The organism is Butyrivibrio sp. WCD3002, from assembly GCF_000424265.1.
GTDB lineage: Bacteria > Bacillota > Clostridia > Lachnospirales > Lachnospiraceae > Butyrivibrio.
The window spans coordinates 288356-749728 of the sequence record NZ_AUJO01000001.1 but is presented as its reverse complement, the minus strand read 5'-3'; the positions used below and the strand labels follow the sequence as shown (position 1 = coordinate 749728).

The following is a 461373-nucleotide window of genomic DNA, read 5'->3' as shown; positions in this document are numbered from 1 at the left end:
TTGAGGATGAGGATATCCTTGAAGCAGGTATCAGAATCAATGCTCAGCCACCGGGCAAAAAGCTTGTTAACATGATGCAGCTCTCCGGTGGAGAGAAGGCCCTTGCGGCCATCGCGCTTTTGTTTGCGATTCAGAACCTTAAGCCTTCACCCTTCTGTCTCCTTGATGAGATTGAAGCGGCACTTGATGAGAACAACGTTGTTCGTTTTGCACATTATCTCCATAAACTTAAATCCACGCAGTTTATTGTCATCACACACAGGCGTGGTACAATGGAAAGTGCTGACAGACTTTATGGTATTACAATGCAGGAGAAGGGTGTATCTACTCTTGTTAGTGTTAATTTGATTGATAAGGAGCTTACGGATTAATGGCAGGCGGTTTTTTTGCAAAACTACAGGATGGACTCACTAAGACAAAGGAAGGAGTTGTTAAGGGCATAAACAATGTTCTTAGTAATTTCTCAAGTGTCGATGAGGATTTCTACGAGGAGCTTGAAGAGACTCTCATAATGGGTGACATTGGAATCAATGCCACAAGCCGCATTATGGATAAACTCAGAGAGCAGGTAAGAGACAGACATATAACTGACACAGCAGAATGTAAGGAACTTCTTATAGAGAACATCCGTGAACAGATGCGTACCAAAGAGAACGCTTATGAATTTGAAAATCAGAAGACAGTTATCTTTGTTATAGGCGTTAACGGTGTTGGTAAGACCACATCCGTTGGTAAGCTTGCTGCACATTTCAGAAAAAAAGGCAAAAAGGTCCTTGTGGCTGCGGCAGATACCTACAGAGCAGGAGCTACAGAACAGCTCAGAGAGTGGACAAACAGAGCTGAAGTACCGCTTGTTGCTGGAAAAGAAGGTGCTGATCCCGCTAGCGTTATTTATGATGCAGTTTCATCATTCCGTTCAAAAGATATTGATATTTTGATGATTGATACTGCCGGAAGACTTCACAATAAAAAGAATCTTATGGAAGAGCTTTCCAAGATGAACAGGATTCTTGATAAGGAGCTTCCCGGTGTAAGACGTGAGAACTTTATTGTTCTCGATGGTACAACCGGACAGAATGCTATTTCACAGGCGAGAGAATTCGGTGAGGTTGCGGATCTTACGGGAATCGTTCTTACCAAGCTTGATGGAACAGCCAAGGGTGGTATTGCGGTAGCAATCGTATCCGAGCTTAATATTCCGGTTAAATACATCGGAGTTGGAGAAGGTCTTGATGATCTTGAGAGATTTGAATCTGATCAGTTTGTTGATGCACTTTTTAGCTAATTTGGAGGATAAAAATGGGGAAACAGGAGAGCTTAACGCTTCCGGCTTTTGAGGAAGCCTATGAATGTGTGAAAAAGGTAACACTGGATACTAAACTTATCTACAGTGATTATTGGAGCCAGGTTACAGGCGGAAAGGTTTACTTAAAGCCTGAGAACCTTCAGAGAACAGGTGCCTACAAGGTACGCGGAGCATATTATAAGATCATGACCCTCAGTGATGAGGAGAGAGAAAAGGGTCTTATCACAGCTTCAGCAGGAAACCATGCACAGGGTGTTGCCTATGCTGCTAAGGCTTATGGTGTAAAGGCTACCATCGTAATGCCTACTTCAACCCCTCTTATCAAGGTAAACAGAACCAAAGCCCTTGGCGCAGAGGTTATTCTTCACGGTGATGTGTATGATGATGCCTGCGATATGGCACTTAAGCTTGCTGATGAGCACGGCTACACCTTTGTTCATCCCTTTGATGACCTTGATGTGGCTACAGGTCAGGGAACCATCGCAATGGAGGTTATCAAAGAGCTTCCTACAGTAGATATGATTCTGGTTCCGATTGGTGGAGGCGGTCTTGCGACCGGCGTTGCAACTCTTGCAAAGCTTCTTAATCCCAAGGTTCAGATCATCGGTGTTGAGCCTGAGGGCGCCAGCTGCATGAAGGAGAGTCTTAAGAACGGAAAGGTTACTACACTTCCTTCAGTAAACACAATTGCAGACGGTACTGCGGTTAAGACTCCCGGTGAAAAGATTTTCCCTTATATTCAGAAATATATTGATGATATCGTAACTGTTCCCGATGAGGATCTTGTAGTTTCCTTCCTTGATATGGTTGAGAATCACAAGATGGTAGTTGAGAACTCCGGACTGTTATCCGTGGCTGCACTTAAGCAGCTTGATACCAAGGATAAGAGAGTTGTCTGCGTACTTTCAGGCGGTAACATGGACATTATCACAATGTCTTCCGTAGTACAGCAGGGACTGATCCTCAGAAATCGTATCTTTACGGTATCTGTACTTCTTCCGGATAAGCCGGGACAGCTTGCTGCGGTTGCAGATATTATTGCAAAGACAAACGGTAATGTTATCAAGCTTGAGCATAATCAGTTTGTTTCAATCAACAGAAGTGCAGCTGTTGAACTTCGTATTACTTTGGAGGCATTTGGCAGCGAACATAAGGAGCAGATAATTCAGACTCTTGAAGAGCATGGTTATAAGCCGAAGATTGTTCGCACCAACATTTAATATATGACTTATGTAGAGAAAATCACCAAAAAGGGAACAGATTATTTTCTGATAACAATAGGTGCTTTGTTTTATGCGGTGGGTACCAGCTTTTTCAATGATCCTAACAACATTGCACCGGGAGGTCTTACAGGAGCGGCAATTGTACTTAACAGACTTGTTCCTATAGGAACCGGTGTATGGTTCATGATCATGAACGTGCCTATACTGTTTCTGGCTATTTATAAATTTGGTATCAGATTTACAATTTCGACCATTTATGCGACTTCGATGATATCAGTATTTACCGATCTGCTTGCAAAGTACTGCATGAGGTTTGCGGTTTATGATGTAATCCTTGGTGTGATTTTTGGTAGCGTACTTGTGGCTGTGGGAATTGGTATAACATTTAAATGCCATGCAACCACAGGCGGAACGGATGTAATAATAAAACTCCTACGGCAGAAATATCCGCATATCAAGACAGGTGTGTTGTTTTTACTTAGCGATATGTTTGTTATTTCATTTGCGGGAGTTGTTCTTAAGGATATCAAGGTTGTCCTTTACTCACTTCTGGGAGTTGTTATCACTTCCTACGTTATCGATTTTGTTCTGTACGGACGTGATGGCGCAAAACTGATTTACATTATTTCTGATAAGACGGATAATATTACAGGAAGGCTTTTAGAGGAGCTCGACGTTGGAGCAACCCATATTTTTGGACAGGGTGCTTACAGCGGAGAACAGAAAAAGGTAATCCTCTGTGCCATTAAAAAAAGATTATCACCTCTTGCAGAGGACATTGTACGTGAAGAAGATCCTGATGCATTCATGATTGTCAGCAGTGCTTCTGAGATTTTCGGTGAAGGATACAAGAGCTATTTTGACGAACGGATTTAATGCTTATGAAAAAGAATGACCATCAAAACAGCAAAATGGTTCGAAAAACCAAGGATATAATATCAATAATTTTTCTAAGTCTGGTGAGCCTTTTAGCGCTCACCTTCTGTATAGGATTACTTCTTTCCAATGCTGACCTGAGAAGGCGTATCGAAGCTAAGACCAGTGAGCTTGATGCCATTGAAAAAGAGGGCTATTTCACCACTGCTCAGACGGAGCAGCTGGTTGAAAATGCTGCAGCTGAGGCAGAGTCCGAGACACTGACGAATGTAAGGACACAGTTTAAGGATATACTTGGCAGCAAAGGAAGTCTTACGGCTATCAGGGATATGTTTCCTGATGATATTATAGTCGCATCTAACGGAGAATATCTTTTTTACCCAATTGATGAAAATATGGAGAGACACGGATTTAAGGCTGAGGATTTCAGAGTCAGCTCCAACGGCAAGCTTGATTACATCGGCCCGGATGAAAGTGTTCAGCCTCAATTTGGAATAATGGTCTCAAGATATAACGGTGAAATAAATTTTGAGAATGTTAAGTCTGTAGGGGTGGACTTTGTAATGGTGAGAGTCGGACTTCGCGGTTCTTCCGAGGATGCGTCCCTGGTTGAGGATGATTTTTTCAGACAGAATGTGAACGGTGCTCTGGCTGCAGGACTTAAGGTTGGCGTATATTTTGATTCCTCTGCAATAAATGCAAGGGAAGCTGAAGAGGAGGCGGATTATATCCTTTCTCTTATTAGCCCTTATGAAATTACTTATCCTGTTGCAATAATGATTGAAGCTTCAGACAGTCCTGAATCAAGAACGGTTAATCTTACTTCTTCGGATTATACAAAAATAATCGATTCTTATTGCGGTAAGGTTAAGGATGCCGGCTACAAGCCTATGATTTATGGAAATATCGTGGCATATACGGAATACATCGAACCTGAAATGCAAAAGAAATATCCTGTCTGGTTTTCTTTTAATGGCGACAGACCTTACTATCCCTACCGCTTTGATATGTGGGAATATACCAGAAACGGTTATATTTACGGTATTGATGGCGGCGCCAATTTCATAATGTGTATGACAGATTATTCAACAGATGAAGAGTAGGATGAATGAAATGGAAAAATTTGATTACGGGATCATCAAGGATCCTACAATTTTTAAAATAAATACACTCCCTGCACATGCGGATTTTATTCCTTATGCCAGCGATGAGGAGTGTAATTCTAAATCTGCCCTGGCAAAGGACAGAGTGCCCTATGATTCTTCACTTAGGATGAGTCTAAACGGTATCTGGAAGTTTTCTTATGCCAATAATATGAACAGCGTTATAGCAGGCTTTGAAGCGCCTTCCTATGACTGCTCCGGTTGGGACGATATAAGGGTTCCTTCCAATATTCAGTTTGAGGGCTATGATGAGCCTACCTACGTTAATACCCAGTATCCCTGGGAGGGACACGAGGATATTGAGCCGGGACAGGTACCGGAGATATTTAATCCCACAGGAAGCTATATTAGGTATTTTGAGGTGCCTGCTAACTGGAATAAGGATGATAAGGTTTGCATTTCCTTTCAGGGTGTTGAATCAGGATACGCATTCTGGGTAAATGGGAAATTTGCAGGTTACAGCGAGGATAGCTTTACTCCTTCTGATTTTGATATCACAGAGTTTTTGCAGGAGGGCGTAAATAAGCTGGCAGTTCAGGTTTATAAATGGACCTCTTCAAGCTGGCTTGAGGATCAGGATATGTTCCGCTTATCAGGAATTTTCCGCGATGTATTTCTTTATACAAAGCCTGCCGTACATGCAGAGGATATCAGAATAGAGGCTATTCCTTATGATGAGTTTATAAACGGTAATCTCAGTATTCAGGTTAAGACCAATGCCCAAAACGCAAAGGTGGCCTATGAGCTTTATATGCCCTTTGACTGCAATGCTGAGGCAGTAGCAGCATCCGGCATTATTGATGTAACAGCCGGGGAAGGCTCTGCCCATGAAAAGATCGGTAACGTTAAGCTTTGGAGTGCAGAAAAGCCGCAGTTTTACGAGCTTCGTCTTAAATTTATGGATGAAGCCGGCAAAGTATATGAGGTTGTACGTGAAAAGGTTGGCTTTAGAAAATTTGAGATGAAGGATGGCATCATGTGCCTTAACGGCAAGAGAATTGTTTTCTATGGCGTTAACAGACATGAGTTTTCCTGCGATTTTGGAAGAAGCCCAAGGCGCGAAGAGGCATATCTTGACCTTTGCACCATGAAGCAGAATAACATCAATGCTATAAGAACATGCCACTATCCGGATGATGTTTATATCTATCATCTTTGTGACGAGCTTGGAATTTATCTTATAGCAGAAAACAATATGGAGACCCACGGCAGATGGAATTCCATTATAGCCGGCGAACTTTCCATTGAGAAATCACTTCCCGGAGATAACGACAACTACAGGCAGATGATGCTTGACCGCGTTAATTCCACCTATGAGAGAGATAAAAATCATCCCGCAATTCTTATCTGGTCCGTTGGAAATGAGTCCTACGGCGGAGATGTAATACGTGATATGGCTGATCTTTTCCGTAAGAAGGATAAGGAGAGGCTTGTGCACTATGAAGGACTTTTCTGGGACAGAAGGTATAATGAGACCTCAGACATGGAAAGTCAGATGTATACTTCCGTAGTTAACGTTGAGAAGTTTTTGGAGGAGCATCCCGAAAAGCCTTTTATCATGTGTGAATACATGCATGCCATGGGAAATTCTATCGGCGGTATGTTTAAATACATAGATCTTACTGAGAGAAATCCCAGATTCCAGGGCGGATTCATATGGGATTATGTGGATCAGTCCGTAAGAACAAAGAATCGCTATGGTGTTGAGTATCAGGCCTACGGCGGAGATATCGGAAGACGTCCCTGCGATTATAATTTCAGTGGTAACGGCATCGTTGATGGCACAAGAAAGCCCTATGCAAAAATGCAGGAGGTCAAGAGATGCTATCAGCCCTTTAGAATTGACTTTGTAACAGGTGCAGACACAGATGATAACTATCTTGCAGTGGCGATTGATCCAAAGAGTGTAAAGGCTAAGATTTTTAACAGAAATCTTTTCACTGACGCAAAGGAACTGGATTTTTATTTAAAAATATCTGCCTATGGTAAGGAAATATTAAGCGAGCAGCTTGATATTTCAGTAAAGCCCGGAGAAGAAGTACTTTTTGATATCACTTCCTATCTTGAGAAAGCAAAAGATATTCTTAAGACAAGTCCTGTTAGTGTATCTAAGGATACCGGACTTGTGGGAAATAATACAGAGCTCGTAGTTTCTCTATCCGCAAGAAACAGGATGAAGACCTGTTATAGTGATGCGGGTTATGAAGTAGCCTTTGGAGAAAAGGCAGTACTTGTAAGTGTAGCTACAGCGGTTGAAGGCTGCAGCTCCTATGCACCGCAGCATTCCTTTAAGGTAGTTAAGAGTCATGACAATATCGGCGTAAGAGGCGACAATTTCGAAGTGCTTTTCTCTAAGCCCCTTGGCGGCATGGCATCATATATCTATGCGGGAAAAGAGATGATAAGAACAGCTCCGAGGCCGAATTTCTGGAGAGCTGCAATTGAGAATGATAACGGAAACAGGGATCCGCTCAGAATGGCTATGTGGAAGACTGCAAGCTGCTTCCAGTCGAAAGTGTCTCCCAACGGTCCGAGTACTTATTCGGGGGCACCTGATGACGGACAATATCCCAAGCTCACTGAGAACGGTGATTCTGTAGAAGTAGTATTTAGAAGATACATAGCAACTTATCCTATCACCTGCTGCTATGTGACATATACAGTGTTTAAGGATGGCAGTGTGAGGGTTAGCCTTGATTACGATAAGGCAGAGGGGACTCCAGATATGCCTGAGTTTGGCTTCATGTTCTTTATGGATGCGGACTATGATCATCTTCAGTGGTACGGAATGGGTCCTGAAGAGACCTATTGCGATAAAAACCTTGGCGGAAAGCTGTCTGTTTACAATAACCTTGTAAAGGATAATGTTCAGCCTTATCTTGTGCCTGAGGAAACCGGCAACAAGACAGGAGTAAGATGGGCTAAGGTTACAGATGTAAAGGGTCGTGGCCTTATTTTCAGAGGCTATGATGATGGAACTAAATACTTAGATAAATATATGAGCAGGCCGGGAACTATGGAGTTTTCAGCACTTCCCTACACACCGGATCAGCTTGATGAAGCGAAGCATCCCTACGAGCTTCCCCCTGTTAATCAGACAGTTGTAAGATGTATTTTGAAGCAAATGGGTGTTGGCGGAGATGACACCTGGGGAGCAAGACCTCACGAAGAATTCAGAATAAGCGGTGAGCAAAAGCTTCATTTCACCTTTGAATTCAAGGGCATTTAAAGATGTAAAGTAAAAATACTTGACAGCTGGTTATATATGCGGTACTATATCACACGTGCGATTAGTACCGCATTTCTTTTTGCGTGAAACAGTTCGGAGATGAGATGGAGAAGATTGTAGAACAGGGTCTTTTATACGACTACTATGGTGAGCTTTTAACTGAGCACCAGAAAAATATATATGAAGATGCAGTCTACAACGATATGTCTCTCGTAGAGATAGCCGAACAGTACAATATCAGCAAGCAGGGTGTACACGACATAATCAGGCGCTGCACCAAATCTCTTGAAGGATATGAAGAGAAGCTTGGAATGATAGAGAGAACAGGGAAGATTCGCGAGCAGCTGGATTTTTTAGCTAAGGCTGCTGTTGACGAGACCATAGATCAGAAGACACTTCGTGACAGAATCATGAAGACAGTAGACGGTATTACCAGGGAGTTGTCATAATATATGGCTTTTGAGAGTTTATCAGATAAATTACAAAATGTATTTAAGAATCTTCGCGGCAAAGGTAAGCTTACTGAGGATGATGTAAAGGTTGCCATGAAGGAAGTTAAGATGGCACTTCTTGAAGCTGATGTAAACTTCCGCGTTGTTAAATACTTTGTAAATAAGGTGCAGGAGAGAGCTATCGGTGAAGACGTGCTTAATGGTCTTAATCCTGCACAGATGGTTATAAAAATTGTTAATGAGGAACTGACAGACCTTATGGGTTCTGAGATTACTGAGATTCAGTTCCAGCCCGGTAAGAGCATCACAGTCATTATGATGTGCGGCCTTCAGGGTACAGGTAAGACCACCACTGCAGCCAAGATTGCAGGAAAGGTCAAGCTTAAGGGTAAAAAGCCTCTGCTTGTTGCCTGTGATATTTACAGACCTGCGGCTATTGATCAGTTAAAGATCAATGCTGAGAAGCAGGAAGTTGATTTCTTCTCAATGGGAACAGATGTTAATCCCGTTGATATCGCAAAGGCAGCTATCGAGCATGCTGAGAAAAACAATGAAAACGTTGTTATTCTCGATACAGCAGGACGTCTTCAGATTGACGAAGACATGATGCAGGAGCTTATCAATATTAAAGAAGCCGTTACGGTTCATCAGTCACTTCTTGTAGTTGATGCCATGACCGGTCAGGCGGCAGTAGATGTTGCAGTACAGTTCAATGACCGCATAGGTGTTGACGGAATCGTCCTCAGTAAGATGGACGGTGACACCAGAGGCGGTGCTGCATTATCAGCAAGACAGGTTACCGGAAAGCCGATTTTATATGTAGGTATGGGCGAGAAGCTCTCAGATCTTGAGCCTTTCTATCCCGACAGAATGGCTAGCCGTATACTTGGAATGGGCGATGTGCTCAGTCTTATAGATAAAGCTGTTGAAGCTAATCGCGAGATGGATGAACAAAAAGAACGCGAGATGGCTTCCAAGATGAAGAAGGGCAAGATTGATTTCGAGATGTATCTTGAATCAATGAAGCAGATGCGCAACATGGGCGGCCTTGGTGCCATCATGGGAATGCTTCCCGGAATGGGCAAGATAAGCGATGACAGTCTTCCTGATGAAAAGCAGCTTGCAAAGATGGAAGCTATTGTGCTTTCAATGACACCTGAGGAAAGACGCAATCCCAAGCTTATGAATCCCCAGAGGAAATACAGAATAGCTAAGGGCTCAGGTAATGATATCGCCGATGTTAACCGCTTCATTAAGCAGTTTGATCAGATGCAGAAGATGATGAAGCAGATGCCCGGAATGATGGGCAAAAAAGGCAGACGAGGCTTTGGCGGATTCCCGGGAATGGGAAAAGGCGGCTTTGGTAAATTCTTTTGATATGAGAGTTCGGTAACACCATCCGAATTTTACATATAGCTACTACATTTTATTTATTTTTATATGGAGGATTATTAAAAATGGCAGTAAAAATTAGACTTAAGAGAATTGGTAAAAAGAAGGTTCCTTTTTATCGTATCGTTGTTTCTGATTCTAAGTTCCCTGTAAACGGAAAGTTCATCGAGGAGATCGGAACTTACGATCCTAACACAGATCCCAGCACATGCAAGGTTAACGAGGAGCTCGCTAAGAAGTGGCTCAGCAACGGTGCTCAGCCTACAGACGTAGTTAAGAAGATCTTCAAGCAGGCTGGTATCAAATAATTACCGGACGAGACTTTTTAGCTTAGTACAATAAAACTAGGGGAAAATTCATGAAAGAATTGGTAGAAGTAATTGCAAAGTCTCTGGTTGACAATCCGGATGAGGTTGTTGTAAACGAGAAAAAAGATGGCCGAAACATCATTTTAGAGCTGCATGTTGCACCCTCTGACATGGGTAAAGTTATCGGCAGACAGGGAAGGATTGCAAAGGCTATCCGCTCTGTTGTTAAGGCAGCATCTACCAGAGAGAATCTTAAAGTTGATGTCGAGATAGTTGATTGATTATCGACATAATAAGACACCGATAATATTAGCAGCCGGATAAAGTTAAGTGCTTTATTCGGCTGTCTTAAGTTAAGTAGTGCACTTTGCAGAGCTTTTGTGGCTTAGTGGTAGCTATGCAGGTACACTTGGCGAGGTTTTTGATGAATTTTTACATTATGACATTATTTCCCGAAATGGTTCTTTCGGGACTTAAGACCAGCATACTTGCCCGTGGTATGGACAATGGCTATATCCATGTTGAGGCCTATAATATCAGGGATTATGCTGATAATAAACATAACAAGGTTGATGATTATACCTATGGAGGCGGTGCAGGCATGCTTATGCAGGCACAGCCTATTTACAGCTGCTATCAGGACATAATGAAAAATATTAAGGAGAAGGATCCTGATGCAAGCGTAAGAGTTGTATATGTCACACCTCAGGGAAGTGTCTTTAACCAGAATATGGTAAGAGAATTTTCACAGTCGGATAATATCATATTTCTGTGCGGCCATTACGAGGGAATAGATGAGAGAGTCTTAGAAGAGATAGTCACTGATTATGTTTCTATCGGAGATTATGTGCTTACAGGCGGCGAGCTTCCTGCAATGGTTATGATAGACGCAATATCAAGGCTTGTTCCCGGTGTTTTAAATAACGAAGAATCTGCCCAGACAGAGTCTTTTGATGATGGGCTTTTGGAATATCCGCAGTATTCAAGACCGGAGGTTTGGATGGATAAAAAGGTGCCATCCGTTCTTTTGTCCGGAAATCATGCCAATGTAGACGTATGGCGATTCGAGAAATCTCTTGAGAGAACTAAGGAGAGACGACCTGAATTGTATGAAAAATACGTTGAGACTCATCCCGATGAGTTCACCGCCAAAAGTCTTAAGAAGAGGCGGAAGATTCTTGACAGAATTGCAGAAGCGGAAGAAAATTAATTTATCTTGTAAGAGAGAAAAATAGGATTAAGCATAGGAGCGAAAATTTGACAGAATATTTTGTTGTAGGTGTAATAGCATCTACTCACGGACTTAAGGGAGAGGTCAATGTTTTCCCGACAACAGATGATCCGCAGAGATTTAAAAAGCTGAAGAAGGTCATCCTTGATACTGGTCGTGAGGGCAAGAAAGAACTTAATATCGAGAAGGTTCGATTTGGTAATAAATTTGTAATCCTTAAATTCAAGGAATTTAACGATATTTCCGAGGTTGAGCGTTTTAGAAGCAAGGAGCTTATAGTAAGCCGTGAGGATGCTATTAAGCTTGAACCCGGTGAATATTATCTTGCAGACCTTGAAGGCATGAAGGTTGTGGATGAAGACGGTAACGAGCTTGGCTCAATAATCAAGGTTATACAGACGGGAGCCAATGACGTTTACGAGATGAAAAGGGCTGAGGCTGCAACTTCAGGCGAAGTAGATGATACTGTCATGATTCCCGGAATCAGGGAATGCGTAAAGAACATTGATATAGAAAATAAAGTGATGACCATTCATATTATGGATGGATTATTTGACTAATAATAGCAGCCGTGACAAAGGTCACAGGGAGCTATCATTTTACAGGAGGAAAAAGCTATGGTTGATTACACAGAAGGCGCCGGCTATCAATATCATATTCATTTAAAGGAAGGAGATGTGGGACGCTACGTTATTCTTCCCGGTGATCCCGGACGCTGCGAGAAAATAGCAGCATATTTTGATGATGCCAAGCAGGTAGCGTATAACAGAGAATACAACACCTACACCGGCTACCTTGATGGTGAGAAGGTCAGCGTTGTATCCACCGGTATCGGAGGAGCTTCTGCATCAATCGCTGTAGAGGAGCTTCACAAGATAGGAGCAGATACCTTCATCAGAGTAGGAACCTGCGGTGGAATGCAGCTTGATGTAATGGGCGGAGACCTTATCGTGGTTAACGGTGCTGTGAGAGCAGAGGGTACTACCAAGGAATATGCTCCCATCGAATATCCTGCTGTCTCAACCTTTGAAGTTACGGATGCGCTTAAGAAGGCTGCAGAAGAGCTTGGCATCAGACATCACGTCGGTGTGGTTCAGTGTAAGGATGCTTTTTACGGACAGCATGAGCCTGAGACGAAGCCTGTTTTCTATGAGCTTGAGAATAAGTGGGAAGCATGGAAGAGATGCGGCTGCCTTGGATCTGAGATGGAATCAGCAGCACTGTTTATAGTAGGACAGTGGCTTAGAGCAAGATGCGGCGCTGTAATGCTCACAGTGGCCAATCAGGAGAGAGCTAAGGCAGGACTTGATAATCCGCAGGCCCATGATACGGACAGCGCTATCAGAACAGCAATTCTTGCTATAAAGAAGCTTATTGCCGAGGATAAGAAAAATAAGTAAAATTTCGTATTAAAAACGGCGTTTTTAGGGATAAATAAAGTAAAAAACCTTGACGCGGCAGGAAGATATATGTTATCATCTTGTATGTTGCGAAAATGACGGTCCTCTGGTATGTAACAATATTTAAGAACGTCCATTTATATAGTATAGGAGAAAGCAAATGAATACAATCATTGCAGAGATCGAGAAGGAACAGCTGAACGCACAGGCTCCTGAGTTCAACACAGGTGATACAGTTCGTGTTCACAACAAGATCAAAGAAGGAAACCGTGAAAGAGTACAGGTTTTCGAAGGAACTGTTAAGAAGATTCAGGGCGGAAGCAACCGTTGCACATTTACAGTTCGTAAGATTTCTAACGGTGTTGGCGTTGAGAAGACATGGCCCCTTCACTCACCTCTCATTGAGAAGGTTGAGGTTGTGAGAATGGGTAAGGTTAGAAGAGCTAAGCTTAACTACCTTAAGGGCCTCACAGGTAAGAAGGCAAAGGTCAAGGAAAAGGTTCGCTAAGAACATTCCACGAAAAGGCAGTTACTATTATAGTATCTGCCTTTTTTTATCCTATGGGTTATACACAATGTTTAGACGAAAGAAATATCATTCACTTTTTCATGAGAAGAAAAAAATAGTTACCCCGGAGCTCCTTCGGGAGATTTTTTCGTGGGGCTTTTATACGGTATTTGCTGTTTTCATTGCATTGCTGCTTGTTATGGCTTTTGGCAAAAGAGTCAGAGTTATCGGTGACTCCATGGAGCCATCACTTTATAACAGCCAGAGCGTGCTTGTGGACAGGGTTATCTTTAAGTTTTTTGCACCCAAAAAGGATGATGTAATAGTCTTTTTGCCAAACGGTAATGAAAAATCCCACTATTACATTAAAAGAGTGGTGGCTGTTCCCGGTGAGACTGTTAAGATTTCAGACGGTAATCTTATTGTGAACGGCGAAGTAGTGAGTAATGATGACCGCGAATATGATAAAATGAAAGAGGCAGGAATTGCTGAAAACGAAATAAAGCTTGATAATGGTGAGTTTTTTGTTCTTGGAGATAACAGAAACAGTAGTGAGGACAGCAGAAGTGCCAATATCGGTGTTGTTAAGCAGTCAATGATTGCCGGAAAAGCCTGGTTTTGCTATGGCAAAAGCGAAGGTGTAAGTGGTTTTGTGAATTAAAGGAAAGATTTAGATGAATAATTATCAATGGTATCCGGGACACATGACCAAGGCTATGCGTATGATGCAGGAGAATATAGGCCTTGTGGATGTCATAATTGAGCTGACAGATGCCAGAATTCCCATGGCAGGCAGAAATCCTGATATAGATAAGCTTGGTCAGAATAAATCGAGACTAGTGATACTTAATAAATGCGATCTGGCAGACCCTGAGGTCAATAAGGAATGGGTTAAATACTTCGAGGATCAGGGCATCCGTGTAATGGAGATGAATTCCAAAGAAAACGGCAAGGTAAGACAGGTGCTTGATCAGGTTACTGAGAGCTGCCGTGAAAAGATCGAAAGAGATAAAAAGCGAGGTATTGTCAACAGACCCATAAGGGCCATGGTTGCAGGTATACCAAATGTAGGCAAGAGTACCTTTATCAATAAGGTATCCGGTAAGGCTGCTGCTAAGACCGGAAATAAGCCCGGTGTCACCAAGGGTAAGCAGTGGATCATGCTTGGTAAGAATTTGCAGCTCCTTGATACTCCCGGTGTTTTATGGCCTAAATTTGAAGATGAAGTCGTGGGACTTAATCTTGCCCTTATCGGTTCAATGAATGATGAGAACCTCGATAAGAATGAGCTGGCAGTAGAACTTATCAGAAAGCTTGAAAAGTGGTATCCACAGACTATTACTGAGAAATATCAGGTCACAGAGCAGCAAAAGCTACTTTATGAGGAAGATCAGTATGAGACACCGGAATCTTCAATTCTGACTGCTATCGCCCAGAACAGAAAGCTAATAAAACAGGGCGGAAAACCCGATATAGATAGAGCAAGTGCACTGCTTTTGGATGATTTCAGAAACGGAAGACTTGGAAAAATATCATTGGAGAGACCATAATGAGTAATTTCAGGAATTTTTTAAGAAGCGCAGGAAGTACAATCTTAACAGTAGTTGTAATCGTTTTTCTTACCATGCTTTTCATGAAGTTTGTGGCACAGAGAACTGATGTGGACGGTGAATCAATGATGTATACCCTTCATGATGGGGATGCACTGATTGCCGATAAGCTGACCTACAGGTTCAGTGATCCGAAGAGATTCGATATCATAATATTCCCTTATGCAGGAGATCCGGAAAGCTATTTTATAAAGAGAATCATCGGTCTTCCCGGTGAGACTGTTCAGATCGATTACGACGGTAATATTTATATTAACGGTGAACTTCTTGAGGAGCACTATGGTGCTGAAATCATAAGAGATCCCGGAAGGGCCGCAGAGCCTGTCACCCTTGGCGAGGATGAATATTTCGTAATGGGTGATAACCGTAATTACAGCTTTGATTCCAGAGAGCCTTCCGTCGGAAATATTAAGAGGAAGGACATCATCGGAAGAACCTGGATAAGAGTATTCCCCTTCTCTTCATTTGGATTCATAGATAATGACAAAAAATAAATTTATTACAGGATGAAATTATGGCTATTCAGATAGCAGAGATAAAAAGAGAGCTGTCAGCACTCAGTGAAGTAGATGCTTACCGTTCTTTTATTGAGAAATACAGTGATGATGAGCGTCAGGGTGTAAAGAACCTGATAGAATCAGCAAATAAAAAAATAGCGGCAGTGCAGGCTGAAATGGCCAGACTTGAGAAAATGCGTGAATTTGAAAATGCGCATCCCGACCTTGAGTTTATCTGCGGTATCGATGAGGTTGGGAGAGGACCTCTGGCAGGACCTGTGTATGCAGCCGCTGTTATTCTTCCAAAGGATTGTAAAATTCTATATATAAATGATTCCAAGAAATTATCCGAAAAAAAGAGAGAAGAGCTTTATTCTGAGATTATGGAGAAGGCAGTATCTGTCGGTATAGGCTTTTCAACTCATGAGAGAATTGATGAAATTAATATCCTGCAGGCTACCTATGAGGCTATGGCAAAGGCTGTAGCGGAGCTTTCTGTTAAGCCTGAGTTACTTCTTCTTGATGCTGTCCATGTACCGCAGCTTGAGGAGTATAAGCAGGAATCTATTATTAAGGGTGATGCCAAGAGTGTTTCAATTGCCGCCGCAAGTATAGTTGCCAAGGTGACAAGGGATCATCTGATGGAGGAATACGACAGGGAATATCCCGGATATGGATTTGCATCCAATAAGGGCTATGGAGCAGAACTCCATATCAAAGCTTTGAAGGAGCTTGGACCGTGTCCTATTCACAGAAGAAGCTTTATCAAGAATTTTATTTAAGTAGAGCATAGAGTTTGGTACTTTTAAGCTTGTTTTGTAGCAGCATCTACGAAAGAGAGTCCGAATGAGCAATGTCAGTGGTTTAACTTCAAATCGGCCTCTTGTGCAGGTTGATGGGAGAATAGTTAATCAAAATGCATCAAGGGAACAGACTTCTGCGCGCTCGCTCGAAACCGGTGAGAGGATAAACGGAAAGATCATATCTCTCACAGACGAGGGCGGTATTAAAAATGCCCAGATAAAGCTGGGTGATGATACTGTCATAAATGCAAAGCTTCAGGAGGGTATGTCACTGAAAGAGGGGCAGTATGTATCCTTTGAGGTAAGAGGGGCTTCAAACAGTCAGATAACGCTGACTCCTTTATATGAAAATACTTCTTTAGATCCTACAGCGCTTAAGGCTTTAACTGCTGCAGGTCTTGAGCCTACAGGCAGTAATCTGGAGATGGTTAAATCAATGATGGAAAACGGAATGCCCATTGATAAGGACTCTGTTTTATCCATGAATCATCTCGTATCTGCCAATCCTGATACTTCTGTATCATCACTGGTACAGATGAAGGCTCTGAATATCCCCATAAATGACCAGAATATTCAGCAATTTGAAAGCTACAAGAACTATGAGCATCAGGTAGTGGAAACAATGGATTCCATTATGGATGAGCTTCCGTCTGCTTTTAATGAGCTTGTGCAAAACGGTGACGGAGAATCTGCCGGAAAACTGTACGGTGATATTCTAAAGATGATATCCGATGGTATGGAGCAGATGGAAAGCACTGCAGCATCCGGTAATTCTACCGGAATTGTAGGAGCGGACAATACAGCCGCTGGGATGTCTGCAGCAGCTAACGGAAATGGCGTAAATGCAGAAGGCGCTAAGGTTCTGCTTAATTCTGAAGCAGAAGGTGCAGTGCAAAATGCTGCCAATGCCGAAGAAACAGTAAAAAACGCCACGCAGCAGGGAGAAACCTTAAAGACAGAAGAACAGGTAACAGATAAAAATGCCGGTAATAACGCGTTATTGGGATCACTTGAGGAGCTTTCTGAGGAAGAACAAAAACAGGATCAGACTCAGGGTATTAAGAATCAGACAGATAACGGGAAAACAGCACAGATAGAGACAAACCCTAAGTCTGTTATCCTCAGCAATGATTTTGCGAATATTATAAAAAGCATACAGAGCGAGACGAAGTCCGCAGGTCCGGAGATGCTCAAGCTTGTGATGCAGGCAAACGGACAGGAGGCAGCAAAGATTGATGAGGCTGCATTGATGAAGGAGCTTGCTAAGGCTTATTCGGAAAGTGAAGGTAAATCCGACACCGCATCTAATTCTTTTTTGAAATTATTTGGCAGTAACGAATACAACAAGCTCATGAAGGATTCAATCAGAAATCAGTGGATGCTCGAGCCTTCAGATGTCAGCAGTAAAGAGAATGTCGAGAGTCTGTATAACAGATTAAACTCTCAGGCGAAGCAGCTTGGTGAAGCTCTTACCGGTACTCTTGGGGCAGAATCCAAGGCAGCGCAAAGTGCCACAACTCTCATGAATAATATTGAGTTCATGAACGAGCTTAACCATATGTTTAATTATGTGCAGCTTCCGTTAAAAATGGCTGATCAGGACGCCCACGGAGATCTTTATGTGTATTCTAACGGAAAGCGCAAGTTCCAGCCCGGGGAAACAGTAAGTGCAATACTTCACCTTGATCTTGATAATCTCGGTCCATTGGATGTTTACGTCAAGATGACGGACAATAATGTTAAGACCAATTTTTATGTGGCTGATGAAAGTGTTCTTGACCTAATCGAAGCGCATATTGATATCTTGAATGAGAGATTAAGTAAACGCGGTTATAACATGGAAGCTAAAATGATGCTTCATACAGATATGGATAACGACAGTGATGACGCGGCAGTAAGCGAAATGCTGGATGTAAGAAAAATGCCGGTGATCTCGATGCAGTCTTTTGATGCCAGAGCATAAAAGTGATCACCTTGTGCGGCTCTTTCGAGCCTGGTGAAATGTCATACAGAGTAGAGCAGAACTACCTTATGGAGTGAAAACATGCCTGAGAGCGGAAAAAACAAAGACGGAAAACCAAAACAGGCCATAGCGCTTGCATACGATCCAAACGAAGACGGCGCTCCCAGAGTCATTGCCAGCGGCAAGGGACAGCTTGCGGAGAAGATTATTGAGGCCGCTCAGGAGAAGGATATTCCTGTCCATGAGGACAGTAAGCTTGCCGACACTCTTTCCAAGCTGGAAATCGGAGAGATGATTCCTCCGGAGCTCTATGAGGTTGTGGCCGAAATCCTTGTATTCGTGGATGCAATGGACAAAATTAGGGCCAAGGAACGCCAGAACGTTGATTTATCGCAGTTTTAAAGCTGCTTAGCGGGCCTTAAAAGAAAATTTGGAGTAATGTGATATAATTTTTTATGAACAAAAGAGAAAAGGGAACCTATTTTGAAGAACTTGCCTGTAATTATCTAAAAGAGAATGGTGCCACAATCCTGTTTAGGAATTTTAGATGCAGGGCAGGAGAAATAGATATAATTGCAAAAGACGGTAGATATATTTCATTTATTGAGGTAAAATACAGAACCGGATCAAAATTCGGAGTAGCCGAAGCGGCAGTTGATCTTCGTAAACAGAGAACAATATGCCGCGTTTCTGATTTTTTCAGAAGACAAAACAAGATTACAGCTGATGCGGCGCAACGATTTGATGTCGTTGCAATGATGCGGGAAGATGACGGCACCGTGCATATAAAATGGCATAAGAATGCTTTTTCATATATTCCATTGAATAAAGCATCTTATTGAATGACGGAGGTTAGTAGTTTGAAGCAAAATATACTTGTATGTGATGATGATAAAGAGATTGTAAATGCCATAAGCATTTATATGAAAAAGGAAGGGCTTAACGTATTTACAGCATATAACGGGCTTGAGGCAGTTAAAATTGTTGAGAACAATGATATTCATGTGGCTATTATTGACGTAATGATGCCTGTTATGGACGGCATTCAGTGCACCATGAAAATTCGTGAGATCAGTTCTCTTCCCATAATCATGCTCTCAGCTAAATCAGAGGATGCCGATAAGATTCTTGGACTTAATATAGGCGCTGATGATTATGTTACAAAGCCCTTTAATCCCCTTGAGCTCATTGCAAGAGTTAAATCCAACCTCAGAAGATATACACAGCTTGAGGCAAAGGAGTCTGACGGTGAGGAAGATGGCATCTACAGAGCCGGCGGACTTGTGCTCAACGATATATCAAGAGTAGTTACTGTTGATGATGAAGTCATTAAGCTCACAAAAATTGAATATAATATACTTCTTCTTTTACTTAAGGAAAAAGGTAAAGTATTCTCAATAAATGAGATATACGAAAACATCTGGAATGAGAATGCTGTTGCAGTAGACAACACGGTTGCTGTTCATATCAGGCATATACGTGAAAAAATAGAAATAGATCCCAAGAATCCCAAATATTTGAAGGTAGTATGGGGTGTGGGCTATAAAATCGACACCGAGGGCAACTGATGCTTAAGCGTTTATTCAGAAAAGATTCTTTAACATGGTTCACAAGGACGATACTCAGAACCTTTCAGCACCTCTGCATTGCTATTGTTGTAGGTGCTATTTTCTATGTGCATAACGGCTCTGTTATCAAGGGCGTGGACGGTACGGAATATTCACTGCGTGAGGGTGACAGTGCACCCAAATATGAGGATTCTGAGTTCTTTAATACTATTCTAACCAGTAATCTTCATGGAGTTGCAGAGCTGACCGGAATAAGTACCATGATTGAAACAGATGGTCTTTACAATTCCGACAAGAAGATAGACGTAACGGCCTTTGTAAACAGAAATTCTCTGTTACAGAGTGACTATATCACCGGTGTCTACAGAGTATCAGACCTTATCAAATGGTCGCAGAACGGCTTTGAGTACGAGGAGAGAAGCTTTAGCGACAGCGATAGCAGTAAGTTTCTTGCCAATACCACGATTTATACCCACCTTATGAAGAATAATGCTGAAGGTGGTATGAACAGCTTCCTAAATTCCCAGATTGATAACAATACTGTAAGAACCAATATAAACGTGCCCATGGAGGGTGGTGACACAGGAACACATACTATTCTTTTGTCCAGATACAAGACAATTCATGACGAGAACATTGAAGATATAGTATCTACCTGGGAGGACTACAACGAGCTTTGCGCTAATATAACGGAAGCCGCATCTACCATGGCCCTGAACTACGATAAGTATTTTAATATCAAGGGTAAGTTCAACTTCGATAAAAGCAATTTCAGATATTATATTACCAGGACCATTAACGGTAAGACCGAAACCTATACCAATATTGAAGAGCTTAGGAAAAATCCTAACGGCGTCGATATAGGTGAGAAATTCAGAGCTTACGGAAAATATATTTATTTCTGCCCCTACGATCTGCAGTATTCATCCAATACCAAAATCGATGAGGCAAAGCTCCGAGAGATACTTAGTAATTATGACTATGCTTTCCCGGATCAGATGAAGTATTACTTTGCAGTTGATACGGTGAATTATCCCTGTACGGATGACTTTACTATAGGACGTGATGCGTTCCTTAGATACATCCCTTATTATAAGCAGCTCTACGTGATGATAATTATCTTTATATTTATCTATTTTGTTCTCATCATGCATCTGATAATCTGTGAGGGGCATATCGAGTATCAGGACGGAACCTATGGTGGAATAGAGAAGCTGGATTTTCTTCCCATAGAAATTACAATGATTCTGTCTATAGCGGGTGTTGTATTCTTCATTTGGGGATTTAATTATATTTTTGAATTCTCACCTATTGTAGCGGCAAGTACCACCTATTCGGCAGTGCTTCTTGGGCTTTTCTCATTCCTTGCAGATAATGCCTTTTCCTATGGTCTGTACGGCCTTGTAAGGAAAATAAAGACAAGGACACTTTACCGCACATCTCTGTTAAAGAAGGGAATCGATCTTTTCCATAAGGTGTCCGAGAAGATGAGCATGCGACAGAATATGTTTTTAATTACTGTCGTGCCCTATGCTTTTACGACTTTCATGAATTTTTACCTGATAATATATCATGATTTTGCGGGAATAATCATTGCCGTGATCATGGATATAGCTATCGGTATTTATGTAGTTAATGTAAATAACGACAAAATCATTGTTTACGAGGCTCTTAAGAAAATCGGAAACGGTGAGATAGATGTAAAGATAGACTTGAATAAGGTTCACGGCGGTAATCTTTTCATCGCAAAGGAGCTTAATAATATAGTTCACTCCGTTGAGGATGCAGTTAACAGAAGTATGAGGGATGAAAAGCTTAAGGCTGACCTTATAACAAACGTATCTCACGATATTAAAACGCCGCTTACCTCAATTATTAACTATGTTGATCTTTTAAAGCGTGAGAATATCGAGGATGAGAGAGTAAGGGACTACATCAGTATTTTGGAAAACAAATCCCAGAGACTTCGTCAGCTGACAGATGACCTTGTTGAGGCTTCAAAGATTTCTTCAGGTAATATCACATTACACATGGAGAAGATCAATTTTGCAGAGATTATCAAGCAGACACTGGGAGAGTTTTACGAAAAGCTTGAGGACAGCGACCTTACCGCAATATTAAAATGCGAGAAGTACAGTGTGATGATCGAGGCTGATCCCAGACAGCTTTTCAGAGTTATTGAGAATCTTATCAATAACGTCTGCAAATACGCACTTACCGGCACCAGAGTTTATATGGATCTTGATGTAACTGAGGAAGAGGACGGAAGAAACCTGGCTACATTCTCTATTAAGAATATCTCAAGAAATGAGCTTAATATAAAAGCAGAGGAGCTCACTGAAAGATTTATCAGAGGAGATATTTCAAGAAGCACAGAGGGTAGCGGACTTGGACTTTCAATTGCTCAGAGCCTGACAGAAGCTATGGGCGGAAAGTTCAGCATAATACTTGATGGTGACCTCTTCAAGGTAAATGTAATGTTCTATACTGATGAATCAGGAAATGATAATCTTGTGGCAGAACAGATAGAAGTGACAAAATAAGAATATAGAATTGGAATATGGAAACAATAAAAACGGGAAGCAGCTGCTTCCCGTTTTCCATATCATGTTTTATCGCTTACCTTCTTAAGAAGATCCTGAATGGACTCTGTAGGTGTGATTACGTAGCTGAGACTTGCATCGTGATTTACGAAATCAATAACTGTTGCAAGGAATTTACTCATATCAGCTACTATGTAGTAAGGTCTGTCAGAATATTCAGGATTCTGATAGATCAGGTTAGTTGTTATAAGGGCATCAAAGGCGCCTTCTTCATAGCCTTTATCAAATATATCAATACCGTTTGTGAAAAGACCGAAGGTGGTGCAGATGTATACACGCTTTGCACCGCGCTTTTTCAGCTGCTTTGAGGTATCGATCATACTTGAACCGGATGAGATCATATCGTCAATGATGATAACATCCTTACCTTCAATATTGTCACCAAGATATTCATGAGCAACGATGGGGTTAGAACCGTTTACTACTTTGGAGTAATCACGTCTCTTGTAGAACATACCTGTGTTAACGCCAAGAACGTTAGCAAAATAAACAGCTCTGTCTAAAGCACCCTCATCAGGACTTATAACTGTAAGGTTATCCTTATCAACAACAAAGTCTTCAATATTTGTGATAAGTGATTTAAAGAACTGAGGAGATGCCATGAAGTTATCAAAGCCGGAAATAGGTGCAGCATTTGAAATTCTGGGATCATGGGCATCGAAGGTCAGGAAATTGGTAATTCCCATCTCATGAAGCTCTTTAAACATTACAGCAGCATCCAGAGATTCGCGATTGTTCTTATGATGCTGTCTGCCCTCATAAAGGAAAGGCATAATAATATTGATTCGTCTTGCCTTACCGTTGATGGCTGCGATGACACGCTTCAAATCCTGGTAGTGGTCATCAGGTGAATAATAATTGGTATAGCCATGCATTTTGTAGGTAAGAGAGTGGTTCATAACATCAGCTAAGATGAAAACATCCTTACCTCTGATAGATTCTGTAAGGGTTACTTTACTTTCACCGCTTCCGAATCTGGGATTCTGATACTTTACTCTGTAGTCATCCTTAACATAATCTCTGAATGCGGGATCGCTTGGCAGAGTGTGAAGTGCATGTCTAAAGGAACAAAGGTGTTCGTTTACTTTTTCGCCCAGCTCTTTTGCTGAATCCATAACGATCAGTGCAAGAGGAGCAACGGGAATAAGTGTTTCTAATTTATGAAAATCCGGCATTTTGACTCCTATCAAAAAAATTCATATTTTTCCGAGTACTATCTTATGTTATATTATACTGACACGTCAAGAAAATTCATGTATAATCGTGTGATGAAGGGATGATATATGAACAATAACGGACATCTTATCAAAAGTGTATTAAAGGGAAGTATTGCCGAGGAGATGGATATTACTCCCGGTGACAGACTTATTTCCATAAACGGCACTTTGATTGAAGATATTTTTGATTATCAATATATGGTTCAGGATGAGGAGCTTGTACTTCTTATCAGAAAGCCTGACGGCGAGGAATGGGAAATCGATGTAGAGAAATACTATGATGAGGACCTGGGAATAGAATTTGACAACGGTCTAATGGATGACTACAGATCCTGCAGTAATAAATGTATTTTCTGCTTTATCGACCAGATGCCTCCCGGAATGAGGGAAACCTTGTATTTTAAGGATGATGATGCAAGGCTTTCTTTTTTACAGGGAAATTATGTTACACTTACAAATATGAGTGACCATGATATAGACAGAATTCTTAAGTATCATCTGTCACCGATAAATGTATCCTTCCAAACCACAAACCCTGAGCTTCGCTGCAAGATGCTAAACAACAGATTTGCAGGTGAAGCACTTAAAAAGGTAGACAGACTTGTGGCCGGAGGAAGCGGAATAGAGATTAACGGTCAGATTGTTCTTTGCAAAGGCGTTAATGATAAGGAAGAGCTTCACAGATCTCTTTCTGACCTCTATAAATACAGACCAAATCTTAAGAGTGTTTCAGTCGTACCGGTAGGACTTTCTAAGTTCAGAGAGGGATTGTATCCCCTTGAGCCCTTTGAAAAAGAGGATGCTCTTGAGGTTATAAAAGAGATCGAGTATTGGCAAAATAAGGCATTTGAAGAATATGGTGATCATTTTGTGCATGCATCCGATGAATGGTATATGATCGCAGAGCTTCCGATTCCCGAAGCCGCCATATATGATGACTACGGACAGCTTGAGAACGGCGTTGGAATGGTACGTCTTCTTCTTGATGAATTTGACGAGGCACTTAATGAGCTTAAAAGCGGTGCCTATACGGACTTTGATCCTAAGAGCTTTAAAAGAAAGGTTTCCACAGCCAGCGGAAGGCTTATTTATCCTTATATCTGTGAAATGGCAAAGCGCCTTACTGAGGTAGTTCCCGGGCTTGAAATTCATGTTAACGAAATTATCAATAATTTCTTTGGTGAGAGGATCACTGTAACAGGCCTTCTTACGGGGCAGGATATAATAGCTCAGCTTAAGGGTAAGGATCTTGGAGATACACTGTTTTTGCCCCAGAATGTCCTTAGAGCAGGCGAAGATTATCTTCTGGATGATGTTCATATCTCTGATATTGAGAGAGAGCTTAATATAAAAGTCGATATTCTAAAGAGCGGTGGAAAAGATTTTATTTTGGGTCTTCTTGGCCTTGATGGTAGTAATTGATTACAGGATGGTAATTTTATGAAAAGAAAAAATATAGTAGCGGTCGTTGGACGACCAAATGTCGGAAAAAGTACATTTTTCAATGCGGTAGCCGGTAAGAATATCTCTATCGTTGAGGATACGCCCGGTGTTACCAGAGACAGAATTTATATAGATGTTGAGTGGCTTGACTGGAATTTTACATTGGTTGATACCGGCGGTATTGAGCCGGATTCCAATGATACGATTCTTGCGCAGATGAGAGATCAGGCTGAGATCGCAATTGAAACTGCCGATGTCATCATTTTCATGTGTGATGTTAAGCAGGGACTTACCGATGCGGATTCTCAGGTTGCTGATATGCTCAGAAAATCAGCTAAGCCCATCGTGCTTTGTGTAAATAAGGTTGACAGCTTTAAGAGAGACAGCCTTGATGTTTACGAGTTCTATAATCTTGGTCTTGGCGATCCTTTTCCGATAAGTGCAACCAACAAGCAGGGAATCGGTGACCTTCTTGAGGAGGTTGTAAAGAACTTCAGCTCCAAAGGCAGCGAAGAGGAAGAGGATGATTCGGTAAGAGTAGCCGTAATAGGTAAGCCAAATGTAGGTAAAAGCTCAATTATCAATAAGCTTTGCGGCGAGAACAGACTTATCGTATCTGATGTTGCAGGTACCACAAGAGATGCCATCGATACAGAAATAAAATATAACGGTAAGAAATATACCTTTATCGATACTGCAGGACTCAGAAGAAAGAATAAGGTCAAGGAGAAGCTCGAGGAATACATGATTCTCAGAACTGTAACGGCAGTTGAGAGAGCAGATGTAGCCATCATAGTTATCAATGCTGATGAGGGTGTTACAGAGCAGGATGCCAAGATTGCAGGTATCGCCCATGACAGAGGAAAAGCTGTTATCATCGCTGTCAACAAGTGGGATCTTATTGAGAAGGATAACAAGACGGTGAATGAATTCACCAAGGATATCAGAAATACCTTATCCTTCATGCAGTATGCAGAGCTTATATTCATATCTGCAGAGACCGGTCAGCGACTTGTTAAGTTATATGATATGATAGATATGGTCAGCGAAAATCACGCTATGCGTGTGGCTACCGGCGTACTTAACGAGATCATGATGCAGGCAGTTGTTATGCAGCAGCCACCGTCAGATAAGGGCAAGATGCTTAAGCTCTACTACATTACTCAGGCCGCAGTTAAGCCGCCGACCTTTGTAATTTTCGTAAATGATAAGAAACTGATGCATTTTTCATATACCAGATATATTGAAAATCAGATTCGCGCATCATTTAGCTTTAAGGGAACGCCTCTTAAATTCATTATAAGAGAGCGTAATAACGAAAAGTAAAAAGTTTGGGGGAGGAAAAATAAGTGATCAGAGTGCTTTGTCTGTTGATAGGATATGTTTTTGGTATGTTCCAGACAGCCGTTTTGTATTGCAGACTTAAAGGAGTTGATATCAGAAATGTGGGAAGCGGCAATGCCGGTACCACAAATACTCTGAGAGTTATGGGGGCCAAGGCCGGATTTACGGTACTTTTTGGCGATATGTTAAAATGCTATCTTGCAGTTAAGCTGGTGCAGCTCTTTGTTGGGCCCATGCTTCTGGGAGAGAGCTTTAACGATATGAAGTATCTTCTTATGATTTATACAGCCTGCGGAGCCGTTTTGGGACATGACTTTCCTTTCTATCTTAAGTTTAAGGGAGGAAAAGGAATTGCATGCACGGCAGGTAATATAATTGCCTTTGGATGGAAGTATGTTATTGTGGGACTTTTGGCATTCCTTGTTCCCTTTAACATTACACACTATGTCTCTTTGGGTTCTTTGATATTATATGCAGGCTTCTTTATTGAACTGGTAGTTATGGGACAGCTTGGCTTTTTAGCAATGCCGCAGAACTATCTTATAGAAATGTATATTATTGCATTTTTGATGACAGCTTTGGCATTTTATCAGCATAGAGCTAACATCAAGAGACTTTTGCAGCACTGCGAGAGAAAAACCTATATTTTCAAGAAAAATAAAACAGAATAATCTTACGAGGAGAGAAAAGTGGACTCAAAAAAAGTAGCAGTTATTGGTTCAGGAAGCTGGGGAATAGCCCTTGCCTGGAGACTTCATAAAAATGGCTTTAAAGTAACTCTTTGGGCCAGAAGGGAAGAAGCTGCTGGCAAACTTAGGATTGAAAGGGAAGATAAGGATAAGCTTCCCGGAGTAATTCTTGATAAGGAGATAAAAATTACTTCCAATATGGAAGAGGCACTCAAAGACGCAGCGATGATAGTTGTCACTGTGCCTTCCGTTGCCATTAGGGAGGTATGCGTTAAAATGAGGCCATACCTTGCTGAGGGAGAGGAAAATAGAATCATCGTGAACTGCTCAAAGGGTATTGAGAAAGATACTCTTATGCTTATGTCCGATGTAATACTGGATGAGCTTCCGGGCTGCGAAGTTGCGGTTCTGTCAGGCCCTTCCCATGCTGAAGAGGTAGGAAAGGGTTTACCTACTACCATTGTTGTCGGTGCTTTTTCCAAAGAAAGTGCAAGAGAAGTACAGAATGTGTTTATGGCTGAGGAGTTTAGAGTTTATATAAGCCCTGATATGCTTGGTATTGAGATAGGCGCTGCTCTTAAGAATGTGATAGCACTGGCTGCAGGTATCGCAGATGGTCTTGGCTATGGGGATAATGCCAAGGCTGCACTTATTACAAGAGGAATAGCAGAAATGTCCAGACTCGGTGCTGCCATGGGAGGAGATTACGAGACCTTCTCAGGACTTTCCGGGATGGGCGATCTTATAGTAACCTGTGCTTCAATGCATTCAAGAAACAGAAGAGCAGGTATTCTTATCGGTCAGGGTAAGACAGCTGCAGAAGCTACTGCGGAAGTTAAGATGGTAGTCGAAGGTATCAACAGTGCTCAGGCAGCGCTTGAGCTTGCTAAAAAATACGAAGTTGAAATGCCCATCGTTGAGCAGATTAATGAAGTGCTATTTAATGGCAAAGAGCCAAAGGAAGCTGTTAAGGAGCTTATGCTTCGCGAGAAAAAGGCAGAAAACGAATTACAGGAATGGTAAAAAAATTGTTGACGTATGCAGCTTTGTTGATATAATGAGTTAGAAACTAAATAAATTATTAGCAGAGTAGAATTTGACGCGTTAAGTGCTGTCTGTACAGGGAGTTGACAGATGGACGAAGGGAAACCGCGGTGTCAGGTTCGCATCCCGCTGCTGCATATAGAATGTGCTTATTAGCACCTCCTTGTGCAGAATGCGTGTCTGCAAAGGAGGTGTTTTTATGTCACAAAATTATCTATCAACAGAAACAAACGAAGTCACCGTAAACAGATGGATCGCATCACTTAAGGAATTTAAGCATCTTAGAAATGTTACATTTTGCGGAATGCTTGCGGCAATTGCCATTATCCTTGGTTATGTTGCAACCTTCAACATCGGTAATTACATCAGGATTGGTTTTTCAGGACTCCCCAATCAGGTTGTTGATTATCTATTCGGACCTGCGGTAGGAGCTATTTTCGGAGCAGCTCTCGATGTTATAAAGTGGTTTCTTAAGCCTACAGGTGATTTCTTCCCGGGCTTTACAATCAGTGCAGCCCTTGGCGGAATCATTTATGGATATGCCTTCTATAAGAAGAATATCACTATTGTAAGAGTGCTTGTGGCACAGCTTATCGTGAAGGTATTCGTTAATATCTGCCTTAATTCCATATGGCTCAAGCTTTTATATGGACAGGCACTGCTTGCAATGCTTCCCGGAAGAATAATTTCAAATTCAGTAATGCTTCCGATCGATACATTTATTACCTTTGTTATGTTAAAGGCAATAGACAAAACTATAAGACCAATGTTTCGTTAATGTTTGCCGGTATTCAATTGTTAAAAGAAACTTTTGAATACCGGTTTCTTTTATTAAGAAAAAATGAATAATTTGTTCACACATACGACACAAATTATGATAGAATATTTTACGTTATGAATTATTTTCAAAAGAAATCCCTTCGTTGTACAAGGTAGAGGGGCTTGTTAAATGGGATTGAGGATTTCGGAAAGAGGGAAAAATGAAAAAAGCATTAAAAACAATGGTTGCCATGTTTCTTGCACTTGCACTTGCATTAACATGTGTGCCACAGACAGCAGAGGCAGCATCTAAGATCACTGTAGTAAGTCCGGGCAAGTCTAAGAATGTACAGACTAAGCTCTATAAGGGTGCAGGCAAGCATACAGCAAAGGTAACATTCAACGAAATGTCTTATGTTGGACAGAGTAGAGGACTCAATGTTTACCATGTTGCTATCACTGTTAAAAATACAAAGATTACTCAGGCAGAAGCGAATGGTCTTAGCATGGAGTACAGAAAGAAGTATTTCAGCAATTGGTATTCAACAGCTTTAGTTCTTACAGACAGTAAGGGTAACGATATTACCGGTACAAAAGCTGCTATTTCTCAAGATTATTACCAGTGCATAGATTCCGGTACTTACAAGAAGACTTCAAATTATTCAAGAGGATATTTAAGATATCGTGATACCTTCAACTATCCCAGAACAAGAAAATACAGTTTTTATCTTGTAGTACCTGCTTATGAGACAGATGTTTATGTAGGAATCGCAGGACTTAAGAACGGACAGCCTACAAGCTCTAAGTCAATCCAGTATAGGTACGGAAATATCACTTTCAAGCAGGCCGGATTCGGTGGAAAGAAGCAGAACATCGTAGCTGTAAAGGTTCAGTAATTTCCATTAAATAGTTATTGATTAAAAATATAAAACTGCCACCACGGTGATTCGTGGTGGCAGTTTTTTTATCTTATTTTGAAGATTATCACGTCTTCGACTTCTTAAATTTCATCTTTGCATTCTTGGCTCCGCCCTTACCTGTAATCTTCTTAAACAGAGCCTGTGCGGTCTTTTTATCCTTTGCTTTAATGATAAATGTCACTCCATTAAGACCACTGAAGGCGCCTTTGTCGATAGTTTTCAAAGTATTGGCGTTCAGGGTTATCGTCTTAACATTCTTGCATCCCTTAAATGCACCCTTATATATCCGTACAACATATTTACCGGTGACAATGGATTTTGCCTTCTTTGAATTCTTAAAGGCATTCTTATCAATAGCTGTTACCTTGTAAACATGTCCGTTTTCATCTGTAACCTCATCAGGCACAGTAATCTTAGTTGCTTTTTTATTTGTTGAAGCCTTGTATTTGACTGAATCAGCATCTGTTACAACAAACTGTGAAGAAGCTCCTGTTATTACGGTACCTGCATCTTTTGCCGGTATAGTTTCCTGAGCGCTGTCATTTTCTGAATCGTTTTTAAAGACATCCGACAAATTGTGGATGTCTTTGGGATAACTTGTTCCTTCGGCATACTTTGCATATGTGATGTGGTTTGATATATTTGTCGTCTCAAGCCACAGCTTACAATTAGTAAATGATGGGGGAGCAGTAAGGATACCATCCTCCGCAGCATTTACCTTAGTCATTACTTCTTCTGCGGTTATCTCGGCATTTTTAACGGATACTGAATAATACCAAACAGTGTTTCCTGATTTTCCCTGAATATAAAGTGAAGTATTTCCTGAATCAGCACCCTTTGTCATGGTTACTTTATTGGAAGTATATGTGAATTTGCTGGCAATCTTACTGTTGTCATAAAATCTCAAGGTAAAAGGATAAAAGCGGTCATCGATTGTATAACCATTGCCAGCAGCTGTGCCTCCATCACACCTTGCTACTGAACCAAATAAAAGAGCTCTTGCATCGAGAGTAAGTACTGGGGTAGGGCGCATAGCATTTGTGTTTGTACTACCTGCATAAGGCATATCTACACGACCTTTATTTGTTCCTTCACTTTCAAAACCGTAATCATTGCCTGCCCATACCGTATCTCCGCCGCCTTTTACGGAAGAAAGGAAATAACCGCTTGTTCTTGTATAAAAATCGTTGTAAGCACCATAAACTGTGTTACCGGACTTTGCCTTTTCTTCTACAATATCGCATTCAATATCGTCATGTGTACCTACATAAAATTTTGTTAATCTCGATCTGCTTGTGCCTGCCAGGTTTTCACCAACTGTAGGTGCATACAGCTTATCTGTAGTAGTATAATTGCAATTGTTATACACATCCCTGGTCGTAACCGTAACAGGAATCATCAGCTGTTGCTCATCGGCAGTAAAATAATTCAGATCACTTGCCAGTTTTACGAAATAGTTTCGCAGATCACTTGCACCATAATGGGAAGCCAGAACCTTCTGAACAGGTCCTGCTGTGGTGCAGCTCATAAGTCTGCGATTTCTGTCAGGATCATTGTTAAAGCACGTCTGATACCCTGATTGAACACTGGAGTTTTCTTTCAAAACATTATCCTCGAATGGATATGTATAATTCATGCTCGGATCACCGAAATTTCCTTTTGCTGTGAGCATAACGATATTTTTCTTTGCAATTCCCTTATCCGTACCGGCAATAGCCCAGATAGTTTTATTTCTTTCCAGTGAAGGATTGATGGGACCACCGAATACAACTCTTTTTACCTTTGAAGCTTCATTCAATGAAAAGCTGTCACTCATCATCTGTTCAGCAGTAGCATATTCACTTATGGCAGGCACAATGGATTCTGCCTTAGCTACAATATCTGATTGGAGCGGGATAATGTTTCCGCTAATTCCTGAAGCAAGTGTAAGCGCGGTTACCATAGATATTACTTTTTTAATCACCCTTTTACTCATAAGATACCTCCTCATAGAATAGTACTTACTTCTATTATCCTATAGAGTTCTTAATATCATATAAAATCCAGATTAAATATCTAATAATCCTATATTTATATAAGAAAAGGGTAGGATTACAATTCAAGATTCTGGTAATGATCTTGTTAAGTATATTTTGGCATTAAAAAACCGCCCGGATGATTTTCATCCGGGCGGCTTTGTTGTACTAATTATTCGTACTGACCGTTTGAATCAGAGTAAATATATGATGTACGGTTCTTCTTAAGAACAGTTATGTAGTTAACACCTGTAGTGAAGGTCTGACCATTTACCTTCTTATATGCCTGAACATAGACGTAATATGTCTTGTTGCCTTTGAACTTCTTCTTACCATACTTGCTTACAGAAACCTTAGTCTTGTTTGCTCCTACGCTCTTAACCTTCTTATAACCGCTCTTAGCTTTATCTGATACAAATACGTTATATCCGCTAACACCATCCATCTTCTTCCATGAAACTGAAAGCTTTGAACCGCTAAGCTTAGCACCAACTACAGCATCGTTAGCACCCTTTGAAGGCTGTGTGAAGAAGTAAGCGGTAGGGCTCCAGTCACCATAATATGTCTGACCATTTATTGTAGAGTATGCACGAACCTGAGCCTTATAAACAACATAGTTCTTTACGGGCTCTGAGAAACCTGTTCCTGAAGTTACACCAGAATCGATTGTCTTGCCTTTGTGTGTCTGGAATAAGTACTCATAACCATCAGCAGCTGTCTGTCTGTCCCAACCTATTTCAAGATTGTGGATGAAACGATACCAACGAATCTGGTTAAGACCTGTAACCTGACCGGGAGTAGTCTTTATTGTAATGGTACCAACACCTGAAGAATAAACAGGTGAGCCCTTTTTGTTCATGTAATCATATGAAATCTTTACTTCATATTCTGTTCCGGGCTTAAGACCATAAAATGTGTAGCTTGATGAGCCAACTGCCAACGGAACCTGCTTTGCCTTTGCGTTAGCCAGTGCAGTAGAAAAATCTTCTGCATAACCAAGATATAAAGAAGTCATCTTGTAGCTTGATCCCACGTATGGCTGATCCCATTCAATAGTTACTGAGTTCTGTGTCTGAGCTATCTGCCTTACACTTGCTGCTTTAGCAGAGCTTACATTGAAGCCAAACACAAGTAAAAATGCTGCCACGGATAAAACTAAACGTGACAAGGTTTTGAGTTCTTTTTTCATTACCCCATTTCCTCCATAAAACTTTCCTTGAAAACTATTTTACTAAAAAACGTTTTCACTTTTTGATACGTTCTATATTTAACCATATATTGGCCTTTGCTTCAAGGAAAAAGTTAATATTTTTTTAATAATATTAATAAAAAATTAATTTATATAGAATGTGGCTATATCATAAAAAATGAGTGAATATCTACATTTTCCATATTGAATGCAAATTTTGATTATTACTTAATTTATTGAAATTTCGTTTCAAAACATGGGATAATAAAAAGGCATTCAAAAGTATTACTTCAAAATCCTTACCTATAAAAAGTCTGGTTCAAAAAAGGTATACTCGAATTGGAGTAAGTCAAAGAGTGCCAAGATTAAATAAAGTATATGAATTACGGTAAAAAAGATGTATCCGGAAGCATAGTGTAGATTATGTAAATTGTCATAATTTACCAGACGTATGAGAGATTATTTATGGCTAATAAGGAGGTGCCTTATGAAAAGAATAGTTTCTTTGACTATAGCTTTTGCAGTTTTAATTATTACAATCTTTAGTCCTTTTTTTACGGAAAAGGTATCTGCAGTTGCCAAATTCACAAGCCCTATCGACTACTCCAAGGCGGAGAACTGGCTTTATGACGGAGCTTATCCGGAAAATGAAGTTGATGTTTTTATTGTAGCTCCGACAGTAGATACACAAAGTCAGTATAATTCGACAATCACTGCCGGTTACAAAAAGATTTTTAGAAATGCAATGAACCAACAACAGGCTATTTATGCAAAAACCTGCAGAATATATGCTCCATATTACAGACAGGCTTCTATAAATGTATATGCGTTGACTGATGCAGCAGAAAGAGAAGCAGCTTTGTCGAATGCTTATGTAGATGTGTCTGCAGCTTTTAAATATTACATTGAGCATAAGAATAACGGAAGACCTCTTATCCTTGCGGGCTTTTCCCAGGGCGCTGATATGTGCTACAGGATTTTGGAAGAGTATTATGGCGGCGATGGAGAAAGAGCTGTTAGTCTTAGAGATAATCTGATAGCTGTATATGCAATTGGTTGGTACATGACGGAAGATATGATAAGTAAATATCCTCAGATTGTTCCCGCAAAGGGCGAGACTGATACAGGCGTAGTCGTAAGCTATGACTGTGAGGACGGAACAGTAACAGATTCAATGTTTATGCCGGTAGGTTCTAAGGGCATTTCCATAAATCCTCTTAACTGGAAAACAGACAGCACTAAGGCTGATAAGTCTCTTAATAAGGGCTCCGTTACACAGGATAGCAAGACAGGTGCCATCACCTCTGTTGAAGTAGGAAAATACGGAGCTTATATAGATCCAAATAGAGGATGCCTCGTAGTGACAGGCATTAACACACAGGAGTACCCTCCGGTACTTTCAATTTTTCCTGAAGGCTGCCTGCACCTCTATGACAACTTCCTGTTCTTTGTAAATCTTCAGGAAAATGTACAGAAGCGTACTGATGCATTTTTACAGAAAAAGGTGCTGGACAACGCGGCGTAAAAGTGTATTGGTGTTAAAATGTGAAAACACAAAATATAAGTATGAAGTGAATAAATGGCTCGGAGCTAAATAATATGATCTCCCTAAAGTAGACTGATGAAATAAAAAAGTCTTTTTAGGGAGGTTTTTCTTTTGGTGAATGTTCAATTTAACCCTAATTAACCGTAGACAATTGCGGTTAAATGGGGTTAAAATTGTTTTAGAGGTTAATTATTATGAATGAAAAATATAGAGAGATTAGTAATAAAATCAGCACACTTCCAAAGGGCTACGTAACGCAAAAGGTTATAAATAATAAGAGATATTTTTATCATCAGTGGAAGGATGATTATGGAAAGATGCATTATGACAGCATTAGTAAAGATAATGCTGCTATTTTGCGTGTAGGCATAGAAGAAAGAAAAGAACTGCAAAAGCAGTTAAAGGTAATAGGCAAAAGTGATAATAGCCTGATATCAACAGGGTTAAAAGAGCCGGACACCGTATTTGGGGGTTCTTCCCTGCCTGTGGATTATGATTTTGAAGTAAATGCAATATATGGAAATGCGCTTTGGAATATGGCTGAAGGTGCGAGAGACTTTGAGAAAAGAGATTGCTTCCAAATTATTGAAAATTATATTTATGGAAAACAGATGGATAAGGTATGCCTGATCTATGGACTTAGGCGTACCGGCAAGACTACTCTTTTAAGACAACTCATACTCGATATGAATGAGGCTGAACAGGCTCGTACGTTATATATTAAGTCGACAGTCACAGATACTATGGCAGATTTGAATAGGGCTATGAAGCTAGCGGTGAAAAATGGATTTAGATATGTGTTCATAGATGAAGTAACTCTGATTAGTGATTTCATAGACTCAGCTTCACTGTTTTCTGATGTATATGCTGCGCAGGGTATAAAGATAATTCTTTCCGGAACAGATTCTCTGGGATTTTATTTTGCTTCCAATGAGGAATTGTATGATAGGGCCGTGATGGTACATACAACATATATTCCTTTCAGGGAACATAAGAGACTCCTGGGGATTGACAGTATTGATGAATATATCAGGTATGGTGGCACATTAAAGGCAGGAGAGCTCAGATTCGGGGATGATATAGATTGGGAGGAGGCATCATTTAGAGATGATGAGAGTACCAGAAGATATATTGATACCGCTATATGTAAAAACATCCAACATTCTTTGCGCTGTTATAAAGAGGGCAGCCATTTCAGGAATCTAAAAAGGCTATATGATGCAAATGAATTAACCAATGCAATCAATCGTATAATTCAGGATATGAATCATGAATTCACAAAGGAAGTTATTTTAAGAGAATTTGTATCAAGAGATTTGAGGTCTACAGCACAGTTGCTGAGGAAGGCTAAAAAGCCGGAGAACAGAACAGATGCATTGGATGAAATTAATGTTTCCAATGTAATTGCAGGGCTTAAAAAGATTTTGGAAATAAAGGAGAAGGAAGAACTACAGGAAGCGGTTTCGGAACAGGTGGCAGATGAAATAAAAGAGTATTTTACAGCTTTGGACCTTACCACGGACATAAAGGTTGAATCAAGTGTAGTTGCTTCGGGGGATTTGAGTCGCACAGTTTTTACCCAACCAGGAATGAGATATTGCCAGGCGCAAACTCTAGTTTATCTGCTGATACGGGATAATGAATTCAAGGCCCTTAGCGAAAGAGAGAAGCTTCTTATAGCGGAAAAGATATTGGATGATGTAAGGGGACTTATGCTTGAAGATATAGTCTTATTGGAGACTCATAAAGTCATGAATAAGAAGCGTGTGTTTAAATTACAGTTTGACGTAGGTGAGATTGATATGGTCATTTATGATCCCGAGAATGATAGCTGCGAACTGTACGAAATAAAGCATAGTAACGTAAAATCAGAGGAACAGTGGAGACATTTGAAAGATGAAAAGAAGCTTAAGTATATTATGAATATTTACGGCTCTATTTCTAAGAAGTGTGTGCTATTCAAGGGACAGAGCGAAGTTTTACCTGATGGAAGAGAATATAAAAATGTTGAGGAATATCTTTGTGAACTGATTGTATAAATATTGAATCAGTGTGAATAAGAGGAATCTCCATCGAATAACAATGATTCTCAGTATTGGGGGCTTTATGGTATTGAATATGAAATTGTAAAATATAAATATGAAGATGGTAAATTTGTTGAAATATCTCGACATATAGAGGGCTTGTAATTCTTTTCGTAGTAACTAGTTGCCTTGTTTTTGAGTGTTTTTATATATTGGCAGATAAACGCTAAATATATAATTGCGAAATCCCTTGACAGTCCAGGCAAAATATAGATAATTATTATTTAAAGGCTTTGAACGGAACAAGTAGTTCACAGTACCGGCCACAGAGAGCAGCCGTTTGGTGAGAGGCGCGGACACGGACTTTGAATGAATACATCCGGGAGCTGCATGGAAGAATGATGATTCTTTTCTAGTAAGCCATGACGAGAACCGAGCGTTAGTCGGAAGAGTATAGAGAATGATTTTTATTCTTAGTACTTGCTGAGGCATGCAGCGTGAGCTACATGTGAATGAAGGTGGTAACACGAATTTTTCGTCCTTCGTAACTGATTTAGGTTGCGAAGGACTTTTTTAATTCTTGGAAAAATCATCTTCGCAGCCAAAGTATAAGGAGGCAAAACAATGCAAATCTATGAGGAACTCAAAAGAAGAGGCCTTATCGCTCAGGTAACAGACGAGGAGCAGATAAGAGATCTCGTAAACGCAGGAAAGGCTACATTCTACATTGGCTTTGACTGCACAGCTGACAGCTTAACAGCAGGTCACTTCATGGCACTTACACTTATGAAGAGACTTCAGATGGCTGGAAACAAGCCCATCGCCCTTATTGGTGGTGGTACAACCATGATCGGTGATCCTTCTGGAAGAACCGACATGAGAAAGATGCTTACAAGAGAAGACATTGACCACAATGCAGAGTGCTTTAAGCGTCAGATGGAGAAATTTATCGATTTCGGTGAAGGAAAGGCTATCATGCTCAACAACGCTGACTGGCTTCTTGATCTGAACTATATCGATCTTTTAAGAGAGGTTGGTGCATGTTTCTCGGTAAATAACATGCTTAGAGCAGAGTGCTACAAGCAGCGTATGGAGAAGGGACTTTCCTTCCTTGAATTTAACTACATGATCATGCAGTCCTACGACTTCTATTACATGTTCCAGAAGTACGATTGCAACTTAGAGTTTGGTGGTGACGATCAGTGGAGCAACATGCTTGGTGGTACAGAGCTTATCAGAAGAAAGCTCGGTAAGGATGCTCACGCAATGACAATCACACTTCTTACAGACTCTCAGGGTAAGAAGATGGGCAAGACAGCAGGTAACGCTGTATGGCTTGATCCCAAGAAGACAACACCTTACGATTTCTACCAGTACTGGAGAAACGTTGGCGATGCTGACGTTGATAAGTGTCTTAAGATGCTCACCTTCATTCCTATCGAAGAGATCGAGGAAATGGAGAAATGGGAGGATTCCAGAATCAATGAGAAGAAGGAGATCCTTGCCTTCGAGCTCACAGAGCTTGTTCATGGAAAAGAAGAAGCTCAGAAGGCTCAGGACGCTGCAAGAGCACTTTTCGCAGGTGGCGGAGATCTTGCAAACGTACCCGCTGTTGCACTTAAAGAAGAGGACTTTAGAGATGGCGTAGTAGACATCCTTCAGGTTCTTGTAAGCTCAGGCCTTTGCCCGACAAGAAGCGAAGCAAGAAGAGCTGTTCAGCAGGGCGGCGTTATGTTCAACGATGAGAAGGTAACGGACTTTAAGACTACCTATACTAAGGATACCTTCGCAGGTGAAGGCATAATGGTTAAGAAGGGGAAGAAGTCCTTCAAAAAGGTTACACTGTAATAAATGATTCAGGCGGAGCGCTTGATTTACCGGATATTTGAATATAGTAGATATGTGATATTAGGGCCGGCAATATGCCGGCCCTTAATCATTTCGGTAAAGCGGATTCAGTATCACTTCATAAATATCTATTCTTTTGAGGCTTTGAGAAAAACTCTGTAAATTTAATATAGCACCTATATAAAGGGTCTCCTATGATAAAATCTTATTTTATTTGAGGAGGCCTTTAATAATGGCAAGCAAAAAGAAAGAAGTTTACACACCGAAACCGATGACCGAAGGAAAGAAGGCTGTCACACAAGGATTGCTTGATGAGTATGACATCCAGACTACAGATGATATCCAGGAAGCTCTTAAGGATCTTCTTTCCGGCACTATCCAGTCTCTGCTTGAAGCTGAGATTAGCTCACATTTGGGTTACGAGAAATATGAGCGGGATGATGAACCTAACTATCGGAACGGGACAAAGTCCAAAACCGTCAGAAGTAAATATGGGGAGTTTAAGGTTGATGTTCCACAGGACAGGGACAGCTCATTTGAACCAGCGATTGTGAAAAAGAGACAGAAAGACATCTCTGGCATAGAGGAACAGGTCATGGCACTGTATGCAAAGGGAATGACCACAACGCAGATATCAGAGACGGTTGAATCACTATATGGCAACCTTTGAGATTACCAAGCGTTGGACAGTGCCAATCAAAAACTGGGGAAAGGTCCGTGGAGAGCTTTCGATTATGTACCCGAACAGGCTATCAGACTAATACAAAATCCTCTATCTCATATGAACGCGGGATAGAGGAAATTTTTTCCATTTTTAATGTACTTTTAATTTCTATGTTATAAAATAAGAATTGTAGTAATTTTACATAATTCATTCAAATTCATGGATGAAAGTTTCAAAGAGGGGTTGACAGTTATGCTATGGCAATCTAAACTTGCAGCAGACAGCATACAGCATAGGATAACCAGACAATTTAATAGGTTTTATATGTGTAATCTCGCATCTTAGGAAGTGCTTTCTTAAGGTGCGTTTTTGTTGTTTAAAACGAGAGTGTTGGACACAAAATTAGATATATAAAGCCTGCTCTTAAAGCAGAACAGGAGGAAAAGAAAGGTGAAGAAAAAACGAGAGGGATTATTTCAATGTCTGATAATGTTGGCATTGGCGTTTTGTTTGCTAGCCGGTGTGAAGACTAAGGCACTTGCTGACGATTATAAGCTTGCTATAGCAGGGGAATGGGTGCCTGATTCAAATAAAAATGCCAGCGGTACTGGTTGGACATACAACGGAAGCACAAAAACCATCACATTAAATGGATTGTCTTATAATCAACAAGGGAATAGTGCTATTTTTGCTTACGATATGCAAAACTTAAATATAGTTCTTAAAGGTAATAATACCATTACAACAACTGGTGATAATGATGTTTCTATTGATGTGGCGTTAACATCTGGCGGAACACTTTCATTCTCTGGAACAGGCAGTTTAAAAGTTTCCGGCGGGAATGGTGCTATTATGACTACTGGTAATATCACTATAAGCAGTTGCAATATTGAAGCTGAATGCAGCGGAAACAATAATAATGGAGGCATCGCAATAAAGGCAGGGGGAAATTTAAGCATAAATAATGCATCCATAAAGGCAACAGGTGGAACAGGAACCAATATGCCAATTTCTGCTGGGCTATTTGCTGAAGAAACAGTTACAATTCAGAATTCAACAGTAACTGCCATAGGAAAAGATGCAAAGGAAAGCTGCGGTATTTTTTCTCGTAAATCCGATGAAAATGATACTGGATTAAAGGGTATTGAGATAAAAAACTCAACAGTGAATGCATCCGCAGGAAAAGCAGAGTCATATGAACTTGGCGCTAGTTGTGGAATGGAAGTGCTTAGAGGTAATATAACGATAACCGATAATTCACAGGTAAATGCGTCAAGTACCGATATTAGGATAGGTGTTGGTATAAACGCGTGGAAATTAACAATAGATAGTACTGCGAAATCAGTTACTGTCCAGGGTAATTACGGTGCAGCACCAAATTATTGTAGAATTGTAAATGGTATACCAGGAGATGCATGGACGGATATTGATGGAACAACCGGATGGAAGGTTATACCCGTTTTAAGCAATCCAAATGATTTATATTCTTATGGATTCAAAAAGGTTGTATTTGCTAAACCTGAAACAACAAAATATCTTGTGACTGTAAATAATGGAACTGGCGGAGGTAATTATGCTGCAGGTACTACAGTAACCATAACAGCGTCCGCTCCTGCTACAGGTAAGGCATTTGATAAGTGGACATCATCTGATGGGGTAGCATTTTCTAATGCAAATGCTTCGACAACTACGTTTGTCATGCCCGCAAAGGCAGTATCAGTAACAGCAACGTATAAGGATGCTGAGGTAGCACCCGTAAAATACACTGTCTCATTCGACTCTAATGGTGGTTCAGGAACTATGACCCCGGTAGAAGTCAGCAAGGGATCATCATATAAGCTTCCTTTATGCACATTCACAGCGCCTGAAGGCAAAGAATTTGATAAGTGGGATAAAGGTGCTGTTGGCGAAAGCATTACAGTAACAGCCGATATAACAATCAAAGCTGAATGGAAGAATAAATCCGGTAGTTCTTCACCTGAACCTTCAACACCTACAGATCCGACAACGCCTACAGACCCTGCAGATCCAGCTAAACCAACTGACCCTACAGAACAGACAAAGCCAACTGATATAGCAACAGATTCTTCAAAGCAGGTAACAGCTGAAGATTCCACTGCAGCAAAAAATGCGGAAGAAAAGGCTGAAAATATCAACAAAAAACAGAAAAATACTTCTATTTCAAAGCTTAAGGCAGGAAAGAAATCCATTACGATTTCATGGAAAAAGCTGACCGCTAAAGACATCAAGGGTTATGAAATTCAGTACAGCACAGATAAGGCTTTTAAGAAAGATGTTAAGACTGTTAATATTGGAAAGACTAAGACGACATCAAAGACTATAAAGAAACTTACGTCTAAGAAAAAATACTATGTCAGAATCCGAACATATAAGAAATCTGGCGGAGAAAAGATATACTCCAAGTGGAGCAAATCTAAGAGTGTAAAGGTTAAATAAAACGGTAAAATCGGAGGTGTTCAATATGAGCATCTCCGATTTTTAGATATATTATGTGCTATATAGCAAGGACTGTGGTGTCATAAATTCTTCAAAATCTTATTCTGATCACGTTTACCATAAACCACTCTAAGAACGACAACCCTTGCATTTTCATCGTCAATAATGTAGTAGGCAATGTAGTTATCAACAAGGAATCTACGGACATCATCACGCTTCAAAAAAGGATTCTCGACAGGTCTCCCTGTTTTGGGATTCTTGCATATTTCTTCAAGCTTATCTTCAAGAGTATCTGCAAATGCAGCCGCTGCATCTGGATTAGCTAAATCATCTTCGATATACGAAAGGGTCTCATCGATATCAGCTTCTGCAATTTCGGTAAAATCGTAATCATATCCTTCAAAGACCATGTTTTTCCCTCAGCTTCTTCAAAGATTTCCTTCCATCGACAGTCCGGCCGTTCACGTAGTCTGAAATACCCCTGTTGACAAGAGAAGCCTCATCAATCTTTCTCATAGTACGTTCATAATAATCTATATCCATCACAACAAGCCGGCCATATCCATTTTTGGTAACAAAGACAGGCTCATTTGATTCAGCACATCTGCGTTCTATTTCTACAGTGTTTTTTAAATCTCTCATTGGAACTATCTGCATAACGTGCACCTCCTTTGTGACTAAATTATATACCAAGTATAGCCACAAAACAATATAAGAAAATCATTGACATATAAGATAGCAGACTGTATATTCAAAAAAGGATGTAGCCAATCTGACCACATCCTTCATGAACCTTAATTATCCTAGGATTTCCTTATTTACAGAATAAATTTCAAAGTCTCATTCTTTTTGGTATACGCCGAGGCAGTATCACTCCATAAATACCTATTTTATTGTTTCCGAAACGCAGGGGCAATATTATTCTGAAAATATCTATGATTTTTACATGACATCACAATTTACTTTAATATTGACAAAAGCACATCTATATATTATAGTAATTGTCGAATTTCTGATCAGGATTCTTTTTAAAGACATATCAATACGGCATAAATAGTTTTCTTCGTCGTAGATTCCTTTTTTATTTAACAAGCCAACAAATTACCAAACGTTTTTATCTTGCATAATTCCTGAAATGTCTTGTGCATTTCCTAAAAGGTCCATAAAACGTGGGCTTAGCGGAAAATAGCTATGTATCCCCGTTAGAATGTTAGGATTCTGGGCCTCTCTAACGTGGAAGAAGCCAAGAAAAGAATTGATTGTTCCTATAATAGAGCCTAGAGAGACATTTATTGAAAAGTGGAAAAATGTTGGGCATGAACCTATGGGATTTGAAGAGGGCAGTGCTGAATTTTACTCTGATAATGCATTCGGGTCAGATCAAAATCAGAATTGATGATTGCAAACACATTGGAAAAAATGAACATTCCATATCGATATGAATATCTAACCAAAATCAAGTTGTTGGGTAACGTAAGACCGGGTATTTTCAAGGGAAAAATATGATAATGACATTCGAGACATCGCAGCATCCGATAAGTTCAGCCACCATAAAGAGTATGATCGAGCAATATCTTATTTAAATATTAATAGATTCCTGCTTTCTTCAGAAAAACGGGAATATTATTGGATTCTTGCGGGATATTCTTGCTTCTGATCAAAAGAAGTGATTTATTAACATAATATTCATTAAAATTCTCAATGAAAACTCAATAAAATGTTGACATAAGGAATAAAGAGTAGTAATTTATAATCATACATATGAACAAATATTCATATGTAAATATAAAACATAATCATACTTGAAATTAAACACAACATAACATAAGTAATTTGAAAAAATGACAGTTTGTGCTGATGATTTGTAAAGAGTAAGGAGGACCAATGGAACACTACAGTTGCAAATTCGAAGAGCTTCCAAATGAGGAAGAAATGTACGATCTCGCTGAGCTGTTTAAGGTTTTCGGAGATTCCACCAGAATAAAAATATTGTTTGCACTTTTTGCAGATGAGTTTTGTGTAAATGATCTGGCAGAAAAGCTTCAGATGACCCAGTCGGCAGTATCTCATCAGCTAAAGATTCTTAAGGTAAACAAGCTGATAAAGAGCAGACGTGATGGAAAGCAGATGTATTACTCCCTGGCAGATGAGCATGTAAGAACAATAATCGCCATGGGACGTGAACATATCGAAGAAGGATGAGTTATCTAATACTTACCAAACCCTAATTATAAATGAATCAGTTAATAATCGGATATTAAATCCGGAAAAATATTTAAGCCAAGAAGGAGATAAAAACTATGAAAAAGACCTACAAATGTGAAGTTGATTGTGCTAACTGTGCAGCAAAGATGGAGGATGCCATCAAGAAGCTTGAGGGTGTTGTGGATGCAAGAGTAAATTTCATGACTCAGAAGCTTACACTTGAAGCTGCCGATGATGTTTATGACAAGGTTCTTAAGGACGCTGTTAAGGCCTGCAAGAAGGTTGAGCCTGATTGCGAAATTGAGATCTAAGGATGGTTATAACCGAATATCTATTGAAGCAGGCAATTAGGGCTAAAACGATAGATATTCCAATGTTTAGAAGATAGAAACGCAGGACCGGAGATATGTTATGACTAAGAAGATGAAAAAAACCAGAAACAGAATAATTGCTGTACTTATTGTGTTTGCCATACTACTAGTATGTGAGCACACAGGACTTATGGAGGGATTACCGAAGATAGCGGTATTTGTTATTTTTCTGATTCCTTATCTGGTAATTGGATACGATGTCCTTAGAAAAGCAGCGATAAATATATCTCACGGACAGGTTTTTGACGAAAACTTCCTTATGATGATAGCAACTTTCGGTGCTTTTGGAATAGGCGAATATTCAGAAGCTGTAGCAGTTATGCTGTTCTATCAGATCGGAGAGCTTTTCCAGAGCTATGCTGTAGGAAAATCCAGAAAATCCATCGCTGATATGATGAGTATCGCACCTGAATATGCAAATCTTGAAAAAGAGTCAGGAGAGATCGAAGAGGTTGATCCTTCTGAAGTAGAGATTGGGAGCATCCTTGTTATAAAGCCCGGCGAAAAGATTCCTGTTGACGGAATAGTTGTTGAAGGTGATTCTTTCATAGATACCTCCTCTATAACCGGTGAATCTGTTCCAAGAAGAATTTCCGAAGGCGCGGACATTATCAGCGGCTGTGTAAATAAAGACAGCGTTCTTAGAATTAAGACCACAAAGAAGTACGAGGATTCAACAGTTGCTAAGATCCTTGAGCTTGTTGAGAATGCCAGCAACAAGAAATCCAGGATGGAGAATTTCATCACGAGATTTGCAAGATATTACACACCTGTTGTAACAGTAGGTGCGGTGCTTCTTGCAATTATCCCTCCGCTACTTGGTCTTATGCCTTTTTCGGATTCTATAAAAAGAGCATGTATCTTCCTTATAGTATCCTGCCCCTGCGCACTGGTTATTTCAGTTCCTCTTGGATTCTTTGGAGGAATCGGTGCAAGCTCCAAGAAGGGTATTCTAGTTAAGGGAAGTAACTACCTTGAAGCCATTGCCAACGTAAATACACTGGTAATGGATAAAACAGGAACTATCACAAAGGGTGAATTCAAGGTAAAGACAATAAGTGCCGAAGAGTCTGCGAACATAGATCAGAATCAGCTTCTTAAGACGGCAGCTCATCTTGAGGGCTTTTCCAATCATCCTATAGCAAAGTCAATTCAGGATGCTTATGAAGAGAAATTCTCAGCAAAGCCCGATCTTACAAAGGTTACTGATGTTAAGGAACACGCAGGACTTGGCATCAGCGCAAAATATGAAGGCGATGAGTATTTTGCAGGTAACTACAAGCTGATGAAGGAAAATGGCATAGAGGCAAAGGAAACAACTGAGCCCGGAACCATAGTATATATTGCCAAAGATAAAAAATATCTTGGATGCATAATAATATCTGATACAATAAAAGAAGGTGCGGCGAAAGCTATTTCAGATGTTAAGGCATCAGGAGTATCAAGAGTTGTAATGCTCACAGGCGATAGCAAAAAGACTGCAGAGAGTGTTGCATCAGAAATTGGTATTGATAATGTATATTACGAGCTTTTGCCCGCTGATAAGGTAGAAAGGGTTGAGGAACTTTTAAATAATGCATCCAATAAGGTTGCATTTGTTGGAGACGGAATAAATGATGCGCCTGTTTTGATGAGAGCAGATGTTGGTATAGCAATGGGTTCCCTTGGATCCGATGCAGCCATCGAAGCAGCTGACATAGTTCTTATGGATGACGATATCAGGAAAATATCCGATGTAATAAGAATTGCCAGAAAGACTCTCAGAATAGTTAAGCAGAATATCGTTTTCGCCCTTTTTGTAAAACTACTGATTCTTGTTCTCGGAGCGCTTGGAATTGCAACCATGTGGCTTGCGGTATTTGGTGATGTAGGTGTTGCGGTAATTGCCATTCTTAATTCCATGAGAGCCCTGGAGGACTAAAAGCTCGCAGGTGTTACAAAGAAAATGAATCAAATAGCTTTACTGACTCATTTCCTGCGGGACTAAATGGGATAGGAGTCTGATGAAATGGCAAAGCAGGAACGTGACATATTAAAGCTTTTGATGAAGCTTATAGGTCATAAAACAGGGGAGATCAGTAATGTTGAGTACTCCCCGCAGAAACCTCTTTTTCCGGAGGATAATGAAGGGGAGACAAAACTCCCAAGGTGTACGCCCGAAGAGATGGGTGTAGATTCTGCTTTTCTTCTTGGTTTATTTGAAAAGCTCTATAGTAATAACAGCTGTCACATTCACAAGGTGATGGCAATCAGAAATGGGCATGTTATAGGCGAGTTTTGCGCAGCGCCTTTTGAAAGAGATGTGTGGCATGTAACACATTCAATGTGCAAAAGTGTGACAGGGATGGCTATAGGCTTCCTGGTTACAGAGGGAAAACTTAAATTAGATGATAAGGTAGCGGATATTTTCAGTAGCAGAAAAAATCCGCTACAACTTGTGTTTTCAAACGGGATGACTGTAAGGCACCTGCTGACAATGACAAGCGGTGTTTCTTTTAATGAATCCGGAGCAATTTCGGGAAATGACTGGAGAAAGCTTTTCCTGGAGGCTCAGCAGAAAAATGCGCCGGGTTCAGTCTTTGAATATAATTCCATGAACTCATATATGCTTTCAGCCATAGTAACTGAGATAACAGGCGAAAGTATGCTTGAATATTTAAAACCAAGACTTTTCGAGCCTCTCGGGATAAAGAGAGTATTTTGGGAGACCTGTCCTCAGAATATCACGAAAGGCGGCTGGGGCATGTTTATGCGCATAGAGGATATGGCTAAACTTGGAATCCTGTACCTTAACAAGGGAATGTATGACGGTAAGCAGATATTGCCTGAGGAATGGGTGATTGAAGCTACAAAGCCCCAGGTTGAGACAAGAAATGAATCATCTCCGGGATACGGCTTCCAGTTGTGGACAAATGCAGACAGAGAAGGGGCTTATACCTTCAATGGAATGCTGGGACAAAATGTTTACTGTTATCCCGACCTTAACATGATTATCGTTACAAATGCAGGAAATGACGATCTCTTCCAGGCCGGAAATATGTCCAGAATCATACGAGGAGAGATGGCGCAGATATCTGTTTCGGAAACAGCACTTGAAGCTGACGATAATGTGCATGAAGCCCAGAAAAAGCTAAAAGATTTCATAGATAAAGCGGAGGGCAGAAAGAATAAAAACACTTTAATCTATAATCACGGCTTCCATAACAAAAGACTTGTTATGACCAAAGGGGGCACGAAAAGACATTACAGAAGTGTACCGCTGCAAAAAGAAAAGGCCGCATTGTGCGATAGCACTCAGAGCTTTGAAAGGATTCTTAAAAAGTGTTTGAACGGTTGCGTCTATGATATGGATGATAAGGGTGTTGGACTTATGCCTCTTCTCATGCAGGTTATGCATAACAATTATACCGATGGAATTTCAAGCATTGGCTTTGAATATGACGACCATAGCGACGCCTTTTACATGATAATCAAGGAAGGTGAAAACGAGATAAAGCTTAAATGCTGTACAAGAGAGAACCCTTCATATACAGATATTGATGAGCATGGTGAAAGCTACAGGCTGTCAGTTATTTCAGAGTTCTCTACAGATGAGTACAACAGGCCGGTTCTTAGGAATGAGTTTTATTTTGTTGAAGACTCTACCACGAGAGTCATGAATATTTACTTTGGAAAAAGAGAACCCCTTCAGCATGGTATATGCTTTGATAAAAACAGACCTTCGCCGCCTGAAAATATCGGCATAAGGTTTGATGAGATCCCGGGCAGCGGAATGCTCTTTGGAATTCTAGATCAGTTTGGAAGCCTTGAGCAGATAAGGGGAATAACCGGTATTTTTGTGAGCTTTATCAATGATTACGGTGCTATTGATGCCCTGACCCTGGCAATTCGCGATACCGTAAGGCCAAAGCTCCATGGCAAATTACGTGAAGCTGTGGGAATTTCAGAGGATTTGGGGTATGATATAAACACTGATGAAAATAGTATCAGTTCAGAAAATGAAGCGATAACGGAGGATGACTAATGGCTACAGCTAAAGAAGTTTTTGAAAAGGTAAATGGATGCGTAGAAGCAATAAGAAAGGTTACTGATTTTAAGCCGAAGGTAGCTCTTACACTTGGCTCAGGCCTTGGAAATTATGCAAGTCAGATTGATATAAAATGTGAGATTCCTTACTCAGAGATTCCGGGATTCCCTATTTCTACAGTTCCCGGACATGATGGAAGATTTATTTTCGGATATGTGGGAGAGACACCTGTAGTATGCATGAAGGGTCGCGTTCACTACTACGAAGGCTATGATATTAGCGATGTTGTACTTCCTACAAGAGTAATGAAAATGCTTGGTGCAGAGATTCTTTTCCTTACAAATGCATCAGGTGGTATCAACTATAGCTTTAATGCAGGAGACTTCATGCTCCTTACAGATCATGTTTCTGTTTTTGCACCGAACCCGCTTATTGGTCCCAATGTGGATCAGTTTGGTACAAGATTCCCGGACATGAGTAATGTATATGATAAAGACCTTATGAAGATTGTAAAAGACACAGCGATCGAAGATAAGATTTATCTCCATGAAGGTGTTTATGCGCAGCTTACCGGTCCTTCATTTGAATCACCTGCAGAGATCAGACTTCTTAGAACTCTCGGCGTCGATGCTGTTGGTATGAGTACAGTAGTAGAAGCTATTGTCGGTAATCACATGGGTATGAGGATCTGTGCGATTTCCTGCATCAGTAATCTTGCAGCAGGAATGGGCGATCCGCTTTCTCATGAGGATGTACAGAAAGCCGCTGATAAGTCAGGTAAATTATTTGAAAAGCTTGTTACGGACTGCATTAAGAAATTCTAATCATAAAACTAAAACATAAAAGAGGTGCAAAATGAGAATCCGTTTTTACAATGCCAAAATCCTTTCCATGAAGGATGGACAGGACATTTTTGAAGGTGAGATTTGGACAAATGACGATAAGATCATCTACTGTGACAACACGTCTCAGATAGAGGGTTACTACAAGGATCACCCCGACGCAATGCTTGTATTTGACAGAGAGATAGACTGTAAGGGCAATCTCCTTATGCCCGGATTTAAAAATGCGCACACTCACTCTGCAATGACACTGCTTCGTTCAAGAGCAGATGATCTGCCTCTTGCACAGTGGCTAAATAACCAGGTTTTCCCTGTGGAAGCCAAAATGACTGCAGAGGATATCTATTACCTTACACAGCTTGCAATTCTGGAATATCTTGATGGAGGTATAACATCAATATTTGATATGTACCTTACTCCCGAATCTATAGCAGATGCCTGCAGAGATGCCGGAATGAGATGCGTACAGGTTGGCGCTGTAAACAATTTCAGTCAGTCGGTTGAACTAGTGGAAAAATGCTACAACGAGCTTAACGGAAGAGATCCTTATAATTCATACATGATCGGATTCCATGCGGAATACACCTGTTCAAAGGAATTGCTTGAAAAAATAGCAGAGCTTGCACATAAGTATAAAGCTCCTGTTTATACGCATATTTCAGAGACTGCTCCTGAAACACAGGAGTGCAAGGAGCGATATGGCATGAGTCCGCTGCAGTTCCTCGACAGCCTTTCAATGTTTGAATATGGCGGAGGTGGATATCACCTTGTTCATACAGATGAGAAGGATATGGATATCCTCAAGAAAAGAAATATGTTCGCGGTTACCAATCCCGGATCAAACACAAAGCTTGCCAGCGGAATCGCACCTATAAATGAATATCTTAAGAGGGGCATACCTGTAGCTATAGGAACAGACGGACCTGCCAGCAACAACTGTCTCAATATGTTCCGCGAGATGTTCCTTGTAACAGGACTTGGAAAACTTAAAGAGAACGATGCTTCCTGCATTGATGCCATGGAAGTTCTTAAGATGGCAACCGTAAACGGTGCACATGCAATGGGTCTTAATGACTGCGACGTTCTTGAAGAGGGCAAAAAGGCTGATATAATCATGATCGATCTTAATCAGCCCAATATGCAGCCCATAAACAATATCTGCAAGAACATCGTTTACAGCGGAAGTAATTCAAATGTTGTTCTCACAATGATCGGCGGAATTATTCGATATGAGAAGGGTGAGTACAATATCGGAATAGCTCCCGAAGAGATTTACGCTAAGGCGAATGAGATCAAGTGCAGAATAGATAAAGAATTATAATTGGGGAATTTAATGAGCGGAGTTTATTTTTTGCTTGGCATTTGCGGTTTCCTGTTTGTCCTTTTTCTTTTTGGACTAAGGAACGCAAGGGCGGAAGAGAAAAAGTTTTGTAATAAGTTTAAAAAAGAATTTGGACAAAAGCCTGATAAAAGGCTTTTGTCCAAAAATTCACATATAAGCGGATATCATGAAAAGCACAAGGGACAGTACTTTGTTGATGATATCACTTTCTCAGATCTGTCTATGACAGAGGTTTTTGACAGAATCAATTACTGCGAATCATCCTCAGGTGAAGAGTATCTTTACTACATGCTCAGAAATCCTCGCTATGTAGATGATTTTGATGAGTTGGAAAATGAGCTTAAGGGTCTTTCCGAAAATGAAGAGGAAAGAATCAGACTTAAATCTGTTTTTCATAAGATAGGAAAATCCGGAAAGTATTCCATATATGATTATTTAGAGCTGCTAAGCGGAGCAAAGAGAATATCAGCTGTTCCGCATTATCTTGCCCTTGTTCTTATGGTGGCATCAATCATTTATATGTCCTTTGTTAACTTTACTGTAGGATTTATTGCTCTTCTTGCTGTTGTAAGCTATAACATTGTGACCTATTTTAAGATAAAAGCTCAGATAGAACCTTATCTTGTGACCTTCGCATATATATGCAGGCTGATAAGATGGGCTAAGGAAATTGCGGCAGAGAAGACCTCGGCTTTTTCCAAGGAATGCGAAGAGCTTAAGTCGCTTACAGATACTCTGGGCGGCTTTTCAAGGAATTCATGGATTGTTATATCAGGGGCAGGAAGAACGGGAAGCGGTAATCCCCTTGATATTATCGCGGACTATGTGAGGATGATAACTCACATTGACCTGATAAAGTTTGGTAGGATGTTCGATAAGCTTGAGCCTGAAAAGGGAAGCGTCGACAGACTTATTACCATTATGGGAAAAATGGATGCGACTTTGGCTATCTGTTACTACAGGGCATCCCTTGACGGAAAATACTGCAGGCCTGTATTTGTATCAGATGATACATACAAAATAGAAGATGGATATCATCCCCTTCTTGATAGTCCGGTGCCCAATTCCATCGTACTAAACAGGGGACTTTTGCTTACAGGCTCCAATGCATCCGGAAAATCAACTTTTCTTAAAATGAGTGCCATAAACAGTATTTTTGCTCAGACAATACATACCTGTACTGCGGTTTCCTACACGGGACGGTTATTTAGAATCTACAGCTCAATGGCACTGCGTGATGACCTTAATCTTGGCGACAGCTATTATATGGCAGAGATAAAATCCCTAAAGCGCGTTATTGATGCAGCGAGAGATAAAGCAGCTGCACCTGTTCTTTGCTTTGTGGATGAGGTGCTCCGGGGTACAAATACAACAGAGAGAATAGCCGCTTCTTCAATGGTTCTTGATTATTTTACAAAAGAAGGTGTTTTCTGCTTTGCGGCAACTCATGACGGCGAGCTTTGCGGTATTTTGTCAGATAAATATGATATTTACCATTTTGAAGGGGATATGACAGGCGGAGACGTTATTTTTGACTACAAAATACGCACAGGTCCTGCCACAACTAGGAATGCCATAAAGTTACTTGAATCCATAGGCTATGATAAGTCCATAGTAGAGGATGCAGAAGCAATGGCAGAGTATTTTGACAAAGAAGGAATTTGGAAGAGGTGTAAATGAAAGTAACTATTTATTCAGATGGTTCAGCAAGAGGGAATCCGGACGGGCCCGGTGGATACGGAACAGTTCTTCAGTTTATAGATGCGAAGGGAGAGCTCCACGAGAAGGAGATAAGCGCAGGATACGATAAGACCACCAATAATCGAATGGAGCTTATGGGCGCAATTGCGGGCCTGGAAGCTCTGAACAAGCCATGTGACGTGGAGCTTTATTCAGATTCTAAATATGTGATAAGCGCATTTAACGAGCATTGGATTGAGAACTGGATAAAGAAGGGCTGGAAGAAATCTGATGGCAAGGCAGTAAAAAACGTGGAGCTGTGGAAAAGGCTTCTTGGTGCTGTCGAAAAGCATAATGTAACCTGGCACTGGGTTAAGGGACATGACGGACATCCCGAAAATGAGAGGTGCGACACTCTGGCAACTACCGCTGCTGATGGTGATCCCTCCACTCTTTTACATGATGATGGCGGAGATTTAAGTTAATTACCGGGCAAATAAAGTAAAAGCAATTTTTTATATTAAAAAGGCACATTTACATTTGAAATTAAATTTATGTATGCTATTATTTTCAATGTATGAAAAATCTTATAGTTGTTTAAGCTTAAGCAAAGCTTAAGCGGACAGGAGTGTATTATGAAATTCTTTTTGGATACTGCTAATGTAGAAGACATCAAGAAAGCCAATGATATGGGCGTTATTTGCGGTGTTACCACAAACCCTTCCCTTATCGCAAAGGAAGGCAGAGATTTCAAGCAGGTAGTTGCTGAGATCGCATCTATCGTTGACGGACCTATCAGTGGTGAGGTTAAGGCTACAACAGTTGACGCTGAGGGCATGATTGCAGAGGGACGTGAGATCGCTAAGATTCATCCTAACATGGTTGTTAAGATCCCTATGACAGAGGAAGGTCTCAAGGCTTGCCACACACTTTCAGCTGAGGGTATCAAGATCAACATGACTCTTATCTTCACAGCTAACCAGGCACTTCTTGCAGCAAGAGCAGGCGCTGCTTTCGTAAGTCCTTTCCTTGGAAGACTTGATGATATCAGCACAAGAGGTACAGACCTTATTTCTGAGGTTGCTCAGATCTTTGACTTACACGGTATTGATACAGAGATCATCGCCGCTTCAGTTCGTCATCCTATGCACGTAACAGACTGTGCACTTGCAGGTGCTCACATTGCTACAGTTCCTTATGCTGTAATCGCACAGATGGTTAATCACCCTCTTACAACAGCAGGAATTGAAAAGTTCCAGAAGGATTACAAGGCTGTTTTCGGTGAATAATATAATGTAATTTGGGGGCTGCCTTTCATAGGCGGCCCTTTTCTTAAATTTCTATAATTTTTCTATAACATTTCGGATTTGATATAGTTTTATATTTTGTATTTTGATAACATTAATTAGTAATATGAATAAAGCCGGGCAGGTATCAAAGTGAAAAAAGATACTAACAATTGGTTGATCACGGACCTATATCTAAAAGATTCACTAATCAATGTTATAAATGAAAAAGCAGAAAATGGTGAATTTGCTGCTTCTTTTTGCTGTGTATTTTTTAGTATTAAAGGGTTTGATTCATATTATATTAGAAATGGTATTGATGAAGGCTATGAAGTTCTGCTCTTTGTGGCTAATAAGATAAAAAATTGCTTCCCCGTAGATCTTGTCGGGAAATTCGATGATGATCAGTTCATTGTTTTCACAGATATAGATGATATAGAGCGTTTTATAAAGAAAATAAAAATGGATTTTGATGAAGTATATATTCATACCGGAATGGAAATAAAAGCCGGTATATATGCTATCAATCCCGATGACAGAAACGGTCTCGAAATGGTGGAGAACGCAAAGATTGCATGTGATCTTTGTGAAAAGAACGAATCCGAATTTTCAATTTTTGACAAAAATGATGTGGATGAGAAAATCCTTATGCAGCACTATGTTGTGCACCATTTGGAGGATGCTCTTAAAAACGGAGAAATAGTGGTTTACTATCAGCCCATATTCCACACATTATCAGGAAAAGTATGCGGTTTGGAAGCACTTGCCAGGTGGAAAAACGATGAGTATGGATTTCTTTTGCCATACGATTTTGTGCCTGTTCTGGAGAATTCAAGAAAGATCCATTTACTTGATGAATATGTTATAAGACAGGTATGTAAGGATCAGAGAACTGTTATCGACAGAGGAATGGAGCCGGTTCCTGTTTCGATTAATCTCACAAAACTCGATTTTCTCCTTATGGATGTACTGGAATTGCTTAAGGAGGAACTGGAAAAAAATAATCTGACAAATGACCTGATTCAGATTGAGATAAGTGAAGCTGAAATAACCAGAGACAAAAAGGGCATACAGAAAGAACTGGAAAAATTTAAAGAAAATGGTTTCCACATAGTATTTGATGATTTCGGAAGTGAGTATTCTGCGCTTCAGGCGATCAGAGATATGCCTTTTGATACTATCAAGATTAATAGTAATTTCCTTTCCGGATTCAATAATGACCTGACATCAAGAATTATTCTGAAAAACATCCTTAATCTTTCAAAGGAGCTTGGCATGACCACAATGATGGGCGCCGTTGAGGATGAGGAGGTTCTGGAATTTCTTAAGCAGACCGGCTGCGAGAAGACCCAGGGACATCTTTATTCAGAAGCAAAGCCTATAGATTATTACGATGAGGGTATTTATCCATACGAATATGAGACCTTTGAAGAGAGAGATTTTTATCGTGAAATCGGTAAAGTTAATATTCTTTCTCAGACGCCCATTGAGAACAGAAATTCTAATCATGAGGACGAATTTACATATCTGAATCAGCTTCCGCTTGCTATTATGGTATTTAACGGAAGGAAGTTCAGGATACTGATGACCAGTCGCGGCTTTGACGAGGTCATTTCAGACATGTTTATTGATGGTCTTTATAATGTTGAAATGGTATTTAACGACAAGCTAAATCCATTCTCAAAGCAGCTACGAGATCTTGCCCGTAATTCATCTAAAGATGATGAAATCCATGCTATGGAATTTGTTACAGGCAAAGGTTTCCACAGGATTATGCTCAGAAGAATCATTGATGACAGCATAGGCAAAGCTGCCTTGATTGCAACAATTGAGACTTTGACGAAAAATGATCCTGAGACCAGAGCGGCAAAGCTTAACAATTCTCTGAGATTTTTGTATCCGTTATATACGAGAATTGCAAGAACGCAGATAGATACGGATGAATTCGATATAATCTATGAAAATAAGACAAAATATGGTGTTTCTCTGTCTGATTGTAAATTCTCAGAGGCAATTGTAAAGTTTGCCAATGAAGCCATTTACAATGAAGACAGAACCGCCTTTATTTCATTTTTCGATTGCAGTACACTCGATGAACGACTTGCGGAATTTGGCACTGACCATTTGACGGATTACTTTAGAACAATAGATGTTAACGGAGAGTACAACTGGCTTATGTACCTCATAGTTCCTATTATTTCCGAAGGCAGCAAGATGTTTCTTATGTGTTCAAGAAGTATCGATGCAGAGCGTATGAGAAAGCTTCCTGAAATAAGTCAGAGTGGCAGTGAATATTATGATATGCCAAGTGATCCTATATACCTGCTTCTTGCCAGTGATGCCTTTACCGATACCCTTGGTTATGGATCCTTTGAACAGTTTATCAGGAATACGTTTTTCCTTGAGGCTTCTCTTACGGATGATCAGACTATATATATGCATCTTGGACAAAGCGGTCTTATCAGTGACTTTGGTGAAACCGGATATATCTCACTTCCTTTTGGTGAAGTGATAAAAAGCATGGTATTTTCACAGGTCATTGAAGAAGACAGGGATAAGATGTACGAGTTCTATGACAAGGACAGACTTATTGCCGAGTATGAGAAAGGTAATATTTCAGGAAAAATCGTATATCTCCAGAGAACCGGTGCAAGTGATAAGCCAAGATATCAGAACGCCTGCTACCAGATCAGGAAAATTCGTGACGGTGACAATATTCATGTATATATCCTCACTTATGACGTTGATGAGTTTAAGCGCACCAATGAGACCATCAGAAATCTTGCGGAGAGGGATGTTCTCACAGGACTGTTCAACAGAATGACCATTACAAGGGTAGTTGAGAATATCATGAACGATCCTGAAACGCAGAACTTCGCAATGGTGCTTCTTGATCTTGATTTCTTCAAACAGTTTAATGATAACTATGGACATGACTGTGGTGATAAGGTCCTTCAGGATGCTTCTGAGAGAATGAAGAAGTACATGGGAGATGACAGCTATCCTGCACGAATAGGCGGAGATGAGTTCATGGTAATAATAAGGAATAAAACTCAGCCTGAAGTTGATAAAATTCTAAGTGATTTTTCTACAATGGATAAATCATTTGAATACAAAGGACAAAAAGTGACGTATACTATGTCTATAGGATATGCTCTTTGTCCTGATGATGGTACTAATTATAACTCGTTATATCAGAATGCCGATAAGGCACTCTACAAAGTTAAGGAAAGCGGCAGAAACAACTACGGACAGTATATTAAGTCAGAACAAAAGGAGGATAAGTAATGGGAGATACTTATAACATTTGCCTTGATATTGGGGGAACTAAGATACTTGGCGCGATTTTCAATGAAAAGAAAGAAATCGTGTATCGCCTTAAAAAGAAGACAAAGGAAATGGGCGATGATGTAAATAATATCGAGAAAGTCATCATAAGTGTCGTTAACGACATGATCAAGGATTCTGATATTAAGAAGTCCAAGATTAAGGCAATAGCAGCAGGCGCTCCGGGTGTAATCGATCAGGGTGCAGGTATCGTCCTTACATCCCCTAATCTTCCATGGCAGAATTATGACATCAAATCTTCCATAGAGAAAGAAGTAGGAATTCCTTTTTATATTGGAAATGATGTTAACGTGGGCGTTCTTGGAGAATATAAATACGGCGTAGCCAAGGGCTACAAAAATGTAGTTGGATTTTTCGTAGGTACAGGAATGGGTGGCGGACTTATCCTTGATGGCAAGCTTTTCACTGGAAATAAGTACAAGGCTGCCGAGTACGGCCACATGATTCTTGATCCTGAGGGACCTCTTTGCGGATGCGGACAGAGAGGCTGCCTTGAAGCATTTTCAAGTAAAAAGGGCATGAGTGCTTATATCATGCAGCAAACAAACAGAGGCAGAAAGAATATGCTTGCCGACACAATTGAGAATGGCGTATTTAAGAGTAAGAACCTGAAAAAAGCCATTGCTGCCGGTGATCCTGTTACTCTTGAAGCAGTTGACAGAGCGTGCCATTATCTTGCGATTGCCACAGGTAATATGATCAATACCATAAGTCCTGACATTGTTGTTTATGGCGGCGGTGTTATGGAGGCTGTTGGCGATTTCTTCATGGAGAAGATTCTGGCTGAGGTTGACCGCTACTGCATGCCTTCAATCAGAAATACCGTAGAACTGAAGAAAGCTGCGCTTGGTGATGATTCCAATATCTACGGCGCTCTTGCAATGATAGAGGATAATTAACTACAGCTTTTTATGCAGGAAATGTTGAAAAAACAGCACTAATAATCCTGTAATATGGAATAAATAAATATTTAGAGATAAAATAACCTTGCAAATACTTTTTATTTGGGAGGTTATTTTTTATGAAGATCGGTCTTATTAACGAGAACAGTCAGGCGGCAAAAAATCAGGTTATATACAATTCACTCAAGAAGGTAGCTGACGGTTACGGCTTCGAGGTATTTAATTACGGTATGTATTCAGCTGAGGATGAGGCACAGCTTACCTATGTTCAGAATGGTATTCTTGCAGCAGTGCTGCTTAATTCAGGAGCAGTTGATTATGTTGTAACAGGCTGCGGTACAGGTGAAGGCGCAATGCTTGCTCTTAACAGCTTTCCGGGTGTTATCTGCGGACATGTTGAGGATGCGCTTGATGCCTATACTTTCGCTCAGATAAACGATGGAAATGCAATTTCACTTCCTTTTGCAAAGGGCTATGGATGGGGCGGAGACCTCAATCTCGAGTATATTTTCGAGAAGCTTTTCTGCGAGCCCGGCGGGCAGGGATATCCCAGAGAAAGAGCAGTGCCGGAGCAGAGAAATAAGAAGATTCTTGATGAGGTAAAGAAGGTTACCTACGTTCAGGATCTTACAGAGATACTTTCAAAGCTTGATCAGGATCTTGTTAAGGGTGCGCTTTCAGGCGAACATTTCCTTGAGTACTTTAATGCTAATGCAAAGGATGATAAAATTAAGAAGTACGTTAACGAGCTTATGAAATAAAGAATATTTCCTGTAAACAAAGCCTCGCAGATGATAACGCAAAAGCGTACATTTGCGAGGCTTTTATCTTGCGGAATATACGAAGCTCGCACCCGGGGATTTCATATACGAAATCTTATTTTATAGAATTTGAAAATGGGAGTAATAATGAAAGATATTTTAGAATTAAGAAGAAAAAGCGCAGAAGGTTTATCTGTAGCCTACGGCTTATACGAGCTGGAGTTTTCCGATGCTAAAAATGAAGAATTGGCGCAGGAGCTTCGTGATGCCATGGAAAAGGCTTTTGATGAGCAGGATGAGGATGGAAGTGTTGATTATGACCTTTACGCGACCTCTCTTTTTGCAGCAAATATGTGCATAGCATCAAGAGCACTTGATGATTATGATCCTATCTTTGCCAGGGACTGCATACATGCAGCGCTTGACTCAGGACAGTTTCTGATGGCTGCAATAGATAAGCTTGGCTTATTGCGAGGCGGTGAGTCAGAGGGCGTAACAAAAGAGGACAGACAGGCCCTTATATTTGCCTTTTCAGAGCTTATGAGAACAGATGTTGAGATAAGAAATGCCTATGATCATTCAATGATGGCCGGAATGCCCCAGAAAATGAGCAGGCAGAAAAAGTATAAGCTTATTACCGATTTTCTTGGCACCAATGAGCTTTATGGTGAGCTGTCAGATATGCTTGTGCTCACTGCAATGGCGGTTCTGCTTGATGAAGAGGATAATGCCACGGAGAAAACAAGAAAGACAGTAAGTGATAAGCTCTTTACTTTCCTTGATGTTGCTTCGGAAGCCGGGGCTGCGGTTTCGGATAATAGTCTTTTCCTGCTTGCATACAAAGTCGGTATTGATGCACTCAATATGGTTTTGGAGATGGATAAGGAAAAAAGAGAAGGCGGAGATTCCAATCTGATAAAAGTTATCGAATACAATGTTATTGATAACAGAAAGCATCTTTCAGATGAAGAAATCAAGGATATCAATGACAGAATATCTAAATATGAAAATAAGCTAAAGAGTTTGTTGTGATTTTTATGCTTTTTTAATGGCCCAGAGCCTACAGATAAAGGCTATTTCACTTGATAAATAAGCGTTTTATCAGTATACTACTTTGTGGAAACAGTTAAATTACAAATTTAATATAATTTATTATTTATATGGAGGCATAAAATATGCAGGGTTCTAAACCAACAGTTTTACTTATTATGGACGGATTCGGAATTAACGACAATCCGGAAGGAAATGCAATTGCAATGGCAAATACACCGGTTCTTGACGGTCTTATGAAGGAATATCCTTGTGTTAGAGGTAATGCCAGCGGACTTGCAGTAGGTCTTCCCGATGGTCAGATGGGTAACTCCGAAGTAGGTCATATGAATATGGGTGCAGGACGCATCGTTTATCAGGAGCTTACAAGAATCACAAAGTCAATCAATGACGGCGATTTCTTCACAAACGAAGGACTTATGGCTGCAATCGATAACTGCAAGAAGAATGATTCAGCTCTTCATATGTACGGTCTTGTAAGTGATGGTGGTGTTCACAGCCACATTACACATATCTATGGTCTTCTTGAGCTCGCTAAGAGAAACGGTCTTTCAAAGGTATATGTTCACTGCTTCCTTGATGGTCGTGACACACCTCCGGAATCAGGTATTGATTTCGTTCAGCAGCTTGAGGATAAGATGAAGGAGCTTGGCGTTGGTGAGGTTGCTTCTATTTCCGGAAGATACTATGCAATGGACAGAGATAACAACTATGATCGTGTTAAGATCGCTTATGATGCACTTACAAAGGGTGAGGGCAACAAGGCTGATAGCGCACACGAGTGCATGGTTCAGACATACAAGGATGGCAAGACAGATGAGTTCGTTATTCCTACAGTTATCATGAAGGATGGCGCTCCTGTTGCTACAATCAAGGACAATGATTCAATCATTTTCTTCAACTTCCGTCCTGACAGAGCAAGAGAGATCACACACTGCTTCTGTGATGATGAATTCGATAAGTTTGACAGAGGAGCACGCATTAAGACTACTTATGTATGCTTCACAGATTATGATCCGCTTATCCCTAACAAGGAGATCGCATTCAAGAAGGTTCTTCTTACAAATACCTTCGGTGAGTGGCTTGCAGCAAAGGGAATGAAGCAGGCTCGTATCGCTGAGACTGAGAAATATGCTCATGTTACTTTCTTCTTCAACGGTGGTGTTGAGGAGCCCAATGAAGGCGAGGACAGAATCCTTGTAAACAGCCCTAAGGATGTTGCAACCTACGACCTTAAGCCTCAGATGAGCGCTCCTGAAGTTTGCGAGAAGGTTCTTGAAGCTATCAACTCAGATAAATATGATGTTGTAGTTACCAACTTCGCTAATCCTGATATGGTTGGCCATACAGGTGTTATCCCTGCAGCAGTTAAGGCTGTAGAGACAGTTGATGAGTGCGTTGGTAAGATCGTTGAAGCAGTTAAGGCTAAGAACGGAACAATGTTTATCTGCGCTGATCACGGTAACGCTGATATGATGATCGATTACGAGACAGGCGAGCCTTGGACAGCTCATACAACAAATCCTGTTCCTTTCATCCTTGTTAACTATGATCCTGCTTACACTCTTAAGGAGAATGGCTGCCTTGCAGATATCATTCCTACACTTATCGAGTGCATGGGTTATGAGAAGCCTGCTGAGATGACAGGAGAATCACTTCTTATTAAAAAATAAAACGTAGTAAAAAATTAAAGCGTGTGAAACAGACAACTGTGTGGATTTTCCGCACAGTTGTTTTTTCACTGCTTATATGGGGATTAGGTATGAAAAAAACTATAAGCTGCCTTTTAGCGGCGGTGATATTTTCTGTTGCTCTTGGGTGCTGCGGTACACGAACAGATAATATTGATGATGCTCAGAATTCCGGGGAAGCTATTAGTGATACAGTGAATTCTGATAATGCAAATGTTGTTAGTGACGGCGAAAGTGCAAAAGAAGGTGAAGGGGAGACCTCTATGAATAAAGAACCGGATAGAAATATTAAGGTATCGCTGGAAGAACATTCAATTTTCAATGATACCAATGAAGACGGATATGGTGAATTCCAGGGCTTTGGTACATCCCTTTGCTGGTGGGCAAACAGGGTTGGATACAGCGAGAAGCTCACTGAAGCTGCCGCAAAGGCCTTTTTCAATAAGGATGAAGGCCTTGGAATGTGTATCGGAAGATATAACGTGGGCGGAGGAGATAATACCGCAGAGGACGGCAAGGTGTTTAATGCTGACAACGTGGATATTGATGTTCCTCACAAGACTCACATTAAGCGTTCTGATTCCGCGGTTCCAGGATATGCCGTTGATGTTACAAAAATCGATACGGCTGAGCATGATATTTCGTATTATGAAGAGAATTTCGACAGAGCCTTCGAGGATTGCGGATATGCATGGAATTATAATTGGGACGCCGATTTAAATCAGATGAATGTCTTAAAAGCGGCACTTAGGGAAGCCGGAGATGAGTTTATAGCAGAAGCTTTTTCCAATTCTCCGCCCTATTTCATGACTGTAAGCGGTTGTACGTCAGGTGGCTTTAATCCTTCAGAGGACAATCTGAGAGAGGATTCAATCGAAGCCTTTGGCGCCTATATGGCAGATGTTATTGAGCACTGGAAAAATGAGGGTGTTGTGACATTTCAGAGTGTCAGCCCCATGAACGAGCCCACAACCAGCTACTGGGAGTGCTACAGCCAGAAGCAGGAGGGCTGCCATATCAGCTCTGGGGATATGCAGTCTGAGGTTTTGGTTGCATTAAAGGATGAGCTTGATGAAAAGGGAATCGATATAATAATAAGCGGTACGGATGAAACCAGCATTGATTCAGCAATTCAGGCTTATAATTCGTTATCTGATGATGCGAAAAGCGTTGTTTCAAGAATAGACACACACAGCTACACAGGAAGCGAGAGAAAACAGCTTCGTAAGCTCGCCGAGAGCGAAGGCAAGAACCTGTGGATGAGCGAAGTGGATGGTGATTTTGTAGCAGGCAAAAATGCAGGCGAAATGGCTTCCGGTCTAGGTTTATCCAAATGGCTTAAGACAGATATGAATGAGCTTTTACCTGCTGCGTGGATTCTGTGGGATGCTGTTGATGTTCATATCGATGAAACTAATCCCTACGACTGGCATACAAGAGATCACTGTCTTGCAGATCTTGATCTTGAAGGCGGAAACAGCCTTTGGGGAATAGCTATCGGAGATCATAATGAGGAAGAGCTGATTCTTACCAAGAAATATTATGCGCTAGGTCAGTATACAAGATATATAAGACCCGGATACTGTGTCCTTGCAGGCGATAATTTTACTGTATGTGCCTATGATCCAAAGGGTAAAAAGCTAGTGATTGTAGCAACCAGTAATGCCAATAAGGATGAACGCTGGGAGTTTGATCTTTCAGGCTTTAAATCAATCGGCGAAAATATTACTGCCATAAGAACCAGCGGTACTCTTGCTGATGGCGAGAACTGGGCTGATGTTACAGGCGATGTTGCTATAAGTGTAAATGCCGAAAATATGAGTTTTTCTGCTGATATTAAATCTCAATCTATCACTACTTTTATTGTGGATGGTGTTGATTAATCTTTGTTTTTATGGTAATTTATATTGGTATTTGTGAATTTGTTAGGAGGAAAATTTCGTGGCAGCTTTAAAGATTGTACTTTCTATTATATTTATACTTGATTGTGTAGCACTTGTAACACTTGTACTTGCTCAGGAAGGTAAGACACAGGGACTAGGTGCTATTCAGGGCTTTGCTGAGACAACCTACTGGGGCAAGAACAAGGGCCGTTCCAGAGAGGGAATTCTCAAGAAGACAACTGTAGTTTTATCAGTACTTTTCGTAGTTCTTAGCGTAGTACTTAATATGCAGGTTTTCTAATTTAGTTGAATTGATTTTACGAAAGGCACTCTGTTAAAAGAGTGCCTTTTTCAGCTTATAGGAGTGTTAATGTCGAAGAGGAAAATTGCAGCTAAAAAACAGAATATAACGGGGACCTTTATTTCCAATTCAAGGGGCTTTGGCTTCGTGGAGGTTGAGGACCGGGTTGATGATATTTTCATTCCCGAGGAATATACCGGCACTGCATTTCAGGGCGACACTGTTGAGGTGGAGATTATCAGTACTGCAGCTCAGAGTGGCGGCAATCGTGATGAGGGAAGAATTGTTAATATCCTTGTCCGTGCCATTGATAAGATTGTCGGTACCTATCAGGATGGTCATACCTATGGCTTTGTAATACCGGATAACCTTAGATTTACCCAGGATGTTTTTATCCTTAAGGAACACAGCAAAGGCGCAGTATCCGGTGATAAGGTCGTTGTTACCATGACGGATTACGGCGATCCCATTAAGGGAAGGAAGCCGGAGGGCAGAGTTACATCTATTATTGGAAATATCAATGATCCCGGTGTGGATATTTTATCAATCGTTGAGAGCTTTGATATACCCAGTGTTTTTCCGGAAAAGGTAATGAATCAGGCTGAGAAGGTTAAGGATCACATTATAGAAGCGGACATGGATGGAAGGCTTGATCTTCGAGATACAGTGATGGTGACCATCGATGGCGAGGATGCAAAAGACCTTGATGATGCGGTATCACTTACTGTATCTGATGGTATATATCATTTGGGTGTTCACATAGCTGATGTTACCAACTATGTTCAGGAGGGTTCTGCCCTTGACAGGGAGGCCTTCAGACGCGGTACCAGCGTGTATCTTGTAGACAGGGTTATTCCCATGCTTCCCCACAGACTGAGCAACGGAATCTGCAGTCTTAATCATGGTGAAGACAGACTGGCTCTAAGCTGTCTCATGGATATTGATTGTAACGGCGCTGTTATTTCACATCAGATTGCAGAGACAGTAATCAATGTCAATGAGAGAATGTCTTATACATCAGTTGCAGCCATTTTAGAGGATGAGGATCCCGAGCAGATAGAAAGATATAAGGATCTTGTTCCAATGTTCAAGGAGATGGCAGAGCTTTCCGAGATTTTGAAGAAAAAGAGAAGAAGCCGCGGTGCCATTGATTTTGATTTTCCTGAGGCTAAGATACTTCTTGATAAGGATGGTAACCCTACTGAGATCAAGGTCAGAGAGTCCAATACTGCTACTACCATGATTGAGAGCTTTATGCTTGCTGCAAATGAGACAGTTGCTGAGCATTTTTACTGGATGCAGGCGCCCTTTGTTTACAGAGTACACGAGCAGCCTGATATGGAGAAGATAGCAAATCTTAACTCCTTTATCAGTAACCTAGGCTATCATCTTAGATTTAAGGCGGATTCAATTCAGCCTGCAGAGATTCAAAAGCTCCTTACCAAGATTGAGGGGACTGAGGAGGAACCAGTAATAAGCAGGATAGCTCTTAGAAGCATGATGCAAGCAAAGTACAGTACTGAGTGTCTTGGCCATTACGGTCTTGCATGCACCTATTACTGTCATTTTACATCTCCCATACGAAGGTATCCCGATCTTCAGATACACAGAATTATTAAGGATTATCTGCGCGGCAGAATGAAGGATGAGAAGCTTGCACACTATCAGGGCATACTTGAAGAGGTGGCAAAGCACTCCTCCGAAACCGAGAGAAGAGCTGAAGAAGCTGAGCGAGAGACAGATAAGCTTAAAAAGGCTCAATTTATGGAATCTCATATTGGAGAGACCTTTGAAGGAACTGTTTCAGGTGTCACTGGGTGGGGAATGTTTGTTGAGCTTCCCAATACCTGCGAGGGTCTGGTTCCTGCATCTTCCATGGAGGATGATTTCTATATTTATGATGAGAGCAATTTCTGTCTTGTGGGCGAGAGAACAGGCAGGACCTATAAGCTTGGACAGACTGTCAGGGTTAAGGTATTCGATACAGACAGACTCAGTAAGACTATAGATTTCAGACTTGTTTCCGATATTGAAGATGATGACAGCTACGATCCCTTCACAGATGATGATTATGAAGAGGATTATTATGAGGAGGATGAGAACGGCCGCATCCGACTTGTAAAGGGAAGGTCCGGAAAGCCTGATAAAAAAAGAAAGTCATTTAAATCGGAAAGACCTGAAAAAAAGACTCCTGCTCAGCTGCGGGCCGCTAAGGTTTCAAAGCTTGCACTGGAGGCTGAGGATGGAGATATAGACAGATCCTCAAAAGCAGAAAACAAGAAAAAATCAAAGTCCAAATCTGAATCCAGGAAAAAGTCAGATTCAAAGGTTAAGGGTAAGTCTAAGAAGGGCACAAAATCAAAGGATGAAACCCAGACCAAGGGACGGAAGGTTTATAAAGTACATAAGTACAAGAAGTCCGCTACATCGAAGGCTGCAAGGTCGTCTCAGGGTAAGCGGAAAAAGAAATAATAAGCTACAGGGTTATATACATAATGGATTATTCCCTGTAATATGAAAATAAAAACAGGTTGGTTAGGCTACATGGCAGAAGATAGTATAAAATTAATTGCAAATAACAAAAAAGCTTTTCATGAGTATTTTATAGAAGAGAAATATGAGGCAGGCATTTCACTGGCAGGAACGGAGGTTAAGTCTCTTCGCCAGGGTAAGTGCAGCATTAAGGAAGCATGGGTAAGTATCGATAAGGGCGAAGCCTATATCTGTGGCATGAATATCAGCCCCTATGAAAAGGGTAATATTTTCAACAAGGATCCTCTCAGAGTGAGAAAACTCCTGCTTCACAAAACTGAAATCAGAAAGCTTGATCAGGCATCTCAGGCTCAGGGCTATACTCTTGTACCTCTTGAAGTGTATTTCAAGAAAGGCAAGGTTAAGGTTCAGATAGGTCTTGCAAAAGGTAAAAAGCTCTATGATAAGAGAGATGTTGCTGCTAAGAAAGATCAGCAGAGAGAGGCTATGAGAGATTATAAGGTAAGCCTCAGATAAAAATATGATCACTGAAACTGTAAATTTCTCACTGACTTAACCGCAGGGTCAGTTGATTTTATGAAAAATAGCCGATATAATAAGCAAAGTAAATAGCACATTTACAATTATATATGGGTTAGTAAAGGTTTCGACAGGGATTCTGAAGCTGGAGAAGCTGTCCGCAGGATGGTGCGTTAAACCTCAAACTTAAATATAAACGCTGAAGATAATTTAGCACTCGCTGCCTAAACGCAGCGCGTAGGCCTGAGTGCACCTGCACATTCAGTAACCTGCGTCGACTTTGCAGGAAACGACATAGCTTAAGCTTTGCGGCTATGGTCGTATCATGAAGCTACCGAACTTCTTAGGGTGTGAATTTCCGGTGAAGTGAGGGAATCGGGCTTGCCCACAATAATTCACTACGACAGTAGAAGGACAGGGGACGGGTTTTTGGACAGGGGTTCGACTCCCCTCTAATCCACTAAAAAAGAGACGAAAGTCTCTTTTTTTGTTGGAGTAGAGAGGGCCTTCGCTTCTAATCCCCTAAAAAATTGTCTGAAAATTCCTTGCATTTACATTTTCTTGTGGTTAGAATGTATGCTAGGTACTAAATCTATTTGTAAAAAGGAGAAATGGTATGAAAGGTATGAAATTATTAAAGGGGACACTTGCGGCTGTTCTTGCTGCTACATTCATAGTTAGTGGAATTCCTGCTACATCAATCAAAGCAGATGCATCAGTTACTACTTATAGTAGCAGTGGTGTGAAAGTTGAGTATTATGAAGTGGCTCAGAGCTTAACAAAGAAGGGTGGCATTGCTTACAAGGACACAGGTAATAATTATGTCACAATAACTCCCGGACTTTATGCTAAGAATGTTCTTGAAGTAAAGATCAGTGATTCTGATGCTAAGATCAGAAACGTTAGCTGCAAAAGAGATCTCAGATACAAGAAAACTTCAAAGATAGTTGATGAAAAGGAAGATACAGTAACCTATCGTTTTTCATTCTATACTACAAAGGAAAAGAGATATACCTTTAAATTCAGTGTAAGAGGATCTAATTACGAGGTTAAGAACTGCCAGATTAAGATTAATTCAGCAAGCCCTGTAAAGAAGGCAACCTTTGGCAATTCTGTTCTTTCTACAAAGGCCGGAATGCTCGGAAGCCTTAACTATGTTACAGACGCTAAAAAGGGCAAGTTAAAGGTTGAGATGAACAAGGGATATACCCTTAACTCAATTATGGTTGGTAAATACAGAAATGAAAAAGATGCCAGCGGAAACAACCAGCCTGTTCTTTACTGGACTCAGCATAAGAACGGTAAAAAGGTAACCCTCAGTGAAGAGATGCAGGTTACTGATTATGAGGACAGTAACACAACAGTTACAGAGAGCAGTATGTATGCAACCACAGTAATCAGAGTTAACTATACATACAAGGATGGTAAGACAGGAAGTATTGATTATTACCTCAACAAGATCGTAGACACAGACAACGACTGATTTTACATTAAGGAATAAAATGAGCCCTAAGAAAATTAGAAAAGAAAGAATAGTGGTGAAGGTTGGTACATCCACCATTACAAACGACAATGGTGGTATCAACATTCATCAGATAGATCTTCTTTGTCGTGCTCTTGCAGGCATTGAGAATCTTGGATATGACGTAGTACTCGTTAGCTCCGGCGCTATTGCCGTCGGAGCTAATAAAATGCGCCTTTCTCAGAAACCAAAGGATATGAGATTAAAGCAGGCAGCCGCATCTGTTGGTCAGAGCGAGCTGATGCATCTATACGACAAATTCTTTGGTGAGTATGGAAGACTGGTTGGACAGATTCTTCTTGATAATGATGATGTTGAAAACAAGGAACGCAGGGTGAACCTTCAGAACACCTTTGATGCACTTCTTGAAAACCACATCATTCCGATTGTTAATGAGAATGACTCTGTCAGCCATGCGGAGATTGAATCGGAACAGAAGCTGTTTTCCGATAACGATATGCTTTCTGCGATTGTGGCTGCATTTTGCGGAGCATGTAAGCTTATCATTATGTCTGATATAGACGGCTTTTATGACAGTAATCCTGCTAAGAACCCTGATGCAAAGCTGATAAGCAGGGTAGAAGAGATAGATGAAAAGATTTATGCTCTTGCTGAAGGTGAAGGCTCCGGTTCCAACAGAGGTACAGGCGGAATGATCACTAAGCTCCAGGCAGCTGAGTACGCGACTAAGAGAGGCGTAGATGTTCTTATTACAAACGGTAAGAATACAGACAGTCTTTATGACATAATCAACAAAAAGCATGTAGGTACTCTTTTTGTGGCGAAGGAAAACTGATAATGGAAGCTATTATTAAGACAGACAGGCTAATCCTCAAAAAATGGACTGATTCAGATGCTGAAAAGCTTTATGCCATGGCATGTGATCCGGTGATCGGCGAGGGTGCGGGCTGGCTTCCCCACAAAGATGTTGAATACTCAAGAGCTATTATAAGGTCTGTTTTGACAGCGGATGGCGAATATGCCATTAGACTTCGCGAAAACGAAGAAGCGATTGGCAGCATGGGCTTTAGAATCGGAAATTCTCCAAAGCGTGGAATCGAGAATAAGGATGAAGCGGAAATAGGCTATTGGGTAGGCAGAGATTACTGGAACAGAGGCTATGCCACGGAGGCCCTTACTGAGCTTATAAGATATCTCTTTGAAGAGGTTGGGATAAGACGCATCTGGTGCGGATATTTTGATGGAAATGTCAGATCAGAGCGGGTAATATCCAAATGTGGACTTAAATATCATCACAGAAATGAGAATCGTTATAATTCCATGCTAAAGAAAAATTACAATGAGACCATGATGTGTATGAGCGCAGAAGAATATTTTGAAAATAAGAAAACTCTCAAGCAATTGTGATGCTTGAGAGTTTTTTATTGCAAATTTTATTATATTACTGAGCCAGGATGTTGTTATTGAACTTATCATATATCTCTGAAAGATAAGTCTTAACCATCTCAATGTTTGCCATTTTGCGAAGCTCGATGTTGCCCATTGCAATTGCAATCTCATCCGCAAGGAGAAGCATATCGTAAATAGCAAGCTTGAACTCATTTCTCTTCATATCTGCAATGTTGATGTTCATGAGAGGAGAACCAAGCTTCATGGTTACATTCTCATCTGCGATTCCTGTCTGAACAATATTGGTATCAGGATCGAAATTAACATAAAGAATGAGCTTTTCTTTCTCATGCTTCTTGAGTGTGATGGAAGTCTGGTGACTGGTTTCCATCCATTCATAGAGATCTGCATCATCGGGATGAAGAAGATAATTAGTGAGCTCTTCACGATGCTTCTCTACATACTGAAGATACTTGCTGGCATTGGGACCGGTATAGGACAGTTCAACCTTTAAACCATTATCTGTCTTAAGAAGGCGGCATTTCGATGCTACATCCTTGATCTTTAAAGTGGTTTCTGTATTACCTATCTGTTTGAGAAGTCCGGTCTCAAGTTCCTGTCTGAATTCCATATAAAATCATTACCTCCGTTTAGAAGTTTCATAATACATCTGTCTTTGAAACGTGATTAGTATAGCACAAACATAATAAAAATGGTATATTATTTAGTGTGCGCTTTTCTATATTACATGGCGCATTTTATGAAAAAAGTTTTAAAAAGTATGGGTGGATATGGCTACAGGTAATACAAAAAGACCCGGAGGTCGTCCGAAGGGAACTAAGAACACTAAAAGATCATCGACTGCAAGGAGAACTGAAACGCGGAATCAAAACGAGGTTTTGGACTACTCAATAAGTAGTGAAGTCTCTCTGATTCTCTTTGCTGCGATTACGGTCTTTTTATTTTTATGCAATTTTGGGGTATGCGGAAGCTTTGGAAATGTTTTAAGTGGCGTTTTGTTTGGCATTTTCGGAATAACTGCTTACATTATTCCCCTTGTAATATTTGCATCTTCAGCACTGCTTTTATCTAACGGAACCAGTCCTGCGGCGCTTCGCAAGGTAATCTCAGGACTCGTTTTACTGCTTGTTATTGCGATGCTTTTAGAGCTTGTTACCGGAAGGGTTCAGGGAATGGTCTCCTTTGACGGTGCAGGGTTATATAGTGCTGCCAGTGAAGCCAGAAATGGCGGCGGATTTATAGCGGGAAGTATTGCATATTTTCTTTATCACAATTTATCACTTGCAGGAACACTTATCGTAATGCTGGTGGTTTTCCTGATTGCAGCAGGCCTTTTTACACAGAAATCTGTTGTTCGCAGTATGAAGAAGGGCGGCAGAAGAGTTATAGAGAAAACCAGGCAGGGTGCTCAGGAATATCGTGAGTACATGGATGAAAGAGCCAGATTCCGCGAAGAGGAGAGAGCGCGAATTGAAGAAGAAAGGCAGCTCCTCCTTGAGCAGAAAGAGGATGAAAAAATCCTCCGTATGGATAAAAAAGTATCCGGAGTCAGCATGGACACTCGTATTACCAACGAGGATGAGGCTGATATAGATGAGTTTGAAGGTCCTGAAATTCATCTTTTGGAGGGTGACAGATTTGAAGAAGATGATCATCCTTTAATAGAAGATCTTGAAAGCAGTCATAGTGTTTTCATACCTGAAGAAGAGATACATGATGATATTCATGAAATTCGTTATAACCCTGATATAGTCACAGAGGAAGGTGCGGATGGTCAGTTTACGCTTAAGGCTGACAAGATAGCAGCTGATGATACTCATAAGATTGAGCTGACTATTGATTCACAGGATGATTATCAGGAGGAAGAGCATATCATCGACACCTATGCGGAGTCTTATGAAGAGGAAGAGGAAGAAAGCTTCGAACCTGAAATAACCTCACCGCTTATGCCAAAGCGACCTGTTGCAAGACTGGCAAAGGAGGCAGAGGAGAAGCCTTTTGAAGATGCTGAGATTCCGATTCACGCAGAAAATTTTGCTCCTGACTATAACGGTGAATACAAGGTTCATTCAACTGATTACGTAAAGAGCAAAAAGAGTGAAGAGAGAATGCAGCAGGCTAAGGAGAGATCAGTTGTAAGACCGCCTGCAAAGAAATATGAATTTCCGCCTATCAAGCTTCTTACTAAGGGAGTTAAGGGCAAAGGTGATTCCGAATCATATCTTAGAAATACCGCAAAGACTCTTGAAGAGACTCTTGCCATGTTCAATGTTGTTGCTAAGATTACTCATATTTCGCAGGGGCCTTCTGTTACAAGATATGAGCTTCAGCCCGAGGCCGGAGTAAAAGTAAGGAAGATCGTAGACCTATCTGATGATATCAAGATGCATCTTGCTGCTACAGATATCAGAATAGAAGCGCCTATACCCGGAAAATCCGCCGTTGGTATCGAGGTGCCCAATAAAGAGAATTCTCCTGTTGCGGTTAGAGACCTGATTGACAGTGAAGAATTCAAAAAATCAAAATCTAATCTTACTGTTGCTGTAGGTAAGGATATAGCAGGTAAGATTGTTGTTACGGATATTGCAAAGATGCCTCACCTTCTCATAGCAGGTGCTACAGGCTCCGGTAAGTCCGTATGTATCAATACTATAATAATGAGTATTATATACAAGGCAGATCCTGAGGATGTAAGACTTATCATGATCGATCCCAAGATTGTTGAGCTTTCCGTATATAACGGAATTCCTCATCTGCTTATACCTGTTGTTACTGATCCTAAAAAGGCAGCTGCAGCACTTAACTGGGCTGTTGCGGAGATGACCAACAGATATAAGAAATTTGCAAATGCCAAGGTCAGAGATCTTAAGGGCTATAATGCTCTTTGTGCTCAGAGTAACGACGAAGAGATGCAAAAGCTTCCTGAGATTGTTGTAATCGTCGACGAGCTTGCTGACCTTATGATGCAGTTTAAAAATGAGGTCGAGGATTCCATAGTAAGACTTACACAGCTTGCCAGAGCTGCCGGAATTTACCTGATAATTGCAACACAGAGACCTTCTGTAGACGTAATCACAGGTCTCATTAAGGCAAATATACCAAGCCGAATCGCTTTTGCCGTATCAAGCGGTGTGGATTCAAGAACAATTCTTGACAGCTATGGTGCAGAAAAGCTTATCGGTAAGGGTGATATGCTGTTCTTCCCCAGAGGCTATAATAAGCCTGCCAGAGTACAGGGCTGTTTTGTTTCTGATGAAGAAGTGCAGGCAGTTACTGATTTTATTAAGAATCAAAATGTTGAAACCGAATATGGCGGAAATGTTCAGGACGAGCTTAGCAGCTATGAGGTTGCATCTAAATCAGCCCCTGCTTCTACTGGAGACAGTGCTGATTCCGGATCAGATGTAGATCCGCTTTTCGCTCAGGCAGGAGCAGCCATTATTGAAAAAGAAAAGGCATCCATCGGAATGCTTCAGAGACTATATAAGATTGGCTTTAACAGAGCTGCCAGAATCATGGATCAGCTAAGTGACGCCGGAGTAGTAGGACCTGAGGAGGGCACAAAGCCCAGAAAGATTCTCATGACAAAGGAAGAGTTTGAACAGTTTATGGAGTCAAACGCTTCGTAATATAGCAATAATGTTAAGGTGTTTTATTTTAGGAGGTTTCAAAATGGCATTTAAGTCAGACATCGAAATTGCAAGAGAGGCAGAGCTTTTTCCTATCGGTAAGGTTGCTGAGTCAATCGGCATTACTGAAGATGATCTTGAATATTACGGAAAATACAAGGCTAAGCTTACGGAAGATTTTTTACAGAAAATAGCAGACAGAAAAAAGGGTAAGCTGGTTCTTGTTACTGCTATAAATCCCACACCGGCAGGTGAGGGTAAGACCACAACAAGTGTTGGTCTTGGCGATGCTCTTAACAGACTTGGCAAGAAGACAATGATAGCTCTTCGTGAGCCTTCACTTGGTCCCTGCTTTGGAATAAAGGGCGGTGCCGCAGGCGGTGGTTATGCCCAGGTTGTTCCGATGGAGGATATTAATCTCCATTTCACAGGTGATTTTCATGCTATTACATCTGCAAACAATCTTCTTGCAGCTCTTCTTGATAACCATATTCAGCAGGGAAATGAGCTTGGAATTGATACCAGACAGATAATCTGGAAGCGATGCGAGGATATGAATGACAGAGCTCTCAGAAATATCGTTGTCGGTCTTGGCTCAAAAATGGATGGTTTTGTAAGAGAGGATCATTTTGTAATCACGGTTGCATCCGAGATAATGGCTATTTTATGCCTTGCAAAGGATTTAAAGGATTTAAAGGAGAGACTTTCAAGAATCGTCGTTGCATATAATTATGCGGGCGAGCCTGTTACAGCAAAAGACCTCAAGGCAGTTGGCGCAATGGCAGCTCTTTTGAAGGATGCCCTCAAGCCTAATCTTGTGCAAACTCTTGAGCATACACCGGTATTTATTCATGGTGGTCCTTTTGCCAATATTGCTCATGGTTGTAACTCAATAAGAGCTACAGAAGCAGCTCTCCATCTTTCCGATATCACAGTAACGGAAGCCGGTTTTGGTGCAGACCTTGGAGCCGAGAAGTTCCTTGATATCAAATGCAGAATGCACGGACTTAAGCCCGATGCGGTTGTCCTTGTTGCAACTGTAAGAGCTCTTAAATATAACGGTGGTATTCCTAAGGATAAGCTTTCGGAAGAAAATCTTGATGCGCTTAAAAAGGGTATCGTGAATCTTGAAAAGCACATTGAAAATATTCAGCAGTACGGCGTTCCTGTTGTTGTTACACTTAACAGCTTCCTTACAGATACTGCAGCTGAAATAGAATTTGTTAAGCAGTTCTGCGAAGAGAGAGATTGTGATTTCGCAATTTCAGAGGTTTGGGAGAAAGGCGGAGCAGGCGGTGAAGAGCTTGCAAAGGCCGTTATCAATACACTTGAAACTAAAGAATCCCACTATGCACCTATCTATGCTGACGATCTTTCCCCTGAAGAAAAGATTGAGACTGTTGCAAAGAAAATCTATGGTGCTACAGGCGTAAGCTATGCACCTGCAGCAAAGAAGCAGCTTAAGAAGATAGTAGACATGGGATTTGGTAATCTCCCTGTTTGTATGGCTAAAACACAGTATTCACTTTCAGATGATCCGGCACTTCTCGGAAGACCTGAGGGCTTTGAAATCACTGTTCGTGATGCCTATGTATCGGCAGGAGCAGGCTTTATTGTTGCCATTACAGGAAGCATAATGACTATGCCGGGACTGCCCAAGACTCCTGCAGCATTTTCTATTGATGTGGACGATAACGGAAATATTGAAGGCTTATTCTGATAACACATGTAAGCTATTTTACCTAAGCACAAATTACAAGAACGGAGTGACATAAAGCTATGGAAACAAAGATAATTGACGGAAAAGCAATATCTGCAGCGGTCAAGGATGAGGTTAAGGAAAAGACAGCTCTTTTATATGAAAAGTATGGCGTAAAAGCATGCCTCGCCGTAATACTTGTGGGCTCAGATCCTGCATCTGCAGTATATGTTAGAAATAAAAAAAGGGCCTGTGAATACGTGGGCTTTGAATCCCTATCCTATGAGCTTCCGGAGGAAACAACCCAGGAGGAGCTTCTTTCACTTATCGATAAGCTCAATGCAGATGATAAGGTTCACGGAATTCTTGTTCAGATGCCACTTCCGAAGCATATTGATGAAAAGACCGTAATTGACAGAATAAGTCCTTCCAAGGATGTTGACGGTTTCCATCCAATGAGCGTTGGCGCTCTGTGCATTGGAGAGCCCGGCTTTGTATCCTGCACACCTGCAGGAATAATTCAGCTTCTTAAGAGAAGCAATATTGAAATTGCCGGTAAGGAGTGCGTAATTGTCGGCAGAAGCAATATCGTTGGTAAACCTATGGCTCTTTTAATGCTTAGGGAAAATGCAACCGTTACGGTTACGCATTCCAGAACAAAGGATCTTCCCGAGGTTTGCAAGAGAGCTGATATACTTATAGCAGCAATCGGCAAAGCAAAGATGATTACGGCTGACTATGTAAAGGACGGCGCTGTAATTATTGATGTTGGTATCAACAGAGACCCTGAGTCAGGAAAGCTCTTCGGTGATGTTGATTATGACAATGTATTCGACAAGTGCAGTGCAATAACACCGGTTCCCGGCGGAGTCGGTCCCATGACAATTGCAATGCTGATGAATAACTGCCTTGAAGCAGCAATAAGATTATCAGGAGCGGAGCTGTAAATGAAATGTCCTAAATGCGGAGCTACAATTCCGGATGGACTTCTTTATTGTGAGGTTTGCGGTGAAGAGATAAGTTTTGTGCCGGAATTCGATCCAGAGGTTGAAAATCAAATAGATGAAACACTTTCAGATATGGCCGACAATCTTAACAGCGCGGACTTTGATACGAAAAGACTGCACCTGATTAAGTCAAATCAGCACAGCATTAATCTGAAAGCCATGCTTCCGGCCATTATAAAGGGAGCTGCAATTTTCATAATTGCTCTGATAGTATGTCTTATCCTGATTAAGGGAATTCATTCTGCAAAAAGCAGTGAGGAACAGGCAAAAGACTACTATGTAAACGGTAATTATGATAAGGCCATAGAAATGATTAATAAGGCCATCAGTGAAGTGCCTGAGAACGACCTGGAAAAAAGGGCCGAGCTTTATTTTGAGTTGTTTGGCTATCAGACAGAGGCAGGATATACAGAGTCCTCAATAAAAACGCTTTATGAGCTTGTTAATGAGGATTTATACGATAAGGAAACTGTTTCAACCGCAGTAGGTTATATAATTGACTATTATTTGGATAATAAGGACTATGCAGCCATAAATTCACTTGTAAACAGCTTTAAGGATGCAGGTCTTAAGTCTAAATATGCTGAGTATTTATCAGCTATGCCTATAATTTATCCGGAAGAGGGTGAATATGAGAACTCACTGGAAATAACCATGAGCAAGGATTCACAGGGAGAAATTTATTACACGGTAAACGGAGAGAACCCTGACACTGAAAGCATTATGTATGAAGAACCACTTGTGCTTGAAGAGGATGGTGAATACATAATCAGGGCGGTATTTGTTAATAAATACGGCATTGTAAGTGATGTGGCAACAGCGGTTTATACACTGTTAAATACGGGACCCGCTGCACCGGAGGTTCTTGAAGAGAGTGGTGATTATTCGCAGACAACAATGATTGCAGTTGTCGGTGAACCCGGATGTACTATTTACTATACAAATGACGGTACTGATCCGGACGAGAATTCTACACCATATATTTCGCCCATAAACATGCCTGTTGGAACTACAACCTACAAGTTTATTGCAGTGGATGAAAATGGTAAGTACAGTGATATAGTCGAGAGAACCTATCATCTTACATATTCAAGACTTGTTTCAGTGGATCAGGCAAGAGCCAGCATTATTCAGATACTTCTTAAGCTTGATATTATTCTTGATGGTAACGGAAGTGTCAGAGGCGGCGGACATTATGAATATATGTATGACGGAGATATTGAGATCGAGGGCTCGGGAGAATATTACGTATTTAAGGAAACTCTGATGGATAATGACGGAACCACTAAGGATACCGGATTGTTGTATGCTGTTAACACCCATGACGGCAAGGTAAACAGACTTGGATATGACTCCAGTGGTAAGTACACATTGATAACGATTTCCAACAGATAATAATTTAACACTTTAACGAGTCAAAGCTTGAAAATATCACGGCTATAATATATGATTTTTTATTAGGTATTGAAAAGAATTTTAAATACAGGAGGAGAACAATGTTCAAAATTTTAGAGGCAAATGAGCTTGCAGCGAATATCCATCAGCTTATCGTTGAAGCACCTCGCGTAGCAGGCACATGTTTACCCGGACAGTTTCTTATTGTTCGCGCAGAAGAGGATGGAGAGCGCATTCCGCTTACCATCTGTGATTACGACAGGGAAAAAGGAACTGTCGAACTAGTTGTACAGGCACTTGGAGCAGAATCAAGAAAGATTTGCCGCAAGAAGGCAGGAGATACTCTTGCCGACGTTGTTGGTCCTCTTGGAAATGCTTCCGATCTTTGCAGTGAAGATATCGAAGAGCTTAAGAAAAAGAAGATTGTATTCATTGCAGGTGGTGTAGGTACAGCACCGGTTTATCCTCAGGCTAAATGGCTTAAGGAGCAGGGTGTTGATTGTGACGTTATCATCGGTGCAAAGAACAAGGATCTGGTTATCCTTGAAGACCGTTTTAAGAGCGTATGTAATCTTTATGTTACAACTGATGACGGATCTTACGGCAGAAGCGGTATGGTTACAAAGTGTCTCCAGGACCTCTATGATGAGGGTAAGAGATATGATCACTGCGTAGCTATCGGTCCCATGATCATGATGAAGTTTGTATGCAAGCTTACAAAGGAGCTTGAGATTCCTACTGTTGTCAGCATGAATACTATCATGGTTGACGGTACCGGTATGTGTGGTGCCTGCAGACTTACTGTCGATGGTCAGGTTAAATTTGCATGTGTAGACGGACCTGAGTTCGACGGACACAAGGTTGATTTCGACCAGGCTATGATGCGTATGAAACTGTATGCAACTGAAGAAGGCCGCCTTGCTCTTAAGGAGCAGGAAGGTGATACTCACCATGGCGGTTGCGGAAACTGCGATTGATAGAACCTGATGAAGGGCTTCTTAGCCCGGTTCGAACGTGTTACGATGAGCAATTCGAATCGTAACTACCTATGTAACTAGTATTCGATAATTGTAGATTGGAGATAAAGATGGCAGTAGATGTTTGGAAGAGAATTCCGGTTCGCGAGCAGGATCCCAAGGTTCGTGCAACTAATTTTGAAGAGGTTTGTCTTGGATATAATAAAGAGGAAGCAGAAGATGAGGCAACAAGATGCCTTAACTGTCCTAATCCTCAGTGTGTAAAGGGATGCCCTGTTTCAATCAATATTCCCAAGTTCATCATGGAGCTAAAAGAGGGCAATGTAGAGAAGGCATATCAGACTATCAGCGAGTCAAGCGCACTTCCTGCTGTCTGCGGACGTGTATGTCCTCAGGAGAGCCAGTGTGAAGGTAAGTGCGTAAGAGGTATTAAGGGTGAAGCCGTTTCAATCGGTAAGCTCGAGAGATACGTTGCTGATACAGCAAGAGAGATGGGAATTAAGCCCCAGGGCGCAACAGAGAAAAAGAACAAGAAGGTTGCAGTTATCGGTTCTGGCCCTGCAGGTCTTACCTGTGCAGGTGATCTTGCAAGAATCGGTTATGATGTAACTATCTTCGAAGCACTTCATGAGGCAGGCGGCGTACTTGTTTATGGTATTCCCGAGTTCCGTCTTCCCAAGGATGCAGTAGTTAAGAAGGAAATCGAGAACGTTAAATCTCTTGGTGTTAAGATCGAGAAGGACGTAGTTATCGGTAAGTCCGTAACGATCGATTCTCTTATGAAGGATGAAGGCTTTGAGGCTGTATTTATCGGTTCAGGTGCCGGACTTCCCAGATTTATGAATATTCCCGGCGAGCAGGCACTTGGCGTATTCTCAGCAAATGAGTTCCTTACAAGAAGTAACCTGATGAAGGCATTTTCAAGTGAAAGCACAACACCTATCATGCATCCTAAAAAGTGCGTAGTTGTAGGTGGCGGTAACGTTGCTATGGATGCTGCAAGAACAGCTCTTCGTCTTGGCTCTGAGGTTCATATCGTTTACAGACGTGGCGAGGAGGAGCTTCCTGCACGTAAGGAAGAGGTTGAGCATGCAAAGCAGGAAGGAATTATTTTTGATCTTCTTTGCAATCCTGTTGAAATCCTTGAGGATGAGAACGGATGGGTTAAGGGCTGCAAGTGCATTCGCATGGAGCTTGGTGAGCCTGATGAGAGTGGAAGAAGAAGTCCTGTTGAGGTTGCAGGTTCTGAGTTTGAGATCGAGTGTGACGCTGTAATCATGTCACTTGGTACAAGCCCGAATCCTCTTATCTCAAGCACAACAGATGGTCTTGAGATTAACCGTCGTAAGTGCATCGTTGCTGAAGAAAGCAATGGACAGACCTCCAAGGAAGGCGTATTTGCCGGCGGTGATGCCGTTACAGGTGCCGCTACGGTTATCCTTGCTATGGGTGCAGGTAAGGCTGCAGCAAAGGGCATAGACGAATACTTATCATCAAAATAAAGAGGATACTATGGTTTATCAGAGTAGCAGTGATAAGGCAAAAGAAAATCATTCAACCGGCTGGATGCTGATAATAGTAGGTGGTTTGGGATTCGTAGGGGATATCATATTTTTTATGATGAACCCTATGAATATGCCCATGTTTAACAGATATTTATCCTGTGGCGTTATGGGAGCACTGTTTGTGCTCTTTTTCGTCATGGGTATTTTGTCTGTCAGGACCTATAAGATCTTCAGTGTGAAGGCAAAAGAGGAAGATAATGTACTCAGACAGATCAAGGACTGGTGTGAGAGCGAGCTTTCAAAAGAAGTTATCGAAGAGGATATAGCCAGTGTAGATGAAGAAGAGTCAGTATTTTCCGGAGAAGGTACCATGTACTTTAAGAGATGTGAGTATATTAAAAGCCGCATCAGAAGACAGTATATGAACCTGAATGAGGATATGCTTGATAGTTTTGTTGATGAATATTATACACAGGTTTACGGAGATGAGACTTGATAAGCATTGATATTTTATGTGTAGGAAAAATTAAAGAAAAATATTGGAATGACGCAATAAGCGAATATTCAAAAAGGCTTGGGAGATATTGTAAGCTTAATATTATCGAGGTTCAGGATGAGAAGACCCCGGATAATGCGCCGGAAGCTATTGAAGCCCAGATAAAGGCTAAGGAAGGCGAAAGGCTTTTAAAAGCCATTGATCCCAAGGCTTTTGTTTATGCGCTTGCTATAGATGGAAAGAAGTTTTCTTCGGTTGGGTTGTCACAGGCACTTGATGAAAAGGCAACCTCCGGATATAGCAAAATTCAGTTTATTATAGGAGGGTCTCTGGGACTTTCCGATGAAGTACTTAGAGCGTCAAATGGGAAAATCAGTTTTTCCGATATGACCTTTCCTCATCAGATGATGAGAGTTATTTTACTTGAACAGATCTACAGATCATACAGAATCATAAATGGAGAACCATATCATAAATGAGTAAAATTACAGAAAAGACGATTTTGCTTAGTATTGATGAAATGCAGAGCATTTTCGGGCAGCATGATAAATACATTCGTAAAATAGAAGATAATCTTGGCGTTGAAATTATAGATAGAAGCGGTGAGCTTCACATTATCGGAACAGATAAGGATGTAAGTAAAGCCTATGGTATAATAAAGGAGCTTGCAGGCTTATCGGATTCCAATAACGATATTGAAGAGCAGAGTGTGAATTACGCTATTCAGCTCTCCGAGGATCCTTCTGAGGAAGAGGAGAATGAGCAGGGAAGCGTACTTAGTCAGATCGATGCTGACGTCATTTGTCACACTATCAGTGGAAAGCCCATTAAGCCAAAGACTCTTGGCCAGAAAAAATACGTGGATGCTATCAGAAAAAATATGATAGTATTCGGACTTGGTCCTGCAGGAACAGGTAAAACCTATCTTGGTATGGCCATGGCTATTACGGCGTTCCAAAAGGGAGAGGTCGAAAGGATAATCCTCACAAGACCTGCCATTGAAGCCGGAGAGAAGCTGGGATTTTTGCCGGGAGATCTTCAGAGCAAGGTAGACCCTTATCTACGCCCTTTGTATGATGCGCTTTATCAGATAATGGGTGCGGATAATTTTGTTAAAAATATGGAAAAGGGTCTTATTGAGGTTGCACCTCTTGCTTATATGAGAGGGCGAACTCTTGATAATGCTTTTATTATCCTTGATGAAGCACAGAACACTACTCCTGCTCAGATGAAAATGTTTTTGACCAGAATAGGTTTTGGCTCAAAGGTGATTATTACGGGTGATGCTACCCAGAAGGATCTTCCTTCCGATACAAAGTCCGGATTGGACGTAGCATCTGCCGTTCTGAAAAAGATAGATGATATTTCATTCTGCAATCTTACCAGCCGAGATGTTGTAAGGCATCCTCTGGTTCAGAAGATTGTAAAGGCATATGAGGACTTTGAAAAGGGCAAAAAGAATGAGTCCAGGGTATCATCTATAAAGAAACGGGAAAGACATTAATTCTTATGAGAGACATTGAAACAAAAGAAACTAAAGAAGCAAAAGATAATAAAGTTTTAGAAGCTGTATTTGACATAAATGAGGGACCGATAAAATTCATATTTGGATCGATATTTTTTGTAACAGGAATAATGATGACGGCATTTTCCTATCTGTATGGTCTTAAGGCAGAAGCCATCATCAGAAACGGTGTTACAGGCTTTCTCTGTGGCGGAATACTTATCTATATGCTTGTAGATGCCAGCACCAGAGGACTCTTTTCATATGATAACGGACAAAAGCGCAACAGATTTGTAATTGCCTATTATATTTCACTTATTTTGTCCATGTTCCTTCCGATGATAGCAGTTGAAACCTGGCCATATGTGTTTGTTTACCTTCTTCTTGGACTGTTTTCAACAAATGAGATCGGACTTTTTTCGGGATCATTCCTTGTTATGTTTTCGGTTCTTTTGGAAAAAGAAGGTGGATACGAAGAATTCTTTATTTACTTTATAGCGGGAGCACTTATCCTTGCGCTTCTCAGGGATATTAATGAGACTACAAAGATAGTATTTCCTATTTTTATCACCATGACACTGCTTATGGTGCTTATCGTAGCTTACGATATCATGTTCCAGAACAGAACCCTTAGCATCACAATGCTGGTTGTTCCCTTCGTTAATCTGCTTGTATCACTTATTTTGATGATGATGCTTTTAAATATCTTTGGCGTCTATGTCATCAGAAAGAGTAATGACAGATACATGGATATCAATGATACGGAATATCCGCTGCTTGTTCAGCTTAAGGAAACGGATAAGGATGCATATTTTAATGCTATTCATATCGCTTATCTGGCTGAGAGAATAGCTCTTGATCTTAACCTGAACGCAAGGGCAGTTAAGACAATGTCCTATTATTACAATATCGGTGTAATCGATGGCTCCAAGACCTGGGATGAGGTTAAGCATTTTTATATTGAGAATAATTTTCCCGAAGAGGCCATGGAGTATCTTAAGGAATATATTGTTAATGACAGGAGCAAACAGCTTTCCAAGGAAGCAGCAATTATATATATGAGTGAGACGGTCATAGCTTCAATTACTTATCTTTTCGGTAAAGACAAGAATGCAAAGATAAATTATGATGAACTCATAGAAAAGGTATTTGCTCATAAGATGGAGAACAAAGAACTCTATAATTACAATATTTCTCTTTATGAGCTTGACCACATGAAGGCTCTTATGAAAAAGGAGAAGCTATATTATGATTTTCTTCGTTGAAAATGAAACAGAGGCAAAGTTTGATTTTGATATTGAAGAAGTGGCGAAGGCAGTGGCTGAGATGGCACTTGAAAAGGAAAACTGTCCTTTTGATGTACAGTTGAGCCTTTTGATTACAGATGATGAAGGAATAAGAGAAATGAACAGGGATTTCCGCGGGATAGATTCTCCCACGGATGTTCTTTCTTTTCCCAATATAAGCTATGAGAAGCCCGGGGACTTTGAAGCTGCTCTTGGGGAGCAGGCAGTGGATATTACTGACCCGGACAGTGGACTTATAGTACTTGGAGATATTGTTATCAATGAAAACAGAGTAAGGGAGCAGGCTGCTGAGTTTGGACACAGCGAAAAGAGAGAGTTTGCTTTCCTTGTGGCTCATTCCATGCTTCATTTATGTGGCTACGACCACATGGAGGAGGATGAAGCAAAGGTAATGGAAGATAAACAGGAAAAAGTTTTGGAGGCCCTTTCTATAACCAGAGATTGAGGCGTTTTTTGGGTGGAGTCATGGAAAAAAGTATGAAAATAAGACCAGATGTCGTCATGGCATCCGGATTTTTATCTATATGTATGATGATGGTTCTGTGCGTTGTTTATTATAAGATAACAGGACCTGAGGGAGCGGGCTTTATGTCAGCTCCTGTTGCCATGTTCCTAATGGGATATGGCGTTCTTATAATCGCCTTTGAATCTGTTACAAAGGAAATGGTTAAAAGTCACCTTCACAGACAGCAGATGAAGATTGCGGTAAGTAACGTAAAGAGACTTATGCTGATCAGCTTTGCGGCAGGCCTTGTTTTGGCACTGTTATGCGCAGCCTTTTCAAGAGTTTTCGCTCTGATGGTATTTCACTCATCAAGAAGTCTATTTGTGCTTATTACTATTGCACCTATTCTTTTGTTTATGAGCGTTCAGGGTGTACTTAGAGGTTATCTTTGCGGATCGGGATTTTCAGCTGTTTCCGTATTTTCAAATTTGATCCTTGTAGTTATTACGTTTATTTTATCAATTGTTTTTTCAGGGATTGGCTATAAATACGGGCTTAAGGTAAATGCGCTTATGCATGTAGATGATATTGCTTCTGCCTACGGCGCGATCGGAGCTGCACTGGGTATTACTGTAAGCTGCTTTGTGAGCTTTTTATTTATTGTGATAATGGTACTTGTTCACAGAGGAAGACTTCATGTTCTTGCAGAAAACAGTGCACCAATAAAGGATGCCGGACAGCAGAGGTTCCTTGGTGAGCTCATTCCTTTATGGGTAGTATTTGCTCAGGGCGGACTGCTTTTGTTTGTGGATGAATGCGTATATCTTATGGTGGCAAACAGCGTTCATCCCAGTGAAAACAATATAAGCAACTGGGGAATTTATATCGGGCAGGTTATTGCTATCACAGTATTTATCATATTTATATGTACTGTACCTTTCACAAAGTCATGGTTTAGCATTTTTATAAGCATCATGAAGCGTGAGTATAAGGTGGCAAGAGCAAAGATTCAGAATCTTGTGCATTTCGAAGCAATGCTCGTTTTTCCTGTGACTATATGGTTTATGGTTTTGGCAGGTACATTTACTGCACTTTTATTTGGAAAAACCAATTCATCTGCGGTAAATATTATCGCTATTACAGCTCCTTTGGCAATTCCCGGAGTATTCCTTGTGTTCCAGATATTCTTACTGGTACAGCTTAAAAACAGGTTGCTGATACTTTTTAATGCGGTTATTGGAATTGCAGCTCATATGGCTACTCTTATTATTATGTCTGCAGCCTTCAGCTTTGGCATTCATGCATCAATAGCAGCCTTTGCAGCAATGATAATTTTTGAGACGGTACTTGGATTTATAGAGATAAGAATGATGCTCGATTATAAGCAGGAGTTTGTAAGGCCAATTTTGAAGCCTCTGCTGGCTGCAGGTGTGTCCGGACTTCTTGCGCTGGCTATTGATAAGCTTCTTGTTAATCTGATAGGAGAAGCACTTACACTGATCATTGCACTTGTTTTATCATATCTTCTTTATATGGTAATGCTTATAGTTATAAAAAGTGTTAACAGGTATGAGCTGGAGCGTATGCCCTTTGGCGATCAGTTTGCACTTATTTATGACAGACTTGAGAATAGATAAGATTTTAATTGATATGGCTGCTCAATGGATACAAAAAACTGGTGATCTGAAGGAACGGAGAGATTTATGACATCAGCGAGAAGGGTTCTTATTGCAGGGGGCGGCGCTGCAGGTCTTTGTGCCGCTATAGCTGCCGCAAGAGAAGGCGCGCAGGTAACTATAATTGAAAAAACGGATAGCTGTGGTAAAAAGCTGTCCATGACAGGTAACGGCAGATGTAATCTTTCTAATTTTGAGATGTCTGCCGATGCTTTTAATGAGGATTCCAAGGGCAGAATGAAGAAATGGCTCTTAAGGTTCGGTGTACAGCAGACCGTGGAATTCTTTACTTCACTTGGGCTTATTATTGACAGTGAGGAGGGATATCTTTATCCCATAACAGGACAGGCATCATCTGTTGTCAGCGTTCTCATAAAGGAATGTGAAAGACTTGGTGTTACCTTTGTTTTTAATGAACAGATAAAAAAGGTTATATCGGATAGCACTGACACTGAGCCGCATTTTAAGGTTAAAACCAGTCAGAATGAGTACGAAGCAGACAGAGTCATCCTTGCTACAGGCGGTCTTGCAGGTCCCAAAAGCTGCGGAGCAACGGGAGATGGATATTATATTTGTGAGCAGCTTGGGATGAAGGTTAAGGACACATATCCTTCGCTGGTACCACTTTTGTCGGAAGATACCACACTTCCTGAAAAGAGCGGAGTAAGAGCCTATGCAACTGTTTCCTTCATGATAGGTGATGGAGTATTTGCGTCTGAATACGGAGAGGTCCAGATTACCTCAAACGGAATATCAGGAATACCTGTTATGCAGGCTTCAGGCCTTGTGGCTGAGCATTTATCCAAGAAGCGACCGGTTACGGCTTCTATAAATTTTTTTCCATACTATGATAATGATCAGTTTGATGAGCTTGTTGATAAGATGCTCAATCTTCCCGGTGACAGACGTCTTGAGGATCTGTTATCAGGGTTTTGCAATTCAAATATAAATGATATGATTTTAAAACGCATGAAGCTTTCCGGCAGCATGAAGGTTAAGAATGTAGGCGCCAATATGATTAAGTGCATTCTTGGTAATTACAGAGATGTGCGCATTGAAATAAGCGGCGTTTCGGATTATAAAAAGGCCCAGGTTACAAGAGGCGGCATAAGCCTTGGGGACTTAACCGATGAGCTGATGTACAATAAGCTTCCGGGAGTCTTTGTAGTTGGAGAACTATGCGATGTTGACGGCAGATGCGGAGGCTATAATCTGCAGTGGGCATGGTGTAGTGGTTATATAGCAGGAGAGGCTGCAAGCTGTCTATGATAAGAATTAGTAATATTAAATTTTCAAATAATGGCTTTGAAAAGCTTCCTCAGGATGAGAAGGAGAGACTTCTTAAGCTAAAGAGCAATCTTATTAAGAAGTCTGCAAAGCTTTTAAAAATCGCACCGTCAGATATAAATAATCTTTCGATTCATAAGCATTCAATAGATGCAAGGAAAAAGCCTGAAATTGTCGACATCTATTCCGTAAATGTTACTTTACGGGATGGTCTTATCGAGGATAAGGTTATTAAGAAATCCGGTTGCAAAAATGCTCAGACAGTAAATGAGAAACATTACAGATTTCCTGATGAGCGAAGGGCTGATGAATCTCTTATGAGAAATAATACTCCACAGAGACCTATTATTATCGGATCAGGTCCTGCGGGGCTTTTTTGCGCTTATGAGCTTGCTGAGGCCGGCTATTGCCCAATTGTTCTTGAGAGAGGAATGGATGTTGACTCAAGAGTTAAGGCTGTAAATGATTTTTGGGATACCGGCAGGCTGAATACAAAATGTAATGTTCAGTTTGGCGAAGGCGGAGCCGGCACTTTTTCTGACGGTAAGCTTAACACCATGGTTAAGGATAAGGATGGCAAGGGCTATAAATGCCTAGAGATTTTCACTGAAAACGGCGCCTCTGAGGATATCCTCTATGAAAGTAAGCCTCATATAGGAACAGATGTCCTCACTAAGGTTGTGAAAAACATGCGAAAGAGGATCATCAGTCTTGGGGGCGAATACTTCTTTGATACAAAGGTGACGGAGCTGCTGACTGAAGATATAGCTGTTTCAGACACAGGTAATGTGGCAGAGCAAAAATATGATAAGAAAATCCGCGGTGTAAGATGTGAGGATAGCAGAGAATTTTTATCTGATATTGTAGTTCTGGCCATTGGTCACAGCGCAAGAGATACCTTTTCCATGCTTTGTGAAAAGGGTATAAACATGGAACAGAAGGCCTTTGCTGTAGGACTTCGTGTTGAACACAGACAAAGCATAATAAATAAATCTCAATATGGAATCGATGAGCCGGAGAGTCTTCCGCCTTCACCCTATAAGGTAACGGCGCAGAGTTCTTCAGGACATGGTGTTTATTCCTTCTGTATGTGTCCCGGAGGTTATGTTGTAAATGCTTCTTCCGAGGAAAACAGACTTGTTGTAAACGGAATGAGTTATTCGGGACGTGACAGTAAAAATGCCAACAGTGCAATTGTGGTTACAGTTGATACCAAGGATTTTGGCAGTGATGATGTCCTTGCAGGAATGGAATTTCAAAGAAGGCTTGAGGATAAGGCCTTTGAAGTCGGACAGGGAAATATTCCTGTTGAGTATCTTGATGATTTCAGGGAAGGCACTAAGTGCAAAAAGGACGGTAACGATGATGTGGTTTTGGCATCGATAAAAGAACATGAGAACGCAGGAAGAAATACTCCCTGCGTAAAGGGCAGCTTCGTATTTGCGCCGGTCCACAGGATTTTGCCTGACAGTATAAACGAAATGATAGTGGAAGGTATGGAGCACTTTGGAAGGATGATAAAGGGCTTTGATGATGACGAAGCCTTATTACTCGGAGTTGAGACCAGAACCTCATCACCCGTAAGGATCAACAGGGATGATGACCTGGAAGCCATTGGTATAAGCGGACTTTATCCCTGCGGCGAAGGTGCAGGCTATGCAGGCGGAATAACCTCTGCAGCCATGGATGGAATGAAGGTTGCAGAAAGAATCGGAACTCATTATCACAGTGCAAAATTCCTTTACAGAAAACATATGCTGGGAATCAGAAACAGCCTGCCTGCAGCTGATAAGGAAGCCTATGACAGGGATATCTTTGATAAACTGTCGAATTTGGATTCCTTTAAAAATGCCGAGGATATCCTTATTTTTTGCAGTACAGTTGAAGAAGCTGATACACACAGAATAATTGAGCATGCCATTTCTGAGGGTAAGAACGTTTATTGCCCCAAGATAATGGATAAGAAAAAACACCTGATGGAGTTCTACAGAATTGACGGTCTTAGCGACATGGCTGAAGGCTCCTACGGTATTTTCGAGCCGGCAAAATTATCTGATGACAGGGTTTACAGATTTGCTGGTAAAAAGACACTTATAGTTCTTCCGGGACTTGTTTTTGACAGAAAAGGAAACCGAATCGGTTATGGTGCAGGTTTCTACGACAGATATATAAATTGCTTTTTTAATGAATGCCAAGATGGTATGATAGAGTGCAAAGCAATTGGATACGACTTTCAGGTGACAGATGATGATCTTACACCGTATATGAGCGCTATGGATATGCCTGTAAGTGCCATCATCACAAACAGTGGGGAAATAAAACTATGAGTGAGAATGCTTTAGCAATTAGAACCGAGATTAGTGCAATAGGAAAAAGAGCCTTTGACGCCAAGTATGAGCTGATAAAGCTTTCGACAGAACAGAAAAACAAGGTTCTTTGTGATGTGGCAGATGAGCTTGTTGCGTCTGCTGATGAGATAATAGCCGCCAATAAAATCGATCTTGATAATGGCAGAAAAAACAATATGCACGAAGGACTTCTGGACAGACTTATGCTTAATGAAGCAAGAGTAAAGGATATTGCAGAAGGCCTTAAGCAGGTTGCGGAGCTTCCTGATCCTATCGGTGACAAATTATCTGAGTGGACTTTAGATAACGGTCTTAATATCAGGAAGGTAAGTGTTCCGCTTGGCGTTATCGGAATAATCTATGAATCAAGGCCAAATGTTACAGCAGATGCTTTTGCATTAACCTTCAAGGCCGGAAATGTTGTTGTATTAAAGGGCGGATCTGATGCCATTAATTCCAACAAGGCTATCACTGAGGTTATCAGACGTGTAATAGAAAGAGACGGCTTTAATCCGGATTTTGTTCAGCTTCTTCCTTTTACAGAAAGAAGCGCAGTAAGTGAGCTGCTGACCCTTAGGGAGTACATAGATGTTATTATTCCCAGAGGCGGCGCAGGACTTATAAGGATGGTTTGTGAGAACAGTAAGATTCCTGTGATTGAGACAGGAAGCGGTAACTGCCACATTTACATCGATGAGTATGCTGATATAGATAAAGCCATTCCCATCATAATAAATGCCAAGACTCAGAGGATTGGAGTTTGCAATTCAGCTGAATCCTTAGTTGTTCATGAAAACATAAAGGATAAGTTTTTGCCAAGGCTTCAGGAAGCCATGAGAGAAAACAAGGTAGAGCTGAGAGCAGATGAAGCTTCGATAACTCTTCTTCCGGATGCTGTAAAGGCTACAGAAGATGATTTTGGCAAGGAATATCTTGATTATATTTTATCTGTAAAAACAGTTAAGAGTGTAGATGAAGCAATTGCTCATATTAACAGATATAATACCGGACATTCAGAAAGCATTATTACCGAGAATAAGGAAAACGCTGATAAATTCCTTGCTGGCGTGGATGCTGCCTGCGTTTATGTGAATGTATCCACTAGATTTACTGATGGATTCCAGTTTGGCTTTGGTGCTGAGATTGGAATCAGTACTCAGAAGCTCCATGCAAGAGGACCTATGGGACTTAAGGAGCTTACATCTTACAAATATGAAATAATAGGAGACGGTCAGATAAGACCATAATCATCAATGAAAACAAAAGAGGAAATAACTAAGCTCCGGGAAGATATTATAGACGTTGCGCTCACACTTTTAGAAAAGAAGCTGATCGTAAGAACCTGGGGCAACATAAGTGCGAAGATAGATGATGATCATTATCTCATTACGCCCAGTGGAATAAAATATGAAAATCTTACACCGGATATGCTTCCGGTTGTATCAATATCAGATGGGAGCTTTGAAGGAGAGTACAAGCCCTCCAGTGAATACATGGTTCATACCGCAGTTTACAAAGCAAGAAGTGATGCTGAGTTTATCATTCACACCCATCAGACCTACGCAACCTGCGTGGGTGCTCTTGGTAAAAGTAAGTTAAAAGCGGATCATAAGGATAAAAAGCTTATTTTCCCTGTTGCGGACTATGCACTTCCCGGCACTAAAAAGCTTGCAGATAATGTTTACAAGGCTATATTAAAAAATGCAGAAGCCAAAAGTCTTATTATGTCGAATCATGGGGCATTAAGCTTTGGAAGGGTACCAGATGATGCAATAAATGAAGCCTTAAAGCTTGAAAAGGCCTCAAAGAACTATATTTTTAATATTTGCAGAACAGAGATTGAGTTTGGCATCGAGGATGGCTATAGCAGCTATATCGAGGACGGAGAGATCAAATATCTGGATAAGGATACTCCGGAGAGAGCTAAAATCATTCACAAGATGATTTACGCCAAAAGGCCTGACATAAAATATATTTTCCATAATAAATCGGAAGCGGTTATGACTCTTTCAAGAAGAGCAAATCACATGAAGCCTTTACTTGATGACTTTGCACAGATAATCGGAACGGGAGTCAGAATCCCCACTTCTCCGTCTCAGAAGCTTCAGATAAAGAAGAATGTAAATGTAGTTTTTGGGTATAACGATGGTGCATATTGTCTCGGCGCAAATGAGGATGAAGCCAGGGCCTGTGCTATTGTACTTGATAAGGGATGCATTGCGCATGTAGCTGTTACAAGATTCGGAGTAGGCAGATTCCTTTCATATTATGACTGCGCAAAAATGAATCGTAATTACAGAAAAAATTACAGTATGCTTGCAAATATTGAAAAATAAGCGAGAAATTATAGAATTTAATATACAATTCTATTTTATGACAAACAGATATATGCTAAAATATTGTTATAAATTTTAACCTACGAGGTGAGATATTATGGCAAAAAGTACTAAAAAAGATTCATATGTTGCATATGTTGCCAGCTATACGTCTGGATCCAAGGACAGTTACGGAATCCGTATTTATGACGTGGATTTGGAAAAGGGTCGAATGACCGAAAAGGAGAAGGTTAATATTACCAATTCTTCTTATATTGCACTTTCTCATGATCGCAAGACTCTGTATTCCATTACGGATGCAGGTGTTGAAGCATATCATATTGAAGCAGACGGTAGTCTTACTATCCTCAATAAAGCATCCATTAATGGTATGCGTGGCTGCTATATTAACATGGATCAGAATGACAAGTTCCTTGTTTGCGCAGGCTATCATGATGGTAAGGTTACAATTTTAAGACTTAATGATGATGGAAGCATCGGAGAAATCACAGATGAGAAATTCCATAAGGGTCTTGGCACAATTGCAGGAAGAAATCATACTCCTCATGTTCAGTGCCTCAAGGTGACAAAGGATAATAAGTATCTTCTGGCGGCAGACCTTGGAATGGACAGAGTAAATGTTTACAGATTCGATACAGAGAATGGAAAGATTTCTGATATTGATGTGATTCACTGTGACCAGGAATCTTCTCCGAGACACATGCAGTTCTCTAAGGATGGTAAGTTCCTGTATGTTGTTTTCGAGCAGCAGTGCAGTATAAATATCTATAGATATACAGAACAGAACGGAATCCCTTCATTTGAAGAGCTTCAGTCAGTTCAGAATTCCGAAGAGCAGGATACCATCGGTGTTGCCAGCAGCGCACTTAAGTTCTCCGATGATTACAATTATCTTGTAAGCTCTGTTGCAGGAGAGAACAATGCGATCATCTACAGTGTAGATAAGGAAACAGGACTTCTTACAAAGAAAATCGAGCTTCCTGTTTCTGGAGCATATCCTAAGGATGTGAGTCTTTTCCCTGATAACAGACATCTGGTATCACTTAATCAGGAATCAAATACGATGACCTTCTTCAAGGTTGATTTTGATAAGAACACTCTTGTTATGAACGGACCCGAGCTTCTTGTAGACAGACCTAACTGTATTGTATTCCACAAGCTTTAATATTTATTAAAAGAAAATAAACGCGGTCATTCAACTGAAAAAATGAATGACCGCGATTTTTTTATGCTTTTTTAATGAATCGATATTATTATTTATAAAAATTAATAATTGAATCTGCTTTTGCGTGCATATTTTCCATTAAAAGATCAAGAATTGTGATAGCACACATTGACTCTGCCACTACAACAGCGCGGGGAACAACAACAGGGTCGTGACGGCCTTTGATGTTTATATCAATTTCATCCCCGGATTTATTGACGGTTTTCTGATCTTTGGAAATACTTGGTGTTGGCTTTACATGGGCTCTTATTACAATATCGCTGCCATCACTTATTCCGCCAAGTATTCCGCCGCTGTGATTGGTAACTTTTCCTACATTAGAACCGCAGGTGCAGAAAGCATCATTATTTTCTGATCCCTTAAGCTTTGAAACCAAAGTACCGTCGCCTATTTCAACGGCTTTAAATGCACCAATACTTATAAGAGCGTGGGAGAGAAGCGCATCCAGCTTATCAAAAACGGGTTCGCCGATTCCTGCGGGCATACCCTTTATAAGAATCTCGATTACACCGCCTATTGAATCGCCTTCTTCTCTGCATTTTTCTATGAGCTTAACAGCAGCTGCATCAGCCTCTGCATCAGGCATTGCGGTAACTGATTTATAAATCTGTTCCTCACTGAATCTGGATGGATCTATTTCAACATCACCGATTGATTTAGTATAGGCAATAACACTTATACCCATATTTGTAAGAAGCTTTTTGCAGATAGCGCCTGCGGCGACGCGGCCTATTGTCTCACGACCCGAGGACCTTCCGCCTCCTCTGTAATCTCTAAAGCCGTATTTCTGATCAAAGCAGTAATCAGCGTGTCCTGGCCTGTAGTAGGATGCAATCTCGCTGTAATCAGAGGACCTCTGGGAAGTATTTCTTACGACCATTGCGATAGGAGTTCCTGTGGTTTTACCTTCAAATATTCCGGATAAGATTTCTACTTCATCATTTTCTTTTCTGGGAGTAGTTACTGAAGACGTACCGGGTTTTCTTCTGTCTAGAAGCTTCTGAATATCCTCAGCGCTTATTTCAACACCTGCCGGAAAGCCGTCAAGTACGGCACCAAGCGCCACGCCGTGTGATTCGCCAAAAGTAGTTACTGTGATGTTTTTGCCAAAACTTGAACCTGCCATTATCTGCTCCTGTCAAATAAAATTTTTCTTTATATTTTTACATAATTCATTCTGCTTTACAATAAAAGGGCAAAAATAATGATGAAAATGAAGAAATATAATTTCGCTGCAATCATTTCTTAATTATTTCTTAATTTTTTCTTGTCATTTTATTTCAATAAGTTATAATAACTATGTATATTATTTTCTATGAGGTTAAAGAGGTGCGAGCTAGAAACTTACAGATGGGGCCTACTTTTCGGGATAAAGTTATCGATAGGGTCCGTTCTTTTAGCATTAAGCATAAGAGATTAAAGTTCATCGGCATGGCTTATGCAATGGTTGTCCTTACGTTTTATGATCTGGGACTTTACTTTGCGCATAATGCAAAAAGATTCAGTTGTCTTGCCAGTGTTTTGTTTTTCTTTGTGGCAAGCAGCAGTTTTACGTATCCGGAAGCTATATCTTTGAATATAAGCTTTGTTTCGGATTTTAATGAAAGCGAAAACGAAAGTGAAAACTATTACACATCAGATACTCTTGCAGTAAGCGAAGGAGAATCCGATGCTGTACTTGCTGAAATTGTTGAGGTTGATCCTTCTATTATGACAAGCCCTGATGCAGTGGCTTCTGAATATGAAGAAGCTACAGATGCTCAGATCAGTTCAGAGGATATCGATTTTGATGATATCGAGGAGGAGAGCATAGAGGAGCTTAATGCTTCTGAGAACAAGGAGTTCAGTGCTGACGACTGGAATCTTATTCTTGTAAACAAGCAGCATCCCATTCCGGAGGATTATTCATTCCCTCTTGCCGATATTAATTCGACAATGAAATGTGATGAAAGAGTTATAGCTCCTTTAAAGGCTATGCTTAAGGCAGCATCTGATGATGGAATCAAGCTTGTGATCTGCTCACCCTATCGTGACAGTGACAGACAGGAAGGACTTTTTGCCAGAAAGATCGCATATTACATGGATGCAGGTCTTTCATATATGGATGCCTACAATATGTCATCCCAGGCTGTAACGGTTCCCGGTTCCTCAGAGCATCAGATCGGACTTGCTTTCGATATCGTAACAGGTGATTATTACGAGCTTGATGAGGGCTTTGGTGATACACCTGAAGGACAATGGCTTGCAAATAATAGCTATAAATACGGTTTTGTAGTAAGATATCTACAGGGCAAGGAGAATATCACAAGTATCGAGTATGAGCCGTGGCATTTCAGATATGTGGGAACTGCTGCTGCGACAATAATGCACGATGAAAATCTCTGTCTTGAAGAATTTTGGGATAATTACTTGTATGACTAAAGTTATGGGGCTGCCTTTTTTCGGCAGCCTTTTATCTTGCTTAAAATATTGAATTTAAATGTGAGGTGCTATGTATAAACTTATAAAAAAAGAAGGAAGAGCTAAGAGGGGAGAATTTCATACAGTTCATGGTGTGATACAGACCCCTGTATTTATGAATGTAGCTACCGTTGCCGCTATTAAAGGCGGAGTATCTACAGATGATCTTGAACAGATTGGGACTCAGGTTGTTTTGTCAAATACCTACCATCTGCATCTTCGCCCAGGTGATGATGTAATTTACAAGATGGGCGGTCTTCATAAATTTATGGATTGTAAGGTTCCAATCCTTACTGATTCAGGCGGATTCCAGGTCTTTTCATTATCTGAAAACAGAAAGATCAAGGAAGAGGGCGTTTATTTCAGATCCCACATTGACGGACATAAGCTTTTTATGGGCCCCGAGGAGAGTATGAGGATTCAGTCTCATATAGCCTCAACCATAGCCATGGCTTTTGATGAGTGTCCTTCCGCAAGGGCTGATCATGAGTATGTGCAGATGTCTGTTGACAGAACCACAAGATGGCTTGAGCGCTGCAAAAAGGAAATGGACAGACTTAATTCTCTTCCTGATACCATTAATAAAAATCAGATGCTCTTTGGAATAAATCAGGGTGCTATCTTTGATGACATCAGAATCGAGCATGCAAAGAGAATTTCAGAAATGGATCTGGACGGCTATGCAGTTGGCGGCCTTGCCGTTGGTGAGACCCATGAAGAAATGTATCACGTGCTTGATACGGTTGTTCCTTACCTTCCTGAGGCTAAGCCTACATATCTTATGGGTGTTGGAACACCTGCAAATATTCTTGAAGCTGTGGACAGGGGAATTGATTTCTTTGACTGCGTATATCCAAGCAGAAACGGAAGGCATGGTCATCTCTATACTAAGAAGGGACATCTTAATATTTTAAATGCAAAATATGAGCTTGATGACAGACCGATCGAGGAGGGCTGTGGATGTCCTGCCTGCAGGAGATATTCAAGAGCATATATAAGGCATTTGCTTAAATCCAATGAGATGCTGGGTATGAGACTATGCGTACTGCATAACCTGTATTTTTATAATCATCTTATGGCAGATATCAGAAAAGCTCTGGAGGATGGAAGATATGCTTCCTTCAAAAAAGAGATGCTTGATGGATTTATGGAATACGACAGTGAGATAACAGGCGAACGCTATGATATCGCCAAAGGATGGAAAAAGGGTTAAAACTCTTGTTTTAAGTCTTCATTAATTGTAAGATACTAAATATGTTCAAAATATTAAGAAATGAAATTGGGAGGATTATATGAACTTCAATAATTTAATGCTACTGGATGCACAGGCTGCTACAGGTGGTAGCGGACTTATCATTATACTTGTTTACGTAGCTATTTTCGCAGCACTTTATTTCATCATGCTTCGCCCTCAGCGTAAGGAGCAGAAGCAGAAGGCACAGCTTCTTTCACAGCTTGCTGTTGGTGACAGCGTAAGAACAACAGGCGGATTCATCGGAACAGTAATCGACATCGACGAAGAGTCAGCTACTGTTATCGTTGAGTTCGGTAATAACAAGAACTGCCGTATCCCTATGGTTAAGGAAGCAATCGTTGAGGTTGAGAAGCCTGAGGATGCAGTTTCAAGCGCTTCTAAGGATGAGAAGACAAAGTAATTTTGCAAAGAGAATCTGATTAGGATTCGCATTATAAAGTATATAAGCCGGCATTATGACTATTTTGCCGGCTTTTATCTTATAGGAAATTCCTATAAGATAAAAGCACTCCGTGGGATGCGCAGCTCGCGGATATGAAGTTTATTGCTTCGCAATACCGCTCGCGCGCGAGGATTTCGCTAGCGAAATCCTATTTCATAAGTATTTGGTACATAGTTTTTGGGAGGAAAAGGTATGAGACTTAATATAACTTGTATTCCCGGTGACGGAATCGGACCGGAGATCGTTACCGAGGCAAAAAAGGTACTTGATATTACTTGTAAGAAGTACGGACATGAAATAGTTTACACTGATGTTCTCATGGGTGGCTGTTCCATTGACGCTTATGGTGTGCCGCTTACTGATGAGACAATCGAAACCTGCAAAAAATCTGATGCAGTTCTTATGGGCTCTATTGGCGGAGATACCTCTACATCTCCCTGGTATAAGCTTGAGCCTTCACTTAGACCGGAAGCCGGTCTTTTGAAAATCAGAAAATTCCTTAATTTATTTGCAAATTTGCGCCCTGCTTTTTTATATGAGCAGCTTAAGGATGCCTGTCCTTTAAAGGATGAAACCTCAGAAAAAGGCTTTGATCTTTTGATTATGAGAGAGCTTACGGGCGGACTGTATTTTGGTGACAGAAATACCACTGAGGTTGATGGAGAGCTTGTTGCTACTGATACCCTTGTCTATAAGGAGAGCGAGATCAGAAGAATAGCAATTAAGGCTTTTGATATTGCAATGCTCAGAAATAAGAAGGTTACAAGCGTGGATAAGGCTAACGTGCTTGATTCCTCAAGACTTTGGAGAAAGGTCGTAAATGAGGTAGCTAAGGACTATCCTGAGGTTGAGCTTATTCACATGCTTGTGGATAATGCCGCTATGCAGCTTGTTAAGGATCCTTCACAGTTTGATGTGGTACTGACTGAGAATATGTTTGGTGATATTTTATCTGATGAAGCCAGCATGATCACAGGCTCAATAGGAATGCTTCCCAGCAGTTCCCTTAACGAGACAAAGTTTGGACTTTATGAGCCCAGCCATGGAAGTGCACCTGATATTGCCGGAAAAGATCTGGCAAATCCTATAGCAACAATCCTTTCTGCCGCAATGATGCTTAGATACAGCTTTGGTCTGCAGAAGGAGGCCGATGCAATTGAGGAGGCTGTTAGACAGACTCTTGCAGATGGATATAGAACCGGAGACCTTATCAGAGCCGGTGAGAATATTTCTGAAGATAAGAAATGCGGATGCCGCAGGATGGGAGATTTGATTGGCGAGAGAATCAAATGATAATGAATCGTATATAGGTTTATATAATTATCTGCCCACGGAACCCGTCGATATGGCGGTAATTCTTACGCTGATACTTATGGCATTCTATTATATATGGCGTGTTGCTTATATTACTCCCTGGTATGATGAGCTTTATACTTACTATTATTTTATAAGCAGAGGCCCCATATATGCAGCAATACACTGGCCACTTCCAAATAATCATGTGGGCTATTCGGTATTGTCAGCGATACTGGACCTTTTTGGAAATTCCTATATCGGACTCAGAGGAATATCCTTTGTTTGCGCAGTACTTAATCCATACATTGTTTACAGAATATGCAGGCGATTTGTAAGCAATTGGATATCCTATGGAGCAATGCTTTTATATTTTTCCTGTCTTCTTGTTAATGACCTTTCGGTACAGGGAAGAGGATATACGCTTGCTACCACATGCTTTCTGTTCTGCATAAGACAAATTATTGTAATTTGTAAATCAGAGAACATTGTCAGGATGGATTTTGTTAAATTTGCCATAACTCTGATACTTGGACTTTATACAATTCCAAGCAGCATTTACTGGGTAATACCCACATGCTTTGCAACAGGACTTTTCCTTGTAATAAATGGAATTCGTTCAAATGACGTTAAAGGTAAGAAGTGGAATAACAGATATTATAAAAAGCTAAGAAGCTTTATTACCGCAGGCCTTTTTGCAGCAGCTATCGTATTTATGCTTTATGCGATAATCTGGCTGGCCATCGGTTCGAATATACTTGTAAAGGATGAGAGCAGTATATTTTTTGGTATGAGCCACGTTAAGCTGATACTTACTCATCCCTTTAAGTCAGCCTTCAAAGGCATTGAATATATGCTGTCTCAGCCATATATTCAGAGTGTTCCGAGAAATGGGTATTTTAAACAGCTTGTTTTATGGTTGCAGACTCTTTCAAGCTATATGTATCCGGTAAGTCCATATGTTACAGCTTTAGTGGTTTTACTGGGGCTGATTATACTTGGCGTTGAATGCATAAGACATTTTGAAAACAGCAGAACAATTTTTAGTTTGCTCATAATAATGAATGCAAACGGATTTCTGATTTTGTTAATTTTACAGGCAAAGCTTCCATATTACAGAGTTTTCAGTTACCTTGGATTTATAACTGCAGCCTGCGCAGCTGTTATGGTTGAGCATCTGTATCTGAGGATTAATGAGATTTTTAAGGATAAGCTGAAGTTGCTTGTTATATATGAAATACTTCCGGTTATTCCTGTAATTTTAATGGCGGTTTTTTCTGTAATGATGTTTTTGAATACATCATATTTTGCTCAGCTTGGAGACAGGGAGACCAGTTGCTATAATGCACTTTATGTAATGAATCCCAGTGAACAAAAGAAATTATGTGTTTTTGATTGCGACCAGGAATATCTTCTGAAATTCGGTTGGGATATAGATTGTACCAATACTGATCCAATGAACTGCGACTATGTACTGGTGGATCGAAATATGATGAAGGAAGGATATAATGGTTATGATAATTGGAAATTTTATCAGACCTACGAGACAATTCCCTGGGATTATATAAACTCCGAATTCTATATTTTTTATGAAAATGAAGATTTTGTCTTATATAAGAGATAAGATTTTTGATTTGTTAATTTACTAAATTTACAGAAGGGTAGGTGGAATATTATGAATAGTGATCGCGTTATGGAAGGCTTACAGCAGGCACCTCACAGAAGCCTGTTTAATGCACTTGGTTTTACAGCAGAGGAGAGGAAAAAGCCCCTTATTGGTATAGTAAGCTCACAGAGTGATATTGTTCCCGGTCATATGGAGCTTGATAGAATTGCTCAGGCCGTTAAGCTGGGCGTTGCAGAAGCAGGCGGTATGCCTGTCATTGTACCCGCAATTGCAGTTTGTGACGGTATTGCTATGGGACATGTGGGAATGAAGTATTCACTTGTAACAAGAGATCTTGTAGCAGACAGTACTGAGTGTCTGGCTATGGCTCATGCTTTTGACGGAATGGTTATGATTCCCAACTGTGATAAGAATGTTCCCGGACTTCTTATGGCTGCAGCAAGAGTAAATATACCTACAATTTTCTGTTCAGGTGGTCCTATGATGGCAGGACGCGTAAATGGTAAAAAGCGCTCACTGAGCTCAATGTTTGAGGCTGTTGGAGCCTATTCAGCAGGAAAAATGACAGAGGATGAGCTTACTGAGTTTGAGGAAAAGGTATGTCCTACCTGCGGATCATGTTCAGGTATGTATACTGCTAACTCCATGAACTGTCTCACAGAAGCTATCGGAATGGGACTTAGAGGAAACGGAACAATTCCTGCTGTTTATTCAGCTAGAATAAGACTTGCTAAAAAGGCAGGCTATCAGATCATGGAGCTTGTTAAGAATAATATTCGTCCCAGAGATATCATGACTAAGGAAGCATTTACAAATGCTCTTGCTATGGATATGGCTCTTGGATGCTCTACAAATACTATGCTTCATATTCCTGCAATCGCTCATGAAGCAGGAATTGAGATTGATATGGAAATGGCAAATGAGATTTCTGACAGAACTCCCAATCTTTGCCATCTTGCACCTGCAGGCCCTACATATATGGAGGATCTCAACGAAGCAGGTGGTATCTATGCAGTTATGGCTGAGCTTGCAAAGAAGAATCTTATAAACACTGACCTTATTACATGTACAGGAAAGACTGTAGGCGAGAATATCAAGGGTGTTCACAATCTTGATCCTGAGGTTATAAGACCTATTGATAATCCCTATATGCCAAACGGCGGTATCGCTGTACTTAAGGGTAATCTCGCTCCGGATACAGGTATTGTAAAGAGATCTGCTGTTGTGCCTGAGATGATGGTACATGAAGGTCCTGCAAGAGTATTTGACTGTGAGGAGGATGCTATTGCAGCTATCCTTGGCGGTAAGATTGTAGCAGGCGATGTTGTTGTTATCAGATATGAAGGACCTAAGGGCGGCCCCGGAATGAGGGAGATGCTTAATCCTACATCAGCTATAGCTGGTATGGGACTTGGTGCATCTGTTGCTCTTATTACAGACGGACGTTTCTCCGGAGCAAGCAGAGGTGCTTCTATCGGACATGTATCACCTGAAGCAGCAGTTGGAGGACCCATTGCCCTTGTTGAGGAAGGCGACATCATCTCCATCGATATCAACAACAACAAGCTTGATATGAAGGTTTCAGATGAAGAGCTTGAAAAGAGAAGAGCTAAATGGCAGCCCAGAGAGCCTAAGATCACAACAGGCTATCTTGCAAGATATGAGAAAATGGTTACCTCCGGCAACAGAGGCGCAATTCTCGATATCAATCAGAATAGATAATTAAAAGATATTTTAGATAAAGGAGTACTGTTTTATGCAGCTTACAGGAGCACAGATAGTTTTGGAATGCCTTAAGGAACAGGGCGTTGACACTGTTTTCGGATATCCGGGCGGAACAATACTTAATGTATACGACGAATTATATAAACAGCAGGATAAGATTAAGCACATTCTGACCTCTCATGAGCAGGGTGCTGCGCATGCAGCTGACGGTTATGCAAGAGCTACGGGCAAAGTAGGCGTTTGCCTTGCTACCAGTGGCCCCGGTTCTACAAACCTTGTTACCGGAATAGCTACAGCTTACATGGATTCTGTGCCGATAGTTGCTATTACATGTAATGTTAATCTGCCTCTTCTTGGAAAGGATACTTTCCAGGAGGTGGATATAGCAGGCATAACTATGCCTATAACAAAGCACGGTTATATTGTAAAGGATATTAAGAACCTGGCAGATACCATCAGAAAGGCCTTCGATATAGCAAGAAGCGGAAGACCCGGTCCTGTAATCGTTGATATCACTAAGGATGTCACGGCAAATAAATGCGACTATAAGCCCTACAAGCCTGTAGAAAAGGAAGAGGAGCTTAAGTTTAACTCAGATGACATTAAGACTGCCATCAAAATGATTGAACATGCAAAGAGACCCTTTATCTATGTGGGCGGCGGGGCTGTAATCTCAGGAGCAGATAAAGAGCTTCTTACCTTTGCTGAGAGGATTCAGGCACCTGTATGTGACACTCTTATGGGTAAAGGTGCATTTAGCGGACATCACAGCCTGTATACAGGTATGATCGGAATGCACGGAACCAAGACCTCCAATTTTGGGGTAAGTGAGTGTGATCTTCTGATTACTCTTGGCGCTCGTTTTTCTGACAGAGTTATTGGTAATGCCAAGACCTTTGCTAAAAAGGCTAAGGTGTTACAGATAGATATTGATGCAGCTGAGATAAATAAGAATATTCATGCTGATTTTTCAATTGTCGGAGATCTTAAAGAGGTTCTTTCTATTCTGAATGATAAGCTTTCACAGCTTAATCATGCTGAGTGGATAAATCATATCAAGGAATATGAGAAGAAATTCCCTCTTGCGTATGACCAGACTACCCTTAACTGTCCCTATGTAATTGAGACTATAGATAAGCTTACAGGTGGCGATGCAATTATCTCTACTGATGTTGGTCAGCACCAGATGTGGGCTGCTCAGTTCTATAAATACAAGCATCCCAGAACCTTCCTTACATCCGGCGGCCTTGGTACCATGGGCTACGGTCTTGGCGCTGCTATCGGAGCTAAGGTTGGTATGCCTGATAAGACAGTTATCAATATTGCAGGTGATGGCTGCTTTAGAATGAATATGAATGAACTGGCAACAGCCAGCAGATATGATATCCATATCATTGAGGTTGTTATAAACAACCAGGTACTTGGTATGGTAAGACAGTGGCAGAATCTTTATTACAACCAGCACTACTCGAATACAATTCTTACTGATAAGGTTGATTATTGCAAGGTTGCTGAAGGCCTTGGATGTATGGCTATCAGAGTAAAGAAAAAGGACGAAGTAGAGGCTGCTCTTAAGAAGGCTCTTGCTGCTAAGGGCCCTGTACTGCTTGATATAGCCATTGATCCCGATGAAAAGGTATTTCCTATGGTTTCACCGGGCGCTTCTATTAGCGAAGCCTTCGATGCAAAGGATTTGGCAGGAAAGGATAGAGCATAATTTGACTCTAAAAGGAAAGGTATGACAAAGAGGGGGATTTTATACATAATACTGTTTTTATCAGTATTGGTATTGGCAGGTCTCTATGTTATGATGGGCTACTATTATGCAGGCAGCTTTTCATACGGGACCTGGATTAACAAGGTTTACTGTACGGGGAAATCAATAGATCAGGTAAATCAGGAGCTAAAGAATTCTTCACTTTACAGTGGGATTTTACTGACAGAGGAAGGCGGCTCCAAATATTTTGTGGATGGTGCAACCATAGGCTATGAGGTTGATTACAAAAATGAACTTCAAAGTCTGCTTGATAATCAAAAGCCACTTGCATGGGGAATAAACCTTTTTACTTCAAAAGATAGGAATATCGTTGGTGATATTTGTATTGATGAGGATATGCTAAGACAATCATTGGAGAGATGGCCTATTTTTGAAGATAGCGGAGAAGCTATTTATGAAATAAGGCGCGATGACGAAAATGGTTATTATCTTGTGAATAACGAAAGAAATAAGCCAATTTTTGAAGTCTTTCTCAATAAAGTAAGCGACGCGATTCATAGGAAAGAGTATGAACTTGATCTTAGTAATGATCCCGAATGCTATATAAGACTGACTCCTACTGATCAGGATATGGCTGTTAAGGAGCTGTTCGAAAAGCTTGATGTGCTTCAAAACCATAATATGTCTATTTCCATGTTGGATAAAAGCATTAGCTTTTCCGGTAAGGAAATGGCTGATTATGCTGTTACTTTGAAGGATATGGATAAAGCAAAGGATGAGGAAATTTCCGAGGATAATCCATCTCTTGGCAGATTCATATATGGGGATAAGGTTGGAAAATTCCCATCAGATTATGGCATAGATGGTGAATTTGTAGTTGATTCTAATGGAAATCTTATTATCAGCTGCTCCAAATTATATGATTATTATTCAAAAAAAGTAATGGAATTTGATACGGAGTATGATATAGCTGCCTATCAAAAGACAGGCCGGGGTACTATATTTGTCAGTGGAAATAAGGATGGCCAATTCTTTGATAAGGATAAAGAATTTGAGAGTTTCTTAGAAGCCTTTGCAACCGGCGAAAATGATGATCTTGTTGTTGAGGCTCCGGCTAAAAGCTTTGAGATTGATGCTAAAGAGCTGGGCAATGAATATATAATCATTGACATGGGCAAACAGCATCTTAGTTACTATAAAGACGGTAAATTAACTCTTGAATATGACGTTGTAACCGGAAATACAGGTCTTGGAAGAAGCACTCCGGTGGGATTTTTTCATGTTTACAATAAGCGATATCATACAATTTTACGTGGCGCTGACTATGCATCTTATGTAAATTATTGGCTTGGAGTTAATAAAGGAGTGGGCATTCATGACGCTACCTGGAGACGAGAATTTGGTGGCGAGATATATAAGCATTCAGGTTCCCACGGATGTATTAATTCCCCGCTTGAAAAGATGGAAATCCTCTATAACAGCGTAGAAGTGGGAGTTCCGGTACTTTTGTTTTATTAAATCATATCGAATTATTAGAAAAAATAGTTTCCGACGGGGGACTATTTTTTTATATATTTTATTACAAATATAATAAAATAACATTAATTACCGAATATATAGTTGACAAAAAAATAAAATGAGAATAGAGTGGAATAAATAATTTAAAACAATTTTGTTTTTTGAAATTTTTTTCAGGAGGGAAGAACAATGTCCAGAGTTTACAATTTTAGTGCAGGCCCCGCAGTATTGCCGGAGGAAGTTTTGAAGCAGGCAGCTGCTGAAATGCTTGATTATAATGGTTGCGGTATGTCCATCAACGAGATGAGTCACAGATCCAAGACCTTTGATCAGGTTATTCAGACAGCAGAGCAGGATATCCGTGACCTTATGAATATTCCTGATAATTACAAGGTACTTTTCCTTCAGGGCGGTGCCAGCCAGCAGTTCGCTGCAGTTCCCATGAACCTTATGCAGAATAAGAAGGCAGCATACATTGTAACCGGTCAGTGGGCTAAGAAAGCTATGGCTGAGGCTAAGAAATATGGTGAGGCTATCGAAGTAGCTTCAAGTGCTGACAAGACATTTTCTTATATCCCGGATTGTTCAGATCTGGCTATTCCCGAAGATGCAGACTATGTTTATATCTGCGAGAACAACACTATCTATGGAACCAAGTTTAAGAAGCTTCCCAATACTAAGGGTCATATCCTTGTATCAGATGTTTCCTCATGTTTCCTTTCAGAACCTGTAAATGTTAATGATTACGGTGTAATCTACGGCGGCGTTCAGAAGAATGTAGGACCTGCAGGTCTTGTAATCAGTATCATCAGAGAAGACCTTATCAGAGATGATGTTCCGGATTTCGTTCCTACAATGCTTAAGTGGAAGACTCAGGCTGACAACGGATCTCTCTACAACACACCTAACTGCTGGGCTATTTACATGTGCGGCCTTGTATTTAAATGGCTCAAGGAGCAGGGTGGTCTCACAGAGATGAAAAAGAGAAATGAAGAGAAGGCTGCAATCCTCTATGATTTCCTTGATAACAGTAAGATGTTCAAGGGCACTGTAAGAGCAGAGGACAGATCTCTTATGAACGTTCCTTTCATCACAGACAGCGAAGATCTCAATGCTAAGTTCATCGCTGAGGCTACAGCAAACGGACTTGTAAGCCTTAAGGGCCACAGATCTGTAGGCGGTATGAGAGCAAGTATCTACAACGCTATGCCTAAGGAAGGCGTACAGAAGCTTGTAGACTTCATGGAGAGTTTTGAAAAAGCAAATTCATAAGCTTAGATTTATTCGAAAACAATCCGGTAATAACCGGAATAAAACAGTGTTTAATCATGAGAGGAGAAAAAATGTTCAAATATAAATGTTTAAATCCTATCGCTAAGATTGGTCTTAATAATTTCACAGAGCAGTATGAGGCTGTTGATAACATCGATGATGCAGATGGCGTTCTTGTAAGAAGTGCCAACATGAATGAAATGATGTTTTCTGAGAACCTTCTTGCTATCGCAAGAGCAGGTGCAGGTGTTAACAACATTCCCTGTGACAGATGCGCAGATGAGGGTATCGTTGTTTTCAATACTCCAGGTGCAAACGCAAATGGTGTAAAGGAGATGGTTATTGCAGCAATGCTTATCGCATCCCGTGATATCATCGGAGGCGTTGAATGGGTTAGAGCAAATGCAGGCGATCCTGAGATTGCAAAGCTTACTGAGAAGACCAAGAAGAAGTTTGCAGGTACTGAGATTGCGGGTAAAAAGCTTGGTATCATCGGTCTTGGAGCAATCGGCGTTAGAGTAGCAAATGCAGCAAGAAATCTTGGTATGGAAGTTTATGGATATGATCCTTATCTTTCAGTAGATGCAGCATGGAGCCTTAGCTCAGATGTTAAGCACGTAACTAATGTAGATGATATTTATTCAAAGTGCGATATCATCACAATTCATGTTCCTGCCCTTGATAACACAAAGGGTATGGTTAATGCTGAGGCTATTGCCAAGATGAAGAAGGGCGTTATTATCCTTAATCTTGCAAGAGATATCCTCTGCAACGAGACTGATATTCTTTCAGGTATCAACTCCGGAAAGATCAGAAAGTATGTTACAGACTTCCCGAACACAGTAACTGCAGGTCACGACGGATGCATCGTAATTCCTCACCTTGGAGCTTCAACAGAGGAGTCAGAGGACAACTGTGCAATCAAGGCTGTAATCCAGATGAAGGATTACCTTGAGAACGGTAACATCGTAAATGCGGTAAATATGCCCAGATGTGAGATGGGAATTTGTACACTTCCCAGAATCACAATCATTCATAAGAATGTTGCAGGTATGATCGGTCAGTTCACAAATGTTATGGGTAATGCAGGCTACAACATTGCAAACATGGTTAATAAGTCTAAGGGCGATTATGCATACACAATGATTGATGTTGAGTCTTCAATCTCTGATGATCTTGTAAAGGAATGTGAGAAAATTGACGGCGTAATAAGAGTACGTGTAGTAAGAAAAGATATTTAATAAGTAAGACGTTTACAGGCGCAGGTGTAAAAGCCTGCGCCATAATTATGAAAATAAATTTTACGAGGTGAAAAAATGGCTGATGTTAGAGCATTTGCGGCTTACAGACCGAGAGTAGATATAGCAGAAAAAGTGGCAGCGCTTCCGTATGATGTTTACAACAGAGAAGAGGCCAGAGCCGAGGTAGAACGAGAGCCCCTGTCTTTTCTTGCAATAGACAGACCGGAGACTCAGTTTCCAGAAGATTACGACATGTATTCCGAAGAGGTTTATCAGAAAGCACATGATATGCTTTGGGAGAAAATTGAAGATGGGACCTTTGTACATGAGGAAAAGCCATGCTACTACCTGTATGAGCAGACTATGGACGGTAGGGTTCAGACTGGAATCGTGGCCTGCAGCTCAGTAGATGACTATGAAAACAATATAATTAAAAAGCACGAGAATACACTTGCTAAAAAAGAAGCGGACAGAATTCATCACGTTGATTCCTGTGATGCCCAGACCGGGCCTATTTTCCTTTGCTACAGAGAAAATGAAGCTATAAGAAAAGTCATGAACAGAGTTAAAGCTGAGGATAAGCCTGTATATGACTTTGTAACCAAGGACGGCATAAAAAGTAGGGTGTTTATAATTGATAGAGATGATGAGATAACCTCTATAGCTGATGCCTTTAATGCAATGGATGCTATCTATATCGCAGACGGCCATCACAGATGCGCTTCAGCTGTTAAGGTTGCAAAAAAGAGAAGAGAGGTTGATCCTGAAGCTAACGGCAACAAGGAATATGATTTCTTCTTATCGGTTCTTTTCCCTGACAGTGAGCTTATGATCATGGATTATAACCGTGTGATCAAGGATTTAAACGGAATGGCGGAGGAAGAATTCCTTGCAAAGATCGAGGAAAAATTTGATGTAGTTCCGGAAAACTCCGCTGTTAAGCCTTCGAAGAAGTGTGAGATGGGGATGCTTCTTGGTGGCAAATGGTACAGACTAAATGCCCATGAAGATATAAAGAGCAGTGATGCAGTAGACGGTCTTGATGTAAGTATTTTGCAGGACAATGTACTCACTCCTCTTCTTAACATCAGTGATCCCAAAAACGATCCCAGAATTGACTTTGTAGGTGGAATACGCGGTTTAGCAGAGCTTGAAAAAAGATGTGAAAATGACTGCGTTCTTGCCTTTGCCATGTATCCAACAGATATTCATGAACTGTTCGCAGTAGCAGATGCAGGAAGGCTTATGCCGCCTAAGTCCACCTGGTTTGAACCGAAGCTCCTCAGCGGACTTTTTATTCATTCCATTTGATTTAACCTAATGCTTAACGAAGTTCGTTTATCGCTTTATGAAAGATTTTATAAATTTTAAATGATATTTATAATTCATGCCACTTTTTTGTCAATGACAAATTAGCGGCATGAATTATTTCTTCAATAGAGTCAAAAGCCGAGGTTAAGACAAGGTATATCGGAGAATGGCTATTTAAGCCATCATCAAAGTATTATAAACAGAAATTTATAGCTTCCGGACAAAGGGGATGGTTACAATTAGATCAGTATAATTCAACAAATGAAAATGTTGTGAAGATTTACTCACCATCATTAAATTTTTTTAGTAGCCGTGAAGGGTCGTACGAAGTACGTGCTGTTGGCCCCGGAAAAGCAACCCTTGTGCATTATGAGAAAATAGATGATGTTTGGAATAAAGTCTCTGAAGATCATTACTATGTTAAAAAATATCAAAATCCTTTTGCCTTAGTCAAAGTCGGAAACATCAATATTACCCGCTATTTTGATAAAACTAATACCCCCGGCTATTGGGATAGTAGCAAATTTAAAATGATTGAAGGTAAAAAGAAAATAACGGTAAAACTTAAACCGCAATACAAATTTGCTAAAGGGGAAAAAGCTAAAAGGACTGTAAACATTACTAAAGCAGGAGGAATTTTTTTCAAAGTTGTAGACAGGAAACAGCCCAAATATGTATTTAATTTACATTATATTAGCTTGATAGATTAGATAAAAAATGAAATTGTAAAGTAGGCAAAGCTTATATCACTGTAGATAATTTCTTAATACTTATGAAAAAATAGGGTATATTTATTGACATTAGGTACATTAATGATAAGATATTTTTGCCTATAAAAGACTTTAGAGGGCTTTGTGCCAAGAATGGCACATAGCCCTTTTTCTATCTTATATATAACATGGAGGACTGGCCTGTTGAATCTTGATCGTCAGAGAAGAGCGCCTGTTTATGAAGCGCTTGAGAGATTTAGAAAACAGAGAGTGGTACCCTTTGATGTACCCGGACATAAAAGAGGAAGAGGAAACGCAGAGCTGGTGCGCTTTCTTGGAGAGCAGTGCGTTGGTATAGATGTTAACTCCATGAAGCCATTGGACAATCTGTGTCATCCCGTTTCCGTTATAAAGGAAGCGGAAGAGCTTACAGCAGATGCATTTGGAGCTGAGCACGCATTTTTGATGGTTAACGGTACCACAAGTGCTGTTCAGGCCATGGTTTTATCTTCCGTAAAGCATGGTGAGAAAATCATTATGCCCAGGAACGTGCATAAGAGTGCGATAAATGCTCTTATTCTTTGCGGTGCGGTACCTGTATACATTGATCCTAAGGTTGATACGAAGCTGGGAATTCCTCTTGGTATGGAGCTTGCGGATGTTGAGAAGGCTGTAAAGGAGAATCCTGACGCCAAGGCAATCCTTATTAACAATCCTTCTTACTATGGTATTTGTTCCAATCTTCAGGCTATAGTTGATCTTGCACATGCAAACGGAATGAAGGCTCTGGTTGATGAAGCTCATGGTACACATCTCTATTTTGGTCCTAACCTTCCTCTGTGCGGTATGAAAGCAGGCGCTGATATGGCTGCAATCAGTATGCATAAATCCGGTGGAAGCCTTACACAGAGCTCAATACTTCTTTGCGGTAAGAATGCAAACGTTGGATATATAAGCAGAATCGTAAATCTGACCCAGACAACAAGTGCAAGCTATCTCTTAATTGCCAGTCTTGATATTTCAAGAAGAAATCTTGCTCTTCACGGTCATGACAGCTTTGAGAAAGTTACAGGGATGGCAAAATATGCCAGAGAAGAGATTAATGAGATTCCAGGCTATTATGCCTATGGTCACGAGCTTATAAATGGTGGAAGTATTTATGATTTCGATGAGACAAAGCTTGTTGTCAATACAAGAGGCGTTGGCTTAACCGGAATTGAAGTATATGACCTTCTACGTGATGAATATGATATCCAGATGGAATTTGGTGATCTTTCTAACGTTATGGCGTACATTTCGATTGGCGACAGATTGCAGGATATTGAGAGACTTGCCGGAGCTTTGGCTGATATAAGAAGACTTTATTCAAAGCCTGAGCAGAGCTTTTTCTCTGCGGAGTATGTGACACCTATTGTAAAAGCAACTCCTCAGGAAGCTTTCTACGCTGAGAAAGAATCGCTTCCGATCAAGCAGACTGTTGGACGAATTTCTGCTGAGTCTGTAATGTGTTATCCTCCGGGAATACCGATCATTTCTCCGGGCGAGGTTGTTACAGAAGAAATTCTTGATTATATAATAACTGCAAAAGAAAAGGGCTGTTCAATGCAGGGACCTGAGAGTGAGGATATATCAGAGCTTCAGGTAATTAAATGATTTTCGATATAGTTGTAATATTTTGTTTGAGTCAACCTTAAAAAGGGCGTTATTATGATATTTTCTTCAAAACCGGTTATACGGTAATGATGATGAATATCATAATGACGCCCTTTATGAGTATGTCGTGAATATCAGGTCATATAAGTTTTTTACTAAAAATCTTTTATGCTGTGTTATCAAAGATTATAATGATATGGGGATATTTTCTAATAATTACTACATAAAAAGGGGAGAAAAGTAATGGGTAATGAAAAAAGTAAAACAAGAAAAGCAAGAAAAGCAACAAAACTATTCCTTCTATTAATTTCAAGTATATTCATACTGCTATTTCCAACAAAAAATGTACAAGCTGCAAGCTTTGATGAACTAAACCAATCATCCATATTTGTTAAGCAACAGAAAAACGATACTTGTACATTAGCTTCAGCTGTAATGATGGTAAGACGAGCAGCTTTGGGATCAGGCAATTCAAACTGGGCTTCCATAACTGAAAGTTCAATGCGAGGCACTGCATGGAAAGAAGGTAGTGGTCTTTATTTTAGCTTTAAATATGCAGGAATTTCAGTTAGTCATGCTAAATTAAGTGGTGGTGCTGCAAATACTAATCAGTTAATATCACTTCTTTCGGCACATCCTGAAGGTATCGTTATCTATGATCAGAATAAACCACATGCCATTCTTTTAACGGATTATACGAATGGCACATTCTACTGTGCTGATCCAGCTTCTTCAAGGCCCTCAGGCAGAATACCGATATCCAGTGCTATGATAACAATAGCAAATGCTGATGCATACTGGTATGTAACTTCACCAAAGATAAGCATAGGCGGTAATTTAATTAAATTATGGGGAATTAGTGAAAACGATGAGTTTACCGGAACAGCAAAGCTCTGGGCAAAGCGTTTCAATGATGATTCAAACCATTATGCTGTATTTTATCTTGATGGTCAGCCGATAACAGGTAATATGAGTGCCGATGCAAGTGGCTTTTTCAGTGTTGAAGTTGACACTTCAAAATATCCCAATGGCGACCACACTTTTCGTATAGTATATGCATACACTTATGGTGGAGATAGCGATCAAAGAACAATAAGATTCAAAAATGATACCAATGTTGAGCTTTGGGGCATTAATGATAATGACACATTTTCCGGAATGGCGCAGCTCTGGGCAAAAAGATATGACAATGATCCAAATCATTATGCCATTTTCTATTTGGATGATCAGGCTGTAACAGGTCATGTATCGGCAGATGCTTCAGGTTATTTCAATTTTTACCTGAATACAAATAATTATTCCAATGGTTCGCACAGACTTAAGATTTATTATGCGAATACAAGTGGCGGAGATACATCTGAACGCACTATTCGTATATCCAACAGCGCTTTTTTGAATATCACTAAGGATTCTGTCCTTGGCGGAACCAGTAAAGTGCAATTAAAGGTATACGACTATGACCAGCCTGTATCCATATATGTAGACGACTCACTTATTCAGACTGTAAATAAAGGATCTGATAATGTATGTACAGTCTGGATTGATACTACTAAGTTTTCACAGGGCTCACATAATTTACGCGCTATCGTCAATACCTCATCCGGCGAAAAAGAAATTGCAAGCTGCCAGGTAGTATTTTCACAGGATTATATTCTTGCAATTGATAACCCTTCTAAAGATGCAAACGTAAATAAAGGTGATATTTTAACAATCAGTGGTTGGTTAAACGACAACGCACAGGGTGATTTCTATATTGACGGAAACCTTATTAAGACTATTACAAAAGAGGATTTATTCTTCAGACCCGACATAGAATATACCGGTGGTTATAGTTTTACTTATAATACTGAATCTCTTAAACAGGGAAAACATGAGCTTACACTTAAATCTACAACAAATAAGAGAATTGCATCACAAACTACCACATTTTATATAATTGGTGGTAGTGAACCAGATGAAGAAAACACCTTTGAGTCGGGAACTCCTTCAAAGGAACAAGATTCATCTGCATCAACACAGGCAGACAATACAAGTGTATATGCGACTCAGGGAGAGACATCAGAACAAATTGATTCTACACTAAAAACGACCACACTTAAGAAGCTCAAGACCGGTAAAAAGTCGATTGCTATTACTTGGAAGAAGATTACAGCTAAGGAAATTAAAGGTTACGAAATCCAATACAGCACAGACAAGAATTTCAAGAATGATGTCAAGACTGTAACTATCAAGAAAACAAAGACCATTTCAACGAAAATAAAAAAGCTTAAATCCAAGAAGAAATACTACGTAAGAATCCGCACATATAATAAGTCAGGAGCAGCTAAAGTATACTCAAATTGGAGTAAAGTAAAAAGTGTAAGGGTTAAATAAGATTAGTATTTTTCAATAGTTAAGGAGCCTCAATTTTTGAGGCTCCTTTCTTAACAACTCATTGACTTTTCGGATTGACGTATGTAATCTTAAATTGCAAATTATGCGCGATTAGCTATGTTTTGCATATGATTATGAAAAAAATGGAGATTAGAGATTATGGCTGAAATGGATTATTGGTTTAGCGATATGCATACAAATAATGTAAAGATAAGCATTCGTCTTGCAAAGCAGCTTTTCTCCGGTTCAAGCGAGTTTCAGAGAATAGATGTATTTGATTCACCTGAATTTGGCAAGTTTCTTACTTCCGACGGTAACATTATTTTTTCTGAAAAGGACGAATTCCCTTATGATGAGATGATAGTTCACGTGCCCATGGCTGTTCATCCCAAGGTTCAAAGGGTTCTTGTGCTTGGCGGAGGAGATGGAGGCGTAGCCAGAGAGCTCAGTCACTATGACGAGATCAAGGTTATAGATGTGGTTGAGCCGGACAGCATGTTTGTGGATGTGTGTAAGCAGTATTTTCCTGATAATGCCTGCGGCCTTGATGATGACAGGGTTCATATCTATTACCAGGATGGTCTTAAATATCTCAGAAAATGTGAGGATATGTACGACCTCATAATTAATGATGTAACGGAGCCTCTTGGTCACGAGGCAGGGCTTTTTACCAAGGAATTTTACGGAAGCTGCTACAAGGCTCTTCATGATGACGGAATCATGGTATATCAGCACGGAAGCCCCTTCTATGACGAAGATGAGGAGAGCTGCAGAGCTATGCACAGAAAGGCATATAGAGTTTTCCCTATTAACAGGGTTTATCAGGCTCATATTCCTACCTGTCCTGCAGGATACTGGCTGTTTGGTTTTGCAAGTAAAAAGTACCATCCTCTCAAGGACTTTAATCCTGACAGATGGGAAGAGAGAAATATAAAGACCTGGTATTATACAACGCATCTTCACAAGGGAGCTTTTATGCTGCCTAAGTATGTAGAGGACCTTCTTCAGGAAGAAGAGGATATGTCTAGATAACCCCTCATCCGCCCTACGGGCACCTTCTCCCCAGAGGGGAGAAGGCAATAATAGTCTTCCCCCTCTGGGGGAAGGTGGCGCGAAGCGCCGGATGAGGGAAAATTAGGAGGATTAAAAAATGAGTAGATTATTAGTTATTGGCTGCGGCGGAGTTGCACAGGTTGCAATCCAGAAATGTGCGCAGAACAGCAAGGTTTTCACAGAGATGTGCATTGCTTCAAGAACAGTTTCCAAGTGTGATGCACTTAAGGAGAAGCTTGAGAAAGCAGGAACACCTGTAAAGATTACTACAGACACAGTTAACGCTGATGATGTTGAGGATATCAAGAGAGTAATAAACAACTATAAGCCCGATGCGGTTCTTAACGTTGCACTTCCTTATCAGGATCTGACAATCATGGATGCCTGTCTTGAGTGCAAGGTTGATTATATCGATACAGCAAACTATGAGCCTGAAGATACCGACGATCCGGAGTGGAGAGCTATTTATGAAAAGCGCTGCAAGGAGAAGGGATTCACAGCTTACTTTGATTACAGCTGGCAGTGGGCTTATTTTGACAAATTTAAGGATGCAGGTCTTACAGCTCTTCTCGGAACAGGCTTTGATCCCGGCGTAACATCAGTATTTACAGCTTACGCTAAAAAGCACTATTTTGATGAAATTCACTATATCGATATCATGGACTGCAATGGCGGTGATCACGGCTATGCCTTTGCAACAAACTTTAATCCCGAGATCAATCTTCGTGAAGTAAGTGCAAACGGAAGCTACTGGGAGGATGGTCACTGGGTTGAAACAAAGCCCATGGAGATCAAGAGAGAATATGATTTTGCTCAGGTTGGAAAAAAGGATATGTACCTTCTTCATCATGAGGAGATCGAGGCTCTTGGAAGAAACTTCCCTGAGGTAAAGAGAATTCGCTTCTTTATGACCTTCGGACAGAGCTATCTTGATCATATGAGATGTCTCGAGGATGTTGGTATGTTATCAACAAGCCCTGTAATGTTTGAGGGAAGAGAAATTGTTCCTATTCAGTTCCTTAAGGCTCTTTTACCTGATCCTGCAAGCCTTGGTCCCAGAACTGTCGGAAAGACTAACATTGGATGTATTTTCCGCGGAATCAAGGATGGCAAAGAGAGAACAATTTACATCTACAATGTATGTGATCATCAGGAATGCTATAAGGAGCTTGGAAGCCAGGCAATAAGCTATACAACAGGTGTTCCGGCAATGATCGGAACAGCTCTTGTAGTGACCGGACAGTGGAAGAAGCCCGGTGTATTCACTACAGACGAATTTGATCCGGATCCGTATATGGAGATGCTTAATGAATACGGACTTCCTTGGGTTGTGGAAGAAAATCCGGTTCTTATCGATTAAATTTATACTTTCCATACCGTAAAGGGGTCCGGTATGGAAAGCATTAAATATTAAAAAACTTTGGGGAAAGTGTGGAGGAAAGATGAAGAAAAGTGGGGCTTTTATAAGCGCGTTGGCAGTTTGCCTGACGTGCTTATTTGTGGGCGTTGATGTTTATGCAGAGGAAGATGCTTCTGCATTGGAACCGGTAGCTGTATTAAGCGAAGCCGGCGAGGTTACCGCATCCGGTGAATGTGGTACAAATGTGAAATGGACTTTTTCTGACGAAGGAGTTCTTACAATAGGTGGTACAGGAGATATGTCAAGTTATAGCAATGCGTCAAATGTACCATGGAAGGATAGCAGTTCTCTTATTAAAAGCGTTGTTATTAAAGACGGAGTTACTTCTGTTGGAAACAGAGCTTTTATGTCATGTACAGAATTAAAAACAGTAAGTTTTGGTTCTGATATCAAAAAAATCGGAGACTATGCATTTTACGATACAGGTCTCGAGTCATTGATTATTCCTAAAAACGTGAATTCTATAGGCGCTTATGCCTTTGGAAAATGTCAGTCACTGGAACAGGTAACTGTTTCGGAGGGTGTATCCGAAATTAAATCCAATGCTTTCATCAATGATACAGCTCTTTCAAAGGTTGTCCTTGGTGAGGGTATTGTAACAATCGGTAGCAGTGCATTTAATAGTTGTACAGCTCTTACGGAAATAACAATTCCTTCTACTGTTACAAGTGCCAGCACTGCTTTTAGTGGCTGCAAGAATTTATCGAAGATAGTATTCGCGGATGGTATTAAAAAGATTCCTAACAGCATTTGTTACAATTTATCCGGGGTTACAACCGCGGTAATCCCCGATTCTGTTACTGAAATTGGATCAGAGGCCTTTAGAAGTACAGGACTTACCGGTATCACATTGCCGGAAGGATTAACAACAATAGGTAATAATGCATTTTTTGATTGTAAAAACATACAGTCTGTAAAGCTTAATGAGAATATCACCAACATTGGAAGTTATGCATTTGATCAAACAGGAATAGCTGAAATAGTTATTCCCAAAAGTGTAACTTCACTTGGAACATATGTATTTGCAAATTGTAAGAGTCTTAAGAAAGTAGAATTTGAGGGAACAATTACTTCTATTCCTAATTATGCATTCCAGAACTGTAATTTGCTTTCTGATATTAATTTCAATGAAGGCCTGACAAGTATAGGAAGCTATGCATTTTATTACAACTCTTCATTGACTGAGATTGTACTTCCCAATGGTGTTACCAGTGTGGGCAGCTATGCCTTTTCAGGAGACACAGCTATTACAAAGCTCGTTTTACCTGAGGGACTTACAACTCTCGGAAGCAACGCTTTTGGCGATTGTAAGGGCCTTACTGAGATTACCATACCTTCAACATTAACAAGTGCAAGTCTTTCCTTTAACGGTTGTACTAATCTGACAAAAGTGCAATTTACGGAAGGAACCACAAAAATTGCAAAAGGTCTTTTCTACAATATGAAAAATCTTGTAAGCGTTCAGATTCCTGATACGGTTACTGAGATTGGACAGGAAGCTTTTAGAAATACAGGACTGACGAGTGTTGAATTGCCTTCAGGGGTAAAAACAATCGGTGAAGCTGCCTTTTGCGATTGTGCTGCCATGGAAAAGATTCAGCTTCCGGAGAATCTTACAAGTATTGGAGATTATGCTTTCCAAAATACAGGAATTACAGAGGTTAAAATACCTGCAGGCGTAACTTCGATCAGTAACTATTTATTTAAAAACTGCGGTAATCTTACAAAAGTTACTTTTAACGGAAATATTACTAAAATTGGCAACTACGCTTTTCAAAACTGTAAGCTGCTTGCTGATATCAAACTATCAAGTGGTCTTACAAGTGTTGGAAACTATGCATTTTCAGGAGATGCAGCAATTACAGCTATTGATTTACCGGAGGGATTGTCTTCACTTGGTAGCAGAGCTTTCGAATACTGTACCGGACTGACCTCGGTTGTAATTCCCAAATCACTGACAACTGCTTCAGGTGCATTTTACGAGTGTAAAAATCTTACAAAGCTCACTTTTGCAGAGGGAACAACTATAATAGCAACAGGTGTCTGCAGTGATATGAAGTATCTGACTAAGGTTGATATCCCCGGAACAGTAACCGAAATTGGAGACAGTGCATTTAGCGGATCCGGATTAACAGAGGTTGTACTTCATGAAGGTGTAACAAAAATCGGTAATTCCGCTTTCAAAAGCTGCAAAGAGCTTGTAAAGGCAGAAATACCTGCAGGTGTAAAAGAATTAGGAAATTACGCTTTTTACTTGGATTCAAAACTTGAAACAGTAAATCTTCCGGATTCTATTACAAGTATCGGTGAATATGCTTTTTACGAGGATTCACTGGCAAGAATAGAGAGACTTCCTAAAAATCTTACTACGATTGGCAGAAATGCATTTTACAGATGCAATAACCTGCTTGAGGCAGAGTTTGGAAACTCGATAACTTCTATACCTCAGTATGCTTTCTATGAGTGCAAGGCAATTAAGAGGATACATATTCCGGACAATGTTACAAGCGTTGGCGATTCTTGCTTTTACGGCTGCGAAAATGTAACAGGCATTACATTGGGAAATGGATTGACTAAGATTGGTGGAAGCTCCTTTGCCCGTTGCAGCAAAATAACAAAGATCACCATTCCGAGAAATCTGTCAGATGCCGGCACCAGTCAAAATGGACCGTTTTATGATTGTACAAATCTGAAAACTGTAACAATAGCAGATAGATCAAGGTCAATCGCGCCTTTTCTTTTCAGCAACTGTAAATCAATAGAAAAGGTAGAGATACCCGATTCTGTAACTAGTATCGGTCAGTACGCCTTTTACAAATGTGCAGGTGTTGATAGCTACGATATTTCGAAAAACCTGATGAGTGTCGGAAATTACGCATTTTATGGTAATGCCGGTATTACTAAAATGGAATTTTCGGATAAGCTTTCAGAAATCGGAAACAGTGCATTTGAAGGTTGCAGCAGACTTTCTACTGTAACACTTGGCAAATCTCTTGTGACAATACCTTCAAAGGTATTCTATGGAACAGCAATTGAGGAGGTTGAGCTTCCCTATTGTGTAAGCTCCATTGGCGCAAATGCTTTTTCAAATAATAGTGCGCTTAAGAAGATTACAATATACGGATTTACATCAAAGATTGAATCCTCTTCATTTAATCAGACAGGGCTTATAATTTATGGTTCAACAGGAAGTGTTGCGGAAACCTATGCTTCAAATAAAGGCTATACGTTTATTCCGGTATCAAATGTAAAAGGTCTTGAAATAAATGTTAAGGACCTTATTCTTGCAATCGGAGAAGAAAGCGTTATCTGTGCAGAGCTTAAGCCTAAGGAAGTCATGGATATCGTTCAGTGGTCAACTGATGCTGAAAGTATTGTAAGCGTTCAGCAGGATCCTTACGATCCGGCAGTCCTGAAGGTTAAGGGAGTTAAGTCAGGTGAAGCAACAATAACTGCAAAATGCGGAGGCTATTCCAAGAGCTGCACCATAAAAGTAGAAAACTGCGTAACAGAAATTAAGCTTAATACAAATGTGTACAGCTTTACAGAATTTGGTAAGAAATACAAGCTGTCAACTACTATTAAACCAAGTAATGCAGATAATAAGACAATTATCTGGAGCAGCTCCGACAGCTCGGTTGTTACGGTAGATGCTACCGGTTACATGACATCGGTAGGAAACGGCTCTGCAAGAATCATAGCAACAGACGTTTCAGGAAGAATAAAAGCTTATTGTAATGTAACGGTATCCACACCGGTGGCTGCGACTTCGATAAGTATTGATCCCAAGGAGATTCTGCTGACAGGTGGAAGCAGACAGCTGAGTGCTGTTATAGCTCCCCTCGACACAACAGAGAAGCAGATTACATGGTCTTCATCCGATGAAGGTATTGCAACTGTAGATGAAAAGGGTGTTGTAAGACCCGTAAGTGAAGGTGTTGCGATCATTACTGCAACTCATAATGCACGCGGATTTTCATCTGATTGTAAGGTTACAGTCAAGGATGTAAATGTACCTGTAAGCGGAATTGCCATGAGTGAAAACAATATTGATCTTAACAAGGCAACAGGCTCTGTTAAGCTTTCAGTATCTGTTATTCCTGCAAACGCAGATATACAGGATATAGTTTGGACATCAAGTAACACAGATGTAGCAACTGTAAGTGATGATGGTACTGTTACCGCAGTAGAAAACGGAAGCACTACTATTACAGCCAAAACAATTGATGGCGGTCATATCGCTGTATGCTATGTGAATGTTGTAAGCCTTGTTGATGAAATTAAGCTTACTCAGAATGACGTAATATTGGCAGTAGGAAGTACAATTAAGCTTAGCTCGACTGTCAATCCGGCTACGGCAGCGGATACATCTGTAAGATGGTACTCATCAAACAAGACAATTGCTGATGTAAATGAATCAGGTAATGTGACAGCCATTAAATCAGGTATTACTTATATAAGATGTAAGGCAAACGATGACAGCGGTGTGATGGCATCCTGCAGAGTAACAGTCGTTGACGCGGCTACCTATAATGAAATGATGAATGGTAATTCAGGTAGCGGAAGTAAGGATATTGAAGGTGAGAAGGTTGAAGGAGAGACATTACTTGGAAAAGCTGTGATCACTCTTGCAGAACCTATGCTTCAGTCTGTATTACTTCATTGGAATGCTTTACATGGAGCAGATGGATATGAACTTCAATACTCTGCAAATCCTGCTTTCCCGGATGCAAACAGCTTATATATCAGTGGAGAAAGCAGTATTCAGGAAAGAATTCCTGCTCTTAGCTTAGGTACTACATATTACTTCAGAGTAAGAGGATATAAGACAGTAACCAACGGCGCATCAAGTCACGTATATACCGGTGAGTGGTCTGATACTTTAGCAGGAACAGCCGGAAATCCGGAAGTTGACAAATGCAGTATTAAGAGTCTCAAGGCCACAGGAAAGACACTGACTGTGACTTGGAATAAAGCCAAGAGTGCTGATGGATTTGAAATATCATATTCATTATCCAAGGACTTTAATAAAGCTAAGACAGTTACCGTCAAGAATAGCGGTACTCTTAAAAAGCCTTTGAGTAAATTGAAACAGGGCAAAAAGTATTATGTAAGAATAAGGGCGTTCAGAAATATAACCGTAAATGGTGCAAAACAGAAGGTATACGGAGAATGGTCTGCGGTTAAGAGTAAGAAGGTCAAAAAAGGAGGAAAGTAATGAAAGCAAGGAAGGGGATACTGGCAATAATAATGTCAGTAATGATGGTCAGCTCGATCATTCCTGTTTCCGGTATTTCTGTAAATGCTGAATCTGCAGCAGAGGAAATACTTGAAGTTCGGGATGAATCAGCAGACCTTGAATCAGCGGAGCCTTCGGATTCTGCCGGTTCAGAGGAAACAGTTAGTGATGCAGCTACAGAAGGAAAAACTGTAGAGATATCAGATGATAGTTCAGACTCTGAGATCGCAAGTGATAATGCTAATGTTGCTGATACTACAGAGGTTACAGCTGATGATTCATCAGCTGTGAGCCCAGAAGATGCATCAGCAGGAAAATCAGAGGATGAAAAGACTGATTCTGTTACAGATGATTCTTCTGAATACGCAGACTCTGAAAAAACAGAGTCTGCCGATAATGCTACAAATGAGAAATCTGTAGAAGAAAAATCTCAGGATTTTGATTCTTCTATTTTTGAAAAATCAAATGAGGAGCTTACAGAAGAAGAGATTGAAGCTATCAGAGCTACAGATGTAGACGTACCTGGCGGTGACGCTGAGGTTATCGATGTAGAGGCGACAGATATTTACGATGACGTAGAGTTATCTCCCGAATCAAGGAATGTACCGCCGGATAAAAAAGCAAAAGATGAATCTCATGAGCTTGTTCTTCTACTTGATGTATCTGGAAGTATGTCCGGTAAGCCCATGACTGAAATGAAAAAGGCCTGCAATAACTTTATTTCTGAGATACTTGAGCAGGATCCTGATTCAGGAATAGGTATTGTGACCTTTGCAAGTAACGTTCATGCATATACCTTCCAGGGCAGTCATTTTTCAAATAACGAATCGCTCCTAAAAAGTGTTATAAACGGCCTTACTGCAAGTGGAAATACAGCTATGTATGACGGTATGGTAAAGGCTGATGAAATACTTTCGAACGAAGGAACAGCTAAACGTAAGTATATTATTACAATGGCGGATGGTCTTCCAAACTCAGGATATTCTTTCAGTGGAAGCGGTGCCAGATTCCCCGGACATTCACATGAATCCGGTGTTTACAAATTCTTTGAATCAATTGAGAGTGGCTACGAAATGTATTCACTAGGATTTTTCCATGGATTAAACGGCTCTACAAAAGAATTTGCTGCAGAATTTATGGAATCCATTTCCAACAGGGCATATTTCGAAGTAACAAACGCAGACCTGATTTCTTTTACCTTTGAAGAAATTGCGATGGATATTAATTCCGAGCAGTTAAAGCTCAGCCAGACAAGTCTTGCAATGGCTGTTGGCGACAGCAAAGAGCTGACTCTTGAATTTACTGAAAAATACAACAACCCCGACAAAACTGTAATATGGGGAAGCAGCAACAATAATATTGCCAAGGTTGATAAAGGCGTAGTTACAGCTATTAAAGAAGGTGAGTGTATTGTAACAGCTACAGCAGGCGGTTATGTTGCCGTATGTAACGTTACTGTTACCAAGGGGCCTGCAAAGCTTGGTAAAAAGATACTCACTATTCACAAAAATAAAAATAAGCAGACAAAGAAGCCTGAGTATGTACTTGCTAAGGATGCAGAGGTGCTTTATGAAGGACAGACCTTCAAGGCAAATTCCAATGGTGTTGTTACTATTCAGGCTGTCAGTGATACCGGTGATGTAACGGTAATGCTTGAGGGATATCGTTCAAGAGTCTTTGATATATCTGAACTTGGAGATTCAGAGGATATTTACCTTCAGAAGGAAACTGACAATCCGATTATAAATTCTGTTTATATCGGAAGTAAGGATGTACTTGTAGATGAGCTTGATATTGATCCTCTTAAAACAACTGAAACAGAGATTGTAGCGGATGTTGACTGGGGAAAAAGCTCATGCGACAGTCTTATCCTTTCACAGGATGCTGTATCCCTTGCTTTTGATAATGGCAAAATAAATGCAGTACTTAAGGATAAAGGATTTGATACATCAAAAACAATTTATATAACAGCCAAGGATAAAGCCGGTAAATCCACAAAGATGAAGCTGCAGTTAATTGCTACTTCAAACAAAATTCTTAACGGACTTGATGGCTTTAATGTAAGCCTTGGACGAGGCGACCTTAGCTTTAGCTGTCCTGAGAACTGGTTCATCATAGGTGGACAGAAGATTAAGATTGATATCGATAAATTAGACAAATGGGACATTCCGATAAATGTTTCCGTGGATGGTGATATCGTTCAGGTTTCAGGTGGTATTGATGTTGCCGGTATAGAGAAGAAAAAGAAAACCAGCGGAAAGACAGTACTTTCCAAGGAAGATGAAAAGCATAATGTCTTCAAGGATATAAAAGAGGCTTTAACAAAAAAGACTGAAAAAGAGGTTAAGGAAAGCGCAAAGTCACTTAAAGAGAAGTACAAGGATGCAATCCGTAAGCCTACAGTCAGCTTCGGTGTATCCGGTGATTTTTCAATACTCTTTTATATAGAGGGATACGTTGACAGCAACGGTAAGGTTCAGTTTTTGGATGGTAAGGTATGCCTGTGTCCGGAAGTAGGTGTTAACTGGGACGGACAGTTTGCTATAGGTCCTGTTCCCTGCTATTGGGAAGCTGCAATAAAGGGTGCTATAGAGGCAACCTTAAACCTTAAAAAGAATCAGCTTGCAAACAATTATATTCCTGATGGTTCTATAGAGCTTGCTATCACAGGTGAAGCTGGAGCCGGTCTTGGTGTAAAGAAGCTTGCATCAGTGGGAGGCGGAGCATCACTGAAGTTTAAGCCGAAGGTTAATTTCTATTCTACAAGGAACCCTGATGGTACCGTATATATCGGACTTAATGGTTACTTTAAGCTGACTTTATTTGCTTTGGAATATCGACATGATTTTGATCCGATAGATAAAACCTGGCCTTTTGAAAGCTCAGGTACAAAAAATGCAGCAGCACCTAAAGCGCTTAATATGATACAGGAAAGCATGTATGATGCGGATCTGTATCACGTTGCAGATGTATCTTACCTTGGCGGCGAGAGCATACAGATAGAATCAAGAAATGCCGCTGCAGCTCCAAATGAGCTTGAAAACGATATCTATGCAGCTATTACTGATACACTTCATAAGAACAGCTATTTAGACAGCCAGCCTCAGATGGTAAGACTCAGCGGTGATACCAAGCTTGCAGTATGGCTTGATGCTGACAACAGCGGTGTGAACAGTCTTAAGCTTACTTACTCATATTTTGATGGAAATAAGTGGAGCGATCCTGCTGCAGTTGATAATGACGGAACACCCGATAATGCACCTGTTCTTTGTGTAAAGGACAACAGAGCCTTTGTAATCTGGCAGAATGCAGAGAGAGAATTCGCCGCAGATGATACCTTGGATAAGCTTGCTCCAAACATGGGAATTAAGGTAGCTGAATTTAAGCCTGCTTTACTTCAGTTTGATGTGGAGAAGCTCTCTGAGAACAGTGGTTATCTTGATATGATGCCTCAGATTCAGTATGCAGGTGATACAGTTGTTGCTGCCTGGATCGAAAACAGTAATAATAACTGGTTCAGTGCAGAAAAAGATAACAAAATAATGACAAGTGTATTTGACGGATCTACCTGGAGTACACCTGAAGTAACTGTTACAGGTGCAGGTTCTGTGAATTCACTTGCTGTTGATTACAGAAATGGTAAGGTTTACGCAGTATACAGCGAGGATATGGACCAGAACCTTGATACAATCGAGGATCTTGAGTTATGTGTAAATGGTGTAAGAGCTACATCTAACGAAACGATGGATTCAGCCGTTTATATTAAAGACCATGTTCTGTACTGGTACAGTGATTCTAAGATAATGGTTTCAGAGGTAGGAGATTCACTTAACCCTCAGTCACTTATGGGCGGAGATGTAACAATACCTACTGATCAGTTCCGTATTCTTGAGAATGGGGAAGATAAAGCCGTTATTTTTGCAGGTGCACACAAATCTGCAAGCGATATTTACGGTATTTTCAGACAGGACGATAATACCTGGGGATATCCTATAAGACTTACAGCACGTAATAATTCAATTCAGCAGTTTGATGGAATCTGGGATGGAGATAACCTTGTAATGCTTTGCAACGAAGTAAAGGTTAATGATCCTGAGGCTGACCCTGTTGAAACGAATTATGGTCAGTCTGACCTTGTCGTTATGCAGTATAACATCAAAGAATCACTTGCTCTTAATGATGTATCATATATTGACAGTGATATAGCCCAGGGAAGCGCACTTCCTATCACACTTTCCGTTACAAACAATGGTGTTAAGCCTGTAAGCGGTGTTCATGTTGAGCTGCTTGATGAAAGCGGAAATACTGTAGACAGTCTTGATGTTAATACCAGAATAATGTCCGGTAATTCTGCTAATGTTGATTATGGCTATGTTGTAAAAGCTCAGGATATAGGAAAAGAATACACAGTTAAGTGCACTCCAATTGGAGGAAGCAATACCGGATATGCAGAGAATACAGCCAAGGTAAGCTTTAGCTATGAGGATATTGCTATTGATAACTTAAGCTGGGAATTCGGTGAGAAGGCAGATGATTCTGAAGAGACTGATATAGTTATAAGCTGCGCTGCACAGAATCTTGGCTATTCCGCTAAGGATAATGTAAAGGTTACTCTTTATGATGTTCCTAAGGCCATAGACGAAGAAAGCGGCGAAGAAATCGTTGATTTCAATAATAAAGTCCTTGCGGCTGAAGAGAATATCGGTACCTTAAGTGCACTTGATCAGAAGGCTGTACAGTTCCGTGTTCCTGTTCCGGAAGAATTTGACTATCAGAAGCTTTATTACGCAGAAATTACCTGTGATAATGAAGAGGGAAGCAGCGGAAATAACAGCGGATACCTTTCAGTAAGGGAAGCAGAGAACTACTCATTAGACAGAACTATTGTTGATCTTAGCGTATATGATGTTGCTACCGAGTTCGAGGCAGGAAGTTCATGGAATTACAACAGCGCAAAGGTATTGGCAAGCTATGATGACGGATCATGTGCAGAGGTTGATGCTACAATTGATGCATCAGAAGTGAACATCGGTGTTGCCGGCACTTATACTATGCATGTTACATCCGATGGATTTACCAAGAACATTGGAATTATTGTAAGGGAAAAGAAAAATCCCGGTGCCACAATCGTAGTTTCCGGAGAAGACAAGGCTGTAGAAAAGGTAAGCAATCATGCGCCTGTTGGCAGCAATACAATTGTAGATAATATTATCTATGAGGTAATTGAAACCGGTGATGTACGAAAAGTAAAGGTTTCAGGTCCCACTGATAATACTCTTACAAGTGCTGACATAAAGTCTTCAGTAACAATACAGAACGAAGAGTTTACTGTTGTAGCAATTGGTGACAATGCATTTAAGGATTGTACAGGACTTAAGAGTGTTGCCCTGTCTGATACCATTGAGGAGATTGGTGACAGTGCATTTAGCGGATGCTCTTCACTTAAGAAATTTACTATAACTGCAAATGTTAATAAGATAGGCAGGAAGGCATTCTATAATGCATCAGCTCTTAAGAAGGTGACAATTAAGTCAACAAACCTTACACTTAAGAATGTAGGAAGCAAGGCATTTTCAAAGGCCGGAAGCGGCAACTACAAAAAGCTTAAGGTAAAGGTGCCCAAGAAGAAGCTTGCATTATACAAGAAGATTCTTAAGAAGAAGGGATTATCTTCTAAGGCTAAAGTACAAAAGTAAGAGGAACACTTAATGAATAAAGACTTTGAGAATAATATAGATTCCGATATACCGGAGATTAAATGTAAGGCAGCTGTGCTGAATAAGGTAATGATATTTTTACTGATTGTTTTTTCGGTTTTTGCAGGTATATTTTGCTATATTTTCTTAAAGTACTTTATTCTGGGAAGTGAACTGTCCGGGATAAAGCTTGTAACTATGGCCATTCTTGTGCTTTCATTTGCGGTTCCGATCTGGGGAGCGATTTTTGTAAAGCATAAATACGATGTGGTTTACGAGAAAGGTGAAGATTTAAGGGGCAAAATTCTGGGATATATAAATGACGAGTATTATATAAACGGAGAGCCTGCTAAGATTTTACGAATTCTGATCGATGATGATAAAGGGAAAAGAATCATCAGATATAATACAGGTCAGACAGAAGAGTTATATCCTGTTGGAATGAACGTTCATCTTAAATTGTACAAGGGATGGTTCAGAGTTTGTGATGAATAACCAAAAAGAGCTGCACACTTTTTAAGTGGCAGCTCTTTTATCATCTAAGAATTTTCTTGACTTATTCTTTAAACACTTTGCTGAGCGCTCTCATTACATCGCTTGAGAGGAAGGGCTTAATAACGAAATCCTTGGCACCTTTTTTCAGGGCAAGCACAATCATTGGCTCCTGCTTTTGGTCGGAGCACATGATAACATTAGCCTTGGGATCTATTTCCATAACCTGTGTAAGAGCATCTATTCCGTTCATTACAGGCATATTAATATCAAGAATGAGAAGATCAGGCTTTTTCTCTTTATACTGATCAACAGCCTGCTGACCTGTGGTTGCTTCTCCTACGATTTCATATTTTTCTTTATCAAGAGAGGATTTAAGCATTTCTCTCATGAATGTGGTGTCATCTGCTATAAGAATTCGTTTACGCATATTTACCCCCGTATGCTAGAATACGTTAGTAGGTTATCATTTTTTATATAATAATTATTGCAACAAATCGGTACAATGTTCAATAAAAAATCGTTACAAATTTATTAATAAAAAATAAACTTTACAAAGGAATTTCTATGGATCAACAATTTGAAAGATTACAGAATTTAATAGGACGGGAATCTCTTGAAAAGCTGAAGGCAGTAAGGGTAGCGGTATTCGGAGTAGGCGGTGTAGGCGGCTATGTCTGTGAAGCACTGGTCAGAAGCGGCGTCGGAGCCTTTGATCTTATTGACAGTGATACGGTTGCGGAAAGTAACCTTAACAGACAGATAATTGCGCTTCACAGCACTGTTGGCGAAGATAAGGTCGATGTAATGAAAAGGCGAATGCTGGATATAAATCCCGAGGTGAAGGTTGAGGTACATAAATGCTTCTATCTTCCTGAAAATGCTGATGACTTCGATTTTTCAAAGTACGACTATATCGTTGATGCAGTGGATACAATTACAGCTAAGATAGAAATCATTAAGAGGGCAAAGGAACAGGGAATTCCCATAATAAGCGCTATGGGTGCGGGAAATAAGCTTGATCCTTCAAGGTTCAAAGTAGCGGACATATATAAAACAAGTGTCTGCCCTTTGTGCAGAGTCATGCGAAGAGAGCTTAAAAAAAGGAATATTAAAAATCTCAAGGTAGTATATTCGGATGAGGAGCCTATTGAGAGTAAGCTTTATGATGAGGAGCGCCACAAGGCGATTCCCGGTAGCAGTGCCTTTTGTCCATCTGCCTGCGGCCTTGTAATTGCCAGCGAGGTTTTTAAGGATCTGATTAACAAGTAATAAGTGTGACATTAAATCATGCACTGAATACTTGAAATATTTTAATAAGCAATAAGGATTTACAAAAATGAGATTTGAGGAACTAAAAACACCTGTTTATGTAATAGATGAATCAAGGCTTGAGGAAAACTGCAGAATACTAAAGGAAGTACAGGATAAGTCGGGAGCTAAAATACTGCTTGCTCAGAAGGCATTTTCTGCCTACAGCACCTATCCTTTAATTGCAAAATACCTAACCGGAACCACAGCCTCAGGACTTTTTGAAGCAAAGCTTGCCTATGAGGAGTTTCACGAAGCAGGGAAGAAGAATGATAAAGAGGTTCATGTATTCGAACCGGCTTTTAATGATGATGAAATCGAAGAAGTATGCAATATCGCTGACCACATCGTATTTAATTCAATTAATCAGCTTGAACATCACAGAAAAGCATGGGAAAAGGCCGTAAATGAAGGAAAGCTGTCTGTAGGACTGCGCACTAATCCTGAGTTTTCGACACAGGAAGGACATGAAATCTATGATCCCTGCGCACCGGGGTCAAGGCTTGGTATAAGATTTTGCGATATGCCGGAGGAATTGCCCAAAGGAGTGGAGGGACTTCATTTTCATACGTTGTGTGAACAGGGATTCGAACCCTTGAGAGATACCTTCAAGGCCTTTGAAGACAGATTTGGCAAATATCTTGGAAAAATAAAATGGCTTAATCTTGGCGGTGGTCATCATATTACAAGAGCTGACTACGACAGAGACGGCCTTATAGAGCTGATTAAATATATTAAGGCTACCTACAGTATTGATCTCTACCTTGAACCGGGGGAGGCTATTGCTTTAGATGCCGGATATCTGATAACCACGGTAATGGATATAGTAAATACTGAAAAATATCCTGTGCTCATCCTTGATACTTCTGCTGCCTGCCACATGCCGGATGTACTTGAAATGCCTTACAGACCGCCTCTTAGACATAGCGGTGAGGCAGATGAAAAGAGCTATACCTATAGGCTTTCTTCAAGGACCTGCCTTGCGGGAGATGTAATCGGTGACTACAGCTTCGATAAAGAAGTTAATATAGGTGACCGTCTTGTGTTTGAGGATATGGCAATTTACAGCATGGTCAAAAACAATACCTTTAACGGAATGCCGCTTCCGGACATAGCGGTGATGCATGATGAGGACAGATGCGAAATAGTTAAACATTTTGATTACTCGGATTTTAAAATGAGACTTTAAATGAAAAATATATGAATGGAATTACTTAATTTATATTAATTCAAATTACATACAATTTTTTATGTATATTAGGTCTTTTATATGTTAGAATCTTATGCAGTATAAACGGAGGTAGAAATACAATGAAAAATGTTACAGTTTTGGATCATCCTTTGATCGAGCATAAACTTTCAATTCTCAGAGATAAGCACACAGGAACTAAGCTTTTCAGAGAGCTTGTTAGCGAGATCGGCGCATATCTTATCTATGAGGCGATGAGAGATGTTGCTTTGGAAAAGGCCACTGTTGAGACACCTTTGAAGACTATAGAGATGGGCAGACTTAATGAGGATAATTATGCTTTTGCTCCTATTATGAGAGCTGGTATGGGTATGCTCGACGGTGTACTTAAGGTTATCCCTAATGCGAAGATTGCTCATGTAGGTATGTACAGAGATGAGACAACCTATGAGCCTGTTAATTACTTCTTCAAGGCTCCCGAGGATATCGGAGACAGAGAAGTTATTATTCTTGATCCCATGCTTGCAACAGGTGGTTCAGCCTGCGATGCAATCGAGCTTTTCAAGAATAAGGGCGTTCAGAAGATGCGTTTTATCTGCCTGATTGCTGCCCCTGAGGGACTTGAGAAGGTTACTTCTGAGCATCCTGATGTACCGATTACATGTGCTCATATTGATGATTTCTTAAATGAGAATCGTTATATCGTTCCCGGTCTTGGTGATGCCGGCGACCGTATCTTCGGTACAAAGTAAGATGTGAGATTTAAAATATGAATGCGTCAGCAAGGCGCATTCATAATTTTTATCAGATTAATGAAGGAAAGCTGGAACCTTGTCACGGAAGTTCCAGCTTTTTTGAAGAAAAGTGTTTTGTGTTTTTGGGGGTTTCCAATCGTCCGGGGACGATTGCTCTGCACCGACCGAAACGGAGTGCAGATTGTTACTTTTTATGAAGGGGTTATTCAAGAGGTTCATCTCTTGATGTTTTTTATATTACATGTAAAAAGTTAAGGAAAAGTGTTTTAATTGTGTTTAATTTGTGAATTATCATAAGGAATATTTTTAACTATGAACTTAGGAAATGCAGTATTTCCCGTAACTGATGGCTACTCGATGCCCGCAGAGTACGATATACACGACGGTACACTGATGATTTGGCCCGAAAGGCCCGGAAGCTGGGGCAAAAACAAGGATGATGCAAGAAAAGCATTCTGTGAAATCTTTTCACAAATTGTGAAATGTGAAAAATTATATGTCCTTGTAAGCGAAAATGAAATAAATAATGCCAGGGAAATGATTTATGAAGCCTGCGGCGCTTATAAGGATAATGTTAATATAATTCCAATGGAAACAGATGATTCCTGGGCAAGAGATGTGGGACCCACCTTCGTAAGAGGACCTAAGGGTAATATTCGTGGAATCGACTGGGAATTCAACGCCTGGGGTGGAGAAGTGGACGGGCTTTATGCCAGCTGGGATAAAGACGATGCCGTAGCTAAGAAATTTTGCGAAGCAATTAATATTGATGTTTATGATGCTCATCCTTTTGTTCTTGAGGGCGGATCAATTCACTGTGACGGAGAAGGGACAGTTATGGTAACAGAGAGCTGTCTTTTAAGTAAGGGACGTAATCCCAAGCTCTCAAAGGAAGAAATAGAACAAAAGCTAAAAGATTACCTTGGAGCTAAGAAGGTTTTGTGGCTTCCCTTCGGAATTTATAATGATGAGACCAATGAGCATGTGGATAATGTTTGTGCATTTACAGCCCCGGGAGAGGTGGTTCTTGCATGGACTGATAATAAAGAAGATCCTCAGTATGAGATGTCTTTAAGAGACCTTGAATACTTGGAAAGCGTCACTGATGCAAGGGGCAGACACTTGAAAATCCATAAGTTATATGTTCCGGATACGCCTGTTACCTGCACTCAGGAGGATATAGATAACTATATTTTCGAAGAGGGCGAGGATGAACGGGAGCCCGGGGAAAGACTTGCTGCAAGCTACGCTAATTTCTATTTTACAAATACCGCTGTTCTTGTTCCGCAATTCGGGGGAGTGAATGAAGAAAGTGATAAGCGGGCTGTTGAAACTCTTTCTAAAATATGCAAAAACAGGAAGGTTATTCCAATAGCTTCAAGAGCAATACTTCTTGGAGGTGGCAATATTCATTGCATTACACAGCAGATACCTGCACCTGTAAGTAACATGATGAGAAAAATAGTAAATTTTGAATAATCAGGGGAGGATGAAATGATCAAAGACAATACATCGGTTACAGTTGCTGCAATACAGTTCGCATGCGGCAAAGAAGCATATGGTGATCCTGAAATATCAGACCTTGAGCTTGTTCACAAGAATATAAGAAAGGCTGAAAAGCTTGTGAGAAAAGCTGCATCCCAGGGAGCACAGATAATTCTTTTATCAGAGCTTTTTGAGAGACAGTATTTTTGCCAGGAAAGACGTTATGATTACTATGATTTTGCAACTCCTGTCGAACAGAATCTCGCGGTTCAGCATTTCAGGGATGTTTGCAGAGAATTATCCGTTGTAATGCCTATCAGCTTCTATGAACGTGAGGGTAACGTTATGTATAATTCCGTTGCAATGATCGATGCTGACGGTGATATTCTTGGCGTTTACCGAAAGACTCATATTCCGGATGATCATTTTTATCAGGAAAAATTCTACTTCACACCGGGAGACAGCGGATTCATAGTTTTTGAGACAGCCTATGGAAGAGTGGGCGTTGGAATCTGTTGGGACCAGTGGTTCCCTGAAACGGCCAGATGCCTTGCACTGCAGGGAGCAGATATTATCCTGTATCCTACAGCCATTGGCTCAGAACCGATTTTAAATGTAGACAGTTCAGGACACTGGCAGAGAACAATGCAAGGACATTCGGCAGCAAATATTATTCCTGTTGTAGCGGCCAACAGAGTGGGAATTGAAAATGTGACACCATCTGAGGAAAACGGTGGGCAGCTTTCATCCCTTAATTTCTACGGACACAGCTTCATGACGGATGAGACCGGTGATATTCTGAGGCAGGCAAGCAGCTCGTCGGAAGAAATTATCATGGCTGTTTATGATTTTCATGAAATCAGAATGAACAGACTTTCATGGGGACTTTTCAGAGATAGAAGACCCGAGTGTTATAGTGAAATCGCTCAGTAAATATCAGTATACTTTATCGCATTAAAGCGATGCTCTTTTCATTAATGTAATGCTGGTATATAATTCGATAGTTGTACTAAAATATTTACTTTTTATTTAGAGGTTTTATATGACACTTATTGACGGGGAAAAGAATGGCGTTTACCTTGTCAAAGGAATGAACGTCGAACAATCTGTCTTTCAAATGAGACTTAAGTCAATCGGAGTTACCGATGGTTCCCATATTAAGGTAATTGGTAAAAAAGAACATGGCGGTCTTATCATTCAGTTAGGTAAGAAACAGATTGCATTATGTAGAAACTTAGCTTCCGGAATAATAGTGGAATTTGAGAAAAAAGAGTTTTCGGAAGTTATGTAATTAAATATTGGAGAGATTATGGCACAGAAGATTAGAACAAGATATGCTCCCAGCCCTACAGGAAGGATGCATGTCGGTAATTTAAGAACAGCTCTCTATGCTTATCTTATTGCTAAGCATGACGGAGGCGACTTTATTTTAAGAATCGAGGACACAGACCAGGAGCGTTATGTTGAGGGTGCTACAGAAATAATTTATCGTACCCTTGAGTCTGCAGGTCTTGTTCATGATGAAGGTCCCGATAAGGATAAGGGCGTAGGTCCTTATGTTCAGAGTGACAGACAGAAGGAAGGCATATATCTTAAGTATGCCAAGGAGCTTGTTGATAAGGGAGAGGCATATTACTGCTTCTGTACTCCTGAAAGACTTGCTACACTCACTCAGGTTATCGATGGAAAAGAAGTAAGTGTATACGATAAGCACTGCCTGAACCTTAGTAAGGAAGAGGTTGAAGCAAACCTTGCGGCAGGTATGCCTTATGTTATACGTCAGAACAATCCCAGAGAGGGTTCCACAACCTTCCATGATGAGCTTTACGGCGATATCACTGTTGATAATTCAGAGCTTGATGATATGGTACTTATCAAGTCTGACGGATATCCTACATACAATTTTGCAAATGTAGTTGATGATCACCTTATGGGCATCACACATGTTGTAAGAGGTAACGAGTATATTTCTTCATCACCTAAGTACAACAGACTCTATGATGCATTTGGATGGGAAGTACCGAAGTACATCCATTGCCCTCTGATCACTGATGAGGATCATCATAAGCTCAGTAAGAGAAGCGGACATTCTTCATTTGAAGATCTTATCGAGCAGGGCTTCCTTCCTGAGACAGTTGTAAACTTTGTAGCACTGCTTGGTTGGTCACCTGATGACAATACTGAGATCATGAGTCTTAAGGAGCTTGTGGAGAAGTTCGATTACATGCGTATAAATAAGTCTCCCGCAGTTTTTGATTACACAAAGCTTCGCTGGATGAACGGCGAATATCTTAAGGCCATGGATGATAATAAGTTCTATGAGCTTGCACTTCCCTATATGAAGGAAGTAATTAAAAAGGATCTTGATTTTACCAAGATCGCAGCTATGATCAAGACCAGAATCGAGATATGGCCTGATATAGCAGAAATGATAGATTTCTTCGAAGAAGTTCCAGCCTACGAAACAGAAATCTACAAGCACAAGAAGATGAAGACCGATGAGGAGTCATCTCTTGCAGTTCTTAAGGATCTTAAGCCTATACTTGAGGCACAGACAGATTACAGCAATGATGCACTCTATGCTGCACTTCAGGATTACATTAAGGCTAAGGAATACAAGAACGGATATGTTCTCTGGCCTATCCGTATCGCTCTTTCAGGAAAAGCTATGACACCCTGCGGAGCTACCGAGCTTATGGAAGTAATCGGCAAGGAAGAGACCTTAGACAGACTTAACAAGGCTATCGAAAAGCTTGAAGCAAAATAAAATGACAGGTAATCCCGCACAGCTCCGTGCCATAGAGCACGGAGAGGGTGCTGCCTGTGTCATAGCAGGACCGGGAAGCGGTAAGACCTTCGTAATAATAAAACGGGTAATACGACTTATTGAAAAAGGCGTAAGTCCCGGAAGTATTCTGGTAATAACCTTTACCAAGGCTGCAGCAATCGAGATGCAGCAACGATTTACCAAAGAAACAAATTCCATGTATCCAGAGGTTCTCTTTGGAACATTCCACTCATGTTTTTATCAAATATTACAGCAAAGCGGAAGCAGGACTAATAATACTGTTACCATTATGCGCGAAGCTGACAAATATAATTGTCTTGGGCACATTCTTAAGGATTTACAGGCGAGGGAAAAGATAAACCATAAATCCGTTGACTATGATAAAGAGACTATAAAGCTGCTTTTATCAGAAATTTCAAGGGTTAAGAATGACGGAGCAGGACCTGAGCAGGCATCCAAGGATGTGCCGCTTAGGGAGTATTTTCCTAATATTTTCAAAGAATACAGAAGTTTAATGAAGGAACAGTCATTAATTGACTTTGATGATATGGTGCTGATGTGCCATGACCTGCTTAGCAGCAACCGTGATGTCTTAAGGCTTTGGCAGGACAAATTTAAATATATTCTGATTGATGAATATCAGGATATTAACAGAATGCAATTTGAGGTAGTAAAGCTTCTTGCGGGAAAAAGAGAGAATCTTTTTGTGGTGGGGGATGATGATCAGTCCATATATGGATTTAGAGGTTCAAGACCTGAATTTATGCTGGATTTTAAGAAGCATTTCTATATGCCAAAGGAAATTCTGTTGGATGTTAATTACAGATGCTCTAAAGAAATATTAGAAGGAAGTCTTAAGGTAATAGATGAAAACAATATCAGATTTAAGAAGGACATTAAGGCAGGCAGCCAGAATAGAGGAAATATAACGGGGCTTACCTTCGAGGATAAAGACTCTGAGTATAGTTATATTGCAGACAAACTAAAGAATCTAAGTCTGAAGAATACAGCGATTATTTTCAGAACTAATACCGAAGCGACCGCAATGGCGAAATATCTTATAAACAGAGATATTCCATGCTCCTATAGGGAGCGCATAACGCTTTTTTACGAGAAGAATGGAGTGAGTGATGTAATATCCTATCTGAGATTTTCTAATAACGGATTTAAAAGAAGTGATTTCCTAAAGATAATGAATAAGCCTGTAAGATATATTACAAGAGAGAGCCTTACTGATGATACCGTGGAGCTATCAAAGCTTGCAGCCTATTTTGTGAAAAAAGGGAGAATGAGTACGGCAGATTCAGTAAAAAAGCTTGAGAGGGATGTAAGAATGATACGCTCCTTAAGGCCGTATCTGGCAATTCATTATATCAGAAACGTACTTGGCTTTAACAAATACCTAAAGGACAAATATTTATCTGATAAGGCAAGGCTTGATGAGGTAATGAAGGATCTTGATGACCTGATGGAGCAGTGCAGAGGATTTGAAGAATACAGTGAATTTGAAGAGTATCTTAAGGAGCAGGAAAAAATCAAGGAAATTTCAAAGAATACAGACTTTGTAAATAAAGAAGGCGTAAAAATTATGACAATGCACGCATCAAAGGGTCTTGAATTCGATAATGTCTTTATTCCTGACCTGAATGAGGGAATCATTCCCTCAAGGAGAAGTATCTCTGCAGCTGACGTTGAGGAAGAAAGACGAATGTTCTATGTTGCCATGACAAGAGCAAAGAAAGAGCTTTGTCTTAGCTATGTTCGGGGGACTAAGGAAAATCCTTCCATGCGTTCTGGCTTTTTAAGACCACTAAGTGAATATTTTTGTACAGCCCGATGATGAAAACGATGATAATCAAAAAAAGCCTAAAATGCATAAATATAGTTTTCTTCGTGTTTATGTAATATAATTAACGTATATTTGTAAATCATATTTTACTTATGGGGAAGGATTAAAGCTATGAAAAGGAATATTATAAAGAAATTATCAATTTCACTTGCGGTCATTACTGCTGTTTTGGCTGTGGGATGTGGTGGCAGCTCTTATAATAAGAGTGCAAACTATGAATCTGCCACTGAATCTTATGCTGGTTCAGATGGCTTATATAACGATGAAGCCGTTGAGTATTATGATGAGGCAGAGGCTCCGGGCAGTGCTTCAAATGGTGCCACGGAGATTACCGAAGAAAGTGCAGAGTCCAATAAATCAACCAGAAAGCTTATTACAAACATAAGTGTTGACGTTGAGACACAGGAGTTTGACGCTCTTGTAAAGTTTATCAAGGAAAAGACAGAGCAGCTTGGTGGATATATTGAAAGTGAAAATATAAATAATAACAGCTACAACTCAAGAAGTGAGAGATACGGATCGCTTACTCTCAGAATTCCCGAAGCCAAGCTTGACGGCTTTATGAGCTCTGTTGATGAGAAGAGTCATATTAAGAGCCAGAACAGGAGTGTCAAGGACGTTACTCTTACCTATGCGGATCTTGAGGGCCATAAAAAGGCACTTCTTAAGGAGCAGGATCAGCTTCTTACTCTTATGGAAAAGGCTGAATCAGTTGAGGATATCATAACAATACAGGATAAGCTCACTGACGTTCAGTATCAGCTTGAATCCATGGAGTCACAGCTTCGAACCTTTGATAATCAGGTAAGCTACAGTACTGTTGAGATGTCAATCGATGAAGTTATTGAATATACGCCGGATGCTCCAAAGACCTTCTGGGAGAAAGCAGGAGAAGGCTTTGTAGAAAACTTTGCAGCTGTAGTTGCATTCTTTGAAGCGCTTCTTCTTGCAATCATTACACATATACCTACACTTATCGTTCTTATCGTTATTTTGATAATTGTTATAATTATAGTTAAGATTTGCGATAAGAAGGCAAAAAAGAAAAGAGCTGAGAAAATGGCAAAGAATCCTATGATGTATCAGAACATGCAGCCGCAGCAGACACAGCAGTCTCAGCCTGTATTTACACAGCAGCCGGAGGTGAAAAACAACAGCACAGAAGATAAGAAGTGATAGTTAATTATTTAGCTTTTTTTTATAATTAGTTCATTGTAATTAAATATGACAATTGTTATGATTTGAACAGACATATAAAGGGGGAAACCTTATGATACATGAGGTCCTCGCAGAGTATAAGAGTAAGGAAGACCGATACTTTGAGCTCTGTGAAAAAGATATCGTAAAAACGAATATGTCAGTTCAAAGAAAGATGTCCATCGTAGTAGCGGCCATCTTTTTAGCCATGATTATAATTTCGAAGGTAATAATAAGAGGATTTATTATCCACTCTCTTTATTACCTTCTATTTGCATTTATCATTGTTTTCTTTATAACAAATCAGATACTTGTAAATAAAAAGCTATCATTTAAGGCATGCAGGCGCGAAAGCCTTATAGCCTATGGAATATTGTATCTTGGATGTATTTTAATTGATGCAATGTCTGCGGGAGCTGAAACGCCGTCTGTACTATTTCCGTTCTTTTTGATTATATTTGTTGCGATTTATATAGATAAGCTGAAGATTTATATTTTATTTGATCTTTCACTCAGCGCTGTTTTCTGTCTGTTAGTAGTAATAAATAAGGTGTCATTTTTTTATTCAAGGGATGTTTTCCAGATATTTACATCACTTATAGTATCCGGAATAGTCGCTGTACTCATTCAGAAGCTGAGGATTAGTATGGCCCTTAATAACGCAGAGTTAGAGCAGCTTAGTGAAAAGGCTGCCGAAGCAGAGGCGGAGGCTATAGCGGCAAACAGCGCAAAGAGCCAGTTCCTTTCGCAGATGTCTCATGAAATCAGAACTCCCATAAATGCTATTTTGGGAATGAATGAGCTGATCATCAGAGAATATGATGATGACAATCTGCTTAAGTATTCGCATAACATAAAAAGTGCCGGCAACACATTGCTTTCACTGATAAATGATGTCCTTGATTTTTCCAAGATAGAAGCAGAAAAAATGGAACTCTACAATGTGGAATATGATCTTGCCGGAACCATTGCAGAGCTTATCAGCATGGTTGATGAGAGAGCCAGAAACAAGGGACTGGACCTACAGATAACTGTAAACGAGGAGATGCCGCACCTTCTCTATGGTGATAACGTAAGACTTAAACAGATTATTCTTAATATTCTTACTAACGCCATTAAGTATACAGAGAAGGGCTCTATACACATGGATGTTGATTATTCATCCAGCGGTCGTCTTGATATAAACGGAACGATAGGTCTAAAAATCTCGGTTTCAGACACCGGTATCGGTATAAGAGATGAAGATATGACAAGGCTCTTCAGTCCTTTCGAAAGACTTGAGGAAGTGAGAAACCGTAACGTCGAGGGAACCGGACTTGGAATGAGTATCGTTCAAAAGCTTCTTGCTATGATGAATTCGGAGCTGATGGTTCGAAGCGAGTATGGAAAGGGCTCAACCTTTTCATTTGTTGTTCAGCAGGAGACAAGAAGCTGGGATCCTATAGGCGATTTCCATGAGACCTATGAAAAGCTGATCAAGAGCGAGGATAATTACAGACAGCTCTTTGAAGCTCCTGAAGCTAAGATTCTTATTGTCGATGACAATGAGATCAACCTTGTGGTTACTAAGAGTCTTATTCAGGATACAAAGATTCAGATTGTTACTGCGACAAGCGGTAAGGAGGCTCTTAAGATATGTGATGAGCAAGAATTTGATCTACTCCTGATAGACCACCGGATGCCGGGCATGGATGGTATGGAAATGCTCTGGAGATTAAGAAGTAATGAAAAATCTCCTAACTGCAACAAGCCCTGTGTAGTTTTGACAGCAAATGCATTTTCCGGTGCGAGAGAGGTTTACAGGAACTCCGGATTTGAGGACTATTTAAGTAAACCCATAATAGGTGATGCACTTGAAAAGGTTCTGCTGGAGCTTTTGCCTGCGGATAAGGTGATTAAGACGGATGGCTCAAGTTACGTGAAGCATGTTCCTACGAAGTCTGTGAAATACGAGCCTTCCATGGCGCAGGTTAAGCCTGAGACAATAGTTGATATTAGAGAGGACTATTCAGATGATCCGGATCTGTATGCAGCCATCGGACTTCTGATGACCCGTGCAAATATTATTGCTAAGGAGTCCTAAAGGAGCTTTTTGTGAGCGAGACAGTATTAGTTGTTGATGATTCAAAACTTGATCTGTTTTTTCTGAAAAAACACCTGGAGCTACTGGGTGTTAGTTGTGATGAAGCTGCAAGTGGACGAGACTGCCTTCGTGCAGTAAGAAACAATGAGTACTGCCTTATTCTCATGGACTATATGATGCCTGATCCTGATGGCATTGAAACCTTCAATCAGATTAAGATGGGTATAGACAATATGAACAAGGCAACGCCAATAGTTGCCATGGTTGCCGCAGATACACCGGCTGAGGGTCATACCTGTCTTGATGCGGGATTTGATAATTATATCGAGAAGCCTGTTGATTATAATCAGCTTTTGGCAATTCTGATCATATATTTACCTGACAGTATGAGAAAAAAGCTTAAGCTTCCGCATAATTCGGCAAAGAAGACACCGGAGAAAAAAGCTTACTCAGAGCCTGTCTCGACACAGGAGGATATACGAGAAAACAAAGCAGCTCCTTCCGGTGGTGCTGTAACGGATACGCTTAAGGATGTGGAGGATATTGATGAGCAGCAGGGACTTTCACTTTGCGGATCCTATGACGCTTATGTAACGGCTCTCAATATTTTCTACAGCTCAATAGATATGAAGTCCGAGGAAATTGAGAAATTTTATCGGAACGAGGATTGGGAGAATTATACCATCAAGGTTCATGCTCTTAAGAGCTCGGGAAATCTGATAGGTGCTGATAAGCTAAGAGCTGATGCAAAGGATCTTGAGGATGCCGGAAATGCCGGTGATATTGATAAGATAAAAGCAGAGACTGAGGATTTGCTTTCTTATTACAGAGGCTTTAAGAAAAAACTATCATTCCTTGGAGGAGACGAAGCCGACGACGATAAAGAGGAAATACCGCAAAGCTCATTGAATGACGCATATCAGTCACTACTTGAATTTTGCGAAAGTATGGATTTTGACCTGGCCGACATGGTTGTTAAATCCATGAAAGAATATAAGTTACCTGAAAAAGATGCAAAAAAATTTGCCGAGATAGAAAAGCTGTTAACTAATCTGGACTGGGAAAACATTGCAAGAATTATCAAAGAATAAATGGAGACGATGCGATGGCAAAAAATCTACAGATAATAGGTGCAAATGAATCCTTTATGGTAAAAGGCCTCCTAATGAAGCTTAGAGATGCCGGTATAAACGCATATTTTACTCAGGAAAAGGTTGAGGATATAAAGCAAAAGCAGGAAGAGACTACGCTTTTTGTTTATTATCTTGATGAGATTATTCCTAAGACTCTGATTTATTTAAAGGATCTTTGCCTTGAGACTAACAGGACAATTATGGTCATCGGAAACCCTGTTGAATACGACGAGGCATTAAAATATCTTCCTGAGTCTAATATTGAGAAATTCTTTGCAAGACCTCTTAAAATGGATGACTTCCTTGAAGCCTGCGATAATTTCTTTACAGATGAAATGCTTGAAGCAAGGAAGCGCTGCATCCTTATCGTGGATGATGATGTTGCATACATGAGAACCATCAGATCCTGGCTTATGGATGATTACAGAGTTGCAATGGTCAATTCCGGAATTCAGGCAATTACCTGGCTTGCTAAAAATGAGGCCGATTTAATACTTCTTGATTATGAGATGCCTGTAACCTCAGGGCCAAAGGTGCTTGAAATGTTTAAGAGTGATGCCAGTATTAAGGATATACCTGTTATGTTCCTTACAGCGAAGGGAGATAAAGCGAGTATCGTAAGAGTGCTTGCCCTTAAACCGGCGGATTACATTCTTAAGACTGTTGACAGGACTACGCTCCACAATAAGCTGGATCAGTTTTTCATAAATATGTAAAAAAATCTGATTCTGCTATTAAGTTATATTTAGAATCTGTCGATAAACAATTTGGAATAGTATATCTATTTGTGACAAGGAAGTCGCAGATTCTTAAGCAAAGGAGGGTTTCAATATGAGTACGGTAAATGGGCTGGGTGCGTCTATTGCGAATCAGCTTAGTGCCTATCAGACAAACAGTCAAAGGTCCAAGAAAGCTGACGATGTAAATGCGTCTCAAAAGAAAAATGATAAGATGGAGATCCAGAAAAATAAAGCTGCGTCAGAAACGCATATTCAGGAAGGCGTTGAACTCAGCGATGCTGCTAAAAAACTTTTGGATGAACTTAAAGAAAAGTATGGAAATATGGACTTTTTTGTGTCAAACTATTCCTCAGATGAGGAAGCCGAAGAGATTATGGCAAGAGGCACAAAGGATTACAGTGTCCTGATCGAGCCTGAAGTGCTTGAGCAGATGGCAGCCGATGAAGAGACCAAGAATAAGTACATGGGTATCATCGACGAATCAACCGGCAAGCTTGAAGATATGAAGAAGCAGCTGGAGGAAGAAGGCCAGAGCGTAGAGTCTATAGGCGTTAAGATTGACGCAGACGGTACCACAAAGTTCTTCGCTACCATTAAGGAGCAGAATGATAAGTACAACAAGCAGGTAGCTGCTGATAAAGAAGCTGCCAAGGCTGAAGAGAAGAAGGCTAAAGCAAGAGAGGAACGCCAGGAACAGCTGGATAAATTAAAAGAGGGCTACGGTAAGAAGGAGCCTGCTTATGAGAAAAAGACCTCTGTTTATGCTGACTCTGTGGAAGAACTCATCGACAAGATTAAAAATATCGATTGGAGCACAATAGAAGCTAAGCCTGTTAAGGACTATGGACAGAAGCTTGATCTGTCGGTTTAAGGCTAAGGCTTTACTAAGGAGGTAACTACTTTATGATCTTTTCAGAGATCGCAACAAAGATGAACACTAAGATTCAGAATGATGAGCAGATGACAGTTGATATCGAGCTCAATGACGGAACTCAGGTAAGCTGCGCAGTTCTTATCGTACTTACAGTACAGGAGAAGGATTACATCGTTCTTCTTCCTCTTGATGAGAACGGTCAGAACAATGACGGAAATGTGTGGTTTTATCAGTTTATTCAGAAATCAGAGGATGATGAGCCCGAGCTTGGATACATCGAAGATGACGATGAATACGAGGCTGTGGCAGATGCTTTTGATGAGTATCTCGATGATGTTGAGTTTGATGAGCTTATTGATGCGGATCCCGAGGATTGATCATATTCGGAATACCTGATTTATAAGACAATGTGCGAGGCGGCGATGAATTTCCTTCATCGTCGCTTTTTTGTATTTATTCGTTTTGTATGCTGCTTTGTGGTATAATATAATGTCTTAAAATATCGATTAGGGAAAAAAGATGAGAAAAAACTTGAAAATAGGCAGCCTTCAGCCTTATCCAATGGGGATACAAAGGGTAGATAACAGCATAAGAGTATGTGCGGCATTTGATTCTAAAACAGGATGCGGCATAATTTTGTTTCGCGAAAATGACAAAAAAGGCGAAAAAATAGAATTTTCCGAGGAGCACAGGTACGGCAATGTATTTAGCTGTGTGATTACGGGTGACACATCGGAATATAAATACTACATGCTTTTTGACGATAAAAAGACATTCTGCGATCCCTATGCTCATTATATTGAGGGATTTGATAAATGGGCAAAGCCTGTAGATATGGCTAGTCTGCGCTGCAGAATTGATGATACTCCCTACGATTGGGAATCGGATAAGAGACCCCGCAGAAAATATGAAGATTCCTTTATTTATACACTTCATGTAAGAGGCTATACAAAGAGCCCTTCCAGCGGAGTTGAGCTGAAAAAACGCGGAACCTACAGCGGACTTTGCGAAAAGCTTACGTACTTAAAATCACTTGGAGTTACGGCAATAGAGATAATGCCCTCCTATGAGATGTGCGTTCTTGATAATGCAGGCCCCGAGCGAACCAACGGTGTTAATATGCCGGAGGGCTCCATATCGAGAGTGGCTTCCTCAGCCAGGAAGGTTATGGTAAGCGAGGACGGCCAGATAAAGGATCATGCAAACCAGAGAAAAAAGATAAACTTCTGGGGCTATAAGAACGGCTTTTATTTTGCGCCAAGGACAGCGTATGCACAGGCTGTCGATGATGCCGATGTTGAATTTAAGGATATGGTCAAGCTATTCCATAAGCATGGCATAGAAGTCATTATGCAGTTCTATTTTGACGAGAATGTCCCACAGGATATCATGGCATCAGCCATCAGACATTGGGTGTTTAATTATCACATCGACGGAGTGCACCTTAAGGGTAATGGAGCTGCACCTTTGCTTATTGCATCTGATCCTGCGCTTTCTGATATTAAGATATGGTATTACGGCTTTGATTACGGAAGGCTTTATAAGGGAAAAGCCCCTGAAATGAGAACACTTGCGGAATACAGGGATGAGTTCATGTATTCATCAAGAAGATTCCTTAAGGGTGATGATAATTCCCTTAATGATTTCATCAGACTGATGCTGAGCAATTCACCCGATGCCGGTATAGTTAATTTCATTTGCGACTATGAAGGCTTCAGACTCTGTGATCTTGTGTCCTACGAGCATAAGAGAAACGAGCTTAACGGTGAAAATAATACTGACGGTAATCCGAACAACTTTAGTTGGAATTGCGGTATAGAGGGTAAGACAAGAAAACAGTCGATTTTATCTCTTAGATATAAGCAGATTAAGAATGCTCTTACCATGCTTTTCTTCTCTCAGGGAACGCCTATGCTCTTTGGCGGCGATGAATTTTTGAATTCTCAGGACGGCAATAACAATCCATATTGCCAGGACAACGCCACAGGCTGGGTTGACTGGAAGGAAGCATCAAGACCTCAGGGTGAGGCACTTATTGATTATGTCAGATTTTTAAGTAATCTGAGATTTAAGTATAAGATTCTTCACGAGTCCAAACCCTTCAAGCTTATGGATTACAAGGCCTGCGGATATCCCGATCTTTCCTATCACGGAACAGAGGCATGGAGACCCGACCTTTCCAACTACAGTCACTGCATAGGTATGTTGTACTGCGGATTATACGAGCAGTCGGATAAGGAACAGGATTTCTTCTATGTAGCTTACAATATGCACTGGACACCGGTTAAGTTTGCGCTTCCTAAGCTCCCTGAAGGAATGCGATGGAAGCTTCTGAATGATACAGAGAATACAGAAGACTTTAAACGTATGCAGACGCTTAAGGATCAGGAAAATATTGAGTGTGCGGAGAGATCCGTAAAAATTCTTATAGGCGTAGGTAAGCCTGTTACAAAAAATACAAAAAAGAGAAGCAGCGTAAATAAATGACAGAGGATAAGATCACATTAAAAAAGATGCTTGGTCATTTTATTACTATTACAAAGCACAGGCATCTTGTTTGTAAACATTGTTTTCAGATGGGGATATATTTTCAGGGGCTGACACATGACCTCTCAAAATATTCCTTTACTGAGTTTTTCAGAGGTGCAAGGTATTATCAGGGAACAAGATCCCCCAACGCAAGAGAGCGTGAGGTAAATGGGTATTCTGATGCATGGCTTCATCACAAAGGTAGAAACAGGCATCATTTTGAGTACTATATCGATTTTTTCAATAAACCCGGAAGTGAAAGCTCCATAGTGCCGGCACCGATGCCTGACAATTACATAGCTGAAATGATAGCTGACAGAGTTGCGGCCTGTATGACCTACAGAGGCGATGAATATGAAGCCTGGGATTCATACAAGTATTATGAGAGGGAAAAGGAAAGAGTGAAGGACCTTATTCATCCCGATACTGCCAACAAGCTGGAATTCTTCCTTAACATGCTCGGAGAGCAGGGAGAAGCAGCTACCTTTAAATACATCAAGGAAATATTTCTGACAGGCAGAGACAGACTGCGCTGGGAAAAAGAACTGGAGGAAAGAATTAGAACCAATGAGTAAATTAAGCACAATTTCAAAGAAACCGGAGGATGTAGTTGAGAGATTTCTTCGCTACACCAAATTTGATACACAGTCTGACGAACACACAAATACAAGCCCTTCTACCATGAAGCAGCATGAGCTTGCTAAGCTTCTTACGAAGGAACTTCAGGATATGGGTGCATCAGACGTTTTTTATGACGCAGAGCACTGCTATGTTTATGCCACAATTCCAGCAAATAACGACAAGAAAACACCTGTGATTGGCTTTATTTCACATATGGATACTTCCGATGCTGTAAGCGGCAAGGACGTTAATGCAAGGATTGTTGAGAAATACGACGGAGAAGACATAAAGCTTTCTGAGGATGGAAAGTATGTGCTTTCACCAAAGACTTTTCCTGAGCTTTTAAATCACAAGGGTGAGGATCTTATCGTAACAGACGGTACAACTCTTCTTGGTGCTGATGATAAGGCAGGTATTGCAGAGATCATGACCATGGCCCAGACTCTTTTACTTAATCCTGAGATTAAGCATGGAGAGATTAAAATTGGCTTCACACCTGATGAGGAAATCGGTGAAGGTACAAAGTATTTTGATTTAGACAGATTCGGCGCTGAGTTTGCCTATACTGTTGATGGCGGAAAGCTTGGGGATCTTGAGTACGAGAATTTCAATGCCGCTGAGGTTGAGCTTATCATCAACGGCAAAAGCGTTCATCCCGGTGATGCCAAGAACAAGATGCTCAATGCGACACTTATCGCTTACGAGTTCCAGTCAATGCTTCCTGTTAGCCAGAATCCCATGTACACAGAGGGAAGAGAGGGCTTTTATCATCTAACCATGATGAAGGGAACCTGCGAAAAGGCAGTTTGCTATTACATCATTCGTGACCATGATATGGAGAAATTTACAGAGAAAAAAGAGACAGTTAAGAGAATCGTAGATTTCCTCAATGCAAAATATGGCGAGAATACGGTTGAGCTTACCATGGAGGATTCTTATTACAATATGATAGAGAAGATAAGACCTCACATGCATCTTATTGAAAATGCAAGAAAGGCAATGCTTGATGAGGGAGTTACACCTCTTGAATTTGCTATCAGAGGCGGTACTGACGGAGCAATGCTTTCCTTTAAGGGACTGCCCTGTCCGAACCTTTGCACAGGCGGTTACAACTATCACGGAAGATATGAGTATGCTTCAGTTCAGGAGATAAATAAGACAGTAGACATACTTCTTAATATCAGTGAGATTTACGGCGATTATACAGTTTGATTTAGATGGAGTTATTTGAATTTAATGAGTGAAAAAGTATTACACAGCAATATTACCGAAAATGCAGGAGAAGAAACAAAAAGACAGTTTTCCTTCATGGAAAAGGCTCAGGGTTATGTAGAAGAACTTGAGAAGGAACTTGGCAGAAAGCCTACAGCCTGCGTTGTGACATTTGGTTGTCAGATGAATGCCAGAGATTCAGAGAAGCTTATCGGGATCCTTACAAAAATCGGATACGAGCAGACTGAGTCCGAGGATGCTGATTTTGTCATCTACAATACCTGTACTGTCAGAGATAATGCTGATCAGAGAGTATTTGGAAGACTTGGTTTTGTATCGGGTATAAAAAAGAAAAAGCCCTGGATGAAGATTGCTCTTTGCGGCTGCATGATGCAGGAGCAGGGTGCCATAGAAAAGATTCAGAAGAGTTATCGTCATGTGGACCTTATTTTCGGAACACATAATATCTTTAAGTTTGCAGAGCTTATCTGCACTATGTTTGAATCTGACAGAATGATTATTGATATCTGGAAGGATACGGACCAGATCGTTGAGGATCTTCCTATTGTCAGAAAGTATCCCTTCAAGTCAGGCATCAATATTATGTTTGGCTGCAACAACTTCTGCACCTATTGTATCGTTCCTTACGTAAGAGGACGCGAGAGATCAAGAAATCCTAAGGATATCATCCGAGAGATCGAGTATCTTGCAAAAGACGGCGTTAAGGAAATTATGCTGCTTGGACAGAACGTTAATTCCTACGGAAGAGGTCTTCCTGATGAGGATAAGATGAGCTTTGCGGAGCTTTTGAATGAGGTCTGCAAGGTTGATGGCATCGAGCGTGTCAGATTTATGACCTCACATCCTAAGGACCTTTCTGATGATCTTATCAAGGTAATTGCTGAAAATGAGAAGGTTGCAAGACATATTCATCTTCCATTGCAGTCAGGTTCTGATGAGATTTTGAACAAGATGAACAGACGCTATACAAAGGAAAGCTACCTTGCTTTGGTTGATAAGATTAAGGAACAGATTCCCGATGTATCACTTACAACAGATATCATTGTGGGATTCCCCGGTGAAACCGACAGCGATGTTGATGAGACCATCGATGTTGTAAGAAAAGCTGAATTTGATAATGCTTTCACCTTTATTTATTCAAAGAGAACGGGCACACCTGCTGCCGCCATGGAACAGGTTCCTGAGTCTGTAAGTAAGCCTAACTTTGACAGACTTCTTAAGGTTGTTCAGGAAACAGCCAAAAAGCGTGCATCAAGATTTACAGGTCAGACCCACAGGGTGCTGGTTGAAGAAGTAAATGAACAGGATTCTTCACTTGTAACAGGCAGAATGTCCAATAATACTTTGGTTCATTTCCCTGCTGACAAGTCACTTATCGGTGAATTTGTGGATGTTAAGCTTGATGAGTGCCACGGCTTTTACTACATGGGCACTTTAATAAAATAATGCGGATATGGAGATAAACTACTTTGGATATAGATTTTGAAAAACTAAGCCCCATGATGCAAAACTACATAAAGACCAAGGAAGACTACAAGGATTGCATTCTATTTTACAGGCTTGGTGACTTCTATGAGATGTTCTTCGATGATGCGAAGGTTGTGTCCAAGGAGCTTGAGCTTACACTGACAGGTAAGGCCTGCGGACTTGAAGAGAGGGCTCCAATGTGCGGAGTGCCTCATCACGCAGTTGATTCTTATCTGTCAAAGCTTGTGGGCAGAGGCTATAAGGTTGCTATCTGTGAGCAGCTTGAGGATCCCAAAGAAGCAAAGGGAATAGTAAAGAGGGACGTTACAAGAATTGTAACTCCCGGAACAAACCTTAATATGCAGGCGCTTGATGAGACCAGAAACAACTATCTCATGGGCGTCTTCTATGCTGATGAGAAAACAGGTATTTCTGTTGCCGATGTTACCACCGGCGATTTTTTACTTACAGAGGTTGACTCAATCAAAGAAATAATCGATGAGATCAACAAGTTCCAACCCTCTGAGCTTATCTGTAATGATGCGTTTTTGGTAAGCGGAATTGATATAGATAATATCAGAGACAGGGCCGGCGTTGTGGTAAATCCTTTGGATCCAAGATATTTTGATGAGGATACCAATAAGCAGGCTCTTCTTAAGCATTTTAAGGTATCATCACTGGCCGGTCTTGGAATAATTGACTTCCCCAGCGGAGTTCTGGCTGCCGGTGCTGTGATTAAATATCTGACAGAGCTTCAGAAGGATGGATTATCAAATATCATTCACATCTATCCCTATCTGACAAATAAGTATATGCTTCTTGATTCCTCTACCAGAAGGAATTTAGAGCTTATCGAGACCCTTCGTGATAAGCAGAAAAAGGGAACCCTTCTCTGGGTTCTTGATAAAACCAAAACTGCCATGGGTGCAAGAACCCTTCGCAGCTTTATTGAGCAGCCTCTTATCGAAGTATCGGATATCCTAAAGAGACAGTCAGCTGTTGAAGCCCTTGTAAAGAACACCATAGCAAGAGATGAGCTGAGAGAGTACCTTGGACCTATCTATGATATGGAACGTCTCATGGCTAAGATCAACTATCACACAGCTAGTCCAAGAGATCTTCTGGCCTTTAGAAATTCTGTAAAAATGCTTCCTGCTATAAAGATAGTTTTGGAGGATTTAAAGGATATCGTATCTCTTGATGAGGTGAACTCTCAGATAGATGCACTTTCCGATATTTTTGAGCTCATTGATAAGGCAATTATTGAGGAGCCTCCGCTTGCAATTAAGGACGGCGGAATCATAAAGGATGGATTTGATCCTGATATTGATCACTTCAGAGATGCCAGCACAAAGGGCAAACAGTGGTTATCCGATCTTGAAGCAAAGGAACGCGAAAAGACGGATATCAAGACCATCAGAATTAAGTACAGCAATGTATTTGGATATTCCTTTGAGGTAACAAATTCCTTCAAGGACAAGGTGCCGGACTACTTTATCAGAAAGCAGACTCTTACAAACTGTGAGAGATATACCACACCTGAGCTGAAAGAGCTTGAGGATACCATACTTAATGCTCAGGATAAGCTCAATAATCTTGAATATGAGATGTTCTGCAAAATCAGGGATTCAATATCCTTAGAGATTGAGAGAATACAGAGAACAGCCAAGAACATAGCACTTCTTGACGTATATTGTTCTCTTGCTTACGTGGCTGAGAAGAATCACTACGTAAAGCCTTCATTAAATGATAAGAGTGTCCTGAAAATCCAGGGAGGAAGACATCCTGTTATAGAGCAGATGCTGGACAGAACGGATATGTTTATATCCAATGACACCTTCCTTGATGATAAAAAGCATGCCGTTGCTATTATCACAGGTCCAAACATGGCAGGTAAATCAACCTTTATGAGGCAGACAGCACTTATCGTGCTGATGGCACAGATTGGAAGCTATGTTCCTGCAGATTCAGCAAACATCGGCGTTGTAGACAGGATATTTACAAGAGTAGGTGCATCCGACGACCTTGGAAGCGGACAGAGTACCTTCATGGTTGAGATGAATGAGGTTGCGAACATTTTACGTAATGCCACATCAAAATCACTTCTTATCCTTGATGAGATTGGAAGAGGAACCTCAACCTATGATGGTCTTTCGATAGCATGGGCTGTAATTGAGCACATAAGTAACAGAAAGCTTCTTGGTGCTAGAACACTTTTTGCAACTCACTATCATGAGCTCACAGAGCTCGAAGGTAAAATCGATAACGTCAACAACTACTGCATAGCGGTTAAGGAAAAGGGAGACGATATTGTTTTCCTTCACAAGATTATAAAGGGCGGTGCCGACAAGAGCTACGGTATTCAGGTAGCAAGGCTTGCCGGTATTCCGGACATGGTAATAGACAGAGCAAAGGCCATAGCCGAGGAGCTTACGGATAACGATATCACTGAGAAAATACAGGGGATTGAGGTTAATCATAAGAGTGACAGGAAAAATACTGTAAAACACTACGATCAGGTCGACCTCTCTCAGATGAGCCTCTTTGACACAGTCAAGGATGAGGACGTTATCAAGGAGCTTCAGGAGATTGATATTTCAAATCTCACGCCTATGGATGCGCTCAATACCTTATACAAGTTACAAAATCAGCTCAATAACAGATGGAAGCTGTAATTACTTTGTAGGGCATTTGCCTGGGAGGAGAAATGGATGGCGAAGATACAGGAGCTTGATCCAAATACTATAGATCAGATTGCTGCCGGCGAAGTGGTGGAAAGACCCTTAAGCGTAATAAAGGAGCTTGTTGAAAATGCCATTGATTCCGGAGCTACTTCGATTACGGTTGAGATACATGACGGCGGAACTACAATGCTGAGAGTTACCGATAACGGATGCGGCATCGAGAAGTCTGAAATCAGAAATGCTTTTAAGAGACATGCCACAAGTAAGCTTATGAGTATTGAGGATCTGTACGTGCTTAAATCTCTTGGCTTTAGAGGTGAAGCTTTATCGAGTATTTCGGCTGTATCCAAGGTTGAACTTATTACTAAAACAGCTGATGAGCTTGTCGGTACGCGATATGTAATAAACGGCGGCGTTGAAGAAGAGGTGGAGGATATCGGAGCTCCCACGGGAACGACGATCATTGTCAGAGAGCTTTTTTACAACACACCAGCAAGGAAAAAGTTTTTAAAAACTCCTCAGACTGAAGGCTCTTACGTAGGCGATCTGATGGAGCACCTTGCTCTTGATAATCCTTCAATATCCTTCCATTACATAAACAATAAGGATGACAGATTTACGACTTCCGGTAATGGGGATTTAAAGGAGCTTATTTACAGAATATACGGAAGAGATATCTCCATGTGCCTTGTGCCTATACAGGTTCACGAGGATGGATATACTATTGAGGGCTATCTTGGTGAGCCTTCTCTTAACAGATCAAACAGAAACTTTGAAATCTACTTTGTTAATGGCAGATATGTTAAGGATAAAATAGTATCCAAGGCTCTTGAAGAGGGCTATAAGGAATATCTGATGCAGCACAAGTTCCCGTTCTGCGTGGTGCATATAACCATGAACACCGCTGATGTGGACGTAAATGTTCATCCCTCAAAAATGGAGATAAGATTCGCCAATCAGGCTGCGGTATATGAATTCATCAGAAGGAATGTAGCAAGAACTCTCCATAATCATGAGATGATTCCGGAAGTTCTTCGCGATGAAAAGGAAGAGGCAAAAGCTGCACCAAAGCCTGTTGTAGCGCCTGCTCCTGAAAAGAAGATTCCGGAGCCCTTCGAAAACAGCAGACTTACAGAGGACAAAAAGCTGCAGGAAAGCGAGCCTGTTTTTGCAGAAGGAATCTCACCTGCACCTGTGATTATTGAGGATAATATGAAGTCTCCTGTATGGACCAGAGTATTTGGGGACCATACACCACCAAAATCAGGGGATGAAAAAGCCCAGGGACCAATCATCAAAAATTCCGATGCGGTTATCGTTGAGAAGGGCATACAGCTTGATCTATTTGATGAAAAGGTAATTTCTAAAAAGAACAGAAATGACATCGAGATTCTTGGACAGATTTTCGATACTTACTGGATCGCTGTCTTTAAGGATAAGATGTTCATTGTGGATCAGCATGCTGCCCACGAGAAGGTTAACTATGAGCGAATGATCAAGCGCTATGAAGAGAAAAACACAGCTTCACAGCTCATTAATCCGCCTATAATAGTTACGCTCACATCCAAGGAGATTGATGTTTTCCATAAATATCATTCAGCCTTCGAAAAGCTCGGCTTTAATATTGAACCCTTTGGCGGTAATGACTATGCCATAAGAGAAGTACCTGTTGATCTCTATGGTTGTGAGAACGAAAAGGAAATGTTCATCAGCGTTCTCGATGAAATTTCAAATGATACAAATCTTGACAGAAAGCCCGATATCATAAATTATAAGATAGCCAGTATGGCATGTAAGGCTTCTGTAAAAGGAAATATGAAGATGTCCAGAGTAGAGATGGAAGAGCTTCTTGATGAGCTTATGACTCTGGATAACCCTTATAACTGCCCCCATGGCAGACCTACAATAATCTCTATGAGCAAGTACGAAATAGAGAAGAAATTTAAACGAATTGTTGACTGAGATATGGATAAAGAAAAGCTGATAATTCTCACAGGACCAACAGCTGTTGGCAAAACAAAGATATCAATAGGACTTGCAAAACGAATCGGCGGAGAGATAATCTCTGCCGATTCCATGCAGGTCTATAAAGGTATGGATATAGGAACGGACAAGATAAAACCTGAAAAAATGCAGGGTGTTCCCCATCACATGATTGATATCCTTGAGCCTTCAGAAGATTTCAATGCCTTTGAATTCAAGAGACGGGCAAAGGAAATCATTAAGGATATAATTTCAAGGGGGAAGATACCGATTTTAGTTGGCGGAACCGGTTTTTATATTCAGTCTGTTCTTTATGATGTTGATTTTGAAGTTCCGGAAAGCAGCGAAGAGTCTTCGGCCTACAGGCAGGAGCTTGAGGCTATAGCAAAGACTCCGGAGGGAGTACACAGGCTTTATGAGGAGCTTTGCAAGGTGGATCCCGAATATACGCAGGATCTTCATGAGAACAATGTGAAAAGAGTCATAAGAGCACTGTGCTTTTATAAGGACACCGGAGAAAGGATGTCTGAGCACAACAAGCAGCAACGGGAAAATGAGTCACCCTATGATTTTTTCTATTTTGTGCTTACTGATGACAGGGACGTTCTCTATGACAGAATAGAGAAGCGAATAGATATGATGATGGAAGAAGGCCTTGTGGACGAAGTCCGTGACATAATGGCGCAGAATATCAGCAGGGATGCCACGTCAATGCAAGCCCTTGGTTACAGAGAGATGCTTTCATATTTGAATGGTGAGTTGAGTCTTGAGGAAGCCACTGACCTGCTGAAAAAGAATACCAGGCATTTTGCCAAGAGGCAGCTGACCTGGTTCAGAAGAGAAAAAACCGTAACCTTTATAGATAAAAAGGAATACGGAAGAGATGACGATTTAGTGCTTGATGCTATCGTCGATATGATTAAGGATAGATGGAGTAATTTAGAATGAAAAAAATGTATGAGAGCATGGGAATAAGCTCTGAGGTTTATGACTACTGTGATAAAATCTGGAATTCATTGGAGCCCAGATTTGCAAAAATTAGAGAGGTTTCAGAATTTAATCAGGCCAAGGTTCTTAAAGCAATGCAGGACTGCAAGGTATCCGAGGCTTGTCTTCTTGGAACCACCGGCTATGGCTACAATGATATGGGAAGAGATAAGCTTGAGGAGGTTTATGCTGCAATTTTCCATACGGAGGATGCACTGGTAAGACCCCAGATTACTTGCGGAACACATGCTCTTGCACTGGCACTTATGAGTAACCTTCGCCCGGGAGATGAGCTTTTATCTCCTGTAGGAAAGCCCTACGATACTCTGGAAGAGGTAATCGGGATTAGACCCTCTAAGGGTTCCCTGGCAGAGTATGGCGTTACCTATTCTCAGGTTGACCTGCTGCCTGATGGCGGTTTTGACTATGAAAACATAGAAAAAGCCATTAACGAAAGAACAAAGCTTGTAACAATCCAGAGAAGTAAGGGGTATCAGACAAGACCTACACTTTCAGTCGAGATGATTGGCGAGCTGATTGCATTTATCAAGAGTAAAAAAAGCGATGTTATCTGCATGGTAGATAACTGCTACGGTGAATTTGTGGAAACCATAGAGCCCACCGATGTCGGTGCTGATATGGTTGTCGGATCTCTTATCAAGAATCCAGGTGGCGGACTTGCTCCCATTGGCGGATATATCGCAGGTAAAAAGGAATGTATCGAAAACGCAGCTTACAGACTTACATCTCCCGGACTTGGTAAAGAGGTTGGCGCTTCACTTGGAATACTTCCGCAGTTTTATCAGGGACTTTTCCTTGCACCTAATGTTACGGCAAATGCCCTTATGGGTGCCATTTTTGCGGCTAATATATATGAATCATTGGGATTTTCAGTACTTCCCAACAGCACAGAGGATCGCTTTGATATAATTCAGGCCATTACCTTTGGGAAGCCCGAGCTTTTGATTGCGTTTTGTGAGGGAATTCAGGCAGCTGCTCCCGTTGATTCTTATGTATCACCTGAACCCTGGGATATGCCGGGATATGATTCACAGGTAATTATGGCTGCAGGTGCCTTCGTATCAGGAAGTTCAATCGAGCTTTCGGCAGATGGCCCTTTGAGAGAGCCCTATTCTGTATATTTTCAGGGAGGACTTACATGGCAGCATGTCAAATACGGCATAATGAAGACACTTGCTGTTATGCACGAGAAAAACCTCGTAAAATTGTGATTCTATTTAATAGAAAATATGCTATAATTTTTTGAGGTCTGATTTCATTTAAGTATTATTTGCCCGGAGAAGCAGAATGGTACTGGTATGGAACAGATAAAAACTAAAAACAGATTAATGGAGAATGAGTCATTTAAGGAGACACTTCCTTATGAGAGATTCCAAAGATTAGGCGCTGAGGCTCTTACAGATGCGGAGCTTTTGGCGATAATTTTGCGAACAGGAACAGGGACTCTGACACCTACACAGATGGGAGCTCTTCTTTTGAAAAAAGGAGAGAAGTATTCCCGGGGACTTTCAGGTTTACACTACTTATCTCTTGATGAGATCAAGTCGGTGCCCGGAATCGGAGATGTTAAGGCAGTAAAGATAAAATGTATTGCCGAGCTTTCAAATCGCATGGCAAAATGCAGATGCCTTGAGGCTTTAACCTTTAAATCACCCTCTATGATTGCGGATTATTATATGGAGTCTCTGTGTCACAAGGATAAGGAATATGTAGTTGCCGCTTATTTTAACCATCAGATGTCATTTATCGGAGACGAGGTGATTTCTGTGGGAACCGTGAAGTCGGCTAATATATCTCCCAGAGAGATATTTATCGCTGCTCTTGATAAAAAGGCAGTGTATATCGTTCTTCTACATAATCATCCTGCAGGTGATCCTACTCCCAGCTATGCCGATGACACGATGACCGAGCAGATCCGTATATCCGGCGAAATGCTTGATATTCGCTTAAAGGATCATATTATTATCGGAGATCATCGCTATTACAGTTATTTAGAACAACATTTATTAGAATAATTTTTAGGAGGCTTAAATTTTGGGTAACAATACTTTCGGAATTGATCTTGGTACCAGCAATATCAAAATTTATAACAAGGCAACAGATTCTATCACTGTTGAGAAGAATCTTATTGCTGTAGAGAATAAGACATCACTTCTTGCATACGGTAATTCAGCTTACGATATGTATGAGAAGGCACCCAGCAACATTAAGATTTCATATCCTCTCAGCAATGGTGTTATCGCTGATATCGAGCATATGAAAAATCTTGTAAAGCTTTTCATTACTGACGAAATGAAGGGCGCTCTTAAGCCTTTGGATTTCTATATAGCAGTTCCCAAGGATGTTACAGAGGTTGAAAGAAGAGCTTTCCACGACCTCATCAGAGAGTCAGGCGTTAAGGCAAAGAAAATCATGATGGTTAAAAAGCCTGTTGCCGACGGTCTTGGTATGGGTGTTGATGTTATGAATTCTCAGGGTGTTCTCGTTGTAAACGTTGGATATGATACAACAGAGATTTCCATCCTTTCACTTAAGGGTATCGTTATCAGTAAGCTTATCAAGGTTGGCGGTAAGAAATTTGATGATGCCATCAGAGGCGTTATTCGTAAGGAGTTTTCACTTCTTATCGGTGAGAAGACTGCAGAGAACATCAAGATGTCTCTTAAGGACCTTGAGAAGGCAGGAAAGGATGCAGTTGTTTACGGAAGAGATATCGTAACTGGTCTTCCTGTTGAGCGTTCAATTCCCACAGATCTTATTGATCAGTCACTTATCGAGTACTTTGATCAGATTCTTGATAACATCAAGGCTACTCTTGAGCGTACTCCTCCGGAACTTGCTGCTGATATCTACAAGCATGGTTTATATCTGACAGGTGGTGCATCACAGGTTTGCCATCTGGCACAGAGACTTTCAAACGGTGTAGGTCTTAACGTAAACCTTGCCGAGAACCCTATCGGTTCAGTAGCACTTGGACTATCTAAGATTATTAAGGACGATCAGTATAAGAATCTCGCATATTCGGTTGAAGAGGATGTATAAATGAGTCCTGTCATTAAAAGAGGGGGAGATAAATTTACACTTCCAAGTAAATATCTCCTCTTTATTTTAACAATTTTATGTACCGGTCTTATTGCCATCACCTTTAATACAAGCGTTTTCAACGGTTCTGTCAATTCTGTTGCCGCAACCTTTGTTGTTCCCATGCAGAAGGGCATTACTACCGTTAGCACTTATATCAAGGGCGTATCTGATAACCTTGCCAGTATTAAGGCGCTCCAGGACGAGAATGCTGCCCTTAGGCAAAAGGTTGATGATCTGACCAACGAGAATACGGGACTTGAACAGGATAAGTATGAGCTTACGAAGCTTCGTGAGCTGTATAGTCTTGATAATCAGTATTCTGACTATAAAAAGATCGGTGCGAGAATTATCGCCAAGGATGCAGGTAACTGGTACCATTCCTTTGTTATCGACAAGGGAACGGATAGCGGAGTTGTTGTTGATATGAATGTAATTGCAGGCGGAGGTCTTGTCGGAAGAATTACCGATGCAGGTCCTGACTGGGCAAAGGTTCAGACAATCATAGCCGATAACTCATCTGTTAGTGCAACGGTTTTATCTGCTTCAGAAAATCTGATAGCAACAGGCGATCTCGAATTATACAACGAGGGACAGATAGCTTTTTCAAAGCTTGTGGATGAGGCTGATAAGGTTACTGTAGGTGACAAGGTTGTTACCTCAAATATCAGTGATAAGTATCTTCCCGGAATTTTAATCGGTTATATATCAACAATAGAAGAGGACTCCAACAATCTTACAAAATCAGGAAGAATTACTCCTGTAGTTGATTTTGAATATATGGATGAAGTCCTTGTTATTATGCAGTTAAAGAAGACCGGAGAATAATGAGACGATTTATTTTTACGTTTTTTTCTATAATAATCAGTTTCATACTGCAGACCACGCTGTTTCGATACATCGATTTCGGCGGGATCGTACCTAACCTGCTAATGATTCTTACTTCCTCCTACGCTTTTATGCGAGGCGATAAGAGTGGTATGATGGTAGGTTTTTTTTGCGGTATTCTTGTGGATATTTTCTTTGGCTCATATCTGGGCTTTTATGCGCTCATCTTTATGTATATTGGATTTGTCATAGGCAAGTTCAATAAGATTTTCTATCCTGAGCATATTCTGTTGCCGCTGCTTCTTATCGTGGCATCAGATTTCATTTATGGATTTATATGCTATGTTCTGCTTTTCATGTTCAGAAATAAATTTGACTTAAACTACTACATGATGCATGTCATCATTCCGGAGGTTGTATATACCTCACTTGTGGCTATTTTTATATATCCTGTGCTAAACAGAATGAATACCCGCATTGAGGATTATGAACAGAGGAGTGCTAAGAAATTTGTTTAGTAAAATAAAAGAAGTCGTAATAAATTTCATAACGTCAAGGCTTGTCATAGTTGCTGCGCTTCTTATCCTCGCTGCTTCAGGACTGGTGTACAGACTTTTTTATCTTCAGATCATCAATGGTGAGCGATACCTTGATACCTTCCAACTGAAAATCATGAAGGAGAAATCCATTGCAGCTACACGAGGAAATATCTATGACAGGAATGGTAAGCTTCTTGCGTATAATGAGCTTTCAAATTCCGTAACCATCGAGGATGTTTTTGAATCAGGCTCAGGAAAGAATAAGGCTCTTAACGAGACTGTAGAGAAGGTTATTGATATTGTAGAGAAAAACGGTGATGTAGTTGATACTGATTTCAATATTTCACTTAATGCATCCAATGACTTTGAGTTTGCAATAGAAGGAAATTCGCTTCTTCGCTTTCTTGCAGATGTATACGGTCGTTCTTCGGTAAATGATCTTAAATACGAGGAGAGAACAAAGACCGCGCAGGAGGTTGTGGATGATCTTTGCGAGAAGTTTTCAATCGGAGGATTATCAGACCCCAACAATAAAAAGAGCTTTGTGCCGGGACTAGGTTATTCCAAGGACAGGCTTTTAAAGGTGCTTACTGTCAGATATAAGATGAGCTCTAACAGCTATCAGAAGTACCTTGATACAACCATTGCAACAAGTGTCTGTGAAAAGACAGTTGCAGATATAATGGAGAATTCCGATACTCTCGAAGGTATCTCAATCGAAGAGGATACTGCGAGGGTTTATGTTGATGCTCCTTATTTTTCTCAGATAATCGGATATACCGGAAAGATTTCCGATACAGAGCTTGAAGAACTTCAAAAGACCAATCCGAATTACAGATCAAATGATACTGTCGGAAAATCCGGAATTGAGCAGTCAATGGAATCTGTTCTTCAGGGAACCAAAGGAAGTGAAACAGTTTACGTTGATAATACAGGTAAGGTTATTGAGACCAGCAGCTATATTGATTCAAAGGCAGGAAATGATGTTTATCTTACAATCGATAAGGATCTCCAGGAGGCCTGCTACAACATTATAGAGCAGTCACTGGCAGGAATTCTTATTTCAAAAATTCAAAATATCAAGTCCTTTACACTGGGTGAAAACCAGAAGGCCAGCGATATCATCATTCCAATTTATGATGTTTATTTTGCACTTTTTGATAATCATGTAATTGATCTTAAACACATGGCTTCCGATGATGCCGGAGACAATGAGAAGGCTGTACAGGCAAGATTCCTTGAGAAAAAGGAAAGCGTAAGAAACACTCTTAGAACTGAGCTTCTTGAGACTCACACTCCTTATGAGCAGCTTACAAGGGAAAATCAGGTCTATATGAGTTATATAGCATCAAAGCTTTATTCTAACGGTATTATCAAATCCGATAAGGTTGATAAGGAAGATGCTACATATATAGCCTGGACGAAGGATGAGACAATATCTCTCTCGGAATACATCAGATATTGTATTGCATCTAACTGGATTGATGTGAGCACTCTTGATCTTGAGAGCAGATATGTGGATTCCGATGAGATTTTCAATACAATAGTTGATTATGTATTTAAGGATCTCGATGAAGATGATGAATTTAATAAAAAGTTCTACAAGTACATGCTTGCTGATGATATTATCAGTGGGACTACCGTATGCAATATGCTTCTTGAGCAGGGGGCAGTAGAGCTTTCGGAGGAAGAGCATTCACTTTGGATATCCGGTGCTGAGTCTGCATATACATTTATGATAAACCGTATATCCAATCTGGACATTACTCCCGCTCAGCTCGCACTTGATCCCTGCACAGGATCAATGGTTATTACCGATGTAAACAACGGTGATGTACTTGCCCTGGTATCATATCCCGGATATGACAACAATAAGATGGCTAACGGTGTAGATGCAGCTTATTATGCAAAGCTCCGTAGTGACCAGTCGGCGCCTCTTCTTAACTATGCGACCATGCAAAGAACCGCGCCGGGATCTACCTACAAGATGGTTTCCTCAACGGCAGGATTATTGGAAGGCGTAATCGATCCTTCTGAAACAATAACCTGTACAGGTGTTTTTGATAAGCTGGATCAGGCAGCGCACTGCTGGATATATCCAAGTGCCCACGGTTCCCTTAATGTTACGGGAGGAATAAGAAATTCCTGTAACGCATTTTTCTTTGAAGTAGGTTACAGGCTTGGTCTTGTAAACGGAACCTATTATCCTGATACGGGTCTTAAAAAGCTTGCAAAATATGCTGATATGTACGGCCTTTCAGAAACTACCGGAATTGAAATAACGGAGTCAGAGCCTATTGTTTCTGACATGGACGCCGTTCGTTCAGCTATCGGTCAGGGCACAAACTCATATACAACGATCGGTCTTGCAAGATATGTGACAGCTGTAGCTAACAGCGGTACCTGTTATAATCTGACTCTTGTTAAGAAAACCTCTGATTCTGACGGAAATCTTCTTGAGGAAAATGGTGCCACTGTAAGAAATCATATAGATATGGATACTTCCTATTGGAACGCTATACATCAGGGCATGAGACAGGTGGTTGAGGATAAATCCTATTATGATGATGTAGCTGTTCACGTTGCAGGTAAGACAGGTACAGCCGAGGAGTCGAAAAAGAGAGCAAACCATGCGCTTTTTGTATGCTATGCTCCCTACGAGAGTCCCCAGATTGCCATAGCTACCAGAATAGCTTTTGGTTATACATCAAGTTATGCGGCACAGATAACCAAAGAGGCAATTCAGTATTACTTCGGACTTTCTGAGAATGATGAGATTGTAAGCGGCACAGCTAATGAATTACAAGGCGGTGAAGCAAATGCGGACTGAGACATTTTGGGAAAAAATAAAAAGTTATAGAATACTGGACTATGATTTTAAACTGGTATTGATGGTTGTGGGTCTTACGATAGTTGGACTTATGGCTATAGGAAGTGCGGACCCCGGCGGAAAAAGTAAGCAGATAATTGGTATGGTCATCGGTCTTATGATGATGATCTTTATATCAATTTTGGATTACTCATTTATAAGTAAGTTTTATATTGTTTTCTACGCTTTGAACATCCTTTTGCTGGCACTGGTATTTACGGGATTGAGTAATTCCGTAAACGGTGCGACCCGTTGGATAACCGTTGCGGGAGTGCAGTTTCAGCCTTCAGAAGCCTCGAAAATCTTATTGATTTTATTTTTTTCACAGTTCATAATGAGACATAAGGACAAGGTTAAAACCTTTCACTTTGTCATATTTTGTCTTTTACTTATGGCGCCGCCACTTCTTATGGTATATAAGCAGCCGGATTTGTCTACGACAATCATGCTTACTGTAATAATTGGTACTATCATGTTTGTGGCCGGTATCAACTGGAAGCTTGTGATCACGGTGGTTGCAGTGGTTGTTCCAAGTGCGATTTTTGTTGTACTGGATGCGCTATCTGATAAATGTATCATTTTGAAGGAATATCAGCAAAGACGTATTCTGGCATGGCTTCATCCTGAGGATTATGCCAACAGTGATGCATATCAGACGCTTAACTCTATGATGGCCATAGGCTCGGGACAGCTTCTGGGTAAGGGTTATAATACAAATGAGATCAGCTCTGTTCTTAATGGTGGTTTCATTTCGGAATCAAGAACGGACTTTATTTTTACGGTTGTAGGCGAGGAGTTTGGTTTTATCGGCGCCTGCATCGTAGTTGCATTGATTCTTCTCATTGCAATTGAATGCTTTGCTGTTGCCGGCAGAGCAAAGGATTTAAACGGAATGTTGATCGCGGCCGGAATGGGTGCGTGGATTGGATTTCAGGGATTTCTTAATATAGGCGTTGTAACGGGAGTAATGCCTAATACCGGAATTCCGCTTCCGTTTGTCAGTTCGGGACTTACATCCCTGGTAGTGTGTTATGCAGGTATGGGATTTGTTTTGAACGTCAGACTTCAAGGGAAAAAATACTATTAAGTTTTGGGAAGGGGTTATATATGAATATTGCTTTTATTGCTCATGATGCAAAGAAAAAGCTGATGCAGAATTTTTGTATAGCATACAGAGGTATTCTTGCAAAGCATGAACTGTATGCTACAGGGACAACAGGACGTCTTATAGAAGAGGTTACAAACCTTAATATTCACAAGTATCTTGCAGGTCACTTAGGGGGATCACAGCAGATTGGTGCTGCGATAGAGGCCAACGAGATTGACCTTGTGGTATTTCTTCGCGATCCTCTTACACAGAAGGTTCATGAACCTGATGTTAACAATGTAATGAGATTATGTGATATGCATAATATTCCGATAGCTACAAATCTTGCTACTGCAGAGCTTTTGATCAAATCACTGGACAGAGGAGACTTAGAGTGGCGTGAGATGTATAAATAAGTTTGCCGTGCTGCCGATTCTTTTATCGGTGGTTCTATGCGGTTGCTCCGGGGGAGAATACGCTCTACATTATTCATCCAAATTATCTGAATACAATGTTGGAGGAGGGGAAAGACTTGATACTTTCGCCTCTGATCTTTGTGTTACCAATTCCGAGATTGGCGATTCACTTAGTGTGACAGAGAAAACCTGTTGCGGATTGTTTGACATTACAAGAAAAGAGACACTTTTTTCTCATAATGCTCAGTTGAAAATTGATCCTGCATCGCTCACAAAGGTGATGACAGCTATAGTTGCCCTTAAATACGGCTCACTTGATCAGATTCTTGTTGCTGATAATAAGGTTATCATCACTGAGGACGGAGCCCAGAAGATCAACCTTTCTGCGGGAGATTCAATGACTCTTGATCAGGCGCTACATATTTTGCTTTTATATTCGGCAAATGATGTAGCAATTCTTATTGCAGAGAATATTGCCGGAAGTATAGATGAATTCATTGATCTGATGAATCAGGAGGCTGTAAGGATCGGTGCAACCAATACACACTTTATGAATCCCAACGGTCTTACGGAGGATGATCACTATACTTCTGTATATGATATGTATCTCATGTTTAATGAGGCCCTTAAATATGATAAGTTTTCTGAAATTATAAAGATGTCTTCATATTCTACGCAGTACAACACATCCACAGGTGACCTCAGAGAGCTTAATGTAAATAACACAAACGGATTCATAAACGGTAACTATGAGATGCCCGCAGGAATCACAGTTCTTGGAGGAAAAACCGGTACAACTGCAGCTGCAGGACACTGCCTTATCCAGCTTGCGACAGATACCTCGGGAAACCCGTATATTGCTGTAATAATGCGTGCTGAAGACACTCAGACACTTTATACGGAGATGTCGGATTTGCTTTTACAGATTACGGGTTAAAATTCGTTATTTATGTTGTCTTTTACAGACAGTTCACTTATAATTGTATTATCATAAATCAACTTCAGGAGGGTATGGATATGGTTCAATTAATTGTTGGGAAAAAGGGTAAGGGCAAGACAAAATGCCTGTTGAACAAAGTCAATACCGAAGTCAAAAATATCTTAGGTAATGTTGTATTTCTTGATAGAAATACAAAGCACATGTTTGAGCTCAACAACAAGGTTCGTCTTATCGTAGTTCCGGAATTTATGATTGAAAATTCAGATGAATTCATAGGTTTCGTCAGTGGCGTGATTTCACAGGATCACGATCTTCAGCAAATGTATTTCGATGGTTTTCTCAGTATTGCTTGTCTTGAAGGCAAGGATATTACAAGTACAATTGAAAAGCTTGATAAGCTCTCAGAGAAATTCAACGTAGATTTCGTACTTAGCGTTTCTATGGATGAGTCTGAGCTTCCTGAGTCTGTTAAGCCGAAGGTTGCTACAGCACTTTGATGGTAATAATGAGATAGGAATAAGATAAGCCGCGCTTCATCTCGCGGCTTTTTCTTTAGTTTGAATATTTTTATGGCACGTAAGAAAAACAGAAAGGTTACAAGGTATCCGTTCTTTTTGCATATAAACGTCGGTATGTTGTTTTTTGCATTCATGATCGTTTACGTTGTGATCTGTGTTGTTATTTATTTTAACAAGAAGCATATTGTAGGTTACGAGGTAATGGAAGGCTCACTTTCTTCCAATAACATCTATGAAGCGGTTGCTCTTAGATCAGAGAAGATTGTGACCACCGACAAATCAGGATACATCAATTACTTCGCCACAGAGGGACAAAGAGTTGCTGTTGGCAATCTTGTTTATACGGTTGATGAATCCGGTGACCTTCTGGATTACCTTAAATCCCAGGGATCTGAGCAGGCAGAGCTTACGGATGATGATTTAAGCGAGCTTAGAACACAGATAGTTAGCTATTCTTCGAGTTTTAAGCCTACCGAGTTTTCATCGGTCTACGATTTTAAAAACAGCCTTGATGGAACGGTTCAAAAGCTTGCAAGTGCAAGTGTCCTTCAGAACATTCAATCACTAAATTCCGGTGGATCAACAGCTCAGAGTATAAATTACTGCTACTCACCGGATACAGGAATAGTACTTTATTCCATCGACGGATATGAAGAGCTTACACTGAACGATATGACAGCTGATCTTCTGGACAGTTCAAAATATGAGAAGAACCAGCTGATAAGCAATACGTTAATGGGGCAGGGTGATGGTGCTTTTAAGATTGCCACAGATGAGACCTGGAGCATTGTTATTAAGGAAAATGATCTTGAGAAGGTTCAGAGTCTTGCCGAGAGGGAATATGTAAAGGTAAGATTTCTGAAGAATCAGGATGAATCCTGGGGTAAGGTTTCTTATTACACGAATGATGCAGGAGATACCTTCGTTGCATTTACTTTTACCAATTCAATGATCACCTTTGCAAAGGACAGATTTCTTAATGTGGAGCTGATCACTGAGGAAGAGAAGGGACTTAAGATACCTAACAGTGCTATAGCAGAGAAGAGCTTCTATGTTGTTCCAAAGGAATATGTAGTTAAAGGCAGTAACAATAATTACGGTGTTCTAAGAGATAAATATGATGAGAGTGGAAATGAAACCTCTGAATTTGTAGAGGTTGAGCTCTATAATGAGACAGAGGATTCATATTATATTGACGATGTTTCACTAAGAAGCGGTGATATAGTCATCAAGATGGACTCACAGGACAGATTTACTATCAGTCAGAAGGATACACTAATTGGGGTATATAACATCAATAAGGGATATGCGGATTTCAGGCAGATAAGTATTTTGTATCAGAATGATGAATATGCGATAGTTAAATCAAATACGACTTACGGTCTAAGCGTTTATGACTATATCGTGCTGGAGGCTTCCACGGTTGAAAACGAGCAGCCATCTGCTAACCTTGACACTTCGAGTGAAAACTAGCATAATATAATAGTTGATTTTTATTTAAATCATATTTAACGGGAGATGAGGAAAGTTAATATGAGCGTAATGGATAAGTTTTTATCAGCTATGAAGCTGAATGGGGATGATGAAAGTGGTTACTATGATCAGGATGATGATGCGTATTATGACAGCACCATCGAGCCTATTCGTAAATCCGGCGGAATCGGTAAGGATGATCCTTCTATAGAAATAAATGAAGAGAAGCTCAAGAAATCATCACCTGCTCCGAGAAGTAATGTTTCAAGAACCAGAAGCGTTGGTTCAGGAATGGAAGTATGTGTTGTAAAGCCTACTTCAATTGAGGATGCAAGAGAGATTACAGAGACACTTCTCAATAACAGGACTGTAGTACTTAACCTTGAGGGAATAGATGTTGAGCTGGCACAGAGAATCATTGATTTCACATCAGGTTCATGCTTCGCAATATCAGGTAATCTTCAGAAGATTTCCAGATATATATTTATAGTGACACCTGCAAGTGTTGATATATCCGGTGATTTTCAGGATATCTTAGGCGGCGCCTTTGAAAGCTCTATGGGCAGCGCCGGACCGCAGTCTATGTAATTTGGATTATTAAGCAGAAGCACTTTTGCTTCTGCTTTTTTTAAGGGGTATTATGTCAGAAATATTAAACGTAAAATATAATGGTGAACCTTGCTATGACATAGTTTTTGATAAAAGCTTTGAAGAGCTTCCTGCTAAAATTTCTGAGCTTGGTTTTACAAATAGAAGGTTTTGCATCATAACTGATTCAAATGTAGGACCGCTTTATGCCGAACAGGTTAAGGGACTGCTCGAGCCTGTTTCGAATAAGGTTGTTGTTTATGAGCTACCTGAAGGTGAGGAAAATAAGAATCTTACACAGATAAATAAGGTTTATGGCTTTTTGATCTCTGAGAAATTTGACAGACACGATCTTATCATCGCCCTTGGTGGCGGTGTTGTTGGAGATATGGCAGGCTTCATTGCAGCAACATATCTTAGAGGTATTGCTTTTGTTCAAATACCCACAACACTTCTTGCTCAGACGGACAGCAGCATTGGCGGTAAGACAGGTGTTGACTACGAAGGCTATAAAAACATGGTAGGCGCTTTCTATATGCCGAGGCTTGTTTTTATGAATATCAGTGTTCTTAACTCTCTTGATGGAATTCAGTTTGCATCAGGTTTTGCTGAGGTAATGAAGCACGGTCTTATTAAGGATTCAGATTTCTATATGTGGCTTATTGAAAACATGTATGAGATCGAAGAAAGAGATCCTGAAACACTTATAACAATGGTCAAGAAGAGCTGTGATATTAAAAGAGCCGTAGTTGAAAAGGATCCTACAGAAAAGGGCGACAGGGCACTTCTTAACTTCGGCCATACAATCGGTCATGCTATTGAGAAGTATAAGAATTTCGAGCTTCATCATGGTGAATGCGTTGCTCTTGGAGCAGTGGCTGCTGCCTTCATCTCATGGAAGAGGGAGCTTCTTTCAATGGATGAGTACTATGAAATAAGGGATATGTTTGTTCCTTTCGGTCTTCCTATTTCGGTAACGGATATTGATGAGGATGAAATAATTAATCTTATGCATTCTGATAAGAAGGCAGATTCAGGCAGTATTAAATTCGTACTTCTTAAGAAGGTTGGTAAAGCGGTTCTTGATAAGACAGTTACAGATGACGAAGTAAGAGCTGCACTTAAGGAAATCACCTGGACAGAGGATTTCGAATAAAAAGTAATAGGTTTAGGAGTTTTAATTATTTATGGATATTCTTACTAAGAAGAAAAAGATTTCTCTTGTTCTTGATATTATAGTGATTACTCTTTTGATAGCCCTTGATCAGTTTACAAAGTATTTGGCTGTTGTGCATCTCGAGGGTAAGGAAAGTATTGTTATTATTTCTAAAGTCCTTGAGCTTACTTTTTTGAAAAACAGCGGAGCTGCATTTGGAATTTTACAGAATCAGAAGGTATTCTTTGTAATGATAGCCATTATGATTCTTGTTGTAATAGCTTATGTGCTTTTCCGTATACCAAATGAGAAAAAGTACATAATAATGCAGGTTATACTTGTGATGATTGCCAGCGGCGCTGCAGGCAATATGATAGACAGGATAAGGAACGATTACGTAGTTGATTTTATTTCCTTTGTGATCATAAATTTCCCTATCTTCAATGTGGCCGATATATATGTAACTGTTTCGACTATTTTGTTTATTGTTCTGTTTTTGTTTTATTATAAAGAAAAAGATTTTGATTTCCTTAGCTTTAAACAGCAACGTAAGTACAGGGAGTTTAAATAATGCAGTCAGGTGATGAAAATCATGTAAGATACGTCATATCTGAAGAAATGTCCGGAGAGAGAGTTGATAAGCTTATGAGCTCTCTCTCTGATTCTATGTCAAGAAGTTATATTCAAAAGCTTATAAAAAGTGGAAGCGTGCTGATAAACGATAAGCCTGTTAAGGCAAGTACAGTTGTTAATGAGGGTGATGTTGTAGATATGACAATTCCCGCATCAGTACTTCCTGATATTGAGCCCGAGAATATTCCGCTGGATATAATTTACGAAGACGATGATGTTGTCATAATAAATAAACCAAAGGGAATGGTGGTTCATCCTGCGCCGGGACACTACAGCGGAACGATGGTAAATGCTCTTATGTATCATCTTGGAGATAATCTTTCCGGAATAAACGGAGTCATGAGACCGGGAATCGTTCACAGAATAGATATGGATACCACGGGGTCAGTTATTGTTTGTAAGAATGACAAGGCACATAACAGCATAGCCGCTCAGCTTAAGGAGCACAGCATCAACCGTGTATATCATGCAATCTGTCATGGAATAGTTAAGGAAGATGAGGGTACTATATCTACTAATATAGGAAGAAGCACATCAGACAGAAAGAAAATGGCGGTGGTTCCTGAAAACCAGGGCAAAAATGCAATTACACATTATAAGGTTTTAAAGCGCTTTGAAGAGGACAAGATGACCTATATAGAGTGCCATCTGGAAACGGGAAGGACACATCAGATAAGAGTACATATGGCTCATTTAGGACATCCGCTTCTTGGTGATACTGTATATGGACCTGAGAGAAAAACCAAGTTTAAGCTTCAAGGACAATGCCTACATGCAAAGATTCTTGGCTTTAAGCATCCGACCACAGGGGAATATATAGAAACCGATGCTCCGTTACCTGATTATTTCAATCATTTACTTGAAATTTTGAAATAAATGGTTAGGAAACTACTATTTGCATTATAGTATCCAAAAATTTCAACTAAAATATATTACTTTTGCCGATAGATTAAACATCGCCATATTGGTATTATTGATTTGTTGATTGTTAATACTTTTATGGAGGTGTTTATATGTTATTCCAGTTATATGGTCCTAGTGCAAGCATGCAGCTCTTAGGTTGGGTTCTTGTTTTTGCAGGTCTTATTCTTATGAATGAGATAGGTCGTAGAACAAAGGCTGGCGGAATTCTTGTATTCGTAATAATCCCCAGCATTCTCACAGTTTATTTCATCGCAGCACATCTTGGTGCATTCGGAGGCGCAGCTAATCCTACTGTTGCTTATATGGATGGCTGGTTCCACTATTTCAAGCTTTATGCAGCTGATATAGGTTGTGTAGGCTTCATGATGATCAAGTACAAATGGGGCATTGGTAAGGAAAAGTGGTTTGCATGGTTTCCTTGGGCAATCGTTGCAGCTAACATCATGATTGCTAATGTTTCCGACATGGAGTCAGCTCTTGCAGCTTTCTCAATCACAGGCGACCTTTCAGGTGCTTGGTGGGCTTCTAACGAAGGTGTATTCATCTACGGTGGTTGGTGGAACGTTGTTAACGCTATTGCAGGTATGATCAATATCTTCTGTATGACAGGTTGCGTTCACCTTTACACATCAAAGGATGCTAACAAGTCAGATATGCTTTGGCCTGACATGACAGTATGGTTCATCGTAGCTTATGATGTTTGGAACTTTGAGTATACATACCTTAACCTTCCTACACATACATGGTACTGCGGTGTAGCACTTCTTCTTGCTCCTACATTTGCTAACGCATTCTGGAACAAGGGTGCGTGGATTCAGAACCGTGCTAATACACTTGCAATCTGGTGCATGTGGGCACAGGTTGTTCCCGGATTCCAGCTTTGGAGCAGATTTGCTGCAGCTCTTCCTTCAGTTTACGGCGGAGCAACAGCAAACGGCATCACAACAATGGATCTTTATGAAAAGGCAATTGAGCTTTACAATGCAGGTGCAGGCAAGACAGCTCAGGCAGGTGAGATCATCTCATCAATGGGTATCACAGCTGATCCCAGAATGCAGGGCTTCGTAGCAATCCTTTCAATTGCAGTAAACGTTATCTGCATAGCTGAGATCATTAAGAGATCTATTAAGGCAGGCAAGAATCCTTATGCGAACGAAGTATTTACAGATACTAAGGACTTCCAGCTCGCTATGGAGAGAGCAGAGAAAGCTTGATAATAAAACGCTTTTTATTCAAATACCCTGTCCGAAGTGGCAGGGTATTTGATACACGTCATTGGCGTGGATGATAGGAGGCTGACATAGCCCCCTATTATTTTGCGCTCTAAAATGGAAACATCTATTTAAGATTTAGTTTCGTATTGTATAAAAAATCACACACAAAAAATCAATTTTATAGAGTAGGAGATTTATTTTGGGAAGAAAACCACCTTATAAGCCTTCATATGTGAAGGATGATGCAAAGCTTCGCGAACCAATAGTAAAGCTTGGCAAAATGATTACAGACAGACCGCTTCAGAAGCTTGGCTTTAAGAAAATTACAAATGATGATCCTGAGTATTGGGGCCTTGCTTCAATAGTTTCAGATGAGGAAGCAGAGCTTGCGCTTAAGATGGGCGTAAGAAAGCCTAAGACCTTTGAGCAGTTACAGAAGATATCCGGAATTGAGCCTGCTCACCTTCAGGAGCTCCTTGACCACATGTCATGGACTGGTCTTCTTGAGTACAACTGGGAAAATGAGAAGCATGAGAAGCAGTATCTTGTTCCTATGTATGTACCCGGAAGTGCTGAGTTTACAAACATGAACAAGGAAGTAATCGATGCGCATCCTGAGATGGGTAAGTTCTTTGATTATATGACAACTCTTCCTCTTGAGAAGGTAACAAAGCTTGTTCCTCCTGGAGGAGCAGGAATCGGTATGCATGTTATTCCTGTTGAGAAGGCTATAGAGATGGAGAATGAATCCATTTCTCTTGAGCACATTTCTCACTGGCTTGATAAGTATGAAGGTAAATATGCTGCAAGTCCCTGCTCCTGCAGACGCTCCAGAAAAACCTATGAAGAAGGCTGCGCCGATGATGAGAATGATTGGTGCATAGCTGTAGGTGATATGGCTGACTACGTTGTAGAGTCAGGTAAGGGCGGAAGATATATCACTAAAGAGGAAGCTCTTGAGATATTTAAGAAGGCTGAGGATAACGGATTTGTTCACCAGATCACAAACATCGATGGTGAGAATAAGATATTCGCTATCTGTAACTGTAACGTAAATGTATGTTATGCCCTTAGAACTTCACAGCTTTATAACACACCGAATATGTCCCGTTCAGCATATGTTGCTAAGGTTTCAAAGCAGGACTGCGTAGCATGCGGACGATGCGTTGAGGTTTGTCCTGCGGGTGCTGTAAAGCTCGGACAGAAGCTCTGCAAAAAGGACGGATCAGAGGTTGCATATCCTAAGCATGATCTTCCTTCAGAGAGAAAATGGACAGAAGCTGACTGGGATTGGGATTACAGAGATAATAACAGAATTAACTGCTATGATTCAGGTACTGCTCCCTGTAAGACAGCCTGCCCCGCACATATAGCTGTTCAGGGTTACCTTAAGCTGGCTGCTCAGGGTAAGTATACAGAAGCACTTGCTCTTATTAAGAAAAATAATCCTTTACCGGCAGTATGCGGCCACATCTGTAACAGAAGATGTGAGGAAGCATGTACAAGAGGAAAAATCGATCAGGCAGTTGCTATAGATGAAGTTAAGAAGTTTATAGCAGCAAGAGATTTAAATGCTGAGACACGTTTTATCCCTGAAAAGGTTATTCCTAAGGTAAATGGCGGATTTGATGAGAAGATCGCTATTATCGGTGGCGGCCCTGCAGGGCTTTCATGTGCATTCTATCTTGCAGAAAAAGGCTACAAGCCTACAATCTTTGAGAAGAACGATAAGTGCGGCGGTATGCTTGTATACGGTATTCCTTCATATAAGCTTGAGAAGGACGTTGTTCAGGCAGAAATCGACATCATAGAAGCTATGGGTGTTGAGATTAAGACCGGCGTTGAAGTTGGTAAGGACATCACACTTGATGAGCTTAGAAGCCAGGGTTACAAAGCATTCTATATTGCTATCGGATGTCAGGGCGGAAGAAAAGCCGGAATCCCCGGCGAGGATGCTGAAGGTGTCGTAACTGCTGTTGATTTCCTTCATGCAGTAACTGATGATGAGACAATCAAGGTTGAAGGCGATGCTGTAGTAATCGGTGGTGGTAACGTTGCAATCGATGTTTCAAGAAGTGCTGTAAGATGCGGTGCTAACAGCGTTAAGCAGTTCTGCCTTGAAAGCAGAGATATCATGCCTGCTTCTGACGATGAAATTGAGGAAGCAGAAGAGGACGGAATCGAAATAAACTGCGGATGGGGGCCCAAGGAAATACTTACTGAGAACGGTAAGGTTAAGGGCATTGTCTTTAAGAGATGTACATCAGTTAAGGATGCTGATGGCAGATTCAATCCTCAGTATGATGAGAATGATACAGTTACTGTAGAATGTCAGCATGTATTCTTAAGTATCGGTCAGAGTATTGTATGGGGTGACCTCCTTGCAGGTTCAAAGGTTGAGCTTGGCAGAGGTAACGGAGCTGTAGCAGACAGTCTTACATATCAGACAGCACAGCCTGACATCTTTGTAGGTGGCGATGTTTACACAGGCCCTAAGTTTGCTATTGATGCTATTGCTGCAGGAAAACAGGGTGCAATTTCAATTCACCGTTTTGTACAGCCTCATTCATCACTTACAATCGGACGTAATCGCAATGACTTCAAGGAGCTTGATAAGAATGATATTCTTGTTAAGAATTACGATACATGTAAGAGACAGGTTCCCGGAAAGAGTGATAAGATTGCAGATCCTAAGCACTCATGGCGCGATGCAAAGCTTGTATTCACAGAAGAGCAGGTTAAGGCTGAGACATCAAGATGTCTTTCGTGCGGTGCTTCTGTAGTTGATACCAACAAGTGTATCGGTTGCGGTCTTTGCACAACAAAGTGCGAATTCGACGCTATCCATCTCTTCAGAGAGAACCCTGAGTGCAGCGTAATGATTCCTTCAGAAGACAAATTCAAGGCAATCATCCCTTACGCAGCAAAGAGAGCTATAAACATTAAGTTTAAAAAATAAGTTTATTGGCAGCCATGTGGTTTTATCGAATGATATATTGTGTTCTGCTGACGCTCTCGCTCTGTTAAAAACGTAGCGGTTCTAAGGTGTCAAAAAACGCCACCTAAGAACCGACGTTTTTAAAAGCAGCTTCACACAATATATTCATTCTTGAAAAGCCAATGGCTGAATATACTTGTTTTTGAAATTTATCCCTATTGTTTTTTGATTTCCAAATTGAGGTTTTAATTTATGCACGAATTAGGTGTTGTTTTTCATATAATTGATGATTTAAAAGCAGTAGCAGAAGAGAATAAGATCGAGAAGATTGATTCAGTAACAATTGAGCTGGGTGAAGTTTCATCTGTTGTTCCGCATTTTCTTACTGATGCCTGGAATTGGGCTTCGGCAAAGCAGGATTTTGTATCAGGAACGAAACTCAATATCGAACCTATACCTGCGATTACGGAGTGTTCTGATTGTGGTAAGCAGTATGGAACAATAGCTCATGGTAGGATTTGTCCTTTCTGTGGCAGTGAGAAAACATACCTGGTTCAGGGCAATGAATTTCTGATAAAGGAAATAGAAGTATCAGAATAATGTTGAAAATTTGAAGTAATAAAGATGAAGGACGCTCAATAATGGGCGTCCTTTTTAGCTAATTATAAAAATGATTATTTTATCTGAAGGTTTGAAGTAAGCTTCTTTCCTTTGGTTTTTACGATGATGTTATATTCCAGATAGATTACCTGACCGGCTGTCAGCTTAATAGTTCCTTTTCTTTTTTTGACAAGCGATCCACCTTTTTGTTTGGAGCTGAATGACATGATGCCGCCCTTTGTTTTGGGTACTATGCTCATGACACTGTCGCTTCCGTCATTTTTGGGAGTGGATATGTTAACACCTCCGTAAACAAGCTCCTTTCCTTTGCATTTCAGATTGCTAAGTGTAATAGTATAAGTCTTGGTCTTTGGAGCTACAAATTTTAAGTATCCATGGAAAATTCCGTTTGATTTGTTCTGAACAATCTTATATTTACCTGTCTTGGGAATTAAAGTTGAGACAGGTTCGATATCTTCTACATAAGACAGATACGAATTTGCTTTTTTCAATTTAATGGTCTTTGTCTTTGCCTCTGCAGATATTGGATTGATAAATGCAAGAGAAATTACAAGAGCCATTATGAATGACAATACTTTAGTTACAGAAAACCAGTTCCTTTTCTTCATTATCCCGCCCTCCAATTCAAAACAAAAACTATATGTATATGATTGCGAGAACATTATAACAAATTGAAAAACGTATCGCATTATTTTCATATTTAAAAAATCATTTGCTATAATTGTTTTTGGGAATAGGCTAAAGAATGGTTTTACAACCATGATTTAGAAATAGCAAAATACAAAAGATAAGAGGAGGGTAAGATGAAACATATCAGGGCATTTATAACTAACTTGGTATTATTGACATTAGCATTGTGTTTATTCAGTGGGGGTAAGGCTGTTGCCAGAGCAGCAAGCTCAATTGCCTATAGACTTTGGATAGGGGGTACACAGGTTACATATGATAACCGCAATCATATTACCTGGCCAAATGGTAGCGGCTATGCAACATATGATTCTGATAAGCATATTTTAACATTCTACGATGCAATAATCACAACAACGACAACTGAAGAAATATCCGGGGAATCGACTAAAGCGGGTGTTTATGCAAATTTTACAACTGATCTTACTATAAAAGGTGACGTTACTTTTGAACTTCCAAATGATTCATGCGGTATTTATTATAAAACCTTAGACCACATGTACGCTGGAAGAACAGTGACAATAGATGGCAACATAACAATGAAAGAATCTGGCGGTGGTATTTGGATCGATGATAGTAATTTGCACTTTAAAAGCGGAAAGACATCCATCAAATCTGCCAATATGGCTGTTGCGACACGAGGTGGAAAAATTACATTTGAAGATTCAGAAATGATTGTTACAGAACCGGAAGTCTACCAAATACTTACGAAGGTAGATTTGAAGTGTATCGCAACATACAGCGGGTCTCCTGCAAATAAGGTTACAATTGAGAAAAAATACGGAAATAAAGGGACATATACTATACAACTGACAAGTCCTTCCGTTGTGCTTAGAGGAAGAGAAGCTTTAACAGCTTTTTACACTGCTAATTATGTCAAGACAAGTATGTTAGTAGGAACAGCTTCTGACTTACATAATTTAGTATTTGATCTAAATAGTGATGGCATAGGTGACATAAAGGCAGATGTAACATTAGATACTTATGATGTCTCGCGATCAATCATGGTGATAAATGTTCTGGATGAATGTACTTACTCTGGTGATTTTATAATTGATGAAAAAGATTTGAAGCTTGATTTTTTGAATGGAAGCAAGTTACCGTATTATGCTCCAATGATCATCAAAATACCACAGCTGAATAATGGCGAATGCACCTTGGATATGACCGGAGGAGAAGCTGACATTAGTGCTTTTGACTGTACTAATCCTTATGATCCCTTCTATAATACATTATATTGGGTAGAACAGATCGATCATGCTCTGACAACTACATATTCTGAACCAAGGTTCTATGAATTGGATGTTGACAATAATGGAACTCCGGATATCATTTTGAAAGATTTTGACGGTAAATGTATTCTTCATGAGAGCAACTCTGTCCATGGAGATAAGGTTATAGTTCTTTCAAATGCTGCAAAACAGAAGTGCATAAAAGAAAGAAATCCATATTTCTCCAAATTGACCATCAAATTCCCCAAAGCTGATACGCCTGGTTCTGAATCCGATGATACAGATAAGCCTTCAACATCCGCGGTGACAACAAGTAATACAGATACGCAAGTTGAAATAAATGACGAAGAACCCGGAAAGCTGGATAAAACTCAGAAGGGTACAAGCTTTACCAAGCTAAAGGCCGGCAAGAAATCCATAACATTATCGTGGAAGAAGCAGAACGCAAAAGGAATTAAGGGCTACGAGATTCAGTATAGTATGGATAAGTCCTTTAAAAAGAATGTTAAGACAGTAACGATAAATAAGACCAAAACAACATCTAAAACCATTAAAAAGCTCACATCCAAAAAGAAATACTACGTAAGAATCCGTACCTTCAGAAAAAAGGGAGCTGAGAAACTCTACTCAAAATGGAGTAAGACTAAGAACGTTAAGGTTAAGTAGTATTAGAAAAATCATTTTGGTAATACAGAAATTTATCTAATATTAATGACAACAGCGCGGTGGTTTGATAAAATATAGTCATGTTGCATAGGAAATGCTAAGAAATCGCAATATATATAAGGCAATTTCCTAAAAAATACTAGATAAGGGGGTATTACAAACCATGGCAACTAAGGAGAAGAGAAACGTTATTGTTGGACAGTCCGGAGGACCTACTGCTGCAATCAATTCATCGCTTGCCGGTGTTTATCGTACAGCTATCGATCGTGGGTATAAGAAAGTGTACGGTATGATCCACGGGGTCCAGGGACTTATGGAAGGTCGTTATGTTGATCTTGCTGATCACATTAAGACCGGCCTTGATGCAGAGCTTCTGAAGAGAACACCTTCTGCATATCTTGGCTCTTGTCGTTACAAGCTTCCCGAGATTTTCGAGAGCAAAGAGACCTATGAGAAGATTTTCCAGATTCTTACAGATCTCGAGATCGATTGCTTTATCTACATCGGTGGTAACGACTCAATGGATACCATCAAAAAGCTTTCAGATTACGCTATCATTTCCGGTTCTACAGTAAGATTCGTTGGTTGTCCTAAGACAATTGATAATGACCTTGCACTTACAGACCATACACCGGGATATGGCTCAGCTGCTAAGTACATCGGTACATCTGTAAAAGAGATCATCCGTGATGGATGGAGTCTTGAGACAGAGCATGGTCAGGTTGTAATTGTTGAGATCATGGGTAGAAACGCCGGATGGCTTACAGGCTCAGCTGCTCTTTCAAGAGGCGAGGACTGTGACGGCCCTGATGCTATCTATCTTCCTGAGCTTCCCTTCGATGTTAAGAAGTTCATCGATAAGGTTAAGAAGCTGCTCAAGGAGAAGGCAAACGTTGTTATTGCTATTTCCGAAGGTATCCATGACAAAGATGGCAAATACATCAGCGAATATGATAACGGCGTTGAGTATGTAGATGCATTCGGACACAAGCAACTTACAGGTACAGCAAGATATCTTTGCACAGTACTTTCACAGGAAATCGGCTGCAAGACCAGAGCTATCGAGCTTTCAACACTTCAGAGAGCTGCTAGCCACTGTGCATCTCGTGTAGATATTCTTGAAGCTTACGAGGTTGGTGGTGCTGCTATGAAGGCTGCTGATGAAGGCGACAGCGGTAAGATGGTAGTTATCGAGAGACTTTCAGATGATCCTTATCAGGCTGGAACAGAGGTTAAGGATGTTCACAAGATTGCTAATGATGAGCGTCTCGTTCCCAGAGAATGGATCAACAAGGAAGGCACTTATGTAACAGATGAGTTCATCACTTATGTTCGTCCTCTTATCCAGGGGGATGTAGGACCTATCATGGTTGATGGTATTCCGAGACATCTGTTTGTACCCGGCTTCCAGGAACTCTTATAATTTAATATCGAATACTTATTTAGGGAATCTGCAACTGCAGGTTCCCTTTTTTATATCATAGGCACTCTTAAGAAATTAAAATGCTCTCTATAAGCCTGATATCAGATTTAAGAGTAATTTTACTTTATGTTTTTTAGCATTTAATACAATTATTCTATAATTATGGTTGAGGTATTATCGATTAATCGTTTTTTATTTTGATAAACGAGGACTGGATATGAGTAGAATGGTCAGAATTCTAATAATTACTTCATTACTCATTACAATAACAGCATGCTCCGGCGGTAAAGCAGTAATCGGGGAGGATATTCACTTAAAGTACGATAATATTAAAGTAATCGATATAAATCTCACTGAAGAAGAATACGGTATCGGTGTAGATAAAAATCAGCCCGAGCTCCTTGCACAGATAAACGAATTCATCAAAGAATATGAAGCAAGCGGTAAATTCAAGGAAATCTGTTCTCATTATGAAGGAGGAGAGCCTGTTCCGGTAGAATCTGCCGAAAGGAATAATACAAAGGATCAGCTTATAGTTGCTACCACCGGAGATTTTGAGCCCTTTGATTATAATATTGGGGACAAATCTTATGGTATTGATAAGGAGTATGTGGCTGCTCTTGCCGAATATCTCGGAAAAGATCTTGTCCTTGAAAATATCAATTTTGACATTATGTTTATGACTGTTGCTCAGCATAAAGCAGATATTTGCATAGCCGGAATTACGATTAATGATGCAAGAAAAAAATATGTGGATTTTTCAATTCCGTATTATCACGCAGGCCAGATAATAGTTACTACTGATAAGTGTGACTTATTCGATAATGTAAGAAATGCCGCTGAAGTTGAAGAGGTTTTAAATAATCCGGACAACAATCTGACTGTGGCTGTTGAAAATATGACAATAGGACACTATTACTGTGAAGGAAACAGTGAATTTGGATACACCGGATTCCCGGTAACTACAGTACCTCTTGCAACACTGGATGACTGCCTTGATGAACTTGAAAGCGGAGGCGTAGATATGGTTATAGGTGATGCTGCTGTGCTCAAATATTTAATTGATAAATAAATTGGAATGGAGCATCTATGAATAAGGTTAGAGAAAATATCTGGACAATATTTTTCCTTCTTTTACTCATAATACTTACGTTCATTATTATTTTTATAATGGTTACCAACAGACCTGAAAAAGAGACGGAAATTAGAATTGGTGGAGTTTTCATTGATTCAATTGATGATGATGGCTGGAGTGAGATACATTATGAGGGCTTAAGTGCGGCTTGTGAAAAACTTGGCTTACCTCTTGATATAGTTGAGTATGTTGATGAAAACGCTCAGTCTACAGCCCCTGCTGTGGAAGAGCTTGTTAAAAAAGGCTGTAATGTAATTTTTTTAACTAGTGGTGGATTTGGTAATAACTGTCAGGAAATTCTTGAAAGCTACCCTGATGTTATCTTTTATACAGTATCTGAAGAATGTGATGCATTCAATACCTCTACGTATTTTGGCAGAATCTACGAGATGAGATATCTGTCAGGTATTATTGCGGGTTCTATGACCAAAAGCAATACTCTTGGTTATGTTGGTGGTACAAATTGTCCGCAGGTAGACAGAGGTGTCAACGCATATTATCTTGGCGCAAAATCAGTTAATCCCGATGTAAAACTTAAGGTAAGATTCATAGGTTCATGGAGCGATGAGGAAGCAGAGCGCAAGGCAGCCGAAAAACTCATAAATGAGGATGGCGCCGATGTGCTTACTTTTCATGCAAGTCATCCTGTGACAATAGATGTGGCAGAGGAACGGGGGGTTTATTCTATTGGATATAACAGCGTAAAGAAAGAGCATTCAGATAAATTTCTTACAGCCGTTGTTTTCGAATGGGAGCCTTTGTATGAAGGCATACTGGCTGACTATTTCAAGGGTAATATCGGCAGTAAAAATGCATACTGGTTGGGTGCTCAGTACGGTGTTGTAAGTCTTAGCCAATATTCAAAAGAAGTTCCTGAATATCTTATACCTATTATCGATGAGAATATGGAAAAATTCAGGAATGGTTGGGACTGCTTCATGGGTAATATCTATAGGAATGATGGCACAAAGATGTGCGATGAGAAGGAGAGAATAAGCGATGACGCTCTTCTTTTCAGAATGGACTGGTTTGTGGAAGGAGTAGAGGTTTATGAGTGACAGACTCCGTTTCTACAACAGAGGCCTTATGGCAGTTTTGGTACTTTTTGGTCTTGTAATGATAGGTTTTGGTGTACTTATCAGCCAGCGTCTTGATTACAGGATTAATGAGTATGCAATAAGCCTAATCCAACAGGAATCAAATGATGCAGGAAATCTGTATTCCCAACAGCTTATGACAGAGATGTACACCCTGCAAAGAATGGGACAGCTTTTGATTGCCTATGAAGAAGAGGACAATCATACTAATCTTGAAAAAACCATAAAGGTTTTGGAAAGCATCTACAAGCATGATGCAGGTGTAGTTGTAGGTATTATGGCAGCTGATGGAGAAGCTTTATATGGCGATGCTCTTTCTGTTGATGAATATGAGGGAATACTTACATCTCTTCATGGATATTCTGCGGTTTCATACCAAAGAAGCGGTGGCGTTCTCTTTTCATATCCCGTGCTTCATGAAGATAATGTCAGATATGTTTTGTATAAACTTTGCTCATCCAGCTATATCAGAAAATATTATGATCTTGATGAGTTTAAAGCTATCGGCACTCCACTACTTATGAGTGAGGATGGAAATATTATTGTATTTAAGAGCTCCATGACAAACGATGACCATAGATTCTATGAAAGTAATTCTGCGCAGGATGTGTTTTCAAAGCTAAGAATGGGCGGCGACCTTACGGCATCAGCTGTTTCCATGGAAAATACCATTATTGGTAAGCAAATATTCTATTCTGCAGAAGTAGAGAACACTGACCTTTTCATAGCAGGAAGTGTGGACAGGGATACCGTAGTACATAAGATTATGTTCCTAAAATCAACAGGTATGACGGTTTATTTTGGCCTGTTACTGCTTGTGATGGTGCTTGCCATGTATCTTATAAGCGCATCAGTTAAAGTACGCGAAAGCAAGGAGCTTATTCAGGCAAAAGCTCTGGCAGAGCAGGCATCCCAGGCAAAAAGTGATTTCCTTGCAAATATGTCTCATGAAATCAGAACGCCTATCAATGCAATTCTTGGTATGGATGAAATGATTCTCAGAGAGTATCAGAATCCTGACCTTAAGACCTATGCTTTTAATATCAAGAATGCTGCAAATACTCTGCTTAACCTGGTTAATGACGTGCTTGATTTTTCAAGGATTGAATCAGGCAAAATGAGCATTATTCCGCAGGAATATGAATTGTCAGTACTTATCTCTGAAGTCTTGTTCATGATGAATGACAGAGTTGCGAAAAAAGGTCTGTACCTGCATATAAATGTAAACCAGAACACTCCCGGAAAACTATACGGCGATCCCACCAGAATTAAGCAGATAATTATAAATCTTCTTACCAATGCAATTAAATATACAGAAAAAGGCGGTGCTGATCTTATCATCGATTATGAAAAGACAGATGAAGATGACACCATTTTCCTAAAGGTTGGCGTGACAGATACAGGCATTGGAATGAAGCCTGAGGATGTAGAGAAGATTTTTAATGCCTTTGAGAGATTTGATGAGATTAAAAACAGAACTATTGAGGGAACCGGCCTTGGAATGAGTATCGTTAAAAAACTCCTTGATCTTATGGACGGTGATATCGATATAAAGAGTACATACGGTGTCGGCAGTGAGTTTGATGTTAAGTTAAAGCAAAAGGTTGTATCCTACGAACCTATTGGAGAATACAAGCTGGCAATAGAAAAAGCTATTGTAGAAAAAGAAGACTACAGACCAAGCTTTGTGGCACCGGGAGTAAATGTGCTTGCTGTTGATGATACGGAAATCAACCTGTCAGTTATGAGGGGATTGTTAAAACAGACAAAGGTCAATCTTGTGTGCTGTACCAGTGGTAAAGAGGTTCTTGAAAAGCTTGAAAACAAAAAGTTCGACATCATGCTTATAGACCACAGAATGCCTGAAATGGACGGAGTTGAACTTCTTAAGAGAATCAGAAGCAATACAGAAAATGAGAACCACAACAGTATATGCATAGCACTTACTGCCAATGTCATTGAAGGTGTAAGAGAAATATATCTTAATGCCGGATTCAATGACTATATGGGAAAACCCGTTAATGGACCAGACCTTGAAAGAATGCTTCTAAAATATATACCAAAGGAAAAGCTTTCAGATGAAACTCCTGATGAATATAAGAAAATTGCAGGAGAAAAAGTATCAGATAAAGCAGATAATTCCTATGTTCCTTCAAGTGATTCAGGTGATGATGGCAAGGTATGGGACGTTATTGAAAAGCTCGATAAGGACGGATTTATAAGCATAGAAGATGGTATCAATTTCTCCGGAAGCAAAGGATTGTTCCTGGATACTCTTAGATTTTTCAAGGAATCTATTGATAATAAAGCAGATGAAATTGAAGAGTACTACTTCAAGGATGACTTCAAAAACTATTCAGCAAAAGTACATGCACTAAAAAGCTCTGCCAGACTTATCGGAGCTAAAAATCTATCCGATAAGGCAAGGGAACTTGAAGAAGCAGCAAACAGAGACGATATTGATTTTGTTAGGGATAATAATTACGAACTTATATCTGAGTACAGGTCATTTAGGGAGATTCTTAAAGACATTTGAGGTGCCTTATGGATAAAAGAAGAATCCTGGTTGTAGATGATGATGAGATAATCATACGACTTACTAAAGGAATACTATCAGATAAATATGATATTGTTACGGCAGATTCAGGACAAAGGGTCATTGACATCTATGCGGATGTTAAGCCCGATATGATTCTGTCTGATCTTATCATGCCCGGAATGACCGGCTTTGAGATGATGGAGAATCTCAGAGCCAAATACAATATTATCATCCCTGTAATGTTCATGACTGCACTTTCAAGTGACGAAACAGAGGAACAAAGTCTTACGATAGGAGCAGTTGATTATATCAGAAAACCCTTCAAGGCAGATGTACTGCTGCACAGAGTAGATAACATCATGGCAAATCTTGATCAGATAAGAGGCCTTCGGGCTGCTGCCGAGAACGACACCATGACAGGGCTTTTAAATAAGACAACCAGCATGCGCGAAATTGACCAGGCTGTAAGAAATGGTCAGGGCATACTTATGATGATAGACCTCGACAGCTTTAAGCTGGTTAATGATATCTACGGTCATGAAAAGGGCGATCAGATTCTTATAAGGTTCGCTGAAATACTAAAGAGTATCATGAGATCCTCTGACATAATCGGAAGAGTCGGTGGTGATGAGTTCATAGCATTTTGTCAGAATACAAAAGAAGAGAGAATGCTAAGGGAGAGGACCGAGTTCTTAAACAGAAAGCTCTTTAACTTCGCAAAAGAATGTCTTGCAGAAGACATGAACATTCCTCTTGGATGCTCCATAGGCGCAGCAATCTGTCCTGATGAGGGAAATGATTTTAACACGCTTTTTAAAAAGGCTGATGAAGCACTATATGAAGCTAAGCATAACGGAAAACACGGTTACGTAATTTATAAGCACGGCGAGGATGAAGTAAATGAGAATAAACAGGATAATAACTCAGAGATCCGAATGATACTTGGAGAACGAGAAGGTCAGCGGGGAGCCTTTGTTTTACCTATGGAACAGCTGAAGACGGTTTACAGATTCCTTATCCGGGTAGAGAAAAACTATCCCAGTGATATTCATTTTATTGTTTTTACATTGGAGAGCAGAAACGGTCATGTAAGTGAATACAGAGATAAGTATATGGATGTCATGGCTTCATGCCTCAGAGGAAGCGATATCGTGGCAAAGTATGGTGATGATAAAGTGATAGCGATACTGCTTAAAGCCTCAGCTGAGGACTATCATGTCCCACTTGAGAGAGTAATGATGAAATGGAATGAAATGCATGAATCGCTGGAAGTAGAAATCAGCTACACTGTTGAAAATCTGATGACGTAGTTTTAAATAAAGATAATAAAAAATAATGTTAGGAAAAATGGCTTAATTTCAGATTTGGAATTAAGTCATTTTCTTTTGAACAAGGCCAGGTTATATCTGATGTTATTCAGAGTTATACCGGGGCTGAGAAAAAGAGCGTTCAGAAGGTTGATAAGGCTAAGGCCCACAACAGAGATTTCTATAAGCGTCCTGTTGTTGTAGCTTCTGCCGGCGGTGCTGCTGCAGGAGCAGGTGCAGCTGCAAGTGCTTCAGCAAGTGCCGGTGCTTCAGCATCAGTAAATGTGTCAGGCGGGGGAAATACAAGTGTTAATTACAGTAACGTCGAGTCAACTGTGGTTAATCAGACTAACGTTTATGTAAGTAATCCCGCACCCAGTTCAGCTGCAGCAAGCACACCTGTTTCAAGTGGCTTTGATTCATCAGGTATTGCTTCAAGTATTGAGAGTGCTACAAGTCAGATGGCATCAGGCGGCGGAGCATCCAATATGGCAGGCGGTATTGCCGCAGCAGCCGTAGGAGCTGCAACAGCCGCCGCAGCAGGAGGATCTGCTGCTACATATCTTAAATCCAAAAAGAAAAATGAAACTGAAGAAGTTGCTGAAACAAAATAATGTAATAGTGATGGGGATTTCACTTTAGATGGTCGGATTATCTGGGTGAGATCCCCTTTTTATGTTCATTATTTCATTACTATTTCACCGTGTGAGGGTTTTATTCTCATCTTATTTGAAGTAGAAATAAAATGGACACCATAATTTTCATTTGAGTACTAAATAACGGTTTAACAAATTCTTAAAAGTGCATAAAATGGATGTTTTTCGTTGATTTTTCGGGGGGGGTGGTATCATTAAGGTATAAGATAGATACAGGATATCTGTCTTTTTTGATTAATGTGATAAAGAGGTGATGAATGAATCGAGAAAAATAAAATTTTTTAGAAGAATAAAGGACTAAATAGAGGAAAGGAAAATGTGTTTATGAGAAATTTGTTATCAAAGAAATATGTCAATTATTGTTTAACCATACTTTTTGTCGCCATGCTTTTAGTTTGTAATGGAACCAGTGTTAAAGCTGACGATGATGATGATGATTATGTGACAAGTGACTGGCTTCAGGATTTTGGGGGTAGATTTGGAGAATATTATGACACCAGTGATGGTCAAACAAAGCCGGCATACATTATAACAGGATATGGTGGAGAAAAATCCAGCATAACAATAGATAGCCATGTAACAACATCTAAGGGACGAAACTATCCTGTAGTAGTTAGCTCTTTAGGCTTGAATAGTGAAACTCATGTTCGCGAGGTCAAATTTGTTAATGGTGTGAAAGTCATACCTAATATCAACTGGCCAATTGACGAAGGCTATTCATACAGTGCCGATGGGATAGTGAGAGGAAATGTCGACACGGTTGAAACAATAGATTTTTCCGGTGCTGATACAAGCTGCGCTCGAAATATGATGTATATGTTTAAAAATTTGCGAGGCCTTACCACCTTGGATATTAGTAATTTTAAGACATCTAACGTAACATCTATGCGAAGTATGTTTGAAGGTTGCAGCAGAATGCAAACTATTAACCTTACAGGGGTTGATACTTCCAAAGTAACAACTATGGAATCAATGTTTGCAGACTGTGTGTCGTTGCAATCTTTGGATCTTTCTGGATTGAATACATCGAATGTTACTAATATGGGCATGATGTTCTGGGATTGCAGAAATCTGCAGACGCTTAATCTCACGGGCATTAATACGTCGAATGTTACAGATATGCACTATATGTTCTATGTAGATGTAGATGATTCAAAAAATTATGCAACATATTCAAAACTGACTTCTTTGGATCTTAGTAGCTTCAATACATCAAAAGTAACTAATATGAAATCTATGTTTTGTGGACAGGGGAATTTGACTAGTCTTAATCTGAGTTCTTTTGATACTTCTAATGTGAAATATATGGATAGTATGTTCACCTATTGCAGATCAATGACTCATTTAAATTTAAGTAATTTTAATGTTTCAAAAGCACAAACTATGCAAGACTACACTTCCCTTGGGCAGCATTATACGAATGTTAAGGATGTAGGATTGTCAAATTTGGTATTTGCTAGCATTGATACTCCGGTAATATCTGGATCGGGATGGGTTTATACACTGTTAGAGACAGTGGACATTCGCGCTGGTCAAAAACCTATTTATCGTTTGGATGATAATAAAGATGGTAAACCGGATAATGAGACCAATTACTATGATTCTCTCAGAATTGATGGCATTAGTCACAGATATCTCTTAGTTGGTTACTATGATTCTAATGATAATACACATCATTATTATAATAATGCTAATCAGGGAGGGAACCAGCAGGAACATAATAATACTAATGATGGACAGCAGGATAAAAACCCGGCACCTGATAGCCAGCAGGAAGCAGCTACTGATGATCAGACTAAAAAGCCTGTAAGCCCTTCGGAGGAAGAGAAGAAGGAAACCGTAGATAAAAAGCAGGCAAAAACTTCTGTGTCTAAGGTGAAGGCAGGAAAGAAATCCTTTACTGTTTCCTGGAAAAAGCAGACTGCAAAGGGAATCAAGGGTTACGAGATTCAGTATAGTATGGATAAGAAATTCAAGAAGGATGTCAAGATAGTCACAATTGGCAAGACCAAGACAACTTCCAAAAAGATCAAGAAGCTTAAGTCCGGAGAAACATACTATATAAGGGTTAGGACTTATAAGAAAGCTAATTCAAAGAAGGTATATTCTAAGTGGAGTAAGGCAAAGAGCATAACTGTTAAATAATGCAATTGAAGTAAAGGAAAAGATCTCGGGGGTGAAAGCACCAATGTCATTAAGTTAAGTGTGACGACAAAAAGACTCTTATACCAGAAATGGTATAGGGGTCTTTTTGTCTGAAAAAAATAGTTGACAGCAGGACTGAAAAGTGCGGCCGCTTTCGCTACTGATTATATTTTAGAGGTATCTGTATTATATGGATCTATGGTTGCTGCGCGTCTTCTATGTTCATCCTCAATTGCTGCGTAGTGTTTGGCTGTGGTATTTATATCTTTATGGCCAAGAACATCTGCAACAAGGCGAATATCACCGGTTTCTCTGTATAATGCCGTGCCGTAAGTGCTTCGCATTTTGTGAGGTGTAAGCTTTTTTCCGGGGACAGCCATCCTGGTGTATTTCTGAACCAGAATTTGCACGGATCTGACCGTAATGCGGCTTTTTCTAAGGGATAAAAACAGGGCTTTTTCCTTGGAATCAGCCAGTAATGTGGGCCTCTCAAACTCTATATAATCCTTAATAGCTTCCGCAACAGCTCTGTTAAAGTAAAGAATCTGTGTATTTCCGCCTTTTCGGACTACTGTGAAGGAATTTTCATCAAAATTAAAGTCATCTATATCAAGGCCCACACACTCAGATACACGGATTCCGGTATTGAGTAGGAGAGTGAAGATAGCAGTATCACGGAGAGTAGTCTTCTCACATAACGCTCTCTGCCTGTCGGAAACTTTAATATTGGTATTGATTACAGTATCCATCAATGTGTTAACTTCATCAGAATTCATGCGAATAATATCTTTTTTCGGAGCTTTTTTCCTTTTTGCAGCTCCAAGTGTCGGATTATTTTTCAGATAATGATGAAGGCACATGAATTCGTAAAATCCGCGAACTGCTGACATACGTCTGGCAATTCCTTTTTCTTTATTTACATGCTTATTCTCGCCGTTATTAAACTGCAAAAATCGCTGGAATTCATTGATATCTTCAAATGTCAGCTGATCAAGAATTTCCAAAGGAATATCCTTGATTTTCTCATTGTCATTTAGTATTGGATTTTTCTCTGCAAGAAACCTAAAGAAAGTGATCAGATCATAGGCATACGATACAACTGTATTAATCTGCGAAGTGAGTTCCTTATCATCAAGAAATGATAAACAATATCCGGGAAGCTCAGCTTCAAGTTCATGTAATTTTTCTAAACGTGATAGATATAATTTACGATTGTATTCAGAATCAGCACCCATATAATTACCCCCAACAAAACCATAGAATTATGCGAAAACACAGAATCCATGCGGATCTGATAAATACATTATAACACGTATTCTAATTTCGTTAAAGAGAGATTTAGCGAAATAATAGATTTATATCACTACGCTTCTGTGAATTAATTGAAGAAGTTATCTAGACTTTTGGTTAATTTAGAAGGTAAAAAGGTAGCGATAACTTCTTCACTGTTCGCATAAAAAAACTGCGAGGTATCCCCCCGCAGCTTTTCGTAAACAATATCAGTCTATTGATTGGACTCCATAGTGCATCAGTATTGGGACTTTCATCCTCTGATTTCCTTAACAACTTTAACAGCTTCTTTTGTCATATCCTCAATCTTATCAAAGGCGCTTGATTTAATAAGATCACCTTTGACCATCCAGCTACCACCACAACATGCAATTCTGTCATAAGAAAGATAATCTCTCATTTTAAGATCATCTATCAAGGGCTTTTACTCCGAATCAGAGCGTTACTCCATCCTTAAATATGGATATTTCTCTATACCCGGCGTCTTCCTGCCTGGTTTTTTGTCCACTTGCAACATCCAAAACATAGTCCAGGAGTCTGTCCCCTGCTTCATCCAGAGACTCTTTTCCTTCAGCTACCTTTCCTGCATTGAAATCTATCCAATTGCCTTTCTTCTCATATAGCGCAGTATTCGTTGAAATCTTCACTGTCGGAACAGGTGCCCCAAAGGGTGTTCCCCTTCCGGTTGTAAAAAGTATCAGATGTGCTCCTGCAGCTGTAAGGTCTGTAGTTGATACCATATCATTTCCCGGACCTGACAATAATGACAGTCCTTTAATTTTTACCGGCTCAGCATACTCCAGTACATCTGAAATCTGAGCACTTCCGCCTTTTTGAACACATCCACAAGACTTGTCCTCAAGAGTTGTAATCCCGCCGGCTTTATTTCCGGGGCTTGGATTTTCATATACAACCTGTCCGTGATCCACAAAATATTTCTTGAAATTTTCAACCATACAAACTGCTTTATGGAACGTGGCGCTATCCTTACATCTATTAAAAAGAATTGATTCAGCCCCGAACATCTCAGGAACCTCTGTAAGAACAGTAGAACCTCCCATAGAGATAAGTCTGTCAGAAAATCTGCCAACCGTTGGATTGGCAGTTATTCCTGAAAGGCCATCAGAACCTCCGCACTTCATTCCTACAATAAGCTCGCATGCATCTATTTCCTCACGCTTGGACTGGCCTGCATAATCCGCCAATTCTTTGAGAAGTTTGCTGCCTTCCTCAATCTCGTCTTCGCAGTCCTGACAGGTAAGGAATTTCACTCTTTCTCCGTTCCATTCCCTGAGTTCTTCCTTGAATTGTTCTGAAGTAAGATTCTCACACCCCAAAGAAAGAACAAGAACCCCGCCTGCATTTGGATGTTTTACAAGTGCTGCAAGGACTCTCTTTGTAGTTTCATGGTCATCACCCATTTGAGAGCATCCGTACGGATGGGTATATGCATATAATCCCTCAATTGATCCCTTTACAAGGTTCTGATTGTCTCTGGCCAATTTCTCCGCAATCCGGTTCACACATCCGACAGTAGGAATAATCCATATTTCATTTCTGATTCCTACTTTTCCTTTGGCTCTCCTGTAACCCATAAAAGTTCTGTTTGCTACTTTAGGAAGCAATGGTATTTCAGGTTTATACTCAAATTTGGAATTCTCAGAAAGAGAGGTTTTGACATTATGTACATGCACAAAACTTCCTGATTTTATTTCATCTGTGGCAATGCCTATACAGTTTCCGTATTTTACTATCGAGGATCCTTCGGCTATGTCATTAAGCGCTACTTTATGCCCTCTTCCAATTGCCTCAATAGTTTTTAACCCATCTTCAGATGCATCTATAATTTCACCCTTTTCCAGGTCTCTAAGTGCAACTGCAACATTATCCAGAGGATGTATCCTGATACTATTCACCCTGAACCTCCCTCATGGCTTCATACATGCCCTTTTCATCTATCAGGGCAAGGTCTTTAATAACTGCTTCTTCAAATCCGGATAGTTTTATGAGCGCATCTCCCCACATCTTCTCATTGGCAATAATATCTCTTGCCAACTTCTCATTATCAGCATCTTTCAGAGCAAGGAACGCATCAAGTACCCATTCGTCATCTTTGATAAGGTATTCATTATTGTCTCTTTCTGCAACCAGAGCGCATTCCCGCTTTTCATAACCTCTGTGATAAAAAGCAAGAAATGCAGCAAACGAAAATGTCAGTACTTTGGGTAACTCCTTCTTCTGTTCATAATACTCGAGTACTGTGTACATAACTCTTGCCTTCCACTTAGATGCTGAATTCAGGGAAATACTAAGCAGTTCATGGTCAATGAAAGGATTTGCAAATCTGTCTGTAACTGCGGCTGCGAAATCCTCAAGATCTTTCTTATCAAGTCCCTTGAGAACCGGAATAATCTCATCATAGAGAGCCTTATTCATATATCCCCTTATTACATCATCTTTCATGCAATCTCTTACAATATTCTGTCCTGCAAGATATGCACCCATAATCATAGATGTATGCGCACCGTTTAAGATTCTTACTTTGCGCTTTTTATAAGGATCAACATTATCTACTACAAGTATGGGAAGTCCGGCTTCTTCCACAGGAAATTCTTTCTTAATCTTCTGCGGTCCTTCTATAACCCACGCGCCAAACACTTCAGCCGTATCAATAATATTGTCTTTATATCCAAGCTCCTCACAAATAGCATCAGCTTCTGCTCTCGGATAACCTGGAACTATTCTGTCCACGAGTGTGGAGCAGAAAATATTATCATTATATACAAAGTCTCTGAATTCTTCAGACAATCCCCACTGATCTATATATTTATTTACGCACTTTAGTAGCTCATCTCCGTTTCTGTCTATGAGCTCGCAGGATAGAATAATAAATCCCGGAAGTTTGTTATTAAATCTTTCATACAGGAACTGTGTCAGTTTTCCCGGAAAACTTGCACACGGTCTATCCTCCGGTTTGCAGGAAGGATCATAAGCTATACCTGCCTCTGTAGTGTTGCTTACAATGAATCTCATTTCGGGATTTTTGGCACAGGCTAAGAATTCATCAAATTCTCTGTATGGATTAAGGCATCTTGAAACACTGGAAATAACTCTTTTGTTATTAACTTTTTGCCCATTTTCCTGTCCCCGTAAATAAAGTGTGTAAAGACCTTCCTGATCGTTTATCATATCAGCGAGTCCATGTTCTATTGGCTGACATAAAACAACCTTGCTGTTAAATCCTGCTTTTTCGTTCATAAGATCGATAAAGTAATCGACGAACGCACGAAGGAAATTTCCTTCGCCAAACTGAAGAACCCTCTCCGGTGCATCCTTTAGAAGGTATCCATCGTACCCCTTTTCCTCCAATAGTTTGTAACTAAGCTTCTCCATGTTAAAAGTCCTCCTCTCAGATTCCGAAATATCTCTTTGCGTTATATGCTTTGCAGTCTCAGTTTGTAAAATAAAATCTTCATCTAAAAACTTTTCATCTTTTACCAGCTCCCAATTAAAACCTTTTCTATAATACTAATTGCAAATCTTTATTTTTTATATAGCTTTGGGGTTTTAAACCAACTTATACAACAAGTACAACAATTTTTACAATATTTATGTCCGCCTTCTATAACAGCAATTATTTTATACGTTTGCATACAATTTCTCCACATACATCTGCATTAATTCTGCCTCCTAACACTCCTTACCAGACTATCTGCCGCTTCTCTTATTTTTGAAGCTTCCTCAGGTGACAGGAGTTTTACCCATTTATTTCTCTTTGATAAATCAGGCTCATTTTTATCAACTGTACTTAAATTGACAAAAGAAAACCCCTTAGGCATATTGCTAAGAGGTTTTCTGCTTGGGTGTTATTTTACTTTTACGCTTTTAATCTTGCTCCACTTTGAGTATACCTTTTCGCCGTTCTTTTTGGAGAAGGTACGAATTCTTACGTAATACTTTGTTTTGGATTTAAGCTTCTTAATGGTTGTTTTAGTAGTTTTTGCTTTCTTAATAGTAACAGTATTTGTAACGTCTTTCTTGAAACCCTTGTCTGTACTGTACTGGATTTCATATCCCTTTATACCCTTGGCAGTCTGTTTTTTCCAAGAAAGTGAGATTTTGTTTTTACTTGCTTTGGGCTTTGAAAGAGTTGTACCCTTTTGCTTAGGATTGAGCTGTTCAGCTTTTTCTTCATTAACAGATGCTGCTTCAGAAGATTTTGCTGGCTCAACTGTGGGATTTATTGTTGGCTCCGGATCCTTCTTATTCTCTGATTCATTTGTGTCTTCAGAATTACCTTGCTGCTCTCCTACAGTTACAGTGCAACTTGCCTTGATATTGGCATTAGTCTTCATAGTAGCTGTAATTGTTGCAGTACCATCATTTACAGGTGTTACTTTTCCGGTTTCGTCAACTGTTGCTACATTGGGATCAGTTGATTCCCAATCAAACCTGTTGAGATTGAGCTTAGGAGCAATTGTAAGTAACTGTGCTGAATCACCTTTTTTGAAGTTCAGTTTTGACTTGTTGAAAGCGATTGAATTAACTTTACTAACAGTAACAACATCAAGGATCCATGGTTCATTGTCTGTAATTAGCGTAAGATCATATTCACCAGTTTCTTGTATTATTGTTCCGCCAACATATGCGTAAGTATTTTCATGATAACTTTGATCTACTATTGGTGAATCCATTTTTAGATTTCCATCTAATATCAAATTTACATCACAAGCAGGTCCAACATAACCAAAAATAATTGCGTTTCTTCCTTCAGTTTGGGGTTCTCCAAATTTTAAGGTTACTGTATTTTGCATTTCATCCTTTGCGGCATAGTGCAAATAGTCTTTTTCACCCTCTTTGGTAAGATTAAGGTCTGTGTCTATATAATAATTTCCATTAAATGATGGGGCCTTTCTCCATTCGTAGATAATGCCACCTGAATTATTGTGGGTTTCAAAATACAAACCAGCCTTATCTTCGAATCTCACAAAATGGTATTGGTAGTAAGATAAAGCTGCATGAACCGGCATAGAAGGCATCACGCCCAAAGCTATAAATATAGCAAGTCCAAGCGCCAAAAGCCCTTTCATCCTGCTACGTATCTTTTTTAGATTAACTTTTTTCTCCATTTTCGCCCTCCAATATTTCAATAACCCCAAATGAATTTAATAATAGTATAACACAGGCGCTTCTGAAGGTTATATTAAATATCCCATTTATTCTTACCAATTGTAACACTCTTAAGCTTCTTATTACCCTTAAAAGCACCGGCTGCAATTTCAGTAACCTATATCTTACTGACTCCACTTCTCTTTCCAAAGTTCCATTATCTCCGGGTAGTGCTTGGGTGATAACAGGATAAGAGCAGTCACTATTCCAATAGCAGATGCCACAAGATTAGTCCAATCACTGATAAGCAGCTGTGTCGAAGCACCTCCGTTTGCAGTATAGTAACTGTTAATAAGGCCGACAAAATCCAGTGTAAAATGCGCGATCATCACAACCCACAGATTAGCAGTTCGTAAATATACAGCTCCAAAAACAGCTCCAACTCCGATACAATATGCTACCTGAATGCCCCACCTAAAGCCTTTCCAGCTAAGAAAGTTTTTGAGGTCAGGTCTGAACCAAAATGCAAATATAATTGCTGCTATAATGACACCTATAGCGGCTCCGATACCGGACGCATTTTTCACAGTTGTACCGAATCCGATCATTTCTTTTGCATAACCCGGTATAAAATTTGAAAGTGGATTGTCTATCAGTGATGCACCAATAGATGAAAAAAGCATAACAAAGATAAAAAGAACAAAGTATCCGATTATTGGATGATCTAAAATAGTATGTTTCCTGGTCATGCTCAAAGGATGATTAGCGGGATAGTTACATGTAGCGATTGCACACATATTTTCGTATGCTCTGCCGCGTAGCTGAGATAAACGGTTGATTTCCATGGGACATGCGTTAGGAACATAACCTGGTACCGTGTACTCCGAACTCAGGATCCATTTATCTTGCCCCTTCCACAATATGTCACTAAGCGAAAACAGCATAAAAATCCTCCTGCCATTACTGCGAAATAATGACAGGAGGACTTATCTTACTTCTTATTCTTTACTCTCTTAACTGTTGCGTTCTTAGGAAGGCCTGACTTTTCAAGAAGCGTCTTGTTCTTCTCAAAATTCTTGGCTCCGGTCTTTACCTTTATGATCACATTCTTCTTTGTGTTCTTAAAGGCGCCTTTTCCAACCTTCTTTAGTTTTCCTCTAATTATTACAGTCTTGACTTTCTTACCGTAATTAAAAGCATTCTTGTCGATAGTATTGATGTTTTTGCCTATATCCACTTTTATTGCCTGCTTGCAGTTTTTAAGGAATCCCTTGCGGATTCTTGTAACTTTGTAGGTCTTGCCGTTTGCTTTTACTGTTGCAGGAACGACTACTGTTTTGAGGCTCTTGCTGTTTACATTTTTGAGGTCTAATTTTGTACCATTAGCCTTTTTGAAGACAAATTGTGAAATCTGTTCATCAGTCTTGCTGTAATTGGTAACCAATATTGTTTTGCCATCAGCATTCTCTTTTGTAACAGTCTTGGTTCCATCAGGATTCTGCTGCGTATCACCGGTATTCTTAAGAACCTCTGCCAGGACAGCCTCGCTATCAGTAAGCTTCTTTAGTGTTTCTTCAGATATCTGGCTCTTTTGTTTATCAGTAAGCGCATCATATGCTGCCCGTGCCGCTTCGATGACATCCTTGTTTGCTGTGGTCACATCAGCCGCTGCGGGCAGGGCGTTGATCGCATCGCTTACTGTCGCAGCCGCCAGCGCATCCTCGGCGTCGGTCAGCTTCTTCAAAGTATCGGCGGAAACCAACGCTTTCTGATCATTTGTCAGAGCATTGTAAGCCGCTCTCGCCGCTTCGATGGCGGCCTTGTTGTCGACGGTCACATTGCTGAAATCAGGCAGGGCGGTGATCGCGTCCGTTACTTCCTGTGCCTTCGTCGCGTCGATAAGGTCTTTTAGTTTCGCCTCGGCATCGGTCAGCCTCTTGAGCGTGTCAGCGGAAACATATTCCTTTTGTGCATCGGTCAGCGCGTCATATGCCGTTCTCGCCGCTTCGATAGTTGCCTTGTCAGTGATTGCGACATCCGCCGCCGCGGGCAGGGCGTTGATTGTGTCGCTTACTGTTGCTGCCGCCAACGCGCCCTCAGCGTCCGTCAGTTTCTTGAGGGTATCGGCGGAAACCTTGTCCTTCTGGTCGTCAGTCAGCGCGTCATACGCAGCTCTTGCAGCTTCAATGGCGTTCTTGTTCGCGGTGGTCACATCTGCCGCCGCAGGCAAGGAGTTGATCGTGTAGCTTACTGTCGCCGCCGCCAGCGCATCCTCGGCGTCGGTCAGCTTCTTCAGGGTGTCGGCGGAAACATTCGCTTTCTCGTCGTCGCCCAGCGCGTCATACGCCGCCCTTGCCGCTTCGATGGCGTCCTTATCTGCGGTCGTCACATTTTCAGCTTCCGGCAGTGCGTCGATCAGGTTGTTCACATTCTCCATGGCCGTAACAACCGCCACTTCGGTCGCCCTGCCGGCGGGCGTGGTATCCGTCGCCTTGGTGCGGACGAGGTAGGTGCCGGAGGCGACCGACGTCTCGCTTGCGGATGCCGTCGTCCAACCGCCTGTGCTGTTCTTCAGCTTGTACTCCATGTCGGCGGTCGTCCCCTTGATCTTGCCGTTCGCAGTCCCGGCGGGAGGCTCCGAGGTCAGTCCGGTCGGCGCGGCGGGACGGGCGGTAAGCGTCACCTCTACCCAAGCGCCGGCGGCAGTATCATCGGTCGCCGCTGTGCGCACATAGATGGTCGGCGTACCTTCGCCGTCAAGAATATCCGTCAGCGATGTGATCGCTGTTCCGTCGCCGGTATTGGTGGAAGAAACCTCATAGCCGTTATTTGCGGAAATTGTCTCACCCGTATAAGTGAAGGTAATGCCGTTGGTTTTCGCTTCGTCCGCGCTCAGCTCCGCAGCCGTTTTCTTCTCAACCGCTGCGGTAGCGGTAGAAGTCTGAGTAGGACGATTATCCTCTGACACGTCGTTGCCGTCCGCGTCCTTAGTTTGATAAACCTTAACAGAGATCGCCTTGCTGAGATCGGCTGTGGTAAGGGTGTATGTACTCTCCGTCGCGCTGTCGATCTTCACATTGTCACGATACCACTCATAAACCAGATCAGTTGCATCCGTCTCAGCAGTCAGAACATCACCGATCTGCGGAGCACCCTCGGTCACCGCGGTGCCACCTCGCTTGATAGTTATGACCAGTTGGGTACTTTCATCCAGTGCAGTATACTCCGTTGGCAGAGAAAAAGTATTCTTACTAGATTTAAATACCACCTTGCTCAGGTCGAGCTTTAAAGCGGGGCGGACACCTTGCATCTTATAGACCTCTTTGCCAGCGCTGTTTACGTTGCCCTCAGTGGCGGACACAAACGCCGCACAGTCACTATTGGTGCCGGGCGAGCAGAGCCACCATACGTTGTTCTGTGTTCCAGGTGCTGAGCATTTTCTTACATCAACACTTGTTATTGCATTTGCCTGGGCAATTGTCAGCAGGAACATCTCGCCACCACTGACTGCTGTTTTGGCATCTTCCGAAATATTGCCTGCATACCATGTATTTACAATACCTTGTACGGTAGAACCAGTGTAATTAGCACCCGATCCCCTACCATTATACGCCGATGCCCTAACGCAATCCTTGGCAAGCAATGTCACGGTTCCGGCATTAGCAGCCGTAGATTCATCCTCAATGAGATACCAATCTTTGTTGTCAAACTTTATCACTGTTGTGGTGTTTTTAAGGCTTTCATAGGGATTCCCTTCCCACTCATCCGCATACGCCGTCAGGCTCATCCCCGGCATCAACCCCAGCATCAGCGCAAGGCTGAGCAGGAATCCTAAAAAACGTTTCTTATTTTTCATAAGCAATCTGTCTCCTTTCATATTCACGGCTGTTATGGCCGCCGCTGAACCTTTTTATGCGCGTAGGATACTTCCCCCGCCATGCCGACATACTCGAAATGCTCCGCATTTCGAGTTGTCGCGGCCTTCGCCGTATGCATCCGTCCTCGCTAACGTCATCCTGCAAGCAAGCTTTCGTATGCCGCTAGCGACTCCGTCTGCGCATGGCTCATTGCTACGCGCAAAAACCGCCGAACCTGACAGGGCATAATACCCCGTCAGATCCGACGGTTATCCATCTCTAATGTAATATTCAGTTACAAACGTCTCGCGGTCGTAAGACGCAAAAAGGACACAGTTATATACTGTGCTGTGCTGTGCTGTGCTGTTAAGAGCTTAGTTTTGTTACATTTTGTTGTCAAGTAAAATCTCCGCCTGATAATTAAACATTTTTGCTTAATAAATCAATAGTTATGGTTGCATATAATTATTTTATCGGATATTTCTTAGACCTGTATAAAGTTATTGTTAAATAACAATAAAATATAGTATTTAATAATTATGTTTAAATTGAGAATTTAACATGACATTAATCTAATATATATCTTTAACAGGAAGGAATAAGCAAGCTTGGTATTGCAGAAAACAACGATTCCGCATAAAATTATATCTGCATTTATATTTGTGTCGGAGGAAGTAATGGCAGGAACAATAGATATATCAGCACTAAATACCCCGCCGGAAGAAAAGGAGCTCAAAACAGCAAGGTTTTTCTCTGAAAGAGAAAAGAACATAACATTTATACCACCAAGTAACATTCCCGGGAATCGTAGACCCGACTTTATGATGGATGGCCTTGAATGGGAAGTGAAATGTCCTGAAGGTAGCAGCAAGAGGACAATTGAAAGATGTATTGTAAGTGCAGAAGGACAATCGCCTTACATTATTTTGGATCTTCGATATGTAAAATTGCCAGAGAAGTTCTGTTTATCACAAATAGAGATAAACTTCAATACAAGATCAAGGGTTAAGCGAATCCTTGTGATCACAAAGACCTTACAGCTTATAGAATTTCCACCTAAATAACCTGTGAAAAAGTGAAATTTATGTAAAGAGCATCATATTTATTGACTTTCACGTACATTTTGATATTATGTAGATAAGTAAAAGACTCGACCCACTGCTGGAAGCGGAGGGCCCAGAGCCTTTTTCTTTTTGAAGAATTTCAAAGAATCATTCTTCTAAAATCATCTGCTTTAAATATTTATCCTGATCCCTTGAACTGTGAACAATACCGGTAACCTGCACCGCAGCGTGTTCAACATCAATCCAGAAATAAACAAGATAATTTCCAATATTTGTTTTCCTTACTCCTTCCGTTCTCCATGGTCCTTCATCTACAAGAAACCATTTTTCAGGGTTTACTCCCTTATATCTTTTTTAATGTCAGAAATAACATCTTTTGCAGGGCGGCTCTCATTATTTTTTGCCTGAGAAAGGCCTCTTTCCATCATAATGTCGAATTCCCTGTCAGTCATTTCATCCCTGGCTACAGGATTAGTAGATAAGTCGAATGTAAAAGGTATTCCCCTTGTTCTTATTATTTTCTTATAAAGTGCATTTATGACTACAGAGCTTGATATACCAAGCTGCCTCAGAATCTCCTCTGCTTCTTCTTTTACTTCAGGCTCTACTCTTGCCAGGATGGTTGCTGTTTTGTTTGCCATACATATCACCTCTCTTTCTGTCTATATTCTAATGTATATCTATTAGATATACAACGGTCAGGTTGAAATTTCATTCTTTCGTAATATAACATCAAAAAGGTCGCGTTGAGTTTTTTATTCAAGCCTATATACTGCTTAAAATGTGGATAAATAGTAAAGGACAACGAGTTTTTTGCTCGCTGTCCTTTTTTTATGTTTATGAGAAAGTTCTTATTTTACCTTGAATTTTCTAACGTTTGACCATTCGGAATATGCCTTTATGTCTCTTCCCAGCATGTTGTACCAGGACGGCATTGATTTATTCTGGAATGTATAACGTTTGTAGTAATAAACGCGGCTCTTGGGATTACCGTACATCTGACGTACTCTGAAATAATAGGTCTTTCCCTTCTTCGGTCTTTTAATGGAGAGATATCCTTTGACCTTATCGTACTTTTTGCCCATGGATGCTTTGAGTCTGCAGTTTTTGCCATAGGCATCGATAAATGTTGATTTTACATTAGTCTTGAAATTTTTATCTGTAGAATACTCCACTTCGTAATCGAAGGTGGTGCCTTCTGTTTTTACATTAATCTGCAATTTGTTTTTAACTGACTTGATCTTGGTGATCTTCATCTTGCGCATGTCAGAATCGGATTTTGAGATGCTGAAGTCATAGCTCATGGAATCTTCAGATGACCATATAGCTACTTCGTATGTGCCAGCCTCATACAGCATACGCTTCATATACGGGTCAACGCCTCCGCTTCCGGCATAGGGATTTATTGAAAATGATCCATGGTTTGGTGAAAATACATCACCCTTTTCCTGTGAGCGTATCTCGAATGTGGCATTACTATTATGGGTGTCGAGATTGATATTATAATAGCCGTTCTCCTGAATGGTAATTATATAATTGTCTTGCTGTCCTTCTGCTTTTGAAAGTGTGCGGGTAACTGACTCTCCTGCATTAAGCCTTATGGGATTGGTGGTAGATCCAAGTTCGCTATCATTTCGAGGGTGCAGGGCATGAGCTGTTATGCCTGCTTGCGGCATGGCCATGAAAAGTGATGCAACCATAAATGATGTTGCAAGAACGGCTTCAAACGTAACAATAAATTTTCCTTTTCTCATTAACACGAAAATTCCTTTCTTTGGCATACTGTTTTGTATTATTATTTTACTACAAATATGCGGTGACCTTCTCAACAATTATCGAGGAATTTACTCATTGCTCTAAAATGGAGCTTCGGAGATTCGAACTCCGGACTGCCCGGTTAAGAGACGGATGCTCTGACCAACTGAGCTAAAGCTCCTTATGGCATATACTGTTCTACAGTTTAGTGTACTGTATTTGTTTCACATACAAAAGCTGTACAGCGGTATGGATAACTCTTTCAATAGCTTTTATATGATAAATATACCCACATTGGCATTTTTTTATTTTTTTTGCCGATATGGGTGTTGAAAGTAATTTTCATTCAAGCGAGGTGATAGTGATGAATACTGAACTTCTTTTGAACAATATTGGAAAAGATATTTTTTCAAGAAATGACTTGTATAATGCTGCAGTCAAGGAGCTCACCAGTTTTAAAGAAACAGATATGCGCAATATGCTTGAAAAACTATTAAAGGACCGCATAATAATCAGAATTGCACATAATCAATATGTACGAAATAACAATACAATTGCAGTTAATGAATATATGCCAATTTATTCTGATGAATCAAAGGAAATAATAACTGAAATAAAGAATCAGTATCCCTATCTGCGTTTTCAAGTTTGGGAACTGACTTGGTTCAATGAATTCCTCGTTCATTTGGTCGCTCATAACAAAATTTTTGTCGATGTTGAGAATGATGGTTGTGAGTTTATATACTCTACTCTTTCAGTATGAGACTAATCAGAGTGGTTCCACTAACGTTAATATCAGTATTATCAAATAAAACATCACTGCAATAGAAATTAAAAGCAAATGTGTTTTTTTCTGCTTTTACATTTGTAGAAATATTTACATTATTTCCAGACTTTATTGTAATATTTCTAGAATCATCGATATTTATCAACTCACATAAAACACCAATCTTATTGAATGTAGAAATTGTTGTATCTTCTGCGAATACAATGGTTAAACCATCTCTTATACCAGAAATTTTAAGTAGTTGGTCATTAACAGAATTTTGCATATAATTAATTGTTCCACTTATGGTAAATGTCTTATTATCTGCATTATAACTATAATGATTGCCTGATGAAGACTGATCAAGATTGATATTTTTTCCATTAAATACTAAAAATGCGGCAGCTTTAGCTTTGATGCCTATACTTATAATCATACACAGTACAAAGCTTGATAAAATCATTATTCTTTTAAGTTTTGAAATAGTCTTTTCCATATCCATTTAATCCCCCTTTTTATCTAATAATAGTATAACACAGGAGATTCAGCCGGTTATCTTTAATTATGCATTCAAAGAAAAACAGCCCCGATATGTGATATCGGGGCTGGCAAATATTTACTTAGAAATCTTCTGTGTTTTTTCTTTTATTCCTCTGGATTTAAGAATCTTCTGATAATCCTTAAGTTTTTTCTTAGGTACCTTAACCTTTGCTTTGGAATGAATACCCTTAAACGCGTTTGAACCAACGCTGTTTTTGGTAAGCAAGGTTGTCTTTATCTTAATATTCTTAAGGTTCTTACACTTGTAAAACGCCTTGCTGCCGATTTTCTCGATATTCTTACCAATCGTAATGCTCTTAAGCTTCTTATTACCCTTGAAAGCACCGGCTGCAATCTCGGTTACTTTATACTCTTTGTTATCAATTGTGATGGTTTCCGGAACTGTAGCACTTGTTGCTGTATCAGACTCAGGCTTTGTATATGTAACAGTCTGCTTACCATCTTCTGCTGATGTAATTGTGTAGGATGCTCCGCCATCAGCCACAGCATCGCCAGCCTTGTGTGCGGCGGCAGGTTCTGCTACTGTAGGTGCCTTAGATTCTTCTGACTTGGAAGTTCCTGCAGAACCATCTTCAATGATAGTGAATTTTCCTTTTAGCATTGTAACATCATAATTTTGATTAGTACCGTGAAGGATAACAAGAATGCTATATTCACCGGGATCTTCGCCCTCTGTTCGCTTCAGTTCATATGCAAGTTCGTTCTCGGCACTTTTAGGTGTTACTACAGCCGTCAGCTTCGGATCCTTTTCACCAAATTTCTTGCTCTTATCTTCAGCCTTAATCTCTGCTTCGGCCTTACTTATATATGCTGCTGTTTCAGTCTGACTTCCGGATGATGCAAGAGTATAATTATTTTCATTTTCGCCCGTAAAAACATAATCAGATATTAAGACTGTCTTTATTTTGTCAGATGCATTTTTGGTCGTAAATTTTCCTGTTGCAGTTACGGATACATTATCGCCGGATAACACACCGTCAATTACTGCATTATCAAAATCGAGTTCTGCATTGTTTGTGCCATCATAAAGCTTATTTTTGCATGTAATTCCTTTTACCGTTACCTGTTTTTTATTTATTGTGAGTGTTTTAGTAATCTGATATCCTGTATAAATGCCAAGTCCTTTTATAATAACCTTATATTCACCGGCATCGATTGGTTGTACCTCTACACCATCCTTTATAAAAGATACGCTATAATCATCAGCAGCATATCCAGTTGCCGTAACTGCTTTTCTTTTACTTGTCTTGTCATAAATCAGGTTTTGCATGACGCTAAATCGATCTTCCAGTAATACGGCATGGATAATAGCCTTATAGTCTGAAGTAAGATCTATTGTATAGTCATTATCACTAAAAAACGCTTTGATGTCACTTGCCGTAAGTTTACCGGAATTATAAGTACTTGCTGCCTCTGCAAATATTTCATGTTGATCCGATGTTACGCCAATTTTTCCTGTCAAATGTCCTGTGACAGTAATCATCGTAGCGCGATATTCATATCCTCCAAATTCTTCATCTTCTTTGTCCGGAACAAGATATACATTTTGTGAAGTCCCATCATTAGTATTTCCAGAAACACGAGAATTCCCAGAAACATTAAAATAAGAATATTCACCCACATATACGCCACCACCTTGGTTATCACTGATAACACCGCCATTCATGGTTAATTTACTAAATTCAAGAAGTACACCCGTTCCCGTATTATCACTGATGCTTCCACCATTCATAATGATGTCACCATGTTTTATTCCTACATAATTGTTGGTTATAGTTCCACCATTCATCGTAAACGATCCATAAACAAAAACACCGCTTTCACCACAGTGTGTAATCTTTCCTCCCCCTTTGGTATCATTCAATATCAAATTACCTTTAACAATTATGCCATAACCATATGCATAACTAATGCTAGCACCATCAATTTTATGCCCATACAAATCCAAATAAACAGTTGTATCATCATAAACTTGCGCATTACCATTATATCCTGATTTACTAATATCAGCATCCAGCCTTATATATATTGTTTCGTCCTTCTTCACTTTATATAAAGTATTACTTAAATCTTTATATGTATCTACTACGTAAGGACTGCTTTTTGTCCCACTACCTGTTACACTTGCAGATACTCCAATCGGTATAAATAGAGCAGCTGCAAATGCCACAAAGCTCATTAATACGAACTTTTCAATAATACTTTTTAGTTTCTTCATGTTTCTCCCCTTCCTTACTACATTTTTTACATAATAAATACGCACCTTAAGAAAACGCTTTCCTAAGATGCGAAACTGTACCCATAAAAATCTATGAAATTGCCTGTTACGACATTTCTGTCCGTTAAAACTATTCTTTGCTTAATAATGGTATTCAATTTTGAAATCCCCCCACAGGTTTCATATGCCATTTGATTTATGTACATAATGTAACAATATAATAATACACGAAAAATACATCTGCATAAAGTACGGAATATGCACAGTTTAATGCATACTCCGTACTTGACAAACTATATTTTACTTGCTCCACTTCTCTTTCCAAAGTTCCATGATCTCCGGGTAGTGCTTGGGTGATAACAGGATTAGTGCAGTCACTATTCCAATAGCAGATGCCACAAGATTAGTCCAATCACTGATAAGCAGCTGTGTCGAAGCACCTCCGTTTGCAGTATAGTAACTGTTGACAAGTCCGACAAAATCCAGTGTAAAATGTGCAATCATTACAACCCACAGATTAGCAGTTCGTAAATATACCGCTCCAAAAACAGCACCAACTCCGATACAATATGCTACCTGAAAAAAACCTACCACAGGATTTTCGCCTGTTAAGATATTGGTTATATGTACTCCGGCAAACAATAATGTTGACAGCCAGAATATACGTTTAATCTGCTTCTCGGATTTGATCGTTCTCATGTAGTTGGCTATGCCGAGACCTCTGAATGCTACTTCCTCCGTAAATCCGGGCGAAAGAGCGGTTAAAAATGCAACAAGCACATTGCCAAGTCCAAATGTGTAAAGATCAATAGCGGCACCTACATAATCGGCAATAAGTAAAGGAAGCATTACCACAATGCCCCACTTAAAGCCTTTCCAGCTAAGAAAGTTTTTGAGGTCAGGTCTGAACCAAAGTGCAAATATAATTGCTGCTATAATGACACCTATAGCGGCTCCGATACCGGACGCATTTGTCACAGTTGTACCGAATCCGATCATTTCTTTTGAATAACCCGGTATAACCTTTGAAAGCGGATTGTCTATCAGGGATGCACCAATAGATGAAAAAAGCATAACAAAGATCAAAAGAACAAAATATCCGATTATTGGATGATCTAAAATAATATGTTTCCTGGTCATTGTTCAATACCTCCTGTAACAAATATTACACGTAATTGCACATAAATACTCTACTTCAATTGTAACGGATGTCGACTAATTAAGTCTACCTTAAAAGATGAAAGTTGACAGAAACCTGCAAATGACGTAGAAAGGGAGCTGAAAAAGTTCAATATTCGTTACCTCATTAAAGAATATAATGACTTTAATAATTATGTTGGATTCCCGACTGATAGCATACTTAAACAATATAAAAATAGTTCCAAAGTACAGGATTTGATTGGCTACTTATGTAGATTATGAAACATATAATAAGTCAGAACCAGCACTTACACACGGCTGGTGGGGAGGAAATTCCTCCAAGAAATACTTGATTTATCCATCAGATAATAGTATCTATACAACTGCATCATCTTTATACCAATATATGATAGAAATGCATCAAATAAAGCATATTACCAGAGTAACAACTTATTTATCAGACGAGAATGGAAACACGGAGATGATATATATTCAATCCATGTATTCGGTGCCAATGATTTTATAGCAGGCTTTGATGCAAATCATGATGATTATAGCGAAGCGGAATTTAAGAAGTTTAAGGGAAGCTTCACTCGCGAAACAAGATATGATGGCAATGTTTATGAGCTATACATCTATGATAAGGATACAGATACTTTTACTTATAATTATAATGGGTACGGATTCAATTTTAATGAAACCCTGACAAGATATTATGGTCCCCAGTGAAATGCATAAATTTGTTAATATAAGAAAACTGGAATTTCATTTCTTTTATAAGAAACTCGGAAATTCATTTCTTTGGACGGTTTGTAATCAGGTATATCTGCCTGTTTTATCAGTTTTGTTATTTAGGGAAGACGTTTTTTATAATGTTTGTCTGCCTGCATCTGCGGTTTTCTTGTCTACGGCAGACACTTTTAGAACTTTTTGTCTGCCTGTATCTGCGGTTTGCTTGTCTACGGCAGACACTTTTAGAACTTTTTGTCTGCCTGTATCTGCGGTTTGCTTGTTTATAGCAGAAAATCTCGCCGATATTTGCCTGCCCATTTAAGCAGTTTGTTCAATCGCAGCAGACAGATATGCTGATTGTATAGTCAATAAAAGGAGCAACCACTCTGAACCGACCTCCAACAGTTAGATTTTGGTCTAACTTTTTGGGTGCGGTTCATTCTGATTGCTCCCGTGTAAATCTAAATTATCATAGAAGATTCCTATTTACAGTAAATGTTTAAAACTCTAATTAAATCTAAGATGCGAATGTATTTAGGATTAAATCATTCCTTTTTCTTTTAGAATATCTTTGACTATCTCAATTGATACATTGGATTTTTTAGCGATTTCTTCAATAGGCATGCCATCTTCAAATCTTGCAGATACTTTTCCGGTTATCTCTCCAAGTTCCTTACCCTTCTCAATACCCTTCTCAATGCCTCTTTCTTCTACTTCGTCAAGAACCGTACACATATTAACACGCTCCTTCCCTTTTACTTCATCATAAATTTCAACAAATCTGTTATCATCCGTTAATGCACTCATTAAGCTTAGAAGCTCATGCACATGTAATATTTTATCCGATGGTGGTACATATTTACCAGTTTTACGCATCTGGACAAAATAGTCTGCAACAAACCGGAAATCACTTTTAAACATGTCTACCTTCTCATCTGATAGGTAAGCAATCTCAAACAAATTCATTTTGTAATCAGAAACATATTCCTTAAGTTCCGGCGGAATATCCAAACTGTCATGTAGAGTTTTGGATTTTCTCCATCTATTCTTATAACCATAGTATAACACAAGAGATACTACCGGATATCTTCTATTATTGTTCTTTGGCGAAAACTGAGCTCTGTATCCAGCACCATCATAGCTCATGAGTCTTAGAGGCATATCGTTCTCGTCAATAGTTTCATTCTCGATTCCTATTGCGGCAAGCCTTATGAAGCTGTTATTCCAATATTTGGAAACATCGCGCTCCTGCTCTTTAATTTTACCGTTTGATGTATAGTTGCTGTGTGGGTTTGATTCAACAAGCTCATCTTGAGAAATGACCTGTTTCCCGTTAAAAAGAAGTACGTTTACAATATCTGCAAAGACATCATTAAGTTCTTCCAGCGACTTCTCTGCTATATCCTTACTTCCCATAAATTATAGTTTTGCCCTCCTTAATTTAATAAAATACAAATACCGAAAACAAAACAAAATAAAAACAATAGGATTTTTTAGCGATTTCGCTAAGACAAAAATAAAGACGAATCTCAATATAGCATTATTGAATATAATTGTAAAGGTCATATACCATTGGTTATGCGAAAAAAATCAGTTCCAATATCACATATTGGAACTGATTTTTTATCTAATTATTTAACTTTTACGTTCTTTACTTTACTCCATTTTGAGTAAACATTTTTACCATTTATTATTACTGCTTAGAACTAATAACTGTATATAACTCAGGCCTTCTGTTTTTCATTCCCCACACTTCCCGTTTTCTATAGCTTCGGAGCTGATCTACATCAAGTTCTGCAATGTAAATTCCTGCTTCTTCGCCTGCTTCAAATACGCAGGAGTCTCTTGGGCCGGCAAGCTCAGGAATATAAATAACACCGTCAAACAATGTTGAATGTCCGTTGCAGTCAGGATGATTAGCGGGATAGTTACATGTTGCAATTGCACACATGTTTTCATATGCTCTGCCCCTTAGCTGTGATAAACGGTTGATTTCCATGGGGCATGCGTTAGGTACAAGTATAAGCTCAGCCCCCTTAAGCATCAGTACTCTCGCACTTTCAGGGAATTCTCTGTCATAACAGATCATCGAGCCAACCTGAATGCTGCCCTTTTTTGTATCAAGAGTTTCTACGAAGAATTCATCACCGGCGCCAAGAACGCCCTCGTCATCTCCTTCTCCAAAATCACAGATATGAACCTTTGAATATCTGTACACAAGATTGCCGTGACGATCAAAGAGGCAAAGAGTATTCCTTGGTTTCGGATCATGAGCTTCTAACAGTGTTACAGCAATAGCCATATCCAGTTCTTTTGAAAGCTCTGAAAAGCGTTTTACAAAATCGATATCAAGAGAAAGGGCCTGCTTTTTCAACTCATCTTCTTTGTGAGAAAACTGGTATCCGATGCTCCACATTTCCGGGAATAAAGCTATATCAGCGCCTTTGTTTTTGGCCTTTTTGCAGGCTTCAATTCCGATTTTAAGATTTTCTTCCGTGTCCTTTGTGGGAAGTATCTGTAAAAATGCTATTTTGAGTTTCATTTTTTTCTGCCATCCTTCTATTGATTTTGAAATGTGAAAAGATACCTAGTGATATAAGTTTAACATATTCTGATGATAAGGTAAGACATTACAGTGCACTCCGGATAATTTTCCTATACCGCAGTAATATGCTTCCGTTTATTATTAAAATAAAAAAACAGCCCCAATTAGACTATGTCTAGGGACTGTTTATTGCAGTTCTGTATGCTTAATTAGCGTCTTCAGCAGAATCTTCCACTTCTTCATCAGCTTCAGTAGTTTCTTCAGAAGCTTCTGTATCGGCTGTATCCGTTGTACTCTCATCTTCAGTTTCAACAGTTTCTTCAGTAGCTTCTGTATCAACTGTATCTTCTACTATTGAAGCATCTTCTGTAGTTTCTGCGCTTACCGTTTCTGATGGATGTTTAGCAGCATATACACGCCATCCTGCAAATGAACATAAAGCTAAAAGAAGTACTAAACTACAGATTTTAGCGATCTTTACGTTACGCTTCTGCTTTGCAAGTCTTGCCTTTCTGCCCTTTTTCTCTTTTTTGTACGCATCAACTTTTTCCTGACTCATTGATTTCGCCTCCCGAAATATAAATTATTTGTTGATATCACTGAATCAAGAATAGCAGGAAAATGTGTTTATTTTTTGAAAAAGATATTATTTTACTTTAATGTTCTTTTTACCGCTCCATTTGGAGTATACTTTCACTCCGTCTTTAACAGAGAAGGTGCGTATTCTTACATAATATTTTGTCTTGGACTTAAGCTTCTTGATTTTTGTTTTTGTTGTCTTAACCTTTTTGATAGTAACTGTCTTTGTTACATCCTTACTGAAGTTCTTATCGGTGCTGTACTGAATCTCATAGCCATTAATGCCCTTGGCTGTAATCTTTTTCCAATTTAATGTAATAGACTTTTTAGCTGCACTAATTTTTGTGAATTTTGTTGTCTTCTGCTTATTATCTATTTGCTCTTCGTCCTGAATCCCTATATATGATTTTTGCGATGTCGTTGCATTGGTTTCACTATTGGGATCTGTAGCATAAATAGTTACTTCTACGCATTCAGGTGTAGAATCTGCATGGTTACTGTCGCCAACAATTTTATACCACACATAATATGTTCCCGGATTTTTAGCCTGAGGAATTGAAGAACTCCATCCAACTGTTGGAGCTGTTGTTTTGCTTGAGTTAACAGCATAATACATCGTACCACCTGTGCCGGAACCTGGTGTTACAAGGTTTTTCATAGTACCATCAGAAACAATGTTTGTAATTATTATAGGCACAGACGTGGTCTTTGCCTGAGGGGCCGGCATGACAATTTTCTTGTATTGCATCCATCCTGAGCTTGATCCATCAAGTATTTTAGATGTTCCGGTGCCGTCATAATTAGTATAGGCAATTGCGGCAAGTTCACTATTAACACTACCACCTTGTAAATAAAATGCTCTGTCGATTCCTTTTGCTGTAATCTTTGCATTGGATTTTATAGTTATATTTTTCGCATGAATCGCCCCACTGTTAGAGACATCTCCATAATAGTAATTATGGGTAGTAGTGATGTCCAAAGTTGCGTTATCGATTACAACATCCTTGATTGCATATAATCCAAAGATTTTTGTATTAATTTCCAAAGTACCGGTGCCGGAAATAATAATGCCTGCAGTGTTAGTAAAAATACCACTATAAGCTGTCGTTAGTTCGTTATATCCAATTAAGTTTATAGTTAAGTCTGTATTTCCGCCGTAGTATACTCCGTCTTCTTTGGTGCTATCATTATTTTTAAAGCCATTCAAAGTCAGCGTATGATTGTTGTGATTATAGCTCCAATTAGACCCGCTTAATGATTCGGTACCATCCGAAAGATCTATTACTTTACTGGACATAGCTTTTGTATTTATAGGATAAATGGAAACCATGCCAAAGATTAATGTAACTGAAAGAAGATAACAAATGATTCTATGCTTTCGATTAGTATTATTCATAATGCTCCCTCCATTCCCCTGAAATTTAAGTTAAAACTGGTTATGCTCTAATACAATGATACCCAATTTCATTAGATAAAAGGCCATTTTCATGTTTGTTTAATAGAAATTTTAGCTGGTATATAGGAAGGATTTTGATTGTTTCGAAAACAAAAGAGCCGATATTAAATCAGCTCTTTTATATGAAAGATAATCATTTAACCTTAACACTCTTTTTAGTACTCCACTTGGAGTAAACCTTCTCTCCGTTCTTCACTGAGAAGGTGCGCATTCTTATGTAATATTTTGTCTTAGGCTTAAGCTTCTTGATTTTTGTTTTTGTTGTCTTAACCTTTTTGATAGTAACTGTCTTTGTAACATCCTTATTGAAGTTCTTATCTGTACTGTACTGAATCTCATAGCCCTTGATGCCCTTCGCGGTTACCTTTTTCCAGTTAAGAGTAATGGATTTATTTCCGGCCTTCGGTTTAGACAAAGAAGTTTTCTTTTGCTTTGCATCTATATTTTCTGTTGGCTCGGAAATATCGGGCTTGATTTCCTGGGGATTATTTGAAGGTGTAGTATCACTCTGCATGTTTTTAGTCGGATACTCTCTTACTCCGTTTTTGTCTTTTGCTGTGGCAATTACCTTAGCTTTGGCCTCGTCAACGGTAAGGGTTCCTGCCGTTTCGATCCCGTATTTATCTGCTTTTTCGCTGGATGCATTTACTGTGCCACCTGTAATGTTAATATCTCCGTCAGCTTCAATTCCGGAAGAATGAGTACTAATCAGATATATTTCGCCACCGGTAATTTCAACAGTTCCAAGAGACCAAATAGCCGGATAGCCAGCTTTACTTTTTATTTTTCCACCATTAATCACGGTTTTATCATGTGAAAATATAGCACCATCAAAAACAGGGATGATTGTTAGATCAACACCTTCATTTATGACAATCTCAATAACATTAAAACCCATATCAGCGTAAATTGTTGCATCTGATAGTGTCAATTTATTTGCCAAAATCGCATCAGCGTTATTTCCTGACAGTGTTAGTTTTCCTTCTCCTTTAATCTCTAAATTTAAAGAGGGACCGGCAATATAAGTAAAAGATAATTCAGTTGTATTATCCAAAGTTAACACTGTATTGCCATTAAGCATTATGTTTTTTCCTGTACCCGAGTATTGAACAAGCTCAGTGCCATTTACATTACCACTTATATGAATTAATCGTGAATTTTCCGGATCTACAAATACTTCTGCTTTTGCTTTTGTACCAAAGGTAAAACTTAGAAGCAATCCTAGTGATAAAGACAACAGAAACCTATTAATAAATTTCATGTTACGTGTTTTTAACTCAATTGAGTTTTCCATAATAAATATCCCCCTTCGATTTGACTTATAATGTATTTATAGGAATTTCAACAAAACTAATTCTTTTTTCATTGAAAATAGTCTCCTGCTTTGCTTAATCAGTCAGGATAAGGCATCTGAAACTCCTGCTTCTCATCATCTTTTCTGGAGTACAGGATTCCATCCTTGGAATAAAAGGTTTCGTTTTGCTCATCACAATTAAAGTATACAGCTGGCTCATAAAAGATAATGCTACCATCATCCTGCCTGAAACCAACGTATGGATTATTAACGAAACCACCGTAAATATCTACACTATTGATATTTTTTCCAAGATTTATTGTGAAGGTAAGTTTTTCGAAGGAAATTGGCGCATCATATAAGGACTCATCTTCACCTTTATAGTCTACTATTTTTTCATATAAAGGATTCTGTTTCATATATTCTATCCTGGCATTATTAGCTTCCTTCCATTCCGGGGTACCTTCCTGAAGAGGTTTTCCATAAGGACCTGTCCACTCTTCGAAGCCTTCATCGAATGGTTTTAGTTTAATTCCGAAAAAATCAGGAACTCCAATATTCTTGAAGCCGCCAAGTTCTGTAATTTTCTCGCCTTCATCGGTGACATCCGGAATGTCTATAGTCAATCCTTCCTCTGATCCATCCCAAAGATACTCTTCAACGAGGCCTTCATGGCTTATTTGGCCTATTGTTATTTCCAGATCTCCCATACGGATATCAGTGTTGCCTATTAATGATCTTTTGCCGCAGGCTGTTAATGAAAGTATGCATGAAATGGAAATTATTATTGCAAGACTTGCCTTAAACCTGAACATATGGTTCTTCATACAGATATCCTCGCTACTATGTAGTGATTAGAATCTTTACAAAAATATCTTATAGTTCGCAGAAAAAATATTCAAGATTTAAGCCAGCTATTATTATATTTAAAAATAAAGGATAAAACCTATAAAGCTAAAACAAATAATGATTTAAATGAAAAAGCACCGGCCTGCCATAACGTGACAGCCGGTGCTTTCAGTTTATGATCAAATTACTCTATAGCCAGTTTGCCATAGAGCTTTTCTTTTGCGGCATCCCCTGAGGTGAAGGGACCCGGAAGGATGTCTGTACCACGGTGGTTTCCAAGGAAATCAACATCAAAGGTAATTGGTGTTCCATCAGGATTCTCGAACTTCTGCTCAGGCTCAAAGGCTTCGCCAAGTGTCTCAGTTGATATCATGTCAACCTTGAAGGAATTAAGGACCTCGTAAATGTTGGTATCAAGGAACCAGTCTCCGTTTTTCTCAACTACGTCTACTGTTACTTTGCCGGAGTTGTCAACAAAGGCATTTTTCTCATTTTTCCAGGGGGTTGCACCTTCAAAATAGGCGTTTCCATCTATCCATACGGGAAGATGTGAGAAGTGAGCAGCCTCATGTTTTCTCATGTTGGGATACTCTTCTTCCATATCGAACTGCTTTATCCATTCATCATAAGTAGGATACTCATCCCAGCAGTAGGTTCCAACCTTTCTGTTCTCAATCTGTTTCTCGTTGGGATTTGAGTCATTTTCAAGAACCCAGTCATCTGATGGCCATTTCTGTATGAAAATATTGTTATAAAAACGATCATCTCCATGAAGAATGGTCATAAAACCCATAACCTCTGTTCTATGAGGAATATGGTAAGGTGTATATCTCCAGCTGGTGCCTGATCCAACCATTGTAAATGAGCCTGCGCAGAGGTTATGAACCATGGCAACACCCTGAGTTGCAACGCGAAGTGATACATCCGAAAGCAGAATGTTGTTATCGATAAGCGTAGGACCGTGACCAACTTCTACGAAAATATCCTGACAGGTCATGCCGCCCTGGAGCTGTTTTGCAAAGGATGGACGTTCATTGTCATGAAGAAGGTTCTGGCTGATGCGTGTTCCCTGTGCTTCCCAGTCGCACCAGATGCCCATTGTGCAGTGATGGATGTGGTTTCTTCGCATAACAACGTCGATTGCTGCATGCATTTTGATACCTGCTATTTCAGCACCGCCAAGCTCCATCATGTTGTTGATGTGATGAATATGATTGTCCTCAATTATGCTGAAAACACCGCCCTGACGACCGATTATACCTCCCTGTTCGCAGTGATGGATGTTGTTACGACGTATGATATGACCGCCGATCTTTTCCTTAAGCCATCCATAGTACTGACCGCGACATACGGAATCTCTTTCCATCTGAGTGGGGCTCTTTACATGCTTTGTTGTGTAATAGTGGTTGTTGTCAGGATCGTAGTAACGGCCCACGCATATTCCGGCGCACTTACTGCCCCATATCTCACAGTCTTCTATGATCCAGCCCTTACTCCAGTGAGGACTGATCATACCGTCCTGATATGCTGCAGGGGGAGCCCAGGTGGTCGCAGCTTTGTTGATATTAAAGCCGCTGACTGTGATGTAGCCTATGCCCTCTTTTCCCGGCATAAAGCATTCACGTCTCACAGTTATTTCGACGTTTTCCTTATTAGGATCTGCTCCGCCAAAATTGGCATAAATTATAGTCTCGTCGTTTTCGGTATCCTGCTCAGAATACCATTTTTTCTTGGAATTCTCAGGATCCCATGAGCATTCATAAACTTTGCCTTCTATGCATTCATCAAGGGTTACTGCTTCGTAAAGCGCTTCATCATTAAGCCATACGCAGCCTGTATGTTTATTTGGCGTAGCAAAATACCAATCGCCGTAAACAAGGGTTGTATAGGGGTTATACTCACCAAATATACCGTTCTTTACTTTGGTAACCCATACGTCACCCTCGAATTTTTTCCAACCTGTTACTTTCTCAGCACCGGTGATTATGGCGCCAAGAGGTTTTTCGCTTTTGTAAATTATTCTGTTTTCTTCTGTGCCGGCATTTATTGGATCAACGTATTCTCTGTAGGTTCCGGGAGCTACAATTACTTCATCGCCGGGCTTTGCAATTGCAGCTGCCTGATTTATTCTTCTAAAAGGCAGCGCCTGAGTTCCATTTCCATCATGTGTCGCATTAGCATTTACGTAAATTTTCATAGGAAATCCTCTTTTCTTAAAAGCCGGAGAAAGAAAGTCTCTCTCCGGCCATGAAAAACTTTATTCAGGTTACAATGTTATCTGAGTTTTTACTAAATCTTCCAGGGCTTCACTGGATCCCAGGTAAATAGAATACTCCATTTTTTCAAGAACCCATTCACGCTCTACAGGATTGTAATATTTAAGCTTTTCGATAGGTGTCTTAACAGTAACAACCTTGGACTCTCCTGCTTTTAAAAATACCTTCTCAAAACCGCGAAGCTGTCGAACCGGACGATCTACAGCAGAGTTTTCAAAGCCTGCATAGAGCTGAACGACTTCAGCGCCGTCTCTGTCACCGGTATTTGCAACAGTTACCTTTGCAACAAGCTCATCACCCTCAACAGCTACGCTGGGATCACTGATCTTGAAGGTGGTATAGCTAAGTCCGAATCCATATGGGATAAGGGGCTTAACGTTATTCTTATCAAGTCTTGTGTATCCGTGGTAATACTCGTAGTACTGATCTGTGGCTTCCCAGTCAACCTTCGGAAGATCTTCTTCTTTGTAAGGAACAACGAAAGGAAGTTTTCCTGAAGGATTAACGTCGCCAAAGATTATCTCAGCCAGGGCTGTTCCGCCTTCCATTCCGGGATAATATGCCATGAGCACGGAGTTCACTTTATCTATCCAGTCTGTCATCATGATCATGTTACCGCCGATAAGAACTACAACGGATTTTTTATTGATGCTTCCTGTCTCCTGAAGGAGCTTTACATCTTCATCGTGAAGGCCAAGACCTTTCTTTCTGTCACCGCCGATTGCTCCTGTGTAATTATCTGTTGTGTCTGATGAAATGAATTCGCCTTCATCATCATGGTTATATCCAACAACATATATAACTGCGTCTGCTTCAGAAGCGATTTTCTTTACTTCATCGAGATTTGAAGCGTCTGAATAAAGAATTTCCGCTGAAGGTACAGCTTCTTTTATTCCCTGAAGAGGTGTCTTAACGTAGGGAGGTCTAACCCAGCTGGATCCCTGATCTCCGATTACGTTGGCGTCAGCAAGCTTACCAACAACTGCAATCTTTTTAATGCCTTTATCCAAAGGAAGGACATTTTCATTTTTTACAAGTGTTATAGCTTCTTCAGCAGCTCTCTTTGCAAGCTCTATGTGCTCCTTTGAACCTACAACTGACATGTCATATTCTTTGTGGTCCTTATCAAAAGCAAGAATGGTACGAACGATTCTGACAGCCGCATCATCGATTCTGCTCTCGGGAACAAAGCCGTCCTTAACAGCCTGAACGAGTCTTGGACCAAAGAACTGTGTCCAGAGCATTTCCATATCCTGTCCGCCGTTGGCTGCTTCTACAGTATCAAGAACGCCCCAGCAAAAATCTGACATTACAAAGCCATCAAAGCCCCATTCCTTTTTAAGAACCTGACTTAAAAGGTATTTGTGATGACCACACTGTACGCCATTATAGCGGTTATAGGAGCTCATAATGCTTGCACAGCCTGCATCTACGCAGTCCTTAAAGTGAGGAAGATATACCTCCTGCTCGGTTCTCTGATCGCAGGTAACGCTAACCTTGAATCTGGCATTTTCCATGTCGTTAAAAGCATAGTGCTTTACGCATGCCATGATATCTTCGCTCTGAACACCCTTTACAAGAGAAGCACCCATTCTTCCTATCTGATAGGTCTCTTCACCGTATGTCTCCTGGCTTCTGCCCCATCCGGGATTGTAAGGAAGATTGATACAAACGCCTGCAAAAAGGTTGCCGCCAAAGGCTCTTACCTCCTGACCTATGGCATGTCCGATTTCTTCTTCCAGTGCAGGATTAAAGGTTGCACCTCTTGCCATGGAAACAGGAAAACAGGTTGTTTGGTTATTTCCGCAAACAACACCTCTGGGACCATCCGCGAATTTCATGGGAGGTACGCCTTTATCCGGAAGTCCGCCTGCTTCGTAAGGTTTTACATTATAATGGGCACCTTCTTCGGTTCCAAGAACCAGCTCCATTATTTCGCTTTCCTTCATGGATGTGGCATCAATATTGCCGGCCATGAGGCTGACCTTCTCTTCAAGACTAAGTTCCCCAACTATTTGTCTGGCTTTTTCGTCGAAAGTCATTCTGTAAGTTTTATCTTTTTTCATACCGAGTTGTCCTTTCTGTTTTCACAAGGAATTTCTGTTAGCCTTTAACAGCACCTGCCATCATACCTTTAACGAGCTTATCCTGGAACACGATGAAGAGTGTGATCATGGGAAGTACTGATAAGGTAAGAACTGCCATGATAATCGGGATATCCAGGGAATGCTCACCCTTAAACTGTCCAAGAGCAAGCGGTAATGTCTTGTGCTCAGGGCTGATAAGTAAGGTATTTGCAAATGCGAACTCATTCCACATTGAAACGCCGTTATAGATTGCAAGTGTTGACAATCCTGATTTTGATAAAGGAAGGATCATCATAAAGAAATTCTGATATCGATTGCAGCCATCGATTTCTGCGGATTCTTCAATCTCTCTCGGGATAGTTTTCATAAATGCTGTAAGAATGAAAACTGACATAGGAAGTGCAAATGCAACATAGGGACCTATCAGAGCTTTAAGTGAATCGTAGAATCCAACGGTAGTTGTCAGCTTGAAGATAGGGATAAGTGTTACGTGCATGGGAACCGACATCATTGCTACTATCGTTGCGTAGATAAAGGGATTTAACTTAAATCTCATTCTTGCAAGAGGATATGCCGCAAATGATGAGATTATAAGCATAAGCACCAGAGAAATCGCAACAACCAGCACGCTTCGGAAGAAATATCCAAAGAAGCCATGGGTAACAACCTCTACATAGTTGTTGAAATACCAGGGATCCGGAAGATGGAAAACACCCTGTTGTAGCATATCGAACTGCTTACGGAAGGAGTTCATTATCATAAAGAAAAACGGTGTAAGCGTAAGGACAAGCTGCATCAGCGCAAAGATAATTGCTATCGTCCATGCGATCCTGGATTTTATCTTGGACATGCGATAATCAGTATCATTTGATTTTCCGAGACTGTTTATATCTACTGCCATAGTACCACCATTCAAATTGTTATCTGTCATATTTAATATTCCTCCTTAACCTTAAATACCTTGTTAAAGAGTAATGCGATTGCCGTTATCAAAATGAACATTCCGGCTGCCACGCAGGAACCGTAGCCCATGTTAAATTGCTGGAATGAAAGTTTGTACATGTAGGTCGCCATGAGCTCTGTAGAACCTGAAGGACCGCCCTGAGTCATGTTCCAGATCATATCAAAGTACTTAAGTGATCCGATAAGAGACATTGTGCAGGCTGTTTTGAAGATCGGTCCAAGAAGAGGTATGGCAATCATGCGAATGTACTGCCCTCTGGTAGCACCGTCGATTACAGCAGCTTCATAGATCGTGGTATCGATGTTCCCATATCCGGCGATGAAGTAAACCATATAAAAAGGTGTGAACTGCCATGCCATAACACCGATAACTGTGTAAAGTGCATTAGGTGCTGTACCAAGTAAATCGATTGTGGTTCTTTTACCATTTATAAGTGTTGCCAGAGAAGAAATGATTCCTCCGTTTGTTGCCAAAGCATAGTTAAAAAGGAATGCTATAGCAACTGAACTCATAAGATAAGGTAAAAACCATATTACTTTGAAGATATTGAATTTTTTGCCTCCGGCATCAAGGAATGTTGCGAGCAGCATACCGAGAGGAATCTGAATAAGTATGGAAAATACCATTACTATCAGATTGTGCTGAAATGATTTCCAGAACATTGCATCCTTTAAAAGAGCTTTCCAGTTATCAAGACCGATAAATACTCTTCCTGCCGAGATGCCGTTCCATTTATATCCGCTGATAGCGAATGTATCAATTACGGGATATACTATGAAAATTGCAATCAGTAAGAGCGCCGGAAGCAGGAACACTGTTGCTGCTTTGGCTGTACTCTTTGCTTTTGCCTGAGCAAGCCCCATATTGTTACTTTTATCCACGTTATCTCCTTCCTGTCGCCCTTAGGCGAATAATAAGTAAAACTGCCCGCAGGAAAATAGTGATCCTGCGGGCAGCGGTTTTAATATCCAGCCGCAGCTAAGTAATTAAATGTCTTATTCTATTACTCTTCTGCTAATGCCTTCTGCATTGCTTCATCCTGTTCCTGTCCGATCTCCTCAGGAGTCTTCTCAAGACCAAAGAGCTCGGTCATGCAGTTCTTATGAACTTCTGTTACAGATGCGGGCAGATACTGGTCATACCAAAGCTGTACGTTTGAAGCGTTGAAGAATACGTCTACAACAACCTTGTTACAAGGATCGTCGATACCCTGCTCAAAGCCCTTGATTGAAGGAATTGTTCCGTTTGCAACCTGTGTCTGGTTATAAGTGTCATCGTTGTAGTACTGAGTTGCAAGTACATAGCAAGCATCAAGCATATCCTGGTCTACAGAACCATCTTCCTTGAAGCAGTTGAATGAGAATCCATTACCTATAGCTGTTCCGATTTCAACGTCCTGAGGAACACCCTTAGCCTTAGCTTCTGCATCTTCAGGGAAACGGAATACGCCAACGTTCTCGTTGTACCACTCTTCACTGTCTGCTCTGATACCGGAAACCTGCCATGAGCCGTGAAGCATCATTGCTGCAGAGCCATCATAAAGGAGTGCTCTATCCTGGTTATCATCAGCTGTAAGAGAGTTCACACCATCCGGGAAGTACCCCTTCTTTACCCAATCCTGAATCTTCTCAGCTGCATAGATAAATGCTTCACTTGTGAATGATCCGCCATTTTCCTGTGTATAAGCTGCATCGAATTCAGCATTTCCTGAGTGACGGGCTACCAGGTACATGTAGTACATGGAGCCTGTCCACTTGGAAGCGTTTGCAAGTGCGAAAGGAGTAATGCCGTTCTCTTTAAGCTTTGCGCAAACTTCTTCAAGTTCATCGATGGTTGTGGGAACTTCAAGACCAAGGTCAGCAAAGATTGTCTTGTTGTAGAAAACGTCACATCCTGAAAGTCCGCCGAAAGGAATAGCCAACATCTTGCCATCATAGGTTGACTGTGCTACTGCTGCGTCGATGAAATCCGGATGATCGTATTTAGCATACATATCAGTGATATCGTTTACGAAACCTGACTTGTAGTACTCAGCCATAGGGCCGCCACCCCAGTGAATGTACATGTTAGGAGCCTGTCCTGAACTCATTGCTACAACCAGCTGCTGTTTGTAGTTATCGTTCTGCTGGTGAACCTGGTTAACAGTGATGTTGGGATAATCAGCCATGAATCTCTGAACAGCTGCTTCCTGAGTGCTCTTTCCGGGATCTTCTGTAGCGATATCCCAAAGAGTGATCGTCATAGGCTCGGTTGTCAGTGTAGGCAGATTCTTACCATCAGTCTGTTTGCCTGATGCTGTATCGGTAGCCTCGGTAGCATCTGCTGTCTCTGTAGTCTCAGCTGCTTCAGTAGTATCAGTGGCTTCAGTAGTATCTGCACTTTCGGTACTTTCGGTAGCTGCAGGCTCAGGTTCTGTTGTAGCAGGTGCTGATGATCCACCACCACAGCCGGCAATTGTTGTAACAGTGAAAACTGTTGCAAACAAGGTAGCTAATAACTTTTTACTCATACATAACCCTCCTTATGATTTGCTCGATACTTTCAGATAATTAGTCTGAAAATATCATTTTTGTAAAACATTTATCTGTTTCTTTATGAATTAACAATAAATTATACTGTTAATTTTTGCTCGTGAAAAATTGCTATCTAATATACAAATATTGCTTTTTTATTATGCAAAACGCCAACGTTATTTAATTGATTTTTAATATATGGTGTACAATTTGCCATATTTTCCACTTTTATTCATATATGTATATGTTATAATTACTATCAAATATAAATTTTTGTTTATTATTTCTCGAAATCTTTCGAAAATAATGGCAATTATGGACTTCTATGTAACCTGTCAAAAAATGCTATTTTTCCAAATGTGGGGACTTGGAATATGAGAGTTAAATTTGATGGAGTAAAGGAAAGTGTTAAGCATAAGAAAAACACAAGTCTTCGAATGTATATCAATCAGGAGCACACGGATTATCCTCCTCACTGGCATACAGATATTGAGATAATCTGGATTAAAGAGTCTCCATACAAGGTTGTATGCGGAACTCAGACTTATGATCTTGAAGAGGGCGATATTCTTTTAGTGTGCCCTGCTGTTTTGCATGAAATCTTCTCTCTTTCCTTTGGAACAAGAGTCTATATTCAGGCCGATTTTTCAAGGCTTACGGCGTTAAAGGAAATAGACAAGGCATTCAGACTCATGTCTCCTGCACTTCATATAAGGAAAAAGAACTGTCCTGAGAGCTTATATTCTCAGCTATGTAATCATTTGGATGAAATTAAAGAATTGTATTTTGGCTCTGCTCCGCCTGTTCAGATGAGTGAAGGCCGCCTTGGTCACAGCCTTATGTCGTTTACAGAGCTTGATCCCTATGGGGAACTTGAGATTTACTCGATACTTATGCATTTTATTGTTCTGTGTGGCAAAAACATGGCATCCTTCCAGGCTCCTGAATCTGTTTCATCTGCTTTGGCACATAAAAATACTATATCTCTTGCTAATGTCTGTACTTACCTTTCAGAGCATTTTACTGAGGATATATCTTTGGAGGATGTGGCAGCCTTCGCAGGATTCAGCAAATATCATTTTGAGAGAATTTTCTCAGATTATGCTGGAACTACCTTTTATCAATATTTGCAGCAGATGCGTATAAACTATGCTCAAACACTCCTGTCCAATCCTGAATTATCGATTACCGATATTTCTTATCAGGCAGGTTTTGCCAGCAGTACAGCCTTTACGAGAGCCTTTAGAAAAAGTACGGGTATTCCGCCATCTCAGTTTAGAATGCTTAATGAAGCCAGACATCCGCTTCCTGCGAATCCACAATTTGCCGGTATGAAAAGTAGCACAGTATCGTAATATTATTCCTCTTAAGGAAGACTTCCTAAGAAAACAGATCTTTCTTCATAAAATTCTCGAAATCAGTAGAAAGTAAAAAAGAAGCACCAATCGATATCAAATCGATTGGTGCTATTTTTATCATCTATATTCTATTTCTCTTTATATAATATTCTTTATTCAACTATTTTAGCTATTAAACTTGAAATATTTAAGTCCATTGCAATTGTCTGTTGATCTACAATTACATTTTCACTTGCGCTGTTATCAGCAAGATAAGTTGATGTTTCATTTTTGGACTTAGTAAATAATGATACTAAGGGCACCAAAGTAATGAATATGGCCAAAATTATAATTAAGGCCGTATTTCTCAAGTAATAGTTGTTTTTTTCCATCTCGCCCTCCCATCTATTTGAATAAAAGAACTATTCAAATCGAATTTGATACTTTAGATTTCGTGTAGGATAAGTATATTAAATATTAGGCGAGAAAAAAATTACGAAAAATGAACAATTCTATTCAAAATTCGTTCTTGACAAAAGTGCGTTTCCGTGCTCAATCACACTAATACAGGATTTATGAATATCAATAATTTGATAATTTTACTTAAATATTTTCGCTGAAACTGATTTGAAACTCTGTTTTTGGCTATTGGTTATTTGCTATAAGCCTTAATTTCTTTATACAAACTGTTTCTGAAGATAAAAAACGCAATTATTGTTGTAACGATATCTGAAATAACCTGTGCAGATATAACACCGTTAAGTCCAAGCATTGTTGATGCAATGATAATCACAGGAAGGTAAACAATTCCCTGCCTGCAGGCAGATAATACAAAAGCGCTAAGGGCTTTTCCTGTTGACTGAAATGAGCAGATAAATATAAGGCATACACCAACAAGAGGCATTCCAAGAAGCTGCATTCTGAGCATTTTAGCGCCAAGAGAAATTAATCCCTCATCACTTAAGAATCTTGAAACTATTGGATGTGCAAGTAATGATAGTATTATCGTAAAGAACAGACCGGAACCACCGGTTACTGCTATACCAAATCTAAGAGTTTTCTTTAATCTGGCCATGTTCTTTGCACCATAGTTATAGCCCATAATAGGCTGACCACCAAATGCCAATCCAACAAGTACAAGAAGTGCGATATTTACTATTTTAAGAACAATACCCATTACAGCAATATTGTCATTGCCGTAAGGCATCAGGAATCTGTTGGTAAGTGTAATTCCAATGGTTTGCATAAGATTTGAAATACTTGAAGGTAGACCTATAACAAGAATCTCGGATAATGACCGAAATTCAGGTTTAAATCCTCTAAGTGATAATGAAAGTATTCTGCTCTTTTTAAGTATATAAACTATAAAAAATGTGCATGTTGAAATATATCCAATAATTGTAGCCATTGCAGCTCCGGCAGCGCCAAAGCCCAGAGTAAAGATAAATATCGGATCAAGTATTATATTTATAACCGTTCCGATGATGGAACCTATCATGGATGCTAATGATGCTCCCTCAGCACGCAGAAGGTTTGTGGGAACCAATGAGAAAATTACAAAGGTTGAACCAAGAATCAGCCATCTGTAGTACTGCTCTGCGTATATGTAGGTTTGTTCTGTTGCACCAAGAATACTTAGTATAGAGCCTTTGAAAATAAGCATTAATACAGTAAAAATAATTCCGGTTATTATAGCGGTATAGAAGCAAAATGTACTCTTCTTTTTTGCTTCATCTTCTTTCTTTGCTCCAAGAAGTCTTGAAATAACTGAACTTCCGCCGATACCAAATATATCGCCGATTGCCAACAGTAGCGTAAATAAAGGTGCACAAATAGAAATACCTGCAATTAGGTCTGTATTTCCCGTTAACGCTATAAAATATGTATCAACAAGGTTGTATACAAGCGTAACGATCATACCCATAACTACAGGCATCGCCATTTTCATATATGCTTTTGGAATAGGTGCTTTTTCAAATAATTCATTCTGCATAACAATAACTTATGAGAGTTCGTCAAGAGTCTTTCCATAAGGTTCAAGGAAATCATTCATAAAGTCTTCAACCTCAGGCAGATCCTCTTTTAACTTATTAATGGACTTTAACGTACTCTTCTCTGCCGTTCTAAACTCACTGTTTCCGGCATTCTTCTCCTCTATACATTTTATGAGCGCTGACAATTTGTCTGCAGCCTTCACAAGCCTGCGCATGTATTCTTCATCTTCGCCTTCCTGAGCTTTAAAAATTTCCTCAAAGGCAGGTCGAAGATCCTCCGGAAGCTTATGTAAAAGCGATACATCAGCAATTGCCTCCACCTGTTTATAGGCGCGCTTAATCTCCTCATTATAATACTTCACAGGAGTTGGCATGTCACCTGTAATTATTTCTGAGGCATCATGATAAAGACCAATAAGTGCAGCTTTTTCAGCATCTAAATGTTTTCCGTATCTGATATTTCCAATAATACAAAGCGCATGAGCAATCATCGCAACCTCAAGAGAATGCTCACAGAGATTCTCCTGTCTTGAGTTGCGCATAAGTGCCCAGCGCTCTATATATTTCATTCTTGATATAGTTGCAAAGAAATTATAAGCCATGATGTTTAGTCGTTATTCTCGAAATCCTCTACAAATTGTGTGATAAGCTTAACAGTGCCATCTATTCCAAGGCAGCTGCTATTAATTGTAAGATCATAGGTATCAGATCTGCCCCATTTCTTGGATGAGTAATAATTATAATAGCTCTGTCTCTGTTTATCCTTCTTAAGAAGCATCTCTAATGCTTTATCCTTTGTGGTGATGTCAGGATATCTGCTCATAACACGCTCTATCTTATCTTCTTCATCAGCATGGATAAATACATTTACTACATTTTTATAATCAGCCAGTGCATAATCAGCGCATCGACCAACAATTACGCATGGACCTTCATCAGCAATTTTCTTGATAGTATCAAACTGAGCAAGAAAAATCTTGTGACTGATAGGCATGTCAACAAAGCTTGATGAATTATAACCAAATGAATAGGTATCCATTACGAGATTATAAAGGAAAGAAGTTGTGGGACGCTCATCATGATCCTGAATCATCTCCTGAGCAAATCCACTTTCTTTTGCAGCCCTGGTAAGAAGTTCTTTGTCATAAAACTTAATGCCAAAATACTCAGCAACCTTCACGCCAATTTCTCTTCCGCCTGAACCAAATTGTCTGCCTATTGTAATAATTGTATTCATAACAGAACCTCCACTTCGAATGGTCTTTTAATAATACAATTATAACATATTTGAGTTTACAAAATGGATATTTTTATGCTATATAGCAACAATTATTTTAAATTGTAGTAATACTTGTTTAATTGTCAGTTCACTTCATCCGGATAGTAAGGAACTATTATGTTAGTGCCGGCTGTAAGCTTGGCATCAGTAGATATTTTGTTGATCTTAGCAATATCATTAACCAGAGTCTGTGCTTTTCTGTAGTGAATAGAATCAAGATTGTCATTGGCAATACTCCATACAGAATCTCCGGCTGTTACTGATACAGTCTTATAATAAATGTGCTGTGTATGTGACTCATCAGCACTTGCATCAGAGAAGAATGAAAATGACAGGAACATTCCAAGGAATATAATCATTGCTGTCATTACTACAAATATAATGATTCTACGATGGAGCTGTCTCTCGCGTCTCTTCCTGTTATTGAGAGATCTGATACGGCTCTGTTCGATTACGTCGTAATTGCTGTATGTTCTGTTTGTTCCGTTTACTGTACCGACTGCACTGCTCATTTCATACCCTCCATTATTCGAACAAATGTTGCGAACAACTGTTCTTTAAAATAATATATCGAACATATATTCATTTGTCAACAGAAAATTCGCACATTTGTTCTTTCTGAAATCTTAAAGAAATCATTCGTTTCAGTTCATATTTTGTTCATATTTATAAAGTAATATATGTATCAAGATAGTTGATGAACGAAATCACTATCTCCCCCTCATAAGAAAATCGCAGGACACTCACATCTATGTGGGTGTTTTGTGATTTTATGAAGTTTTTTCTTTATCTATTACTTTATTTATTTCACCGCGGTTTTCTGAACTGTCTTAATAATAAATCACGAACTGTCCCATAAATGTCACACTTTTAATAACGTTTATTTGTATTCATTTATGCGTATACTTTAAAAAGCGAATATATGTTTGCATATGTTGTGTATATGTGATAAACTGAACGTAGGTTCATACTAATTGTTGGAGGGAGAAATATGTCAAAAGGGAAAATTTCAGCAAAACAACAGGAAATACTTGAATATATGAAGCAGGTTATTCTGGATAAGGGATATCCGCCTACAGTCAGAGAGATTTGTGAGACTGTTAAATTAAAGTCAACATCATCTGTTCACTCTCATCTCGCATCACTTGAGAAGAACGGGTATATTAAGCGAGATCCCACAAAGCCCAGAGCAATCGAAATCTGCGATGACAGCTTTAATATGATAAGAACAGAAATGGTAAGCATACCTGTAGTTGGTCAGGTTGCGGCAGGTCTTCCGATACTTGCAGAGGAAAATATAGATACCTACTTCCCTATCCCGGCATCTATGTGTCCTAAGGGATCAGATACATTCATTCTTAATGTTAAGGGTGATTCAATGATAAATGCAGGAATTTATAATGGGGACAAGATATTTGTTCAGAGTTGTAATACAGCAAAGAATGGTGATCAGGTTGTAGCACTTATTGATGACTCTGCTACCGTAAAAACCTTCTATAAAGAAAGCGGCCACATAAGATTGCAGCCCGAGAATGATTCAATGGATCCTATTATCGTTGATGATTGTGAGATTCTTGGAAAAGTATTCGGAGTACTTAGATTATATTAAAGATTAAGGAGGCTCGATTGAGCCTCCTTTTTAAATAAAAAAAGAGCAAATACCTATGAAAATCACATAAGTATTTGCCTCTAATATCTTAATTAAATTTCGTCTTTAGTGACCTTTTTGCCATCGCGCCATATTCTCTCAAGATCGTAGAATACTCTGTTTTCCTTGTCGAATATGTGAACTATTATGTCCTCGAAATCCTGAAGGATCCAAAATGCACTTTCATATCCTTCGATGTCCTTCTTTTTGTAGCCTGCTTTGTAAAGTTCTTCTTCTACTCTGTCAGCCATGGCCTGGATCTGAGATCTGTTTGTTCCGTTTGCAATAATGAAATAATCACCAAGGGATGATACTTCACTGATATCAAGAATCTCGATATCTTCGCCCTTAGTGTTCTCAAGAGCTTCAACAGCGATCTTTACCATTTTCTTTGATTCTTCTAAGCTATGTGAATTACTCATTTCTCTTCTGCCTTTCTTAAATAGTATTCATAAGTGTCCTGGGTCATAGAATCACATTCTTTATCTATATTTTTTAGATAATTAAGAGTATCCCTTAGAATTAAAAGCATGCACTTGTCTAAATCGCGAAATGCCTCCTTGCGAATAATATCCATATGCTCTAAGGGTTTTCTGTTTGGTTCAATGAAATCAGCGATAAATACAATTTTTTCAAGAGTAGTCATTCCGGGATGCCCCGTAGTATGCCATCTTATTGCATTTAAAATCTCTTCATCTTCTATTCCATACTTAGTTCTTGCAAGACACATTCCGGCTTTCGCATGAATAAGTGAAGGATTACGCCTTTCTACATCTGATACTTCAACACCGTTTTTCTTGCATATTTTTATCTGCTCATCATGATCGAGGTTCTTGGCACAATCATGAAGATATCCTGCCACAAGAGCTTTCTGAGTATCTGTATCAAAGATTGCAGCCATATTGGCAGCGGTATATGCTACCCCGAGAGTGTGATCAAATCTCTCAGATTTCAGTGCATCCTGCATTTCCTTACGGAACTTTTTGGATAATTCAACGGTTTTCATTTAACATATACCTTCATATCATCGTCATCTGATACGGAAACGCCTGAATAAATATTCTTAAGAATAGCAAATTCAATTACAGAATCAGGAACCATATATCTCACGGATCTGCCGGAAAGAAGTCTCTTTCTTATATCGCTGGATGATAGGTCAATGTTTCTGAACTGAAGTATGCGAACGTCTGCACCATATTTATCGTGAAGGTAACTGCGCTGCTTGTCCATATCCTCTATGGACATATTATCTCTTACAGCTGCAAGAATAATACAACTCTTAAAAAGTTCTTCACTTTTATACCAGTTCTCAATTTGCTTAAAAGTATCGCCGCCAAGGATAAGATACAGCTCATCACCGGGATACATCTTCTTAAGCTCATTAATTGTATCTATGGTATAGGTGTTGCCTTCCCTGTCTATTTCAAGTCTTGAGCAGGTAAAATATGGATTATTATCTATCGCAAGCTTAACCATCTGATAGCGCATCTCACCTGCCGGAATATCCTCATCCTGTTTTAAATAGGATTTGCCTGTAGGAATATAGATAATTCTATCAAGTCCAAACTGCTCTCTTGCTGCTTCACCAAGAAGTAAATGAACATTATGTATTGGGTTAAATGTTCCGCCTACAATTCCAATTTTTCTGGGTGCCATAATATATACCTCGTGTTAGTTAAAAATAAAAGTCTATTTATATTATTTTATCACAAAAGCAGACCCAAATTGTATCCAAGTTACTTAGGAAGTTTGATTTCGGGTTCATCCTTAAAAGGTTTATAAAGTACAATTTTACGCCCTATAACCTGAACCAGAGTTGATCTTGTTCTGTCAGCAACTGTTCTTGCAACTTCATTTACATCATCAAGACAGTTCTTCTGTACTGTTCCCTTAATCAGCTCCTTAGTATTAAAACACTCTGCTACAGAATCTGTAACTTCAGGTGTTATAGAAGCTTTACCTATAGAAAAAACAGGCTCGATTGTCTGAGCGAGTCCTTTTAAATATGCGCGCTGTTTACTGGTTAAGTTCATCATCTACCTCCATTTCGGTATTTGTATCAGCATTCTTATAATAATCGAAGCTGTAACCATACATTCTTACTGTATCACCTTCCTGAATTCCAAGAGCCTCAAGCTGATCCAGTATACCTGTTTCTTCTAAGAAGTTCTGGAAGAAAGCAAAGCCCTTTTCAGAATCAAGGTTGGTATAACCAAGCATCTTTTCAATCTTAGGTCCTTCGATAACATATTCCTTCTCGTCGGAATCATAAGTAACTGAGAATGCTTCTGCTTCTTCTTTAAGCTCTACTTCAGGGTCATACTCACTTTCGAATACAACTGTTGTATCGCCAATCTTATCAAGCTCTGTACTAATGTAATATAAAAGCTCATTGATACCCTTTCCTGTAAGGGTGGATGTAGCGAATACTTTTACTCCCAAAGGTTCATATTTATCTCTAAGCTTTCCTATGATCTCACTGTCTTCACCATCAGGAAGCATATCAATCTTATTTGCTGCTATGACCTGCACCTTTTTTGTGATATCTGCATTGTATTTGGAAAGCTCATTATTTATTGCTTCAATGTCTTCAAACGGATCTCTGCCCTCTGTCCCTGCAACATCTACAACATGGATCATCATCCTTGTTCTCTCAATGTGACGAAGAAACTCATGACCAAGACCGGCACCCTCTGCTGCACCTTCAATAAGTCCGGGGATATCGGCAACTACGAATCCCTTAGCATCATTAAGACTTACAACGCCAAGCATAGGAGTAAGTGTTGTGAAATGATAGTTTGCAACCTTGGGTCTGGCATTTGACACCTTTGTAAGGAATGTTGATTTACCGACATTGGGGAATCCAACGAGACCTACATCAGCTATCATCTTAAGCTCAAGTAAAATCTCAAGCTCTTTAGCGGGCTGACCGGGCTGCGCATAACGCGGAGCCTGCATGGTACTTGTTGCATAATGCATGTTACCATTACCGCCTTTTCCACCTTTAAGAAGCACAAACTCTTTAGTGTCCTTTGACATGTCTACAATTACTTTTCCGCTTGCGGCATCCTTTATAACGGTACCTTCAGGAACCTTTATAACTATGTCCTTACCCTGTTTACCGTGGCATCTTCTTTTTCCGCCATCCTCGCCGTTTTCAGCTTTATATTTACCACCAAAATGGAAATCGGAAAGTGTATTTACACCGGGATCAACGACTACAACTACATCGCCGCCTTTTCCGCCGTCACCACCATCGGGGCCACCGTTAGCAACGAATTTCTCTCTTCTAAAAGAAATATGGCCGTCGCCACCCTTACCGCTTTTGACAAATATTCTTGCTCTATCAACAAATGCAGGCATATTCTCTCCTAAAATAAATGTTATATCTCAAATATTGAGACAAAGCGCCAATGCGCATCAATTAAGTAAAAAATAGCTCCAAACATAAAATGTTTGGAGCTTAAAAAAATCGAAACTGATTACTTCTCTACAGCGTAAACGCTAGCCTGCTTCTTATCACGGCCCTTGCGCTCAAAACGAAGTACACCATCAACGAGTGCAAAAAGAGTATCATCCTTACCGATACCAACGTTTACACCGGGATGAATATGTGTGCCGCGCTGTCTGTATAAAATATTTCCAGCCTTTACGAATTGTCCGTCAGCTCTCTTTGCTCCAAGGCGCTTTGACTCAGAATCACGACCGTTTTTGGTTGATCCTACACCCTTTTTATGAGCAAAAAATTGAAGGTCCATATTCAACATGACTTACACCTCCTCGAATTTAATGTCCAAAAATTCATTACCATATTGTTTGAAAACTCCTGTAATACCGAGTTCGAAGGATTTTAACAATAACTCACCTTCTGCTGAAAAGCCATTCTCTGAAGTAACTAAGATATGACCCTCTTCGGCATTTGCATCACAGGTAAAAGCATCATCTGTAAACTTTTCGAGGGAATTAACAGTGTTAATAGTGAGCATGGAAATGGCTGCACATACAATGTCTTTCCCGTATTCGCCGGATCCTGCATGTCCGCTTAATTCAAAGCCCATGTATTCGCCGTCAGAATTTTTACGAATTACGATACTAGTCATATTTCAAACATCTTCTCCAAGATTAAAGAGAAATCTTGTCAATCTTCACGCTTGTGAAGCACTGTCTGTGACCGTTCTTCTTGTGATATCCAGTCTTAGACTTGTACTTGTAAACGATAACCTTCTTGCCCTTGCCCTGTTCCATAACAGTTGCGCTAACCTTAGCGTTTGCTACATCACCAGCAACCTTAAGAGTTGTATCATCATTTACTGCAATAACATTATCAAATGTAACTTCTTTTCCGGCTTCTACGTCAAGCTTCTCAACGCGGATTACATCGCCTTCGGAAACCTTGTACTGCTTACCACCAGTAACTATAATTGCGTACATAAGGCACCTCCTTCTTCTAAATCTCGCTAACTATGGTGGGATAAAAAAGTATCCACTTCGACCTCGTTAAGCGGCATACTGTGATATAATAACATCACAAATGTTTAAAGTCAATAGTTTCTGACAAGGATTTATACTTTTTATCTCTGGTAAACTCCATTATACCAAGTCCTGTCAGATCTATGAATCTCAAATGATCGGGATCACCGGAAGTAATCTCTTCTATATATTTAATGAGCTCATTCTGCAATTCCTTATCCTTCATTGATACAAAATCAATAAGTATCATTCCGGAAAGATTTCTGAGCCTTATCTGCCTGACACATTCATCTGCTGCTTCTTTATTTAATAATAAGAAAAAATCATCTGTTTTCTTTTGGCTCTTACCTGAATTAACATCTATCAGGTTCAGCGTTTCGGTCTGCTCTACAATAATATATCCACCTGATTTAAGCCATACCTTCTTTTTTAATAAATCCTCGGTTTTGCTTGTTATGCTGTAGTGAACTGCAAGAGATATTCTCTGCTCTTCTTCGTCATAGTATTCACAGTCAATATTGTTCTCAATAAGCTCATCGCATATGCTTTTGATATCAGATACTATTTTATAATCATCGGTATCAGATGTTTTTGATAAACGATGTTTTGCTGCATCTATCTCTCCGCTGAGAGTAAGTCCTCGATTTATAATAAGCTGATGCTCAGTTCTGGTCTTAGCAATATTTATAAGCTTATTAAGATCGCCATCATACTCGGATGAATGAAGCTTTATTTTTGAAGACAGTCTTGCCTGCTTTGTTTTATGTTCATCAGTTCTGATCTGAACAAGTAAAATATCACCCGGTTTTATCTCTGAAGCATTATTCACATGTCTATTAAGAACGCATTCAGTCGGTATTGTTTTAATTGGTAAAAAACCTATGCCGCGTTTACCCTGGCCTGCCTCAAAGCGCACAAAAAGAGCATCAATATTATTAGCTTTATTTTCTACTCTACCCGAGTAGACATTTCCTCGTCTGTCATTACCGTCAAGAACCTTAAGATATTCAAGGGTTCCATCTGTAAAGCCAAGGATCGAGAGCTTGTCATGCCACTTCGTAATAACAATATCAGACATATATCTTACCCATTTCAGCTTTTCCGGGAGCAGCAAAGGAGAAGTCATAGAGTTTTTCAGGAATCATGGGCTGAACATAATGTCCCTTCTCATCCTCTCCGGCCAGATAAGTTTCAACTCTGTGGAATACAGCAGCAAATTCCTGCATTTCTTCTCCGGCAAAATTATAAAGACTTTCGATAAAAAGCGCTGCCTTCAGGTTATTAGCGCTTCCGGCAGATAATAACAAATGTATTTTATCGTCTAAAATCTCGTATTTAAATATCAGAGGTTTAATATCGATTGTTTTCTCACCGTTCTTGGTTTTCTTAATTGCAGGGATTTCAGGCTGTTCCATGAATGCCTTCATAGTAGCCTCTAAATTGAAATTTGGTGCCTTACCTTCTCTGAAGGAAATAAGGTATTCAGCTGCAGCAACGCTGGTCATGGCGTTCACACACTTCTCTGGAAGAGCCGTAACAGCAATTATTACGATGCCTTCATTCATTACTTCATTCAAAGCATTCATTACAGCCTCAGGTGATTCCAAAGAATTGACAGTCATGTCAATATAATCTCCATCTGTAGTTGAACCCACGCTTAAAGGTTGAGCAAATGAAAGAATTTGGTGAGGACTTAAGCCCTCGCTGTATTTAATATCTATTTCAGCACGTCTTATAGCCTTTTGAACATAACGCATTACGTCCAAATGTCCAAGAAAGCGAATGGGACCATGCTTTGAAAATTTTAATCTAAGTTTTTCCATGTTTTTTCCTAAGTCTAATTATAAAAATATCAATTATTATCTGATAAATACTGTAGTAATCTGAAGTTATACTCCTGTTTTGGGTTGGAAGCAGATACCGACACCATAATTAGCTCCGCCGCAGCCCATACATGCCTGTCTGCAGTTAGGTGACACAACGCCCTGTTTTGAGCGTTCCCATTCTCTCCAAAGGAATTCCTTTGATACTCCACAGCTTATCATATCCCAAGGAAGGATCTCGTCCTTTGTTCTTTCACGTTTTACATAGAACATAGGATCAAGACCGGCATTTTCAAGCTCTTCCATCCAAATGTTATTTTTAAAGAATTCGCTCCAGGCATCAAAAATGCAGCCTCTTTTATAAACATTATAAATAACAGTAGATAGTTTTCTGTCACCTCTTGCGAGAATTCCTTCAAGCATGCTGGCGTCAGCTTCATGCCAGTTATACTTTATATGCTTCTGGTTAAGCTGGGACATAATACCTTTTCTGGTAATGTTTGCTTTTTCAAGAAACTCTTCCTTAGTGTTCATTGATGCCCACTGGAATGGAGTAAATGGTTTCGGAACAAAGAAGGATGTACTTGCAGTAATCTCTATCGTTCTGCCGTTTCTCTTTTCCTTGGGAACGGTTTCAAAGTACTCAACTGCTATTTTATTTGCTATATCTCCGATACCTTCGATATCCTCTGTGGTTTCACCGGGAAGGCCAAGCATGAAGTAAAGCTTAACCTTATTCCAACCACCAACAAAGGCTTCGTGGGATCCCTTAAGAATATCCTCTTCTGTAAGGCCTTTGTTTATAACATTTCTCATTCGCTGAGTGCCGGCTTCAGGTGCAAAGGTAAGTGAAGATTTCTTAACATCCTGAACCTTACTCATAACATCAAGCGAGAAGGCGTCAATTCGAAGTGACGGAAGTGAGATGTTTACCTTGTGCTCATTACAGTAATCAATCAGGAACTCAAGGAGTTCGTTAAGCTTTGAATAATCACTGGTACTAAGTGAGCTTAAAGAGATTTCTTCATAACCTGTGTTTTTAATAAGAGTCATAGCATACTCTTTGAGCTTTTCGACGTCTCTTTCACGAAGCGGTCTGTAGAGCTGACCTGCCTGGCAGAATCTGCAGCCTCTGATACAGCCTCTCATGACTTCGATTACCGCCCTGTCCTGAGTGACCTTAATAAAAGGCATTACAGGCTTCATGGGATAATAAGCATCACTAAGATCTGTGCAAAGTTCCTTCTCAATTACAGCAGGTGCACCTTCAAGAGGCTTGATCTCACTTACTGTTCCGTCCTCATTGTAGTTAATCTCATAAAGAGATGGTACGTACATTCCGGGTATCTGTGCTACCCTCTTAAGGAAATCTTTTCTTGATATGCCCTCTTCCTTGCATTTTTCATATAGATCAAAAAGGTCACGATATCTGGTCTCGCCTTCTCCGATATAGAAGATATCAAAGAAATCTGCGATTGGCTCAGGATTATATGTGCAGGGACCTCCGCCTATTACAATAGGATCGTTTTCTTCCCTGTCCTTGCTGTAAAGTGCAATGCCTGACAAATCAAGAACCTGAAGAATATTGGTATAACACATCTCATACTGCAATGTAAAACCAAGAAAATCAAAATTCTTCACAGGGTCCTGCGATTCAAGCGCAAAAAGCGGGATATTTTTCTCTCTCATGATCTTATCAAGATCATCCCATGGAGAATATACCCGCTCACACCATACGTCTTCATATTCGTTGAACATTCCGTATAGTATCTGAATTCCGAGATGGGACATACCAATCTCATAAACATCAGGGAAACAGAATGCAAAACGTATTTTTACATCAGAAAGATTCTTGATAACAGAGTTAACCTCACCGCCAACATAGCGCTCTGGTTTGCCAATGCTAAGAAGAATCTCATCTGATAAAGCTAATTTCTCGTTCAAACTACACCTCAATAATTCTATTATTAAGAAAAATCATCTCCTGGCCAGTTCGTCGGTAATCTCCTCCCAGGAAATATTTTTCTCTGACATAAGTACCATCATATGATACAAAAAATCTGCCATTTCGTAAACGAGTTCATTAGAATTTGTATTTTTTGCGGCGATAACCATTTCGGTACTCTCTTCGCCAACTTTTTTAAGTATCTTATCAAGGCCCTTTTCGTAAAGATAGTTAGTATAAGAACCTTCCCTCGGATTAACCTTTCTGTCTCTTATAACTTCAAATACGCTGTCAAGAACTCTCTGAGGATTTTTCTCTGAATAGTTTCTTGAAGCGATTTCATTGAAGAAGCAAGAATAGCTGCCTGTATGACAAGCTGCCCCAACCTGCTTAACCTTTGCAAGGATAGTATCAAGATCGCAGTCTGCAGTAAGCTTTTTTACATACTGGAAGTGACCGCTGGTCTCACCCTTAAGCCAAAGCTCGTTCCTGCTTCTGCTAAAATAGGTCATTTTTCCGCAATCAATGGTCTTATAGAAGGATTCCTCATTAAAATAAGCAACCATCAAAACAGCATCTGTTCTGTAATCCTGTACGACAACCGGAACCATTCCGTCGGAATTCTTTTTAAGATCTTCCCACTTGATCTGCGGAATCATTCTGTTAACAGCCAGGTCATTATCAGCGCAGAACTTTTTCATACCTCGGATCTCAGCTGAATTCTTGTTGATACCTTCCCCTGTAAGTCCTGCTGTATTTGCACCTGACATAAGTTCAAGCATCTTATCAAGTGAGATGTCAGGCACACTGAAAATGGTAGGCATATTAAGAACAGGTGCCTGCTTTATCTGAGAGCTGTTAAGAAGAATAAGCTCATCGGCATATTTTTCTATGTTCTCTGTATTCTCAGTGATTTTATCAGTTTCTGTATAACAGATTGCAATCTTATCTTTTCCGAATTTTTCAGATACTTCCTGAAGAATTTCGATATTGCCCTGTTTTGAAAAATTGAGGCATGCCTTTTTACAGCCGGCGTAAAGAAGTTTCTTAATATCCTCCATACGCTTTACATTTCCTGCTCCGTATACAGTTGTTCCCACATTTGCACAGATGTCCTTGATGATATCAAGGGATTCTTCGTGCTCTGCATCGCCCTCCGACAAGTCGAAAATAATTATGGCATCGCAGTCGTCGTTATCATACTGTTCAGCAAGAGCAAGTGGTGTCTGCTCAAGTACTTCATCCTGTTCAAAGCCTTTAACGGCATTTCCTTTTTTCAGATAAATGCAGGGTATAAATCTTTTAAGCATTGTATTCTCCCGGTAAATTTTGTATTTATAATGTGCCCTTTGTACTGAGGACACCTGTAATTCTCTCATCAATTAAAGTCGCTTCATCAAGAGCCTTGGCAAAAGCCTTAAACATAGCTTCAATCTTGTGATGGTCATTGATTCCTGTAATAACACGAAGGTGAAGATTCATCATAGCTCCGTAGGAAACAGCGTAAAAGAACTCACGGACAAGCTGTGTATCAAAGCCGCCTACCATAGGTGTTTCGAAATCAGCATCCATAACAAAATATGGTCTTCCGCAAAGGTCAATTGCAGCAAGTACAAGAGTCTCATCCATTGGAAGAATTCTCTGACCATAGCGCTTTATATTGCTCTTATCACCAAGTGCCTGAGCGATAGCCTGACCAAGAACGATTCCTGTATCTTCAACTGAGTGGTGTCCATCAACATAAAGATCACCGTCAACATTTACGGTCAAATCAAATAGACCGTGTCTTGCAAATGCGCTAAGCATGTGATCAAAGAATCCAATGCCTGTATTTATCTCCGATTTTCCTGTTCCGTCAAGCTCAAGCTCTACGGTAATGTCTGTTTCACCGGTCTTTCTTGTGACCACCGCACTTCTGCTCATAAGTAATCTCCTTAAAATTTTATTTTCTTCATGCTATATAAAAATCTTATTCGAATCTTACTGCAATTGAATTAGCGTGAGCTGTAAGACCTTCGTTTTTGGCAAAAAGCTCGATATCCTCATGTACTGCCTTGAGACCTTCTTCTGAGTAAGCAATTATGCTTGTCTTCTTAATGAAGTCATCTACTGACAGAGGTGAGAAAAATCTTGCTGTCTGATTGGTAGGAAGGATGTGGTTGGGACCTGCAAAATAATCTCCAAGAGGCTCTGAAGAATATGCTCCAAGGAAAATAGCTCCTGCGTGCTTAATCTTAGGCATAACCTCAAAGGGATTCTTTGTAAGGATCTCGAGGTGCTCTGATGCTACGGCATTTGCTGCATCTATCACATCATCCATATTGTCTGCTACAAAAATATAACCGTAATTATCAAGAGATTTCTTTATGATCTCGGATCTTTCAAGTGTCTGAAGAAAACCGTCGATCTCCTCTGAAACCTTATTTGCCAGCTCCATGCTTGTTGTAATAAGTATAGCACTTGCCATCTCATCGTGCTCAGCCTGAGATAAAAGATCTGCAGCAACATATCTGGGATTTGAGGTTTCATCTGCAAGTACAAGTATCTCTGAAGGTCCGGCAATTGAATCGATTGATACATATCCAAAGCAGGCCTTCTTCGCAAGAGCAACAAATATGTTGCCGGGACCTGTAATTTTATCTACCTTGGGAACTGACTCCGTACCAAAGCTCATTGCAGCTATAGCCTGCGCACCGCCAACCTTATAAACCTCTGTTACACCTGCAATATCTGCAGCAACCAGAGTTCCGGGATTAACCTTTCCGTCAGCTCCGGGAGGTGTGCACATAACAATTCTCTCAACTCCTGCAACCTTGGCAGGAACAACGTTCATTAGAACACTTGAAGGATATGCGGCCTTTCCACCGGGAACATAGACCCCTGAGATTTCAATAGGATAGATTCTCTGTCCCAGAATAGATCCGTCAGCCTTTGTGTCAATAAAGCTTGTTCTCTTCTGTTTTTCGTGGAAGGCTCTGATATTCTCGGCACTTTTTTTCATGACCTCAATAAAAGTAGAATCAAGTGCCTCATAAGCTTCTTTAATCTCAGCTTCCGTTACCTTTATGGTTTCCTTTGAAAGTGCGAATTTATCGAACTTCAAGGTATATTCAAATAAAGCTTCATCTTTTCTTGTTCTTACATTTTCAATGATGTCGGCAACGATTTTCTCGTATTCGCCGTAATTTGAAGGACTCCTTTGCAGCAGCTTATCAAGAAGTTCGCCCTTGGTGTTTTCATTAAGTTCTACAATACGCATTACAAATTCTCCTTCATGTCATTTATTAGCTTCTGAATTCTTGCCGACTCCATCTGCATGCTTACCTGGTTTACTATAACCCTTGCAGATAATGGGCATATTTCCTCAAGAACCGTAAGTCCGTTCTCTCTAAGGGTGCTGCCGGTTTCAACTATATCTACAATAACATCCGATAGATTAACGATGGGACCAAGCTCCACAGATCCGTTCAGCTTTATGATGTCTACTGTCTGATTTTTCCTGTTATAAAAATAATCTCTTGCTATATTGGGATACTTGCTGGCTACACGAATCATCTCATGATGATTTAAAAGCTCTCTTGCAGATTCCGGTCCGCAGACACACATTCTGCATTTGCCAAAGCCAAGGTCCAGAACCTCATAGACGCTTCTGTTCTCTTCCATTATTGTATCCTTACCGACAATACCGATGTCAGCGGCGCCGTGCTCTACATAAGTAGGCACATCAGGGCCCTTTGCAAGGAAAAACTTAAGCTTTAACTCTTCGTTTGTAAAAATCAGCTTTCTTGTGCTTTTATCTGTAACCTCTTCGCAGTGAATACCGCATTTTTCAAGAAGCTCCATTGTGTTATTTACTAGTCTGCCCTTTCCAAGAGCAAACGTTAAATATCTATCCTGTTTATTCATGAAAATATCCTTTTCAACTGTTGCTGTGTAAGTAGTTACGATTATTTCTTTGATAAAATTACTTTCTTCCCACTTTCGCGGAGCTTTTGAGCTTCTGCAAGAGTTTCTTCAAAAACATCATCCGTAAAGCTGAGAACAACTACACCGTCCTCATGCTCCAGTTTAATATTCTGGGAATAAAGCGCTTTCATCAGGTCGTCAACGTTGATCATGAAACCTATAGCCGGTGCGCTTTTTCCAAATCCCTCAAGAAGATTGTCATAGCGTCCGCCCTTGGCAATGGCATCGCCAACACCATAGGTATAGGCATGGAACATAACACCTGTGTAATAATTAAATTTACTTAGCATTCCTAAGTCAAAGGATATATATTTTTCTATTTTGTAGCTGCAAAGAACCTTATAAAGAGCCTGAAGTCTTTTTATTGAATTCTGCGAACGCTCATTTGCCACAATACTTCCGGCTTTTTCCAAAACAGAAGCATCACCGATACAAGTAGAAACGCTCTTTATAAGCTGTCTGTATTTATCACTGATGTTGTTCTCTTCCATAATAAGATCAGCAGCAAAGGTATTTCTGTTAGTTATCTGCTCTCTGATCTCTGCCTCAGTCTCAGCGCTGATTCCGGCTTCCTCGCATATACCGTTATAGTAATCTGCATCGCCTATGCTTATCTGAAAATCAGTTAGGCCAACAGACTGCAGTGATTCAACGAGAAGCGCGATCATCTCGGCATCGGCATAGATACTGTCATCATTCATAAGCTCGGCGCCAATTTCATTGTTTTCCTTAAGCTTGCCCTGAAGTGAATGAGTATTTAAAAAGGTTTTGCCATCGTAACAAAATCTAACAGGCTTATTGTCTTCCAAAAAGTATTTGCTTACGCATCTTGCAACAGAAGGCGTAAAGTCAGGGCGAAGGACCATGGTATTTCCGTCCTTATCAAAGAACTTATATAGCTCTCTCGCACTGTTATTACTGATCTCTGTTGAATAGATATCAAAGAACTCAAAGGTAGGTGTATCAATATCCTCAAAACCGTAAGACTTCATCTTGGCATTTATAAGGCTCCTGATGAGTATTCTGTCACTGCATTCAAGTCCATATAAATCTCTTACGCCTTCAGGAGTGTGAAGTAATTTTCGATTCATAATAGTTCCCCTCGCACTTTACTATGGTAACGTGCTACCATGCTAATTTGTTAAACTTCACTCAGTTTATCGGAATATACTGCTTTTGTCAATCTCTATCTTCCAAGTCCTTTTGTAAAAGCTCAAGATATGGAATAAAAGCTGCCTGATCATCAGATATCATGTAGTCCATATCAAGCTCATCAAGTCTAAAGCTCTTTCGTCCGCCTGCTTTTGCCCTGTCCCAGAAAAGCTTAAGCTGCCTAAAGGGCAAATAATAATATATACCTCTTGCTGTGTAATAGATCAGGAAAAATGCCACACCATCCTGTTTTTCAAAATTGTCCATGAAAACAACCTGGTGCTCGTGTATGTTTTCCAATGTAAATGTATCGACTGCACATTCCTTCGCATCAAAACAGACAGGAATACCCTGCACTGCGCCGATGTAATCGACGGTACTTTTCTGGTCAAAGTACGCCAGGGTAATGTGTCTTGTTTCCTTATCGATGTTAATGGGTGTGATGGGCGTAGGAATTTTCTGAATAAGAGCAAGCCCTTCATTTAGATACTTTTCATTTGTTCTGTTAATCATTTCCTCAAGGGTTGATCCCCTTAAGCCTCTTGAGTTCCAGGTTGGCATGTTATTTCCTTTATTTTGATATATTCTGGTGAAAGGCCGGCCTCAAATATCTTTCCGGACAGGTTAGACAGTTCTCCGGAAAACTCAGGAAATTCAAGCCTCCCTGCATGAAGAAGCTGATACTTTAAACCTGCGTTATCTCTGAAAAACTTATTTATATTACTGTTACCGTATTTTGAATCACCTATTATCGGGTGACCTGTTGATGAAAGATGAGCCCTTATCTGATGAGGCTTTCCTGTAATCAGGCAAACTGAAAGCTCTGAAAAAATCATATTTTCAAGATCTGTATTAACATTCTTTCCGTCAGTCCCTTGAGGTTGAAGTTTCAAGTGCCTTAAAACCTCATAAGAAGTTTCGATTTTATCGGCATTTTTCAAGTTCTTTTCGTCTTTTTCATCAATAAGCCTAACTTTATTGTTTTTCTCATCCTTTATCAGATATCCTGATATATGAGCATTTTCAGTTATTTTTCCGGAAACAATAGTAGAATAATATTTATGAATGCTCCTGTCCTTAAGACCCTGAGCCATCCCCCTCGCACCCTGCAGTGATTTTGAACAAATAACAATACCTGAAGTATTCCTGTCCAGGCGGTTACAAACAGAAGGTCTGAAGGTTACCAGACTGTCCTTCCGGATACTTCCCTTTGCTAAAAGGTAACCGATAAGCCATTCGTTAAGGCTTAAATCCTTTGGCTCTGCCTTCTGAGAAAGGATTCCTGCGGGCTTATTAATCAAAAGTATATTTTCATCTTCGTAAATTATCTCAAGCTCGCCGAATCTTTTGTAAGCATTTTCATATTCTTTTAAAACTCCGGATAAGTCTTTAGGGCCGGCATCTGAAGAAGCATCTGATGCATTAGCAAATTTGTTTGCGAACTTATCAAAGGTTTCGTCAGAAAAGAAGACGCTTATAACATCACCCTTTTGCAGTAATTCCTTACCGCTTGCCTTCTTTTTGTTAAGAACAATATTCTTTTTTCTGAGCATCTTAAAAAGAAAGCCCATTGTTGTGCCTGTAAAGTACTGTGATAAAAATTTGTCCAGCCTTTTGCCGGCTTCGTTGTCATTTATTTTAATTTCTCTCATCTAATTACCGTAATTAAATTATCAATTTTACAATTGCATATCAAAATTAAATAATACGATATTACAAGGATATTGAAAGTAATACATGTGCACAGGTTTCTACCGTACCCGGAACCCATGCGTCTTCTATAGCCTGAGGATCAATGTTTTTTGATGCTCTTATCTGTTCTAGCTGATCAAGTCTTGCACAAAAGGCATCAAGATCCTTAAATACCTTTACTGTATATGAACTGTAACCACTCTGTGCTATCTGATTTCTGATATGCTTCTCACAGTCTATAACATCAAGTCCCTTTACCTCTGAGTAGCAGCAAACATTTTTATCAAGTACTGTAGCCGCAGATATACCATAATTTTCTTCATAACTAGTCATTTCAAGTTCATATCTGATAAGAAGACCGCCTCTGTGAGCTTCGATCTTTTCATAGGCTTCCTTAGAACAACGGTGAGCCCTCAAATACATAATCATATTGACTGCGCTTAAGCCTGCAGGGATGCAGCCAAGAGCCGCGATAATACTAAAAGCGCTTTTGTTTGTGTGATATATAAGAAGTCCAATAAGGAAAATAACAACACAGGCAAGAACCGAAATTGCAGTCCTTATTATGGCTGCCCTTGATGCTCCTTCAATATACCCAAATTCTCCCTTTGGTACTCTTCCTTTAAACAACTTCATGATCTTTATTACTTGTTCCTTTCATTATCAGTTTTACCAGACAAAAGCTTTAGTTCCTCGTCGGTCAGCTCTCTGTAATCTCCCGGCTCCAGTGTCTCATCCAAATAAAGGCCGCCCATCCTGATTCTCTTAAGGAAAACCACCTCGTTTCCTATAGCTGTGAGCATTCTCTTTACCTGATGAAATCTTCCTTCATGTAAAATTAAATGCAGGACTTCTTTACCGTCTCTATCTTCGATAAATGCTTTAGCGGGCATGGTTGGCTCTTCATCACCGATATCAAGTCCGCCTTCAAGCTTAGTAATATCCTCTTCCGTAACTTTATTCCTTGTCAGAACCTCATATTCTTTTTCAACATGCTTTTTTGGTGAGAGCAGCATGTGGGAAAGCTTACCATCATTTGTAATAAGCAAAAAGCCTTCTGTATCTTTATCCAGTCTTCCAACAGGAGCAAGATCTTTATCAAAGCCAGTATCTATAAGATCAATTACTGTAGTATCATGCTTATCTGTGGTTGCGGATACAACGCCCTGTGGCTTATTTAAAAGATAATATCTATACTTGGCATAGCCTTCAGTGAGATTCGTATTGTCAAAAATGATTTCATTTTTTTCGGGATCAACAGAAAACTCAGGTCTCTTGGCAACTTCGCCATCTACCCTGACCATTCCGTTTTTTATATATTCCTTAATTTGCTTTCGTGTACCGATTCCGGCATCACTTAAAAATTTATCAAGTCTCATCAAAATACCTTTTATAAAATCTATGAGCCGCCGTAATACTAAATTACGGCAGCTCAAAAATTACATAATATTAAATCAGATCAAGATTGAGATCACTATCGTTTATAGGAGGTATTGTTCCTGTCTGTGGTGTAACCTCATTTATCTGTGCTCCGCTTCCCTTGGATACATTAACAGAGTCAACGCTCGGTGGTACAAGTTCTGCTCTGTTTGACTTAATAGTCTCACTGTAGTTCGTAAGGGAACTGAGCAAAGCTGAATTCGTTCTGTTTGTAGTATCAATTGCAGAGTTAATGATTTTCTCAACATCAGCAAGGAGCTGATCAGTATAAGCAACGGCAGCTGCCTTCATCTGATTAGCCTCATCTGTGGATTTTGTAAGTATTTCCTCAGCCTGTCTTGCAGCCTGATTAATAACCTGATTAGCCTGAGCATAGGCCTGCTGCATAATCTCATGCTCGTTGATAAGCTCGTTTGTCTGAGCTGTAGCCTTATCTATAAGATCCTTTGCCTTTTTTCTTGCATCATCAAGGATAGCTTCTTTATTACTGATTATTGTCTGATATCTCTTGATCTCATCGGGAGTTTTGCTTCTAAGCTCTCGAAGAAGTTCATCAATCTCTTCTTTGTTAACTACAATATTGGTCTTAGAAAGTGGCTGATACTTGCAGTTTTCAATGAAAGTTTCGATTTCGTCGATACATTGTTCAATTCTGCTGCTCATTCTGATTTCCCCCATTATTGTTTTTGGCTTCATAGCCATATTTTCTATATACCATCTCTGCGACACTAGGTGTTACGCAGTGACTGATATCCCCATGAAAACTGGCAAATTCTCGTACAGTAGAACTGCTTAAGTAAGCATATTCAAGGCTGGTCGTAAGAAATACTGTATCAACCTCTCCCTTTGAAAAGGTCTTATTTGTCTGCGCGATCTGAAGCTCGTACTCAAAATCCGTGATAGCACGAAGGCCTCTGATTATAATATGAATATTATTCTCTTTGCAGTAGTCAATAAGTAACCCTTCATAGGACTCTACTTCTACATTGCCAAGATCAGAAACCGCTTCTTTAATCATATTAACACGTTCATCTGCTGAAAACAACGGACTCTTGGCGGTGTTCACGCTTACTAAAACCACCATTTTATCAAACATTGCCGATGCTCTTTTGATGACATCCAGATGACCCAGTGTAATCGGATCAAAGCTGCCGGGATATACTGCTTTTTTCATTTAAAAACCTCTTAATTAACTATAACTTTGCATTTAGCTTTCTTTTTGCCGTCTTTAGTCGTAACGGTAATTGTACATTTACCCTTTTTATATGCATAAACAACACCGTTTGCATCAACTGAAGCAACACTCTTTTTGCTGCTCTTGTATGTAACAGCCTTGTTATAGGCTTTAGCAGGCTTAACCTTAGCATAAAGCTGCGCTACCTGTCCTGCCTGCAATACAAGCTTTTTAGTATTAAGCTTTACTGATTTTACCTTTGTAGGTGCCTTAACGGTAACCTTAACCTTGACCTTAAGTCCATTATTTGACTTAACGGTAATAACGCATTTTCCAAGATTTTTTCCCTTAACAACACCCTTCTTAGTTACAGAAGCAATTCTGCTGTTACTGGATGAAAATTTAAGCTTACCGCTTGCGCCTTCAGGCCAGATAGAAGCATTGAGGCTTGAACTGTAACCCTTATAGACAGTGAGCTTCTTTGTAACTACCTGGATATCCTTACCCAGGCCACCAACAACGGTTACTCTGCAAACAGCCTTTTTGCCGCCTACACTTGATGTAGCAAATATCTCGCAAACGCCATAACCAACACCTCTTACAGTACCGTTGGCATCAACAGTAGCCACATTGTAATCTGAAGAATTCCATTTAACCAGCTGAGGTGAAGAAGCAGGTGTTACGGAAGCTGTAAGTGTAAAGCTTCCTCCCACGCTTATGGTCGCACTTGTCTGACTGAGATTAACGCTTGTTGCTTTAACAGGTGACGGATAATATGTAGCGTAATCATAGTAATTAACAGGATAAATATTAATGAAATCACTTGTTAAATATGCTCCATATCTCTGGTGCAAAGTATCAAAGCCACAAGCTGTTCCTCTAAGGAACCATTCCCAATCATCTACGTTTTTACCCTTATCATAGGATTCATCTGCGCCCCAGGTTGAGTCCACATAATAGAAATAATCACCGATCTGAACAATATTCCATCCGTGAGGACCGGCACTTGAACCGGATCCGCCCAAACCTGCAACAAGTCTTGCATCTATTCCCATTGAAAGGCATATTCTGTAAAAAAGAAGGGAATAGCCTTCACATACAGTATGCTTTGAAATAGCTGCTGAATGACATGAATAACGGTAATATGAATTGTTATACTTAGCGTCATTATCGCCATTATGGTCATAGGTAACATTGTTTATCAGATATCTGTAAAGCTTAGTTACCTTATCATAGTCAGAGCCACTGTTAAACTGCTTTACGAGCTTGTTTACGGCAGCTGTAGTCTCAACCTCCTGAGCTGCAGTCTGAGTAAACGCAAATCTGATTGAAAAAGTACCATACGTACACTTATTTGCATAAGCTGTAGCATCCGCAGTACCGGTTCCATAATAAGCCCATCTTACGTAGTCACCTTCGTTGGGTACACCGGTATGCTCTACAGCAATATCAAGCACATTCTGCAGAATAACATCTTTGTTGTAATTACCCGGAAGCTTAAGATTAAGGGTAATATAATCCTGCCTGTTTTTAATAGCAGCCCTTACAGCTTCACCCATTGTCTGGAATGATGTATGAATTCCCGGATCCGCCATAAGTGTTTTAATGTTTTCGGTACAATCAATATCACTGGAAAGATAGCTGATTTCATCTACATCTATCTTATCCTCGTATACTGAATTGACTGTTGCTACAGGTTCTGAAATATCAAAGTTAAGAACAACAGCAACATCATATACCGAAAAGCTTTCTGCATCATAAGAAACAACAGTATCCTCGTTATTGCCCTCTGTTGTAAGTTCTGTATCAGCTTCTACTTCACTTACCTGCTCTGCATCGTCAATATGGAAAACCTGAATAGATGTATCTTTATCCTCGTTTTTCTCAGCAAGCTCATCATCAAGAGTTATCACAACGGACACATTTCCGTTAGGTTCAATTTCAACTCCATCAAACCAGAGACTGATATCAAAGGATGCTGAATCATAAACAACAGCATTATCAGGAAGAGCATCATTTACAAGCTCGTCGGTATCCTTAGCTTCATTGCCTTTAAGTCTCTCAATTTTTACTTCTGTTCCATCGGGAACAACATCCTTTTCAGCAGAAAGCTTTATAATATAGCCTTCAAAATCTGTTGAAAATTCGAATTTATCGGAAGCTTCTTCACCTTTAGCCTCTTCAGCTGTTGTATCATCAGCAGCTTTTGTGCTTTCATCAGAAGCTGCTTCATTTTCTGCATTATCTGCTGTTTCAGCATCTGTTCCTTCGGTAGCTTCTGCATTAGCATCTTCTGTTGCATCAGTGTTTTCTGAATCAGAAGAATCAGATGCACCTTCATCAGATGTATCATCAGTTGTGCTGCCGACTTCTTCGTTTGATGAAGCTTCGGATGAAGAATTATCAATATCTGTTTCAGCAGCCTCTTCCTTCTGAGAAGATGTGCCATCCTCTGAATCGACTGCAATACCTTCATCAGAAACCACGTCTGTTACTGATGTTTCAAGACCTGATGCTTTAACTGTCGAAGCAGATGTTATCATTGTGTTTCCTGCAACAGCCAAAGCCAGAGCAAGAGCAAGACCTTTGTTCAAATTACTTCTTTTCATAAACCCTCAAAAAACTTCCTTTCAAATAATTCCCCCTCATACAGAATTATTGTGAACACTTACGAAGGAAAACGTGCTGATTAGATTTATAGCGCTTTTCCCTTGTGATTTCGAATCCCTGATCTTCAAATACTGATAAATCCATATCAAGATTGCACTCAGCGATTATCATCGTATATTCAGTAACGTAAGGAAGCTTGGCAAGAAGCGCAAAGGTCCTCTCGTAAAGACCGCCCTCATAAGGAGGATCGATAAAAATAATATCCACCTCAGCTTCACGAACATTTTTCAGTCCCACAAGTACATCCTGCTTAAGGACAGTAGCTCTATCCTCAAATTTCGTGGTCTGTATGTTCTGATTGATACATTTTACAGCCTTAATATTGTTTTCGATGAAATAAGCCTTTTTAGCTCCTCTTGATAAAGCCTCGATTCCTATTCCGCCGCTTCCTGCGAAAACATCAATAAATACAGCCCCTGGAACATCATTCTGGATCATATTGAATAAGGTTTCCTTTATTCTGTCCTGTGTGGGTCTTGTATCATTGCCTTCAGGTGTAACAAGCTTAAGGCGTCTCGCCTCTCCTGCAATTACTCGCATAAATACCTCTTAAATTCTAATCTTTGTACCCTTAGTATCTCTATTTGCTATCTTAAGGTGATCAAGATTAAGCTTCTTGCCGTTATGTTCAATGGCTTTTTCCTCTGTTTCACCAAGATAATAAACATCTCTTATAGTGTCCTTACCGGTAAGTCTCATACCGCGAACACCTACTGCGCCCTTCTTTTTCTCAGGAACATCCTCTGTCTTAAATCTTAAGAAGAAGCCGTTCTCGGTCTGAAGAACCACAGTACTTACATCATGTATTGAATGAACACTTACTACTTCATCACCATCATTCAGCTTGGTTGCGGCAACAGATCTTCTAGTAACATCGAATTCACCGCCATCTACAACCTTCATATTAGCCTGCTTTGTCACAAACATAATTCTGTACAGATTAAGTTCAGACTGGCTGGCAACATTTATAATCTGATCCTTTGTAGTGTCAAAATCGCTGACATTATCAATAGGAACACCCTTATCTCTCATCTTTCCCTGAGGAAGATCCATGGCTTTTATTGTGTGAAGATTACCATTTGCAGTGAAAACACAGATTTTGCCGGTGTTTTTCATAACAAATGAATACTTAAAGTCATTCTTTATTGTCTCAAGGTTCTTGTCATAGGTTGTGACATCAATAGTCTTTGCATATCCGAATCTGTCCATAAGGAATGCAACATCAATTTCCTCAATGGGCTTTTCCTCATAAACAGCATCTTCCACATTGTCGATTACTGTCTTTCTCTTAACGGCATACTGTTTTCTTATCTCAGTAAGCTCGTTCTGGATAACCAGAGACATAGACTCATGGTCCTCAAGAATATCCTCATAGCGATAAATCTTGGCTATTGTATCCTCATGCTCCTTAACAAGAGCGTCGAGTTCAAGACCGATGAGCTTATAGAGTCTCATCTCCATGATGGCTTCAGCCTGTCTCTCTGTGAAAAGAAGCTGAGCTGCCATGGCTTTTGATGCTTCACTCTTAAATCTGATTCCGTTCGTATTACCGTTTACAAGGCAATCCTTAGCCATTGCCCTGTCTTTTGAACCTCGAAGAATCTCAATTACTATATCAATTACATTGCAGGCCTTAATAAGACCTTCCTGTATCTCTTTCTTTTCCTGTTCTTTTTTAAGTAAAGTTGTATACTTGCGTCTTGCTGTCTCAAACTGAAAATCCACAACAGATTTCATGATAGAGGTAAGAGACATGGTCTCCGGTCTTCCATCGCAGATAGCAAGCATATTCACGCCAAAGGTATCCTCAAGCTTTGTCTTTTTGTAAAGGAGATTTGTAAAGTTCTCTACATCGGTATCCTTCTTAAGCTCGATAACAATTCTGATACCTTCCTTTGAGGACTGGTTTGAAATGTCGACGATATCGTTGGTGATCTTCTTTTCAGCAAGCTCAGCAACATCAGAAAGGAATTTTCCGATACCTGCGCCGATCATAGTGTAAGGAATCTCAGTAATAACGAGATTGATATGTCCTGCTTTTCCCTTTTCTACAGAAACAGCTCCTCTTATACGAATCTTACCCTGGCCTGTCTCATAGATTACTCTGAGATCATCCTTATTAATGACAATACCACCGGTGGGGAAATCAGGTCCCTTAATGTATTTCATCAGCTGCTTGGTGGTCATTTCCGGATTCTGCATATATGCAATCTCAGCATCAATGACTTCGCCAATATTATGAGGCGGCGTACTTGTAGCCATACCTACCGCGATACCTTCGGATCCGTTTATAAGGAAATTAGGTATTTTTACAGGTAAAACTGTGGGCTCTCTTTCAGTCTCATCAAAGTTTGGTACAAAGTCCACTACATCCTTATCAAGGTCTGCAAGGAAATTCTCCTGTGTGATTCTGGCAAGTCTCGCCTCTGTATAACGCATTGCAGCTGCGCCATCGCCTTCGATATTACCGAAGTTACCATGGCCATCAACAAGCGGTACTGATTTCTTGAAATCCTGGGTCATTACAACCAGTGAATCGTAAATTGAGCTGTCGCCGTGGGGGTGATATTTACCCATTGTATCGCCGACGATACGTGCACTCTTACGATAAGGTCTGTCATATCTTATACCCAGCTCATACATATCATAAAGTGCTCTTCTCTGTACAGGCTTAAGTCCGTCCCTTATATCAGGAAGTGCTCTTGATACAATAACGCTCATGGCATAATCAATATATGATTTTTGCATTATCTCCGAATACTCAGAGCGAATAAGTTTCTCTTCCATTTTGTCCCCTTAAAACTATATCTATCAGGCATCAATATCAGCATCTGTCGCGTGCTGATGTATGAATTCTCTTCTCGGCGGAACTTCGTTGCCCATAAGAAGTTCTGTCATATGTGAGGCCATCTTGGCATCCTCAATCTCCACGAGACGCATCATTCTGTTCTCGGGATCAAGTGTGGTCTCCCACAGCTGCTGAGGATCCATCTCACCAAGACCCTTATATCTCTGTAAGGTGAAGGGGCCTTTGTGAGTCTTACGATATTTCTCAAGGGCAGCATCATCATAGAGATACTCTTCCTTACCCCTTGAAGGCATAGCCTTGTAGAGAGGCGGCATAGCAATATAAACATGTCCCTCGAAAATAAGCTCAGGCATAAATCTATAGAACAATGTCAAAAGCAGAGTTGCGATATGTGCACCGTCAACGTCCGCATCGGACATAATTACAATCTTGTCATAACGAAGCTTACTTATATCAAAATCATTACCGTAACCTTCTGAAAAACCACAGCCAAAGGCATTGATCATGGTCTTGATCTCAGCGTTGGCAAGAATCTTATCTATGCTGGCTTTCTCAACGTTAAGAATTTTACCTCTGATGGGTAGAATAGCCTGGAATTCACGGTTTCTTGCCATCTTGGCACTACCGCCCGCAGAATCTCCCTCTACGATGAAAATCTCACACTTTGAAGCATCCTTACTTATGCAGTTCGCAAGCTTTCCGTTGGAATCAAAGGAGTATTTCTGCTTGGTAAGAAGATTGGTCTTTGCCTTTTCTTCTGTCTTGCGGATCTTTGCAGCTTTCTCCGCACAGCCGATGATTGATTTAAGGACTTCCAGATTTCTATCAAAATATCTTGAAACCTCATCACCTGTAATCTGCGATACAACCTTGGCCGCATCCTGGTTATCAAGCTTGGTCTTAGTCTGACCTTCGAATCTGGGATCCGGGTGTTTTATACTTACAACAGCAGTCATACCGTTACGAACGTCTGCTCCTGTAAAGTTATTGTCCTTTTCCTTTAGAGTACCAATACCACGTGCATATTGGTTGATAACATTGGTAAACATGGTTTTAAAGCCGGTGAGGTGTGTTCCACCCTCGGCGTTATAGATGTTATTACAAAATCCAAGAACATTCTCATGGAATTCGTTGACATACTGGAATGCTACGTCAACAGAGACGCCGTCCATCTCGCCGCTAAAGAAAATAACGTCAGTGACAGCTTCTTTTGATTTATTCATATCGCGAATAAAACCGGTAATGCCCTCAGGTTCGTGGAACTCGATATATTCCTCTGTGCCCGGTCTGTCGTCGATATATATGATTGTAAGATCCGGATTAAGATATGCAGTCTCGTGGAGACGTGATTTGATATCCTCCTCACGGAATCTTGTTTTTTCAAAAATTTCGGGATCGGGTAAAAATGAAATGGTTGTTCCATGTTCTCTGGTCTTACCAACGGGTTCAAGAAGTCCGTTTTTTAGCTCAACAGTGGGAACGCCTCTTTCATAAGCATCCTCATAGATATAGCCGTCAGTTTTAATCTGAACTTTCAGCCATGTGGAAAGTGCGTTAACAACGGATGAACCTACACCGTGAAGACCACCACTGGTCTTATAGGCAGCATTATCAAACTTACCGCCTGCATGGAGCATAGTCAGAACTACTCGCTCTGCTGTTACTCCCTTGGCATGCATACCAACGGGAATACCACGACCGTTATCTTCAACGCTGGCACTTCCGTCCTCATGAAGTGTTACAGTAATCTGACTGCAATGTCCTGCAAGATGTTCGTCAACCGCATTATCTACAATTTCATAGACAAGGTGATTAAGACCTCTTGTGGAAACACTTCCGATATACATGCCGGGTCTCATTCTTACTGCTTCAAGACCCTCTAAAACTGTAATGCTTGACGCATCATAGTTATTATTTATTGCCATAAAAATTACCCAACCTTAAAACTTTTTTCCTCAAAATCAGAACTTATCTGATTAAATATGTATTTTTCTGGAGCATGCTATTGCAAGAGCTCCGGGACCGATATGACAGGATACAACCAGTGAAAGCGGATCCAGATGCATATCATATCCGGGGAAAGCCGCTTCAACCTCGCTCTTAAATTCCTTAGCCTTATCAAGATCGTATGTATAAGCACCTGAAAGATGTATGTCCTTTGCATCAAGACCGCCAAAGCGATTCTCGATATCAGACATCATCGCATTTATCATTATGTTTTTGCCCTGGTTAACAGTTCTTGCCTTGGCAAAAGCATCAAGCTTTTCACCCTGAATCTGAAGTACCGGCTTAAGCTTTAATAAAGTACCAAGAGCAGCTGCCGCAGGCGTTATTCTTCCACCCTTTTTAAGATAATAAAGCGTATCAAGCATAATATAGATACTTGATTCAAACTTCACCTCTTCCAGCTTATCCTTAATCTCTTTTCCACTCATGCCCGCATCACGGAGCATTATAGCATCAAGCACTGACTGTCTCATGGTAACTGAGATTCGCTGATTGTTAACTACAAAAACTTTACCCTCATAATCATCTGAAGCAAGCATGGTAGCTGTCTGACAAGAGCTTGAAAGGCCTGAACTTAAAGGAATATAAACAATTTCATCATATTCTTTAAGAGTCTTATCCCAAAGCTCAAGAAGATTACCGGGGCTTGGCTGACTGGTTGATACATCTGCTCCGTCAGCTAGCTTTTGGAAAAACCATTCCTGTGTTAGGTTAACACCCTCTAAATATTCAACACCGTCTATCATAAATGGTGTAGGAATTACAATAATGCCGAGAGCTTCTCCATCTGCAGGCATAATGCCGCTATTTGTATCTGTTATGATCGCAACTTTTGACATATTTCCTCCAAGTAACCATTTGTCACTTCAATAACACTATATCTTGTATTTTAACATTACATACTCTACTAAATTTTACTTTTATAAAGCTGTAAAGTCAAATGAATTCGATATTGCCCACCGCTTTAATGGAGCATTTTCGTCAAGAACAAGATCCGGGTCTTCTTTCAATATTCTGTCAACATATGCAGCAGCTTCCTTTATAAGAGCAGCATCCTGATAAATATCCGCTACATGGAAGGACATTTCGCCGCTCTGTCTTATTCCGAAAAGATCCCCGGGACCTCTCTGCTTTAAATCCTCTTCTGCTATTAAGAATCCATCATTTGAGTGATTCATTATCTCAAGCCTGTTCTTTGCTTCTTCTTTTCCCGAGGTATTAATAAAAATACAGTAGCTTTGATGCTTTCCACGTCCAACGCGGCCCCTAAGCTGGTGGAGCTGTGCAAGGCCGAATCTCTCTGAATTCTCGATCATCATGACTGTAGCGTTAGGTACGTTTATACCTACTTCGATAACAGTTGTGGAAACAAGAACATCTATTTCACCCATAGAGAACTTCTCCATTACTGCATCCTTTTCCGCAGGCTTCATCTTTCCGTGAAGAAGTCCGATTCTTATATCAGGCAAAACTGATTTCAGCTTTTCACTGTATTCAGTGACATTTTCCAGAGAGCTGTTTTCACCCTCCTCAATCATGGGACAAATTACATAGCACTGCCTTTTCTGCATAACCTGATCGTGAATGAATTTATATGCCGTTGGCCTGTACTCCCTTCCAACGACGCAGTTCTTTATTGGAATTCTGCCACCCGGCATTTCATCCAAAATTGATACGCTCAGATCACCATAAAGAATAATAGCGAGTGTTCTCGGAATCGGTGTTGCACTCATTGCAAGAATATGAGTATTATATCCTTTTTCAGAGAGCTTCTCTCTTTGCTTTACTCCAAATCTGTGCTGCTCATCGGTTATTACAAGAGAAAGCTTGTTATAGCTTACTTTTTCCTGTATCAAAGCGTTTGTTCCAACTATACAGTTGCATTCTCCGCTTTCTATCAGTGCATAGGCCTCTCTTTTTTCCTTTGCTGTAAGTGAACCTACAAGCAATACCGGCTTTAAACAAAGTCCATACTCCTCAGACATTTTTACAAAAGACTCATAATGCTGTCTTGCAAGAACCTCTGTGGGAGCCATTATTGCGCCCTGATATCCGTTTGCAGCTGTGAAAAGAAGTGCCATAAATGCAATGATTGTCTTGCCGGAACCTACGTCGCCCTGTATAAGGCGGTTCATAACATGGCGTCCCATCAGGTCGGATTTTATGTCATTCCAGATTGACATCTGCTTTCCTGTAAGCTCGTAGGGAAGCTGTTTAAGGAGTTTTTCGATTTCATCGGATTCGTTGTAAACATAATCATTGATAGATTCCTCAGACTCACGCTTAAGGAATCTGATTTTCAATATAAATTGGAGAATTTCATTAAAAGCAATTCGTCTTCTGGCTACTGTGAATTCATCCATATTTGCAGGAAAATGAATTTTCCTTACAGCCTCTGAATAATCCATGAGGTTAAGCTCGCTTTTCATGCTTCGTGAAAGAGCATCCTCGAGATATGGCGTGGCAGAAATTGCCTGTGTCACTGTTTTTATCATTAGCTGATTAGATAAACCCTTTACAAGAGGATACTTGGGCTGCATCGTGCCCATGACCTCAATATAATCCTCATATTTATACATTTTGGGCTGCTCCATAACGAAGTGACTGCCCTTTTTCTGTACCAGACCTCTGAAAACATAAAAGGTTTTGGACTTTATGTTATTTACCATGTAAGGCATATTGAAATAAGTAATATTCATCTCACCTGTTGCATCCTGAGCCTTAAATGCCAGAATGCTGAGATTTCTTACGCGCCTTACTGCAGCCTTACCGGAAGTGCAGACTCTTACAGCCGCAACCTCACCTTCCGTTAAATCAGCAACATTAATAACAGGACCGCAGATGTCATAATCCCTTGGGAAATAATTAAGAATATCCTCTACAGTCCTAATTCCGCACTTTTCAAAAAGGGCGCTGCTTTTATCGCCAACGCCCTTTAATGATGATACATGTTCAATTAAAGATGGATTTTTCATCTTCAAGTTATATTACTCCGCACTCACAATATAGTAGTAAATCGGCTGTCCGCCGTACTGAACCTCTACATCACACTTAGAGAATTTCTCAGAAATACGATCGCTAAGTACATTTGCTTCGTCTTCACTGATATCTGAGCCATAGTAAAGGCTGATAAGCTCAGTTGAATCATCAGCAATCTTTTCAATCATCATAGCAGTTACATCATCAATGCTACTGCCAACACCAAGAATGCCACTATCACCGATTCCCATATAATCGCCCTGCTTGATGGTTACGTCATCTATCATGGTATCTCTTACCGCATAGGTAACTTCACCGGTCTTTACAGCGCTGATTGCTTCATTCATGGCTGCTTCATTATCCTCAGCCGGAATATCAGGAATGAAGTTTATTGCTGCTGTGATTCCCTGAGGAACTGTCTTTGTGGGGATTACAACTATCTTCTTATCTGATTCGTTGTCTTCCATCATCACTTTAGCCTGGTTTGCTGCAAGTATAATGTTTTTGTTGTTAGGAAGAACGAAAACAGTGTCAGCATTAACCTTACAAGCTGCATCATAAATATCAGCTGTGCTGGGGTTCATGGTCTGTCCGCCCTCTATTACATAATCAACGCCAAGGCCTCTGAAAATCTCAGCAAGTCCATCACCTGCACAAACAGCAACGAAGCCCATCTCTTTATGCTCTGTTGGAACTTCAGGCTCCTGTTCGCTTGATACGCTGCTTACTGTACCATCCTTAAGAGGAATGTTATCACCTGCATTATAAGTAGGTGTTGCTTCAGCTGCGCCATTAATCTCTGTTTCGATCTCAGCATATTCACCGCTCTCATTCTCATGGAAAAGCTTTTCACGGTGCTCCATTCTCATGTTGTCAATCTTCATGTTTGAAAGCTGACCATACATAAGAGCTCTCTGAATAGCAAGACCGGGATCATTTGAATGTACGTGAACCTTACAAATCTCGTCATCAGCAACCATTACGATACTATCGCCGATTGACTCAAGAAATGCCTTAAAGTCCATCTCCTGCTTAATATTCAAAGGTTTGCTCAAAAGAACGATGAATTCTGTACAATAACCGAATTTGATATCGGTCTCAAGCTCAGCAGCAACCTGCTTCTTTGATACGGGTGTTGCAGCAGCCTCATCGACCTTATAATCGACATCTCTGCCCATGTAAAAATCAGCAGCACCCTTGAGAACCTGAACAAGTCCCTGTCCGCCTGAATCTACAACGCCGGCCTGTTTAAGAACAGGAAGCATTTCAGGAGTCTTGGCAAGAACTTCATCTGCATATTTAATGATCTCTTCAAAGAAAGGTCCAAGGTCTGTAGCACCTTCCTTAGCAAGCTCAGAAGCCTTCTCACTGGCTCCCTTTGCTACTGTAAGGATTGTTCCTTCCTTGGGCTTCATAACTGCCTTATAAGCAGTCTCTACAGCCTTTTCAAAAGAAGCTGCGATTATTGTAGCATCAAGCTCTGAATAATCTCTGCATCCCTTGGTAAAGCCTCTAAGGAGCTGAGAAAGAATAACGCCCGAGTTACCTCTTGCACCTCTCATGGCTCCGGAATAAATATTCTTACAAAGTGTAGCCATATCTACATCATCCGGCAGCGCCTGAACGTCCTTTGCTGCAGACATGATGGTCATTGTCATATTGGTACCTGTATCTCCGTCAGGAACAGGAAATACATTTAATTCATTAATCCACTCTTTTTTTGCATTCAAATTGCTTGCGCCGGCAAGAAACATTTTCTTAACCTGTGACGCATTAATTGTGTTACTCAAAGTTAAGCCCTCCTTGATCAATCGATGACGCGAACGCCCTCGACAAAGATATTTATCTTTTCTATTTCAAGGCCGGTGAACTCCTCAACCTTGTATTTAACATTATCAATAAGATTGTCAGTTACGGCTGAAATACTTACGCCGTATGCAACGATTACATGAAAATCCAGAGTCAGCTTGCGACCCTGTCCAATAGAAACGCCAATTCCCCTTTTGATATTGTCTTTTTTCAAAAGACTCACAAGTCCGTCTGCTACATTGACATTAGCCATGCCAACGATACCAAAGCATTCATTAGCAACTGCGCCGGCATACTGAGCAATAACTTCATTGTCGATAGCAATATTCCCCAGATGGGTATTTATTGAAGTAGACTTCATCCTACACCTCCATAATCGCATATATAAGGACATTATACAGTAAGGAGTCCCAAAATGGAACACGAATTTACATTATGAAAAATTCAAAGAAAAAAAAGGATTCACCCGCAAGTGAATCCTTAAAATCTTTCTTACCAGAACGGATTATGCACGCTCAACTTTTTTAGATCTGAGACAGCTTGTACATACATTCATTCTCTTTGAGCCGCCTTCAACCTTAACAGCAACCTTATGTACGTTTGCATTCCAAACTCTATTTGTTTTTCTATGGGAATGGCTTACGTTGTTACCGAAATGAACGCCCTTGCCGCAAACTTCACATTTAGCCATTTTGACACCTCCTTATAAGCCATATTTTAAATCAAATGCTACAGCGAACAATTGAAAAATTAAACTTTTGTCCGCAACATTATCTATATTAACAGATATTATAAGAAAGTGCAAGCGAAAATTTAAATATTTACAATTTACAATAAACTTACGCTTTCATATAAGCATCGAACTGTCTTAAAAGTACATTGTATTCCTGATTAATCAGGTCACACATCTCATGATCACCCATCAAATTATCCGGATGATAGATCTTCATAAGATCACGATAGCGCTTCTTTAAAGCAAGTAGTGAATTCACGCCCACAAAGAAAATCTCTGCACGATGATATTCATCGTCACGGATATACCCTTTCTCCTGCTCAAGCTTTTTCCATTCACGCTCAATAAGCTTCTTATCAGCATTCAGTTTCTCAAAGCCATCCTTGAGGATCTCAATTTGCTGATCAAACAGAGCCTGCTCATCTTTAAGCTTCTGCTTATCGTGCTCAAGCTTGCTTCTCTCTCGCTGGATACCGATTCTGAAGTTACCAACCTCTTTTTCGATCTCGGCAATCTTCTTATCGACCATTGCCTGCTCCTGCTCGAGACGCTGACTCTCTTTGTAAATCCAGAGCTTCATCTCAAGAAGCTCTTCCTCCGACGCAACATCAATACGTTCTTCACTAATGAACTTTTCCATACGGAACCCCCTATACTAACTATGAAACTCAGGTTTCATCCTCAGGAAAAGCGATACTTTCAGCCTCCTCGTCGCTCATCATATCGCCACCTTTGTTTAAGAAACGATCGGCTATATCAGGAACAAGATCCAATACCTTAGTAACAGCATCCTGGTTCTTGATGTTTACAAGCTTTGTCTGACCGTTTTTGATTACAAGAATTGCGCTGGGTGACATTTTTGCCGCAAATCCGCCCGCGCCTGAGTTCTTTTTATCACCATCGCTTGCACCTGCGCCAACACCAAAGGACACATCAACAAGCGGAAGAATGATCGTATCGCCAACCTTTGTAGCTTCTCCAACTACCGTTTTAGAGCCAAGCATAGTGTTCATACCATGCATAAGTGAATCGATTACACCGTTAAAATTATGCTCTCCCATATAAAAAACTCTCCCCTAAGTTATGAATTGAATATCTTTTTAAAGCGTCTTAAAGTCTTTCTGATATCTTTATTAAAATAAAATACCGCTGCAGCCCAGACTATAGTAACAAGTCGGATCTTACCCTTTATCCTGACTGTTCCTGATAATACAGGCTTTTCAAAATCCGGTGTAACAAAGACTTTTCCCGCAAGTATCGGATATAATACTCCGTATGCGGCAAGTATGTCTGCCGTTACTGTCGGATCGCTCATGCCTATATGCAGATTAATACTGCATTTCTTCGGAATGACCATTTTTAAGACACGTAAAATCTGCTTTTTAGAAACCTTAAAAGCTCTCTTAAAAATGTCATTTTCAAGCGTTTTTTTAATCATGTCTATCTTAGCATAAATGCTAGATATTGTACATTTAATTTTTTGGTATACATTTTGTGGTGCTTTTATAATTGCAACCACAATATCTTTTATTTTCCTGAGGACATCAATAAAACCGCTCTTCTCATCATCCTCTTCATCTTCAAAATCATCCTCATCTATTTCGTTTTCTGATTTTGAGTCCTCATTTTCAGAACAATTAACACCATCATTTATATCGACATTTTGACTTTCTTCCTGAACTTCATTTTGAATTTCATCTTTAGACTCATCAACATCTGATTCTGATGCATCAGAGGCGTTATCTGCTTCCTGCTCTGAATCAGAGCCTTCAGATTCTTTATCCTCAAAACCCTCTTCCATCTCGTATGGAAGCTCCTGTTTCGAATTATTCTTGCCTGTACTATCTTCTTTGTTTTTCTTTGGGAAAACCTTAAAGAACAAGACTTTTACGGTAAATTCCATATCCTCCGGATACTCGATATATCCTCTTACAAGGTGTAAAAGGAAACTGAAGCCTGCCTTTGCATGTATTCGTTCCTTTAGCTTTTCGACTTCCGTTTCAAGATTAGTTTCTTCAATGTCAGCATTTACGTAGTATCTTATCGGAACAAACAATACTAAAAGGAGTACAATCAGAAGTAATGCAAGAATTACAAGAAGTACTATCCCTATTATTTTTAAAATTGTCAGAAAAAGTGACATCCTATTCCCCCAAAACTGTATTTAAATACCCCTTTAAATCGCCCTCCATCCCACAGGCGGCAGCTTCCTCACTGATTTTTACGATGAGATCAAAAGCTTCTTCTCTGCTTCCCGCAATTCCATAAACAAATGCAGGATGCTTTTTGTAGTATTTTTGTTTTAAAAACGCACAGTGAGTAACCTCCAGCTGGTCATTCTCATTTAAGGCGGAAGTAATAACATAAATAAGGAGCTGACCGGCACCATGCTTTAGTTTCCACTTCACCTTTGCGGAGTTTTTTATGGATTCACCCACATATAAATTTTTATAAAATCTGCAATATCCGCGTATAGACATATATTCTCCATTTATGAGAAGTACTTATCAAAAATTCTCTTAGCTATGGGCACGGCAAATTCACCACCGGAGCCCGCATTTTCTACTATTATGGTAACAGCAATTTCCGGATTCTCATAGGGTGCAAATCCTGTAAACCAGGCATGAGAATCTGAGGTTGAATCCTTAAATTCGGCAGAGCCGGTTTTTCCTGCAGCCGTATAGGATTGTCCCTTTAATTTTGAAGCTGTTCCCTTTTCTACAACTTCATGCATTAGGTCTCGCAAAAAAGTAGCTTCTTCCTCAGTCATAAGCCTTTGCTTATCATTTTCGTAAAAGCTTTTTATTACTTTTCCTTCTGCTGTGACAACCCTGTCCATAACTCTGGGGTTAACCAGTTCTCCGTCATTTGCTATTGCAGAAGTAATGAGATGCATATGGAGAGGCGTCACAGTGGTTTTTCCCTGTCCGATTCCAAGCTGCATAATATCATTATCGCTCAGTCCTTCGTTACATATTGCCGTAGATTTCTTATGGTTCATCTCCCACGGAAGCTCACTTCCGAATAAAAGTCCGGATAAGGTATTGTTAAATGAGTCCCTATCCAAAGTAACAGCCATATTGGCGAAGGATGAGTTACAGGACTTTGCAAAAGACAACGTAAAATCGACATTCCCATGACTCTCACCGTGGAAACAATTGATGGTGCTGTCTCCAAAAGTGAACTTACCGTTACAGCTATAATGATAATTCTTATAGTTTTCACCGTTTTCCCTGAAATACTCAAGTGCAGTCAATATCTTGAAGGTTGATCCCGGCGGATAAATTCCCTGTGTGGCTCTGTTGAGAAGCTGGGTATTATCTTCATCGGTAGTCATCTCTACCCATTCCTTATCCAGATTGTTGGGATCAAAATCCGGCTTGGAAACCATCGCAAGTATCTCACCTGTTCTTACATCAGAAACTATCACAGCGCCTTTATGGGCTGAAAGTGCTTCATAAGCAGTTTCCTGCAGTTTAGTATTAAGAGTTGTATAAAGATTGTCTCCCGGAAACTTTTCTTCATTGCCATAGGCATTTGCTTTTGAGTTTATGGAGATATTGCTGTTTATAAGATAATAGTTAGCCATATCTTCAATTCCGCTCCTGCCGTGGGACGAAAAGCCAATTATATGAGCGAAAACTTTTTCGTAAGGGTATTCTCTTATCTCATCCCCATTATCATCTTTAATAGTTCTGGCAAGAATCTGGTTATCCGCAGAGTATATTGAACCTCTGGAATTTTGCTTTTTCAAAAGTGCCTGATGGGTGTTGTAGCTGTTATCCATCATCTCCTGCTTGTTAGAAATAGAAAACACACAGATATAGCTGATCATTAAAGCAAAAAGCACTATGAAAACAGAACCTATGAAACCTATGGAATATAGATTTTTATTCTTTTTTTCAGTCTGATTTTCTTTTTTCATTATTTAATGCCTTATTTTTCAAGGCTGCCTCTTTCTTTTTATCTAAATAAGCCTGATATCTTTCATCACTTCTAACCAGGCACTCGCCCTCAATAAAAGCAAACATAACTATAGATACCAAAACGGAAGTTCCTCCATAGCTTACAAGAGGAAGTGTTACTCCCGTAAGGGGAATAAACTTGGCATTTCCCCCTGCAGTAAGGAAAACCTGAAAAATATATGTAACTCCAAAGCCAAGGCATAAAAGCCTTCCGAAATCGTTTTTAATCTTATATGCTTCCCTTAGCACCATAACAAAGGTTGAAATGCAGATAGCCAGCAGGCAACAGGAAAATATAATGCCAAGCTCCTCTGAAATTGCAGCAAAAATAAAATCCTCTTCAACGAAAGGAATCGATGTGGGATTGCCTCCGTAAAGGCCAAGACCAAACAGACCTCCGCCGCTAATTGCAAATAGGGACTGGGTTATCTGATAGCCTCCGGTTTCTATGTCAGCCCAAGGATTAACAAATGCCGCCACTCTGACCTGAATGTGCGGAAAGAGCTTGTATGCAACGACACTTGCAAGGCCTCCAAGGGCAAATCCGGAAATAAAATACAAAGGATTTCCTGTAGCCACAAGCAGGATACACATATATACAACAAAGTAAATAAGCGCACTTCCAAGATCCTTCAAAAGAACCAGTATTATCACATGAGCAGCTGCTAAAACAGAGCATAATGCAACAGTCTTAAAATCAGTTTTCATGGATAACACTGAGGCGGTAAAAAATACGAAAAACAGCTTTACAACTTCAGTTGGCATAAAGGATATACCTGCAATTCTGAAATTGATCTTTGAACCGTTAGTAACTGTTCCGTACACCAATAGCACCGTCAGTAAAATCAGACCGGCCAAAGCAAACACATAGCCAAGTCTCTCCAATACTTCCAGCCTGAATATTATCTCAGGAATAAGCAGCGCAATAACAATAGAAAAAGATGCTATCATAAACTGCTTTATTCCCTTCCAATAGGAAACTCTTGTAATCACAAGCATTCCAACCATAAGCATGAAGCACATATTATGGATTATCAGCCTGTTTCCTTCCGGATAAATCATCTTATAAAGCGAAATTGTCATTAGAATTACAAGGGTCTGAATGGCAAGCAGAAGCAGATATCTCTTACTTCCTGTCTTTGCAATAATCTGAATAAAACAGGCAAATTGTGTAAGAAAAAGAAACGCCGTCTGAAAACCGTATATCCACCCGCGTCTCTTTTCTCCCTTATAAACAAATACCAGGAAACTGAAAAATGTATAGAAAATAATACATCCCCCAATTACATACTTGGCTATCTCAGATAAATAAAAATCAAGTATCCCCAAACTTTAATCTGCGCTCCTCTCAAAATGCCCTGTCGTATATTCCATACTTAGGAGCTTTTCTATGTACATATCCTTATCTTTTCCTGATCCGAACTTTAAAAGCTCCCCATAGCCTTTAATTATATCCCTGCTCAGATCCGGCTTTTCAGTCGTCAGATCGACTCTGAAGCAGGTACTGAATTTCGATGAAAAACTGTTAAGCTTATCTGCCTTTTTAAATAACGATACCGGTACGCTGTTCCAAATGATATTGGTACAATACCTGCAATCATAGGTAACGGGCATGGTTCGACCGGTTCTGTCATTTATGAAAATAGTCTCATAGGACACTTCACCGCCTCTTTTTCCCGTGCAGTCACCAAAGGTATTCCTTATGCAGTTTGCAGTGTGCATCATGGGAACTCTTCCGTAAACCTGAAGCATCGCTGTAGGAAGAGAAATCTGCTCATGCTTTCCTGTTGAAATCACATGGCTGTAAATAGCCTTCATCGTATCATTCATCTCGAAAAAACTCAGTTCAAGCGGCAGTGAAAAATCAGTTAATCCGTGATGCTTCAGTATTTCACTATAGAGCTTAAAGGCTTCTTCGTTCCAGAGATAAAGACCATAATCCGGAATAATTCTTCCCTTATAGCCGTAATTTAAAGCAAATGAAAGCTCCTCAAGATTTCGAACCACAATGCCATCAAGGCCATATTTTTCGGCATAATCAAGAATACGCTTTAGATCATATCTGTCAGGTATTCCCTTTTCACATCTAAGAACATATGGTAGCGCCGTAAATACTTCAGCTCTTCCAAGATCCGGAAGTTTCTCATCTAAAACAAGTAATCTGCTATCAACTATTACTCTGTCTATATTTCCATTATTCATACTCTCAGCAGAAACAACCTCAAGTTGAGCTTTGGTCATTACACTTACGCAGAGAGTAGGCTTATTTATAAAGCTTTTTAATTTATCAGGTTTATATTCATTATTCTTTGGTCTATCACAAGTAGATCTTTCAATAATTTCATAACCACGACTTTTTATTATTTCTTCCTCAAGGGAATTAGCAGCATTTCTTCTAAGCTCATTAAGCGCTTTTACAGGCATGAAAATTCCGGCTTCATCCAAAGTAATATCACAGGATGCAACTGAAAATTCGGAATTTCCAAATTTTAAAAGCTGCTTTTTGCAGTCTTCCGGTGCCATGGGCCTGTTCTGAGCAACCTGAACCACATCACCCTTAACAGTGGCAGAAACTATGCCGTTTTCCGTATTGGCGCTAAGTGTCAGGGTTGCCTCTTTACCTGCAAGTAATTCACATTTTAAATCTATTGGAATCAGCTTTTTAACGGATAAGTATTTCTCACCAACCTCCTTAAGAACCTCTTCGTCAGATCCGTTATAGGAAGGATTCTCAAGGGTGACCATATCCTTACTGTTGTGCCTGAAATAATATCCCTCACCTATTTCAGACCGCAGATAAAGACTGGATAAAATCTTCTTATCTCCTGCATTTGAAAGAAGCTTTACTGTTCCCTTTTCTTTTCCGGATGCGATTGCTTCGTAGTATTTATCAATAAACCTTCTGTAAACGGAGGTTACACCGGCCGCGTACTCTGGCTTTTTCATTCTTCCTTCGATTTTGAAGGAATTTATCCCGGCTTCTATCAGCTCAGGAATTCTATCAACCATGCACATATCCTTAAGGCTTAAGGGATAGCACTCTTTTCCGTGACCGTTAAGCTTATAGGGAAGTCTGCAGGGCTGAGCACAGCGTCCTCTGTTACCGCTTCTTTCACCTACCATACTTGAAAAAAGGCAGGCTCCTGAATAGCTGTAGCACATAGCGCCATGAATAAAGGCTTCGATTTCGATGCCCTTACCGTCTAGCTTTTTACAATATTCATGAATACCGTGAATCTCATCAAGGGTAAGCTCTCTTGCCGGCACTACTCTTGTGGCACCGAGCTCCTTCAAAAGTCTTGCACCTTCGGGACCCGTTATTGTCATCTGGGTGCTGGCATGTCTTTCAACCCATGGAAATTCTTCGCTGATAATTCTAAAAACTCCAAGATCCTGGATGATAGCACCATCAAGCCCCGCATAAGCGTAAGGCGCAAAGAAGTCCCTAAAAGAATCTATCTCATTTTGCTTAAGTAAAATATTGGTAGTAAGATAGATCTTTTTTCCATGAAGATGGGCATATCTGATAGCAGATATAACTTCTTCCTCTGTGAAATTGTCAGCAAATGCTCTTGCACCAAAGCCCTGACCTCCGAGATATACGGCGTCAGCTCCGGCAGCAAAAGCGCCCAGCATGGTCTCATAATTACCTGCAGGGGCAAGTAGTTCAACTTTGTTCATATTTTTCACCGAAAAAGGCTGCCATTACCGGCAGCCTTCACATTACTTTTTCAGAGTCTTAAGCTCTGTTTCCATCTGAATAATCTTTCTTGAATCCTCTGTAATGTCAGACTGAAGATTCTTAACGTTTTTCTCAGTATTTTCAAGCTTTATCTGAGTCGCGATAAGCTCATGCTTAATGTCGTAAAGCTCCTTTTCCTTGTCACTGAGCTGACCCTCCAAAAGCTCTATCTGTTTCTTTGCCTTGAAGTAGTCATCAGCAATATTAAGCTGAAGCAGAACATTCTGAGTATCGAGGGGCTGTCTCTTAAAGCCCTCCATCTTGTTGTAGTCTGCAATCTTATTATTTATATATGAGGCAACCTTCTGTAAGTATTCCTCACTTTCATATCCACTTAAGGTAAAAACCTTTCCCCCAATGATAACCTCGGTATCTGTCTTAGAAGCCATAATTTCCTCCCCCGAAAAAGTGTTATGAATGAATTATATACTTCTTTTAGCCCCTATTTCAAGAGAAAATCCAAGAATTATATAATAAAAAACCTACAATATACTGTATTTATCAGATATTATACCACAATATATATTGCAGAAAAATATATTGTGGGTTAAATTATTCAAAATCAAGTCCCAAATGCTGATATGCCAGATCTGTAACTACTCTGCCCCTTGGAGTTCTGTTAATAAGACCATTTTTCAAAAGATAAGGCTCATAGACATCTTCTATTGTTCCGGGATCTTCACCGATGGAAGCTGCAAGCGTATCAAGACCTGCAGGGCCACCGCCAAATTTCTCAATAAGAGTAATGAGAAGCGTTCTGTCGTTGTGGTCAAGACCCAGTTTATCAACATCCATAAGGTCAAGCGCAGTCTTTGCAACATCTTCTGTGATAACGCCGTCATACCTTACCTGTGCATAATCCCTTACTCTCTTAAGAATTCTGTTGGCAATACGCGGCGTTCCGCGGCTTCGTCTTGCCATCTCTCTTGCTCCGCCTTTTTCTGTCTCAACATCAAGAACCTTTGCAGATTGGAGAATAATGTTCATAAGTTCTTCAATCTCATAAAACTCCATTCTGTAGAGCATTCCAAATCTGTCACGAAGAGGTGCTGAAAGCATGCCGGCTCTTGTGGTAGCACCAACCAGTGTAAAATGAGGAAGATCAAGTCTTATGGATCTTGCTGTTGGTCCTTTTCCAATCATAATATCAATCTTATAATCCTCCATTGCAGGATATAAAACCTCTTCAACCTGTCTGTTAAGGCGATGAATCTCATCAATAAAAAGGACATCCCCTTCCTTCAGGTTATTGAGAATAGCTGCTATTTCACCGGGCTTTTCAATGGCAGGTCCGCTTGTAACCTTGCAGTTTACTCCCATTTCATTGGCAATGATTTCAGCCAGTGTGGTTTTTCCAAGTCCGGGAGGACCATAGAGAAGAATATGATCAAGACTCTGACATCTCTGCTTTGCTGCTTCTATTGAGATATTCAGATTATCCTTTATCTTCTGCTGACCGATATAATCGGCAAGCTTCTTAGGACGAAGTGATCCCTCCAGCTTTATATCTTCATTTGTAAACTCAGCATTTGTGGTATTTGATTTTGCTGATGTACGAATAGTTCTCTTTTCCATAAAAATCTCCATAAAGAGTTATGATTTCATTTTAATATAACGGCACAAAGTCATAAATCAGAATAATTCCTTAAGCGCAAGCTTCAGAATGCCTTCAGTATCCGAACTGTCCACGTTTCCTGAAGATAATACCTTTCTGACGGCCTTTGCCGCTTCCGTGCCGGAATAGCCAAGAGCAACAAGTGCTTCAATTGCCTCGCTTTGCGGCTCGTTATCAGCTGAAGGAAGAATGGAATCCGCATCTCCCGATACTTTTCCGGAAGTAATATCCTCTGCGGAAATCTTGTCATGAAGCTCCAACACCAGTCTCTCTGCAGTCTTTTTACCAACACCTGGAGCTTTTGCTATAGCTTTTGAATCACCTGACAGAATTGCGAATCTAAGATCATCAGGTGTCATCACCGATAAAATCGCCTGCCCGCCCTTAGGCCCTATGCCGCTTACACTGATAAGAAGCTTAAAGAATTCAAGCTCATCCTTTGATAAAAAGCCATATAAATTCATAGCATCTTCTCTGACACTAAGATAAGTATAAAGCTTAACAACCTCGCCCTTTGCGGGAAGTCTGTCTGCAGTATAAGCTGATATAAAAACGTTGTATCCGATTCCGTTAACATCTATAACTGCAACGGTATCTTCAATCTGATCCACAATTCCGTTTAAATATGCAATCATCTATTCTTACTCCTGATAAAAGTTTTATTCAAATATATACCTAGCTTTTCAGCGATAAATCCGTTTAAAAAACCGGTTATGGCACCTGAAATAAGAAGCGCAGGCAGATAAAACATTATTCCAGAGGTTTTCACAATAAATGCAGCTACAAAGAGCTGCGCAATATTGTGAGTTAATCCGCCTACAACACTTACCCCTCTCATGTCCAGAAGTCCCGTTTTCTTAGCGATTACCATAAATAAAAAACTTATTAGCGCGCCTGATATAGAGAACAAAATTCCAAATAAATTCCCAAATAAAAAGCCGCTTAAAATAATCCTTAAAACATTAATAACAATGCCTTCTTTTGCACCATACCTGTATATAAGGATTACAACGGCCATATTTGGAAGTCCCAGCTTCATTCCGGGAACTCCAAAGGGAAAAGGAATCAAAGACTCGATATAAGATAAGATAAGCGAAAGGGCCAGCATAAAGCCCAGAATAACAATATAAGATGTTCGATTATCGTCTAATTCTCTCAACTGTTCCTTTTTCATACCTATTACATTTTATCGAATTAGCTTCTCCATGTAAATCATGTCATAACATCTGCCGAATTTCCTACCACATTCATTAAAGGTTCCGCAGAGCTTATAACCCATGTGCTCGTGAAAACGCATGCTGTTGTTGGTAAGATACTCATCCTCTTCCTTTGTGTAAGCTATACATGCATAAAGATTTACAACTCCCATCTTTAAAAGCCTCTCTTCAATTGCTTCATAGAGAGCTCTTCCTGCACCAAGGCCGTGATAATCCTTATCAAGATAAATACTGAGAGTTGCGCAGTGATCGTAGGCTGCTCTGTCTACAAAGGTGCTGGCATATACATAGCCTATGATTTTTCCTTCATACTCAGCAACAAGATAAGGATATTTCTTTAAAGTATTGCTGATTCTGTTACTAAAATCCTCAAGAGTAGGATCCTCTATCTCATAGGTAATAGCAGTTTCATCGACATAATAATTGTATATTTCAAGGAGCCTTGACGCATCATCAAGGCTCACCTCTCTAATTGTAATTTTTTCCATAATCTCCTCCAAAAATAAAATTTATATAGCCTGTCGTATTAATATAGTAATCAGGCTATGCCCCTAAGGCCCTCTATCTGAGCAGTATAAAGCTTATAATAATCGCCCTTCTTAGCCATGAGCTCCTCGTGGGTTCCGGCTTCAGTAATACCGCCGTCATTAATATACATAATCTTATCACAGCCTGTAATGGTTGATAATCTGTGGGCAATAATAAAGCTTGTTCTGCCCTTGAGCATTGCATTAAGTCCCTGCTGCAGCGCCTTTTCAGTCTGCACGTCGATACTTGAAGTAGCTTCATCAAGCACCAGAATTGCAGGATCTGATAAAAGTGTTCTGGCAAAGGAAATAAGCTGCTTTTGGCCCTGTGATAAAATAGCGCCGCGCTCTCTTACCTCGGTGTCATAGCCATCAGACATACTGATTATAAAGTCATGGGCACATACGGTTTTACTTGCTTTAATAATTTCATCTCTTTTAGCATCAAGCTTTCCGTATCTGATATTATCCTCAATTGTTCCTGAGAAAATAAAGCTGTCCTGAAGCATGATTCCCATCTGTTCACGCAGTGACTTAAGAGTAACCTTTGAAATATCCTGCCCGTCTATAAGAATGCTTCCGTTGTCAACGTTGTAGAACCTTGAAATCAGGCTGACAATTGTGCTTTTTCCGGCACCTGTAGGCCCAACAAGTGCAACGCTTTCACCGGGCTTAACCGTAAATGAAACATCATGAAGTATCTCCTTGCCCTTTTCATATGAAAAAGTGACATTCTTAAATTCAACTTCGCCCTTCATCTTCTGCATGGGAACAGCATTCTCTGCATCAGTTACGGTTACGGGCTCATCCATGGTCTCGAAGATTCGCTCCAGATAAGCAATGTTATTTATAAAGTTGTTGAAAATATTTCCAAGGTTCATGATGGGCTGCCAGAATCTTGAAGCATAGCTTGAAATGGCAACAATAGTTCCAAGAGTCTGGTGTCCGCCGGCAAAAATTACAAGTCCGAAAATGTATATTGCAGCGCGGACAAATACAGATATTGTATCGATTCCCGGCCATACAAGCGTACTGTAATATATAGCCTTCATCCAGGTTTTCTTACAGTCTCCTGATAACTCCTTGAAAATCTTGGCGTTTTCATCTTCTCTTGCAAAAATCTGTGTAATTCTTGCTCCAACAATGTTCTCCTGCAGATATGCATTGAGGTTTGAATTCTTATTTGAAACAGCCTGCCATGCTTTTCTCTGCCTGTTCTTAATCCAGAACATGAAAACCATGAGAATCGGAACACCTGCAAGCACCACAAGGCTGAGCTGAATATCAACATACAGCATGAAAACTACGATAAAAATCAGATTCAGAAATTCAAGAACCAGATTTATCAGTCCGTTACTTAGCATATCCGACACAGAATTAACGTAGTTTACAACCCTTACAAGAATCTTGCCATGAGGTCTGTCATCATAATACTGGAAAGGGAGCTGTTGCAGATGCTCAAACAGATCCTTTCTTATCTGATAAATGATATCCTGAGATACATTAACCATAATCTTTGATCTGACTGTTATGAAAAGCATACTGAGCAGGTAAAAAACAGCCATGCTGAAAACAAGAGTAAACAGCATCTTTTTATCTGCATTCGGTATTGCCTCATCCAGTGCTTTCTGAACAAGAATGGGGCTTACAAGCGCCGTAATTCCTCCAATAGCCGAAAGCACCAGGGCAAGAATCATTTTTCCTGCATGTCTTTTTATATATACGGATGCCCTAAGGAGATGCTTTATGTCAAAGGGCTCTTCAAGTATTTCATCCTGTTTGTAAGTATTTCGTGCCATGATTGTCTCCTCTGATAAAGATTAAACTTTCCTTTTCCGTCTTTTACGCACCGGCCTGAAGCTTAACAAGCTCTGCGTAGTATCCGCCCTGCTTTATAAGTTCCTCGTGCGTACCTCTCTCAGTGATCTCACCGTGCTGCATAATAAGTATCTGATCAGCATCCTTTGTGGTTGAGATACGCTGGGCAATTATTATTTTGGTACACTTAAAATCAAGCTCCCTCAAATGATCCTGGATAGCCTTTTCTGTCTCCAAATCAACTGCTGAGGTTGTATCGTCCAAAATAAGTATTGATGGTCTTACTGCCAAAGCCCTCGCAAGAGAGATTCTCTGCTTCTGACCACCGGAGAGACCAACACCTCTCTCTCCTACAATTGTTTCATAGCCTTCAGGCATTTTTGCTATAAAATCTGAAGCCTGTGAATATCTGGCAAACTTAGTTACATCCTCTTTACTTAAGAACTGATCTCCGTAAGCTATATTTCCATCAATCGTATCCGAATACAAAAGCACATCCTGGGTTGCAAGACCAATGTTTTTCCTTAGCTGATTAAGCTTAATATCCTGAACATTTACGCCGTCTATCAGCACCTTACCTTCTGTGGGCTCATAGAATCTCGGTATCAGATGAATAAGTGAAGTCTTGCCACAGCCGGTTTCTCCCATTATGGCAACAGTCTGCCCCGGCTCAGCAGTAAAGGAAATGTGCTTAAGCACAGGAATCTTACCATCAGAGTACTGGAAGCTTACATCCCTGAATTCAACCTTTCCGTCAAATCTGTTGGGCATAAGAGCTGTGTATTCCTTATCTACAATCTCAGGCTCTGAGTAATAGATTTCCATTACCTTAACAGAAGCCGCTGAAAACCTCTGGAATTCGTTCATGATATTTCCAAGCTGTCTCATGGGGTTGGCAATAGCCCAGATCAGTCCAGAAAAAGCTACGTACTGTCCCATAGTCATCTGATCTCCGATAAGGAAAAGACCACCTACCAGTAAAAGAATAAGAGGCAGCAGGTTTGCAAGAGTCTCTACATAGGGAAAAAATCTAAGCCAGGTATAGGCTGTCTTCTTATTTGTCTCTCTGTAGTCTGTGTTACACTTATCGAAGTTTTCTATCTCGTATTCTTCTCTTGCAAATGCCTTAACAACGCGGTTACCTGCAATATTTTCCTGGGCCATGGTATTCATTTTTGCAAGCTTTTCACGAAGAAGTCTGTGCATGGGTGCAACCTGCATCTTAAAGGCCACAATAATTGCAAGAATAAAAGGCGCAACAGCAAGAAGGCACAAAGCCATCTTCCAGTTCATGAACATGAAATAAATGCCTACTGCTGTAATCAGGGAAATTGCTTCAATTACCATTCTTACAACCCAGGCAATCATGTGTCTTACAGCATCAAGGTCACCTGTTACTCTGGTCATAAGGTCACCTGTTCTGTAGGTGCTATAGAACTTCATATCCTGTCTCTGAATTTTGTCATAAAGAATATTTCTGACACGGAATAAAACTGCCTGTGATACCTTCTCATATCCTAGACAGTCAAAATAGACAATGATGCATCTAAGTACCGTGAATCCTATCATCATGAAGATGAGGTTATAGAATTCATCGGGGTGCAAGGCAAAGTTTTCCTTTGCACTCTCACCAGTTAAAAATTCATCGATGATTCTCGATGAAAAATAAGGAACAGTGAGCTGCATCATGTTATAAACTACTGTCCCAATAATAATAACAACATAAAGTCCCCTATATCCTTCCATGTTGTCCCAAATCCACTGCAATCTTGTTCTTGGAAATTTCCACTCCGCTGACTGATTCATATTTGTATCTCCATTTAGTGTCTTGTGCCTTCAACGCTTCGCACTTGTTATTGAATTGGTTATAGGTTATTTGGTTATTGCGTCAACGTTGCTAGATGTATCTGATGCGTTATGTATAGTTATTACCAGTTTGTGGGGAAGGCAGATTATGCTTTCGCCGTTGTGGCTGATTTTGCCTTGCTTTATGCAGAGCTTGTCCGGGCAGTCGGCTTCGGTAATGTAGCAAACGCCATCAGAAATGATGAGCTTGTTGCTACCGCCGTCAGAGCCGGTAATAAGCAGTTCGGTGTTTTCGGAAAGAGGTAATTCATAAACTACTTCTCCGTCTATTGATACTTCTGCGCAGTCGCCGGTTTTGGCCAGGACTTTGTTTGCTGCAAAAATGCAGATTGCAATTAAGCATACAGCAAGAAGCAAAATGTATGTATTTTTCTTCTGAATTTCTCCGCCCATAATCATGTTTATTCACTTTAAATAAGCGAATAATGCACCTCTTTTAATATCAATGATCTAACAATCGACGTATTTTTTGATTATTAAATGCTGTTTTGATTGTATCCCATAAATGAATATGACCACAGCCTATTTCGATTAATTATTCAAGAATAAATACGAAATTAGCTGTGGTCTATACATTCTGAAAATATAATACTACAAATTATTTAATAACGTGAACCCATCCTTCGGGAGCTTCGATCTCGCCCATTTGGATACCTGTAAGTGTATCATAAAGCTTTTTGATAACAGGTCCCATATCTTCCATACCGGATTCGAAGCAGATTTCCTCGCCGTGGTCGTTGATCTTACCAACAGGTGATATAACTGCAGCTGTTCCGCAAAGTCCCATCTCCTTGAAGTTAGCTACTTCTTCAAGCTTAACAGGTCTCTCATCAACCTTAAGTCCAAGATAATCCTTAGCAACCTGAACGATTGATCTTCTGGTGATAGAAGGAAGGATTGAATTTGTATGTGACTTGGGAACTACTAAGTTTCCATCAGCGTCTACAAAGATGATGTTTGCTCCACCGGTCTCCTCGATGTAGGTTCTGCTCTCGGCATCAAGATATACATTCTCTGCAAATCCCTCTTCATGAGCTGTAACAATAGCATGAAGGCTCATTGCATAGTTGAGGCCGGCTTTGATATTACCTGTGCCGTGAGGTGCTGCTCTGTCATAATCACTTATCTTAACAACGATGGGCTTTGCGCCACCCTTGAAGTAAGGTCCAACAGGTGTTACGAAAATTCTGAACTGATACTCATTTGCAGGCTTAACACCAATTACATTACCTGTCGCAAACATAACAGGTCTGATATAAAGTGTTGCGCCGCTTCCAAAAGGCGGTACCCAGTCTTCGTTAGCCTTAACAACTTCTTCAACAGCCTTGATAAATCTGTCTTCAGGAAAAGCCGGCATCTCAAGACGCTTAGCTGAATCTACCATTCTGCTGGCATTTAAGTCAGGTCTGAAGCAGACAATATGACCATCCTCTGTCTCGTATGCCTTAAGGCCTTCAAATACTTCCTGTGCATAGTGGAGAACACCGGAATCTTCGCTAAGTACAACTCTTGCATCCTCTGTAATTATTCCATCATCCCATTTTCCATCCTTGAAGTTGGAAACATAGCGATAATCAGTTTTGTGATAATTAAACCCAATACTTGACCAATCTAAATCTTTTTTACTCATAATATCTGCTCCTCCCTATATAAAAAGATTTTATATGCTTAATCGGTACTACAGCATAATGCATATCGGTTCATTAAATATTATCAATTATAAAACTTGAAAAAAGAGTGTCAAGACTCAATATTATCCTCATTATCATGTTTTGATTCTTGATCTTTTTTAATCTCATCATCAGAAGCCTCATTAATATCATCAGCCTCATCCTTTGTAGTCGCGATCGGAACTACATTTTCAATATAGCTCTTACCCTTTTTATAGAATTTAAACATTCTTCTAAGGCTGGAAGCCTCATTATGTACATAATACTTGCTGTTATCGGCATCATCGATATTGGTAATACCGTTTTCATCTATATAGGCTGCGTCTATGTAAGATGAAGTATCTCTCGGAAGCTTTTTCTCTCTCAGCTTTTTCCTTGCAACGTAGCCAATGAAGGTGTAAATGCAGGCAAAGGTAGGAACGCCAATAAGCCAGCCAATCGGACCGAACACTCCGCCAAAAACAAGAATCGCAAAGATTACCCAAAAGCTTGAAAGTCCCGTAGAGTTACCAAGAATAATAGGTCCAAGTATGTTTCCGTCAAACTGCTGGATTATCATAATCAGCAGCAAGAAAACCAGAGCCTTAAGCGGATTGATCATTATAAGCAAAATTGCCCCAAAGAAAGCTCCGATGTAAGGTCCAAAGAAAGGAATAATGTTGGTAAGACCTACTACGAAGGATAAAAGAACCGCATAGGGAATCTTTAAAATCTCGCAGAAAATAAAGGTAATTATACCTATTATCAAAGAATCAACAAGCTTACCGATAACAAATCCAGTAAATGTATAATGAGCGTATCTGAATGCACCTATTACTTCGTTTGCACTCTCTTTTTTCATGAAGGCGTAGCAAAGCTTTTTTGCCTGACCCATGAAAAGCTCCTTGGAATTAAGAACATAGATAGCTACTATGACACCTACAACAAGATAAAGGAAAATCTGTATAGCGCTCATCATACTCTTTGATACAGTTGAGATAACTGTAGAAATATTGGGCACCACCTTAGACTTAAACATCTCCATGACTGTTGAAGAATAGGTCTGAATAAGATTATCAACAGTGCTTCTGACTCTCGGATTGTCATTTAAGTATTTATCAACGTATTTCTGTAGATTAGTAATATAATAAGGGAAATTTCTGATGATCTCATTTATACTTCTGACAAGCTGAGGTATCAGTACCATCAGCATTGCATAAAGTATAAAGGCCGCAAAACCCATTGTAAGAAAAACGCTTATTTTTCTGACGTTCTTTCTTTTATTTCTGTTTTCCGGTTTCTTAAGATCAATACCTCTGAGCTTTTGTACAGGATACAGCCACTTACTCTCAATGAAATTAAGAATAGGAGTAAGAATATAAGCTATGACACAGCCTGTGATGACTGGTGCAAGGATAGAAATAAGCGAACTTATTCCACCCGTAATCTTGCTACCATTAAAGAGTACATAGTAAAAAAGAATAATTACTATGGCACAAATAATTACAGACAGCATTATGCTGACCTGCTTTTTCCCCGGTTTCCACTTCATGGAATTACCCCCAAAACATTTTCATAAACTGTAAGCGTCATGTGCTTTTGACGATTACCAAAGCTTTAGATCTGTTCAAGTCTGTAAACAAGACTGTCTAAGAAGTCAGGCTCATATTCCTCAATTTTACCTGCATCACACTTCTTTGAAAATTCAGGATCAAGCGGAATCTTTGCAAGAACGTCCATGCCTTTGTTTGCAGCATAGGTATCAAGCTTACTCTCTCCAAATACATAAATTGGTTTGTTGCAGTGAGGACAGTTCATATAGCTCATGTTTTCAACAAGACCGATAATCGGTACATTCATAAGAGCTGCCATATTCACTGCCTTCTCAACGATCATTGATACAAGCTCCTGAGGAGTTGACACAACGATAATGCCATCAACAGGAAGTGACTGGAAAACTGTCAGCGGGACATCACCTGTTCCGGGAGGCATATCAACAAACATATAATCTATATCGCCCCAGTTGGTCTCACCGTAAAACTGTTTAACCACACCGGCGATTACAGGGCCTCTCCAGATAACGGGATCAGTGTCATTCTCCATAAGAAGGTTAACTGACATGAGTTTAATTCCGTTTTCTGAAACTGCAGGAATCATGTTGCCGTTTTCATCGGCATATCTAAGGGGATCAGCGCCAAACATCTTAGGGATTGATGGACCTGTGATATCGGCATCAAGTACGCCTGTCTTATAGCCCTTTCTGTTCATAGCACAGGCACTGAGTCCTGTAACAAGGCTCTTACCAACGCCGCCCTTACCACTGACTACGCCAATGATCTTCTTTATATTTGTTCCCTCAGCGGGCTTTACTCGGAAGCTCTCCATGCTCTCACGCTTAAAGTCTTCCGGGGTTTTCTTCTTCTTTTCTTCTGCCATTTCTAAAAAATCTCCAATTCCTTATTTCTCAAATTTTACATCAGTTAAAGAAATAATCTCTTTATCTGACTCATCGCAAAGATATTTGCCGATGATATATCTGGGTCTGTTCTTGGTCTCCAGATAGATTTTTCCTATATATTCACCGATAACTCCAAGTGAAATCATTGTAAGTCCGCCGATAGCCCACACAGAAAGCACTGTGGTGGTCCATCCGGGAATAGTATGTCCTGTAAAATGTCTCACAAGACTATATATAAGTACAGCAATACTTACTATAAATATAAAAACACCAAGTTCAGCTATAAATCTGATGGGCTTGGTACTAAGAGATGTAATACCCTCAAAAGCAAATGAAAGCATCTTGAAAAGAGGATATTTACTCTCTCCTGCAAATCTCTCAGAGCGCTCATAGTACACAATATCGGTATCAAGACCGATCATCGGAACAATCCCCCTGAGGAAAAGATTAACCTCACCGAATTCTGCAAGCATATTAAGAGCTCTGCTACTCATAAGTCTGAAATCAGCATGGTTGAAAACAATATCAGCTCCCATTCTGTTCATGAGTTTATAATAGCCCTCAGCTGTAAAGCGCTTAAAAAATGTATCTGTCGCACGTCTGCTTCTAACGCCAAATACAATATCCTTACCCTGAGTATATTTCTCCAGCATCTCATCGATTGCATTAATGTCATCCTGAAGATCCGCATCCATGGAAATAGAGACATCACAGATATCCTTTACGGTCATAAGACCGGAAAGAAGTGCATTCTGATGTCCCCTGTTCCTTGAAAGCTTAATTCCCTGAAAAATAGGATTCTCATCATGAAGCTTCTCGATTATTTCCCAGGTATTATCCTTAGATCCGTCATTTACAAAGACAATTCTGCTATCATCCGAAATAACACCCTTGGAAATAAGATCCTTATATTTCTCAAGAAGTCTTTTTGAAGTTTCAGGTAATACCTCCTGCTCGTTGTAGCAGGGGATTACCATAAAAAGCCTGTTAGTTGTTTGCATTGATATAATTTACCAATCCTTCACTGTCTATAATTTTCTGCATAAAGGGAGGAAAAGCCTGTCCCTGATATGTCTTTCCGGTGGTCTCGTCTGTTATTACACCGGTATCGAAGTTTATGCTCACCACATCATCCGCAGCGATTTCCTTTGCAGCTTCTTCGCACTCAACAATAGGTAAACCTATGTTGATACTGTTGCGATAGAAAATTCTTGCAAAGGTCTCTGCTATTACGCAGGAAACGCCCGCAGCCTTAATGGCAATTGGAGCATGCTCTCTGGATGAACCGCATCCAAAGTTCTTATTGGCAACGATAATGTCGCCTTCTTTTACATTTTTGATAAATTCCTTATCGATATCTTCCATACAGTGAGCAGCAAGCTCCTTGTGATCTGTGGTGTTCAGATATCTTGCAGGAATGATTACATCTGTATCTACATTGTCGCCGAATTTAAATACTCTTCCCTTAGCTTCCTTCATGTCTATATCCTCTCATATTCTTACAGCTCAGATGGCTGTGAAAGCTTACCAGTTATCGCACTTGCAGCTGCTACAGCAGGAGAAGCAAGGTAAATCTCAGAATCTGTAGCACCCATACGACCTACAAAGTTACGGTTAGTGGTTGATACACATCTCTCGCCGGAAGCAAGAATACCCATGTATCCTCCAAGACATGGACCACATGTAGGAGTGGAAACAACAGCACCTGCTTCAATGAAGGTTCTGATAATTCCTTCCTCCATGGCCTGCAGATAAATAGACTGAGTAGCAGGAATAACTATACATCTTACTCCGTCTGCTACCTTTCTGCCCTTTAAGATATCTGCTGCGATTCTCATGTCATTAATACGTCCGTTTGTGCAGGATCCGATAACAACCTGATCGATCTTAATATCGAAATTCTCATCAAAGGTATGAGTATTTTCAGGAAGATGAGGGAATGCAACTGTAGGCTTAAGTGCTGAAAGGTCGATGTCGTAAACTTCATCATATTCAGCATCCGCATCAGCTTCGTAAACCTTAATCTCTTTTCCCGGAGCATGCTCCTTAAGATATTCAAGAGTCTTCTCATCCACAGGGAAAATACCGTTTTTTCCGCCTGCTTCGATAGCCATATTAGCAATAGTAAATCTGTCATCCATAGAAAGTGAAGCTACGCCGTCACCTGTAAACTCCATGGATTTATATAATGCACCATCAACACCGATCATACCGATGATGTGAAGGATAACATCTTTACCGCTGACATTCTCTGAAAGCTTACCGGTAAGATTGAATTTGATTGCAGAGGGAACCTTGAACCATGCTTTACCTGTTGCCATACCGGCAGCCATATCTGTTGAGCCGACACCGGTACTGAATGCTCCAAGAGCGCCATATGTACAGGTATGGGAATCTGCACCGATAATAAGGTCGCCGGCTACTGTCAGACCTTTTTCAGGAAGCAGTGCATGCTCAATACCCATCTGTCCTACTTCAAAATAATTAGTGATATCATTTTTCTTTGCGAATTCGCGAACGCATTTACAGTTCTGCGCTGATTTGATGTCCTTATTAGGGACGAAATGATCAGGAACGAGCGCGATCTTGTCTTTATCGAAAACGCCCTTAGTGTTAAATTTTTCCATCTCCCCAATAGCGACGGGACTTGTGATGTCATTACCAAGAACAAGGTCAAGATCAGCCTCAATAAGCTGGCCGGCCTTAACTTCATCAAGGTGTGCATGTGCTGCCAGAATCTTCTGGCTCATAGTCATCTTGCTCATAAATTCCACGCTCCTTATTTTTTCCCAACTAATAATTTACCATTTTTAACGCTGTTTGTAAAAACGAACAAACGCCAAATATGCAGTTAAAACAATAATTCCGATCAAGGATAAAATCATTCCAGTGACGTATCCCTTGGGTGTATAATCAGCCCTTATCTCATGAACGCCCGGTGCTACCTTCACTGCCATCATTCCATAATCTGCAGTAATTATTTCTGCCTCTTTTCCGTCAACAGTCATGGTAAAGCCATCCATGTTCGGAACAGAGAAGAAAATCAGCTTTGTTTTATCGAGATTTGCAGTAGTGGCGGAAAAGCCATGCGTATCAGGCTTAAAGGAAACACAGGCACTCTCGCGTTTTTCCTCGCAGTTCATATTGAAGAACTCAATAGGTATCTCAGCCAGGTAATATTTCTCCGGAAGCTCTGCAATCTCATTTTCAAGTTTTTCAGCATCGTCGTCATTTATAACCACGCCGGCACTAAGAACCTTATCTCTTATTCCATCATTCTGCATATTCTCAAAATCTGATTCGCAGATGTAATAGTCATAAGCTATTCCCATTGGAATGTAGTTATTGTTGTAATAAATATCGATACCGTTCCTGCTATCAACATTTATAAATTCTTCTATTCCATCTCCATTATTGAAGATACCGTCTTTATTTATAATTGAGTTTTCAAGATAATACTTCTGAGAAAGAATCGCTCTAAGTCCAACCCTGTCCGCAGGTATTTTGGTTTCTACAGACCTGTTCACATTACTTGTATTTTTCAAAAAATCAAAGGTCTGCGCAGGTATTGTACTGATAAAGCTGTGTAGCGAAGATTTTCCCCAAACAAACTCATAGTTTGTAGCTGTATCATCTGTCTCGATTCTGTAAAACTCATCTCCATTAAGCTGCGGAGAGGTTTTCAGCATCTGAATTTCCCACTGCTCCTTACCGTAATCTGTGATAAGTCCGCTTCCGCTTTGAAGCATCAAAAACAGTGTAAGGACGCTTCCAAAAACAGTTAGGTAAAACAATACATTCAGCCTCATTACAGGCTTTTTCAAAGTGTGCCCACCTATTTTTCTTATGCATTTCGGAAAAGCAAATACAGTTATGATGAGAAGTACGAGCATTACTGCAGTTCCGACAACCTGTCTTTCATATATCTTTGCATTTTCTATAAGCTCATTAAATACAATACTTCCCTCACTGTCATAGCTTGGAAGAATTGATATAAGGAGAATCAGAATATACGCAAAATTCGTTGCCAGAACGCCTTTTCTCAAATTGATGGACCTGCCTCTTTCAACGACCTTCGCAGTTACAAGCGCCATGAAAAGTATTGGCATGTAGAACCATCTAAAGTAATAATTGGCATTAAACATCGAAAAGCTGGCATTCAGGATCGGTATCAGCGAAAAGATAAGACACACAAAAAGAAGTCTCTTATATTCATCATCCTTAAACTTATGCGAAAGAAAATATGCTACAACTCCTGCTATACCAAAAACAGGCAGATATACTGCCAGTGATGCAACTCTCACTTCACCGGTATAGAATACAGTTCCCTTTCCGATTATGTCAGGGATCATAACCATACTCTTTAGGATATCCCACAACATCTTCATACTGGGATATGCAACAGCGTCATACCCAAGCATCAACTCTGAAAGCCTGTCGTTTCCGCTTATACCGTAAAATGCCTGCAGCAGATAAAAGCCTCCTATAAGGCATCCAACCAAGCCTCCGAACAGTGCTCTTAGAACCATTCTGAAAATCTGTCTCGGTCTGTTTCCCGGAACATATCTGACCACAAAATAAATTAGCAGAAATACAATTTGCCCAAAGAAGAAATAGTAATTAATGACAGCCATAAGCAGTGTCATTAATGAAAATGCCAAAAGCTTTCTTCTGCCCGGAATATAGAACCAGTGATCCTGATGATGGTCTATTTCAAGTAGACCATCGAATGTATAGAGAAACAAAGGGAAGAAAGCTACTGCATCTGTAAAATGGTTAAACACTATGTTACATGCATTAAAACCTGAAAATGCGTATAGCAAAGCCCCCAGCATAGCCGATTCATCTCTTATTACATGCTTTCTTATGTAAATGTAGGCTGTTCCTGCACAGATTGCATATTTAAGTGCCATCAGAAATGGCATCATATAAGGAATTGCTGCTTCCGGGAATGGTATCGTCAACCAGAAAAACGGACTTCCTAAAAGATAAAACGAAAAGGATGTCATAAGAGTTGTGCCAAGATCAACACTCCAGTTTAGGAACAACTCTCCGTTTCTGATTGCTCTGTGAGCCACTATATAAAAAGGAATCTGCTGCACATTATAATCACCGTAATAAAAGAATGGCAGTCCTCTCTTAATAAAAAATGGCAAAACAGCAACTATGTACATTAGAAAAGACAACACCATTATCTGAATAACTCTAATGTGAGTCGGTCTTTTTCTGTAATACTCCATTACTAAAACACTCCAATTTGACTATATAACTAATAAAATAGGATTTCGCTTGATTATTCTCTGATGAAAAAGGCTGCCGCTTAGCGGCAGCCCTTATAAAATCCTATAAAATTAGTTGTTTATAAGCTTGTCGTTTTCATTGTTCCAGCTGTAAAGCTTTCTGATCTCTTTACCGATCTGCTCAGCGGGATGCTCAGCTGCAAGCTTTCTCATAGCATTGAAGTGAACCTGTCCGCCTGCATCGCTCATATCAAGAAGGAATTCCTTAGCAAAGGTTCCGTCCTGAATATCGGAGAGGATCTTCTTCATTGTCTTCTTTGTTTCTTCTGTAACGATCTTAGGACCTGTTACGTAATCACCATACTCAGCTGTATTTGAGATTGAATATCTCATTCCTGCAAAACCTGACTGATAGATAAGATCTACGATAAGCTTCATCTCGTGTACGCATTCGAAGTATGCGTTTCTCGGATCATAACCAGCCTCAACAAGAGTTTCGAAACCAGCCTGCATAAGTGCACAAACACCACCGCAAAGAACTGCCTGCTCACCAAAGAGGTCTGTCTCTGTCTCTGTTCTGAATGTGGTCTCAAGGATACCTGCTCTTGCACCGCCGATACCAGCGCCATAAGCCAGAGCCTTATCAAGAGCCTTACCTGTAGCATCCTGATGTACAGCTACAAGACAAGGTGTTCCCTTTCCGGCCTGATACTCACTTCTTACTGTGTGGCCTGGAGCCTTGGGTGCGATCATTGTTACATCAACATCCTTGGGGGGCTGAATGAGACCGAAGTGAATGTTGAAGCCGTGTGCGAACATAAGCATGTTGCCTGCTTCAAGGTTGGGCTCGATATCTTCCTTATACATCTTAGCCTGCTTCTCATCGTTGATAAGGATCATAATCACATCAGCCATCTTTGCTGCTTCAGCTGTAGGATAAACCTTAAGTCCCTGTGCCTCAGCTTTTGCTTTACTCTTAGAGCCTTCATAAAGACCGATAATGACGTTGCAGCCTGACTCCTTAAGGTTCAGTGCGTGTGCGTGACCCTGTGAACCATATCCGATAATTGCAATTGTCTTACCCTCTAAAAGTGATAAGTTGCAATCCTCCTGATAGAAAATGCGTGCTTCCTGTGACATGTTTCCTTACCTCCGTAAATTTAAATTTTATATATACAGCGAAATAGATAATATTTCGTAGTAAACCTGTTATTTCTCTTCCAGTTCCTTTACAGAAACTACCTTATCAATACCTCTTGTAAGACCTGCGATTCCGGTTCTTGCAAGCTCAAGAATCTCTTTACCCTCAAGCATTTTAAGAAGTGCATCAACCTTTGACTGATTACCTGTAATCTCGATAATAAGAGACTCCGGGGTAACATCGATGATATTAGCTCTGAAAATATTGGCGATAGTCATTATGCTCTCGCGCTCTTTCTCTCCGGCTCTGACCTTGATAAGAGAAAGCTCTCTGTATACGCTGTCGTCAGGCTCAAGCTCATGAATATCTCTTACATCGATAAGCTTACTGAGCTGCTTCTCGATCTGATCTAAGATCACATCATCGCCTGATGCAACAATTGTTATTCTGGTATAGTTTGGATCTGTGGTAGTTCCGGCTGTAATACTCTCGATATTATAGCCACGGCGTGCGAAAAGACCTGAGATTCTGGTCAAAACACCGGATGTATTGTCTACCAGCAGCTGAAATACTTTCTTCTTCATACTCCTCCAATAAACTGCCGTTTAAACTTATATCAATAAATTTTATGCGTTTTTAATGCATAAGTCAATGAAATACTTTTATAATTTAAAGCTTTAACGCTTTAAATTATTGTATATTTTAAACAAAGTTCAGTTTTTGTCATTTTCTCCGCATTTTGTAAGGGCTACAGTACCGGTTCTTGCAATCTCAACTATTGATACTGTGCGAAGCATTTCTATGAAAAGCTCAACCCTCTCCGGAGTATCGCATATCTGAATCATCATGAGATTTTTACTCATATCAACGATCTGAGCTTTCATAATATCGCAATTTTCCATGATATCTCTGCGATTTTCTCTGTTGTAACGCACCTTAATTAAAGTGAGCTCTCGGCATATACTTATGCTCTCTTTAAAGGTTTTAACCTTTATTACATCAAGCTTTTTGTTGAGCTGTTTTTCTATCTGTTCGATGGTTCTTTCATCTCCGCTTGATACGATTGTCATGCAGGATACATCCCTTGAATTGGTCTCACCAACAACAAGAGAATCGATATTAAAATTTCTTCTTGAAAACAATCCCGCTACCTTACAAAGAACACCGGCATGGTTTTCAACAAGTACAGAATAAATTCTTTTCATAATCTACCACCCTTTACTTAGCCAGGTCATAAGGATCAACTACAACTTCAGCAATTACAGGAGCATCATCCTTAAGCAGTTCTTCAATGAGTGCATCAGCCTCTTCCTGATTATTCGCCTTTAAATATTTCATATCGTAGGCCTCAGCAATCTTATCAAGCTTCGGAGATTCATCAAGTATAACCATGTTGTATCTGTCTTCAAGCTTATAATGCTGATACTCACGAACCATTCCAAGGAAATTGTTTCTAAAAATAACAATCTTCACGTTATTTCCATACTGCTTCAAGGTTGAAAGCTCCATCATGGACATCTGGAAACCACCTTCACCCATGACAGCAACTACAGTCTTGTGTGGGTCAGCCTCCTTTGCGCCAAAGGCAGCAGGTATGGAATAACCCATTGTTCCCATTCCGCCTGATGTAAGGAATCTTCCCTTCTTTACAAGATGCCATCTGCAGGACCATATCTGGTTCTGTCCGACGTCTGCAACATAAATTGCATCCTCCGGAAGCCTTATGGAAAGCTTATTAAGAAAAGCCATGGGATCAACGAATTTAGTGGTATCTATTTCAGGTCTCTTTTCAACCATGGTAAGTCTGTATTCATTCAGGGTGTCAATCCAATCCTGTCTCTTATGGATAAGATCTTCTTTATCCTCAAACTCATTTATTTTCTTGAAAATATGCTTGATATCACCAACAAGAGGTATGGTTGGTCCTACGTTTTTACCGATTTCTGCCGGGTCTACATCAATATGGATTAGAACCTTGTTCTCAGTAATAAGATCGGGTCTGTTCACAGCTCTGTCTGCAACTCGTGCACCGACCATCAAAAGAAGGTCCGACTCATTTAGAGCTCTGTTGGCATAAGGTCTTCCGTTATTTCCCACCATTCCGAAATACATGGGATCAAGAGAACTCATGACGCCAATTCCCATCATGGTTGATACAACAGGAATCTGATTTTCCTTAGAGAATTTTCTAATCTCATCTACAGCGCCTGAAAGATGAACACCGCCTCCTACACAGATAATAGGTCTCTTTGCCTGAGCAACTTCTTTTACGACCTTCTTTATCTGTACAGCGTTACCCTCTATAGTCGGCTTGTAGGTACGCATATTAACTTTATCGGGATAAGCAAATTTGGATATCTCTGCCATCTGGATATCCATAGGAATATCAATTAGAACAGGACCTCTTCTTCCGGTACTTGCAATGTGAAAAGCTTCTTTGAAAATTCTCGGAATATCATTGACGTCCCTTATTAGATAACTATATTTTACAAATGATTCGGCAGCGCCTGTAATATCAGCTTCCTGGAAAACATCACTGCCGATAAGCTCAGAATTAACCTGACCTGTTATGCAAACAAGCGGAATGCTGTCCGCATAAGCAGTTGCAATTCCGGTGATAAGATTTGTGGCACCGGGACCGCTTGTAACAGCACATACACCAACCTCTCTGCTTATTCGGGCATAGCCGCTGGCGCAATGAGCAGCATTTTGCTCGGTTCTTACAAGAACCTGCTTTATATCGGTTTCTCCGAGAGCATCATAAAAAGGAGCTATTGCAACTCCGGAGTAACCGTAAACAACCTTAACTTTTTCTTCTTCGAGACATTTAACTATCGCCTGTGCTCCATTCATAATTAAGCCTCCATTTTTGTAAATTTTATCACGTAAAGGGAAAATATTATACTTCGCTGATGATTTTCTTAACCACCCGCACACAGTTAGCGGCATCGGATGAGTATCCGTCTGCGCCTATTTCCCAGGCATAATCTTCTGTTACAACAGCTCCGCCGATGATTATCTTGGCATTGCAGTTCTTTTCCTTCGCAAGTCTGACCACATTTTTCATTTCCTGCATTGTTGTGGTCATAAGAGCTGAAAGTGCGATAATTCCTGCATTTTCAGAAATAGCTGTATCAACTATTTTTTCACTTGGAACATCTTTTCCAAGATCGATTACATTAAATCCATGATTCTTAAGCATAAGGGCTACCAGATTTTTGCCGATATCGTGAATATCGCCGTGAACTGTAGCGATTACAATTGTGACCTTATCCTTAGCTCCCTCTCCCTCTGATTCCTTAAGAAGCGGTTCCAGCTTAGCAATGCTCAGCTTCATGGCTTCAGCACTTGCTATAAGTTGCGGAAGGAAGTATTTTCCTTTATCAAAAAGCTCTCCAACTTCGTTTATAGCGGGCATCAGTACATCATTAAGAAGCACCTTGGGATCACACCCTGCATCTATAGCATCAAGGGTATCCTTTTCTATATTCTTCTTGGAGCCCTTCATTACATCTGTTTTCACAATCTCATAAAAAGAGCTTTTACTACCCGCTTCCTTAGGAGCAGCATCTTCCTTTTTATCTGATGATGCATTTTCAGCTTTAACAGAAGGTGTTACCGAAAGAGTCTGTCCCTTTGGAACGCAAGCCACCTGCACGTTCATTCCATCATAACGGTTCATTCTTTCGATATAACGAATATCGGCATCTTCCTTATGTCTCAAAAGGTCGGATGCATAAGCACTGTTTACAAGCAGTTCCTGTGATGGATTACAGATAGCCATAGTAAGACCGTTTGCAATCGCCATGGTAAGGAAAGCTGTATTTATGAATGCTCTCTGAGGAAGTCCAAATGAGATATTGGATAGTCCGCAGATGGTTGCAAGACCTTTTTCCTTGCAATAAGCAATAGTGGAAAGTGTCTCCAGAGCTGCCTCAGGGTTTGCTCCGATGGTTGCAACAAGACCATCAACAACTATATCTTCCTTTGTAAGTCCAAGCTCATAGGCTTTATTACATAACTCATCTATAAAGCTGTGTTTTTCCGCAAGGTCCTTTGGAAGTCCCTTGGGGCCGACAGGAAGCGCAATAAACATAGCTCCGTATTTTTTTGCGAGAGGTAAAAATCTCTCCGCCTTATCCTTTTCCAGGGAAATGGAGTTAATGAGAGCTCTTCCGGGATACTTCCTCAGAGCCATCTCCATTGTGGCTTCATCACTGGTATCAATACAAAGAGGAAGTGATGTCAAAGGTATGATCTCATCAAGAACATCGCACATCATCTGCTTCTCGTCGATACCGCTCATTCCCACGTTAACATCAAGAATTGCTGCCCCGTCACTTTCCTGCTGTGATACAAAATCACAGACCATATCCAGCTTTCCTTCACGAAGCTCTGCCTGAAGCTTTTTCTTTCCCGTGGGATTTATTCTCTCACCTACGATCATGAAAGGATCATTAAGTGAAAATGCTACAGTTTCTCTCTCACTTGTAAGGTATCTTATTCCGACAGGTTTGCGCGTAGCTTCGCTTACAAATCCGGAATACTTATCGTGGATTCCCTTAATATATGCCGGATCGGTTCCGCAGCATCCACCGATTACAGTTGCTCCTGCCTGAAGAAGCTTTTCCATTTCTATTACAAAGGTATCACAGTCCATGTCATAGCCTGTGGTTCCATCGGGATTCATCATCGGAAGTCCGGCATTTGGCTTAGCAATAACAGGGATACTTGTTACAGAAGCAATATCTTCTATAATGCCTACAACTTTATCGGGGCCCGTTCCACAATTCGCACCGACTGCAGCTGCTCCAAGGGATTCGAGAACTATGGCTGCGGTTTTAGCATCTGTACCAAACAGTGTTCTTCCGTCAGCTTCAAAGGAAAGGGTCACCATAACAGCGATATCGGAAACTTCTTTTGCTGCAATAAGGGCTGCCCTACATTCCTGAAGACTAAGCATGGTCTCTACTACAAGAAGATCCACACCTGCATCAACAAGAACACTTATCTGCTCTTTATAGACATCTATCAGCTCCTCAAACTCAAGGTCTCCCATAGGCACAAGCTGTCTGCCTGTCATGGTGATATCACCTGCAACAAGAGCCTTATCACCGGCGCTTTCCCTGGCAATTTCCACGAGCTTTGTATTTATTTCTTGGACCTTATCTTCGAGGCCGAAATTCTTAAGCTTAATTCTGTTTCCTGTAAAAGTAGGTGCATAGATAATGTCAGAGCCTGCATCTACGTAAGCGCTCTGCAATTCTTTAATTACATCTTCATGTTCAATAAGCCACTGCTCTGTACAAGCACCTGCAGGCAGACCTCTTTTCATTAGAAAAGTTCCGGTACCGCCATCCAGGAAGACAACCTTTTTATCATTTATAAATTTAATCAATTCTTCTCTGTTCATATAAAAGTTCTTTCTATAGGTTAAATTGCGAATTTGAGTGCTATTATAATATAGCTTATGCTGAGTAATCAACTAAATCAAAATGTATATTTATAAATATTAAAAAGCGTATCTGTATAATTATACATTTTTATTTCTTATAGTCAAAGCTTTTATTATGTAAATAGCAAGTGATAATATCAAAGTCAGAACGATCACTATCAGCGGTCTTGCATACATAAATGCTTCATTTCCGTATAATTCGGGATTTATTCTGTCTATGAACCATCCAAATAAAGATATTACAAATACATGCAAATAATATATATGCGATGAAATTACGCTTCCTACAAATCCCAGTGTTTTTAATCCAAATATGTTTTTCTTTCCGTTAATTTTCCATGTATTTTCCAAAATAAGAAGTCCAAGAACAATAAGTAATGATCCAAGGTAAACCTCCTTACTTTTCAAGATGGAATATTCAGCCAGAGTAGAAAGAATTCCCAGTGCTAAAAATGTAAGTCCTGCGGAATAATTACTAAAAAATTCAATTTCAGAAAGCTTATCGCTAAACCACACTCCCAGCATTGTGAAGGGAACACCGACAAAAAGCCAGTTTCTAACCACATACCAGGTAGAAATGCTGATATCAAAGGGTCTTATAGGATAATAGGTCTGTAAAAGCTCCAGCACAAAAAGTAAAACAATCAAAGCTACCGTAAGAAAAGGCGCCCATGCTCTTACAAATCTGGCAAATACTATAACAAGTAAATAGACATATACGAGAGCAAATATAAACCAGAGATGGTCAAATGCATACGTAAAATCGTAAATAAATTTACCCGAATTAAATAATATCAGTCTTGAAAATTCAAAACTGTTATATTTATCGGAAAGCCATTCTTGCACTGAATGATCAACTGTCAGGCTGTACCAAAAGGAATAAAGTGTATAGAAAATCCAAACAGGAAAAAGTATCCCCAAGAGTTTTTCCGTCTTTTTTAAAACAGCTTTTCTTATTTCAGACGGCTCCCTACAGGATTTCTTTAAAAGATATTTCCCAGATATCACAAAGAAAAATGGTACTGCAAAGCGCGCAAGGGCTTCGAAGATATCTCCTGTAACACCGGGAAACTTACAATGAATAAATATAACAAATATGCAGGCTATCGCCTTAATTTCATCAAGTAAAGCACTGTGTGCTGTTTTTTTCATACCCCTCCATAACATCATATAAATGAATCAATAAAAATATGATGTCAGATAATTTACCAACAAAAAATTGATTTAATCAAGTCCATAATCAGATGAATGCTTAAGTCTTGTAAGCGCTCTTGCCATGGCCGCCTGTGCAGTGTAATACTCTTTGATGGAATTATTCTGTCGCATCTCTTCTTCTGCACGCTCCAAAGCTCTTCTTGCTCTGTTTCTGTCGATATCTTCAGGCTTTTCAACTGTATCGACGATAACGATAACTCTGTTATTTGCGATCTGAGCTGAGCCCACACCAACGATACAGTCAATCTTATCGCCAATCTCATCTCTTATGGTCATCTTGCCGTTGTAAATTGCAAGCACCAATTCCTCGTGCTCCGGAAGAATGGCATATTCACCGTCAATGCAGGGCAAAATTATTTCAGCAGCTCTGCCGTTATAGAATATTCCGTTTATGGACATAACCTGTAAATTAAAGGTTTTTCTCTCCAAAACATATCACCTCAAATAAACAATAGCTTTTCAAAATACGTCAAAAGCAAATATGTGAAAGCCCTTAACTCTCGCCGCCTTCAAGCTTTTTAGCCTTCTCAACAACATCATCGATTGTGCCTACATTGAAGAATGCAGCCTCCGGATAGTTATCCATCATACCTTCGATGATCATCTTAAAGCCTCTGATAGTCTCTTTAAGAGGAACATAAACACCCTTAACACCTGTAAAGGTCTCAGCCACATGGAAGGGCTGTGACAAGAATCTCTGAATCTTACGTGCTCTGTAAACAGTAAGCTTATCATCTTCACCAAGCTCGTCCATACCAAGAATGGCAATGATATCCTGGAGCTCTTTATATTTCTGGAGCATCTCCTGAACCTTGGTAGCAACATAGTAGTGTTCTTCACCTACAACATCCGCTTCAAGAATTCGGCTTGATGATTCAAGCGGATCAACTGCCGGGTAAATACCCTGCTCTACAATCTTACGGGATAAAACCGTAGTAGCATCAAGGTGCGCAAATGTGGTTGCAGGAGCAGGATCCGTAAGGTCATCCGCAGGCACATAAACAGCCTGTACAGAAGTAACGGAACCTGTTTTGGTGGATGCTATTCTCTCCTGAAGCTGACCTAAGTCAGTTGCAAGAGTGGGCTGGTATCCAACCGCAGAAGGCATACGTCCAAGAAGTGATGAAACCTCTGAACCTGCCTGTACAAATCTGAAAATATTATCGATGAACAAAAGCACATCCTGACGCTCTCTGTCACGGAAATACTCTGCCATTGTAAGGCCTGTCTCAGCAACTCTCATACGAGCTCCCGGAGGCTCATTCATCTGTCCGAAAACAAGAGCTGTTTTCTCTAAAACACCGGACTCCTTCATCTCGGTCCACAGATCATTACCTTCACGAGAGCGCTCTCCAACACCTGTAAAAATGGAGTATCCACCGTGCTCTGTAGCGATATTCTGAATAAGCTCCTGAATAAGAACTGTCTTACCTACACCGGCACCACCGAAAAGACCGATCTTACCGCCCTTAGCATAAGGCGCAAGAAGATCGATAACCTTGATACCTGTTTCAAGAATCTCCGCAACAGGACTCATATCTTCAAGCTTTGGAGGCTCTCTGTGAATTGACCAGTGCTTTTCGCCATCGAGATTCGCCCCGCCGTCAATGGTATCGCCAAGCACATTGAAAAGTCTTCCAAGGTTTTTCCTTCCAACAGGAACGCTGATAGGACCACCTGTCTGATAAACAGGCATATCCTTTGCAAGACCTTCACTTGCTGTAAGCATGATACATCTTACAACATTGTCTCCCACGTGCTGAGCAACCTCCATGACGCCCTTTTTCTCACCTACCATTACCTTAAGAGCATCACTTATGTATGGAAGATTACCATTTTCAAATAAGACATCTACTACAGGTCCCATAACCTGCAGGATTTTTCCTTCGTTATTCACTCGCTCATCCTCTTATTATTTACTAGCGCGATTTTTACGCTGTTTGATTTCTTTAGCTCTCTTAAGTGCTTTGGCTCCGCTGACAACCTCAGTAATCTCCTGGGTTATCGCCGCCTGCCTCTTTCTGTTATACTGTTTTACCAGCTCTCCTATCATGGATGTAGCATTTTTATTGGCATTATCCATGGCCATCATTCTGGCATTCTGTTCAGAACAGAAGGTCTCAACCAAAGTTCCGAAAATAAATCCCGTGATGAAGTTAGGAACAATGTTATCGATTATAGCCTTAGGACTGGGATCAAAAATGAATTCCTCATTATAGGCATCGATGATTCTGTACCTGTTTCTGGCATTCTCGATGATATCAAGCGGAAGTATCTTCTCAATCTTAACCTCACTTGTAAGAGAATTCTTCATGGATGTATAGACTACATAGACCTCATCCAAAACACCGTTTCTGTAATCGTCAAGTATTGTAGCGGAAATATCTCTGGCTCTGTCCAGATTAGGGTTCTGCGCAGTATATCTGAAGTTCTCTTCTATCTTGAAGCCGAGACTTGTAAAATAATGTCTTCCAAATTCACCAACAACATAGAGCTTATAGTTTACGAGTTTGTTACTCTCTCTAATATGCTCCTCTGCCAGCTTAACCACATTATGGTTAAAGGCTCCGGCAAGTCCTTTATCTGATGTAAGAATTAAATATCCCTTCGCTCTTGCATGAAAAGGAATTCCCTCCGCTGTCTGAAGAAAAATATCCTCTACGTCATCGGGAATATGCCTTGATACTCTTGCAATCATAGCCTGAAGCGCATAGAAATAAGGCTCGGTATCTGCAAGCTGTTTCTTTGCCTTACGGAGCTTATTGGAGGAGATCATATACATCGCATTTGTAATTTTCATTGTGTCGCGAATACTGCTGATTCTATCGCGAATCTCTTTTATGTTAGCCACAAAAAATCACCTTAATCCAAATTCAATATCTTTCTCTTCTTTTTGAGCTCATCTTTGAGGTGTTCATTGTTAATTCTCTCAAACTCATCAGCTGACTCAAGAATAGCCTTCTTTGTAGAATCTGAGAGGTCATTGGATTTAACTATATCTTCAATGATATCCTGTCTGTTTTCTTCAAAATACTTAAGTAGACGGACCTTATAATCCTTAACATCATTTACCGGCACAAAATCAAGCTTTCCGCCGTTTGCACAAACAAGCAGGATAACCTGTTCATACATTGCATAAGGCTTACCCAGTGGCTGTTTTAACAGTTCCATAAGTACGCTGCCATGACGAAGCTGACTCTTTGTGGTCTCATCAAGGTCAGATGCAAACTGAGTAAATACAGCCATCTCTCTGTACTGCGCAAGATCGATACGTATGCTTCCGGAAGCCTTCTTCATGGCCTTGGTCTGAGCCGCACTACCTACACGGGATACAGAAAGTCCTACGTTTACAGCAGGTCTCATACCCTCAAAGAACAGATCTGATTCAAGGAAAATCTGTCCGTCAGTAATCGAAATAACATTGGTAGGAATATATGCAGATACATCTCCCGCCTGGGTTTCGATAATAGGAAGCGCTGTTATTGAACCGCCTCCAAGATCGCTTGAAAGCTTACTTGATCTCTCAAGAAGTCTTGAGTGCAGATAGAATACATCTCCGGGATAAGCTTCACGTCCGGGGGATCTCTCAAGCAAAAGTGAAAGTGCTCTGTATGCAACAGCATGTTTTGACAGATCATCATAGATTATCAGAACATCTTTGCCCATCAGCATGAAATATTCAGCCATAGCCGTTCCTGCATAGGGTGCAATATACTGCAAAGGCGCACTGTCTGAAGCTGTAGATGCAACAACAATTGTATAATCCATAGCACCGGATTCTTTAAAGGTATTTATGAGCTTTGCAATGGTACTTGCCTTCTGACCGATTGCAACATAAACACAGATAACATCCTTACCCTTCTGGTTAAGAATGGCATCCATTGCAATAGATGTTTTTCCGGTCTGTCTGTCACCGATGATAAGCTCACGCTGGCCTCTTCCAATAGGGAACATGGTATCGATAGAAAGAATACCTGTCTCCAAGGGCTCATTAACTGAACGTCTCTCAACAATTCCGGGAGCCGGTTCTTCAACAGGTCTGTAAACCTCTGTCTTTATCTCTTCACCGCCATCTACAGGATTACCAAGAGCATCAATAACTCTTCCGATAAAGGCTTCACCTACAGGAATACCTGCCTGCTTATAGGTACGGGCACATCTTGTACCCTGTCTTATTCCTTCGTCACTTCCAAAGAGTATGACACCGATATGATCATCTCTGATATCCTGTACCATTCCCTTTGTTCCATCCTCAAAACGAACAATCTCGCCGTAGAAGGCATGATCTATTCCTACAACATTGGCAATTCCGTCACCGACCCAAATGGTTCTGCCGACTTCCTTACCCTCTGCTTTAAGGTCAAATTTATTAACCCTGTCTCTGATAATAGAAACAAGATTTTCAGCATTAGTATTCTGCCTTTTTCTGGTAAGCTCAATTAATTCCTTAAGCTGTCTGGTACGACCTTCGTCACTCCAGTCATATTCGAAGTTACCGTAGTTAACTACGAAACCGCCTCCAACCTTTGGATCATGAATAATTTCAAGCTCCAGGTCAGGATTACCAAACCTCTTTGCAAGAGCTTCCTTAATCTGCTCCGCCTGTCCTTCGGAAGGTGCAACTGATGAATATCTGAGTCTTGCTACGTTATCTCTTAACATAAATTAAAACCCCTGATTTTGGTTATTCGCTCTTCTCAATTGCCTCGAAAATGAACTTATTATAAAGTTCCTTATCTGTCTCCTCGTCATGCTTGGAAACGGCAATCTTATTAGCTGCATGCACAACAAGATCTGTGAGTTCTGATACATAAGCATCCTTCTCACGCTGTGCCTCTAACTGTGCATTGTGCTTAGCTTCAACAATGATCTGCTCAGCCTTGGCTTTCGCATCATTAACAATGCGATCATACTCATCATAGCCGTCCTTTTTGGACTTAGAGATGAGCTCTTCGCATTCCTTATCAGCATCCTGAAGCTTTTTAGCATAAGATTCTTTTAATTCTTCTGCTTCCTTCTGCTTTTTCTTAGCATCGTCGGTAGCATGGTCTATCTCATTCCTTCTCTGATGAAGGATGCTGTCAACCTTTTTGAACAAGAATAGTCTGAACACCACGTAAAGGAGCAAAACATTGATCGCATTATATACGATGTTCATAATACTGATATTTAACACTGCTTTTTTCCCTCCCTAAAAATCAGGTAAAGAGTATCATGATAGATACAACGAATCCGTAAATAGCGGTTGCCTCTGCAAGTGCGCAACCAAGAAGAAGGAGCTTCATGATCTTACCGTCTGCCTCAGGCTGACGTGCTACGGCATCAACTGCCTTAGATGTTGCGATACCGATACCAACACCTGCTCCAATTCCTGTAAATGCTGCGATTGCAGCTCCAATTGCTGCTAAATTCATAAGTATACCTCCTACAATGTTGAATGGTTTAGCCCGTTTGGCTGCTTCTTTTATTCTACTGCCTCTTTTATGTAGAGTGAGGTTAAGAATACAAATACGTAAGCTTGGATTAATCCGTCGAAAATATCGAAATATACACTAAAGGCTGCGGGGATGATTACTGGAACTACCATCTTTAAAAGCTCCATGATGACTGTGGCACCGATGATGTTACCAAAAAGTCGCATGCAAAGTGACAGCGGTCTTATGGCAAGCTCAAGAACGTTCATGGGAGTAATGATAGCCATGGGCTGCGTAAATGATTTAAGCCATTTGTTAAAGCCCTTTTGCTTGATACCGGCTGCCTCCACAAGAATGATACTCATAATAGCCAGTGAAGCTGTCACATTAAGATCCATGGTAGCCGGTGTAAGTCCAAACAGTCCAACCAGATTGGATGCTCCTATGAAAACAAGCACAACTGCCATGTAATCTCTATACCGAAGTCCCTCTTCTCCAAGCATTCCGCCGGTGATTCCGCGAAGGCCATCTGCCATCATCTCAGCAAGGAGCTGTCTTGTTCCAATATTATGTACTTTCATTCCACTTGTTAAAAATGCAAGTAATAATGCGATAACAGCTATGACACCCCAGGTTACTACAACCGACTTATTAATATCAAAAAAGCCGTTCATAAAGTCAAAGTGAATAAGCACTTTGTCCTCTAATAACAGCTCTTTTAAAAGTCCACCAATATCCATAAAAATAATACCATCCCATAACAATTTATACTAAAAATACAACTATATTATTATACTTCTTTAGCACATTTTTCTCAATCATAATTGTATAAATATACTAGGTTCTCTTTGATTAAAAATATTCAAATAAAAATGAGTTTCCCACAACACTTGCAGGAAACTCATAATTAAAAATTCAGTTAAGTGAGTTGGCATTATTATTGAGTTCTGCCCGTTTATGGTTTTTCGCATACTCAACGGATGCAGCCTTTGCAGATCTCCTGTGTTTGCCTCTGTTATTTTCCATCTTATTATTGGCCATTTCTTTAGTATAAAGATCCCTGAAGGTAATCTGTTTTTTAGCTCTTTGAGTATTACCTGATACATTACCCATAAACTCATCAAGAGCACCACCGGCACCGGCTGCTCTCAGCTTTCCTGCGCTGGTTCCCCTGCTGTCTGCATTACCGAATTCATTATAGTTTACACCCATGACTTTTTCGCAATACTGAGGCAAAAGCTCCTTACACCGGTTATAGGCTTCATTCATTTTCCGGATATCTTTTTGAAGCTTGGCCTCATTCATAGGAGTCTTTCCGGTCATGTAATTCACTACTCTGTCACGATATTTCTGGAAAGAAGCTATTGCGTCTTTGGTATCATTATACAGACCCGAATTCCATCTGATTATTCGTGCATGATGCTTTACATCAAACATATTCTTATAATCATCAAGATTCTGAGGATTCTTCATCATTCTGATGAGATTCTGATCGGTAATATTATATTTTTCGCATCCCTTATCTATGTTGGTTTTATCTGTGATGCCGCGAGTTCCGATTCCATATCTGTTTTGAAGAATTTCAGTAGAAATCTGAGGGTTGCCTTTATCAACAAGTTTAACGTTAGTTTCATAAGCTACCTTAGTTGCCATACCCATATTAACAACAGAAAGTGCTGCAATTGATAAATCTCTTCTGGTTTCTCCGGCGTCGTGAACATAACTTCCTTTATTGGTTAATGCATACGCACATATATTTTTTTCAGCTTCCTCTATGGCTGTAACAAGACTCCTTCTCTGCTCGGCATCAGGTTTTTGACCTTTTATTATTAAATCCTTTGAAAGATTTTCAACAGTCGCCATAGATGACATCATATTTTTATAGGTTTCGCTGTTACTATGACCAAGATAAGAATTATTGGTATCCAGAAGTTTCCTGTAGATAGTATTAAGTGATGCACATTTGTCCATCATTTCATACTCTCTGTCAAAAGAAGAATTCTCTATTTTGAAATTCTGATAGTTCTGAAATGCCTCATTATATCCGCTTTTATTTTTATCAAAATTTATCTTGGTTGAATTCTCAACCCTTATATAGTCATCATTTGAAAAATGTACTTCTTTGGTATCATCGCAAAGGTCAATTTTCGCAGCCAGCTGCGGATTTGTTAGTTTTAAGTACGCTTTATATTTATGCGGTGCTAAAAGAATACGGTTAGATAAATCGTTTCCATCACTGTCCTTTATTGTGATCGGTGTCAGAGTGCTGAAATTAGTTATTATCTGTTCTGTTTTTAAGCATTCAAATCCCTCGTATGATGTTTCTCCCGCCATACGTGCTTCTTTGTTTTGATCCTTTAATTTTTTATTATATTCGTCAATCTCCTCTTTGGATGCGTTTTTATCAGGCTTTTCCACAGGATGCTCATCGCAATATTTCTGTATTACTTCACCCATCTTTGCACTGTTTTGCTTATGAAGAATAACAAGTCCATCAGACATAAATCTTGCTTTATCATAATCAACCTCGCCTTTTTCATTAGTAGGACATGTTATTGTATACATAAGATCAAGAAAAGCTGCCAATTCACCGTCTGATTCTTTGCCCAATGATAGCCTTTTAGTCTCCAGTGTTCCCAAAAAATCCATACTGGCGTTAAATCCATTCGGCTTTACGTTTTTCCACCAATAATCGCAAATCTGATCATGTTTTCGCTTTTCTTCTTCGCTTAAATTTTCGTAAGAATATTTTTCTAATATCTGTGGTTTTGACTGCTTTATGCATGTAATATTTCTTACATAATCATCTCTTTTTTGTTTGGCTTCTTCTGAGTCATCTACCTTTATCATATCGTAGCCAAATCTTGATTTAGCAGAAGTAATGGCCATAAAAACATCATGTATGGTATCATGACCTATGAAATCTTTGACAAAATTATGATCACTCTCATATTCATGTCCATTCCAATAGTCATTTATTGAATCATCAAGCTTTTGTAAGCTATTAATGAGATTGCTCTGAAGAGGCTCTTTAAACAGTGGCTTACCATTTGTTAAGGTATCTACCTGCTTTTCAGCTTCTTCAAGGTTTCTCAGAACTTCATTATATGCATCAACAATAGGGCTAAGATCCTCGCGAATGGCGGATATATCACCGCGTTCCAGCTGCCCGTTATGTCTAAGATCCCTCTCGTATTCATCAATCTCATTCTGATATTGTGTAAGATTATTACCGAGAGTGTTTTTTAAATACTGAATTAACTGCTTAGCATACATTACATTTACCCCTTTTTACTTCATTCAATAATTGGTCCAACGCTGTCTCTATATATTTATATGCATCAGCTACAAAAAAACCATGGAAAATTTATGTCTGAAATAATCAAGCAAAAATAGTGGATTTAATTACTTTGAAATAAGTATTGATGCTAATTCCTTCACATCTTCAAGCGTATAGTCGGGTAACTTTTCCATCTCTGAGATCATTTTTTCATCTGATTCGCCTGAAAGGACACAGACAGAAACACTTCCTGCATTTTGTGCAACGGCAATATCTGTATATACTCTGTCTCCCACACAGCATATCTTATCATTTGGAATTCCTGTCATAGATGAAATTATATCTACCATGTTTCTGTTAGGTTTTCCAATATATGTAGGCTCGCTGCCGCTTGAAGCAGTAAGAAGCGCACATATACTTCCGCAATCAGGAAGCACTTCACCGGCAGGCATAGGGCATACCCAGTCGGGATTAGCAGCGATGAATTCAGAGCCTTTTCTTAAGAAGTGAACTGCAAGATCAAGATCCCTGTAAACAAGCTCAGTATCAAAGCCCACACATACTACAGGAATATCCTTATCAAGACTCTTTTTTGTATCTTCTGAAAAAAGTGACTCATCATCATACATGGATGAAGTAAATACATTTAATCCTTCTGATTTTAATTCGTTGTAAAAAGTCTTTGTACCAACCACCAGAATATGTCTGTCAGAATACTTTTCCTTTAAGTATCTTGCAGTTGCCATACCTGATGTGTAGACATTTTCAGGCTCACAGGGGAAACCAAGTCTTCTGAGTCTATCAACATAATCCGTGCCTGCTCTTGAAGAATTGTTGGTAAGGTAAATGTATTTCTTTCCTGTATTTTTTAGTGTATGGATAAAATCTATTGCACCGTCGAATACCTCATCTCCGAGATATAATGTGCCGTCCATATCCAGAAGAAAAAGCTCACAGTTATGTAATTTCTCAAAATTCTGTTCAAATGATAATTCAGTATTCATTTTCTTTGTCCTTGTATATCCTTATATGAAAAAACCTCAGGTTTTACCCTGAGGCTTGGTGTTACATAAAAAATTTGATTAAAGATCGATGCTTCCTGTCATCTTGTTGTTAACAACATAGTATGCTTTGTTCTCTTCAGGCTTTACATAAAGCTGCATATCCTTAACGCCCTTAACGCCATAGTCAGCTTCGCAAGCAGCCTTAGCTCTCTCAACGAGTTCATCCTGAGTGATATTCTTATCAGCATACTGAAGTTCAATCTTTATCTTGCTAGTTGCCATTATATTTCCTCCTCCGAATCAATAAGAATTAAAACTAAGTAAGATTATAGTCTTGTACTTATGACAAGTCAATTATCAATCTTCTGTTTTTCGTACAATATGATCCTTATCTTTGAAGATACTATTTGCAGGAATGCAGCCTCTTACTGAAGAAAGTGGATAGATGTTTGTCTCTCTTCCGATAACTGTTCCTGGGTTAAGTACACTGCCACAGCCTACCTCTACGTTGTCGCCAAGCATTGCTCCAAACTTCTTAAGTCCGGTCTCCACCTGATCTTCTTTGCCGTTCTTAACCACAACAAGCTTCTTATCGGACTTTACATTGGATGTGATGGAGCCGGCTCCCATATGGGACTTAAAACCAAGAATAGAATCACCTACATAGTTGTAGTGAGGAACCTGAACCTTATTAAAAAGGATTACATTCTTAAGCTCTGTGGAGTTACCAACTACGGCACCCTTACCGACAATTGCACTTCCTCTGATGAATGCACAGTGTCTTACCTCAGCTTCTTCATCAATGATGCAGGGACCTGCAATATAAGCTGAATCGAAAACAACGGCGTTTTTTGCAATCCAGATATTCTCGCCCTTCTTTTCATACTTATCCTGAGGGAGTTTATTACCAAGCTCAATGATAAAGTCTTTAATTTTGGGAAGAATCTCCCAGGGGTATTTTGCGCTTCTCATAAGATCTGTAGCAATTGTCTCATTTAAATCATATAATTTCTCAATAGAATACTGTTCCATTTTAATCTCCTCTCATATGCGTGCCATCGGGGACGGTTCTTTCGTGCCATCGGGGACGGTTCTTTTTGGCACGAGATGTTCTCGTGCCAAAAAGAACCGTCCCCGATGGCACGCACATCACACACTATGCTTATGATATCTCAATGATCATTCAAAATCAAAGACTATGTTATATTGCTCGTCAAATTTTAAGGCTGCATCAAAGGTTGTTCCCTTCTTGCTGGTAAAACCGGTTATCTTATCGGTCTTTTTCTCGTTAAGAAGCTTTGTGAAAGCTTCCTTACTAAGACTTACTCCCGCTATTTTTCCAACGAAGAAATTACAGCCTTCCTCTTCCTTTTTGTAGTCCTCGCATCTATAGCCCATAAAGCCTTTTATGATACGCTTACCGCATTTAGGACACTTAAGCTCTTTAAGAACCTCATCCTCGTTTTCAAATACGAATTTAAGGCCTTCTATTTTTCCATCCTCGGTTTTATTAAGAGTAAGCTTTGCATCAAACTTTTTGCCTGACTTGGATTTAAAGCCCGTGATCAAATCTGTAATTCCATTTGTCAAAAGTGCTTTTACCTGTGCATCCTTTAGCTTAACACCGGAGATACTGCCAATGTTGAATTTACAGCTGTTCTCAGGATCATCCTTCTTGTAATTCTTACAGCCATAACCAAAGGAAGTCTTTACAATTTCTCCTCCGCAGATAGGACAGGTCACATCCTTAAGAGTCTGCTGTTCAACATTATCAAAATCGAAGGCTATTTCAGAAACTCCGCTTTCATTTTTCTTAAGCACAAGACATGCATCAAATTTCTTTCCTGCTTTACTCTTAAAGCCTCGTATTGTCGAGGTGTGTCCTGTACTTAAAAGCTCCTTTACATTGCTTTCACTCAGCTGCTTCTGGCAGATCTTTCCAACAAAGAACTTACAGGACTGAGGATCATCCATCTTAAAATTCTCACAGCCAAAGCCTTTGGTCTTCTTAATAATCCTGCCGCCGCAATCAGGGCATACAACATCAGCGACATAATCAGGCTCTATTCCGTCAAAATTAAAGGCTACGCCTATCTTTCCATCTTCGCCCGGTTTAAGAAAAAGCTTGGCACTAAAAGCTGTTTTGGATTTAGACTTAAATCCCTTTATTACATCCGTTTCTTCGCCGCGAAGCAAAGTTAAAACCTGTTCCTTTGTCAGGGTCTTACCTGCAATCTCACCGATATTGAAATAGCAGCTGTTCTCTTCGTTTCTGCGATTTTCACAGGCATATCCATATCCGGTCTTAACAATTCTTCCGCCACAGGCAGGGCATTTTACATCTTCAAGGTATTCATCCGGAACATCATCAAAATTAAAGCCTACATTGTACTTGCCGTTTTCATCCTTACTAAGCTGCAGTGTTGCACTAAATGGCTTTTTATTTTTTCCGGCAAAACCTGAAAGCACACCGGTTTTGCCTTCTGTGATCAATGCTTTGGCTTCATCTTCTGTCAGCTCTCTTCCTGCGATGGTTCCGATACTGAAGTTGCATTTTATGTTTTCGTCAAAATAATTACTGCATCCATAGCCAAAGGTTGTGGTTGTAATCTCTCCGCCACATACAGGGCACTTAACGCCTATAGGCCTTCTTGCAACCGCACCTTTTGCCTTGTTTCCTGCAAGAGGGCTGATATTTTTAATAATATCCTGAGTAAGATCTTTTTCTATTATCTTCTGAGTCTCTCGCCTTATGTAACTCTCAAGCTTTGTTCTGTATTCCTTACCATTGACGGAACCATTGTAAATGCCCTCAAGTCCCTTCTCCCAGCTGGCTGTCATGTCAGGATTAAGGATTGTAGGAAGGCTTAAAAGCACTATCTCATAGATCATCTCACCAAGGGTACCGGGAGTTACAATCTGATTCTTACTCTGATTCAGGTATTTGATGGTTATAAGCTTTTTTATGATCTCGGCCCTTGTTGCAGATGTACCTATACCGGTATTCTTTATCTGCTCTCTCAGCTCTTCATCCTCAATAAGGTTTCCTGCATTTTCCATGGCAAGGATAAGTGTTCCTGTTGTATATCTCTTTGGCGGAGCTGTCTTACCTTCTTTTAAATCATAGCCATTTACACTTATGGTATCTCCTTCTTTTGCACTCTCTACGAACTTAACAAAATCCTCTTTTGAGATACCTGCATCATCATCTTCTTCGCTCTTATCGGAATCATTCCCCTTATCCTGAGGAAGTCCCATTACCTCCAGATAACCGGGAGCGATAAGGAGCTTTGCTGTAGCAAAAAATCTCTCATCATCTACGATAATCTGAAGCTTTGCTGTTTTATACTCGGCAGGCGGATAAAATATCGCCGCAAATCTTCTGCAGATCAGTTCATATACACTCTTTGAAAGAGGTGACAATGAATTTACGGCTCCCGTCTGACCTGTGGGTATGATTGCATAGTGATCCGTAACCTTGGAATCATCGGTATATGGAGGTCTGTCTATCCCCTTATATAAGCCGTTTTGCAGGATATTATTAACATATCCCGATATTCCCTGAAGATTTGTAAGACCTCTGAGATTCTTCGTAATCTCCTTTGCAACTGCTTTGGTCAGGACTCTGGCATCGGTTCTGGGGTAAGTGGTGAGTTTTTTCTCATACAATTCCTGAGCTACTGCAAGGGTCTGTGAAGGATCAATCTTAAATCTCTTTGAGCACTCAGCCTGAAGTTCAGCAAGGTTAAATAAGAGAGGCGCTTTCTTCTTACTTTTTCCTATTTCGATGCTGTCGATAACAGCTTCTTTACCTGTAAGTGAATCTATTAGCGCCCTTGCGTCCTCTTCCTTTTTAAATCCATTTTCTTTATATAAAAGAGGTGACTCAAAATATCTGCTTCCTTCTACGGCTCTCCACTCAGCATTTATGCCGGCTTCAGAAAAAGAACCGACTATCCTGTAAAAAGGTGTTTCCGTAAAGTTCCTGATTTCACGCTCCCTTCGAACTACCATACCAAGAACACAGGTCATTACGCGGCCAATAGCAATTGCCGTATAAGAGTTGGTGGCAGCAGCATCATTTATAAGTCTTCCGTATTTTACTGACAGAGCTCTGGAAAAATTGATACCAAGGCTATAGTCCTCGATTGCACGCATTATTCCGGACTCACCAAGGAGTGCATAATCAGACATAGGCTTTGCCTGAGCTATTCCTCTTTTTATTTCATCATCTGTCTGAGAATCAATCCAGACGCGAAGCTCAGTCATGCCTTCTCTGACACCACCGAAATTCCTTATATTCTCTTCGATTGTCTGTCCTTCTTTTCCTGAGTCTCCTGCCCAGTAAACAACATCGATATCATCTCTGTGAAGAAGCCCTGTTACGGTGTTGTACTGTTCAGCGTTTCTTTTTATGACATCATATTTGTACTTTTCAGGGAGAAAAGGAAGATCCTCCAACTTCCATTTTTTATATTTGATGTCATAATCCTCAGGATATACCATTTCTACCAAATGGCCGTAGCACCAGGTGATTACGTACTGATCGTTTTCTATATAATTATTTGTTTTCCCCGATACTCCCAAAACTCTTGCGAAATCTCTGGCAACTGATGGTTTCTCAGTAATTATCAGTTTCTTAGGCAATTTACTATGATGTTCCTTTCAAAAATTGATTATATAAATAAGATTTCATATTTTCTTTTTAAGGAAAAAAATTATCCAGAGAATCGTCATTACAGATCTCTGGATAACCATAATCACTAAGTGTATTATACCCTTTTATCAGCCATTCATCAAATCTTCAAGCGTAATTAGCTTAATGGTTGAAGATTCAGCTGCAAGCTCCTTGAGGCCATCTTCAAAGCCCTGAGCTGAGAACAGATAATAGTAATCAGGATTAAGCTTTGCTCTCTTTGAGCAGCTTCTAATAAACTCAATATCAGATATATCAAGTCTTCTGTTCCATGAGCAAATACCTACAAGAGTGTCACCGATATCGCTCTGAGCAACAATATCAAGAGTACCCATCTTACCTACCCATTCACCTTCATCTTCAATCTTGAAGGGCAGTCTGTCGTATTCAGCCATCTTAAGAATATACTCTTTGCAAACAAGCTTAAATGCGTAATTTACATATTCCTGCAAACCATCAGAAATATATATATCATAAAAATCTTCAGCATCCATTCTGATAATCTTACTGAGATTCTGATAAAGGAATCTGAAGAAGAAGTGAGCAAGAGGATCAATTATTCTGTAAACGCCCTTCTGCACATTTTCATGTCCGGTTGTTGAGAATGAGTAAACCTTCTCAACCATGCCAAGATCAATAAGGCTCTTTAAGTAAACCATGATCTTAGCTCTTGAGAATCCTGTAGCATGATGGATATCATTTAGCTTGTTCTGTCCGTTTGCAAGTCCATAAAGAATGGTATTGTAAACAGCTGTCTCTCTCAGGTTCTCTTCAAGCATTGCACTTGTAGTCCTGAGGAGGACACTATTGCTTGCATCGAGGAATTTATCGATGACATTCTGTTTGAAAGTCTTTTCCTCATCAAAATAATCCCAAAGCTTTGCTTTTCCGCCAAATACAGAATATACGCAAACAACATCGGTATCACTCATTTTAGAGAACTTTCTTCTCATTTCCTGGAAAGAATATGGCTTAATCTTCAAAAATCCTGTTATGTAGGATGCCTGATTACCAAGCTTTGCTACCATATTATTCTCAATCCATGCAGCATTGTTTCCAAGAAGCAAGAGCATCATCTGAGGATGACCATCTCTATAGATTATCTTGCTGACTTTTTCAAGGAAATCCGGACTGGATTTCATTATCTCTTCAAATCGATCGATAAAAATAAGCAAAGGCTTACCACTATTTATGGCCATTCTCTCGTATGCTTCAAAAATGGTCTCATAGTCAGGATATTCAGGAAGAGATGCACCCTTATCATGAAGATCTTTGGCCCAAATATACTGCTGCAATCTTTCAGATGATGAAACAGCACAATAATATGAGTACTGCTTATCCGATGCAAATGTAGTAAGTACAGTCTCACTGCCGGTTTTAATGTGACCATAAACAATTACAATCTGATTTTTCCCCGTCTCATAATAGCTGTTTAAAATATCTAGTTCTTGTACTTTGCTCTTTTCCATAGTCGGATTCCTATTCTTAAAAATTATTTCTTGTTAATGTAACCCAGTGCCTTAAGAAGCTCAGCGCATTCAACTGCTCCGCCTGCAGCTCCTCTTAATGTGTTATGTGAAAGACCTACGAACTTGTAATCGTAAAGTGTATCCTCACGAAGACGACCTATGCTGATACCCATACCACCTTCATAGTTCACATCCAGAGCTATCTGAGGGCGATTGTCATCTTCAAGATACTGAATAAACTGCTTAGGTGCGCTGGGAAGCTGGAGCTCCTGAGGCTTACCCTTAAATGTTACAAGCTTTTCGATAAGCTCTTCCTTTGAAACCTTTTTCTTAAATCTTACAAATGCAGCTGCTGTGTGACCGTATAAAACAGGTACGCGGATGCATTGGCAAGTAATAAGCGGACTTGTTGCAGGAACGATAACTCCGTTCTCAATATGTCCCCAAATTCTAAGGGGCTCCATCTCACTCTTTTCTTCCTCACCGGAGATGAAAGGAATGATGTTGCCTTCCATTTCAGGCCACTCCTTGAAATTCTTTCCTGCGCCTGAAATAGCCTGATATGTTGTAGCAACTACTTCATAAGGACCAAACTCTCTCCATGCTGAAAGTGCAGGAGCATAGCTCTGAATTGAACAGTTTGGCTTAACTGCAATAAATCCTCTCTGTGTTCCAAGACGCTTTCTCTGGAATTCGATAACATCAGCGTGCTCAGGGTTGATTTCAGGAACCATCATAGGAACATCAGGTGTCCATCTGTGAGCACTGTTATTGGAAACAACAGGAGTTTCAGTCTTTGCATACTCTTCTTCGATAGCCTTGATCTCATCCTTTGACATATTTACAGCTGAAAGAACAAAATCTACGCCTTCTGTTACTTCTTTTACATTAGTAACGTCCTTGATAATAAGCTTCTTAACGGCTTCAGGCATGGGAACTTCCATCTTCCATCTGTCGCCAACGGATTCTTCATAAGTTTTGCCAGCACTTCTAGGGCTTGCTGCAACAACCGCAACCTCGAACCAGGGGTGGTTTTCAAGAATAGTAATAAATCTCTGGCCTACCATTCCTGTTGCGCCAAGAACTGCTACTTTCAATTTCTCGCTCATTTTTTCACTCTCCTCTTATATAAAACTAAATTTGGTACCTAAATTATCTTACTGTCAGTCTTCATCCTGACAGTCCGGATATAACGGACTCTGAGTCTTAGTCCAGAAAAGATCAAGGAATTCAATATTTGCCTTTATCTCTTTTTTCATTGCCTTAGGACCGGGAGCTCCTATGGTAAGCCTTTTCTCAACACAGGTCTTAAGACTTATTGCATCATATACATCTTTATCGAATTTATCGGAGAACTGTTTAAATTCGTCAAGCCCAAGGTCGGATATTCCAACTCCTTTATCTATGCAGTACAGCACCAGTCTTCCAATAATTCCATGGGCATCTCTGAAAGGGACGCCCTTATTTACAAGATAGTCAGCAGCATCCGTCGCATCTGTAAATCCTCTTATAGCACTCTTTTCCATGACATCCTTATTAAACTTCATTGTAGAAATCATGTCAGTAAAAAGAATAAGACAGTTCTTTGTCGTATCAATAGCATCAAAACTTACTTCCTTATCCTCCTGCATGTCCTTATCATAGGCAAGAGTAATTCCCTTCATGGTAACAAGAAGCGAATTCAGCGCTCCGTATACTCTTCCCGTCTTACCTCTTACAAGCTCTGCAATATCAGGATTCTTTTTCTGAGGCATAATGCTTGAACCTGTTGAATAAGCATCATCGATAGTGACAAAGCCGTATTCATTTGAATTCCAGATTATAACCTCTTCACTGAACCTTGATAAATGCATCATTATCATAGAAAGTGCTGAAAGATATTCAATAAGATAATCTCTGTCCGAAACAGAATCCATGCTGTTCATTGTAGGCCCATAAAAATCAAGCTGCTGTGCTACGAATTCTCTGTCTAATGGATATGTGGTTCCTGCCAGTGCTCCGCTTCCAAGTGGACAAAAATTCATTAACATATAAATATTTTCAAGTCTACGGGAATCTCTTTTGAACATCTCAAAGTAAGCACCGAGATGATGTGCCAGTGTAACAGGCTGAGCTTTCTGAAGATGTGTAAAGCCCGGCATGTAAGTGTGAATGTTTTCAGACATAAGTTTATTAAGTGTCTTAAGCAAATTATAAAGAAGGTCAGCAGTATTACGAACCTCTTCACGGATGTAAAGACGCATATCAAGTGCCACCTGATCGTTCCTTGACCTACCGGTGTGCATTTTTTTGCCGACATCACCAATCCTGTCAATCAGATTTGATTCCAGGAAGCTGTGAATGTCTTCATATTTATCTGTGATCTCAAGCTTACCATCTAAAACGTCCTTCAAGATGGAATCGAGACCTTCAGCAATCTTCTTGCTTTCCTTCTGAGTGATTATGCCCTGCTTAGCGAGCATCTTAACATGAGCCTTGCTGCCGCATACGTCCTGGGCAATCAGCCTTTTATCAAAATAAATGGACGCATTAAACTTCCAGGCAAGCTCACTGATCTCACCCTGAAATCGTCCTCCCCATAGCTGTGCCATCGAATTCTCCTCTTTAAATTAAATTACACATGAATATCCTTACATTAAATTATAGTATAACTTATCATAGTATAAAAGCAAAAACAAGAACAAAATTTAATTATTTTATATCAAAACAAAAAGAGCGATTTTAATCTTGTAAATTGTACATTAAATATGTATAATTTGCTTTGTGACTAATGCAATTTGCTGGAATAGCGCAGTCGGTAGCGCAACTGATTCGTAATCAGTAGGTCGAGGGTTCAAGTCCCTTTTCCAGCTTTACTAAATTAAAAGCTTCACGAGTTCAATTACCCGTGAAGCTTTTTTGTGTTTTGGTTTAGCAAAAAACAGTTTATAATCCAGGTTTTCATCTCATGTGTACATCCACTTGAGGGAACGGTATCTCAATACCATTTTTATCAAAGGCTTTCTTAATAGCCTCATTCATAGACCATTTTGCCTTTACATATTCCTGAGGCTTTACCCATCCTCTAATTCTAAGAGTAACACCGGAATCTCCAAGCTCATCTACATGAACTGCACATTCCTGCTTATTTGAAATAAATTCATTTTCACGCATTACATCAAGGGCAACAGCTCTGGCCTTATCAATATCAGCGCTGTAAGCTATACTGCACATGGTGTCCAAAATTCGCATGGTGTTTCCAAAGTTGTTCACAATTGTTGCTGATGCCAATATCTTATTTGGCATAACCACTCTTCTAAAATCTGCAGTCAGCATCCTTGTATTAATGAGAGCTATTTCTGTAACCGTACCCTCCATACCGGAGCCTGTTACTTCAATATAATCACCAACTCTGAAGGGCTTAGCAATAAGTATCAGGATACCACTTGCAAAATCAGAAAGTGTTCCCTGAACAGCAAGACCTATAGCTACGCCGGCAGAACCAAGAAGAGCCACAATGCTTGCTGTATCCATTCCAAAGCCTGCAGCTATGGAAAACAGAAGCATTATCTGAAGAGCTACTTTTACGAATTTAGCAAGGAACATGGCAATTGCCTTGTCAATCTTGGTTCTCTCCAGAGACTTTTCTATTATATTAGTTACAAGCTTTATAACCTGCCATAGTACAACAAGTACTATTATTGCAAGAACAACCTTTACACATAAGGCAAAGGCCTTATCCGGAAGCTCCTTCATATACTTCTGAATAACTCCGGGATTCAGATTCTCGTTTCCTGTTACCTCCGCAAGTGTCTCCATTGCAGCCTCAGCCTGCGCTGTGGCAGTTGCTGTGGCTGCAATAGTAAGGGCATTAATTATGTAATTCATTATGTATTATTCGTCCTTCTTTTTAGTGTTTTTTGTATTAGTTTTAGTCTGTGTCTTTTTTGTTGTCTTTGAAGCAGGCTTCTTTGTCGCAGTCTTCTTGGGAGCAGCCTTTGCTGTGGCCTTTTTCTTAGATCCACCGGTTATGGATTTAAGAGCAGCCTCTGAAACAACGCTGGAGATTCTCTCTTCCTCTATCTGCTCATACTTCTTCTCAATTGCTTCCTCCTGAGCAGCAAGTTCTTTTTCATAGCGCTCATGAAGCTCCTTAAGAAGTTCAGCTTCTTCCTTCTCCTGTCTGTCCTTGAGCTCTCTAAGAGCCTTTTCACGCTCATTCTGCTTCTTTATTGCCTCTTCTTCGCGAATCTTTCTGATCTTCTTCTCCTGTGTTGTGTAAGGAGTGTATGAGAAAATAGCAATTGAAGTAGCAGCAACCTTAACAGGAATTGAATAAGGTCTTCCGTCAGCTTCAGTAAAATCAGCTTCAATTCTTCCTGGATTAACAATACCCTGTCCGCCAAAGTTGGTATCATCAGAGTTGAAAATCTCATAGTATTTACCATCAGCAGGGACGCCTACTTCGAAGGTTCTGTCTACACCTGCCATGTTTACAACTACAAGGAGCATGTCACCGTCTTTTTCTCCCTTACGGATAAAGGACATCATGCACTCCTCAGCTGCCATGCTGTTAACCCACTCAAAGCCTGCATCGTTGGTATCAAGCTGATGAAGGGCCGGTCTCTGATTGTAGATCTCATTCAGCATGTGGATCATGTTTTCAAGGAAAACTGCATTATCAATGCTGAGAGCTGAAGGATCCATGTAGAACATCTTCTTTCCGGGATGGCACATTGCATAAGCAACAGCAAGTCTGACACCTGCCATCTTTTGTGCTGAATCGCCGGGCATAAGATCATAAAGTCCTTCTAAGCCTTTTCCAATTTCTTCGTGAGTAAAAGCAAGAATAAATCTCTCTGTATAGCAGTAAATAAGTGAGAATGTAAGCTCATTATGATTGCCTGATCTGAAAAGCGGATCGTTCTGAATGTAATCAAGGAAGTCCTTGGTCCATCCATTATTCCACTTATAATCAAATCCAAGTCCGCCGTCGTCAAGCTCTCCGGTAACTCTTGGCCAGCAGGAGGTCTCCTTGGTCATTGTGAGAAGTCCCGGATTCTTTGCCTTTAATACATTATTAAAGTTGCAAAGGAACTCTTTTGCCTCAAGATTCTCGTTTCCGCCATATATATTAGGGATCCACTGACCGGGCTTTCTGTCATAGTCAAGATAAAGTATCTTAGCAATATCAGCAGCTCTAAGGCCATCCAAATGGAACTTCTGTGTCCAGAAAAGTCCGCAGGAAACAAGGAAATTTGTAACCTGTTTTCTTCCAAAATCAAAGATCAGATCACCGGTTCTTGGATGTACACCCATTCTGGGATCGGGATATTCGTAAAGAGCCTGTCCATCAAAGGAATTAAGTCCGCACTGAAGCTTCGGGAAAAATGTAGTAACAAAGTCCATAAATACCTTGATACCTGCTTCGTGCATAATATTAACGAATTCCATAAATCCGTCAGGTGTTCCATATTTTCCCTGAACTGAGAAAAACCCTGTGATGTGATAAGGATGTCCCCCAATATGCTCCATTACAGGGAAAAGCTCAATAGCATTAAAGCCATGATCCTGAACATAAGATAAAATATCAAGAGCAAGCTCTTTGTAATCAGGAATATGATTCTGATGCCTTGCTGCAAAAGATTCTATATTTATCTCACAGATTGAAAGAGGATCGCTGTCTCTGTCAAATTTGGTTCTGTCTTTTATAAATGCTGCATCAGTCCACTTAAAGTCCTTAATTCCAACAACCTTAGATACAGTAAAGCCTTTATCTGCAAAAGCATATCCATAAGGATCGGGGCGCTTGAAAATGACGCCGCCCTTAGTTTTTATCTCGTACTGATAGCCTACGCCCTCATTTGCACCGGGAATAAAAATCTCAAAGACGCCGGACTGTTCAACTCTCTTCATCTGGTTGACTCTTCCGTCCCATTCGTTAAAATCACCGATAACGCTGACTCTTGCAGCATCAGGTGCCCATACAGCAAAGCTTGTACCTTCAATACCATTAATGGTTACAGGATGTGCACCGAGCTTCTCATAGATGTCATAATGAATTCCACTGTTGAACTTTATGAAGTCCTCCCTGTCCATCTGCGGCTCAAAATTATAGGCATCATAGATTTCCTTGATCTCACCATTATCAAGCTTTATCCTGTATTTATAATCGGTACCTTCCTTAATAGGTATCAGCGCTGCAAAAAAGCCTGCTTCATCTGCAAGCTCCATCTTATATGTTTTGCTGCCACCTGAAGGCACAATCGATATTTCTACTGCTGAAGGATAAAAGGTCTGAATAAGAAGATTGGAGCCTACTTTGTGGGCCCCCAAAATGCGATGAGGATCGTCTCCGTCAGAATAAATAATTTCTTCAATCTCCGGCCAATTCATAAGTTTATATAGCTTATTGTTCATCACATTTCCCTCCACATGGATAAATTTTCAAAATACTCTGACAAATATTATAGCACAAAAACCGCCGCAGGTAGTCGTTTTATCAAATGGTCCATTTTCTTGTTCCGGTAAAGCTCGGATATTATCAGCATTTAACAAGTTCAAATGCTTTGCCCGAGCTTTAAATCACCGAAAATGGACCATTTGTTAAAACTTACTGCAGTGGCTTTTGTGCTTTTAAAATGTCCATGTATTTAAATTTTTTCTTTGTTAACTTCCCTAGTAAATTTCCGATTTTTTTGATGTATACCTAATAACAATCTTGCTTTCTAGTGAATGGTTAATCTCCGGTTGTATTGGTTTCGGAGGATTCTTCTGTTGATGATTCAGTATTATCATTTGTGTTTTCTGGTTCATTTACACTTGTAGAATCCTCTTCGGATGATGTTGTATCATCTGCTGTGGTTTCTTCAGTAACTCTTATGTCATCAACTGAGAATCCAAAGTTGGTTTTGATGATGGAGTTTACTGTGTAGATGGTTGGGTTGTCGTCGACAAGGATGTAGTACTTGTTGATGGTATTGTTGTAGTCGCCAATCTTTATGATGTGACTTGAGCCGTCAGCAAGAGTAATTTCTACGGTTTCGGCAGGGGTGACAAGTCCAAAGTCGGCGAGGTCGCTGTAGTCTTCCGCAACCTGATCTGAGGTTATGGATTTAAGGGAGTTTAATTTGGTAGTGATTTTACTCTCATCAACATCGACTGTAGCATCTTCCTTAAGAGTCCAGGTTTCATCGCCATCTTTTTTAAGGGTGAATTCACCGTTAGTATTTGTTACGTGCATAGCTGTGATATCGGCATCATCACCGAGATTAAGAGCTGTGTATGTGGGTTCGCTCTCTTTTGCCGCTGCGTCTTTATTATATTTTTGAAGTCCGAAGTATCCACCTACAAATATTAATAATAAAACTATAAGAATTATTAACTGAAATTTTTGTTTTTTCATTTTATTTCCTTCTTCTGATGATCCAGACTGCAAGGCCTGCAAAGAATATTACAAGAACAAGTGCTGCAAAGCCTGCCATCATGAATATGCAATAGCTTCCTTTTATTGATAAGGGGGTTTCTGCATCCTTGGCAGGGATAGTAACCAGTTCCTTATCAAAGGTTACAAGGGCATTAATAGAATTAGCAAAAAGTCTTACGTTATTTCCCTGAACCATCTGATCAGCGCCTTCTGTGAACATGTCTCCTGATGTGTATATAACTGCTGTTGATGATCCGGAATCAAGTTCTTTTACAGCTTTAAGACCTATAATGTAAGGACCGTTCTCGCTCTTATCATCAGGATTAGTAATTGACTGAAGGTAAGCACTGTCAGAACTCTTAAGAAGCTCTGTAACAGTAACGTCATCTTTTGCAGTATAACTAATAGCCTGACAAAGAGGTGCAAAAACACTTCCAAATCCCTGTGATGTAATGGAGCTGGTAATAGTATCAGTTCCAAGTTCAGGTAAAATGTAATATGGATCAGAACCTGCTACATAGTTATTAGCATCTGCCTCAATAATCACACTGCCTTCTTCAAGGCTTGCACCATAGTAATCAAGGATCTTGCCAAAATTAGTAAGTTCTCCGTCTGTCTTATAGAAGGTGATTATAAGTGCATTTCCGCCATTATTAAGATAATCAATTACCTTGTTTGCTTCATCCTCGCTGTAATCTACAAGAGGTGTATTGAGAATAAGGAGCTTGCAGTCATCCGGTACCTTTTCACTTGTAAGAAGTGAAAGCTCTGAAACCTTTATATTGTCCTTATCCAGAACATCGCTGAATTTGGATGTAAATGAAATCTCATTGTGTCCTGTGATGCTGTAGGCGTTCATCATGTCATCATCGGAGAGGCATACATATTGAAGTGCATAAGTAAGCTCGCCCTCTGAGTCATAGCCTGTGATTGACTGCTGATAAGTCTGATAGTCCATTGTGGATTCGAACATATCATTATAATTGATAACCTTGCTTCTTCCGTTAGTCTCATTTACAACTATTACGCTTGAATAAGCAACAGAACTATCAGTGTAATTCTTTGCAAACTGAGGATTGAGAACAGGATCGATATACTTAAGGGAAATATGATCATTTAATGACGCATACTGCTTTAATATTTTCTCGACTGATTCATCCTTAGTCTTTGACTGGGCATCATCTTCCTGTGCAAAGAAATATAAAGTTATATCATCAGTAATCTCTTTTGCAATTTTCTCAGAGTCAGCTGTTAAGGAATAAAGGTTCTGAGGTGTAACATCTGCCTCTCTGATCTCATCAGGAATCTGGAGTGCTGCCATGTTTGCAGCTATAACTGCGGCAATAAGAACAATAACCGTTACAGTGCTGTATGCTGTAATACTGAAGTTCTTTTTCGAAACAGAATATCTTCTCTTCTGAATCAATTGCATAGTTAACACAAGGAAAAGCGCTGTTACAGATATAAAGTAAACAATTGATGTAACATCACAGTTACCTGTCATCATCTTTGCCATTCTTGTTGAAAAATCGATGGTAGATGCAAGAAGATCCTTTACAAAGGTTGACTGTAAGCTGTTATAAAAATTAGCACTAAGGTTACCAAGCAATATTACAAGTATTGATATTACTGCACAGATAAGCGGGTTATCTGAAAGGTTTGATATAAAAATGCAGATTGCAATAAGCATCACTCCATAAAGGAAGAAGCCCAGAATGCTTGTGTAGTTCCATAAAAGCGGCACATCTCCAAAAAGGTTAAGTACCGGAGGCATTGCGCAGATAAAAGCTACCGGTATAGCAAATATAGCTACAATTGCAAGAAACTTACCAAACACAATGCTTCCAACAGATACAGGAGCTGTAAGAATTAACTGATCTGTTTTATTTTTCCTCTCCTCTGAAAAAGCTCTCATACTAAGGATTGGAATAAGGAACATAAGTCCCCAGTAACCAAGGTTATACAGGCTTCCGTTTATATTGTTGGATAAGCCCATAAGGTTAAATATTGAAAAGAAAAGTGAAAACATAAAAATGACTGCAGCAATAAAGAGCGGTCCTATAAATGAATGAAGGTAGGATTTAAACTCCCTTTTAAATATAGCAAGCATTATTCCTCATCCTCCTTATTTTCAATTTCTTCCACATCCTCTGCAACTGCTTTAGATTTTTCTTCAGAAATAGTCTCTTCTGTTGTTGCTTCGGATTTTTCTTCACCAGACTCATTGTCAGCTTTTGAGTCGTCACTATGATTCTTAGCTTCTACTTCACTGTTACCAGTTGCCTCAAGGAATACATCCTCAAGAGTCTTCTTCTGAGTCTCCATAGAAAGTACAGGGAGGCCAACTCCTGCAAGAGCTCTTGCAATGTCAGCTCTGATGTCCTCAGATGAATTGTTGACGACTTCAACCACAACGCCGCCCTGAGCATCCTTTTCTTCCTCAATAGTAATTTCAGAAATTGAAGGCACACCTGCAAGGACGCCTTTTATCTGTGCATCCGTTCCAAGTATAGACATTCTGATATGCTCAGCTCCGCCAAACTTCTCCTCAAGCTCATCTGGAGTTCCCTGACAAACAAGCTTTCCATGAGAAATAATAAGTACGTCATCACATACTTCATTTACCTCAGACAAAATATGTGAGCTGAGAATTACGATGTGATCATCTCTAAGAGATCTTATAAGATTTCTAATTTCTATAATCTGCTGTGGATCAAGACCTACTGTGGGCTCGTCTAAGATGATAACCTCAGGAAAACCGATTAAAGCCTGAGCAAGGCCTACTCTCTGTCTGTAACCTTTAGACAGATTTCTTATCATGCGACCTTCATATTCTCCAAGCATGGTAAGGCTCATAATTTTAGCAATCTGGTCTCTTCTTTCCTTTTTGGGTACCTTTTTAAGATCTGCTACGAAATAAAGATATTCGGATACTGTCATATCCATATAAAGAGGCGGAAGCTCAGGAAGGTATCCGATACATTTTTTTGCTTCCTCCGGTTCCTTTACAATATCATGTCCATCAATAGTTACTGTTCCCCCATTGGCAGCAATATATCCTGTCATGATATTCATGGTTGTTGATTTACCTGCACCGTTTGGTCCAAGAAAACCGTAAATCTTACCCTTTTCAAGAGTAAATGATAAATGATCTACTGCTTTGTGATTGCCATAGCTTTTCACAATATCCTTGACTTCAATCAAAGTAATTACCTCCCTTTAGCGTTCTTAACGCAAAAAAATCTGTGCATGTATGATAATCGCTTATCTCTATGCACAGACTTTAGTTTACTACTGTATTAAATTTAATTTGTGACTTAATTTGCAAGAAATTGTGAAAAAAATGTGTTTTTACTGTTTACCTGTTGATCCAAAGCCGCCGGCACCGCGTTCTGATTCCCTAAGCTCATCAACAACTTCAAACTCCACCTCAAGATAGGGCTGAATGATGATCTGAGCAACTCGCTCATTAGGAGTAATGGTGCGCTCAACATCAGAATCGTTATGAACGGCAACGATTATCTCACCGCGATAATCAGAATCAACAACACCAACGCAGTTTGCAGGGCGAAGGCCTTCCTTAGTTGCTATACCGCTTCTTGCATAGATGCCACCAAAATAACCATCCGGGATTTCCATAGCAAGTCCGGTTCCTATCTTTGCTGTTGTGTGAGGAGCGATCTTTGTATCCTCCTTCACATTTGCATAAAGGTCATATCCCGCAGCTGCAAGACTTCCTCTTCCGGGTAATGTAGCTTCACTGTCAAGCTTTTTGATTTTAACTAACACTTTTCATACTCTCCTTTATAATAAAGTTCTTCTTTGTAATTTATTCTCGCGCCAAAGCTCAATCATACAAAATCACTGATTAGCAGATTTTCATCAATAAGGCTGCAATACATAGGCAGTACATGCAGGGATATCAAGTCCTCCGCCAAAATCTATTGTCTCACCGGTGATAAGATCATGAGCTCTTCCGGCTCTGGCATTAAAGTCAATATGAACAGGATTATCATCTGCATTAACAGCTATCATAACTCTGTCACCATCAGTTTCACGCTCAATAATGCAATATTTATTCTGAAGCACCAGCTGCTTCATATCACCGTACTGCAGAGCCTTGCTTTCCTTCTTTGCCTTATACAGCGCAGCAATAACATCTGTAAGCTCATTCCACAAAGGTTCATCAAAGCATGCCCTAAGAGCCGGATCACCCTCTGACTTGTGAGCCTTTGCTCCCCACTCTGAGCCGTAGTAGACAGTAGGAATCCCGGGCATTCCAAACATCATTGCATAAATCAGCGGTAGATGTCTCTCATTATTGAGATTACTTGCTATTCTTGAAACATCATGATTATCTACAAACGAAAGCAGGTGCTCACCTCTGTACATGCACCAGTTCTCAGGCCCAAACTGCCTGAGAAGCGAGTGGACAATCTCAAACATATTCATGGTATTAAAGCTTGAAAAAAGCCCCTTGTAGCATTCATAGTTTGTAGCACTATGGCATAGCTCAGGTCCCATAACCTTGTGGTAATCGCCGCCAATCATTTCGCCCACAAGGAAAAAGTCCTCTTTTCTTGCAAGCATGGAGCCTCTAAGTCTCTTTATAAAATTCTGTTCAAGACAATATGCCACATCAAGTCTTAAACCGTCTATATCATATTCATCTATCCAGCTGTTTGCAGCATCAAGAAGGTAATTAACCACATCCTCATTCCACAGATTCAGCTTAACAAGATCGTAGTTACCTTCCCAGCCTTCATAGTAAAGGCCGTCATTATAACCGTTATTGCCATCGAAGTTGATGTGAAACCAATCCTTGTACTCACTGTCCCATCTTTTTTGAAGTACATCCTGAAATCCAAAAAAGCCGCGGCCCACATGATTAAATACTCCGTCAAGAATGACCTTTATGCCTTCCTTATGAAGCTTATCGCAGACCTTCTTGAAATCCTTGTTGGTGCCAAGACGAACATCAATCTTTTTGTAATCCCTTGTATTATAGCCATGGGTATCTGACTCAAATACAGGGTTAAAAAGAACTGCACCTACACCCAGCTTCTTAAGGTGCGGTATCCAGTCAATAACCTTCAATATCCTGTGCTCCTGTTTGCCATCATTCTCAAACGGTGCACCGCAAAATCCCAAGGGATAGATTTGATAAAAACCAGTTTCGTAAGCCCACATATAAAATTCCCCTCATAAAAAATGTAAGTAAATATTGATAAACGAATTACTCCGTTTCTTCGAAACTCTCGCAATTCTACAACTCATTATATCAGTTTTCTCTACGACTTATGCCAAGTTTTTCACTTTTGGGTCTGGTATTTCTTCTAAACTTATCTGCTGATGCCTTTTTGTGCTTTGCACCTTTACCTGCATCAGAGAAAAATCCGCCCTTCTTTCCATCCTTTGAGAAGAATTTCTTCTTACCATCCTTATCGGATGAGAAGCCTCTTCCTCTGCCTGCGCGATCCTTATCTCCAAAGAATCCCTTTCCATCACGTCTTCTGTCTCCGGTTCTCTTGCCATCGCGATAGGAATGACCTCTTCTCGGAACCTTGAAATCAATCTCTGCAGGTGCCTTACCCATTTTAAGCTTTAAAAGACCGGCAGCAAGCTGCTCTGCTGTATATTCACCCTCATCGATTTTCTTTTGAACGAAATCGTAAGCATCGCCAACCTCGTTATTCTCGATAAGGTCTATAACCTCGGAGAATACCTTTCTTGCCTTCGCTCTCTGTACCTCTTTAACAGAAGGAATATCGTTCTCTTCAATCTTTGTATGACAGATTCTCTCAATTTCACGAAGCTTATACATCTCTCTGGGAGTTACAAGTGTATAAGACTTACCGCTTTTTCCTGCTCTTCCTGTTCTTCCGATTCTGTGAACATAATATTCTGTATCTTCAGGAATATCGTAGTTGAATACAGCAGTAACTCCGCTAACGTCGATTCCTCTTGCAGCTACGTCTGTTGCAATAAGGAAATCAGCCTGACCGAATCTGAAAATATTCATAACAGTATCTCTCTGATACTGTGAAAGATCACCGTGAAGTCCTTCAGCTCTAAAGCCCTTCTTTTTAAGACTGGATGTAAGCTCATCAACTCTTTTCTTGGTATTACAGAAAATAAGGCTTCTTTTTGGCTGATTGTATTCAATAAGTCTTGTAAGCGCTTCCTCTTTGTAAACTTGAGGAATCACATAATAGCTCTGCTCAATAGCCTTAACTGTGATCTCCTTGGGAGTCATACGGATGTACTCAGCATCATGCTGATACTTTTTGGTAATCTGTAAAATAGGTTCGGGCATTGTAGCTGAGAAAAGTGCTGTCTGTCTCTCCTCAGGCATACCCTCAAGGATGGTCTCGATATCATCCCTAAAGCCCATATCCAGCATTTCGTCTGCTTCATCAAGAACAAGAATCTTTACATCCTTCATCTTCATGGTGTGACGTCTCATGTGGTCCATTACACGACCGGGAGTACCTACAACAATCTGAACACCTGATGAAAGTGCTCTTATCTGTCTTGAAATATCCTGACCACCGTATACAGCAAGAACCTTAATTCCGTGCATGTATTTACCAAAGCTTCTAAGGTCATCTGCAGCCTGCATGGCAAGCTCTCTTGTAGGGCAGAGAATTACTGCCTGAAGATGCTTCGATTCAGGATTTATGCTCTGAAGTGTGGGAATACCGAAGGCAGCAGTTTTTCCTGTACCTGTCTGTGCCTGACCAATAAGGTCTGTTCCTCTCATCATTACAGGAATAGCGGCAGCCTGGATAGGTGACATGTACTCAAAGCCCATCTCTGTAACTGCGCGAAGGACTCTCTCGTCAATTCCTTCTGCCTCATCATATCTGATGCGGTTATCCTTCTTTTCCTCTTCTTCCATTACGTCTTTTAAAATATCTGACATTCTTACCTCTTTCTAAAAATTAAAAAATGGAGGACAACATTTAAATAATAAATGCTGTCCCCCACTAGCATTAACATAAATTACATTGCTCCGCTCATCACGTCTTTATTCTTAATTAGATAATCAACAAGCGAAACTATAGTGAGCACAAGTGCTATATACATTATTATCGTTGTTACTACCTGTAACTGTGCGATATTGGCAATCATAAGGATTACCATGATCATCTGAAAAGTTGTTTTAAACTTACCCCAGTAGCTTGCGGCTATAACCCTTCCCTTTTCAACTGCTATCAGTCTGAAGCCGCTTATTATAAATTCTCTTGCAATAATTACCACTACTATCCATGAAGGAATTCTGCCAAGCTCTATAAGGCAGATCATAGCGCTGCAAACAAGAAGCTTGTCCGCAAGAGGATCCATAAATTTTCCAAAATCCGTTACAAGATTATATTTTCTTGCGATTTTTCCATCAGCCAAATCTGTAAGTGATGCAACTACGAAAATCGTAAGAGCTATCCATTTATCAGCTTCGCCAAATATTGGTACAAGTAAAAATACTACAAAAAATGGAATAAGTAAAACTCTAAATACAGTAAGTTTATTCGGCAAATTCATCCTGGTTCCCCTCCACAATAAGTTCCCCAACCAGATCGTAATCGTTGGAACCTGTTATTTTTACTTCTACAAACTGTCCGCTCATGAGATCATACGGAACATCCATTATAAAAATATATCCATCTACATCAGGCGCATCCATAAAGGTACGTCCAACATAAGTATAACCGTATTCATCCTCATCGTCATCAGTTATTCTGCCTTCAATAACAACAGAAACTGTCTGACCTACACGATTTCTTGCAGCTTCAAATACGATTTCCTGCTGAAGCTCCATTATCTCATCACGGCGCTTTTCTTTAATATCTTCATCAATCTGATCAGGCATCTCGCCTGCAACAGTATCCTCTTCCTGAGAGTATGTAAAACATCCAAGCCTGTCAAATCGCATCTCTTTAACAAACTGAAGAGTTTCCTCATGATCCTCATCAAGCTCGCCAGGGAATCCTGCGATAAGAGTAGTTCTTATACAGATGTCAGGAATTCTTTCTCTGATATATTTAATTCTTTCAGTAATTTCAGCCCTGTTGGTCTTTCTTCCCATCATGCGAAGAACATGATCAGAACCGCTCTGAATAGGAATATCGAGATAATTGCAGATCTTTGGTTCACTGGCGATTGTATCGATCATCTCGTCAGTAATCTCTTCGGGATAACAATACATAAGCCTTATCCAATTGATTCCCTCAACCTTGCAAAGCTCTTTAAGAAGTTCCGGAAGCTTTTTCTCACCGTAAAGATCAACTCCGTAAAGTGTCGTCTCCTGAGCAACAAGTATAAGCTCTGAAACACCCTTATCTGCCAGTGCTTTTGCTTCAGCTACAAGCTCCTCCATAGGAACTGAGCGATATCTTCCTCTGACCTTTGGAATTACACAATAGGTACAGTTCTTATTGCAGCCCTCTGCAATCTTTAGATAATTGAACTGGCCGCCGGTAGTCTGAATTCTTTTTCTGTTTCCAACAGGCTTTTTATCAAGGCTATCCAGATATTCTTTTTCAGACAGAGACTTTTGAGAATCGGCATTTTCTTCAAGAACAGAATCCAAAGCTTCTATAATATGCTCAATTGAAGCTGTACCAATAATTCTGTCCACCTCAGGAATTTCCTCAAGAACTTCATCCCTGTATCTCTCTGCAAGGCATCCTGTTACAATAAGCGCCTTGTACTGTCCTGAAGTACGATACTTAGCAAGATCAATAATAGTATTGATACTTTCTTCCTTAGCATCACCAATAAAGCAGCATGTGTTTACCACTGCTGCTTCAGCGATTTCTTCGTCATCTGTGAATTCATGACCTCTGCTGGATAACATTCCGAGCATAACCTCGGAATCCACACGGTTTTTATCACATCCAAGTGATACAAATAAGATTTTCATAGATTATAATCTATTACTCCTCTGTAGTGATTTCTTCGTTATCCTCGATGAGAGCAGCCTTCTCTTCATCAGAAAGAATACGAAGCTTGTCATCGTTAAGCTCGTCAACAGCGATTGAAAGGAATTTCTCCTTATCCTTAACCTTTACCATAGGCTCATCACCTGCAATAAGCTGTCTTGCTCTCTTTGCAGTAGCCATAACGATTGAGTATCTTGAGCTGATAATAGGCTCATTTCCTTCCTCAACGTCCTTGTTTACTACCTTCATTAAATCTACGTATGACGGATGTATCATGTTTTTCCTCCATAAAATATCTTAGGTTTTATTATAGCTTATTTTAGTTCTGAAAGCTGCTCTCTGATGCTCTGAATAAATTCCTCATTGCGATCAGGTGTATAGTGAGCTGCCTGTATGATTTCATGCATTGTGGTAACGCATGTATCAAGATCATCATTGATTATTATATTATCATATTCGTCAATACCCTGTCCCTCTTCTTTTGCTCGAAGAAGTCTTCCGTGTATGACATCCTCTGTCTCTGTTCCTCTTCCGATAAGCCTTCTCTTAAGCTCCTCAACAGTAGGCGGCATTACAAAGAGTAAAAGTGCCTTGGGGAATTTCTTCTTTATCTGAAGTGCTCCCTGAATCTCGATCTCAAGGATTACATCTTTTCCCTGATCCAGCTTCTCTTCAACGAAGGTCTTGGGCGTACCGTAATAATTGCCAACGTAATTAGCATATTCAACAAGTCCATCCTCTGCGATAAGCTTCTCGAATTCCTCTTTTGTTACAAAAAAGTACTCTTTTCCATGTGTCTCACCGGGCCTGGGATTCCTGGTAGTAGCTGATACTGACAAAGCATAATTATCATACTTCTGTAAAAGAGCCTTCATCAGTGTGCCTTTTCCTGCTCCTGAAAAACCCGAAACAACAACAATAATACCTTTTTTATTCATCAAAATACCACACTTCCTTATACGGATCTGCTTTTACCCGCAATAGAGCTGATAATACCACAAAACTACAGGTAATGACAAGCATTTATTCAATATTCTGAATCTGCTCACGGACTTTTTCGACATCGGTCTTTAAGGATATTCCGCGATCAGAAATTTCAAGGTCAGTTGACTTGGAAAGAATTGTATTTGATTCTCTGTTCATCTCCTGTGCAAGGAAATCAAGCTTTCTTCCGATTCCGTCCTTGTCATCGCCCTTATTAAGCTCATCCTTCATGGCTTTGATATGACTGCGAAGTCTGACAAGCTCCTCATCAACAGATACCTTATCTGCGTAAAGTGTAACCTCCATAATAAGTCTGTTCTCATCAACAGCTTTATCTTCAAGAAGCTCCTTAACCTTATCGCGAAGTCTGTTTCTGTATTCATCAATAATGATAGGTGATCTTTCAGTTATGAATTCTACGCTGTCCATCATATTGGAAAGCTTCTCTTCCAGATCCTGACGGAGGAACTCACCCTCTCTTGATCTGGATGCCGCGAACTCTTCGCCTGCGCCGTCAACTGTCTTCTTAAGAGACTCCCACATCTCATCTTCATTGGGCTCAACATCTTCCATACTGAAAACATCGGGATATTTTGATAATGTTGATACTCTGATATCATTATCAATTCCAAAATCCTCTGCCATCTGCTTTAAATATGTAAGATACTCTCCGGCGATAGCTTTGTTGTACTTAACCTTTGAATCGGTTTCTGAAAAATCTTCATAGGATATGAAAACATCAACCTTACCACGCTTAATGAATTTCTTAAGCTCATTTCTGATCTTGGATTCCAAAGCATTGAATTTCTTTGGCATCTTGATATTGATATCAAGATATCGGTTATTAACCGACTTCATCTCAACTGTAAATTTGTGCTTCTCATCTGCTACTTCACAGCGTCCGTAGCCTGTCATACTGCAAACCATAAACCCTCCTAAATATCCAAATGTTTTTTGCTATAAAAATACATTCCGGATATTTCTATTTTTAACTACATTTTTAATAGAAATATCTTATTTAATGATATGTGACAACGCAGTATTAGTCAATGTTTTAGCTATTTTTAATACACAATTTAATGAATATTACTCTACTTCCTTCAAAGCCGATATATCCGTTCCGATAACCATGGAATAATTGGTGTAGTAAACCACAAATCCGGGCTTTGCTCCTCCCGGTTTTTTGACATCTTTTCTCTTAAGATAATCAATCTCTACCTTGTCCTGCTCTCTACCCTTTGAGTAATAGGCAGCCAGAGCTGCAGCTTCTTCAAACGCTCTGTCCGGCACTTCCCGTCCCTCTGTTATAAGAACCACATGGGATCCGGGAATTTTCTTTGCATGAAACCACCAGTCACCACCATTAGCCACCTTAAAAGTAAGCTCATCATTCTGATAGTTGTTCTTACCCACATAGATGTGGAATCCGTCACTGCTGATATAGTGAAAAGGCTTACTCTTGGATTTCTGTGAACGGTTCTGTTTTCCGTTTTTACCTTTTCCGCTTATTCTGTCGGCTGCACTTCCCTTAATGTAGCCGCCTTCAATAAGCTCCCTTCTGATATCCGTAAGATCCTCTTCCTGCCTTGCAATATCCAGAGCTGCAGAAATTGATTCAAGATGAGATACAGTATCGGAAACCTCCTTCATCTGAACCTCTAAAGCCTCAGCTGTACGCTTCATCTTTGTGTATTTATCAAAATACTTCTTAGCGTTCTGCGCTATTGTAAGGGTTGGATCAAGTGTGATCTTAACATCTTTTCCTGTGTTGTAATCATTAACGGTAATAGATGTAGCCTCAGGCTCAGCGCTATAGCCATAAACCGTAAGAAGCTCGCCGTATACTCTGTATTTATCCTTTTTCTCAGTGTCCTTAAGCTGATTTGTCTGTAAATCCAGTGTTCTGATATTTCTCTCAAGAACAGTACTTACAACCTTTCTAAGATCAGCAGACTTTTGTCTAATTCTTGTAACTGCATTTTTTTCTGAATAAAAATGTGTGAGCAGCTCTGAAATATCATCAAATTCCCTATAATCAGAATCATCACCGCTATGATACATAGTAAGAGAAATTGCGGCGTATTCCTTGGGCTTATCGTTTATATAAATAAGCTCCGGCGTGAACTTGCCATCCTTTACAAGTCCCATTACCTCATCAAACGCTGACCACAGCTTTTCGCATTCGTCATTTTCGAGAGCAATTGCTGATTTATCGGCGTCAACTCCGGCTCTGAAGCATATTTCCTGTGAAATAACAGGCGAAAGTCCCGTAAAGCTACCATAAAACGCCTTAAAAACAGGCTGTCCTTTGGATGAAATAAGTCCCATAAATTCATCCCTTGAGCATTCAAGAGGATTTAATTTACTTTGGGTATCCGGAACAAAATATTCTCTTCCCGGCAAAACCTCTCTAACAGAGCTTACACTTGAGGGAATGTGCTTTATTGCATCAATTATCCTGTTGTCCTCGTCAACAAAAATTATATTGCTGTATTTTCCCATGAGCTCTATAAGAAGAGTCTTATGCCTTAAATCTCCCATTTCATCCAGATGCTCAATTTCAATTCTTATAATTCTCTCAAGAGATGGCTGATCAATAGAGATTATCTTGCCATTTTGAATATGCTTTCTTAAAAGCATGCAAAAATTAGGCGCAGTCATGGGGCTCTGTTTATTCTCATCTGTCAGATAAACAAGAGGCAGCGATGCATCAGAAGACATGAAAAGTCTCCTCTGACCACCGCCGTTTTCAACAGCCTTTCTGACAGTGATAAGAAGCTCGTCCTTCTCTGTCTGTGCAATTTTATATAGTCTGCCGCCAATAAGCTCAGCCTTTAAATCTCTCACAATATTGGCAACAGTTAAGCCATCAAATGCCATATTAAACCTTCCTGTAAAAATATAAAGCCAAATTACTACAAATTACATGATGTGAACCTTCTTAAGCAACCTTATCATGCTTGTGCCCTTCGGAAATGAAACAAGTTCATTCTCGGTGACAGCTTTTGTTTTTACCATCATCACTGCATATACCAATACCGCTGCAAAAATAGCAAAAAGCACAGCTGCCAGATTCACAAAATAATCGCTTTTCAGAATAAATCTAATCAAAAATTCAAACAGCTCATAAACTCCAAATGCCACTCCGCCCATAACCACAGCTGATATTCCGGGAAGCAGATAAAGCTTTTTATAATTCTGATGTACGTCAAGGGATCTGCCTATGGCAAAACCATTTAGAATGCACATCATTAGTGAGTAAATTATTGTAACTATAGCCAGAGATTTATTCCCAAGGTCTGTATAAAGCAGTAGCAAAACAAGGACTACTGTCTGTACAGCCAGCGCAATTGCTGCGTTTATAACAGGAATATTCACTCTTCCAATGCCCTGCAAAATTGCATTGCTGACAGTAGATAGCGAATAAAAAACTACAGTAATTGCAAGAAACTGCATCAAAACTCCCGCTTCATGCAGCGTAGACTTCTGCGGAAAGAGAAGCATAAGTATAGGCTCAGAAAGTGCAAATAGTCCTGCTGCAGAAGGTATAGCTATCATCATTACTATTCTGTTTACCTTAGCCACTAGCTCAGCTGTACCATCGTAATTTTTTTGAGCATAATAGGTAGATATGCTGGGCATAATAGTAGCTGCGGCAGCTGATGCTATCCTTATAGGAAAATTTGTTATCACAACCGCTTTACTTGAATATACTCCAAATCTTGTAATGACCTCATTGTGCGGAAGTCCCTTTGTGCCGGTCATTATCTTAGAAAAGAGTGTCTGATTAAGTGATGTTGATAACTGATAAATAAACGTACTGAAGATAAAAGGTGTAACAAACATAATAATCATGAGAAAAATCTCTTTATAGGTCATATCCTCATGATGGTCATGGATAACCTTCCTTTTAATAAAATCCCTGTTTATGTTGTAAACAAGGAACATGAAAAGAAGCGCAATAACCACACCGGATCCGGTTCCCAGAGCGCTTCCTATTGCACCGTACATGGCTCTTGTTGACTCATCATAGCCCTTTGAAAGTGCAAATCTTACAAGAAAATATGCTCCGCCAACAGAAACAACTGCATTCAGGATCTGCTCTGCAAGCTGAGATACACTTGTAGGAATCATTGTCCTGTGGGCCTGAAAATAGCCTCTCAAAACTCCAAGAGGACCAAATATAAAAATTATAGGTGCAAATACACGAACAACAGGAATTGAATATCCGTCAAGGAAAAGAGGGGCCCCAAAGAAAACAAAAAGACTTCCCAACCCTCCCATTACGCACACATAAAGAAGCGCACAGTGAAAAATTCGCTGTGCGTTGCGATACTCGTGAACAGCCAGCTTCTGGGAAATGATCTTACTCATTGCAGAAGGAATGCTATAGGACGAAATAAGCAATACAATATTATAAATGTTGTAAGCGCTGCTGTAATAACCGTTACCCTCATCTCCTATGATTCCGGTCAGAGGGCCGCGATATAACAGACCAATTACGCTACAAATTAAACCGGCTGATGCAAGGATTCCTCCCTGCACCAGCATACTTTTCTTTTTACTCATAATAAATTAAGGTCTAAGCCAATCGTACATCTCCTGATATTTGGAAGCTGATACCTTCCAAGAGAAATTGGCAGCCATCGCTCTATCAATCATCTTATTCCACTCACGCTTGTTATCGTAGAATACACGCTCTGCTTCGCGCACAGTATGCATCATTTCATGAGCGTTGTAATTAAGGAATCCGAAGCCTGTGCCCTTACTCTCGAACTGATTGTAGGGTTCAACAGTATCTGTAAGTCCTCCTGTCTGTCTGACAATCGGAATAGTTCCGTATCTGAGTGCCATAAGCTGTGAAAGTCCGCAGGGCTCAAACAGTGACGGCATAAGGAAGGCATCGGATGCTGCATAAATCTTATGTGACAAAGGATTTGAGTAATAGATATTAGCGGAAATCTTGTCACTGTATTTCCATGCAAAATGACGGAACATATTCTCGTACTGCTCTTCACCTGTACCGAGAACAACCACCTGAATGGCATCCTGACAAAGCTCATCAAGAACATAGGCGATAAGGTCAAAGCCCTTTTGATCGGTAAGACGTGAAATTATACCGATCATCATGATCTTATCATCCTCAGGAAGGCCAAGCTCTCTCTGAAGTGCTCTCTTGTTCTTAGACTTTTCTTTCCTGAAGTTAATCGCATTGTAAGGATGATCAAGGAATTTATCCGTCTCAGGATTAAATTCGCCATAATCGATACCATTTACAATACCTCTAAGATCGTTGGTACGTGCTCTTAAAAGGCCGTCAAGACCTTCTCCGTAAAATTCGGTCTTGATCTCTTCAGCATAGGTGCTGCTTACAGTTGTGATGGCATCGGCATATACGATACCTCCCTTCAAAAGATTGGCATCCTTGTAGTAGCCAAGCTTATCCGGTGTGAAATAATAATCAGGAAGTCCTGTAATATCCTGAACATCCTTTGCGTCCCACTTACCCTGGAACTTAAGATTGTGGATTGTCATTATTGACTTAATACCACGGAAAAATTCATTACCCTGGAATCTCTCCTTGAGATATACAGGAATAAGTCCTGTCTGCCAGTCATGACAGTGAATTATATCCGGTCTAAAGCCAATTACAGGAAGAATTGAAAGTGAAGCTTTGCTGAAGAACGCAAATTTTTCAATCTCCCAAAGTACATCTCCGCCATAGGGAGCCATACCGCTAAAGAAGTATTCGTTATCAATAAAATAATACTTAATGCCTTCTACTTCGGCATAGAAAATTCCAACATATTCACTTTTCCAGTGAAAATCCATGTAAAAGTTGGAGACATACTCAAGCTTATCCTTCATCTCCTGTGACATACATGAGTATTTGGGAAGAACAACACGTACGTCAAAGTATCTGGGATCAAGCTCCTTTGGAAGTGAACCTACAACATCAGCGAGTCCTCCTGTTTTAATAAAAGGTACACCTTCAGATGCTACAAATAAAATGTTCTTCATGCGAAGCCTCCATTTTTAGTCATTATTTTCCTGATATTTTGCTGACTGCATAGCAATCAATTCTTCATCACTGAAGTAGTCGATCTTCATTGCCTTCTTTACATCGCTGAGAGTCTGTGCAGCTCTCTCCTCGGCAACCTCAGATCCCTTTTTAAGAACATCATAAACGTAAGGAATGTCCTTCTGGAACTCTTCTCTGCGCTTTCTGATGGGCTCAAGCTCAGCCTGAAGAACGTTGTTAAGGAACTTCTTAACCTTAACATCACCAAGACCGCCTCTCTGATAATGAGCCTTCATCTCATCAAGATTAGCATAATCAGGAGCAAACTCAGCAAAATGCTCATCTCTTGCAAAAGCTGTAAGATAAATGAATACAGGATTATTTTCAACTTCACCCGGATCCTCAACTCTTAAGTGATTGGGATCGGTGAACATGCTCATAACCTTTTTCTTTATGGATTCCGGAGACTCTGAAAGGTAGATGCAGTTACCGATAGATTTACTCATCTTAGCCTGTCCGTCTGTACCGGGAAGTCTGAGACATGCCTTATTATCAGGCAAAAGAATCTTCGGCTCTACAAGAGCTTCGCCATAAATTGAATTGAACTTATGCACAATCTCTCTGCACTGCTCTATCATAGGCTCCTGATCCTCACCTACAGGAACAGTTGTTGCCTTAAAAGCAGTAATATCCGCAGCCTGGCTGATAGGATATGTAAAAAATCCTACAGGAATGCTTGCTTTAAAATCACGCATCTGGATTTCAGATTTTACTGTGGGATTTCTCTGAAGTCTTGCTACTGTAACAAGATTCATGTAATAGAAAGAAAGCTCAGTGAGTTCAGGTATCTGTGACTGCACAAACAAAGTGCTCTTTGCAGGATCAAGTCCAACCGCAAGATAATCAAGAGCAACCTCAATTATATTCTGTCTTACCTTTTCGGGATTCTCCGCATTATCTGTAAGAGCCTGTGCATCAGCGATCATGATGAAAATATCATCAAACTCTCCTGAGTTCTGCAGCTCAACCCTTCTTCTCAGTGATCCGACATAATGACCAATGTGAAGCTTACCTGTCGGACGGTCGCCGGTCAATATTACTTTAGACATAACTTTTTCCATCTCCTTAATGATTTACTAAAATATTATACCACGAAATCTCATGGTTTTTTAATAGAAAGTGCAAACTGTTCCCTACTAACTGCAGCAAGAACATTTGACATATTAGGAGTCTGTCCAAGGACCCCATATTCCTGATGAATAGGCACTACCCCAAAGCCCATTGGCTTCCCGCCTATTCTGTTTTGCATATAGTCACCGATTTTTGTACAAACACTGTTCATAACAGCATCACGGATTCCCCATTCCGTAAGCTTAGCAAGCATCTGATCAGTGGTTGCAAGCTCCTGAAGTATTCTTGCCTGTGAAATTGTTCCGCCGGCCAAAACCGTGTGGAGCGAAAGAACTTCTCGCCTTCCATCGGCAGTCCAGGTGTGTGTATCCATAATTCCTGCCGCAAGTCTTATAAGTTTTGAACAGTTACCTACAAGCAGGAAATTTTCCATTCCTATGGCAGCGGCCATATCTATGGCATTTCCTATATAATTACGGCACCTGATACAATGAGTCATCGAAATATGTACCGCTTCCTGAACATATTTATGCCCGGCATTTCCCGGTACAGCAATTATATTTCTGATTCCCCTGTCATATTGATCCTCAAGAGAATTGGCAATTTCAATAAGAATCTCGTTTTGAGATGTAGGCACAATATTTCCGCCACTTCCAAGGATCATATTCTGTTGCGGTGAATTATTAAACGCTACAGTAGAAACCTTTATCATCAAAAGCGGCATAACATCTGCGAATCGTACCACATCAGCTACCGCCTGGAAAATTACATTTCTTGCATCTTTATCGATTGCTGCATAAGCCATAAGACCTATTTCATTAGTTTCAGCAAGTCTCAAAATTCCATCCATACCATCAAGGTAAAGATTTATGTATTGAGGTTTTATGTAAACTCTTTCGGGAATTTCAGCTAGTTTTCTAACTCTCTCAACGCTCACGTGAATTTCCGCAGCATTCATAAGCCCCTGAACTCTGGAACCATTAAGTACAACAGCATATTCACGAATAGCAGTATTCTCAGGGTGAGGAATAAATCTAATGGGAACATCTACGATCCTTCCATCATCCCTTTGAAATTCAACACTTTCATAAGTAATACGAAGAAGCAATGCTGCAGCCGCAGCTTTTGCGGCAATTGCAGCTAATGCACCGCCGGATAGGCCAAGACCATTTGAAAAAACGTTATCGTTTTTTTGAACAACATCTACGTTTCCCAAAAAGCGTTCCTCCTTACTTTTTCTATATAGATCAAGTATATCATATTCACGATATCTCGTGTTTTCTTTCATATAGTCTTTAATAAAATTTACAAAATCTCGTTTTTTGTTATTTTTAATTTCGAGTTATTTTATACTTAGTTTATGTTTTGTCCATATTCTGTACAAATTTTCCACGTATCATGAATGTAACAGGAGTTAGAACTTCTGACTCCCCCAACAAAACTTTTTTCATACCGGGTTGTCTGGTTCCCCACCGGACAACCCCTCCTCCCAAAATTCCGAACACGAAAGTGTTCTTTTTTTTATGGCCTTAAATGGTATAAAAATGAGACACACCTTTCGGCATGTCTCTTCAAAATTCAATTTAGTTATATCTCATCTGCTTTTCAACCATTCTGATGAATTCATTATTATTTCTGGTCTTAGCAAACATATTTATGCACTGATCAACAGCTTCGTCAGCCTTCATTCCGTTAAAGCCCTTTCTGAGGGTATTAACAGCTGCAAGCTCATCAGGCTTAAGGAGAAGATCCTCTCTTCTTGTGCTGGACTTGGCAATGTTGATTGCAGGGAATATTCTCTTTTCCTGCATCTTTCTGTCAAGAACCATTTCCATGTTACCTGTACCCTTGAATTCCTCGTAGATAACATCATCCATCTTAGAGCCTGTCTCAATAAGTGCAGTTGCAAGGATTGTAAGGCTTCCGCCCTCCTTCATATTTCTCGCAGCACCAAAGAATCTCTTAGGCATATGAAGAGCTGCGGGATCAAGACCACCTGAAAGTGTTCTTCCTGACGGAGGAACAACGATGTTATAGGCTCTTGTAAGTCTTGTGATTGAATCAAGGAGAATCATTACGTCCTTATTGTGCTCAACAAGGCGCTTAGCCCTCTCGATAACCATCTCGGATACTCTCTTGTGGTGCTCAGGAAGCTCATCGAATGTAGAATAGATAACCTCTACATTAGGGCCTTCAATGCACTCCTTGATATCCGTAACTTCCTCAGGACGCTCATCGATAAGAAGAATGATAAGATGAATGTCAGGATTGTTTCTCTTTACTGACATTGCAACATCCTTAAGGAGTGTTGTTTTACCGGCTTTAGGAGGTGATACGATCATACCACGCTGGCCCTTACCGATAGGTGAAATGAGGTCCATGATTCTCATAGCAATTGAAGATCCGGGATACTCAAGAACAATCTGTCTGTTAGGGAAAATTGGAGTCATATTCTCAAAATTCCAACGCCCCATTGCGATTTCGGGCTTGTATCCGTTTATTGTATTGAGCTGAAGAAGTGCTCCGAATTTATCGCTTTCTTTCTTCTGACGACTGATACCTGCAAGAATATCACCAGTTTTAAGGTTATACTTTCTGATCATAGCAGGCGCTACATAAACATCATTTTCACCGGGAAGGAAGTTTTCACAGCGGATAAATCCAAATCCATCCTGCATAACCTCGAGAATACCGTTTGCAGGAATACCATTTGCAAGCTCTTCCTCTGAAACGCCGTCATCCTTCTTGGTATTTTCTTTCTCTTCAGCCTTAGCCTCTACAGGCTTCTTAGCTTCCGGAGCCTTATGCTCATCGCGGTCTTCGCGTTCAGCAGGCTTTGCTTCAGACTTAGCTGATGAATCTGTAGTTATAACAATCTTCTTTTTAACAGTCTTAGCAGCAGTCTTTCTTGGCTTTTCTGCAGGAGCCTCCGCTTCTTTCTTTTCAGCTGCTTCGCTGGCTTTCTTTTCAGCAATTTCAAGCAGAGCATCGATAAGCTCTGATTTTTTCATAGTTGTGACGCTTTTAACACCATTCTGCTTTGCAAGGTCTCTTAAGGACGCAAGTGTAAGTGTCTCTAATTTCTCTCTCAAACTAATTACCCTTTCTTTTTATAAAACAAATTAACTAATTTTTTCAAACCATATCAATGTGGAAATTAAAACGGAACAATAGAATATAGTCTACTGACTAAAGACACAATACATCATAAAAAGAATAAATGCAACAAAAAAATGAAAATATAAGAAATTATTCAGAATTAGATTTACCGCCGTCAATCATAATACCGATGGCTTCCATGGCAACCTCGTAAAGTGTAGCCATCTGTTTGGCACCCTCATCATCCATCTCCGCAAGCTTATTATACTGCGCAGTGAAATAATTTTTGGCCTGTACTACAGTAGCATTACTGATAACTCTGCCATTACTCATAATGGTACCGGTCTCGGAATTGTACTTACCTGTAGCACTCTTCTTTTGAGCATCACCCATTCCCATGGACTGAGCCAGCGAATGAATAAGAGCTTCTCTACCTTTATTATCAGACATAATCTTTTCCCCTCGTTAGATTATATTTGTATTAAGCCGGAAGTCACCATAAGATGACTTTCCGGCATATACTTCAAAAATATCAGCTCTTTACAACTTCCTTAATGGATTCGGCAAGACCTGCAACACCTGCAATATTGCTAGGTACAATAATCTTTGTAGCCTGACCGTTAGCAGCCTTTTCAAATGCCTCAAGGCTCTTGATGGTAAGAACAGACTCATCTGCTCCGGCTTCCTTAAGCATCATAATACCGTCAGCGTTAGCCTTCTGTACGTTTCTGATAGCTTCAGCCTGACCTTCAGCTTCTCTGATCTGCTTTTCCTTCATAGCTTCAGCCTGAAGAATTGTAGCCTGCTTATCAGCCTCTGCCTGAAGGATCTTACTCTGCTTTTCACCTTCTGCTACAGTTATAGCTGACTGCTTCTCACCTTCTGCGAAAAGAATCTTTTCTCTCTTTTCACGCTCTGCCTTCATCTGCTTCTCCATGGCATCACGAATCTGCTCCGGAGGATTGATGTTTTTAAGCTCAACACGAGTAATTTTGATACCCCAGGGATCAGTAGCGATATCAAGTGCATCCTGCATCTGAGCGTTGATCTGATCACGGCTGGTAAGTGTCTCATCAAGTGTAAGTGATCCAATTACGTTACGAAGTGTTGTTGCTGTAAGATTTTCAATAGCACCGATAGGATTGCGAACACCGTATGCATAAGCCTTGGGGTCCGAAATACGGAAGAATACAATTGAATCAATCTGCATTGTTACGTTATCCTGAGTGATAACGGGCTGAGGCGGGAAATCACAATACTGCTCTTTAAGATCCACTTTTCTTGCAACCTTATCAATAAAAGGAATCATAAAGTGAAGACCGACATCCCATGTCTCCTTGTACGCACCAAGACGCTCAACAATAAATGAATGAGCCTGAGGAACAATCTTGATGTTCATGGCAATCAGAACAAGAATAAGAATAATAGCAATAAAATATGGCATACCTTTTCCTCCTAAAATTATTCTTTATTTACAAATAATTTATTTCCCTCAACTCTTTGAATGACAACTGTTTCCCCAACTGCTATATTTTCGCCATCATTCACACTTCTGGCATTCCATGTAGTTCCATCCATCTGGACAGTTCCGGTTTCAGAAGTATTATCTATTGCCGCAGTCACCTTAACTTTTCTGCCAACCACTGCATCAATGTTAGTTTTAGATATCTTACTATTAAGATACTTCATTGAAAGCGGTCTTACAAGCAAAAGTGATGCTATTGAAACAAGAATAAACACAACTATCTGAAGAGGGACCGATGCACTGCAAATAGCAAGAATAAATGCTGCAAATGCACCTAAAGCAAACCATATTGTAGATAGTCCAAGTGTGAAAATCTCAATCACAGCCAGCACTATCGTAGCCAAAAGCCAAAACGTCTGCGGGTTTAAATTAAATAAGCTGTTATACATACGGTTCACTCCTCCCCTTAATAGTTATTAAGAAATCTCGTTTACGTAAATCTGAACACGGCTCTGAATAATATCAGCAACCTCTGCAGCTGACTTCTGACCACTGAAATATGCTGCAGCTTCTTCTTTTATTATCTTATTAACTTCTTCGTTGTAGTTACCTACCTGATCAATGGATCCGAGATAATCGATAAGCTCCTGAACCTCATCCTTTGTCATAGGATCAATGATAATCTCGCTGTCACCGATGTAATAAGTATCGTCATATTCTACTTCCTTACCGTTTTCATCGGTATAAGTAGGCTTTTTCTGAGCTGCCTCAGCAAGCTCATTTATTCTCTTCATACTTACAGGCCATGCTGTATCGATATTTTTCTGGTAATCATCTGTAAGGAAATATCTTACAAATTCCCAACAACCATCCTTAACCTTTGAGTTACTGCTGATTGTAAGCTGAAGGTTCGGGAATATAGCAGCACCGGTTCCGTTCTCTGAAGGGAATCCGATAGGAACGATATCTTTTCCGTAAACACCCTTCTCCTCATAATTGATATCGGAGAAACTGCTTATGCTAAGTCTTGATGCAAGTGCTTTTCCTTCTCTCCAGAATGAAGAAGTATCAGCAAAATACTCATCATCCTCAAGCTCCTCAGGGAATTCATTTGCAAATTCCAAAAGGTGAATAAATGCATCTGAATTATAGCTGCAGGTAAGAGTAGACCAGTCAATAAACTGAGAACCTGTAAGGCTCAGAGCCATCTCAAAGAGATCATCTCTTCCAAGAGCACCGAATACATTCTTATAATTTACATTCTTATCTTTGATAAGCTTCTCAAGATCGGCAATTGTCCATGTAGTCTTATCTCCTACATATTCCTTTGCTGTCATGACAGTTTCCACGTAGAAGCTGGGAATCAGCTTGTACATTTTTCCGTCTGTCTTGAATGCTTCCATTACAGTATCAAGATACTCATTCTTAGAGATTTCCTCGTCCTTATTAAAGTAATCGGACATATCAAGGAACAGTCCCTTTGAAATATAACTATCAACAGGCATATCTGTATCAAGGACAAGGATATCCGGGATATTACCTGAAACTATATCAGTATTTAATCTGCTTGAACCGCCAGAATAATTATCATCGGTATCATATTTTGAGTAATCTGAAATTACGATTCTGTACTCATCGTTTTCTTTGTTGAACTTAACAACGTGGCTTCTTACATCATAATCAATATAGTTACAGCCAAGTACGATTGTCTTTTTATCCTTAACCTCTTTAGGATCAACCTTGTTAAGTACAGCAAGAGTATAGGACTCATCTGTAGGAAGCAGGCAATAAAGATCCTTTTCATTTATAGCAGCAAATGAGTAAAGACCATAAATACTGATGTCGGAGTCAACGTAGTTCATAATCATTTTAGGCTCAGCATCGCCAACATTGTATGAAAATACACCTTCTCCGTTTGCAAGTAAAACATCACAACCAATACCTGCTGCAATATTGTACTCATATGCAGGAATTGTGGAGCCCTCAAGATGATTAAGCTTTGCGCCATCGAAATCTAAAGTATAGAACTCCATATTTGTTTCAGTGTTCAGTGTAGCAAGAGCTCCTCCGTCATTCTTTGCATACAAAGCAAAATAATTGCCATTAGAAGAATCGAAATCTTCGCCACAATCAACATCCTTTACAAAGCTGCCATTTTCACTGCTGTAGATATGTATTCCGTTGGAATCCGAAATGGCAACTCCCTTATCTGTAGCTACAAAAGAAGTGATGTAAAAATATGAATCCTCTGATTCCTCAGCATTTATCTTCTCTCTGAAAACTTCTGTTCCATCGCTTGAGTACTTTACGAGATAATATTCTTCTGTACCCATTGCCATGGAACCGCCAATCATTCCACTGTCATCGGTAAAGAACATTTCACCGTCACCGGCATCCTCGAAAGTGCCTTCATCTAATTCTATAACTTCATCATCGCCTTCACCGGGTGTATCAGGTGTGTCCGGTGTATCTGCTGAATCATCAGTATCATCAGTATCATCAGCAGCTTCAGCATCGGAAGCTTCTGTAGGCTCAGCTTCTCCGGAATCGCCACTGCCCTCTGAATCCTCTACACCAAATAAGGAAACAGGGCCATCTGTTTCACCACCTGGAAGAATGTTTCCGCCATATCCGGATTCAATTGTATAAATTGATCCGTCGGGACTTACGGCTACCTGATTTACGCTTGTATAATCGCCACCTGCTATTGAAACCTTTTCAATACCGGTACCGTCGCTATTCATCATGAAAACCATGGTTGAAACATCATTACCGCCATAATAATTGCCGGCAGCATAAATCTTGTCACCGAATGTGCCAATGTAGTTTATTGAATTTGCATCTATGTCACTGCCAAGATTAATATCATTTTCCTTGTAAACATAGTCCTTAACGTTGTGAGTTGCCTCACTTGCATCACTTGATGCTTCCTTTTTCTTACCGCAGCCTGCTGCAGATACAAGCATAATTGCAGCCAGCGATACGCTAAGTACACGCTTCAGATAGAATTTTTTCATAAATAACCTCCATAATGAGAATCGATAAATTGTTAAAAATGTTTCCATTTATCGTTATGATATTTGACTCTGGATTCCATATCATATTTCCAGTCAAGGAATCCCGTCCATATCTGACCGGCTCTCCATTTCCGGTGTCTGTAGCTTTGAACTACCATAATAGCAATCATAATAAATGATACTATTCCGCAAATAAACTGAATGAGAAGCATATATGCGAGAATATTTTCATAAGCTCTCGCATTGTTCTCCCAGTACGGATAAATAATAGGCTTAATCTGCATTGCTCTTTTGTTAAAAGAACCAAGAACATCAATGAGATTCTTATTCTCATATCGTGCAGAATTATCAACTACTTCAACAATATTTGTATTAAGACTCAGCTTCTTAATAAGAAAATCCTTAGCGTAATTATCTACAGGATTAGGCATAACCACCTCCATGCAGATAATACCTTTGCTCTCGGTATTAAGATCCGATTCGCCGTTAGCATCCTCTTCATCATCCTTCTTTTTCACAGTAATACTGCCAATAGTATTATCTGTAGCAAGTACAGATGAATCGATGGTTCCATAGGTAGCAAGTGACTGATATGAAAGATAGATTGTAGGAAAGTTCAGTCCTGCCTGCTTAACAAATTTACCGGAATCTCGTTTTACAACTCCAGCAATATAATGAGGCACGCCCTTTATCATGACCTGCATTCCAACAATATCCACAGATCCAAAAAGCTGCCATGCCAGGTCTTCATCAAGCATTACATAATCCGTCATAAGTGAATCTGAATTGATATAATTACCTGACAGAATCTTCATCGGATGAAACTGGAAAAAATCACCGCCTATGCCTACCGCAAAAGCATCTACACTACGCTTATCTCTGGTTACGGTAACGCTTCCCATTGCACTGTAGCAGTCATTCCAGACAGCGTCACCGGTCTGTTTACTTGCAGAACCATCCTGGTAACCATCAGCAATAATACCTTTATTTATATTGTATTCATATTCCTGTATTTTATCAGCGCTTACATTGGCATCCTCTGAAAATATCAGACTAACCTGTCCGCATCTTATATCATTGGACCATCTTGATCCTTCATTCTGATCATAAATACTATCCGCAATATGCTCCTTAACCACATTCAGTACACCGATAGTTATGATCAATAAAAGTACAATAACTACATATATGATCTGCGATAATCGCAGATGTTTTATCCTGTCCTTTAATCCATTTAAAAATTTACTCATTGTTATTAGCCAGTCTCACCTGATCTCCTGAATTAACAAGACTTGTTGTTGTGGTAATTACATATTCGTCACCCTCAAGACTTCCGCTAATAGCTGCTGTAGTATCATCTGATGCAAGGACTTCAACATCAACTCTGGAAGCGATATATCTGTTTCCAAGAGGTGAGGACTTAGACTTAACCACAAGAATGAATTTACCGTTCTGATCCTCACGAACAGCGCCTGCAGGAATTGTAAGGTCATAATTGTTGGACTTCTCACCAATCTGAAGACTTACAGACTGACCATTTTGAACCTCAGGGCTCTCTATAGAAAATGTAAGTACTTTCTTTGTATTAGGATTCTGAGAATCTGCTTTAATTGACTTAAGTGTTGCTTTGAAGTTGGTGTAATACCATGCGTTCTGAGGCTCAGCAATATCACCTACCTTAAGTCCCTTTGCCTGATCCACGGTAACGGAGAAGCTCATAACCATATCCTTACCGTCAACCTGAATTACAGCGACCTCGTTGTCTGCACTGGTAGATTCTCCTGCCTTAAGCTCAAGCTTTGTGATTGTACCTGCAACAGGAGCTTCAATCTTACCACCTGTGGACTCAGCCTTAAGCTTCTCAACAGTTTCTTTCTGTTCCTCTATATCATCTCTCTGATTGCAGAGCTCAATTTCCTTGCTGATCTCTGTAAGTAGCTCTGTACGCTCAGTTGTAGCTCTTTCAAGTTCAAGGGCAGTCTTATTCTTTGTATCCTGAAGGCTTGCCATTTCTCTCTGATAATCACTGTCAACCTGACCTGCCTGGGTGGTCATCTGTGATACATCTTTTGTGTTACTTGCCTGCTGAATAGAAAGCCTGCTCTTTTCCTCGTTTAGTGCATCGAGCATCTGATCCGCAGCCCAGTATTCAGTATTATATTTTTCATATTTTTTTGATCCGGATTTTTCTTTATCACGCAAATCCTTAGCATGATCCTTTGTATCCTGTGCATCAGATATCTGCTCCTCAATCTGAGCCAGTCTGTAGGTAATCTCAGCATCCTCATACTGAGGTGTAGCTTCATCATAGTTATACTGTGCAGAAGTATAGGACTGTGCCTGAGACTGCTCATCAATTGTAGCCTGAGCAGCTTCGTCTGCAGCCTTTGCAGCATCATATCTGTCACTGGCAGCCTTGAGCTTTGCCTGATAATCATCAAAGGTAAGAGTAACACCGCTTCTGATTCTGGTAATTGATGTATCATCAATATCACCTGAGAAAAGCGCTGACTCATAGGTCTGAGTCATCTCCTCAAGCTTGGATTCAGCCTCTGTAAGCTCCGTAGATTCCTTGTCCTCAAGATAATAAATAATATCGCCCTTATCTACATGGGAACCCTCTGTAACCGCAACGCTCTTAATAACTCTTTCCTGAGAGACCTTAACATTATAAGGATCTGATGCTTCAACCGTTCCAGTTCCCCTGATCATAGGAGAAATATTACCCTCCTGAACCTGCTGAATTGCAACCTCCGGCAATGAAAAATTCATTATGGTATTTGAAAAGAATGTGAGCAAAAGAAGGATTACAAGAAACGCTATTGTAATATCCTTGATAATATCCTTTCTGCTCTTTTTATTGCCGGTTGTACTAACTGCTTCTGACATACCTCTTCCTCTTCCTTTAAAACTTTATAAATATATTTAGATAATTATCCCTTTAATCCGCCCTGATATGAGATACCTTCAACCAGATATTCTTCACCATACAGGAAAATCAATAACGGCGGTACAAGATATATAACTGCTACTGCGAAAGCCAGACTTATCTCACCTGCGTTTATCTTTGACAAGAATACCGAAAGCGGATGAAGCTCATCATTCGATAAAAGAATAAGTGGCTGCTCTACCATGTTCCAGTAATCGATAAATACCAGAATCGCTATGGATATAAGGCCGCTCTTACAAAGTGGCATGCAGATTTTAGAGAAAATCTGCCACTCTCCGGCACCGTCAATAGATGCCGCTTCCATAACCTCCGTGGGTATTCTTCTTATGAATTTCGTCAAAAGAAATACCGCAAAGGGTGAGAAAAATCCTGGGAGCAAAATCGCCCACCTTGTATCAAGTATTCCCAGCCATTGTGAAACCAGGTAATTTGGAACCAGTGTTACCTGATAAGGCATCAGCATCAAAATTATATAAATGAAAAATATGACTTCTCTTACTCTTCCCTGATATCTTGCAAAGCCGTATGAGGCAAGCATTGCAATCATCAGCTGAACTCCAACGATTGGAACTACATAAAGTACACTGTTCCAAAACTTCACCAGATATTCAGGTGATTTAAAAAGCACTGCATAATACTGGCTAAAGGAAACAATATCAGGTATAAACTTCAGGTTTACGGTTTTAGATATGAAAACCTTTCCGCCATTTTCGGTAGTTTTAAATACTGCTCCATAATTGGCACTTATCTCAGAGGAACTCATAAATGAATTCGTGATGGTAAGAATTATGGGTGTCAGGAAAAGTATTGCAAATATTGCCGCTATTATGGTACCGATAATCAGACCATATTTCGTTATTCTCTTTTTTCTATGCGCCTTTCTGATCGCTCTTTCATAAAAGACCGTTTCAGATTTTGGCTTTCTTATTTCAGCCATTTATTAGCCTTCTATATCCCTTCCATATCGGTCTTCTGTAATAAACATAATAAACATTAGTATTACTACCACTATTGCCATCATTATGGCCGATGCCGACAGCTTCTGATAATCCACAGAAGCAAAGGTATTATTCATAAAGTGCTGCATCATATAAAGGGTCTGATAGGGATAATCTCCTGTAAGCAGATAAACCTCTCTAAATACCTTAAACGAATTTATCAGCGACATTATGGTTACAAACAAAATTGTGGATGAGAGATATCTCATCTTTATAGACCAGAAAATCTGTCTCTCAGTGGCACTTTCCAGTCTTGCAACCTCCATCAGATCCTTAGGGACACTTGAAAGGGCTGCCATGAACAGAATCATGTTATAGCCAAGATTCTTCCATAAAAACAAAATAACAACTACTATCTGCGCCTTATCGGATTTAAGCCAGTCAATCTTAGAGGGACCGCCCATCATAAGATAGACCTGATTTATCAGGCCGTTGTAATCAAACAGAACCTGCCATATAAGTACAATTGATGCGATAGGAACCATCATAGGGCTTAGGAAAAAGCTTCTGAACTGGCTCTTGAAGGGAATACCGGATTCCATAACTACGGCAAGAAACAGTGATAAAACAACTGCCAGCGGCACAGCTACAGCAGAAAACATAAGTGTATTGCTTGCCGCCTGTCTGAATGCATTGTTATTAAATACTCTTACGAAATTTGAAAATCCAACAAATTCCTTCTGAATAGGGTTATTTACAAGCGAATAAAAAACAACCACCAGGAAAGGAACCACAAAAAATGTGAGAACTCCGGCAAGAGAAGGGCTAAGGAACATCCAGGAAACAAAGGTCTCCCTTATCTTCTTTCTTGTTGATTTCTTCTGAAGATGCTCCTTTAGATTTACCTTCTTTTTAGGCGCTGCAGTCTGTCCTGCAGCATTTCGCCTGAGCATTCTATTTAATTTTTCGCCGTTATCCTTAACCTTATCAAGGATTTTAAGCTTCTTTTCCATATATACTCACTAAAATTTTAATTTTTAAAGCTATGAATCGGTGCAGGAATTCTTCCGCCTCTGTCTACAAAGGCAGCACAGTCAAACTTATTTACAGGCATAATGGGACCAAATCCGAGAAGTCCGCCAAAATCAACAGTGTCTCCCACAGTCTTTCCGATAACAGGTATAAGTCTTACTGCAGTAGTCTTCTGGTTGATCATACCAATTGCCATCTCATCCGCAATAATACCTGCCAGTGTGGTAGCCTTGGTATCTCCGGGAATTGCTATCATATCAAGTCCAACAGAGCAAACACAGGTCATTGCCTCAAGCTTCTCAAGTGTAAGGGCACCGGCATTAACTGCATTGATCATTCCCTGATCTTCACTTACAGGAATAAATGCACCGGAAAGTCCACCCACATAAGATGAAGCCATTGCTCCGCCCTTCTTAACCTGATCATTAAGTAAAGCAAGAGCTGCTGTTGTTCCGGGCGCACCTGCATGCTCGACACCAATCTCATGCAGAATATCTGCAACACTGTCACCGATTGCCGGTGTTGGCGCAAGAGAAAGATCCACAATACCAAAGGGAACTCCAAGTCTCTCTGACGCTTCTTTAGCCACAAGCTGACCAACTCTTGTTACTTTGAAGGCAGTCTTTTTGATAGTCTCGCAAAGAACTTCAAAGTTCTCGCCTCTAACCTTTTCAAGAGCTGTCTTTACTACGCCGGGTCCACTGACACCAACGTTAATAATCCTGTCTGCCTCTGTTACTCCATGAAATGCACCGGCCATAAAAGGATTATCATCAGGGGCATTGCAGAAAATTACAAGCTTTGTGCAGCCCGAGCTGTCAGTATCCTTTGTTTTTTCAGCTGTTTCAATAATAATATCACCAAGAAGTCTTATTGCATCCATATTAATGCCGGTCTTGGTCGAACCAACATTAACTGATGAACACACAACATCTGTAGATGAAAGTGCTTCGGGAATAGACTCAATAAGAAGCTTATCTGCTGTAGTCATGCCCTTACTTACAAGAGCGCTGTATCCACCAAGGAAATTGATTCCTACATCCTTTGCTGCTCTGTCCAGAGTCTTTGCAATGGTTACGAAATCAGAAGGTGTCTTACACGCAGAAGCACCGATGAGGGCAATTGGCGTAACAGAAATTCGCTTATTTACAATCGGTATACCGAATTCTTTTGAAATCTCCTCACCGGTTTTAACCAGATCCTTTGCGCTTTCATGAATCTTATTATAGATTTTTTCATTAAGTGCATTTAAATCTGTATCTATGCAGTCAAAGAGGCTGATGCCCATTGTAATGGTGCGGACATCCAGATTCTCTTTTTCAATCATCTCATTAGTTTCTGATACTTCGCTAATATTTATCATGATATCTCCTTTAGATTCTGTGCATTGAGTCAAAGATTTCTTCTCTCTGACATTTAACTACAACACCGATATCACTTCCAATATTTTCCAATGAATCAGAAAGATCATTAAAAGCCACTTTACTTCCGGATACATCTACAATCATCATCATGTTGAAATATCCTGATACGATTGTCTGAGAAATATCAAGAATGTTTACATCATTATCAGCAAGGTATGTACATACTTTTGCAATGATTCCTACGGTATCTTTTCCTACTACAGTAATGATAATTTTGTTCATAAGACACTTTTCTCCTCTAAAATTCCAATACCTGTGACAATTCATTTCTGGCAGCAACCATAATAGGGAAATCACTGCCATGATATGGGTTATTGCCCATTTCTATTTCAACCCTTACTGTCTCGTAAGCCAGTTCGGGAAGATTATTTTCTTTACTCAGGTGTCCGAGAATTATTCCTTTTAGATTATCATGCAGGATTCTGCAAAGAAGCTCCCCACTTTTCTCATTGGACAAATGTCCTCTTTCCCCGAGAATTCTCTTTTTCAAATAATATGGATAAGGTCCTGTCTGAAGCATTCTTACATCATGATTAGCTTCTATAAGTACTGCATCAAGTCCCTGAAGGCAATCTACTGTATATTCGTTATAACAGCCAAGGTCTGTTGCTATTGCCATCCTGCTTTTGCCACAGCTGATCCTGTAGCCTACAGGCTCTAATGCATCATGCATTATGGTCATTGGATTGATGGTAAGATCCTTTACAGATAATTTCTTATCTGCCTTGATCTCATGAAAATCAGCGTTATCCATTTCTCTTTTTTTATCGCTGATTCTTATGCCCTCAATTGTTCCCTTTGTGGCATATACAGGAATTTCATATTTCTTAAGAATCGTATGAAGGCCATTTATGTGATCCGAATGTTCATGCGTCACAAAAATTGCATCTATATCAGCCAGAGATAAATCCAGCTTGCTAAGACCTTCCTCTATTCTTTTCTTACTGCATCCTGTATCAACCAGGATATGTGTCGTATCGGATCCAACATATATACTGTTTCCGCTACTTCCACTGGACAGACTAGTCAGTCTCATTAGTTAAATCTCCGTTTTAAATATTATCGATAAACTGTGAAAAAAATGTGTTTATTGTATGAAGAAAGAGTTATTTCCAATAAACTTCAATTTTGTCACCCTCATGAATAGCCTGCATATAGTCAGGTGTACCTCCGTTAAGTGTAGTAACGATTGACCTTCCATTGGGCTTACTGAGGTCAAAATCTATTACATCAAATATATCTACAAAGATATAATCTGATTTACCGTGAAGAGTTATGGGCTCATTATTTACAACTACATGAAGATCCCTGGTAATTACTCTTTTTGAAGGAGCAGGTGCAGGCTTCTCTCTTTCTTCTCCACCTGAAATACTATAACTGCCATCTTCATTTTCTTCAACTTCCAAATCTGCATCGGCATCATAAGAAGACTCTTCATTCTCCTGCTCAATAGCCACCATGTCTGCATCCGGGAAGTTCTGGTAGTATTCAAGCACAGCATCCTTACCACTCTTGAATTCAACCTTGAAGTTCTCATATACAGGAGTATCCATACCTGCAATTTCATTATTTACGGTTATTACGGTATCCTCTGTAAGCTCAATATCAAGAAGCCTTGCTATCTGCTCAGCTGTCTCATAATCAAGTATTTTGATTTCATCACCGGATTTGATATTGTAATAGCCGGTCTGAGGCTCACCGTTTACTTCAGCGGTTCTCGGTACATCAATGCTCTTACCGTCAACGGTAATATTGAAGGTGCCTTTAAATTCATTGACGTCCGCAAGCTCGCTTCTGCCGGGCTTTCCTACTGTCGAACTCTGAACCTCAATAATATCATTTGCATGAATCTTGGTATGTATGTCAGCAGGTGATCCGTTAAGAGTGATAACAGCAGATTCACCGGGCTCACCTCTTACCATTCTCTCCTGTCCGTTAACTGAGAATCTAAGTTCTTCACCACGCTTGGGGAAAAGATCCTCATTGGGGAAATCAGCCTGCATAGCGGCATCAACAATGGCAAGCTTACCATTGTCATAAATCTTTGTCTGCTGTCCGTTAAAGGAAACAAATACAAAGTTATTGGACTGCTCATAGAAGCTTACACAAATACCGAGAGGTGTTACCATAAGTGAGTCGCGCTCAACCTCAGAATTTTCCTCAAGGAATTTGATATTTTTCATTACTTCCTCACCGCGAAGTGCAACACGTTCCTCCGGAATTTTCATTTCCTTGGCAAGGGCCTTGGTATATCCGGGAACACATCCGCCTCCGCCAACGACAAAGACAGCACTTACAGGCTTGTTGCCGTTAAGCTGCTTTATCTGCTGAGTAACCATCTTGCTCATCTTTTCAACAAGAGGCTTTATCATCTTTGCTATTTCCTTAGAAGAAATAGTCTTCTCAAGTCCCATGATATCTATGTATTTAACCTGTTCCATGTGGCTTGCATCAATTTTTATCTGATCTGCCGTATTAAAGTCTACAAGGCAGTGCTGGGCGATAATCTCTGTAATTGAATCACCGGCAATGGGAAGCATTCCGTATGAAGTAATTGTTCCATCATCGGTGATACAGATATCCGATGTACCTGCACCTACATCTACAAGGGCAAGATTAAGCATTCTAAATTGCGGAGGAATAGCAACCATCATAGCAGCTATAGGCTCCAGAGTCATATTTGCTACCTTAAGATCAGCTCTCTCACATGCCTTATAAAGTCCATCCACACAGTCATCAGGAAGGAATGTAGCTATAAGGTCAAGTGCAACTCTTCCGGCATTATGGCCCTCAAGATTGGCAATCTGGTAATCATCCAGATAATAATGCATTACAGAATATCCAACCAGATAAAACTTCATGTCCGACTGGTTCTGCTGTAAGAACTCCTGGTATGCCTTTTCAACCGCCTTGGATTCGAGGTTATAAATCTCTTCCTGCGTAAGCTCGCGATTGTCTGTGTATTCCTCTTCGAAATTAGTCTTTACGGTACGAAGTACACGACCAGCGGCAGCTATACATACATCAGTAAGATGTATCTGAGTTTTCTCCTCAAGTGCTTCCTTTACTTCTCTGATGGTAGCTCCAACCTTACCGATATCGTGGATCTGTCCGTCAAGCATGGCTCTGGTCTCATGCTTTCTGACAGTCTGAGCCATTACATTAAAGGTATTATCCTGCATATAGCCGACAGTACCCACAACGCTCCTTGTTCCGATATCCAGTCCGAATACCACCTTCTGTTCAGATTGTTCACTCATCGTAGCCATTAGTTTTCCCCCAGCTTTAAATCTATACAGCGATGCATCCCTTCTACATCGCCGCTGTTATCTATTACAAAATCAGCATGCTGTCTGAATTCCTCATCTGACAGCTGACCCTTTAAAATATCATCGATCTTTTTATCGCTATAACCTCTTGAAGCTTTAAGCCTCTGTCTTCTTACCTCTTCGTCAGCATATACATACCACATCTCATCAACTATTTTATCGTAGCCGTTTTCGATAAGAAGTGCTGCCTCTATGAAAAGATAATCGAGCGTATTCTTTTTTCTCTCTTCCTCTATCTGATCAAAAATAAATCTGTTCACTGCCGGATGCAGAATATCATTTACCTTGGACAGAAGTCCTTCATCAGAAAAGATCATCGACGCCATTTTTGCCTTATCAATCTCGCCGTTAACATCCAGAACCTCCGTCGATAAAAGCGAAACTATCGGTTCATAACAGGGCTGACCTTTTAGCTTAATATCATTGGCAACCTTGTCTGACAAAATAATCCTGCAATTGCAGTTTTTTTCAATATAATCAAGTACTGTACTCTTTCCGGCACCCACGCCGCCGGTGACACCAATTACCTTCATAATCATTTAGCCTCGAACCAGTCAGTACCAACATGGCAGTCTACATCAAGCGGAACCGCCAGATTTGCTGCATTTGCCATTTCTTCCTCAAGGATAGCTTTAATCTGCGCTTCCTCAGACTTAAGTGTCTCAATTAAAAGTTCATCATGTATCTGAAGTATCATTCTGGATTCAAGCTTCTCATCCATGATTCTTCTGTAAACACGAATCATTGCAAGCTTCATAATATCTGCAGCCGTTCCCTGTATGGGAGCATTCATGGCAACTCTTTCACCAAATTGCCTCTGCATGAAATTACCGGATTTAAGCTCAGGCATGGGTCTTCGTCTTCCATAAAGCGTAGTGGCAAAGCCCTTTTCCTTAGCATCTGAAATTGCTTTATCCTGATAGCCTTTCACACCGGGATATGTTGCAAGATATTCCTCCATGTATTTCTTGGCATCAGCTCTTGATATATTAAGGTCTTCGCTCAATCCAAAGGCACTGATTCCATAGACGATACCAAAGTTTACAGCCTTGGCATTTCTTCTCTGAATATCGGTAACTTCATCAAAGGGTGTATGGAAAACCTTTGACGCTGTAATCCTGTGAATATCCCTGCCTTCATGATAAGCATCTATCAGTCCCTGATCCTCAGACATATGGGCCAGTATTCTAAGCTCGATCTGTGAGTAATCCGCATCGGCAAAAACATAGCCTTCCTTAGGAACGAATACTTTTCGTATGGCTCTTCCAAGCTCGGTTCGCATGGGAATGTTCTGAAGATTAGGCTCTGTTGAGCTAATTCTTCCGGTGGCTGTTATAGTCTGATTAAAGTTGGTATGAATTCTCTCATCATCCTCAATATAAGCAGCAAGACCATCTGCATAAGTGCTCTTAAGCTTGGTTAATCCTCTGTATTCCAAAATATCAGCAATGATAGGATTCTCCGGAGCAAGCTTCTCAAGGACATCTGCAGCGGTTGAATAACCAGTCTTAGTCTTCTTGCCACCCTTTAGTCCCATTTTCTCAAAGAGTATCTCTCCGAGCTGCTTAGGTGAATTGATATTAAACTCTTCACCTGCAGCGGTATGAATATTCTTCTCAAGTTCAGCGATTCTGCCTGTCAGTCTCTCACCATAGGCAGCAAGCTCTTCTCTCTTAACAAGAATTCCCTCTCTCTCCATATCGTAAAGTATGTAAGTAAGAGGCATTTCAATATCATAGAAAAGAGAAAGCATTTCTGTCTCTTCAAGCTTTTTCTCGATTACAGGAGCGCTCTTATAGGCTACATAAGAAATATAGCCGGCATACTCTTTTCTTTCATCTATTTCAGCGTCGGCCATACTCTTTTTACCAAAAATCTGAGTCTTAGATCTGATGGGCAGTTGAATGTGTTCTCCTGCAACATCCTCAGGACTGTAGTCATTCTTCAAAGGATTAAGCAGATATGCTCCAATCAGCACATCAAAGCATCCACGCTCATTTCTTTTGTAATTCTCTACTTCATAGGGCTTAAAGAAGGGATAGGCATGCTTAATATCAAAGAATGAAAGTCTTACATCCTTAGACATTGAGGAAAGCTCCTGGCCTATAAGCTCTGCATTTATACTGCTTCCTTCAAGATAAAAAGCCTTTTTATCATCAAAACAAACGGCTATTCCGATAAATTCATCTTCAGCCAGAATGCCTATTCCAACAAATCTATCCTGCTTGCCTGCAGCATATTCACGGGCACCTGCAAATATTTCTTTTGCTTTTGCCTCATCACTTACAAGTTCAAATTCAATATCTGATTTTGTCTGTGTTACATCATTCTCAAATTTGCCAAGGAGATTTCTGAAGTTCAGCCTCTTGAACATCTCATAGGCATCTCGTGTGAAAATATCATGAAGCTCAGCATTCTCAAAGCTGTAATCAAACTCAGCATTTACATTTATTGTAGCAAGGACCTTGCTCAGATCACATAGATCTCTGTTGTTTGCAAGGGATTCCTTAATAGCCTTTTTTGTAATGTTTTCAAGATTATTATAAATATTCTCAATTGAACCATATTCTGCCATAAGTCCCATGGCAGTCTTCTCGCCGACCTTGGGAACTCCGGGGATATTGTCCGAAGAGTCGCCCATAAGCGCCTTAAGCTCAATAAATTGAAGAGGTGTAACGCCGTAAAGCTTCTTAACATCCTCTGCAAAATAGTTCTCTATCTCAGTACCACCGGCCTTAGTCTTGGGAATTCTGATGCAAATATGCTCAGAAGCTATCTGAAGAAGGTCTCTGTCTCCCGAAACAAGACGAACCTCCATACCCTGAGCTTCACCTCTTTTAGCAAGAGTTCCCAATATATCATCAGCCTCAAGTCCCGCTTTTTCCATGCGACAAATACCCATGGTATCAAGAACCTCTTTCATAAGAGGCACCTGAGATCTGAGTTCTTCGGGCATAGGCTTTCTAGTACCCTTGTATTCTTTAAAAATCTCATGTCTGAATGTGGGAGCATGAACGTCGAAGGCGACTGTAAGATAATCCGGCTTCTCCTCATCGATCAGCTTAAACATCATGTTAAGGAAACCATAAACAGCACCTGTATGAATTCCCTCTGCGTTTGTCAAATCCGGAAGTCCGTAAAACGCTCTGTTTAATATGCTGTGTCCGTCAATTAAAAGTAATTTTTTCCCCATTTTCCCAACCAACTTTTTATTCAAAGGATAAACGCCAACGCTATGGCAACAACAATTTCAATAACAACAAGCACCTGTAAAAAGAATGCTGTTTTAATAAGTCTTTTTCTGGTACCAAGTCTCTGATAAGCTCTGTTCATAACAAGCTCAAGTTCATGGCTCAAATTAAAATTAGTACCATCCTCCAGGCTTTGAGTACCTGTCTCAACAAGAAACTGTATCGTAAGCTCTTCTTTACAGCTCTTGCAGCTCTCTATATGTCCCAAAAAGATCTCCAGCGCCCGAACATCAAGCTCGTCGTCCAGAAATCCCGGTATCATTCTCTGAAATTCCTTACAATCCATGGTATCCTCTGTGTGCCATCAAGGCTTCACCCCAATATATTGTATGAACATAATACTACCGAGCATACTTATAACCAATATATAGAATACACTAAAATGTCCAAAGCTACAACCGTGAAAGCTTATTAATGTACGCCGGTTGGCGTGCCAAAGGGGACGGTTCTAAATGGCACATATTTTTGTGCCATTTAGAACCGTCCCCTTTGGCATGCCAGAACCGCTACCCTTTAGCAGGATTACGGTTTAGCGAATCACTTTCCCGTCTTGAATTTTGTTATCTTTGACCATTTGCCGTATCTGTAGCCTTTTGCAGACTTGTTGTATGCTCTTACTCTTGAATAATAAGTTGTATTTTTATTAAGCCCCGTAACCTTTCCGCTCTTTTTGTTCTTTCCTGAAACCATTACAGACTTAACATTGTTTTTGAATTTCTTGTCAGTAGCAACCTGAATCTCGTAGCCCTTGCAATTCTTTGATGTCTTTTTCCAGAAAATCGTGCAGCCGTTGCCCTTCTTCTTAGCCTTGATACCGGAAATTTTAGCAGGTGCTTTGATTGACTTGTCAATTTGAGCCGTGTCACCGGAAGCACCACTCTTCCAGGTATAGGTCCAAATTGTTTTTATAACACCATAATCATAATTGTTTGTGCAAAATATCAATTCTGCTTTTTCACCATCTTGTTTACCACTGGGTATTGTGCAACTAAAACTATCTTCCGCAGTTTGTCTGTTTGGATAAACAGTAAATACATCAATCATTGTTTCATCATCTTTTGTGTCTGAAATAAAATATCTATAGCCATCGACATGACTACTATTCCACGTAAGCTGAGCTCTATATTGTAATTCTCCCTTAGCAGAGACTGTCATTTCGTTATTTTCTATGCTTAATGTCAGAGGCAGTGTAACTTTACTATCACCTGTAATTGTTGCAGGCGGAATAACACAGGTACCGATAAAATCTGCTTTATACCATGTATAATTTGCATAGTCATATCCAGTTAAATAATGATAAACCTTTGAATCCTTTTCATCATATTTATTGTTCATAATGTATTTTTTATCTTCTGTACCATCTTTGTAATAATCTACATAGCCGGAATATTTCACGTCATGAGATTCAACTACCCAGGCTCCGGTACTTCCAGCTGCTTTACTTTTTATTGCTATACTGTCTGATGCACATACAGCCAAGACAAATAGCGAAAAAGCAAGGGACAATCCCAGTATTCTTTTAATATTTCTCTTCATAAAAAAGCCCCCTTTCTATAGTGCAAATTTGATTATATTAATTCTATCATGCAGGATATTTGCTTAGAATATGCGGGGTTCATCTTTAATGAAAATTTAATTCATCGTGCCAGATTCTGTCACGAAATTAAATTTCAGTCATGCGCCAAAGTGAACCGTGCCACTTAGAACCGTCCCCGGTGGCAAACTGTGCCACTTAGAACCGTCCCCGGTGGCACGCCTTTGGCACGAAAAAGCCCCTGTCGTTTTCGATAAACGACAGGGGCATGTAAATCAGTTTCTAGCTGCAATCTCATTTGAGATTTCTTCAATTTTTTCATCTGTAAGGATGTATTTCTTTCTGAACCAGAAAATAGCAAATATAAGTCCGATGATAGGAATGATTGTCATGGTCATTCTAAGTCCCATCTTCTGAACTGCTCCAACACCCTGAGAATAGTCAATTTCTGTAGCTGTCTCAGCTGTATCGTTGCTGAGATTGAGAATCTGAAGTGCGATAGCTGCGATAAATGCAGATACACCAGATGCAAGCTTAACAACAAAGGTCTGCATTGAGAAAATAACTGACTCATCTCTTCTGTTGTTCTTAAGTTCGCCATAATCTACAGTGTTTGCAAGGAATACAGTTGTAATAACTGAAAGCATTCCGTTTGCTGAGAAGATGAAAAATCCCGGAATAAACAGCAAAAATACGTTATTCATGGATGTTGATGCAAGTACAAGAAGTGAGATGTAGCCCGCAATAGCCATTCCCATGCTGATGAAATAAATCTTGATGGAAGTGAAGAACTTTCTAAGCAAAGGATACATGATCATCATTGCAAGAATCTGCATTCCACCGCCAAAGGTTGAGAAAAGTGTATATCCGTCTCTCCAGGAAGTTCCGCCAAAATCGTACTTAAAGAAGTAGATTACAAGGTTTGATGTGATGTAGATTGAGCAGTTAACGATAACGATAGCTACAACAACAGCCATTGCCTGGTCGTTCTGAATTAGTGCTCTGAACATCTCACCAATTGATGCACTCTTCATGTCTACTGTAGACTTCTCTTTTACATTGATGCAGCAGATAACGGTGAATACTACGAAAAGTACAGCAATAATAATTGTGAAGTATGAAAATCCGATTCTCTCAACTTCTCTGTCTGTAATACCCTGTCCGCCAAACATATGGCCAAGAGCTGCAACAGACTTAACAGTGATGATTGTGATGATGGCAGAACCAACACCTGCACAGGAACGTGCAAGAGTTGTAAGCCCTTCTCTCTCCTTACCACCCTCTGTGAAAGCAGGGATCATTGACCAGTAAGGAATATCCATCATTGTATAGGTTACACCCCAAAGGATATATGTAACTGCTGCATATGTTACAAGACCGCTTCCGGACATTGTCGGCGGTGCTGAGAACATAAGATAAAGCACGATTGCGTTAGTTATGGTACCGATTAAAAGCCAGGGTCTGAATTTACCCCATTTTGTCTTGGTCTTACCAACAATAGCTCCCATGATAGGATCGTTAAATGCATCGAATACTCTGGCAACCATAAGGATTACACCCATAGCAGCTGCACTTACGCCAAGGATATCCTGGAAATAATACAGTACCCAGGATGCTGAAAGCATGTATACCATATCCTTTCCTACAGCGCCAAGTCCATAAGACGCCTTGGCTGCGCCTGTTAATTTAGATTTTTCACTCATTAGTTCTTTCCTCCCTTAGCAGAGTCTTTCATTTGCATCGCAAGCTCTACTACTTTATATGCACCGTCATAAAGGCCGGTCTTTTTATTTTCAACAATGTTCTCGCACATCTCATCAAGAAGAGGTGTTGTAAGGAACTGTGTCAGCATCTGTACTGTATGAGGTATATCTCTGCACTCAAGTGTTCCGTCACCTACTTCTGCGGAGTGGATGGCACCCCACATCTCATGCTTTCCCACTCTCTTTATGAAAAGCTTGGGAACAGGATAAAATGCAAGCTCACTGGGCTTTGTTACAAGCACATCGCAGCTTCTCATCAGAAGGTTTGTGCAGTAAACCGCTTCGAAAATATTTCCATGCCAGAAGCCGTGAATTCCTGTTACTTCCGTAGCTGGATCAAGAGCCTCTTCCGCAAACTTTTCTGTGTCAGCAAAATCTCCAAGGTGCTCCTGAATGTGGTTCTTCATCTCAGGTATTTCATTTTTAAGATCTTCCCAAACCTGCTTATAATCACCAACATTTACATAAAGAGCAGCCTGTTTTTTCTCGATATAAGGCAGCAGGAATTTAATTATTGCTGCAAAGATTTCCTTCTGAGCTCCGGCACCGCCGATTGTAAGAAGGAATCTCATGGGCTTTCCATTTTTCCTTCTATCGATTCTTGCCTGACAGTCAGCTTCAATATTGGCCACAAGCTCATGATCAATATAGTGACCTGTATAAACAAGATCCTCCTGAGGCATAGGCTGGCACACAGTCTTCTTGTTCATGCCGTTTAGAATTCTGTAACCCATATATGCATTTCTGCACTGGATTGTGTGTACGGAGCCTTCGGATAAATGAAGCGCCATGGGCCAGTTGTCGGGAATTGCATTGACAACATGCTTCATTCCTGCATGAATAGCTGCCTGAGCAGGCCAAACGTGAGTTGCAATTACCGGAATATCCTTGGGAACATTCTTATAAACAGGAGCCATAAGCTCTGCGTTTTTCTGATCAGCGGCATTGTATGAAAGTGCTCTGAAACCCTCGTAATTTGTAGGCTCCCATACAAGCTTATTAAAAATAGGATTCTTTGAAAGTCTTGATCCCAGTGAATAAAGATCGTTCTGTGCACTTATTACCTTTGTGCAGGTAGTATGCTTATAGGAATTAAGATCCATCCAGTAAGGTGTATAGCCAAGATGCTTTGCACATGAAGCCATAGCCATGCTTATTCTGTAATGTCCAAAGCCCATTCTGATATTTCCAACAATCAGCCCCTTCTCATTATCAAAAGGAATTGAAGCACCTGTATCTTCACCTTCCTTAAGAACCTCAATATTTTTTACTCCAAGGAGCTCGCCTATATACTGATTCTCTGTAACCATAACCGGATAATTACAATTTGAATCATCTCCAAACTTTTTAGCGAACTTCTTTTTTGAGTTCAAGGCCTTCTTGTAGATCTTGTCACTCATCACATTTCCGAAAATTACCTTTGACTTTTCAGACATTCGTTTCTACACCTTCCTTTACATGAAAAACTATTTCTTTCTTTATTTTCTCGCAGGCATCCAGCTTTATAAAAAGCTTACCGGTTGATCCCTGTCGTCTTCTTGTCTTAACATATGCACCGGCCATTCCTCCTCGAAGAGGAACATGCTTAGGTCCTATCAGTTCAACTGCTCCTTCAGTCTTAAGTCGCAGTGATTCGGCAAAATAAGGAATAACATTTCCGTTCTGATCAACTGCTTTTATTCTGATCTGTGCCACATCATAGGATCTGTCATCGTTGAGCTCGGTACTGCTTACTTCACATATCAGATTTACGGATGAAACAGTCTCTTTTACAATCGTTTTTACCACTTCTCCGTTCTTTATTGCTTCAAACCTGAAGCTGGTTGCTTTTCCGCCCCAGTCACCGATGTACTTCTGATAGAGATCAACTATATCCTTAAAGCTCATACCATGAAAAGCCATCATTCTTCCGCCGGTTATCATGTCTGAAAGGCCAAGACCTCCCATACCGTATCTGGCAGCAGTATTAAGAGCATGCTTTACCTTTTCAGCCATTCCCTTTGAAAACTTCTCATTCTGAGCCAGCTGATCACCAATAAAATCATCTACAAGAATCGGACCGTGCTTAATGTTCTTAAAGGGCGAATCCTCTCTTTTGTACTCTTTGATGAAAACATCATTTTTATACATTTTCACGGAATCGGCATTTGTAAGGATCCAAATATCTCCTCTTATGCACTCCGGATGCTCTCCGATATCCATCGAGGATGTAAGCTCCAGAACAGGCTCTGAATCTCCCTGCATCGCATAAGAAACCGCAGCCATTTTGGGATTTCTGAACATATCCATAACGCCGTGATAGCAGATTCTGTCACCTGATCCAAAATCCTTATGCGTATTGTAGTCAAACATGCACCAACCAAAACCGCCTGCCACATCAGACTCAGAAGCAATGGCATCCATTACCTTTATATGTCTCATAGCATGGTCGCTTCTATGTATCTCATCATCGAAGCTCTTTGTAGGATACATATGGCCGTTATATTCAGTTACAAGATATGCCTTATTCATATCCGGAGTAACAGCTTTTTTCTTCTGACATCCGGGCTTTTTACCATCGAATGAAAAATCGTTGTAGGTATATACATCTTCAAGAAGCTGCATTTTTGTACCGGCTCTTACGCCGCCTGTTGCTCTTGAAGGATCAAGCTCATGGGAAAGATCATTTGTCCTCTTGTAAAACTCTTCGTCATCAGCTGATTCATTGATCCTGACACCCCAGATAAAAATTGAAGGATGATTTCTGTACTGGATTATCATCTCCCTCTCGTTTACAAGAGCCTGTTCCTTCCACGACTCATCTCCAATATGCTGCCAGCCCGGGAACTCCATAAACACAAGAATTCCGAGCCTGTCACATTCGTCTATAAAATCCTGTGACTGCGGATAATGAGAGGTTCTTACAGCATTTACAAGGAGCTCTTCTTTTAATATCTTCGCATCAAACTCCTGAAGTGTCGCAGGCATCGCATATCCTACATAGGGATAAGACTGATGTCTGTTGAGGCCTCGTATCTTTAGCTTTCTTCCATTCAAGTAAAATCCATCAGCATGGAACTTCATACTTCTAAATCCAAAGATCTCTGTCTTTTCATCAATAAGCTCATCATTTCTAAGTATCTGAGTTCTAAGCTGATACAGAGCCGGATTAGTAACATCCCACAAGACTACCGGCATCGTATGAAAATCAAATGGCACCAGTTTCGCTGCGGGTATTTCTACCAGTTCCTTAAAATCCTTATATTCATCTTTATAATCTGACGGAATGTCTCCGCTTATTCGCTTTATAGCATGCTTTATAACACAGCCCGAGGTATCTCCACCAACTTCTGTCTTAACATGAAGAAATGTACCTACAGCCGCCGGTTCTACATCATCTGCATTTCCGGCATAAACATCTGAAACGTCAGTAGAAACAAACAGATCCTGAATGTATGTCTTCTCTGTTACTTCCAAAAGTACATCTCTGTATAACCCACCATAGGTCATATAATCGATAACAAAACCAAAGGGCGGAATATTAAGACTCTCTCTCGAATCAAGCTTTACCACTATGCAGTTTGGCTGATCATACCTAAGCTTGTCACTAATATCAAAGGAAAATGCAGTATAACCTGAAGAATGTGTTCCAAGCAGTTCTCCATTTATATATACTGTTGCTTCATGAGCAGCACCCATAAAAGTAACCGCAACGCGCTTTTCCTTCCATCTGCTGTCAGCTGTAAAAATTCTCCTGTAGCAGCTGACCTTCTGATATAATGCATCATCAAAATAATTAAATGGCGTTGTCACAACAGAATGTGGAATCCTGATGCTCTCCATGTGATTATCATCATAGTCAGGGCTTATCATTTTATCTTCAAATATTTCTGAAAACTTCCAGTCATTATTCAAGTACAGTGTTTTTCTCATGTTTACCCCCGCTCGGAAACGTCATTTTCCTATTTTGGTTTCCTTGATTTTATAGTATCATCATAGACTTTTTATATCAAGAAACGTATTTACTAATTTTCGTTTCCTTTATTTGTGCAAAAATACTAGGGATTATATTTTTCAGATATATAAAAAGATTTCACAATGAAATAAAAAAGAACAGCAACATTTAGGTGCTGTTCTTTAATCAACAAAATAATGCCGGTGGTGGGACTTGAACCCACACGCCCGTGAGGACAACAGATTTTGAGTCTGCATCGTCTGCCATTCCGACACACCGGCGCGCTATTAAATTCGCGACCTGTTAATGTTATCACAACAGAAAACGATATTCAAGCGAAATGAGAAAATCTTGAATTAAGATTTTCAGCCATCCCATTCCTCATATTCAAATTCGTATTTCTCTTTTTTTCCTGAGCGTTTTCCAAGCAAATAGAAAATTCCGGCAACGGCGATAACTATCGCAAATACCGTAACACCAAGAGTGATAGCCTTTTTAGTATCGTCACTAAGTCCATTATAACCATCCTTAGCCTTAGTGTATGCTCGCTTTGCCCCATCGCCTGTAATCTCAATTATTTTCTCAGCACTGCTTCTGATTTCATCTGCATCGATATTTTCAAAAAAACTGCTCATGGATAATTCCCCCGTAATATTAAACTTTTTCAAGTGGAAAATTTTAAGTTCTCCTCTATAAATGATACCATTTCTTTACCTGCTTTAACAACCTCTTTACCATAAAAACCATGTCCGGCATCGGTAATCTGAATTATCTTCGCAGCAGGAAATTTCTTTCTGGCATTTATGCTGTATGAAATAGGCACTACCTGATCCACGTTTCCATGAAGTATAAGGACATTTCCACTAAACTTGACCATATAATCATCTATATTTAATGAAAGAGCATCCTCGTAATATCTCCTTCCAACCGGAAGACCGAAAACCGTTGATGTATCTTCTATTAAATCCTCAGATGGATATTTTTCCTTTGCATCATCGAAAAGCACATAAGCAGGATAAAGAAGGACCATAGCCTTTACATCTTCGCCTGCTTCAACTGCTGCTATGGTGGATGCAACGCCGCCCTGACTTACACCCATCAAAAATATATTTTTCCTGTCAGCAAAAGGCGCTTTCCTAATATCCCGGATAACAGCCTCTATATCAGCACTCTCTGTAAGCACTGACATATCAGTCATTTTTCCGTCACTTTTAGAAGATAAGCCACCACCGCAAAAATCAAATATATAGCAGCCTATTCCTTCCTTTACCAGAATTTCCGCGTAGGGTCTCGTTCCCTCGCGATCTCCACCGAATCCATGTGACATGATCACTATAGGATATCGTCCCCTGGAATCATCCGGTAAATATAATTCCCCCGAAATCTGAAACTCTTCTCTCTCCACAATATAAGTTTTTATCATATTCTTTACCCTAAGAGAGCCACAGTTTACCGCTATTATTTTATCAAAATTACATATAATTAACAAGTTTAAGACTATATTATAACGATTAAAAAAACATAAAAATAATATTTATTTTTTTAGAATTAATCTGTTGAATTTTTTCATTTATGTACTACAATATATTGTAGTAAGAACAAAACAAAAACAACTACATGTATGAAAAGTGTTTGTTTATAAGGGGAGTCTTTTTATGTCTACAATTACCGTTGAAAATAACGATAGTATTGTCAATTATTCAATTATCAGGAACATGGTAAGATCAATCGGAAGACAGCATTGGTCAGTTGCCGAAGCAATGGATGAATATGATATTCCGAAGGAACAACGTGAAATTTATATGGAGACAATCGCTGAAGAATTCTTTGTAAGCTAATCTTAGAATCCTTTAGGATCATTCCTTTCCTTAATCATAAGACGAAAATGGGTAAGCACTCGCTATGCTTACCCATTTTTGTGTTTAATTTTATTTAACTGTAACCTTGCAGGTGGCAACCTTTTGGCCATTCTTCGTCTTAACTGTAATTGTACAGGTTCCGGCTTTTTTAGCAGTTACAACACCTTTACTGCTTACCTTGGCAATACTCTTATCGCTACTCTCCCACTTGAGCTTTGTTTTAGACGCTGCTGCAGGTTTAATCTTTGCAGAAAGCTTAAACTTACTTCCCTTCTTCAGCGAAAGCTTTTTCTTAGACAGCTTTAAGGTTTTTACAGCGGAATCCTTTGTTACCGTTACATAGCACTTATCAGAAATAGCACCATCACTTGTAGAAACTGTAATTATACAGGTTCCGGCCTTTACCGCGGTAACCTTTCCGGATGAATCAACCTTAGCAACCTTCTTATTACTGCTCTTATACTTTAACCCCTTAAGCTTAACTCCGTTGGGTTTTGAATCCACCTTAATTACGGCCGTCTCACCCTTGGCAAGCTTAAGATTTGCTTTTACAATTTTAAGTCCCTTCAGCTTTTCGGTTTCACTCTCTGAGCCTGTTCCATAGTCGTAATCTCTGGAACTCATAGGAAATGCAGCATAGAAAGATGAAGAGGAATAATCAGACCACCTTTTATGATCTACGAAGTTTTTGTCACACTTCATGTAATACTTATATGTGCTGAGCTTCTTTCCTGCATCCCAGGTACTATCAAGGTTATAATATAGATTTCCGACTCTTACAATATTCCAGCCATGATTACCGCTGGAGGTATTTCCTGCCACAAGTCTGCAATCAACACCTGCATCATTGAGAAGTCTGTAAATCAACAGAGAATAGCCCTGACATACAGCACTGTTATTTATTGCTGCAGCAAAGCAGCTGTATTTGATATTTGATTTTCCATAATTATATTTAACGTTATTACATACATATTCATATACAGCTTCTATCTTTTCATACTCACCCTTTGAAGCAAGATTCAGGCTGGATGATATTGAATTAACCTTACTTGTAACCTGAGCCTCCTGAGCTGCAGTTGTATAATATGTAAATTTGTATGTAAGGGTTCCTATGGTATTACCCGATGATTTACCATAGGATACCTGCATGCCGACACCACTGTAACCCCATTTGAGATAATCACCCATATTACCGGCGCCGCCAACAATATGCGTAACAGCCTTTTTGAGAACATCAGACTCCATGTTCACAAGCTGTGTCGCGTTATAATTTGTTCCAGGCAGCTCAAAATAAACATAAACCGTCTCTTTTCTGGCGGCCATATTATTCCGAAGCTCTTCAGCCATTTCATCAGTACTACTGCATTTATCAGCAGATAAAAGATTTTCAGGAGTTACTGATACTGCCGGAAGCCTGTTAAGCTCATTTTCATTAACAAGTCCTGCATAAAGCGGATTGACCATATAAAATACATTTGAATTCTGAATATTTATGGTCCCTGAATCTTCACTTACGGATGATGCTAAAACGGTAAAATTCGATAAAAAAAGAATCATCATTGCAGCGAAAATAGCAGGCCATAAAGCCTGTTTCTTACAATGATGAAACTTATTTTTAAAGATATATCTCATACTAACTGCCCCAATACAATGTAATACATATATATTATACCACATATTACATTATTGCTGCAGTGCTTCTACAATAGTTGGCAATAATTGTTTTTTTCTTGATACAACACCCTTTAATAACGCTGTGTGCTCGCTTCCTGCTTCTACATGGAATCCGGTGTCGATGATATTTTCTGCCTTGTTTCCTGCAAAAGCAATAATAGAGGACTCAGCTATAATGTTGGTCATCATAAAGAAGATCATATCAAGTCCGTCACTCTTCATAATATCTTCAAGCTCAGGAAGTACTCTCTCCTTAATTTCGGCAAGCTCCTCTGCGCTCATGGAATTGATCTGACCTATACCAATATTCTTGTCTTCAACGGTAAATTTCTTAAAGTCCTGATGAACAATCTGCTTGGGTGTCTTGCTTCCAAGGTTTGAACCTGCCCTGAACATTTCCCTTGCAAATTCTTCCACATCAATCTCAGCTATCTGAGCAAGCTCTTTTCCCGCCTGCTTATCAATCTCTGTGCAGGTAGGTGACCTGTACATAAGGGTATCAGAGATAATCGCAGAAAGCATAAGCGAAGCTGTAATTTTATCAACAGCAATACCTGCTTCTTTATACATTGAATAGATAATCGTGCAGGATGAACCAAGAGGCTGATTTCTGAAAAATACAGGGTTAGCAGTCTCTATGGAAGATCCAAGTCTGTGGTGGTCAATTATCTCAAGGATTTCCGCATTATCAATACCATCTACTGTCTGGCTCTTCTCATTATGGTCAACAAGAATTATCTGCTTCTTCTTAGCACCAAGTAAATTACGACGTGAGATCATTCCCACAAAGTTCTCTTTCTCATCAAGAACAGGGAAATATCTGTGTCTTACCTGGGCCATGGTCTGCTGGATATCTTCTATGAAATCATTCATATGAAAAGTAACAAGCTGATCCTTCTTCATCACAGAACCAACAGGTGCACTTTCATTTATAAGTCTGGCAACAGTAAAGGTGTCATAGGGAGTTGTGATTATCCTGCAGCCACGCTCCTCTGCCAGCTTCTGAATAGTATTTGTTACCTTGCTTTCGATACATACCACGATACATGAAGCTTCGTTTTCAATGGCAACGAGCTGAGTTTCGTATCTGTTACCGCAGATAACAATATCACCGGGATCAATAACCTCTTCCATTATTTCCGGGGATGCAGTAGCTATCAGAACCTTTCCTGATGTAAACTTCTCAGACTTATCGCCCACAAGCATAGCTCCATCCAGAGTATCCACAATATTTCCGTAGCTTGTGCCTGCTTCTGACAAAATGCTGGCATCATGAACATCCATACAGGTCTCCATGATATCATTGGTAGTTACAAGTCCCTCAAGTTTTCCATCCTTAGTGATACAGAGAGTAACTACATTTTCATCCTTCATTCTCTCCCATGCACGCTTAAGTGAAATTTCATCATTTTCTGCGTGGAGGTCTCTTATCTCCATATCGCAAACCTGAGTACGCACATCCTTGGTATATATAGGAGATTGCACGCCAAATCTGTTTAAAACAAACTGTGTTTCCTCATTAAGATGTCCACATCGTCTTGCTTCATAATGCTCTCCCGTCAATTTACTTTTCAGATTTGCATAACAGATAGCTGCGCAAATTGAATCAGTATCGGGATTCTTATGTCCAATAACAAATACAGGTCTGTTTTTCATCAGAATAATTCTCCATTAAAAATCTATAGTGTCACTCCATTGTACAATAAAATCATAATTTATATAAGACTATATTTATAGCAGAAAAACGGGGAATATGCAATTTGCATTTCCCCGTTTGGCTAAAAATCAAATTATTTAATTTTCTTTACTTTTACCTGATAGTGAATTCCCTCTCTGCTGGGATCGGAAATTCTAATGTAATACTTCTTACCTTTCTTTAGCTTAACAGTGTTGATCTTTGTCCAGCCTCTTCCCTGCCATATATATTGGTTTTTGCCGTAATCTACCTTGTTCTTGGTCTTATAACCTACACAGTAAAAGTAGCCGCCGTCCTCAGCATCAGTATTTACAGCAGTGAACTTATATTTTCCGGTGCTTGGAGCCTTAAATACAAACCAGTCATAATTATCCTTGTTGCTTATACCGGTTACGCTCTTATTATTTTTTAACTTTGTTGCACTGCTGGCTGAGTTGTTAACTTCTTTTTCAAAATTTGAATACCTTACATTCTCAATCAGAATTCTGTAGGTATAGCCAAAGTCGTTTATCTGATCATTAATTCTAAGAGTTACATTTTTTCCACCACCTAATGAAAACTCAGGTGAGGTATAGATGCCGTGATCCATCCAGGTAAATTCACTCCAAATATCACGATAATTACTGTTAAGCTTCACGTATGTGTAACCGGATTCAAATGTTTGTCCGGTTGTAATATTTCTCTTACCGATCAGAGCAACGCTTACTTTAAAGCTACCTGAACTCGGAGTTGTAAAATTAAAATAGAAATTATTATCGCCTACTAACTCAATAATTTTTTCTTCACCAATGTTCAGATTTCCCATCTGTACATCAGCAGCTTTAACGCCGGTCTTACCAACTGTAAATACAGTTAATGCAATAGCAGCTGTAAGCATAAGGTGCTTACAATAGTTTAATACTTTCTTCATACTCTTTCCCCTTTTAAAAAATTTTACAATTAAATGCTTTATCCCCTCAAAAAGTAAAAACAACATTTCAGATTATATCACAGTTTCCTGCAATAATCATCAAAAAATATCACATTTCAAACTGACTCTGATACAGTTTCGCATAAAAGCCATTTGCTGAGAGTAACGATTCATGATTACCCTGTTCAATGATTCTACCCTCATTCATAACAAGAATTCTGTCAGCCTCTTTTATGGTAGATAATCTATGGGCAACAATAAAGCTGGTTCTTCCGGCCATCATCTTCTGGAACGCTCTCTGAATCCTCATTTCCGTTCTTGTATCTATAGAGCTTGTCGCCTCATCAAGAATCAGCATCGGAGGTACATCCAGCATGGTCCTTGTTATACAAAGAAGCTGCTTTTGTCCCTGAGAAAGGCTTCCTCCATCCTCGCCAATAACTGTATCGTATCCATCAGGCAACCTTTTTATAAAGCTGTGAGCATGGCTCTTTTTTGCCGCTTCAATTACCATCTCATCAGTGAAGCCCTCTCTGCCCATTGTTATATTCTCTTTTATTGTGCCGCTTCTAAGCCAGGTCTCCTGAAGAACCATACCATAATTTTTTCTAAGGTCATGTCTTCGTACTTTCCGGATATCATTTCCATCAACACTTATAGAGCCCTTATCGACATCATAGAAACGCATAAGGAGATTAATAATAGTCGTCTTACCGCTTCCTGTAGGCCCTACAATTGCAACTCTTTGTCCATCTTCAACAGACAGATTAAGATCCTGTATAAGCTCGCTGTCCTTATCATATGAAAATGAGACATCCTTTAATTCAACATTTCCTGTAACCTCGCCAAGCTCATTGCAGGGATCAGCATCCGGAAGCTGAGGTTCTTCATCAATAAGCTCAAATACTCTCTTAGCGCAGGCCAGCGCATTCTGCAGCTCAGTTACTACACCTGAAATCTCGTTGAAGGGCTTCGTATACTGAGTAGCATAGCTTAGGAAAATTGTAAGCTGTCCGACACTCATAATACCCGAAAGGCATGCAAAGGCACCGGATAAAGCAACGCAGGCATAAACAATATTATTGATAAATCTGGTGCTTGGATTTGTCAGTGATGAAAAAAATGTAGCACGAAGGCTTGTATTAGCGAGTCTGTCGTTAATCTCATCAAATACTACCTGATTTTCATCCTCATGGCCAAAAGCCTTAACCACCTTCAGATTACCTATCATTTCGTCAATAAGCGCAGTCTGATCAGCTCTTGAAATGGACTGCTCTCTAAAAAGTGAATATGATCTGCTTGCGATAAATCTGGCAACCAACAGAGATAAAGGTGTAAGCAAAAATACTACTGCAGCAATTGGCATGCTTAGATAAAACATGAATATCAGCGTTCCAAGAATTGTAACAACTCCTGTAAAGAGCTGTGTAAAGCCCATCAGAAGTCCATCGGCAAACTGGTCCACATCAGAAATAACCTTACTTACTATCTCGCCCCGGGGATGCGAATCTATATATTCAAAGGGTAATATGTGCAGTTTTTCAAAAGCATCGTTTCTGACATCTCTGACAACTCTGAAGGTAATTCTGTTATTAACTCCATACATAAACCACTGACACACAGCAGTTACTATAATCACTACTGCCAGTCTTATAAGGAGCAGCTTTATCCTATCAAAATCAACGTCACCTTTTCCTATAATGCAGTCAACTACATTACCTGCAAGTATCGGTGCATATAAGGTAAGCAGTGCCGATACAACAGCAAGCCCAATTGAAGCAAATATCAGAATTCTGTATGCACTTGCATAGTGCAATACTCTTTTAAGTTCTCGCATAATTATCTCCGGTAAAAAATATATAACGTCTTTTATTTATCAGCTTATCTTTCCATACTGAGACTCATAGATCTCTCTGTAGGCTTCACAGTTTTCGATAAGCTCATCATGTGTTCCGATGCCGCAAACCCGGCCGTCATCAAGAACTATGATCTTATCACAGAATCTTATGGAAGATGCCCTCTGAGATACAATAAAGGTCACAGGATTATAGGGCAGCTCGCTTATAGCTTTTCTCAAGTTTTTATCAGTCATGTTATCAAGAGCTGAAGAACTGTCATCAAGAATGATAATCTCAGGCTTTTTAACCAGTGCTCTCGCTATCGTAAGTCGCTGCTTTTGGCCGCCGGAAAGATTCTTTCCTCCCTGAGTTATATCCGCGTCAAGCTCTCCCTTTTTACCTTTTACTACATCAGTTGCCTGTGCAACCTTAATAGCCTCCCACATCTCCTCATCTGTAGCGTTCTCATTTCCCCATTTCAGATTATCTCTGACGGTTCCTTTGAAAAGAACAGCCTTCTGAGGCACAATTCCAACTGCATCCCTAAGAGACTTTGTTGTGTATTCACAAACATCTCTTCCTTTGAATTTAACAACACCAGCCGTCGCATCATAAAATCTCGGGATCAGATTTATGAGAGTAGTTTTTCCTGAACCTGTACCACCAATAATACCTATGGATTCACCTTTTTTAGCGCAAAAGCTCACATGCTCCAGTGAATCCTCCTTATCACCGCTGTATCTTAATGAAACATCTTCGAAAGATATTACAGAATCAGAAGCTTCCTGTTTAAGTGCATCAATAGTTCCTTCAGACATGGAATTCTTTTCATCAAGCATCGTCTGAATTCTGTTACCACAGGCTATTGCTCTTGTAATGTTGATTATCAGGTTAGCCATTTTTATAAGTTCAACAAGTATCTGCGACATATAGTTATAAAGAGCAACTACGGCACCTGTTGTAAGAGCCCCCGTATAAACCTTGTCTGCTCCTGATTTAAGCAAAATGATTATCGCAAAATTGAGAATTGCATAGGTTGCCGGATTCATAAGAGCCGATACTCTTCCAACATGCTCCTGGAGCTTTGTAAGATCATCATTTTTCTCTTTAAAATTCCTGATTTCCTCATCTTCTCTGGAAAAGGCTCTGACTACTCTTACGCCCTGAAGATTTTCTCTGGTAAGACCAAGAACCTTATCAAGCTTTGCCTGTACCTGCTTATATCTCGGAATCCCCCAAAGCATTATTCCAAAGACGACAACAGATAAAATCGCAATTGTCACAAGGAAAATCAGTGCCTGATGAAAATCAATTGTAAATGCCATTATCATGGCTCCAAACACCACAAAGGGTGACCTGAGAAGAAGTCGCAGCGATAAATTAACCACCGATTGCACCTGGTTCATATCACTGGTCATCCTTGTAATAAGTGAAGTGGTACCAAGTCTGTCAATCTGATCATAGGAAAGGCTTTGAATATTCTTAAAAAGATCACTCTTAATCCTTGCAGCAAAAAGAGCCGAGGCCTTAGCCGCAAAATACTGGGCTGTTACCGAGCAGATATATCCTATTGCTCCTAAAAGAATGAGAACCAGTGACATTCTTAAGGCATAAACCTTGTTACCACCGCCAATTCCAACGTCGATAATTTTCGCAACCACCAGCGGAACAATAAGTTCAAAGGTAGCTTCAAGAAGCTTGAAAAGCGGCCCCATTATCGTTTCTAATTTGTAATCCTTTAAATATTTAAGTAATTTCTTCATGTATAAATTCTAAGTCCTTTCGGATAATGATTCTTAAGTGTTCCTCCGGCATATTTCGCCCATCCAAGACTGTATCCATCAGTGGTTATAAGATACCAGCCATTATCAAGGCCTGAAACTCTTAAAGATTCTCCGCCGATAAATTTCATAGCGTCCTGTGAATCCGAGTCCAAATTATAGCTGTAAGCTACATCCTCTTTAGACAGTGCAAGTGCCAGTGAATGCGAAGGCTCAAATCTGTCCTTTTTCATGGTTCCAAGATGAAGTCCCGGTCGCATAACTGAAAGACCGTTTATTCCGGGCATTCCTTCAGGCGCAAGATAAAGCTGCTCGCCAAACATAAAGAGTGTGCCCTTTAAAGAGCCCGTAAGCTTTAGTGCTCCTTTTGAACCTTTTTTATTCTTTTTGTTTGCTTTTTTCTGGTCTTTGCCTTTTTGTTTTTTGGCAGCAGTTTCTGCTACTTCTGAAGCATTTGATGCTTCGGCTGCCATATCTGCCTCATCAACAATCTGAACATTTTTAAGGAAGTTTTCCGCAAAATCAGCAAAAGCATCTACATCGCCCTGTTTTACAGCTTTTACTTTACCATTTACTCCGTAAAGTCCGGCATTAAGAGAGATATCACCATCTTTAGTAAATACCGCAAGGAAGTGTCCCTCACCCTTAATCTTGTGGGGCCAGAGCCTGGCAGTACAGATACTGATGCTTTCTGCGATTTCATCTAGCTCTGCATTCATCGAGCCCGCTTCTGTAGCTTTATAAACCTTTTGTATGTTCTCTATATCTCCGGGAATCATCCCCTCAAAAAGATTAATTTTGAACGGCTTCATACCCATGTTAAGTAATCTCGCCGCCTGAAGCTCATCCTCTTCCGGTGCAAAGGTACATGTGGAATAAACAAGCTTACCTCCGGGAGCAAGCATCTTTACAGCTTCCTTTAGGATATCCGTCTGCCTATTGGCGCATAATTCAACATTTTCAATACTCCAGTTAGATACTGCCTCGTCATTTTTACGAAACATACCTTCTCCTGAGCATGGTGCATCCACCAGAATCTTATCAAAGTAACCTTCAAAGACTTCCGATAACTGATCAGGCCTCATGTTGGTTACAAGCGTATTTCTGATTCCGCATCTCTCTACATTCAGAGACAAAATCTGTGCTCTCTTTTTGTCTATCTCATTTGTGACAAGAATACCCTTGCCCATCATCCTTGAAGCAATCTGGGTACTTTTGCCACCGGGAGCAGCACACAAATCGAGAATCTTTTCTCCCGGCTTGGGATCTAAATATGCTACAGGAGACATTGCACTTGGCTCCTGAATATAATAAACTCCCGCTTCATGATAAGGATGCTTACCGGGCGTTCCGCCTTCATATGAAAAGCCATTTGGCTCCCAGGCAATATTTTTGGATAGTTTCGCATCGGTTTTAGCAAGGATATCTGATGCATAATTTTTCAGATTACCGCCATTACTCTCATTGTCAGAGTATGCCGCATCAGCATTCGCCTTGCTTTCAGATTTTATGCACTTAAGCGCATTTATCCTTACAGCTTTAACCGGCTCCTTTTCCAAAGCCTTTTCAAAAGAATCATACTCATCACCGAGCATCGCTTTTATTCTGTTTTGAAATATTTTATCTAAACTCATAGCGATTATTATAACATAAAGAATTACAAAAACGGCAGTCAACTATTGACTGCCGTTACGATTTGTTATTATCTATGCTGTTCTGACATCCACTGCCACATGTTTACACCATTTTCCTCACATTCGTTGTTGAAGAAGTAAATCCATGACCAGTGGCCCATGTACTGATAAGGCTGACCGTCCTGACCCTTGAAGTTACCTGAAGTGTCGTGAACATCCTTAAATACACTTGTGTGAACGTTTTCGCTTATTTCAGAAAGTCTCTTAATCGTAGGCTCCTCGAACTTCTTTGGATCAACTGTTGTGTCGTTTTCTGCATATATGAACCAAACAGGAAGATTCTTAATAGCCTGGAGCTGTTCATCTTTGATTCCGCTGTCGCTGTATGCTTCACAAACAGGATAAGCTGCAGCAAAGAAATCAGGATAATTAAGGATCATATCCATTGTCATGTAACCGCCGTTAGAACATCCGCCAATGATAATTCTGTCTGTATCAATATTCTCGTGATTTGCTACATAATCGTCAATCAGCTCTTTAAGTGTAGGAAGGAAAACTGAGTCTGTACCCGGATTATCCATCCAGTCGCCCTCTTCCTTATACTGCATCCAAAATGTAGGACACTGGGGAGCAAGAACATAAGCACCGCTCATAACTTTCTGGAATTCCTCACCAAATAGAGGTGTTACTTTATTTCCAAGAGTATTAAGTCTCGGATCTGCGCCGCCTTCTCCTGCGCCGTGAAGCCATATAACAAGAGCATGCTTTGCGCCGTCGTCTTCAGGCTCATAGGAAGCATAGCAAAGAGTCTTGCCATCTGTTCCTGTGAACTTACCTGTAATATCTGTGTTTGCAAGATCAGGGTAAATAGCACTGTCGAAGTCAACCTTCTTATCTACATCAATTGCACTTACATCTTCACCTGCATCAGTCTTAATTGTCTGACCATCCTTAAGTAACACTTCAAGGTCATAAGGGTTACATATTGCATTATTTCCTTTGAAAAGATCATAGCAAAAAGGTGAACCAACCTCCGGATTATACATAAGCTCAAGTGTTACATATTCAGAAGAATCTGTCTTCTCGCCATTTTCATCACTTGTATATGCATCAGTAACTACTCTTTCTGTTTCCATTTCGATATGCTTTGAAGAATCCTCTTTTGATCCCGGAGCAAGTGACGCCCAGTTAAAGCTCTCCTTTGTTTCTACTACCTTGAAGCTGTCAGCGCTAACTGATTCACTGCTTATTTTCTCATCAAGCTTAATTATTGTCTTTGAAACTGCCGGACCATAATCCTGTCCGATAACTACAACCTTCTGTGTTCCCTTTAATGCATTACCCATGTTTTCGTTCTCCTCTTCCTTTTCAGTACTTTCAACCGTTTCTTCGGCTTCTGTTTCTGTGCTCTCGTCCGTTCCTTCAGTTTCTGCCAAAGCTTCGCTAACAGTTTCAGACGTAGCTTCTGTGGCTTCAACATTCTGCGTTGTCTCCCCGCATCCAATAGTGCCAAATGTAACCATTAGAATGAGGGAAGCTGCAAGTAACCTTCTCTTCATAATTCCTTAAAAATACCTCCCAATACTTCATCCCCTCATTTAAACCCAAAACTTTTTGTTCAAAAACGACTTTCATTTTCGAACGAATATACCTTAACGTAAAAAAATCCTTCTAAAAAGAGCCGATTTCTGACAATCAATGGTCAATTTTCGACTTTTCCATGAAGGATTTTTGACATGCAAAATATCATTTTTCTTACATTGAATCCGCGTTTCCAATAAAGCTCATAAAATATCATGTTAAAAGGTCTGTTATAAAATCTGTTCTATTATCGGGGGTATTTATAAGACCGTTTTATTAACCGAGTTCATCCTTATGTTCTTTGACAAATTTCTTTATTCCCTTAAAGGTCTCCGGACTGATAATGTGCTCTATCCTACAGGCGTCATTTTCCGCAATTTCTTCATTCACACCTGCTGTAAGCATTAGAAACTTAGTGAGGTTAGTATGTCTCTCATAAACGCTCTTAGCCTTCTTTAGTCCGGCCTCAGTAAGTTCAAGCTCTCCGCCTTCCTCAACGGTTATGAAACCGTCCTCCTTAAGGATTCCAACAGCTCTCGATACACTGGGTCTTGAGAAATTAAGTTCATTTGCAACATCTATAGATCTTACTGAACCATTTTTCTTTTTAAGTAAGTATATTGTTTCAATATAATCTTCACCTGATTCGTGCATTTCTTCCTCCAATTTTGTTAGCATAGTCTATCCATAAATTAAATTGTATAACATTTAACATGTGAATGCTACACTTATATTTTGGTGAATACATATTATCTTTTAACTTCTTTTGAGATTTTATGCTTTAATATGTAAAAAACCGATGTGCTATTTCTAACACATCGGTTTCATTTTTGTTCTGAATCAAATTACTTTGCGTAATCAGTTGCTCTGCTTTCCCTGATGATATTAACTTTGATCTGTCCGGGATATTCCATCTCGTTCTCGATCTTCTTGGCAATATCTCTTGCCATCAATACCATATCAGAATCGCTTACCTGTTCAGGAACTACCATTACTCTGACTTCTCTTCCGGCCTGAATAGCAAATGAGTGATCAACTCCCTTAAAGCTGTTCGTGATCTCTTCAAGCTCTTTAAGTCTGCTGGTATAGGTCTCAAGAGTTTCTCTTCTTGCGCCAGGTCTTGCTGCTGAAATTGTATCAGCTGCCTGCACTATAACAGCTATTAGAGACTGAGGTTCAACGTCACCGTGATGAGCCTCGACTGCGTTAATGACGATTGCTGTTTCTTTGTACTTCTTACAGATATCTACACCAAGTGAGATGTGTGAGCCTTCCATATCATGATCTACAGATTTACCAATATCATGTAAAAGACCTGCTCTCTTCGCGATACGAACATCGAGTCCAAGCTCTGATGCCATAAGTCCACAAAGCTGTGAAACTTCAACAGAATGCTTAAGAGCATTCTGTCCGTAACTTGTACGGAAACGCATACGACCAAGTAACTTAATGATTTCAGGATGGAGACCATGAACGCCTGCTTCAAGTGCAGCATTCTCACCCTCTTCCTTAATCTTGTTAGCCACTTCCTTCTGCGCCTTTTCAACCATCTCTTCGATTCTGGCAGGATGGATACGTCCATCAACTATCAGTTTCTCAAGAGCGATTCGAGCAACCTCTCTTCTGATGGGATCAAATCCTGAAATAACTACTGCTTCCGGTGTATCATCTATGATAAGATCAACACCTGTCATTGTCTCAAGAGTTCTGATATTTCTTCCCTCTCTACCAATGATGCGGCCCTTCATTTCATCGTTAGGTAACTGTACAACTGAAATAGTTGTTTCGGAAACGTGATCAGCAGCGCATCTCTGAATCGCATTAACTACGATTTCCTTAGCACGCTTATCAGCTTCTTCCTTAGCTTCCGCTTCCATATTCTTGATCATTACAGCGGATTCATGCTTTACGTCATCTTCAACAATCTTTAAAAGATACTCTTTTGCCTGCTCGGAGGTTAAGCCTGAGATTTTCTCAAGTTCCTGTCGTCTCTGTTCATCAAGCTTCGCTACCTCTTGCGTTTTCTTGTTCAATGCCTCTTCTCTGGCATTTAAACTGGCCTCTTTCTTCTCAATTGCTTCCGATCTCTTCTCGACGTTCTCTTCTTTCTGCTGAACTCTTCGTTCTGAACGTTGAACCTCTGCTCTCCTATCCCTCACTTCTTTTTCAAGTTCATTTCTTGTCTTAAGTGATTCCTCTTTTACTTCCAGGAGTTTTTCGCGCTTTGATTCATCTGCTGCTCGAACAGCATCGTCGATGATTTTTCTTGCCCGTTCTTCCGCACTGCCAATCTTGCTCTCATTCTGTGCATCAATACTTCTCTGACGCATTGTCATGAAAACAAAAGTAACAAGTACTCCGGCAAGAGCTGCTAATGCTACAAATATAACTGTAGGCATACAGGAGCACCTCCTTATTCAATTTTCATTGTACGATATTTTGTATAAAACAACTAAAAAAGTCCGTAGTTCATACAATATAACAACAAATTAAGTTTACGCTTGAAAGCTCCGTGTGTCAAGAGAATGTAAGGTATCTAATAGCACTCAGCCATCATTTTCCTCAATCTTTACCACCCAGATTCCATTAATCTTTTCACAACATCCATCAGCTGGGAAAACCGGCATATTTTTAAAGGTGTCCGTATTCATCAGCTTATTTTTTTCATCTGTCGATAAAATTGTGCCTGTTTCAACGCCAAGCCAAATCTGCACGAAACGTTCGCGTTCAGTTGGCAGGAACAACAATTCTTCATAGGTCGCACCTTCAAAATCAGATAACTGTTTTCCATTCATGTTGTGGCTGGCAATCGGAATAGGATTCGGATAAAATCCGCCCAGTATAACAAATGGATCACCGTATTTATATCCTTCAGCACCCTCAAGCTTAGTCATAATGCGGTTGTAATACTGCTCTGTTCTTCTTTGAGCAATATAACTTCTGTAGTAAGCATTATTCACCACTCTTCCGCAGGCGTATGCTTCCATCAAAAGCACAATACACATAACAGCAGCAAGAACTGCACAGAATTTGCTCCTGTCAGGTGATTGCATCAGTCTTTCCGCAAAGGCAATAATCATGAAATAAAAGGCTGAATAAGAATATATCATTACAGTAGATGCATGTGACAGCTCAGGAGCCATCACGTACACAAGTCCAAGAGCTAAAGGAAAAATCGCAAGTAAAGCCAGCAAAATCAAGCCTCTTGAAAGCTCAGTAAAGACTTTTCTTTTTATTATTAAAGCAATTAGCGATATGAGACCTAATACAACAAGAACTATATTGATATATGTCGGTGCATAGGCCATGAAGCTCTCCGGTGATGTCACAAAATACTGAAGAACTCTGTGATAAGCACGAAGCACGGCATATAAAATGTCTATCGGGGATGAACTGCCTATATTGTCAAGTCCCTTGTAATCGCTAAGATCAATAAACTTAAGGCTGATAATATATCCTGCCATTGCTATTATTAATCCCACAAGGCTCCTGATTCCACATCGAACTACAGAATTCACCTTATTCCCATCAATAAGCTTAATAATAAATGCAAGAACAAGAAGTGATGTGGCAAGTCCAAAATAAGCCTGATAGCAGGCCATACTAAAGAACTGCAAAACAGCTCCCAGAATCCATCCGAATTTATATCGTATTATCAGATAAACATTAAGCGTACTTGCAAGAATTGCCATTGCAAATGTAGGCGCAAGGTACATATAGTACATATTACTTGCGGTGCTTGGTAACGTCATAATAACCACAGGTACAAGTATCGCACCGGTAATGCTCTTTATATCAAGGGCTGATACAATAATGCATGCAGCGATAGACAGAATAATAATTGACATTATTCCGTTAAGTGCAGGAGAAGCCCAGGGGGAGAACAAATCATGAACCGGTTCCTGAAACCATCTTCCAAGAGCAGGTCCTCCACCAACTCCGGGTACACAGACAATATCATCAAGATTGGTTATCTTATTGGATATCATCAGAAAATGAACAAGAATACCTACTATCAGTCCGGTAAAAAAAGTATATTTATATCTAAGCTCAATCTTCCCAAAAATATTTTTAAAATAGTCAGGAATTACTCTGCTATCTTCCATCCGAAAATAATCCTCCATTTAGTAAATCTGATAAATCATTATAACAGATAATGCAGATATATGCTTATGTTGCAAATCTGTCAGAGGACATAGCCTTATGAATTGCATCAGCGGAAAAGCCCTTCCTGTAAAGAAAAGCCATAATTTTCTGCTTATCTTCATAAGAGGCATCACCGGTAAAATGTTTCTTCACCAAAAGTTCGGTAGCAAGCCTTATCTCCGGATCCTCATTCTCGTCAGATACTGCTTCCTCCAAAATACGATCGATAATCTCAGATCTTATCCCCTTCTGAATAAGATCCTGCCTTATTCTGCTTCTGCTCTTATCATTAAGATGATATCTTATGTAATCATCAGCGTATCTCTCATCATCAAGATAATGATATGACTTTAAGAATTCGATGGTGTCAGCAATAATCTCATCGCTGTATAAACCCTCACGCAGCTTCTCTGTAAGCTTATATTCTGTATAATCTCTTTTTTGAAGTAAATTCATCGCTCTCTTTTTAGCTCTTTTGGGAATTACCTCATTTGTAATCTCATTTAAAACAGGCGAAGAAATTTCTTCGCCTGCCCTAATATGATAGTCCCTTATTTCACCCTTATAGAGAACAAATGCAAATTCTCCATCAATAAAAATCTTTGATCGTTTATTGTCAAATGGTTCTATTCCGGAAACAATCATTAATTATTCCTCATTATTCCTTAGATGACTTTGATGATTTCTTTGCAGGTGCTTCCTTAGGCTCTTCTGCTGTAGCAGGATCAGCCTGAAGTCCGAATTTCTCTCTTACCTGAGCTGAAATCTCAGCAAGTACATCGGGATGCTCTTCGAGGTAAAGCTTAGCATTCTCGCGGCCCTGACCAATCTTATCAGCATTATACTGATACCATGCACCACTCTTATTGATGATATCTGTACTTGCAGCAAGATCAAGAACATCACCGGTATAGGATATTCCCTTGCCGTACATAATATCGAATTCAGCCTCCTTGAATGGCGGAGCAATCTTATTCTTAACAATTTTAACTCTTGTTCTGTTACCTATAGGTTCGCCGCCCTGCTTAAGTGTCTCAATACGTCTTACATCCATACGAACTGAGGAATAGAACTTAAGGGCACGTCCGCCTGTAGTAGTCTCAGGATTACCAAACATAACACCAACCTTCTCACGAAGCTGGTTAATGAATATAACAGTACAATTTGACTTACTGATTACAGCTGTAAGCTTACGAAGTGCCTGTGACATAAGTCTTGCCTGAAGGCCCACATGTGAATCTCCCATGTCACCATCAATCTCAGCCTTAGGAACAAGTGCTGCAACCGAGTCAACAACTACTATGTCTACAGCTCCTGATCTAACCATGGTTTCGCAGATCTCAAGTGCCTGCTCACCTGAATCGGGCTGTGAAATATATAAGTTATCTATATCTACGCCAATGTTCTTGGCATATACAGGATCAAGAGCATGCTCAGCATCAATAAAACCGGCGATACCACCGCGCTTCTGAACCTCTGCAATCATATGAAGAGTAACTGTTGTCTTACCACTTGACTCAGGTCCGTAAATCTCAACAATACGTCCCTTGGGAATTCCGCCAAGTCCAAGTGCAATATCCAGACTAAGTGAGCCTGTAGGAGTAGTCTCAACATTCATCTGAGCTGATGAATCGCCAAGCTTCATAACTGCTCCCTTACCAAACTGCTTCTCAATCTGACCAAGTGCTGCTTCTAATGCTTTCTGTTTATCTTCTCTTTCCATACCATTCTCCTTCTTAGAACAAACGTTCTGAAACAATAATAAAACAAGTGTTCGCCTTTGTCAACATAAAAAGGGATAAAAATGGCGATTTGCCAAAAATAAAGACTCAAGAATATTACACAATCACATTTAAAGTGTCAATCCCCATTTTAAAAACTTTTTCTTATACAGAGAATGCAAATAGTGCAAGCTTAGATATTACAAGCTCTCTGACAATTATCCCCTTTTTCTCTTTCTCCTCCGGTGAGATATCAGAAAGCTCACCTATCGTATACAGCTTTTCCTGATATCGGTCGGTCTTTCCGTTTTTCAGCTGAGATACCCTTACTCTTGCCTTCAGCTGTTTAAGGACTCTGAATTCAGGACTATCTTCATTCATGTAATACAGACCGCTTTCCAGAGTTGTCTCCCTATCAAGGTCTCTTAGAATATATCTCTCCAGAATTGTCTTGAACTTAAAAGGGGCCATTTCATTATCAATGATCTCCCTATAATTCATTCTGGCTCCAAAATAATATCTGGAAACATCCTGCATTACATATTTAAAGTCATCCTCATTTGAAATATTGTACATTTATACTTTTCGCTTTCACTCAGTTTTTTCAGGCTTATAGTCAATATCCTCTATCTGATTGCCGCATGCCTTGATGGCTTCAAGAATCTTGGATATCTCCATACCGGTCTCTTCCGCAAGCTCTTCTACAGTGCAGCTTCTTCTAAGTTCCTCCGCCAGCTCTTTTGCCTTTTCTGCCACCTCCTGAACAAGCTTAACAGCCTTCATTCCTCTTGAGGTTTCAGCCGCATCGTCTTCAATGGCATTCTCCATGGCATCCATAACCATCTGAGCAAGATATCCGTCACATTCCTTGTGATCATCTATACCGGAAAGCTCACTGACAGCCTTGGTAAGCGCAATATTACCCTCTCCTATAAGATCCTCTAAAAGCACACCCTGTTCAGCATAGAGCTTTGCGATATCAACCACCATGGGAAGACTGAATTCTATCAGTTTCTTCTGTGCAGCAACATCTCCTGCCATTGCTGAGATTGTAAGAGCCTCCTTCTCACCGTCAGTAACTTTTTCAATAAAGGAAAGCTCTTCAAGATAGTTTTCAAGATAGCCTGATTCCTCTGCTGTCAGATATTCAGATGAATCAAGTGCTTCATCAATTCCTATATTGTGCTTTTTAAGATAATCCTTAATAAGATCATACTGTTCTTCACTGAGCTCTAAATCTGAAAAAGCCTCCTTGATCTCGTCCTCAGTGATAACACCGCCATTTTTCCTGGCACTTTTGGTAATATCTGTTAAAAGCTGCGCAAAATGTTGTTCTTTGTTTTCAAGATTATTCATATTTCCTACTTTCTGACATAAATTCGAATTCGATTAATTATTATTCTACTCGTTATGTGTACAATAATTCGTACACATTATTTTACATGTGTATGGGTAAAAAGATGCTCCTGGCAGTACTCATAATTTCCGTTACATTTAGAGCAGAATCTAAATTCAAGATCAGGATTATCTTCCTCTGTTTTACCGCAAAATGCACATTTATGCTTGGTCACACCGGGCGGCGTCATTTTTACTGATTTTTTAAATTCATTACGTCTCTTAACTTCGCGGGGCCTAAGATGCATGAATCTTCCACTGGTAAGCCAGAATATTCCAAAGGTGCAAAGTGATGCCAAAATCGGGAAGCATGCGAAAAATACACCATTATAAATGTATGTCACAACTTCAAAAATAAGATAGCCCACATAGAAAATACCCAGCCACTTCATCTTAAGCGGAATTATAAACATAAACAGGATTACGTTATCAGGGAAGGTAGCTGCAAAAGCCAGCAAAATAGACATATTAATATAATATGTATTAAAGTTTGCTGATACAGAAGCCATCATACCAGATAAATAAGCAGACTGTCCGCCAAGCTGTATGTACAAAACAAGATATGACAAAAATGAAGCCACGATCATCAGTATAAAGCCTGTGAAAATATACAGATTATATCTGTAGGTTCCCCAGACACGCTCCATTGTAGTTCCTATGGAATAGTAAAAATAAAGCATTATTAGAATAAAAAAAAGATTTGAATCATTTGGCGGAATAAATATCCAGGTAAACAGTCTCCATACCTGCCCCTTCAAAACAAGAGCAGGATTCAGAGTAAGAAAACCTAGTATATTCACTTTAATTGGTGCATAAGCAAGAACATAGCCAATGATATAGCAAATAATAAGCTTTATTGTCAGGTTATTTATCGCATATTTTCCAAATTTCTTTTCGAAATTACTCATTCACATTCACCTCGTTTCTGTATTCTATGAAAGTTTAACATAACATGAATTCATTTGCACGGGAGATTTGCACAATTAAGGTCTTCCAGTGCACCTCTTCTTCTACAGATGCTCAATTGATTTTTGGGACTTTCAATAGTATAATTCATTGGAATGCGCATTAAACGCTATATATAATAAGTAACGATAGATAGAATATATTTTTCAGAGGTTTTTTTCATGATTTCAAGAGATTACACTTTAGGAATTGACATCGGTTCAACAACCGTCAAAATAGCACTTCTCGATGCTGAAAGGAATATCGTCTTTTCAGATTACAGACGTCATTATGCCAATATCCAGGAGACTCTCTTAGGACTCCTTCAGGATTGTGCCAAGAAATGCGGTAACGTCACTCTCCATCCTGTTATTACAGGATCCGGTGGTCTTACACTTGCCGGTCATCTTGAGATTCCCTTTGTTCAGGAAGTTATTGCTGTTTCAACAGCTCTTAAATCCCTGGCTCCCAAGACTGATGTCGCAATAGAGCTTGGCGGCGAGGATGCTAAAATCATATATTTTGAAGGTGGTAACGTTGAGCAGCGTATGAACGGTATCTGCGCCGGCGGTACCGGTTCTTTCATCGACCAGATGGCATCTCTTCTTCAGACTGATGCTCCCGGTCTTAATGAGTATGCAAAAAAATATCAAAACCTCTACACTATTGCTGCCCGCTGCGGTGTATTTGCCAAGACTGATATTCAGCCCCTTATCAACGAAGGCGCTACCAAGGAAGATCTGGCAGCATCTATTTTCCAGGCAGTTGTAAATCAGACAATAAGCGGTCTTGCCTGCGGTAAACCCATCAGGGGTCATATCGCTTTCCTTGGGGGGCCTCTTCATTTCCTTTCAGAGCTTAAAGCTGCATTTATCCGCACTCTTTCACTGGATGATGAGCATGTAATAGATACAGACAATTCTCATCTTTTTGCAGCAATCGGTTCGGCTATGAACGCCAGCGAGGATACTTACTATTCTATGACAGACATGATTGGTAAGCTCTCACATAAAATTGTAATGGCTGCCGAGGTTTCACGTCTTGAGCCTCTGTTTGAATCAGAGGATGAATATAAGGAATTCCTTAACAGACAGAATAACTACAGAGTTAAGACTGCTCTTTTAGATAACTATAAGGGTAATGCTTTCCTTGGAATTGATGCAGGTTCCACCACTACAAAGTGTGCCCTTGTATCTGAGGATGGTGATCTTCTCTATTCCTTCTATTCAAGCAACAACGGAAGTCCTTTAAAGACTGCAATCAGTTCTATTGAAGAGATTTATAAGCTTATGCCGGAGGGTGTTACTATCGCCCGTTCATGCTCCACAGGTTATGGTGAAGCTCTTCTTAAGTCTGCACTTATGCTTGATGATGGCGAGGTTGAGACCATTGCTCACTATAATGCAGCTGCATTCTTCGATCCCGAGGTTGACTGCATCCTTGATATCGGCGGACAGGACATGAAGTGCATCCATATCAAAAACAATACCGTTGACAGCGTTCAGTTGAACGAAGCATGCTCATCAGGCTGCGGAAGCTTTATTGAGACCTTTGCAAAGTCCCTTAATTACAATGTTCAGGATTTTGCTAAGGTAGCACTTTTTGCAGAATCTCCCGTAGATCTCGGAACAAGATGTACTGTATTTATGAATTCAAGAGTTAAGCAGGCCCAGAAGGAAGGTGCTTCTGTTGCTGATATTTCAGCAGGCCTTGCATATTCTGTAATCAAAAATGCTCTCTTCAAGGTTATCAAGGTTTCTGATGCAAAAGATCTTGGTGAACATATCGTTGTTCAGGGCGGAACCTTCTATAATGATGCCGTTCTTAAGGCCTTTGAAAAGATATCGGGCGCTCAGGTAACAAGACCCGATATTGCCGGAATCATGGGTGCTTTCGGTGCTGCTCTTATTGCAAGAGACCGTTTCCACGAAAAGAACGGTGAAAAGACAACCATGCTTACTATCGATCAGATTCAGAAGCTTGAGTATACTACCAGCATGACAAAATGTCAGGGCTGTACTAACCACTGCCGTCTTACTATCAACAAGTTCACAGGTGGTCGTCAGCATATTTCAGGAAACAGATGCGAGCGCGGTATCGGAAAAACCAAGAATGCCGCAGGTGTTCCCAATCTTTTCGAATATAAATATAAGAGAATCTTCGACTATAAGCCTCTTGATGAAACACAGGCTTATCGCGGAACAGTAGGTATCCCCAGAGTACTTAATTTCTATGAAAATTATCCCTTCTGGTTTACCTTTTTTACAGAGCTTGGTTATCGCGTAGTTTTATCGCCCAGATCAACTCACCAGATTTACGAGCTTGGAATTGAATCTATCCCCAGTGAATCTGAGTGCTATCCTGCCAAGCTTTCACATGGACATATTGAATGGCTCATCAAAAACAACGTAGATTTCATCTTCTATCCCGGTCTGTTTTATGAGCGCGACGAAGTTGATGGCGCAACCAACCACTACAACTGCCCCATCGTAACTTCTTATTCTGAGAACATCAAAAATAATGTAGAAGCAATTACAGAAGGCAAAATGGAGCTCAGAAATCCTTTCATGTCCTTCGCTTCTCTTAAAACTGTTACAGATGCACTTGTTAAGGAATTCTCTGAGATTTCAGCAAATGAGATTATCGCAGCTTCCACAAAAGCATGGGATGAAATGGCAAAGGCAAGGGATGACGTCCGCAAAAAGGGTGAGGAAACTCTTCGCTGGATTAAAGAAAATAATGCACACGGTATCGTTGTTGCAGGTCGTCCCTATCATGTGGATCCCGAAATCAACCATGGTATTCCTGATATGATCTGTTCTTATGGCGTGGCTGTTCTTACAGAGGACTCTATATCACACCTTGGAGCTCCTGAGAGACCGCTTATCGTATCAGATCAGTGGATGTACCACTCCCGTCTCTATGCAGCGGCAAGCTATGTTCGCACAAGAGATGACCTTGATCTTATTCAGCTCAACTCCTTTGGTTGTGGTCTTGATGCTGTTACAACAGATCAGGTTAATGATATCCTTACAGGCTCAGATAAAATCTACACCTGCCTTAAGATTGATGAAGTAAATAACCTTGGAAGTGCAAGAATTCGTGTTCGTTCACTTCTGGCTGCCATCAGAGTACGCAAACAGCAGGGCTTTAGAGAACGTACTATAGAGAGCACTGCATATAAGAGAGTTCTCTTTACAGAGGATATGAGAGACAAGTACACAATCCTCGTACCCCAGATGTCTCCTATTCACTTTGACATTCTTGAGCATGCTCTTTCCGCTTGCGGCTATCACATGGTAGTTATGCAAAATGATAATAAGCATGCTATTGATATGGGTCTTAAGTATGTAAATAACGATGCCTGCTATCCTTCCCTTTGGGTTGTCGGTCAGATCATGGATGAACTGCTTTCAGGAAAATATGACCTTAACAAAACAGCTGTCCTCATGAGCCAGACAGGTGGCGGATGCCGTGCTACCAACTATGTTGGATTTATCAGACGTGCTCTTAAAAAAGCAGGTCTTGAGCATATTCCTGTTGTATCTCTTAACCTTAGTAAACTTGAGAGTAATCCCGGCTTCCATATCAACTTTGAGATGCTGGAAAGAGCTGCTTACGCTGCAGTATTTGGCGATATTTTCATGAGATGCGTATATCGCATGCGTCCCTATGAAAAGGTTAAGGGCTCAGTTGAAGCAGTACATGAAAAGTGGAAGAAAGAATGTATAGACTTCGTATCTGCTAAGCACATGAGCTTCATAAAGTTCCAGAAAATGTGCCGCCAGATAGTTGAAGACTTTGACCGTATCGAGATCACAGATGAAGTTAAGCCAAGAGTAGGTATAGTTGGTGAGATCCTTGTTAAGTTTGCTCCCGCTGCTAACAATCACCTTGTAGAGCTTCTTGAATCAGAAGGCGCTGAGGCAGTTGTTCCTGATCTTTTGGACTTCATGCTCTACTGCTTCTACAACCAGATTTACAAAGCAGACTATCTTGGTACAAGCAAGAAAACAAAGGCTTTCTGCAGAGCAGGAATTTATGCTCTTGAGAAGCTTCGCGGCGGTGCTGCAAAAGCATTTAAGAACAGTGTTCACTTCGATGCGCCTACAAGCATCTATAAGCTCGTTGAATATGCTAAGCCCATCGTTTCCATCGGTAACCAGACAGGTGAAGGCTGGTTCCTTACAGGCGAGATGGTCGAGCTCATTAAGGAAGGTGCTTCAAATATCGTATGTACACAGCCCTTTGGTTGCCTTCCTAACCACGTAGTAGGAAAAGGTGTAATCAAGCAGATGAGACATCTGTATCCTGATTGCAACATCGTTGCCATCGACTATGACCCCGGTGCCAGCGAAGTAAACCAGCTTAACAGAATCAAACTCATGCTCTCTACCGCACATAAAAAGGCAAATGTAGAATATGAGCAGGCAGAAAATAAGGCAATTTCATAACACGGATTTATAGAAAAAGGACACGCTTTCGCGTGTCCTCATTTTTTACATTATTAAAATTTTAAATTAAGCTTTCTCTTTAAGCTTATCGATTTCTTCCTTTATTCTCTCAGCCGTGAACTCATTTGAACGAAGCGCAACCTGAGCTTTCAGCATACGATTATGAACATCGTTCTTTTTCTTGAAATAATCAATAAGCTCTTCATCATCTATTCGAAGATATCCATCAGCAATAGCCCCCGGAAGTACGAACTTTTTGATAACGTCCTTAAACTGGACTTCGATGTACTTTCCATCCTGTTTCGCAATTTTGCCCTTGCCGAATTTCTCGTGCTCAATGTCCATACCGACAACATCTTTATCGCCGAGGGCTTTGTCCTCGCCGTCGATGGCACTTATCTCCTTCTCAAGGCTTTCGTGTTCATTCGAAAGCTCCTCGACTTTTTTTAAGTTCTCTTCCAGGAGTTCCTTGGTTCTTTTTGTCCTGGTCTTTGGTGAAGCAACCTTCTCTTTCTTTTCCTCTTCTTCAAGATCTAAGCCCATTGTGCACCCCTTTTCCGCCATAAATAAGTTTCATAGCTTCATCAATATAACCGATATATTATATTTTAACTTATTTATTATCGTTTGCGTGTACCTTGAAAGAGATTTCATAAAACTTTTATGTTTTACTGTTCGGAAGTAAGAGCGCTTGCAGCCTTATTTCTTCTCTCATCATCAAGAATCTGTCCCCACTTATATGGTGTAGCCTGATATACATAATAATCAAGCCAGTTGGAATACAGATTGTTGCAATGTGATCTCCATGTAAGCTTCGGTGTATTATCCGGATCATCATCAGGATAATAATTTTCCGGAACATGAATAGGCAGATCCTTACTCAAATCTCTTATATACTCGTTGTGTAACGTAAGTCTGTCATACTCAGCATGACCCATTACGAATATATTTTTACCATCCCTGGACATGCAAAGGAAAACTCCGGCAACTGTGGATTCTGCCAAAACAACAAGGTCACTGCAGGAATGAATTGCTGATGCAGGTGTCTCTGTATGCCTTGAATGAGGCATGAGGAATACATCATCGAATCCTCTGACCAACGGAACCTTTCTGTTTTCAACTCTGTGCTCGAAAAGACCAAAAAGCTTTTCGGGAAGGAGCCTCTTTTGAATATGATAGTGATAGTAAAGTCCTGCCTGAGCGCCCCAACAGATATGGAAGGTTGATGTTACGTTTGTTTTTGACCATTCAAAAATCTGACAAAGCTCCGCCCAGTAATCAACTTCTTCAAACTCCATCTGCTCAACCGGCGCACCTGTGATAATAAGTCCATCATAGGTATTTTCCTTTAATTCCTCAAAGGTATGATAAAACCTGTTGAGATGGTTTGGCGATGTATTAAGTGATTTATGGGAGCTGACTCTCATGAAAGACACATCAATCTGCAAAGGTGTATTTGATAACGATCTAAGAAGCTGCAACTCGGTATCTTCCTTCAAAGGCATCAAATTCAAAATACAGATATTCAGTGATCGAATATCCTGATGCATAGCTCTGTTTTCATCAACTACGAATATATTTTCTTTTTCAAGTATCTCCCTCACAGGAAGGTCATTTAAAATCTTAATAGGCACTTTAAAAGTCCTCCATTATTATTTTTTGTAGTATATCGCAAGTCAGTAAAACATGCACTATTTTATTATATAAAAGCAGTATTTATTTAATCATCTCCAGGAATTCCGCTTCATCGATGATCTTTATTCCAAGGTCCTGAGCTTTTGTAAGCTTACTTCCTGCTGCTTCACCGGCAAGAACCATTGAGGTTTTCTTAGAAACACTTCCTGCTGCTTTTCCGCCGTTTTTAGTGATAAGTTCCTCAGCCTCTTTTCTTCCAAGCGTGGGAAGAGTACCTGTAACAACAATAGTCATTCCGGCAAGCTTATCTGAAGCATCCTCATCCTTTTCCACTGTCATGTTTACACCGCTCTCCTTCATTCGCATGACAAGGGCTCTGTTATCCTCACTGTGGAAAAATTCATATAGATCATTTGCCGTTGTCTCACCTATATCCGGCATTGATAAAAATCCATCTACCGTGATACTAAAGAGCTCTGTGAATTCAGTGATATGCTTCATTATTTCTCTTGCTGTTGCTTTACCGACATTTCTTATGGCAAGACCTGTCAAAAGCTGAACAGGATTATTACTCTTTGACTTTTCAATCTCAGCAAGAAGCTTATCTGTATTCTTTTCTTTTCCGATAATGCCCTTCTCAATCATCTCATCACGATACTTATAAAGGTCATAGATATCCGCATAGTTAGAAAGATATCCATCCTTGGTAAGTGCCTCGATCAGCGTATCTCCAAGGCCCATTATATTCATGGCATCTCTTGATGTGAAATATGCAATTGTTCTTGTAACCTGCGCAGGACATGTGGGATTTACGCATCTGATATCCGCAGTGTCCTCTTCTCTTACAAGTGGATGACCGCAAACGGGACAGTTATGAGGTGCTTCATAAATAACCTGAGGCTCATCTACACAGCCATTAAGCTTAGGGATAATTTCACCTGACTTAAAAAGCTTGTAGGAACCGCCAATTCCCACCTTCATTTCCCTGATATAATCCTGATTATGAAGGGTCGCTCTTGATACTGATGTTCCGCATAATCTTGCGGGCTTTCCTGTCTCCTTGTCATGGAACTGACCTGTAAAGGTAAGCTTTCCGGTTCTTCCGACATCAACCAGAATCTCATCCATTACAACTACGCGTTCTTCCGGAGGATACTTGTATGCAATATGTCCGCTTGAATATTTACTTCCGGCAGGAAAATCATCTCTCCATGCGGTGTTATCTACTTTAATAACAGCGCCGTCCAGGTCAAATTCAAGGTCTCCTCTTGTCTCTCCTATTTCATCAATGGCTGCAGAAACCTCTTCATAATCCCTGCATTTTTTGTGCGCAACAACAGGAATTCCCAAAGCCTTAAGCTTATCAAGGCCGTCACAATGGCTCTGCATAAGATCAGCTGGTCCGTCCTGAATATTGAAAATAAACATTTTAAGGCCGCGCTCTTTTGTAACCTTACTGTCCAGCTGACGAAGTGTTCCGGCTGCAAGATTTCTGGGGTTTGCGGCTACCTTCTTACCGAGCTTTTCCTGATTCTCATTAAATCTGTCAAAGTCCTCATGTGACATATAGACTTCGCCTCTAAGCTCAAGATAATCTGCATCAAGCTTTATCTCTTTTTTAACATCCGGAATAACAAGGGCATTTACCGTTACATCTTCGCCCACCATTCCGTCACCTCGGGTCTCCGCAAGAGAAAGCTTCATATATCCCTCTTTATCAGGATCTCTCTCGTATCTCAGTGTCATACTAAGACCGTCTATTTTTTGCTCGACAGAAAACTCCGCATCGGGATGCCTCGAATGAACCTTATTAATCCAGGCAGATACATCAGCTTTGTCAAAAACATCCTCAATTGAAAGCATTGGAACGTTGTGAGTTACCTTTACACCGGCTTCTCGCTTGGCTGTTCCTCCGACGATCTGGCTTGGTGAATCAGCTGTGACAAGCTCCGGATTCTCTGCTTCAATCTTCTTTAGCTCCTGCATCAGCTGATCGTACTCATAATCGGATATCTCAGGCGCATCCTGATTATAATATCGATCCATATGATAACGGATTGTGTCCGATAGCTCTTTATATCTCTGAATAACTTCTTTTTCTGCCATAAAATCTCCCCTGTAACTTTTTATTTTTCAAGCCCTACGCCCCTATACAAGGTTCGCAGCTCTTCCCCTTCAAGCACTCTGTACTCGGAATAATTAAGCCCCTGCAATTCCACATTCATTATACGAATACGCTTAAGCTTTATAACCTCATATCCGAAAGTATCGCACATTCGTCTTATCTGTCTGTTAAGCCCCTGTGTAAGGATTATCTTAAAACAGGTATCAGTTATTTTCTGTGTTTTGCATGGTTTTGTGGTTCTCTCAAGATCTGCAAGATAAACACCTTTTTCCAACTCATGAAGAAACTTATCCGTAAGCTTATGATTTACTTCAACCACATATTCCTTCTCATGACCATTAGCACCTCTCATCATTGCCTGGATAAGATCGCCGTCGTTAGTAAGAATCATAAGCCCCTCGGAGTCCTTATCAAGTCTTCCGGCATAAGTGACACGCTTATCTATGTTAAGGTCCTCAATAATGGTCCTTTCGGCATGTTCATCCTTTTCAGTACAAACTACTCCAACCGGTTTATTATATGCAAGGACTATTATATCCTCAGACATTTTCAGTACCTTACCGTCAAACATAACAGTATCTGACGCTGTTACCTTAACGCCTTGGGTCGCTGTAATGCCATTTACAGTGATTTTTCCATCCTCAATAAGCTTATCTGCATCTCGCCTGGAACAGACACCGCACATGGCTATATATTTATTTAATCTGATTTCATTATCAGTACTCATTAGAACCTCTTTGTTATATATTAAGCGAATACAAAACTGGTATTCCCTCATATATAAAAAAGAAACGACTTCTTTACAGCCGTTCCTTTTTATTTTTTCAAAGTTTCCTTAATCTCTCAATGGCATTTTCACTGATTATTGTGTCAAAGTTCTCATCCATATGGTAAATCGCAATGTCCTTAGTAGTAACAAATCTGCCGAACTCATAACATATTGAAAATACTGAAGCAAAATTTCTGGCCTTCTCATTTCCTCTGTCGCAAAGCATGTAATACTTTCCGTTGGATGAATTCTTATAAAGTGAAGAGCCTAATGTATACTTCTTTGGAATCTGCTCTGTAAGCTTGATAACAGTTCTCAGAGAATCATATTCAAAAACAAACGAAGTGAAGTTCAGTTTATCAAATACATCTGATGACTTCTTTTTCTTCTTGCTCTTTTTATCCTTCTTTATGGAACTCTTTCTGGTATCATCAGCAGCAATAAAAGGAAGTTCACCGTTATTCTTATCCTCAACGGCATCTCCAACCTTTTTAGCCATATCTCGAACCGAGCTTGTAAACTCCTTGAGATTCTGAAGATACTCACTAAGCTTAGGTATTCTCTCCTCTTCAGATACATCACCAAGCTCCTCAAGAAAATTCTTCGGAAGCTTAAGTCCGGCTTTCTCAGTAAGATTCCTAAGCATATCAGCAAAGGCTTCTTCGGCGTTTTCTGAAAGGGTAAGAGAAATTGAGTGATCAGGAAGTACTGTTATCTGCATGGGTGTAAAAGCACCTGTAGGCTTGTAATCAACCTCCTCGGCAGCTCTCTCCATGACATCATGAAGAAAATCCATGGCTTCCTTACTCTTATCGAAAAGGTCCTCAAGCTTGAGTCCCTGCTCATCCATATCATCCTCTGTGATTATGCAATTAACTGTGTCTTTATTAACTCTTGTAAACTTCATAGATCAATTACCTTTAAAACTGTGAAAAACATCTTCCCTATTATATCACACTTTGCTTTTATAAGATGAATAATTTGTTCCTTCAAATATGAACATCAATTAACATCATCCAAAGCACCGATAGGGTTTAATTTAGCAGATTCTGGGCAACCCCTCTCCGTAAAGGGGACCGATCAGCCTTTCTCCGCCAATACCGGTATGAAGTACAACCTTGCCCTTATCCTTAGTGCTTACATTTCCAATGATGCACGCATTTTCACCGTATTTTGAACCTCTGATAAGCTCAAGAGCCTTCTGGGCATCAGCTCCGTCAACTACACAGATCATCTTGCCCTCGTTACCCATATAAACAGGATCCAGTCCAAGCATTTTACAGAAATCCTTAACCGCAGGGCTTACCGGAAGCTTATCCTGATAAATATCAATAGTACATTCGGAAGCATTTGCAAACTCAGATAAAACAGTTCCAAGACCGCCTCTTGTTACATCTCTCATGGCATGAACCTTAATCCCGCCTGAAATGAGCGCGTCTACCATCTCACCAAGAGGTGCATTGTCAGATTTTATCTCGTTTTTTATATTCATTCTTCCTGAAAGAATTGCTGCATGATGGTCACCGAGATTACCGGAAATGATAAGTGCATCACCATCCTTGCAGCCCGCAGGCGAAAGGGATACATTTTCAGGCATAAATCCAACACCTGAAGTATTTATCATTATTCCGCCAAAATCTCCACGCTTTTCCACAACCTTTGTGTCGCCGGTTATGATCTTGATACCTGCTTCATCAGCTGTAGCTGCCATGGATTCAATAATCTTATCAAGATCATCCATATCCATTCCTTCCTCAAGAATACAACCACAGGTCAGGTATTTGGGAATAGCCCCGCTCATGAGAAGATCATTTACCGTACCACATACAGAAAGTCTTCCAATATCGCCGCCGGGGAAAAAATAAGGAGTTACAACAAAAGAATCGGTTGTAACCGCTATTCTGCTGCTTCCCGGAACAACTGCAGAATCCTCCATCCTGTCAAGCACCTCATTTTTAAAGTGCTTTGCAAATATATTTGAAATAAGCTCAGATGTGGAAGCACCACCGCTTCCATGTGCCATAGTAATCTTCATTTAAATAAATACCTCTGTTTGCATCATTATTGTTTGATGCCATCATTCAATAATAGCCTGACTTTATATCAATTCTTTGATGTCCTGCCCGAAATGTAATAGTTATAGCAGCTTCCTTCTGTAGATACCATGCATGCTCCGTGAGCATCCTCCGGTGTGCAGGTCTTTCCAAAAAGCGGACACTCATTGGGAGCAATCTCACCTGTAAGAACCCTTGCACAGCTGCAACCGGGCGGCATGTGATCTTCGTCGAGGCCATAGCTTCCTGCATCATAAGCTGCATACTCGCTCTTAAGCCTCATACCGGATCCGGGAATCAAACCCATTCCGCGCCAGGAAGCATCACAGGGCTCAAAGAACTTATCAACAGCTTCCTTTGCTTCAAGATTTCCCTTTTCTGTAACCACACTTCTGTATAAATTCTTAATTCCGGCTTTATCCTTCATCCCTGTAAGCGCATAGATAGCAGCAAGAAGCTGAGGTCCTTCAAATCCGGTTACTACAAAAGGTATTCCCGTTTCTTCAGATAGCTCTTTGAATACATCAGAGCCTGTAACAACAGCCACGTGTCCGGGAGCAATAAAGCCATCAACGTTATTCGTATTTTTACAAACCCATCTTATAACCTGTGGCATGGTCTTAAGTGAAGTCAGAAGCTTAAGATTATGGACATCTCTTTTTATTGCTTCCTCCAATACCATTGCATAGACAGGTGTTGTGGTCTCAAATCCTATAGCAGCAAAAACATAATTCCTATCCTTGTGCTCCAGAGCCAGTCTTATGGCATCCATTGGAGAATAAAGCATCTCTACGCTACCACCAAGCGCTCTTGCATCAGCTAAGGAATACTTAGAGCCTTTAACTCTGATAAGATCACCAAAGGTAAGTACTGTAGTGTTTTCCTCCATAGAAAGCTCGGTAAGTCTGTCTATTACAGCGGTAACCGTAACACAGACAGGACACCCGGGACCTGATATCAGCTTTATGTTGTCAGAGAGCATACCCGGAATTCCGTTTTCAGAAATCGCTGCTGTATGCGTACCGCAGACTTCCATAAACCTTATGGTTTCGCCCTTATAGTTTTTCAGTGTGTCTTTTATTTCCTGTAATCTGTCCATATTAAATCTGAATATCCTCGATTTCACGGAATAGATCTTCAAGCTCATCCGCCTCAGCATCATCCATGGTCTGAATTATGCATCCTGCATGAACAAGCACTCTGTCACCAATCTTAACCTTAACAAGACCAGCCTCAGCTTCTACTGTATTTCCTGAAAAATCCACTGTAGCCTTTGTTCCGTTAAGTTCAACAACCCTTCCGGGTAATGCAACGCACATATTTATACCTCTTCTAAATCTCGTAAATCCTGCAGGTATATCTGACCCACACTTATACCGCCATCATTTGTCGGTAAAAATCTGTTTAAGTATACCATAAATCCATTTTCCGTTAAGAGCTCATAAAGCTTTGTGACTAAAAGCCTGTTAGCGAAAACTCCTCCGGAAAGGCATACATTTGTTATTCCTTTTTTATCTCTGATTTTAATACAGCTGTCAAGTGCAGCCTTTGCTATTGTCATGTGAAAAGCATAGGAAAGCTCTCGTTTGTCCTGAACCTTCGCTCTTTCAGTTATATCTTTTATGAGCTCCCTTGTATCCCACTGATTCTCAATACATGTTAAATTAAGAAATTCTCCGGTCTTTTCTTTTCCCAAGGCATCACATTCTTTAATGTATTCTTCAGCTGCATTCTGCAGGGCAATGGCACATTCTCCTTCATAGGAATTATACTGTCCAAAGCCAAGTATAAAGGATACGGCATCAAAAAGTCTTCCCATTCCGGAATTCATGTAAGTATTTATATTATTTGAAAGTGCTGCCTTTATCAGATTCAAATCATCCGCTGTAAGTAGCGCAGCTTTAGTGTAATCTTCAGCCAAATTACTATTGGCATTCGTAACTGAAACCGCTAACTGATTGCCCAGAACCTCTTCCGGATCCAGACCGGAATCAATCATAAAGCAGGTCGCCAAAATGCCCGCATTTTTCATAGCTTCATCCTGACCTACGATGGGCACTGGGCGTAAATGATCCATTCTTTGGAATTTGCCGTCTTCACATAACAGGATTTCACTTCCCCAGATAGTATTGTCTGTTCCAAATCCGGTTCCATCAAAAGCGATTCCGATACATTCCTTAAGATCATTTTCTGCCATAACTGAACCGATATGTGCGTGATGATGCTGAAGCTGAAGCAGTTCTTTAGTGCCTTCCAGACTCTCATAGAAATCTTTAGCCCTGGTCGTTGAAACATATCCCGGATGCATATCACATAAAACTACTGTCTTTGAGATATCAAGTCTCTCAGTACCGAAAATAGTTAGCATTTCTTTCAGTTCCTTTTCAGCAACCTTCTGAATTCCAAGTTCGTCCATATCACCAAAGTACTGGCTTGATATAATCTTATCTCCATATCCGATTGAGAATGTGTTCTTTAGATCAGCGCCAAATGCAATATATAATACCTTTTCTTTCAGCGATCTATTCAGAAAAATCGGCAAAGGAACATAGCCTCTTGATCTTCGAACAAATCTGTTTACATAATCATCTCCTGTCTTAACTATCTGCAATACAGAATCATCCAAAGGTCTTAAAATATCTCTCTTATAATAAAGAATTCCATCTATCTTATCCGCAAAACTGTCTTCAAATTCCTCATCAGAAACAATCATAGGATGTCCTGACAAATTTCCGCTTGTGACTATCAAAGGGCCAAGCTCCTTTGTAAGAAGCACATGTATACCGCTTGAAGGTAAAAATGCACCTATCTGATTTGATATTCCACAAACGTTCGAGGCAAAGCATTTTACTGGTACCTTATCCAAAAGAACTATAGGCCGTGATGACTGATTTAGAAGCTTTTCTTCCTCTTCATTTACACAACAATAATCAGTTATTGAATAGATATTCTCAAACATTATAGCAAAGGGCTTTTTTTCTCTTCCCTTTATATCACGAAGCCTCTGTACAACAGACTCATTGTAAGGAAGCGCCACAAGTTGATATCCGGATATGCCCTTAAGTCCTATAATACCGCCGTCTCTAAGAATCTTTATAGCATCCCGAACAGCATCTTCCTTTGAACTGATTTTTATATCTTTCACATGATCAGAACTACCATTTTTCGGGTTCATAAAACCAAAATCTATTGAAGTGGTCTTAAAAATCATCTGAGGGCCGCAGCTATGACAACTTATGGTCTGGGCATGACGCCTTCTTCCCTTTAGATATTCTGCACTGCATTCAGGGCACATATCATAAATATCCATAGTGATGTTTTCTCTGTCATATGGGAGATTCTTCAGAATACTGTATCTCGGGCCGCAGGAAACACAGCTGATAAGAGGATATCTGTATCTTCTGTCATCGGAATTCAGCATCTCAGAAAGGCAATCATCACAAATACCTATATCAGGAGGAAAAACAGGAAGTGATCCTTCTTGGTCAAACCTGGTGCTTTGAACAATACGAAAACCGGAAAAGCTTTTATGCCCCTCCGGTTCACATTCATTCATTGTCTCTAGTGAAACATTTATAACAATACTCCCAAAGGGGTAAGATACCTCAAGCTCTTTTGCAAAGCTCTTTACGGTATCTTCGGGTCCTTCGGCAATTATTTCTACTATTCCACCACAGTTCTTCACTTCTCCGCTTAGTGCATATTTACTTGCAAGCTCCGCCACAAATGGTCTGTATCCAACGCCCTGGACAGCACCTGTGACACGGATAAGTGCTTTCATAAATTATTCGTCCTTTTTATCTGCCTGTGTAGCTGCTTTAATAGCTTCAATTCCACTCTTAGGTGCATCAGCCTTTGCTTCTGCAGCGGGTGCTGCCTGTTTTGCATTAGCTGCAGGTGCCGGATTTGCAGCGTTCGCATTTGCTGCGGGTGCTGCGCCTGCTGCAGGTGCTGCTCCGCCTGCTGCGGCTTTTGCTGCCGCTGCGGCTGCTGCACGCTCCTTAGCTGCCTTCATAAGTGCTTCCTGAGCAGCAATAGCTTTCTCAGACTGCGGGAATGTCTTAGTGATTTTCTCGCTACCGGGCTCAGTAAACTGAGTATCCATTGAAAGACATTTCTTAGGACAGTTATCAACACAGCTTCTGCACTGGATACAGCTCATAGGTCTGATAGACCATGTCTTAGCTGCCTTATCTACAGTAATTGCTCTTGTAGGACATTTAATAGAGCAAAGTCCGCAAAGAACGCATACATCCATATCATTTACAACATGACCGCGCGTGCGCTCCGGATATACCTTGGGTTCAAAGGGATATTTACGTGTCGCAGGCTTGGAGAACAGATTTTTTAAAACAGTTTTATTAAAATTAACCAGACTCAATTCTTCTTACCTTCTTTCTTATCTCTCAGTACAACTGATACAAGGATCAATTGTAAGAACCAAAATCGGTACATCAGCAAGATCACATCCGGCAAGAACTTCTACCAGAGCCGGAATATTAGCAAATGTGGGAGTTCTTACTCTCATACGATCTACAAACTTAGTTCCGTTTGCCTTTACATAATAGAGAGCTTCTCCTCTGGGCTGCTCGATTCTGGCCATGTATTCACCGTTCGGGAATCCCTTAACCGGTACATCTACAGCACCTGCAGGCATCTTATCTATACACTGACGCATGATATCAATTGCCTGATATATCTCTTTAATACGTACTTCTGTACGAGCATAAGAATCGCATCCTGTGCTGGTGATAGGCTCGAATTCGATATCGCCATATGCACAATAGCCTGTTGAACGGATATCTCTTGCGATTCCGCTGGCACGAAGGAAAGGACCTGCTGTGCCAAGAAGATCTGCCTTCTCAGGTGTAAGAATACCTACATCTACAAGACGATTCTTAACTGCAACGTCATCGATGAATGGCTTACTTACAATCTTAACGCCCTCTTCAATGCTATCAAGTCTCTGTCTGAAATCCTTGAGCATATCATCAGGAATATCTCTTCTGAGACCACCGATTTTCATAATTGAAAAGATAACACGACCACCGGTAGCAATCTCAAACATATCAAGAATCTCTTCACGGATTCTCCAGCACTCCATGTAAAGAGACTCGAATCCGAAAGCATCTGCAAGGAGGCCAAGCCAAAGCATGTGAGAATGCATTCTTGAAAGCTCAGAAAGCATAGTTCTCAGGTATTTTGCTCTGTCAGGAACCTCTAAGTCCATAATATGCTCAACAGCATCACAGTATCCAAGGCCATGTCCAAGTGAACAGATACCACAGATACGCTCTGCTACATATACCATTTCCTGGAAATCTTTTTTATCTACAAGCTTCTCAAGTCCACGATGGATGAAACCAATCTCAGGAATAGCCTGTACAACCTTCTCATCCTCAAGTACCAGATCCAGATGAATGGGCTCAGGTAATACGGGATGCTGAGGTCCAAAAGGAATTACACTTCTAGTTGACATATATTCTCCTTACTCTCACTGAAATATTTTCATAATGAAGTTACTCCTCGCGTTGCTCGAAGTAACACGTTCGAACCAGACTCGTAAAAACCTCGTCAGGTTCTCACAGCTACTTAAAAGGTGTTTCTATAGCAACACGGTAGAAGCTACCTTTATAATCAAGGCTAATCATCTGAATATCCACACCAAACAGATCGTGGATCTCATTCTCGTACAAAAATGCACAAGGGAAAACACTGCTGATACTGTTAATACTCTGATCCTCAGCAAGAATTATCTTAACCTGCTGAACTTCAAGTGCTTTACCAAATGTATAAACCAGTTCATATCCATCAGGAGTTCTGGTTGAGCACTGCTGCATCAGATGATATCCGTCGTGCTTAAGTCTCTGCGCCTCATCGATGATCTCTTCTGCCTTAACAATCTTAAACTCTGCATTCATCAGGCGTTCCCTCCTTCATCCTTTTTGGGCTCTGCAGGTGCAGCGGGCTTTGCAGCAGGTGCTGCTGCAGGTGCTGCCGGCTTCGGTGCAGGCTTAGCAGTAGCAGCTATCTTCTCCTCAGCCTGCTCACGAAGAGCTTCCTCGGTAAGAACTGCGTCATACTGTGTAGCAGGATCATAGTCTTCTGCCTTCATACGAACTGCAATCTTGCTGTAATCCACAGTACAGTAACCCTGTTTCATGGATTCCTTAACCTTTACTCTCTTTTCCTCAAGAATGGCAAGTGCTTTAACTACGCCATCGATGAGAGCCTCCGGACGAACTGCGCATCCGGGAACATATACATCTACGGGAACTACCTTATCGGAGCCGCCGAGAATATTATAACAATCCTTGAAGATACCTCCATCACAGGAGCATATTCCACAAGCGATAACTACCTTTGGATCAGGCATCTGATTATACAGCTGTCTTACAACCGGAGCTGTCTGTGCATTGATACCACCTGTTAAAAGAAGTATGTCAGCATGCTTGGGGTTACCTGTATTAATAATTCCGAATCTCTCTACATCGTAAAGAGGAGTCATTGTTGCAAGTACCTCTATGTCACAGCCGTTGCAGCTTGAGCCATCATAATGTAATACCCAGGGTGATTTTGAAATTTTCATAATATCTCCTAATCTATTAATATTAGTTAATTACACTGAGGATAAGCAGGTTTGTGCCGGCTGTTACAAGGATTACTACCCAAGATGAAACCAGCATCGCCATGTATTTAACACGAGGAAATACATTGTCTATAAGCGTCTCCAACAGATAAAAAATCACACAAGCGACAATTGCGATTACATAGCTTACAGGGTTGTTGTAGATGAAGAACATAGCAACAATACCCATCATAAGTACCTGATCGTACCACTCTGCTATTTCATAGAGTCCAAGGTTTGAACCTGAAATATCAGATGTAAGACCCTTAACCATCTCCTGGTGAGCATGGTGTGAAGTACTCATATCAAAAGGTGACTTTCTGAACTTAATAGTAAGAATGAACAAAAAGCCGATAAGCATTCCGGGAATCTTAAACACTGCAGGTGCCTGTCCGGTAAGCATATCATTTACCATAAAGCTTCCATGAACCTCGTAAAAACCAATGGCTACAAGAAGAATCATAGGCTCATAGCACATCATCTGAAGAAGCTCACGGTTTGCACCCATTGCACTGTAAGGGCCATTAGTGGAATAAGCTGCAAGTACCATCATAACTTCGGACATTGAAAGAGCAAAGAATACAAGCAGCATATCTCCGCCACCAAAGAACAATGCACCGGTAAAGATGGTGAATATTGTATAAGCTATAACAAACAGAATCTGAATACTGTTAACAACAGTGGTCTGCTTAGCTAAAAGCTTATATACATCATAGAAGGGCTGAAGAAGCGGCGGGCCCTGTCTGCCCTGCATTCTTGCAGAAACGACTCTGTCGATTCCTTCCATAAGTCCGCCAAGGATAGGCGCAAGTAAAATATAAAGAACTACCTTACATATAGTCATTACCATCAGATAGTACCTCCGATCACGATAATAAGCATTACGAGAACTATCACTGCAGAGATCGCAATACTGGGAGCAAGGAGCTTGTCCTCACCAAAATAATCTGTCATATACCAGTTTGACATGTAAAGTGCTCTCTCCTTACCGAAGGAGTCGATGTAGTGACGATCATCACCGGCATTAACACCGGCAACATAAGACATGGTCATCTTACTCTTCTTACCGATAGCAAGGAATCTGCTTCCGATAGGGATTATGAAGATCATGGCAACCATGATCATCATGATGATAACATCAGAGCCACCGATTACATTAGGTATATTCTTATGGAATGCCTCGTTAAGGATCGGCTGGATCATGTGATCTGACATCCATGGGAATGCAAAACACATAACAACGATCATTGTTGTAAGCGGGAATAATGAGATCATCTCACTTCTGGGTGTGATGTCCTCAAGCTCGTATGACTGGTGAATTACAGTACAGATCTTTCCAAGCCATTTTGCCCAGTAGAAAAGTGTTGAGCCTGAACCAAATACAAGGAAAAGAACAAGCCATACTGAATTGGAATCTACGAATGACTTAAGTGCTGCCCACTTTGATACAAGCATACCAAAGGGAGCCATGAACATTCCGCAGATACCGATTATCATAATAAATGCAAGCTTAGGAAGCTTGATGATAAGTCCGTGCATATCCTCGACATCACGGCTGTGCATACAGTTCTCTATATCTCCGACTGTCTGGAACAGAAGTGACTTTGATACAGCATGGAAAAGAATGAGCATTGTTGCTGCCCATACACCCTCTGTTGTACCTGTTCCTGCGCAGGCTGTGATAAGACCAAGGTTTGAAATTGTTGAATAAGCAAGTACTTTCTTACCGTCACTGACTGTAATAGCAAGAAGTGATGCTGCAAAGAATGTAAATCCACCGATAACGGTGATCATTACACCTGTAAATGTTCCTGCAAGCATGGGTGAAAGACGGATAAGCATGTAAACACCGATCTTAACCATTGTTGCAGAGTGAAGCAGCGCACTACTGGGAGTAGGTGCAACCATCGCTCCAAGAAGCCACCTTGAGAACGGGAACTGTGCACTCTTAGTAAGTGCTGCAAAAGCAAACAATGTAACAGGAATCATAACAATCATGTTCTCTCTGGGAACAAGCTGTGTAAGTGCGCTGAGATTTGAAACCTTAAGTGTCATGTTGCAATACATGAGACCAAAAGCAAATCCGCATCCACCAAGAAGGTTCATCCACAAAGCACGGAAGCTGTTATTAACTGCCTCTTCTGTTCTGGTGTAACCGATAAGAAGGAATGAGCATACGCTGGTGATTTCCCAGAAGAAGTATATCCATCCAAGATTATCAGACACAATAAGACCAAACATAGCTCCGATGAACACAAACAAAAGAGCAAGGAAATAATTTGATCTGTCTTCTACTTCTGTGTGGTGATTGTGATAATCCTTCATGTAGCCACATGCATAAATGCAGATAAGAATACCAACAATACCTACAATCAGGATCATAACCGCTGAAAGGAAATCTACTCTAAGATGAGCGCTTCCCTCAAGAGCTCTGCCTGTAAGATCCATCCAAAGTACAGGAAGTGTACCAAGCATGGAAAGAAGAATAGCATAATACTTTTTATATTTTATGCTAAGGTAAACCACGATACACATGAGAAGTATCTCACCACCCATGATAATGTGGTCATAAACTGCTGTCTCAGTAAGAAAAGTGTTCTTAGTAACTCCCTGAGTACCAAGTACCTTAGTTCCAACCAGGATTGCAGTGATCATGATGCTGAATCCACCAAGACCGGCAACAATGTTGCGCAGTAGAGAAGCCTTTTTGATACAGAACATAAGAACTGCCATCACAAAAGGAAAAAAAATCAGAAAATCTACTGCTTTAAGAATTTGTATGTTCAAGAATTCTCCACCCCTTTCAGGATAATTTAGTAATTAAGCAAATAATGCCTTATACATACTACCACAAAAATCTCGATTATTGATAAAAAAATTGTTATAAAAATATCAAAAAATTATGTTATTTTTCAGCGAATATTTTCAATAATCATGTAGAGTAAACGGTATAATTCCTTGGCATCATTTTCACTGAGTTTAATACAGCTTCCAATCTTTTCCGGAATACTTTTAGCCATATTTTTAAGAGCCTCTCCCTCCGGTGTTATTGAGACAAGCAGATTTCTTTCGTCATTTTTAGATCTTGTTCTCTTAATATAACCTTTGCTCTCAAGCTTTTTAAGAACCGGTGTCAGCGTACCTGAGTCAAGAAAAAGATTCTCTCCGAGAGTCTTAACATTCATCTCCTTCTTATCCCAAAGAACCATCATAGCTATATACTGTGTATATGTAAGATCAAGCTCATCGAGATAGGGTTTGTAATTTCTGATTATCTCCTTAGAGCATGCATATAACGGAAAACAAAGCTGGTTCTCCAGTTTAAGTGCATCAAAGTTCTCTTTCTTTGTGTTTGAAGCCATTTATAAAATCCTCTTTTCCTAATAGATTGTATGCAAATTATTTGCTACTCAGAATATAATAACTCTATTTTGTCATTTATTCAATGGTGATATTATAAATTTGATATTTGCGATAAACATTGAAAAAAGACCTGTAAGTAACAGGTCTTTATTATTCATCAGTCTTTCGCTGAATGCTTCATGTTCTTAATCGGAATATTTGCATACAAAGCCGGAACTGTCTTACTATCTGTAGTAGCGCCTTCTGTATCCATCTGAGTAAACTTAATATCAAGTCCACTCTGGTCTACTTCCACATACTTAGATAAAACTTCAAGAATATCATTCTTGATACGTTCCATTATTTCCGGTGAACAGCTTGATCTGTCAGATACAAGCACAAGTTTAAGGCGATCCTTAGCCATTTCGCTGGATGACTTTTTCTTAAAAATATCTGTCAGCTTCATATCATAGCCCCCTTATCACTTGCGAAAAACACTTGCCAGAGCAGCAAAGAATCCCTTCTTATCCTCAAGATTAAGGAACGGAACTGATTCTCCCATTATTCTTCGGCAAATATTCATATATGCCTGACCTGCCAGAGAATAATCTCCCGCAAGAGGCTCACCGTTATTAGTAGCAACTACGATACTTTCATCATCCGGCACAACGCCAAGCAGTTCAACAGCAAGAATATCAATGACGTCCTCTGCGCTCATCATATCTCCGCGCTTTACCATTTCAGGACGGAGTCTGTTTACTACAAGCTGTGTCTTACCAATCTCATTTGCCTCGAGAAGTCCGATGATACGGTCAGCATCTCTTACAGCTGATACTTCCGGTGTAGTAACAACGATAGCTCTCTCAGCACCTGCGATGGCATTCTTAAAGCCCTGCTCAATTCCTGCAGGACAATCCATGATAACATAATCAAATTCCTGCTTAAGCTCTTCAGCAAGCTTCTTCATCTGATCAGGTGTTACGCTTGTCTTATCCTTAGTCTGTGCTGCCGGTAAAAGGAAAAGAGTATCATATCTCTTATCCTTAATCATAGCCTGCTTAACTTTGCAGCCTCCCTCAACAACATCAACGAGGTTATATACAATACGATTCTCCAGTCCCATAACTACATCAAGATTACGAAGACCTATATCTGTATCAATGAGAACCACTTTCTTGCCAAGCTTAGCAAGGCCTGTTCCTATATTGGCAGTAGTGGTAGTTTTGCCGACACCACCCTTACCGGATGTTACAACTATTACCTCTCCCATTTACTTCCTCCATACTTTAGATTATTTTTATATTAGTTTATTATCTCGCTTAAATGAAGGTCCGTAAGAATCCTTAACAACATGACCATTTAAAATGTAGGCCACTTCTGGAACCTTTTCAGTTACCTTCTTGCGGAATTTTCTTGTTTTAAGCTTTGGTCCTTTATCAGCGTCAGGAGAAATGGCTATTGCATTAGCTATCCTTATCTGAAGCGGATCCATTTCAAGAGCAAATACATAAGCGCTCTCATCACCACCGGCGCCGGCATATACGCTGCCTCTAAGGGCACCGAGAATAAAAATACTTCCATCTGATTCAACAGTAGCACCGGGCTTTACGTCTCCAAGAATGATAAGACTCTTCTTCTCATTCAATGTCATGCCCGAACGCATACTACCATAAATTATTCTGGCATCATCTCTGTCAGGAACAATATCCTGTAAAACACTTTCCGGTACTGTATCCTTTATCCCATCATAAGCTTCAGTCATTTCTGTTTGTAAAAAACTGTTATCTTCTGAAGAATATGTTATGTTTGAAGCCGCATTATCAGCTGAAAATCTGTTAAAAAGCTCGTTGGTATCCGGATCCTCACATATTACGCAGGTGATTGTAAGCTTACTGTTCTGAGCTATGATATCCAAAATCTGAGCTTCCTCATCATCACTAAGGATTCTGCCCTTTATCAATAATCCTACACTTACTCTACCGAAAAAAGAAGAAGATTCCCGGAATTTTGAAGCAATATCCTTGGTAAGATTTTCAAAAGAAATGTCTCTGTCAAGCTCAAGGATAATACCCGAACCGGTTCCTTTAATACTCACTGAACCCATCTGTTTTCATACTCTCCCTTGAAACTTTTAGTATAAAAGCCCTTGCCGCAAAAAAACGACAAGGGCATTTCTACAAAATATTTACGCAGTTTAATTACTGCATACCAGCCTGCTTTGCAACTTCTTCTGCAAAGTTCTCTTCTCTCTTCTCGATACCTTCGCCAGTCTCGAAACGAACGAATCTCTTGATAGAAAGGTTAGCGCCGTTCTCCTTAGCAACCTGTGCTACATACTGAGCAACAGTCTGCTTTCCATCTTCAGCCTTAACATAAACCTGCTGATTAAGGCAGATCTCTTTAAGCTCTTTCTGAAGACGACCCTCAAGCATCTTCTCAATGATCTGCTGAGGCTTTCTCTTTCCTTCAGGAAGCTCCTCGTTCTCCTTTGTAGCCTGAGCAAGAAGAATTTCCTTCTCATGGTTTCTGAACTCTTCAGAAACATCAGTCATATCAACATACTTAGGATAAAGAGCTGCAATCTGCATAGCAATGTTCTTGATAGCGTCCTTAATATTATCGTTAACAACATCTGTATCAGCCTCAACAAGAACTGAAATTCTTCCGCCACCGTGAACATAAGGTACTACGATACCATTCTCTGCAGTAACCTTCTCAAAACGACGAATGCTAAGCTTCTCGGAAATAACTGCTGTGATATCGATAAGTGCTTCCTTAACTGTTTTGGAAGAATCAACATTCCAAGCTTCTTCCATGAAGCTGTCCATATCCTTAGAATCAGACTCAACAGCCTGCTTAGCAACTGCCTCAACGAATGACTGGAACTGCTCATTCTTAGCAACGAAGTCAGTCTCTGAGTTAACCTCAACAACTGCTGCTGTCTTGTCATCCTTTACAGCGATTCTTGTAAGACCCTCAGCTGCGATACGGCTAGCCTTCTTCTCAGCCTTAGCCTGACCGTTCTTTCTAAGGAACTCTACTGCTGCATCCATATCACCGTTAGTCTCAGTAAGTGCCTTCTTGCACTCCATCATACCTGCACCGGTGGACTCACGTAACTCTTTTACCATTGCTGCTGTGATAGCCATCTATTTATATCCTCCGCGAATAATATTATTTAAAAAATTGAAGCTTAAATGGATTACTCCTCTGTCTCAGCCTCAGCAGCCTCTGCCTGCTCAGCTGTAAGTGCCTCAGCACCCTGATTTGCCTCGATAACAGCATCTGCCATCTTACCAACAAGAAGCTTTACTGCACGGATAGCATCATCATTACCAGGAATGATGTAATCAAGCTCTTCAGGATCACAGTTTGTATCACCGATACCGATAAGAGTGATTCCAAGCGACTCAGCTTCCTGGATGCAGATTCTTTCCTTCTTAGGATCTACTACGAAGATAGCATCAGGAATTCTCTTCATGTCACGAATTCCGCCAAGAACCTTGTTGAGCTTCTCATACTCTTTGTTGAGCTGAGCAACTTCCTTCTTGGGAAGTACTGCAAATGTGCCATCTTCCTGCATCTTCTCAAGCTTCTTAAGACGATCAATTCTGCTCTGGATTGTGCGGAAGTTTGTAAGCATACCACCAAGCCAACGCTCGTTTACATAGTACATACCGCAACGCTCAGCCTCTGTCTTAACAGCGTCCTGTGCCTGCTTTTTTGTACCAACAAAAAGAATTGTACCACCCTGCTGTGCGATCTCAAATACTGCCTTGTAAGCCTCGTCAACCTTAACAACTGACTTCTGAAGATCGATGATGTGGATACCATTTCTCTCTGTGAAGATGTAAGGAGCCATCTTAGGATTCCATCTTCTTGTCTGGTGTCCGAAATGTACACCTGCCTCAAGTAACTGTTTCATAGATACAACGCTCATGTTATTACCTCCATTTGGTTAATCTTCCGCATATCTTTGCCTTGTATCCCGGAGGGGCGTTATTTCCTTCGGAAGGTTCACATCCTATCTCAATGAATAAAAGACACCGGATGAAAAGTGGATATGCGTGTTTATTTGTGACTCTGTGAAAAAATGGCAATAAAAAAGCCCATAAACTCACAGCTTCAATAGAATACCATGATTTTGGGCTTTTGACAAGACATTATTTTGTTATAATCCTTGCTATCTCTTCAAAAGATGCTCCTTTAGGTATCTGCTTGGTACCTGATCTGATCTTTCTGTCGAGACCTGCATTAACTAGATAATTATTGAATGCAACTCCATCATCTATAATACCTGCTTCTCTTATGATTCTTGCACAGGTATCAGATTCACTTCCTCCGGGTATAACCACTACTACGTAATTAACATCTCCTGAAGAAGTCTGATTTTGATTAGTATCAGCTTCATTAGCCTGCTCTGCTACTGTATTTTCTGTGGTATCAGGAGTGTTAGCGGTTTCAGTATTTTCTGTAACTGCATTTTCTTCCGGTACCTGTTCCTCAACAGAACTGTTTTCAACAGATGCACTATCCGTTGCTTCACTTTCAGTCTTTACTGATTCATTATCAACTACTGAAGCTTCCGAATTCAGGCCATTGCTGTCTGAACTGCTTTCTACTGTTTCTGTGGATGCTTCCTGTGTGGCTTTGTCACCAGAGAGCGCAATATCCGGCTCGGCTTCAATGCTTTCGCTGCTTTCTCCAAGGTTGCTGCCTTCCTGCGTCTCTTTATCCATTTCCGGAACTGATTCACCTGTTTCAGACTCCCCTTGGTCGACTTCTTCAGAGATTTTTTCTCCTTGCGTATCCAACTGCGTATCGGATGAAGTTTCAACACTTTCTGCTATCTCCTGTGTAATTCTGGCTGACTCAGAATACTCCGATAAAGTATTCTCTGCTTCAACCATACCTAATTTTCTGGCTCTTTTAATAATCTCGTCGTCACTTATCTTGGCCGAAGAACCTGAAAGTGCGACTCCCATTATTATGGCTGTGAGTAAGACTCCCAGTCCCATCCCACGTAAATAATACTTAAGCTTCATTTCAGACCATTGCTCCTCACATAATAGAACTTCTATTCTTTTTATGCTTGCCGGCAAGATCTATAACAAGCTTTACCTCACCGATACCAAGCTTTAATTCTCTGGCTATAACTACAGCAGATTTACCTGCTTTATGCATATCAAGGATTCTCTGATTCCTTGAAGCAGGATCATTCGATACAGTCTGCGGCTGCGTCTCCATAGCTTCAGCTGCTTTCTTTCTTGAAGCATCGGATATGGAAACAACCTTCGCTGCAGAAACATTTCCCTCTTCCTTAACCACGGGAAGTTCTTCAATGGGCGGCATGTCATAGGACTCAGTCCTATCCTTAACAGGCGCCGTTTCATTATTTACAGGAACTGCATCAGCTTTCTCAGATTCGAATGTTTTCTCGGATTCGAAAGCTTTTTCAGACTCCGAAGTTCTCTCTTCATATTTTATTTCTTCTACTTCATTTATTTTAGGTTTTTCTTCACTGACAGGATTAACTTCCGGAGTGATCACATTACCTGCAAATGCTGTATCTGTACCAATAACTCTGTTCGCCGTTTTCTGAGCTGCAGCACTGTCTGCTCTGTCAAGAATATCCACAAGGGAAGAAAACTGCTTCTCATCTTCTTTTTTCTCATTATATGCAATGGCCTCAGAAGAAATATCAGCCTGCATTGCAGCTTCTTTTGCCTGTCTTGCTTTCTCTTCTGCCTGCTCGGCTGTAAGTACAGCCTCTTTTGCAGTCTGCTTAACCTCTTTGGCAGCACGATTAACCTCAGAAACTGTGTTCTTGAGGTTTTTATGCTTATCATTGAGCATGTCGTACATAAACATTACTTCATCATGATTTTTATGGATATCATTCATGACGGTATCTGAATACTCACTTATTGCAGACATTTTCTCGTTAGTGACTCTGTCCATAGCTCTTTCTGCTTTATTGATCGCCTCTTCTGTGCATTCATCAAGCATTTCATCAATCTGGCCCTGAGAATTACGGATAGCTTTTCTGACCATATCGTTAATCTTAGCTTCCGTCATCTCTTCATCCATATCGCTGAGGGCTGAGCCGTTCGGTATCAGATACCCTAATATAACCGCCAGGATTCCGACGATGATTAAAACAATTTCTGTAACACTTATCATAATATCCCCACTAGAAACACCGTATCCTTCTCCCTAAAAAAGATACAAATATAAAAATATTATAAAGTGTTCAGATTTTGAAGTCAAACCCTGAGGAAATATGCATATCAAGAGGCCTTCCATCGGACCCTATAAGAGTCTCGGAAAGCTTTCCTATATCTTCCTTGGTATGCTCCCTCTTTTTCTTTTCCCCCTTGCCGCCATTTCCGCTGTACTCGTTCTTACCTTTTTCTTTGGCGTCAAACTTTTCCTGCTTATTCTGGTCGGCATTTTCTTTTTCATTTACAGAGTTAGCCTTTTGATCTACTTCCTTGTCAAACTGAGTCTGAAAGGTGTTCTGATTAGTCATAGCTCGATTGTCTTCATTGGCTTTTATCTGCGCTATGTCATTTGTTCTGGCTATTGCCCCCTGAAAATCTATTCTTCCTATCGACATAGTTGCCTCCCTTCGGCCCTAACATCCCCTTTCTTAATAATTTTATCGGCTTTTAATACCTTTTATTATATAGCCCCTGTCTTCACATAACCATCCCTTAATTCAAATCTGCAATACTGAGATTGAGTCTTAAGAGTGGTGGTCTGATCCCCAATCTGAATAGTTGTTCCGGGATAAGCCGTATCCTCAACAATTACGTAGGCTTCCTTAGAATCTGCAAGCTTCTGTTGTATCTCTGCAAGTTCAGCGTTATTTTTCTCAAGCTGAGAAGTCAGCACCTTGTGCATGGTCATAAGCTGCTGCGCCTGCCTTGTCTGGTCCTGAGTCAGTGCTGCGCCGGAGCGAAGCCTTTTTGTTACAGAATCTATGGTTGGCGTTATTGTCTCTAGTCTCTTTTGAGAATCAGCGATAGCCTTTGTAAGCTCCCTCATGCGGATTTTGATACTGGGATCGGCACCTACTTCGATCAAAGTGCTGGCTCCCATCTCGCTTCCAAGAACCTTCGCCACTATTCTGTCAGTAGCGGTACACCTTCCACCTGCAATAAAGCCTCTTTTACCTGAAACTCTGATCTCAGTACCTGAAGAAACGGTGGAGTGCATTATGCTTTCACTGGTTATGGAGCCCTTTGCCGTAACTCTGGCATTTTCGATAAATTTCGTCACTATGTTACCACCGGCAGTTATATCGCCCTTGGACATACCGTTTATTCCGCGCTCCAAAATTATGTCATTACCGGCCTTTAAACTTGCGCCTTCAACAACACCCTTAACAATGATATTTGCACCGGCCCTTACTGAAAAGCCGGTTGCCACAGTACCTTTAACCTCAACACTTCCATCGTAATTGATATTACCGGTGGAAACATCAATGTTTTCAAACTGGATTACATTGCTGACTGTGACCTTACCTTCCTTCATGGTCACATGGCCATCGGCATCAGCATAAAGAACCAAACCGTCCTCTGACAGCTTGGTATTTTTTCCTGCCTTTATCTTTGTAGGCTTAACAGGGTGAGGTCTTAAGATTTCACCGTAGATATTTTGTCCCGGATCACCCAGATCTTCAGGGATAAGCATTGCCAGCTTATCACCTTTTTTCACATGATTGATCATGTTCAGATTAAAATAATCTACGCTTCCGTCTTCTCTCATTGTTGGCTTTGCGCGAAGGTTCATTTTAAAATTGTATTCAACCCTTGCATCACAGCCTTCTCTGGTCTTCCTGCCCTTGGCAACCACAAATTCCTTACAATATTCTCTGTTTCCAAAGAATTTCTGAATTGCCTCAGAATCAATACCAAAGGTAATTTCCCTGTAGGCAAGATCCTGAATAAATTCCTTCGGAGTCATAAGCTCTCCATCCTCTGAAGGCGCATAAAAAAATGCCGTGACTTGCATGCGGTCTCTTGAAATAGTGAGCTTATAGCTCTCTCTTTCAGGGTATGCCGGTGTATCATTCAAAATCACAAGCATACCATCCGCATTAGTCAGGGCATCATTTAAGACAGCAGGAACAAAGCTGATTGTACGGTCATCCAGATACTCTTTTACAGCATCATACTGAAGAGGTTCTCCTCCATCAGTTGGTGGAAAAACTCTTATGCCTGTATCCCTGCCGCCTGTAACCAACTGAAAATAACCGTTCATCACATCCTCCTAGGTAGAATATTACCTTAGCTCTGTCAGAATTCCTAAGTATTTTCCGAGTTTTTCTCTCATTTTCTGAAGTCCTCTGGTGTGGAGCTGCGATACACGCGATTCAGAAACTTCGAGTACGTTACTGATTTCCTTTAATGTCAATTCTTCATAATAATAAAGCAGAATAACTTTCTTCTCTTTATCCGTAAGAAGCTGCAGACTTTCTGCAAGCATTTTCTTAAGCTCTTCCTTCTCAAGAGCCTCTTCCGGCTTATCAAAACTGGAAGCAAGATTGTTACCATCTTCAGGCACATCGCTTCCCTGCTCCATGAATTCATTGAGCGATACAACGCCTGTAACCTTCATCTGGTTCTGCCAGTTAAGATATTCATCCTCTGAAATCCCAAGCTTGGCCGCAATTTCAGAATCAGAAGCCGGATGTCCAAGCTCCCTTTCAATGTCATGAATTGCGGTTTCAATCTTCTTCTGTTTTTGTCTGATAGTCCTGGGAATCCAATCCATTTTTCTTATCTGATCAAGGATTGCACCCCTTATTCTAACGCTGGCATAGGTCTCAAATTTGACATCTTTTAAAAGGTCAAACTTATCAATGGCATCAATAAGGCCAAAGATGCCATAACCTACAAGGTCATCATATTCAACGTTAAAACCCAAATACATGGAGAGTCGCCCCGCAACCAGTTTAACAAGCGGAGCATACTCCAAAATTAACTTTTCGCGAAGCTCAGGAGCCTTAGTCTTTTGATATTCACTCCAAAGCTTATTTCTTCCGGCTTCATCCATGTGTCAATAGTCCTTGTTAAAACTCGTCAGTATCATCGATACCAGCGAATTCGTCACTTTCCCCGAAATCCTCAAAGTCATTCGGATTATTTACCATTCCCTCTTCAGCTTCGAGCGCAGCCTGTTCTGCTGCAAGTCTCTCTGCTTCTGCCGCAGCCTCTAAAGCTGCAAGTTCGTCTGCCTCTCTTGCAGCTATTGCTTCTTCCTGAACACTGATTGCATCATCCCTCGCCTGAACCATTCCATTAAAGTGAGATACAAGCCATTCAAGAAGAAGTCCGGCCACTGTAAAAATCACAAGAGAAATGAAAAGTGTTGTAAGCCATTTGCCGATATCGTAATGCTGAAGGTAGGTAAAAATCGCTACGAACAAACTACCTGACAGCATTACAAAAGCGGTAATAAGTCTTGTCTTTGGCGCTTCCGTCCTGGCAATAACCTCAGTTCTTACATTTACTTTCTTCTCTTTTTCCTTTTTTGAATCTTCCGATTGTTCATCTGATTTTTTTTCAGATGTTTCTTCTAATTTTTCTTCGCTGTTTTCTTCTTCTACTTTGCTCATATAGTCTTTTCCGGCTTACCGACAGCTCTTATGACAAAATCACCGTTTTCCGGGTAGAAAATAACAGTTCTACCATAAGATTCACCTGTATCCTGTGCCAATATAGGTATGTTCAATTCCTTCAGCTTTTTTATTGACGCAGCTACATTCCTCTCGCCAACACGCATTGTTGCATTTGACGAGCTGAAGGCAAACATCTGCGCACCTCCGGCAATCTTGGCCACAAGCCTTGACCTGTTAGCCCCTTTTGCAACAACCTGTTTTATAAGTTCTTCGATACCTGTATCAGCAAATTTCGGAATGTTTGAGTTATTCTTAATTTCTTTGGAATCCGGTAGCATCACATGTGCGAGACCTCCAATTTTTGTAACCGGATCCCTCACTGCTATTCCTACACAGGAGCCAAGGCCCAATGTCGTTATTCCGTCAGGACTCACGCAAATATTAAGATCAGCCATACCAACCTTGATTATTTGGCTCATGCATTAGCTCCTTATCCTGTAACTGTGATATCACCCATACCAAGTGATGTCAGTATCTTACTGTAACCCTCCATATCCGGAAGCAGGATAAAATATCCACTGAGAGTTTCTGTATCAAAAAAGCTTGTCTCAATCAGCAAAATTTTATCACCCATCATACCGAACTCTATAGCCGGAACCGAAAGGATTGCACCGGCCATATCTATTGCGATAAATGGCACTGACGGTAAGAGCTTTAGATTGGTAATCATAGAAAGAGAATTCAGGTAAGAACCTGTAATAATGTTACCAACCTCTTTGATTGCTGAAAGCTCAGTCTCATCGAAAGGATCATTTTCGTCCTTATCCGTAATCCCCATGAGCATATTAACCAGATGTCTTGCAGCCTTCATCCCGAGCAGGAACATAATACTTCCGTTTATATCTCCCTCAACGCTAAGATATATACCGGTCATAATCTGCTCCGCTCCGCCCATAAGGTCGCCAACATCCTTAAAGTCAAGAAGCTTTACCTGTGGAACCGACATATCCACCTTCGTATTCAGCATCTGTGCAAGTGCAGTCGTAGCATTACCTGCGCCGATGTTTCCAAGCTCCTTGAGTACATCAAAGTATTGACTGGACAAATTGTCCAAACTCATCTCACTCAAAGATTTTCCTCCTCATATTTAAGCAATTTACGCTTTTGCCTTATCCTCTTCCATCTCAACCATGTTGAGATCAAGAATTGAAACGAGACCACCTTCGTATTTACCAACGCCACTGATAAAGCTGTTTATCTTCTTGCCCTTATCATTGCTGTAGGTTACTTTTTCAATACTCTTACTGCCAAGCGTAAGTACCTGATTAACCTGATCAACAATTATGCCAATGAGGGTATCCTCTTCAGCCTTAAGAATGATGATCCTGCTCTTATCAGTAATCTCATCAGGGTCCATTTCCATCTTGAGTCTTAAGCTCATTACAGGAACAATGACACCACGGATATTGATAACGCCCTTCAAATAATGAGCTACCTGAGGTACTCTTGTTATCTGCTGCATGCGCACAATATTGTCAATGTACTTAATATCTATTCCATACTGTTCTTCGCCAAGACGTATAACTATATACTGAATAAGTTCGCCAACGTCTTGAGTATCTCTAAGTTCATTCATAGTTATTTACCCTTTCCTGCGACTTTCGCCGCAATAATCACAAAGCTGAAGTTACGCGAGCTGGTTTGTATCGAGGATCAGAGCGATCTCACCATCACCAAGGATTGTAGCGCCGCTGATCATACGACATTTGCTCATATATTTGCCAAGTGGCTTGATAACGATTTCCTGCTGTCCCATCAGTTCATCGATTACAAGACCGATCTGCTGGTCACCCTTTCTGGTGATTACTACAACAAGATCCTCATCCTCAGCCTTTGTGCTTTCAGTTTCAAGAGCTCTGTTAACACGAATGATAGGTGTTACGTTACCGCGGAGGTTGATAACCTCTTTATTCTCAACCGTCTTAATATCTTCGGGAGCAACATCCTCAATACTCTGAATGGAATCAAGAGGAATAGCATATTTCTCATTTCCTACAATTACCATCAGAGCCTGAATAATAGCCAGTGTAAGAGGAAGTCTGATAATCCAAGTACTTCCTTCACCAAGCTTTGTCTTTACATCTACTTCACCGGACAAAGACTCAACCTTGGACTTAACAACGTCAAGACCAACACCTCTTCCGGAAATTTCAGATACCTGCTTTGCAGTGGAGAAGCCGGGATGGAAAAGAAGCTCTACAGCCTGCTTCTCTGACATTGAATCAGCCTGATCCTGGGTAATTACACCCTTTTCAATAGCCTTATTCTTAACTGCATCTGCATCGATACCATTACCATCATCACCTACCTCGATGACAACGCTGTTACCATCCTGGTACGCATGAAGGAAAATCTGTCCTTCTTCGGGCTTGCCACGCTCAGCACGAAGCTCTGCAGACTCAATACCATGGTCAGCACTGTTTCTAAGAAGGTGCATCAGAGGATCACCGATCTCATCAACCACGGTTCTGTCCATTTCAGTATCTTCACCGGTCATGGTCAGTTCCATCTTCTTGCCAAGTGATTTATTAAGGTCACGGATCATTCTCGGGAACTTCTGCAATACACTCTCGATAGGAACCATTCGAACTTTCATGACAGACTCATGAAGGTTGGTGGTTACACTCTCAAGGTACTCAATCTGTTCATTAACAGATCCGCTTACAATACCTGCTGAATTAGCTGCTGATATAAGTGAGTTCTTCGCGATAATAAGCTCACTTACAAGGTTCATCAGAACATCCAGCTTATCAATATCTACACGAACTGTGCGGTTAACAACCGGCTTGCCAACAGGCTTCTTGCCACCGGCATCCTTAGCTGCAGGTGCTGCTGCGGGCTTAGCTGCGGGTGCTGCTGCAGGTTTTGCTGCAGGTGCTGCTGCAGCCGGAGGTGCTGCGGGCGCTGCAGGTGCTGCTTCAGCTGCTGCAGGAGCCGGCTCAGCATCCTCAGTACTTCTTGCTGTACTGGGATCAAATTCACCAATCTCACAATCCTCGATTTCAGATACGTTCTTGACAATTTCTCTGATTTTACCAACATCATCCTCATCTGTGGTTATGATCATGCTGAAATTAAATTCAAATTTTTCATCTTCAATATCCTGGGTAGAAGGTTCAGAAGCCGCAATTTCACCGATTTCCTCAAGTCCCTTGAACACGAGGAATGCTCTTGCTGCTTTAAGAATACAGGAATCCTGAATTTTGACATTGATTCCAAAGATTTTCTTGCCACTTGCTTTAGCATCCTCAAGGCTACCCTTCGCATCAGGATCAAGCTTAATAGCTCTATAGTCCTTAGTAGGATCAGCATCAGGAGCAGATCCGTTTGCGGGAGCTGCTGCGGGTGCTGCCTCAGCTGCAGGTGCTGTCTCAGCTGCGGGAGCTGCTGCGGGCGCAGCTCCGCCACCTGCCCTTATATCTGCAAGCGCTTTAATCAGATTTGCGTTGGTCTCAGTTCCTTCGTCCTGTGACTCGGTGATATTATCAACGTAAGCCTGAATAGCATCAAGACACTGGAAAAGAGTGTCTATCATGCTGCTGTCAATTTTTAATGTGCCGTTACGCACATCAGAAAATACATCTTCCATATCATGGGTCAGATTCTGCATGTTTGTATAACCCATGGTTCCTGCCATTCCCTTCATGGAATGCGCAGAACGGAAGATATCATTAATAACATCTTCGTTCTCCGGATCCTGCTCAAGCTGCATGATTGCATCATTCAGTGTCTGCAGATGCTCCTTTGATTCGTCGAGAAAGACGCCTAGATACTGAGAAACATCCATAATCCCTTTACCTCCATAAGAAAAGCGAACGTCTTAGAGAAAGTAAGCTGGGATTAAGGATAATGTTCTGAAATCCGATTGAACAAGGAAGTTGTGCTTCACTTCGTTCAGCTCAACACGTTCGAACCAGACTCAAAAATACTTCGTCAGGTTCTCACAGCTACTTAACTCCAACGTTCATTATTATTTCCTGGGCTATGTCATCAAGTGTAACGACCTGATTAACCAGACCAGCTGTTGCCACTGCCTTAGGCATGCCATAAACCGTGCAGGAAGCTTCATCCTGACCAATGACATGAACCTTTTTAACCGATTTCAGATTTTTAATTCCTTCCGTTCCATCTGCTCCCATTCCTGTGAGTACAACACAGCAAACTGTGTCATAATCGGAATCCATAAGGGATTCATACATGAAGTTCGCACATGGCCTTACACCTTCTCTTGTAGGACCGTCTACATAGTGAATGGTGTGCTTACTACCGGAGGTTATGATATGCATGTGCTTACCGCCCTTGGCGATATATACCGTACCCGGCTGAAGAACGTCTCCTTCAGCTGCTTCCTTTACACTAATCTCTGAAAGAGAATCGAGTCTTTCTGCAAGAGAAGCTGTAAAGCCTTCCGGCATATGCTGCACAAGTACAACCGGTGTTTTTAAGTTTTTAGGAAGTCTGGGAATAACCGCTTGAAGCGCACGAGGACCACCCGTAGAGCTTGCAATCGCAACGATTCGATTGCCGGTGACCTTGTCTGCGTGCTTGCCGACGATTTCCACCACCTTACGAGAGGCTTTCATTTCATCGAGTGAGAAAGCCTTCGTACTTATTGCAGGAGCCTTCGATTCGCATACCGCATCGAGTGTCCTGATAAGTGTTGATGTGAAATCATCACCTCGGCATTCCGAGGCACGATCCGGTTTATGAATAAAATCAAGAGCTCCCAATTCCAGTGAATCAAGTGTTACCTTCGCGCCTTCCTTGGTATCTGTACTACACATCATTACCTTCGCCCTTATTTTATTCTTATTGATTTCCTTGAGTAACGTAATTCCGTCCATACGAGGCATGTTTACATCAAGTATAACTGCATCATAGGAATTCTTTTTCAGCAACTCAAGAGCTTCAATACCGTCTTTGGCCTTATCTACAACCTGAAATCTTGAATCTGAGTTTATAATATCACTAAGGACGGTTCTCATGAGTGCAGAGTCATCAACTAATAAAATTTTTTTCGACATTTAGTTTTGCTTCTTTCTAATTTTTCGTTCTTCCTCAAAGATAAAATGAATAATATCCTCTCTGGAAGTCTCGTCAATGTAGGCGTACTGTATGCGGTGTTCATACAATCCCGGCCTGTTTTCAAGTTCCTGTACCCTTAGTACATTGCACACCATTTCATATTCGACGTTATTAATATTCCCCGGAAGTCTGTACGCACAATAAATCGTACTTCCTTCCTCATACTGGAAGTTGGCGACAAATCGTAAACCTCCACCACTTATATCCACGATCACACTTCGCTGCAGCGGTTTACTTGTCCCAATCAAAAGCCCCCAATTTCTGCGGATGGCCTCTACCTCTTCCTCCGAGAATATTCTTGACTTAAGCTCCAGCGCACAGCTGAATCTGTAATACTCTCGTCTTTGAAGCCTCTGAAGGTTGCTTAGAAGATCCAACACAAGAATATAAACATTGTTGCTTCGGTATCGGTCAACGATCCTTCCGTAACACTGGAATAATCCTCGTGAGCTGTAGAAACACAGGCTGTATTCTCCATCCACAGGAAGCAATACAAGCTTGCCCTTGTCCATTGGCATCAGTACTTCTATCCTGTCCTCCGAGATTACATCTGTAATCTTACTCAGATGGATTTTCCGTGTTCGACTGTCATCATCCATCCAGACCTTGCCGATTGCCTTTAGCTCGATTTTGTTACCGGGCGATATATAATCCGCAAGCATTTTCAGGTACCCCTCTTACCTTTATTTTTATTGACCGGAGCTTTGCTCTCCGGAACCTTTTTCATTTAATTTTCTTCCAGTAATAATATGTGAGAAAAATGCAGCCATTCCACGCGGTTTGATAATATCTGCTGCATTTTTATCTGTAAGCCTCGCTGCGATCTGCTCAAATGCTTTAGCTGATTTAGCATTTGGATACTGTATAGAAACAGGTGTCTGCTGCATTACGCCTCTTGCAAGACTCTGATCCTGCGGTATCTCTCCCAGATATGAAAGCGGAAGCTTTAAATATCTGGCAACTACAGCGTTAAGCTTATTAAAAAGCTGCTGTCCCTCCTCTGCGGAAGCTACTCTGTTTGAAACCACCTTGATCATAGTGTTCTCTTTTGAAAATCTTGGCTGCTGATTCAGTGCCTTCAAAAGTGAATACGAGTCTGTAATCGATGTTGGCTCAGGTGTAGTAACAAGTATTATCTCACCGCTTGCTACAAGAAATTCCATAACTGCATTGGAAATACCTGCACCTGTATCAATGATTATCGTATCCGCAATCGCATCCAGCTCTGCCAGATTAACAATTATATAAACAAGGTAATCCCTGCTTAAATCATACATTCCTGAAATACCGGAGCCTCCGGATATAAATCCAACACCCTCCGGTCCCCAGGTTATGATGTCCTTTATATTTTTCCCCTGATAAATAAGATCGCTGAGATTATGCTTCGGTACTGTTCCAAACATTATCTCGATATTGGCAAGACCAAAGTCCGCATCAAGTATGATTACTCGCTGTCCCATTCTGCGGAATTGAATCGCAAGATTGATTGCTACATTTGACTTACCTACGCCTCCTTTACCGCTTGTAACGGTAATTATTCTGGCAAGCGGTCTCTGAGGGGCATTTTCTGCCTTAATTATTTTCCTAAGCTGTTCAGCCTGATCCATAAATATACCTGTTTCTATTTTATCAAAATCTGTAAAAATGTCGACATTTTATTGTAAATTCATACGGCGATTAGTTACCGCCCAGCAAGCTCTTAACACTCCTTTGAGCATCAAAAACAGCAATATCACTGGGAACGTTTTGTCCATTAGTAATATAGGACATGGGAGCTCCTGTATGCATATGGATATTATAGAGATTTCCTGCAGAGCTGGTCTCATCCATCTTTGTGAAAATAAGCTTATAACGGACAAGCTGTGAATATCCGTCAGCAATTTCCATAAGATCCCTGTATTTTGTGGTTGCACTTAAAACGAGATAATTCTCGGTATCAACAAGCTCTTCAAGAGCCTTAATAAAGCCAACCATATTCTGCTTTTGTTCCTCGTTGTGGAGACTGTGTCCGGCTGTATCGACCATAATATAATCGTAGTCCTTAAAGTCTTCTGCAGCCTGCTTTATTTCATCAACGGAATAAATTACACGGAAAGGAATCTCCATGATAGTCGCATAGGTTCTAAGCTGATCCGCCGCGGCAATCCTGTAGGTATCCACTGTAAGAAGAGCAACCTTTTTCTTTTGATTTATTCTAAGCTCAGAAGCCAGCTTAGCAATGGTAGTTGTCTTACCTACGCCCGTAGGTCCAATGAAAATCTCTGCTATAGGGCCATCAGAAGAAGGCGGCTTTATTTTGTCCGCTGCTCCAAACTTAAGGACCATCTTCTGATAAACGTTAGCAAGAACATAATCCATAGGGATATTTGGCTTGCTGACCTTTTCCACTTCATCTGTAAGCTGATTAACATAAATCTCATCAACTTCATTCTCAATAAGCGTGTTATAGAGAACCTTTACAAAAGTAATGGTCTCCTCGGAAACAGTATTACTCTCTTCCCTGTCCTCTTCCTTCTCATTCCTGAGATTTTTCTCCAAAAGATTGTGAAGGCTGTCCAGCTTCTCCTCAATCGCGCTGTTATCCTCATTAACAGGTTCGGATGTGGTTTTCTGTGGCCCAGGCTGGTATCTGTCCTGAGGCTTTGATACAGGAGTTACAGGTGAGGGAGTTCCAACCTTAAGAGGCGGAATTTCTCCCGATTCCTGTGCTTTTAATAATTTCTCTGCCATAGTGGCATTATTTGCCGTATCAGGTCTTGCAACCTTCTGAGGCTGCACATTATTGGGCCTCACAGGTCTTGTAACCTTTGAAGGTTCATCCTCTAAAGCTACCGTAACTTCTATTCTCGGAGGAGCAAAAATAGCAAAAAAGCCGCTCTTTTTAACGGGTCTGACATTCATGATAACAATGTTTTCCCCGAGCTCCTTCTTCGCGATTTCCGTGGCCTCTGATTCAGTTTTTCCGGTATATTTTTTAATTATCATATTATGCCGCTACCATCCCAACTGACTGCATTTCAACATTAGGTTCTACTTCATTGTAGGATATTACAATAAGATCCTTGTAATAGTCTTCAGTCATTTTCCTAAAGTACATACGAACAATGGGTGAGGTCATGACGATAGGCACTCTGCCTGCATCCTCAAGCTTCTTGGCCTGCTCACCGACTGATTTAAGTATTGCCTTGGTCCTTGCGGGATCAAGAGTTATATAAGCACCGGTTTCTGTCTGCTTAACAGAATCCATAATTTCCTTTTCAATCTTAGGATCAAGTGTAATGACACTTGTGGTCTCTCCGGGATAGAAATATTTACTGGAAATAGCCCTTCTGAGACTTTGTCTGACATATTCCGTAAGGATATCGCTGTCATGTGTAGAAGGAGCATAATCTGCCAGAGTCTCGAAAATTGTAACAAGATCTCTGATAGAAATCCCCTCGCTGAGAAGATTCTGAAGCACCTTCTCAATTTCACCAAGAGACATGAGCTTGGGTGTAAGCTCATCAACAAGTGCAGGATTGTTCTCCTTAAGATTGTTGACAAGATTCTGTACATCCTGTCTTGTAAGAAGCTCAGCAATATGATTCCTGATAACCTCTGTAAGATGTGTTGCAATAATTGAAGGCGGATCAACAACAGTATAACCAAGAGACTCCGCTCTCTCCCTCTGACTCTCTGTGATCCAGGTAGCAGGAAGGTGGAATGAAGGCTCATATGTGGGAATACCTGTTATCTCCTCATCCGCATTGCCGGGATTCATAGCCATATAGTGGTCAAAGAGGATCTCTCCGTCACTGACCTGAATACCCTTAATCTTGATAATGTACTGATTAGGATTAAGCTGAATATTATCCCTCAAACGAATAATCGGAACAACGGTACCAAGCTCCAGAGCTATCTGTCTTCTGATCATTACGACACGGTCAAGAAGATCACCGCCCTGATTTACATCAGCAAGGGGTATGATTCCATAACCAAATTCAAGCTCGATAGGATCAACCTGCAAAAGACTTGTAACATTTTCAGGCTGCCTTATCTCCTCAGCCTGCTGTTCTTCCTCAGCCATTACCTCTTCCTCTGTATGAGCTACAGTCTTCTGTCTGTCCATCATAAATCCAAGAGCGGCAACAAATCCGCCAAGAGGAATATAAAGAATATTCGGCAAAGGTGTAAGAATACCAAGTGCTGCCACAATGGCGCCAACAAGATACAAAGTCTTGGACATGCCAAATAACTGTCCGATAAGGGCAGGACCAAAATCTGCTTCTTTACTACCCTTTGTTACAAGGATACCTGTACTGAGAGATACCAGAAGTGAAGGAATTGAACTTACAAGACCATCACCCATGGTAAGAATCGAGTATTTATCAAGAGCCTCGGTGATAGGAAGCTGCTGTCTGAGCACACCCATCAAAATACCGCCGACAATATTTATAACAGTGATAATAAGACCTGCTACAGAATCTCCCTTAACATACTTCGTAGCACCGTCCATGGCACCAAAGAAGCTTGCTTCGTTCTGAATCTTCTCACGTCTCTCCTTAGCTTCCTGATCAGTGATGGCACCGGTATTAAGGTCGGCATCAATTGCCATCTGCTTACCGGGCATAGCATCCAGTGTGAAACGAGCCGATACTTCAGCAACACGTTCAGAACCTTTGTTGATTACCATGAACTGAACAAGGATGAGCATTGCATAAACAATAGCTCCGATGATCAGATCACCTGCACCAACGAAGGAACCGAATACTTCGATAACTTTACCCGCATCTCCACCTGTAAGAATAAGTCTTGTGGAGGATACGTTCAGCGCTATTCTGAATATTGTTGTGAACAAAAGGATAGTAGGGAAAAATGACATATCCAGTACTTCCTTAGAAAACATTGCCGTGAATAATATGACAAAGGAAAGTGACATATCAAAGGCAAGCAGGAAGTCCATTAACCATGTCGGAATAGGGATAATAAGCATCATTACTGCTGCAACAAAATAAAGTGCAACACCGTAATCAAATGCACGTTTCCTGATAGTATCAAGGATGTTATTCATCTAATGCTCCCCCTTTCCCCATTTTTACATACTTATACACATCTAGTATATCGCATACTATATCTTGTATTCAAGAGAAAAATGAAGCACAAGTATCAATAACATAGATAATAAAAAATAAGGCAGCTGCAAGGGCAAAAAACTGCAGCCACCTTATACCTTCCCCTGAAGGTGATATACAAAGGCAAGTACCTCGGCAACGGCCTGATAGAGCTCAGGCGGAACAAATTCACCGATGTCAACGTTAGCATAAAGCATTCGCGCAAGCGGTTTATTTTCAACGATTTCGATACCGTTTTCCTTAGCAACTTCCTTAATTTTCTGTGCCAGATAATCCTCACCCTTTGCTATAACCCTGGGTGCCTCATACAGATCGGCATCATAGGAAATAGCTACAGCGTAGTGAGTAGGGTTCGTGATGACTACATCTGCCTTGGGGAGCTCCTGCATCATACGGCGCTGGGAAGCCTGCTGCATTCTTCTTCTCTGCTGACCTTTGATCTGAGGATCTCCTTCAGTGTTCTTGTATTCATCCTTAACTTCCTGCTTGGTCATCATCATATCCTTGCGGAATTTTCTTCTCTGGAAAACCACATCCGCAGCAGCGATTATGATGTAGACAGCAGCTACTCTAATGCCAATATCAATGACAGTCTGTCCCATAAGTCCAATGGCCTGCGACAAAGGCATATCATAAAGCGTAAAAAGTGAAGCCGTAACACCTGTAAAATAGTTGTAAACCACAAAGCTGATAATGATTATTTTTCCTATAGCCTTGAATAATTCGAAAAGAGATCTTGTTGAGAAAATCTTCTTAAAGCCGCTGATAGGATTAAGCTTACTGAGCTTTGGCTGAAGAGGCTTTGTGGTTATCTTCCATCCAACCTGGGCTATATTTGCAATAAGCCCAATCAGTATAGCGGCTGCAAAAAACGGGAAGGCCAGCATAAATATTCGAACCAGCGCCTGGTTCATAACCGTCTTAATATTCTGTAAGGGCAACAGTCCGTCATACATTGTGGTGAATTCCGGAATCTGTCCGTATACATAGTTGAACATACCGGTAAAGCTCTCAGCCATATATCCATACAGCAATCTAAGCAGCAAAAAAAGCGCAAGAAGTCCGGCTGCATTTCCAACCTCACGGCTATTGGCAACCTGTCCCTCATCTCTTGCATCCTGCAGTTTTTTTGCTGTAGGCTCTTCTGTCTTCTCACCACCGGGGCCGTCTGCAAAGAACTGCAGATCATAAGAAAGAAGCAATTCCATATTCATTTTTCCGGCTTCTTCACATAAGATCATCAATAAATGCCCTCATCAGGACTTTCATATTTTGAAAAATAAAGTCCGACGCGTTATATAAAAGTGTACTTGTAATATACATAAGAGTAAGTCCAAGAATGAGCTTAAGTTGCATACCAACAGCAAACATGTTCATCTGGGGAGCTACTCTTGCCAGTACGCCAAGAATAACGTTAATTACAAATGTAACAATAAAAATCGGCAGACATATTCTAAAGCCGATTACCATATATGCCCCAAAAAAAGTCAGCATTGAATCCAGCAGCTTATCAGAATGGAATACGGCTCCGTTAACAGGAATAAGAATGAAGGAATCCGCCAATGCAGATACAAGATATCTGTAAAGGCCGCTCACAAGCATCATTCCCATAAAAGCATACTGATAGATACCTGCGGATACCGAAACCTGCTCTCTTGATCCCGGTGACATTACCTGAACCATCGACAAGCCCACCTGCATATCCACTACCTGACCTGCAAGGCTCGATATCATTGTGCATATCTGAGCCGCATAACCTATCAGCAATCCTGTGAAAAATTCCTTTGCAACAATTACAGTAAAGCCAAGTATCGTGTCGTAATCCAGTGTCTGAACCGGTGCTGTGCCATACAAAAGAATGGATAAAAACATGGAAAAGCATATTCTTACCCACTGGGGTGTATTGCTCATACTGAAAAAGGGTGCCACATAAACAAACATAGTCACCCTTACAAGAATAAGCAAAAATATTTCTAGATCACCAAAGGTGAAGCTGTAATCAATCAAATCCTCTTACCCCACACCTAATGTATATACAAACTAAAATCAGACCATATCTTTACAACATAGTTTGAAAGCTCTGTAAGCATCCAGTTTCCTAAAACCATCAATGCCAGAAAGGTAAGGATTATCTTAGGAACGAAGGTTAAGGTCTGATCCTGGATTGAAGTAACCGTCTGAAAAATAGATACAGCAAGTCCCACAATCAAAGATACAAGCAATACAGGAACAGCAATCTTAATTACCATAAAAAGGCCGTTACCCATTATCGCAGTGACGTCATCAACTGTCATAATCCTCCTCCTTTCTAGTAGAACGTTTTAACAAGACTACCGATTATCAGATTCCATCCATCAGCAAGAACGAAAAGCAAAATCTTGAAGGGCATGGAAATAGTCGTAGGCGGCAGCATCATCATACCCATACTCATAAGTACCGACGATACTACCATGTCTATGACGATAAACGGTATAAATATCAAAAATCCTATAATAAATGCTGTTCTCAGCTCGCTTATAAGAAAGCTTGGAATAAGTACTGCATTAGGAATAGTCTCAAGCTGACCATCCCACTCCATCTGATCGATTTCCATAAAAAGGCGAACATCCTTAGTCTGGGTCTGACCATACATGAACTCTCTTATAGGCTTCATTCCAAGGTCAAAAAGCTCCTGCTGCTCTATCTCACCTCTTTCAAAGGGCTGAATTGCAGTGTCGTAAACCTCCTGCAAAGTAGGCTGCATTATGAAAAATGTAAGGAAAAGTGCAAGTCCCATAAGCACCTGGTTTGGAGGCGCAGTCTGTGTTGCGATGGCCGACCTTGTAAAATGCAAAACAATGATGATCCTGGTAAAGCAGGTCATCATTATCAAAAGGAACGGAGCCAGTGCGATAAGTGTCAGAGTAATAAGTATTCTCAGTGCTCCGTTGATGGTTCCGTTTCCATTGTCATAGGTCACTGTAACAGTATTTGCAATATTCAGCTCCTTAAGGTCGTCAGCATCCTTTGATTCGCCGGCCTCATGGATATTGGTCCTTTCACTGTCAGTGCCTGTCAAATGCGTTTCTCTGTCCCTCGTGGGGTCAGTTGTGTGCGTATCATCCACATAAGAGGTGGATGCCTGTGCGGTTATGGGGGTAATTCCATAACCAAAAAAAATCATAACAAAAGAAAGGCATAAACACAGAACGCCTCTCCTAAGCCATGATTCTCTCTTCTTTACTCCCCTAAAACTCTTCATACCTTACTTCTTCTTAAACCTGTCCATCATCTTGCTAAGTTCTTTGCTGAAATCAGGAATTTCAGCTTTAGCAAATTCCGGCGGTTTGTACTCATCTTGCGTTAATTCCGTGAGCAACGTCACACTGTCCTTGCTGACAGAAATAACAAGATATTTCGAAGCCACACGGATTATCTGAATATATTTAGTATTCGATAATCTCTGGGTCTCAAGAATCTCAATATTTCCGCCGGCCACAGTATTTTTCTGGTATCTGGCGATCCACATTGTTACATAATATGTAGCACCAAGTACCAGAATAAAAATAATGATAACAGTGACAAGTTGCGAAATAGATGCTACTGACATTTATTTTGCCTTCTTACATTATTGTACTATTTCAGTTACGCGGACGCCGAAGCTCTCCTCAATTACTACTACTTCTCCCTTTGCAACGAATTTACCGTTTACAAGAACGTCAACGGGTTCACCGGCAACCTTCTCAAGCTCTATGATAGTACCCGGTGCAAAGTCAAGAATATCCGAAATCGCCTTTGCAGTTCTTCCGAGCTCAACAGTTACTTCCAAAGGAACATCTTTTATAAGTCCAATATTCTCTCCCGCAGCCATAGCCGGATTTCCGCCGGCAAAGCTCTGGAACTGTGCAGGCTGAACGTTCATGCCCGGCATCATCTGCGGCATCATCATCTGCGGCATCATCTGCATACCCATTTGAGGCATGCCCATCTGCGGCATTCCCATCTGCGGCATACCCATTTGTGGCATACCCATTTGAGACATATCCTGAGCAGGCATTCCCATATCGGGAGCAGGTGCTGCAGGTGCCGGAGCAGGTGCAGGTGCTGCTTCTGCAGGAGCTTCTGACTGATCTCCTCCATCAGCACTGACAGTATCCTTAAGACTCTTAGCAAAGTCAACAGGGTACAGCTGCATCAGTGTTGAATCAACAAGATCACCGATCTGTAGCTTGAATGTAACTCTACAGAAAGTACCTGTAAGGAAATCAGATATTTCACTGGGATCATCATCAATCATATCAAGAAGCGTAGCCACCGGGGGACTGATATCAACCTTCTGACCTGTCATGGTAGAAAGTGATGTTGCAGCCGCACCCATCATCTGGTTCATGGCTTCCGAAATAGCTGATAACTGAAGTTCTCCAACCTCACCATCAGTATTGGTTCCGTCACCACCCATCATAAGGTCTGTGATAACCATAACATCATGCTCTTTAAGTATGAGGATATTAGTTCCTTCAAGACCTACGGTGTACTTAATCTGAATGAAAACACAGGGCTTTTCATAATTATCAAGCACTGTATTCCAGTTAGCAAGCTCAACCTGAGGGGTTGTGATGTTAACCTTCTGATTTACAAGGGAATAAAGCGTCGTAGCTGAGGATCCCATACTGATATTGGCAACCTCACCGATCGCATCCTTTTCATCATCCGTCAAAAGGCTCTCGTCGATTTCAGCGGCCTGGAAACCAGAGCTACCTGAAGGAGCACCTCCTGCATCAGCAGGGGCGTCTGCGGACGCATCTGCCGGGGCATCACCGCCTCCTGCATCTCCACCACCCGATGTATCCATACCGGCGAGCAGGGCATTAATTTCGTCTTGTGAAAGCATTCCATCCATGCTACTACTCTTCCTCCTCTCTTACTACCGACGTAATTCTGACGGCATACTTATCTTTCGTAGTTCCCGGCAAAGCCGTAAATTTATAAATATCCCCTACATATACCTGTAGTTCGCTATTTACCTGATTATCAAGTCTGATAATGTCGCCTCTTTGAAGTGATACAAAATCACTTACCGAAACGTTACATTTTCCAAGTACCGCTTTAACAGGCACATCCACATGTCTGACAAGTGATTCAAGATGATCGCCGTAGGTGTCATCATCATGCTTCTGCATTGTTGAAAACCAGAACTTGGTATTGAGCTTATCCATGATGCTCTCCAGGGTGAAATATGGAAGACATATATTCATCAGACCTTCCGTATCACCTATCTTCATGTTGAGCGTCACAATCGCGATCATGTCGGTAGGAGAAATAACCTGCGCGAACTGCGGATTGGTCTCAATCCTCTCCATGATAGGATTTATCGCAATAACATTCTCCCAGGGCTCAACCATAAGCTGCATACAAATCGTAATCAGCTTCTCGATGAGAGGCATCTCAATATCGGTGAAGGGTCTTGGTTTATCAATACCTGCTCCCTCTCCTCCAAGCATTCTGTCTATAAAGGAAAAACCGATATTGGCCTGAAGCTCCATTATTATGGTTCCCTGCAATGGCAGGAAATTTATAATTCCCAAAATTACGGGATTACTAAGTGCATTACTAAATTCCGAATAGGTAACCGTTTCTGAGTTCGCTACCGAAACCTGAACATTTTTTCTAAGATACAAAGGAAGCGTTGTTGACAACAATCTTCCATAGTGCTCATAGATCATCTCCAGGGTTCTCAGATGCTCCTTTGAGAACTTGGCCGGACGTTTAAAGTCATAGTCCTTAACCTTTTTCTCGTCGGTAGCCGACATCTGATCTACGTCGAGTTCACCCGTATTAAGCGCCGCCAGTAGGTTATCTATCTCATTTTGTGATAATACTTCACTCAAGCGCAGACCACCTCAATTCCATAAAAACAACCATAAACTCTTTTCATACTCCCCAATAATTACTGATAAACCTTGCTACTGAAGCTTACATCATATATGAAGCCTGATCCAAAGATTTCCTGAATCTTCTCAAGAAGTGTAGCCTTGGCTTCATCCTCGTACTGTCTGATCTCATCAAGTGTATAGGAGCCTATAACCTCCGTAATCTTAGACTTTATCATATCCTCATAAGTAGGAAACTTCTCTGCATTTCCATAGATCTCATAATCCGGATTGGATGTATCCATGGAAAGAACCACTGTAGCAAGCATGTAATGTGTTTTGCCATCACCGCTGTCCTTAAGGGTGATAGTCATATCTGCTATCGTATAGTTACTAACATTCGCTATATCAACATTTCCCGTAGCAGATCCTGAAAATCCCTGACCATTTTCACCGCCGTTAGCCTCTATCTGCAGAGCAGCAGCTATGTCGCCGATGAGCTTTACCGCCTGGTTATTGGTAGTAAGTACTGTCAGCATCATGAAGCCTGTCATAACAGTATTCACCAAAAGAAGTGCCAGGATAATAATTGAAAGCAGATTCTTTTTCATGTTTTTCTCCCTCACATTTTTATGATTAGTAATCCTTAATACATAGGACTTAAAGGATTATAAATACGAATTTCTACTCGTCTGTTCTTGGATCGGCCTTCAGGTGTGGAATTATCTGCCACAGGCTCATATTCACCTCTTCCTGAATGCTTAAGATTAGCGGGATCCAGGGTGGTATTTTCAACAAGATAATAAAATACCGAAAGGGCACGTCCATCACTCAGCTCATCGTTATTGCTATACTTTCCTGCTCTGTGCATAGGAACGTTATCTGTATGTCCCTCTATCTCAATGGTTCCTCCGGCATATCTCTCAAGTATTGCGCCAACCTTATTAAGGATTGAATCAGCACCTTCCTTAAGTGTTGCTTCTCCGGAATCAAACAGGATTGCACCCTGCAGTGTCAACTGGACGTATTGGCTTGTGAAGTTAACATCTATCTTATCTGAAACATCCATTGCATCAAGTGATTCGGAAACCTGTGCTGCAAGCTGCTCTGATGCCTTAAGCTGTTCATGCTCAAGTTCCTCTTTGGCTTCTTCTGCAGTAGGTGTAGACTGAGCTTCCTCACTTTCAGAGCCCTGTCCTTCGGTATCACCTTCATTTCCGGAACCCTTGATCTCACTGTCTTCATCGGATTCATTACCGCCGGCTCCGGGATTTATGCCTGTTGAATCACCATTATCATTAACACCGGCGCCTCCGTTCTCACTGGAATTCTCACCGGTTGTATCGGTGACATCCTCCTGCTGAGAACCGGATTGGGAAATACCCATTGAAATTATGTAATTGGAAAGTTGGTTCAACTGTGAAATACCATCTCCGACAAGTGCTCCCTGTCCCAAAGCAGCTTCACCGCCATTGAAAATACCAAATGCCGAACTGAATGATGCAGCAACTTCTTCAAATTTGGCGGCATCCATGTTAGCCATTGAGAAAAGCAACACGAAGAAACAAAGGAGTAGGTTCATCAGATCACCGAATGTACCCTGCCAGGCCGGCAAGCCGGGCTTTATTTCTTCCGGTTTTTTAGCCATTACTCTCCGCCTCCATCGCCTGTGCCATTCTCTGCTTCATAAGCTGCTCTGTTTGCAGGTGACAGGAATGACTTAAGCTTCTCTTCAGTTACACGAGGGTTCTCGCCTGCCTGAATAGATAAAAGTCCCTCTATGATAATACTTTTCATAGTATATTCTGCATTATCTCTTGCTTTAAGCTTATTCTCAGCGGGGAAACAGAACCAGTTCGCAAGAACTGAACCGTAGAATGTTGTGATGAGAGCAACCGCCATGGACGGTCCGATTGATGACGGATCCGACATGTTCTGAAGCATCAGAACCAGTCCAAGCAGAGTTCCGATCATTCCCCAGGAAGGTCCCATACCTGCAACATCTCCAAAGAAGGAATAGTTCTCCTTATGTCTCTCTGACATAGCGTCAATTTCAGCTTCAAGGATTCCCTTAACAAGCTCAGGCTCAGTACCATCGACAATAAGCATAACGCCCTTTTTCATAAAGGCATCTTCAATATTGCTGGCAGCTTCTTCAAGAGCCAGCAATCCTTCTTTTCTTGCGGTATTTGAAAGATCAATAATCTGCTTAATAACTGTCTTGGTGTCATCAGCGGGCATTTTAAAAATAAGTGTGTAGGACTTAAGTCCACTGATGAAGCTGGGGAGGCTTCGTGAAGCCAAAACCGCCATGAACGCTCCGCCGAAGGTGATCATGGCTGACGGCGCATCCAGAAAGTATTTAACACCAGTGATACCTGCTGAAAACACGATACTTAATATCATGAAAATAAAACAAAGACCTATACCAAGTAATGATCCTATATCCACTTAGTTTTCCCCCTTCATAAAAGTTATAGCAAAATATCGGATGATCAGCTCTGTGCTACATTTCTTCATATATCACTTCGCTCATTACATTTCTTCATTATTTCGGAAATCGTCTCCTGAACAATAAGCTTTCGACCGTTAGCCATAATGATCACGGTATCGGGATTAGCTTCAACCGTTTCTATAAGAGCCTCATTAACAAGTATTGCCCGGCCATCCATTTTAGTAATCTCAATCATTTCAAGTCTCCGAAATTGAAACAAAATTACATAATCAAATAAGATAGTTTCATTTTATCACGCTTTTTTAGCTTTTGTATGCATGAAATTCCGCAAAAACATGGTGCTTGTATTTTTATTTCAGAATTTAATTGAATTTTTGAAATATTTTTTCATTCCATATATTGTGCATACTTATAATTGGATTATACAACATCTCGTAATTTATTTAAAGTTTTTATAGCATTTTTTGTCCCATGTTTTGTGACAGGACTATTTTTAATTTTTCTTTTCAAATAGTTTATGAGCAGTTTATATTCTTTTGAAAGATATTTGAATTTAAAATGCCGTTTTTGTATTTTTATTTCAGAATAATACGTATATTTTGAAATTTATTTTCAGACTCCCATATCTGCTATCACTTCCTTCGTAAAATTTATTTTTCGGTAGATATCAAAATAGGCCAGGACTTTCTTGCCCTGACCTATTCTAATTGTTTATTGCTTAATCAGAAGATTTCTGATTATCTCTTAAGGTTTGTAAGCTCCTCGAGAAGTGTATCTGATACTGTGATGATTCGGCTGTTTGCCTGGAATCCACGCTGAGTTGTGATCATGCTTGTGAATTCACTTGAAAGGTCTACGTTACTCATTTCCAGAACACCGGTTGTGATGTAGCCACCGTCAGAGGTTACATCCTGAACCTTTGCTTCACCGGAGTTAAGTGTCTGGCAGTAAAGGTTATCGCCCTGCTTTTCAAGACCGGATGCATTAGCGAATTCTGCTGTTGCTATCTGTCCAAGAAGCTTTGTCTGGCCATTTGAATATGTTGCGTAGATTGTTCCATCCTTACTTACAGTCATACCGTTCATGGTACCAACTGCTCTACCTGTCTTAAGACTTGCAAGGTCACCCTTTACAGCGCCGATTGTAGATGTTGCCATGGTGTTGTAGTTAGTTGTTGATGAGAAGTCCATGTTTACATCTGTGAAGCCTGCCATCTTGGGCTGTCCGTCGATAACTGCATCCTGCTGGAAGTTAAGTGTGATCTTTCCTTCGGGCTGAACGATATCACCGGTCTTTGCATTGTACTTAAGAGTAATACTGTTGTTTACGATCTGAAGACTTCCGTCATCAAGAATGTGATATGTAAGTGTCTCGTAGTTTTCAGCTGTTGCATCAGGTGTGTAGTTGTAAACATCTGCGAAGAAATCTGATGTAGCTGATGCGTCGTTGATTTCTGATACATAGCCCGTTCTGGGTACTGCATCGTATACGGTCTTACCTTCTTCACTGGCGTTTTTAAAGGTTGCTGTTGTCTCATCTACTTCTACTTCGAAGGTAAGCTGTGTTTCTTTTGTTGTTGAAGTGATCTGGTAGTTAACAACGCCTGCTGTATTCATTGTTCCAATTGTAAGCTTAGATCCATCGTCGCTGATGGAGTAAGTTACATCATCACCTGCCGGTGTATAACCATAAACTGATGAAAGAACGTTTCTCTGGCTGTTTGTAAGGCTTGCTACTGTTCCGGAGAGCGGCACTGCTGTGTCTACTTCTGACTTATGATTTCTGTATACTATGTTGGAGCCTGTATTTAAGTAAACAGCGTATTCTTTATCATTTACATACGCACCCTCTTCAGACTTTGTCATTGTTGTCTTGGTGATTGTCATCTCACCGGTATCTTTGTTGATAGAGTATTTGTATGAATATGATGCATTTCCTTCTGAGGCCGGAATATCTGTTGCTGTCATTCCATAGCATCTAAGAAGATCTAATGATGTAGCATCATTTGCATAAAGTGTTCCCTCAAGGGGATAGGTGTAATCATCACTTCTGTCATTAAAGATAGCCTTATTGTTTGTTGTATCTGCTTTGAAAGTATAGCTTGTCTTGCTGTATCCGCTGGAAGAAGATGATTCTGTAGTCTTTACTGTCTGTTTTGTAATAATGAAATCACCGGTAGAAGCATTTATCGTGTAATTGTAGGTATAAGCCTCATCACCAGTTGTGTTCTGTGCAGGCAGTAATGCCTGATCCACTCCTAATGCAGCTAACAGATCTGTTTGACTCTGCTTGATTTCTCCGCTTACAGGAACATCTGTCAATGAGCCAAAGTTGATTGTATTAGCTTCTGTTCCGGGTGTAGGAGTTCCTATGTTTCCGTTGGCTACTGACTGGTTATTTGTTGTAAGCTTTGTTGTAACTGTAAGAGCACCGGTAGTAGCATCAATACTGTAAGCAAAGGTCTTGTAAGATGTATCACTTACCTGACTCTTATAATCAGAGCTCTTAAGTCCGTAAACTTTAAGGATTTCTGTAGGAAGTCCTGTTGAGAATGTCGTTGTTGCAAGATCTACCGTAATATCTGATCCACTGTTTGTATCATTAAAGGTAATGGTTGTTCCTGTGCTGCTAACCATATCATAAGGAGCCTTAATAGCTACGGTTTCATCTGAATATGAGTTAGTTGTAAGTGTAAGACTTGATACACCGTCACTGGAAATCTGATATGTGTATGTCTTGTCATCTGAGAAATCAAGGGTGGAAATATCAAGACCAAACATTGTGTTCAGAACTTCCATCTGCTTGTCGCTGAGCTGATCTGCTGACTTAACCTCAACGCTTCTCGGAACGGTCGCATAGCTTGAATTTGAGTATGTTCCATAGGTAATTGTTGTATCTGTGGATGCATTCTTGAAGAACTGTCCCAGATTTACAGGATCCTTATCGGAAGGATCTACAGGGAATACACTGATGGAACCGTTTTCATTTATTGTGTAGTAATCGGTGCTTGCTACTGTGTTGTCTCCGCTAAGACCAACTGTAAGGTTATATACGTTTCTAAGGAGTGTGGGAGCCTTTTCAACGAGACTTGAGATTGATCCTGATGCAGGAATTCCGCTGTATGCGGTTGAACCTGAAGGATTTCTGAAGGTTACGTTCTTTGCTCCGACTGTTGCGGTGTAGTTAATTGTTGTAACTGTCTTTGTCCAGGAATTACGTACACCGTAGTTAGCTTCTTCGTTGTCACCATCTGTGAATGTAACATAGCTGAGCTTTTCAGCGCCGATTGTATTTCCCTTGGAATCGAGGATATCCTCGAGGGTCATTGTATATGTATGCTCAAGATCATTTACATCTCGAACTGCGAATTTTGCTGTGTAAAGATATCCCAGGTTATCGTAGAACTCAAGAGTAACTGTTTTTCCGGAATCGCTTGTAATGTTTGTATCATGTGCATCGATGTTTCCGCTTACAACAGCTTCTGTTGTTCCTTCCGGAGGATAGGTCATGTTCTCAGCACTCATAAGCTGAAGCTTGCCTACACCACCGTTTGTGTTGACTGAGATTTCACCTGTTGTCTCATCTTCTACAGCTGTCCATCCGTATACAAAATATCCGGTTGACTGCATTGCCAGGTTACCTGCACCGTCAATGTAGAAGGAACCATCTCTTGTATACATGGTCTGGTTTCCATCATTAACAATATAGAAGGCATCGCCGGTAATTCGCATATCAAAAGGATTATTTGTTGTCTCTGTTGCGCCCTGCTGAGTAATAGCCGTTGCGATGGCACCGGACTTTGCACCAAGACCTATCTGTCTAGCATTTATACCACCGGTTGTCTCGGTTGCACGGGATGCACGCTGTGTGGTCTGATACATCAGATCACTGAAGGTGATTGACTGTGACTTGAAGGATGTTGTATTGACATTGGCGATGTTATTACCGATAACATCCATTTTGACCTGGTGGGTCTTAAGTCCTGCAACACCAGAAAAAAGTGATCTCATCATAAGGCATGTCCTCCTGATTTGACATGAAGTCAGAGGGACGGGTCACATATTAAGTTGACACTTTGGGATTTGAGATTTGAATTTGAATTCCTTCTGTCAGTCGGGAATTCGATGACCTCCTTAGATACTCACTTTCCTGTGAGCTTACGGATGTACTGCCCTACACCCTCGGTCCGGTCGTTTTTTCTCGTATCCTTTTGTCTCCTAAGGTTATGCGATTACCGCTCCGTCTATATTGGTAAATACGTTACTGCCAGTTTCCTGACTGTCCATTGCTGTAACAACTGTGCTGCTTGGTACATTTACGATGAAGGCCAGCTGATCAACCAGGATAAGCGAATCATTTATTCCTTTCGCACTTGCCTGATTTCTTGCGTTATTCAGGCGGTTCATCTGATCAGTAGTAAGTTCGATGTTTCTGTCGCTAAGTCTGTTTGATGCGTGCTTTGAAAACTTAACACCGTCCCTTGAATTTTCGATCTGGCTGAGGATTTTACCAAAGTCTGAATTCTGTACGCCGACTGTTCCTCTGCCTTTTTCTGTTTTGTTAATGGGATACTGACTCTGAACCTGCTCTATGGAAAGGAATCCGCTGTTGTTATGTATCATTTACGGCTTTCTCCTTTCTCAAAATAAAACACAAAGTTCATTTACTGTACCGATATATATTTCGGTCAAATAATCAAAAACATAACCACTTTTCACAAATTTTTATTATTTATTAAGTGGTGGTCTCTGCTTCTGATCCTGTGCCTGACTGGGTATCTGTGTTTTCTGCTTTTGAGGCCTTTTCAGCCTGCTGCTTCTCGTACTCTGTCTCATTGTTTACAGCTTCTGTTACAAGCTCATCAGCTCTTGTCTTATATTTCTCGAGCTCTGTGATGTACTTCTTGTCTACAAGTGCAATTGCTTCACTGGACATGTTCTGATAGAAGTTGTATGCCGTGTAGATGTCGTTAGCATGTGTGTAATTGAGATTGTTGTAATCCGGGAACTTCTCAATCATTTCAACAAGATCATCTGCCTGATCATGTGCTTCTACGAACTTTGAATCTGCTACGCTGCTTACGGTATCCATCTTGTAGTCCTTGCCGTCGATGTTGAGATAAGCTTCTCCGCCGGTATAGGTTACATAATCAACTTTGCCCTGAACCTTATTTCCGTTCTCGTCGGTAACTATTACAGTTTTACCAACCATCTCGGAGGCTCTGGACATTGCGAAGGATTCAGCCATATTTGAAAGCTGCTCAACCTGAGTAAATGTTGCGTACTGATTGATATACTCAGTATTTGATGTAGGCTCAAGAGGATCCTGATACTTCATCTGTGCACAGAGAATGTTCATGAAAGCGTCTTTATCATAACCGTTAGATTTTTGTGTCTTTTCCTTTTTGCTGCTTGAGTTATTGGTATCAACAACTTTACCATTCTCTACTACTGCGTTAACACTCATCCTTGTACCTCCTGTTTCTCTTAAGCGGAGAAATCAACTGAGTTTCCGTTAATTGCCATCATCTCTGCGGTAAGTCTGTCAGTTTCATCAACCTGCTCTAAGCCTTCGATACCTTCCGGAGTCATATCGCCAAGTCTGATTCTTCTCATAGGCTTTCTGGTGATGTTCTGATTTTCCTGATCTTCTTCCTTCTGGCTCTGTGAGTCATTGAGAGTCTGATCAAAACCACCGGCGTTGACTGTAACTTCAACTGCAGTTACTTTGATGCCCTGTTCATTGAACTTTTCCTGAAGCTGCTGAAGCTGGCTCTCGATGGCTGCTCTAACATCTTCGTTCTGGGTCATGAACTTAGCTATCATGTTTCCGTCTTTTGCCTGCTCGATCATTACATTTACCGTACCAAGGCTTGCGGGATGTAGCTGAAGCTCCATCGATGTTGTTTCTGCCTTAACATTGACCTTGATAAACTCAGTAATCTGATCCATGATCTTCTGTGCATCTGCCATGGGTGCCTGCTGTGTCTGTGAAGCCGCTTCGGAAACCTCTGAAAGAGAAGAAGAAATCTGATTGAAGAAGTGGTTGAACATGTGACTGTTCTGACCTTTTTCATCGGAATTTCTCTTGTCCCTTCCTTCGCTGTTTCTTGCAAAATCTTCAGGAAGCTCGATAACCTCTTCTGCTACTTCAGGAGCTGCTGCAAAGGTGTTGTCCGAGATTTCTCTTACTATACCTTCCTCTTCCTGAACCTCCAGCTTATTTACCTGAGGTGCAACCACATTTCCTGACTGGATTTCAACCTCAACAAGAGTCTCGTTAAAGGTATTAACCGGTGCCTCAGCCTGTGCCTCTTCCTTTGGAAGATTTTCTGCAAACTCTTCAAGTGCTGCGCTAAGCTGTTCTTCAGTCAGGTCAAACTCTTCCATCAGATCCTGCCTTGCTGTGTAAACCGCATCCTGCATATTCTGAACATTCAGATAAATATCTGCATTGGTTACAACTGCCATTGCATCATCACCGGCGGTAAGCTGTCCAATAAGCTGTGATATGTTAGCCGGATTAAGTACTGTAATGTTTGTAAGGCCAAGTGTCTCCATTGCATTCTGGATGTCCTGGATATCCAGTGAAAGCTCATCTGCAAGGTTCTGCAAAAGCTGCATAGCTTCTTCGATAAGAGCTGAATTAAGTGCATCGTTATTTACTGTAGTTTCAGCATTTTCATCAGCAGCTTCTCTGATTACGATGACGCCTTCTTCATTACCTGTTTCCTGAGCTTCTTCAGTTGCATTTCCGCCTTCAGCAGTGCTGTTTACTGTTCCTCTTTCCGAGATATCGGTCTTTTCTTTGATCTCATAGGACTTATCATTTCCGTTCTTTGTAGCCTCTGCAGCCTTTGTGGTTGCATCAAGCTTATCAGTTGCTTTATCTGCAAGCTCGGCTTTAGTCTGATTGTCAGAAAGCGCTACGGTCTGATTCAGCGTCTTGTTAAGAGAAGCTGTTACAGATACTGCCTTGTTTTCGGAATTTGCCTGAGTAAGTGCCTTACGGAAAGAGTCTCTGACATCACTGCTTACTGCAATTCCCTTTGCAGGTGCATTGCTTACAAGTGTATTGACATTTGCAATACCAGGAATCGCGTTACTTATCATGTACTGCATTCCTCCTTTCTCTGTTTTTAGTATGCGCATACTTCTACAAAAAATATATCGGCCGCTGGGATAAAAACTTAACCCACACGGCCGAATTATATTAAAAAATTATAAAATTTTTAATTTCCTGTAGTAATACCGGAAACCGATGCAGTGTGAGCCTTGGGTTCCATATAGTCGGTAACTTTTCCGGCATACTCTTCCTTCATCTTATCAAGAATTGCGCCTCTGTTTTCAGCACTCATCTCCCAAAGAATCTTGGATATAAGTCTTACAGCATCTCCTGTATCATCCTCCATCATCTTATCAAAGATGGCTGCTGCTTCCTTAGCCTTCATAGATGAATATGCCTTTACATACTGCTCAAGATCCTTATCGTCAGACTGCTTCTGTAAAATCTGAGCATAAATCTGGGCAGCAATATCAGGCTCTATAAGTTCATAGTATTTCTGAAATTCTGCCGGATCCGGAGCATTATCCGCATAAACTATATTTTTATAAAACTCTTCCTTCTCTGCTTCGAACTGTGCCTGTTCCTCTTCAAAGGGCTCAAGTCTTGCAACCTCAGTCTGCAGCTTTTCATTTTCTTCCTGCAGTGCCTGATTATCTTCCATTTCCTTACGGAGCTCATTTTCAAGTCGTTTTATATAAATATTGGCTTCCTCTAAGCTGTTGGCCAGCTCCTCGCTTTCGCCATCCGAAACCACAACATCAGCGTTTTCTTCCTGTACTGTGTAGCTTCCTTCAGGAAGAATCCTGTTTATTCCCGGAATATCTCCGATAATAGGTGCCAGAACATTGGAGCCAAAGCCGCCAACATCCATCTTGATAAGCATTATCATGATAATAAGCCAGATCAGAATAATGAAGAACGTAACAACAAGAGTCGCAACTCCGCCGCCGTCATCTCCATTTAGCTCTGCTCTTCGTTCAGCAAGCTCTTCCTGACGCTTTTTGGCTGCTTTCTTCTGCTCCTTAAGTTCCTTCCTCAGAGCCTTACGATCTTCCTTCAGTTGTTTTCTGGCAGCTTTATCATCGCCGTCCGGCGGTGGTAAAATCGGATTTTCATTGAGTATTTCTTCAGCCATTAGTTACCCTCTCTGGATCGTCTGGTATAAGTAAAGCTTGTTCTCTCATCCATTTCCTTGGACTCAGCTTCTTTTTCTTCTTCCACATATTGCTCGTAGGCTCTTTCTCTAAGCCTTTCCTGCATTTTGCGCTCCTGAATAGCTCTTGTGAGCTTAATTCTGGCCATCTCGTATTTGGCCTCGTAGCGCTCAATAACGTGCTCCTGGTCCAGAATCATTACCTCCATCTGCTTCTCTGCATAGTTATTGTCCATTATTGCCTGAACGTCCATGGCAGATGAACTTCTAAGTACATAGCCCTCCTGAATATAGGCCTGTTGCCTCTTTTTCAGCTCATTCAAAATATCCAGCTGATCGTTCAGCTCCTTACTGGCTACGGAGAAATCGGATTTTGCCATCTCCTCCTGCTGTAGCCTTAGGTTCAGGACGCCCTGCAATCTGTAATTAAATCTGGCCATATAACTTACCTACCACTAATCAATCAGAGAACATTCTCTCAAGCATATCAACCACTTCCTCGTAGGAGAACTTTTCATCAGTCTCCTGCATCAGAAATGCATTAACAGCGTCTATCTTCGATACGGCGTAGTCAATATTTTTATTGGCACCGCTTTTATATGCACCGATATTTATCAAATCCTCGGCATCGTTATATGTTGCAAGGACATTTTTAAGCTTACCTGCAGCTTTTTTCTGTTCCTGAGACGCTATGGCACTCATACATCTTGAGATGCTGGCTAGAACATCGATTGCAGGATAATGATTCTTCTGAGCAAGCTTACGATTCAGTACTATATGTCCGTCAAGAATACCTCGAGCCGTATCCGTTATGGGTTCATTAAAATCATCACCGTCTACAAGAACTGTATAAAGTCCCGTAATAGAGCCCTTTCTTGACTTTCCTGCTCTCTCTAAAAGCTTTGGCATTTCTGCGTAAACGCTTGGCGGATATCCTCTTGAAACAGGCGGCTCTCCGCTGGCAAGACCTATTTCTCTCTGAGCCATTGAAAAACGTGTAAGGGAATCCATCATAAGAAGGACATCCTTACCCTTATCTCTAAAATATTCAGCAATGGAGGTGGCTGTCTTTGCGGCCTTAAGTCTCTCAAGGGCCGGCTTATCACTGGTTGCAACAACAACGATAGACCTTTCCATACCCTCTGGACCAAGGTCTCGCTCGATAAATTCTCTTACCTCCCTGCCTCGCTCTCCGATAAGTGCGATGACATTTATGTCTGCATTGGTGTTTCTGGCAAACATACCCATCAGTGTCGATTTTCCAACACCTGATCCGGCGAAAATGCCGATACGCTGTCCCTTGCCGACAGTCAAAAGACCATCTACAGCCTTTACGCCAAGGGAAAGTACATCAGAAATCGGATCTCTTGTCATGGGATCCGGCGGCTGATTTTCTACAGAATAGGCTACTCCGTTTTCAAGATGAACGCCCTTTCCATAGTTGGTACCATCAATCCTTCCAAGGCCATCAAGGGTTTTGCCGAGAAGTCCCTCACCCACATTTACTCTGAGGGGAGAATCGGTATTTTCGACTATACTTCCGCTACCGATGCCGCTTGTGTTCTCATAAGGCATCAAAAGAACATGGTTATCCCTGAAACCAACGACCTCAGCCATGGTTCCCTTACCTGAAGGGCGTACAGTTTCCTCGCCTTCCTTGCGCTTGGGATAGATATAACAGATATCTCCCATTTTGGCCTCGGGTCCTGCTGATTCTATGGTTAGTCCAACAACATTTACAACCTTGCCTCTGACTTTATAGAATACGTTGTTGCTGAGCTTTTTGTATTTTGAATAATCAATAATACCATTTGCCATTAACGCTTACTCCTGTCATAGGAAAGAAGTTTCAGCTTCCTTGCAAGCTCTGATAATTCAACTCCAAGAGAGCAGTCAAATACGCCTCCCTCGGACTCTATAATGCATTCGTTTTCCTTAAGAAGCGGGTCTTCTATTATTTCAAGTGAAGAATTAGGGCTGGCCATAGCCTCCTCAAGAGCAGGCTTCTCATCACTTACAAGATCGTAATCATCAGAGGAAATGTGAAGAATTATATCAACTCCACTGTCCATCTTACTTAGTGTTGTTCTTATAAGATGGAGAATAATATCCTTATTTTCCTTAAATTCAACGTTAAATACATGCTCATAGACGCTTGTCAGTGCATCTACCATATCGGGCTCGATAGTGCTTACCAGCTGCTGAAAATCTGCCTGAAGCTTGTTTTTTTCTTCTTCGATTTCAGCCTCTGCATCAATTTTAAGCTGCTGCGCTTCCGCAACGCCCTGCTGATAGCCCTCATCGTAGCCTGCAGCCTTGCCCTCTTCCATAGCCTGGTTTCTAATTTCTTCAGCCTGAGCCTGAGCATCTGCAACTATCTGTTTGGCCTGTTCGTCAGCCATTCTGAGCTGTTCATCAATCTGAGCCTGAATCTCGTCAAGGTTGAACTGTGGTTCCTCGGGAACCATCTCTGCAGCAGGTTCCTCTTCCATATCCATCCCAAGATTCATGTCTTCTTCAGGCATCATCTGAGAATTATCAAAATATCCCTCCTGAAACTGCCCCTGATCCGATTCGTCGGGCATAACTTCCTCGGAAACCTGGGACATATCGGGCATATCTGTCATCATAGGATCAAAATCTTCATCCATGATGTTATCCATATATTCAGGAGACTGGGCACCTATTATGTTTTGACTTTCATCAAAGGAATCTATCTGATCGTATCCGATGCCCTCAGAAAATCCATCAGAAAAACCGTCGAACACTACGTCTTCGCCGTTTTCCTGTTTCGCAGCCAGAAGTCTTCTTGCTTCTTCCTCCTGGTGCGCCTCTATTTTTTTGTTTGCCAGCTCATTGTTGTCGATTATTCGTTTCTCTGTCTCATCGACCATGATCCAGCCGGCCTTAAAAAGATTCGATGTATTAGACAACCAGATCATCACCTCCGCCTCTGGAGATTACAATTTCTCCGGAGTCTTCAAGCTTACGGATAATATTAACAATCTTCTGCTGAGCTTCCTCAACATCCTTCATACGAACAGGTCCCATGAAGTCCATATCTTCCTTGATCATAGCAGCAAGACGCTTGGACAGGTTGTTGAAGATAGCTGTCTGAACAGCTTCTGTAGATCCCTTACATGCAAGACCAAGGTCTGCGTTATCAACGTCACGCAGCACGCGCTGGATAGCACGGTCGTCCAAAAGAAGGATATCCTCGAATACGAACATCTTCTTTCTGATCTCATCAGCAAGCTCAGGCTGCTCGATTTCCAAAGTCTCCATGATATGCTTTTCTGTTGCACGGTCAACTGTGTTGAGGATTTCAACAACAGCATCGACACCGCCGACAACAGTGTAATCCTGATTAACAAGTGCTGAAAGCTTGGTCTCAAGGACTCTCTCAACGTCCTTGATTGTGTCAGGACTTGTTCTGTCCATTGTAGCAATACGCTTTGCAACATCCGCCTGTCTTTCAGGAGGCAGCGCACCTAAAATAAGCGCACTCTGCGCAGGTGACATATAGGACATAACAAGAGCGATTGTCTGTGGATGCTCATCCTGTATGAATGTAAGAAGCTGTGAAGGATCAGCCTTACGAATAAACTCGAAGGGCTTAACCTGCAATGATGCTGTCAGCTTACTGATAACATCCATTGCTTTGTCTTCACCAAGAGCCTTCTCAAGAAGTTCCTTTGCATAGTTAATACCACCCTCAGCTATATACTGCTGAGCGAGGCATATACCGTAAAACTCTTCAATTATCGCATCCTTGACCTGAGGTGTTACGCTTCTGGTATTAGCAATCTCAAGCGTAAGTTCCTCAATCTCGTCCTCTTTCAGATGTTTGAATATTGCAGAGGATTTTTCCGGTCCAAGGGCAATCAAAAGGATTGCAGCCTTCTGTGTACCGGATAAATTAGCCGTAAGCGCAGGGTCATAATTTAGTGCCGGCGCAGCGGCGCCCTGACTACCACCACCTATACCTTCATCAAGATCGTCATCAAATTCTTCCCCATCTATTGCCATGGTCTCTCTCCCCTCAAGTATTTTTAGGTTCTTTATAATTCATAATCTTCTTTAAGCCAGTTCCTAAGTAGGATAGCTGCAGCCTCCGGATTTTCTTCGATGAATTTCTCAATCAGACGAAGAGTCTCACTTCCCTCATCAAGGGAAATATCTGCAAGCTCATCAACAAATTCCTCGGGCTGTGATTCCAAAAGCTCCTCAACGGAAAGCTCCTCAGGAAGCTCTTCTTCCTCAGCCTCTTCAATCTCAACCTCTTCTTTTCTGATTCTGATACTTCTGTAGATAACAAATCCAAGAAGTCCGAGAATAAGAAGAATAAGTATGATCTGAAGTATATCCGTAAAGGATAATGCCGCAGGCTCAGAATCAAAGAATTCCGGCTGATCGTAAGCAGTCATTGAAATTCTTGTTGAATCGATACCGCTGGCTTTAGCAACTATATTGATAATATCATCAGAAACCTCAGAGGGAGTAACTCCTGTCTGATTCTTAAATTCTTCCCAGGTCAGATCGCCATGCTCTTCAGGCTTATAATCATCCTGATTATAGATCACATATCTGATAGCCGTAACAGATATGGATGATTCCTCATAATTGATCTTACCGGCCGGTGTCTTCTCATTGGTTATCTCCTCGTTAGGAAGATAATCTCTTGATTCCTCATTGACAGTTGATGATGACTGCTCATTATCCTGAAGCATATATGTGGTCTCATCATCATTATTGGTATCTGTTCCGGGGATGCCGCCTGTTCCGTTAAGATTCTCAGCATTGTAAACATCCTCATGGCTCAGAACACCCTGTGTCTGATCATCAGCGGGATAATATCTGTGAGTAGTTTTCTCTGTGTTGGAAAAATCTATTACAAGGTTACTTGCAACTTCAACGCTGTTATAAAGATTGGTTCCTGCCAGTACTCTCTTAATCTCAGCACGAATAGCCTGTTCAGCCTTGGTCTTGGCTGTAAGCTGAGTACTTGCAAGTCCTGAAGCAGATGCTTCCTCTGTTCCGGAGAACAACATGTTACTGTTGCTGTCCATAATAACGATGTTGTCTGTTGTCTTATTACCCAATGCAACAGAAACAGCCTTTGCGAGGTATGCTGCATTATCCTCGTTAAAGGCATCGGGATCTTTCAATCTAAGTATGATACTGGCTGAAGCTTCCTCGTGCTGTGAAAGAAGTGTTCCATCATTGACAGGAATCGACAGCTTTACCTTGGCTTTTTCGATAGCGTCGAACTCTTCGATGAATTCGTTCTCAAGCTTATCCTCAAGGTATTTTACATATCTTTTCTGTTTATCTGATTCCGTGGTCGAAAAGCTGGAATCAGTTACGTTCTCAATACTGTAAGAGGTTGCCTGAATATCATTCTGAGCAAGAAGCAGTGTTGCCGTTGTTTCCTGCTTATCAAGAACTTCAAATCTGAGTACATCCTCAGACAACCTGTAATCTATATTGTTTTCATCAAGAAGCTCTACAATCTCCGCTGACTGTTTTGTGGTCTCCGCAGTAACCAGCGGTACATACTTCGGTTGGTTCAGAACCGTAGCAAGAATAATAACCGTAAGGAGCACGGCAGCGACTGCAGCCGCCATAAGCGTCTTCTGTCTGATTGTAAAGCGTCCGAACCACTCAAGGATACGATCCCTGAGCTCCAAAAGACGTTCTCGCATACTTTTCTCCTCCCTTAAATGTTTAAATCTTTGGATATAATACGGATTGCTACGCAGCAAGCTGCTCTCGCAAGTTTGCAGCCATTCGGAATCCGCCGTGTCCGGCTACTTCCTCATGTCTGTTAGATTTCCAAGGTCCTAAGTTTCCCAGTGCAAGCACGGAAACCTAGGACTTTTGAAATCATTATATCTGCATGTTCATAATATCTCTATACGCTGTTAAAAGTCTGTCGCGTACAGCGATGGTGTACTGAAGTGCTGTCTCAGCTTTTTGCAATGCAATACCGAGATCATGTGTATTATCAGTCTCGCCCAGTGCCCACTTTATCTCTTCATTCTCTGCATCTGATAAATAGGCATTGGTGGTATTAATATTCTCAACAGCTCTTGTGAAAATATTAGTAAAAGAGCCATCATTTCCAAATCTGTCCCCTACAGGATTGGTAATGGTACTATATGCCTTCTCGGCATCACGAATAGCTCTCGAATGTACATTTCTAATCTGACTGATATCAATATCTGCCATAAACTAATCCCCCGTGATTATGATCCCTGAGCGATAGACAATCCCTGCGTCATCAGGAATTTGCTTGCGCTAAAGGCTGTGGCGTTGGCTTCGTAGCCTCTCTGCGCATCAATGAGGTTAGTCATCTCCGTTACAATATCAACATTAGGATAGGTAACATAACCATACTCATCGGCATCAGGATGTGACGGATCATAAACCATCTTATAATCTGTCCAGGTATCATCCTTTACTGAAGAAACCTTAACACCTCTACCACTGTACTTATCCAGTCTGTCATTAAGGATCCTTGAAAAAGGCGTCTGCACACCCTTCTCTGTAAAGGTAACAACCTTCCTGGTATAAACATCACCGGTTGCATCTCTTGTGGTATTTGCATTGGCGATATTCTCTGCAATAATATCCATTCGGAAGCGCTCAGCTGTCATTCCGGATGAATTGATATTAAAAGAATCAAAAATATTTCCAGTACTAATCATAGGCCCCTCCTAAGATGAAGCTCTGCTTTAGCAGCTTATGAGCTCTTCATTGCATTCTTCAGGTTAGTGAACTCAGAATTGATTCCAAGCATTACGCCCTGATATTTGATCTGATTGGCTGCCAGCGTTACGTTCTCTGTATCGATATCAACATTATTTCCATCCATTCGGTATGAAAAGTTAGAATAATCGGTATAAGGTCTGGCCTTAAGTCTGTTTACCTTAAGGTCTGCCACTTTAGCATCCATTGATTTGTATCTGGAATTGCCAAGAGCACGCTCAAGCTCTCTCTCAAACGCAACATCCTCGCGCTTGTAGTTTGGCGTATTAACATTGGCGATATTGTTTGATAAAACCTCATTTCTGGTCCATGACGCATCTGCGGTCTTATCAAGCACATTGATGTAATCAAAAGCGTTACTATTAATCATAAAAAAATCCCCCTGTTCGCCTTTTGACCCTATCTACATATTACGTTCATTTTGTTCAAATTACAAGATGTATTGACAAAAAATACACCTTATATTGTGTTTTTTATATGAACATCATACTAGTATTAGTAAAAATCAAAATAACACAAAAGGGATTTACCAAAAAGATAAATCCCTTCATCACATTACTTCCTGTCTATAATATATCGGCCAGGCATGCGCATTTTATTACATCTGCGCTTTAAGCTTTTTAATCTCATCAAATACAACGTCATTCAATACTTTGATATATGTACCCTTCATACCTGAAGATCTTGATTCAATGACGCCTGCACTCTCAAACTTTCTCAGAGCATTAACAATTACGCTTCTGGTGATACCGACTCTGTCAGCTATCTTGCTGGCAACAAGTACTCCTTCCATTCCGTCAAGCTCATCAAAAATATGAATTATCGCTTCCATCTCAGAGAAGGAAAGGGTGCTTATAGCTGATTTAACAACCGCAAGCTTTCGGCTCTCTTCAGCATTCTCTTCATTAACAGCTCTCAGCATCTCTAGACCTACAACAGTTGTGCCATATTCACACAAAATTATGTCATCAATATCATAGGGTTCATTACACTTGTAGATGAAAAGCGTACCAAGCCTCTCTCCTGCAATCTCAATAGGAGTGATGATTGCCTGGTATTTTCTCATAACATCACCCTCGAAGCCAAGGGTCTCGAGGTTAACATTTTCCTTAGTCGAAAGGACTGTAAGGAGCCTTTCATTAAGCATCGGATCGATAAAGCTGCCGACATCATCAACAATCAGGCCGCCAAGAGAATCGACGGAAGAAGTCTCACCGATACCAAGCACTTTTCCCTTCCTGCTTATAACAAGCATGTTGGAATTAAGAATGTCACACAGCACAGTGCAGATATCGTTAAAAACCACCTTGCCGGAATTACTGTTATGTAGTAATTTCCCGATTTTTCTCGTTTTATCCAAAAGCTGTACGCTACTCATTGGAATCGCTCCTTTTTTTCAGAAAATGCTAGACGTTTTGCATAAATCTTCTACAACTAATGCGATTGTAACATACATATTGAACAACTTCAAAGTAATTTGTCGAATATTTTATTAAAATTAAATAAATTGTTTAAAAATTTACTCTTCTGTATCCTTATCTCCGATATATCCGCACTCAGGATCATTGCAGACAAGCTTATTATTCTTTATCAGCATAAGGCCTCCGCATCTGGGACAAGGCTTAGCTGAAGGCTTCTGCCATACCATGAAATCACAATCCGGATTATCGATACAACCGTAGTAAAGTCTTCCTTTTCTTGTTCTCTTAAGAACAATATCCTTTCCGCACTTAGGGCACATAACACCGGTTTTCTCATAATAAGGCTTGGTGTTTCTGCACTCAGGGAATCCGGGGCAAGCCAGGAATTTTCCATGAGGACCGTATTTGATAACCATGTTTCTGCCACAGTTTTCGCATACAACATCGGAAATCTCATCCTGAATCTCAACCTTGGCAATTTCCTTCTCAGCCTTCTCTACTGCATTCTGCAGATCCGGATAGAAATTCTCAACAATAGTCTTCCACTTAACACTTCCCTCTGCCACACCGTCAAGAAGTGTCTCCATGGTAGATGTGAAGGTAACGTCAACAATCTGAGGGAATGCATCATTCATCATTCTGTTAACTGCTTCACCAAGCTCTGTTACATAGAGATTACGATTTTCCTTTGTAATATAGTGTCTTGCAAGAATTGTTGTAATTGTAGGCGCATAAGTACTGGGTCTGCCGATACCAAGAGCCTCCAGATCATGAACAAGAGAAGCCTCTGTATAATGAGGAGCAGGCTGTGTAAAGTGCTGCTTCTCTTCAAACTCCTCAAGAACAAGCTCAGAATTCTCATCTATTCTCTTTGCAAGAGTATTTTTCTCAATCTGATCGTCTTCATCGGTATAAACGTTCATAAATCCGTCGAAGACTGTTCTTGATGCGGCAACGGTAAATCTGTGCTCACCTGCATCGATCTTAACAGATGTGGTTTCATATTTTGCTGCAGCCATTCTGCTGGCCATGAATCTGCGCCAGATAAGCTGATAAAGTCTGAACTGATCCCTTGAAAGGAACTCTTTAACCGCAACAGGTGTATTATTTACATCTGTAGGGCGGATTGCTTCATGTGCATCCTGAATTTTAGCAGTATTCTTGCCGCCTGCGATTTTCTCAGCAAGATATTCTTCACCAAAAGCATCTACAATATATTTCTGTGCAGCTGCCTGGGCTTCTTCAGATACTCTGGTTGAATCTGTACGAAGGTATGTAATAAGACCTACTGTTCCGGCCTTACCCATATCGATTCCTTCATAAAGCTGCTGCGCTGTACGCATTGTCTTCTGAGTTGAAAAATTAAGTGCTTTGGAAGCTTCCTGCTGAAGAGTTGATGTAGTAAAAGGAAGCGGTGCCTTCTTTACTCTCTCACCCTTCTTGATCTCTGAAATCTTGAATTTCTTACCCTCTAATTCCTTGAGTATAGCATTAAGCTCATCTTTTGAAGCTATATCTACCTTTTTGCCGTTCTTTCCATAATAACGGGCTACTATAGGTTTCTTCTCACCTTTTACCTTAAGAGCAGCATCCAATGTCCAATATTCCTGAGGAATAAAAGAATTGATCTCATCCTCTCTGTCACAGATAATTCTGAGCGCAACAGACTGAACGCGTCCTGCACTTAAGCCTCTCTTGATCTTATCCCAAAGAAGCGGAGAAATCTCATAACCCACCATTCTGTCAAGAACACGTCTTGCCTGCTGTGCATCAACAAGATTCATATCGATGTCCCTTGGATGCTTCATAGCCTCCTTTACAGCAGACTGTGTGATTTCATTGAAGGTTACACGCGAAAAACGCTCCTTAGCATCCTCTAACTTAAGCGCTGTCATAAGATGCCAGGAAATAGCCTCACCTTCGCGGTCAGGGTCAGTTGCAAGATATATATGCTCAGCGTTCTTAGCTGCCTTTCTAAGAGAAGCAAGAACGTCACCTTTTCCTCTTATAGTGATATATTTGGGCTCGAATCCGTTATCTACATCGATACCCATCTGACTTCTGGGAAGATCTCTGACATGACCGTTGCTGGCTGCAACTTCATAGCCATTACCCAGGAACTTTTTGATAGCCTTTACCTTAGTGGGAGACTCCACAATAAGCAGTTTTTTCTTCTTTGTTGCCATTTAATGCCCCTCGTTCTTTTATATAATAGTAGAAACTCGTTTTTTCCGTTTCATAGTTTCGTAATATACACTAAATTTTTTGTAAGTGCAACTATGTTTTTTCTACATATTTACAATAGATTAAAAAAGAACAAAGAATCAGGGCGTCGACCTTCAATTGATCGACGCCCTTTAGTTCTGAATTTCCAATGGACTGTTCTCCTTTGTAGAATTATTTTATTTTCTCGAATCCTTCATCACCGAAACCAGTTGCGCACCTGATCTCTGTCTACCACCGGCATCCGAATTACTCGCCGTTCCTGTGGTACCACGATTCGTTAGAAAAATAAGGGAACACTGACTTGAATTGGTGAAGCACGCGCCGCCTCATCGCGCCCTGTTCCTCAAAACAGAGGAAACCTCTTATCCTCGCTCCGGTAAAGCACTCGCTACCTTTGCTACTTTTGTTTCCATCCGCTTTCTTTTTGGTAATTATGATGATATCAATATTGCTTTAAATTGTCAACACATTTCCGCTTAATTAATATATATTTTAGATAATTTACACTTTTATAGCTAGTTATCTCATTATTCAGAATATACTGTACAATTCATTTAAATTTTGTGAATTATTATACAAAGTGTGACAAATAACCATTTTCCCTCAAATATATTGTATCTAATCATAATTCATGCCCATATTTAGTGTGTCTTCAATTCAAATACAAATATCAAATTGTAGTTGACATGATAAACAATAAACAATAAACTCAATAATGCAGACAGGTATTTGTTACTATAATTTGATAATTGTTCTATATTTACACACAATTTTTACGGTTTACAGTAACTTGAATAATTTTTGATAACCTGCCTATGTTTAAAAGGAGACAAATGATGACTAAAGAAAAGAATTACTCGGACAATGAATTAACAAAAGGGAAGCTGACCACCGTAGATATTTGTGAGATTGCAGCATTTGCTGCAATCATGGCAGTGCTTGCACAGATTTCAATTCCAATGCCTTCCGGTGTTCCCATGACACTGCAGACTTTGATCATTCCACTTGCCGGAATTGTAATAGGCAGAAAAAAAGGAACCATCGCTACCCTGCTTTATCTTCTCATGGGAGCTGTAGGAATTCCGGTATTTGCTTCGTTTCAGGGTGGTCTTGGCATACTTCTTGGTATGACAGGCGGATTTCTTATTTCTTTCCCTGTTCTGTCCTACACTGCAGGTCTTGGTCATAAGCTTGGAATAAAGATGCGCACATCATCTTCTAAGCCTGCTCTCTACTATGTCACATTGACTGCCGCCCTTATAATAGGTGCCGTAATCAATTATGCATTTGGAACAGTATGGTTCATGATAATCGCAAAGGCCGACCTTGCATATTCGTTGGCAGCCTGCGTAATACCTTTCATTCCCACAAGCATTCTCAAGATTGCTATAGTTGCAATAGTAGGACCCGAATTAAAAAAGCGTCTTGACAGAGTACTCTTTCATTAAAAGCATCATATTACACTACTTTTAATTACATAAACAAACAATTCTAAGAGAAACAAAAGACCTTCCATTCAGCAAATCAGTTGCTGTCCGGAAGGTCATATTTTTATTTTGCTCTAAGCATAAGTTCCTTAAGTTCTATGGGTGTAAAGCTATACGCCGTACCGCAGAACTGACACTTTATCTCAATATCTTCATCATCGTCTATGAGACTCTGCAATTCTTTTTTTCCAAGAAGAACAAGTGCTCTTTCCACTCTGTCCTTATCACAACCGCAGTGATATTCAACAGGTCTGTTATCGGTAATCTCCATTGAAAGTCCGTCAAGGGCCATTGCAAGAAGATCTTCAGGAGTCTTGCCTTCTCTTAGAATATCTGTAACCGTAGGCATTCCCTGAATGTTGCTTTCAAGCTTTGAAATTACTTCCTCTGTGGCATCTGGCATAAGCTGAACTATAAAGCCGCCGGCTTCCATGATGCTAAGATCCTTGTTTACAAGAACTCCAAGTCCTACCGATGAAGGGATCTGCTCAGATTCAACAAAATAGCAGGTAAGATCATCTGCTATCTCGCCTGAGTAAAGTGAAATTGTTCCAACATAAGGATCCTTAAGACCAAGGTCTCTGGTAACAGTAAGCGTTCCGTTACCTACTGCTCCGCCTACATTGAGATGCCCTTCTGCATTGTTGGGAAGAACTACTGCATTATTCTTAACATAGCCCTTTACCTGTCCCTTGTTATTTACTGTAACAAGAAGTCCTCCGATAGGACCATCTCCGTCGACGGTAATTGTAAGTGCATCCTTCTCACCCTTTAACATATCACCCATCATCAGGGCTCCGCTCATAAGTCTTCCGAGAGCAGCCGCACAAATAGGGCTAAGTGAGTGAATTTTTCTTGCTTCCTCAACAAGATTTCTTGATGTTACAGCAAAAGCTCTGATCAGTGCATTACCTGCTGTGGCACGCACCATGTAGTCTTTATATTCCATAGATGTCTCCTAAACTAAAACAGGACTTCGATTGAGAAATCCTCACACGAGCTATAAGATAAAAAACCGGCCTATTCCTGTGAATAAGCCGGTAACGCTTGTATCATTTATGCAAGAGACGCTGTGATGATAGCCATAGAATAAACCTCTATAGCGTTGCAGCCTCTTGAAAGATCGTTGATCTGAGCATTAAGTCCAAGAAGAATAGGACCGTATGCTTCGAAGTTGCCCATACGCTGAGCAATCTTGTAACCGATGTTACCTGCATCGATGTTCGGGAAAATAAATGTATTTGCATGTCCTGCAACAGGTGAATCCGGTGTCTTGTTTCTTGCAACTCTGGGTGAAACTGCAGCATCAAACTGAAGCTCTCCGTCGATGGGAATCTCAGGATATTTCTCCTGTGCCTTCTTTGTAGCATTCTGCATCTTTGTTACTGAAGGACTCTTTGCAGATCCCTTAGTTGAGAATGAAAGGAATGCAACCTTAGGATCAACACCGAACGCCTTAGCACAATCTACAGTTTCCTTACAAATCTCAACAAGCTCATCCTCTGTAGGATCAATGTTGATAGCACAGTCGCCCATAGCTATTACTTCATTGTCGCCGATTGCTGAAGGACGAACTAGTATGAAGCAGGAAGAAACTACGCTGTTACCGGGCTTAGTCTTGATAATCTGAAGTGCAGGACGAACTGTATCAGCAGTTGAATAGGTAGCACCGCCAAGAAGACAGTCAGCCTTCTTCATCTTAACAAGCATTGTTCCGAAGTAGTTGGCATGAGAAAGAATCTCTCTTGCCTGCTCGGGTGTCATTCCCTTGCTCTTACGAAGCTCAACAAACTCGTCTACCATAGCGTCGAAATCCTCGTAGTTTGCAGGATCGATTATAACTGCACCTCTGATATTGTATCCCTCTTCCTCAGCAGCTCTGTTGATAACATCAGGATTACCAAGAAGAATGGGCTTTAAAAAATTACCGGCAAGAAGTCTTGAAGAAGCCTCAAGAATTCTGGGGTCTTCACCTTCTGTAAATACTATTGTCTTTGGGTTTGCTTTAAGTTTTGAAATCATCTCGCCAAAACCGTACATTTTAATTCCTCCTAAATTATGAATATAGGTCCATAGACCTGAACTCTGTATTGTAAATAATCACGCAAAAAATCACACGAGGATTATTTTACATCAATCGTTATGCATACTCAATAATAGATAAAAAAATGTCAATCTAGCAAAACCGCGCTATTTCTATCAATCCGGAAGGTCGATCTTTTTGCCGTCTCTATGCATCGAGAATTTATCCATAGGATAGTTCTTAAGATTCTCAAGAACCTTTCTTCCGTCAGCCTTTGCAAGAAGACTTGCTCTTGCCTTAGTGATCTCAACCTCTGTCTTATGCTTGGAAGGACCACCGACACAACCTCCGGGACAAACCATACCCTCGATAAAATCTTCGGGAAGCTTGTGCATCTTAAGAAGCGTAAGTGCCTTTTTACACTCGATGCCGCCAGCTGCTCTAAGGAGCTTAAGATCAGCCACATCCTGGCCTCTCTCCTGCATACACTCAATAACAGCATTTGCAACGCCGCCGCTTGTAGCAAATCTCTTACCCCAGATTGAAGACTCCTGATAAGTGTCATCAACGGGTTCAAATTCAACATCTTTTGATCTCATAAGTGCTCTGAGCTCACCATAAGTTACTACGAAATCAGCATTGTTCGGCACTGTTTCATCCTGTGCCTCAGACTTCTTGGCAATGCAGGGACCCACAAATACAGTTAGGCAATCAGGATCCTCAGCCTTTAAGTATCTTGAAATAGCACACATTGGAGAAACTGTTGAGGACATATTATTCTCAAACTGCTCCGGGAAGTGCTTCTTAAGCATATTTATAAATGCAGGACAGCATGAGGTTGTCATCTTCTTACCCTGCTCATAGGCTTCTGACCACTCCTTTGATTCATAGGCAGCTGTCATGTCTCCGCCGAGACCAACCTCTACCATATCGGCAAAGCCGACCTTTTTAAGAGCATTACGTACAGCAGCCATGGTGATGTTCTCACCAAACTGGCCCTCAGTAGCAGGGGCGCACATAGCGATAACCTTCTTACCTGATTTAATTGCTTCGATTATCTGAATAAGATAAGTCTTTGAACCAATAGCTCCAAAAGGACAGCTGTGGATACAATGGCCACACTGAATACACTTATCTTCATTGATTTTACAGTAACCATACTCATCATAAGTGATGGCACCTACAGGGCATGCCTTGTGGCAGGGACGCTCAAGATGAACAATAGCGCCGTAAGGGCAAGCCTTAGCACACATTCCGCATTCCTTACACTTGGCAGGATCGATATGCATACGCATATCTCCTTCGTGAATTGCGGCAAATTTACATGAATTGAGGCAAGCCTTACCTATACAGAATCTGCAGTTGTCAGTTACCGAGAATGCAGAAATAGGGCACTCATCACAGGCAGGATCAATTACCTGAACCACATTCTTAGAACCCTCGTTATAAGTAGGTGCCTGACCGCATGCAAGTCTTATTCTCTGACGTACGATCTCCCTTTCCTTATAAACACAGCAGCGATATTCCGGCTTCGGACCCGGAGCCATCTCATAAGCAAGTTTGTCCTTATGTGCTTCATCGAGCTCATCATTCCAAGCGAGGCGGCATACCTCCTCCATGATCTTGTGTTTAAAGCTTACTATTCCTTTGTCGTTTGTTACCATAAAATCTCCTATCTAATTCCTACCATTTTTAGTTACTGCCTTAGAGCTTTACTTCTCTGCAAAAATCAAAGCCCTCCGCATCATGTGCGGTTATAAAAAGAGGATTTCTCCCCTGCTTTTCTCTTATGTAATCGATTGCCTTCTGCCTTGATACTGCATCAAGACCTGCAAAAGGCTCATCCATTATAAGCATATCCGAAGGAATCGCGCACGCTCTGACGATAGCCACCCGTCTTCTCATGCCGCCTGATAATTCCCTTACGGGCTTATAAATCGAATCCTCCGGAAGAAGCTTTTTAAGCTCCTCCTCTGCCACCTTAACGGAATTGTTTTTATTTACCATTACCACATTCTGTACTGCGGAAAAATTCTCACACAGTCTGTCCTCCTGGAAAACAACACCTGCATTTAGGTACGCATATTTGTAGTCGCCCATCAGGTGAACTTTTCCTGAATCAGGCTGCTCTAACCCAAGCAAAATCCTGATAAGAGTTGTCTTACCTTTACCGGATTCACCTGTAATCACATATGAGTGATCATTCTCTATCTCAAGATTAAAGTTTGAAAGAACCTTTAAATCCCCATAGGATTTACATATATTCTCAAGATCTATAGTCATTTTATGCCGCCTCCCTTCTTAACAAGAGAAAGCAGAAGCATAACTATTTTCTCTGTAATCCATGACACCAGAATTATAACGAAGGTCCAGGCAAAAACATCACCTGTATCCAGATATATTTTAGCACGATACAGACCATTTCCCATAGACAAAAGTGGCTGACCGATAACTTCTGCTGCAATTCCGCTCTTAAAGCCCATTCCGACAGCAAGTGAAATGGCACTTAAAAGCGAAGGAAAAAGAGCCGGCAAATAGATGAACCTAAACTGATTAACGGGAGGCATCCTGTAAACGTGAGCCATTTCCAGAAGCTTCTTATCAGCAGAGGAAAAGCCGTTCTTCATTCCCACATACATTATTGGCAGCGCAACAAGTGCTGAAATAAATGTTGAGATAAAGTCGCTTCCAACCCATATAAGTATCAGAATGATTATGCTTGCTACAGGTATGGATTTAAGCGCAAGTACAAGGGGAGATAAAAACATCTCTATCAGCTCATTTTTATAGGAAAGAACTGAAAGCAATCCTCCCAATAATATTCCAATAAATATACCTGCGATGATATGCAGATAGGACGCGGAAACAGACTGCCAGAACTCCGCCTCTCCAGCCATTCTTATAAGTGCATTAAAGGCTTCAATGGGCCCGGCCAGCAGCACCTTGTTGTGTACTATAAGCGCTATTATCTGCCATACAAAAAGCCAGAAAACAGCAGCCACTACGTTTTTGATAAATTTTGTCATATTTACCTCAGCTTATAAAAATCGTTATCGGGAAGCTGGCCGCCTACAGACTTAGGATCCTGTTCGTATAAGGTTTCGAGGTATCCTGCAAGAATTTCTCCCGCTGCTTCACCTGTAATGCAGACAATATTGCAGTTAGGAAGAGCAGCCTTTGCAATCTCCTTTTTCTCGATAATTCCATACTCGGCAATCAGCTCCGCTGTGCGCTCTTCATCGCTTGTAGCTGCAACAACGCTTGCTACGTGCTCATCGATAAAGTTCTCAACTTCATCAACATGCTCATCAAGATATTCATTTCTTACAACAGTAACGCCGGTGACAAGCTGTGATCTCTCTGAAAGATTCTCCCATTCATCGGAAAGGCCGAATACAACCTTAACATTCTCATTTTTCATTAAAAGAGATGTAACAAAGGGCTGCGGAAGTACTGCAATGCTCATAGGATCATTTTCAAGTACTGCGGCAACTTCAGTAGCTTCAGATTTAAAATCCAGGGTGCAGTCAGTTACACCATTTTTATCGAGAAGATATCTTATAGAATACTCCGGTGTTGCGCCCTGGCCTGTTGTAACTACTGTCTTGCCTGCAAGATCAGCAACACTCTTAATTGATTCATCTCCCGAAACACAGTAAAGAACGCCAAGTGTGTTAATATCAACAAAGCTTATGGCACCCTCTGTCTTATTATAAAGAACAGATGCAAGGTTTGCAGGAATGAGAGCTATATCAAGCTCCCCTGCTACAAGCTTTGAAGCCAGTTCATCGGGCTGGGTTGCCATCTCAAATTCATAATTACCTGTGGCCTTACCCTCCTCGGAATCCTTCATCATATTGACAATACCCATAGTTGTGGGTCCCTTAAGAGATCCAATTCTAAGAAGCTCATAGGCTCTGCTGTTATCTACAGTCTCATCCTCAGATACTTCAGTAGCCTCTGCTTCGGATATGTCTTCTGAATCTTCGACAGCTTCAGTAGTCTCATCCTCAGTAACTTCTTCTGTGGTTTCCTCTGTTACTTCTTCAGATACTTCCTCCTGTGACTCTGCTTCCTCTACAACTTCTTCAGCAATCTGTTCTATTGCGTCGTTATCCGCCAAAGTCTCACCTGAAGCGGCACAGCCATTAAGCGTAACTACTGTAAGTGCAGCTGCGCAAAGCATAGATAAAATTCTTTTTTTCATAAAAATCCTCCTAGATGTGGTTCATTTCTCATATATTTCGAAAGAACATCACAAAGTTTGCCTGCCCCGTTTCCGAAAATAGGCTTAAATATTATATCACAGAAATGCGATTTCTTATTTAAAAATTCCATATTATCTCATATAATGGTAATTATTGATAAAACGTTAAACTAAGAAAATTGGGGAGGTCAGTTACATGGGGAAAAAATCCATAAAAGAGAACAAAAATATATTTTTCGAAAGTCGTGAAGAAGCCGGCCTTACAAGAGCTCAGGCCAGTGAAATTCTCGGCACCATCAGCGAGAGCCGACTTGAGAAAATGGAAACCGGTAAAACAACCATCTACCCCGAAGATGTTGTTGAAATGGCAAGAGCTTATAAAAAGCCGGGTCTTTGCAATTACTACTGCACTCACGAATGCCGCATCGGTAAGGATTCCGTTCCGGAGGTTAAGGAATCTTCACTTTCAGAGATAGTTCTTGGAATGCTCTCTTCTCTTAACGCACTTGAGAGACAGCGCGATAGACTTATCGACATTACAGCCGACGGTGTAATCTCTGATGATGAGCTTGATGATTTTGTAGACATTCAGAAGCAGCTGGAAAATATCGACCTTACAGTCGAGTCCTTAAAGCTCTGGGTTGCAGGCACCATCGCAGAGGGCAAGATCAATAAGGATAAGCTTGAAGCATTAAAGAAATAATATGATTAAAAACACGAAACCCGCAGAAAATGCGGGTTTCTTTACGCTTTGAATTAAAATTCGTTTACTCATAACTCTCAAGGAGCCGGGCAATCTCATCTCTGAATCTCTCGGATACCTCTGAAGGACCAATGATCTTAACATCAGTTCCAAGAGCGAATATCCATCCGAGGAACTGATCACTGACAGCCACCTCCACTCTTGTCTGTGACCAGCCTTCCCTTTTAGAGCTTCTTACAGGAATATCCTTACCGAACCTGTCAAGAAATACGCCCACCAGCCTGTTATTAAATTCAATATCGACCTCGGTGGTCTCTCCGCCAAACATACCAAAATTCATTTTGGAATATGAAGCCATATCCACCTTTTCGAACTCTTTGCTTCCATCTCTTTTTTCATCAAGAATCTTTATCTTTCTCATCTTGTCGACGCGATAATGCTTGATCTTATTATCCCGGGAATCAAAGGCTATCATGTAATAATTTTCATCATCAAAGGTAAGGGCCCAGGGGCTTACCTCATAGCGTCCCTCTTTTCTTGGCACCATTTCCTTATTTATATTCCACTGCAAATACTCAAAGCTGATCTTTTTATTTTCCGAAATTGCTCTGTGAATATCATCAACCACATAGTAGATGCTCTCGTTCATGGTTTTAATTCTGCCCTGAACAACCACCTGCCTCTGAAGCTGTAACGCCTCATAAACGCTGACAAGATCCATGAGCTTTTTGATAAGCTCTCTGGATTTTTTCTCTGTAATGAATTTTGAAACCTGAATTGAATCAACCAGAAGCTTAAGCTCAGCAATCTCAAATTTCTTAGATCCTACATGATACTGATAATTCCTGCCGTCCTGCTCCATAAGAACCTCAATACCAAGTTCTTCAAGGGTCTTGATATCTTCATAGAGGCTCTTTCTCTCAGCAGTCACTTCATACTTTTCAAGCTCTTTGATAATCTCCGGCATGGTAAGGGAATGGTTATCATCCGTCTTCTCCACCATGATTTTCGCAAGATAATACAGTTTTAGCTTCTGCTTTGTTCCCTTTGGCATTGTATGAGACCTCCAAGCTGATATAATGAAATAGATCAGATTTTTACTGAAATAAACCGAATTTCTTATAAGCTTTATTATAGAAAACAAGCCGCAAGGAGTCAAAGCAAATGAATTCAGAACTCGAACAGAATGTCAGAAAAAAATATAACGATATCACTAAGACTTTAATCGAAAAAAAACTTAGTATTTCCACCATGGAAAGCATCACCTCAGGTCAGATAGCATCCCTTATTACAGATACAGAGGGAGCTTCCGCTATTCTTAAGGGCGCCTTTGTAACCTACAGTAACGAAGCTAAAATAATGCAGGGGGTTCCTGCGGAGGTAATTGAAAAATATGGAGTTTATTCTGAGGAAGTAGCTATTTTTATGGCCATGTCCTGCAGAAACACATATAAAGCAGATATCGGAATCGGTATAACAGGCTCTGCCGGTAACTATGACCCCGCCAACGCTGACAGCGTACCCGGAGAAGTATATTTCGCAATAGACTGCAATAAAAAAACGCGCTCCTTCAAGGTAGAACTTCCACCTATGGAAACGCGTCTGATGTATAAGCTTGCAGCAGCTGATGCTGTCGCAGATGAGCTGATAAACCTTCTTCCGAAAATCACTCACCAGCCTCAATAAAGCTCTCGATATAGTCAGCAGTTTTAATGATCTGCTCTTCATTTGTTATTGTCGGAATGCCATCTCCGGACTGAATTCCGTAGCATCCAAAGTAGGAATGAATGCCGCCATCTATAACCTTTTCTTCAGAATCTGCCGGCCAGTATTTCTTGCTGTCCTCATAGCCCTCTTTATTTATGACACCATCATTTGATGCAAATATGGAGAGCAGCCTTAAATCCGTATCAGAGAAATCTTCCGTAGTATATGAAGCACAGAAAATTATACCGCGATAATTCCTGTCTGCATTTTCATTTGATTCATCATCAAGATTTGTTCTTAAATACTGTGATGCTGCTACGCCTCCAAGAGAGTGTCCTGCCAGATACCAGTTAAGCTCTTTTACCCTGCTTATATCATCATCGTATCCTCTGATGAGAACATCTGCAGCATCAACCCTGAGAACTGCCAGGTTTTCAGGCATTTTAGGCAAAAGGCAGATATATCCTCTCGCACAAATCTCGTACATAAGAGGAGCATAGGCATTATATTCAACCTTTCCTCCGGGATAAAAAACAATGATAGACTTTGCCTCTTTTTGTTGAGGAAGAAAAACCGCACCATTCTTGTCAGAATAAGAATGAACCTGGTCATCCAACAGATTTTCTATTGCACTTAAAATAGCACTGTCCGCTCTGTAATAATTCGATGTATATATTTTAAAAGCAGCAATTACACCTATAAAGATAACAGCCAGGGCAATTACTATCCCTATCAGCAGCCTCTTTATGAAGCGCAATCTGCGTTTATTCTTTGATTCAGTTTCAACTGTCATTATAATTCCAATCTAAATATGTTTAATGTAAGTGTTATAATACAAATTAAAAACCGGCATGGCAAGGTCATTTTATGAAAAGCAGCTTCTTAAGACTAATTTCATGCTTTATTACTGCCGTTTCGCTAATTGTTCTAATTCTTTGTAATTATAATTATACACGCAATGAGAACAATCTGCGGATTTTTTATAATGCGCTGAATGATGATGAAAAAGAAATCTATGAAATGTTTAACGACCTTGTTATACACAAAAACGAGGAAGGCTACAGTAAAAGCCTTACTCTTCCGCTTTCTGCATACAACGAAAAGGGCGCTTCATACTACTGGAATATCTACTATGCCATGTGCTATGACCACCCTGAGTATTTCTTTTTATTAACAGGCGATGTGCCAAGAATCCAATCATCCACAGAAAAATCAGATGCCACAGTAACAATAACCTATACGCTAAAAAAAGCTCCTGCCGGCGAAGATGAAATGATAGCTGAGTTTGAAACTTCGGCAGAGGCTTTTTTATCTGCTATAGATCTGTCCGCATCTAAATCCCAGATTGAACTAGCTATTCACGACAAGCTTATAGACCTTGTAACCTATGACTATGAGCTGAATTCAATGAGTGAGAATGAAAAGTCAAGTGCTCTTGGCTCTACTGCTTTCGGTGCACTTGTTTTTTCTGATGACGGAACTCCAAACCACGCAATATGTGGCGGTTATGCACTTGCTTTTGAATACCTGTGCCAGAAAGCAGGAATCCCCTGCGGCTATGTTACAGGCATAGCCAATCCTGATGCTGAAGATGAAAATGCTGCAGGCTTTCATGCCTGGAATATAGTAAATATCGATGGAATCTGGTATGAAACAGACCTTACCTGGGATGATTTTGACATTGATTACAAAATCAATAATCAAAAAGTACGTAATGAGATGCTTTCAGATACAGCTTCCATGAACTCTCTTCGTCATCATTTTTATAATGTAGAACCTGACAAAATGAGAAGCCTTCCCGAAAGTGCTGACACTCTTTTTAAAATTACAGATGCTCTGACTATCAATCCAAGGCATTCCTCCTATCACCTTAGGGGAACCTATGAGCTAAATAAGACCGATAATATATCAATGTTTTTAAATTCTCTTCTGCCATAAAAAGAAACCGCAATAATTAACGGCATGATTTTTCAAAAGAGCATCTAATTCTTGCTGTATAAACAAAGCTATGCAATAATTGTACTGTTATGCAAAACTATGCAAAACAACGGAAATAGCTCAGCCTGTTAAACGGGCCCGGCAGAATAGGAAGGTAATTCTTTTGGCTCTAATACTTATCAATCAGATCATCACCATGTTCATTTTATCCGGTATAGGTTTTATCCTTTTTAAGGCCGGTAAGCTCACCCTTGAAGGCAGCAAGAATATCGGAAACATCCTTATATTCTTATCTCTGCCCTGCGTCATCATTAACGGCTTCAGGGTTGAACGCACTCCCGAGAGGATAACAGGCTTTTTACTCAGCATTCTTGCTGCTGTTGTGGCTCTGCTCATCGCAATTGCCATATCAAAGCTGTTTTTTAAAAACGATGAGATTGCGGCTTTCTCCTCATCCTTTTCAAATCCAGGATTCTTTGGTGTTCCGCTTATTGTTGCGTCAATGAGCGACGGCGCAGTATTTTACATTGCATCCTTCATAGCATGCATCAATATTCTTCAGTGGTCTTACGGAGTATCACTGCTTACCCACGGAAAATCAGGTTTTACTGTGAAAAATCTGCTGAAAGCTCCATTTGTTTATGCAACACTTATTGGTATTGTTTTATTCCTTACTCAGCTTCAGCTTCCTACAATTATCGATAAATGCATAGGCTTTTTGGCAGGACTTAATACTCCTCTTGCCATGTTCACCATCGGTATCTATCTTGCTCAGGTGAATATAGTAAATATGATAAAGAGAAAAAGCGCCTATATGACAGCTCTTGTCAGACTTATAATCATACCGCTTGTCACACTGGCTGCTCTGTGGGCTATTCCTTCATCTCTTACAGAAATGAAAATTGCCATACTGATCGCATCAGCCTGCCCTGTAGGTTCAAACGTTGCTGTTTATGCACAGCTTCACAATTCAGATTATGGATACGCTGTTGAGGAGGTTGTAATCTCTACACTGCTTTCAGTAATATCCATACCGCTTATCGTATATCTTGGTGAAATTGTTTTTGCCATGTAAATAAAGCATATAAAAACAGCGCCGGTTTCTCGACTGAACCGGCGCTGTTTCTATATTCTGTTAAATTATTCTCTATTAAATTATTCTGTTGCTTCAGCTGATGCCTTTTTCGATGCATAATAATCCTCGAAAAGCTTATTCGCTGCTTCTAAGGTATCCTTACTAATATCCGGCAGATCTCTGCCCCACTCCTTAGTGGCCTGTTTAAAGCCCTTCTCCATGGCAACCTGCATCTCTTTCATCTTATCTACATCATCCCCTGCAAGAGCTGATGCAAAATCAAAGAGTCGCTGAGAGGTCTGCTTTACACCATAGTAGCCATCCTCAGAAATATCCTCCTGAGCCTGGGCCTTTGTTGCAGCGTCTACAGTAAAGTTGCCGCTTGCAAGAGTCTTCCAGATGCTGTCTCCCGTAGCTGTGCCGTATGCGCCAACCTGACCTGTCAGTGTCTGACGAACAATATTAAGGAGCTGCTGCTCTCTCTGCTCGGCATCAGCCTTAAGCTGATTTACGATTGCTGTTCTGTCCTGCTTGTTCATGCGGTTAATGCTATACAGATTATCACCTGTATTCATGCCCTTTTCATAAACAACAGCGGATTCCTTCTTGGCAGCTTCTTCCTTAGTGCTTTCTTCAGCCTTAGGAGTCTCTTTTACTTTTTCATCTGATTTTATCTGTTCCTGAACTACATTCTGCGCTGTTACAGCAGAAGCATTTCCTATTCCGCCTACTTCCAATGACATCTTATACACCTCCTTGCTCTTTACTTAATAACCGGTTTGTGCAGATTTTCTCTCCCCCGCCTGATCTTCCTGCCATGTAACGATCCGCCCATCATATACATTTTTCGGAAAATCCGCACAACACTAAAGGGAATCCATTCCCTCCTTTAATTCATTATCGGACATTTCTTTATAAAAAATAACCCCTATAATTTTAAAATATTTATAAACAAAAAAATGAATTAGCATACGTAAACAGTACACTAATTCATTATCAATCAATATTGCATCTTTATCTCGACTTTTATATGTGAATTTACAAGAGATTTAAATTTTTCGGCATCGGACTTTTTCCCAACAATGCTTCCGTAATGAGTTGGTATCGCCACCTCAGGGCGAAGTATGTTGACCAGCTCCGCTGCCTTCTTGGCATCCATTGTATAAGTTCCGCCAATTGGAACAAGCGCTATATCGCATTTAACCTTCTGTGCATCCTTGGTCAGACTGGTATCTCCAGCCACATAAATCCTCTTATGATCCACTCTGAAAACATAGCCCACAAATCCTGCGGACTTTGGATGATAGGGCTTAATATTATTGTAGGCAGGAATTGTTTCAAATTCTAAGCCATCAATTTCCTTGTAAATACCGGGTTTAACCACAATAAGTCTGTCCTGATCGTGAACAAGCACATTTGCAAGCTTGCCTATTTTTTCAGGGACTACCAGAATTGTACTGTTTTTTCTTACCTTCTTAATGTCTTCGTTGGAAAAGTGATCGCTGTGATCATGAGTTATAAAAATATAATCAGCATCGTGAGGCTCATCCCTCATCTGAAACGGATCGACGTAGATGACGCCGTGTCTCGTCTTGATACGAATGCTGCTCTGTGTAAATACTTCAATGTTCTCTGTCATAAAACCTTCATACCCCTCTTAATAGCTTCTGCAGCATCCAAAAAATGAATACTACAGAATGTATTTTACCACAATTTAAGGTACAAGATAAAGTGGTATGAAGTGATAAAAATTATTAGCACTCCAACAGCTCTGCTTCAAATCCAATTGATACCTCGTGCATACCATCCCTCTTCCAGGCTGCAAGCACTCTCATAACGGGGATTGTATATTTCTCCACATCAACCTTCATTATGAGCATGATCACCTGATTATGATTGTACTTGAGCACAACATCACTGCCGCGAAGATTGTTCGTAGCTATTTCAAGGAATTTTTCGGTTGCATCACAAACTACATGGTCATCATCACCGGTAAGAGTAAAAATAACCATTCTTGTGTCAACCTGATAATTGGATATAAGCCTTAAAACGAACCTGTATACTGTCTTAAAGCTATCGCAATCGGTTAAAAAGGCACCTCTTTTAGGATTCCTTTCACCAAATATCATTTTTAGGTTTCTAAAATCACTTATTGCAGACTCTGACTCAGTCTCAGCATCCTTCTCATAAAAATGAATACAATGCTTTCCACCCTGCTTTGCCTTGTATAAAGCAGCATCTGCTTTTGAAAATACGGTTAGATAATCCTCACTTAAATCCCATATCTTCGTGGCACCGCAGGAGCATCCAAGAGGTATATCCATATCTTCACCCATATACATCCTGGCTGTTTCAAGCAATTTTACATTATAAAAACTAACCTTCTGCTCAATAGCATGCGCATCAAACAGATTTTCACAAAATACAACAAACTCATCACCGCCGATTCTTCCGGCGATGTCATTCTCACGTATAGATGATTTTATCAGCTCTGAAAAGGCTATCAGAATTCTATCACCCATCTCATGACCGTGAATATCATTTATAAGCTTAAAGCTGTCCAGATCAAGAACAAGCAGCATTCCGCGTTTGTTACGAACCGTATCCTTAAGAACACGCTCGGTGATTGCCTTGTTATACAGGCCGGTCATGGCATCAAGCTGAGCTTCTTTGCGAAGACGATTATTTTCATCCACGTTATCAAGAACGCGTTCTATTCTCTTTAGAAGAACCTCGGGCTTGATAGGTTTTCTGATATAATCAGCAGCGCCAAGGTCAAAGCCTCTGCTTTCACTTTCATCACTTTCATCTGAAGTAATGAAAATAAAGGGTGTATCGGCATCGCTCTTGGAATGAATCGTGCTCTGCAGCTCATAACCTGACATCTCAGGCATCCTAAGATCGGTCAGAACCAGATCAGGCTGTTCCTCAAAATACAGGTTTACAGCCTCTGCACCGGAATGAGCGAGCACGGTCTCATAATGCTGACCGAGAGCTCTTTCCGCAAGCATTAACATTATTTCTTCATCGTCTACAATAAGAATTTTTTTCATATGCTTAACCGTTATGTTTCACTACTATTCCACACCAATCCAAGCATAGTTATATCATCAAATTGAGGAGCTTCACCGACGAATTCATCAATAGCAATCTTCACATTCTTAAGAACTGTTCGGGGCTCGGAAGACTGATCTCCGTTAAGGGCTGCAAGCAGACGTTCTTCTCCAAAAAGCCGGTTCTCGGCATCTGTTGCTTCCAATACTCCATCCGTGTATACATACAGACTGTCGTCATTATGTATTTCAAATTCATGCTCCATGAACTTAACACCGTCAAAAATCGCAAGCGCAGGTGAGTGCTTATATTTAATAAGCTCCCATTCTCCTCCTG

The 461373-nt window shown here is 40.4% G+C and carries 388 protein-coding genes, 3 tRNA genes, 1 other RNA gene, 2 pseudogenes, 1 riboswitch and 1 other annotated feature (2 of these 396 only partly in view); of the genes and pseudogenes, 152 read left to right on the top strand and 242 right to left on the bottom strand.

The features are described 5' to 3' along the window. From smc to G608_RS22140, 23 genes are all read left to right on the top strand, one after another. On the top strand, positions 1-371 hold the final stretch of the coding sequence (gene smc / locus G608_RS0103120) for a chromosome segregation protein SMC (RefSeq protein WP_026494802.1). Its footprint begins 3187 nt before the window's first position; the window shows 371 of its 3558 coding nt (coding positions 3188-3558); its start codon lies off the left edge, out of view; its stop codon occupies positions 369-371. Beyond that, a complete protein-coding gene (gene ftsY / locus G608_RS0103115; RefSeq protein WP_026494801.1) occupies positions 371-1285 on the top strand; it encodes a signal recognition particle-docking protein FtsY in 915 nt (304 codons plus the stop codon). The genes smc and ftsY overlap by 1 nt, the downstream gene beginning before the upstream one ends. 14 nt (positions 1286-1299) lie before the next feature. Next, a complete protein-coding gene (gene ilvA, locus G608_RS0103110; protein ID WP_026494800.1) occupies positions 1300-2526 on the top strand; it encodes a threonine ammonia-lyase in 1227 nt (408 codons plus the stop codon). 3 nt (positions 2527-2529) lie between these two features. Continuing rightward, positions 2530-3405 (top strand): YitT family protein, encoded by an 876-nt coding sequence (locus tag G608_RS0103105; protein WP_026494799.1) that lies wholly within the window; start codon positions 2530-2532, stop codon positions 3403-3405. Positions 3406-3410: 5 nt separating this feature from the next. Beyond that, positions 3411-4508, top strand: a complete 1098-nt coding sequence (locus G608_RS22145) for a GH25 family lysozyme (protein WP_196810120.1) — start codon at positions 3411-3413, stop codon at positions 4506-4508. A 10-nt stretch (positions 4509-4518) separates the two neighbouring features. After that, entirely contained in the window at positions 4519-7797 is a 3279-nt protein-coding gene (locus G608_RS0103095; RefSeq protein WP_026494798.1) for a glycoside hydrolase family 2 TIM barrel-domain containing protein, read from the top strand. Positions 7798-7901: 104 nt separating this feature from the next. Then, entirely contained in the window at positions 7902-8246 is a 345-nt protein-coding gene (ylxM, locus tag G608_RS0103090; RefSeq protein ID WP_026494797.1) for a YlxM family DNA-binding protein, read from the top strand. Positions 8247-8249: 3 nt separating this feature from the next. Then, positions 8250-9626, top strand: coding sequence for a signal recognition particle protein (gene ffh, locus G608_RS0103085; protein ID WP_026494796.1), 1377 nt, complete (start codon positions 8250-8252; stop codon positions 9624-9626). An 80-nt stretch (positions 9627-9706) separates the two neighbouring features. Further along, positions 9707-9949 (top strand): 30S ribosomal protein S16, encoded by a 243-nt coding sequence (rpsP, locus tag G608_RS0103080; RefSeq protein WP_026494795.1) that lies wholly within the window; start codon positions 9707-9709, stop codon positions 9947-9949. 50 nt (positions 9950-9999) lie between these two features. Continuing rightward, a complete protein-coding gene (locus G608_RS0103075; protein ID WP_026494794.1) occupies positions 10000-10230 on the top strand; it encodes a KH domain-containing protein in 231 nt (76 codons plus the stop codon). Positions 10231-10373: 143 nt separating this feature from the next. Further along, entirely contained in the window at positions 10374-11159 is a 786-nt protein-coding gene (gene trmD / locus G608_RS0103070) for a tRNA (guanosine(37)-N1)-methyltransferase TrmD (RefSeq protein ID WP_026494793.1), read from the top strand. A gap of 47 nt (positions 11160-11206) precedes the next feature. Beyond that, complete coding sequence (gene rimM, locus G608_RS0103065; protein ID WP_026494792.1) at positions 11207-11740, top strand: ribosome maturation factor RimM; 534 nt, start codon at positions 11207-11209, stop codon at positions 11738-11740. A 57-nt stretch (positions 11741-11797) separates the two neighbouring features. Beyond that, the gene (gene udp, locus G608_RS0103060) at positions 11798-12580 is read left to right on the top strand and encodes a uridine phosphorylase (RefSeq protein ID WP_026494791.1); all 783 of its coding nucleotides are present in this window, start codon (positions 11798-11800) and stop codon (positions 12578-12580) included. A gap of 160 nt (positions 12581-12740) precedes the next feature. Then, positions 12741-13088 (top strand): 50S ribosomal protein L19, encoded by a 348-nt coding sequence (gene rplS / locus G608_RS0103055; protein ID WP_026494790.1) that lies wholly within the window; start codon positions 12741-12743, stop codon positions 13086-13088. 67 nt (positions 13089-13155) lie between these two features. Continuing rightward, positions 13156-13749 carry a signal peptidase I gene (gene lepB, locus G608_RS0103050; RefSeq protein ID WP_026494789.1) on the top strand — a complete coding sequence of 198 codons (594 nt, stop codon included), beginning with the start codon at positions 13156-13158 and terminating at the stop codon, positions 13747-13749. A 13-nt stretch (positions 13750-13762) separates the two neighbouring features. Then, positions 13763-14638, top strand: a complete 876-nt coding sequence (gene ylqF, locus G608_RS0103045) for a ribosome biogenesis GTPase YlqF (protein WP_026494788.1) — start codon at positions 13763-13765, stop codon at positions 14636-14638. After that, positions 14638-15192, top strand: coding sequence for a signal peptidase I (lepB, locus tag G608_RS0103040; RefSeq protein WP_026494787.1), 555 nt, complete (start codon positions 14638-14640; stop codon positions 15190-15192). The genes ylqF and lepB (G608_RS0103040) overlap by 1 nt, the downstream gene beginning before the upstream one ends. A gap of 20 nt (positions 15193-15212) precedes the next feature. After that, positions 15213-15977 carry a ribonuclease HII gene (locus G608_RS0103035; RefSeq protein ID WP_081677263.1) on the top strand — a complete coding sequence of 255 codons (765 nt, stop codon included), beginning with the start codon at positions 15213-15215 and terminating at the stop codon, positions 15975-15977. A 64-nt stretch (positions 15978-16041) separates the two neighbouring features. After that, positions 16042-17961, top strand: coding sequence for a flagellar hook-length control protein FliK (fliK, locus tag G608_RS0103030; RefSeq protein ID WP_026494785.1), 1920 nt, complete (start codon positions 16042-16044; stop codon positions 17959-17961). Between the two features lie 81 nt (positions 17962-18042). Further along, entirely contained in the window at positions 18043-18363 is a 321-nt protein-coding gene (locus G608_RS0103025; RefSeq protein ID WP_026494784.1) for an EscU/YscU/HrcU family type III secretion system export apparatus switch protein, read from the top strand. 53 nt (positions 18364-18416) lie between these two features. Beyond that, entirely contained in the window at positions 18417-18803 is a 387-nt protein-coding gene (locus G608_RS0103020; protein ID WP_026494783.1) for a YraN family protein, read from the top strand. Then, a complete protein-coding gene (locus G608_RS0103015; RefSeq protein WP_026494782.1) occupies positions 18804-19529 on the top strand; it encodes a response regulator transcription factor in 726 nt (241 codons plus the stop codon). Beyond that, a complete protein-coding gene (locus G608_RS22140) occupies positions 19529-22072 on the top strand; it encodes a sensor histidine kinase (RefSeq protein ID WP_026494781.1) in 2544 nt (847 codons plus the stop codon). Before G608_RS0103015 ends, G608_RS22140 begins: the two co-directional genes overlap by 1 nt. A gap of 62 nt (positions 22073-22134) precedes the next feature. Here G608_RS22140 and G608_RS0103005 read toward each other — a convergent pair whose 3' ends face one another. Next, on the bottom strand, positions 22135-23307 hold the full coding sequence (locus tag G608_RS0103005) for a ribose-phosphate pyrophosphokinase (protein ID WP_026494780.1): 1173 nt from the start codon (positions 23305-23307) through the stop codon (positions 22135-22137). A 108-nt stretch (positions 23308-23415) separates the two neighbouring features. Between G608_RS0103005 and G608_RS0103000 the strand changes: the two genes are divergently transcribed. The 6 genes from G608_RS0103000 to G608_RS0102975 all read left to right on the top strand — a co-directional run bounded on the left by G608_RS0103000 (position 23416) and on the right by G608_RS0102975 (position 29524). Further along, positions 23416-24771: a DUF512 domain-containing protein gene (locus G608_RS0103000; protein ID WP_026494779.1), complete on the top strand. Its 1356-nt coding sequence runs from the start codon at positions 23416-23418 to the stop codon at positions 24769-24771. 18 nt (positions 24772-24789) lie between these two features. Then, positions 24790-26118, top strand: coding sequence for a ribosome biogenesis GTPase Der (der, locus tag G608_RS0102995; protein ID WP_026494778.1), 1329 nt, complete (start codon positions 24790-24792; stop codon positions 26116-26118). A 23-nt stretch (positions 26119-26141) separates the two neighbouring features. Further along, the gene (gene plsY, locus G608_RS0102990) at positions 26142-26807 is read left to right on the top strand and encodes a glycerol-3-phosphate 1-O-acyltransferase PlsY (RefSeq protein WP_026494777.1); all 666 of its coding nucleotides are present in this window, start codon (positions 26142-26144) and stop codon (positions 26805-26807) included. 18 nt (positions 26808-26825) lie between these two features. Then, positions 26826-27848, top strand: a complete 1023-nt coding sequence (locus tag G608_RS0102985; RefSeq protein ID WP_026494776.1) for an NAD(P)H-dependent glycerol-3-phosphate dehydrogenase — start codon at positions 26826-26828, stop codon at positions 27846-27848. Positions 27849-27908: 60 nt separating this feature from the next. After that, positions 27909-28003: riboswitch (THF riboswitch) on the top strand. A gap of 65 nt (positions 28004-28068) precedes the next feature. Beyond that, on the top strand, positions 28069-28647 hold the full coding sequence (locus G608_RS0102980) for a folate family ECF transporter S component (RefSeq protein ID WP_051208755.1): 579 nt from the start codon (positions 28069-28071) through the stop codon (positions 28645-28647). Positions 28648-28849: 202 nt separating this feature from the next. Further along, complete coding sequence (locus G608_RS0102975) at positions 28850-29524, top strand: hypothetical protein (protein ID WP_026494774.1); 675 nt, start codon at positions 28850-28852, stop codon at positions 29522-29524. A gap of 88 nt (positions 29525-29612) precedes the next feature. Here G608_RS0102975 and G608_RS0102970 read toward each other — a convergent pair whose 3' ends face one another. Next, positions 29613-31523, bottom strand: a complete 1911-nt coding sequence (locus tag G608_RS0102970; protein ID WP_026494773.1) for a leucine-rich repeat protein — start codon at positions 31521-31523, stop codon at positions 29613-29615. 212 nt (positions 31524-31735) lie between these two features. Beyond that, entirely contained in the window at positions 31736-32752 is a 1017-nt protein-coding gene (locus G608_RS0102965) for a fibronectin type III domain-containing protein (RefSeq protein WP_026494772.1), read from the bottom strand. Between the two features lie 487 nt (positions 32753-33239). Here G608_RS0102965 and G608_RS19670 point away from each other — a divergent pair, with 487 nt between their 5' ends. From G608_RS19670 to G608_RS0102940, 5 genes and pseudogenes are all read left to right on the top strand, one after another. Beyond that, entirely contained in the window at positions 33240-34277 is a 1038-nt protein-coding gene (locus G608_RS19670) for a DUF3089 domain-containing protein (protein ID WP_035794340.1), read from the top strand. Between the two features lie 215 nt (positions 34278-34492). Next, positions 34493-36337, top strand: coding sequence for an AAA family ATPase (locus tag G608_RS0102955; protein WP_026494771.1), 1845 nt, complete (start codon positions 34493-34495; stop codon positions 36335-36337). Between the two features lie 269 nt (positions 36338-36606). Next, positions 36607-36868 (top strand) — a binding site (T-box leader). A 78-nt stretch (positions 36869-36946) separates the two neighbouring features. Then, on the top strand, positions 36947-38170 hold the full coding sequence (gene tyrS / locus G608_RS0102950; protein WP_026494770.1) for a tyrosine--tRNA ligase: 1224 nt from the start codon (positions 36947-36949) through the stop codon (positions 38168-38170). Positions 38171-38402: 232 nt separating this feature from the next. Then, positions 38403-38831: pseudogene (locus G608_RS0102945) on the top strand (transposase); the annotation flags it as partial. Between the two features lie 453 nt (positions 38832-39284). Next, positions 39285-41291 carry an InlB B-repeat-containing protein gene (locus tag G608_RS0102940; RefSeq protein ID WP_035794332.1) on the top strand — a complete coding sequence of 669 codons (2007 nt, stop codon included), beginning with the start codon at positions 39285-39287 and terminating at the stop codon, positions 41289-41291. Positions 41292-41371: 80 nt separating this feature from the next. On the opposite strand, the gene G608_RS0102935 is transcribed toward G608_RS0102940, so the two are convergent. Both G608_RS0102935 and G608_RS0102930 read right to left on the bottom strand, forming a co-directional pair. After that, entirely contained in the window at positions 41372-41701 is a 330-nt protein-coding gene (locus tag G608_RS0102935) for a type II toxin-antitoxin system RelE/ParE family toxin (RefSeq protein ID WP_026494767.1), read from the bottom strand. Beyond that, the gene (locus G608_RS0102930) at positions 41691-41948 is read right to left on the bottom strand and encodes a type II toxin-antitoxin system Phd/YefM family antitoxin (protein WP_026494766.1); all 258 of its coding nucleotides are present in this window, start codon (positions 41946-41948) and stop codon (positions 41691-41693) included. The genes G608_RS0102935 and G608_RS0102930 overlap by 11 nt, the downstream gene beginning before the upstream one ends. Positions 41949-42498: 550 nt before the next feature. On the opposite strand from G608_RS0102930, the gene G608_RS23515 reads away from it, so the two are divergent. The 23 genes and pseudogenes from G608_RS23515 to G608_RS0102820 all read left to right on the top strand — a co-directional run bounded on the left by G608_RS23515 (position 42499) and on the right by G608_RS0102820 (position 68882). Beyond that, positions 42499-42687: a hypothetical protein gene (locus G608_RS23515; RefSeq protein ID WP_026494765.1), complete on the top strand. Its 189-nt coding sequence runs from the start codon at positions 42499-42501 to the stop codon at positions 42685-42687. A gap of 488 nt (positions 42688-43175) precedes the next feature. Further along, a complete protein-coding gene (locus G608_RS19665; RefSeq protein WP_051208753.1) occupies positions 43176-43493 on the top strand; it encodes an ArsR/SmtB family transcription factor in 318 nt (105 codons plus the stop codon). Positions 43494-43591: 98 nt separating this feature from the next. After that, entirely contained in the window at positions 43592-43807 is a 216-nt protein-coding gene (locus tag G608_RS0102915; protein ID WP_026494764.1) for a cation transporter, read from the top strand. Positions 43808-43907: 100 nt separating this feature from the next. Further along, the gene (locus G608_RS0102910) at positions 43908-45788 is read left to right on the top strand and encodes a heavy metal translocating P-type ATPase (RefSeq protein WP_026494763.1); all 1881 of its coding nucleotides are present in this window, start codon (positions 43908-43910) and stop codon (positions 45786-45788) included. Between the two features lie 87 nt (positions 45789-45875). Continuing rightward, complete coding sequence (locus tag G608_RS19660) at positions 45876-47891, top strand: serine hydrolase domain-containing protein (RefSeq protein WP_051208751.1); 2016 nt, start codon at positions 45876-45878, stop codon at positions 47889-47891. Further along, positions 47891-48718 carry a purine-nucleoside phosphorylase gene (locus G608_RS0102900; RefSeq protein ID WP_026494762.1) on the top strand — a complete coding sequence of 276 codons (828 nt, stop codon included), beginning with the start codon at positions 47891-47893 and terminating at the stop codon, positions 48716-48718. Before G608_RS19660 ends, G608_RS0102900 begins: the two co-directional genes overlap by 1 nt. Positions 48719-48749: 31 nt before the next feature. After that, positions 48750-50057, top strand: coding sequence for an amidohydrolase family protein (locus tag G608_RS0102895; protein WP_026494761.1), 1308 nt, complete (start codon positions 48750-48752; stop codon positions 50055-50057). A 12-nt stretch (positions 50058-50069) separates the two neighbouring features. After that, positions 50070-51758 (top strand): MutS-related protein, encoded by a 1689-nt coding sequence (locus G608_RS0102890; protein WP_026494760.1) that lies wholly within the window; start codon positions 50070-50072, stop codon positions 51756-51758. Beyond that, entirely contained in the window at positions 51755-52243 is a 489-nt protein-coding gene (gene rnhA, locus G608_RS0102885; protein ID WP_026494759.1) for a ribonuclease HI, read from the top strand. The genes G608_RS0102890 and rnhA overlap by 4 nt, the downstream gene beginning before the upstream one ends. Before the next feature lie 150 nt (positions 52244-52393). Further along, a complete protein-coding gene (gene fsa / locus G608_RS0102880; protein ID WP_026494758.1) occupies positions 52394-53047 on the top strand; it encodes a fructose-6-phosphate aldolase in 654 nt (217 codons plus the stop codon). Positions 53048-53197: 150 nt separating this feature from the next. Further along, positions 53198-56332: a sensor domain-containing diguanylate cyclase gene (locus G608_RS0102875; RefSeq protein WP_026494757.1), complete on the top strand. Its 3135-nt coding sequence runs from the start codon at positions 53198-53200 to the stop codon at positions 56330-56332. Further along, positions 56332-57291: an ROK family protein gene (locus G608_RS0102870; protein WP_026494756.1), complete on the top strand. Its 960-nt coding sequence runs from the start codon at positions 56332-56334 to the stop codon at positions 57289-57291. Before G608_RS0102875 ends, G608_RS0102870 begins: the two co-directional genes overlap by 1 nt. A gap of 122 nt (positions 57292-57413) precedes the next feature. Further along, entirely contained in the window at positions 57414-58055 is a 642-nt protein-coding gene (locus G608_RS0102865; RefSeq protein WP_026494755.1) for an RpiB/LacA/LacB family sugar-phosphate isomerase, read from the top strand. Between the two features lie 147 nt (positions 58056-58202). Then, positions 58203-59087, top strand: a complete 885-nt coding sequence (locus tag G608_RS0102860; protein ID WP_026494754.1) for a hypothetical protein — start codon at positions 58203-58205, stop codon at positions 59085-59087. A gap of 143 nt (positions 59088-59230) precedes the next feature. Beyond that, positions 59231-60778 (top strand): 2,3-bisphosphoglycerate-independent phosphoglycerate mutase, encoded by a 1548-nt coding sequence (gpmI, locus tag G608_RS0102855; protein WP_026494753.1) that lies wholly within the window; start codon positions 59231-59233, stop codon positions 60776-60778. Between the two features lie 89 nt (positions 60779-60867). Further along, positions 60868-62679 (top strand): glycoside hydrolase, encoded by a 1812-nt coding sequence (locus G608_RS19655; protein ID WP_051208750.1) that lies wholly within the window; start codon positions 60868-60870, stop codon positions 62677-62679. A gap of 58 nt (positions 62680-62737) precedes the next feature. Further along, entirely contained in the window at positions 62738-62980 is a 243-nt protein-coding gene (gene secG / locus G608_RS0102845; protein WP_026494752.1) for a preprotein translocase subunit SecG, read from the top strand. Between the two features lie 57 nt (positions 62981-63037). Further along, a pseudogene (gene rnr, locus G608_RS0102840) lies at positions 63038-65026 on the top strand (ribonuclease R); the annotation flags it as partial. Between the two features lie 498 nt (positions 65027-65524). Beyond that, complete coding sequence (smpB, locus tag G608_RS0102835; protein WP_026494750.1) at positions 65525-65989, top strand: SsrA-binding protein SmpB; 465 nt, start codon at positions 65525-65527, stop codon at positions 65987-65989. Between the two features lie 115 nt (positions 65990-66104). After that, positions 66105-66455: a transfer-messenger RNA gene (ssrA, locus tag G608_RS22760) on the top strand. Positions 66456-66617: 162 nt separating this feature from the next. Beyond that, complete coding sequence (locus tag G608_RS0102830; protein WP_207637676.1) at positions 66618-67475, top strand: hypothetical protein; 858 nt, start codon at positions 66618-66620, stop codon at positions 67473-67475. Positions 67476-67494: 19 nt separating this feature from the next. Beyond that, positions 67495-68310: a glutamate 5-kinase gene (gene proB / locus G608_RS0102825; RefSeq protein WP_026494748.1), complete on the top strand. Its 816-nt coding sequence runs from the start codon at positions 67495-67497 to the stop codon at positions 68308-68310. Between the two features lie 2 nt (positions 68311-68312). After that, positions 68313-68882 carry a GNAT family N-acetyltransferase gene (locus tag G608_RS0102820; RefSeq protein ID WP_035794327.1) on the top strand — a complete coding sequence of 190 codons (570 nt, stop codon included), beginning with the start codon at positions 68313-68315 and terminating at the stop codon, positions 68880-68882. Positions 68883-68916: 34 nt separating this feature from the next. Here G608_RS0102820 and G608_RS0102815 read toward each other — a convergent pair whose 3' ends face one another. Next, positions 68917-69495, bottom strand: coding sequence for a hypothetical protein (locus tag G608_RS0102815; RefSeq protein WP_026494746.1), 579 nt, complete (start codon positions 69493-69495; stop codon positions 68917-68919). 160 nt (positions 69496-69655) lie between these two features. Here G608_RS0102815 and G608_RS0102810 point away from each other — a divergent pair, with 160 nt between their 5' ends. From G608_RS0102810 to G608_RS0102730, 17 genes are all read left to right on the top strand, one after another. Beyond that, a complete protein-coding gene (locus tag G608_RS0102810; protein ID WP_026494745.1) occupies positions 69656-72514 on the top strand; it encodes an FtsK/SpoIIIE family DNA translocase in 2859 nt (952 codons plus the stop codon). 43 nt (positions 72515-72557) lie between these two features. Next, positions 72558-74234, top strand: coding sequence for a formate--tetrahydrofolate ligase (locus G608_RS0102805; RefSeq protein ID WP_026494744.1), 1677 nt, complete (start codon positions 72558-72560; stop codon positions 74232-74234). Positions 74235-74293: 59 nt separating this feature from the next. Beyond that, entirely contained in the window at positions 74294-75160 is an 867-nt protein-coding gene (folD, locus tag G608_RS0102800; protein WP_026494743.1) for a bifunctional methylenetetrahydrofolate dehydrogenase/methenyltetrahydrofolate cyclohydrolase FolD, read from the top strand. Further along, positions 75161-76615, top strand: coding sequence for a chitobiase/beta-hexosaminidase C-terminal domain-containing protein (locus G608_RS0102795; RefSeq protein WP_026494742.1), 1455 nt, complete (start codon positions 75161-75163; stop codon positions 76613-76615). Positions 76616-76716: 101 nt separating this feature from the next. Beyond that, positions 76717-77592, top strand: a complete 876-nt coding sequence (locus G608_RS0102790) for a sulfide/dihydroorotate dehydrogenase-like FAD/NAD-binding protein (protein ID WP_026494741.1) — start codon at positions 76717-76719, stop codon at positions 77590-77592. A 110-nt stretch (positions 77593-77702) separates the two neighbouring features. Beyond that, a complete protein-coding gene (gltA, locus tag G608_RS0102785; RefSeq protein ID WP_026494740.1) occupies positions 77703-79094 on the top strand; it encodes an NADPH-dependent glutamate synthase in 1392 nt (463 codons plus the stop codon). 10 nt (positions 79095-79104) lie between these two features. After that, positions 79105-79593: a hypothetical protein gene (locus G608_RS0102780; protein ID WP_026494739.1), complete on the top strand. Its 489-nt coding sequence runs from the start codon at positions 79105-79107 to the stop codon at positions 79591-79593. Then, entirely contained in the window at positions 79593-80072 is a 480-nt protein-coding gene (gene rlmH / locus G608_RS0102775) for a 23S rRNA (pseudouridine(1915)-N(3))-methyltransferase RlmH (RefSeq protein WP_026494738.1), read from the top strand. The genes G608_RS0102780 and rlmH overlap by 1 nt, the downstream gene beginning before the upstream one ends. Further along, complete coding sequence (locus G608_RS0102770; protein WP_026494737.1) at positions 80069-81097, top strand: PhoH family protein; 1029 nt, start codon at positions 80069-80071, stop codon at positions 81095-81097. The genes rlmH and G608_RS0102770 overlap by 4 nt, the downstream gene beginning before the upstream one ends. Positions 81098-81102: 5 nt before the next feature. Then, on the top strand, positions 81103-82362 hold the full coding sequence (locus tag G608_RS0102765; protein WP_026494736.1) for a hypothetical protein: 1260 nt from the start codon (positions 81103-81105) through the stop codon (positions 82360-82362). After that, positions 82346-82849, top strand: coding sequence for an rRNA maturation RNase YbeY (gene ybeY / locus G608_RS0102760; protein WP_026494735.1), 504 nt, complete (start codon positions 82346-82348; stop codon positions 82847-82849). The genes G608_RS0102765 and ybeY overlap by 17 nt, the downstream gene beginning before the upstream one ends. 32 nt (positions 82850-82881) lie before the next feature. Further along, positions 82882-84486: a hypothetical protein gene (locus G608_RS0102755; RefSeq protein ID WP_155833199.1), complete on the top strand. Its 1605-nt coding sequence runs from the start codon at positions 82882-82884 to the stop codon at positions 84484-84486. A gap of 66 nt (positions 84487-84552) precedes the next feature. Further along, positions 84553-85794, top strand: coding sequence for an aminoacetone oxidase family FAD-binding enzyme (locus G608_RS0102750; RefSeq protein WP_026494733.1), 1242 nt, complete (start codon positions 84553-84555; stop codon positions 85792-85794). Then, positions 85791-88139, top strand: a complete 2349-nt coding sequence (locus G608_RS19650) for a 5-formyltetrahydrofolate cyclo-ligase (RefSeq protein WP_081677260.1) — start codon at positions 85791-85793, stop codon at positions 88137-88139. Before G608_RS0102750 ends, G608_RS19650 begins: the two co-directional genes overlap by 4 nt. Continuing rightward, on the top strand, positions 88136-89407 hold the full coding sequence (locus G608_RS0102740; protein ID WP_035794323.1) for a glutamate-5-semialdehyde dehydrogenase: 1272 nt from the start codon (positions 88136-88138) through the stop codon (positions 89405-89407). Before G608_RS19650 ends, G608_RS0102740 begins: the two co-directional genes overlap by 4 nt. A gap of 6 nt (positions 89408-89413) precedes the next feature. Continuing rightward, the gene (locus tag G608_RS22135; RefSeq protein WP_051208748.1) at positions 89414-90496 is read left to right on the top strand and encodes a class II aldolase/adducin family protein; all 1083 of its coding nucleotides are present in this window, start codon (positions 89414-89416) and stop codon (positions 90494-90496) included. 97 nt (positions 90497-90593) lie between these two features. Further along, positions 90594-91661 (top strand): lactonase family protein, encoded by a 1068-nt coding sequence (locus G608_RS0102730; RefSeq protein WP_035794322.1) that lies wholly within the window; start codon positions 90594-90596, stop codon positions 91659-91661. A gap of 88 nt (positions 91662-91749) precedes the next feature. On the opposite strand, the gene aroC is transcribed toward G608_RS0102730, so the two are convergent. Next, entirely contained in the window at positions 91750-92847 is a 1098-nt protein-coding gene (gene aroC, locus G608_RS0102725) for a chorismate synthase (RefSeq protein WP_026494730.1), read from the bottom strand. 305 nt (positions 92848-93152) lie between these two features. Between aroC and G608_RS22130 the strand changes: the two genes are divergently transcribed. The 19 genes from G608_RS22130 to G608_RS0102630 all read left to right on the top strand — a co-directional run bounded on the left by G608_RS22130 (position 93153) and on the right by G608_RS0102630 (position 126221). After that, entirely contained in the window at positions 93153-94142 is a 990-nt protein-coding gene (locus tag G608_RS22130; protein ID WP_051208746.1) for a M15 family metallopeptidase, read from the top strand. 70 nt (positions 94143-94212) lie between these two features. Then, positions 94213-95394 (top strand): tRNA guanosine(34) transglycosylase Tgt, encoded by a 1182-nt coding sequence (gene tgt / locus G608_RS0102715; protein WP_026494729.1) that lies wholly within the window; start codon positions 94213-94215, stop codon positions 95392-95394. Positions 95395-95473: 79 nt separating this feature from the next. Next, positions 95474-95836: a preprotein translocase subunit YajC gene (gene yajC, locus G608_RS0102710; RefSeq protein WP_242829321.1), complete on the top strand. Its 363-nt coding sequence runs from the start codon at positions 95474-95476 to the stop codon at positions 95834-95836. A gap of 234 nt (positions 95837-96070) precedes the next feature. Continuing rightward, positions 96071-97171, top strand: coding sequence for a 3-isopropylmalate dehydrogenase (leuB, locus tag G608_RS0102705; RefSeq protein WP_026494727.1), 1101 nt, complete (start codon positions 96071-96073; stop codon positions 97169-97171). After that, complete coding sequence (locus tag G608_RS0102700; RefSeq protein ID WP_026494726.1) at positions 97152-98795, top strand: glycosyltransferase family 39 protein; 1644 nt, start codon at positions 97152-97154, stop codon at positions 98793-98795. Before leuB ends, G608_RS0102700 begins: the two co-directional genes overlap by 20 nt. A gap of 51 nt (positions 98796-98846) precedes the next feature. Further along, positions 98847-100520 carry a dihydroxy-acid dehydratase gene (gene ilvD, locus G608_RS0102695; RefSeq protein ID WP_026494725.1) on the top strand — a complete coding sequence of 558 codons (1674 nt, stop codon included), beginning with the start codon at positions 98847-98849 and terminating at the stop codon, positions 100518-100520. A 34-nt stretch (positions 100521-100554) separates the two neighbouring features. Then, positions 100555-102240 carry a biosynthetic-type acetolactate synthase large subunit gene (gene ilvB, locus G608_RS0102690; RefSeq protein ID WP_026494724.1) on the top strand — a complete coding sequence of 562 codons (1686 nt, stop codon included), beginning with the start codon at positions 100555-100557 and terminating at the stop codon, positions 102238-102240. A gap of 21 nt (positions 102241-102261) precedes the next feature. After that, complete coding sequence (locus tag G608_RS0102685; protein ID WP_081677258.1) at positions 102262-103758, top strand: L,D-transpeptidase; 1497 nt, start codon at positions 102262-102264, stop codon at positions 103756-103758. 189 nt (positions 103759-103947) lie between these two features. Next, positions 103948-105030: a 3-phosphoserine/phosphohydroxythreonine transaminase gene (gene serC / locus G608_RS0102680; RefSeq protein WP_026494722.1), complete on the top strand. Its 1083-nt coding sequence runs from the start codon at positions 103948-103950 to the stop codon at positions 105028-105030. Between the two features lie 71 nt (positions 105031-105101). Further along, positions 105102-106271, top strand: a complete 1170-nt coding sequence (locus G608_RS0102675) for a phosphoglycerate dehydrogenase (RefSeq protein ID WP_026494721.1) — start codon at positions 105102-105104, stop codon at positions 106269-106271. A gap of 75 nt (positions 106272-106346) precedes the next feature. Next, positions 106347-107582 (top strand): DUF1015 domain-containing protein, encoded by a 1236-nt coding sequence (locus G608_RS0102670; protein ID WP_026494720.1) that lies wholly within the window; start codon positions 106347-106349, stop codon positions 107580-107582. A gap of 272 nt (positions 107583-107854) precedes the next feature. Next, a complete protein-coding gene (locus G608_RS0102665; RefSeq protein WP_026494719.1) occupies positions 107855-108292 on the top strand; it encodes a hypothetical protein in 438 nt (145 codons plus the stop codon). 204 nt (positions 108293-108496) lie between these two features. Continuing rightward, positions 108497-109945 (top strand): aminotransferase class I/II-fold pyridoxal phosphate-dependent enzyme, encoded by a 1449-nt coding sequence (locus G608_RS0102660; RefSeq protein ID WP_026494718.1) that lies wholly within the window; start codon positions 108497-108499, stop codon positions 109943-109945. 435 nt (positions 109946-110380) lie between these two features. Next, positions 110381-112318: an Ig-like domain-containing protein gene (locus G608_RS22125; protein WP_196810119.1), complete on the top strand. Its 1938-nt coding sequence runs from the start codon at positions 110381-110383 to the stop codon at positions 112316-112318. 168 nt (positions 112319-112486) lie between these two features. Next, the gene (gene speE / locus G608_RS0102650) at positions 112487-113350 is read left to right on the top strand and encodes a polyamine aminopropyltransferase (protein WP_026494717.1); all 864 of its coding nucleotides are present in this window, start codon (positions 112487-112489) and stop codon (positions 113348-113350) included. Between the two features lie 118 nt (positions 113351-113468). Next, complete coding sequence (locus G608_RS0102645) at positions 113469-114731, top strand: saccharopine dehydrogenase family protein (protein ID WP_026494716.1); 1263 nt, start codon at positions 113469-113471, stop codon at positions 114729-114731. Between the two features lie 82 nt (positions 114732-114813). Further along, positions 114814-120009: a leucine-rich repeat protein gene (locus tag G608_RS0102640; protein ID WP_026494715.1), complete on the top strand. Its 5196-nt coding sequence runs from the start codon at positions 114814-114816 to the stop codon at positions 120007-120009. Then, positions 120009-125726 carry a leucine-rich repeat protein gene (locus tag G608_RS0102635; protein ID WP_026494714.1) on the top strand — a complete coding sequence of 1906 codons (5718 nt, stop codon included), beginning with the start codon at positions 120009-120011 and terminating at the stop codon, positions 125724-125726. The genes G608_RS0102640 and G608_RS0102635 overlap by 1 nt, the downstream gene beginning before the upstream one ends. 12 nt (positions 125727-125738) lie before the next feature. Continuing rightward, positions 125739-126221, top strand: coding sequence for a hypothetical protein (locus G608_RS0102630; protein ID WP_026494713.1), 483 nt, complete (start codon positions 125739-125741; stop codon positions 126219-126221). Between the two features lie 61 nt (positions 126222-126282). Here the strand turns inward: G608_RS0102630 and G608_RS0102625 are convergent, their stop codons facing one another. Beyond that, positions 126283-126648, bottom strand: coding sequence for a response regulator (locus G608_RS0102625; protein WP_026494712.1), 366 nt, complete (start codon positions 126646-126648; stop codon positions 126283-126285). 137 nt (positions 126649-126785) lie between these two features. Here G608_RS0102625 and G608_RS0102620 point away from each other — a divergent pair, with 137 nt between their 5' ends. From G608_RS0102620 to G608_RS0102425, 39 genes are all read left to right on the top strand, one after another. Then, positions 126786-127490 (top strand): tRNA threonylcarbamoyladenosine dehydratase, encoded by a 705-nt coding sequence (locus tag G608_RS0102620; RefSeq protein WP_026494711.1) that lies wholly within the window; start codon positions 126786-126788, stop codon positions 127488-127490. Positions 127491-127557: 67 nt separating this feature from the next. Continuing rightward, positions 127558-128718, top strand: coding sequence for a carboxynorspermidine decarboxylase (gene nspC / locus G608_RS0102615; protein WP_026494710.1), 1161 nt, complete (start codon positions 127558-127560; stop codon positions 128716-128718). A 122-nt stretch (positions 128719-128840) separates the two neighbouring features. Further along, positions 128841-129470, top strand: coding sequence for a uracil phosphoribosyltransferase (gene upp / locus G608_RS0102610; protein ID WP_026494709.1), 630 nt, complete (start codon positions 128841-128843; stop codon positions 129468-129470). Positions 129471-129785: 315 nt separating this feature from the next. Beyond that, a complete protein-coding gene (gene aguA / locus G608_RS0102600) occupies positions 129786-130952 on the top strand; it encodes an agmatine deiminase (RefSeq protein ID WP_026494707.1) in 1167 nt (388 codons plus the stop codon). 15 nt (positions 130953-130967) lie between these two features. Next, entirely contained in the window at positions 130968-131891 is a 924-nt protein-coding gene (aguB, locus tag G608_RS0102595) for an N-carbamoylputrescine amidase (protein WP_081677257.1), read from the top strand. A gap of 109 nt (positions 131892-132000) precedes the next feature. After that, a complete protein-coding gene (locus tag G608_RS0102590; RefSeq protein ID WP_026494705.1) occupies positions 132001-132249 on the top strand; it encodes a FeoA family protein in 249 nt (82 codons plus the stop codon). An 18-nt stretch (positions 132250-132267) separates the two neighbouring features. After that, the gene (gene gltX / locus G608_RS0102585; protein ID WP_026494704.1) at positions 132268-133725 is read left to right on the top strand and encodes a glutamate--tRNA ligase; all 1458 of its coding nucleotides are present in this window, start codon (positions 132268-132270) and stop codon (positions 133723-133725) included. Beyond that, positions 133712-135586, top strand: a complete 1875-nt coding sequence (locus G608_RS0102580) for an ATP-dependent helicase (RefSeq protein WP_196810118.1) — start codon at positions 133712-133714, stop codon at positions 135584-135586. Before gltX ends, G608_RS0102580 begins: the two co-directional genes overlap by 14 nt. 120 nt (positions 135587-135706) lie before the next feature. Continuing rightward, a complete protein-coding gene (locus G608_RS22120) occupies positions 135707-136771 on the top strand; it encodes a DUF4349 domain-containing protein (RefSeq protein WP_051208743.1) in 1065 nt (354 codons plus the stop codon). A gap of 94 nt (positions 136772-136865) precedes the next feature. Continuing rightward, a complete protein-coding gene (locus G608_RS22115; protein WP_051208742.1) occupies positions 136866-138875 on the top strand; it encodes an ATP-binding protein in 2010 nt (669 codons plus the stop codon). A gap of 11 nt (positions 138876-138886) precedes the next feature. Further along, positions 138887-139966 carry a response regulator gene (locus G608_RS0102565; protein ID WP_026494702.1) on the top strand — a complete coding sequence of 360 codons (1080 nt, stop codon included), beginning with the start codon at positions 138887-138889 and terminating at the stop codon, positions 139964-139966. Between the two features lie 14 nt (positions 139967-139980). Beyond that, positions 139981-140724 carry a response regulator gene (locus tag G608_RS0102560; RefSeq protein ID WP_026494701.1) on the top strand — a complete coding sequence of 248 codons (744 nt, stop codon included), beginning with the start codon at positions 139981-139983 and terminating at the stop codon, positions 140722-140724. Between the two features lie 115 nt (positions 140725-140839). Beyond that, positions 140840-141619, top strand: a complete 780-nt coding sequence (locus G608_RS0102555; RefSeq protein WP_026494700.1) for a DUF6033 family protein — start codon at positions 140840-140842, stop codon at positions 141617-141619. A gap of 32 nt (positions 141620-141651) precedes the next feature. Beyond that, positions 141652-141999, top strand: a complete 348-nt coding sequence (locus tag G608_RS0102550; RefSeq protein WP_196810117.1) for a DUF1292 domain-containing protein — start codon at positions 141652-141654, stop codon at positions 141997-141999. A gap of 184 nt (positions 142000-142183) precedes the next feature. Further along, positions 142184-144109: a hypothetical protein gene (locus tag G608_RS19620; protein ID WP_196810116.1), complete on the top strand. Its 1926-nt coding sequence runs from the start codon at positions 142184-142186 to the stop codon at positions 144107-144109. Continuing rightward, a complete protein-coding gene (locus G608_RS19615; protein ID WP_242829320.1) occupies positions 144106-144726 on the top strand; it encodes a DUF5662 family protein in 621 nt (206 codons plus the stop codon). The genes G608_RS19620 and G608_RS19615 overlap by 4 nt, the downstream gene beginning before the upstream one ends. Next, positions 144719-145984, top strand: coding sequence for a peptidase T (gene pepT, locus G608_RS0102535; RefSeq protein WP_051208738.1), 1266 nt, complete (start codon positions 144719-144721; stop codon positions 145982-145984). Before G608_RS19615 ends, pepT begins: the two co-directional genes overlap by 8 nt. 24 nt (positions 145985-146008) lie before the next feature. Then, positions 146009-147451, top strand: a complete 1443-nt coding sequence (gene miaB, locus G608_RS0102530; RefSeq protein WP_026494697.1) for a tRNA (N6-isopentenyl adenosine(37)-C2)-methylthiotransferase MiaB — start codon at positions 146009-146011, stop codon at positions 147449-147451. Positions 147452-147504: 53 nt separating this feature from the next. Continuing rightward, positions 147505-150147 carry a DNA mismatch repair protein MutS gene (gene mutS, locus G608_RS0102525; RefSeq protein ID WP_026494696.1) on the top strand — a complete coding sequence of 881 codons (2643 nt, stop codon included), beginning with the start codon at positions 147505-147507 and terminating at the stop codon, positions 150145-150147. Between the two features lie 36 nt (positions 150148-150183). Continuing rightward, positions 150184-152118, top strand: coding sequence for a DNA mismatch repair endonuclease MutL (gene mutL, locus G608_RS0102520; RefSeq protein ID WP_026494695.1), 1935 nt, complete (start codon positions 150184-150186; stop codon positions 152116-152118). 3 nt (positions 152119-152121) lie between these two features. Further along, positions 152122-153087, top strand: a complete 966-nt coding sequence (gene miaA, locus G608_RS0102515) for a tRNA (adenosine(37)-N6)-dimethylallyltransferase MiaA (protein ID WP_026494694.1) — start codon at positions 152122-152124, stop codon at positions 153085-153087. Next, a complete protein-coding gene (locus tag G608_RS0102510; RefSeq protein ID WP_026494693.1) occupies positions 153084-154358 on the top strand; it encodes a methionine gamma-lyase family protein in 1275 nt (424 codons plus the stop codon). The genes miaA and G608_RS0102510 overlap by 4 nt, the downstream gene beginning before the upstream one ends. A gap of 87 nt (positions 154359-154445) precedes the next feature. Further along, positions 154446-155162, top strand: coding sequence for a RadC family protein (gene radC / locus G608_RS0102505; protein ID WP_026494692.1), 717 nt, complete (start codon positions 154446-154448; stop codon positions 155160-155162). Positions 155163-155181: 19 nt separating this feature from the next. After that, positions 155182-156189: a rod shape-determining protein gene (mreB, locus tag G608_RS0102500; RefSeq protein WP_026494691.1), complete on the top strand. Its 1008-nt coding sequence runs from the start codon at positions 155182-155184 to the stop codon at positions 156187-156189. Further along, entirely contained in the window at positions 156190-157056 is an 867-nt protein-coding gene (gene mreC / locus G608_RS0102495) for a rod shape-determining protein MreC (protein WP_081677256.1), read from the top strand. After that, on the top strand, positions 157056-157574 hold the full coding sequence (gene mreD, locus G608_RS0102490; protein ID WP_026494689.1) for a rod shape-determining protein MreD: 519 nt from the start codon (positions 157056-157058) through the stop codon (positions 157572-157574). The genes mreC and mreD overlap by 1 nt, the downstream gene beginning before the upstream one ends. Then, entirely contained in the window at positions 157567-160425 is a 2859-nt protein-coding gene (locus G608_RS0102485; RefSeq protein ID WP_026494688.1) for a penicillin-binding transpeptidase domain-containing protein, read from the top strand. Before mreD ends, G608_RS0102485 begins: the two co-directional genes overlap by 8 nt. Further along, complete coding sequence (locus tag G608_RS0102480) at positions 160415-161551, top strand: FtsW/RodA/SpoVE family cell cycle protein (RefSeq protein ID WP_026494687.1); 1137 nt, start codon at positions 160415-160417, stop codon at positions 161549-161551. The genes G608_RS0102485 and G608_RS0102480 overlap by 11 nt, the downstream gene beginning before the upstream one ends. A gap of 20 nt (positions 161552-161571) precedes the next feature. Continuing rightward, the gene (gene mgsA / locus G608_RS0102475) at positions 161572-161967 is read left to right on the top strand and encodes a methylglyoxal synthase (protein WP_026494686.1); all 396 of its coding nucleotides are present in this window, start codon (positions 161572-161574) and stop codon (positions 161965-161967) included. Then, the gene (locus G608_RS0102470; RefSeq protein WP_026494685.1) at positions 161951-162904 is read left to right on the top strand and encodes a D-alanyl-D-alanine carboxypeptidase family protein; all 954 of its coding nucleotides are present in this window, start codon (positions 161951-161953) and stop codon (positions 162902-162904) included. Before mgsA ends, G608_RS0102470 begins: the two co-directional genes overlap by 17 nt. A gap of 80 nt (positions 162905-162984) precedes the next feature. After that, positions 162985-163404: a hypothetical protein gene (locus tag G608_RS0102465; protein WP_026494684.1), complete on the top strand. Its 420-nt coding sequence runs from the start codon at positions 162985-162987 to the stop codon at positions 163402-163404. Positions 163405-163476: 72 nt separating this feature from the next. Further along, entirely contained in the window at positions 163477-164898 is a 1422-nt protein-coding gene (locus G608_RS19610; protein WP_051208736.1) for an HlyD family efflux transporter periplasmic adaptor subunit, read from the top strand. A gap of 60 nt (positions 164899-164958) precedes the next feature. After that, positions 164959-165486, top strand: a complete 528-nt coding sequence (locus tag G608_RS0102455) for a cell division protein SepF (protein WP_026494683.1) — start codon at positions 164959-164961, stop codon at positions 165484-165486. Between the two features lie 52 nt (positions 165487-165538). Continuing rightward, entirely contained in the window at positions 165539-166642 is a 1104-nt protein-coding gene (gene aroB / locus G608_RS0102450; RefSeq protein WP_026494682.1) for a 3-dehydroquinate synthase, read from the top strand. Between the two features lie 31 nt (positions 166643-166673). Continuing rightward, positions 166674-167213 (top strand): signal peptidase II, encoded by a 540-nt coding sequence (lspA, locus tag G608_RS0102445; protein ID WP_026494681.1) that lies wholly within the window; start codon positions 166674-166676, stop codon positions 167211-167213. After that, positions 167213-168151 carry an RluA family pseudouridine synthase gene (locus G608_RS0102440; RefSeq protein ID WP_051208734.1) on the top strand — a complete coding sequence of 313 codons (939 nt, stop codon included), beginning with the start codon at positions 167213-167215 and terminating at the stop codon, positions 168149-168151. The genes lspA and G608_RS0102440 overlap by 1 nt, the downstream gene beginning before the upstream one ends. 137 nt (positions 168152-168288) lie before the next feature. Beyond that, positions 168289-169413, top strand: a complete 1125-nt coding sequence (locus tag G608_RS0102435; protein ID WP_026494679.1) for a DUF5692 family protein — start codon at positions 168289-168291, stop codon at positions 169411-169413. A 280-nt stretch (positions 169414-169693) separates the two neighbouring features. Next, positions 169694-172372, top strand: a complete 2679-nt coding sequence (locus G608_RS0102430; RefSeq protein ID WP_051208783.1) for an FAD-dependent oxidoreductase — start codon at positions 169694-169696, stop codon at positions 172370-172372. A gap of 231 nt (positions 172373-172603) precedes the next feature. Beyond that, positions 172604-172951 carry a hydrogenase maturation nickel metallochaperone HypA gene (locus G608_RS0102425; protein ID WP_026494677.1) on the top strand — a complete coding sequence of 116 codons (348 nt, stop codon included), beginning with the start codon at positions 172604-172606 and terminating at the stop codon, positions 172949-172951. A 74-nt stretch (positions 172952-173025) separates the two neighbouring features. On the opposite strand, the gene G608_RS0102420 is transcribed toward G608_RS0102425, so the two are convergent. Next, positions 173026-173580: a hypothetical protein gene (locus G608_RS0102420; protein WP_026494676.1), complete on the bottom strand. Its 555-nt coding sequence runs from the start codon at positions 173578-173580 to the stop codon at positions 173026-173028. A gap of 195 nt (positions 173581-173775) precedes the next feature. Between G608_RS0102420 and G608_RS0102415 the strand changes: the two genes are divergently transcribed. The 8 genes from G608_RS0102415 (at position 173776) to G608_RS22110 (ending at position 185859) form a co-directional block, all read left to right on the top strand. Continuing rightward, positions 173776-175557, top strand: coding sequence for a fibronectin type III domain-containing protein (locus tag G608_RS0102415; protein WP_026494675.1), 1782 nt, complete (start codon positions 173776-173778; stop codon positions 175555-175557). Positions 175558-175720: 163 nt separating this feature from the next. Further along, complete coding sequence (locus tag G608_RS0102410) at positions 175721-176980, top strand: 6-phosphofructokinase (RefSeq protein ID WP_026494674.1); 1260 nt, start codon at positions 175721-175723, stop codon at positions 176978-176980. A 217-nt stretch (positions 176981-177197) separates the two neighbouring features. Further along, on the top strand, positions 177198-178052 hold the full coding sequence (locus G608_RS0102405) for an ABC transporter substrate-binding protein (RefSeq protein ID WP_035794316.1): 855 nt from the start codon (positions 177198-177200) through the stop codon (positions 178050-178052). A 17-nt stretch (positions 178053-178069) separates the two neighbouring features. Beyond that, a complete protein-coding gene (locus tag G608_RS19605) occupies positions 178070-179173 on the top strand; it encodes a BMP family ABC transporter substrate-binding protein (protein ID WP_051208732.1) in 1104 nt (367 codons plus the stop codon). Continuing rightward, positions 179166-181748, top strand: coding sequence for an ATP-binding protein (locus G608_RS19600; RefSeq protein ID WP_051208731.1), 2583 nt, complete (start codon positions 179166-179168; stop codon positions 181746-181748). The genes G608_RS19605 and G608_RS19600 overlap by 8 nt, the downstream gene beginning before the upstream one ends. Positions 181749-181756: 8 nt before the next feature. Next, positions 181757-183061, top strand: coding sequence for a diguanylate cyclase domain-containing protein (locus G608_RS0102390; RefSeq protein ID WP_026494672.1), 1305 nt, complete (start codon positions 181757-181759; stop codon positions 183059-183061). Between the two features lie 281 nt (positions 183062-183342). After that, positions 183343-183672 (top strand): hypothetical protein, encoded by a 330-nt coding sequence (locus G608_RS0102385; RefSeq protein ID WP_026494671.1) that lies wholly within the window; start codon positions 183343-183345, stop codon positions 183670-183672. Positions 183673-184038: 366 nt separating this feature from the next. Beyond that, positions 184039-185859, top strand: coding sequence for a BspA family leucine-rich repeat surface protein (locus G608_RS22110; protein WP_051208729.1), 1821 nt, complete (start codon positions 184039-184041; stop codon positions 185857-185859). 164 nt (positions 185860-186023) lie between these two features. On the opposite strand, the gene G608_RS19590 is transcribed toward G608_RS22110, so the two are convergent. From G608_RS19590 to G608_RS0102345, 7 genes are all read right to left on the bottom strand, one after another. Further along, entirely contained in the window at positions 186024-187094 is a 1071-nt protein-coding gene (locus tag G608_RS19590; protein WP_051208727.1) for a tyrosine-type recombinase/integrase, read from the bottom strand. A gap of 308 nt (positions 187095-187402) precedes the next feature. After that, on the bottom strand, positions 187403-187549 hold the full coding sequence (locus tag G608_RS22755; protein ID WP_081677280.1) for a hypothetical protein: 147 nt from the start codon (positions 187547-187549) through the stop codon (positions 187403-187405). A gap of 34 nt (positions 187550-187583) precedes the next feature. Then, a complete protein-coding gene (locus G608_RS0102365) occupies positions 187584-189065 on the bottom strand; it encodes a UxaA family hydrolase (protein WP_026494670.1) in 1482 nt (493 codons plus the stop codon). Then, a complete protein-coding gene (locus G608_RS0102360) occupies positions 189058-190542 on the bottom strand; it encodes a tagaturonate reductase (RefSeq protein ID WP_026494669.1) in 1485 nt (494 codons plus the stop codon). Before G608_RS0102360 ends, G608_RS0102365 begins: the two co-directional genes overlap by 8 nt. 473 nt (positions 190543-191015) lie before the next feature. Further along, the gene (locus tag G608_RS23505; protein ID WP_026494668.1) at positions 191016-192278 is read right to left on the bottom strand and encodes an Ig-like domain-containing protein; all 1263 of its coding nucleotides are present in this window, start codon (positions 192276-192278) and stop codon (positions 191016-191018) included. Positions 192279-192443: 165 nt separating this feature from the next. Further along, entirely contained in the window at positions 192444-193202 is a 759-nt protein-coding gene (locus G608_RS23500; protein ID WP_026494667.1) for a CPBP family intramembrane glutamic endopeptidase, read from the bottom strand. Between the two features lie 47 nt (positions 193203-193249). Beyond that, complete coding sequence (locus G608_RS0102345) at positions 193250-196114, bottom strand: leucine-rich repeat protein (protein WP_026494666.1); 2865 nt, start codon at positions 196112-196114, stop codon at positions 193250-193252. A gap of 678 nt (positions 196115-196792) precedes the next feature. On the opposite strand from G608_RS0102345, the gene G608_RS0102335 reads away from it, so the two are divergent. Continuing rightward, positions 196793-197179 (top strand): hypothetical protein, encoded by a 387-nt coding sequence (locus G608_RS0102335; RefSeq protein WP_026494665.1) that lies wholly within the window; start codon positions 196793-196795, stop codon positions 197177-197179. 335 nt (positions 197180-197514) lie between these two features. On the opposite strand, the gene G608_RS0102330 is transcribed toward G608_RS0102335, so the two are convergent. The 3 genes from G608_RS0102330 to G608_RS0102320 form a co-directional block, all read right to left on the bottom strand. Further along, entirely contained in the window at positions 197515-197820 is a 306-nt protein-coding gene (locus tag G608_RS0102330) for a type II toxin-antitoxin system RelB/DinJ family antitoxin (protein WP_026494664.1), read from the bottom strand. A gap of 210 nt (positions 197821-198030) precedes the next feature. Beyond that, a complete protein-coding gene (locus tag G608_RS0102325) occupies positions 198031-198933 on the bottom strand; it encodes a hypothetical protein (protein WP_026494663.1) in 903 nt (300 codons plus the stop codon). A gap of 108 nt (positions 198934-199041) precedes the next feature. Further along, positions 199042-199115: transfer RNA gene (locus G608_RS0102320), tRNA-Lys, on the bottom strand. A gap of 183 nt (positions 199116-199298) precedes the next feature. Here G608_RS0102320 and G608_RS0102315 point away from each other — a divergent pair. After that, on the top strand, positions 199299-199697 hold the full coding sequence (locus tag G608_RS0102315) for a DUF6577 family protein (RefSeq protein ID WP_026494662.1): 399 nt from the start codon (positions 199299-199301) through the stop codon (positions 199695-199697). Here the strand turns inward: G608_RS0102315 and G608_RS0102310 are convergent. From G608_RS0102310 to G608_RS19570, 14 genes are all read right to left on the bottom strand, one after another. Beyond that, on the bottom strand, positions 199681-200202 hold the full coding sequence (locus G608_RS0102310; RefSeq protein WP_026494661.1) for a hypothetical protein: 522 nt from the start codon (positions 200200-200202) through the stop codon (positions 199681-199683). The two genes, G608_RS0102315 and G608_RS0102310, sit on opposite strands and share 17 nt — an antisense overlap. 114 nt (positions 200203-200316) lie before the next feature. After that, on the bottom strand, positions 200317-202479 hold the full coding sequence (locus G608_RS0102305; protein ID WP_026494660.1) for a YDG domain-containing protein: 2163 nt from the start codon (positions 202477-202479) through the stop codon (positions 200317-200319). Positions 202480-202779: 300 nt separating this feature from the next. Continuing rightward, entirely contained in the window at positions 202780-203619 is an 840-nt protein-coding gene (locus tag G608_RS22105) for a CPBP family intramembrane glutamic endopeptidase (protein ID WP_026494659.1), read from the bottom strand. Between the two features lie 1272 nt (positions 203620-204891). Then, positions 204892-205767, bottom strand: coding sequence for an Rpn family recombination-promoting nuclease/putative transposase (locus G608_RS0102285; RefSeq protein WP_026494657.1), 876 nt, complete (start codon positions 205765-205767; stop codon positions 204892-204894). A 277-nt stretch (positions 205768-206044) separates the two neighbouring features. Further along, positions 206045-206893, bottom strand: coding sequence for a carbon-nitrogen hydrolase family protein (locus G608_RS19580; protein WP_035794488.1), 849 nt, complete (start codon positions 206891-206893; stop codon positions 206045-206047). A 208-nt stretch (positions 206894-207101) separates the two neighbouring features. Next, positions 207102-207455, bottom strand: coding sequence for a hypothetical protein (locus tag G608_RS19575; protein ID WP_051208726.1), 354 nt, complete (start codon positions 207453-207455; stop codon positions 207102-207104). Between the two features lie 87 nt (positions 207456-207542). After that, the gene (locus G608_RS0102270) at positions 207543-208871 is read right to left on the bottom strand and encodes a fibronectin type III domain-containing protein (RefSeq protein ID WP_026494656.1); all 1329 of its coding nucleotides are present in this window, start codon (positions 208869-208871) and stop codon (positions 207543-207545) included. A 193-nt stretch (positions 208872-209064) separates the two neighbouring features. Next, on the bottom strand, positions 209065-210225 hold the full coding sequence (locus G608_RS0102265; RefSeq protein ID WP_026494655.1) for a fibronectin type III domain-containing protein: 1161 nt from the start codon (positions 210223-210225) through the stop codon (positions 209065-209067). 98 nt (positions 210226-210323) lie between these two features. Then, positions 210324-211052 (bottom strand): hypothetical protein, encoded by a 729-nt coding sequence (locus G608_RS0102260; protein WP_026494654.1) that lies wholly within the window; start codon positions 211050-211052, stop codon positions 210324-210326. A 206-nt stretch (positions 211053-211258) separates the two neighbouring features. Then, positions 211259-213271 carry a right-handed parallel beta-helix repeat-containing protein gene (locus G608_RS0102255; RefSeq protein ID WP_026494653.1) on the bottom strand — a complete coding sequence of 671 codons (2013 nt, stop codon included), beginning with the start codon at positions 213269-213271 and terminating at the stop codon, positions 211259-211261. Positions 213272-213340: 69 nt separating this feature from the next. After that, on the bottom strand, positions 213341-215416 hold the full coding sequence (locus tag G608_RS0102250) for a beta-glucosidase family protein (protein ID WP_026494652.1): 2076 nt from the start codon (positions 215414-215416) through the stop codon (positions 213341-213343). 37 nt (positions 215417-215453) lie between these two features. Further along, complete coding sequence (locus tag G608_RS0102245) at positions 215454-216368, bottom strand: carbohydrate ABC transporter permease (RefSeq protein WP_330366847.1); 915 nt, start codon at positions 216366-216368, stop codon at positions 215454-215456. 2 nt (positions 216369-216370) lie between these two features. Beyond that, a complete protein-coding gene (locus G608_RS0102240) occupies positions 216371-217282 on the bottom strand; it encodes a carbohydrate ABC transporter permease (RefSeq protein ID WP_330366846.1) in 912 nt (303 codons plus the stop codon). Between the two features lie 122 nt (positions 217283-217404). Further along, complete coding sequence (locus G608_RS19570; protein ID WP_051208724.1) at positions 217405-218910, bottom strand: extracellular solute-binding protein; 1506 nt, start codon at positions 218908-218910, stop codon at positions 217405-217407. A 378-nt stretch (positions 218911-219288) separates the two neighbouring features. Between G608_RS19570 and G608_RS22100 the strand changes: the two genes are divergently transcribed. Beyond that, positions 219289-220269, top strand: a complete 981-nt coding sequence (locus G608_RS22100; protein ID WP_026494649.1) for an AraC family transcriptional regulator — start codon at positions 219289-219291, stop codon at positions 220267-220269. 155 nt (positions 220270-220424) lie between these two features. On the opposite strand, the gene G608_RS0102225 is transcribed toward G608_RS22100, so the two are convergent. From G608_RS0102225 to G608_RS0102205, 5 genes are all read right to left on the bottom strand, one after another. Further along, the gene (locus G608_RS0102225) at positions 220425-220643 is read right to left on the bottom strand and encodes a hypothetical protein (RefSeq protein WP_026494648.1); all 219 of its coding nucleotides are present in this window, start codon (positions 220641-220643) and stop codon (positions 220425-220427) included. A gap of 260 nt (positions 220644-220903) precedes the next feature. Then, entirely contained in the window at positions 220904-222244 is a 1341-nt protein-coding gene (locus G608_RS0102220; RefSeq protein ID WP_026494647.1) for an MATE family efflux transporter, read from the bottom strand. 9 nt (positions 222245-222253) lie between these two features. Beyond that, positions 222254-222847: a 5'-deoxynucleotidase gene (yfbR, locus tag G608_RS0102215; protein WP_026494646.1), complete on the bottom strand. Its 594-nt coding sequence runs from the start codon at positions 222845-222847 to the stop codon at positions 222254-222256. Positions 222848-222852: 5 nt separating this feature from the next. Next, positions 222853-223482 carry an AAA family ATPase gene (locus G608_RS0102210; protein WP_026494645.1) on the bottom strand — a complete coding sequence of 210 codons (630 nt, stop codon included), beginning with the start codon at positions 223480-223482 and terminating at the stop codon, positions 222853-222855. A 125-nt stretch (positions 223483-223607) separates the two neighbouring features. Beyond that, entirely contained in the window at positions 223608-224036 is a 429-nt protein-coding gene (locus G608_RS0102205) for a LysM peptidoglycan-binding domain-containing protein (RefSeq protein ID WP_026494644.1), read from the bottom strand. 479 nt (positions 224037-224515) lie between these two features. Between G608_RS0102205 and lexA the strand changes: the two genes are divergently transcribed. Further along, complete coding sequence (lexA, locus tag G608_RS0102200) at positions 224516-225133, top strand: transcriptional repressor LexA (protein ID WP_026494643.1); 618 nt, start codon at positions 224516-224518, stop codon at positions 225131-225133. Between the two features lie 92 nt (positions 225134-225225). On the opposite strand, the gene rsfS is transcribed toward lexA, so the two are convergent. From rsfS to argH, 74 genes are all read right to left on the bottom strand, one after another. Next, positions 225226-225594 (bottom strand): ribosome silencing factor, encoded by a 369-nt coding sequence (gene rsfS / locus G608_RS0102195; protein ID WP_026494642.1) that lies wholly within the window; start codon positions 225592-225594, stop codon positions 225226-225228. Beyond that, positions 225591-226178: a bis(5'-nucleosyl)-tetraphosphatase (symmetrical) YqeK gene (yqeK, locus tag G608_RS0102190; protein ID WP_026494641.1), complete on the bottom strand. Its 588-nt coding sequence runs from the start codon at positions 226176-226178 to the stop codon at positions 225591-225593. Before yqeK ends, rsfS begins: the two co-directional genes overlap by 4 nt. Beyond that, positions 226175-226828 carry a nicotinate-nucleotide adenylyltransferase gene (gene nadD / locus G608_RS19560; RefSeq protein WP_035794310.1) on the bottom strand — a complete coding sequence of 218 codons (654 nt, stop codon included), beginning with the start codon at positions 226826-226828 and terminating at the stop codon, positions 226175-226177. The genes yqeK and nadD overlap by 4 nt, the downstream gene beginning before the upstream one ends. Before the next feature lie 80 nt (positions 226829-226908). Beyond that, positions 226909-227205, bottom strand: coding sequence for a ribosome assembly RNA-binding protein YhbY (yhbY, locus tag G608_RS0102180; RefSeq protein ID WP_026494640.1), 297 nt, complete (start codon positions 227203-227205; stop codon positions 226909-226911). Then, complete coding sequence (gene obgE, locus G608_RS0102175; protein ID WP_026494639.1) at positions 227189-228535, bottom strand: GTPase ObgE; 1347 nt, start codon at positions 228533-228535, stop codon at positions 227189-227191. Before obgE ends, yhbY begins: the two co-directional genes overlap by 17 nt. Before the next feature lie 119 nt (positions 228536-228654). Continuing rightward, positions 228655-228939, bottom strand: a complete 285-nt coding sequence (rpmA, locus tag G608_RS0102170) for a 50S ribosomal protein L27 (protein WP_026490668.1) — start codon at positions 228937-228939, stop codon at positions 228655-228657. A 3-nt stretch (positions 228940-228942) separates the two neighbouring features. Beyond that, positions 228943-229272, bottom strand: coding sequence for a ribosomal-processing cysteine protease Prp (locus G608_RS0102165; protein WP_026494638.1), 330 nt, complete (start codon positions 229270-229272; stop codon positions 228943-228945). A 22-nt stretch (positions 229273-229294) separates the two neighbouring features. Beyond that, positions 229295-229603 (bottom strand): 50S ribosomal protein L21, encoded by a 309-nt coding sequence (gene rplU / locus G608_RS0102160; protein WP_026494637.1) that lies wholly within the window; start codon positions 229601-229603, stop codon positions 229295-229297. 94 nt (positions 229604-229697) lie between these two features. Further along, positions 229698-230720, bottom strand: coding sequence for a ribonuclease E/G (locus tag G608_RS0102155; RefSeq protein WP_026494636.1), 1023 nt, complete (start codon positions 230718-230720; stop codon positions 229698-229700). Further along, complete coding sequence (locus G608_RS19555; protein WP_051208722.1) at positions 230713-231465, bottom strand: TIGR03936 family radical SAM-associated protein; 753 nt, start codon at positions 231463-231465, stop codon at positions 230713-230715. The genes G608_RS0102155 and G608_RS19555 overlap by 8 nt, the downstream gene beginning before the upstream one ends. A 66-nt stretch (positions 231466-231531) precedes the next feature. Further along, positions 231532-233409 carry a TIGR03960 family B12-binding radical SAM protein gene (locus G608_RS0102145; protein ID WP_026494635.1) on the bottom strand — a complete coding sequence of 626 codons (1878 nt, stop codon included), beginning with the start codon at positions 233407-233409 and terminating at the stop codon, positions 231532-231534. Positions 233410-233442: 33 nt separating this feature from the next. Then, a complete protein-coding gene (hisIE, locus tag G608_RS22750) occupies positions 233443-234720 on the bottom strand; it encodes a bifunctional phosphoribosyl-AMP cyclohydrolase/phosphoribosyl-ATP diphosphatase HisIE (protein WP_035794308.1) in 1278 nt (425 codons plus the stop codon). Between the two features lie 25 nt (positions 234721-234745). Continuing rightward, entirely contained in the window at positions 234746-235333 is a 588-nt protein-coding gene (gene hisB, locus G608_RS0102135) for an imidazoleglycerol-phosphate dehydratase HisB (RefSeq protein ID WP_026494633.1), read from the bottom strand. Positions 235334-235379: 46 nt separating this feature from the next. Beyond that, positions 235380-236669, bottom strand: coding sequence for a histidinol dehydrogenase (hisD, locus tag G608_RS0102130; RefSeq protein WP_026494632.1), 1290 nt, complete (start codon positions 236667-236669; stop codon positions 235380-235382). After that, positions 236669-237316, bottom strand: coding sequence for an ATP phosphoribosyltransferase (gene hisG / locus G608_RS0102125; RefSeq protein WP_026494631.1), 648 nt, complete (start codon positions 237314-237316; stop codon positions 236669-236671). The genes hisD and hisG overlap by 1 nt, the downstream gene beginning before the upstream one ends. 41 nt (positions 237317-237357) lie before the next feature. Beyond that, positions 237358-238467, bottom strand: a complete 1110-nt coding sequence (hisZ, locus tag G608_RS0102120; protein WP_026494630.1) for an ATP phosphoribosyltransferase regulatory subunit — start codon at positions 238465-238467, stop codon at positions 237358-237360. An 88-nt stretch (positions 238468-238555) separates the two neighbouring features. Then, on the bottom strand, positions 238556-239089 hold the full coding sequence (locus tag G608_RS0102115; protein WP_026494629.1) for a Holliday junction resolvase RecU: 534 nt from the start codon (positions 239087-239089) through the stop codon (positions 238556-238558). Next, positions 239062-240180, bottom strand: a complete 1119-nt coding sequence (locus tag G608_RS0102110) for an RluA family pseudouridine synthase (RefSeq protein WP_026494628.1) — start codon at positions 240178-240180, stop codon at positions 239062-239064. Before G608_RS0102110 ends, G608_RS0102115 begins: the two co-directional genes overlap by 28 nt. 61 nt (positions 240181-240241) lie before the next feature. After that, positions 240242-240856 carry a hypothetical protein gene (locus G608_RS0102105; protein ID WP_026494627.1) on the bottom strand — a complete coding sequence of 205 codons (615 nt, stop codon included), beginning with the start codon at positions 240854-240856 and terminating at the stop codon, positions 240242-240244. Between the two features lie 8 nt (positions 240857-240864). Continuing rightward, positions 240865-241599 carry a pseudouridine synthase gene (locus G608_RS0102100; protein WP_035794305.1) on the bottom strand — a complete coding sequence of 245 codons (735 nt, stop codon included), beginning with the start codon at positions 241597-241599 and terminating at the stop codon, positions 240865-240867. Positions 241600-241669: 70 nt separating this feature from the next. Beyond that, positions 241670-242323, bottom strand: a complete 654-nt coding sequence (locus tag G608_RS0102095) for an HrpE/YscL family type III secretion apparatus protein (protein WP_026494625.1) — start codon at positions 242321-242323, stop codon at positions 241670-241672. After that, entirely contained in the window at positions 242307-242834 is a 528-nt protein-coding gene (coaD, locus tag G608_RS0102090; RefSeq protein WP_026494624.1) for a pantetheine-phosphate adenylyltransferase, read from the bottom strand. Before coaD ends, G608_RS0102095 begins: the two co-directional genes overlap by 17 nt. Before the next feature lie 11 nt (positions 242835-242845). Next, positions 242846-245443: an Ig-like domain-containing protein gene (locus tag G608_RS0102085; protein ID WP_026494623.1), complete on the bottom strand. Its 2598-nt coding sequence runs from the start codon at positions 245441-245443 to the stop codon at positions 242846-242848. 46 nt (positions 245444-245489) lie between these two features. Continuing rightward, the gene (gene rsmD / locus G608_RS0102080; RefSeq protein ID WP_026494622.1) at positions 245490-246044 is read right to left on the bottom strand and encodes a 16S rRNA (guanine(966)-N(2))-methyltransferase RsmD; all 555 of its coding nucleotides are present in this window, start codon (positions 246042-246044) and stop codon (positions 245490-245492) included. Between the two features lie 9 nt (positions 246045-246053). After that, positions 246054-248291, bottom strand: a complete 2238-nt coding sequence (locus G608_RS0102075; RefSeq protein WP_026494621.1) for a DNA gyrase/topoisomerase IV subunit A — start codon at positions 248289-248291, stop codon at positions 246054-246056. Between the two features lie 24 nt (positions 248292-248315). Beyond that, the gene (locus G608_RS0102070) at positions 248316-250238 is read right to left on the bottom strand and encodes a DNA gyrase/topoisomerase IV subunit B (RefSeq protein WP_026494620.1); all 1923 of its coding nucleotides are present in this window, start codon (positions 250236-250238) and stop codon (positions 248316-248318) included. 51 nt (positions 250239-250289) lie between these two features. Continuing rightward, positions 250290-251159 carry a DegV family protein gene (locus G608_RS0102065; RefSeq protein ID WP_026494619.1) on the bottom strand — a complete coding sequence of 290 codons (870 nt, stop codon included), beginning with the start codon at positions 251157-251159 and terminating at the stop codon, positions 250290-250292. Between the two features lie 81 nt (positions 251160-251240). Then, positions 251241-253295 (bottom strand): ATP-dependent DNA helicase RecG, encoded by a 2055-nt coding sequence (gene recG, locus G608_RS19550; protein WP_051208779.1) that lies wholly within the window; start codon positions 253293-253295, stop codon positions 251241-251243. A 12-nt stretch (positions 253296-253307) separates the two neighbouring features. Continuing rightward, entirely contained in the window at positions 253308-255053 is a 1746-nt protein-coding gene (locus tag G608_RS0102055) for a DAK2 domain-containing protein (protein ID WP_051208777.1), read from the bottom strand. A gap of 53 nt (positions 255054-255106) precedes the next feature. Then, the gene (locus G608_RS0102050) at positions 255107-255469 is read right to left on the bottom strand and encodes an Asp23/Gls24 family envelope stress response protein (RefSeq protein ID WP_026494617.1); all 363 of its coding nucleotides are present in this window, start codon (positions 255467-255469) and stop codon (positions 255107-255109) included. Positions 255470-255613: 144 nt separating this feature from the next. Continuing rightward, the gene (gene rpmB / locus G608_RS0102045; protein ID WP_026494616.1) at positions 255614-255799 is read right to left on the bottom strand and encodes a 50S ribosomal protein L28; all 186 of its coding nucleotides are present in this window, start codon (positions 255797-255799) and stop codon (positions 255614-255616) included. 148 nt (positions 255800-255947) lie between these two features. Next, a complete protein-coding gene (locus tag G608_RS0102040; RefSeq protein WP_026494615.1) occupies positions 255948-256481 on the bottom strand; it encodes a J domain-containing protein in 534 nt (177 codons plus the stop codon). Positions 256482-256509: 28 nt separating this feature from the next. Then, positions 256510-256902: a GerW family sporulation protein gene (locus G608_RS0102035; RefSeq protein ID WP_026494614.1), complete on the bottom strand. Its 393-nt coding sequence runs from the start codon at positions 256900-256902 to the stop codon at positions 256510-256512. 20 nt (positions 256903-256922) lie between these two features. Continuing rightward, positions 256923-257984 (bottom strand): hypothetical protein, encoded by a 1062-nt coding sequence (locus G608_RS0102030; RefSeq protein ID WP_026494613.1) that lies wholly within the window; start codon positions 257982-257984, stop codon positions 256923-256925. A gap of 1 nt (position 257985) precedes the next feature. Continuing rightward, the gene (locus tag G608_RS0102025) at positions 257986-258321 is read right to left on the bottom strand and encodes a hypothetical protein (protein ID WP_026494612.1); all 336 of its coding nucleotides are present in this window, start codon (positions 258319-258321) and stop codon (positions 257986-257988) included. Positions 258322-258332: 11 nt separating this feature from the next. Beyond that, positions 258333-259766, bottom strand: coding sequence for a peptidoglycan D,D-transpeptidase FtsI family protein (locus tag G608_RS0102020; RefSeq protein ID WP_026494611.1), 1434 nt, complete (start codon positions 259764-259766; stop codon positions 258333-258335). Then, positions 259744-261135 (bottom strand): FtsW/RodA/SpoVE family cell cycle protein, encoded by a 1392-nt coding sequence (locus G608_RS0102015; protein WP_026494610.1) that lies wholly within the window; start codon positions 261133-261135, stop codon positions 259744-259746. Before G608_RS0102015 ends, G608_RS0102020 begins: the two co-directional genes overlap by 23 nt. A 3-nt stretch (positions 261136-261138) precedes the next feature. Continuing rightward, positions 261139-263487 (bottom strand): peptidase U32 family protein, encoded by a 2349-nt coding sequence (locus G608_RS0102010; RefSeq protein ID WP_026494609.1) that lies wholly within the window; start codon positions 263485-263487, stop codon positions 261139-261141. Between the two features lie 42 nt (positions 263488-263529). Continuing rightward, positions 263530-263937 carry a cell division protein ZapA gene (locus G608_RS0102005; protein ID WP_196810114.1) on the bottom strand — a complete coding sequence of 136 codons (408 nt, stop codon included), beginning with the start codon at positions 263935-263937 and terminating at the stop codon, positions 263530-263532. Positions 263938-264100: 163 nt separating this feature from the next. Beyond that, entirely contained in the window at positions 264101-265123 is a 1023-nt protein-coding gene (ruvB, locus tag G608_RS0102000) for a Holliday junction branch migration DNA helicase RuvB (RefSeq protein WP_026494607.1), read from the bottom strand. A 57-nt stretch (positions 265124-265180) separates the two neighbouring features. Then, positions 265181-265798 (bottom strand): Holliday junction branch migration protein RuvA, encoded by a 618-nt coding sequence (gene ruvA, locus G608_RS0101995; protein WP_026494606.1) that lies wholly within the window; start codon positions 265796-265798, stop codon positions 265181-265183. Then, the gene (locus G608_RS0101990; protein ID WP_081677253.1) at positions 265795-266337 is read right to left on the bottom strand and encodes a Gx transporter family protein; all 543 of its coding nucleotides are present in this window, start codon (positions 266335-266337) and stop codon (positions 265795-265797) included. The genes ruvA and G608_RS0101990 overlap by 4 nt, the downstream gene beginning before the upstream one ends. Positions 266338-266349: 12 nt before the next feature. Beyond that, positions 266350-266868, bottom strand: coding sequence for a GNAT family N-acetyltransferase (locus tag G608_RS0101985; RefSeq protein ID WP_026494604.1), 519 nt, complete (start codon positions 266866-266868; stop codon positions 266350-266352). 50 nt (positions 266869-266918) lie between these two features. Next, positions 266919-268706, bottom strand: a complete 1788-nt coding sequence (locus G608_RS0101980; RefSeq protein WP_026494603.1) for an ABC transporter ATP-binding protein — start codon at positions 268704-268706, stop codon at positions 266919-266921. Positions 268707-268749: 43 nt separating this feature from the next. Continuing rightward, complete coding sequence (locus G608_RS0101975; RefSeq protein WP_051208718.1) at positions 268750-270531, bottom strand: ABC transporter ATP-binding protein; 1782 nt, start codon at positions 270529-270531, stop codon at positions 268750-268752. Positions 270532-270597: 66 nt separating this feature from the next. Continuing rightward, positions 270598-270984 carry a NusG domain II-containing protein gene (locus G608_RS0101970; protein WP_207637675.1) on the bottom strand — a complete coding sequence of 129 codons (387 nt, stop codon included), beginning with the start codon at positions 270982-270984 and terminating at the stop codon, positions 270598-270600. Positions 270985-271189: 205 nt separating this feature from the next. Beyond that, positions 271190-272221, bottom strand: coding sequence for a branched-chain amino acid aminotransferase (locus G608_RS0101965; RefSeq protein ID WP_026494600.1), 1032 nt, complete (start codon positions 272219-272221; stop codon positions 271190-271192). 110 nt (positions 272222-272331) lie between these two features. Continuing rightward, entirely contained in the window at positions 272332-273792 is a 1461-nt protein-coding gene (locus G608_RS19545; protein WP_051208715.1) for an AI-2E family transporter, read from the bottom strand. Between the two features lie 65 nt (positions 273793-273857). Continuing rightward, a complete protein-coding gene (locus G608_RS0101955) occupies positions 273858-274676 on the bottom strand; it encodes an Mrp/NBP35 family ATP-binding protein (RefSeq protein WP_026494599.1) in 819 nt (272 codons plus the stop codon). A gap of 21 nt (positions 274677-274697) precedes the next feature. Next, positions 274698-275699: a glycosyltransferase family 2 protein gene (locus G608_RS19540; protein WP_035794293.1), complete on the bottom strand. Its 1002-nt coding sequence runs from the start codon at positions 275697-275699 to the stop codon at positions 274698-274700. Beyond that, positions 275686-276177 carry a 3-isopropylmalate dehydratase small subunit gene (gene leuD, locus G608_RS0101945; RefSeq protein WP_026494598.1) on the bottom strand — a complete coding sequence of 164 codons (492 nt, stop codon included), beginning with the start codon at positions 276175-276177 and terminating at the stop codon, positions 275686-275688. Before leuD ends, G608_RS19540 begins: the two co-directional genes overlap by 14 nt. A gap of 20 nt (positions 276178-276197) precedes the next feature. Further along, positions 276198-277463 carry a 3-isopropylmalate dehydratase large subunit gene (gene leuC, locus G608_RS0101940; RefSeq protein WP_026494597.1) on the bottom strand — a complete coding sequence of 422 codons (1266 nt, stop codon included), beginning with the start codon at positions 277461-277463 and terminating at the stop codon, positions 276198-276200. Positions 277464-277508: 45 nt separating this feature from the next. Continuing rightward, positions 277509-279938 carry a YfhO family protein gene (locus tag G608_RS0101935; RefSeq protein WP_026494596.1) on the bottom strand — a complete coding sequence of 810 codons (2430 nt, stop codon included), beginning with the start codon at positions 279936-279938 and terminating at the stop codon, positions 277509-277511. Between the two features lie 111 nt (positions 279939-280049). Further along, positions 280050-281078 carry a ketol-acid reductoisomerase gene (ilvC, locus tag G608_RS0101930; RefSeq protein ID WP_026494595.1) on the bottom strand — a complete coding sequence of 343 codons (1029 nt, stop codon included), beginning with the start codon at positions 281076-281078 and terminating at the stop codon, positions 280050-280052. Between the two features lie 69 nt (positions 281079-281147). Next, positions 281148-281663 (bottom strand): acetolactate synthase small subunit, encoded by a 516-nt coding sequence (ilvN, locus tag G608_RS0101925; protein ID WP_026494594.1) that lies wholly within the window; start codon positions 281661-281663, stop codon positions 281148-281150. 129 nt (positions 281664-281792) lie between these two features. Beyond that, entirely contained in the window at positions 281793-282284 is a 492-nt protein-coding gene (ilvN, locus tag G608_RS0101920; RefSeq protein WP_026494593.1) for an acetolactate synthase small subunit, read from the bottom strand. A 13-nt stretch (positions 282285-282297) separates the two neighbouring features. Continuing rightward, a complete protein-coding gene (ilvB, locus tag G608_RS0101915) occupies positions 282298-283932 on the bottom strand; it encodes a biosynthetic-type acetolactate synthase large subunit (RefSeq protein ID WP_026494592.1) in 1635 nt (544 codons plus the stop codon). A gap of 46 nt (positions 283933-283978) precedes the next feature. Continuing rightward, complete coding sequence (locus tag G608_RS0101910; RefSeq protein WP_026494591.1) at positions 283979-286492, bottom strand: homocysteine S-methyltransferase family protein; 2514 nt, start codon at positions 286490-286492, stop codon at positions 283979-283981. Between the two features lie 120 nt (positions 286493-286612). Next, positions 286613-287686 (bottom strand): acyltransferase family protein, encoded by a 1074-nt coding sequence (locus G608_RS0101905; RefSeq protein ID WP_026494590.1) that lies wholly within the window; start codon positions 287684-287686, stop codon positions 286613-286615. Positions 287687-287758: 72 nt separating this feature from the next. Then, complete coding sequence (atpC, locus tag G608_RS0101900) at positions 287759-288178, bottom strand: ATP synthase F1 subunit epsilon (RefSeq protein WP_026494589.1); 420 nt, start codon at positions 288176-288178, stop codon at positions 287759-287761. Positions 288179-288242: 64 nt separating this feature from the next. Beyond that, complete coding sequence (gene atpD, locus G608_RS0101895) at positions 288243-289646, bottom strand: F0F1 ATP synthase subunit beta (RefSeq protein WP_026494588.1); 1404 nt, start codon at positions 289644-289646, stop codon at positions 288243-288245. Positions 289647-289661: 15 nt separating this feature from the next. Next, a complete protein-coding gene (atpG, locus tag G608_RS0101890; RefSeq protein ID WP_026494587.1) occupies positions 289662-290600 on the bottom strand; it encodes an ATP synthase F1 subunit gamma in 939 nt (312 codons plus the stop codon). Between the two features lie 11 nt (positions 290601-290611). Further along, positions 290612-292411, bottom strand: coding sequence for a F0F1 ATP synthase subunit alpha (atpA, locus tag G608_RS0101885; protein WP_026494586.1), 1800 nt, complete (start codon positions 292409-292411; stop codon positions 290612-290614). A 22-nt stretch (positions 292412-292433) separates the two neighbouring features. Then, complete coding sequence (locus G608_RS0101880) at positions 292434-292907, bottom strand: ATP synthase F0 subunit B (RefSeq protein ID WP_026494585.1); 474 nt, start codon at positions 292905-292907, stop codon at positions 292434-292436. Positions 292908-292947: 40 nt separating this feature from the next. After that, a complete protein-coding gene (gene atpE, locus G608_RS0101875) occupies positions 292948-293163 on the bottom strand; it encodes an ATP synthase F0 subunit C (protein WP_026494584.1) in 216 nt (71 codons plus the stop codon). A 50-nt stretch (positions 293164-293213) separates the two neighbouring features. Further along, entirely contained in the window at positions 293214-293897 is a 684-nt protein-coding gene (locus tag G608_RS0101870; protein ID WP_442852207.1) for a F0F1 ATP synthase subunit A, read from the bottom strand. A gap of 181 nt (positions 293898-294078) precedes the next feature. Next, positions 294079-296439 (bottom strand): hypothetical protein, encoded by a 2361-nt coding sequence (locus G608_RS0101865; protein ID WP_026494582.1) that lies wholly within the window; start codon positions 296437-296439, stop codon positions 294079-294081. Between the two features lie 129 nt (positions 296440-296568). Further along, positions 296569-297447: an HAD-IIA family hydrolase gene (locus G608_RS0101860; RefSeq protein WP_026494581.1), complete on the bottom strand. Its 879-nt coding sequence runs from the start codon at positions 297445-297447 to the stop codon at positions 296569-296571. A 78-nt stretch (positions 297448-297525) separates the two neighbouring features. Next, entirely contained in the window at positions 297526-297729 is a 204-nt protein-coding gene (locus G608_RS19535) for a DUF6465 family protein (RefSeq protein WP_051208713.1), read from the bottom strand. A gap of 75 nt (positions 297730-297804) precedes the next feature. Continuing rightward, on the bottom strand, positions 297805-298479 hold the full coding sequence (locus G608_RS0101850; protein WP_026494580.1) for a UDP-N-acetylglucosamine pyrophosphorylase: 675 nt from the start codon (positions 298477-298479) through the stop codon (positions 297805-297807). Between the two features lie 147 nt (positions 298480-298626). Next, positions 298627-302094, bottom strand: coding sequence for a DNA topoisomerase III (locus G608_RS0101845; protein WP_026494579.1), 3468 nt, complete (start codon positions 302092-302094; stop codon positions 298627-298629). Positions 302095-302232: 138 nt separating this feature from the next. Then, a complete protein-coding gene (locus tag G608_RS0101840; protein ID WP_026494578.1) occupies positions 302233-303612 on the bottom strand; it encodes an ATP-binding protein in 1380 nt (459 codons plus the stop codon). Between the two features lie 23 nt (positions 303613-303635). Next, positions 303636-304721, bottom strand: coding sequence for an aspartate-semialdehyde dehydrogenase (gene asd / locus G608_RS0101835; RefSeq protein ID WP_026494577.1), 1086 nt, complete (start codon positions 304719-304721; stop codon positions 303636-303638). 54 nt (positions 304722-304775) lie between these two features. Then, positions 304776-306203 (bottom strand): argininosuccinate lyase, encoded by a 1428-nt coding sequence (gene argH / locus G608_RS19530; protein WP_051208711.1) that lies wholly within the window; start codon positions 306201-306203, stop codon positions 304776-304778. A gap of 188 nt (positions 306204-306391) precedes the next feature. Between argH and G608_RS0101825 the strand changes: the two genes are divergently transcribed. Further along, positions 306392-306464 (top strand) — tRNA-Thr (locus G608_RS0101825). 88 nt (positions 306465-306552) lie between these two features. Here G608_RS0101825 and G608_RS0101820 read toward each other — a convergent pair. From G608_RS0101820 to G608_RS0101615, 41 genes are all read right to left on the bottom strand, one after another. Then, on the bottom strand, positions 306553-307479 hold the full coding sequence (locus tag G608_RS0101820) for a mechanosensitive ion channel family protein (protein ID WP_035794292.1): 927 nt from the start codon (positions 307477-307479) through the stop codon (positions 306553-306555). A gap of 6 nt (positions 307480-307485) precedes the next feature. After that, positions 307486-310011, bottom strand: a complete 2526-nt coding sequence (gene glgB, locus G608_RS19525; RefSeq protein ID WP_051208709.1) for a 1,4-alpha-glucan branching protein GlgB — start codon at positions 310009-310011, stop codon at positions 307486-307488. Positions 310012-310330: 319 nt separating this feature from the next. Continuing rightward, entirely contained in the window at positions 310331-310996 is a 666-nt protein-coding gene (locus G608_RS0101810; RefSeq protein ID WP_026494575.1) for a DUF4340 domain-containing protein, read from the bottom strand. 1 nt (position 310997) lies between these two features. Next, positions 310998-313127: a Gldg family protein gene (locus G608_RS0101805; protein ID WP_026494574.1), complete on the bottom strand. Its 2130-nt coding sequence runs from the start codon at positions 313125-313127 to the stop codon at positions 310998-311000. Next, a complete protein-coding gene (locus tag G608_RS19520) occupies positions 313127-314221 on the bottom strand; it encodes an ABC transporter ATP-binding protein (protein ID WP_035794289.1) in 1095 nt (364 codons plus the stop codon). Before G608_RS19520 ends, G608_RS0101805 begins: the two co-directional genes overlap by 1 nt. Positions 314222-314368: 147 nt before the next feature. Beyond that, positions 314369-314806: a dUTP diphosphatase gene (gene dut / locus G608_RS0101795; protein ID WP_026494573.1), complete on the bottom strand. Its 438-nt coding sequence runs from the start codon at positions 314804-314806 to the stop codon at positions 314369-314371. A 93-nt stretch (positions 314807-314899) separates the two neighbouring features. Next, positions 314900-316207 (bottom strand): alpha-amylase family glycosyl hydrolase, encoded by a 1308-nt coding sequence (locus G608_RS0101790; RefSeq protein WP_026494572.1) that lies wholly within the window; start codon positions 316205-316207, stop codon positions 314900-314902. A gap of 91 nt (positions 316208-316298) precedes the next feature. Then, positions 316299-317942: a DEAD/DEAH box helicase gene (locus tag G608_RS19515; RefSeq protein WP_051208707.1), complete on the bottom strand. Its 1644-nt coding sequence runs from the start codon at positions 317940-317942 to the stop codon at positions 316299-316301. Between the two features lie 80 nt (positions 317943-318022). Next, on the bottom strand, positions 318023-318559 hold the full coding sequence (gene pgsA / locus G608_RS0101780) for a CDP-diacylglycerol--glycerol-3-phosphate 3-phosphatidyltransferase (protein WP_026494571.1): 537 nt from the start codon (positions 318557-318559) through the stop codon (positions 318023-318025). Further along, the gene (rimO, locus tag G608_RS0101775; RefSeq protein ID WP_026494570.1) at positions 318543-319940 is read right to left on the bottom strand and encodes a 30S ribosomal protein S12 methylthiotransferase RimO; all 1398 of its coding nucleotides are present in this window, start codon (positions 319938-319940) and stop codon (positions 318543-318545) included. Before rimO ends, pgsA begins: the two co-directional genes overlap by 17 nt. A 13-nt stretch (positions 319941-319953) precedes the next feature. Further along, on the bottom strand, positions 319954-320235 hold the full coding sequence (gene rpoZ / locus G608_RS0101770; protein ID WP_026494569.1) for a DNA-directed RNA polymerase subunit omega: 282 nt from the start codon (positions 320233-320235) through the stop codon (positions 319954-319956). Between the two features lie 38 nt (positions 320236-320273). Further along, on the bottom strand, positions 320274-320897 hold the full coding sequence (gene gmk / locus G608_RS0101765) for a guanylate kinase (protein ID WP_026494568.1): 624 nt from the start codon (positions 320895-320897) through the stop codon (positions 320274-320276). Between the two features lie 85 nt (positions 320898-320982). Next, a complete protein-coding gene (locus G608_RS0101760) occupies positions 320983-321870 on the bottom strand; it encodes a YicC/YloC family endoribonuclease (protein ID WP_026494567.1) in 888 nt (295 codons plus the stop codon). 159 nt (positions 321871-322029) lie between these two features. After that, positions 322030-323823 (bottom strand): Rqc2 family fibronectin-binding protein, encoded by a 1794-nt coding sequence (locus G608_RS0101755; RefSeq protein WP_026494566.1) that lies wholly within the window; start codon positions 323821-323823, stop codon positions 322030-322032. Positions 323824-323865: 42 nt separating this feature from the next. Beyond that, on the bottom strand, positions 323866-325512 hold the full coding sequence (locus G608_RS0101750) for a putative polysaccharide biosynthesis protein (protein WP_026494565.1): 1647 nt from the start codon (positions 325510-325512) through the stop codon (positions 323866-323868). A gap of 6 nt (positions 325513-325518) precedes the next feature. Continuing rightward, positions 325519-326964 (bottom strand): glycogen synthase GlgA, encoded by a 1446-nt coding sequence (glgA, locus tag G608_RS0101745; protein ID WP_026494564.1) that lies wholly within the window; start codon positions 326962-326964, stop codon positions 325519-325521. Positions 326965-326979: 15 nt separating this feature from the next. Then, positions 326980-328074: a tryptophan--tRNA ligase gene (gene trpS, locus G608_RS0101740; RefSeq protein ID WP_026494563.1), complete on the bottom strand. Its 1095-nt coding sequence runs from the start codon at positions 328072-328074 to the stop codon at positions 326980-326982. A gap of 50 nt (positions 328075-328124) precedes the next feature. Then, a complete protein-coding gene (locus G608_RS0101735) occupies positions 328125-329312 on the bottom strand; it encodes a cobalt-precorrin-5B (C(1))-methyltransferase (RefSeq protein WP_026494562.1) in 1188 nt (395 codons plus the stop codon). 367 nt (positions 329313-329679) lie between these two features. Continuing rightward, on the bottom strand, positions 329680-331188 hold the full coding sequence (rho, locus tag G608_RS0101725) for a transcription termination factor Rho (RefSeq protein ID WP_026494561.1): 1509 nt from the start codon (positions 331186-331188) through the stop codon (positions 329680-329682). Positions 331189-331345: 157 nt separating this feature from the next. Next, entirely contained in the window at positions 331346-331645 is a 300-nt protein-coding gene (locus G608_RS0101720; RefSeq protein WP_026494560.1) for a hypothetical protein, read from the bottom strand. An 82-nt stretch (positions 331646-331727) separates the two neighbouring features. Further along, entirely contained in the window at positions 331728-332639 is a 912-nt protein-coding gene (locus G608_RS0101715; RefSeq protein ID WP_026494559.1) for an SPFH domain-containing protein, read from the bottom strand. Positions 332640-332656: 17 nt separating this feature from the next. Continuing rightward, positions 332657-333109, bottom strand: a complete 453-nt coding sequence (locus G608_RS0101710; protein ID WP_051208705.1) for an NfeD family protein — start codon at positions 333107-333109, stop codon at positions 332657-332659. 27 nt (positions 333110-333136) lie between these two features. Then, positions 333137-335677, bottom strand: a complete 2541-nt coding sequence (locus G608_RS0101705) for an ABC transporter substrate-binding protein (protein ID WP_026494557.1) — start codon at positions 335675-335677, stop codon at positions 333137-333139. Between the two features lie 32 nt (positions 335678-335709). After that, positions 335710-336927 carry an ABC transporter permease gene (locus G608_RS0101700; protein ID WP_026494556.1) on the bottom strand — a complete coding sequence of 406 codons (1218 nt, stop codon included), beginning with the start codon at positions 336925-336927 and terminating at the stop codon, positions 335710-335712. Next, a complete protein-coding gene (locus tag G608_RS0101695) occupies positions 336920-338566 on the bottom strand; it encodes an HlyD family efflux transporter periplasmic adaptor subunit (protein WP_026494555.1) in 1647 nt (548 codons plus the stop codon). The genes G608_RS0101700 and G608_RS0101695 overlap by 8 nt, the downstream gene beginning before the upstream one ends. 44 nt (positions 338567-338610) lie before the next feature. Further along, positions 338611-339564, bottom strand: coding sequence for a carbohydrate ABC transporter permease (locus tag G608_RS0101690; RefSeq protein ID WP_081677250.1), 954 nt, complete (start codon positions 339562-339564; stop codon positions 338611-338613). A 3-nt stretch (positions 339565-339567) separates the two neighbouring features. Then, entirely contained in the window at positions 339568-340578 is a 1011-nt protein-coding gene (locus G608_RS0101685) for a carbohydrate ABC transporter permease (protein ID WP_242829319.1), read from the bottom strand. Positions 340579-340595: 17 nt separating this feature from the next. Further along, entirely contained in the window at positions 340596-341960 is a 1365-nt protein-coding gene (locus tag G608_RS0101680) for a PFL family protein (protein WP_026494552.1), read from the bottom strand. A 10-nt stretch (positions 341961-341970) separates the two neighbouring features. Beyond that, entirely contained in the window at positions 341971-342243 is a 273-nt protein-coding gene (locus G608_RS0101675) for an ACT domain-containing protein (protein ID WP_026494551.1), read from the bottom strand. Positions 342244-342259: 16 nt separating this feature from the next. After that, positions 342260-343057 carry an MBL fold metallo-hydrolase gene (locus G608_RS0101670; protein WP_026494550.1) on the bottom strand — a complete coding sequence of 266 codons (798 nt, stop codon included), beginning with the start codon at positions 343055-343057 and terminating at the stop codon, positions 342260-342262. A gap of 70 nt (positions 343058-343127) precedes the next feature. Next, on the bottom strand, positions 343128-345290 hold the full coding sequence (locus G608_RS0101665) for a cell division protein FtsA (RefSeq protein WP_051208704.1): 2163 nt from the start codon (positions 345288-345290) through the stop codon (positions 343128-343130). Further along, positions 345290-345889: a dephospho-CoA kinase gene (coaE, locus tag G608_RS0101660; protein ID WP_242829318.1), complete on the bottom strand. Its 600-nt coding sequence runs from the start codon at positions 345887-345889 to the stop codon at positions 345290-345292. The genes G608_RS0101665 and coaE overlap by 1 nt, the downstream gene beginning before the upstream one ends. Then, the gene (gene polA, locus G608_RS0101655) at positions 345886-348543 is read right to left on the bottom strand and encodes a DNA polymerase I (protein ID WP_026494547.1); all 2658 of its coding nucleotides are present in this window, start codon (positions 348541-348543) and stop codon (positions 345886-345888) included. Before polA ends, coaE begins: the two co-directional genes overlap by 4 nt. A 20-nt stretch (positions 348544-348563) precedes the next feature. Then, positions 348564-348887, bottom strand: coding sequence for a zf-HC2 domain-containing protein (locus tag G608_RS0101650; RefSeq protein ID WP_026494546.1), 324 nt, complete (start codon positions 348885-348887; stop codon positions 348564-348566). Between the two features lie 251 nt (positions 348888-349138). Beyond that, positions 349139-350137 carry a fibronectin type III domain-containing protein gene (locus G608_RS22090; protein WP_026494545.1) on the bottom strand — a complete coding sequence of 333 codons (999 nt, stop codon included), beginning with the start codon at positions 350135-350137 and terminating at the stop codon, positions 349139-349141. 273 nt (positions 350138-350410) lie between these two features. Then, positions 350411-351838 (bottom strand): glycoside-pentoside-hexuronide (GPH):cation symporter, encoded by a 1428-nt coding sequence (locus G608_RS0101640; protein ID WP_026494544.1) that lies wholly within the window; start codon positions 351836-351838, stop codon positions 350411-350413. After that, positions 351838-353334, bottom strand: coding sequence for a DUF6937 domain-containing protein (locus G608_RS0101635; protein ID WP_026494543.1), 1497 nt, complete (start codon positions 353332-353334; stop codon positions 351838-351840). Before G608_RS0101635 ends, G608_RS0101640 begins: the two co-directional genes overlap by 1 nt. Then, complete coding sequence (locus tag G608_RS0101630; RefSeq protein WP_026494542.1) at positions 353327-355810, bottom strand: glycoside hydrolase family 2 protein; 2484 nt, start codon at positions 355808-355810, stop codon at positions 353327-353329. The genes G608_RS0101635 and G608_RS0101630 overlap by 8 nt, the downstream gene beginning before the upstream one ends. A 220-nt stretch (positions 355811-356030) precedes the next feature. Then, positions 356031-356113: transfer RNA gene (locus G608_RS0101625), tRNA-Leu, on the bottom strand. Positions 356114-356197: 84 nt separating this feature from the next. After that, positions 356198-356467: a hypothetical protein gene (locus G608_RS0101620; RefSeq protein WP_026494541.1), complete on the bottom strand. Its 270-nt coding sequence runs from the start codon at positions 356465-356467 to the stop codon at positions 356198-356200. A gap of 29 nt (positions 356468-356496) precedes the next feature. Further along, positions 356497-357255, bottom strand: a complete 759-nt coding sequence (locus G608_RS0101615; RefSeq protein ID WP_051208702.1) for an alpha/beta hydrolase family protein — start codon at positions 357253-357255, stop codon at positions 356497-356499. 232 nt (positions 357256-357487) lie between these two features. Here G608_RS0101615 and G608_RS0101610 point away from each other — a divergent pair, with 232 nt between their 5' ends. Further along, positions 357488-357670, top strand: a complete 183-nt coding sequence (locus tag G608_RS0101610; protein ID WP_026494539.1) for a hypothetical protein — start codon at positions 357488-357490, stop codon at positions 357668-357670. A gap of 90 nt (positions 357671-357760) precedes the next feature. Here the strand turns inward: G608_RS0101610 and G608_RS0101605 are convergent, their stop codons facing one another. The 15 genes from G608_RS0101605 to G608_RS0101535 form a co-directional block, all read right to left on the bottom strand. Then, on the bottom strand, positions 357761-359323 hold the full coding sequence (locus G608_RS0101605) for an Ig-like domain-containing protein (protein ID WP_026494538.1): 1563 nt from the start codon (positions 359321-359323) through the stop codon (positions 357761-357763). Positions 359324-359374: 51 nt separating this feature from the next. Further along, a complete protein-coding gene (locus G608_RS0101600; protein WP_035794285.1) occupies positions 359375-361021 on the bottom strand; it encodes a putative manganese-dependent inorganic diphosphatase in 1647 nt (548 codons plus the stop codon). A gap of 134 nt (positions 361022-361155) precedes the next feature. Then, the gene (locus G608_RS0101595) at positions 361156-361971 is read right to left on the bottom strand and encodes a hypothetical protein (RefSeq protein WP_026494536.1); all 816 of its coding nucleotides are present in this window, start codon (positions 361969-361971) and stop codon (positions 361156-361158) included. Between the two features lie 109 nt (positions 361972-362080). Next, on the bottom strand, positions 362081-363808 hold the full coding sequence (locus tag G608_RS0101590) for an ABC transporter ATP-binding protein (RefSeq protein ID WP_035794281.1): 1728 nt from the start codon (positions 363806-363808) through the stop codon (positions 362081-362083). Positions 363809-363847: 39 nt separating this feature from the next. Continuing rightward, positions 363848-365572: an ABC transporter ATP-binding protein gene (locus G608_RS0101585; RefSeq protein WP_026494534.1), complete on the bottom strand. Its 1725-nt coding sequence runs from the start codon at positions 365570-365572 to the stop codon at positions 363848-363850. Then, positions 365569-367224 carry an RsmF rRNA methyltransferase first C-terminal domain-containing protein gene (locus tag G608_RS0101580; RefSeq protein WP_035794443.1) on the bottom strand — a complete coding sequence of 552 codons (1656 nt, stop codon included), beginning with the start codon at positions 367222-367224 and terminating at the stop codon, positions 365569-365571. Before G608_RS0101580 ends, G608_RS0101585 begins: the two co-directional genes overlap by 4 nt. Before the next feature lie 68 nt (positions 367225-367292). Next, positions 367293-368783, bottom strand: a complete 1491-nt coding sequence (locus G608_RS0101575; RefSeq protein WP_051208700.1) for a prolyl oligopeptidase family serine peptidase — start codon at positions 368781-368783, stop codon at positions 367293-367295. A 298-nt stretch (positions 368784-369081) separates the two neighbouring features. Then, positions 369082-369459 carry a metal-dependent transcriptional regulator gene (locus G608_RS0101570; protein ID WP_026494531.1) on the bottom strand — a complete coding sequence of 126 codons (378 nt, stop codon included), beginning with the start codon at positions 369457-369459 and terminating at the stop codon, positions 369082-369084. Between the two features lie 191 nt (positions 369460-369650). Beyond that, positions 369651-371204, bottom strand: a complete 1554-nt coding sequence (gene rny, locus G608_RS0101565) for a ribonuclease Y (RefSeq protein WP_026494530.1) — start codon at positions 371202-371204, stop codon at positions 369651-369653. A gap of 147 nt (positions 371205-371351) precedes the next feature. Beyond that, positions 371352-372911, bottom strand: a complete 1560-nt coding sequence (locus tag G608_RS0101560; RefSeq protein ID WP_026494529.1) for a glucosyltransferase domain-containing protein — start codon at positions 372909-372911, stop codon at positions 371352-371354. Between the two features lie 64 nt (positions 372912-372975). Beyond that, entirely contained in the window at positions 372976-373596 is a 621-nt protein-coding gene (locus tag G608_RS0101555) for a regulatory protein RecX (RefSeq protein ID WP_026494528.1), read from the bottom strand. A gap of 13 nt (positions 373597-373609) precedes the next feature. Further along, on the bottom strand, positions 373610-374674 hold the full coding sequence (gene recA / locus G608_RS0101550; protein WP_026494527.1) for a recombinase RecA: 1065 nt from the start codon (positions 374672-374674) through the stop codon (positions 373610-373612). Between the two features lie 163 nt (positions 374675-374837). Beyond that, entirely contained in the window at positions 374838-375248 is a 411-nt protein-coding gene (locus G608_RS0101545; RefSeq protein ID WP_026494526.1) for a hypothetical protein, read from the bottom strand. A 15-nt stretch (positions 375249-375263) separates the two neighbouring features. Beyond that, positions 375264-376028: a sigma-70 domain-containing protein gene (locus tag G608_RS0101540; protein WP_026494525.1), complete on the bottom strand. Its 765-nt coding sequence runs from the start codon at positions 376026-376028 to the stop codon at positions 375264-375266. A gap of 77 nt (positions 376029-376105) precedes the next feature. Continuing rightward, positions 376106-376975 carry a rhomboid family intramembrane serine protease gene (locus G608_RS0101535; RefSeq protein ID WP_026494524.1) on the bottom strand — a complete coding sequence of 290 codons (870 nt, stop codon included), beginning with the start codon at positions 376973-376975 and terminating at the stop codon, positions 376106-376108. 219 nt (positions 376976-377194) lie between these two features. Here G608_RS0101535 and G608_RS0101530 point away from each other — a divergent pair, with 219 nt between their 5' ends. Continuing rightward, positions 377195-381466: a 2-hydroxyacyl-CoA dehydratase gene (locus G608_RS0101530; RefSeq protein ID WP_026494523.1), complete on the top strand. Its 4272-nt coding sequence runs from the start codon at positions 377195-377197 to the stop codon at positions 381464-381466. 66 nt (positions 381467-381532) lie between these two features. Here the strand turns inward: G608_RS0101530 and G608_RS0101525 are convergent, their stop codons facing one another. The 62 genes from G608_RS0101525 to topA all read right to left on the bottom strand — a co-directional run bounded on the left by G608_RS0101525 (position 381533) and on the right by topA (position 444803). Continuing rightward, complete coding sequence (locus G608_RS0101525) at positions 381533-382009, bottom strand: hypothetical protein (RefSeq protein WP_026494522.1); 477 nt, start codon at positions 382007-382009, stop codon at positions 381533-381535. Between the two features lie 125 nt (positions 382010-382134). Then, positions 382135-383100 (bottom strand): homoserine O-acetyltransferase MetA, encoded by a 966-nt coding sequence (gene metA / locus G608_RS0101520; protein ID WP_026494521.1) that lies wholly within the window; start codon positions 383098-383100, stop codon positions 382135-382137. A gap of 82 nt (positions 383101-383182) precedes the next feature. Continuing rightward, positions 383183-385207, bottom strand: a complete 2025-nt coding sequence (gene ligA, locus G608_RS0101515) for an NAD-dependent DNA ligase LigA (protein ID WP_026494520.1) — start codon at positions 385205-385207, stop codon at positions 383183-383185. A 20-nt stretch (positions 385208-385227) separates the two neighbouring features. Continuing rightward, positions 385228-385953 carry a pseudouridine synthase gene (locus tag G608_RS0101510; protein WP_026494519.1) on the bottom strand — a complete coding sequence of 242 codons (726 nt, stop codon included), beginning with the start codon at positions 385951-385953 and terminating at the stop codon, positions 385228-385230. A gap of 97 nt (positions 385954-386050) precedes the next feature. Next, positions 386051-386902 carry an adaptor protein MecA gene (locus tag G608_RS0101505; RefSeq protein ID WP_026494518.1) on the bottom strand — a complete coding sequence of 284 codons (852 nt, stop codon included), beginning with the start codon at positions 386900-386902 and terminating at the stop codon, positions 386051-386053. A 132-nt stretch (positions 386903-387034) separates the two neighbouring features. Continuing rightward, positions 387035-388030 carry a hydrogenase expression/formation protein HypE gene (gene hypE / locus G608_RS0101500; RefSeq protein ID WP_026494517.1) on the bottom strand — a complete coding sequence of 332 codons (996 nt, stop codon included), beginning with the start codon at positions 388028-388030 and terminating at the stop codon, positions 387035-387037. A gap of 68 nt (positions 388031-388098) precedes the next feature. After that, complete coding sequence (gene hypD / locus G608_RS0101495) at positions 388099-389148, bottom strand: hydrogenase formation protein HypD (RefSeq protein ID WP_026494516.1); 1050 nt, start codon at positions 389146-389148, stop codon at positions 388099-388101. A gap of 1 nt (position 389149) precedes the next feature. Beyond that, positions 389150-389368 (bottom strand): HypC/HybG/HupF family hydrogenase formation chaperone, encoded by a 219-nt coding sequence (locus G608_RS0101490; RefSeq protein WP_026494515.1) that lies wholly within the window; start codon positions 389366-389368, stop codon positions 389150-389152. Between the two features lie 2 nt (positions 389369-389370). Next, positions 389371-391830 (bottom strand): carbamoyltransferase HypF, encoded by a 2460-nt coding sequence (gene hypF, locus G608_RS0101485; RefSeq protein ID WP_026494514.1) that lies wholly within the window; start codon positions 391828-391830, stop codon positions 389371-389373. Between the two features lie 3 nt (positions 391831-391833). After that, positions 391834-392430 carry a 4Fe-4S dicluster domain-containing protein gene (locus G608_RS22745; RefSeq protein ID WP_081677246.1) on the bottom strand — a complete coding sequence of 199 codons (597 nt, stop codon included), beginning with the start codon at positions 392428-392430 and terminating at the stop codon, positions 391834-391836. Between the two features lie 18 nt (positions 392431-392448). Further along, complete coding sequence (locus G608_RS0101475) at positions 392449-393528, bottom strand: hydrogenase large subunit (protein WP_026494513.1); 1080 nt, start codon at positions 393526-393528, stop codon at positions 392449-392451. A 109-nt stretch (positions 393529-393637) separates the two neighbouring features. Continuing rightward, positions 393638-393970, bottom strand: a complete 333-nt coding sequence (locus tag G608_RS0101470) for an NADH-quinone oxidoreductase subunit C (protein ID WP_026494512.1) — start codon at positions 393968-393970, stop codon at positions 393638-393640. Beyond that, positions 393970-394638 carry an NADH-quinone oxidoreductase subunit B family protein gene (locus G608_RS24240; protein WP_026494511.1) on the bottom strand — a complete coding sequence of 223 codons (669 nt, stop codon included), beginning with the start codon at positions 394636-394638 and terminating at the stop codon, positions 393970-393972. The genes G608_RS0101470 and G608_RS24240 overlap by 1 nt, the downstream gene beginning before the upstream one ends. A gap of 22 nt (positions 394639-394660) precedes the next feature. Then, positions 394661-395527 (bottom strand): respiratory chain complex I subunit 1 family protein, encoded by an 867-nt coding sequence (locus G608_RS0101460; RefSeq protein WP_035794279.1) that lies wholly within the window; start codon positions 395525-395527, stop codon positions 394661-394663. Then, positions 395527-397464, bottom strand: coding sequence for an NADH-quinone oxidoreductase subunit 5 family protein (locus tag G608_RS0101455; protein ID WP_026494509.1), 1938 nt, complete (start codon positions 397462-397464; stop codon positions 395527-395529). The genes G608_RS0101460 and G608_RS0101455 overlap by 1 nt, the downstream gene beginning before the upstream one ends. A gap of 125 nt (positions 397465-397589) precedes the next feature. Next, complete coding sequence (locus tag G608_RS0101450) at positions 397590-398039, bottom strand: MarR family winged helix-turn-helix transcriptional regulator (RefSeq protein WP_026494508.1); 450 nt, start codon at positions 398037-398039, stop codon at positions 397590-397592. 158 nt (positions 398040-398197) lie between these two features. Further along, positions 398198-398485 (bottom strand): cell division topological specificity factor MinE, encoded by a 288-nt coding sequence (minE, locus tag G608_RS0101445; protein ID WP_026494507.1) that lies wholly within the window; start codon positions 398483-398485, stop codon positions 398198-398200. 15 nt (positions 398486-398500) lie between these two features. Continuing rightward, on the bottom strand, positions 398501-399289 hold the full coding sequence (minD, locus tag G608_RS0101440; protein WP_026494506.1) for a septum site-determining protein MinD: 789 nt from the start codon (positions 399287-399289) through the stop codon (positions 398501-398503). Between the two features lie 27 nt (positions 399290-399316). Beyond that, on the bottom strand, positions 399317-400123 hold the full coding sequence (locus tag G608_RS0101435) for a septum site-determining protein MinC (protein WP_026494505.1): 807 nt from the start codon (positions 400121-400123) through the stop codon (positions 399317-399319). A gap of 94 nt (positions 400124-400217) precedes the next feature. Beyond that, on the bottom strand, positions 400218-401168 hold the full coding sequence (gene tsf / locus G608_RS0101430) for a translation elongation factor Ts (RefSeq protein WP_026494504.1): 951 nt from the start codon (positions 401166-401168) through the stop codon (positions 400218-400220). A gap of 53 nt (positions 401169-401221) precedes the next feature. Further along, positions 401222-401959, bottom strand: coding sequence for a 30S ribosomal protein S2 (gene rpsB / locus G608_RS0101425; RefSeq protein ID WP_026494503.1), 738 nt, complete (start codon positions 401957-401959; stop codon positions 401222-401224). 223 nt (positions 401960-402182) lie between these two features. After that, complete coding sequence (locus tag G608_RS0101420; protein WP_026494502.1) at positions 402183-403064, bottom strand: hypothetical protein; 882 nt, start codon at positions 403062-403064, stop codon at positions 402183-402185. A 16-nt stretch (positions 403065-403080) separates the two neighbouring features. Beyond that, positions 403081-404202 carry a DUF6115 domain-containing protein gene (locus G608_RS0101415; RefSeq protein WP_026494501.1) on the bottom strand — a complete coding sequence of 374 codons (1122 nt, stop codon included), beginning with the start codon at positions 404200-404202 and terminating at the stop codon, positions 403081-403083. Between the two features lie 70 nt (positions 404203-404272). Next, a complete protein-coding gene (locus G608_RS19500; RefSeq protein ID WP_051208698.1) occupies positions 404273-404638 on the bottom strand; it encodes a hypothetical protein in 366 nt (121 codons plus the stop codon). 65 nt (positions 404639-404703) lie between these two features. Continuing rightward, positions 404704-406287, bottom strand: a complete 1584-nt coding sequence (locus G608_RS0101405; protein WP_026494500.1) for a FapA family protein — start codon at positions 406285-406287, stop codon at positions 404704-404706. Between the two features lie 21 nt (positions 406288-406308). After that, positions 406309-407082 (bottom strand): FliA/WhiG family RNA polymerase sigma factor, encoded by a 774-nt coding sequence (locus G608_RS0101400; RefSeq protein WP_026494499.1) that lies wholly within the window; start codon positions 407080-407082, stop codon positions 406309-406311. Positions 407083-407098: 16 nt separating this feature from the next. Next, the gene (locus G608_RS0101395; protein WP_026494498.1) at positions 407099-407644 is read right to left on the bottom strand and encodes a hypothetical protein; all 546 of its coding nucleotides are present in this window, start codon (positions 407642-407644) and stop codon (positions 407099-407101) included. Further along, positions 407641-408126 (bottom strand): chemotaxis protein CheD, encoded by a 486-nt coding sequence (locus G608_RS0101390; protein ID WP_026494497.1) that lies wholly within the window; start codon positions 408124-408126, stop codon positions 407641-407643. Before G608_RS0101390 ends, G608_RS0101395 begins: the two co-directional genes overlap by 4 nt. An 11-nt stretch (positions 408127-408137) precedes the next feature. Further along, complete coding sequence (locus G608_RS0101385; protein ID WP_026494496.1) at positions 408138-408776, bottom strand: chemotaxis protein CheC; 639 nt, start codon at positions 408774-408776, stop codon at positions 408138-408140. 27 nt (positions 408777-408803) lie between these two features. Next, positions 408804-409283 (bottom strand): chemotaxis protein CheW, encoded by a 480-nt coding sequence (locus G608_RS0101380; RefSeq protein ID WP_026494495.1) that lies wholly within the window; start codon positions 409281-409283, stop codon positions 408804-408806. A gap of 51 nt (positions 409284-409334) precedes the next feature. Next, on the bottom strand, positions 409335-411494 hold the full coding sequence (locus G608_RS0101375; protein WP_026494494.1) for a chemotaxis protein CheA: 2160 nt from the start codon (positions 411492-411494) through the stop codon (positions 409335-409337). Between the two features lie 160 nt (positions 411495-411654). Next, positions 411655-412731 (bottom strand): protein-glutamate methylesterase/protein-glutamine glutaminase, encoded by a 1077-nt coding sequence (locus G608_RS0101370; protein WP_026494493.1) that lies wholly within the window; start codon positions 412729-412731, stop codon positions 411655-411657. Beyond that, on the bottom strand, positions 412732-413454 hold the full coding sequence (locus G608_RS0101365) for a flagellar brake protein (RefSeq protein ID WP_026494492.1): 723 nt from the start codon (positions 413452-413454) through the stop codon (positions 412732-412734). It abuts the gene before it with no gap. A 27-nt stretch (positions 413455-413481) separates the two neighbouring features. Continuing rightward, complete coding sequence (locus tag G608_RS0101360; RefSeq protein ID WP_026494491.1) at positions 413482-414399, bottom strand: MinD/ParA family protein; 918 nt, start codon at positions 414397-414399, stop codon at positions 413482-413484. A gap of 70 nt (positions 414400-414469) precedes the next feature. Continuing rightward, the gene (gene flhF, locus G608_RS0101355) at positions 414470-415777 is read right to left on the bottom strand and encodes a flagellar biosynthesis protein FlhF (protein WP_026494490.1); all 1308 of its coding nucleotides are present in this window, start codon (positions 415775-415777) and stop codon (positions 414470-414472) included. Position 415778: 1 nt separating this feature from the next. Further along, entirely contained in the window at positions 415779-417842 is a 2064-nt protein-coding gene (flhA, locus tag G608_RS0101350) for a flagellar biosynthesis protein FlhA (protein WP_051208696.1), read from the bottom strand. A gap of 153 nt (positions 417843-417995) precedes the next feature. Continuing rightward, positions 417996-419144 carry a flagellar biosynthesis protein FlhB gene (flhB, locus tag G608_RS0101345; RefSeq protein ID WP_035794275.1) on the bottom strand — a complete coding sequence of 383 codons (1149 nt, stop codon included), beginning with the start codon at positions 419142-419144 and terminating at the stop codon, positions 417996-417998. Continuing rightward, positions 419131-419910, bottom strand: coding sequence for a flagellar biosynthetic protein FliR (locus G608_RS0101340; protein WP_026494487.1), 780 nt, complete (start codon positions 419908-419910; stop codon positions 419131-419133). Before G608_RS0101340 ends, flhB begins: the two co-directional genes overlap by 14 nt. A 17-nt stretch (positions 419911-419927) precedes the next feature. Then, on the bottom strand, positions 419928-420197 hold the full coding sequence (gene fliQ / locus G608_RS0101335; protein ID WP_026494486.1) for a flagellar biosynthesis protein FliQ: 270 nt from the start codon (positions 420195-420197) through the stop codon (positions 419928-419930). A 14-nt stretch (positions 420198-420211) separates the two neighbouring features. Continuing rightward, positions 420212-421144, bottom strand: a complete 933-nt coding sequence (gene fliP / locus G608_RS0101330; protein ID WP_026494485.1) for a flagellar type III secretion system pore protein FliP — start codon at positions 421142-421144, stop codon at positions 420212-420214. Positions 421145-421147: 3 nt separating this feature from the next. After that, entirely contained in the window at positions 421148-421492 is a 345-nt protein-coding gene (locus tag G608_RS0101325; RefSeq protein WP_026494484.1) for a flagellar biosynthetic protein FliO, read from the bottom strand. Positions 421493-421510: 18 nt separating this feature from the next. After that, entirely contained in the window at positions 421511-422782 is a 1272-nt protein-coding gene (fliY, locus tag G608_RS0101320; RefSeq protein WP_026494483.1) for a flagellar motor switch phosphatase FliY, read from the bottom strand. A gap of 4 nt (positions 422783-422786) precedes the next feature. After that, entirely contained in the window at positions 422787-423770 is a 984-nt protein-coding gene (fliM, locus tag G608_RS0101315; protein ID WP_026494482.1) for a flagellar motor switch protein FliM, read from the bottom strand. Positions 423771-423829: 59 nt separating this feature from the next. Beyond that, entirely contained in the window at positions 423830-424363 is a 534-nt protein-coding gene (locus G608_RS0101310) for a flagellar basal body-associated FliL family protein (protein ID WP_026494481.1), read from the bottom strand. A 35-nt stretch (positions 424364-424398) separates the two neighbouring features. Beyond that, positions 424399-425400, bottom strand: coding sequence for an OmpA/MotB family protein (locus G608_RS0101305; RefSeq protein ID WP_026494480.1), 1002 nt, complete (start codon positions 425398-425400; stop codon positions 424399-424401). Further along, positions 425400-426203 (bottom strand): motility protein A, encoded by an 804-nt coding sequence (locus G608_RS0101300; protein WP_026494479.1) that lies wholly within the window; start codon positions 426201-426203, stop codon positions 425400-425402. The genes G608_RS0101305 and G608_RS0101300 overlap by 1 nt, the downstream gene beginning before the upstream one ends. A gap of 65 nt (positions 426204-426268) precedes the next feature. Further along, a complete protein-coding gene (locus tag G608_RS22740; RefSeq protein ID WP_081677245.1) occupies positions 426269-426442 on the bottom strand; it encodes a flagellar FlbD family protein in 174 nt (57 codons plus the stop codon). Positions 426443-426944: 502 nt separating this feature from the next. After that, positions 426945-430220, bottom strand: a complete 3276-nt coding sequence (locus G608_RS24235; RefSeq protein WP_051208695.1) for a flagellar hook-basal body complex protein — start codon at positions 430218-430220, stop codon at positions 426945-426947. A 210-nt stretch (positions 430221-430430) separates the two neighbouring features. Beyond that, the gene (locus G608_RS0101285) at positions 430431-430829 is read right to left on the bottom strand and encodes a TIGR02530 family flagellar biosynthesis protein (RefSeq protein WP_026494478.1); all 399 of its coding nucleotides are present in this window, start codon (positions 430827-430829) and stop codon (positions 430431-430433) included. Between the two features lie 112 nt (positions 430830-430941). Then, complete coding sequence (locus tag G608_RS22080; protein WP_051208693.1) at positions 430942-431673, bottom strand: flagellar hook capping FlgD N-terminal domain-containing protein; 732 nt, start codon at positions 431671-431673, stop codon at positions 430942-430944. A gap of 20 nt (positions 431674-431693) precedes the next feature. Continuing rightward, on the bottom strand, positions 431694-433319 hold the full coding sequence (locus G608_RS0101275) for a flagellar hook-length control protein FliK (protein WP_026494477.1): 1626 nt from the start codon (positions 433317-433319) through the stop codon (positions 431694-431696). A gap of 119 nt (positions 433320-433438) precedes the next feature. Then, positions 433439-434407, bottom strand: coding sequence for a hypothetical protein (locus G608_RS19485; RefSeq protein ID WP_051208691.1), 969 nt, complete (start codon positions 434405-434407; stop codon positions 433439-433441). Continuing rightward, a complete protein-coding gene (gene fliJ, locus G608_RS0101265; RefSeq protein ID WP_026494476.1) occupies positions 434407-434865 on the bottom strand; it encodes a flagellar export protein FliJ in 459 nt (152 codons plus the stop codon). The genes G608_RS19485 and fliJ overlap by 1 nt, the downstream gene beginning before the upstream one ends. Before the next feature lie 19 nt (positions 434866-434884). Continuing rightward, a complete protein-coding gene (gene fliI, locus G608_RS0101260) occupies positions 434885-436243 on the bottom strand; it encodes a flagellar protein export ATPase FliI (RefSeq protein WP_026494475.1) in 1359 nt (452 codons plus the stop codon). Then, the gene (locus tag G608_RS0101255; RefSeq protein WP_026494474.1) at positions 436243-437367 is read right to left on the bottom strand and encodes a FliH/SctL family protein; all 1125 of its coding nucleotides are present in this window, start codon (positions 437365-437367) and stop codon (positions 436243-436245) included. The genes fliI and G608_RS0101255 overlap by 1 nt, the downstream gene beginning before the upstream one ends. Beyond that, complete coding sequence (gene fliG / locus G608_RS19480; RefSeq protein WP_081677243.1) at positions 437351-438454, bottom strand: flagellar motor switch protein FliG; 1104 nt, start codon at positions 438452-438454, stop codon at positions 437351-437353. The genes G608_RS0101255 and fliG overlap by 17 nt, the downstream gene beginning before the upstream one ends. 32 nt (positions 438455-438486) lie before the next feature. After that, positions 438487-440130: a flagellar basal-body MS-ring/collar protein FliF gene (fliF, locus tag G608_RS0101245; RefSeq protein WP_026494473.1), complete on the bottom strand. Its 1644-nt coding sequence runs from the start codon at positions 440128-440130 to the stop codon at positions 438487-438489. 184 nt (positions 440131-440314) lie between these two features. Continuing rightward, the gene (gene fliE / locus G608_RS0101240) at positions 440315-440656 is read right to left on the bottom strand and encodes a flagellar hook-basal body complex protein FliE (RefSeq protein ID WP_026494472.1); all 342 of its coding nucleotides are present in this window, start codon (positions 440654-440656) and stop codon (positions 440315-440317) included. A 17-nt stretch (positions 440657-440673) separates the two neighbouring features. Continuing rightward, entirely contained in the window at positions 440674-441135 is a 462-nt protein-coding gene (gene flgC, locus G608_RS0101235; protein ID WP_026494471.1) for a flagellar basal body rod protein FlgC, read from the bottom strand. A gap of 35 nt (positions 441136-441170) precedes the next feature. Further along, on the bottom strand, positions 441171-441566 hold the full coding sequence (gene flgB / locus G608_RS0101230) for a flagellar basal body rod protein FlgB (RefSeq protein WP_026494470.1): 396 nt from the start codon (positions 441564-441566) through the stop codon (positions 441171-441173). Positions 441567-441794: 228 nt separating this feature from the next. After that, on the bottom strand, positions 441795-442574 hold the full coding sequence (gene codY, locus G608_RS0101225; RefSeq protein WP_026494469.1) for a GTP-sensing pleiotropic transcriptional regulator CodY: 780 nt from the start codon (positions 442572-442574) through the stop codon (positions 441795-441797). 141 nt (positions 442575-442715) lie between these two features. Next, the gene (gene topA, locus G608_RS0101220) at positions 442716-444803 is read right to left on the bottom strand and encodes a type I DNA topoisomerase (RefSeq protein ID WP_026494468.1); all 2088 of its coding nucleotides are present in this window, start codon (positions 444801-444803) and stop codon (positions 442716-442718) included. Between the two features lie 876 nt (positions 444804-445679). Here topA and G608_RS0101215 point away from each other — a divergent pair. Beyond that, positions 445680-446291, top strand: coding sequence for a biotin transporter BioY (locus tag G608_RS0101215; RefSeq protein WP_051208688.1), 612 nt, complete (start codon positions 445680-445682; stop codon positions 446289-446291). A gap of 103 nt (positions 446292-446394) precedes the next feature. On the opposite strand, the gene hslO is transcribed toward G608_RS0101215, so the two are convergent. The 6 genes from hslO to G608_RS0101185 form a co-directional block, all read right to left on the bottom strand. Next, positions 446395-447279 carry an Hsp33 family molecular chaperone HslO gene (hslO, locus tag G608_RS0101210; protein ID WP_026494466.1) on the bottom strand — a complete coding sequence of 295 codons (885 nt, stop codon included), beginning with the start codon at positions 447277-447279 and terminating at the stop codon, positions 446395-446397. Between the two features lie 107 nt (positions 447280-447386). Then, on the bottom strand, positions 447387-448370 hold the full coding sequence (gene pta, locus G608_RS0101205) for a phosphate acetyltransferase (RefSeq protein WP_026494465.1): 984 nt from the start codon (positions 448368-448370) through the stop codon (positions 447387-447389). A gap of 159 nt (positions 448371-448529) precedes the next feature. Then, positions 448530-450017 (bottom strand): 4Fe-4S dicluster domain-containing protein, encoded by a 1488-nt coding sequence (locus tag G608_RS0101200; RefSeq protein ID WP_026494464.1) that lies wholly within the window; start codon positions 450015-450017, stop codon positions 448530-448532. 40 nt (positions 450018-450057) lie between these two features. Further along, positions 450058-450636, bottom strand: coding sequence for an ABC transporter ATP-binding protein (locus G608_RS0101195; protein WP_026494463.1), 579 nt, complete (start codon positions 450634-450636; stop codon positions 450058-450060). After that, complete coding sequence (locus G608_RS0101190; RefSeq protein WP_051208686.1) at positions 450633-451379, bottom strand: ABC transporter permease; 747 nt, start codon at positions 451377-451379, stop codon at positions 450633-450635. Before G608_RS0101190 ends, G608_RS0101195 begins: the two co-directional genes overlap by 4 nt. A gap of 2 nt (positions 451380-451381) precedes the next feature. Then, positions 451382-452560: an ABC transporter substrate-binding protein gene (locus G608_RS0101185; RefSeq protein ID WP_026494461.1), complete on the bottom strand. Its 1179-nt coding sequence runs from the start codon at positions 452558-452560 to the stop codon at positions 451382-451384. A gap of 196 nt (positions 452561-452756) precedes the next feature. On the opposite strand from G608_RS0101185, the gene G608_RS0101175 reads away from it, so the two are divergent. After that, entirely contained in the window at positions 452757-453263 is a 507-nt protein-coding gene (locus G608_RS0101175; RefSeq protein ID WP_026494460.1) for a helix-turn-helix domain-containing protein, read from the top strand. Between the two features lie 64 nt (positions 453264-453327). On the opposite strand, the gene G608_RS0101170 is transcribed toward G608_RS0101175, so the two are convergent. Beyond that, positions 453328-454317 (bottom strand): helix-turn-helix transcriptional regulator, encoded by a 990-nt coding sequence (locus tag G608_RS0101170; RefSeq protein ID WP_035794270.1) that lies wholly within the window; start codon positions 454315-454317, stop codon positions 453328-453330. Between the two features lie 110 nt (positions 454318-454427). On the opposite strand from G608_RS0101170, the gene G608_RS0101165 reads away from it, so the two are divergent. Next, a complete protein-coding gene (locus tag G608_RS0101165; RefSeq protein WP_026494458.1) occupies positions 454428-454949 on the top strand; it encodes a CinA family protein in 522 nt (173 codons plus the stop codon). Here the strand turns inward: G608_RS0101165 and G608_RS19475 are convergent. After that, entirely contained in the window at positions 454930-455763 is an 834-nt protein-coding gene (locus G608_RS19475) for an alpha/beta hydrolase (protein ID WP_035794268.1), read from the bottom strand. The genes G608_RS0101165 and G608_RS19475 overlap by 20 nt on opposite strands. Positions 455764-455990: 227 nt before the next feature. On the opposite strand from G608_RS19475, the gene G608_RS0101155 reads away from it, so the two are divergent. Both G608_RS0101155 and G608_RS0101150 read left to right on the top strand, forming a co-directional pair. After that, a complete protein-coding gene (locus tag G608_RS0101155) occupies positions 455991-456908 on the top strand; it encodes a transglutaminase domain-containing protein (protein ID WP_196810112.1) in 918 nt (305 codons plus the stop codon). A gap of 163 nt (positions 456909-457071) precedes the next feature. Beyond that, complete coding sequence (locus G608_RS0101150) at positions 457072-457983, top strand: AEC family transporter (RefSeq protein WP_051208684.1); 912 nt, start codon at positions 457072-457074, stop codon at positions 457981-457983. A gap of 80 nt (positions 457984-458063) precedes the next feature. Here G608_RS0101150 and G608_RS0101145 read toward each other — a convergent pair whose 3' ends face one another. The 4 genes from G608_RS0101145 to G608_RS22075 form a co-directional block, all read right to left on the bottom strand. After that, the gene (locus G608_RS0101145; protein ID WP_026494455.1) at positions 458064-458726 is read right to left on the bottom strand and encodes a hypothetical protein; all 663 of its coding nucleotides are present in this window, start codon (positions 458724-458726) and stop codon (positions 458064-458066) included. 257 nt (positions 458727-458983) lie between these two features. Further along, positions 458984-459622, bottom strand: coding sequence for an MBL fold metallo-hydrolase (locus G608_RS0101140; RefSeq protein WP_026494454.1), 639 nt, complete (start codon positions 459620-459622; stop codon positions 458984-458986). A gap of 115 nt (positions 459623-459737) precedes the next feature. Beyond that, on the bottom strand, positions 459738-461036 hold the full coding sequence (locus G608_RS0101135) for a GGDEF domain-containing response regulator (protein WP_026494453.1): 1299 nt from the start codon (positions 461034-461036) through the stop codon (positions 459738-459740). An 11-nt stretch (positions 461037-461047) separates the two neighbouring features. After that, positions 461048-461373 carry the end of a SpoIIE family protein phosphatase gene (locus G608_RS22075; RefSeq protein ID WP_051208682.1) on the bottom strand. Its footprint extends 2755 nt past the window's final position, so the window shows 326 of its 3081 coding nt (coding positions 2756-3081); the start codon falls outside the window, past its right edge; the stop codon is at positions 461048-461050.

Excerpts from the sequence above, each read along its gene's own strand:
- G608_RS0102025 (WP_026494612.1), bottom strand. The coding sequence starts at position 258,321 with ATGTCTATACGCGGATATTGCAGATTTTATAAAAATTTATATGTGGGT.
- G608_RS0101555 (WP_026494528.1), bottom strand. The coding sequence starts at position 373,596 with ATGATTGTTTCCGGAATAGAACCATTTGACAATAAACGATCAAAGATT.
- flhB (WP_035794275.1), bottom strand. The coding sequence starts at position 419,144 with ATGATCTTATGTGAAGAAGCCGGAAAAATGAATATGGAATTGCTTCTT.
- G608_RS0101275 (WP_026494477.1), bottom strand. The coding sequence starts at position 433,319 with ATGATAAGTAACGCGATTCCTGGTATTGCAAATGTCAATACACTTGTA.
- G608_RS0102035 (WP_026494614.1), bottom strand. The coding sequence starts at position 256,902 with ATGGGAGAGCATAATTTTAACGGTGTAATCGATTCACTTATGCATGGT.
- hisG (WP_026494631.1), bottom strand. The coding sequence starts at position 237,316 with ATGAATAAACAGGATAGATATTTAACGTTTGCTCTTGGAAAGGGCAGA.
- lepB (WP_026494787.1), top strand. The coding sequence starts at position 14,638 with ATGAGTAATTTCAGGAATTTTTTAAGAAGCGCAGGAAGTACAATCTTA.
- flhA (WP_051208696.1), bottom strand. The coding sequence starts at position 417,842 with ATGAATAACATCCTTGATACTATCAGGAAACGTGCATTTGATTACGGT.
- gmk (WP_026494568.1), bottom strand. The coding sequence starts at position 320,897 with ATGAATAAAAAAGGTATTATTGTTGTTGTTTCGGGTTTTTCAGGAGCA.
- G608_RS0102630 (WP_026494713.1), top strand. The coding sequence starts at position 125,739 with ATGAATAAAGACTTTGAGAATAATATAGATTCCGATATACCGGAGATT.
- G608_RS0102455 (WP_026494683.1), top strand. The coding sequence starts at position 164,959 with ATGAGCGTAATGGATAAGTTTTTATCAGCTATGAAGCTGAATGGGGAT.
- G608_RS19500 (WP_051208698.1), bottom strand. The coding sequence starts at position 404,638 with ATGTCGATAGGAAGAATAGATTTTCAGGGGGCAATAGCCAGAACAAAT.
- G608_RS0102965 (WP_026494772.1), bottom strand. The coding sequence starts at position 32,752 with ATGAAAAAAGAACTCAAAACCTTGTCACGTTTAGTTTTATCCGTGGCA.
- ilvA (WP_026494800.1), top strand. The coding sequence starts at position 1,300 with ATGGGGAAACAGGAGAGCTTAACGCTTCCGGCTTTTGAGGAAGCCTAT.
- G608_RS0101145 (WP_026494455.1), bottom strand. The coding sequence starts at position 458,726 with ATGTCATTGGAAGTAGGCGGAATAGGAAATGCTTCTGCTGTAACAGCG.
- mutS (WP_026494696.1), top strand. The coding sequence starts at position 147,505 with ATGATGCAAAACTACATAAAGACCAAGGAAGACTACAAGGATTGCATT.
- G608_RS22130 (WP_051208746.1), top strand. The coding sequence starts at position 93,153 with ATGGCTTATGCAATGGTTGTCCTTACGTTTTATGATCTGGGACTTTAC.
- G608_RS0102765 (WP_026494736.1), top strand. The coding sequence starts at position 81,103 with ATGAGAGACATTGAAACAAAAGAAACTAAAGAAGCAAAAGATAATAAA.
- hypF (WP_026494514.1), bottom strand. The coding sequence starts at position 391,830 with ATGAAAGCACTTATCCGTGTCACAGGTGCTGTCCAGGGCGTTGGATAC.
- G608_RS0101710 (WP_051208705.1), bottom strand. The coding sequence starts at position 333,109 with ATGTATAACAGCTTATTTAATTTAAACCCGCAGACGTTTTGGCTTTTG.
- G608_RS19555 (WP_051208722.1), bottom strand. The coding sequence starts at position 231,465 with ATGGAAAAACTTAGATTAAAATTTTCAAAGCATGGTCCCATTCGCTTT.
- ruvB (WP_026494607.1), bottom strand. The coding sequence starts at position 265,123 with ATGGAAAAGAGAACTATTCGTACATCAGCAAAATCAAATACCACAAAT.
- G608_RS0101865 (WP_026494582.1), bottom strand. The coding sequence starts at position 296,439 with ATGTATGCTAAGCAGTTAATTCAGTATTTAAAAAACACTCTCGGTAAT.
- rplU (WP_026494637.1), bottom strand. The coding sequence starts at position 229,603 with ATGTACGCAATTATAGTTACTGGTGGTAAGCAGTACAAGGTTTCCGAA.
- G608_RS0101750 (WP_026494565.1), bottom strand. The coding sequence starts at position 325,512 with ATGAGTAAAAAGAAAAGTATGCTGGTGCAGGGAGGAATCCTTGCATCA.
- G608_RS0101570 (WP_026494531.1), bottom strand. The coding sequence starts at position 369,459 with ATGCACGAATCAGGTGAAGATTATATTGAAACAATATACTTACTTAAA.
- G608_RS0102285 (WP_026494657.1), bottom strand. The coding sequence starts at position 205,767 with ATGGGAAGTAAGGATATAGCAGAGAAGTCGCTGGAAGAACTTAATGAT.
- ilvD (WP_026494725.1), top strand. The coding sequence starts at position 98,847 with ATGAATAGTGATCGCGTTATGGAAGGCTTACAGCAGGCACCTCACAGA.
- G608_RS0102510 (WP_026494693.1), top strand. The coding sequence starts at position 153,084 with ATGAAAAAAATGTATGAGAGCATGGGAATAAGCTCTGAGGTTTATGAC.
- recG (WP_051208779.1), bottom strand. The coding sequence starts at position 253,295 with ATGAAAAATCCATCTTTAATTGAACATGTATCATCATTAAAGGGCGTT.
- G608_RS0101420 (WP_026494502.1), bottom strand. The coding sequence starts at position 403,064 with ATGAAGCTTAAGTATTATTTACGTGGGATGGGACTGGGAGTCTTACTC.
- G608_RS0101820 (WP_035794292.1), bottom strand. The coding sequence starts at position 307,479 with ATGAATTACATAATTAATGCCCTTACTATTGCAGCCACAGCAACTGCC.
- G608_RS0102805 (WP_026494744.1), top strand. The coding sequence starts at position 72,558 with ATGGCATTTAAGTCAGACATCGAAATTGCAAGAGAGGCAGAGCTTTTT.
- G608_RS0101905 (WP_026494590.1), bottom strand. The coding sequence starts at position 287,686 with ATGAAAAAAACAGCACACAGTGCTTTACTTGATGAAATTAAGGCGATA.
- G608_RS0101575 (WP_051208700.1), bottom strand. The coding sequence starts at position 368,783 with ATGAAGAGAAGGTTACTTGCAGCTTCCCTCATTCTAATGGTTACATTT.
- G608_RS0102055 (WP_051208777.1), bottom strand. The coding sequence starts at position 255,053 with ATGTTTCTTGCCGGCGCAAGCAATTTGAATGCAAAAAAAGAGTGGATT.
- G608_RS22755 (WP_081677280.1), bottom strand. The coding sequence starts at position 187,549 with ATGAGAGATTATCTTTCTTATGACAGAATTGCATGTTGTGGTGGTAGC.
- nspC (WP_026494710.1), top strand. The coding sequence starts at position 127,558 with ATGAGATTTGAGGAACTAAAAACACCTGTTTATGTAATAGATGAATCA.
- G608_RS0103000 (WP_026494779.1), top strand. The coding sequence starts at position 23,416 with ATGAACAATAACGGACATCTTATCAAAAGTGTATTAAAGGGAAGTATT.
- G608_RS0101910 (WP_026494591.1), bottom strand. The coding sequence starts at position 286,492 with ATGAACAGAGAAGAATTGATTAAATTTATAAATGATAAAAAGGTTGTC.
- recA (WP_026494527.1), bottom strand. The coding sequence starts at position 374,674 with ATGGAAAGAGAAGATAAACAGAAAGCATTAGAAGCAGCACTTGGTCAG.
- G608_RS19515 (WP_051208707.1), bottom strand. The coding sequence starts at position 317,942 with ATGTCAGATATTTTAAAAGACGTAATGGAAGAAGAGGAAAAGAAGGAT.
- G608_RS0102900 (WP_026494762.1), top strand. The coding sequence starts at position 47,891 with ATGGCTACAGCTAAAGAAGTTTTTGAAAAGGTAAATGGATGCGTAGAA.
- G608_RS0102410 (WP_026494674.1), top strand. The coding sequence starts at position 175,721 with ATGGCAACTAAGGAGAAGAGAAACGTTATTGTTGGACAGTCCGGAGGA.
- fsa (WP_026494758.1), top strand. The coding sequence starts at position 52,394 with ATGAAATTCTTTTTGGATACTGCTAATGTAGAAGACATCAAGAAAGCC.
- ilvB (WP_026494592.1), bottom strand. The coding sequence starts at position 283,932 with ATGAATGGAGCACAGGCGATAGTTAAATGTCTCGAAGAAGAAAAAGTT.
- aroC (WP_026494730.1), bottom strand. The coding sequence starts at position 92,847 with ATGGCAGGTTCAAGTTTTGGCAAAAACATCACAGTAACTACTTTTGGC.
- G608_RS0101370 (WP_026494493.1), bottom strand. The coding sequence starts at position 412,731 with ATGTCGAAAAAAATTTTATTAGTTGATGACTCTGCACTCATGAGAACC.
- G608_RS0102205 (WP_026494644.1), bottom strand. The coding sequence starts at position 224,036 with ATGAGCAGTGCAGTCGGTACAGTAAACGGAACAAACAGAACATACAGC.
- G608_RS0102225 (WP_026494648.1), bottom strand. The coding sequence starts at position 220,643 with ATGGAAAAAAACAACTATTACTTGAGAAATACGGCCTTAATTATAATT.
- G608_RS0102555 (WP_026494700.1), top strand. The coding sequence starts at position 140,840 with ATGAGTACGGTAAATGGGCTGGGTGCGTCTATTGCGAATCAGCTTAGT.
- G608_RS22125 (WP_196810119.1), top strand. The coding sequence starts at position 110,381 with ATGATGGTAAGACGAGCAGCTTTGGGATCAGGCAATTCAAACTGGGCT.
- G608_RS0101935 (WP_026494596.1), bottom strand. The coding sequence starts at position 279,938 with ATGGAGTATTACAGAAAAAGACCGACTCACATTAGAGTTATTCAGATA.
- G608_RS0101540 (WP_026494525.1), bottom strand. The coding sequence starts at position 376,028 with ATGAATAATCTTGAAAACAAAGAACAACATTTTGCGCAGCTTTTAACA.
- G608_RS0101135 (WP_026494453.1), bottom strand. The coding sequence starts at position 461,036 with ATGAAAAAAATTCTTATTGTAGACGATGAAGAAATAATGTTAATGCTT.
- G608_RS0102675 (WP_026494721.1), top strand. The coding sequence starts at position 105,102 with ATGTTCAAATATAAATGTTTAAATCCTATCGCTAAGATTGGTCTTAAT.
- G608_RS0101175 (WP_026494460.1), top strand. The coding sequence starts at position 452,757 with ATGGGGAAAAAATCCATAAAAGAGAACAAAAATATATTTTTCGAAAGT.
- hisD (WP_026494632.1), bottom strand. The coding sequence starts at position 236,669 with ATGCGTATTGTAGAACTTAATGAAAACACCAAGGGCGAACTTCTTGAT.
- yajC (WP_242829321.1), top strand. The coding sequence starts at position 95,474 with ATGAACTTCAATAATTTAATGCTACTGGATGCACAGGCTGCTACAGGT.
- G608_RS0103015 (WP_026494782.1), top strand. The coding sequence starts at position 18,804 with ATGACGGAGGTTAGTAGTTTGAAGCAAAATATACTTGTATGTGATGAT.
- G608_RS0102865 (WP_026494755.1), top strand. The coding sequence starts at position 57,414 with ATGAAGATCGGTCTTATTAACGAGAACAGTCAGGCGGCAAAAAATCAG.
- G608_RS0102635 (WP_026494714.1), top strand. The coding sequence starts at position 120,009 with ATGAAAGCAAGGAAGGGGATACTGGCAATAATAATGTCAGTAATGATG.
- G608_RS0101965 (WP_026494600.1), bottom strand. The coding sequence starts at position 272,221 with ATGAGTAAAAAAGATTTAGATTGGTCAAGTATTGGGTTTAATTATCAC.
- atpA (WP_026494586.1), bottom strand. The coding sequence starts at position 292,411 with ATGTTAAGAGATAACGTAGCAAGACTCAGATATTCATCAGTTGCACCT.
- G608_RS0102440 (WP_051208734.1), top strand. The coding sequence starts at position 167,213 with ATGCAGTCAGGTGATGAAAATCATGTAAGATACGTCATATCTGAAGAA.
- G608_RS0103105 (WP_026494799.1), top strand. The coding sequence starts at position 2,530 with ATGACTTATGTAGAGAAAATCACCAAAAAGGGAACAGATTATTTTCTG.
- G608_RS0103005 (WP_026494780.1), bottom strand. The coding sequence starts at position 23,307 with ATGCCGGATTTTCATAAATTAGAAACACTTATTCCCGTTGCTCCTCTT.
- aguA (WP_026494707.1), top strand. The coding sequence starts at position 129,786 with ATGAACTTAGGAAATGCAGTATTTCCCGTAACTGATGGCTACTCGATG.
- minD (WP_026494506.1), bottom strand. The coding sequence starts at position 399,289 with ATGGGAGAGGTAATAGTTGTAACATCCGGTAAGGGTGGTGTCGGCAAA.
- polA (WP_026494547.1), bottom strand. The coding sequence starts at position 348,543 with ATGGGGAAAAAATTACTTTTAATTGACGGACACAGCATATTAAACAGA.
- G608_RS0102810 (WP_026494745.1), top strand. The coding sequence starts at position 69,656 with ATGGCTACAGGTAATACAAAAAGACCCGGAGGTCGTCCGAAGGGAACT.
- fliP (WP_026494485.1), bottom strand. The coding sequence starts at position 421,144 with ATGAAGAGTTTTAGGGGAGTAAAGAAGAGAGAATCATGGCTTAGGAGA.
- G608_RS0101690 (WP_081677250.1), bottom strand. The coding sequence starts at position 339,564 with ATGGCTGAAATAAGAAAGCCAAAATCTGAAACGGTCTTTTATGAAAGA.
- G608_RS0102750 (WP_026494733.1), top strand. The coding sequence starts at position 84,553 with ATGACATCAGCGAGAAGGGTTCTTATTGCAGGGGGCGGCGCTGCAGGT.
- G608_RS0101325 (WP_026494484.1), bottom strand. The coding sequence starts at position 421,492 with ATGTCAGTAGCATCTATTTCGCAACTTGTCACTGTTATCATTATTTTT.
- G608_RS0102220 (WP_026494647.1), bottom strand. The coding sequence starts at position 222,244 with ATGCAGAATGAATTATTTGAAAAAGCACCTATTCCAAAAGCATATATG.
- G608_RS22105 (WP_026494659.1), bottom strand. The coding sequence starts at position 203,619 with ATGACCAGGAAACATATTATTTTAGATCATCCAATAATCGGATATTTT.
- G608_RS0101760 (WP_026494567.1), bottom strand. The coding sequence starts at position 321,870 with ATGGTTTGCAGTATGACAGGCTACGGACGCTGTGAAGTAGCAGATGAG.
- miaB (WP_026494697.1), top strand. The coding sequence starts at position 146,009 with ATGAGTGAAAAAGTATTACACAGCAATATTACCGAAAATGCAGGAGAA.
- G608_RS0102115 (WP_026494629.1), bottom strand. The coding sequence starts at position 239,089 with ATGCCAACCTGGAACTCAAGAGGCTTAAGGGGATCAACCCTTGAGGAA.
- G608_RS0101630 (WP_026494542.1), bottom strand. The coding sequence starts at position 355,810 with ATGAGAAAAACACTGTACTTGAATAATGACTGGAAGTTTTCAGAAATA.
- minE (WP_026494507.1), bottom strand. The coding sequence starts at position 398,485 with ATGAAGCTGACAGATATTTTTAAGAAAAAGTCATCCAGCGAAATGGCT.
- leuB (WP_026494727.1), top strand. The coding sequence starts at position 96,071 with ATGAGACTTAATATAACTTGTATTCCCGGTGACGGAATCGGACCGGAG.
- lepB (WP_026494789.1), top strand. The coding sequence starts at position 13,156 with ATGTTTAGACGAAAGAAATATCATTCACTTTTTCATGAGAAGAAAAAA.
- G608_RS0102245 (WP_330366847.1), bottom strand. The coding sequence starts at position 216,368 with ATGACAGATAACAATTTGAATGGTGGTACTATGGCAGTAGATATAAAC.
- G608_RS0102620 (WP_026494711.1), top strand. The coding sequence starts at position 126,786 with ATGGATCAACAATTTGAAAGATTACAGAATTTAATAGGACGGGAATCT.
- G608_RS0102405 (WP_035794316.1), top strand. The coding sequence starts at position 177,198 with ATGAGTAGAATGGTCAGAATTCTAATAATTACTTCATTACTCATTACA.
- G608_RS0102070 (WP_026494620.1), bottom strand. The coding sequence starts at position 250,238 with ATGGCAATAAATAATAACTATGATGCGTCAAGCATTACAGTTTTAGAG.
- G608_RS19670 (WP_035794340.1), top strand. The coding sequence starts at position 33,240 with ATGAAAAGAATAGTTTCTTTGACTATAGCTTTTGCAGTTTTAATTATT.
- rimO (WP_026494570.1), bottom strand. The coding sequence starts at position 319,940 with ATGAAAATCTTATTTGTATCACTTGGATGTGATAAAAACCGTGTGGAT.
- G608_RS0101970 (WP_207637675.1), bottom strand. The coding sequence starts at position 270,984 with ATGGGCGGAGAAATTCAGAAGAAAAATACATACATTTTGCTTCTTGCT.
- G608_RS0103075 (WP_026494794.1), top strand. The coding sequence starts at position 10,000 with ATGAAAGAATTGGTAGAAGTAATTGCAAAGTCTCTGGTTGACAATCCG.
- G608_RS0101985 (WP_026494604.1), bottom strand. The coding sequence starts at position 266,868 with ATGGAAAAAATTACAATTAGAGAGGTGAGCCTTGATGATGCGTCAAGG.
- G608_RS0101215 (WP_051208688.1), top strand. The coding sequence starts at position 445,680 with ATGACTAAAGAAAAGAATTACTCGGACAATGAATTAACAAAAGGGAAG.
- G608_RS0101535 (WP_026494524.1), bottom strand. The coding sequence starts at position 376,975 with ATGAGTAATTTCGAAAAGAAATTTGGAAAATATGCGATAAATAACCTG.
- G608_RS0101685 (WP_242829319.1), bottom strand. The coding sequence starts at position 340,578 with ATGGAAAAGAAGCTTAAAATCCTTGATAAGGTTAAGGATAACGGCGAA.
- G608_RS0102830 (WP_207637676.1), top strand. The coding sequence starts at position 66,618 with ATGAAATTATTAAAGGGGACACTTGCGGCTGTTCTTGCTGCTACATTC.
- G608_RS0102685 (WP_081677258.1), top strand. The coding sequence starts at position 102,262 with ATGACAAAGAGGGGGATTTTATACATAATACTGTTTTTATCAGTATTG.
- G608_RS0102870 (WP_026494756.1), top strand. The coding sequence starts at position 56,332 with ATGGGAGATACTTATAACATTTGCCTTGATATTGGGGGAACTAAGATA.
- codY (WP_026494469.1), bottom strand. The coding sequence starts at position 442,574 with ATGAGTAGCGTACAGCTTTTGGATAAAACGAGAAAAATCGGGAAATTA.
- G608_RS23505 (WP_026494668.1), bottom strand. The coding sequence starts at position 192,278 with ATGGAGAAAAAAGTTAATCTAAAAAAGATACGTAGCAGGATGAAAGGG.
- G608_RS0101595 (WP_026494536.1), bottom strand. The coding sequence starts at position 361,971 with ATGAAGAAAGTATTAAACTATTGTAAGCACCTTATGCTTACAGCTGCT.
- G608_RS0102260 (WP_026494654.1), bottom strand. The coding sequence starts at position 211,052 with ATGAAGAACCATATGTTCAGGTTTAAGGCAAGTCTTGCAATAATAATT.
- G608_RS0101990 (WP_081677253.1), bottom strand. The coding sequence starts at position 266,337 with ATGAAAAAGGAACAGTTGAGAGAATTAGACGATAATCGAACATCTTAT.
- G608_RS0102050 (WP_026494617.1), bottom strand. The coding sequence starts at position 255,469 with ATGAAGTCTACTTCAATAAATACCCATCTGGGGAATATTGCTATCGAC.
- G608_RS0102740 (WP_035794323.1), top strand. The coding sequence starts at position 88,136 with ATGAGTGAGAATGCTTTAGCAATTAGAACCGAGATTAGTGCAATAGGA.
- G608_RS19650 (WP_081677260.1), top strand. The coding sequence starts at position 85,791 with ATGATAAGAATTAGTAATATTAAATTTTCAAATAATGGCTTTGAAAAG.
- G608_RS0102390 (WP_026494672.1), top strand. The coding sequence starts at position 181,757 with ATGGATAAAAGAAGAATCCTGGTTGTAGATGATGATGAGATAATCATA.
- serC (WP_026494722.1), top strand. The coding sequence starts at position 103,948 with ATGTCCAGAGTTTACAATTTTAGTGCAGGCCCCGCAGTATTGCCGGAG.
- G608_RS0101675 (WP_026494551.1), bottom strand. The coding sequence starts at position 342,243 with ATGAACAAAATTATCATTACTGTAGTAGGAAAAGATACCGTAGGAATC.
- G608_RS19485 (WP_051208691.1), bottom strand. The coding sequence starts at position 434,407 with ATGGCTGAAGAAATACTCAATGAAAATCCGATTTTACCACCGCCGGAC.
- der (WP_026494778.1), top strand. The coding sequence starts at position 24,790 with ATGAAAAGAAAAAATATAGTAGCGGTCGTTGGACGACCAAATGTCGGA.
- G608_RS0101665 (WP_051208704.1), bottom strand. The coding sequence starts at position 345,290 with ATGGCTACGATGAGTGAACAATCTGAACAGAAGGTGGTATTCGGACTG.
- G608_RS0101790 (WP_026494572.1), bottom strand. The coding sequence starts at position 316,207 with ATGTGGGCTTACGAAACTGGTTTTTATCAAATCTATCCCTTGGGATTT.
- pepT (WP_051208738.1), top strand. The coding sequence starts at position 144,719 with ATGAGTAAATTAAGCACAATTTCAAAGAAACCGGAGGATGTAGTTGAG.
- G608_RS0101670 (WP_026494550.1), bottom strand. The coding sequence starts at position 343,057 with ATGAGACTGACTAGTCTGTCCAGTGGAAGTAGCGGAAACAGTATATAT.
- G608_RS0101375 (WP_026494494.1), bottom strand. The coding sequence starts at position 411,494 with ATGGATGTTTCTCAGTATCTAGGCGTCTTTCTCGACGAATCAAAGGAG.
- G608_RS0101505 (WP_026494518.1), bottom strand. The coding sequence starts at position 386,902 with ATGAAGTTTACAAGAGTTAATAAAGACACAGTTAATTGCATAATCACA.
- yhbY (WP_026494640.1), bottom strand. The coding sequence starts at position 227,205 with ATGAACTTAACCAGTAAACAGCGCGCATATTTAAAAGGACTCGCTCAG.
- rpmA (WP_026490668.1), bottom strand. The coding sequence starts at position 228,939 with ATGTTGAATATGGACCTTCAATTTTTTGCTCATAAAAAGGGTGTAGGA.
- G608_RS0101755 (WP_026494566.1), bottom strand. The coding sequence starts at position 323,823 with ATGGCATTTGATGGCTTAACTGTTGCCAATATTGTGAGAGATTTAAAG.
- G608_RS0102040 (WP_026494615.1), bottom strand. The coding sequence starts at position 256,481 with ATGGAAAAGTTCATTAGTGAAGAACGTATTGATGTTGCGTCGGAGGAA.
- upp (WP_026494709.1), top strand. The coding sequence starts at position 128,841 with ATGAAAAATGTTACAGTTTTGGATCATCCTTTGATCGAGCATAAACTT.
- tgt (WP_026494729.1), top strand. The coding sequence starts at position 94,213 with ATGTATAAACTTATAAAAAAAGAAGGAAGAGCTAAGAGGGGAGAATTT.
- G608_RS0101510 (WP_026494519.1), bottom strand. The coding sequence starts at position 385,953 with ATGAGTACTGATAATGAAATCAGATTAAATAAATATATAGCCATGTGC.
- G608_RS0102315 (WP_026494662.1), top strand. The coding sequence starts at position 199,299 with ATGAATACTGAACTTCTTTTGAACAATATTGGAAAAGATATTTTTTCA.
- G608_RS19570 (WP_051208724.1), bottom strand. The coding sequence starts at position 218,910 with ATGAGTAAAAAGTTATTAGCTACCTTGTTTGCAACAGTTTTCACTGTT.
- G608_RS0102335 (WP_026494665.1), top strand. The coding sequence starts at position 196,793 with ATGGCAGGAACAATAGATATATCAGCACTAAATACCCCGCCGGAAGAA.
- hisB (WP_026494633.1), bottom strand. The coding sequence starts at position 235,333 with ATGAGCAGAAGTGCGGTGGTCACAAGAAAGACCGGTGAAACAGACATT.
- G608_RS0101170 (WP_035794270.1), bottom strand. The coding sequence starts at position 454,317 with ATGCCAAAGGGAACAAAGCAGAAGCTAAAACTGTATTATCTTGCGAAA.
- G608_RS0101850 (WP_026494580.1), bottom strand. The coding sequence starts at position 298,479 with ATGGAACAGTATTCTATTGAGAAATTATATGATTTAAATGAGACAATT.
- lspA (WP_026494681.1), top strand. The coding sequence starts at position 166,674 with ATGGATATTCTTACTAAGAAGAAAAAGATTTCTCTTGTTCTTGATATT.
- G608_RS0102415 (WP_026494675.1), top strand. The coding sequence starts at position 173,776 with ATGAAACATATCAGGGCATTTATAACTAACTTGGTATTATTGACATTA.
- G608_RS22080 (WP_051208693.1), bottom strand. The coding sequence starts at position 431,673 with ATGAGTGTTAACGCAGTAGTAGAGAATGGTAAAGTTGTTGATACCAAT.
- trpS (WP_026494563.1), bottom strand. The coding sequence starts at position 328,074 with ATGTCTAAAGTAATATTGACCGGCGACCGTCCGACAGGTAAGCTTCAC.
- fliG (WP_081677243.1), bottom strand. The coding sequence starts at position 438,454 with ATGGCAATAGATGGGGAAGAATTTGATGACGATCTTGATGAAGGTATA.
- G608_RS0101590 (WP_035794281.1), bottom strand. The coding sequence starts at position 363,808 with ATGCGAGAACTTAAAAGAGTATTGCACTATGCAAGTGCATACAGAATT.
- G608_RS0101545 (WP_026494526.1), bottom strand. The coding sequence starts at position 375,248 with ATGTACAATATTTCAAATGAGGATGACTTTAAATATGTAATGCAGGAT.
- G608_RS0101185 (WP_026494461.1), bottom strand. The coding sequence starts at position 452,560 with ATGAAAAAAAGAATTTTATCTATGCTTTGCGCAGCTGCACTTACAGTA.
- G608_RS0102265 (WP_026494655.1), bottom strand. The coding sequence starts at position 210,225 with ATGGAAAACTCAATTGAGTTAAAAACACGTAACATGAAATTTATTAAT.
- fliI (WP_026494475.1), bottom strand. The coding sequence starts at position 436,243 with ATGGCAAATGGTATTATTGATTATTCAAAATACAAAAAGCTCAGCAAC.
- G608_RS0101715 (WP_026494559.1), bottom strand. The coding sequence starts at position 332,639 with ATGCCATATTTTATTGCTATTATTCTTATTCTTGTTCTGATTGCCATG.
- G608_RS0102935 (WP_026494767.1), bottom strand. The coding sequence starts at position 41,701 with ATGGTCTTTGAAGGATATGATTACGATTTTACCGAAATTGCAGAAGCT.
- hypD (WP_026494516.1), bottom strand. The coding sequence starts at position 389,148 with ATGGACAGATTACAGGAAATAAAAGACACACTGAAAAACTATAAGGGC.
- G608_RS0101700 (WP_026494556.1), bottom strand. The coding sequence starts at position 336,927 with ATGAGTAAATTTTTAAATGGATTAAAGGACAGGATAAAACATCTGCGA.
- G608_RS0102755 (WP_155833199.1), top strand. The coding sequence starts at position 82,882 with ATGAAAATAAGACCAGATGTCGTCATGGCATCCGGATTTTTATCTATA.
- rsmD (WP_026494622.1), bottom strand. The coding sequence starts at position 246,044 with ATGCGAGTAATTGCAGGAGAGGCGAGACGCCTTAAGCTTGTTACACCT.
- G608_RS0102465 (WP_026494684.1), top strand. The coding sequence starts at position 162,985 with ATGGTTCAATTAATTGTTGGGAAAAAGGGTAAGGGCAAGACAAAATGC.
- G608_RS19665 (WP_051208753.1), top strand. The coding sequence starts at position 43,176 with ATGGAACACTACAGTTGCAAATTCGAAGAGCTTCCAAATGAGGAAGAA.
- G608_RS0102330 (WP_026494664.1), bottom strand. The coding sequence starts at position 197,820 with ATGGCAAACAAAACAGCAACCATCCTGGCAAGAGTAGAGCCTGAAGTA.
- leuC (WP_026494597.1), bottom strand. The coding sequence starts at position 277,463 with ATGAGCAAGATGACTATGAGCCAGAAGATTCTGGCAGCACATGCACAC.
- flgC (WP_026494471.1), bottom strand. The coding sequence starts at position 441,135 with ATGATTAGTACTGGAAATATTTTTGATTCTTTTAATATCAATTCATCC.
- G608_RS22140 (WP_026494781.1), top strand. The coding sequence starts at position 19,529 with ATGCTTAAGCGTTTATTCAGAAAAGATTCTTTAACATGGTTCACAAGG.
- hisIE (WP_035794308.1), bottom strand. The coding sequence starts at position 234,720 with ATGCTTAAAAGATTTATACCCTGCATTTATCTGAAAAAAGGAAATGCC.
- G608_RS0101435 (WP_026494505.1), bottom strand. The coding sequence starts at position 400,123 with ATGGGTTCAGTGAGTATTAAAGGAACCGGTTCGGGTATTATCCTTGAG.
- G608_RS0102255 (WP_026494653.1), bottom strand. The coding sequence starts at position 213,271 with ATGAAAATTTACGTAAATGCTAATGCGACACATGATGGAAATGGAACT.
- G608_RS0101195 (WP_026494463.1), bottom strand. The coding sequence starts at position 450,636 with ATGACTATAGATCTTGAGAATATATGTAAATCCTATGGGGATTTAAAG.
- hslO (WP_026494466.1), bottom strand. The coding sequence starts at position 447,279 with ATGGAATATAAAGACTACATGGTGCGTGCCACAGCAGGTAATGCACTG.
- G608_RS22110 (WP_051208729.1), top strand. The coding sequence starts at position 184,039 with ATGAGAAATTTGTTATCAAAGAAATATGTCAATTATTGTTTAACCATA.
- G608_RS0101530 (WP_026494523.1), top strand. The coding sequence starts at position 377,195 with ATGATTTCAAGAGATTACACTTTAGGAATTGACATCGGTTCAACAACC.
- G608_RS0101975 (WP_051208718.1), bottom strand. The coding sequence starts at position 270,531 with ATGAATCAGTCAGCGGAGTGGAAATTTCCAAGAACAAGATTGCAGTGG.
- G608_RS0101615 (WP_051208702.1), bottom strand. The coding sequence starts at position 357,255 with ATGATAAAAACTTATATTGTGGAGAGAGAAGAGTTTCAGATTTCGGGG.
- G608_RS24240 (WP_026494511.1), bottom strand. The coding sequence starts at position 394,638 with ATGAAAATTTCAAAATCACCCTGGGTATTACATTATGATGGCTCAAGC.
- G608_RS0102020 (WP_026494611.1), bottom strand. The coding sequence starts at position 259,766 with ATGAAAAAAGAAAATCAGACTGAAAAAAAGAATAAAAATCTATATTCC.
- mreD (WP_026494689.1), top strand. The coding sequence starts at position 157,056 with ATGAGACGATTTATTTTTACGTTTTTTTCTATAATAATCAGTTTCATA.
- G608_RS0102085 (WP_026494623.1), bottom strand. The coding sequence starts at position 245,443 with ATGAAAAGAAGTAATTTGAACAAAGGTCTTGCTCTTGCTCTGGCTTTG.
- hisZ (WP_026494630.1), bottom strand. The coding sequence starts at position 238,467 with ATGAATCGAAAATTACTTCACACTCCTGAAGGCGTAAGAGATTTATAT.
- G608_RS0101490 (WP_026494515.1), bottom strand. The coding sequence starts at position 389,368 with ATGTGCGTTGCATTACCCGGAAGGGTTGTTGAACTTAACGGAACAAAG.
- rpsB (WP_026494503.1), bottom strand. The coding sequence starts at position 401,959 with ATGAGCGTTGTATCTATGAAACAGTTACTTGAGGCAGGTGTACATTTC.
- G608_RS19590 (WP_051208727.1), bottom strand. The coding sequence starts at position 187,094 with ATGGGTGCTGATTCTGAATACAATCGTAAATTATATCTATCACGTTTA.
- G608_RS22120 (WP_051208743.1), top strand. The coding sequence starts at position 135,707 with ATGAAAAGGAATATTATAAAGAAATTATCAATTTCACTTGCGGTCATT.
- pta (WP_026494465.1), bottom strand. The coding sequence starts at position 448,370 with ATGTACGGTTTTGGCGAGATGATTTCAAAACTTAAAGCAAACCCAAAG.
- G608_RS0101695 (WP_026494555.1), bottom strand. The coding sequence starts at position 338,566 with ATGTCAGAAGCAGTTAGTACAACCGGCAATAAAAAGAGCAGAAAGGAT.
- argH (WP_051208711.1), bottom strand. The coding sequence starts at position 306,203 with ATGGCACAGCTATGGGGAGGACGATTTCAGGGTGAGATCAGTGAGCTT.
- glgB (WP_051208709.1), bottom strand. The coding sequence starts at position 310,011 with ATGAACAATAAGCTATATAAACTTATGAATTGGCCGGAGATTGAAGAA.
- G608_RS0101525 (WP_026494522.1), bottom strand. The coding sequence starts at position 382,009 with ATGGGCTTAGATCTTGAAGAAGAGGAAAAGAAAGAGAAGGTTGCTTCA.
- ybeY (WP_026494735.1), top strand. The coding sequence starts at position 82,346 with ATGATTTTCTTCGTTGAAAATGAAACAGAGGCAAAGTTTGATTTTGAT.
- flgB (WP_026494470.1), bottom strand. The coding sequence starts at position 441,566 with ATGATTAATAGTAACGCTTTTGATTACATCAATGTGCTTGATAAGACC.
- coaE (WP_242829318.1), bottom strand. The coding sequence starts at position 345,889 with ATGATTATGAAGGTAATTGGTGTCACCGGCGGCGTGGGTGCCGGAAAG.
- G608_RS0102420 (WP_026494676.1), bottom strand. The coding sequence starts at position 173,580 with ATGAAGAAAAGGAACTGGTTTTCTGTAACTAAAGTATTGTCATTCATA.
- G608_RS23515 (WP_026494765.1), top strand. The coding sequence starts at position 42,499 with ATGTTAGGATTCTGGGCCTCTCTAACGTGGAAGAAGCCAAGAAAAGAA.
- G608_RS19580 (WP_035794488.1), bottom strand. The coding sequence starts at position 206,893 with ATGAAACTCAAAATAGCATTTTTACAGATACTTCCCACAAAGGACACG.
- G608_RS19600 (WP_051208731.1), top strand. The coding sequence starts at position 179,166 with ATGAGTGACAGACTCCGTTTCTACAACAGAGGCCTTATGGCAGTTTTG.
- miaA (WP_026494694.1), top strand. The coding sequence starts at position 152,122 with ATGGATAAAGAAAAGCTGATAATTCTCACAGGACCAACAGCTGTTGGC.
- gltX (WP_026494704.1), top strand. The coding sequence starts at position 132,268 with ATGGCACAGAAGATTAGAACAAGATATGCTCCCAGCCCTACAGGAAGG.
- G608_RS22145 (WP_196810120.1), top strand. The coding sequence starts at position 3,411 with ATGAAAAAGAATGACCATCAAAACAGCAAAATGGTTCGAAAAACCAAG.
- rnhA (WP_026494759.1), top strand. The coding sequence starts at position 51,755 with ATGAAAGTAACTATTTATTCAGATGGTTCAGCAAGAGGGAATCCGGAC.
- G608_RS0102305 (WP_026494660.1), bottom strand. The coding sequence starts at position 202,479 with ATGAAGAAACTAAAAAGTATTATTGAAAAGTTCGTATTAATGAGCTTT.
- G608_RS0102165 (WP_026494638.1), bottom strand. The coding sequence starts at position 229,272 with ATGACTAGTATCGTAATTCGTAAAAATTCTGACGGCGAATACATGGGC.
- G608_RS0102105 (WP_026494627.1), bottom strand. The coding sequence starts at position 240,856 with ATGAAGTTGTTTAAAGGAAGAGTACCAAAGGGAGAATTTGGGTATATT.
- G608_RS0101650 (WP_026494546.1), bottom strand. The coding sequence starts at position 348,887 with ATGGATTGTAAGGAATTTCAGAGAATGATACCGGGATTTCTGGACGAC.
- G608_RS0101635 (WP_026494543.1), bottom strand. The coding sequence starts at position 353,334 with ATGTCTGAAAAGTCAAAGGTAATTTTCGGAAATGTGATGAGTGACAAG.
- G608_RS0102590 (WP_026494705.1), top strand. The coding sequence starts at position 132,001 with ATGACACTTATTGACGGGGAAAAGAATGGCGTTTACCTTGTCAAAGGA.
- G608_RS0101585 (WP_026494534.1), bottom strand. The coding sequence starts at position 365,572 with ATGAAGAAATTACTTAAATATTTAAAGGATTACAAATTAGAAACGATA.
- G608_RS0102005 (WP_196810114.1), bottom strand. The coding sequence starts at position 263,937 with ATGGCTTCTAAGACAGATACCGAGGTTATCATTGGGGGAAAGGTTTTT.
- lexA (WP_026494643.1), top strand. The coding sequence starts at position 224,516 with ATGTCAAAAGGGAAAATTTCAGCAAAACAACAGGAAATACTTGAATAT.
- G608_RS0101680 (WP_026494552.1), bottom strand. The coding sequence starts at position 341,960 with ATGATAAATATTAGCGAAGTATCAGAAACTAATGAGATGATTGAAAAA.
- glgA (WP_026494564.1), bottom strand. The coding sequence starts at position 326,964 with ATGAAGAACATTTTATTTGTAGCATCTGAAGGTGTACCTTTTATTAAA.
- G608_RS22115 (WP_051208742.1), top strand. The coding sequence starts at position 136,866 with ATGATACATGAGGTCCTCGCAGAGTATAAGAGTAAGGAAGACCGATAC.
- G608_RS0102780 (WP_026494739.1), top strand. The coding sequence starts at position 79,105 with ATGGTTTATCAGAGTAGCAGTGATAAGGCAAAAGAAAATCATTCAACC.
- G608_RS0102970 (WP_026494773.1), bottom strand. The coding sequence starts at position 31,523 with ATGAGTAAAAGGGTGATTAAAAAAGTAATATCTATGGTAACCGCGCTT.
- G608_RS0102795 (WP_026494742.1), top strand. The coding sequence starts at position 75,161 with ATGAAATGTCCTAAATGCGGAGCTACAATTCCGGATGGACTTCTTTAT.
- mreC (WP_081677256.1), top strand. The coding sequence starts at position 156,190 with ATGAGTCCTGTCATTAAAAGAGGGGGAGATAAATTTACACTTCCAAGT.
- G608_RS0101955 (WP_026494599.1), bottom strand. The coding sequence starts at position 274,676 with ATGGCAGAAGAAAAGAAGAAGAAAACCCCGGAAGACTTTAAGCGTGAG.
- folD (WP_026494743.1), top strand. The coding sequence starts at position 74,294 with ATGGAAACAAAGATAATTGACGGAAAAGCAATATCTGCAGCGGTCAAG.
- G608_RS0102155 (WP_026494636.1), bottom strand. The coding sequence starts at position 230,720 with ATGTCTGATATTGTTATTACGAAGTGGCATGACAAGCTCTCGATCCTT.
- tsf (WP_026494504.1), bottom strand. The coding sequence starts at position 401,168 with ATGGCTATCACAGCAGCAATGGTAAAAGAGTTACGTGAGTCCACCGGT.
- G608_RS0101860 (WP_026494581.1), bottom strand. The coding sequence starts at position 297,447 with ATGAATACTGAATTATCATTTGAACAGAATTTTGAGAAATTACATAAC.
- G608_RS0101360 (WP_026494491.1), bottom strand. The coding sequence starts at position 414,399 with ATGGATCAGGCTGAACAGCTTAGGAAAATAATTAAGGCAGAAAATGCC.
- G608_RS0101460 (WP_035794279.1), bottom strand. The coding sequence starts at position 395,527 with ATGGTAATGACTATATGTAAGGTAGTTCTTTATATTTTACTTGCGCCT.
- pgsA (WP_026494571.1), bottom strand. The coding sequence starts at position 318,559 with ATGAATTTGCCGAATAAACTTACTGTATTTAGAGTTTTACTTATTCCA.
- G608_RS0102010 (WP_026494609.1), bottom strand. The coding sequence starts at position 263,487 with ATGAACAAAGTTGAACTACTTGCCCCTGCAGGTAATTATGAGACCATG.
- G608_RS0101580 (WP_035794443.1), bottom strand. The coding sequence starts at position 367,224 with ATGAGTTTAGATAAAATATTTCAAAACAGAATAAAAGCGATGCTCGGT.
- hypE (WP_026494517.1), bottom strand. The coding sequence starts at position 388,030 with ATGAAGATTACTATGGCACATGGAAGCGGTGGTGCTTCCACATCTGAG.
- G608_RS22740 (WP_081677245.1), bottom strand. The coding sequence starts at position 426,442 with ATGATTGAGATTACTAAAATGGATGGCCGGGCAATACTTGTTAATGAG.
- tyrS (WP_026494770.1), top strand. The coding sequence starts at position 36,947 with ATGCAAATCTATGAGGAACTCAAAAGAAGAGGCCTTATCGCTCAGGTA.
- G608_RS0102895 (WP_026494761.1), top strand. The coding sequence starts at position 48,750 with ATGAGAATCCGTTTTTACAATGCCAAAATCCTTTCCATGAAGGATGGA.
- G608_RS0102730 (WP_035794322.1), top strand. The coding sequence starts at position 90,594 with ATGGCAAAAAGTACTAAAAAAGATTCATATGTTGCATATGTTGCCAGC.
- G608_RS0102930 (WP_026494766.1), bottom strand. The coding sequence starts at position 41,948 with ATGCAGATAGTTCCAATGAGAGATTTAAAAAACACTGTAGAAATAGAA.
- aroB (WP_026494682.1), top strand. The coding sequence starts at position 165,539 with ATGTCAGAAATATTAAACGTAAAATATAATGGTGAACCTTGCTATGAC.
- G608_RS19535 (WP_051208713.1), bottom strand. The coding sequence starts at position 297,729 with ATGGCAACTAGCAAGATAAAGATTGAACTTCAGTATGCTGATAAGAAT.
- G608_RS0101980 (WP_026494603.1), bottom strand. The coding sequence starts at position 268,706 with ATGGCACGAAATACTTACAAACAGGATGAAATACTTGAAGAGCCCTTT.
- G608_RS0101810 (WP_026494575.1), bottom strand. The coding sequence starts at position 310,996 with ATGAAAAAACAAAAATTTCAGTTAATAATTCTTATAGTTTTATTATTA.
- fliE (WP_026494472.1), bottom strand. The coding sequence starts at position 440,656 with ATGGCAGATATTGATATCAGTCAGATTAGAAATGTACATTCGAGAGCT.
- G608_RS0102480 (WP_026494687.1), top strand. The coding sequence starts at position 160,415 with ATGCGGACTGAGACATTTTGGGAAAAAATAAAAAGTTATAGAATACTG.
- G608_RS0102250 (WP_026494652.1), bottom strand. The coding sequence starts at position 215,416 with ATGAAAAAAGATAAAACTTACAGAATGACTTTCGACGAAAAAGCCAGA.
- G608_RS0102790 (WP_026494741.1), top strand. The coding sequence starts at position 76,717 with ATGTTCAAAATTTTAGAGGCAAATGAGCTTGCAGCGAATATCCATCAG.
- G608_RS0102670 (WP_026494720.1), top strand. The coding sequence starts at position 106,347 with ATGGCTGATGTTAGAGCATTTGCGGCTTACAGACCGAGAGTAGATATA.
- G608_RS0102310 (WP_026494661.1), bottom strand. The coding sequence starts at position 200,202 with ATGGATATGGAAAAGACTATTTCAAAACTTAAAAGAATAATGATTTTA.
- G608_RS19655 (WP_051208750.1), top strand. The coding sequence starts at position 60,868 with ATGAAAAAAACTATAAGCTGCCTTTTAGCGGCGGTGATATTTTCTGTT.
- G608_RS0102815 (WP_026494746.1), bottom strand. The coding sequence starts at position 69,495 with ATGGAATTCAGACAGGAACTTGAGACCGGACTTCTCAAACAGATAGGT.
- G608_RS0102435 (WP_026494679.1), top strand. The coding sequence starts at position 168,289 with ATGTTATTCCAGTTATATGGTCCTAGTGCAAGCATGCAGCTCTTAGGT.
- rpoZ (WP_026494569.1), bottom strand. The coding sequence starts at position 320,235 with ATGATACATCCGTCATACGTAGATTTAATGAAGGTAGTAAACAAGGAC.
- G608_RS0101310 (WP_026494481.1), bottom strand. The coding sequence starts at position 424,363 with ATGAAAAAGAATCTGCTTTCAATTATTATCCTGGCACTTCTTTTGGTG.
- G608_RS0101400 (WP_026494499.1), bottom strand. The coding sequence starts at position 407,082 with ATGGATGAAGCCGGAAGAAATAAGCTTTGGAGTGAATATCAAAAGACT.
- G608_RS0101605 (WP_026494538.1), bottom strand. The coding sequence starts at position 359,323 with ATGAGATATATCTTTAAAAATAAGTTTCATCATTGTAAGAAACAGGCT.
- G608_RS0101475 (WP_026494513.1), bottom strand. The coding sequence starts at position 393,528 with ATGTCAACTAGAAGTGTAATTCCTTTTGGACCTCAGCATCCCGTATTA.
- G608_RS0101200 (WP_026494464.1), bottom strand. The coding sequence starts at position 450,017 with ATGGTAACAAACGACAAAGGAATAGTAAGCTTTAAACACAAGATCATG.
- rpmB (WP_026494616.1), bottom strand. The coding sequence starts at position 255,799 with ATGGCTAAATGTGAAGTTTGCGGCAAGGGCGTTCATTTCGGTAACAAC.
- mgsA (WP_026494686.1), top strand. The coding sequence starts at position 161,572 with ATGAATATTGCTTTTATTGCTCATGATGCAAAGAAAAAGCTGATGCAG.
- G608_RS19540 (WP_035794293.1), bottom strand. The coding sequence starts at position 275,699 with ATGCAAACAACTAACAGGCTTTTTATGGTAATCCCCTGCTACAACGAG.
- G608_RS0101255 (WP_026494474.1), bottom strand. The coding sequence starts at position 437,367 with ATGATCTGGTTGTCTAATACATCGAATCTTTTTAAGGCCGGCTGGATC.
- G608_RS19475 (WP_035794268.1), bottom strand. The coding sequence starts at position 455,763 with ATGACAGTTGAAACTGAATCAAAGAATAAACGCAGATTGCGCTTCATA.
- rny (WP_026494530.1), bottom strand. The coding sequence starts at position 371,204 with ATGCCTACAGTTATATTTGTAGCATTAGCAGCTCTTGCCGGAGTACTT.
- G608_RS0102210 (WP_026494645.1), bottom strand. The coding sequence starts at position 223,482 with ATGAATACAATTATTACAATAGGCAGACAATTTGGTTCAGGCGGAAGA.
- fliY (WP_026494483.1), bottom strand. The coding sequence starts at position 422,782 with ATGGATGGAATGCTTTCACAAGACGAAATTAATGCCCTGCTCGCCGGT.
- ilvB (WP_026494724.1), top strand. The coding sequence starts at position 100,555 with ATGCAGCTTACAGGAGCACAGATAGTTTTGGAATGCCTTAAGGAACAG.
- radC (WP_026494692.1), top strand. The coding sequence starts at position 154,446 with ATGGAACAGATAAAAACTAAAAACAGATTAATGGAGAATGAGTCATTT.
- G608_RS19615 (WP_242829320.1), top strand. The coding sequence starts at position 144,106 with ATGACAGAGGATAAGATCACATTAAAAAAGATGCTTGGTCATTTTATT.
- G608_RS22090 (WP_026494545.1), bottom strand. The coding sequence starts at position 350,137 with ATGAAGAGAAATATTAAAAGAATACTGGGATTGTCCCTTGCTTTTTCG.
- G608_RS0101140 (WP_026494454.1), bottom strand. The coding sequence starts at position 459,622 with ATGACAGAGAACATTGAAGTATTTACACAGAGCAGCATTCGTATCAAG.
- asd (WP_026494577.1), bottom strand. The coding sequence starts at position 304,721 with ATGAGCGAGAAATTGAAAGTAGCAGTTCTTGGCGCAACAGGAATGGTA.
- G608_RS0101470 (WP_026494512.1), bottom strand. The coding sequence starts at position 393,970 with ATGAATGCAGAGTTTAAGATTGTTAAGGCAGAAGAGATCATCGATGAG.
- speE (WP_026494717.1), top strand. The coding sequence starts at position 112,487 with ATGGATTATTGGTTTAGCGATATGCATACAAATAATGTAAAGATAAGC.
- G608_RS0101560 (WP_026494529.1), bottom strand. The coding sequence starts at position 372,911 with ATGGAAGATAGCAGAGTAATTCCTGACTATTTTAAAAATATTTTTGGG.
- G608_RS0102325 (WP_026494663.1), bottom strand. The coding sequence starts at position 198,933 with ATGAGAAAAGGAAAATTTATTGTTACGTTTGAAGCCGTTCTTGCAACA.
- G608_RS0103020 (WP_026494783.1), top strand. The coding sequence starts at position 18,417 with ATGAACAAAAGAGAAAAGGGAACCTATTTTGAAGAACTTGCCTGTAAT.
- G608_RS0101190 (WP_051208686.1), bottom strand. The coding sequence starts at position 451,379 with ATGACAAAATTTATCAAAAACGTAGTGGCTGCTGTTTTCTGGCTTTTT.
- G608_RS0101720 (WP_026494560.1), bottom strand. The coding sequence starts at position 331,645 with ATGTCTGATAATAAAGGTAGAGAAGCTCTTATTCATTCGCTGGCTCAG.
- G608_RS0101365 (WP_026494492.1), bottom strand. The coding sequence starts at position 413,454 with ATGCTTGCGGATTATATATCGCCCGGTAACAAAATCGAGCTAAAGGCA.
- G608_RS0102910 (WP_026494763.1), top strand. The coding sequence starts at position 43,908 with ATGACTAAGAAGATGAAAAAAACCAGAAACAGAATAATTGCTGTACTT.
- G608_RS0102065 (WP_026494619.1), bottom strand. The coding sequence starts at position 251,159 with ATGTCAAAAGTTGCGATCATAACAGATACAAATAGCGGCATTATGCCT.
- gpmI (WP_026494753.1), top strand. The coding sequence starts at position 59,231 with ATGCAGGGTTCTAAACCAACAGTTTTACTTATTATGGACGGATTCGGA.
- G608_RS0102075 (WP_026494621.1), bottom strand. The coding sequence starts at position 248,291 with ATGGAAGAGAAACTTATTCGCTCTGAGTATTCGGAGATAATGCAAAAA.
- yfbR (WP_026494646.1), bottom strand. The coding sequence starts at position 222,847 with ATGGCTTATAATTTCTTTGCAACTATATCAAGAATGAAATATATAGAG.
- G608_RS19660 (WP_051208751.1), top strand. The coding sequence starts at position 45,876 with ATGGCAAAGCAGGAACGTGACATATTAAAGCTTTTGATGAAGCTTATA.
- G608_RS0101880 (WP_026494585.1), bottom strand. The coding sequence starts at position 292,907 with ATGAACATCGTATATAATGCGATCAATGTTTTGCTCCTTTACGTGGTG.
- G608_RS0102625 (WP_026494712.1), bottom strand. The coding sequence starts at position 126,648 with ATGCGTAAACGAATTCTTATAGCAGATGACACCACATTCATGAGAGAA.
- leuD (WP_026494598.1), bottom strand. The coding sequence starts at position 276,177 with ATGAAGGAAGCTAAGGGAAGAGTATTTAAATTCGGCGACAATGTAGAT.
- flhF (WP_026494490.1), bottom strand. The coding sequence starts at position 415,777 with ATGATAATTAAAAAATATACCGGAAAAACTGAATCAGAGGCCACGGAA.
- G608_RS0101705 (WP_026494557.1), bottom strand. The coding sequence starts at position 335,677 with ATGAAAAAATTCTATCTGAAGCGTGTACTTAGCGTATCGCTGGCTGCA.
- ylxM (WP_026494797.1), top strand. The coding sequence starts at position 7,902 with ATGGAGAAGATTGTAGAACAGGGTCTTTTATACGACTACTATGGTGAG.
- udp (WP_026494791.1), top strand. The coding sequence starts at position 11,798 with ATGGTTGATTACACAGAAGGCGCCGGCTATCAATATCATATTCATTTA.
- ylqF (WP_026494788.1), top strand. The coding sequence starts at position 13,763 with ATGAATAATTATCAATGGTATCCGGGACACATGACCAAGGCTATGCGT.
- G608_RS0103025 (WP_026494784.1), top strand. The coding sequence starts at position 18,043 with ATGCCTGAGAGCGGAAAAAACAAAGACGGAAAACCAAAACAGGCCATA.
- ligA (WP_026494520.1), bottom strand. The coding sequence starts at position 385,207 with ATGGCAGAAAAAGAAGTTATTCAGAGATATAAAGAGCTATCGGACACA.
- G608_RS0101395 (WP_026494498.1), bottom strand. The coding sequence starts at position 407,644 with ATGAGCAAAGTAGAAGAAGAAAACAGCGAAGAAAAATTAGAAGAAACA.
- fliJ (WP_026494476.1), bottom strand. The coding sequence starts at position 434,865 with ATGGCCAGATTTAATTACAGATTGCAGGGCGTCCTGAACCTAAGGCTA.
- trmD (WP_026494793.1), top strand. The coding sequence starts at position 10,374 with ATGAATTTTTACATTATGACATTATTTCCCGAAATGGTTCTTTCGGGA.
- smpB (WP_026494750.1), top strand. The coding sequence starts at position 65,525 with ATGGCAGAAGATAGTATAAAATTAATTGCAAATAACAAAAAAGCTTTT.
- G608_RS0102975 (WP_026494774.1), top strand. The coding sequence starts at position 28,850 with ATGAAAAAAGCATTAAAAACAATGGTTGCCATGTTTCTTGCACTTGCA.
- G608_RS0102860 (WP_026494754.1), top strand. The coding sequence starts at position 58,203 with ATGAAAGATATTTTAGAATTAAGAAGAAAAAGCGCAGAAGGTTTATCT.
- G608_RS0101415 (WP_026494501.1), bottom strand. The coding sequence starts at position 404,202 with ATGATAAGTGTTACAGAAATTGTTTTAATCATCGTCGGAATCCTGGCG.
- G608_RS0102980 (WP_051208755.1), top strand. The coding sequence starts at position 28,069 with ATGTCACAAAATTATCTATCAACAGAAACAAACGAAGTCACCGTAAAC.
- G608_RS0101805 (WP_026494574.1), bottom strand. The coding sequence starts at position 313,127 with ATGCTTGCTATATTTAAAAGGGAGTTTAAATCCTACCTTCATTCATTT.
- G608_RS0101285 (WP_026494478.1), bottom strand. The coding sequence starts at position 430,829 with ATGATACATAACAACAGCGGATTCCTTTCCATAGAGCAGGTTCAGAGT.
- ilvC (WP_026494595.1), bottom strand. The coding sequence starts at position 281,078 with ATGTCACAGGAAGCACGCATTTTCTATCAGGAGGATTGCAACTTATCA.
- G608_RS22100 (WP_026494649.1), top strand. The coding sequence starts at position 219,289 with ATGAGAGTTAAATTTGATGGAGTAAAGGAAAGTGTTAAGCATAAGAAA.
- G608_RS0102770 (WP_026494737.1), top strand. The coding sequence starts at position 80,069 with ATGAGTAAAATTACAGAAAAGACGATTTTGCTTAGTATTGATGAAATG.
- G608_RS0101620 (WP_026494541.1), bottom strand. The coding sequence starts at position 356,467 with ATGAGCAGTTTTTTTGAAAATATCGATGCAGATGAAATCAGAAGCAGT.
- G608_RS0101165 (WP_026494458.1), top strand. The coding sequence starts at position 454,428 with ATGAATTCAGAACTCGAACAGAATGTCAGAAAAAAATATAACGATATC.
- G608_RS0102550 (WP_196810117.1), top strand. The coding sequence starts at position 141,652 with ATGATCTTTTCAGAGATCGCAACAAAGATGAACACTAAGATTCAGAAT.
- ftsY (WP_026494801.1), top strand. The coding sequence starts at position 371 with ATGGCAGGCGGTTTTTTTGCAAAACTACAGGATGGACTCACTAAGACA.
- G608_RS0102955 (WP_026494771.1), top strand. The coding sequence starts at position 34,493 with ATGAATGAAAAATATAGAGAGATTAGTAATAAAATCAGCACACTTCCA.
- G608_RS0102425 (WP_026494677.1), top strand. The coding sequence starts at position 172,604 with ATGCACGAATTAGGTGTTGTTTTTCATATAATTGATGATTTAAAAGCA.
- G608_RS22135 (WP_051208748.1), top strand. The coding sequence starts at position 89,414 with ATGAAAACAAAAGAGGAAATAACTAAGCTCCGGGAAGATATTATAGAC.
- fliF (WP_026494473.1), bottom strand. The coding sequence starts at position 440,130 with ATGCGAGAACGTCTTTTGGAGCTCAGGGATCGTATCCTTGAGTGGTTC.
- G608_RS19610 (WP_051208736.1), top strand. The coding sequence starts at position 163,477 with ATGGCACGTAAGAAAAACAGAAAGGTTACAAGGTATCCGTTCTTTTTG.
- atpE (WP_026494584.1), bottom strand. The coding sequence starts at position 293,163 with ATGAATTTAGCAGCAATTGGAGCTGCAATCGCAGCATTTACAGGAATT.
- G608_RS0101305 (WP_026494480.1), bottom strand. The coding sequence starts at position 425,400 with ATGGCTAAAAAACCGGAAGAAATAAAGCCCGGCTTGCCGGCCTGGCAG.
- G608_RS0102100 (WP_035794305.1), bottom strand. The coding sequence starts at position 241,599 with ATGAGACTTGATAAATTTTTAAGTGATGCCGGAATCGGTACACGAAAG.
- coaD (WP_026494624.1), bottom strand. The coding sequence starts at position 242,834 with ATGAAAAAAGCAGTATATCCCGGCAGCTTTGATCCGATTACACTGGGT.
- G608_RS0102645 (WP_026494716.1), top strand. The coding sequence starts at position 113,469 with ATGAGTAGATTATTAGTTATTGGCTGCGGCGGAGTTGCACAGGTTGCA.
- G608_RS0103095 (WP_026494798.1), top strand. The coding sequence starts at position 4,519 with ATGGAAAAATTTGATTACGGGATCATCAAGGATCCTACAATTTTTAAA.
- G608_RS19545 (WP_051208715.1), bottom strand. The coding sequence starts at position 273,792 with ATGAAGTGGAAACCGGGGAAAAAGCAGGTCAGCATAATGCTGTCTGTA.
- G608_RS0102345 (WP_026494666.1), bottom strand. The coding sequence starts at position 196,114 with ATGAAAAATAAGAAACGTTTTTTAGGATTCCTGCTCAGCCTTGCGCTG.
- topA (WP_026494468.1), bottom strand. The coding sequence starts at position 444,803 with ATGGCAACAAAGAAGAAAAAACTGCTTATTGTGGAGTCTCCCACTAAG.
- G608_RS0102820 (WP_035794327.1), top strand. The coding sequence starts at position 68,313 with ATGGAAGCTATTATTAAGACAGACAGGCTAATCCTCAAAAAATGGACT.
- fliQ (WP_026494486.1), bottom strand. The coding sequence starts at position 420,197 with ATGACAGTTGATGACGTCACTGCGATAATGGGTAACGGCCTTTTTATG.
- G608_RS0102430 (WP_051208783.1), top strand. The coding sequence starts at position 169,694 with ATGATTACAGACAGACCGCTTCAGAAGCTTGGCTTTAAGAAAATTACA.
- ilvN (WP_026494593.1), bottom strand. The coding sequence starts at position 282,284 with ATGAAAAGAATTTATTCTGTACTTGTTGAAAACCATGCCGGTGTTCTT.
- ruvA (WP_026494606.1), bottom strand. The coding sequence starts at position 265,798 with ATGATTGCATATTTAAACGGAATTGTGGATCAGATTGAAGATACCGTT.
- proB (WP_026494748.1), top strand. The coding sequence starts at position 67,495 with ATGAGCCCTAAGAAAATTAGAAAAGAAAGAATAGTGGTGAAGGTTGGT.
- fliK (WP_026494785.1), top strand. The coding sequence starts at position 16,042 with ATGAGCAATGTCAGTGGTTTAACTTCAAATCGGCCTCTTGTGCAGGTT.
- G608_RS0101610 (WP_026494539.1), top strand. The coding sequence starts at position 357,488 with ATGTCTACAATTACCGTTGAAAATAACGATAGTATTGTCAATTATTCA.
- yqeK (WP_026494641.1), bottom strand. The coding sequence starts at position 226,178 with ATGAAAACCGTTGAATTATCCAAAAAGTTCCGTAAGGAAATGCAGGAT.
- G608_RS0102095 (WP_026494625.1), bottom strand. The coding sequence starts at position 242,323 with ATGAGCAGCAGAATTGAACAATGTATCGACGAAATCGAAACTTTCATT.
- gltA (WP_026494740.1), top strand. The coding sequence starts at position 77,703 with ATGGCAGTAGATGTTTGGAAGAGAATTCCGGTTCGCGAGCAGGATCCC.
- ffh (WP_026494796.1), top strand. The coding sequence starts at position 8,250 with ATGGCTTTTGAGAGTTTATCAGATAAATTACAAAATGTATTTAAGAAT.
- rsfS (WP_026494642.1), bottom strand. The coding sequence starts at position 225,594 with ATGAGTAATTCACATAGCTTAGAAGAATCAAAGAAAATGGTAAAGATC.
- G608_RS0102030 (WP_026494613.1), bottom strand. The coding sequence starts at position 257,984 with ATGTCACTTTTTCTGACAATTTTAAAAATAATAGGGATAGTACTTCTT.
- rplS (WP_026494790.1), top strand. The coding sequence starts at position 12,741 with ATGAATACAATCATTGCAGAGATCGAGAAGGAACAGCTGAACGCACAG.
- G608_RS0102270 (WP_026494656.1), bottom strand. The coding sequence starts at position 208,871 with ATGAATAATACTAATCGAAAGCATAGAATCATTTGTTATCTTCTTTCA.
- rpsP (WP_026494795.1), top strand. The coding sequence starts at position 9,707 with ATGGCAGTAAAAATTAGACTTAAGAGAATTGGTAAAAAGAAGGTTCCT.
- G608_RS0102110 (WP_026494628.1), bottom strand. The coding sequence starts at position 240,180 with ATGAGAGAAATTAAAATAAATGACAACGAAGCCGGCAAAAGGCTGGAC.
- G608_RS0101405 (WP_026494500.1), bottom strand. The coding sequence starts at position 406,287 with ATGAACGGTTATTTTCAGTTGGTTACAGGCGGCAGGGATACAGGCATA.
- G608_RS0102640 (WP_026494715.1), top strand. The coding sequence starts at position 114,814 with ATGAAGAAAAGTGGGGCTTTTATAAGCGCGTTGGCAGTTTGCCTGACG.
- G608_RS23500 (WP_026494667.1), bottom strand. The coding sequence starts at position 193,202 with ATGCTGTTTTCGCTTAGTGACATATTGTGGAAGGGGCAAGATAAATGG.
- G608_RS0102890 (WP_026494760.1), top strand. The coding sequence starts at position 50,070 with ATGAGCGGAGTTTATTTTTTGCTTGGCATTTGCGGTTTCCTGTTTGTC.
- G608_RS0102560 (WP_026494701.1), top strand. The coding sequence starts at position 139,981 with ATGGCAAAAAATCTACAGATAATAGGTGCAAATGAATCCTTTATGGTA.
- G608_RS19575 (WP_051208726.1), bottom strand. The coding sequence starts at position 207,455 with ATGAGTCAGGAAAAAGTTGATGCGTACAAAAAAGAGAAAAAGGGCAGA.
- G608_RS24235 (WP_051208695.1), bottom strand. The coding sequence starts at position 430,220 with ATGATGAGATCACTTTTTTCTGGTGTTGCAGGACTTAAGACCCACCAG.
- aguB (WP_081677257.1), top strand. The coding sequence starts at position 130,968 with ATGATCAAAGACAATACATCGGTTACAGTTGCTGCAATACAGTTCGCA.
- G608_RS19605 (WP_051208732.1), top strand. The coding sequence starts at position 178,070 with ATGAATAAGGTTAGAGAAAATATCTGGACAATATTTTTCCTTCTTTTA.
- G608_RS0102360 (WP_026494669.1), bottom strand. The coding sequence starts at position 190,542 with ATGGAGAAGCTTAGTTACAAACTATTGGAGGAAAAGGGGTACGATGGA.
- G608_RS0102915 (WP_026494764.1), top strand. The coding sequence starts at position 43,592 with ATGAAAAAGACCTACAAATGTGAAGTTGATTGTGCTAACTGTGCAGCA.
- ilvN (WP_026494594.1), bottom strand. The coding sequence starts at position 281,663 with ATGAAGAAGAAAGTATTTCAGCTGCTGGTAGACAATACATCCGGTGTT.
- G608_RS0101390 (WP_026494497.1), bottom strand. The coding sequence starts at position 408,126 with ATGAGCCAAATAATCAAGGTTGGTATGGCTGATCTTAATATTTGCGTG.
- G608_RS0101380 (WP_026494495.1), bottom strand. The coding sequence starts at position 409,283 with ATGAATGAACTTAGAGATACTCAAGACGTTGGCGAACTTATTCAGTAT.
- G608_RS0101640 (WP_026494544.1), bottom strand. The coding sequence starts at position 351,838 with ATGAGTGAAAAATCTAAATTAACAGGCGCAGCCAAGGCGTCTTATGGA.
- G608_RS0101450 (WP_026494508.1), bottom strand. The coding sequence starts at position 398,039 with ATGGCTTCAAACACAAAGAAAGAGAACTTTGATGCACTTAAACTGGAG.
- nadD (WP_035794310.1), bottom strand. The coding sequence starts at position 226,828 with ATGGCACCCAGAAAAATTGGAATTGTAGGCGGAACATTTAACCCAATA.
- G608_RS0101155 (WP_196810112.1), top strand. The coding sequence starts at position 455,991 with ATGTTTAACGACCTTGTTATACACAAAAACGAGGAAGGCTACAGTAAA.
- obgE (WP_026494639.1), bottom strand. The coding sequence starts at position 228,535 with ATGCCTGCATTTGTTGATAGAGCAAGAATATTTGTCAAAAGCGGTAAG.
- G608_RS0101600 (WP_035794285.1), bottom strand. The coding sequence starts at position 361,021 with ATGAAAAACAGACCTGTATTTGTTATTGGACATAAGAATCCCGATACT.
- G608_RS0101840 (WP_026494578.1), bottom strand. The coding sequence starts at position 303,612 with ATGGAAAAGAGCAAAGTACAAGAACTAGATATTTTAAACAGCTATTAT.
- G608_RS0103035 (WP_081677263.1), top strand. The coding sequence starts at position 15,213 with ATGGCTATTCAGATAGCAGAGATAAAAAGAGAGCTGTCAGCACTCAGT.
- G608_RS19620 (WP_196810116.1), top strand. The coding sequence starts at position 142,184 with ATGGGGATACAAAGGGTAGATAACAGCATAAGAGTATGTGCGGCATTT.
- mutL (WP_026494695.1), top strand. The coding sequence starts at position 150,184 with ATGGCGAAGATACAGGAGCTTGATCCAAATACTATAGATCAGATTGCT.